Raw genomic sequence first — 461,373 nt, 5'->3', positions numbered from 1 at the left:
GGCCGATACAAACCGGCTTTGTGTCCCAACGCACCAAACGTTTTGGCAATTTATAGCGCAACCAGTTGCGGGTTGAGGCCAGGATACGCACATCCTTTTTGCTCAGCCCCACTTCTTCGAACAGCTCACGGTACATTGCCTGTTCTGCGGTTTCACCGGGGTTGATCCCCCCTTGGGGAAACTGCCAGGAGTGTTGACCGTAACGGCGAGCCCACAGGACTTGCCCCTGACGATTACAGATTACGATACCAACATTCGGGCGGTAGCCATCATCATCGATCACCGGACTACCTCGATAAGCTTAAATTCGCATAGATACCCTGATTGTTTCACACAAGCTACAGGCGGTAAACCACTGCTTTGCGGCGGTGCAGACCGGATAACATTGGGATAACTCACAGATAATGGCAAAGTTATAAACATGTGAAGCCGTTTACACGCGGTTTTATTCACTTTTTCTGTGGATAGGTGTGTGAAGAACTCAAGGGATAAGCCGGTAAAACTCTGGTGAACTCAAAATCACCATAAAAACAAAAACAAAATTACACCATTAAAAACATAAAGTTATTTATTTATCAACAACCCTATACAGAGTAAAAATGTGATCTATATCCGTTTAGGATCTTACCCTGGCGAAAGATCCACCAACGTCGTTTTTATCCACAGATTATCCGTATGAGTTACGCACAAAACGGACAATTTCGCAAAAAACCCCCTGAGTCAAGGCTGTAAATCGAACCAGTGATCGGTAAAAATTTGGGTTATCCCATAAATCTGTGGATAAATAGGTGTAAGATCCTGTTTATTGTCGGTGGCTTCAGGTGCACAAGCGTCGCCCTGAATTTTTCCCCCGTCATGTAGCGGGAAAAAAGTCATGGAAAATCATGCTACTATTATTCTTTTCCCCAGACCTTACCCACCAAGGTTCGCTGTGTACAAATACAGTACGTTTTTCAACCAAATCTAGCAGGTTCGCATTATGGCGTTTTTATCTCCTCTGCCCCCTCCTCCAGAAAATGAACAGCAACTGTTTGAACGGGCGCAGCAGCTTGCCGGCTGTCAGTTGGGAGAACTGGCGACACGTGCGCAGTTGCCTATTCCCAAAGACCTGAAGCGGGATAAAGGATGGGTTGGCATGCTGCTGGAGCAGTATCTTGGCGCCATGGCCGGCAGCAAGCCGGAACAGGATTTTCCCGAGTTGGGCATCGAGCTGAAAACCATCCCGATAGACGCCGCCGGCAAGCCGCTGGAAACCACTTTCGTCTGCGTAGCGCCCTTGACCGGCAACAGCGGCGTCACCTGGGCCAGCAGCCACGTACGGCATAAGCTGGCGCGGGTGCTGTGGATCCCGGTGGAAGGCGAGCGGCAGATTCCGCTGGCACAGCGGCGCATAGGTTCACCACTGTTGTGGAGCCCGAACGAAGAAGAAGAAGAGATGCTGCGCCGCGACTGGGAAGAACTGATGGATTTGATCGTGCTTGGCCACGTAGAACGGATCACCGCACGACACGGTGAAGTGCTGCAACTACGCCCCAAGGCGGCCAACAGTAAAGCCCTGACCGAAGCCATCGGCGAACAAGGTCAGCCGATCCTCACATTACCGCGCGGTTTCTATTTGAAAAAAAGTTTCACCGCCGCGCTGCTGGCAAGACATTTCTTAATCTGATCGCTTTTGTTTAGGCTGTGTTTAGCTAACAGTGTCGCCGTATCAATAAACGCGTATAATTCAGCCTTTGCTTTTTATTAAGGTGTGGCTAGGCAATGTTCGAATGGATTATGGATCCCAATGCCTGGTTAGCGTTAGGTACGCTGACCATTCTTGAGATCATTCTGGGTATTGATAACATTATTTTCCTTTCCCTGGTGGTGTCTAAACTGCCGAAAGCCCAGCAGAACAAGGCGCGTCGCATCGGGCTGGCCGGCGCAATGTTAATGCGTCTGGGGCTGTTGGCCTCTATCGCCTGGGTGATCCGTCTGACCCATCCGCTGTTTACCGTCATGGATCACAGCGTTTCAGCTCGCGATCTGATCCTGCTGCTGGGCGGGCTGTTCCTGATTTGGAAAGCCAGTAAAGAGATCCATGAAACCATCGAAGGGTCGGACGAAGAGCACCACACTAAAGTGCACGGCTTCTTCGGTGCCATCGTGCAGATCATGCTGCTGGATATCATTTTCAGCCTGGATTCAGTGATCACCGCGGTAGGCCTGTCCGATCATCTGTTTATCATGATGGCAGCAGTAGTGATTGCCGTGGGCGTTATGATGTTTGCCGCCCGGCCGATTGGCGAGTTCGTTAACCGCCACCCTTCGGTGAAAATGCTGGCGCTGGCATTCTTGATCCTGGTGGGCTTCACCCTGATGCTGGAAAGCTTCCAGGTGCATGTACCTAAAGGCTACATCTACTTTGCGATGTTCTTCTCGATGTCGGTAGAAGCACTCAACCTGATGCGCAGCAAGAAAAAACCCGCCTCTGAGTAATCCCCCAACGGGAGCGAGCGTAAGCCGCTCCCGTTAATATTTTTGTATCCCCCGCACAGTTTCAATGTCACTTTCTCTTACAGAGATAAGGACTTATCCGAAACACGATGCATCTATAGTTTGCTAATCTAGAAAGAAGCTTCTTTTTGCATACTTAACTGAGGATCCGCAGGATGAAAAAGTGGGTAATGGCAGTGTCTGCGTTGGTGATGGCCGCCGGGTTGGCGGGATGCTCCAGCGATTACGTGATGGCGACCAAAGACGGCAATATGATCCTGACTCAGGGCAAGCCAGAGATTGACCAAGATACCGGCCTGATCAGCTATAAAGACGAAAAAGGCAACCATCGCCAGATTAACGGCGATCAGGTTTCACAGGTCATCGAACGCTAGTTTCCCGATCGGCTATCGCCCCCGCATTGCGCGATAGCCCTCCCCGCACTGAATCCACTTCCCCCATCTTCTCGGCTTGGTTATAGTCGGCAAAGGCGATATCACCGCCTTGCAGATTGTTTGGCTCCTGTTTTATCGGGTGTATAGCCCGTAAGCGCTAACACGAAAGGAAGGCCGTTAATGCAATACCACCGTATTCCCCACAGTTCTTTAGAAGTGAGCGTACTGGGACTGGGCACCATGACCTTTGGCGAACAGAACAGTGAAGCCGATGCCCACGCGCAACTCGACTATGCATTAGCCGCTGGCATCAACCTGATCGATACCGCAGAGATGTACCCGGTACCGCCCCGCCCTGAAACCCAGGGGCTGACCGAACAGTACATCGGCAGTTGGATCAAGGCTCGCGGCAACCGTGAGAAACTGGTGCTGGCCAGCAAAATCGCCGGGCCGGTGCGCGGGACTGACAGCAGTATCCGCCCGCAGCAGGCGCTGGATCGCAAAAACATCCGTGCCGCGCTGGACGCCAGCCTGAAACGCCTCAACACCGATTATCTCGATCTCTACCAGTTGCATTGGCCGCAGCGTGCGACCAACTTCTTCGGTAAGCTCAACTATCAGTACACTGACGAAAAGGCTACCGTCACCCTGCTGGAAACGCTGGAAGCGCTGACCGAGCAGGTGCGCGCCGGTAAAATTCGTTATATCGGGGTGTCTAACGAAACGCCTTGGGGCGTGATGCGTTACCTGCAGTTGGCTGAAAAGCATGAGCTGCCGCGCATCGTCTCAATTCAGAACCCCTACAGCCTGTTGAACCGCAGTTTTGAGATTGCTCTGGCGGAGATCAGCCAGCACGAAGGCGTCGAACTGTTAGCCTATTCCAGCCTGGCGTTCGGCACCCTGAGCGGCAAGTATTTGAACGGCGCCAAACCGGCCGGTGCGCGAAATACGCTGTTTAGCCGCTTTAATCGTTATTCGGCCCCGCAAACGCAGTTGGCGATTGCCGAATACGTCGCATTAGCCAAAAAACACGGACTGGATCCTTCGCAGATGGCCCTGGCCTTTGTTCGCCAGCAACCCTTCGTTGCCAGTACCCTGCTGGGCGCCACCACGCTGGAACAGCTGAAAACCAACATCGACAGTTTCGACCTGGTGTTGAATGAAGACGTGCTTCAGGGGCTGGAGGAGATCCACACCCGCTTTACCATTCCTGCCCCCTAAATAATCAGGGGCGCCTAAACCGCGCCCCTTTGATTATTTTGCCCGTCGTTGCGACAACCACAGTGCGCCGATCGCCAGCGCGAAAACCACACCAAAACCGATCCCCACGCCGACCACCGGTACGCTGACTTTCACCGCCAGCGAATAGAGCCCGAGCATCAACAGCATGGCGGTGTTCTCGCCAAGGTTTTGCACCGCGATCGCGTTGCCTGCCCCCACCGATTTTTTGCCTCGCTCTTGCAACAACGCATTCAACGGCACCACAAAGAAGCCGCCCAAGACGCCGATAATCAGCAGTACCGCATAGGCGCTAAGCAGGGTAGTTTGCAGCGCAAATATCGCCACCGCTACACCAATCAAGATCCCGGCCGGCATACAGCGTTTCACGGTCTCAAGCGTAACGAAGCGAGCCGCGGCACCGGCGCCAACCACAATCCCCACCGCCACCATGGCATTCAACAACGTCGGCGTGGCGTTATCGGCGATACCCAGCGCCACCGGTACCCACAGCACCAACAGAAAGCGCAGCGTGACCCCTGCGCCCCAAAACAGGCTGGTACCAATCAATGAGAAACGGGTTTGCCCATCGTGCCACAGCACCACACAGGCGTTGAAGAAAGCGCGAGTCATGGCACGCGGCGTCCATGACGTCGCCGGATGTGCCGCAGGCAGGCGCGGAATATACAGGTTGGCGATCACCGCCGCTGCGTAAACCAGTGCACATACCGCCAGTGCGGCGACCACGTGCCAGTCTGCCAGGATGCCGCCGGCCACCGAGCCCAGCAGGATCGCCGCGATAGTGGAGGCCTCCATCAGGCCGTTGGCCTTGACCAGTTTCTCACCGCTGGTGATCTCACCCAAAATCCCATATTTGGCCGGTGAATAAGCTGCGGCACCCACGCCCACCAGGCTATAACCGAGGAACGGATCCAACCCGAAACAGATCACCAATGCGCCGGCCAGCTTCAGGCCGTTAGCCACCATCATCACCCGCCCTTTCGCAAAGCTGTCGGCAATCTGGCCGACAAAAGGCGCGAGAATGATATAGGTGGCGACAAACGCCATCTGCAGAATCGGCTGACTCCAGTCGGGATAAAGCTGTTGTTTGATCAGCGCCAGCGTGGCGAACAGCAACGCATTGTCACCGAACGCAGAGAGAAACTGTGCGCAAATGACGGCAATCATGCTGCGCGAAAGCAAGGGTGAATCAGTGTTCGACGACGGGTTCATCAGACAGTCTCCGGCTGTTCAGCCATTTTACGCAGGGTCACAAAATCCGGTTTGCCACTGCCCAGCACCGGCAGCGTTTTCAACAGACGAATATCACGCGGTACCGCCAGTTCAGGGCTGCCCAATTCACGCGCTGCCCGCAGCAAGGCTTCGCGGGTTACGCTTGCATCGGTAGTGAACAGCACCAGCGCCTCGCCCTTACTGCTGTCACTTTTCACCGTGGCGGCGTGCAGCCCTTCCGGCGATACGCGCTGTGCCAGCAGCTCCACGCTTTCCAGCGAGACCATTTCGCCCGCCAGTTTGGCAAAGCGCTTCACCCGACCGCGGATCACACAGTAGCCCTGTTCGTCCAGCGTGACGATATCGCCGGTATCGTACCAGCCCGGCTGCAGGTTGCCCTGTTCATCCTCTGCCGCTGGCGGCTCCAGCTCGCCCGGATGCTCCACCCGCAGATAGCCTTTCATGATATTCGGCCCACGCAGTTGCAGGCGTCCACCGTTCTCAATACCCGGCACCTTCATTAAACGCGCTTCCATATTCGGCATGATGCGCCCGACGGTACCCACCTTGGCCGCCAGCGGCACGTTGATTGACACCACCGGCGCACACTCGGTCACGCCATAGCCTTCCAGGATGCGAATACCGTATTTGTCCTGATAAATCTGTTTGGTGCTGTCCGCCAGCTTTTCCGCACCGGCTACCACATAGCGCAACCGGGCAAAGTCATACGGATGGGCAAAACGCGCATAGTTATTGAGGAAAGTGGCCGTGCCGAACAGTACGGTGCAGTTACGGTCATACACCAGCTCCGGCACCACGCGGTAATGCAGCGGACTGGGGTAGAGGAAGATGCGGCTGCCGGTCATCAACGGGGTCAGCAGCCCGACCGTCAAACCAAACGAGTGAAACAGCGGCAGCGACGACATAAAACGGTCGCGCGGAGTGAAGTCGGCAATGGTACGGATCTGCTCAACGTTGGCCAGCAGGCTGGCGTGGGAGTGCACCACGCCCTTCGGATTGCCCTCCGACCCCGAGGTGAACAAGATCAGTGCCGCATCGTCAGGCTGCTGCGGCAGCATGGCGCGCGCGGGTTGGAACAGATGACGCAGGATCCACAGCTTGTCCGCCAGGGTCACGGTATCTTTCAGATCCTCCAGATACACCCAGTTGGCCTCCGGCACCTGCTGCGGCAAATGTGTCAGCTTACCTTTTTCCAGGAACTGGCGCGAGGTGACGATGGTTTTAAGACTGGCGGCGAGCATGGCGCTTTTCAGGCCGTTGGAACCCGCGGTGTAGTTGAGCATCGCCGGGATACGGTTGCGCAGCGAGGCGCCAAAAATCGCCGCGGCGGTAATGGTGGCATTCGGCAATAGCATGCCGACATGTTCGCCCTCGGCGGTAAAGCGCTGCAGGATACGGCTGACGCCCAGCGCTTTTTTGATCAGTGTCTGGTAGCTGTCTTCCTTGAAGTTGATATCTTCAATGCACGGCTTGCTCCGACCATAGCGATGCTGCGCCGCCAGCAAAGCGCGGAACAGGGTCTGTGGCTCGCGCGTGTCCATACGCGCCTTCATCATGATCTGGTGCAAGCGATCGCCAGCCAGCATGCGACGTTCTCGGGCGCGTGGCGCGACCGGCATCGGCAATGACGTCGGCGGTAAAATACGGATGCTGATCTGCGGGAACCAACGGATCTTGAATACCCCGGCCATACGCCCAAAAGGGCTGAATTCGGCGCCATCAAGCCGTATCGGCACCACGGTCGCCCCCGATTTGGCGGCAATAAACGCGGCACCATCATAAATTTTCATCAGTGAGCCGGTCACGGTAATGCGCCCTTCGGGGAACACCACGATGGGCCGCCCTTGCTCGACCATGCGCACCAACTGTTTGATGGCCATCGGCTTGGTGGGATCGAGCGAAACGAAATCGATATAAGGCCGCAACCAGCGCATAAACCAGCGATCGCCAATGCTGGCGTAGACGGCAAACACCGGTTTGATCGGCAAAAACAGCGCCAACAGAATACCGTCGAGGAAGGAGATGTGATTGGGCGTAATCAGCAGCTTTTTCTGATCGAAATGTCGGGCGTCGCCCTCAACGCGTACCCGGTACAGCAGGCGGAACAGCACCCGCAGCATTGAAAAGATCATGCCCTTCTCCCTTTGCCCAAGATGAGCGTAAATGGTTGTAGGGAAAAGAATACTATATGGCAGGCAAAAAAAAACCTACGCATCCGCGTAGGTTGGTGCAATTGAAAATGGCTTCAACATACAGAGTATGCTGATTTCTCACCAATCAATACCTCTGGGATCACCTACTCTAGAGAGGTGGCGATTAAGAAACTACCGATCAATCGCAAGAGTTTTGCTCTAAATGCAACCAGCTGTAAATTTCCCGCGATGTACTGAAATAACTCAATGAAATGTAAATAGTCCTGCGGAATAAAAATACAAAATCAGATTTTACGCAGGCGGGACGGAGGGGGATCGGGCAAAAAAAAACCTACGCATCTGCGTAGGTTGGTGCAAATTAATATGGGCTCAACAAACAAGTTGCTGAAACTCACCAATCAATACCTCTGGGACGTTTAATTTACCCCGTTGAGCCGAAAACCAGCCAGCGGCCAATCGAAACATTAGGGCGCAAAGTGTAACCAGCGGTGTATCCCCACGGCCTTTCAAGCCACAGCGAGCTCGCCTTGCCGTGGGGCTGGATGTTTATCGTACGCTCACTTCTACCAGGCAGCTCATGGCGTTCGGCCCTTGAGTCAATGGCGAGGTACCGATATCCAGCGTTAACACGTTCGGGTTGCCGGACTGTTCCACCTGCAGGCGCTCGGCACCAAAACCTGGATCAAACCAGGCGCCGGTTGCCATCAGCACTACGCCCTGGGTGACGCCATCGGTGATCGCTACGCCTGCCAGGCAATTGCCACGCGCGTTGCTGACCTGTACCTCCGCCCCCTCGGCAATGCCGCGCCTGGCTGCATCTTCCGGGTGCATATACAGCGTTTCGCGCCCGGCCGTTTTATTGCCCTGCGCCAGCGGCGCCGGATCCATTTGGCTGTGCAGGCGATCGCTCGGTTGGATGGATATCAGGTGCAATGGCCACTTTTTGGCCTCCGGTGCCCCCAGCCACTCGACTGGCGGCTGCCACTGCGGATGCGGGGCAAAATCGGCATAGCGATAACCGGCGATTTTCTCGCTGAACAACTCAATCTTGCCGCTCGGCGTTTGCAGCGGATGGGCCTGCGGATCGGCACGAAAATCGTCGAAGAACACGAATTCTTTCGCCGGTGCCGGCAGCTCGACGTAGCCTTTGCGCCAAAAATCCTCAAACTCGGGCCATTCTACGCCGGTCCCCGCCTGCGCCTGGCCGCATTGTTGATAGATAGATTCGATCCAGGCCCGCTCGTCGCGGTTTTCGGTGAACTGCTCACGGTAACCGAGCCGCTCCGCCAGATCGGCAAAAATATCAAAGTCGTTACGTGCCTGATGCTGTGGCGCAATGGCCTGATGCATCGCCAATACGTAGCGATCGCGCGATGAACCGCCGATATCGTTACGTTCCAGCGAGGTGGTAACCGGCAACACGATGTCCGCCATCTTGGCCGCCGGCGTCCACCAGATATCCTGCACTATCACCGTATCCGGTTTTTGCCAGCCTTCCACCAGCCGGTTTAGCTGCTGGTGATGATGGAACGGGTTGCCGCCGGCCCAGTGCACCAAATGAATATCCGGATACTGGTGCATCTCGCCACGGAACTGATAGGAGCCGCCGGGTTGCAACAGCATGTCGCAGATACGCGCCACCGGGATGGCCAGCCCGCAAGGGTTGGCGCCGACCGGCATCATGGGTCCCGGCGTATCCACCCGCGGGTTGCCGACCCCGTTCATCGAGCCGTGACCAAAGGAGAAACCGCCCCCCGGCAGCCCCACCTGGCCGAGCATCGCCGACAAGGCAATCATCATCCAGTAGGGTTGTTCACCGCGATGGGCACGCTGAACCGAATAGGAACAGGTGATAAAACTGCGCACGCCGATCAGTTGCTGCGCCAGCAAACCGATACGCGCCGCCGGAATGCCGGTGATGACACTGGCCCATTCGGGCGTTTTTGCCACGCCGTCGTCGGTGCCGCGCAGATAATCCGCCAACTGGCTATAGCCGGTGCAGTGGCTATAGAGGAAAGCTTCATCCTGAGCGCCACGGCGCTGGATTTCATACGCCAGTGCCAGCATCAGCGCCACGTCGGTATTCGGGCGAATTGGGATCCATTCGGCATTAACAAATTCCGGGCAGTCATCACGCATCGGGCTGATGTTGATCACCGGAGTGCCTTTTTTCACCAGCTTTTGCAGCCAGGGTTTGAGCGAGTGCTCCGCCGCACCGCCGGAAGAGACCTGGGCATTTTTCAACGCCAGGCCACCGAAGGCCACAAACAGCTCGCAGTGCTCAACCACGCTGGGCCAGCTGGTGACACGGCCGGTCAATGGTGTGAAAGTGCCGATCACATACGGCAGGAAAAACTGGGCCGCTCCCCAGCTGTAGTTGCCCAACTGATCGACACCGCCGCCGCCAGCAAAATAAAAACGGCGCACCAGCGAACGAGCGTGGTGCAGGCGCCCGGCAGATGACCAGCCATAGGAACCGGTAAACAAGCCGGAGGGGCCGTAGCGATCGCGCACGCGCCGGTTTTCTTCCGCCACCAGGTCGAGCGCCAGCTCCCAATCCACTTCGACAAAATCCTCGCGGCCACGTAGCGTACGGTCGCTGCCTTCACGCTTTTGCAGCCAGGAACGGCGCACGGACGGCTTGCGGATGCGCTTGTCGGAATAGGCCATCGGCGCGATGGAGTCGAGCATTGGGGAAGGATCCGGATCGTCGGCAAACGGCTCACAACGGATAAGCCTGCCGTCTTCAACCACGGCGGTATAGGCGCCCCAGTGAGCGAGTTGCGGATAGCGTTTAATCGACATGGTGTTCTCAGCCAAGAATGGATGCCCAAAAATAGCATTAGCCGATGCGCAGCGCCAAAGCACAAATGGCTCTATCACTGAGCGGCACAGGTCTAAGCTCGGGGTAAATTGCCCATATCTGCAACAGCCGCCACAAGTTACGATCGCCAGCGCTTGCAGCCCCGGGCTTTTTCCGCAAGACTGAGGGATGTAAGCGATTACCCAGGATGTATGACAGATATGGCTACCATAAAGGATGTTGCCAGGCTGGCGGGTGTTTCCGTGGCCACGGTATCCCGCGTAATAAACAATTCTCCCAAGGCCAGCGAAGGCTCACGCACCGCCGTGCTGGCTGCGATGGAACAACTGCAGTATCACCCAAACGCCAATGCCCGCGCGCTGGCGCAGCAATCGACCGAAACTCTCGGGCTGATCGTTTCCGACGTCTCCGATCCTTTCTTTGGTGCCATGGTCAAGGCCGTGGAACAGGTGGCCTACGCCACCCACAATTTCCTGCTGATTGGCAACGGTTACCACGAGGCAGAAAAAGAGCGTCAGGCGATTGAACAGCTGGTACGCCACCGTTGTGCCGCGCTGGTGGTACATGCCAAAAAGCTGACCGACCGTGAGTTAAGCGGGTGGATGCAGCAGATCCCGGGCATGGTGCTGATTAACCGCACGCTGCCGGGGTTTGAATCGCGCTGCGTGGCGCTCGACGATCGCTACGGTGCCTGGCTGGCGACCCGCCACCTGATCCAACAGGGGCACCAGCGTATTGCCATCATCTGCTCCACCCACCAAATTTCCGACGCGGCGGACCGTCTGCAGGGCTATCTCGATGCATTGCAGGAGCACGGCATTGCGGTAGATGAAAAACTGATTGCCTACGGCGAGCCAGACGAGATTGGCGGCGAACAGGCGATGACCGAGCTGCTCGGGCGCGGTAAAAACTTCACCGCGGTCACCTGCTACAACGACTCAATGGCCGCCGGTGCCCTTTCGGTACTGAGCGACAACAGCGTGGATGTGCCGGGGCAGATGTCGCTGATTGGTTTCGATGACGTGCTGATTTCACGCTACCTGCGGCCGCGTCTGACCACTATTCGCTATCCGGTGGTGGCCATGGCGACCCAGGCGGCCGAACTGGCGCTGGCACTGGCCAACAATCAGCCGCTGCCGGAGATCACCAACATGTTCAGCCCGACGCTGGTGCGCCGCCATTCGGTGGCCAGCATCAATAACGTTTACGAGCAGAACTAGATCAACTCCCGGTGATACAGCCGCACCGGGCGATCGGGGTAATCCAGCGCATCGCCAATGTAGCGCCAACCATGGCGCTCATAATAGCCGCTAAAGTCACTGTAGAGATAAAGCTCACTGAAGCCGGTGCGTCGGGCGTAGTCTTGCACATGCTGCTGCAACCGCAGCCCCAGACCGCTGCCGCGCTGGCTTTCGTCGACATACAGCGCCGCCAGCCAGGGCGTCAGATCCTGCCGGCTGATCAAGTCGCAGCGCCATAAGCCGACGGTGCCAACCACTTTATCGTCCTGCAGGGCGATAAAAGTAATGGGCAAATCGGCTCCGCACAGCCCGCTGTCCACCACGCTGGCGAAAAATGCCCGGCTGCTTTCGCTGCCAAACGCCTGCCACAGCCAATCAATCACCTGACCGCGATGCTGTGGATAATCCGCCAGAAGCCTAATCTCAGTCATCTCTTCTCTCTTTTCCCATTGTCTGGCATCAGTCTACGGACGTTGCGCCACAACACAATCCCGGCGGAAAAATCCCACGCAGCCAAGGGGTAAGCCTATGCTAGACTGAGCGTTATTTGCCACTGCGGATGTTGAAAGGGGTAAGCCACTGATGATCACCATGTTGGATGTTTCCATTCGCGCGGGGGTATCCAAAGCCACGGTTTCACGCGTGTTAAATGGCACCGGCCAGGTGAAAAAGAGCACCCGCGATGCGGTGTTCAAGGCCATGGATGATTTGGGTTACCGCCCGAACTTCCTCGCCCAATCGCTGGCAAACAAAAGCTCCAACAGCATTGGCCTGGTAGTGTCCAATTTCGACGGCCCCTACTTCGGACGCCTGCTTCGTCGCGCAGCCAAGCTGATCGAGGCCAGCGGCAAACATCTGATTGTGACCGACGGCCACGACACGCCGGAAGATGAACTGCAGGCGGTACAGCTGCTGGCGGATCGCCGCTGTGATGCCATCATCCTGTATACCCGTTTCATGTCAGAAACTGCGCTGATGAAGCTGCTGGACAGCCTGCCGGTGCCGATTATGGTGATCAACCGGGATCTGCCACAGGCGCGCGCACGCTGCGTGTTCTTCGAACAGCAAAAGGCGGCCTTCCATGCGGTGGAGTATCTGATTCGGCAGGGGCATCGCGAGATCGCCTGCATTACCGGCCCCATCGCCACGCCAACAGCACAGGCGCGGCTGGCAGGTTATCAACAAGCGTTAGAGCAGCACCATATTGCCTTCAATGAAGCCCGCGTGGCCTACGGTGACAGCAGCGTGCAAAGCGGATATCAGGGCACCCGGCGTTTGCTGGCCGAGCATATCGATTTCAGCGCGCTGTTCGCCTGCAACGACGACATGGCGGTCGGCGCGATGAAGGCGCTGCACGATGCGGGTAAACGCCTGCCGCAGGATGTCTCACTGTTCGGCTTTGACGACGAGCCCAGCGCCGCCTATTTGCAACCTGCACTATCTACCGTGTATCTGCCGATCGACGTGATGATCGAAGCCGCCATCAGCCAGGCTTTTCGCCTGATCAATGGGGAAGACACACAGCCACTCACCCCGTTCACCGGCGAACTGCGGCTGCGTGAATCGGTGCTCCCCGGGCCTTACGCCGACTGATCCCTCCGGGCGCTGTCGCAGATTGCGTACAGCGCCGTATTTCTTCAACGCCAATTTCCCTTCCCTGCCACCAATCCGCATATTGTCAAGACAATAACCTTTACACTATATAGCTTAAAAGCTATATTCGGAGTTTGACATGTGGCAGATCGTGACCGTCGAACGATTCGACAACTGGTTTTTATCATTAAACAGCGATCAACAAAAAAGCGTGCTGGTAGGAATATTCAAACTGCAGGAATTCGGCCCCTTGTTGGCGCGTCCTCATGCCGACACGCTGAATCACAAAAACCAAATACAGCATCTGAAAGAGTTACGTATTCAGCATCGCGGTCGGCCGTTTCGGATTTTCTTCGCCTTCGATCCGCAACGACAAGCGGTCCTGCTTTGCGGTGGCGATAAAACCGGTAATAAACGCTTCTATCAACAAATGTTGCCGATCGCCATCAGAGAGTTTTCACATTACTTGGCAACCCAGAGGTAACGTAAATGGCCAAACCCTTATCAGATCTGATCGACAGACTCGATCCCACCGTAGTTGAAGCTGCGCAACAGAAAGCGGACAAAGAAATTTTTGAACTGCGGCTGGCAATGCTTCGGGAAGAACTGGCGGTGTCTCAGGTGGAACTGGCCAAGCGGCTTGGTATCAGCCAACCTTCGGTCGCCAACCTGGAAAAACGCGGCAGCGAAATTAAACTCTCTTCACTCAAACGCTATATCGAAGCCATGGGGGGAACGCTATCGCTGGAAGTTCAGCTCCCGAACGGCCAGCATCGACGGATGACGCTGTAAAATGGGCGCAGCAAACTGCGCCCAAAAGCATCAGATCATTTCCAGCGCAATCAGCTCTTCGATGGTCTGGCGACGACGGATCAGGCGCGGTTCACCGTTCTCAAACAGCACTTCCGGCAGCAGCGGGCGGCTATTGTAGTTTGAAGACATAGACGCGCCATAAGCACCGGTGTCATGGAACACCAGATAATCGCCAACCTGCACCGGCGGCAGCTTGCGGGTTTCAATACCGCCCCCGGCCTGCTGAGTAAAGACGTCTCCGGATTCACACAGCGGTCCGGCAATCACGGTTTCACGCAGTGGCTGGTGTGCGGTATCACGACCGTCGGCCGGCAGCAGGGATATGTGGTGATAGCTGCCGTACATTGCCGGACGCATCAAATCATTAAAACCGGCATCCACCAGCACAAAGTGCCGGCTGCCCATGTCTTTCACTGCGCGCACCTCGGCGACCAGCACACCGGCTTCCGCCATCAGGAAACGGCCCGGTTCGATCTCCAGCTTCACCGGATGACCCAAATGTGCGGCAATACGCTCGCGGGCGCTGTTCCACAAACCAAAATAGTGTTCGGTATCGATCGCCTCTTCGCCGTACTGATAGGGGATCGACAGCCCGCCTCCGGCAGAAATCGCACTGATGTCCTGGCCGAGGTCGATCACCTGTTGCACCATGGCGTCACACACGCGCTCCAGATGCTGGTAGTCCACCCCCGACCCTATATGCATATGCACGCCAATCAGCTTCAGACCGTATTGCTGAATTTTTTCCACCGCCTGCGGTAAGTCGGCATACCAAATACCGTGCTTGCTGTTCTCACCGCCGGTGTTGGTTTTCTGGCTATGGCCGTGACCGAAACCTGGATTGATGCGCAGCCACACCGGATGCCCGTCAGAGACCTGCCCCAGCTGTTCCAGCATGTCGATCGAACCGACGTTGACCGGGATTTTCAATTCGCTGACGCGCGCCAGAGTCGCGTGATCGAGCACATCGGCGGTAAACACGATTTCGCTTGGTTCGCCACCCGGCTGAAAACCGGCCTGCAATGCACGCTCAATCTCGCCTAACGACACCGAGTCCACCTTGACGCCCTGCTCACGCATCAGGCGCAAAATATGAATATTCGAGCAGGCCTTCTGGGCAAAACGGATCACGTCAAAATGCCGCAATTGGCTGATGCGCTCGCTGATAATCGCTGCGTCATAGGCCCACACAGGGCAACCAAAGCGCTGAGGCAGCGCCAATAGGTTAGCGGCGTTAAGAGCGGTAGAAGTGTCGTGCAAAGCGCGTGGCATAGTGATGTTCCCGGTTCGAAAATGGTATGCCCACAATATTGCCGCACTCTTTCTCGGGTGGAAAATATCTATTTAGCCAGAGTCTATTCATTTATGATATGGCTTTGCTCATGATGGAATCAGCCGATGCACGCGATAACCCTGCGCCAGATTGAAATCTTCTATGCGGTGATGACGACCGGCAATCTGACCGAAGCCGCCGCGCTGCTACAGACCTCGCAACCCACCGTCAGCCGCGAGCTGGCGCGCTTCGAGAAACTGATCCAACTGCAGTTGTTCGAACGGGTACGCGGGCGGTTATCCCCCACGGTACAGGGCCTGAGGTTGTTGGAAGAGGTTCAACGTTCCTATTACGGCCTTGATCGCATCGTCAATGCCGCCGCCGGTATCCGCCAGTTCCAGCAGGCGCAGCTTTCGATTGCCTGCCTGCCGGTATTTTCACAATCGCTGCTGCCGGCGGTGTGCAAACCCTTTATCGATCGCTATCCGGAGGTCAGCTTCAGCGTGATACCGCAGGAATCACCGTTGCTGGAAGAGTGGTTATCGGCGCAGCGCCACGATTTGGGCCTGACGGAAAATACCCTGACTCCGGCGGGCACCGAGCGAATGACCTTGATGACGCTGAACGAAGTGTGTGTCTTGCCGGCCGGGCATCCGCTGCTGGCGAAAAAGCGGCTGACGCCGCAGGATTTTGCCGGACAAAACTTTATCAGCCTGTCGAACACCGACAGCTATCGCCAACTGCTGGATTCGCTGTTCAGTGAGGAAGGGGTTAACCGCCGGCTGGTGATGGAAACCCACAGCGCAGCGTCGGTCTGCGCCATGGTCAAAGCTGGCGTGGGGGTATCGATAGTCAATCCGCTAACGGCGTTGGACTACGCCAACAACGGTGTGCATATACGGCCATTCAGCGTTGACGTGCCCTTTACCGTTAGCCTGATCCGGCCGCTGCATCGCCCGTCGTCGGCGCTGGTCACGGCCTTTACTCAACATTTACAGCAACAGGCACAAACGCTGCCCGCCCGTCTGGCCGCCGTGATTACGCGCTAGCCGGGCGCTTGGCGCGGCTGAACGTCACCAGACACAGTACCAGACCCAGCAACGCGATCCCCGCAGCGGCCAGCGGTACGCTGGTCAAGCCCAACCCCTGCGCTATCACGACACCGCCGACCCAGGCACCAATCGCATTACCGACGTTGAACGCGGCGATGTTCAGCGTGGACACCAGATTGGGAGCCTTTTTACCGTAGGTCACCACGTTGATTTGCAGCGCCGGTACGGCGGCGAACGCCGCAGCGGCCCACAGGAACAGGGTAATTTCAGCCGGTACCATCGAATGGCTGGTCCAACTGAACAATGCCGCAAAGCAGGCGATCACCAGGAACGTACAGGTCAGCGTCAACGGCAAGCGCCAGTCCGCCAAACGTCCACCCAGGATGTTGCCCAGCGTCAGACCAACCCCCATCAGCAACAGCGTCCAACTGACGCCATGGGAAGAAACACCCGTCACCTCGGTCAGTAACGGGGCAATATAAGTAAACAGCGCGAACATCGATGCGGCAAAGGCCACGGTCATCAGCAATGACAGCCAAATACCGCCGCCGCGCAACGCCGCCAGCTCTTTTTTCAGATCCGTCGGGGCCTCGTCCTTCACGCTGGGCAGCTTGCTGTACAGCGCCAACAGAGAGAGTACGCCAATGACCGCCACCGCCCAGAACGTCGAACGCCAACCCAGCGCCTGACCCAGTGCGGTACCCAGCGGCACGCCGAGCACGTTTGCCAGCGTCAGGCCGGTGAACATCAATGCCACGGCAGAAGCCCGGCGGTTTGGCGGCACCAGATTGGCCGCAACCACCGCGCCAATACCGAAGAAGGCACCGTGGCACAAAGCGGTGATAATGCGCGCCAGCATCAGGAAGTCATAGCTGTACCCCAGGGCGCACATAATATTGCCGAAGATGAAAATCACCATCAGCAGCAACAGCGTTTTTTTACGCGGCAGCTTCGCGGTCAGCAAGGCCATGATGGGTGCACCGATAGCCACGCCAAGGGCATAGCCGCTGATCAGCCAGCCAGCAGAAGGAATGGAGACCTGCAGATCTCCCGCCACTTCAGGCAGCAACCCCATGATCACAAACTCGGTGGTGCCGATAGCGAATGCACTTAATGCCAGTGCGAGCAGAGAAACAGGCATGCGGAAAGCTCCCAGTCAACAAAGCCCCGGTGTCAGGCACTCGGGGCCGGTAAAAACACATAAAATTGACGGGCAGCCCGGCAGGCTGCCCGCGAAAAAGGGTCAGAGAGGGTGTTCAAAGAGCGGGTTTAACTGCTTAACCCTATAATTATTAAGTCTTATTCACGCTTTTCACGTTACAGAAATAGCACGCAATCCCGCGTAAAAACCAGTGGCAAAACGGCCGCTGCGCACAAAAAGCCATGCCTGGCTCGCTAACTGGTTGAATGCGCTGATGATGAAAAATGTGTAAAAATGTTACCCGTGTATTAACGCTATCAGCGCAGCGTTGCCTGCCAATCCGGATCGTGGGCAAACCACTCCACCAAAAAGTCCAACATGGTGCGCAATGTCGCAGGCATCTGGCGGCGTGAGGTATAGATACCGTAAATCCCCATCGACTGGGGCCGATAATCCGGCATCAGCTCAATCAGTTCGCCACTGGCCAGTAAAGGGGCTGCAGAATAGTAAGGCTGCATGGAAATACCCGCGCCTTGTACCGTGCCTGCCATCAACACCACCGATTCGTTGGCGCTCAGGTTGCCGCTGACCGCGACCGCCGATTTCACACCCTGAAGGTCAAAATGCCACAGGCTCTTACCGAAGTAGGAATAAGTCAGGCAGTTATGCAGCGCCAAATCCTGCGGATGACGCGGCGTGCCGTGCGCCGCCAGATAGGCCGGGGAAGCGCAGACCACGGAAGCACAGGAGGATAATGGCCGGGCGATGAGATTGGGATCCAATTCGTTAGTGATGCGTAACGCCAGATCGATACGCTCCTCCACCAGATTCACCGTGCGATTGTTCATTTGCAGATCCACTGCAACCTGCGGATGGCGTTTCAGGTACTGCGCCACCGCGCCCACCAGCGCCGTCTGGCCCAACGATTGTGAACAGGTAATGCGTAACAGGCCACGCAGCTCGTCACTCTGCTCCCCTTCGACCAAATCGATTTCGCCCGCCAGCGCCAGCATCTGTCGACAGCGTTCCAGCGTGCGCTCACCGGCGTCAGTCAGACTAAGCTTACGAGTAGTGCGATGCAGTAAACGCGCGCCGGCCCATTGCTCCATTTGAGCCAGATAACGCGTCACCATCGCCCGCGACATTTCCAACGTTTCCGCGGCGGCAATCATGCTGCCACGGTCGACGATGGTGATAAAAACCTCAGCAGCGGTAATGCGATCCATGATTCGTCCGATTTACGCAATGAATAGTTGCTCATTATCCGGTTTTTCTATCGCTTTATGCAACCTAACATCTATACAACATTAATCGCATCCCAAGGACCTCTACCCATGTTTAAGAAATCATTGTTGACCCTGGCTTTTGCCGGCATCGCCACAGTAAGCACCTTCGCTACCGCCGCCAACACCCTGACGATGGAAGTGTATAACCCAGGTGAGAAAAGCGTGTTCCCGGTGTCTTCCGAAATCATCAGCGGCAAACACGAAGTCGCACTGATCGACGCCCAGTTCCAGCGTAACGACGCGGAAGCCCTGGTGAAAAAGATCAAGGCGACCGGCAAGAAGCTGACCACCGTATACATCAGCCATTCAGATCCGGATTTCTATTTTGGTCTGGACGTCATTAAAGCCGCGTTCCCTGAGGCTAAAATCATCGCGTCACCGGGTACCATCGAAGAAATCAATGCCACCAAAGACGGCAAAGTGGCGTACTGGGGCCCAATCTTGAAGGACAACGCGCCGAAAGCGGTGGTGGTGCCTCAGGCGTTGCAGGGTGACAGCTTCACCGTAGACGGCCAGAAAGTGGAAGTGAAAGGCCTGACCGGCCCGACGCCAGAACGCACCTACGTGTGGATCCCAGCGCTGAAAGCGGTAGTGGGCGGTGTGCCGGTAGCCGGCGACAATATCCATCCGTGGATTGCCGATAACCAAACCGTTGAATCCCGCGCGCACTGGCAGCAAACGCTGGAAGGCATCAAAGCGTTGAAACCGGAAGTCGTGGTCCCTGGCCATTTCCTGCCGGGGGCAGACCAGACGCTGAAGTCCGTCACCTTTACCCAGAACTACCTGACCACGCTGGAAGCTGAACTGCCAAAAGCCAAAGATTCTGCAGCACTGGTGGCGGCAATGAAAAAGCATTACCCGGATCTGAAAGACGAATCCAGCCTGGAACTGAGCGCCAAAGTGCTGAAAGGCGAAATGAAGTGGCCGCAATAAGCACGCCGAAACACCCAGGCCAAGGCGCTACTGCTACCCAGCCGCCGCAAAGGCGGCGGGTATAACGAGGAAAAGACATGACCGGTACGACTCTGCACTACATTTTCGATCCGCTGTGTGGCTGGTGCTATGGCGCAGCCCCGCTGGTGAAGGCGGCCAAAACCATTCCAGGGCTAACCATCGCCCTGCACGCCGGCGGTATGATGACCGGCAACAACCGCCGCCAAATCACGGATGAATGGCGCAATTATGTGATCCCGCATGACAAGCGCATTGCGGAGTTAACCGGCCAACCCTTTGGCGAAGCTTATTTCAATGGATTGTTGCGTGATACCACCGCGGTGATGGACTCGGAGCCGCCGATTACCGCCATACTGGCAGCGCAAGCGCTGGCGGGACGCGGGCTGGATATGCTGCACCGCATTCAGGAAGCGCATTACCAGGAAGGTCGACGTATCGCCGACACGCCGGTGCTGGAAGCGCTGGCAAAAGAGCTGGGCTTGCCCTCTGCTCCGTTTATCGCCGAAATGCGGTTTAACGCCGGTGCGCCAACCGCGCAGCACATCGCGCAAAGCCGGGCATTGCTTGCCAAGGTTCAGGGCCAGGGGTTCCCAACTTTCGCTCTGCAAGACAGCGAAGGCCAGCTGCGCCAGATCCCGGCGGGCAACTATCTGGGCAACGTTGAGGCCTGGAAAGAGTTATTGAGCGGCGCCGCTACCTGGGCCTAATACCTGTTACGGCTGCCGGGTGTTCAAAGTATTGGATGCCCGGAGCTGATTATTCAACCCGTACAAAGTGTCCTTCCGCACGCACGTTAAAACCGAAACCACAATCCCCCTCGGTGTGCATGTCCAGACCATCGCTACCGAACTGCATCGCCACATCGCACGCCATCACATCTTCCGGTTCCCGCTGACGGTATACTGCTTTGCCGTGCTCTATCGGCAACGTCTGAGTGAACTCCCCCATATTCGGCCCGTAATACAACCCCATCTGCGGCATGTAATAACCGGAATAACTGATCAGCCAGCGGCCATCTTGCGGCTTGATCTCAACCTCGCTCCAGACGCCACGCCCGGCATATTGCCAATACACTCCGCCCGGCCCGGTAAGTGGCGTTCGTTTCGCCAGCCGCTCCTGCAACAGCTTGAGATTATGTTGGGACTTGCTGTCTTGTGGTGCCAATTCTAAATAGGCACGCGCCTTAAGCAGCTCGCCCGCGTGTATCAGCGCCAGCGCTACGTTGTTATAAGCAGTGGCCGTTGCCTGGCTGTCCAAACCGCAGAACTCACTCCAGGCGGCCTGATCGCGGAAAATATCGGCAGCTCGCGGGTAATCGCCACGCTGATAGGCATTTTTGCCCAACTCGGCATAGCTTGCGACCTTGTGACAATCGGCATCAATATCCGGCTCGTCAATCTGCGCCATCGCCTGGTCGCAGGCAAGCGCACCATAGGCCAACAGCAGGGGAACCCACGTCTTCATCACTTATCCTTTCCGCAGTAAACGAGCCAAATTTCGGCGCCAGTATAACCGCCAACCGCCACCGCATCACCCCTGACGATTCAGCCGCGATATTTCAAACGGTTAGCGGCGTTAAAACTGCTTACAGTCAACGTTTGTTTGTTACCTGTCCCCGGCCCATGCTGAAAAAAAGATTAAACCTGCGAGGGTCCATGAACGCTATCCCCACCCCCAAAAACGCCGTCTGGCAACTGATTAAACCCTTCTGGGTCTCGGAGGAGAAACTGCGGGCCTGGGCGATGCTGATCGCCATCATCGCCTTGTCGCTGGGGTTGGTGTACATCAGCGTGCTGATCAACCAGTGGAACCAGGTGTTTTACGACGCGCTGCAAAATAAAAATTACCCGGTATTCAAGGCGCAGCTGTGGCGCTTTACCTATCTGGCGCTGATTTTCATCGTATTGGCGGTGTTTAAAATTTACCTGACACAGGGCCTGCAGATGCACTGGCGGCGCTGGATGACCGAAAAATTCATGGGTAAATGGCTGGCGCATCAGGCGTATTACCATACCGAACAGCAGCAAATCGTCGATAACCCGGACCAGCGTATCGCCGAGGATCTCAACGTGCTGACCCAATACACGCTGTCGCTTTCGTTGGGGTTACTGTCCAGCCTGGTGACGCTGTTTTCTTTTATCGCCATCCTGTGGCATGTCAGTGGCCCTATTACCTTTGTCATCAGCCAGCACGCTATTACCCTACCCGGCTATATGGTGTGGTTCGCTCTGCTGTACGCCGGACTGGGATCACTGCTGATTTGGTGGGTCGGCAAACCCTTGGTACAACTGGGTTTTAATCAGGAGCGCTATGAAGCGAACTTTCGTTTTGGGCTGATCCGCATCCGCGAAAATAATGATGCCATCGCGCTGTATCACGGCGAGCCGCATGAAGCACAGCAGTTGGGCGGGCGCTTTGAAGCCATCCGTGCCAACTGGTGGTCAATCATGCGCATCACCCGGCGGCTCAATATTGCCTCCAATTTCTACAGCCAATTCGCCATTGTCTTTCCGCTACTGGTGGCCGCCCCACGCTATTTTTCCGGCGCCATCCAAATGGGCGGAATGATGCAGATAGCCTCCGCTTTTGGGCAAGTACAGGGCGCTCTGTCCTGGTTTATCGATGCCTTTACCGATCTGGCCACCTGGAAAGCCTGCGTTAACCGTCTGGCCGGTTTTAACGCCGCCGTGGATCAGGTGCACCATCAACAGCGAGGCATTCAATTGCAGCCGGAGAATGAACAGCCGATGGTCCTTGACCGCCTCAGCCTGCAATTGCCGGATGGCCAACGCTTACTGGAGCCGACCTCAATGACGCTCAAACGTGGCGATCGGGTGCTGATCGTTGGCCCATCAGGCTGCGGTAAATCAACCCTGTTGCGCGCCATTGCCGGTATCTGGCCGTATGGTTCCGGTGCGATTGGGCTCGACGCCGCCAGCAGTACGTTATTCCTGCCGCAACGCAGTTATATTCCGATCGGTACGCTGCGAGAGGCGCTGAGCTATCCGCATCTTGCCGCCGAGTACAGCGATGAACAGCTGCTGAAAGCCCTGGATAACTGCCGCCTTAAACACCTTCAGCGCTGGCTGGATACCAGCGCCAACTGGAGCCAACGCCTGTCTCCAGGTGAACAGCAGAGATTAGCCTTCGCCCGTGCGATTCTGACCCGCCCGGACATTTTGTTCCTCGACGAAGCCACCAGCGCGCTGGACGACGAGACCGAGCAACTGATGTACTGCCTGTTGGTGGATGAATTGCCGGATGTGACGCTGGTTAGCGTGGCGCACCGCAACAGCGTGGCGAAGTATCATCAGAGCTGCTGGCGCTTTAGCCGCGCGGAAGAAAGCCAACCGGCACGCATGGCACTCAGCCCATTGCCGGTTGCCGGCTAAGTGCCCGGGCGCAGCCTGTACGGTTGCGCCCGGCTTTACTCAGATGCCATCGGCCTGAACGTCCTCGCATTTCACCCGACGCCTTTCGTGCCACAGGCTGGTCAGCCCACGTTTGCCGCACGCCAACGCCACTTCGCGAAACTCATCCAGGCTTAGCCCATCGCGTTCCAGCATCATTTCCGCTGCCAGCTGCATGTTTACCCCGGTCAGCACTTCGCAATCACCGCGCTCGTCCGCCAGTTCGCTGGCACAGCGGAACGGCGATCCGCCGAGCATATCGGTGAGAAACACCACGCCGTCCGCCTGCGCCACTTCGGTTAGCGCCGCATTAAGGGCGCCCCTTAACTGAGCGGTGCTCATCTGCTCCGGGAAATTGACCGCGACGCAATTTTGCTGCGGCCCCACAACCTGTTCTACCGCCTGCAGCAGGCCACTGGCAAAGCTGCCGTGGCCGGTAATCACAATGCCTGGCATCGCCCTTTCCTCACAATAAACCGATAAATTTGCCCACGACGCCAATCACCACCGTCACGCCAATCAGCTTCACTGGCGAGAACCCTCGCTTCATCAGGAAGAAAATCAGCAGCGTAAAGCACAGCGGCAACAGATTGGGCATCAGTTTGTCCAGCACGTCGGTCTGCAACGCCACACTGGCCTTGCCGGCATGCATCACCAACGGGGTGGAAAGATGGACATAGGAAGCCACCAGCGCGCCGATCACCGTCATGCCGACAATCGAGGCGGCGTGTGATATTCGTCGGGTATGGGTTTTCAGCAGCGCCAAGGCGCTGGTGCCGGCCTGATAGCCATAATGCGCCAGCCCGAACCGCAAGCCGAAGTGAAAAACGTTAAACAGCAGCAGGAAGACGATCGGCCCGAACAGGCTGCCTTCCAGCGCCAACGAGGCGCCGATCCCGGCGCAGATCGGCAGTAGCGTCAGCCAGAACAGCGCATCGCCAATGCCGCCCAGCGGCCCCATCAGCGCCACTTTTACCGCACGAATGGTAGAAATCTTCTCCTTGTTCTGTTCCATCGCCAGCACCAGCCCGGACAGGAAGGTGACGTCGAACGGGTGCACGTTGATAAACTCCATGTGCATCTTCATCGAATTGGCCAGATCCTGCGGATTGCGATGGATCTTGCGTAATCCTGGAATTAACTGATAAAGCCAGCCACCGGCCTGCATACGTTCGTAGTTGAACGACGCCTGCAGCAGTAAGGAACGCCATGCCATGCGGTTGATATCGCCACGGGTCAGCGCCTCTGCCGGCTCGCTGTCGACATAATCGTCCTGGTCTACCTGACTGGTCGCCAGGGCCTGCGCCATACGCTGTTCCGCTTTTTGCGCCAGCAGATCGTCGGAATCATTAAATGCCATCTTCAGCATCCTCCTGTTGTACGGACGGTTTGGGCGTGTCCGCCCCGGCTCGTTGGCTGTTAAAGAAATCGATCAGTGCGATCGCCAGTGCCCCCAGCGCCACCGCCAGGATCGGCAGTTTCAGGAAGGTGACGGAAATAAAGCCGAGGATAAAATAAGCCACGTAGGTTTTTTTCATCATCACTTTCATCAACAGCGAGAAACCGATCGCCGGCATCATGCCACCCGCCACCGCCAGGCCGTCCAGCAGCCAGGTCGGTGCTTTTTGCACCATGGCGCTGGCCGCATCGGCACCGAAATAAATCGGCAAAAAAGCCACGACAAAATAGAACGCGAACAGGATGCTTATGCCGAGATAATTCACCCGTTCGATACCGCGCCAGTTCAGCTCTTTCACCATCCGATCGCAGCGGTGCATCATCGGTGAAAACAGGGTAAACAGCAGCGTAATACAGCCCTGCACCGCGATAGAAAACGGCACGGCCACGCCGATCGCCACCTTGGGATCGGCCTTGGTCAGGATGGCAAACGCCGTGCCGATCACCCCACCAATCACCACGTTCGGCGGCTGGGCGCCCGCCAGCGGCACCATGCCCATCCATACCAATTCCAGCGTACCGCCCACCAGCAGACCTGTGTATACATCCCCCAAAATCAGGCCGACCAACGGCCCCAGCACCACCGGGCGATGAAAGTGGGTCAGTCCGTCAAACAGATCGACCCCCGCCAACCCGGCCAACAGTGCAATCAATAACGCATCAGTTAACATGATTTCCCCCGAACTCAGAACAGCAGCTTGCCGACCGCCTCACCCGCTTCATCCGGCACCCGGCGTACCTCGCATTCAACGCCAAGCGCCGCCAGTTCGCGAAAAGCGGCGACGTCGCTCTCATCCAGCGAGACCGTTTTATGCACCTGACGCTTCCCCTCGGCAAAATGCATGTTGCCGACGTTCACGAAGCGGATCGGCACCCCGCCCTGCACCAGCCGCAAAACATCCTGCGGCGTTTTGCATACCAAAAAGATCTTCTGGCGATCCGCCGCCTTGTGGATCACGTCGATGGTTTTCTGCAGCGTGAAGTAGCGCGTCTGCACCCCTTCCGCCACCACCATATCCATCAGGTTCTGCTGCACAGGATCGGCTGCCGCTTCATCGTTGGCCACCACCACCAGATTGGCGCCCAGAGTATTGGTCCAGGTGACGCCCACCTGGCCGTGCACCAGTCGGTTATCGATACGAGTCATCAAGATATTCGGCATTTCAACGCACCTCCGGATAACAGGCGGCATGGTAGTCGTCGAGCACCTGCGTCACCTTATGCATTACCCAATCCTGCGGGTCGTTGCTCAGTTCCCCGGCATTCAGCGCGCGGGCCTGGTCTGGCAGATACTGGCTCAACAGCGCTAACGGCACCGGATGGCGGCGCAAGTTGTCGATCAGGCTATCTACCGCCTGCTGCACCTGTGGTTGCGGCCAGTAATAACGTACCCGGTCACTCAGGCTGTAGTGGCGGTCGAGATACTGCTGATGAGGGTTGCCATGGTAGTAACGGCTCCACTGCTGTGGCTGTTCGCGCATGACCTGCTCCAGCGTGGCGCACAGCTGCGCCGACTGATGTTCACCAAGCCATTCACGTTCAATGTGATCCAGTGCGAACAGCGCTTCACGCAGTGCGAAAGTCAGTGCCGGGCCGACTTTCAGGATGGCAAAATGATCGCCCACCAGCTGTCGATAGGCCTGCGGCGGTTGGTAATCCGTCGAGTGCGCCTCGTACACCATGCCCGGCTGCCGTTCGATAAAGCGGCTCAGTTCATGGGCCCGTTGCGGTTGATAGTGCTCCACGCTGTGATGATCAAACTCAACGCCCGGCTGCACCACCAGCGCAATGGTTCGCGTCCAGGCATCGACCAGTTCGGCTTGCTGCCAGGCCAGGCGATGGATTTCAAGCGTTTGCTGCACCGCCCGTGGCGTGGTGACCTGCATACCTTCCAACGCCTCCTGTGCGCCGCCCGGCACCGGCACTTCGGTCCCGATCACATACACCGGCGGCTCACCGCCGCTATGCTGCCAGGCGCGTTCAGCAATGGCGCACAAACGTGCCGCACGGGCAGCGACGGTTTCATCATTTAGAGGGAAAGGATCGCTAGCGCAGGACATGGAACAATCGAGGTGGATTTTGCGAAAACCGGCGCGAACATAATCGTCGATCAGCGTTTCCGCCAACTGCATCGCTTCTTCTGCCGGCCGATCCTGCCAGGCGTTGGGACCGAGATGATCGCCTCCCAGCCACAAACGATCGCGTGCCAACCCTTCCTCGTCCGCCAATTGCCACAGGGCGTCGCGGAACTGTTCCGCCGTCTGGCCGGTGTAGCCGCCAAATTGATTGACCTGATTCGAGGTGGCCTCGACCAGTACCGGCGTGCCGCGCGTTTTGGCCTGCCGCAGGGCCGCTTTAAGCACCCAGGGGTGAGCGGAACAAACGGAAAAGATCCCGACCGGTTTACCGGCCTTGTGCTGCTCAACAAGCTGTAACAACTGCTGCATGAATCCCCCATGCAGGCGCCGTACTACCGATCGGCGATGACTACCTCCACGCCCAACTCGGTTAACGCCCGCTCGTAATCGTCCGGAAGAAGGCTGTCGGTAATCAGCCGATGAATTTGTCCGGCTTCGCGAATCATGCAAAAGCTCTTGCGACCAAACTTGCTGGCATCCGCCACGGCGATAATCTCGCGCGCCACCTCGCACATCACGCGGTTGAGGTGTGCCTCTCCAGGGTGAGGCGTGGTGATACCGGCAGCCAGATCGAAACCGTCGACGCCCAAAAACAGTTTGTCGAAACGGTACTGGCGCAATTGCTGCTCGGCAGCCGGACCGTAGAGCGAGTAAGAATTACGGCGCACGCTGCCGCCCAACACCATCACCTCCACCCCATCATTACCGGAAAGCTCATAGGCAATGTTCAGCGCATTGGTCATCACCACCAGATCGCGTCGTCCTTTCAGGAACGGCACTATCTGGGTGGTGGTGGAACCGGAATCGAGGATCAGCGCGTCGCCATCACGCACATAGCTTGCCGCTACGCTTGCGATCTGCGACTTCACATCGCGGTTCAACCGTCCTTTGTCATGCAGTGGACGATCGAAGGCAAATTGCTGATTGAGCATTGCGCCGCCATAGGCCCGTAGCGCACACCCTTTTCGTTCCAGAAAGCGCAGATCGTTGCGGATCGTCACCGTGGATACTGCAAACTGTTTGCTGAGCTGCTCCACACGAACGCTGCCGTGTTCGCATAACAGATCGATAATGTGTTCACGGCGCTTTGCGGTATTCACTGGCATGAGCTGCGGTCCTCAGGTTTCCGGCCAGGCCGGGGAGAAGATGGCTTTCGCTCTACTGCGCAGGCATTACAGCAAAGCGAAAGCAATGAAATTGTGATCGCGGTTACAGCGCTGTTTTAGCAGAAAAAGTGGCTAAAAACCTTTCGAATCGAAATGAAGTGAAAATTAATGGCCGCAGCGAAAGGCAAAATGAAATGTCAGGGCGAGCGCGGTAGCCGGGGTGAGAAGCCTGCCGCAATGCGCAGAACGAAAGCGTCCACGCAACGACCAGGTTGGCCGACTTTTAGTTCACCGGGTGATCGGGATCACATAATCGTAATTATGCGTATTCTGCGTGCCGCTTGCGGCAGGGGAAAGGCTTGCGCACTGCTGAATCGGCCCCTTGTCAGGCCAGGGGTTCTTCCCTACACTTGCGCGCAGATATCGGCCCCTGCCGGTACGTAAGCGTTAACGTCAATCAACGCATCATGCCGTGCAGAATTGATTGACTGCATGCCCTGGTGCGAGGAACTAATGCCCCAATCCGCTGTAACCCCAACGTCTGCCGCAACAAAGCGCAGCCGTTTACGTCACCCCTTGTTACTGGTTGCCGGCATTATGCTGGTCGCTGCCAACTTGCGTGCCGCGCTGACCAGCGTGGGGCCGCTGCTGGAACAGATCCAGCAGCAGTTGATGCTTTCCGCCACTTCGGCCGGCCTGCTTAATTCACTGCCGCTAATCCTGTTTGCCGTGCTGTCGCCGGTCACGCCCGGTCTGGCGAAGCGCATCGGCATTGAGCGTACGCTGGGTATGGCATTGCTGTTGCTGGTGATTGGTATTGTGCTGCGCTCGATGCCGCAAACCGGCATGTTGTGGTTGGGCAGTATTTTGATCGGTGCCGCCATCGCGTTTGCCAACGTGGTACTTCCCACGCTGGTGAAACGCGACTTCCCGAGCCGAGCAGCCGCCATGATTGCCGCCTATGCGGCAGTCATGTCACTGGTAGCAGCCACAGCCTCCGGCCTGGCGGTACCGCTGGCGACATTGCACGATCGAGGCTGGCGTTTTTCCCTGCTGTGCTGGAGCCTGCCGGCGCTGTTGGCGCTGATTGTCTGGCTGCCGCAACTGCGTCGCTCTTCGGCCCCGACGGCCGGTAACGCAACACCGGCTCAACCCGCCCTGTCACGTTCCCCCTGGGGCAGTGCTCTTGGTTGGCAGGTGGCGCTGTTTATGGGCCTGCAATCCATCACCTTCTACACCATTATTGGTTGGTTCAGCACCTTTGCTGCCAGCCACGGCACGTCGCCGCAACAGGCCGGTTTTGAGCTGTTTATCTATCAGGTGGTGGCGATCGTCGCCAACTTTGTCATGGTGTTTATTCTGCCGCGCGCCCGCGATCAGCGCGCCATCGCGCTATGCAGTTCTCTGCTGATTTTTATCGGCGTCGCCGGTCTGCTGCTGCTGCCGGGTTACTCTTTGGTGTGGTTGATTTTTGCCGGACTGGGGGCGGGGAGTTCTTTGGTGCTGGCGCTGTCCTTCTTTGGCCTGCGCAGCAGCCATCATCATCAGGCCACGCAGCTGTCGGGCATGGCGCAATCGGTCGGCTATCTGTTGGCGGCGCTGGGACCCACGCTGTTCGGTTTGTTACACGATCTGACTCAGGGTTGGCGATTGCCACTGATGGTTCTGCTGTGCCTGACACTGTTGCAAATGCTGTTTGGCATGTTGGCCGGGCGCAATCAGGTTATTCGTTAACCTCAGGGGGAATGGGGTGTTCCGGCCCGGATTCCCCGGCGTCGTCCTGCCAGAGGTCGTTGATAAAATCCCGTTGCTCGCTCGTCAACTGCCATGACGGGGGGATTTTGGCCGGACTTTCATCCCGGTCGCCCCCTGTGCGCTTTACGCGTTTTTTTTCCATCACCCTACTTCCTAAATAAACAGCCAATAAATCACGGCGGCGACGGCCAACCAAAACACCCCGCAGCCGATAAATACGCACAACCAAGTTTTACGTTTAATATCCGCGTCATCCTTGCCTATCACAGTCACTCCATCCAATAGATTAAACTAATCGATAATCGATTATTGATCTATTTAAACGATCAATAAAGTAGTTTGTTCCTATGGTAATTATAAAAATACATGCTACCCACTTAGAGGGATCCACGTAAATGAAGGGAGAACGCCCGAGGGGCGCGGTTCTCGGCACACAAGAATGAGTCCCGCACGGGACCTCTGGCCGTTTTTTATGATACTGATGACAAGGACAAAACAATGGGTAATACGAGCTTTATTGAAATAAAAAACTATTAAAAAACCAAATTAATCGCACGATCGACCAAGACCATGATTAACACAGGGTTAAATGGGTTATTGAAAGGGAGTTGAAGGGAAAGGATGGTCCGGGCAGCGACCGCCGCCCGAGTGATATCAATCAGTCAAGATGGGAAACCGAGTCTTTACTGGCAAGTTCACGATCGCTGCCGGTCAATTCGCTAAGGTGCCCATCGCGCATTTGCAACAGGCGGTCCGCATGCTCGAAATAGTGATCGTCATGGCTAATGGCAAACACCGTTTTACCCAGCGCGCGCAGCTGCGGCAGCAGCTCACGATAAAAGATGCGTCTGAATTGCGGATCCTGATCCGCCGCCCATTCGTCCAATAGCAGAATATCCCGCTCTTCGGCCACCGCCAGCAACAGCGCCAGACGCTTGCGTTGCCCCTGGGATAACTGAGGGTTGGTCACCCGAAGACCGTCAAACTCCAGCTTGTTTTTCATGTTCAGGCGATGAAGCCAGCTTTCCACCAGTTCAGCATCCGGCTGCCCGCCCTCAGGCCCCTGCAAAAGCTGGAACGGGTGAAAGTCGGTGAAAATGGCGGAAAACAACCGGCGATAGTCATGCATGTCCGCCGGATTCTGCGCAATGCCGTCCAGCAGTATCTGCCCGCTGACCGGCTGATACAGTCCGGTCAGCAGCATAGCCAGCGTCGATTTTCCGCTGCCATTGCCACCAATCAGGAACACCAATTCGCCGCGGCGTAGCGTCAAATTCAGCGGGCCCACGGCGAATCCGGCCTTTTCTTCCGTCGCGCCATAATGGAACATCACCTCACGCAGCTCCAATGTTTGCCAGGCCTTGGTCGTTCCCGCCGGAAATTCCTCTTGATAGTCGGCGAGCCGTAAGGATTTGACCTTGTTGAAAGCCACTTCTGCGCTAATCAGCGTAGGGAATGCCCCCACCGCCTGCAGCAACGGCGTGCGCAGGAACAGCAGCGTCAGTGAATAGGTCGCCGCCACGGCGGTATCGGCCCAGCCCAGGCTGTTGGCCATATAGAACACCAGGCCTATCGCGCCCAGCATCATGATATTCGACCAGTTCACCGCGCTGAGGTGGAAGGTATCGGCACGAATAATATGATAGCGATACTCTTCGGCATCCGGCTGGTAGGCCTGGCGGTAAAGCGCTTTGGCTCGATCGCGGTTCAACGCCAGCTCTTTGCGGCCGTCAATGGCTGACTGATAGTGCTGATAGAGTCGCTCTTCAGATTCACGCACGTTGGTCAGGTGACGATAAACCCGCGATACCAGACACCCGCTGCCAAACACCGTCACCGCGACCCAAATGGCCGTCACCGCCAGCATCTGCGGCGACAGCCAGCCCAAATAAGCTGCCGACCCCAACGTCAATATCACCCCCTGAACCAGTTCAGGCAAACGCACAAAAGCCAGGGTAATGTTGCGAATATCGCTGGCCAGGCTCGCCAGCAATGCCGCACTGCCAAGCTGCTCGATCCGCTCAATATGGGTATCCATGATCCGCTTCACCAGTTGACCGCGGAGCCGAAACACGAAGTGGTGGCCCAAGGCGGTCAGCGCCAACTGCGAACCCAGCGTCACAGCCATCAGCAATGCCAGTAACCCGAGAAACTCCGGCAATACCGCCAGCGGATCGCCCGCCGCCGTCATCAGCCGCAGGTTGATAAAGGCAATGATGCCGATACCCAATGCCGCGCTGGCCATGGTTAACGCCATTACCGCCACAAACGGCCAGCGATATTGGCGGTAAACCACCCGTAGCAACTCCATGAAAAACCCTTACCCTGAAATATTGAGATGGCAGGCATTGTAAGCGGCCAAAAAGTGATATCAATAACAATTCTCATATTGTCGTCGACGATTGATTCCTGCCCGAGAGGATTTACACTGGCTGGAGATCTGGGACAAGGAAAACCAAGACTGATGCTGCCTACACATGAATATGCCAACGATCTGATCCTGTTCGCCTTAATTGTTGATTGCGGTTCTTTCAGCAAAGCCGCAGAAACTGCCGGCATCACCAGCTCGGTGGTCAGCAAGCGTATCGGACGTCTGGAGAAATCCCTCGGCGCGCGCCTGCTTTACCGCACCACGCGCAGCCTGACGCTGACGGAAAATGGCCGCAGCCTGTATCGCCAGGCCAAAGAGATCAGCGCCAAAATTCAAGATGCTTTGAATATCGTCAGTGAAAACAGCGACGAGTTGACTGGCGTCATCCGCATGTCGGTACCGACGATTTCTGGCGAGCTGCTGCTCAGTGAGAGCGTGGCCGAATTTTGTGCGCGGCACCCGAACCTGAAGGTAGAGATGCGGCTGGAAAATCGCTTTGCCGATCTGGTCAACGAAGGGATAGATTTGGCGATCCGCACCGGCACCCTGCCGGACTCAAGCCTTATCGCACGCCACATTCTTGACTCCCGATGGGTAATAGTCTGCTCGCCCGGTTATCTGCAACAGCATGCCGAACCCCATTCGGCCGACGATCTGCTCAAGCATAATTGCCTGACCTACACCTATCAGGAAAGTGGTACCGACAACTGGCTGATGAAGCCACCGGGCGGCGGCGAAATTTATGAGCTACAGGTTAAAGGCAATTTGTCGGCCAATAACGCGCGGGCCATCCGCAAGGCGGCGATCGGCGGTTATGGCATTGCCATGGTGCCACGCTGCATGGTATTTGAGGATTTGCAGGCAGGAACACTGGTAGAAGTCTTGTCCGGGCACTGTGGCAAGATATTAGGCGTTTACGCGGTTTACCCGTATACCCGCAATTTACCCTTAAAGACCCGGTTGTTGATCGAACATATCATCGCGGGCTATCAAAATATCAGCCATTATTTTTGAGGTCGATCACAATATTATTCCCACCAGCAGTAAGATGCCGACGGGGGATTATGTCATTTTTGGGGATAATCTATGGTCAATTAACGCCTAATTAATGTGAACCAGCCCCACCCACATCTTAAGTGAAAATTCAACTCATTGATTTTTAGATAAATAAAACCTCACCTTTCATATACCAATAGTCTCATTTCGTAATCATCACGCCTAAGCACTTCGATGTTAAAAAATTGCCGTATAGCACCGCCTCCAATGTTGTGATTAGAATAAAAATGTTGCGGCAATTAACTATTTAGCTACATCTCCGTGAAAATAAAAATAATAACCGAAGAGGATCTTATGTCCCTTTTTTTCAGCGTTGCGCCCATCGTCCTGCTGATTTGGATGATGACCAAAAGGAATGGCGTTCCCTCTTACCTCGCTCTGCCGCTGACGGCTGCCGTCGTGTATACCGTGCAGCTACTGTGGTTCGACAGCGCCCCCCTGCTGTTGCATGCCAATATCGTCACTGCATTTGTGGCGGTTTTGACCCCTATCACCATCATCGCCGGTGCGATTTTGCTGAACAAATTGATGCAGATCAGCGGGGCGGAAAACGTGGTACGCCGCTGGTTGGAGAATATCAGCCCCAATCCCGTGGCCCAGTTGATGATCATCGGTTGGGCATTCGCGTTCATGATAGAAGGTGCCAGCGGCTTCGGCACGCCGGCGGCTATCGCGGCCCCGATTCTGGTGGGGTTGGGCTTTAACCCACTGCGGGTCGCCCTGCTGACGCTGGTGATGAACTCGGTGCCCGTTTCCTTCGGCGCCGTGGGCACCCCCACCTGGTTCGGCTTTGCCAATCTGGGCCTGTCGGACGCCAACCTGCTGGAGATTGGCAGCCAGACCGCGCTGATCCACTTTGTCGCCGGGTTTGCGATCCCGCTGCTGGCGTTGCGTTTTATCGTTTCCTGGCGGGATATTCGCCGCAATCTGCCTTTTATTTTGCTTAGCGTCCTAAGCTGTACCCTACCTTATCTGCTGTTGGCGCAGGTGAATTATGAGTTTCCGGCGCTGGTCGGCGGCGCCATTGGCCTGGCGGTGTCGGTGTTGCTGGCCCGCGCCGGCATCGGCCTGGTTCGGGTTGATAAAAACCAGGAACCCGGCCAGCCGGTGCCCTTTATCCAGGTGCTCAAAGCCATGACGCCGACCCTGCTGCTGATTGCTATCCTGATAGTGACCCGCATCCACCAATTGGGCATCAAAGCGCTGCTCAACAGTACGGCACCGCTGTGGCAAGGGAGCCTCGGCTGGTTGGGTGAGCTGCGCGTCAGCGACGCCCTGATTATCGAGCTGCAACAGGTGCTCGGCACGCAGGCCGCTGCCAACTACAAAACGCTGTACGTGCCCGCGCTGATCCCCTTTCTGCTGGTGGTAGTGCTGTGTATTCCGCTGTTTCGGCTGAACCGTCACCAGGTCAAACAGATGTTCAGCGAAACCGGTCAACGGATAGCCAAACCCTTTATCGCCCTGTTGGGGGCCCTGGTGATGGTCAACCTGATGATGCAGGGAGAAAACGACGCGCCGGTGATCCTCATTGGCAAAGCGCTTGCGGCACTGACGGGGGAAAGCTGGCTGCTGTTCTCTTCTTTCCTGGGTGCGCTGGGGTCGTTCTTCTCTGGCTCTAATACCGTTTCCAACCTGACGTTCGGCGGCATTCAACAGTCGATCGCCCTGAGCAGCGGACTCAACGTCAATCTGACGCTGGCGCTGCAATCCGTCGGGGGCGCCATGGGCAATATGGTGTGCCTGAACAATATTATCGCCGTCTGTTCGATCCTCGGGATCGGCAACGCCGAAGGAAAAATCATCAGAAAGACCGTGCTGCCGATGCTGGCGTACGGAGGGATCGCCGCCGTCATGGCCCTGATCCTGGCTCTCTGATCCAAAGTACGTTATCGAAAGAAGGTAAAAAACATGATCATCTCCGCCTCAACCGACTATCGGGCCGCCGCACAAGCCAAGCTTCCGCCCTTTCTGTTCCACTATATTGACGGCGGGGCCTACGCGGAGCATACGCTCAAGCGCAATACCGAAGATCTGGCCGATATCGCCCTACGCCAGCGCGTGCTGCGCAATATGTCGGACCTCAGTCTGGAAACCCACCTGTTCGGCGAAAAGCTGGCGATGCCGGTAATACTGGGCCCGGTCGGGTTAACCGGCATGTATGCCCGTCGTGGCGAGGTACAAGCGGCCCGGGCTGCTGCGCAGAAAGGCATTCCCTTTACGCTGTCTACGGTTTCGGTATGTCCGATAGAGGAAGTCGCGCCGGCCATCGATCGGCCCATGTGGTTCCAACTGTACGTGCTGAAAGACCGTGGCTTTATGCGCAATGCGCTCGAGCGTGCCAAAGCGGCCGGGGTGAAAACGCTGGTGTTCACCGTTGATATGCCGGTTCCCGGCGCGCGCTATCGCGACGCCCATTCCGGTATGAGCGGCCCTAACGCTTCCCTGCGCCGCGTGCTGCAGGCCGTTACTCACCCGCAGTGGGCCTGGGACGTTGGCCTGCTCGGCAAACCTCACGATCTGGGCAATGTGTCGGCCTATCGCGGTAAACCGACCAGTCTCGAAGACTATATCGGCTGGCTGGGGGCCAACTTCGATCCTTCCATCTCATGGAAAGATCTGGAGTGGATCCGTGAATTCTGGGAGGGGCCGATGATCATTAAAGGGATTCTGGATCCCGAAGACGCCAAAGATGCAGTGCGATTCGGCGCCGACGGCATCATCGTATCCAACCACGGCGGCCGTCAGTTGGACGGTGTACTCTCAACCGCACGCGCCATGCCGGCGATCGCCGATGCGGTAAAAGGCGACATTACGCTGCTGGCCGACTCCGGCATCCGCAGCGGGTTGGACGTGGTGCGAATGATCGCTCTGGGAGCCGACAGCGTACTGCTGGGGCGCGCCTTCGTTTACGCACTGGCCGCCGCCGGGCAGGCTGGTGTCGCTAACCTGCTGGAACTGTTGGATAAAGAGATGCGCGTCGCCATGACGCTCACCGGAGCAAAAACCATTGCTGAGATTGGCGCAGGCTCTCTGGTCCACGGACGCGGCTAGCACCTTCTCCTGGCGGCTCCTGAAGCCGCCAGGCACTCAGCGGATGAAAAACCCTTCGGCAAAGGCGTTGCGCAAATAACGGCTGAACTCCGTCACTGCTCGCGATACCTGCGGCGCATAGGGGCGCACTACATAAAGACTGTCGGCAAAAGCACCTATAGGGCGCCAGGCCGGCAGTACCTCGATCAACCGGCCGTCCGCCAATGCCTGCTGCGCACTGAAGTCCGGCAGCAAGGCAATACCCAGCCCTTCTGCCGCCGCATCACGTATCGATTCACTGTTGTTGGTGGCAAAAGGACCGCTGACCGGCACGCGGGTCTTTTCAGCTTGGCCCGGCAGCCCCTGTTTCGCGGCGAAGCTCCACTCCGGCGCTTCGGTACCGCGGGGATAGTAAAGGCACTGGTGCCGTTGCAGCTCCGTCGGTGACGTCGGCATACCGTGCCGTTTCAGGTAGTCCGCCGACGCCACGGCCACCGTTTCGGTTGAGCACAACCGCCAGGCGACGTGGGTGTCGGGCAAGCTGTCGCTGTGGCGGATCGCCAAATCAAAACCCTCGGTGGCCAACGACACCAGCCGATCCGAAACCTCAAGCTGCACCCGCACCTCAGGATTTTCGCGTAGAAAACCGGTAATACGCGGCACCAGTTGCTGGCGGGCAAACGCCACCGGCGCCGTGACCCGCACCGAACCGCGCAGCGGCCCGGCAGAATCGCAAATGCCGGAAAAGCTCTGTTTGATTTGTGCGAAAGGCTGGCGCAGTTCCTCGACCAGCCTCAGCCCGGCATCGGTCAGCCTGACGCTGCGAGTGGTGCGCTGCACCAACGGCACCCCTGCCAGCATTTCAATCTCTTTGATTTTTTGGCTCATGGCCGCTTTGCTGACGTCCAGCCGCTCTGCCGCACGGGTAAAACTCCCCTGCTCAGCCAATACGGTGAGCCAGTGTAAATGGGTCCACAGGGTTTCTATTTTTGGATTTTTCATCGTCGACTGTTCATTTATATAAACAATGAGTTCAAGTATAGCGCTTCTTCCCGCGCCAGCGTTTGGCTAAGATGGATCCTCAAAGGCGATGTCAAAACGCTGCCCTGCGCGCATCAATAACTATTAACCCACTGACAGGATTATTAAAATGCCATTACTCATCTTTGACGTCATCGAAGGTCGCAGCGACGCCCAACTGCAAACGCTGCTCGACGCCGCCCACCGAGCCGTCCTCAGCGCCTTTGAGGTTCCCGTGCAGGACCGCTACCAGATTGTTCATGAAAACAAGGCTAAGCATATGGTGATTGAAGATACCGGCCTTAACCTGACGCGCACCCGCAATCTGGTAGTGGTTCGAGTGATTACCAGCCCGCGCCCCGAAGAACAAAAACAGCAGTTTTATGCCGAGCTTAGCCGTGAGCTGAAAGAAAGTTGTGGGATTGAAGGCAGTGATTTGATGGTGTCCATCACCACCAACAGCAAGGGAGACTGGAGCTTCGGCAACGGCGTGGCACAATACCTGACCGGTGATCTTTAGCGCGCCGTCCCCCAGACTGAGCATCAACTGGGGGACGCACTTTCAGGGCTGCTGTTCTTCGCTATATTGGTTTTGCCACATTGCAGCATAGCGGCCGTTGGCAGCCAGCAAGGCGTCATGCCGCCCACGCTCAACAATCTCACCGGCCTCCAGCACGATGATTTCGTCGGCATCCACCACCGTCGACAGCCGGTGCGCAATCACCAACGTGGTATGGTCGCGGCTCACTTCACGCAGATGCGCCTGGATTTCGCGTTCGGTCTGGGTATCCAGCGCACTGGTCGCCTCGTCGAACACCAGAATCGCCGGATTTTTCAGGATGGTGCGCGCAATCGCCACCCGCTGCTTTTCCCCACCCGACAGCTTGAGCCCGCGTTCGCCCACCCGAGTTTCATACCCGTCAGGCAGGCTGACGATAAACTCGTGAATATGCGCCAACCTAGCCGCGCGCTCGATCTCTTCCTGACTCGAACCGGTTTTACCGTAACCAATGTTGTAGCCCAACGTATCGTTGAACAACACGGTGTCCTGCGGCACGATGCCGATTGCCGCACGCAGGCTAGCCTGCTTCAGGCTGCGGATATCCTGGCCGTCAATCGAGACAGCGCCGCCGCTGACGTCATAAAAACGAAACAACAATCGGGATAGCGTGGATTTGCCGGCCCCCGAAGCACCGACGATCGCCACCGTGTTGCCGGCCGGGATGGTGAAACTGACGTTTTTCAAGATCGGCCGACGCTCATCATAGCCAAAGCTGACCGAGTCAAAACGCACCTCCCCTGCACGCAATTGCAGCGCCGTCGCATCCGGCCTGTCGACAATTTCCTGCTCTTCCTGCAGCAGATCGAACATGTTCTCCATGTCGATCAGCGCCTGTCTGACTTCAGCATAAATGAACCCGAAGAAATTCAGCGGCTGATAGAGCTGCAGCAGATAGGCATTCACCAATACAAAGTCGCCGACCGTCATCCGCCCCTGCACAATGCCCTGCGCCGCCATCGCCATCATCACGATCAGTCCGATGGAAATAATGGCGGTTTGTCCGAGGTTGATGGCGGTAAAACTGAACTGGTTTTTGATGGCGGCGTATTCATACAGGCGACGTGACATGTTGAACCGATCGGCCTCAAAGTCCTCGTTACCGAAGTATTTAACCGTCTCGTAATTCAGCAGGCTGTCGAGTGATTTGCTGTTGGTATCAGCGTTGGCTCGGTTGAGCTCACGTCTGAAGCGAGTTCGCCAACTGACGGCCATCACGGTGAACAGAATATAGCAGCCAACCGTCACCACAATCGCCAGCGCAAACCAGCCGTTTAACAGATGCCACATGATCACCGAAACCAAGGTGATTTCGAACAGAATGGGGAAAATGGAGAACAGCAACCGCGAAAGCACCGTCGCCACCGCCTGAGTGCCGCGTTCGATAGACAGCGACAGCCCGCCGGTCTGCCGCTCCAGGTGAAAACGCAGGCTCAACGCGTGCAGTTGTCTGAAAACGCGTAGCCCCAGTAGCCGGGTCGCATTCTGGCTAACGTGCACGAACATCACGTTGCGTAATTCTTCAAATAACGCCCCCCCAACACGCGCCACGCCATAAGCCAGGATCAAACCGATGGGAATGGCCAGCATTTTGGCGGTTTCACCGCTCAAGGCATCGACCATGGCTTTATAAGCCAGCGGCACCAGCGTGATACTGACCTTGGAGACCACCATAAAAACAAAGGCAATCACCAGGTAACAACGCAGTCGGGGGTTCTCTTTGGGCCACAGGTAGGGCAGCAGAAACTTCAATAAGCGGGAACGGTCCATATCAGGTATCTATTGTCTCGGTCAGCAGTGCGGCATGGTTTTGTATATTCTGGCACGTATGCCACGAAAAACCTTCGGCAATTCTCCGATGCGGCTCTTTTGAACCCTGATCACCTGAATGGCACACCTCGGTGGTGAGGAATGACATGATGTTTACATCCCTGCTGCATACATGCGCGGGCCTAATACCCAGCCCGAAGTATCGACGCAATGGCCCCCATGGCATTAGGCTGACCATGGAGGCGCACAGCGGTTTATTTCTCCGAGTCTAAGGTTTCGTGATGCGTGATGACGTCTTGCGCCTTGTTATAGCTCTCGATAAGCAATTGATATGACGGGAAGATCAAGGTGTAGATCTCGGCCCACTGTGCCGCATCCTCACGATTCCAGGTTTGTTGAATCTCTGACGCCACAGCCCCGGTATCCATAGGGACAGCACCGGCCTGAACTACCCGCGCCAGGGTAATTTCCTGAGCCATTTTTGAGTAGGTACCGGACGCATCGACCACGACGAACACCTGATAACCGTCGGCAATTGCGCTAATAGCCGGGAAAGCCATACAGACGCTGGTAATGGTGCCAGCAATAATCAGCTGTTTTTTCCCGGTGGCCTTCACCGCCTGCACGAAGTCGGCATTATCCCAGGCATTAATCTGGCCGGTGCGTGCCACGTATTGCGCATGCGGTGCGTTCGCATGGATTTCCGGGATCAGTGGCCCATTTGGCCCCTGTGGCACCGAAGCCGTGGTAATCACCGGCATGTTGGCCAGCGTGGCAATTTTGGCCAGAGCGGTCGCATGGCGGCGCAGGTCGGGCATCGGCATATCGCCGATGGTTTGAAATAAGCCGCTTTGGTGGTCGATCAGCAGCATTACGGCATCGGCCGGGTTGATTACCGGGCGCTGGTTATTAAAGTTTGCTGGGGCACTCATAGATCCTCACTTGTTCATCCTGAAACGTTAGCGGTCAAAGAGCTGCTTTTCCTGAACTCAGCAGGCTAAAGCGAGTCATTAAATTTAGGCGACTGGAATATGACAGTTCCGATTGTCCAAGGCTTTTCATCGATATAGCATGCACTTATGAATGGAAGCCTCATATTTAACCTAGCAATGAATCAAATCGGCAAACAGGCCAATTATTGGAAATGAGTGTTTCATCAATGGGAAAATGGTCTTTATGATAGATTTCAATGAAATGTTTATGTTTGCCAAGGTTATTGAATGCGGAGGCTTTCTTGCTGCAAGTAAGAAATTTGGTATCCCCAAGTCCACACTGTCCAGAAAAATATCCGCACTTGAACAACGCCTTAATGTCAGACTGATACAACGCTCAACCCGAAATATAATGATCACGGAAATCGGTAAGGAATATTATCAATATTGCGTGCAAATGATCGCTGCGGCAGAAAAAGCGGAAAACCTGATCAATAACAAAAGTGACCAACCCACGGGTAAAATCAGGATTACCTGCCCCACGATTCTTATGGATCTCGGTCTGTCAAAAACCCTGGCGAAATTTATGCAGGCTTACCCTGAGGTGGTACTTCAGGTAAAAATATTCAATCGTGATGTGGATATTATTGCAGAGGGGTACGACATCTCATTTCAACTGATGGGCAAGGAATCCAAAAACAGCAATCTGATTATGCGGAAAATTGCCGACATTTCCTCTTCTTTTATGCTGAATCCTGCCGGCAGGATCCACCCCAACCAGGTGCAAGAACCGTCAGATCTGCATCAACTCCCTACCGTTGGCTGGCTATCTTCCCATTTTCAATCCGCATGGACGTTCAACAAAGAAGGCCGGGAAGTCAAGATAAGCAATGAGTCCTGCCTGGTGTGTGACGACATCAGATTACTCAAAGAGGCGATCCTTTGCGGCAGGGCTACGGGTTGTTTGCCGCTAAAGCTGGCACGTCAGGAAATTCACGATGGCACCCTGACAACCGTGCTGAATGACTGGCAGCTGGAGCCGCGCAAAATTGTCGCTATTTATCCTTCGCGCCAGGGCCTGCTGCCCGCCGTCAGGGCATTGATCGACTTCGTTGTCGAAGATTTCGCACAGGATGGCTGACTTATTCGATTGAAAACAACGATTACGCACAATTATCCTCCCGCACTTGACGACAGGTATTATAATTAAAAAGACAATACGAGATAGGATATCCAAACAGTTTAAGGAGATACGTCATGTTAAATATGGGTCCACGCCATTCGCTGATTATCGATGAACAAAGTTTAAAGAAACAACGTACCCCGCTGTTAATCATCTCTATATTGCTGCTGTTAGGCGGTATTTTTTGCCTGTTCAGCCCCTTCGCCTCCGGCGCAGCGCTGAGTATGGTCATGGGCATTTTCTTGCTGTTGAGCGGATTCGGTCTGATTTTCGGTATGATAGCTAACCGAGTACAAAATACCTGGCCGATGATCGGCGGTATTCTGCTAGGGGTCGCTTACCTTATTATCGGCTACGTGTTTATCACCACCCCGGCGGTAGGCATTTTCGCCATGGCGATCTATCTTGCCGTACTCTTCGCTCTGGGCGGCATCGTACGACTGATTGCTGGCTACAAATTACGTGATGTCAGCGGCAGTTGGCTGCAGTACGTGATTGGTATTTTGGATCTGATCATTGCCTGGATGCTGTTCAGCGCCGATCCTATGACTTCCGTCGTACTGGTCACCACCATTGTCGGCATCGAAATGCTGTTCAGCTCTTTTGGCCTGTTCCAGGTTGCTCGCCAACTGAAGCGCTCGTGATTTCAGGCGGGGCCACCCGGCTCCGCTTTTCTACTGCACAGCCGACAATTACCCCGATACATCGGCGGCCAAGTGCCCTAATATTAGTAAGGTTTCACGCAAAGCAGGTTCAACTACTCCCCCCTGACGAAAGATTGAAATGAGATGATAACGCTATGGAATTCAAGGACTATTATACCATTTTAGGGGTCAAACCATCAGATGACATCAAGGCGATAAAAACCGCCTATCGTCGGTTGGCGCGAAAGTATCATCCTGATGTCAGCACAGAAAAAAATGCCGAGGCACAGTTTAAAGAAGTGGCCGAAGCCTACGAGGTGCTGAAAGACGACGAGCGCCGTGCTGAATATGATCAACTGCGTCAACATCGTAATGACCCTAACTTCGGCCGCCAAACCCAGCATGCTCATGCGAATGCAAATAATGCCGAAGACTTTTCCGACATCTTTTCCTCCATGTTCGGCGAACATGCGCGCGGCCAGCGTCAGCGCCAAAGCCGAGCCATGCGCGGGCAAGATATTGAAATGGAAGTGGCCGTCTTCCTGGAAGAAACGCTGGCCGAGCAAGCCCGCACCATCCGCTATAGCCTGCCGGTCTATAACGCCTTTGGCATGGTGGAGCAGGAAATCCCCAAAACCCTTAATGTGAAGATCCCTGCCGGCGTAGGCGACGGCGAACGCATTCGCCTGAAGGGCCAGGGCGGCCCGGGGATAGACGGCGGTGCGAATGGCGATCTCTACCTTATCATCCGCATTGCGCCACACCCCATGTTCGACGTCGTAGGCCACGACCTGGAAATTGTGTTGCCGATTGCTCCTTGGGAAGCTGCGCTCGGTGCCAAGGTGCCAGTCCCTACCCTCAAAGACAGTATTTTGTTGACCATCCCTGCCGGTAGCCAAACCGGACAACGTCTGCGCGTTAAAGGGAAAGGCTTGGTCAGTAAAAAAGAAACCGGCGATTTGTATGCCGTGATCAAGGTTGTGATGCCGCCGAAGCCGGACGAAAAGAGTGCTGCACTGTGGCAACAGCTGGCGGAAACTCAGACGAGCTTTGATCCGCGCAAAGAGTGGAGTAAGCAAAATGGCTAACCTAAAAGTAACCTTCACCATTACCGAGTTTTGTCTGCATACCGGTGTGACAGAAGAAGAGCTAACGGAGATTGTCGGACTGGGCGTGATAGAGCCGCGGAACCCGGCAACGGAAGAGTGGATCTTTGACGATCGCGCCTTGATCACTTTCCATCGTGCTCAGCAATTGCACCATGAACTGGCGCTGGACTGGCCGGGTATTGCCGTCACCCTGACGTTGCTCGAAGAGATTGAGCAGTTACGTAAAGAGAACAGCCAGTTGCACCAACGGCTGGCGCGATTCGTTACCAGGCCCTGACAGGGCGAAAACAGCCCATTGCATCGCGCCCACCTTCGCTCAGAAAAACAATTTCGTTGCAATAAATCCACTGAGCGAATGGAGGGCGATAAAAATAGGCTTTAACTACTTAAAATAAGCGTTCATGTTTTTTAATAAGTACTGTTAATAAAGACATGTCATTAAAAACAGTATTGACACTCTTTTATAAATCCGTAGATTGGTAATCAACAGCAGCGTAATGATAGCAGCTGTTAATAGTAAAAGTGTTTAGTAAGTTGTTATTAAGTTATTTTGCGATAAAGGCCACGAAGTTTTTTAGTATGGGTCATCGATGCTGAGAAAAGTTACAGTCTTGCTCGATGAAGCTTTAAGGCCACGTTGTAAGTACCGACAATCGCAGGGTGTGTACCAAAACGCGATGATGTAAGGTCATGTTAGAACTGTTTTTTGTTTGCGATCAATGAGTAAGACAGTGAAAACAGATCGCAATAGAAGTGAGGCTATGCATCAAAGAATAGATATCGCGAGGGGAGATGTACGAGTTGAGATGCCATACCTTTGATTATTTTGGTAGGCGGTAATTGTTAACTGGTAAATATAGGGGAGGTTTGAGTTAACCCAATATTATCTGTGATTAACCTGTACATTTAGTGTAGAACTCTAGCAGTAAATAATAGTAAGTTCATTAATGTTAAATCAGAAGTCAATAGTACCTTAAAAGCCTTGGCTGCAACGGTCAGGGCTTTTATCATTTATGGCAACCCTGAGCGTATTAATCAGTAAATTCCTCATCGCAATACCCCTCAGAAAAACCGCAGCAACAATCTCATTTACCGCTCTGCGTAACGGTTCTTTTACGACTCCCCCCACACTTATCGTTAGGATTTTTACCTAAAAATACAATTTAAATTCAACGTCGTTAAGATTTATCTTAAAATTCAAGCCGGATATTTATGGATCTTGATGTTCAGGGAATGAAATGGGTGACAATCAGCGTAAGCAGGATTATCGGGTTGAGTATGGCGAAGAATGGAAGCCTGAAAAAACCTCTAAGTGGTTTTGGTTTGTGCTGTTCGCCATTCTGGGTGTTTTGATTGCCGTTTCCTAAAAGTAGCCAGCAAGAAGGTTTCCTGTATAAAGTCGGCGATATGTCTCAGCGGTCGAAACCGCTGAGCGAGTGAGAAAATATTCTATTTCATTATAGAGAAATGATTAACTTAACGGTGCTTCTCGACATTCAGCATATCCCCTAGCTTTTCTGATTTATATTGAGAATAGTTACGCTGAATTTCAGGATATTCCAGCTGGGACAGAATATCATTATAAGCCTGGTAGCAAAGTTGTTCACGGTTAGTGCTACTGCCATTGAGCAGTTCTTCCGGCATCGCCCCTTCCTTGACTATACGATTAAGGAACATTCGAATACCTTCAGAAACGGTCATGCCCATCTCTTTGAAGACCGCTTCTGCGCGTTGCTTTAAGTTGGTGTCAATTCGCGCCTGAACAATGCTATCGCGTGTCATAAAACCCTCCTGGTGACATTTTTCTCATCCTGTCAGGGCATTATTGCGCTGGAGATAGTGGATAAAAATGAGAATTCAGCTCGGCACCGTAACGCTATTGACGGTTATTGTGAGAGTAATGCCCGTAACTCTCGTAAGGTAAAGATGACATAACCGGGAGTGAGCATTTAAATGCTCTATTATTACCTCATCACCGTGCTTAAACTAGCGCAGATGGATTAAACAATCATTCAGAGAAAATATCATTAACTCTATTATTTTCAAACCACTATAGATTTTATCAGGGTGCATATCCTCCAACCGTCGATTCTCGAATGCCAGGCAGGCTGCTGCGATCTCTTTCGCACAAATGGTTTGCGCAGAGCCTTTTAATCGATGGACCGTTTTGGCAACCCCAACCCGATCACCCTGCTTTGCCAAGGTTTGGGCCAGGGAAATTTCCTTTATATTTTCTTCATTAGCTTTATAAAGTAACGTTTTAATAAAAGAAATGTCGTTGCCAGCAACCTGAAAAAGCCGGTTGATATCCACATGTGCAGATAACGACAACTTGTCATCATCCATTACACTTTCCCCCGCGTTGGCTTTGTGCATTTTTCGCTCAAATCATTAGTCCAAATTATTTTTTATGCAAAACTCATAAGTTTCCATCATACTATTTAGGTCCAGCTTGGCCATGACTCTTCTTTTATAGGTCCCTACCGTTTTATCACTTATGTTCATCTGCAAACCAATATCGACCAATCGCATGCCTTTTGCCAAATAACGTAATACCTGTAACTCCTTTGCCGAAAGCGAAGCAATTGCATTCTTTTGTTTATCTTCACCGGGCTGCAAAATTTGTTGCCTTGCTTGTTTTAAAGGGAAATAGCCATAGCCGGCGCTAATTGCCGCCACAGCACTATGCAGATCGCATAGGTTATTTGCCTTGCTGATAAAACCATCCGCCCCAGCGCCCACACAGTTTTTAATATAGTAAGGTTCGTCTTTCCCCGAAAGCACCAGAATAGCCCCACTGAACTGGCGTTTGCGCAAACGCTGAACCAGTTCAATGCCGCTGATAGAGTGAATGTCGATATCAACGATAACCAGATCCGGCTTGTGTTTTTCAATTAATGATAGCGCCTCAAAACCATCACCCGTTTCACTAATTACCCTGAGGCCTTCTTTTTCCAACAAAACTTTAATGGCAAAACGTGTGACAGGATGGTCGTCAACAACCAAAACACTCTTCATCGGTCACTACCTCATTATTTTCGTCAATTTACTGCTGCCCTGGAAAGCCCACTAAGATGACAGTGGACAATTGAAACCTGGCTCAACGATACGCGATTCAACATGGCATGAATGGCTAAGATTATTTTATATTAAGCCCCAAAAACCATTAGCAGTAACAATGAATCATACTATACCCTCTCGGTCACCACCATAGAGATAATTCACTTACCCTTTGTTTTTATTAATGTTATGCGGATGTTGCCTGCCAGCTCCGTTCATTATTTTGTTGTTTAACAGATCATATCATTATTGAGAATTTCGCGCCCAGACCGTTGGAGAAAACCTGGACTCCAGACACAAAGCTTGTGTAAGGGAAATATTACACAAAATAACGTCAATGATTACAAAAAAATCAGGATTACCTTACAAAAATTGAAAGTATGTTCCGATGGGTTAAAGGAAAGCTCCACTATAATCTATCTATATCCTATCTCAACGCCTTACACCCATAATGTCTACACCTCCATTTGACAATATCCCTATAGAAACTGCACTTTATTAAGGTTCAACGGCCTCTGCCGTTTAACTATTTCCAGACTTTATGATTATCAATTAGTGCTAATTTACACCTCGTTAGCCTGGAAATTAAAATCCATGCATTCTACATAAAGCCATTGATAATCAATGCGTCGTTTTAAAACAAGGTATAAGCCGATATGTTCTTTATAACGCTTAAAAATAATTTAGTCGGCCTTATATTCTGGTTCGCATTAACCCTGTTTACACTGATCATGCCGGCACTTCACGCCGCAGAATTGACTATGGAAGAAAAAGAGTGGATCAGGTCCCACCCGGAACTGAGGGTCGGCACCTATGAAGGCGGATTACCTCCACTGGAAGATAGGGTTAAAAACCAATTAACCGGTTTTGCCCCTGACGTACTCAACGAAGTCACCAGTCGATTGAAATTAACGCTAAAGGTTAAAGAGTATCAAAATCGTCTCGATATGATGCAGGCACTGAGGCACGGTGAAATCGATGTGGTGATGAACATGTCCCCTACGTTCTCAGGCGCCAAATATCTGCGCTATAGCCAGCCTTACGGCGAGAACGATCTGATTATTGTCAGCGCCCGCGACAATCGGCACATTCTGGATCATTCAGACCTCGCCAAGGCATCGGTCGCCGTAGTCACCGGCTCACCCGAAGCTGAGCTGATCCCGGACGTTTATCCTGCCATCAGGCTGCATGAATTCGCCAACCAGACCGCGGCTCTGCTCAGCGTCGAGCAGGGCGAAACCGATGCATTCATCGGCAATCGCTACACTATCCGCTACCATATTGCCCTTAACAAAAGCGAAGCTTTCAGAACCGTGGGCAATGCCTATTTACCGCTGCAAACGTTAAGATTCGCCTTTCCACGGGAAAACTCGCTACTGGCCAACGCATTCGATGTGGCCATTACCGATATTGGCTGGCGTGAACAACAGGCGTTATTTGAAAAATGGGTCGCTCCTTTCCCTGCCCGGTTGCCAAAAACTGTACGTATCAATCTTTCTCCCGACCAGATTACCTTGCTGAACCAACTGCCACATCTGCAAGTCAGCAACCTGGAATCCTATCCGCCGTTCTCTTTCCGCAATCAGCATGGCGAACCCAGCGGCCTGGTCGAGGACTATTTCGATCTGATACGCCGCCAGCTGCAGCTTAAATCTGAACGTGTCAGGGTTCGTTCGCTGAATGAATTGATGAAAATGATCAAAGAGGGTGAGATCGATCTGGTCCCCGGTTTGCCGCCAACCGCAGAGCGCATGCAGTTTTTAGCGTTCAGCCAACCTTACGCGCGCTTTCCACTGATGATCGCTACGCGTAAAGAAACCAGCAATATCGAAGGTATCGAGAGCCTTGGCAAGGCGCGGGTAGCAATATCCGAGGACGCAGAGCCCATCCCAACGCTACTGCGTAAAAACCCGGAGCTGACGCTGATTCATACCGATACAGCCGAACAAGGTTTGCAGCTGTTAGCCGACCGCCAGGTAGATGCTTACATCGGCAATTTGGTGGTCACCGATCGCATTATTACCGAGCAATATCCCAATATATTAAAGGTCGCGGCTCCGACCGGTTACTATGCCGAACTGGCAGTAGCGGTCACCAAAAAGTACGCTTATGTCATCCCGCTGATCAACCAGGCTCTGGCAAATATCAGCACCGATCGCAAAGAGCAGATCCGCAGCGCCTGGTTCCCGATCACCTTCCATGAAGACCTCGATCTTATGGTTATCATCAGGAAAATTCTGCCCGCCATATTGGCCGTCGGCTTCATCATGGCACTGCTTATCATCGCCTATTGGCGTTTGCGCAAGGAGACCAGCCGCAGGATCCGCGCCCAGATAACCTTAGCCGACCAGCTCAGTTTCCAGCATGCTCTGTTGGAAACCATCCCTTTCCCTGTATTGGGCAAGGACCACCGCGATCGTTATATCGCGGTCAACAGCGCCTTTGAGAAACTGACCGGTCATGCGTCCGCGCATATGTTGGGCAAAACGCCAGAAGAATGCGGCTACATCGATGCCATCGTATCGCTGGAGCGCGAACCGGAAAACCGCGCGGCTTTGTCAGCCGAGGAAGGCATCCACCGTCCACTGCGCTATGCCAATGCCAAAGGAGAAATGCGAGAGGGGTTGTTCTGGCTAAAACCCTTCTTCAGCGTTGACGGGGGGCCTGGCGGCAGCGTTACCGTTTTGGTCGACGTCACGGATATCCGCCGTTCTGAAGAACGAGCTTTGATATCCGAAGCCCTGCTGACCGACGTGACCGAATCGCTGCCGGTTACCGTGTTTCAAGTCTGCCTTTCGGTCAATGGCGATATACATTTTACCTACGTAGCGGGTGCTGCAGAGGCCACCTTTGGCTTATCTGCCGAAACCATGATGGCAGACCATGAAAGCTTCCAGCAGCGGGTAAATGCCGAAGATCGATCCATGCTGCAAGAGAATTTGGTTCGCATGCAAGGTACGCTCGCCCCCTTCCAGAACGAATTCCGCATGCAGGTCAAAAACAATCAATGCTGGATCCGTGTCAATTCAGGCAAGGGCAAACGTGAGAAAAACGGGGATGTGTTATGGGGCGGCTACTTTGAAGATATTACTCAATCCCGCCGCCAGGAACGCATGCTGCTCGAGGCAAAAACCAAGGCGGAGGCCGCTGCCCGAGCAAAAGCGACTTTCCTGGCGACCATGAGCCATGAGATACGCACCCCGGTACACGGCATTCTTGGCTGGCTGGAGCTACTGGAAAGAACCCGACTGGACGATGAACAAAACAGAATGCTGGTTACGGTACAAAGCTCTGCGCAGCATTTGACCCAGGTGATTGACGATATTCTTGATTTCTCTAAGCTGGAAGCGGGCCAGGTCTCGCTGGAAAACCTGGCGATGGATATCCGGGTATTCCTGTCAGAAATGATGCAAACCCTGAACCTGCAAGCGTTGAAAAAGAGTCTGTCACTGCATCTGTATCTGGATAGCAGGGTTGCCCAAAAACTGTTGTTCGACCCAGTCAGGCTACGCCAAATTTTAATGAATTTTCTCAGTAACTCACTGAAATTTACCCATGCGGGTGACATTACGCTGCGGTTGGTTCTGCTCGGCGAGCAGAAGGGTCGGCAGTTTTTGCGTTTCAGTGTTATTGATACCGGGATCGGTATCCCTGCGGATATGCAGCAACAACTGTTCCAGCCTTTTCAGCAGGCAGAGGCTTCCACCACCCGCCGTTTTGGCGGAACCGGCTTGGGGTTGGCTATCTCCAAAGGCCTGGCACAACAGATGAACGGGACGCTCACTATGCACAGTGAGCCGGGCGAAGGGAGCACCCTCAGTTTCGATGTTCATTTCGACGTCTATACACCGTCAGCGGCGCTGCCGGAACTGTCAGGTACCCGAGCGACCCTTTGGTGTGATGACGTCGTTATCAGCCAGAACCTGCGGGAAATGCTATTGGCATTAGGCGTTACCGTCACCTGCCTGTCAGGTCCACAGACGCCGTCGCTTATCATGACCGGCTGCGATTTACTGTTTATAGAGGAAACCACGCTGACAACGCTTGCGATGCCTTCCACCACCAGGGACAACATGATCGTTTTGACTGAAAAATCACAGCCGGACAATTCGATCGATCCGCATATCCTCGACGTCACGCCATTATCGTGGGAGAAGGTTAAAAAAATCTGCGCCACTCTGCTCGTCGAGCAAAAAAAACAGGCCGTCAACGCCAACAAGCCAACGGTAGAAAATGTGCCAGATATCATCCAGAACCGCGAACATGCCCTGGCGAACGGAAGCCTGATATTGGTCGCCGAAGACCACCCTATCAGCCGAGAACTGATCAAACACCAGTTGCAAATGCTGGGTTATTGCTTCGACCTCGTCGAGGATGGCCGACAGGCTTTGCAGGCGATAGAAACTAACCGTTATGGCCTGGCGATTGTCGACTGCCATATGCCCTATATAGACGGTCTGGAATTAAGCCGCTTGGTCCGCCAAAAAGAGGCGGCGACGAAGAGTGCAAGACTGAAAATTGTCGCACTTACGGCAGGCGTACTGGAAGAACAAGAAGATCAGTGCATTGCCGCCGGCATGGACGCTTACCTGACAAAACCCATTGATATTAAAGGACTGAAGGAAATTCTCACTCGATTTATCACGCCAATAATGGTGACCGCAACAGCCCTTGGCGCAACCAACCCAAATCATTTGTTTAATGTCGACATGGCCTCCTTGAATAAGCGTTATGGTTCAGAAGAAAAAGCCAAAGTGGTCATAAGTATGATGCTGGGCAATCTGGAACATGGGCTGCATCAGTTGGCCGCCAGCCGATCTTCCACGCAGCAAGCTCTGATCGTACGCCATTTGGCATTGGATCTGGGGGCGCTTAATTGCCATATCATGGCCACGCAGGCGACAAGATTGGAGACACGGTTAAATCAGGGAAAAATCAATCTCACCGGCGATCTGCAGGATTTTAAACAGGCTATTGCGCAGTTGATCCTGCAGTTGCACATGCTATAACTGCAAAAAATAGCTTGCCGATGCTATTTTGGGAGGAAGTCTCCATCAATACTTAATTGATTGATTGATTGATTGATTGATTGATTGATTGATTGATTGATTGAGATATTTAATTGACAGATATATTGATAACCAAGCAACAATGATAACACAATCATTTGCAGTGTAGATTAATTAATATTTAAAATAACACTAAACGTTATATTCCACCCAACCAATTATTAAATAACTCACTTATTAAAACACCTACCAGATCACTTCAGCAATCAACAAGATAAACTCAACCAGTTAAATAAAAAAACAAACAACAAGAATAACTTAAAAGCTCGACAATCTTGTTTAAGAAAATAATCATAGCACCAGTGATGCAACTGTGATAAATCAGATCATAGAAAATAAGCCAAAAAAACACAGTTACAAAGAAACCCAAAAATTAATTCAAAAAATCACCCTCATTAATTTTTATACAGGCCAGGTAAAATGGATAATAACCTACATCACTCAACTGTAAAGAAAATAAATTTAAGACTAATTCCATTCATCATGCTGCTGTATTTAATTGCATATATAGATCGTGCAAATATTTCCGTGGCCGCATTACAAATGAATGCCGACTTGGCATTAACTGCAGAAATGTATGGCATTGCGGCCGGCATATTCTTCGTCTCCTACATTCTCTTTGAAATTCCCAGCAATATTATTCTTACTCACGTAGGGGCGAAAATCTGGATCGCCCGCATAATGGTCACCTGGGGCATCATTGCCATGGGAATGAGCCTGGTGCAAACGCCTCTGCAACTCTACATTATGCGCTTTCTGCTTGGGGTGGCGGAGGCCGGTTTTACGCCCGGGATCATCTATTACCTTTCCTGCTGGTATCCTCGTAGCGATCGTGCCCGCGCCATGTCGATGTTTTATATCGGCGCAGCGCTGGCTTCGCTCATTGGTTTACCAATCTCCGGCGCTATTTTACAGATGAATGATGTGCTGAGTATCGCCGGTTGGCGCTGGTTATTCCTGCTGGAAGGTGCCCCGGCAGTGTTGTTGGGCATCGCGGTTTACTTCTACCTGGATAACAAACCGGAAGACGCCAAATGGCTGAAACCCCAGCAGCGCGCCTGGTTGACAGGCATACTCACGCAAGAAGCCAGGCAGACACCTACCCAGCAAGAGCACCATTGGCAGGCCGCGTTCAAAAACCGCAAAGTATGGCTGCTGAGTCTAATGTGGTTATTGCAAGCCTTCGGTACCATCGGCATTGGCCTGTTTCTGCCATTGATTATCAAAGGCGTGGTCAGCGAGCAAAGCAATTTCATCATTACCCTACTTTCCGCCGTCCCCTTTTTGTTCGCCTGCCTGTTTATGTATTTTAATGGTCACTATTCCGACACCCACCGCGCCCGCGCATTGCCCCTGGGGCTACCGCTAATCTTTTCCGGACTGCTGCTACTAATGGCCATATTCAGCACCAACCTGGCGTTAGCCTATGTTCTGCTGGTGTTCACCATTGCGCTGAACTGGGCGATCATCCCTATCTTCTGGGCAGTAACAACGGAAACGGTGTCCGGCGTAGCGGCAGCGGCCTCCATTGCGTTGATCAATGCCGTGGCCAATATCGTTGGGCTGGCGTTACCACCGGTTATTGGCCGAATTAAAGATATGACCAACAGCTATGATGCCGCCTTAATTATGGTAGCTATTGCGTTGGTATTAGGGGGAATTATCGGTTTGCAAGTTGGGCGCCGGAAGCACATCGCCAAACTGCCGGTACATCAGGACATGCCAGAACATTAAGGAGCAAGTATGACAAACGTTATTTTGCAGATGGCACCAGTGCCCATGCAATTGACTCAGCGCCTGCAACAGCATTTCACCTTAGTCAATTACGCCCAACTTACCCCGGAGCAACAGGTTGAACTGTTACCTCAGGTTCGCGTTTTATTAATCAACGGTGAAACATCTTTGAGCGACGCTGCCATGGCATGCTTTCCCAACCTGCAGCTGATTGCCGTTTTTGGCGTAGGGTATGAGCGAGTGGATGCCCACGCGGCCCACAAACGTAACATTCAGATCAGCAATACGCCGGGCGTGCTCACCGACGACGTTGCCGATTTGGCATTTGGGCTGATACTGGCCTGCGCCCGCCAGATTGTCGGCGCACAGCGCTTTATCGAACGCGGTGACTGGGCCGACCAGAGCTTCCGCTGGACACGCAAGGTCAGCGGCAGCCGGCTCGGCATTCTCGGTCTGGGTCGTATTGGCCGTGCTATAGCCCGGCGCGCTTCGGCGTTTAATATGTCAGTGTGTTATCACAGCCGTACTCGGCACGCGGGCTTTGAGGGTGAGTACTGTGCAACGCCGCAAGCACTGGCAGCGCACTGTGATTTCCTGGTGGTGTGCGCCCCTGGCGGAGAAAGCAGCCGCGCCCTGGTCAATGCCGAAGTATTACAGGCTCTGGGCCCCACAGGTATTTTAATCAATATCGCTCGAGGCTCGGTGGTGGATGAAGCGGCTTTGGTGCATGCCATTGAGCATAAGTTGATTGCCGGTGCGGGGCTGGACGTGTTTTGCGATGAGCCGCGAGTCCCAGGCGCGCTGTTGCAACGCGATAACGTGGTGATCACTCCCCATATGGGCAGCGCCACGCAGAGTACCCGCAAAGCAATGTCGGAACTGGTTTACGAAAATATTAGCGCCTACTTTTCCGGCAAGTCTTTGCTGACTCCAACAGATAAGCCTTAATTTCGACGGGAGGCAACACGGGTTCAATTCTAATATGCGAAAGGAATTGTTCCCTGGTCACTCAGCATTAAAACCCTTCCGGATTGTACAACCCGCACTCAATTCAGGTATGCCACTGATAGTACAAGGTTACATAGTTTTACTTAAAACACTTAAATATTACCATAACAAATAATAATTACCTGAGTTAGCACATACAAAATATAAAAAAACACACAACATTGTAATTTTCAATTAACACAATAAAAAACCATCCTTGTAATACAACAAGTTGATTTTCGAGCGCGATTACCAATAAACATGGCATATTAAGTCGAAAGCTCTGTTTTATTCCATTAACGCAAAACCATATCCATAATTATCATAATTAACGATATAATCATCCAACAAAAGCATGGATCAGGCTTATCACCCATATCCGCCTTCAATCGCCTTACGCGATTATAGTTCAACGTGAATATGGCGTCTAAATACGATTTAGAGGGAAGGAACCACTTATGCTCAAAGAATCAATAACCGTATTATTATCAGACAAAAATCGATTTTTTATAGATGGCCTCCAGCAAGCACTGGAGATCTACTTCCACTCAAAAAATGTGAATGTGCGATTTACCGAAAATACCTTCGAATACAGGACCGCCGACATCATCTTTCTGGCAGCGAATCCAAGCGAAAGCACCTTGCCTCATTATCTGTATTCGCAAGCGAAGGCTTGTTGTCCATTGGTTTTCTTGATTGAGGAGGAACGAGGTTCAACGCCGGTAGCCAACAGCGCCAGCCGGATGAAATTCACTTATATCTCGCGTAACAAAAGTGTAGAGGCTCTATTTGAAGCTATTGAACGTGTTATTTTCTCTAAAATAATTCAAAATAAAAGAAATCGCTGCAGTTTTAATAACGCCTCCAGACTCGCCAAGTTCTCTACCAGAGAGTACGAAGTCATTCATTATCTTTCCTTGGGCCTACCCAACATTTCGATTTCACGAAAATTGAATCTCAGTGAAAAGACCATCAGTCAACATAAACGTAACGCGATGCGAAAACTGAATTTCAAACGTAATGCTGAACTGCATTTTTGGTTGTTGTGTGGTGGTTTGAAGGACGTTGGGAAACATATTCTGATGTAACCTTCTCACAGAGAGATCCATCATTACTTTCAAGCATCTATTTCTCCAAAGGCAGGCTAAACATGGGGATAAATACATTTTCTCTATTCGATTTACAGCATGCCTTATCGGTGTTTTCGATTGTCCGGTCAACAATAAATTACGGGTAATCGACAACTCAGCGACTGCACAACGAAAGGAAACCGCAAAGTGATACTAAACCGTGCAACCCTGCTTGGTTTACTCAGCATGCTGCTATTGCTGCTGGCGCTACTGCCATCACTTTTGAGAATCATTAACGTTTCCAATATTCCTGCGATTTTGCACTCTACGCAAGATGATAACCTGTCGCCTAATAGCCATCAGATCGGGGATATAAATCAACCGGCCAGCGGAAAGCATCAAGGGCAGTTAACCGACAATTCAGCCCTGAGGCCGCAAGCCGAGGTCAAAATCAGCCGGGGGGATACCGGAGTCAGATCGGTGTCTAAGCTACGCATAAAATCACTTACGCAAGAGAGCAAAAACCCAAGGATGAATCTGGCAGATTTGCAAAAAAGTGATTCTGGCTTACCGGCCGAAAACACTTTGGCCAAATTCAATTTTCAAATCATCCAGCAGGAAGTGAAAAAATTTATCCGGAAAAGAATACTGTCACGCAAAAAACTAGCGGGTTCGAATTTGGAGTAAATGGAGATGTCTGCAGAAGTGTGCTTGGAGCGGGTGAAGGGAATCGAACCCTCGTATGCAGCTTGGGAAGCTGCCGTTCTACCATTGAACTACACCCGCGTCGGTGTGCGGCAGTCATTATAACCTGTTATCCCTGCCGGGCAAGCGGAGATAGCATGTAACTGCTGATGTTTTAAGCAGTTAGCAGCCATGGGCTTCTTATCCTACCCAACGGGCAAAAAAAACCGGCGCAGTTACCTGCACCGGTTGATATTTACTCTGTGAAACGTTATTTCTGCGGGCGCATGGCCGGGAACAGGATCACGTCACGGATGGTGTGGCTGTTGGTGAACAGCATTACCATACGGTCGATACCGATACCCAGGCCTGCAGTTGGCGGTAAACCGTGCTCCAGCGCAGTGACGTAGTCTTCGTCGTAGAACATGGCTTCATCATCGCCGGCGTCTTTCGCATTAGCCTGGTCAGCGAAGCGCTGCGCCTGGTCTTCTGCGTCATTCAGCTCGGAGAAGCCGTTACCGATTTCACGGCCGCCGATAAAGAACTCGAAGCGGTCGGTGATTTCCGGGTTGTTATCATTACGACGTGCCAGCGGGGACACTTCCGCCGGGTATTCAGTAATGAAGGTCGGTTGAATCAGATGGCTTTCCGCCACTTCTTCGAAGATCTCGGTCACTACGCGACCCAGGCCCCAGCTCTTCTCAACCTTGATGCCAATGGATTCGGCGATAGCCACCGCTTTGCCCATGTCAGCCAGATCGGCCAGATCGGTTTCCGGACGGTATTTTTTGATCGCTTCGGTCATGGTCAGCTTTTCAAACGGCTTACCGAAGTCGAACACTTCATCACCGTACTGTACCTGAGTGTTACCCAGCACTTTCTGGGTCAGGGTACGGAACAGGGATTCGGTCAGTTCGATCAGATCTTTGTAATCCGCGTAAGCCATGTAGAGTTCCATCATGGTGAACTCTGGGTTATGACGCGGAGAAACGCCTTCGTTACGGAAGTTACGGTTGATCTCGAACACACGCTCGAAACCGCCGACGACCAGACGCTTCAGGTACAGCTCTGGCGCGATACGCAGATACATATCGATGTCCAGCGCATTGTGGTGTGTCACAAACGGACGTGCGGAAGCACCGCCAGGGATCACCTGCATCATAGGGGTTTCGACTTCCATGAAGCCGCGTTCCACCATGAAGTTACGCATTGCCGCCATGATCTGAGAGCGCACCTGGAAGGTCTTGCGCGATTCGTCGTTGGCGATCAGATCCAGATAACGCTGACGGTAACGGGTTTCCTGATCCGCCAGACCATGGAACTTGTCCGGCAGCGGGCGCAGGGCCTTGGTCAGCAGACGCAGTTCGGTGCAGTGGATGGACAGCTCGCCGGTCTTGGTCTTGAACAGCTTGCCGCGTGCGCCAACGATATCGCCCAGGTCCCACTTCTTGAATTGTTCGTTGTAAACGCCTTCCGCCAGATCGTCGCGCGCAACGTACAGCTGGATACGACCGCCAACGTCCTGCAGCGTGACAAATGACGCTTTACCCATGATACGGCGTGTCATCATGCGGCCGGCTACTGTGACTTCTACGCCCAGCGCTTCCAGCTCTTCGTTGTCTTTTTCGCCGTACGCTGCATGCAGCTTGTCTGACGTGTTGTCACGACGAAAATCATTCGGGAACGCAATGCCGTTCTCGCGCAGCGCAGCCAGTTTCTCACGGCGTGACTGCAACTCGTTATTGAGATCCAACGCCTGATCGGCGCCTTGTGGTTGTTGCTCAGACATTTCTGTTCCTTATAACCCGGCTTTCAAACTTGCCTCAATGAATTTATCCAGGTCGCCATCTAATACGGCCTGCGTGTTGCGCGTTTCAACGTTAGTGCGCAAATCCTTGATGCGGGAATCATCCAGCACGTATGAACGGATTTGGCTGCCCCAACCGATATCCGACTTGTTGTCTTCCATCATCTGTTTATCAGCATTTTTCTTTTGCATCTCAAACTCATACAGCTTGGCACGCAGCTGTTTGAACGCTTGATCCTTGTTCTTATGCTGAGAACGGTCGTTCTGGCACTGCACTACGATGTTGGTCGGTAAGTGGGTAATACGCACCGCCGACTCAGTTTTGTTTACGTGCTGACCACCCGCACCGGAAGCGCGATATACGTCGATACGCAGATCCGCCGGATTGATTTCAATATCAATGTCGTCTTCCACTTCCGGGTAGATAAACACCGAACTGAAGGAGGTATGACGACGGCCACCGGAGTCGAACGGGCTCTTGCGCACCAGGCGATGTACGCCGGTTTCAGTACGCAACCAGCCAAACGCATAGTCGCCGATAATCTTGATGGTGGCAGATTTCAGCCCCGCGACGTCGCCGTCGGACTCTTCAATCACTTCCGTTTTAAAGCCTTTGGCTTCGGCCCAGCGCAGGTACATGCGCAGCAACATGCTGGCCCAGTCTTGCGCTTCGGTACCGCCGGAGCCTGCCTGGATGTCCAGGTAGCAATCAGCACTGTCGTATTCACCAGAGAACATACGACGAAATTCTAGTTGCTCCAGCTTGGCAGACAGTTGATCAAGCTCAATGACGGCTTCGTTAAAGGTTTCTTCATCGTCGGCTTCCACCGCTAATTCCAGCAGGCCGGTGACATCTTCGCCACCTTGCTCCAGTTGGTCGATGGTTTCAACGATGGCTTCGAGCGCCGCGCGCTCTTTACCCAGCGCCTGTGCGCGCTCGGGTTCGTTCCAGACGTCAGGCTGTTCCAGCTCCGCGTTGACTTCTTCTAGGCGTTCTTTCTTGGCATCATAGTCAAAGATACCCCCTAAGAACGGCAGTCCGCTCGGACAGGTCCTGAATACGGTTTTTTACCGGATTAATTTCAAACATGGTTTTTAGCGTTCTTTTTCGTTAGATGTCGTCGATGGCGAAATGCCATTAGAACCGGTAATTCTATCGGATCCAGGCGTCAGTTTATAGCGAGTTGCTCAGTTTTTGTGGGCAAGAAATGTGGCCGGGGCGAGGCAGGCTAACCCCGGCTAAAGGGAAGTGCGAATCAACGCGGCCAGAGATGCTGAATCAACAGCTGCACGTTGCGGTTGCCGCGAAACTCATTGACGTCGAGTTTGTAAGCCAGTTCGACCTCACGCACACTGCTGTCTGGCCACAGCGTGGTATCCACGTTGAAGGCGATACCGTCAAGCAGCGGTCCGCCACCGAGCGGCTCGACCATCAGCTTCAGGTGTTTTTCACCCACCAGCCGCTGTTGCAAAATGCGAAACTTGCCGTCAAAGGTCGGCTCGGGGAAAGCCTGCCCCCAGGGACCGCCCTCACGCAACAGCTCGGCGGTTTCCAGCGAAAGCTCTTGCAAAGCCAGCTCACCGTCAGACCAGATAACCCCTTCCAGCATCGCCGGATCGAGCCATTCTCCGACCAGATCGCCAAAGCGTTGGCGGAACTCGTCGAATTTGGCCTCTTCCAACGACAGTCCGGCCGCCATGGCGTGGCCACCGAACTTCATCATTAGCCCAGGATTGAGCGTATCCAGCCGTTCCAGCGCATCGCGCATGTGCAGACCGGCTATCGAACGGCCGGAGCCTTTCAAAATGCCCTCGCCCGCCGGCGCGAACGCGATCACCGGGCGATGGAAGCGTTCCTTGATGCGTGAAGCCAAAATCCCCACCACGCCCTGGTGCCATTCCGGATGGTACATCGCCAGCCCGTAGGGCAAGGTGGTGCTGCTGCGTTCCAGTTGGTCGCACAGCTGCAAGGCTTCAACCTGCATGCCTTGCTCAATCTCGCGCCGCGTCAGGTTGAGCGCATCCAGATCGTTAGCCAGCATACGTGCCTGCGCAATATCGTCGCTCAGCAGCAGCGCCACGCCAATCGACATATCGTCCAGCCGCCCGGCAGCATTGAGGCGTGGGCCCAATGCAAAACCAAGATCGTTGGCCGCCAGCTGACGCGCGTCGCGGTTAGCCACTTCCAGCAGCGCACGAATGCCCGGTCTGCACTTGCCGGCGCGAATACGGTTCAGGCCCTGATACACCAAAATGCGGTTGTTGGCGTCGAGCGGTACCACGTCGGCAACCGTACCTAGCGCCACCAGATCCAACAGTTCGGCAAGATTTGGCATCGCCAGCGCCCGTTGTTCAAACCAGCCGCTGTCCCGCAGCCGGGCACGCAGCGCCAGCATCAGGTAGAAAGCCACCCCGACGCCGGCCAGGGATTTGGACGGAAACTCGCAGCCGCGCAGGTTCGGGTTGACGATCGCCTCCGCTGCCGGCAGGGTTTCTCCCGGCAGGTGGTGGTCGGTCACCAGCACCTGTATGCCTTTAGCGTGCGCCACATCGACGCCCGCGTGAGAAGAGATGCCGTTATCCACGGTCAGGATCAGCTCGGCACCGCGCGTCGCCGCTTGCTCCACCACTTCGGGGCTCAGGCCGTAGCCGTCCTCAAAGCGATTGGGCACCAGATAGTCGACGGCACTGCCACCCATACTGCGCAGCGCCAGCACCGTCAGGGCGGTACTGGTGGCGCCATCGGCGTCGAAATCCCCCACCACCATGATGCGACGATGATCGGCCAATGCCTGTTGCAGGATCCCCACGGCGGTATCAATGCCGTCCAGCTGCTGCCAGGGCAGCATGCCTTTGACGCTGCGCTCCAGCTCCTGCTCCGCCTTCACACCGCGCAGCGCGTATAAACGGCGCAGCAGCGGATGCAGGCTGGCAGGCAAATGGCTGCCGTCCGCCGTTTCACGGCGGCGAAGTTGTGTTTTGATGCTCACCGGCGATTAACCACCGGTTTTAGTTGCGGTCTGATGTGCGTCCAGCATGGCGGCCATCTCTTTCGGTCCCTGATAACCCGGGATCATCATGCCGTTTTCCAAAATGATCGCCGGGGTACCCTGAATGCCGAACTGCACGCCGAGCGCGTAGTGTTTGCTGATGTCGGTTTTACAGGTTGCCGGGGACACTGCGTCGCCTTTCATTGCCTGGTCGAAAGCTTTGGCTTTATCAGCGGTACACCAGATGGACTGCATGTCTTTTTCGGCCTGGGAATTCAACCCCTGACGCGGGAACGCCAGATAGCGGACGGTAATGCCCAGATCGTTATACTCTTTCATCTGCTCGTGCAGCTTGTGGCAATAGCCGCAGGTGATATCGGTAAACACGGTGATCACGTGCTTTTGCTTCGGCGCTTTATAAACGATCATCTGATCTTTCAGCGCTTCCAATTTGCCGGTCAGCAGTTGATTGGTGACGTTGACCGGCTCTTTGCCACTGACGTCGTACAGCGGGCCTTGCAGAATGTGTTTGCCGTCTTCGCTCACGTACAGAACGCCGTTATCGGTCAGCACGGTTTTCAGGCCGTTCACCGGTGAAGGCTGCACATCCGCCTGCTGAATGCCCAGGCTGCCAAGCGCTTTTTGAATTGCCGCATCGTCGGCATGGGCCGCGCCGGTTACAGAAGCCACCAGCAGAGAGAGCAGCATTAAACCTTTCTTCATTCTTCCAATCCTTTTGAACCCGGCGTGTCAGGCACGCGGGTGGTGCTGTTGATGTAGCTGTTTAAGTCTTTCGGTCGCTACATGCGTATAAATTTGCGTGGTCGAGAGATCGCTATGTCCCAGCAACATCTGTACGACACGAAGATCCGCCCCATGGTTCAGCAAATGGGTGGCAAAAGCGTGGCGCAACACGTGCGGCGACAGCCTCTCGCTGTCTATACCCGCTAGGATCGCATAGTGTTTGATACGATGCCAGAACGTCTGTCGGGTCATTTGCTGGCAACGATTGCTGGGGAACAACACGTCCAGCGCCTGGCCGTTGACCATCCATGGGCGGCCGTGTTCCAGATAATTTTCGATCCAGTACACCGCCTCTTCACCCAGCGGCACCAGCCGTTCCTTGTTGCCTTTACCTATCACCCGCACCACGCCCTGGCGCAGACTGACGTCGCTGATGGTCAACCCGACCAATTCGGAGACCCGCAACCCGGTGGCGTACAACACTTCCAGCATCGCCTTATCACGCAGTTCCAGGGGCTGATCGACACAGGGAGCCTGCAGCAACGCATCGACCTGCGCTTCGCTGAGATCTTTCGGCAGCCGCTGCGGCAGCTTAGGAGAGGCAAGCAGCGCGGTGGGATCGTCGGTGCGCATATTTTCACGGTACAAATATTGGAACAGGCGGCGCATCGCGCTCAGCAAACGCGCGGAGCTGGTAGCTTTGTAGCCGCCCTCCACCCGTTCGGCGAGAAACGCCTGCAGATCCAGCGCCTGCGCCTTTACCAGCGAAATGTTTTGTTGGTTCAGCCAGGCGACCAGCGCCTGCAGATCCAGCCGGTAAGAGGCCAGCGTATTCTCTGCCAGATTGCGTTCGAGCCACAGCGCATCCAGGAATTGCTCAATCAACGCATGATCTTGCTGTTGCACGCGGTCCTCTCTTTGTTACGTTTATGCCACAGGCATTATGCCTTAAACCGGTACAAATCGGGTATACTCGACGCAATTCTACCTACGGCAATATAAACGGTTTACACATGAAGATTGGTCTGTTTTACGGCTCCAGCACCTGCTACACCGAGATGGCGGCAGAAAAAATCCGTGAGATTCTGGGTGAAGACCTGGTCGACCTGCACAACCTGAAAGACGTCTCTCCCAAGCTGATGGAAGAGTACTCCATCCTGATCCTCGGCATCCCCACCTGGGACTTCGGTGAACTGCAGGAAGACTGGGAAGCAATTTGGCCGCAGTTGACCACGCTGGATTTGAAAGGGAAAATCGTTGCCATGTATGGCATGGGCGATCAACTCGGTTATGGCGAATGGTTCCTCGATGCACTCGGCATGCTGCACGATCATATCGCCCCGCTCGGCGTGCAGTTTATCGGCTTCTGGCCCATCGACGGCTTCGAGTTCACCAGCCCTAAACCGCTGAGCGCCGACGGCAAACACTTTGTCGGCCTGGCGCTGGATGATGTGAACCAATACGACATGAGTGAAGACCGCATGCAGCAGTGGTGCGAACAGATCCTATTGGAAATGGAACCCCTGCTGTAATGCCTTTGGGCGCGGTTGCCGCGCCCAATTGCTTGCCTATTTCCACAACCGGAAGCGGTTTTCCTCTTCTCCTGCTGGCGTCTCGCCGCTCAAACGTGCCGGGTCGGCCACCTGATACCAGTCCAGCTTGCGCGTCAACAGCATAATCCCCGCCAAAATCGCAAACAGCAGCCCCGCGCCCAGCACCAATGCGTTATCTTCCGACTGCAGCAGCAGGTACAGCACGCCATACAGCATCAGCAGGCTGGCGGCGAACAGCGTACCGCGTAACCGGCCGCGCAGAACCGCACTGAGATAAAAGGCGATCAGTCCACTGCAGGCGAGACTGGCCAGCAGATAGGCAGTGGCGAAACCGAAATGCTCAGAGAACGCCAGCAGGATCAGGTAGAACAGCACCAGCGCCGCACCGACCAACAGATATTGAATCGGATGCACCCGCAGCCCGGTCAGGGTTTCGAACAGGAAGAACGCCATAAACGTCAGGCCGATAAACAGCACTGCGTATTTCACCGCGCGTTCGGTCAGTTGATAGTGATCTACCGGCTCGATCAGGCTGGTGCTAAAAGCCGGCAGTTTGTCTTCGTCGAGGATCCCGTCATCGTAGTGAAAAGCACTGTTGATATTGTTAGCGAACCAGGTGCTGCGCCAGCGGGCGCTAAATCCTTTCTCCGTTACTTTGCGCTCGTCCGGCAAGAAGTTGCCGAGGAAGTTCGGATGTGGCCAGTTGCTCTGCAGCGTCAATTCGCTGCTGCGCCCAAGCGGCACCAATGACAGGCTGCTGGTTCCCGCCAGCGTAAGGGTGAAATCGGCATCCAATCCGGATTTCTGCAGCGAAGCCAATGTTAGCGGAGCATGGATCCCCTGCGGCAACACGTTTACCTGAGTGCCCGGTTCGAAGGTCGTCTGCGACTGCGTGCTGATAAGCGGCGAGATGCTCTTGATACCACGTGAATCACTCAACGAGACCAACAGGAAAGGTTGGCCAATCACGACATTGCTGCGTTGCAGGTCACTCAAATCCGGCTGACCGAATTTCACCTGAAACTTCAGCGGCCCTTGGTACACCTGCGTTTGGTAAATCCCCAGCTTGCGCACTTCCACGTTCGGCTTGCCGTTCACCTGCAGGTTTTCCGGCAGCAGATAGCGATGATGTCTGACCATTTGCACCACTTTCTGCCCCTTATCGTCGGTCTTTTCTTCCCTTTCGGTGTAAGGAATGACAATCAACGGCCCCAAAATACGCTGTGCGCGGCTGGTGCTTTCACTTACCTGCCCCACCACGCTCTGGCGGTAGCCGCTGCGCTCTTCAATCACATTCATTAACTGCGTCACCGGGATAATCATCAAAATCATCAATCCCAGCAGGGTGGCTATTTTCCAAAACAGTACCGATTTCATCATCGCTGCGCGCTCCTTGTAGGTAATGGCGCCACGATAATGGCCTTCGGTGAAAGCAGGATGTGGTTATGTGAAGGGAAGGTGAAGTCAGAGAGATAAGGTGAAAATAGCCGCCACGCCGTGCGGTTGACGATTGTGCAACCGGATAGATCCCCGGTGCAAACGCGCCACTTCCTGTACAAAGCTCAGGCCCAGGCCGCTGCTTTTCGGCTTGTCGGCCCGTGCCAGCGAATAGAAACGCTCGAACACTTTGTCCAACGCGTAATCCGGGATACCGCTGCCGTCGTCGCTGACGGTGATCCGGTAATGGCCTTCATCGCGTTCGCCACGCACGCTGATCGTGCCGCCCGCGGGGGTAAAATCCAGCGCATTGTCGAGCAAATTGGTTAATGCCTGGCCGATCAGTAACCCATCGCCGGTCAGGGTGATCTCTTCTAGAGCGTCTACCTGCAATAAAATACCGCGCCGTACCGCCTGCGCTTCCTTGCCGGCTACCGCCTGACGCACCAACGCCGCCATCGCGATCGGCGCCGGTTCCAGCCCGGGGCGGCTTTCCAGCCGCGCCTGAACCAGCAGCTTGTCCACCAGTTGCTGGATGCGCGTACTCTGTTGTTCGATATTGGTCAGAAAGCGCTGAGCGGTAGCCGGGGGTGGGAACTCCTGCAACAGCTCCGCTGCGCCGCGGATCGCCGCCAAGGGGCTTTTTAACTCGTGGGTCAGAGTGTGCACATACTGTTCGATGTAGGCTTTGCCCTCCAGCTTCACCCGCATGCTTTCGAGCGCCTGCGCCAATTGCGTCAGCTCATGGCCGCCCATTTTTGGCAGCGGCACGCTTTCACCTTGCGCGACACCGTCGGCGTAACGCACCAATCGACCAATCGACCGGTTAATCCACCAGACAAAACCCAGACCAATCAGTAATGCAATGCCCAGCAGCAGCGCACCTGCCCACAGAATGCGGCGTTCGCTGCGTTTGATCACCGGCGCCATGGTGCTGTTGGGTTTTCCGACGCTAAGCACGCCGATTATCTTGCCTTGCTCCAGCACCGGCGCGGCGACATACATCACCGAGCTGTTTTCATCCTGTGGATCACTTCGCGTACTGCGGGCGCCATACTGGCCGCGCAGCGTCAGATACACGTCATTCCAGCGAGAATAATCCTGACCCAGTGCCCTGCCGCTAGAGTCAAAAATGACCTTACCCTGCCGATCGGTAAGATAGACATGATATTCACTGCGATCTTTGCGAATACCGGCAATATTGGCGCCAATGGGCCGTTGATTGAGTTGGGCGAAAGCCTGCGCCAACTGGCCGTGTGCGACGTCGGCACGCTGCATGTCCAGACGCGCGATTTGCGCCAGCAGGTTGGCGGTATCCACCAACGTGCCTTCGGTTGCGCGCCGCACGCCAGGCTTCACTTCCTGCACGAAAATGCTCAGCACGAAATAGCCCGCGACCGCCACAATCAGGAAATACCCCAGCAGCAGGCGCAGGCCTATTCTCATGGTTGGCGGCTCACGCTATAGCCCAGGCCACGATGCGTATGAATGGGCGGTTCGCCCGGATCGATCTGACGTAGCTTGGCGCGCAAGGTTTTGATATGGGTGTCGACAGTGCGGTCCAGGCTCTCTTCCGCATGGGCCCAAACGCTGTCCATCAGCTGTTGGCGGGAAAACACCCGGCCGGGCGTCAGCAGTAAGGTTTTTAACAGCAGGAATTCATAGCGGGTCAGCGGTAACGGCTGCTGATGGTAATAAATGGTCGCCGCCGGTTCATCCAGCCCAAAGGGGCCGAAGCTATACAGCGTGGGCTGCTGCAAGCGCTGTTGTTTTTGCAAACGACGTAAAATGGTACGAACGCGGGCGCTGACCTCTCGCGGGGAAAAAGGCTTGGCGACGTAGTCGTCGGCACCGATCTCCAGCCCGATCAGGCGATCGAGCTCGTCGCTGCGAGCCGTAAGAAAAAGAATGGGCAAATCCGCCGCCTGCGACAGCAGACGGCGACACAGTTCAAAACCGTTGATATCCGGCAAGCCGACATCGAGGATAGCCAACGCGGGCGCCCCTTGCGCCAATGCTTGCAAGGCCGGTTCGCCACGTTCGAACCAGCGCACCTGAAAGCCTTCGCTCTCGAGGGTATAAATCAGCGTATCGGCAATGCTGGGTTCATCCTCCACCAGCCACAGCGTCGGCTTCATCAGGGTTCCTCATCATCACTGGCCGGTGGATACAACAGCTGTTGGCGCAAATGTCGCCATTCGGCCTTGGCCATGCTGTCGGAGGCCAACCATAAGCGACGACGCTTTTTCCCCTGCATCGGTTGCAACGTCAGCAGAATACCGAAGCGCAGCATCCAGGGTTGCTTGGCCAACTGCCATTCCTGGCCTTGCCAGCCCACACGCTGGTTCTCCAGCAGGCGTAACTCCCCCTGACGCGACGCAATGCGTTTTTGGCTACGTATGCATTCAAACACCACCAGCGTCAGCAACACCAGCCAGATTGGCCCGTAGCCTTCCGGCCAGGGTGAAATCAGGATCAGCAGGATCAGAACGCCATGCGTCAACAGCGAAAGTAACTGGGTGCGCCAGGAAATACGAACATCACATCGCCACTGGGCCACGGTCTTTATTTCGCGTCTGGATCAGTGTCACCATTCTCTGCAGTTCACTGTCCTGCGGAGCGCCATGATTCATCAGCCAGTTGAACAAATCGGGATCGTCACTCTCAAGCAGGCGGATAAACAGCGCTTTGTCTGTGTCATTCAACCGATCGTACTCATATTCGAAGAACGGCATGATCGAGATGTCCAGCTCACGCATGCCACGGCGACAAGCCCAGTGAATACGTGCTTTGTTATTAATATCCATGTTGTTATGACTAACCTCTTTTCAGCGTGGCAACGCCATCGCAGGGTTCAACCGACACACTGTATGGCAACACCGGCGCGATATAATTCCATCAGCCAAAGATCTGTCTGCAAGGGTAACCTTTGGCCGCAAGCCTATAGAGTAACAATTTGACATACTCGCCGGGAAGGACGTTCTCTGCCTAAAACGTAATTAAGCGCTAAATGTCAAAAAAAGCGCTGCTGCAGCGACAAGCGTGAATAACAGTTTGCAAAGCCCGCCGCCTCTTTTACCATGGGGCCAACACACCTTCAGGTAAGCTAACGTTAAGCAGGATCTTACTATGGCGTATAAAATTCCATTTCCACCCCGTCAGCCTTCCGCCTCTTCCCATCTGCCCCTGACCTTAATCTCGCTGGAAGATTGGGCACTGGTGACGCTGAACGGGCCCGACACGGTAAAATACCTTCAGGGCCAGGTGACCGCTGACATCGAAGCGCTGGCGGCGGACCAGCACGTGCTGTGCGGCCACTGCGACGCCAAAGGCAAAATGTGGAGCAACCTGCGTCTGTTCCACCGTGGCGAAGGCTTTGCCTATCTGGAACGCCGCAGCGTGCTGGACAGCCAACTGGCTGAAATCAAAAAATATGCGGTGTTTTCCAAACTCACCATCGCCGCCGATAACGAAGCGGTGCTGCTGGGCGTAGCCGGTTTTCAGGCGCGTGCGGCGCTGACGGGCATTTTCAACAGCCTGCCGGACGCGGAACATCCGGTGGTGCAGGACGGTGAAACCACCCTGCTGCACTTCACTTTACCGGCGGAACGTTTTCTGTTGGTTACCACCGCAGCGATAGCCGAACAACTGGTCGCCAGGCTGCACGAACAGGCGGAACTCAACGACAGCCAACAGTGGCTGACGCTGGATATCGAAGCCGGTTATCCGGTCATTGACGCCGCCAATAGCGGGCAGTTGATCCCACAGGCCACCAATCTACAGGCACTGGAAGGCATCAGCTTTAGCAAAGGTTGCTACACCGGTCAGGAAATGGTGGCGCGCGCCAAATTCCGCGGCGCCAACAAGCGAGCGCTGTACTGGCTGGAAGGCAAAGCCGGACGGGTGCCGCAGCCGGCCGAGGATCTGGAACTGCAGTTGGGTGAAAACTGGCGCCGTACCGGCACGGTGTTGAGCGCCGCCAAACTTGCCGACGGCACGCTGTGGGTACAGGTGGTGTTGAATAACGATCTGGAAGCCGACAGTAAGCTGCGCGTGCGCGATGATGCCGCCAGCGAATTGGCGATCAGACCGCTGCCGTATTCACTGGAAGCCTAGAGTACCTCCCGGCTTTATCTGGGGGCGCAACCTGTTGCGCCCCTGCTGACATATCCGTTACTCGTCTAACTCCCCATCGCGTTGCACCAGGTAAATCAGCACCAGAATAATGGTGACAAAGAACCGAAAGGCGTCCGGCACTCCGTTCCATTGTTTCGACATCCACATGCCGAACCATTCGCCCCCCACCGACATAAACCCCACCTGCCAGGTCAGAAAACCGAGCGTCAGACCCACCACCGCCAGTTTTTTCTTTCTGTTGAACGCCACGGCGGGCAGTTTCAGACCACACAGCAGGCGCACACCGCCCACCCAGCAGAGCAGTGCCGTTAGGCTTTCCAAGAAAATAATGCCGATGTAACCGGCATGATGCAGCCAGGGAGACTGTATGGAACGGTAGGTGATGGTGGCATCTGGGAAAATGGTGTCCATCATAAAGACATGACGCACAAAGGCGAAGTTGGAACCGTAATCCGTAATATTGCCGAAAGCCACCAGGGTGGCAAATAGCGCAATCGCGCACACCAGCAGCGCTTTGGATAAGCGAATAATCATATTGATGAGTCCTGAAAGATTAACGTAAACACCGAAGGTGCAAAGTCGGGCTCAGGAATAAACAGAAAAATGGGCTTGCTGGATACCCGAAAGAAACAAGCGCCTCTTTTTTAACTTAAAAGAAACGCTTAATCAACATGATACTAACGCTGCAGGGGTGCACGTCAGACGTAAAGATAAATCGCCATAAAGTGGCACAGACTGCCGCCGAGCACGAAGCCATGCCAGATGGCGTGTCCAAAGCGGAATCGCTTCGAGGCGTAGAAAATCACCCCCAGGGTGTAAACCACGCCGCCGACCGCCAGCAGCGTCACGCCGCCTAAGGCCAGACGCGTCGCCAACTGATAGATCACGATCAGCGACAGCCAGCCCATGGTCAGATAGGTCACCAGCGACAGTGCTTCAAAACGGTGGGCGAACGCCAGTTTGAACAGCACACCCAGCAGCGCCAGGCCCCAGATAACCGCCATCAACCCTTTGGCCAAGGGTGAGTTCAACCCCACCAACAGAAACGGCGTGTAGGTACCGGCAATCAAAAGGTAAATGGCGCAGTGGTCAAACTTTTTCAGCCAATGCTTGGCCTTTTGATGGGGGATCGCATGGTACAGCGTGGAGGCCAGGAACAGCAGGATCATGCTGCCGCCATAAAGACTGTAGCTGGTAATGGCCGTGACATCGGCACCGCTGTCGACCGCCTGCACCAGTAGCAATACCAGGCCGACAATGCCAAAAACCAACCCGATACCGTGGCTGATGCTGTTGGCTATCTCCTCCGCCCACGGATAGGCCGCAGCGGCGATTTTTTCAGTCCCGGCTTTCACTACGCCCGTTTTTCCCATAAAGCACAACCCCTCAAAACGCTCAACATTGTTCGAAATTACCGCAAAGCAGCTTAACTGAGAATAATTTCAGTGTACACGTGTACGCTAAAATAAAACTGTGTACGCGTGTAACCATCGAAATCCCCCGCTCACTGGTCTACAATCGATCCGCTTCAACCCATCTACCTTGAGGTTTACACCATGTCATCCGCTGTACCCGCGTTAGATTTCGGCTCCATGACCCAGGTCATCCAGTTCCTGATGGAAATCGACAAGTTGAAAAGCGTGCAACGCCGCACCAAGGTGCTGGGCACCCAACGCCAGGAAAACTCAGCCGAACACAGTTGGCACTTTGCCGTAGGCGCCATGAGTCTGGCTCCTTACGCCGGTAAAGACGTAGATATTCAGCGGGTGATCCAAATGGCTCTGCTGCATGACATCGTTGAGATCGATGCCGGCGACGTGCTGGTATACGATCTGGCGGCACGTGCAGCGATCCACGATCAAGAGGTTGCCGCGGCACGGCGCCTGTTTGGTATGCTGCCGGACGCTCAACGCGAGTATTTCACCGCTTTATGGCAGGAATATGAAGATGGCGAGAGCGCTGACGCACGCTTTGCGCTGGTGCTGGACCGCACCATGCCGATGCTGATGAACCTGCATAATGAAGGCCAAAGCTGGGTCGAAAACGGCATCAGCCTGGAACAGGTGTTGTCACGCAATACGATGATTGAAGAAGTTTACCCTGAGCTGTGGAAACACCTGCTGCACCACCTGCAGGACGCCCAGCGCAAGGGCTGGTTGAAGTAACTCGATGCAGGCCGGGTGCATCCCTCACCCGGCCCCACCTTCACAGCGGCTTGTGCGCCGTTTCCTTTGCGGCAATCACCGCCCACAACGTGATCAGCAACGCCACCACCACGTAGGCCGAGATCGCCAGCGTGCTGTCGTAGGACTTGAACAGCGAAGCGATAATCAGCGGCGCAAACCCACCGCCGATAATACCCGCCAGCGTATAGGCCAACGACGATCCCGCATAGCGCACCCTTGTCGGAAACTGTTCGGTGATAAATGCCGCCTGCGGGCCGTACATCGCCGCATGGATCAACAAACCGACCACCACCGCCAGGCAGATCAGCACCGGCTGGCTGCTGTCGAGCAGCACGAAGAACACAAACGCCCATACCATCGCCGCCAGCGCTCCGCCGATATACACCGGCCTGCGGCCAAAACGATCCGACAGTGCACCAAACATGGGGACGGTAATCGCGTTGCCGATCGCCCCCAGCATGGTGGCAGTCAGCGCCAGCGGGCGCGGCAGGTTCAGCACCGTGGTGACGTAGGTCAGCGTGAAGACCACCACCAGCGCATAGAGCACGTCGGAGCCGATACGTGAACCGCCGGCAATCAACAGCGGACGCCGATGTTGGGTGAAAACCTCACGGATTGGCGCATGCGTAACGTCCTTCGAAGCTTCCAGTTTCAGAAACGCCGGCGTTTCCCCTACCCCACGGCGCAGCCACAGGCCAAACACCACCAGCACCAGGCTCAGCAGGAAGGGGATACGCCAGCCCCACTGTTGGAAATCTTCTGCCGACATCGCCACCGTCACCAGCGTGATCAGGCCGGTGCCAATCAGCGTGCCGCAGGAAGGACCGACCTGAGCAAAGGAGGCATTGCGCCCCCGCTGGTGCGGTTTGCCGTGCTCCATCGACAGCAGTACCGCACCGGCCCATTCGCCTCCCAATGCAATCCCCTGAATAAAGCGCAGCGTCACCAACAGCAGCGGGCTCCAGATGCCCCAACTGGCGTAACCGGGCAACAGCCCCATCAGCGCAGTAGTCACGCCCATGATCACCAGCGTCGTCACCAGCACAAAGCGCCGTCCCAGCACGTCGCCGAGATGACCGAACACGATGCCGCCAATCGGCCTTGAAACGTAACCGACCGCATAGGTGGAAAACGCCAGAATGGTACCCACCAGCGGGTCGAAAGACGGGAAAAATACGTGATTGAAAATCAGCGCCGCCATGATGTTGTAAACGGTGAAATCGTACCATTCCAACGCGGTGCCGATAGAGCTGGCGGCCGCCAGCCTGCCGGTTTTCGGTGGGTGAGCGGCAGAGTCGTCAGCGGACAGGTTCAAGGTCGGCGTTTCGGTGGTTGAAGTGCTCATGATGACAGCTCCTGAGTGGTCAGTTGCCAGCCAAGGGCATAATGCAGGGCTTCGGCAGCGGGGATTTTCAGTTGGCGGCAGGCCAGTTCGCTCAGCCGCTGGCCAGCCTCGGCGCTGCTGCTTTCGATCAGCAGCATCGGCAACAGATGGCGATTCTCACGCGACTCTTTCGGTAACGGCGAACTGAGCTCTGCGTCCGGCGACAGCAGGCTACTGCGCACAAAGCCTGGTTGCTCAGCCAGCAGAGCCCCCAAATGGCTGATGCTGGCTTTCAATACCTCCGGCTGCGCCGGTGCAAGGTTAACGATAGCCAGGTAACTGCCGCAGCCCTGACCGGTCACCGCCTCCACCGCACACACCCGGCGCATCGGGTCACGCATTTTATCGAGGCTCGCCACCGACCAGGGCGTTTGCTGGGTAAACGCAGCGCGGTAGGCCGCTGAGGTAAAACTGGCCAGTGATTCGGTTTTGTACAGGCCAAGATATTTACGCCCGCCGTGCAGCGCCTGATAACGGGTGCCCGACAAAAAACCAGGCACCCGTACTCGCTCTTCCACGTGCTCGCGGTCGTACCACTGATTGAAATCCGCCTCATCCTGCGTGGCGATATCTGTTGCGACAAACAGCATTCCGTTCGGGGAACCGGTCATGGGGACTCTCCTGTTAGCTCAAAGTAAAAATCACGCGCCGGCGAGGCAACGTTCGATTGCCAGCGCCCACCCCAGCAGCGCTTCGTCATGCAAAGGCAGTGCGGCCACCATCAGGCCAACCGGTGCCGCATCGGCCTGCTGGCACGGCAGTGACAATGCACAGCCGTCGAGGAAATTGATCACCGAAGGATTACGCAGCACGGCGCCATTGATACGGAAATAGGCTTCTTCATCTGCTTCCAACTCGGCAAGGGTCGGGGCAACGAAGGGCACCGTCGGCATCAGCAACGCATCGAATCCTTGCACTGCGGCACTCACCCGCCGCTGCCAATCGGCGCGCTGTGACCGTAATTGCTGCAGGTTGTTTTCATCCAGCGTTTGGCCGCGACGAATGCGTGACAGCACCCGGGGGTCATAAGCATCGGCATGTTCGGCAATCAACGCCCGGTGCCAGTGCCAGGACTCCAGCGCGCTAAAACCGCCGTCGGCATTGATCGCCGCCAGCTCGGCGAACTCCTGACAGGGAATAAATTCAATTTGCGCCCCAGCCTGCGTCAAACGTTGCAGGCTGAGATGAAACGCGGTGGTGACCTCCCGATCCAGGCCATCCAGCACCAGGGTTTGCGGGACGGCGAAGCATGCCTGACTCAAATTTTTCTGCTGCGGTTGCAGCGGCCGATCGGCGATTGCCGTATCCAGCGCCAGGCACCCGGCAACGTCATGAGCAATTACGCCTATCGAATCCAGTGAAGGGGAAAGTGGCAGCAGGCCGCCGCTGCTAATGCGGCTGGCGGTGGGCTTATAGCCGGTCAGGCCGCAGAAGGCCGCCGGGATCCGCACCGAACCGCCGGTGTCGCTGCCTATCGAGCCGAAGCACATGCCGTCGCTCACCGCCACCGCAGCCCCCGAGGACGAACCGCCGGGAATACGACGAGCGCTGCGATCCCAGGGATTAGCGGGCGTGCCGTAGTGGGGATTGATCCCCAGCCCGGAATAGGCAAATTCGGTCATGTTGGTTTTGCCCATCACCACCGCGCCCGCTTGCAACAAACGCGCCACCACGGCGGCATGGGCATTAGCCACTGGCGCACTGGCCAGTACGCGCGACCCGGCCGCGGTGGCTTCCCCTGCAACATCAAACAGGTCTTTGACCGACACCGGTACGCCGTCCAGCGCCGACAACGGGTTACCCGCGGCACGCCGCCGATCGGCCGCCAGGGCCTGCTCCTGAGCCCATTGAGCATACACATGAGTAAAGGTGCGCCGCCCCTCTCCCTGCTCGTCCGCAATTTGTGACAATGCGTCAGCGGTTAACCGCGCGGCGGTAAATTCGCCGTTGGACAGGCCTGAAGCGGCCTGGGATAACGTCAGCTTTTTCATCAGGCCACCACCGGCAGCTCAATGCTGCTGTAATGGTGGCTGATGGTCCGCCCCAGCACCTCATCTACCAGTTCCATACGGAATTCGGTCGCCGGCCGGATGCCGCCAATCGCCGCCACCGTACCGCAGGCCATCGCCAGACCGTCTTGCGGCTGCGGCACTGTCAGCCCACTTTCCGGTAACTGTTGGCCGCTCAGGTAGCGATCCAGCAGATCGCCCGGAGTACGCAGGCTGGCCAGACGGCCCTGCTGATAGAGCTGGAATTCGCCGTTTTCCTTGATCCACGAGCGCAGGATCAACGAGTCCCAGTGCGCGCTCACCTCACGCAACGGCCAGGCGGCACGAGCCACCGGCTTGACGCAGAGCTGTTTGGACAGGGCCACGCTGTGCGCCTCCAACTGACGATCGGTATGATCCGAGGCCAGCGAGACATACAATTCACCGCGATGTGTGAAGATCAGCGGTTCCGCTTCGCCGGAGCTGGCATTGCCGATAACTTCGATACGTTCGCTCTGGCTGAGCTGGTTAACCGCCACCCGGTAAAACAGAGGAATTGCACTGGGTTGGGGCACGCCGAGCTCGGCCAGCTCCCTGATATGGTGCAGGATCGCCTCGCGATCCCGGCCGGTCCAGCCGGCAATCACCAGGTGATCGATCTCGACATCCAACACCCCAGTGCCGCTGGATTCGGGTAAAGTAAAGGTCAGTCTCATGGCGTTTGTGCCTCTTTGGTTAAAATACTGTGAAATTTCACTATATCTTTAGTTACCAAATAAGCGATTTCCGTGCCATGTTTTTGTGTACTATGTCTAAAAACTTTCGTCTTGCAGGAGCAGAACGTGATGACCCTTGACGCAGAGAGCCCGGAACTCCCGACGGCAGAGGAAGCCGGGCTGTCACTGAATGAACTCGCCTACCGACGCTTTAAGCAGGCGCTGGTGACGTTAAGTTATAAACCTGGTGAATATCTCAATACCGCTCAGGTGATGAGCGAGCTGGACATGGGCAGAACGCCGATCAATCAGGCGATCCACCGGCTGGCCAATGAAGGATTGCTGCAGGTGATACCGCGTAAAGGGGTGATGGTTGCGCCGCTTTCGATGGATGATGCGCTGGAATTGATTGAAGTACGTTTGGCCAATGAAATGCTGTGTATGCGGTTGGCGAGCAAGAGAATTACGGCCCCCCAGATCGCCGAGCTGACGGATCTTAATCAACAAATCGAAGCCGCCAGTCAGCAACGCGATCGAGTAAAAATGATGACGTTGGATCATCAATTCCACCAGCAGTTGGCGCAAATCGCCGGTAATAATATGCTGGCGGACATTCTGAGCGTACTGCATGCCCGAGCACAGCGCTTTTGGGCCAGCACGCTATCACGCGAAGGCCACATGCGAGAGGTGATAGAGGAGCATCGGGCGATTATCGCCGCACTGGCCGCGCAGGACGATGATGCAGCCGCCAATGCGGCGCAGGCGCACATACTCTCATTCCGCAGTGCGCTACTGCACGAAGGATAAGCCACCGTTTCGACTACCTTGCATCCATGGCTGACGCGCAGAACGTTGTCATGCAAACATTTCGCCCTGTGAGCGTTTGCATGACATTTTATTAGGTATCTATATCACCTGTATTCATCCGAGAGTTACCGCCCGTTTTTATTAGCGGAGTAGCTGTTCTGGAAAGAATAAATACGAAATTATTAAATAGGAAATAATCACCAAAATTACAGGAAAATTCGAATTATTGTTGATTTATTCACATCATAAAATTAATAGGCCGCTACCTTGCTAATCTGCATTTTTGCACTTAAATGAAGGTGGGTTTCATTATTTTATCTGGGGATAATACACATGAATTTCATATCATTACAACGTGATGTCGCCGCACTTTATTTCGGTGTTTTAGGTAAGCATGCTGACAGGGCAACTCTCGAATACTTCGCAAAAAAACTGCATACCGGAGAGCTAACCGCCTCCAGCATGGCCAACGTTTTCATCAACGCTGACGACGGAAAAGCGCGGCTAGCCGCACTCGATGATGCTGAAAAAATTCAATATATTTATCATAATACCCATAGCGTCGCCGCCAATGAAGAACAACTTTCTGCGCTGCAGGCACAGCTTGATAGCGGTGTAACTTTAGGCCAACTTACCTCCAATATGGTGAACTCATTACGTGGCTATGAGGGTGATGACCCTGCTGTGTTATCCCAGCAAAAAACGCTGGAGACGACCATTGAGCAGACTTTATTCCCATCCTATACTGGAAATATTTCTGGTTATTCCGGTGCCGCAGATGTTCAGGCTATTTATTATGTATTGCATTCCGCCATGGTGGCTGACGGTATAAATTTCTGGGGTCATAAACTGGAAGAAAGGCCCGGCGACATAAATAAGATTGCTGATCTATTTGTTAATACTAGAGATTATTTAACATCATTAAACAACCACGACTTCATAAAAAGAATTTTTGAGGAAACGTTTAAGAAGACAGCAACGGAAAGTGATATAAACAAATACATTATAGGTTTGAATAATCATACATTAACCCGCGGCGACACTGTCGTCAACATGATAAATGATATTCGCAACGATACATCCAGTGAAAATTCCGCTGCAAAAAAACAATTCCTGTCAGCCACTCATGTATATCAACCAGGTGAATTACCTGAGAATAAATATTTAGAAACTGTAGCTGCACTTTATTATGGAATTACGGGGTATACGATGAATGCCGCTACGCTAGAATCATACAGTAAACAGCTGGCTGCCGGTTTAAGCACAGCAGATCTACTACGCGAACTAGCCAAAACCCCAGTATTTTCCGAGGCAGTATATTGGGAGCAAACCTATCACCAATTATTTAACACCACACTAAGCACCTTCGTTAAGGATCAAATCTGGGAAAAAAGCGGTAAGGATGCCTATGTAGCAAACAGCATCTTAATTGAAACCTTCTTGAATTTTGAAGCCGGCGAGTATAATCGAGGGTGGGTATACAACGCCAAGAGCTATGAAAAAATCGCCGATACATTAGGATACACAAAAAATGCTGTACTAACTATAGATAATAATGGAAAACTGGTCGGTGACATTAATCACCAAAGTCAACATACGCTCACAAATGTCGAGCTCTACGCATTAAGAAATGCTGAAATTAAAATAAATATTGAAACAGAAATTCCGATTTACTTTCTACCTAACATTGAATTACTCAGAGTCACCGGTGACAAAAAAGGCACTTTAGATTTCAGTAAAAATAAAACCCATGCCGATAACCCGATAAATATCATCATCGAGAACACGCATGTCTCATTTATTGGCTCCGATGGAGAAGATAGAATATTCATCGCACCCAACGCCGATATGCTCAACGCCAAGTCAGAAATTCAGATGGGCCAAGGCGTCGATTGGTTACTCTGGCAGGGTAACGCCACCGCAGGTGGCGCTAATACTGTCAGCAAGGACTTTAAAGCCAGTGGTTCTCTTCTCGAAGAGGATAACAATCATAACAATATGATTTCTGCTAATTTTCTGACCAAGGATATTTATCTGACAACGGCAGAGAACGGTAAAATAAATGGCACGATAGAAAGCAATATCAACAATTTTTCGTATTTCCAAGTGATAGACCTGGCCAACTACAAAGGAACCGGCTCCATTTATCTTGATGGTCATCTGGTGGCGACAGAAGGGAAAAACGTTTTTGACATCGGTGTCATACGCTCGCTTGCCAGTATCCATAATACCCAATACGCCAACGTTGACCACTTAACACAGGCTTCCCGCCCCCCCAGCAGCTTCTGGAAATATGCAACCGGTGATTCTGGTTTGGCTTTAACCGGCTTCGCGGACAATGTCACAGTGATAAATATGCCAGTAGACGAATGGGGGCTGACTTACAGTTTCCGAACGCTCAGCGTACTGGGCGACGCCACGGCTAATAGCAAGGTTCATTTTGATTATCTGTATGACGATCGTTATATGCGCACTACCCCAGTGATGACAATTAAATTCAATGGTGAACATATCGATAAGATTGATGCTGGAACTTTGAGTTTTTCTATAAAACAATATCAGAGCCCTGATCCTGCATACAGTATTTACGGATATATCAATATCGAGTCAAACGGTTCGGCTGAAAATACTCTGCGGTTAGCTGGCGATCAAAATTCGATTGGGGCTGTCAGCATTTCCGGAAACAAGCAACTTAACTTGATCATCAAAAACGATTTCAGCAACCATTTGACTCGCATCGATAATTCCGACACCCCAGTCAATCTTCTGGTTGAGAAAGGGGGCACAGGTGGCGGAGCGCTGTATGAGCTTTTGAAATCATCTTCTTTAAAATACGCAACGATAGTCAGTGAGCTTTCTGGATACCAGCTCAATGTGGTTGGTTCGACAGAACATGACACATTTAACATTCAGGGAAACACGACTATCACACGTGAGATAAACAATCAATCTGACAGCGACACTATTATTTTTAAAGAAAGTAACATTAATAACATGGTCACGATCAAAGCTAAAGAGTCAAGTGGTGATACCACCCCAACAATCCATAATGATGATAAATTTATTGTGGGTGATACCTCCAACCCATGGATATTTTCCACTCAGGGTGACTACGCTATGACCCGCTATGGCGAATATTCGTTACGAGAGGCGGCTGCACTGTTTAACTCACTGGATTTAAGCCCTACTGCCAATGCGTTTGACTTGTTCAGTAAAACACTGTCGGTGGCAACCCATGGCGCCAGTGAAACTTCACTAAGCCAAGTTGGCGTACTGAAACTCGACAATAACAGTTTTGTCATTATTGATAGCAATAATAACCATTCCTTCGATAGCAATGACATCGTCTTTTCACTGGGGAACATGACCGTCAGTGACACCCTAAAACTGGCACATTATACCCCGCCGAAAATTGAAGTCAGCGGAGTAGCTGAGATGCCCCAGGAATATATATTGATTGGCTAGCTTCCTAAAAACAGGGAAAGAATATTCCGACACGCTTTCCCTATTATTTCATCAGCGGCCGCCGGCGGCTTCAATAAAGCTGCCGGTGACGTAAGAAGCGGCATCGGACAGTAACCAGACGATGATTTCCGCCACCTCTTCCGGGGTGCCGCCACGCTGCATCGGCAGGCTGCTTTTTACCCGATCAACGCGCCCCGGCTCGCCGCCGCTGGCATGCATTTCGGTATAAATCAGCCCTGGCCGCACGGCATTTACGCGGATGCCCTGCGCAGCCACCTCCAGCGCCAGCCCGGTGGTAAGCGTGTCTACCGCCCCTTTGGAGGCGGCATAGTCGATGTATTCTCCCGGAGCGCCGAGGCGCGCGGCAGCGGAAGAGACATTGACGATCGCCCCGCCCTGGCCGCCATGACGCTGCGCCATGCGCTTCACCGTCTCACGGCAACAGAGAAAATAACCGGTAACGTTGGTACTCAATACCTTATTGATGCGCTCGGCGGTCAGTTGCTCAATCCCCGTCTGCTGACACAAGATACCGGCGTTGTTAACCAGCGCGCTGATCGGGCCAAGGCCGACATCCAGTGCATTGAACATCGCCACCACCTGATTTTCATCGGCGACATCCGCCCGTAGTGCCAGTGCACGACCGCCCATGGCTTCAATTTCCGCCACCACCTGCGCCGCCGCGGCCTCATCTTTCAGATAGTTAACGCCCACCGCATAACCCTGTCGGGCCAATAACAACGCCGTGGCGCGGCCAATGCCGCGGCTGGCGCCAGTAACCAATACAACTTTCGTCATGTCGTTCCTTTCTCTGGTTGGGAAGTCAGAAACTGTAGCTGGCGCTCAGGAAGGCGATGCCGGCCGTTTTTTTCTCGACGATCGGGCTTTTGGCCGCGTCGCCCAACAAAGTATAGAGACTCACACCGCCCTGAAAGGCAATTTCTGGCGTCAATTGGTAGTTCAGCACGCCGGTAAGCGTGGCTTGCTTAAAGCCGCTACCCGGTCGATACGCGGCGAATGACGTTTGCTTCGCCTGTTGCTGCGTCACGCCAAAATAACCACGCTGGTAACCCTTGTTGGCCCAGGTGGTGCTCAAATCGGTTGAAAACGTCAATGCCTCGCTCAGCGGATAAACTGCCGCGATACCCAGATCGACGTATGCAGTATGCCCCAGGTCCTCATCCCCATAACGCCGTGCTTTGGTGGCCTGCATTCCCTTAACGTAAGTGCGAAAAGGGTCAAATTTATAGCTCAGCTCAATACCGGCTTCAAAAGCGCCACCCAAATCGCCCATGCCTTTCAGCCGCTTGTTGTGACCCCGCAGCGTTTTCACCTCTTCATCACGTCCACCGTCATAACCCGCCAATAGGGCTATACCGAAGGGCCCGGATAACGGCAACTGCCAGCGAGCACCGTTTTGCAGCCCGAGGCTGAAGTCACCCCAGGCAGACTTCTCGTAACCGGCCTCAATATCGTACAGCGGCACCGCACTGTAGTCGGAAGCTCCCTGATAGTCCGGCGCCACGGCCATGCCGCCGCTGAATTTCAATGACGCCTCTGTGCCATTTTGCGTAAGCCCCTGCAAAGGGAATAACACCAATAACGTCGCCGCGGAATAACCCAGGGTATTTTTCACCGTATCTGCCTTATTATTTAATAAAGGGTTGTAGCGCCACCAGGCGCCGCAATTGTTTTTTAATGCGTGGTTTTAAGCTTTTATAAAAATCCGATGACTCCGTATGCTGAATAAGAGGCAGGGTGGGTAACAATGGGCCGCCATGATCCCCATCTTGCGCATCGACGTGGAAAGACAGCATGGTCAATACCAACAATAAACTTGCGCCTAAGCGGGCAGCCTTCATTGAAAGATTGTCGATACGCATTTTTTCCACCTGAATGATTTATTCAGAGTCGAGCGTACTTGAAAAAGGACGGGGCTCCCTTAACGTCAAATTAATCCCAGATTAAGGTTTGCTTAAGAAGGAGCGAACAAACGGGATGACGTCGTTGTCTTCCCTGTGCGGTTGTAGTTATATAGCCGCCAGCGCCGTGACATAAACCGGATATCAAGTGAACATATTGCTTGTGGAAGACGATCTGCAATTGGGCAAAGCCCTGTGCCGTGCTTTGGAGCTGGCCGGGTTTGATTTGTGCTGGGTGCGGCTAGTCCATGATGCACAACATAAATTGTCTGAGGGCAGCTTTGATTTAATGCTGCTGGATCTCACCCTGCCCGACGGCGATGGCTTGAAAAAACTGATCGAATGGCGCGCTGCCGGCCAAAATATTCCGATCATTATTCTCACCGCCCGTGACCGCATTGAAAGCCTGGTCAACAGCCTGGATTCCGGCGCAGATGATTTTCTGGCAAAGCCTTTTGCCCTGCCTGAGCTGATATCCCGCGTGAAGGCGGTAAACCGGCGCATGGCGGGGTTTGCCTCCCAAACCTGGAGCCTGGGCAACCTGTATCTGGACCCGATGAACCACCAGGTCACGCTGGACGACGAACTGCTGCTGCTGTCGAAAAAAGAGTACCGCCTGTTGCACGAACTGATGCGTTGCGCCGGTACCGTGGTGCGTAAGGCCGCCCTGGAACAGCGTCTGTTCGGCAATGGCGATAATGTAGAAAGTAATTCTCTTGAGGTGCACATGCATAATCTGCGACGAAAAATTGGCAAGGAGAGAATTATTACCGTACGCGGCATAGGGTATTTATTGAAAAAAGAGTCTCAGGGATGATTAGCTTCAAATCCTTTTTCATGCGAACCATTGTTTTCCAGGTAATGGCCATACTGGTGCTCTGGGGAATATTGCTTGGCTGGGTAAAATACCTTTATTATCCAGATGCTGAAAAGTACCTGGATAATCAGCAACGCATTGTCGCACAAGGCATCGCCAATATTCTCGATAAGACTGATATCACCGACAAAAATTACACCGATATCATTAAAGATATCGAAGTCATGTATATCGACTCGATTAAAAACGGTATGCAAGACGAGATAGATTATCGCCCGTTATTCGTTGTTTACGACAGCAGTAATCGGATGATCTACGCCTCGCCGCAACAGGACAAAGCATTATTCCTGCCCCCTTCAGTGCTGTCCGGCACCATCAGTTACGCCAACGTGAAGTGGCATATCGCCGGCAGTTGGAGCGATAAACAAAAATATCGGGTGATTGTCGGCGAATCCTTTGACAACCGGACCACCATTTTCGGCAATCCGGCGGAAAGCACCGCGATCCCTTTGCTGGTGATCCTGGCGGCGATCATTGTCACGCTGCTGATCACCGCCTACTTCAGCCTGCGGCCGCTGCGGCAAATTGCCCGTACCATCTCTGACCGTAAACCAGGCAATTTATCGCCGATCAATGTACGCGCGCAGTATCAGGAAATTCGGCCTGTGGTGCTGGAAATCAATAAGCTGATGACGCGTATCGATGCCGCCAACCAGCGGGAAAAACGCTTTATGGCGGATGCCGCCCACGAACTGCGCACCCCGATTGCCGCCGTGCTGGCACAGCTGCACCTGCTGACCCAGGTGGCGGATAAAACCGAACGGCAGGAAATTATCGGCGACATGCAACAGGGGCTGGATCGCGCCGCATCGCTGTCGCGCCAGCTGATTGATCTGGCCAAGCTGGAATCGGAAGACTTTCCGCTCAAGATTGAAGCAGTGGATATCTACGCAGAAATCAGCAAATGCATTGCTCAACACGTGCCCTACGCAATGGAGAAGAACGTTGAGCTTTCGCTCGAGGGCAGTGAAAACGTGGTGATCGATACCGATCGCCATTCGCTGATCACCATCTTTACCAACCTGCTGGAAAACGCCATCAAATACGCACCGCCCGGCGGCAGGATCGAAGCCAACATCCGTTCGTTGTCCCCCTTGGGCTGCTATATTACCCTGCGTGACAATGGCCCCGGCGTGAGCCGGGAATACCAAAAACGCCTGTTTGAGCGTTTTTATCGCGTGCCTGGCGTCCAGCAGACCGGTAGCGGCCTGGGGTTGGCCATTGCCAAAAACCTGGCCGATAAAATCGGGGCGCAGCTAAGGATCACCGAAGGGCTTGATGAACGCGGTATCGGGTTTGTCATCGACCTACCGGAAAGTTACCTGATACCGACGGAGAACTAATCCCCCATGACCGCTCCCATTTTACTGCAGCAGCACCAGCTTGATGCGCTGTGGCAGATCGACCGCAGTGAAATTATTGATACTCTTTATCGCCTGCAAGACGGGGAGTTACAGCCTTACAGCGACTATTACGATGTACGCGGCTGGGATCCACACGATCGGGAAACCTATACGCCGATCCATGAACAATGCTTTGCCCGCGGCGGGGCATTTTTCGCCCTGTTCGAAAAAGGTCAGATTGTCGCTGCTGCGGCGGTAGATACCTTGCCACGCGGCCCGCAACAGGACTTGCACCAACTGCTGTTTTTCTACGTCGGTGCCGCCCAACGCGGTAAAGGGCTGGGCAAAATCCTGTTCCGCCGTTGTCTGCAGCAGGCCAGAAAAGGCGGGGTTCAGGGGCTGTACGTCTCCTCAATCCCCAATAAAAACACCGTGGATTTCTACCTGTCGCAGGGCTGCCAGGTGATTGATCAGCCGGATGCAGAGCTGTTCGCCCGCGAACCGGAAGATATCCACCTGGTTTGCTATTGCCGCTAGCCGCCTATTGGGCAATACGGATCACCGAACGCACGTCGCTTTTCTTGTTCAGATCCCAGACTTCAGCGATCTCTGATAAGCCGTGCTCCTGGGTTTCGACCGAAATCTGCCCTGCCGCCGCCAATGCCAGGATTTCGCTGGCATATCTTTTCATTTCAGCCACCGGCGGGAAGTTGCCGGTGCCGCTGCCGATGATTTGTAGTTGATTACTGCGCAACACCGCCGCCGGCAGTCGGATATCCGGCCCGGCCATCGATCCGACGTTGACCAAACGTATGCCGCGTCCACCTGCGTAGGAAGACAAATCGTGGTTGTTAAGCGTCGCAAGCAAGGCTTCGGTCGCTGCCCCCCAGATATAATCGACAATCACCTGATAGCCATGCGGCCCCGCTGCGGCAGCGAAAGCCTGTGTCAGTGCAGCCCCTTCCAGTCCAAGATCGACCGTAGCATCAACGTCCAGCGCATCCAGCACGCTCTGACGGCGACCGGCTGCGACAATTCGTCCCGCCCCCGCCTGACGTGCAGCCGCCACTGCCAGCTTACCTGACGTCCCGGTCGCGCCAACAATCAGCACCGTTTCACCGGGCTGTAACTCGGCACGCCAGTGCAGTGGCAGCCAGGCAGCAAACGCCGGGTTAATCAACGCGGCGGCGGTAGCATCATCCACGCCTTTCGGCACCGGTACCGTCCAGGAGGCGAGGCTACGTTCTGCCAGCGCACCGTGCGGTTGGCGGAAGGAGGCAAAATAGACCCGTTGACCGTCCGGCGCGTAGCCAACGCCATCGGTGCCGGGTACGATCGGCAAGATCTTCGGGCTTGAGTAATGCGTTCCGGCCACTATGGCGCGATCCAGTTGTTTGATGCCGGCCACGCTCACCGCGATCACCGTTTCCCCTTCACGCGCTACCGGTTCGTCGATATTGCCAAACACCGGTGCCTGCCCTAATGCGTTTACGATTGCTGCTCTCATCATGGATCCTCACGCCGTTCAGATGGCCCTGCGGCGATAATTGAAAAGGGACACTGCATCATGCCGTGTCCCTTGATAATACATCTAGCCGAAAAGTGTTATTGAAATTCGCTCAGCGGCAAGCTGGTTTAAACATCAGAAGCGCCAGGTCACGGCAACGTTACCCTCTAATGAATGACTGCCCTGGCGTAACAGTTCGCTGGAAACGCCGGCGCCCAAAGAGACCGCCTGGTTGAGTTGATACTGCACACCGGCCTGTGCGGCCAACGTATCACGCCCGGCCAAGGTGCTTTCGCTATCAAAGGCAGAGGCGTTATACCCCACAAATTGAGCGCGCTGGGTCACCTTGTTGCTTAACAACTCATGCTGCCAACCCAGGCGCAAAGTGGCGGACAATGCCTGTGAGCCCTGCAACGGCTGCTGGTACAGTGCCTCCACGCCGAGCGTGCTTTGCAGCGAGTCGGCGTAACGCCCCTTAATCTGCAGCGGCGCGGTACCGAACCCGGACTCTTTAATTGTGCGATGAGTAGTCGCGGTATAGTCCAGCGCCGCGACCGGGCCGAGGCTGAAGGTATCGGTTAACGCAAAATGATAGCCGCCGCCCAAGGTCAATGACCCATTCCAGGCCGTCCAGTGACTTTTGCTGGTACCGCTGATGCCGGCAACATCAAACTGGCGCTTCATCTGATTATCCTCCGCCCCTATGCGGCCCAGACCGTAGGCGAAAGGCCCGGCCATCACGTCCTGCGCATAATTGAACTGCAAGCCAACATCAAATGAGGTGCTGTTCGTACGTGCCCGATCGGCGCTTTTGGCATTGACCGTTTGCCCGCCGACCGCCGCGTGGAACCCGGTGGTCAGGCCCGCTACCAGCCCGTTACGTTTCTCGGCACCGAACAGCACGCCATAACGCGATGCGTTGTAACCGGCGATATTGCCCGTATTATTTTGCCAATTGCCACCGCCGTAAGGCAGAGCAAAGCTGATCCAATCTGGCTCGTCGCCGGTGGGTGCCAACGTCAGATTGCGTTCCGGCGCAGTCAATGCCCGGGTTAACTGGCGTTCGCGGTCAAATGAGGTCTGAATCAGGCTGTTATAAGCCGACGGCTCCAGTTGAGCCAACGCGCTATTCACCTGCCGGCCTTCGGGGCTGGAGAAGTCCAGCGCGGTCAGTAACGGCCGCAGGTCATCCCCCGCCGTCGCCGCAGCATGGGCTAACGCCAGACCCACATTTCGTTCATTCGCAGTCTGCGCGTACTGGCTGTAGGCCGATGCGTCACGGGTTGCGCTGATTTGATATTGCCCGTCCTCCAGTGGTGCCACCCGGAAGCTCAGCGTCGGTGACTGTGCCTGAATGCTCAACTGCTCGAATTCACCGCTGACCTGGCCTAATTGCAGCAGGGAAGTACTGTTCATCTGCCAGTCCGAGGCATACCAACCTTTGACCGGCAGCAGCTCCAGAGCCCCGCCCAGACTGGATTTGCCGCTGATTTGTACTTGATCCCCCTGCCCCAGACTGTCAAATGTCAGTTGCAAGCGCCCCTGTGGTCCTTGAAGATAATTACCGTTGATTGACAGCTTGCCAAAAGAAGCCCCGGTAGTGAGTAAGCCATTGTTGGTAAACAACCCGGCATCCGACAGCCCATAGCGGCTGTTGCCCGCCAACTGGGCGCCCGGTTGGATATCCACGCTATAGACCTGATGGTCGCCGTTCAGCGTGGTTTTCCCGCCTTCGGCCACCAGCGCAAGGTTATCCTTGCCGCGGATATTGCCGTTATAGGTGAAATCAAAACTGTTATCCGCCAGCGCAGTGACCTGCCCCTGCGCATCTGGCTGCAGGCCGAATGTTAAGCGAGTGAGGCGAGCCTGGTTATTTTCGTCCCGTTGCGCATAATCGGAAATTATGTCGCCCTGAATATCGGCGCCGCGCATCACGTTAATCGCACCGGCCAATGCATTCACCGACTGGTAGATGGCCGCTTTGGCTCCTTTCAACGAGCCGGTGATATCGAAGTTAGACACCAACGGCGCAGCGCGGTATTGGGACAGGTCGACCCCAGCCCACTGCCAGATATACGAGCCACGGTATTCAGTTTCGTTGCCCAGCAGGTTGTTGCCGAAATCCAGCCTGGCGGCGATGCCTTCTTTACCGGTCGCTTCCAGGCTGCCGCGTTGAATAATGCTGTGGCTATCTCCGTAAGCCACCAATAAGCCGGTGCCGTAATCGCCGTTGGCCTGCACCCGCACGCCAGGTGCAATACTGAGCGTATTCCCTGCGCCATCAATTCTGATACCTGCAGCGGCAACACCATCCGCCAAAATATCGCCGCGCTGCTCGACCCGATTATTACTGCCATAAATGTGCAACCCGACACCCCGGGCTGCGGTATTGGCCTTGCCGTCGATATACCCAGTACCTGCGGCGTTGCGCGCAAAATATCCTTGTTGGTTAACCATATCCAGACCGCTGCCGTACACCGAGTGACCAAAGAAGTTACGGCGGTCGATGCCGTACCCCATGTCCTGCAGCAGCGCCAGCTCGGCTTCCATCATTATGGTGTAATTGCGGTAGTCTTGGTGGCTCATCAAGCTGCGATCCAGTTCAATGTGGGACATGTAATCATCATCCAGATCGCCCAGCACACCGAGAATACGCACCGGGACACCCGGCATTGCACCCGCCAGCACCTCCTTGACGTGGCTACCGGCGAAATAACCCCGATCTTTGCGTACGTCAAAGGCCGAAGGGTCCTCCGGCCCCTCACACTTAGTACACAAGATAGCCTGCCCCGGCTGTGCAGGGTTGCCATTGTCATCAAACAGGTGCGAACTCCAGCTGCCGAACGTCGGGCCAAATTGGGTCACACCATCAGCCACACCGGCATCAGCGCTGATGCCTAATGCATGAGCTATTTCATGAAAAATGATGACTTCCAGATCGGCACGGTGATCGGTGGGGATCAGTGCTGGCGAAGCCTGGCCAGGGGTAAAATCCATTTTCCCGATCTGGACGACGGCATGGGCACCGCTGTTCAATTCGCCGGCATCCTGGCCCTGCAACACTGCCTGAAGCTGGGTCAGGCTAAATGCGGCATCACTGACGTCTGGGCTCATCGCTCCCGCATTCTCGTCGTCAAAGGTGCCGACGTTGATTACGCCCGGCAATTTGCCTGGCAGGGGTTTGATAATATCGGCCCAGCGTTGCGCGGCGCTGATCACCTGAGATTTTTTAGCATTATCCAACACCCGGGTGGAGTGTTTTGGAACGCCATCATCATTTAAATAACTGCCATCGGTTGGACCGTAGAAATTCAGTTTAAACACCGTTTGGCCGCTGTTATTCCGAACGTCATAAGTCTCAATTGCCTGCGCGGAACACAAGGGTAAAGCCGCAACGATTGCGATAGCCAACTTTTTCATAGTGCACTCCCTGTCAGTAAATCTTCCCTGCAAAATAGTTTGCTGATGACAATTTAGCCGCAGGGGTTTAAACGGAAAGTAAACTGGAGAGAGTCTTAAACGATCGGGGTAACAAACTGAAGAAAAATAAAATAACCAGTAATTAATCAAATATATAAGCAAGAAAACCCTCAGGGTTTAGCCATAAAAAAAGCAGCGCATAATGCGCTGCTTCCTGATGGCAAACCTCGCCGAATAAGCTTATTCGTAGTCGCTCATCGGCACACAGGAACAGAACAGGTTACGATCGCCATAAACGTCATCCAGACGCTTCACGCTCGGCCAGTATTTGTTCTCACGTACTCCGGCGATAGGGAACACCGCCAGCTCACGGCTGTAGGCGTGCTGCCAATCGCTGACCAGCTCCGCCTGCACGTGTGGGGCGTTTACCAGCGGGTTATCTTCCAGCGGCCATTCACCTTTTGCTACCCGGTCAATTTCTCCGCGAATCGCCAACATCGCATCGATAAAGCGATCCAGTTCGACCTTGCTCTCCGACTCGGTTGGCTCAACCATCAGCGTGCCCGCCACCGGGAACGACATGGTCGGCGCATGGAAGCCGTAGTCGATCAGACGTTTGGCGATATCCATTTCGCTGATACCGGTTTCTTCCTTCAGCGGACGAATATCGAGAATACATTCATGCGCCACGCGATGATCGCGACCGGTATACAGCACTGGGTACGCGTCCTTCAAACGGGTCGCAATATAGTTGGCATTAAGGATTGCCACCTGGCTGGCCTGCTTCAACCCTTCCGCGCCCATCATGCGGATATACATCCAGCTGATTGGCAGGATAGAAGCACTGCCGAACGGCGCAGCGGAGACCGCGCCCTGCTGGGTGGTCACGCCGTCGATCTGCACCACACTGTGGCCTGGAACAAACGGGGCCAGGTGGGCTTTCACGCCGATAGGGCCCATGCCTGGGCCACCGCCGCCGTGCGGGATACAGAAGGTTTTATGCAGGTTAAGGTGCGAAACGTCCGCCCCGATGTAACCTGGGGTGGTGATGCCCACCTGCGCATTCATATTGGCGCCGTCGAGGTAGACCTGGCCGCCGAACTGGTGAACGATCTGGCACACTTCACGGATGGTTTCTTCGTACACGCCGTGGGTCGACGGGTAGGTCACCATGATGCAAGACAGTTCTTCGCCCGCCTGTTCTGCCTTGACGCGCAGGTCATGCAGATCGATGTTGCCGTTCTTGTCGCAGGCGACCACCACCACGCTCATGCCCGCCATTTGCGCGGAAGCGGGGTTGGTGCCGTGCGCAGAGCTTGGGATCAGGCAAATATGACGGCCTGCTTCATTGCGGCTTTCATGGTAACGACGGATCGCCAGCAAACCGGCGTATTCACCCTGTGCGCCGGAGTTCGGCTGCATGCAAACCGCGTCATAACCAGTCAGTTGCACCAGCCACTGCGACAGTTGGCCAATCATTTGTTGGTAACCTGCCGCCTGCTCCGGTGGACAGAACGGGTGCAGTTCGGAGAATTCAGGCCAGGTGATCGGGATCATTTCCGCCGCGGCATTGAGCTTCATGGTGCAGGAGCCCAGCGGGATCATCGCCTGATTGAGCGCCAGGTCCTTGCGTTCCAGACGGTGCATATAGCGCATCATCTCGGTTTCGCTGTGATAACGATTGAACACCGGGTGAGTCAGGATCGGATCCTGACGCAGCATGGCTGCCGGGATCGACTGACTGTTTTTACTCACCGCGGCGTCCAGCGCGTCGATGTCCAGGCCGTGATCGTCACCCGCCAGCAAGGCAAACAGCGTCTGCACGTCTTCTCGTGAGGTGGCTTCGTCCAGCGTAATGCCTACGGCACCGTGAATGTCGGTACGCAAGTTGATGCCGAAGCTCAATGCACGTTCCAGCACCGCGGCCTTGTCTTTCACTTCTACCGTCAGGGTGTCGAACCAGGTTTTATGGCGCAATGCCAGCCCGGCTTGTTGCAGCCCGGCGGCCAGAATGTCGGTCAGACGATGGATGCGCCCGGCGATGCGTTGCAGGCCCTGCGGGCCATGGTACACCGCATACAGGCTGGCTATGTTGGCCAGCAGCACCTGCGAGGTACAGATATTCGAGTTGGCTTTTTCGCGGCGGATATGTTGCTCACGGGTTTGCATCGCCATGCGCAGCGCGGTGTTGCCGGCGGCATCGCGGGAAACGCCAATGATACGACCCGGCATTGAGCGTTTGAATTCGTCGCGACAGGCAAAGAAGGCGGCATGTGGGCCGCCGTAGCCCATCGGCACGCCGAAACGCTGTGCAGAACCGAACACCACGTCGGCTCCCTGTTTGCCCGGTGCGGTCAGCAGCACCAACGCCATAATGTCGGCTGCCACGCTGGTGCCGATTTTACGGTTCTTCAGCTCGGCCAGCAGTGCGCTGTAGTCGTGCAGTTCACCGGTGGTGCCGACCTGTTGCAGCAGCACGCCGAACACGCCTTGCAGCTCCAGAACTTTCTCGGCTTTATCCACGATCACTTCGAAACCAAAGGTTTCGGCGCGGGTACGCACCACGTCCAGCGTCTGAGGATGTACGTCATCAGCCACGAAGAAACGGTTGGCGTCTTTCAGCTTGCTGGCGCGTTTGGCCAGCGCCATCGCTTCGGCAGCCGCGGTGGCTTCGTCCAACAGCGAGGCGGACGCCAGATCCAAACCGGTCAAATCCAGGGTCAGGGTTTGGAAGTTCAACAGCGCCTCAAGACGGCCCTGGGATACTTCTGGCTGATACGGGGTATAAGCGGTGTACCAACCTGGGTTTTCCAGCATGTTGCGCAGGATCACCGGCGGCGTCAGCACCGCGCTGTAGCCCATACCGATATAGGATTTGTAGCGCTGATTCTGCGAGGCAATCGCCTTCAGTTCGGCCAACGCCTGATGTTCAGTTGCCGCATCGCCCACCGGCGGCGGCGCAGGCAGTTGAATGTCTGCCGGCACAATCTGTTGGATCAGCGCGCTGAGCGAGCGTGCGCCCACCGCTTCCAGCAACTGCTGCTGTTGTTCTGCAGAAGAGCCGATATGACGTTCGATGAACGCTTCGCTGTGTTCAAGTTGGCTGAGTGTCTGAGTCATTGCTACAAATTCCTGAATTCTGGCGTGGTACGGGATATAGCCTGAACTAAAACGCCCCGGCAGAAAGACCTGGGGCGTTGCATGGATTACTCGTCGATAGAAGCCTGATAAGCACCGGCGTCCAGCAGGTTCGCCAGCTCGCTCTCGTCTGATGCTTTAATCTGGAACAGGAAACCTTCACCGTAAGGCTCGCTGTTCACCAGCTCCGGAGAACCTTCCAGTTCAGCGTTTACCGCTACGATTTCGCCGCTGATTGGCGCGTAAATGTCCGATGCCGCCTTAACGGATTCCGCCACGGCGCAATCTTCGCCTGCGGCAACGACACGGCCCACTTCTGGCAAATCAACAAACACCATATCGCCCAGCAGTTCCTGCGCGTGTTCGGTGATACCTACGGTGTAAACGCCGTTACCTTCTGAACGAACCCACTCGTGGGAGGATGCGTATTTCAATTCTGTTGGCACATTGCTCATCGCCAGCTACTCCTTCGAAGAAATAAAGAATCAATAAACAAAAATTAATTAATCAGTGACTTACCGGCTCGCACAAAGCCAGGTTTGGTGACCCTGACCGGCATTTCACGGTTACGAATCTGTACGATAGCCTGTTCGCCGATACCGGCAGGGACGCGGGCCAGGGCGATGCTGAAGCCCAGGGTCGGTGAAAATGAACCGCTGGTGATCACCCCTTCATGCGTCTGGCCTGCCGCATCGGTGAAACGCACCGGCAGCTCATTACGTAATACGCCTTTTTCCGTCATGATCAAGCCGACCAGTTGTTCGGTGCCCTGCTCACGCTGTTTTTCCAGCGCGTCACGACCGATGAACTGACGATCTTCCGGCTGCCAGGCGATGGTCCAGCCCATGTTGGCGGCCAACGGCGAAATACTTTCATCCATCTCCTGGCCATACAGGTTCATGCCAGCTTCCAGACGCAGCGTGTCACGCGCGCCCAGCCCGGCTGGCTTAACGCCCGCCGCCAGCAGTTGCTGCCAGAAATCCGCCGCCTGCTCTTTCGGCAGGGCGATTTCATAACCCGCTTCGCCGGTATAACCGGTGGTGGCGATAAACAGATCCCCTGCCTGCACGCCGAAGAAAGGCTTCATGCCTTCAACCGCGTTTTTTTGTTCCGGGGTGAATAAGGTAGCCGCGCGTTCTTTGGCCTGTGGGCCCTGTACTGCAATCAGCGCCAGATCGTCACGCACCGTCAGCGTTACGCCATACGGCGCTGCGTGTTCTTCGATCCAGGCCAGGTCTTTGTCGCGTGTGGCGGAGTTCACCACCAGGCGGAAATAGTCTTCAGTAAAGAAGTAAACGATCAGGTCGTCGATTACGCCGCCGGACGCGTTCAGCATGCCGGTGTACAGCGCTTTGCCAGGCTGGGTGAGCTTGGCGACATCGTTCGCCAGCAGGTAACGCAGGAATTCGCGGGTACGGGCACCGCGCAAATCAACAATGGTCATATGGGAGACGTCGAACATACCGGCATCCTGACGCACGGCGTGGTGCTCATCGATCTGGGAGCCATAATGCAGCGGCATCATCCAGCCATGAAAATCTACCATGCGCGCACCGCACGCCACGTGCTGGTCGTACAGTGGGGTTTGCTTTGCCATCTTTTCCCTCATTCCACTCAGAAGCTGAAGATAGGGTGCTGCTACGCAATACGTCAGATTATGGCTCGTGGCCGGATTGCGTGGCGCACTGACTGCCCAACAGAAACGCTGCGTCGAAATTGACAAAAACTGCGGCAAATCGCCGCGACGCAAACGATACCTTTGCCCTGACGTTATCACCGAACGACCACATTAACCATAAGTTAAAATAGGCTGGACGGCGTTCTGCGCCAGTAAAAAGCTGGGCTAGTGTGCAGAGTTTTAAACTGGAAAACTGCGCTTTAAGGCACAAAACCAACAATTAGAGCACCAAAAATCCGAAGTTATATAACAAACCCACGGCCAGAGACGGAATTTCGACTTTTGATAACCGGTTATGAAATTAGAAAAAGTAATGGTAAAAACAGCCTGAAATTAGATTATTTCAAATGAAGGGTTATATAAGGAAAAGCTATGGGCATAAGGCGCAGATCTGCGCCTTTGGAGAGCGATAACGCTACGGGGAAACAAGACAGAAAGACCGGCAAACCGGTCTCTCTCAGGCGGTGATCAGGCCAGCCAATCCGGCAGATCGTTCAGGCCCATAGCCTGGCGCACCAGCTTCGGCTTCACGCCCGGCAGGCTGTCAGCCAGCCGCAGCCCGACATCGCGCAGCAACTTCTTCGCCGGGTGATTGCCGTCAAACAGTTCGCGGAACCCTTGCATGCTGGCCAGCATGACCGCTGCACCGTGTTTGCGACGACGCTCATAGCGGCGCAGATACAGGTGTTGACCGATGTCCTTGCCCTGACGTTGCAGGCGGCGCAATTCGGCGATCAGCTCGGCGGCGTCCATAAAGCCCAGGTTGACCCCCTGGCCAGCCAACGGATGCACGGTATGGGCAGCATCGCCCACTAATGCCAGACGGTGTGCAGCAAAGCTGCGTGCATAGCGCCCGGTCAACGGGAAGGTCTGGCGTTCGCTTTCCAACTGGCAGGCGCCAAGGCGCAGATCGAAGGCCATCGCCAACTCACGGTTAAACTGCTCGGGCTCCAGTTGCCTGAGGCGTTCGGCCTCTTCAGGAGCAACCGACCAGACGATGGAGCTTAAATGCGGATCGCTGAACGGCAGAAATGCCAGAATGCCGTCGCCGTGGAATACCTGACGCGCCGTCGCCAAATGCGGCTCTTCGGTGCGAATGGTGGCCACCAACGCATGATGGCGGTAGTCCCAGAAGGTCAACGGGATATCGGCATGCTGACGCAGCCAGGAGTGAGCGCCGTCGGCGCCGATCACCAGCCGGGCAGTCAGCATGCGGCCGTCCTCGAGGGTGATAAACGCGTCGTTTTCGCCCCAGGCTACCTGTTTGAGCGCCGCCGGGGTAATCAGCGTGACATCGCTCAGGCTTGCCGCCCGTTTCCACAACGCCTGCTGGATCACCGAGTTTTCAATGATGTGGCCGAGGTGGCTGAAGCCGCATTCGTCACCGCGGAAGGCAATCTTGCCGAAGCTGTCGCGATCCCACACTTCCATCGCGTTATAGGCACTGGCGCGCAGGTTGAGGATCTCGTCCCAGACGCCAATATGCTGCAGCAGGCGCTCGCTGGCGGCGTTGATGGCGGATACGCGCAGTGCCGGCTGTGGCGACGGCGGTGTCATATCCGGTTGCTGATGCTCCAGCACCGCAACGCGCAGGCCGCTGCCCTGCAATCCGCAAGCCAGTGCCAGCCCCACCATACCGCCACCGGCGATAACCACGTCAAATGATTGCATGCTGCTTAATTTCCTTAAATGACGCGCTGCGCAGTGATTGCCCAGCGCTTTTGGGCGCAACACGCTGCGCCGCTACTGATTATTGCCTAGCGATCTACCCATCCCAAAGTCCGCTTGGCAAAGGCATCACGCACCGCCGGCAATTGGGCCATCGCCATCAGACCGAGATTACGTCCGACCACCAAAGGACCGTAACGGTTGGCGAACAGCCGGATCAAACCGTCGGTGACGCCAATCGTCGCTTGCTGATCCTGCTGGCGGCGTTGTTGATAACGACTCAACAACGCATAGCCACCGGGATCTTCCCCGTCCTGCTGTGCCTGGGCCAGCGTTTCCGCCAGCGACATCACGTCGCGCAGGCCAAGGTTGAACCCCTGACCGGCGATCGGATGCAACGTCTGGGCGGCATTGCCCACCAGAGCCAGCCGATGGCTGACGTGCTGATTAGCGGTCAATAGGCTGAGCGGATAGCTGTGGCGCTTACCGGCACGCAGGATCCGCCCCAATCGCCAGCCGAACGCCTGCTGCAATTCATTGATAAAGCGTGCATCGTCCCACGCATCAACCTGTTCACGATCTTCGCGTGCATGGCACCACACCAATGAGCTACGTCCCTGGGACATTGGCAACAGCGCCAAAGGCCCGTAGCGGGTGAAACGCTCAAAGGCACGCCCTTGCGGATGCACTGCCGTGGTTACGTTGGCGATGGTGGCAAACTGCGGATAGTCACTTTGCTGCCATTGCAGATTACAGGCCTGAGCCAGCGCCGAGCGCGAGCCGTCCGCTGCCACCAGCAATTTTCCACTGATACGCCGACCATTATCCAGCAATACCTCGGCCTGCTCCGCCGTGCGCACCACATCGACCACTCTGGCCGGACAATGCAGCGTGACGCCGGGTGCCTTGGCCAGCAACGCAAACAACCGTTGCCCGGCGTCGTGCAGTTCAATCACCTGCCCTAGCGCGTCAACCTGATAATCTTGCGCGTACAGATTAACGAACCCGGCGTGACCGCGATCGCTGACGTGTACCTCGGTGATGGCCGTCGCACAATCGCGCAATGCCGGCCAAACGCCGATACGCGTCAACTGTTGGCAGGTGCCCTGCGCCAAGGCAATGGCGCGGGCGTCAAACCCCGGATGGCTACGATCGTCCGGTCGGGTGGCTTCGACCAGATCAACCGCCATTCTTCCCTGAGTGAGCGATGAAATGGCCAGCGCCAAGGTCGCGCCCGCCATGCCGCCGCCAACAATAATTACGCTCATGCCGTTACCTTGCCGCCGCCATCAGTGCTTCGATGGCGTCAGCGTCTTTCACTACGCTGGCGGTCAGGTTTTCATTACCGTTGGCAGTGATCACAATGTCGTCTTCAATGCGAATGCCCATGCCGCGGTACTCTTCCGGCACGTCGGCATCCGGCGCGATGTACAGCCCTGGCTCGACGGTAAACACCATGCCCGGCTCCAGCGTGCGGTCACGGTTTGGCGTGCCGTAATGCCCAACGTCGTGCACATCCAGCCCCAGCCAGTGGCCAAGTCCATGCATGTAGAACTGACGATGGGCCTGTTCGGCAATCAACTGCTCCACTCCGCCCTTCAGGATCCCCAGTTCCACCAGCCCGGTGATCATGATGCGTACCACCTCATCATTGACCTCACGGATACTGGTACCCGGTTTGAACAGCTCCAGGGCACGCGTCAGCGATGCCAGCACGATGTCATACACCGCACGCTGCGGCCGGCTGAACTTGCCGTTGACCGGGAAGGTACGAGTGATGTCGCCCGCGTAGCCTTTATACTCACAGCCGGCGTCGACCAGCACCAGATCGCCATCGCGCAATTCACTTTCATTTTCTGTGTAGTGCAAAATGCAGGCGTTGTCACCGCCGCCGACAATGGTGTTGTAAGACGGATAACGAGCGCCAAAGCGGGTAAATTCGTGATGAATTTCCGCTTCAAGCTGGTATTCGAACATGCCGGGGCGGCATTTCTGCATCGCGCGGGTATGGGCCAGCGCGCTGATTTCACCGGCGCGGCGCATGATCGCCAGCTCTTCAGACGATTTGAACAGGCGCATTTCATGCACCCATGGACGCCAGTCGGTCACGGTCGCCGGTGCCTGAAGATTCTGGCGGAAACCCTTACGCAGCTTGTCCAGCGCGTCGAACAGGATTTTATCGGCGTAGTCGTATTGGCCCTGCCCGTGGTAAACCACGTCCAGGCCATTGAGCAACAGGGGTAATTGATCGTTGATTTCATCGAACGGCAGCGCGCGGTCCACGCCCAGTTTCGCCGGAGCCGCTTCTTGCCCCAGGCGACGGCCAAACCAGATTTCCGCCGTCAGGTCGCGCACCCGGTTGAACAGCACGCTGTGGTTGTGCGTCTCGTCGCTCTTGACCAGAATCAACACCGAACCCGGTTCGTTGAAGCCGGTCAGATACCAGAAATCGCTGTTCTGACGGTAGGGATATTCGGTATCTGCACTGCGCGTCACTTCCGGCGCAGAGAAAATAATTGCCGCGCTGGCCGGAGCCATTTTAGCCAACAGCGCCTGACGGCGGCCGTTGAATTCCTGCTGAGTCATCACCTTCTCCTGAAATCAATCTGCCTGTGCTCACGGCCGCTAAGGACGTGAAATCGGGTGTTTAGTGCAAGGTCGGTTTGGCATTTTCCGGCGCCGTCGGCTTATGGCGGGTAAATTCGGTGTGGCACAAAATGGCCGCCACACGCACGTACTCCACCACTTCCTCCAGAGAGTGCTCAAGCTCTTCCTGGTCTTCGTCTTCGTCATAACCGAGCTGAGCGATATTGCGCAGATCGTCGATCGCCTCGCCCACTTCGTCTTTCACCTGCGCCAGCTTCGGCTGCATCATGCCCAGCCCCAGCAGGAAATGATTCACCCAACCGGCCAGCGCATCGGCGCGGTCAAACACGCTGACGGTTTCGCCTTCCGGCATCATCAATTGGAACATGAAGTCGTCGTCTTCCAGCGTTTCACGCGTTATTTCATGAAGTTGCTGTAACGGCAGGCTCAGCGCCTGCGGGAAGGCCACGCCTTCATTGGTCAGATCGTAGACCAGCGATTGCCAGCCAGCGTCGCGGCTGCCACCGCACAGCAGGCCGCTGATCAGGCCGTGCATTTCTGCTGCGGTTAACGCCACCGCTTGCTGGTTGAGAGCAACGGTCAAAGATTGGTAACTTGGAAATGTATTCTGTATAGACATGCGCATTCGTCATCGTTGGCAGGATAAGTTCGTGTTATGCTACCACCAAGGTCCGTCGCTGTACCAGATAAGCGCGACACCTCAGTGGCTAGTTATAATCGTGATGTGTCAGAACTCACACGCTGCCGGCAGGGGACGAAATGACGCTAAATACGCATTTTGAAACCCTTTTTTGACTGGTAATGTCTGACGCAGTAGATTACAACCAGGTACTGAAAAAGGGGTTGTATCTTGGTACCGAGGTATATATAGTGGCGCCCGCTTTGGTAGGCCCGGTCAGGGCAAGCTGGGGCTGGCGCGAAATTTAGGCAGGAAGGTGGCATGTCTGCACAACCGGTAGATATTCAAATTTTTGGTCGCTCTTTAAGAGTCAATTGCCCGCCAGAACAACAAGATGCGTTGAACATGGCCGCGGTCGATCTTAACGAACGGTTGCAAGATCTTAAAGTTCGCACTAGAGTCACAAATACTGAGCAGCTCGTTTTCATCGCAGCATTGAACGTTTGTCATGAACTTGCTCAAGAACGGTTGAAAACCCGTGATTATGCGTCCAATATGGAACAACGCATTCGCATGCTGCAACAGACCATTGAACAGGCTTTGCTTGAACAGGGTCGCATCTCTGAACGTCAGGATGCACAATTCGAATAACTTAAGTTGCTGAAACCTCAGGTTTTGGCAATGAGTAAAAAATTTCTCTGAGATGTTCGCCAGCGGGCCAGTCCCCTGAGCCGATATTTAGTACCAACAGAATGTGATGATCCGCGATCGGTGTGCATGCTCGGCCCGCCGAGAAGCCTTAAGATTGCGACAGCACGTTCACCTTGAACCATGGGTTCAAGGGTTACAGCCTGCGACGGCATCTCGGAGATTCCCCCTTCCTCAGCGGTATGTGTGCTGACTATGTCTTTTCAAGCCCAGTATGCCCAGCAGCGGCAAAATATCCGAAATCAAATCCGTCAGCGTAGACGCGCTCTAACGCCTGAACAACAACAACAATCCTCCCTGCAGATAGCTGAACGCATCGCTGCACATCCACGCATCCTGGCAGCGCAGAATATCGCGGTATTTTTGTCGTTCGACGGTGAGCTAAATACCCGCCCGTTGATTGAACGGCTGTGGCAGTTGAGCAAGCAGGTTTATCTGCCCGTATTGCACCCGTTCAGCAAGGGTAATCTGTTATTCCTGCATTACACCCCTGAAACGCCGCTGGTGCACAACCGCTTCAACATTCTCGAGCCCGAGCTCGACGTGCGCCACGTGCTGCCATTGGGCTCGCTCGACGTGGTACTGACGCCGTTGGTGGCCTTTGACAGCGCGGGCCAGCGCCTGGGGATGGGGGGTGGCTTCTACGATCGCACGCTGCAAAACTGGCAACACCGTGGCCCTTATCCGATAGGCCTGGCCCATGATTGCCAGCAGGTCGAACAGGTGCCGGTGGAACACTGGGATATTCCGCTGCCGGAGATTGTTACCCCCGCGCAGAATTGGGTTTGGCAGATCGTTAAATAGCAAAAGGCCGGATAAATCCGGCCTTTATTAGTTACAGCACGTTCAATCAGAACAGCAAGCGAGCACGGATAGTGCCGTCAATCGCCTTCATACGTTGCAATGCCGCATCGGCACGCTCGGTTTCCGCTTCAATGTCGATAACCACATAGCCGATTTCCGCACCGGTTTGCAGGTACTGCGCGGCGATGTTCACCCCTTCTTCAGCGAAGATTTGGTTAATCTGCGTCAGTACACCCGGACGGTTTTCATGGATGTGCAGCAGGCGGCTGGCGTTAGGCCCATGCGCCGGCAGGGACACTTCCGGGAAGTTTACCGCCGACAGGGTTGAGCCGTTGTCGGAATATTTCGCCAGCTTGCCGGCCACTTCGTCACCGATATTCTCCTGCGCTTCCTGAGTGGAACCGCCAATGTGCGGGGTCAGGATCACGTTATCGAATTCGCAAAGCGGTGAGTTGAACGGCTCGCTGTTGGTCGCAGGCTCTTCCGGGAAGACGTCGATCGCCGCGCCGGCCAAGTGCTTGCTGGCCAATACCTTGCACAGTTCCGGAATATCCACCACGGTGCCGCGCGAAGCGTTGATCAGAATCGAGCCCGGCTTCATCAGTGCCAGCTCTTCTGCACCCATCATGTTTTTGGTTGAAGGGGTTTCCGGCACGTGCAGCGTCACCACATCGCTCATATTGAGCAAGTCTGACAGGTGGCGCACCTGCTGAGCATTGCCCAACGGCAGCTTGTTCTCGATATCGTAGAAGAACACTTTCATGCCCAGGCCTTCGGCCAGGATGCCCAGTTGGGTACCGATATGGCCGTAGCCGATAATCCCCAACTTCTTGCCGCGCGCTTCAAACGAGCCCACGGCCAATTTTTGCCATTCGCCGCGGTGCGCTTTGGCGTTGGCGGATGGAATGCCGCGCAGCATCAGCAGCAGTTCGCCCAGCACCATTTCGGCCACGGATCGGGTATTAGAGAAAGGTGCGTTAAACACCGGAACGCCGCGTTTGGTCGCCGCCTTCAGATCAACCTGGTTAGTGCCGATGCAGAAACACCCTACCGCCACCAGCTTTTCTGCAGCGGCGAAGACTTCTTCGGTCAGATGCGTACGCGATCGGATGCCGACGAAGTGAGCATCGCGGATGGATGCCTTAAGCGCTTCGGTGTCTAACGCACCTTTGTGATATTCAATGTTGGTATATCCGGCTGCCAGCAGATTATCTACCGTGCTCTGATGAACCCCTTCCACCAACAGGAATTTAATCCTGTCTTTCTCCAATGATACTTTTGCCATTTACCCGACCCTATGTTCAGACTTCAGAAGCGGCTGTTGTTAACAGCACGCATCCAACATAACAAAAATAACGCGGGCGGCAATACAAACGATTGCCCGCCCGTCAGTACAAGGCTCAGCGATGTTGGCGGTTTGTGGCAGAAAATGCCATAGGGAAAGAAATAGACAGAAGCTTTGTGGAGCTAACGCTGACAATGTGACATATGTCACCAAATTTGGCGCTTTAAAGAAAAGATATTTTAGCCAGTGAATTATGCGGTCCGCTGGGATCCAAGATAGTATTCCAGAGGGGCGCCATGGCGACGCCCCTGCTAACACATGCGGTTATTCGACGACTTTCACACCTTCAGGCGTGCCGACCAGCGCCACATCGGCGCCGCGGTTGGCGAACAAACCGACGGTCACCACGCCGGCGATACCGTTGATTTTGTTTTCCAGCGCGATGGCGTCGACGATGCTCAGGTTGTGCACATCGAGGATCACGTTGCCGTTATCGGTCAGCACATTCTGACGATATTCCGGCAAGCCACCCAGCTTCACCAGTTCACGCGCCACATAGGAACGCGCCATCGGGATCACTTCGACCGGCAGCGGGAACTTGCCCAGCACGTCGACCTGCTTGCTGGCATCGACGATGCAGATAAATTTGCGCGCGATGGCGGCAATGATTTTTTCGCGAGTCAGCGCGGCACCGCCGCCTTTGATCATCTGCATCTGGCGGTTGATTTCATCCGCACCATCAACGTAAATATCCAGAGAATCCACTTCGTTGCTGTCGAACACGTGGATGCCGAGGCTTTTCAGCTTGGCGGTGGAGGCGTCGGAGCTGGACACCGCCCCTTCGATTTGGTGCTTGATCGAGCCGAGCGCGTCAATAAAGTGGGCGGCGGTGGAGCCGGTACCTACCCCAACGATGGTGCCAGGGGTTACGTAATCCAGCGCGGCCCAGCCAACCGCTTTTTTCAGTTCATCCTGCGTCATAATATGTCCATTGCCTCTGTACGAAAACGTGTGCGTATTATAGGGTAAATCGCTATTTTTCACTCAGGCAGGATCACACTTCTTCACCCTAAGCCGCATTTTTAGGCGCGTCGCGGTAAAGTCGCGCGGTGATTTTCCACCTGTAAAACACCCCAGATGTGGCATAGTGCCTGTATCTATTACTGTAAGGGATATCTTTCCGATGAAACGCCCAGACTATCGAACGCTGCAAGCGCTGGACGCGGTGATCCGTGAGCGCGGCTTTGAGCGCGCCGCGCAAAAGCTTTGTATCACCCAATCGGCAGTATCCCAGCGCATTAAGCAGTTGGAAAACCTGTTCGGCCAACCGCTGCTGGTCCGCACCGTACCGCCGCGCCCGACCGAGCAGGGCCAAAAATTGCTGGCGCTGCTGCACCAGGTCGAGTTGCTGGAAGAAGAGTGGTTGGGCAACGACACCGGTATCGACACGCCGTTGCTGCTGTCGCTGGCGGTCAACGCCGACAGCCTGGCCACCTGGCTGCTGCCGGCGTTAAAACCGGTGCTGACGGACTCCCCTATCCGCCTGAACCTCCAGGTGGAAGACGAAACCCGTACTCAGGAACGTCTGCGGCGCGGTGAAGTGGTCGGCGCGGTGAGTATCCAACCGCAGCCGCTGCCGAGCTGCCTGGTAGACCGGTTGGGTGCGCTGGACTATCTGTTTGTCGCCTCGAAGGGTTTTGCCGAGCGCTACTTCCCGAACGGCGTCACGCGTTCTGCGCTGCTAAAAGCGCCGGCGGTGGCGTTCGACCATCTCGATGACATGCACCAGGCTTTCCTGCAGCAGAACTTTGATCTGTCGCCGGGCAGCGTTCCCTGTCATATCGTGAACTCATCGGAAGCCTTCGTGCAGTTGGCTCGGCAGGGCACCACCTGCTGTATGATCCCGCATCTGCAGATTGAGAAAGAGTTGGAGTCGGGCGAGCTTATCGACCTTACACCGGGCCTGTTCCAGCGCCGCATGCTGTTCTGGCACCGCTTCGCGCCGGAAAGCCGCATGATGCGTAAAGTGACCGATGCCCTGCTGGAGCACGGTCGTCAGGTTCTGCGTCAGGATTAAAAGGTAAAAAGGTTCGCCGCAGCGAACCTCAGATTACTAACAAAGTTGTTTTAAGTCCGAGATTCCCCGATCTCGCGTACCGAGAGGCTATTGTGGGATGCATCCCTGTATCCCCCTCCGGGCCGTTGACCACTTCAGCACGCTCTCGCTAATAACAGGTTTTATCAGCAGTTTGAAAAACCTGACTTATACCCTAGATAATTGGAGTTGCATCACAACAAAACCAAGGGTTTTGTTGTGATGCGCTTGCGCTGGCCCCAACGGGGCGAGGCTTTGCCGAGTAACGCGGCCAGGGCGGGAGTCCCCAGGAGCTTACTCAAGTAAGTGACTGGGGTGACTGCCTGCAGCCAACACAGATGCAGCTTCAAGTATGACGGGTATGTTACTGCGCCGTGTTGCGCTGCAGCTCGAAGACTACATCGACCTGATCGTCAAAGTGAATGCTCTGCTGCTCGTAGGTTTGCGCCACGTCGCTTTCCGCAGCGGCTCCCGCCGCTTTGTACATGCGCGCTACCGGCATCGGCTGGTAGTTGGCGACGTGATAACGAATGCTGTAAACCGGCCCCAGTTTCGCGTTGAAGCCTTTCGCCAGTGAAGCCGCCTGCTGCGTGGCGTTCTCGATGGCTTTCTGACGCGCCTGCTCGCGGTAAACATCCGGTTTGGCTACGCCCAACTCAACGGCGCGGATCTCGTTCAGGCCAGACTTCAACGCGCCGTCCAGCAGCTCGTTCAACTTATCCAACTGACGCAGAGTTACCTGCACCTGACGAACTGCACGGTAGCCTTTCAGCACCGACTCACCGGTTTTCAGGTAATCGTATTCCGGCTGGGTGCGCAGATTTGCGGCGCTGATGTCTTTCTTCTCGATATTGTTTTTCTGCAGGAAATCAAAATATTGCGCTACGCGCTCATCGACCTGCTTCTTCGCCTGTGCCGCGTCTTTAGAAGAAACGCTGACCTCGATCGCCAGGGTGGCGATATCTGGAGTGGCATCAACGCTTGAAGTGCCAGAGGTCACCACGTGCGGCCCTTCCGGCACTTCAGCCGCTTGCAACGCCAGCGGTAACGTCCCTAATCCAATCATTGCGGCCATAGCCAATGCTTTAAGCTTCACAGAGTCTCCTTGATGACAGGCTGTAACTGATTACCGGCCTTTCTCGACTGAAAACGGCCGGTTCCTTGGCATCAAACGTAGCATATCGCACGGGCTTTTGAATTCGGATTAGTGACAAATTCTTATAAACTTGCGCCCTGCCAGGCCAATTGCAATGCGATGCCCCACATCACCACGCCGACCAGCGTATTGATGACGCGCTGTGCCATTTGGGTCTTCAACCAGGGTGCCAGCCAGGAAGCCAACAGCGCCAGCGCGAAGAACCAAAGAATCGACGCGCTCACCGCCCCCAGCGCAAACCAGGAACGAACGTCCGGCGCCAACTGACCGCCCAGGCTGCCCAACACCACAAAAGTATCGAGATAAACGTGCGGATTAAGCCAGGTTACCGCCAGCATGGTCACCACCAGCCGCCAGCGACTCTGCTTCAGTTCCTCGGCCGTTGCCAGCGCCAATTGGCGGCTGAACGCGGTGCGAAACGCCCCCCAGCCGTACCACAACAGAAAGGCAACCCCGCCCCAGGTGACCAACGCCAGCAGCAACGGCGAACGACTCAACAACGCGCTCCCGCCGAAAATCCCCCCGCAAATCAACACAACATCGCTCAATGCGCACAGTGAGGCGACCATCAGATGATACTGACGGCGGATGCCCTGGTTCATGACAAAAACATTTTGCGGGCCCAGCGGCAGGATCATCGCGGCGCTCAGGGCAAAGCCCTGCAGAAAGACAGCTAGCATGGTATTCCTCACAGAAAGAGTGCGCCGGTCAGCGGCGCGTGTCGGTCAACACGCGCATCATAGGAGGAAAAAATTATTAGGTGAAATTGATATTTCTAATCAACTATCAGCAATGCTAATAATCAGGCGGGAATGACAAAACCCAGCTCCTGAGAAATGCGCTGTGCGGTTGCCAGCACTGGCTTAATCAGGGCTTTAACGCCGATTTGCTGCAGTTTGGCGGTCGGCAACGATACCGATACCGCGTAGGGCACCCGCTGTTGAATATCAAACACCGGCGCCGCTACGCAGGACACGCCCAGCTCATTTTCTTCGCGATCCATCGCCATGCCCTGTTTGCGAATGTCGGCCAATTCCTCATACATCTTCGGTAATTCGGTAATGGTATTGCGCGTCAGCGTCTGGATCTCATGCTGATGTGTCTGCCAGTAGTGTTCCGGATAATCACTGTTGCCGTAGGCCATAAATATCTTGCCCATCGCCGAGCAGTACAGCGGCATATGCTGACCGATATAGGCACGAGTGCGCATCATGCCGGTGGTGGGCTCCAGCTTGTAGATCAAAATAACGTGGTCGTCTTCACGGCTGGAGAAGTTTACCGTCTCCCCCACCTCAAGATTGAGCTGCTCCAGATGTGGTGCGGCAACGTGGATAATATTCAGCGAAGAAAGCGCTTTCTGGCCGACCGAAATGAACTTGGTGGTCAGGCGATAGCTGCCGGGCGACGGCGCCTGTGTCACATATCCGCTGGTATGCAACCCTTGCAGCAGGCGATGGACGGTGCTTTTGTTCATGCCGGCCAACTCAGACAGATGCGCCAGTGGGCAGCCGTTAGGGAAGTTGCTCAGGATCTCAATCAGTTGCAATCCGCGGAACAGGCTTTGACTGCCCAGGGGTTTGTCTTTCTTGTCATCTTTCTCTTCGACAGCTTTCAAGCTCATTGCGCAATTTCTCCAGTGTCGAACCGCCGGCCAACGCCACGGCGTGGCAAACGGCCCCTTTGCCGGGAATGTTACCCCAAGGCCCGCATCAGGTGAAGACGGAACGCCGTTTCATTGTCAGCAGCAGGTTAAAAATGCGCAACACTCTGCTAACCCCTGAAGTGAGTTGTACGTCACAATTCCGCAAAGACATAAATAACCAGTTGTTTTAAAACAAGAATTAAAACACCTCCGGCTTTGCTTTAGATTGGCGTTCGTCATATTATTTTTGAAATTGAATTTCGCATATTGAAATTTAACGGACATATAAACACCAGAAAGCATAAATCAGATTGCGTATTTCACTATCAGGGGCGCATCACATGACACCAGATAATGCGGAACAACCCATTCTAACCCTCAGCCATATCGTTAAGCGCTTTGGCGGCAACGTCGCGGTAAACGACGTCAGTCTGCAGGTGATGCCGGGCGAAGTCCTGGCCCTGCTGGGCGAAAATGGCGCCGGCAAATCGACGCTGATCAAAGTGCTGGCCGGGGTGTATCCACGCGACGGCGGCGACATTCAGTTCCAGGGCACCAGCATAGCCTCCGCCGCGGCGATAAAAAGTGACAGTCGCCAGCCTATTGCCTTTATTCATCAGGACCTCGGGCTGATCGAATGGATGACGGTAGCGGAGAACATGGCGCTGGTGATGGGATTCCCACGCCGCTTCGGCCTGATCGATTGGCGAGCCATTCGCCGCCGCGCCGCTCAGGCGCTGCAGGATGTCGGCATCGCGCTGGATCCCGACGCCAGGGTGTTCGAACTGTCGCGCACCGAGAAATCGCTGCTGGCGATCGCCCGGGCGGTGGCCGTTAACGCCGAACTGCTGGTGTTGGATGAGCCGACCGCCTCGCTGCCCGCCAACGATGTGCGTCATCTGTTTGCCGTCATTAACCGGCTGCGCGACAAAAAGGTCGGCATGATTTACGTCACCCATCGGCTGGACGAAGTGATCGAGATTGCCGACCGGGTATGCGTCATGCGCGACGGCCGCTATGTGGCGGGCGGCAATACCGCCGACTATTCGCTGCGGGATCTGGTGCAGATGATCGTCGGTGAGGCAATGGCAGAAGATCAGCGCGAGCCCCTGCCGGAAAATCAGCCGCCGGTGTTGCAGCTCAATCACGTGGTGGTGGGTGATATCGGCCCGGTCAGCTTTAACCTGCAGCCCGGTGAAATGCTGGCGCTGGCCGGCCTGCGCGGCGCAGGCCAAGAAGAGATTGGTCGCCTGCTGTTCGGCCTGCGTCATGCCGATGAAGGTGAAATCCGCTTTCGCGACCAACCCTATAGCGCCAGTAGCCCACAACAGGCCATGGCCTGCGGCGTTTCGCTGGTGGCGGGTGACCGTACCGGCGAAAGCCTGGTGATGTCGATGAGCGTGCGTGAAAACCTGTTTATCAACCCTTGTGCCAGTGGCCACAAGCTGCTTTCCCGCTACAGCCGCCGGGCCGAAATCGGCGCCAGTTGGTGGAAAGTACAGCTGTTCGACGTGCGGCCCAAGGACGTCAATATCGATATCAGCGCCCTGTCCGGCGGGAACCAGCAAAAAGTGGTGATGGCGCGCTGGATGCACCTCGGTGCCCCATTGCTGATCCTGGAAGATCCCACCGCCGGTGTAGACGTAGGGGCCCGGGCGGAAATCTATCATCTGTTAAATAAATCCCTGGCTGACGGCATCGCGGTGTTGGTGATCTCCAATGACTTTGAAGAGATCGCCCATATCTGCAACCGCGCACTGGTATTCAACCGGGGAAAAGTGGTCGGCGAGCTGAAAAATCAGCAGGTGTCATTCGCCAATTTATTGGAACTGGCCTCCGCCAGCTCCGGGGAACCCCTCGCGACAACGTTAGAATCTGAGGTAGGCCATGTCTAAAACATCTGTTAAATCAACGGCACTGGAGCAAAGAGTCAGCCTGTCGCAGGACGGTGCCGGCCCCTGGCTGATGCAGGTTCTCACCCGCTACGGCCTGCTGCTGCTGTGCGTTGCGCTAGTGGTGCTATTTTCGCTGATCGCACCGTCTTTCGCGTCCATGCTGACGCTGCAGGCAATCCTCTCCAGCAAAGCCAAGATTGCGCTGCTGGCACTGGCGGCGACCATCCCGATGATCGTCGGCAAAATTGACCTCAACGTCGGTTTCGGCATCGTGCTGTGGCATATCCTGGCCATCACCCTGCAGGTGGAATACGGCTTTTCGTGGCAGATGGCGGTACTGACGGTGCTGGCCCTTTCCGCTCTGTACGGCCTGCTGAACGGCATTCTGGTGGCACTGGCGGACATCGACAGCTTCGTCGCCACGCTCGGATCCGGCACCGTGCTGTATGCCATTGCGCTGTGGCACTCCGGCGGGCGACAGATCGTCGGCGATCTGCCGGATGCTTTCATCGCCCTGCACCATACCGAGATCGGCGGGATCCCGATCGTCGCATTCTACGTGCTGATCGTCGCCGTGGTGCTGTGGTTAATCACCGAACATACCCCGCTTGGCCGCTGCATGTACGCCGTGGGCGGCAATCCGGCGGCGGCACGGCTGAACGGCATCTCGGTCAATCGCTTCACCATTGGCGCCTTTATCGCCTCCAGCGTGCTGACCGGCTTCAGTGGCGTACTGATCGCCGCCGAACAGGGCGTTGGTCAGGCCAGCGTCGGCATGGACTACCTGCTGCCGGCGCTGGTCGGCGCCTTCCTCGGCAGCACCACCATTCGCCCGGGCCGGGTTAACGTCTGGGGCACCGTGGTTGGCATTGCCATTCTGGCTATCGGCATCGCCGGTATCCAACAGTTCGGCGGTGAATTCTGGGTCGAGCCACTGTTCAACGGTGCGACGCTGTTGCTGTCGATCACCCTGGCGGGCTATGCCCAACGCCGCCGGTTACTCAATCAAAAAGCGGTACAACGCAGCCCAGCCGCTACGGCTGATAAAAATAACCAAAAAGCGATCAATCCTTAACCAGGAGTGCACCGAATGAAACGTATTTGGATATTACCGACCACCCTGCTGCTGGCCAGCGCTGCTTCATCCGCCTGGGCCGACGCCTATCTGGATCAGGCCACCGCAGCGGTCGCCAAGGCGACTGCCAGCGTGACTCAGTGGGACGGCCCCACCAGCGGGCCACAGCTGCAAGCCAACAAGAAAATCATCTTTATCGCTTCGGACATGAAAAACGGCGGTGTGCAAGGGGTGCAGGAAGGGCTGAGCGAAGCGGCGAAAGCCGCGGGCTGGAAGCTGGAAACCCTCGACGGCGGTGGCTCGGTGAAAGATCAGCTGGCCTCGCTCAATCAGGCGATTGCCCAAAAACCGGACGGCATAGTGATCGGCGGCTGGAACCCTAACGTCGCCAAGATCCCGCTGAAAAAGGCCATTCAACAAGGCATAGTGCTGACGGCCTGGCACGCGGTGCCGGAGCCGGGGCCAATCGCCAAGTACAACGTGTTCTATAACGTCACCTCTGACTCTAACGAAGTGGCGCGCATTGCCGCCCAATATGCCGTGGTGCAGTCCGGCGGCAAAGCCAGCGTGCTGATCTTCACCGATTCGCTGTACCAAATCGCGCTGGACAAGGCCAACGTGATGAAAGAGGAGATCGGCAAATGCAGCGGCTGCAAGGTGGTTGAGTTTATCGATACCCCGCTGGCGGACACAGCCAACCGCATGCCCGCCATGACCTTCAGCCTGCTGCAGAAATACGGCGATCAATTCCAGTACGCACTGGCGATTAACGATTTGTATTTTGACTTTATGGCACCGGCACTGAAAACCGCCGGTAAGGGCGGTACCCATGCGCCATACAGCATTTCCGCCGGCGACGGCTCGATTTCGGCCTATCAGCGCATTCGTTCCGGCGGCAGCCAGTCAGCCACGGTACCTGAGCCGCTTAAACTGCACGGCTGGCAACTGCTGGATGAGTTCAACCGCGCCTTCGCCAAACAGCCACCTTCCGGCTACGTGACCCCGGCGCACCTGGTGACCCGCGACAACATCACCGCCGACGGCGGCGCCAGTAACCTGTATGACCCGCAAAATGATTATCAGGGCCATTACAAAGCCATTTGGGGCGTGAAGTAAGCGGAGGTCAGCATGAACGAACTGATGGCGGGCCCGCCGCTCGAACGCCTGTGCTCACCGGCCATTTGGGCCGAGGGGCCGGTGTGGCTGCCCGCGCAAAATGCGGTGGTGTTCAGCGATGTGAAAGGCAATCGCATGTTCCGCTGGTCGCGACAGGGGGAACTGAGCCTGTGGCGCTCCCCGTCGCATTATGCCAACGGCAACGCACGGGATGCCGAAGGCCGCGTGGTCAGCTGCGAGCACGGACGACGCGGCATCAGCCGAACCGAAAGCAACGGTGAGGTGCAAATGCTGGTCGATCGCGTTGACGGCAAGCGTTTCAACTCACCCAACGATCTGGCGGTGCGTTCCGACGGCACCCTTTGGTTTACCGATCCGCCCTACGGCATTATCGGTGACGAAGAAGGTTACAAGTCGGAAAGTCAGATCGTTGGCTGTTACCTTTACTGCTTCGATCCCCGCGACGGTTCGCTGAACATCGCGGCCAGCGATCTGCAGCGCCCTAACGGCCTGGCATTCTCGCCGGATGAATCTCTGCTGTACGTGGCGGATATGTCGATCGTCGATTTCCCAACCCTGGGCCGCAGAGAGCTGCGGGTGTATCAGGTTAACGGACGTGAACTTAACGCCGGACGCCGTTTCGCCACCGTGGCCCCCGGCTTCCCGGACGGCTTTTGTGTCGATGCGTTTGGAAACATTTTTTGCAGCTGTGCCGACGGCATACTGATCTTCGACAGTCAGGGAACACAGCTCGGTAAGATCGAAGTGCCAGAGCGGGTTTCCAACTGCACGTTTGGCGGACCAGACGGCAATGAGTTGTACATCACCGCCACCACTTCGCTGTACCGCAAAATACTGAATACGCGAGGGTAATTAGTCATAAAGGCCAAAGCAGAGCGGGCAGTTACCGCTCTGCTTTGCCACGCCTAAAACACCGCAACGGCCAAAAACGTGCCTGCGATCACAAAACCACCAAGTTAATTTAACCACTTGTTTTATATGAATAACTTTCTCTTCCCTCGCTTTGACTTCATCTGGCCGCAGGTATAGCATTTATTTGAAATGCAATTTCGCATATTGAAATTCAAAGAACATAAAACAAACAAAATGCCGTAGCGGAGAACCAGCATGAGAGTGAGTTACACCGATCTGAAACAGGAATTCAAACGCGTGCTGCTGTCGCGGGGCGTGGCGGAAGCCACCGCCGATGACTGTGCGGGCATGTTCGCCGACACCTCTGCCAACGGCGTTTACTCCCACGGCGTTAACCGTTTCCCACGCTTTATTCAGCAGTTGGACGCCGGCGATATCGTGCCGGACGCCGAGCCCAGCAAGCTGTTGTCGCTCGGAGCCATTGAACAATGGGACGCGCATCAGGGTATCGGCAATCTCACGGCGCGCCGGATGATGGATCGCGCCATGCAGTTGGCCGACAGCCACGGCATAGGTCTGGTGGCCCTGCGCAATGCCAACCACTGGATGCGCGGCGGTGGTTTCGGTTGGCAGGCGGCGGAGAAAGGTTATATCGGTATCTGCTGGACCAACTCAATTGCCGTTATGCCACCCTGGGGCGCCAAGGAGTGCCGCATCGGCACCAACCCGCTGATCGTCGCGGTGCCGGGCAACCCCATCACCATGGTGGATATGTCGATGTCGATGTTCTCCTATGGCGCACTGGAGCTAAATCGGCTGGCGGGCAAAACGCTGCCGGTGGACGGCGGTTTCGACAACGACGGACAATTGACGCGCGATCCTGCCACCATTGAAGAGAACCGCCGCATTTTGCCTATGGGCTACTGGAAAGGATCCGCGCTGTCGATCGTGCTCGATATGATTGCCACCCTGCTGTCTGGCGGATCCTCAGTGGCGGAAGTGACCGAAGACAACCGCGAAGAGTATGGCGTGTCGCAGGTCTTCATCGCCATTGAGATCGAACGCTTGATCGACGGCGCCACCCGCGATGCCAAACTGCAGCGCATCATGGACTACATCACCAGCGCAGAACGCGACAACCCGGAGATAGCCATTCGCCTGCCGGGCCATAAATTCCCACGTATTCACGCGGAAAACATGCGTGACGGCATTCCCGTGGATGAGCGCGTCTGGGCGCGTATTCAGGCGCTTTAACAGGAGAGTCACCATGATATTCGGCCATATTGTCCATACTTCGCCGGAGCAGTACCCGGCGCCGGTGGCCAAAGCCATCGCCTATCTGCAAAGCACCGATTTCAGCGCCCTGCCCGCCGGTCGGTATCAGGATCCTGCCACCGGCTACGTGGTACAGGTGCTGGATCTGCAGACCCACCAGCCGAGCGATCTGCGACCGGAGGTACACCGGGAAAACGTCGACGTGCAGTTTCTGGTCAGCGGCACCGAATTGATCGGTGTGGCGGCAGATCGCGGTAATAACCCGATCCACCAGGATTTGCTGGCGCAGCGCGACATTCTTTTTTATCAGGACGTCGCCGATGAATCCTGGTTAACCCTGCGGCCCGGAAATTTTGCGGTATTTTTCCCGCAGGATGTGCATCGCCCGGCCTGTATTAACCAACAGCCCGGCGATATTCGCAAAGTGGTGGTGAAAATACCGCTGGCATTATTTAGCGCTTAATTAGCAGCAAACGAAAACCTGCAAAAAACACCGGTCCTCAGGCCGGTGCGGGCGCCCTTGTGCCCAACGCAAACCAAAACAATAAAGCCCGACCCTACAAAATAGCGAAAGGTGTATAGATGAATACAGCCTCTGTTTCCGTTAGCCGCAGCCAGGTCATTCCCAAATTACGCTGGTTGAGAATAGTGCCGCCTATTCTTATTACCTGCATCATCTCCTACATGGACCGGGTGAATATTGCCTTCGCCATGCCCGGCGGCATGGACGATGAACTAGGCATCACCGCTTCCATGGCCGGCCTGGCCGGCGGCATCTTCTTTATCGGCTATCTGTTTTTGCAGGTGCCGGGTGGCAAGCTGGCGGTGTACGGCAACGGCAAGAAATTCATCGGCTGGTCACTGCTGGCCTGGGCGGTGATCTCGGTACTGACCGGGCTGGTCAGCAATCAATATCAGCTGTTATTCCTGCGTTTCGCGCTGGGCGTCTCCGAGGGCGGCATGCTGCCGGTGGTGCTGACCATGATCAGCAACTGGTTCCCGGACAAGGAGCGCGGGCGCGCCAACGCCATCGTAATTATGTTCGTGCCCATTGCCGGTATTCTCACCGCGCCGCTGTCCGGTTGGATCATCACCGCCTGGGACTGGCGCATGCTGTTCCTGGTGGAAGGCGCGCTGTCGCTGGTGGTGATGGTGCTGTGGTATTTCACCATCAGCAACCGCCCGCAGGAGGCCAAGTGGATTTCACAGGCTGAAAAAGACTACCTGATCAAAACGTTGCATGACGAACAGCTGCTGATCAAAGGCAAAACGGTGCGTAACGCCTCGCTGCGCCGGGTGCTGGGCGACAAGATCATGTGGCAGTTGATCATGGTGAACTTCTTCTATCAAACCGGGATCTACGGCTACACCCTGTGGCTGCCGACCATCCTCAAGGGGCTGACCAACGGCAACATGGAGCAGGTCGGCATGCTGGCCATCCTGCCCTATATCGGCGCCATCTTCGGCATGCTGATCATCTCCACCCTGTCCGATCGTACCGGCAAACGCAAAGTGTTCGTCGCATTGCCGCTGGCCTGCTTCGCCATCTGTATGGCGCTGTCAGTGCTGTTAAAAGATCACATCTGGTGGTCTTACGCGGCGCTGGTCGGCTGCGGCGTCTTTATCCAGGCCGCCGCCGGGGTGTTTTGGACCATTCCTCCCAAACTGTTTAACGCCGAAGTGGCCGGCGGGGCACGCGGCGTGATCAACGCACTTGGCAACCTGGGCGGCTTCTGCGGCCCGTACATGGTCGGCGTCTTGATCAGTCTGTTCAGCAAGGATGTCGGCGTTTATAGCCTGGCGGTATCGCTGACCATCGCGTCGGTTCTGGCACTGATGTTGCCGAATAAATGCGACCAGAAAGCGGGGGCCGAATAATGGAATATTGGTTGGGGTTGGACTGCGGCGGCACCTTTATCAAAGCCGGGCTCTATGACCGCCGAGGTAGCGAGCTGGATATTGCCCGCCGCAATCTTGAGATTATCGCGCCGCAGCCCGGCTGGGCGGAACGGGATATGCACGCGCTGTGGAGCACCGCCGCCGAGGTGATCCGGGAAGTCTTGGCCCGCAACGAGGTTGCCGCCGGTGATATTCAGGCAATCGGCATCTCGGCACAGGGCAAGGGCGCGTTTTTATTGGATAAACGCGGCCTGCCACTGGGCAACGCCATGCTGTCTTCCGATCAGCGCGCATTGACACTGGTGCAGGAGTGGCAAAAACAGGGCGTGCCGCAGGCACTCTACCCGCAGACCCGACAAACGCTGTGGACCGGCCATCCGGTGTCATTGCTGCGCTGGGTCAGGCAACACCAGCCGGAACGCTATCGCCAAATTGGCAGCGTTTTGATGGCGCACGATTATCTGCGCTACTGCCTGACCGGCGAGCTGGCCTGCGAAGAGACCAATATCTCCGAATCCAATCTTTATCAGATGGCCGACGGCCGCTATGACCCGGCGCTGGCGCAGTTGCTGGGGATTGGCGACATCATGCCCGCGCTGCCACCGATCGTCGGTTCCGCCGAAATCGCCGGGCGCGTCAACGCTACTGCTGCCGCCGCGACCGGGCTGCTGCCGGGAACGCCGGTGGTTGGCGGGCTGTTTGACGTGGTGTCTACCGCACTGTGCGCCGGGCTGCAGGACGAAACCCGACTCAATGCTGTGATGGGTACCTGGTCGGTCACCAGCGGCATCACCGACCGCATTACCGCAGGGTTCGATCATCCCTTTGTTTATGGCCGTCATGCCGAAGCCGGCAAATACATCGTGCATGAAGCCAGCCCCACCTCCGCCGCCAACCTGGAGTGGTTCTGCCGACAATGGGGCCTGCAAGACTACGCCCAACTCAATGACTGGGTAGCGGCGTTGCCCAAGGCCGACAGCAGCCTGCTGTTCGCACCCTTCCTGTATGGCTCCAACGCCGGGCTGGGCCTGAGCGCCAGCTTCCACGGCCTGCAGGCTTTCCACCAGCGCGAGCACCTGGTGCAGGCGATTTACGAGGGGGTGGTGTTCTGCCATATGACCCATCTCAACCGCATGCGGCAACGTTTCCCTGCGGCCACCGCGCTGCGCGTCACCGGTGGCCCAGCCAAGTCAGTGCCCTGGATGCAGATGTTTGCCGACGTCAGCGGCCTGCCGGTCGAACTGCCGCAGGTGGAAGAAACCGGCTGCCTGGGCGCCGCGATGGCGGCGATGGTCGGCAGCGACGCATTCAGCGACTTCACCGCTGCCCAACGCGAGCTGGCGCCACGTATTGAGCAGGTGTTGCCGGATACTTCAGCAAGTGCGGCCTACGGCAAAAAACACCAACGTTATCAGGCGCTGATTGCCGCGCTGCAAACGCTGCAATCCGCACAGTAAGGAGGCTTTATGAGCAATAAACCGCGCCTGCAGCTGGCGCTCGATCACACCCGGTTAGATACCGCTCTGCAGACGGCAGAACGCCTGCGGCCCCACGTCGACATCATCGAGGCCGGCACCATCTTATGCATCAGCGCCGGTATTCAGGCGGTGAGCGCACTGCGCGAGCGCTGCCCGCAACATACGCTGGTGGCCGACCTGAAAGTGGCCGATGCCGGTGGCACGTTGGCGCAACAGGCCTTCGGCCACGGTGCCAACTGGATGACCGTCATTTGCGCCGCCCCGTTGGCCACCATGGCCAGTGCGCTGGAAGTGGCGCAACGACACCAGGGCGAGATCCAGATTGAGCTGTTCGGCCGCTGGACGTTGGAGGATGCCCAACAGTGGCGCGATCTCGGTATCCGCCAGGCGATATACCACCGTGGCCGCGACGCGCAGGCCAGCGGGCAAACCTGGAGCCATCAAGATTTGGATCTGATGAAGGCCTTGTCTGATCTGGGCATTGAATTGTCGGTGACCGGCGGTATCACGCCGACCGATTTGCCGCTGTTTAAAGACATCGCCGTGACCGCTTTTATCGTCGGCAGAGCGCTGGCGGAGGCTGCCGATCCGCTGGCCGCTGCCGGTCAGTTCCGCTCGGCCATTGATGACATCTGGAGAAGTTGATATGCGTCAGCACCCCTTGGGAATTTATGAAAAAGCCTTGCCGAAGCACCTGACCTGGCCCGAGCGGCTGGCGCTGGCCAAGGCCTGCGGTTTTGATTTTGTTGAAATGTCGGTGGATGAAAGCGACGAGCGGCTGGCACGTCTGAGCTGGAGTAAGGAGCAGCGGTTGTCGTTGGTCAGCGCCATGCTGGAAACCGGCATCAGCATCCCGTCGATGTGCCTGTCCGGTCATCGCCGCTTTCCCTTCGGCAGCCATGACGATGCGCTGCGTCAGCGTGCCTTCGAGATGATGGAACAGGCGATTCAACTGGCGAAGGACGTCGGCATCCGCACCATTCAGCTCGCCGGCTATGACGTCTATTACGAGCCGCAGGACGAAAGCACCCTTGCCCGCTTCACCGAGGGTATGCAGTGGGCAGTCGAGCGCGCCGCCGCAGCGCAGGTGATGCTGGCGGTAGAGATCATGGACACCGCCTTTATGAACTCCATCAGCAAATGGAAGGCCTGGGACGCCTGCCTGGCCTCCCCCTGGTTCACGGTTTATCCGGACGTCGGCAATCTGAGCGCCTGGGGCAATGACGTGGCGCAGGAGTTGGCGCTGGGCATTGACCGCATCGCCGCCATCCATTTGAAGGACACTTACCCGGTTACCGATAGCTCGCCGGGACAGTTCCGCGACGTGCCGTTTGGCGAAGGCTGCGTCGATTTTGTCGCCGTATTCCGCACCCTGAAACAGCTTAACTACCGCGGTGCTTTCCTGATTGAAATGTGGACCGAAAAAGCCGAAGAGCCAGTGGCCGAGATTGTGCAGGCCCGCCGGTGGATCGAACAGAAAATGCAACAAGGGGGTATGACATGCTAACGCTGCCGCAGCTTAAACAACAGGTGCTGGAAGCCAACCTAGACCTGCCGCGCCATAACCTGGTGACCTTCACCTGGGGTAACGTCAGCGCCGTGGATCGCGAACGCGGGCTGGTGGTGATCAAACCTTCCGGCGTGGAGTATGAACACATGACTGCGGAGGACATGGTGGTGGTCGATCTCGCCAACGGGCACACCGTCGAGGGCACCAAAAAGCCCTCCTCTGACACCGCTACCCATCTGGCGCTGTACCGTGAATTCGCCGATATCGGCGGTATCGTTCATACCCATTCGCGCCACGCTACCATCTGGGCGCAGGCAGGATTGGATATCCCCGCCTGGGGCACCACCCACGCCGATTACTTCTACGGTGCGATTCCCTGTACCCGCCTGATGACCGAAGACGAAATTGAGCATGAATACGAGCTGGAAACCGGCAAGGTCATTATCGATACCTTCCGCCGTCGCGGCATCAACCCGAACGCCATTCCGGCAGTATTGGTCAATTCACACGGGCCGTTCGCCTGGGGCAAGGACGCGCACAGTGCGGTGCATAACGCGGTGGTGCTGGAAGAAATTGCCTACATGGGGATTTTTTCACGTCAGCTAACGCCGGGCATTCACAGCATGCAACCGGCACTGCTGGATAAACATTACCTGCGCAAACACGGCAAAAATGCCTACTACGGGCAATAAGCCGGCAACGCCTTTCAGTAACCCCTTTGGAAGCCAGACGCCGTTCGGCGTCTGGTGAAAGCCCCTCTGCCGGGTTAACCGTTCACCCTCCTTTGGCAAGGGGCCGGGCAGCGACAACTGACTGGCGGCCAAAAATTCGTTATTATCCGCTCCCACTTTCCCGTCGGGCAGCCTGATGTCTAAGATTATCGATACCTTTATTGCCCCGCCGTGCCATGACCAGATAGAAACGCTGTATCAGGACGAGAGTCTGGTGCTTATCAATAAACCCGCCGGGCTGCTAAGCCTCTCGGGGAAAAACCCGCAAAACCTCGATTCGGTGCATCATCGGCTGGTGCAGCTATTTCCTGGCTGTACGCTGGTCCACCGCCTTGATTTAGGCACTTCCGGGCTGATGGTGATAGCGCGTAATAAAGCGATCAATGCCGCCCTTTGCCAACAGTTCAGTCAGCGTACCGTCACCAAGGTGTACAGCGCATTGCTCTGCGGGCACCTGAACGACGACGAAGGGGTGATAGATGCGGCAATTGCCAAAGATCCGGCGCTGTTCCCGCTGATGTCGATTTGCTCACTCCACGGCAAGCCCGCTCGCTCACGCTATCGGGTCGTTGAACGCACTTATCGCGAGTTGACAGACGGGACGTTACTGCCGTTGACGCGGGTACAGTTAATCCCGGAGACCGGGCGCACCCATCAGCTGCGTATCCACTGCCAGCAGTTGGGCCATCCTATTTTGGGCTGTGACCTGTATGGCGGCCGTCTGCTGCCAGGCACCGAAGGGACGCCGCGATTGATGCTGCACGCCAGCGAACTGCATTTCGTTCATCCTGTCAGCGCAGAGAAGATCAAAGCCCACCATGCTTGCCCGTTCTGAGAACCGAGTATTTTGGCCGTTTTGTCTGAAACAGAACGGCTCATCTCAGCGCATCGCTGCAAGCCGCTGGCTCTGGTGTATACTCAGACTTTCTGCACCATGCCAGCCACAGCGGCTTTGGTTCAGGCCCGTTTCAGCAAGAGCCTGACGCCTGCACAGCCCTCCAGCCAGCTCCACACAAGCCTAATTAAAGTGGAACCCCCATGAGCCAAAATACCGCTCGTATCAGCGAGATCATCGACAACGCGAAAATCTCGCCCTATCAAATCCTGATCCTTACCCTGTGTTTCCTGATCGTCCTGCTGGACGGTTTTGACACTGCCATCATCGGCTATATCGCCCCGGCGTTACGCGAAGAGTGGCAACTGCTGCCTGCCCAGCTATCGCCGACGTTTGGCGCGGGATTGTTCGGCCTGCTGCTCGGCAGCCTGATCTTCGGCCCGGTTGCCGATGCCATAGGGCGCAAGCGCGTGCTGCTCGCCTCCATACTGATCTTTGGCGGAGGCACTCTGGCCTCGGCCTATACCAGCTCAATCGAGTCGTTGACCCTGCTGCGTTTAATCACCGGTATCGGTTTGGGTGGGGCGATGCCCACCTGCATCACCCTGAGCTCGGAATACTCGCCGGCACGTCGGCGGATGATCATGGTCACCCTCAGTTGGAGCGGTTTTACCGCCGGTCTGGCACTGGGCGGCATCCTTGCCGGGCAGGTTATTCCGGCCTTCGGCTGGCGTGGTTTGCTGATGCTCGGCGGCATCGCGCCATTGTTGCTGTTGCCGTTGCTGGCCTGGCAGATGCCCGAGTCAGCGCGCTTTATGAGTGCCAGCCCGAAACATGCCGATAGCCTGCGCCAGGTGGTCGAGCGTATCACCGGCAAAAGTTGGGCCGGCGTGACGATTATCGATGATGAACGCCCCGCGCTGGCCAGATCGCCAATCTCCCACCTGTTCATCGAAGGTCGCGCAGTGCGCACTTTGCTGCTGTGGGTGGCATTCTTCTGCTCGTTGTTTGTGTTTTATCTGCTCACCAGTTGGCTGCCGAGCATCCTCAAGGATACCGGGTACGATATCGTCCACGCTTCGCGCATCGGGGCGATGGTGCCGCTGGGCGGAACCCTCGGTGCCATCCTTATGGCGCTGCTGATGGACCGCGTCGGCCCCTACCGGGTATTGGCCCTGTCGTACCTGGGTGCCGCGCTGGTGATTGGCGCTACCGGTTATCTGATGGGGGACGCCTATACGCTGGCGGTCACCGTATTCCTCATCGGTTTCGGCGTGGCCGGTGCGCAGAACGGTCTGAATCTGGTCTCCGCTACCCTTTATCCTACCGCCGCTCGCGTCACCGGAGTCAGTTGGGCGATGGCGAGCGGTCGCTTCGGCTCGATCGTCGGTTCAATGCTTGGCGCCTGGATGATCGTCGCGGCAGGGACGTCGGAGATGTTCTTCATCTGGCTGGCGCTGCCGGTACTGGTGGGCTCTGCCGCTATTTTCCTGCTCTACCGGCTCAGCGTGAACCGCCGCGTCCCTGTGCCAGACTCCGCGTTATCAAACTGATAAAATGAAAAAGCCGAGGCGACATCCGCAGGATGCAGCCTCGGCCGGCAATAAAAAAAGGGGCCGTGGCCCCTTTTCTCTTGTTCTGCTTTATTCCGCTTTCGCGGTAGCCGCTTCTTCAGTGCGGTACAGATGAACATCCATCTGCGGGAACGGAATGCCGATATTGTTGGCATCCAGCGCGCGCTTGAAGTTCTCCATCAGATCGAAGTATACGTTCCAGTATTCCGCATTGGTGGTCCAGGAACGGGTGACAAAGTTCAGTGAAGATGGCGCCATCTCGTTCAAGCGTACGGTTACGCCTTTGGCGTGCATGATGCGCTTGTCGGCAGCGATCACATCACCCAACACTTTTTTCACCACGTCGATATCGGCGTTATAAGCCACGCCAACCACGATGTCTACGCGGCGGTTTGGCTCGCGGGAATAGTTGATGATGTTGCCGGCGATGATTTTGCCGTTCGGCACCACGATGGTTTTGTTGTCTGCGGTACGCAGCGTGGTGGAGAAAATCTGCACCTGGTCGACGGTACCGGCTACGCCGCCCAGATCGACATATTCACCGGCACGCAGTGGACGGAAGGCCACCAGCAGCACGCCTGCAGCGAAGTTGGACAGTGAGCCCTGCAGCGCCAGGCCGACGGCCAAACCTGCGGCACCCAACACGGCGATCACCGAGGTGGTCTGAACGCCAACGCGCCCCAGCACGGCGATAAAGGTGAAGGCCAGAATGCCGTAACGCGCCATGGCAGACAGGAAGTCGGCAACCGTGGCGTCAATACCGCGCAGCTTCATCACCCGGCTTAATGCATTGCTGACTACGCGTGCAATGATCGAACCGATGATGAAAATAACGATCGCCGCGACGATGTTCACCGCGTACTGAATCAATAAGTCCTGGTTCTGCACCAGCCAGTTACCGGCACCATTAATGCCATCTACTACATTCAGATCTTTCATTCGTGTCGTCCTAACTTGTCCCTAAGGGGATAAACTCGCAAAAAAACTGACATCAGCCGTCAGTCGGAAACCACCGCCTTAGGTTAACCAACATTTCCACCGCATGCCAACCGTAAGCGTCAAAAATAGCCGAAACAGCCGCCACGCTTCTTCTATGCTGAACACAGCGCTATCGCCTTTATAACGATAAGGAACTTCATCGGTTATGCACATTCCATCGTCAATCAAACACTACTGGCAGGTTCGGCCAAGGCTGCTGCTGTCCGTCGGTGCGGGCATTTTGTGCTACCTGCTGCTGCCCGCCACGCTTTCTGAGCTGCAGCGACTGATGCTCGGCTGGAACGTTTTGGCCTGGTGCTATCTGCTGTTTCTCTGGCGACTGATGCTGATCAGCACGCCAAAGCACATCCGCCAACTGGCACGGGCACAGGATGAGAGCGCCAGTATGGTGCTGGCACTGGTCAGCATCGGCTGTCTGGTGAGCATTTTATCCATTCTGTTTGAGCTGAGCACCGCCAAACAGGTCAGCGATTCGCTGAAGACGCTGCATCTGGCGCTGACCGGCGCGACGCTGGTGGTGTCCTGGTTACTGCTGCCCACGGCATTTACCATGCACTATGCCCACCAGTTTTATCGTCAGGGTGCACAGCAGGATCCGCTGCCGCTGTTGTTTCCCGGCGACCTTAAGGAGCCTACCTATTGGGACTTTGCCTATTTCTCGTTCACCATCGCGGTGGCTTCGCAAACTGCCGACGTGGCCGTCGGTGCGGCCGAGGTGCGCAAAGTCGCTCTACTGCAATCGGTGATTTCCTTTGTTTTCAATCTGGTGATCCTGGGGCTGTCGATTAACGTCGGCGCCAGTCTGTTGGGCTAGCAACAAAAAAGGCTCCCCGAAGGGAGCCTTTCAATATGGTTAACAGCTGACCGAGATTACAGAACGTCTACTGCGTTCAGATCTTTGAAAGCCTGTTCCAGACGAGTAATCATGGAAGTCTGGGCTGAACGCAGCCATACGCGTGGATCGTAGTATTTCTTGTTCGGCTGGTCGGCGCCTTTCGGGTTGCCCAACTGGCCCTGCAGGTAAGCTTCGTTCGCTTTGTAGTACTGCAGGATACCGTCCCAGGTTGCCCATTGGGTGTCGGTATCGATGTTCATTTTGATCACGCCGTAACCTACGGATTCTTTGATCTCTGCGTCGGTAGAACCGGAACCGCCGTGGAACACGAAGTTCAGGCTGTTGTGCGGCAGATTGAATTTCTTGGACACGTAGTCCTGAGAATCACGCAGGATGGTCGGAGTCAGTTTAACGTTGCCTGGCTTGTATACGCCGTGCACGTTACCGAAGGACGCTGCGATGGTGAAGCGTGGGCTGATGGCGTTCAGTTTTTCGTACGCGTAAGCCACGTCTTCCGGTTGGGTGTACAGAGCGGATGCGTCCATATGGCTGTTGTCCACGCCATCTTCTTCACCGCCGGTGCAGCCCAGTTCGATTTCCAGGGTCATACCGATCTTCGCCATGCGAGTCAGGTATTTGCTGCAAATTTCGATGTTTTCTTCCAGGGACTCTTCAGACAGGTCGATCATGTGAGAAGAGAACAGTGGCTTACCGGTAGCCGCGAAGTGTTTCTCGCCAGCGTCCAGCAGGCCGTCCAGCCATGGCAGCAGTTTCTTCGCACAGTGGTCGGTGTGCAGAATAACCGGCACGCCGTAATGCTCAGCCATCTGGTGAACATGATGTGCACCAGAGATAGCGCCCAGAATTGCTGCACCCTGAGGAACGTCAGTCTTCACGCCTTTACCGGCGATGAACGCGGCACCGCCGTTAGAGAACTGTACGATAACCGGAGCACGCACCTTCGCTGCTGTTTCCAGCACGGCGTTGATGGAGTCGGTACCTACGCAGTTCACTGCTGGCAGAGCAAAGTTGTTCTCTTTAGCTACTGCGAATACTTTCTGAACGTCATCACCAGTGATGACACCCGGTTTTACGAAATCAAAAATTTTAGACATGTTACTTTGTCCTGTTTCGTCGGCCGTAGATGGATGTAAATCGATTTTTCATGCCGCGCCGCATTATGCCGCGCGGTATAAAACAAACGGGCGGCTTTCGCCTCCCGTTGTCTGAATTACTGCTTAGCGCGCTCTTCCAGCATCACGACCGCCGGTAACGCTTTACCTTCCACGAATTCCAGGAAGGCGCCGCCGCCGGTTGAGATGTAGGAAATCTTGTCAGCAATGCCGAACAGGTCGATTGCTGCCAGGGTGTCGCCGCCGCCTGCGATAGAGAAGGCTTCGCTGTCTGCGATAGCGCGAGCGACAATTTCGGTGCCCTTACGGAAGTTAGGGAACTCGAATACGCCAACCGGGCCATTCCACAGAATGGTTTTGGCGTTCTTCAGGATAACGGCCAGACGCTCGGCTGAGACGTCGCCCATATCCAGAATTTGCTCGTTGTCCTGAATTTCGTTCGCCTGCTTCACGGTCGCAACCGCAGTTTCAGAAAACTCGGTCGCCACGCGCACGTCGGTCGGAACCGGAATGTCGCAGGTTTCCAGCAGTTTCTTGGCGTTGTCGATCAGATCAGGTTCGTACAGAGACTGGCCCACGTTGTTGCCCTGCGCCGCCACGAAGGTGTTGGCGATGCCGCCACCGACGATCAGCTGATCGGCGATTTTGGACAGGGAATCCAGTACGGTCAGTTTGGTGGAAACTTTAGAACCACCCACGATGGCAACCATCGGACGGGCTGGGTTGCCCAGCGCTTTACCCAGCGCTTCCAGCTCTGCAGACAGCAGCGGGCCGGCACAGGCAACAGGCGCGAACTTGCCCACGCCATGGGTGGAAGCCTGTGCACGGTGTGCGGTGCCGAAGGCGTCCATCACATACACGTCACACAGTGCCGCATATTTCTTGGACAGGGTTTCGTCGTCTTTTTTCTCGCCCTTGTTGAAACGGACGTTTTCCAGCACGACCAGCTCGCCTTCTGCAACATCAACGCCATCCAGGTAGTCTTTAGCCAGACGTACCGGGTTTTTCAGGTGTTCTTTCAGATAGTTGACAACAGGCAGCAGGGAGAATTCTTCGTTGTACTCGCCTTCGGTAGGACGACCCAGGTGGGAAGTTACCATCACGCGGGCGCCTTGTTTCAGCGCAGCTTCAATAGTCGGCAGGGAGGCACGGATACGTGCATCGGAAGTCACTTTACCGTCTTTCACTGGAACGTTCAGATCGGAGCGGATCAGAACGCGTTTACCTGCCAGATCCAGATCGGACATGTTAATTACAGACATGGTGAACCCTCTTGGTTGATTCTCTATAAAGTTGCCTGAGCGGCGCACCGGCCAGTGCCGATGCCGCCGTACTAGAAACCGCTTGCGGCCATTGCCCGTGTTGTATCCAACATCCGGTTGGCAAAGCCCCATTCATTATCACACCAGACCAAGGTCTTGATCAGGTGTTGTCCGCTGACCCGAGTCTGCGTACCGTCGACGATAGCGCTGTGCGGGTCATGGTTAAAATCGATCGAGACTAATGGTAGTTCCGTATAGTCAACTATACCACGAAAAGATCCCCGTGCGGCCATTTGCAACAGCTGGTTGACCTCTGCCACTTTCACCGCCGAACTGACGCTGACGCTGAGATCGATGGCCGTCACGTTGATGGTTGGTACACGTACAGAAATCGCTTCAAAACGATCGCAAAACTGCGGAAAAACGCGGGTAATACCGGCGGCCAGCTTGGTGTCGACCGGAATAATCGACTGGCTCGCCGCGCGGGTGCGCCGCAAATCCTGGTGATAGGCGTCTATCACTGGCTGATCGTTCATTGAGGAGTGAATGGTGGTCACCGTGCCCGACTCGATGCTGTAGGCATCGTCCAGCAGTTTGATCACCGGAATAATGCAGTTGGTGGTGCATGACGCATTGGACACGATGCGGTGTTCCGCCAGCAGCGTCTGATGGTTGACGCCAAACACGATGGTGGCGTCCAGATCGTTGCCGCCGGGGTGAGCGAACAACACTTTCTTCGCCCCCGCCGCCAGATGAGCCTCGCCATCCGCCCGACTGCCGTACACGCCGCTGCAGTCCAGCACCACGTCAACGCCCAGCTCGCCCCAGGGAAGCTGTTCCACCGCCGGCTGATGCAGCAAACGAATGGTATCGTCCCCGACGGTCAACATGTCGCATTCCTGGCGAACATCCCAGGCAAAACGGCCATGGCTGGAGTCGTATTTCAGCAGGTGGGCCATCCCCTCGGCGTTCGCCAATTCGTTGATCGCCACCACGGAAATTTCCGCTCTTCGTCCCGACTCATACAGTGCGCGTAAAACGCTGCGGCCTATGCGGCCAAAGCCGTTTATCGCTATGCGGATTGTCATGCTGCTCCTGAAAAAGGGCCTTCTCACACCGGGCATGCTCACCCTATCTGAGAGAGCGCTGATAGGTTATCAAGCTCACTCGCATAGAGTACTTTAGCGCACCGCCTGCTGTGAATCGCCACGTCGCATTATTCCTTCCATCAGCCGCGTGTTCATCACCTTCACTCCAGCGTTTCAGTTGAATTCCGATACAACTGAAACGCTTCAGCTGAGCATAAACCAAAGTTTTGCCAAAAGGAACAGATGCGACAGCTCGCCTGACAACTGATCGACACTTTGCGGGAATAAAATGATCTGGCGCACACTTTTGCCTCCTCCTTGCCCTAGCGACGCGCCAGGTATTCCGACAACAACGAGGCTTCGCCATAGTGTTGGCGGAAATAATCGCGCAAAAATTCGACGGTCACCCGCACCTTCGCCGAGGTCGCCAGGCGTGAAACGTACACCGCCCAAATATCTGCCGGCTGGTAGTAGTCCGGCAGGATATGCACCAGCCAGCCATTTTCAATACTCTCTCGTACGTCCCAGAAAGAGCGTAGCGCAACGCCCTGTCCGTCCAGGCACCATTGATGCACAATTTCACCGTTGTTGGATGACAGCCCGCCGGTCACCTTCACCGCCTCCTCCCCTTGCGGCCCCTGCAGTCGCCACAGCCCAAAAGGATGGTCACGCTCTTTAATTGCCAGACATGCGCGTCCGGAAAGCTCGCTCAAGGTTTTCGGTGTGCCGTAACGCTGCAGGTATTGCGGAGACGCGCACAAAATGCGTTGGTTCTGCGCCAGCTTGCGGGCAATCAGATTGGGGGCAATGTCATCACCGATGCGGATATCCAGGTCAAAACCTTCGCTGACCAAATCCACCAGCCGATCGGAAACGTCCAGCCGCAGTTCAAGCGCCGGGTATTCCAGCGCCAGCGCCGACAGTGCCGGGCCGACAAAACGCCGACCGAAGCCGAAACTGCTGACAATACGCAACGTACCTTGCGGTGCCTGACGGGCGTCGGAAAGCTCATCCATCATTTGATCGACGTCGTTCAGAATGCGTTGTGCCCACTCGTAAATGCGCTCGCCATCTTCGGTGATCGCCACCCGGCGCGTAGTGCGGTGCAGCAACGACACGTCCAGCGCCTTTTCCAACAGCGCAATACGTTTGCTGATGAATGCCGGTGAAACGCCCAGCTCGTCGGCGGCGGCGGCAAAACCGGCGCGTCGCGCCACCAACACAAACACCCGCAGGTCACTCAGGATAGGTAGATTATTCATGATTCGTGTTTTATGTTTCACCGTTTCCAGCATTGATTAACAGTTAGTCAATTATAGGATGGAAGGGATGTCAATCGCCCCTCTTCACAAGTGAGATCCTATGAGCAAAAGCTATAAAATCGCCGCCATACCGGGAGACGGTATTGGCCAGGAAGTGATGCCGGAAGGCATTCGGGTGTTGCAAGCTGCTGCCGCGCGTTGGGATTTGTCCCTGGAGTTTGAAACCTTCGAATGGGCCAGCTGCGATTATTACCTTCAGCACGGCCAGATGATGCCGGACGATTGGTTCGAGCAACTACAAGGCTTTGACGCCGTCTATTTTGGTGCCGTCGGCTGGCCGGACAAGGTGCCGGACCATATCTCGCTGTGGGGCTCATTGCTAAAATTCCGTCGCGATTTCGATCAGTACGTCAACCTGCGTCCGGTGCGCTTGTTCCCCGGCGTGCCCTGCCCGCTGGCAAATAAGAACCCGGGGGATATCGATTTTTACGTGGTGCGTGAAAATACCGAAGGGGAGTACTCGTCGCTCGGCGGCCGAATGTTTGAAGGCACAGAACGCGAAATGGTGATCCAGGAGTCGGTGTTCACCCGCCACGGCGTCGACCGCATTTTGAAATACGCCTTTGAGCTGGCGCAACAACGCCCGCGCAAGACGCTCACCGCCGCCACAAAATCCAACGGAATGGCGATCAGCATGCCGTATTGGGATGAACGTGTAGCCGCCATGGCGCAGCAGTATCCGGACATTCGCTGGGACAAACAGCATATCGATATTCTTTGCGCGCGCTTCGTGCTGCAACCCGAACGTTTCGACGTGGTGGTAGCCTCCAACCTGTTCGGCGACATCCTGTCCGATCTTGGCCCGGCCTGCGCCGGCACTATCGGTATCGCGCCTTCGGCCAACCTGAACCCCGAGCGCAATTTTCCGTCATTGTTCGAGCCGGTGCACGGTTCCGCACCGGATATTTTCGGCAAAAAAATCGCCAACCCTGTCGCCATGATCTGGGCCGGTGCCATGATGCTGGACTTCCTCGGTAAGGATGAACCACGCTATCGCCAGGCGCATGACGGTATTCTCGCCGCCATCGAACAGGTTATCGCCTGCGGGCCACGTACCCCGGACATGCACGGCGATGCCACCACCCAGCAGGTCGGTCAGGCGATCGCCGCCCTGCTTTAACCTCAGGCCTTGGGGAAAATCCACAGGTGCTCTGCCGGCAAGGACAGCCGGCAAAGCGTCTGTCCGCGCACTTCGGTGCCATAAGCCCGCACCACGAAATCTTCAGCAACGGTGCGGAACAGGTATTCCCAACGATCGCCCAGGTACATGCTGGTCAGCAGTGGCAACTCCAGTTGGTTGCCCTGGGGATCCTCACCCAGGCGCACGCGTTCTACCCGGATCACCGCCGTGGCTTCATCGCCAACCTTTACCCCTGCGCCTGCCATGCCCCACAGCGCCCAATCTTTCCCTTCGATGCGCGCCTTGCCCTCGCTCATCTCGGTGATTTTGCCGAACAGGCGGTTATTGCTGCCCATAAACTCGGCGGTAAACAGGGTCGAGGGGGAGCCGTACATTTCCTGTGGCGTGCCCTGCTGTTCGATCTTGCCGTTGTTGAGCAACAAAATGCGATCGGAAATGGCCATCGCCTCGTTCTGATCGTGGGTCACCATCAGCGCCGACAACCCCAGCTTGATAATCAGTTCACGCAGAAACACCCGCGCCTCTTCGCGCAGCTTGGCATCCAGGTTGGATAGCGGCTCATCCAGCAGGATCACCGGCGGGTTGTACACCAACGCCCGACCAATCGCCACGCGCTGCTGCTGGCCGCCGGACAGCTGATGCGGATGGCGTTTGCCCAGATGTCCCAGTCCCAGTTGATCCAGCACCCCTTGCACCCGCTGGGTAATTTCCGCCGTGGAAACTTTGCGTAATTTCAGCGGATAGGCGACGTTCTCAAACACGGTTTTATGCGGCCACAGGGCATAGGACTGGAATACCAGCCCGAGGTTGCGCTCCTCCGCCGGGATCTCGCTGCGCGCAGTGCCGTCATACACCTTATTGCTGCCAATGGTAATGCTGCCCTGCGTTGGCTTCTCCAGCCCGGCGACCGCCCGCAACAGCGTCGTTTTACCGCTGCCCGACGGCCCCAGCAGCGAAACCACCTCGCCGCGCTTGAGCTGCATCGAAACGCCTTTCAGCACCGGGTTGTCGCCGTAGGTCAAATGCAGGTTCTCTACCGAAAGTTCAATCATGTAATTTCACTCCAAAGCGCAAGGCGATCCCCAGCCCCAGCACCACCAGCAGGATGTTAATGAAGGAGAGCGCGGCCACGATATCAATGGCACCCGCCGCCCACAGCGAAACCAGCATCGAACCTATGGTTTCGGTGCCTGGAGACAACAGGTAAACCCCGGTGGAATACTCTCGTTCGAAAATCAGGAACATCAGCAACCACGAGCCGATCAGGCCGTAGCGCGACAGCGGAATAGTCACGTGACGAGTGATCTGCCCACGGGAGGCACCGGCACTGCGCGCAGCCTCTTCCAGTTCAGGGCCGACCTGCAACAGCGTCGAGGAGATCAACCTCAGGCCGTAGGCCATCCACACCACGGTATACGCCAGCCAAACGCTGAAGATGGTGCTGCGCAAAGAACGTAGCCAGACAATCAGGTTTTCCCGCAGCCATTCGGCGACCGGCAGGGCCGATAACCAGCCCTCTTTCAGCGACTTGTCCAGCCACATCGGCAGGAACAGGAACACCCACAGGAACGCCAGCCCCGCCAGCAAACCCGGCACCGCACGCGGTACCAGCACGCTGTAATCGAGAAAACGGGTAGCGCCGTCGGGTTTGCGGTGCATGGCAATGCCGATGAACAGATAACAGACTACCGCCAGAGCACCGCCGATCACCCCTATCGCCATCGAGTTGACGATGGCTCGCAACAGGTTGGGTTGCTGCCAGATGGTGCGGAAGGTATTGAGCGACAGCTCGTCCCAGATAGAAACACCCACGCCCCAGTTGGAAATAAAGGCACGCAGCACCACGCCCACCAGTGGCACACCTATGGTCACCGTCAGCCAAAACACCACCACCGCACCGGCGACCCAGCGCCATTTGCCCAGCGGCAGCGCCCGCGCCTGCGACGCCTTGCCCTTTACGGTGACGAAACGGTTGGCGGTACGCATCAGACGGCGCTGCAACATCACCAGCGGAATGGTGATGCAAATCAGCACCACCGCCACTGCCGCCATCAGGTGGTAAGACGGCGTGCCCAGCTTGTTGGTCAGTTGATACAGGTAGGTCGCCAGCACCAGGTTCCCTTCGGGATCGCCCAGCACCAGCATCAGGCCGAACACCTCCAGCCCGAGAAAGAACAGCAATACGCCAGCATACAGAATCGAAGGGCGCACCATCGGCAAACTGACGGCCGTCATGACCTGCAAGGGCGAAGCCCCTGCCGTACGAGCGGCCTCCTCCACGTCTGAGCCGACGCTGCGCAAGGCCGAGGAAATATAAAGATAAGCGTGCGGCACGTGGGTTAATCCGGCAATGACCACAATGCTGGCCATCGAGTAGATATTCCAGGGCACAAAGCCCAGCAGCGATTCCGCCCATAGCGAGAAGAAGCCGACCGGCCCGGCGGCCACCACGTAGCCAAAGCCCAGCACCATCGGTGAGACAAAGATCGGCACCAGGATCAGCGGTTCAATAAACCGACGACCGGGCAAATCGGTTCTGACCATCAAAAAGGCCAGAATACCTCCCAGCGGAATGGCGATCACCACTAAGCCAAAGGCCAGGATAAAGCCACTTTTCAGCGCCTTGTAAAAGTCGGGATCGGTAAAAATAAACTCGAACGCCTCAAGGCTAAAAACCTTGGAGGGCGAAAAAAAAGGTGCGGAGAGAAAACTTTGAATCACGATAAATGACAGCGGAACATAGATAACCAGCGCGGTTATCACCACCACCAAGCCACGCGGCAGGCTCTGCCACTTTCTGCGCCATGTATTCATAATCTATCCCAATGGTTGTAAACATCGACCACCAAAGGGCGCGCGCCTCCCTGGCAGACGCGCGTCCGGAGCCTGTCCTAATTTATTTTGCCGCGGCGGTACGCCATTGCTTGATGTAGTCCAGCCGTTTGGCCGGCTGCAGGTACTCCAACAGGCTTTCGTCCACCGGAATAGGCTTCAGCGCGTTGCCAAGCATTTTGGTCATGCCGTCGATGTCGTTTTTGCCTTCAATGTCATTACGGATAGAGGGAATATCGGCCTGGTTGGCGAGAATGCTCTGGCCCTTTTCCGACAATACGTAGTTAAGCCAAAGTTTTGCCGCGTTGCTGTTGGCAGCCTCTTTGCTGATAAAGGACACGCGCGACAGCACCAGGGTGTAATCTTTCGGGTAAGCGATGCCCAGAGAAGGGTCAGTTTTGGCGCGGGCTTCGGCGTAGGAACCCAGAATGTTGAAACCAATCAGGTTTTCACCGGACGATACCCTTTCCATCATGGTACCGGTGGACGACTGCACGGCCAGACCGCCTTTGGCAACGTCAGCCAGCGTAGCGAAATAGTTCGGATCGGCCTTGAAGTCCTGCACCGACAGCATGAAGCCCAACCCTGATTTTTCAATGTCATAGGTCGTGACTTTCTTTTTAAACTTGTCGGTTTGACTGGCGATCAGCTTTGCCAGCGCAGCGTGCGAGTCCGGCACATCCCCCTGCGGGATCAGCCGTTTGTTATAAATGAAGACCACCGGCTCATAGGTGGTGCCGTAGGCTCTCTCTTTCCAGACCGCCCACTTGGGCAGTTGGCCCTGTTCCGGCGAGGCGTATTCTTGCGCATAGTCGGTTGCCAGCTTCAGCGCGGTATCCATCGACGAACTCCACACCACGTCACCGCTGGTGCCACCCGCCGCCTGTTCGCTGATATAGCGGTTATACAGCTCGGTGCTGTTCATGTCGTTGTATTCGACCTTAACGCCCGGATACAGCGCTTCGAACCCCTGAATCAACGGTCCTGCGGCTTTGGTATCCGTGGTGGAATACACCACTACCTTGCCCTCTTTCTTCGCGCCATCCACAATTTTCTGATAGTCGGCTGGATAGCCTGCAGGGAACTCAGCGTAAGCAGGCACTGCACCCAGTACCGCCATCGCCACCACCGACGCGCCGATTCTTGTTAACATAATCAACTCCTGGTTACATTTAATAAACTAAAAATTAACATATAGTTAATAAGTGTTCTTAAGCAACGCCGTTGATTTTTTATCTTCGTATTTTGTGAGGTTGGGCGATTTTTGGGCAAGAAAAAGCCCGGCAAGATGCCCGGGCTCAGATTGATGACAAAGTCCTTTGCAGTTAAAAATTCCGATCTGGGGACGAATAAAAACAAAGGATTATGTCTTCAGATTTACCCCAAACAGCCGAAAACCACGTTTTTCGGCTGTTTGTCATTAGACTAAGCCCGGCAAGGTGTCGGGCCTGGGGTAATGCGACGCGAGATGCCTTATTTCAGCAGTGCCTGCGCCTTGGCCACCACGTTATCCACGGTGAAGCCGAACTCTTTGAACAGCTGCTCTGCCGGTGCCGACTCACCAAAGGTGGTCATGCCCACGATAGCGCCGTTCAGGCCCACGTACTTGTACCAGTAGTCCGCGATACCCGCTTCCACCGCCACGCGGGCAGTGACCGCCGCCGGCAGCACGGATTCACGGTAAGCCGCGTCCTGCTTGTCGAAGGCGTCGGTAGACGGCATCGAGACCACGCGCACCTTGGTGCCCGCCGCGCTCAGCTTGTCTGCCGCTTCCACGGTGATGCCCACTTCCGAACCGGTGGCAATCAGGATGACGTCCGGCGTACCGGCACAGTCCTTCAGCACGTAGCCGCCGCGGTAAACGTTGGCCAGCTGCTCCGCGGTACGCGGCTGCTGGGTCAGGTTCTGACGCGAGAAAATCAGCGTGGTCGGGCCGTCATTGCGCTCGATGCCGTACTGCCAGGCAATCGCCGATTCCACCTGGTCACACGGACGCCAGGTGCTCATGTTCGGGGTCACGCGCAGGCTGGCAATCTGCTCAACCGGCTGGTGCGTCGGGCCGTCTTCGCCCAGACCGATGGAGTCGTGGGTATAAACGAACACGTTGCGGATTTTCATCAGCGCCGCCATGCGCACCGCGTTACGGGCGTATTCCACGAACATCAGGAAGGTCGCGGAGTACGGCAGGAAGCCGCCGTGCAGCGCGATGCCGTTGGTGATGGCGGTCATGCCGAACTCGCGCACGCCGTAGTGGATGTAGTTACCCGCCGGGTCAACGTTCAGCGCTTTCGAGCCGGACCACATGGTCAGGTTGCTTGGCGCCAGGTCAGCGGAGCCGCCGAGGAACTCAGGCAGCACCTTGCCGAAGGCTTCCAGCGCGTTCTGCGAGGCCTTGCGGCTGGCGATGTTGGCCGGGTTGGCCTGCAGCTGCTCGACGAAGGCTTTGGCGTCGGCTTTCCAGTTGGCCGGCAGTTCGCCGTTCATGCGGCGTTTGAACTCGGCAGCCAGTTCCGGGAAGGCCTTGGCGTAGGCGGCGAACTTGTCGTTCCAGGCCGCTTCTTTCGCCTTGCCGGCTTCTTTGGCGTCCCACTGGGCATAGATGTCCTGCGGGATTTCGAAGGCGGCGTATTTCCAGCCCAGGGCTTCGCGGGTGGCGGCCACTTCGGCGGCGCCCAGTGCAGCACCGTGCACGTCGTGGGTACCGGCCTTGTTCGGGGAGCCGAAGCCAATCACGGTTTTGCACATCAGCAGGGACGGCTTGTCGGTGACCTTGCGGGCTTCTTCAATCGCGGCCTTGATGGCATCCGGGTTGTGGCCGTCCACGTGACGCACCACGTGCCAGCCGTAGGCTTCAAAGCGCTCGGCGGTGTTGTCGGTGAACCAGCCTTCCACGTGACCGTCGATGGAGATGCCGTTGTCATCGTAGAACGCAGTCAGTTTGCCGAGCTTGAGGGTACCGGCCAGGGAACAGACTTCGTGAGAGATGCCTTCCATCATGCAGCCGTCGCCCATAAAGGCGTAGGTGTGGTGGTCGACCACGTCATGGCCCGGGCGGTTGAACTGCGCAGCCAGGGTGCGTTCGGCAATGGCGAAGCCGACGGCGTTGGCGATGCCCTGGCCCAGTGGGCCGGTGGTGGTTTCCACGCCTGGGGTGTAGCCGTATTCCGGGTGACCCGGGGTTTTGGAGTGCAGCTGGCGGAAGTTTTCCAGCTCGCTCATCGGCAGGTCGTAGCCGGTGAGGTGCAGCAGGCTGTAAATCAGCATGGAGCCATGGCCGTTGGAGAGGACGAAGCGGTCACGGTCAGCCCAGTGCGGGTTGGTCGGGTTGTGGTTCAGGTAGTCACGCCACAGGACTTCGGCGATGTCCGCCATGCCCATAGGTGCACCCGGGTGGCCGGAATTTGCTTTTTGTACGGCGTCCATGCTGAGTGCGCGGATGGCGTTGGCAAGCTCTTTACGAGAGGACATGTTTTACTCCAGGTCGGATTAAAAAATCAGTCAAGTTTTCTATTTTCTCAGACTCCGCATTAAAACGGCAATCCCTAATACCAAATGAGAGCGAGTTCACAACTTATTAGCACAATTGGTCGGTTTTTCGGAATAACACTATTTTCCCGATTGTCGGCGTACACTAGTCTCAAGCGGCAAGATTTCCCTAAACTAAAATGACACGACCCCCTTGTTACTCTCACAGGAAAATGGCTTTATGAAGATCCGTACCTCTTTGATTGCATTAAGCATTGCCACTTTGGTAAGCGGCTGTCAAAACCTGAACACCGATACCCTGATGCAGTCTGGCGCGCAGGCGTTCCAGGCCGCAACGCTGAGCAATAACGACGTAAAAATCCTGAGTGATAAATCCTGCGCAGAGATGGACAGCAAGGCACAAATCGCGCCGGCCGACAGTACCTATGCCAAACGCCTGAACAAAATCGCGGCGGCGTTGGGAGATAATATCAACGGCACGCCGGCCAACTATAAGGTCTACGTCACAAAAGACGTGAATGCCTGGGCAATGGCCAACGGCTGTATCCGCGTTTACAGCGGGCTGATGGACATGATGACCGACAATGAAGTGGAAGGCGTGCTGGGCCACGAAATGGGCCACGTGGCGCTGGGCCATACCCGCAAAGCAATGCAGGTCGCTTACGGCACCGTGGCATTGCGTACCGCAGCGGCCTCGACCGGCGGCATCATAGGTTCGCTGTCGCAGTCACAGTTGGCGGATATGGGCGAGAAGCTGGTTAACGCTCAGTTCTCCCAAAAACAGGAAAGTGAAGCCGATGACTATTCGTTCGATCTGCTGAAACAACGCGGCATCGACCCGAACGGCCTGGTCACCAGCTTTGAAAAACTGGCTAAAATGGAGGCCGGCCGTCAGAGCAGCATGTTCGACGATCACCCCGCTTCCGAAGCGCGCGCACAGCATATTCGCGAGCGCATCGCAGCAGGCAAGTAAAACACAACGCCCGGCAGATGCCGGGCGTTTTTCATTTCATCAGTACAATGTCTTTTGCGGTGGCCCGGCGAAGGTTAGCGGCCCGATGCTGTTCATATCCACTTCCACCACCGACGGCCCCGGATAATTAATCGCTTCCGCCAGCACGCCGTTGAACTGCGCCGCGCTGTCCACTTTCCACGCCTTCAGCCCCATCGCCTCGGCAACCTGGGTAAATGCTGGAGTGTGCAGTTCGTTATAATACTGACGGCCGGCAAAATACTTGTCCTGAATGCCCCGCATCACGCCGTAACCGCCGTCGTTCATGATCAACAGGGTAATATTGGCCTGCTCCTGCGCCATGGTTGCCAGTTCGCCCAGGCCTAACGCCAGCCCCCCGTCCCCGACCAGCCCCACCACCTTGCGCTGCGGGTTGGCGATCGCCGTGCCAATCGCCATTGGCAGCCCCATGCCAATCGCCCCGGCCAGCGAGTGAATGTTGCAAAGCGGCGAAATGGCGCGGAACAAACGGCTGCCCCACACGCTGCCGGAAACGGTGATATCACGTACCAACAGACCGTCCTGCGGCAACGCAGCGGCGATGGCGTCGTTCAATTTGGCATACTCTCCCGACTGCTGGCGCAGCGCACTTTCCGCCTGCTGTATCGCCGTGGCTATCTCGGCATCCCACTCGGCATTCACTTTTTCACCCGGGCTCAAACGAGCAGCCAGCGCGTTAAGCAAGGCGCCGCAGTCACCGTTGATTTGCTCGTCGGCCAGATAGTTGCGGTTGGCCGCCGCCGGATCGATATCAATTTGAACCAGCGGACGCGGCAGCGGCAGCGTCCAGGTACGCGTCTCATTGCTGCGCAAGCGTGAACCGGCCACCAGCGTCAAATCGCACTGCGTCAGGATCGCCTCAATGCTCGGTGAGTTGTGGAACGCACGCAGGCTGCGCGGATGACAATCAGGCAGGATACCGCGCCCATGGGTGCTGGAGATCACCACCACGCCAGCATCTGCCAATTTGCGTACCGCATCGGCGCAGGCCAGCGCACCGCCACCCAACCACAGCAATGGGCGTTTGGCCTGTTTCATCCGCTGATACAGGCGCTCAACCGCCTCGTCACTGGCCGCCGGCAGCGGCGCAGGCGCCACGGGCTGGCTCAGCACCGAACTGGAAACCAGGCTACTTTGAATATCGATCGGGATCTCGACCGCCACCGGGCCACAAGGCACCGTCTGCGCATCGAGGATAGCCCGCTGGATCACGGCCACCGCCTGTTCCGCTGAGTTGACCCGATATGCGCGTTTGGAGCAGGCGCGCAGGAAACCCAACTGATCGCGGGTCTCATGAATGAACCCGGCGTCGGCATCCAGATAGGCCTTCTCCACCTGGCCGGTAATGTGCAGCAACGGCGTGTTGGCATTCAGCGCTTCGATCATGGCACCGACCGCATTGCCGGCCCCCGCGCCCGTGCTGGTCAAGGCTACGCCCAGACCGGAGAAACGGCCGTGGGCATCGGCCATGGTGACCGCGCCCGCTTCGCCACGCGCCGGTACGAAACGGATGTTGCCACGTTGCCCTACCGCATCGGCAATCGGCAGATTATGAATCGAAATGATGCCGTACATCGCCGACACCTCGTACTGTTCCAGAGTCCGGGCTATCGCCTCGCCAACCGTTATTTTATCGCTCATCATCTGCCTTCTTATTGTGTTCGTTGTAGGGGGTACGCACCGTCGAGCAAAGCTAATCGCTCCAGCGGTTCGCCTGATGGCTCAGCGCCAGGTAAAGGCTTTTCTGCTGCATATAGGCCTTGATGCCGTGCAGACCCTTTTCGCGGCCCAGACCGCTCTCTTTGAAACCGCCGAAAGGCGTAGAAATAGAGAATGTTTTGTAGGTGTTGATCCACACGGTGCCGGTTTCCAATTGTTCCGCCAGCGCCATCGCCCGCGGGAAATCCCGGCTCCAAATCCCGGCGGCCAACCCGTACACCGAATCGTTGGCTTGCTCGATCAACTGTTGTTCGTTATCGAACGGCAGTGCCACCAGTACCGGGCCAAAAATCTCTTCCTGGCAAGCGCGGGCACGGTTACTCAACCCTTCGATAATCGTTGGCAGGTAATAGCTGCCGCCGGCCAGCAGCGGATCGGCCGGCGCTTCGCCGCCTATCACTACCCGGCCGCCTTCTTGCTGCGCCAGCGCCACATAATCCGCCACGCTTTGGCGATGCTTGTCGTTAATCAGCGGGCCGAGGTGCACGCCCGGCGTCAGCGGATTGCCGACCCGCAGCCCGGCCGCCAGTTCACTCAGGCGCGCCAGCAGCGGCTGGTATAGCGAGCGGTGCACAAACAGCCGCGAGCCGGCAATGCAGGCCTGGCCGGCGGAGCTGAAAATGCCGTAGCAGATCCCGCGAGCCGCCTGTTCCAAATCGGCGTCCTCCAGCACGATGGTCGGCGACTTGCCGCCCAGTTCCAGCGAGGTAGGGATCAGCTTCTCGGCGGCGATATGCGCCAAATGGCGACCGGTATTGGTCCCCCCGGTAAAAGAAATCTTTTTCACTAACGGGTGACGCGCCAGCGCCTCGCCAATCACCGAGCCTTTGCCCGGCAGCACGCTAAGCAGTCCGGCGGGCAGGCCTGCCTGCTCAAACAGTTCCGCCAGTTTTAGCGCCATCAGCGGTGTCGCTTCGGCCGGTTTGAGGATCACCGCATTGCCCGCCGCCAGTGCGGGGGCCACTTTTTGCATCTCACTGGCGATCGGCGAGTTCCACGGCGTAATGGCCGCGATCACGCCCAGCGGCTGATACTGGCTCAACGTCATGATCTCCGCGCTGCGCTGGGTCGGCAGTTCGCCCTCCAGCACCTCGCAGGCAGCGGCAAAGTAGCGAGCCGTCGCCGCCGCGCTGGCCACCAGCCCACGGGTTTCCGCCAGGGGTTTGCCGTTGTCGCGGGTCTGCAGCTGCGCCAGCTCTTCCAGTTGCGCCATAATCAGGTTGCTGACGCGGTACAGAATGTTGGCTCGCTGATGCGGCACCAGCCCACGCCACTCGGGGGCCCGCCAGGCGCGTTCCGCCGCGGCTACCGCATCATTGACGTCTTCAATACTGGCGGCACGCAGCCGCGCATTCACACTGCCGTCGGCCGGGAACTGCGAGGCCATTTCATCGCCACGCCCTTCACACCAACGCCCAGCCACAAAAATCTTTAACCTTTCCATACTCGCTCCTGCCGTTCAGGCAATAAAACCACCGTCGATCAGACGGCGGCAGGCTTGTACCGCGCTCAGCGCCGCCAGGGTTGATGTCTTGGGATTGCTTGCCAGCGGGTTGCCGCTCAGCTCAATATGAAACTCACCGAAATTGCCGCACACCTGCAGCCGGTGGGTATTGCGTCGGGTCGCGGGATCGACCAGCAACCGCACCCGGGTGGCGTCCATTCCGAGGCCGTTGAGCGCAATGGTCGCCGCCACATTGGCGTTAGCCGGGAATAACCGCGCCGCCTCCCGCGCCGAGCCTTCGAAAAACACCTGCGCCTCGCTTACCGCATCGAGATCAATCAATTGCTCTGCCATACTGCCGCGCCAGCTGGCCGGACTTTTACACGCCTGATAAGTGACGCTGTCCAGACCGCCCTCACGTGCCGACGCCAAGCCGTCCATGCCCGCCACCGCACCGGACAGCACGATCACCTGGCCCCGATGCTGCCGACAGGCTTGCTGCAAACGCTGCTGCAACGCGGCATCCGCTAACGCGCCGGTAGAGATCACCGCTAAAGGCCAACCGCGCGTGACCACCGCCTCACCGAACTCCGCCACCGCCTGCTGGCTGGCGCACTCCAGCACCAGATCCGGTTTTTCAGCACAGTGGTCGGGGTGGGTCAACGCCTGCACCTGGCCACCAAAGGCGTTGGCAATCGCCGCATGATGAGCCGCACGCGCGACAATCCAGCCAACGCTCACCCCGTCCGGCAGGCGGGACAGCACCTCTGTGGCCATTGCGCCGTAACCAATCATCATGATCTTCTTCATCTTTTCAGCCTCTGCGGTTAAAGATGGCGGTTAAAGCCGCCAGAGACGTCCAGCGCGGCCCCGGTGGTAAAGGACGCCAGAGGCGAAGCCAGGAACAGCAGCGCCCGTGCCGGCTCCTGCGGTTTCCCCAGGCGTTTCATCGGGATGCCGCGTCGTTCGGCAATCGCCGCCGTCCACTGCTCCCAGCTTTGATCTTTATCGCTGCGCTCGTCGAAGCGGCGGCGCCACTGGCCGGACTCCACCATGCCCAACAGGATCGAGTTGACGCGAATGCCCTTGTCCACCAGCTCTTTCGACAGCGTCAGCGTCATGTTGAGCAGTGCCGCACGCGCCGCCGAGGTGGCGATCATGTGTTCTTCCGGCTGCAAGGCCAAAAGCGAATTCACACAGGTGATGGAAGCGATATCCGAACGCTCCAACGCCGGCAAAAATGCCTGCACCGGGTTAATCACGCCGAACAGCTTTAGCTCCGCCTCATGCAGCCAGGCGGTACGCGGCGTTTGATCAAAATGCGCAACAAACCCCTGGCCGGCGTTGTTGATCAACAAATCTACGCCGCCGAAACGTGCCGTTACCTGGGCGGCAAACTGCGTTACCTGCGACTCATCCAGCACGTCGCAGCACAGTGCCAGGATCTCCGCCTGCGGAAACTCATGGCGCAGGCTGGCTTCGGCACCGGCCAGTTTGTCCGGATTGCGGCCGCAAAATGCCACCTTCGCGCCTTCCGCCAGCAGCAGACGCAGGGTTTCGAAACCGATGCCCGACGAACCGCCGGTGACCACCGCGACCCGTTTCTCAAGCTGAAAATTCATGGTTGAATTGCTCCCGTAAAATCCTGCAGATAGCGGTTAAATTGCCCCGGCGCATCGAGATAGCTGGCATGCCCGGCCCCCTCAATCAGGCGCAGTGCCGCGTCCTGCTGTTGCGCCAGCACCGCCGCCGCTTCCGGTGGCGTGATCCGATCGCAGTCACCGCACCACACCTGCAACGGGCCGCGGTACTGCGCCAGATAGCGGCCGATATCGTCGTTGGCCAGCATCCAGGCGGCATTGAGAAACCCCTCGGGATCCAGCTGCTGCATGCCGTTGCGTACCCAGGCAATATCTTGAGGATCCGCACCTTCACGCAGTAACGCCGCCGCCCGCTGCTCGCCGTAGCCCTGCGGCCCAAGCTGCTCAATCATCTGTTTTCTCTGGCTATAAACCTGTTGGCGTTTCTCCAGCGGTGCGTTGGCGTAGCCCTGCGCCGGATCCGCCAGCACCAGCCCACATAATCCGTCGGGATAACCGGCAGCATAGGCGCTACCGATCAAGGCACCGAGCGAGTGGCCGACGATCAGCGGTTGCTCCAACTGCAAGTGCGCCACCAGCGCCGCCAGCGCGGCGGCGTAGGCGGCGGCATCCGGCTCGCTGATCGTCAGCGGCAGGCTGCCGCCGTAGCCTGGGGCGTCCCAGGCCAGCAAGCGATGACCGTCGGCCAGCCCCGAGTCATTGAACTGCTTGATCCACGAAGCCGAACCGGAACTGATGCCGTGCAGCAACACCACCGGGCGACCGTGACCCGCCTCGCGCCAGCTCAGGGTAAACTCCCCGCAGCGCGCCTGCTGACGTTGCGCCAGGCCGTTCATCAGTTGCGTTTCACTTTGGATAACGGGTGATCCGCCGGGTAGGTCGGGGTTTCCGGTTTGGCGGTACCGAGCATCACGCACATCAATGCCTCTTCTTCGCCGTGGTTGAACAACCCACGGTAGACTCCGGCCGGCACCGAGATCAGATCGCGCTCTTTCAGCTTGGTTTCGTAATATTCGCTACCGTCCTGGATCATCAGCGTGATGCTGCCCTTCAGCATAAAGAACACCTCTTCCACGTCATCGTGCAGGTGCAACGGGCCCTCGCACTTCGAAGGCAGCACCATGGTGGAGAAGGTGAAGTTGCCTGCCGGAATGGTATTGGTGTCGCTGGCTACCCCGGTGGCGCCGGTACCGATGTAGCGCATCTGCGCACGGCGGTATTTCGGGTCGTAATCGGCCTGGAACTTCAACGCGTTCCAGTCATATTTACGGCCTTCAAAGCGGGCGATACGCGATTCCACCCAATGCTCAATCGATTGATCCTGCGGCTTGACGCCGGCTTGCTTCTCAACCTGGGACATGTTGTAACTCCTCTGTTGAATCAAACGGTTAAATCAATACTTCTTCAGCAACGGCAGCAGAATGATGCAGCCGATCAGGGCCATCACCACCAGGAACAGCAAGCCGTTATCCATGTTGCCGGTGGCGGCGATCAGCGCCCCCATCAGCACCGGTGCCAGCGCACCGGCAAAATTGCCCAATCCGTTAAAAATACCGCCGGCGGTGGCGCTGACCTTGCTGCTGGTGGCTTTCGCCAGCAGGGCAAAGATGTTTGGCGCACCGGCCCCCCACATAAAGGTGCTGAAAGCCATGGCGGCGATCACGCTGTAGGTGCCCTGCAGCTGCAGCACCACGGCCAGCCCCAGCCCGGCGCCGCACAGCGAGACAAAACAGGCCAGCGCGCGACGATCCAGCTTGTCCGACAGCCAGGCGCCGACCACTTCGCCCAGCAGCATGGCGATAAACGGCAGCGATGACAGATAACCGGCGTGCTCCAGATGAATACCTTTGCCCTTGATCAGGTAGCTCGGCAGCCAGCCGTTCATGCCCCACAGGTAGGTCAGGAAGGCGATGTTAAACAGGCAGATCATCCAAAAATGCGGATTGCGCAGCAGCTCATGGCGATGTTGTTTACGTTCGGCAATAGCCGGTTTGGAAACGCTAGCCGCCGCGGGGCGTGACACGTTGAGATGACGCATTCCGAACAGCACCAGCAGCATCACCGGCAGCGTCAGGAACGCCATAAAGAAGAAGGTGGTCTGCCAGTCAAAGGTGTTAAGGATGTACAGCGTAACCGGGAAGCCGAGCGCGGCGCCCAATGGCGTACCCAGCAGCCACAACATGGTGGCGCGTGCCTGCAGGCGCTGCGGGAAGGCCTGGCGAATGATGGCGTAGGCCATTGGCAGCAGCGGACCTTCGGCAATGCCGAGCAAAATGCGCAGCGTCATCATGCTGTGATAAGAGCGTGTCATGCCCATCAGCACCATCAGTACGCCCCACACCACCATCATGCCAATCAGCACCTTGACCGGGTTCAAGCGGTCGCCAATTCCGCTCAGCAACATCGAAGAGATGCCGTAGGAGAACAAAAACGCGCTCATCAGCAACCCCAGCCGCGCCGGGTCAAAACTGATGCCCAGCGCCTGCTGGAATTCAGTATCGGAAAACAGTGCCGCGATGCTGATCTTGTCGAAAAACGCCAGCAGCACGCAGGCAAACAGCGCGATGGGCACCGACCAGCGCACTCGTTGCTGCGGATTTTCGGCAACAGCATCCCCCACCCGTTCAGCGCGGGCGTCAATCTCTTGCGTAGTCATGAAACGCTCCCGAGGTTACGGGCGTTATTTCAACGCCATCAAAGAAAACTCCGCATCCGCCAACTGCTGCGGTTCCAGCACGCGCCCACTGGCCAGCCAGCGTTTGCCCAGCTTGATGGTACGAGCGTCGTTAAACGCCACCATTTGCACCAACTGACGATCGGCATTTAACGTAAAGAACACCTGCGATTGCGGCGTGCGCCGCACCACATGGTGCACGCCACCGGTCGGCACGCCGAGGATCTGGATATTGGCATCGTATTGATCCGACCACAGCCAGGCCACGTCATCGTAAGGGGCGGCAAAGGCGTCCAGCATCGCGCAAGCGGTGCTGATCGCCTGATTCTGCGCATAGGCCCAGGACTGCAGGCACAGGCCCAGCGTCGGGTGACGCGCCACGTCGCCGGCGGCGAAGATCGCCGGGTGGCTGGTGCGCCCCTGGCCGTCAACCACGATCCCCACGTCAATCTTCAGCCCGGCACTGCGCGCCAGTTCCAGATTCAACTCGACGCCGATCCCCACCACCACCAGGTCAAACGGCTGAGGATCGCTGACGCCGCTGCCGATCCAGGCGCTACCGTCACGATCTTCCAGCTGAATGTCACCGCAGCCGCAGTGCAGGGTCACGCCTTGCTGTTGATGCAATTCCAGCAGCGCTTGGGAGACATCCGCGCCGACACTGCGCATGCACAGCGCCGGCTGGCGTTCAAAGACCGTCACGTCAGCACCGGGGCGCCGCGCCGAAGCGGCAATCTCCAGCCCAATCCAGCCACCACCGACGATCGCCAGTCGACGGCATCCTTGCAGCGCCTGACGCAGCTTCGCCGCATCATCCCAGGAACGCAGCGTCATCACCCGAGGGTGACTGGCCCAACGGGCGTCCGGCAGGCGCGGTCGGCCACCGGTGGCAATCAGCAGTTGATCAAACTGCAGCTGCCGACCGTCGCTGAGGCTGACGATTTGTTTTTTTGCATCAATGGATTCGGCACGTAACGGCCGGCACCAGTTGAGATTCAACCCGGCGACCACCTGTTCGCTGAACAATCGGCTGAGCGGCGCTTCGCCGTCCAGCAACGCCGCCTTGGAAAGCGGCGGGCGTTCATAAAAGTCATAGGGTTCGTCGCTGATCACCGTCAGCCGGCCCGCATAGCCACGATCGCGCAGCGTTTTCGCCGCCCAACCGCCAGCCTGGCCACCGCCGATAATGACGATCCCCGCCGCTTCTGGCTGGCTCATAGCGCCTCCGGTTTTTTCTGCTGGCGGCGCGTATCGTGGTCGATCCCCCCTTCCACCGCCCACTCGGTGAACGACACCAGCGAGTGTTCCAGCTCGCGCGGCTGCCAGTTTTCAGTCAGATAGTCATCGTTGGTGTAGTACTCAAACGCGCCGCCAGTCGGGCTGTTGACGTACCAGAAATAGGCTGAGGAAATCGGATGGCGACCGGGGCCGATAAAGGTGCTCCACTTCTCTTTGTTCATGGCGATACCGCCGCCGATCACCTCGTGGATGTCGCGCACGGTAAAAGCTACGTGATTCAGGCCACGTGGACGATTCGGCAATTTCAGCAGGAACAGGTTGTGATGCCCGCCGCGCGCCTGAGTGCGCAGGAACACTGCCCGATCGATATAGCGATCCGAGACCTGGAAGCCCAGTACCTCACGGTAGAAACGTTCGGTGGCGGCCAGATCTTCGACGAAGAACACCACGTGGCCAATATTGATCGGCTGTGCCTGCGCATATACCGGGCTGGGCTGATCGATGCGGCGCACATCACCCCATTGGTTGATTGGTGATACCGGTAAATCGACTTCGCGCTGTTGGCTGACGCTAAAGCGCAGCGTCATACCGTTCGGATCGATACACTCCAGCTCTTCCCCCACCTGACGGAAGCCCGGCATCTGCGCCAACAGCGGCTGCAAAGCGGCCAATTCCGCCGGGCTGCCCACGCCCCAGGTCATGCGGCGCAGAGTCGAACCGCCCTCAAACGCCGCCGGCAAGGTCTCGCTCTGCAACGGATGCAGCACCACGCGCGCCCCACTCAGGGTGGTGAATTCACGTTGACGTTCGCCCCAGTGCTGTTGTGCCGCCTGCAGGCCGAAGTCCTGCATGAATTTTTCGCAGGTTGGCAGATCTTCGACGCCAAATTCCAGTTTTTCGATTCCGATTACGCTCATTGTTGTGCCTCACGTTCTCGCTGAATGCGGTTTTCAGGCATGACAAACCCCGGCCCCTGTTTGCCATGAGCCTTATCCCTGCCTGATTCATTGGTAGGGGACGAATACAGTCGCCCCGATTAATGCGAACGCGGCTTGCAGCCCCCCGACGAAAACAAGGGGTTGTCAGTTAGCCGACGTTAGCCTGCGGCGGCGCGCCCAGAAAGCCGGAGATTTTCTCTGCGGCGTCACGCACTTCCATGCGCAGCCGTTCGCGATCTGCTTTAGGGATCTCATCGAACGGCACCATAATGCTGACCACGGCCTCGACCCGCTGCTCGCGGTTAAAGATTGGATAGACTATCGAAGAGATGCCATGGCGGAAAAACGACTCGCCAATCACATAACCGCGCGCCTTATCCTGCTGCACCATCTGCCACAGCGCTTCACGATCTGCCGGGGTCCCCGGACCGTTGCCCGGCAGTTGTTCCTGCGGATAGAGCTGGTCGAATTCGTCGCGGGTAGCGCTGGTCAGCAGCATGCGCCCCAGTGAGGTTTGGTGCACCGGCAGGCGGGTGCCAACGCTGACCTGATTGATTTGCGAACCGGCGGCGCTGACGCGGGCGATGTAGATCACGTCGCGCTCATCACGGATCGCCAGATGACTGCTGCACTGGCTGCGATCGCGCAGTTGCTCTATCACCGGCTGACCGGCCTGGGCAACGTCCAGAGAAGCGATATATTCAAAGCCGAGGCGCAGCACTTTGATACCCAGCGCAAAGGTGTTGGTCCGTGGGTTGCGCTCCAGAAAACCCAGATGCTCCAGAGTTTGCACCACGCGATAGGCGGTAGCCTTTGGCATGTCGACCAGGCGATGCAATTGGGCAAAAGTCATTTCCTTATGCTGCTCGCCAAACGCCAGCAACAGTTGTAACCCGCGATCCAGTCCTGGGATCAGATATTTACACGCTTGATCGTCCGCCATGTGCTGCTCCTGGCTAAAGGTTGATTAGTTAAAAACAAAGCCGCCGTTAACCGGCAACAGTTGGCCGGTCACGAAATTCGCCAACGGCGACAGCAGGTAGAGCACCGAGCCATTAACGTCGTCAGGGTGCTGTGCCCCGGCCAATGCACGCCCTTGTTCGTACAGTTGATGACGCTCGGCGGGCACGTATTCGGTGGCCTCTACCCGCGTCAGTCCCGGTGCGATTGCGTTCACGCAAATCCCCTGCGGACCCAGTTCACGCGCCATTGAGCGGGTCATGGAGATGATCGCTCCTTTGCTGGCCACGTAAGCCATCAGGCGCGGTGCGCCCCACAGTGCGGTATCCGAAGCCACGTTAACGATCTTGGCATGTGGGGTTTGCGCCAACAGGGGTACCGCTGCCTGACTCACCAGCCAGGTACCGCGTACGTTGACCTGCATCACCCGATCCCACAGATCGATATCGTATTCCATCATGGTTTTGCCACCGACGCCGGTAGCCAGCGCCGCGTTGTTCACCAACCCGTCGATCGCACCGCCTTCGGCAATGGCGGTGAATGCCGCGCTGATCGACGCCGGTTCGGCCAAATCGATCACCTGCGTTTCAACCTGTGCGCCCTGCTCGCGCAGGTTCGCGGCGCTGTCTGCCAGTTCATCCGCCAGAATATCGCACATCACCACTCTGGCACCGGCCTCGCTGATGGCTGCGGCGAAACTCCGCCCCAGCCCGCGTGCCGCGCCGGTCACCACAATGCGTTTTCCCGTCAGCAAGCCGTTCACTGCGCCGCCTCCAGCTCACTGAGCTTCGCCAGCTGCTTCTGCGCTTCTTTTTGCATCATGCGGCGCAAGCGAGACAGCCCCACATCATGCTGATACAGATACTCGCGGCCACGCGCGTTCGGGGCCATATTTTCCAGCACGATACGATCCTGCTCCAGTACGTCCCAGTGCAGCGACTCCAGGCGGTTGCGATACATAAAGCGCCACATGTCACGCTGCCAGTCTTTCACCTTACGGATACGCCAGAAGAACACCCGGCAGTGATCCTTATCTTCCGGCACCACCATGCCGATGATCCAGAAGTGACCGCCCGGCCCGAAGCGCTTTTTGTACGGGATCGACAAACGCATCCAGTAGGCGCCGCTGCTGCCAAACTCCACCCAGTCAAAGTTAACGCCGATCTGACCATTCTTCTTAAAGATGAAACCGTTGTCGGTCGGCTCCAGCGCCATGTCCGCCTTGCGATCCCCTTCCGCCATCGAGTGCGAGGACGAATGCAGGTAGGTGCCGTGCATCGGATCCATCACGTTTTCCAGCGCGTACTGGTAATTGCAGTCCCAACTGGCGGTGCACAGGAAGTTGCTGTAGGCCGCTTCGTCCGCCAGCTCCGGCGGGAAGGTCAATTCAGCCGGCTCTTCATCCGCCGTCACGCCGAAATAGAGGAACACCGCACCGTAGGCTTCTTTGGCTGGGTAAGAGCGCAGGCATTTCTGCCCCACCAGCGGACAACGATCGACCGCCGGCACGTCTTTTACCGTACCGTCGCCACCCACTTCCACGCCGTGATACCAGCAGGCGATGCGATCGCCCAGGTTCCAGCCCATGGAAAGGCGCGCACCGCGATGCGGGCAGCGATCTTCCAGCGCATGGATCGCGCCGTCGCCGTCGCGCCACACCACAATCTGTTGCTCCAGACGCGTAATGCCCACCGGGTTATTGCCGATTTCCCAACTGGCCAGCACCGGATACCACATGCCGCGCAGCCCCTGGTCGAGATAGTCCTGTAAGGTCTGTGCGGAGGATGTTGTGTTTGCTGTCATTGTCTTCTCCCGGATGCTGCTCAGAAACCGTTAACGTGAAGGAATTCGCGGAACGCCGTCTCATTCCACGGCTGGCCATTGCGATCGAACAGGCGACGCTGATTCAGGGCGCTGACGATCTGCTCCAGCTCTTCTGCACCCTGATCGAAGATCTCTTCCAGCGCCGTGACCAACGCGGTCTCGAAACCGTCGGGTACGCGAGCGCGGGTTTGCCAGATGACGTTCTGAAATTGGCCCGGCTGATGGATTTGGCCATTGCCGCCTTCGCGCGCCGGGATCACCTGTTGGGTGTCCGGCAGCCAGGGATTGAAATCGGTGATGTGCTGCATTATTACTCCTCCGCAATAAAGGTGATTTGGATTTGATTGTCGATCACCCGGGTGGCATAGGTTTGCAGATCGCGGCCGCCTGGCTCACGCAGGCATTGGCCGGTACGTACGTCGAACAATGCTTCGTGCAACGGGCATTCGACCTTGCCGTCATCAACAAACCCCTGGCTGAGCAAGGCATAGGCATGTGGGCAAACGTCTTCCAGCGCGTAATAGTTGCCGTCGATCAGATACACCCCGACCTCTTTCCCTTCCACGTTGGCGGAGAAAGGAAAATCTTCTTTCACCTGAGACACTTCACACACTTTCGTCCAGCTCATTGCTTTTGTCCTCTATCTGATTGTTTCATATATGAAACTCAGTTTCTTATTTAATACACTCACTATAAGTCTGGTGAAACTTTCGTCAAGAGAGCAAAGCGGCAATTGTTAATGGAAAGTTGTTTAAACATGACAAATGCGGGAAGGATCACGAAAAAATGCACCGATATGAAAAACTGATGAAATCTGTGCTTTCTATCACTAATTTATGGATAAAAAGACGTTGATCTGGCTGATGCAATGCGAGTAAAAGTGCTATCTCGCTGTCTGAAACACCCTTTTTGATAACAATAAATTTACATAAAAACGGCTCAAACCTGCTTTTCACCACTGTGAAATCAGCGGGTTAGTTTACTGCTGTCTAAATTCGTTATTCGCCCGCCAAAGGAGCGTACATGGAGCGCATTGTGCAACAACGTCAACGCTGGTTCGGGGTAGTGGCCCTGCTGTTTCTGATCGTCATCGCCTATGCCGATCGGGTCAATATTGCCGTGATGCTGGTCAACCCCGACTTCTTGCAACACTTTCAGCTCGACGGTAACCGTGCGCATCAGGGCATGCTGATGACGGTGTTTTTGCTCGGTTACGGGCTTTCCGCCATGCTGCTGACGCCCTTTCTGGAAACCCTGATGGGCTATCGCCGGGCGCTGACGCTCAGCATTGTGCTCTGGGCGCTACTGACTGCTGCCTCACCGCTGGCGGGGTCGTTATTGCTGCTGTTTGCGGTACGCGCACTGCTTGGCGTCAGCGAAGGGCCGCTGTTCTCATTGAAAACCATGTACATCGGCGATCACTTCGCCGCCGATGAGCGCGGTAAACCCAATGCCGTCAGCACATTGGGTGTTTCCCTGGGCCTGGTGATAGGCTTTCCGCTGGTCAGTTTCCTGATGGCGCACTTCGGCTGGGCGGTCTCTTTCTATCTGCTGGCGCTGATCAACCTGCTGCTGGGGCTAGCGCTGGTGCGTCTTTTTATCCATCCTCGCTCGTTACCGCTGAGCGCCGTCGATCCTCAGCCGGTTCTGAGCCGTGTCTGGCACACCTTCGCCCTGGCCTGGCATACCCCGATGCTGGGTTGGATCATGCTGATCGAGATCGCGACCCTGAGCTACCTGTGGGGCTCCAGCTCCTGGCTGCCGGCTTACCTGACCGACGAGAAAGGATTCTCCATCAAACAAATGGGCTGGATGGCTTCGCTGCCGTTTATCGTCAGCATCGCCTCCAAATATCTCGGCGGCGTGCTGCTTGACCGCATTCGCCCCTATCAGGCACCGTTGATTTTCGCCTTTGGCGGTGCGACAACTGCGTTGTGTATCTATGGCGTGATGCACAGTCATCAGTTCGGCTGGATTGCTTTCTTCCTGCTGGCGGCCAATGCCTGCTGGGGGGCTCAGGGGGCAGCGATCCCAACTCTGTTGCAACATTATGCGCAGCCGCAGGCGGTCGGCAGCGCCTACGGACTGATTAACGGCATCGGCAATATGTTTTCGGCGTTTGTGCCGATGATTATGGGCATGGTGATGGCTAGCCAGGGCAAGGTGTCTTCAGGATTTGCGGTGCTGATGGTGTCGCAGCTAGTAACGCTGTTGGCGGGCTGTATTCTGTTTGGCCGGATGCGGATGACGCGAGAAGCCAGGCGGGCGTAAAGCAGTCGGGGCGCACATGCGCCCCGATCCGTATTTATGTTACCGGGCCTCAGCGCCCTTTCTTTTTACGACCCGGCTGAGCAAAGCGCTTGCGCGCAGGCGCGCTGTTGCTGGGTTTGTCGGCGCTTTTCGCCCCGCCGCCGGCCGGTTTTTTCACTGCCGGTTTGGCTTTCTTCGCCGGTTTGGCCTCCGAAGTGGAACCCTCTATCGACTTAAACAGTTCGACCAGTTCGTCGTCGGTTAAATCACGCCATTCACCCGGTGGCAAACCTGCCATGCTCACATTCATGATGCGAGTGCGTTCCAGCTTGGTGACCTCATAGCCGAAATGCTCGCACATGCGGCGAATTTGACGGTTCAGCCCCTGTACCAGCACGATGCGAAACACAAAGGGCGCTTCTTTCTTCACTTTGCATTTTTTCGTCACCGTACCCAGCATTGGCACGCCGGCACCCAAACCACGGATAAAGTCGTCGGTGACCGGTTTGTTGACCGTCACCCGGTATTCTTTTTCATGGTCGTTGCCCGCACGCAGGATCTTGTTCACCAGATCGCCGTGATTGGTGAGGAAGATCAGCCCCTGCGAGTCTTTGTCCAAGCGTCCGATCGGGAAGATACGGGTGCTGTGGTTGACGAAATCGACGATATTGTCTTTCTCGCCCTCTTCGGTGGTACTGACGATCCCGACCGGTTTGTTCAGCGCGATAAAGATCAGGTTGTCTTCGTTACGAGGCTCAATCAGCTGACCGTTGACCTTGACGACGTCCCCTGGGAATACCTGATCGCCAAGAGTAACGCGCTTGCCATTGATAAAAACGTTGCCTTGTTCGATATAACGATCGGCGTCGCGGCGAGAGCAGATGCCGCTCTCGCTAATATATTTGTTAAGACGTGTGGAAGGCTTGGTCAGCATGTTTTCTCCATACCCGTCGTCTTTCAAGTCACAGCGTTGTTACCTGCACTCCCCCACCCCAGTCACTTACAAAAGTAAGCTCCTGGGGATGAGCGAGCTGGGTGCCTAGCTGCGACTTGAAATCCATAGGGTATATAGATACCGGTTGTGTGTATTTCTCTATGGTACCGTTACAAGCGACTCGGCTTACCGCCCATAACCGCCTGTTAATACTATTAGGAACTTATTTGGTTTTTTTAGCCGCTTGCAGATACAGCATCTCCAGACCCAGGGTCGCCGCAGCCAGCGCGGTAATTTCGGACTGGTCATACGCCGGGGCGACTTCTACCACGTCCATACCGACGATGTTCAGCGACTGCATGCCGCGCACCAGTTTCAGTGCACGATCGGACGTCAACCCGCCGATGACCGGCGTACCGGTACCCGGTGCGAATGCCGGATCCAGGCAGTCGATGTCGAAGGTCAGATAAACCGGCATATCACCGACGATCTGTTTGATCTGAGCCAGCAGATCGTCAACGCTACGATCGTTAACCTGTGCCGCGTCCAGTACGGTGAAGCCGTTGTCATGGTCGAACTCGGTACGGATGCCGATCTGCACCGAGCGAGTGGGATCGATCAGGCCTTCGTTCGGCGCATGGAAGAACATGGTGCCGTGATCGTATTGGCTGCCGTTGGCATAGGTGTCGGTATGGGCATCAAAGTGCACCAGTGCCAGTTTGCCGAAATGTTTGGCGTGTGCGCGCAACAACGGCAGAGTCACGAAGTGGTCGCCGCCGAAGGAGAGCATGCGCTTGCCGGCTTTCAGCAGTTTTTCCGCGTGCGCCTGCAGCTTGTCGCTCATGTCCTGAGCATCGCCGAAGTTGAACACCACGTCGCCGCAATCGACGACATTCAGACGATCGCGCAGGTCAAAGTTCCACGGCCAGCGGTTGCCTTCCCAGGCCAGGTTGGTGGAAACCTGACGGATTGCCGCCGGACCGTGACGGCCACCGGCGCGGCCGGAGGTTGCCATGTCAAATGGAATGCCGGTGATGACCCACTCTGCATCGCTGTCGTAAGGCATAAAGTTCAGCGGAAAGCGCAGGAAACCAAAGGCATTGGACACTAAGGAATTATCGGGCTGATGGCCTAAGGTACTCATAGTAAACCCTCATATTTCAACGTTTCGCCTGTTGAAAAATCACACAGACACTGGCAAAAAAAAATCCCTCCCGCGTCGTTAGCCCGACGAGAAAGGGATCCATTCGAAATCTGTTTCAGTACTGCCTATGCAGCAGATTATCGCCGCATTTCGCTCGCGCTTCAAGAGCGCGCATCATCATATCGGCTGCTCGTCGTTAGCCAGTATATACCCTGAATCCTACCGTCGTGTGACCATTGCCCTTACGGGTGCCTGACATTGTGATTTGGCATCAGGGTATAAAAAAGGCCGGACATCCGTTGGATGCCCGGCCTTTCAGAAGCGCTCTACTTATTCATCTTCTAAATAAGTATAACCGTACAAACCGGCTTCGAACTCTTCCAGGAACTGCGCCTGCAGTTCGCTGTCCAGATCGGTTTCTTTCACCTGATCGCGGAACTTGGCCAACAGTGCGGTAGGGTCAAGCTGCACGTATTCCAGCATATCGGCAACGGTATCGCCTTCATCGGACAACTCGGTTTCTACCGTACCGTCAGGGAACACGAACACGTCAACCGAGGCGGTGTCGCCGAACAGGTTGTGCATGTTGCCGAGGATCTCCTGATAGGCGCCAACCATAAAGAAGCCCAGCGCCGGCGGGTTTTCCGGATCGTACGGCGGCATTGGCATGGTGGTCGCCACGCCGTCACCGTCGATGTAGTGATCGATGGTGCCATCCGAGTCACAGGTGATGTCCAGCAGCACCGCGCGACCTTCCGGCGGCTTATCCAGGCCTTCCAGCGGCAGTACTGGGAACAGCTGATCGATACCCCAGGCGTCCGGCATCGACTGGAACAGCGAGAAGTTGACGTAGAACTTGTCCGCCATACGCTCTTGCAGTTCGTCGATGATTGGGCGGTGTGCACGGTTGCTCGGATCCAACTGCTGCTGGATCTTGTTGCAGATGTTCAGATACAGCTGCTCAGCCCAGGCACGCTTGGTCAGATCCAACATGCCGTGTGCATATTGAGTATGAACGTCGTGCAGATCCATTTGGCTGTCGTGCAGCCATTCACGCAGCGAGCGGCGATTTTCCGGCTCGTTCATTTCCTGCCAGGTTTCCCACATGCTTTCCAGCGCGCGTGGCGCGTCTTCAGCTGGCGGCAATGGATCGCTGAATTCGTTGCGTTCAACGCCGATCACGTTGGATACCAGCACCGTATGATGCGCGGTCACTGCACGACCGGATTCGGTGATCACCGTCGGGTGCGGCAAACCGTGTTCATTACAGGCGTCGCCGATGCCCCAGATCACGTTGTTGGCGTATTCGTTCAGGCCGTAGTTCACCGAACAGTCGGACTGCGAACGGGTACCTTCATAATCTACGCCCAGACCGCCGCCCACGTCGAAGCACTGGATGTTCACGCCCAGCTTATGCAGTTCGACGTAGAAGCGCGCCGACTCACGTACGCCGGTGGCGATATCGCGAATATTGGCCAGCTGCGAACCCAGGTGGAAGTGCAGCAGTTGCAGGCTGTCGAGACGGCCCGCTTCACGCAGGGTTTCCACCAGCTTCAGCACCTGAATGGCTGCCAGACCGAACTTGGACTTTTCGCCGCCGCTCGACTGCCATTTACCGGAGCCTTGCGACGCCAGACGCGCACGCACGCCCAGGCGCGGTACCACGTTCAGGCGCTCGGCCTCTTCCAGCACCATGTTGATCTCGGACATCTTCTCGATCACCAGGTACACCTTGTGCCCCAGCTTTTCGCCGATCAGCGCCAGACGGATATATTCACGGTCTTTATAGCCGTTACAGACGATCACCGAGCGGGTCATGCCAGCATGCGCCAGCACCGCCATCAGTTCGGCCTTGGAGCCGGCTTCCAGCCCCAGCGGTTCGCCGGAATTGACCAGAGATTCAATCACGCGGCGATGTTGGTTTACCTTGATCGGGTAAACCAGGAAATAGCCACCTTCATAGCCGAACGACTCACGCGCACGTTTGAACGCGGCATTGATCGAACGCAGACGGTGCTGCAGGATCTGCGGGAAGCAGAACAGTGCCGGTAGGCGTAAACCGTCGTTTTGACGCTGCTTCACCAGCTCGGCCAGATCGACACGTGCCTGCGGGACGTCCGGATCCGGGCACACGCTGATGTGGCCCAGTTCATTGACGTCATAATAATTGTTGCCCCAGTAGGCGACGTTATAAGTGCGCAGCATCTTGCTGGCATCACGATCATTCATGGCAACCTCCTGCATGGAGCGCAAAGATATAGATTCGCCCGTTGCTGACGGACGGTGAATCAAAAGATCATCAGACATTACTCGCCTCACATCGCGTACTGACGATACAGTCAGCCACTATCGCAGCTACAACCCGCGAGAACAACCCAACAAACCGCCCTTGCGGCAGCGAATAAAACTGCCGTTCGCGGTCAGCGATCGGTTTATTACTCATATAATTGTAAGACACCCTGTTCAAACCTCGTGAATCGGGTCAAGAAACATCCCACAGGAAGGCTGCAGGCTACCCTTGTTCAGTTCTTCAGACGACCGTTAACCGGCCCGAGAATCCTGAGTAGCGCCCAAGTGTTTATCACACCTGGAAGGTGGTGTAGAGACAAGACGGGAAATAGCAGAAGAATGTGCGCCAGAACGGCACTGCTGTTGAGAACCAACAACCGGTAGACAACGGATCATTAATCCAACCACCTCCACGCACGTCGCCCTCTATGAACGACTGAGCCTCTATTAATAGTGTAAGAACGTGACCGTTCTATGAAGCGGCGACGCCAAAGGTTGGCGTCTGCGGCTGACAATCAGACCACCCGTGGAGGCGTCACAGAAGTTTACAACTTCGTACCCCACACTGTGCACCAAATGAGCCGCGCGCGCAGTTTATACCGATAACACGGGGAAAATGCAAAATGAAAATTTGTCGGAAACTGTTTCAAGCGATGAAAATGGCGCCGGAAGCTTTGCGCAAAAGAGCGAAAGGGCAAAAAAATACTGGCAATCCGGCTAAGGCCTGACCTAAAATAGACGTCCAGATGTTAATCCATCTATACTGGTTAACTGATAAACTGCTTAACGGCTTTGCCTGAGGGGCGTTGCAGGAAGCATCTCGCGCCATCAGCGGAAGACCCTTCGCTTTGATGCCGGATCTCCAGCGCTGTGCAGTAATTTCTAACCCGTCTTATGCAAGGTAAAGAACACCATGGCTAAACACCTATTCACGTCCGAATCCGTCTCCGAAGGACATCCTGATAAAATCGCTGACCAGATCTCCGATGCCGTTCTCGACGCCATCCTGGAACAGGATCCTAAAGCACGCGTAGCCTGCGAAACCTACGTGAAAACCGGCATGGTTCTGGTTGGCGGCGAAATCACCACCAGCGCCTGGGTAGATATCGAAGAGATCACCCGTAAAACCGTGCGCGAAATCGGCTATGTTCATTCGGATATGGGCTTCGACGCCAACTCTTGTGCCGTACTGAGCGCCATCGGCAAGCAATCCCCGGATATCAATCAGGGTGTTGACCGTACCGATCCTCTGGAACAGGGTGCTGGCGACCAGGGCCTGATGTTTGGCTATGCTACCAACGAAACCGAAGTGCTGATGCCGGCACCGGTGACCTACGCGCACCGCCTGGTGCAGCGCCAGTCCGAAGTCCGTAAAAACGGCACTCTGCCGTGGCTGCGTCCGGATGCGAAAAGCCAGGTCACCTTCCAATATGACGACGGCAAAATCGTCGGTATCGATGCGGTGGTACTGTCCACCCAGCATTCCGAAGATATCTCTCTGAAAGATCTGCAAGAAGCGGTGATGGAAGAGATCATCAAGCCGGTTCTGCCTGCAGAATGGCTGAGCGCCAGCACCAAATACCACATCAACCCGACCGGCCGTTTCGTTATCGGTGGCCCAATGGGCGACTGCGGCCTGACCGGACGTAAAATCATCGTTGATACCTACGGCGGCATGGCTCGTCACGGTGGCGGTGCGTTCTCCGGTAAGGATCCGTCCAAGGTTGACCGTTCAGCGGCTTACGCAGCGCGCTACGTGGCGAAAAACATCGTTGCCGCCGGCCTGGCTGACCGCTGTGAGATCCAGGTTTCCTACGCTATCGGCGTGGCGGAGCCAACCTCCATCATGGTGGAAACCTTCGGTACCGAGAAAGTCCCTACCGAACAGCTGACCCTGCTGGTACGCGAGTTCTTCGATTTGCGTCCATACGGCCTGATCCAGATGATGGATCTGCTGCAGCCGATCTACCGCGAAACTGCAGCTTACGGTCACTTCGGCCGCGAGCACTTCCCTTGGGAAGCGACCGACAAAGCAGAATTGCTGCGCGATGCTGCCGGCCTGAAATAAGCCTGCGTATCGAATGTGAAAACGGCAAGCCTTGGCTTGCCGTTTTTGTTTTTAGCGGATGGGTGCTCGTGGATCCACGCTCAAACAACCAACAGGCGGGAGCAATACTCCCGCCGTTGGGTTGCCTTACCTTTTGGATTCGTAAGCCAGAATGGCCGCAACTTCCGTGTTGCCCGATCGGATCCGCAGCTCACAAAGTTTGCTGCGTGTTATCCATGCCAGTGATATTACAGTGGCACAAATAACGACCAGTTTTAGGACACTCCCTTTGTTCGGCATCATGCCTCCTTCTCCTTGCCTCTCGGCGGGTAAGAAGCTAACCTAACGTTGTCTGGCGTTAGAGTTGGCCTCGGGTTGATGTATATCGACACGGGGCTTTTCTCTTTCTATCCCTTACGAATGCTCGGGACGAAAGATCCAGAGCACCCACGCGCAGTATATGCACCGCCCCTCAGATCTCAGCCCCCTTTCCACACTGAATACCCGTACTGCGCAGCCGTACGCTAAACTTTGCAAATGTATGAAAATGCGAAAATAAAAAGCGCCAACAGTTGGCTGTTAGCGCTTAAGTGTACCCAGCAATTTTCTGGCTTTACTTGACTGTAATGATCTACTCATCCCAGACACTTTCATCGTGGATAAGAACACCGGAGATCGTCTAGTGTGAGGCAAGCTCACGGAAGAAAGCGGGGTTAGCCTGGATCGCCGCCAACACTTTTGCAGCCAGCCCGGTTGGGTTACGTCTTTTGGTTTCCCAGCTCTTAATGGTATCAACGCTGGTACCCAATACCTTTGCCATTTCGCTCTGAGAAACATTAAGCTGCGCCCTGATCGCCTTCACATCTGCGATATCATAACGCGTAACATTAGCAGGGGACTTAACCCCGTTCTTAATGGCGACAGCTTCTTCAAGAGACGTTTTCATATCGTCAAAAAAGCTCATGTCACACCTCATCTTTCAACAATTTCGTTAATTTCTTCAGCTCTGATTTTTCCATATCGGTCAGACTGTCTTTAATGCTTTTCGGATAGGCCATCACCAGATAGATCACCTCTTTGGTCGCCAGAAAGTAAATCACTCTGGCGCTTCCCCTTTTTCCCTGTGGGCCTGTTGCCATCCTGACTTTCCGCAACCCGCCGGTTTTCTGTATCAAATCGCCTTTACCCGGTGATTCGATGAGTTCTTTCTGGAGTTCTTTTAGCTCGTCGTCCGTGGCTATTAGCTTGATCTGCCGCGTAAACATCGGGGTCTCAATAAATACTAGCGCATGACTCACTGGCACCCTCTCCATTTAAGGTACAAAGTACACCACGAAATGTACTATGTACACCAAGTTAACGTGAGTATGGGCACTCGAGATAGGATCCTGAGCCCCGCACGCAGTATATGCATCGCCCCTCAGATCTCAGCCCCCTTTCCACACTGAATACCCGTACTGCGCAGCCGTACGCAAAGCTTTGCAATGGTATGAAAATACGAAAAAATAAAGGCCCAGCGATGCTGAGCCTTTGAGGATAGAAACGGCAGGAAGGACGTCGGTTACGAGGTTTGCTTACGCAGTAAATAAACGAAATACGGCGCCCCGATAAAGGTAGCTAGCAGCCCGGCAGGGATCTGGTACGGGAACATCACCATACGGCCACACCAGTCTGCAAACACCATCAGCAAGCCCCCCAACAGCGCGGCTATCACCATCTGCGGTAACGCACGGCGGAAGCCCAACATACGTGCCATATGCGGCGCCATCAGGCCGATAAAGCTCAACGGCCCCACGGTCAACGTCGCCATCGCCGTCAGCGTAGCAGCCAGCAGCAGAATGACCACTCGCACCGGCGTCAGCGCAATCCCCACCGAACGGGCCGTGGCACTGCCCAAAGGCAGAATACTGAGCCAGCGGCGACACAATGGCGCCAACGCGATCAGCAGCGCAGCAATGGCCGCCGTACGTACCGCCTGTTCCGGCGTCACCGAGTAGGTGGAACCTGAAATCCAGGTCAGCAACCCGCCCATACGCGGATCGCCGCTCGCCAGCAGCAGGAAAATAGTGGTGGTAAAGGCCGTGCTGAGCGCAATACCGGCCAGCAGCATGCGTTCGGTGGAAAAACCACCGCGCCCGGCTGTGATCATAATCACCAATAGCGTCGCCGCTGCCCCCAGGCTGCCGGCCGGCAGCAGCCAGACAAAGGCATCCCCCGGCACGATAAACAGCATGACCACCACGCCAAAGGCCGCGCCGGAGCTGATACCCAGCACTTCCGGGCTGGCCATCGGGTTGCCTGTCAGCTTTTGGATCAAGGTCCCCGCCACCGCCAGCATCATGCCCGCAGCCAGCGCTGACAGCACGCGTGGCCAGCGCCACGGCATCAATGACTCCAGCTCTGCGCCCTGGCTCCAGTGCCAGCCTGTGGCGTTCTGACCAAACATCAATGCCACGGCAATGCCGGCCAGCAACACCGTCGCTGCCAGTGCTGCCCACCCCCACAGATGACCGCGTTCGGCAGGTACCCTGTCACCCAGGTTCATTGGTGGCGGCGTAGCGGCACTGCGCAACCGCGGCAACAACCACAGCAACAGCGGAGCACCAAACAGCGCCGTTGCCGCCCCGGTCGGGATCTCACGCCAGACCTGCGTCAACCAGATCATCACCTGGTCGGTCAACCACAGCAGCAGCGCCCCCAGCAACGGCGCCAGCATCATGCGATGCGCCAGACGGCGCGCGCCCAGCATTTTTGCCATCAGCGGTGCAAACAGGCCAATAAAGCCAATGACGCCTACCGCATTCACCAACATCGCACTGAAAATTATCGCCACAGCCAGCGCGCAAAAACGCGCCATCGACAACCCTAAACCCAGATTGCGCGCAACACCATCGTCCAGCCCCAGCAAGGTCAGCGGGCGCAACAGCAGCACAGCCAACACCCCGGCAATCAGCAGGCGCGGCAGGATAAACTGCGCGGTGCTCCAGTCCTGCTGGTTTAACGCACCGGTGCTCCACAGGAACAGACCCTGCAGTTGATCGTAGTTGAACAGTGCCAGCAGACTGTTGACCGCCCCGCAATACAGCCCCAGCACCAGCCCGGCCAGGATCAGCGTCACCGGGGACATACGTTTGCCCCAGGCCACGCCGAACACCAGCCCGCCGACCAGGATGGCGCCAGCCATTGCCGCCAGTTGCCGGGTCATCTCACCGCCCGGCAACATCCACAAAGTGGCAATAGTCAGCCCAAGCTGCGCCCCAGCTGACACGCCGAGCGTCGCCGGTTCCGCCAGCGGATTGCGCAGCACCTGCTGGAACAGTACGCCAACCAGCCCCAAGCCGGCACCGGCCAACAGAGACACCGACAGCCGTGGCAACAGGCTGTAGTGGAACAGCATTTGGCGCACATCGTCGATGTTCGGCGCGCTCAGCGCCTGTCCCCACAGTGCCCAGGGCAGCTGTTGCAGCAGATTGTAGATCGTCAGGCCGCCCGCCGCCGCCAACAGTAACAGCAGCAATGTCAGCGGTAATGCGCGAATGCGTGCGCTCATGAATAACTCTCCTGCACCTGCTCCAGCAGATGGCAAAAACGCATCGCTGACAGCGTCGCGCCGTAAAACCACACAGCCGGCACCTGACGCAATTGGTTCTGCCTGACAAACGGCAATGCCTGCCACAGTGGGGTAGAACTGACTTTTTCCATCATGGCCTGATTGCCGTGATCGAGATAAATCGCGCGCGCATTTTTTACCGCCGTCAGGCGCTCAATGCCCACTACCGCCGTACCCCAGAAATTGGTTTCCCCCTCCCAGGCATTTTGGATCCCAAGCTGGTCCATCACCTCCTGGAACAGGCTTTTCTGTCCAATGACCAGCGCATGGCGCGTGTCCAGCAGGGAGAACAGCAGCAGCGGCTGTCGGCTGTAAGACTGCAGCCGCTGACGCGCATCCTGGATAAATCGGTCGAACTGGATCAGGTGCTGCTCTGCCCGTGCCTCAAGGCCCAGCCGCTGCGCCAGTTGCACTAACGACTTCCGGCCCACCGTCAGCGGTTTGCCGCTGCCGTCATTGAAGCCGAAGCTCATGGTCGGGCCGATAGGGGCCAGCTTTTGCGGCGTCGGCCCGTATCCCTGCGACAGCAGCAACAGCGAGGGCCGCAGCTGCTGCAGCAATTCCAGATTCGGCTCGGTGCGTTGACCGACGTCGATCACCGACGCCGGCATTTTCGGCTCTTCTACCCACAGGTTGTAGTTGTGGATATCCGCGACGGCCAGCGGCGTGATCCCCAGAGCCAGCAGCAGCTCGACAGGCAACCACTCCAGCGCCACAATGCGCGAAAGATCGGGTGGCGTTGCCGCCGCCTGGCTCGGCAAGGAAAACAGCAGGGGCGACAGCGCCATGGCCGTCAGCAGGCGACGGCGAACGGCATCATGATGAAAATCAGAAGAATCAGGCATCAGTAGACAAAACTCACCGGCGCGCCGCCGCTTGGATGCGGCAGCGTACCCATAGGAATACCGTAGATTTGCTCCAGCACGTCACCCTGCATCAACTCCAGCGGGGTGCCCTGGGCAATCATCTCGCCGCCGCGCAACGCCACCAGATGGTCGCAGTAGCGTGCGGCCATATTGATGTCATGCAGCACCGCAATCACCGTCAGGCCACGCTCATGGCTCAAACGTTGGATCAAAGCCAGTACCTCAACCTGATGGGCAATATCCAGCGCAGAGGTCGGCTCGTCCAGCAACAGGCAACGGCTGTCTTGCGCCACCATCATCGCCAGCCAGGCGCGTTGACGCTCGCCGCCGGACAGGCTGTCGACCAGGCGGTTGGCAAACGGCTTCAGCCCCACCAGCGCAATCGCCTCTTCCACCTGCTGGCGATCGTTAACACCAAAGCGGCCCAAGGCGCCGTGCCAGGGGTAGCGGCCAATCGCCACCAGTTCGCGCACCGTCATCCCTTCCGCGGCGGGCAATTGTTGAGGGAGATAAGCGACCTGACGTGCGAAGGCCTTGCTGTCCCATTGGCTCAGCAGCTGCTGGTTAAGCCGCGCCGTACCGGCGGTTGGATTTTGGTGGCGACCGAGAATTTTCAGCAAGGTCGATTTGCCGGAGCCGTTGTGGCCGATCAGCCCGCAGACTTTCCCCACGGGAAAGGTCAACGACAAGGGTTGTAGCAGCACGCGGCCGGGAACGGCAAAGCTGGCGCTGTCCAGGGTAAAGGTGGCGTCGTGATTGAGGTGTTTATCCTGCATAGGTCCTACTCTGTCCGGGGCGACATGGCGCCGCCCCGGTAATCCGATTAGAAGCGGAAGGTTGCGGTGGCGACCACCTGGCGTTCAGCGCCCCAGTAGCAGCCATAGGTGGCAAAGCAGCTGGAGACGTATTCTTTATCAAACAGGTTGTTCACGTTGATGCCAATCGAGGAACCTGGCAGATTGAAACGCGCCAAATCGTATTTTATCGCCGCATCTACAACCGTATAGTCCTTTACTTTAAAGGTGTTGGCTTCATCACCATAGCTGGAACCGACATAACGAACGCCGGAGCCCAGGGTCAACCCGCTGAGTGCGGTTTCATGGAAGGTGTAATCCGCCCACACTGAAGCCATATGTTTTGGAATCGCCGCCGGGGTATTGCCCTGTAGCGTGGTGTCCTTGGTGTACTCGGCATCCGTGTAGGTATAAGACCCCAGCAGGTTGACGTTGGCCGTCAGTGCGGCTTTGCCTTCCAGCTCTACCCCGCGGGAGCGGATCTCCCCTCCTAGCACGCTAGCAAACGAGTGTTCCGGATCGGGATCCGCCACCTTATTGTTGGTTTTGGTCAGCTGATAAATCGCAATGCTGGCAGTAATTGGGCGATCTTTAGGTGCAAACTTCACCCCGGCTTCATACTGCTTGCCTTTGGAAGCGGCGAAGGTATTGCCACTAAAGTCAGTCCCTGAAGTAGGTTCAAAGGATTCACTGTAGCTGACATAGGGCGCAATGCCGTTTTCAAATACATAGTTCAAACCCGCGCGGCCGGTGAACTCGTTGTCCTTCTGTTTTGATACCAAATTCTGTTTCAGGCGGTTGGTGCTGTTTGTGTCGCTCCAGTCATAACGCCCGCCCATGGTCAGTACCCAGTTGTTCCACTCGGCCTGATCCTGCACGTAAAGCCCGGTCTGCTCTTGGCGGTTAACCTGGCTGGCGCCGCCGGTAATGGTATAGCTTTGATTGCCGTACTGCGGCGCCACCACATTAAGGCTAGAAGCACTGCCATACTGATAAACGACGTCGTTACGCATACGCATGTAGTCCACACCCATCAGCAAGGTGTGATCAACCGCTGCCGTCGCAAACTTTGCCTGCGCCTGAGTGTCCACTGCAAAACTCGACAAATGCTCTTTCGAGTTCATCACCCCACGCGTCAACTCTGCAGGATTGGTCGCGCTGATGCCCTGGCCATAGATAGAACGGTAGTCCACGTCCATCTTGGAATAACGCAGGTTTTGACGCAGGGTCCACACATCATCAAAGCCATGCTCAAAGGCGTATCCCACCATCTGTTGCTTACGCGAGATGTTGTTATAACCCGGCTCACCGTCGTTGAAACTGGTTGGCAACTTGCCGTTAATCCCATTTTGTACCGTCCCCTCTTTCGGCAGCCAGCCATAGAAGCCCACGCTTGGGTCATCCTGGAAACTGCTGAGGAATGTCAGTGACGTACGATCATCCGGCCGCCAGCTGAAAGAAGGCGCAATCGCATAGCGTTTGCTCTTCTCACCGACCTGCTGCTGATCTTCATCTCGCGCCAGACCGGTCAAGCGATAGGAATAAATGCCGTCATCATCCAATGCCCCGCCAAAGTCGAAGCCGGTCTGGAACAGATTGTCGGTACCCATTTTAAACTGAACTTCACGCAGGGTTTCCGTGGTCGGCCGCTTACTGACCAAGGCGACAACCCCGCCCGGGTTGCTCTTGCCATAAAGCACCGACGAAGGACCGCGCAACACTTCCGCACGTTCCAGGAAGTAAGGGTCAATTTGGTAAATGGAATAGTTATCGTCCTGCAGCTTCAGCCCATCCAGGTACATGTTGGTACCTACCGAACTGAAACCACGAATATTTACGGCATCATAAGCGGTAGAGGCGCCGCGGTTGCCCACCATCACGCCCGGCGTATAAGCCAGTGCGCCTTTTACCGTATCCGGCTGGCGCATATCCATCTCTTCACGCGTCACGACGGAAACCGACTGCGGAGTCTTTTCAATCGGCGTGTCGGTCTTGGTACCGGTGGCACTGTGTTTGGCCGCGTAGGTCCCTACCGGCCCCCAGGCGTTTTCCTGCTGCGATTGGCTGCTGCCTACCACGGTAAGGGTCTCTTCCTTGGCGGCGGACTTGGTATCGGCGGAAAATGCCGGCATAGCCAGCGTGCCAAGGGCGGCAGCGATAGTCATCGCTAACCCACTGACGTGAGAACGGCTCTGCTTGGCCGCGGAAGGAAGACGCTTGGTCGACATAGGTGGTTTCTCTGATGAATTATTTGATAACGAATGTAAACGATAATAATTATTATAATCGCGGCATTTTATGCAGAAGCTAAATTAAACTGCAAGTCGAATTCGGCCGGTAAATTGGTGTGCGATTAACCGCTTAGCCACATCAAGCAGGTGGAAATAAACTGCGCAAAGAAATAAAAAAGCCCGCAACGGGAAGTTACGGGCTTAATAATAAAGAAAAACTTTTCACCTGAGCAGTGACAAGCAAGGTCGCTTACTTGCCGAACATGTCCTTGATCCAGCCGGCAACGCCGTCAGCATCTTTTTGTTCGCCCGCTGGCTGTTGCTGCTGCTCTTGTTGCTGCTGCTGAGCGGCCTGACTCGCCTGGCACAACCCCTGCGGATTATCGGTCCATACCGGAATGGTACGCCCACCGCCGCCACAGACGAAGTTACCGCTGCCGTCGATAGTCATCTGGTTGATACCTTCCGGCGGTTGCAGCATCAGCGGCAGCGGCGTCTGGTTTTCCAGATAGCGGCGATACAGCGTCAGCGCACCGTTGGCACCGGTCAGCTTGGCTGGGCCGTTGTTATCGCGCCCTACCCAGGCGATAGCCACTTCTTTACCGTCGATACCGGCAAACCAGCTGTCGCGCAGGTCGTTGGTGGTACCGGTTTTCGCCGCCAGATTGTAGTTGGGGAATTTCACCGACAATGAGCGGGAAGTCCCGCGCGCTACGCCCTGCTGCATCGCATACAGCGTCAGGTAAGCCGCCTGGGCCGGTACCACGCGTTCCGCCTGCGGGAAGCTCTGGTACAGCACTGAGCCGTCTTCAGCAATCACCGAACGCACCGCAGACAGCGGAGCACGGTTACCGCCACCGGCAATGGTCTGGTATTCCTGCGCCACTTCCATCGGCGTCAGGCCAATCGCGCCGAGCAGCATCGAAGGCACCGGATTGATTTCAGCTTTCGGAATGCCCAAACGCTGCAGCGTTGCGCTGACCTGATCCAGGCCAACCGACATACCCAGGTTTACCGTCGGTACGTTGAGTGAAAAGGCAAGGCCATCCACCAGCATCACCTGCCCGCGGAACTTGCGGTCATAGTTGTTTGGCTGCCAGACGGTGCCGTTCGACAATTTCAGCGTCAGCGGCTGATCCGCCAGCCAGGTGTTCAGACGATATTTGTCCGGCTCAGACAGCGCAGTCAGGTACGTCGGCGGCTTGGCCAGTGAACCGACCAGGCGACGCGCCTGCATGGCACGGTTAAACCCGGCAAACTGCGGGTTGGCACCGCCGACCATGGCGCGAACTTCGCCGCTGAAACGATCGACAATCACCATCGCCGCTTCCAGATCCTGAACATGACGAGCCGCCTTCAGGGCCGGCACGCCGTCTTCAACCGCTTTTTCCGCCGCATCTTGCGACACCGGATCCAGCGTGGTGAAGATTTTCACCCCGGACAAGTCGTTAACCTTGTCGCCCAGCTTGGCTTGCAGCTCCTGACGCACCATCTGCATAAACGCCGGCTGCGGTGTGATCACCCCACCTTTCGGCTGCACGCCCAGTGGACGAGCGCTGAGCATGTCGTACAGTTCAGCATCAATAACGCCCTGGTTCTGCAACAGTTTGAGCACCAGGTTACGACGTTCCAGCGCCAGCTTCGGGTTACGCCAAGGGTTATACAACGACGCGCCCTTGACCATGCCCACCAGCAGCGCCTGCTGATCCAGGCTCAGTTCGTCCACCGGACGGCCGAAGTAGTACAGGCTGGCCAACGGGAAACCACGAATTTGATCGTTGCCGCTCTGGCCGAGATAAACCTCGTTCAGATACAGCTCAAGGATGCGATCCTTGCTGTAACGGTAATCCACCAACAACGCCATGTAGGCTTCATTGGCCTTACGCCACAGCGAACGCTCGTTGGTCAGGAACAGGTTTTTTACCAACTGCTGCGTCAGGGTACTGCCGCCCTGCACCGCACGTCCGGCGGTCAGGTTAGCCAGCACCGCACGACCGATGGAGTAAGGACTGATACCGTCATGCTCATAGAAGTGACGGTCTTCGGTGGCAATCAGCGTATCCACCAGCAGGTCAGGGAAACCGGCGCGCGGCACGAACAGCCGCTGTTCGCCGTTCGGCGACTGCAACATGGTGATCAGACGCGGATCGAGACGGAAGAAGCCGAAGCTGCGCTGGTTTTCCATGTTCTCGATATTCGCGAGACGGTTGTTCTGGAAATTCAGACGCGCGTGGATCTGCCCTTCTTTGCCGTCCGGGAAATCAAACGGACGACGCAGCAACTCAATGCTGTTGGCCTGCACGGTAAACTCACCCGGGCGCGTCATGCGGCTTACCTGGCGGTATTGCATGCCCTCGAGTAAATTGACCATTTCCTTTTTGCTGTACGGCATGCCCGGTTCCAGGTTGACCATGCGGCCATAAACCGCCGCCGGCAACTGCCAGACCTTGCCGTCAATGCGGCTGCGGATCTGCGAATCCAGGTACACGCCATAGATCGCCAACAGCACGGCAACCACCAGAATCAGTTTGATCAGCAGGCCGAGCCAACGGCGTTTTTTACGCGGCGGAGTCGCTTTTACCTTACGCGGCATGCGTTCTTCCTCGTCTTCATAATCATCATCGTCATCCTGGTACTCATCTTCCTCGTAATCATCGTAATCGTCATCTCGACGACGGCGCGGCGGCTTGCGCGACGCGGTGCGTGTTGGTTGTTTCCCTTTGCGCCCGATGGGCTCGCGGTCATCCCCAGCCATTGCTGTTGTTCTCCAGACTTGGCGGCACTGCCGGCCATTATGAGTCGCTTAATCTGTCGCGGCGCCAGACCGCTGAACAGAAGAAACATCTGAATTCTTCTTCTAAATAATTGGCGTTGCATCACAACAAAACCAACGGTTTTGTTGAACAGCGCTTGCGCTGGCCCCAACGGGGCGAGGCTCTGCCGAGTAACGCGATGAGAGAGCTTATCCCGATGAGCTTACTCTAGTAAGTGATTCGGGTAAGTGAACACAGCCAACACAGATGCGGCGTCAAATATGACGAGGCTACTGATATTTTTTCGTGCGCCGCGTCGGGGCGGTATTCGCCGGATCGTCCGGCCACACGTGTTTCGGGTAGCGCCCTTTCATCTCTTTTTGCACTTCCCGGTAAGCCCCCTGCCAGAACGCCGCCAGATCGCCGGTAATTTGCAACGGCCGGTGCGCCGGTGAGAGTAACTCAAGCACCACCGGGATGCGACCTTCGGCCAACATCGGGCTGCGCTGTTCACCGAACACTTCCTGTAAACGCACCGCCAGCGCCGGAGGTTTTCCGGCATCATAACGGATGGGCAAGCGGCTGCCGGTCGGCACAGTGTAATGAGTGGGTAGCGCATTATCCAGCCGCTGTTTTTGCTGCCAGTTAAGCAACCGCGCCAAAGCCTCGGCGATATTCACCTGTTTTAATCCGCGCATGTCCCGCACGCCACCGAGCGACGGCAATAACCACTGCTCCAGCGAGGCCAACAGCGACTCATCGTCGACCGGCGGCCAGGCGGCCTCCGGCAACCAGTTTTGCGCACACTGCAAGCGCAGCCGCAGCTGTTCGGCGGCGGTATCCCAGTTGAGTACCGCTATGCCCTGAGCGCGAACCCAGTTAATCAATGCCTGCTGCAGCTCTTCGTCCGCCGGCTTGGCCAACGGTTGAGCACGCAGCGTCAGACGACCAATTTGCTGGCGTTTCCAGGCACGTAAAGTGCCCTTTTCTTCATCCCATTCCACCGCCGTTTGCTGGGAAACCATCGCCGGCAACTGCGCCGCCAGTGCATCAATTTCCACCGGCAACGCGAGCAGGATACGCGCATCGGGGCTGTTGTGCCCCTGTAGCAGGCTTGGCACGATAAGCCAGGGGGCACGTGACAATGCTTCATCCTGATTCATCGCCGCGCCCATGCCATCGGCCAGCAGATAGCGGCCATCCTGCCCCCGTCGTTGGGCAATGCGATCGGTAAACGCCAATGCCAGCAGCCGCGGTGCCAGTTCGACATCGATCCGCCCCGCTTTCACCTGCAGACGGCGAGCTAGCTGTGTGGCGCGGCGCTGCCAATTTGGCTGCGGACGACTCAGCCAGTAGCCGATATCCATTTGCCCACCGCGCGGGGGTTCCTCCAGCAACGCAGCCAAAGCAGCGGCCGTCGCCAACCCATCCGCCCCCAGTTCTGCGCCGTGGGTCAGCATCGCCGCCAAACGCGGCTCACAGCCCAGAACAGCCATTTGTCGGCCCCGCGCCGTGAGCTTATCGGCGTCATCGGTGGCGCCAAGCTGCTGCAATAGCCTTTTTGCGGCGGTCAGCGCCGTTTCCGGCGGACGGTCGAGCCAGGTCAGTTGCCCGACGTCATGGCAACCCCATTGCAGCAGTTCCAGCCAAAAACCGGCGAGATCGCTTTGCAGGATTTCCGGCTCGGCGTGCTCTGCCGCCCGTTCAGCCTGCTCTTTGGCAAACAGATGCCAGCAGATGCCCGGTTCCAGACGCCCGGCGCGGCCTGCGCGCTGGATCATCGACGCCTGGCTGATACGTTGAGTCACCAGCCGCGTCAGACCATTGCGCACGTCATAACGCGCAACGCGTTCCAAGCCACTGTCCACCACCAACCGAATACCTTCGATGGTCAGACTGGTTTCGGCAATATTGGTCGCCAGCACCACTTTACGGCGACCGGTCGGCGCCGGTTGAATCGCCTTCTGCTGCTGCGCCAGCGGTAAAGCGCCGTACAGTGGGCACAGCTCGGTATCGGCCGCCACTTCACCGTTCAACCGCTCCAGCACCCGGTTGATTTCTGCCACGCCGGGCAGGAACAGCAGCAGCGATCCCGTTTGCTCAGACAGCAGGCGCTTCACCGCCGCCGCCACGCCGTCCTCCAGCCGTTGGTGGCTGGCCAGGGGCTGATACTGGCGCTCTACCGGGAAGCTGCGCCCGGCAGATACCACCGCCGGTGCCTGTGGCAACAGCTGCGCCAAACGGGCATTATCCAGCGTCGCCGACATGATCAGCAGTTTCAGATCGTCGCGCAGCCCTTGTTGGACGTCCAGCAATAGCGCCAACGCCAAATCGGCCTGCAGGCTGCGCTCGTGGAATTCGTCGAGGATCACCAGTGAAACGCCCTGCAGCTCGGCATCCTGCTGCAGCATGCGGGTGAGAATGCCTTCGGTCACCACCAGCAGCTTGGTCTCCGGCCCGCTTTTGCTTTCGGCGCGCATGCGGTAGCCCGCGGTCTGACCGGGTTCTTCCCCTAACTGCTGCGCCAACCGGTACGCCACGTTCTTCGCCGCCAACCGCCGGGGTTCGAGCATGATAATGCGGCCAGGCAATCCGGCTTTAGCCAGGATCTGCAATGGCAGCCAGGTCGATTTACCGGCGCCGGTCGGCGCATGCAGCAGAACCTGCGGAGCGGATTGCAGCGCAGTAAGCAATTCATCAAGAACCGCGCTGACGGGCAGTGAAGACACAGAACTCTCCGTAGTGGTTAACATTAGACGGCGCACATTGTAGCATTAGACTCTGCGTTTCATTTACTTGCCGGGTATCTATGTCCAGTTCGCGCCGCCTGTTTTTCGCCCTGACCTTGCCTGATGCGCTGCAGCAGCAGGTGATCCGCTGGCGTGCCGATGCCTTTACGCCGGAAGCCGGTCGGCCGGTCGCGGCCGCCAATTTGCACCTGACGCTGGCCTTTCTCGGCGACGTCACGGCGCAGAAAGAAACGGCGTTGAAAAAACTGGCCGGTCGCATCAGTCAGCCCGGTTTCAGCATGGTGCTCGATGATCTCGGTCACTGGCAGCGTCCCGGCGTCGTTTGGCTTGGCACCCGGCGCGCACCACGTGGGCTGTTGCAACTGGCGGAATTGCTGCGCTCGCAGGCGGCGCGCAGCGGCTGCTACCAAAGCCCAATGCCGTTTCATCCGCATATCACCCTGCTGCGCTCCGCGACCCAGCCGGTCGCCATACCGCCCGCAACGCCGGGCTGGCACTTCAGCGCCAACGAATTCGCCTTATACCAGTCAGTTTTTGAAAACGGCCGCACGCGTTATCAGATGCTTGAACAATGGCCCTTAGCCCCTCAGGACACCCCATGATTTTTACGCCCCCCCTGCGCCATGCCACGCTGATTAAACGTTACAAACGCTTTCTGGCGGACGTCGTCACGCCAGAAGGGGAAACCTTCACGCTGCACTGCGCCAATACCGGGGCCATGACCGGCTGTGCGACTCCCGGCGACACCGTTTGGTACTCCACCTCGGATAATGCCAAACGCAAATACGCCCACAGCTGGGAACTGACGCATACCCAACAGGGGGATTGGATCTGCGTAAATACCCTGCGTGCCAATGGGCTGGTACGCGAGGCAATCGAACAGAATCTAATCAATGAATTATCCGGTTACAGTAAAATCAGCAGCGAAGTAAAATATGGCAGTGAAAATAGCCGTATCGATTTGTTATTACAGGCAGAAAATCGAGCCAACTGCTATATTGAAGTTAAGTCAGTCACATTACTGCAACAACAACGTGGTTACTTTCCTGATGCGGTAACGCTCAGAGGACAGAAACACTTGCGTGAGTTGCAAAGCGTGGTTGAAAACGGGCAACGGGCGGTATTGTTCTTTGCTGTGTTACATAGCGGTATTGAGCAGGTCGCACCGGCACATCATATAGATGAGCGTTATGCGGCACTGTTGGCACAGGTTCAGCAGTTGGGCGTAGAAGTGGTTTGTTATGGGGCTAAATTATCACCTGACGGTATATCTCTCTGCGATAAGTTACCGTTTTTTATCGATTAGCGCTGACCGGGTACAAATAATCCGACTACCGGTTATCGTATCGCCAAATACGCCTTCCTTCACACCATTGTCAAGCAGGCGACAGGAATAATTGCCAACCTACTCCCCATCTGGTATTTATAGCGGCCTGTTTTTCCCCCGCATTGGGGATTCGATAGTGCGTGTGTATGTAGGAGAAGCAACATGCAAGAAGGGCAAACCCGTAAAACCTCGTCCTTGAGCATTCTCGCCATCGCTGGGGTGGAGCCGTACCAAGAGAAGCCGGGCGAAGAGTACATGAACGACGCCCAGTTGTCGCATTTCAAGCGCATTCTTGAAGCATGGCGCAACCAGCTCAGGGATGAAGTGGACCGTACTGTATCGCATATGCAGGATGAGGCAGCAAACTTCCCTGACCCGGCCGACCGTGCCACTCAGGAAGAAGAATTCAGCCTTGAACTGCGTAACCGCGATCGCGAACGCAAACTGATCAAAAAGATCGAGAAAACGCTGCGAAAAGTAGAAGACGAAGATTTCGGCTACTGCGAATCCTGCGGCGTGGAGATTGGCATTCGTCGCCTCGAAGCGCGTCCGACTGCCGATTTGTGCATCGACTGCAAGACTCTGGCCGAAATCCGCGAAAAGCAGATGGCCGGCTAATACAGTTGTTATCGCTGCGGCGTGCGCGTCAGTGTGCGCCGCACAGAGAAAAGGGAAAGTTTCCCCTCTGATATGCAAGAAAGACATTATGTGGGGCGCTTTGCCCCATCGCCTTCCGGGGATCTGCATTTCGGTTCGCTGATTGCCGCTCTGGGAAGCTACCTCCAGGCTCGTGCCCAACACGGGCAATGGCTGGTTCGCATTGAAGATATCGATCCCCCGCGCGAAGTCGCCGGTGCGGCCGATCGTATCTTATCCGCTCTGGAACACTATGGTCTCCACTGGGACGGCCAGGTCATCTATCAATCCCAACGTCACGAAGCTTACCGCGCCACTCTGGAACACCTGCATCAGCAGGGACTGAGCTATTTCTGCAACTGCACCCGCAGTCGTATCCAGCAGATTGGCGGTCTTTATGATGGTCATTGCCGTGCTTTGAATCTCGGCCCGCAGGGCGCCGCCATCCGTTTGCGCCAATCCAGCCCGGTTTATGCCTTTCACGATCGCCTGCAGGGAGAGTTGCAGGCCGATCCGGCGTTGGCGCGGGAAGACTTTATTATCCGTCGACGCGATGGGCTGTTCGCTTATAACCTGGCGGTGGTGGTTGATGACCATTTTCAGGGCGTGACCGAAATCGTGCGCGGCGCCGATCTGATCGAACCTACCGTGCGTCAGATTGCGCTGTACCGTCAGTTACAGGCGCCGGTGCCCGCCTATGTTCATCTGCCATTGGCGCTGGGTGCCAACGGCATCAAATTGTCGAAGCAAAACCATGCGCCCGCGCTGCCCGCAGGCGATCCGCGCCCGGTGCTGGTTGCCGCACTGAAGTTTCTGCGCCAACCGCTGCCGGAAAGCTGGCAAGATCTTGACCTGCCGTTATTATTGAGCTGGGCGATCGCACACTGGAAGCTGGATGATGTGCCGCGTCAGGAGGCTATTCCCCTGGACGAAAACACATCAGCATTCTCAAAAGAGCCATGGTGAGCTATGATTAGCCGCTATTTTTTGTTAGCGCCATTTTTTTCAGACACTATCGAGGTGTACCATTTTTACCCGAGTAGCCAATTTCTGCCGTAAGGTGCTAACCCGCGATGACAAGCTGCCGCGTGACGATGCGCCGGTCAGCGATACAAACGTAGTCCGCGAAGAAAGCGCGGTGGCTGCGAAGCCGTCTGCGCCGCAGCAACGTTCCGCCGATCGCGGCAGAGATACTCCTGCCCGCCGGCAGGCACCGCGTAAACGCCCACCTTTTCCTGCCGCAGAGGGAACCGGCCCAATGACCGTTATCCCCCGCGATCAGCACTCCATCTCACGTAAAGACATCAGTGAGAACGCGCTGAAGGTGCTGTACCGCCTGAATAAATCCGGCTTCGAAGCTTATCTGGTCGGCGGCGGTGTACGTGACCTGCTGCTGGGCAAAAAACCGAAAGATTTCGACATCACCACCAACGCCACGCCGGAGCAAGTGCGCAAGCTGTTCCGCAACTGCCGCCTGGTGGGCCGCCGTTTCCGTTTGGCGCACGTGATGTTCGGGCCGGAAATCATCGAGGTTGCCACCTTCCGTGGCCACCACGAACAGCAAACGCCGGATTCTGACAAAAACTCTTCCCAGCAGGCCCAAAACGGCATGCTGCTGCGCGACAACATCTTCGGTTCGATCGAAGAAGATGCTCAGCGTCGCGACTTCACCATCAACAGCCTGTATTACGGCGTGGCGGACTTCACCCTGCGTGATTACGTCGACGGCCTGCGCGACCTGAAGCAGGGCGTGATTCGTCTGATCGGCGATCCGGAAACCCGCTACCGCGAAGACCCGGTACGCATGCTGCGTGCAGTGCGCTTTGCCGCCAAGCTGGACATGACCATCAGTGACGAAACCGCCGAGCCGATCCCGCGTCTGGCCTCGCTGCTGCATGAGATCCCACCGGCGCGCCTGTTTGAAGAGTCGCTGAAACTGCTGCAGGCAGGCTACGGTTACCCAACCTATCTGAAGCTGTGTGAATACCAGCTGTTCCAGCCGTTGTTCCCGCAGATCGCACGTCACTTCACCCCGACCCATGACACGCCAATGGAGCGTATTCTGGTTCAGGTGCTGAAGAACACCGACTACCGTCTGCAAAACGACATGCGCGTCAATCCGGCATTCCTGTTTGCTGCTATGCTTTGGTATCCGCTGCTGGAACATGCGCAGAAACTGGCGCAGGAAAGCGGTCTGGCGTACTACGACGCCTTCGCACTGGCCATGAATGACGTGCTGGACGAGCAATGCCGTTCATTGGCGATCCCGAAACGCATTACCACGCTGGTTCGCGATATCTGGCAGTTGCAGCTCCGTCTGTCTCGCCGCCAGGGCAAGCGCGCGCACAAGCTGATGGAACACCCGAAATTCCGCGCCGCTTACGATCTGCTGGCGCTGCGTGCCGAAGTGGAAGAAAACCAGGAGATGTTGCGTCTGACCGAATGGTGGGGCGAGTTCCAGGAAGCCACCCCGGCGCGCCAAAAGAACATGTTGAGTACCTTGGGTGACGATCCGGCGCCGCGCCGCACGCGTCAACGCCGCCCTCGCCGTCGGACGCCGCGTAAAGAAGGGGAATAATGATCCGCGTTTATATCGCGCTGGGCAGTAACCTGGCGCACCCGTTGCAACAGGTCAAGGCCGCACTGGAAGCGCTGGAGCATCTCCCGCGCACCCGGTTGATCCTTTGTTCTTCGTTTTATCGCACCAAGCCGCTGGGGCCGCAAAACCAGCCGGACTTTCTCAATGCGGTGGTGGCGCTGGATACCTTGCTGCCTGCGGAACAGCTGCTGGATCATACCCAGGCGATAGAACGCAATCAGGGCCGCGTGCGCAAAGATGAGCGCTGGGGCCCACGCTCCCTCGATTTAGACATCATGCTGTACGGCGATCAGGTTATTCATACCGATCGCCTGACGGTGCCGCATTACGGCCTGAAAGAACGCGAGTTCATGCTCTACCCGCTGGCGGAAATCGCCCCTGACCTGATTTTCCCGGACGGCGAGTCGCTGACCAGTTGCCTGAAGCGCGTGCCGGAAAACGGCATGGAACTGTGGCATAAACCCAAGTAAACGCCAGCGTCGTGCGCAGTTCATATACGGCGCCCTCACAGCACCACCTGCGCGACAAATCCCCCTTCCGGCCGATTGGCAAAGCTGACGCGCAGACCGTGCAAACTGGCGATACGCTGCACTATGGATAATCCCAGCCCGCTGCCGGTTTGTTCCTGTCCTGGTGGGCGATAAAAACGTTCCCCCAGCCTTGTCAGGTGTTCCTCCGTCACGCCCGGACCATCGTCTTCGACCCTCAGCATCCGCTCTGTAAGCTTCACCGTAACGGTGCCGCCTGCCGGTGTGTAACGCACTGCGTTATCCACCAGATTGCGCACCAGCAGCGACAGCAGCAGCGCTTGCCCCTGTAACGGCGGTGGTGTGCCCTGCTGTTCATAGCGCAGCGTGACACCTGCGGCATGGGCATGACGATCCTGTTCGGCCAGGGTCATCGGCACCAGTTGCCCCCAGTCGACCGCTTCCAGTTCGGCCAGATCAGACAGTGAATCCAGCCGCGAAAGCGTCAGCAGCTGATCCACCAGCCGGGTTGCGCGATCGATACTCACCGTCAGGTTTTCCAGCGCATGCTCGCGCATCTGTTCATCATCACCCGCCAGTTGCACCACTTCCGTCTGCACCCGCAGCGCCGCCAGCGGGCTGCGCAGCTCATGGGCCGCATCGGAGGTAAAGCGCCGCTCACGCACCAATAGCGCATTAATGCGGGCAAACAGCGCGTTAAGCGCATCCACCAGTGGGCGCACTTCGGTAGGTACCTGGCGCGCGTCCAGCGGTGTGGCGTCATCCGGAGCGCGCTTGCGCAGTCCAGCGGCGACCGTGCGCAATGGCTTCAGTTCTCGCCCGACCATCAAGGCAATCAGCAGCATCAGGATCGGCAGCGTCACCAGCCAGGGCACCAGTTGCCCAGTCACCATGCCCAACGCCATATCGCGTCGATAGTCCCACTCCTGCCCCACGACGATGCGATAACGCCCGTCCGGGCTGGTCAGCCACAGCAGGCGCCAACTGTCGTCATCACCTTTGCGTTCACCATCGGTAAAGCCTTCTCGCTCGCCATCAAACAGGAAATCCGCCCCGTTCTCGCCATCATTGAGCAACATCTTGCCGTTACGGTCGAAAATGGCGAACGCCAGCGCGTCGTCGTCCTGCTCGCCGCGTTTACCGTGATGCACCAGCTTCTTGGTTTTCGGCAGGCTGCGTGCATTTTCGTCGGCCAAAAGATCCCCCAGATTGGCGGTCGCCAGGCGTTTGGCGAACAACATCTGTTGGGTATCGAACACTTCGTTGATGTTGTTGCGCGTCATCATCCACGCCACCAAACTGGCGGAGCACCAGGTCAATAATGCCAACAGGCTGAAGATCAGGATCAGCCGCAACCGCAGACTAAGATGTTTCACGGCACATCCCCCAGGGTATAACCCACGCCGTGAATGGTGCGGATAAAACTATTGCCCAACTTGCGTCGCAGGTGGTGAATATGCACTTCTACCGCGTTGCTGCTGACCTCATCGTCCCAGTTGTACAATTTTTCCTGGATCAGCGGCCGCGCCAGCACCCGCCCCTTGTTGTGCAGAAACAGTTCCAGCACCGCCAGCTCGCGCGGTGTCAGCGTGACCGGTTCACCGTTACAGCTCACGCTGCGGGTGGCTGCGTCAAATACCACATTGCCATGCACCAGCTGCGGCATCAGTTGGCCGTGGCGACGACGGATCAACGCCTGCAGGCGAGCCGCAACTTCCGCCAGGGCAAAAGGCTTGCACAGGTAATCGTCAGCGCCGCTCTGCAGGCCGCTGACCCGCTGCTCCAACGCATCACGCGCGGTGAGGATCAGCACCGGCACGTCGTGGCCAGCCTGCCGCCACTGTCGCAGCAGATCCAAACCGTCGAGACCCGGCAGGCTGAGATCGAGAATAACCGCGTCGTAAGGCGCGCTTTCCAGCGCGTTTTTCCCCACCAGACCATCGGTAAACCAGTCCAGATTAAAGCCGAGTTTGGTCAAGCCAGCCTTGATGCCGTCGCCAATTAACTTGTCATCTTCTATCAGCAAAATTCGCATGTGCGTCCTTTTTTAGCCATTGCCGCCCATTACACCACAAGGTTCTTAAGAAGCTCTTAAGCATGATGATCTGCGCTACCCACCCCGTTAGGGTTACAGTAGAATGACAGCACTTTTTTGCAGCCAGGGCCCTGCGCATACCGCTCGGCCCTATTCAGGAGACGTAGTGATGAAACCCACCACCGTGACCCATTTGCGCCAGTGGAAGCAGGAACAACGCAAGTTTGCTTCCCTCACCGCCTACGATGCCAGCTTTGCCAAACTGTTTGAAGAGCAAGGCGTTAAAGTGTTGCTGGTAGGCGACTCGCTGGGGATGACGCTGCAGGGCCACGACTCCACGCTGCCGGTCACCGTCGCCGACGTTGCCTATCATACTCGCGCCGTCCGCCGCGGCGCGCCAGCCTGTCTGTTGCTGGCCGATATGCCTTTTATGAGTTACGCCACGCCGCAATCGGCCTGTGCCAATGCCGCCAAGCTGATGCAGGCCGGCGCTAACATGGTGAAGCTGGAAGGCGGCAGCTGGCTGTGCGAAACGGTGAAAATGCTGACCGAACGTGCGGTGCCGGTGTGCGGCCACCTTGGCCTGACACCGCAATCCGTTAACGTGTTTGGCGGCTACAAAGTGCAAGGCCGTGATGAGCTTGCCGCCAAGCAACTGCTGGAAGATGCCAAAAATCTGGAGCTGGCCGGCATGCAGCTACTGGTGCTGGAATGCGTGCCAACCGAATTGGCGCGTAAGATCACCGAAGAACTGACCATTCCGGTGATTGGCATCGGTGCCGGCAATGCCACCGATGGCCAAATCCTGGTGATGCACGACGCGTTCGGCATCACCGGCGGCCACACGCCTAAATTCGCTAAAAACTTCCTGGCGCAAAGCGGCGATATCCGCTCGGCGGTGCAACACTATATTCAGGACGTGGAGCAAGGAATTTACCCCGCTGAAGAGCACTCATTTAATTAACGGCATGGTTTAAATAGGCGTGATTGGCGCCGCCTGGTTGAGTGCGGCCAGCGCGCAGTTCCCGGAGCGTACACCTAGTACGTGAGGAGAACGAGCACTGCCCAATCGCAATCAGGCAAGCAAAATAGCCTATCAAGGAGTTATGGAATGGTAATTATCGAAACCCTGCCTCTGTTGCGTCAGCAGATCCGCCGCTGGCGTCAAGAGGGTAAACGCATCGCGCTGGTACCGACCATGGGCAACCTGCACGAAGGCCATATGACGCTGGTCGATGAAGCACGTGCACGTGCCGATGTCGTGGTGGTCAGTATTTTTGTCAACCCGATGCAGTTCGAACGCCCTGACGATTTGGCGCGCTACCCGCGCACCCTGCAAGAGGACAGCGAGAAGCTGACCCGTCGCGGCGTAGAGCTGGTGTTCGCACCCGCGCCGGCCGATATCTACCCTCAGGGGCTGGAGCAACAAACCTATGTCGACGTACCTGGCCTGTCCTCCATATTGGAAGGGGCCAGCCGTCCGGGCCACTTCCGCGGCGTCGCGACCATTGTCAGCAAGCTGTTCAACCTGGTGCAACCGGATCTGGCCTGTTTTGGCGAGAAGGATTATCAGCAACTGGCGTTGATCCGCAAAATGGTGGCGGACATGGGTTACGACATCGACATCGTCGGCGTGCCTACCGTACGCGCTAAGGATGGCCTGGCGCTCAGTTCACGCAACGGCTACCTGACCGCCGAAGAGCGTAAAATCGCCCCTCAACTCAGCAAGATCATGAATGCGCTGGCAGAACAGCTCAGCAACGGCGAACGCCATGTCGACGAGTTGCTGGAACACACCGCCGCTCAGTTGCGCAGCGCTGGTTTCACACCGGACGAACTGTTTATCCGTGACGCCGACAGCCTGCAACCGCTGGGCGTGGAAAGCCAACGGGCAGTGGTGCTGATGGCCGCCTGGCTCGGCAAGGCGCGCTTGATTGACAACCAGCAGGTTGATCTGACGCTGTAAGCTACTTTTTGTGCAGTCGTCACTGTTACAGCCCTTCTGAAAGTAGACATGGAGGGACTTATCGGTGACGATAAACGCCGGATGGATGTTCAACCTCAATCGCCTGTGAAGGCGGATACTCAGTTAGGTAAAGTTATGATACGTACTATGCTGCAAGGCAAGCTGCATCGGGTGAAAGTGACTCAGGCCGACTTGCACTACGAAGGTTCCTGCGCCATCGATCAGGACTTCCTGGAGGCCGCAGGCATTCTGGAATATGAAGCTATCGATATTTATAACGTTGATAACGGTCAGCGTTTCTCAACCTATGCCATCGCCGCCGAACGCGGCTCGCGCATTATTTCGGTCAACGGGGCGGCAGCGCGTTGCGCCTGCGTCGGCGACAAGCTGATCATCTGTTCTTACGTGCAGATGAGCGATGCCGATGCCCGTCAACACCATCCGAAAGTGGCCTACTTCGAAGGCGACAATAACCTGCAGCGCAAGGCGAAAGCCGTGCCGGTTCAGGTCGCCTAAAAGTCACAACGGGCGCCGTCGGTGCCCGTTTCTTCCTGATTACTGCACCACCAGCGTTCCCGGCTTGTTGGCGATTCTGTCCGCCATGGTCTGAATCGAGTCGGTACGCAGAATGTACAACCGCTTCAGCGTATAGGGGTTGTCCCCCGGCTTCACTTTGCCCTGCACCGTGGTCACCGCCATATGGAAACCGGCATCCTTCGCCGCCTGTATCGCCCGTTGGTTATAGCCGCCAAACGGGTATGACACATACAGCACATGCGGATTAAACTGCGACAGCGCGCGGCGCGAGTGCTCAAAATCGAATTCTATGTTGTGCAGCGAACGGCTCAGCAGGATCGGCTGACGATTACCGTCGGTGCGATGCAGGAAATGCGTATGCGACTGCACGTCGAACACGTCCTGGATCTGCTTCAGTTCGGAAATGCTCATAAACTGCAGCGAATCAGGATTCCACTTTTGCGGGTGGCGCTTGATGCGTGAGGAAATAATAAACGCCGTGGCGCGGAAGCCGTAATTCTTCAATACCGGGTAAGCGTAACGGTAGACCGATTTCAGCCCGTCATCAAACGTCAGCACCACGGCCTTGCCGGGCAGGTTGATCTGGTTGTTCAGATAGGCTTCCAACTGATACAGGGAAATCGTGTCGTAGCCCGCCTGCTTCAGGTAGGTCATCTGATTGCTGAACGCCACGTCGGAAGTGGTGGTCGAGGTATGGCGGAAACGCTTGTTCTCTTCGTTTTTCAGCAGGTGATGGTAGGTCAGCACCGGAATACCGGTGTCGATCTCGCAGTCCAGCTCACTGACATAACCCAGACGATCGCCAATGTTGATCTCATACCAGGTATTGTTGAGCCGATCCTTCAGCTTGCCGATAATCGGGTAGCGCAGATTCTCTTCCAGCACGCCAAACACATCACTGGTGTTATCCGCATCGGTATAGACGTTGATCGCCTTTTGAGTGATCAGGTTCTGGTTGGTCAGCGGCTTATTCAGTTCGCCAAGATCGTCCTTCACCTTGTGCGATTTTTTAAGATCGCGCACATCGTCTTTATCGATAAACCCGGTGCCGTGACCGAATTTGAACTCGTAATACTCCGCATCCGCCGGGAACACCTGAATCAGTTGCCCCTGCTTCACTTCGCCGACCGGAATAACGTGTTCGCCAATCAGCGAATAAACCTCGCTGTCGCGCTGCGCTTCCATATATTCGGATTTAACGGCGCTGTCTTCCGACAACAAACTTGCCAGGCCGGCCGGGGAAGCAAACGACAACAGGATGCCGAGTACTCCAGCCGCTATCTTGTGTGTAGACCGCATGGTTATATTCTACTTACGAGTACGTAATACCCGTCGTATTTCAGACTGCAGCGTTGTTACCTGCACTCGATCATCTCATGATTTACCTGAGGATGAGTGAGCTGGCCGCCTGGCTGCAACTTGAAATTCATAGGGTATATAACAAAATGGAGAAAATGTGGAGCGTCAGCATAGCACGATTTGAACAGCGGGGAGAAAGGGGTTATTCGAGCAATTTTATTGATTTACGGGATGCTTGCCGCAGATTGATAAACGCGTCCCCGTACGTCTGCCCGGGGACGCCATACTATCAGGTGCGCAAACCGCGGCCGCGCTCGATCAGGAACCAGACCAGCAGATAGAACACCGCGATAAACGCCACCAGCACCGCCATGGTGAACGCCAACGGTACATCGCTGATACCCAGGAAACCGTAGCGGAAACCGCTGATCATGTAGACGATCGGGTTCAGCTTGGACACCGCCTGCCAGAACGGCGGCAGCAGCGTCAGCGAGTAGAATACCCCGCCCAGGTAGGTCAACGGCGTCAGCACGAAGGTCGGGATCAGGCTGATATCGTCAAAGGTGGTGGCAAACACCGCGTTGATCAGGCCCGCCAACGAGAACAAGATCGCCGTCAGTAGCAGCGTGACCACAATCACCCACCAGGCATGCACCTGCAGCGGCACAAAGAACAGCGAGATCACGGTCACCAACACGCCGACGCAGATACCCCGCGCCACGCCGCCGCCGACGTAACCGGCAATCACCACGTGCGTCGGCACCGGAGCCACCAGCAGTTCTTCGATATTGCGCTGGAATTTGGCGCTGAAGAACGACGAGGCCACGTTGGCGTACGAGTTGGTGATCACCGCCATCATAATCAGGCCGGGAACGATAAACTGCATGTAATCGAAACCGTGCATTTCGCCGATACGTGAACCAATCAGGTTGCCGAAGATGATGAAATACAGCGTCATGGTGATCACCGGCGGCACCAGGGTCTGGATCCAGATACGGGCAAATCGGTTGATCTCTTTAGCCCAAATGCTCTGCAAAGCCACCCAATACAAACGCGTCATGCTTTTTCTCCATTACCGTTAACCAGGGTGACAAACAGCTCTTCCAGCCGGTTGGCCTTGTTACGCATGCTCAGGACCTGGACGCCCTGTGCGCTGAGCTGGGTAAACAGGCCGTTCAGGCCCTGCTCGCGCATCACTTCCACCTCCAGCGTCGAGGTGTCCGTCAGGCGATGACGGTAGCCATCCAGCTTCGGCAGCGGGCTTTTCGCCGCCAGATCGAGGATAAAGGTTTCGGACTTCAGCTTGGCCAGCAGGCCTTTCATCGAGGTGTTCTCTACCAGATCACCGTTCTGGATAATGCCGATATTGCGGCACAGCATTTCTGCTTCTTCCAGATAGTGAGTGGTGAGAATAATGGTGGTGCCCTGGGCGTTAAGCTCTTTCAGGAAGCCCCACATAGAGCGACGCAGCTCGATATCCACCCCGGCAGTCGGTTCATCGAGGATCAGCAGTTTTGGCTGATGCATCAAGGCCCGGGCGATCATCAAGCGGCGCTTCATGCCGCCGGACAACATGCGAGCGCGTTCTTCGCGCTTGCCCCACAAATCCAGCTGAGTCAGGTATTTTTCCGCACGAGCCAAGGCTTCGCGGCGGGTCACGCCATAGTAGCCCGCCTGATTGACCACAATCTGCATCACGGTTTCGAACGGGTTAAAGTTGAACTCCTGCGGTACCAGCCCGAGCTGACGCTTGGCGTTAACGATGTCTTTGTCGATGTCGTAGCCGAACACCCGTACGCTGCCGGAGGTTTTGTTAACCAACGAACTGATGATGCCGATGGTCGTGGATTTTCCGGCGCCGTTCGGCCCCAGCAGGGCATAGAAATCCCCCGCTTCGACATTGAGATCGATCCCGCGCAACGCCTTGACGCCACCGGCGTAAGTCTTGGTTAACTGCGCTAATTCCAGTGCATAATTCATAAGTTAAAAAGTACCTTGTGACGATGAGTATGCTGCTGCGTTTTTGTAATGAAGATGATCTTATCATCAGCAGCGTTTTCACTGAGGCAAATCCGTGCGGTATATTCAGGTTCCATCCCGCCATATTGAATAAAAAGTGGCCGAATATCGCCCGGCGCCACTGTTCCGATATCCAAATTGTGACGCTTGTCCTATATTACCCCAACGCAATCTGTTCGTTACAGGCCTATAACCGCCATGAAAGAGATCGAAAAGCTTATCGCCAATAACCACACCTGGTCAGCTAACATCAGCAAGGAAGACCCAAACTTTTTTGAACGCTTAGCACAGGCGCAAAAGCCCCGTTTTTTATGGATAGGTTGTTCTGATAGCCGCGTACCGGCGGAAAGACTGACCGGATTGGAGCCGGGTGAGCTGTTTGTTCACCGTAACGTGGCGAACCTGGTGATCCATACCGATTTAAACTGCCTGTCGGTGGTGCAATACGCCGTCGACGTGCTGGAAGTCGAGCATATTATTATCTGCGGTCACCTGGGCTGCGGCGGCGTGGAAGCGGCGGTCGAGAACCCGGAACTGGGGCTGATCAATAACTGGCTGCTGCACATTCGCGACCTGTGGTACAAACACAGCTCACTGCTGGGTGAACTGGAACCGGAACAACGTCTCGACGTGCTGTGTGAAATCAACGTTATTGAGCAGGTCTACAACCTGGGCCATTCCACCATCATGCAATCAGCATGGAAACGCGGCCAGAAAGTGATGATTCACGGTTGGGTGTACGGGATCCAGGACGGCCGCCTGCGCGATTTGGAAGTGGCTGCGACCAGCCGCGAAAGCCTGGAAATGGGCTATCGCAAAGCCATGGCCACGCTGCAACAGGATAAAGGCATCTAAAGCTCATAGGGCGCGGCATGCCGCGCCCACAGCAGTTTACTCGTCCAGCAGCACCACTTTGCCGACGTACGGCAAATGGCGGTAGCGCTGAGCGTAGTCAATGCCGTAACCCACCACGAATTCGTCCGGGATTGAGAAACCGACGTACTCAACCGGCACTTCCACTTCACGGCGTTCAGGCTTGTCCAACAGGGTGCAAATCGCCAGGGATTTCGGCCCACGCAGCGCCAGAATTTCACGCACTTTGTTCAGCGTATTGCCGGAGTCGATGATGTCTTCCACGATCAGCACGTCTTTGCCGCGGATATCTTCATCCAAATCCTTAAGGATTTTCACGTCGCGAGTCGTGGACATGCCGCTGCCGTAGCTGGAAGCGGTCATAAAGTCGACCTCATGCGGCACTTCGATGGTGCGACACAGGTCAGCCATGAACATGAAGGAGCCGCGCAGCAGCCCGACCAGCACCATATCACTGCCGCTGTCGCGGTAATGTTCGGTGATCTGGCGGCCAAGTTCGGCAATACGGGTCTTAACTTCCTGCTCGGAAATCATTACGTCTACAGTGTGTTTCATAGTTTTCAGGTCAGTTGCCGGAAGAAGGGCGCAGAGTTTAGCATAGCCTGAAGCCGGTGGCGACGCGAGTGCGCCGCCACTTGAAAGACAACGAGGAGATCAGTCAGCTACCGTAAAGCCCATCATCATGCCGGTATCTTCGTGTTCCAGCAGATGACAGTGAGCCATATAGGCGTGATCGCTATTGGCCAGGTGATCGAAGCGCACCAACACTTCACTGCGCCAACCCTCTACGCGCACCGTATCTTTCCAGCCGCTGCGATGGGCCGCCGGCGGTTTACCGTTTTCCGACAGGATGCGGAATTGAGTGCCGTGAATATGGAACGGGTGCAGCATCATGTCGCCTTCGCCGGAAAGGGTCCACTTTTCGTACTTGCCGCGTTTGGCTTCAAACATCGGCTTGGTCATGTCGAAGGCCTTGCCGTTGATCATATTGCCATGGCTGAAATCGAACGGCTTCGCGCCGTGATCCATGCCTTTCATATTGCCGTGGTCCATACCCTTCATGCTGCCGTGATCCATCCCTTGCATACCGGACATATCACCGCTGTCGCCTTTGCCCATGCCACCGTGATCCATACTCATGCCGGCCATGGCCTGATGGCCATAGCGATCCATCAGCGCCTGCATACCCAGCTTATCCAACTGCGGGTTCATCATCAGCTGCAGCCAACGCTCCTGAATGCCGGTCACCGCAGGCAGCGCTGGCAGTTTCACCAGGCTGTCCGGCATCGTCTTGATGCCCTGCGCCAGCGAAGGCTGGATATGCAATACCGGCAGCGGCTGGTCGAACGGTGCCAGCGTCATGCCCATCTGTTTGACCGGCAGCGTGACGATATCGAAAGCTTTGCCGTCAGAGGCATCCACCAGCACTTCGAAACGTTCGCCCATCAGCATCGGCAATTCGGTTAGTTTGACCGGCTCGGCCAGAAAACCGCCGTCGCTGGCAATCACATAGAGTGGACGGTTATCGCTGGCGGCCAGGTTTAGCGAGCGTGCATTACAGCCATTGAGGAAACGCAGACGCAGCCAGCCGCGAGGGGCCACGTGGCGCGGATACTGAGCGCCGTTGGTGAACATGCGGTCGCCAAACCAACCAACGGCAGCACTCATCACGTCCAGTTGGTATTCAATTTGCGCGTCCTTGCCCAGCCGCTTGTCCTGCAGGATCACCGGAATATCATCCTGTCCCCAGGTTTTCGGCAGCGGCAGCTTACTGCTTTCGTCATCTTCGAGCAGCACCAGCCCGGCCAAGCCCTTCATCACCTGCTGACCGGTCTTGCCGTGGGTGTGCGGATGGAACCAGCAGGTAGCTGCAGGCTGCTCGATAGTGAACTGCACCCTGCGCGTTGCGCCTGGCTGAATCAGCGCCTGCGGTCCACCGTCTACGTCACCGGGGATTTCCAGACCGTGCCAGTGAACGGTACTGGCTTCCGGCAACGCATTGCGGATATCCACCGTGACCGATTTGCCACGCTGTAGGCGCACCGCCGGCCCCAGCAACGCGCCATTAAAACCCCAGGTTTGGGTCGCCTTGCCCGGCAGCCAGTTCACCTCACCGGTTTGCAGCGCCAGAGCAACGTTCCCTTGTGCGTCCGGTATCAGCAGTGGCGGGATCGGTAACGCCGGCAATTCAGCCGCCCACGCGCCCCGGCTCCACAACGGTAAAGCGCTTGCCGCGCCCAGCGCAGCGGTCAGTTTGATAAAATCACGGCGTAACATCGCTGACTCCCTTTTCTCAGTGATCTAACTCATCTAAACGTCAGCCTAAACCCTCCCCTTAGCGGAAGGTCAAGCCTTTGCTGCCGGTTATGCTACCTGTGAGTAATAAAATTTGGTGCCTTTACAGGCAAGTGTGATAACGTCTGTAGACAACAAACAGGTCTATTTTCATGATGAAAAAAACAAGTTTACTGGTGCTGTTGCTCACCATGCTGGGGTTCTCCAACGCCAGTCTGGCGCTGAATGAGTCCGAAGCGGAAGATCTGGCCGATCTGACGGCGGTGTTTATTTATTTGAAAAACGATTGCGGCTACAACGACTTGCCCAATGCACAAATCAAACGCGCCATCGTTTATTTCGCGCAGCAAAACCGTTGGGATCTGACCAACTATAATAGTTTTAATATGAAGGCTCTGGGTGAAGACAGCTATCGCGATCTCAGTGGTATCGCCATTCCTACCCCGAACAAATGCAAATCTCTGGCACGCGACTCGCTAAGCCTGCTGGCCTACGCTAACTAATCCCCCGCCTTCCGCTATCTCTGTTTGAAATTCAGCCGTGCATCACCAGGCAGAGTTAGCTATGATGTTGCGCCAATTTTTCATGGCTGTTATTACGGAGTTCCCGCACATGACCCAGAAAGAAATTTGGTATGAAACACTGCATGCCAACTTCGGCCAGTACTTCTCGGTAGAGAACGTGCTGTATCGTGAGAAGACCGAGCATCAGGATTTGGTGATTTTTGAAAACCCGGTTCTGGGGCGCGTTATGGCGCTCGACGGCGTGGTGCAAACCACCGAGCGCGATGAGTTCATCTATCACGAGATGATGACCCACATACCGCTGCTGGCTCACGGCCAGGCGAAGAAAATCCTGATCATCGGCGGTGGTGACGGCGCTATGCTGCGCGAAGTCAGCCGCCATCAGGGCGTTGAACAAATCACCATGGTCGAGATCGACGCCGGCGTGGTGGAATTCTGCCGCCAATACCTGCCTAATCACAATGCCGGTGCTTACGACGATCCACGCTTTAAGCTGGTGATCGACGACGGCGTCAACTTTGTTAATCAGACCGATGAAAAATTCGATGTGATTATCTCTGACTGCACCGATCCTATCGGCCCCGGCGAAAGCCTGTTCACCTCGGCATTCTACGAAGGCTGCGCACGCTGCCTGAACGAGGGCGGCATTTTTGTTGCGCAGAACGGCGTGTGCTTCCTGCAGCAAGACGAAGCGGTCAATAGCCACACCAAGCTGAGCCAATACTTCAAGGACGTCAGTTTCTACCAGGCGGCGATCCCGACTTATTACGGCGGCATTATGACTTTCGCCTGGGCCAGCCAAAATCCGGCGCTGCGTCAGCTCGACTTGCCAACGCTGCAACATCGCTTTCATCAAAGCGGCTTAAACTGTCGTTATTATAACCCGGCAATTCACGCGGGCAGCTTTGCACTGCCGCAGTATTTGCTCGACGCACTGAACGTTTCACGTTAAGCGAGAAGATAAAGGAGGTGAACCAAATTGCATAAGCTAAAACTGCACGGCTTCAACAACCTGACCAAAAGCCTGAGTTTTTGTATTTACGATATTTGTTACGCCAAAACCGCGGACGACCGCGCTGGCTATATCGCCTACATTGACGAGCAATACAACGCCAACCGCCTGACCGAGATCCTCAGCGAGACCTGCTCGATCATTGGCGCCAATATTCTCAACATCGCACGTCAGGACTACGAGCCTCAGGGCGCCAGCGTCACCATTCTGGTCAGCGAAGAGCCGGTCGACCCGGACGATGTCGATACTTCAGAACACCCGGGCCCACTGTCAAAGACGGTAGTCGCACATCTGGACAAGAGCCACATCTGCGTTCATACCTATCCGGAGAGCCATCCGGAAGGCGGTCTTTGCACCTTCCGCGCCGATATCGAAGTGTCCACCTGCGGCGTGATTTCACCGCTTAAAGCGTTGAATTATCTGATCCACCAGTTGGAATCTGACATCGTCACCATGGATTACCGCGTGCGCGGTTTTACCCGCGACGTAAACGGCTTGAAGCATTACATCGATCATGAGATCAACTCGATCCAGAACTTTATGTCTGATGATATGAAGGCGCTGTACCACATGATGGACGTGAATGTTTATCAGGAAAACATCTTCCATACCAAGATGTTGCTGAAGGATTTCGATCTGAAGCACTACCTGTTTAATGCCAAACCGGACGCGCTGAGCGAAGCCGAGCGTAAAGAGATTACCGATCTGCTGTGGAAAGAGATGCAGGAAATCTATTACGGCCGCAATATTCCGCATCTGTAATCTGTATCGGGCGCGGCACGCCGCGCCCTTACGTTCAGTATTTCAGCATAAAAGAACGGTAGGCCTTCAATACCTGCAAAAAGTCTTCGACGCCGCAGAATGAGAGGCTTTCTTCGTCATAGTAATTCATCCCCTCCTCCATCTCGTCGCCCTCGAACTCCAGCAGGTTAGCGCGGATCATCACTTCTTCCCCGTCCATCAGCAACGTGTATTCATGGCCTTCCAGCTGCCATTGACGCTCGCTGCCCTTCACTTGCGCCGCCCCGGCTTCGATGCGATCGAGCAGGTTGAAGTCGCCTTTGAGTTCTTCGTTGATCCAGTGGCCAATCGCCTCATGCCCCATCGAAAATCTGACCACTACCTGACCGGTAACGTCACGCAGAAATTCGTAATCCATAGCACGCCCTCCTGAGCCCTTTCTCTTAGTGTAAACATTAATTCATGACTAACTCAGTGAGCGCTCGCAAAGTTGGCAACTGAGAAAAATAAAACGGGAGGCCAAGGCCTCCCGTTAAACAGTTGCGCAATATAGCGACTTAAACAGCGGTTTGGAAGATCACGCCGTCGGCTTTTTCCGTGTACTGACCCAGTTGGTCAAAGTTCAGATAACGGTAGGTATCCGCCGCTGACTTATCGACCTGTGCCATGTACGTCTGGTACTCGTCCGGCGTTGGCAGACGACCCAGCAGCGAAGCCACCGCCGCCAGTTCTGCAGAAGCCAGATACACGTTGGCACCGGTCCCCAGACGGTTCGGGAAGTTACGGGTCGAGGTGGAAACCACCGTCGCACCGTCGGCCACGCGCGCCTGGTTACCCATGCACAGTGAACAACCTGGGATCTCGATACGTGCACCGCTCTTGCCGAATACGCTGTAGTAGCCTTCTTCGGTCAACTGAGCCGCATCCATCTTGGTTGGCGGAGCCACCCACAGACGGGTCGGCAACTGGCCTTTGTGCTGATCCAGCAGCTTGCCGGCCGCGCGGAAGTGGCCGATGTTGGTCATGCAGGAACCGATAAACACTTCATCGATCTTGCTGTTGGCCACGTCGGACAGCAGACGCGCGTCATCCGGATCGTTTGGTGCACACAGGATTGGCTGAGTGATCTCTGCCAGATCGATGTCGATCACCGCAGCGTATTCTGCATCCGCATCGCCTTCCAGCAGTTGCGGATCCGCCAGCCATTTTTGCATGCCCTGAATACGACGCTCCAGGGTACGACGATCGCCGTAGCCTTCGGAGATCATCCACTTGAGCAGCACGATGTTAGAGTTCAGATACTCTTCAATCGGTGCCTTATCCAGCTTGATGGTACAGCCGGCAGCGGAACGTTCGGCCGAAGCGTCAGTCAGTTCGAATGCCTGCTCGACTTTCAGATCCGGCAAGCCTTCGATCTCCAGAATGCGGCCGGAGAAGATGTTCTTCTTGCCCTTCTTCTCTACGGTCAGCAGGCCCTGCTGGATGGCGTAGTAAGGGATTGCGTGTACCAGGTCACGCAGAGTAATGCCAGGCTGCATCTTGCCTTTGAAGCGCACCAGGACAGACTCTGGCATATCCAGCGGCATCACGCCGGTAGCGGCGGCAAAGGCAACCAGGCCGGAACCCGCCGGGAAGGAGATACCGATTGGGAAACGGGTGTGGGAGTCACCGCCGGTGCCTACGGTATCCGGCAGCAGCATACGGTTCAGCCAGGAGTGAATAACGCCATCACCCGGACGCAGCGACACGCCGCCACGGTTCATGATGAAGTCCGGCAGCGTGTGGTGGGTCGTCACGTCAACCGGTTTCGGGTACGCAGCGGTGTGACAGAACGACTGCATCACCAGATCGGCGGAGAAGCCCAAACAAGCCAGATCTTTCAGCTCGTCACGGGTCATCGGGCCGGTAGTGTCCTGTGAACCGACAGAGGTCATCTTGGGCTCGCAGTATTCGCCCGGGCGCACGCCGGCAACGCCACAGGCGCGGCCAACCATTTTCTGCGCCAGGGAGAAGCCTTTGCTGCTGACAGCCACTTCTTTGGCAATGCGGAACACGTCGCTGTGCGGCAGGCCCAGCGCTTCACGCGCTTTGGTAGTCAGGCCACGACCGATGATCAGCGGAATACGGCCACCGGCACGCACTTCGTCGAGCAGTACGTCGGTTTTCAGTTCGAAGTTGGCAATCAGCTCACCGGTTTCGTGGTTGCGCACTTCACCCTTGTACGGGTAAATGTCGATCACGTCGCCCATGTTCAGGTCATTGACGTCCACTTCAATCGGCAATGCACCGGCATCTTCCATGGTGTTGAAGAAGATAGGCGCGATTTTACCGCCCAGCACTACACCGCCACCGCGCTTGTTAGGCACGTAAGGGATATCGTCGCCCATAAACCACAGCACCGAGTTGGTGGCGGATTTACGAGAAGAACCGGTGCCGACAACGTCACCGACGTAAGCCAGCGGGAAACCTTTCTTGTTCAGCAGTTCGATTTGCTTGATAGGCCCAACGCTGCCCGGCTGATCCGGCACTATGCCTTCACGTTCGTTTTTCAGCATCGCCAGGGCGTGCAGTGGGATATCCGGGCGTGACCAGGCATCCGGTGCCGGCGACAGGTCATCGGTGTTGGTTTCACCGGTGACTTTGAATACGGTAACGGTGATTTTTTCCGCCAGTTGCGGACGAGACAGATACCACTCGGCATCGGCCCAGGACTGCATAATCTGCTTGGCGTGCGGGTTACCCGCTTTGGCTTTTTCTTCCACGTCGTAGAAGTTGTCGAACATCAGCAGCGTATGGGACAGCGCTTTGGCGGCAATCGCAGCCAATTTTTCGTTATCCAGCGCGTCGATCAGCGGATGAATGTTATAGCCACCTTGCATGGTGCCTAACAGCTCTACGGCTTTCTCGGGGGTAATCAGGGGGGAGGTCGCTTCGCCTTTGGCGATGGCTGCCAGGAAACCGGCTTTTACATAGGCGGCTTCGTCGACGCCCGGTGGCACACGGTTAATCAGCAGGTCTAACAGGAATTCTTCTTCGCCTTTTGGCGGATTCTTTAATGATTCAACCAGCGCTGCCATTTGGGTGGCGTCTAACGGCTTAGGGACGATGCCCTCTGCAGCACGCTCGGCTACGTGCTTACGGTATTCTTCTAGCACGACATTCTCCTCGCTCTCATTGTCATTTATTGTGCCTGGCGTTCTCTATTCAAACCGGGTTTAGCGCACGGTGTTGATGCCATTGATCCTGACGGGGCACTGCTGTCGATGTCCTGGACTGTAAGTACAGTGCCCGGTTCCGCTCAGCCAGCATATCAGGATTTGAATTGGTTGTTAATTCGTTCACATAAAAGCAACATTAAATCTTTGCTGAATCGTTGAGCGCAGTGTAATCGGCTGCGACACAGGCCCGACGGGGCTACAGAGAGGTTCCGTTCCCAACATACATCAGCCTGACGAGAACAACATAATACCCACTCACTTACAATGGCTACTGGTCGCGAATAGTAAAATTTGAGAGCGGAAGGCACAAAAAAACCGCCATTAAGGCGGTTCTGTTGTTCCGTTCAGTGTTAGCAGGCACCTCACGGATTTCTTACATCGTTAAGAACGATACAAGCGCCACAAAGCAGGGACATTGTGCGCAACGATGATTAAAAAATCAACAAAAAGAATGTTTGAAAATTCATTTCAACGTAATATTTAGCCGGGTCTGTTCTACCGGTTTAGCAGTCGGTCATCGGGCTTGAGAACAGTGCTGCAACAACTGCGATACAGGCGCCACAAAGCGCTTGTTCCGCCGGGATTTTTCCGGTGAAGTCGCGGTGGTCGTGGTTCCACAAGGATCGCGCAATGAAAGGGAGTTCCATGTTTATCCTGCTCATTGTACTGGGATCGGCGTTTGGCGTGAGCAAAGGCGGTTGGTCGGTTAACGGCAACAGCCTCACGTTCAACGTGATATTCCAGAACAAGTAAGCTACTGGCCGCTCATCGAGCGGCCTTTTACCTGGATGCCGCGCATAAAAAAACGGCCCCTTTTCAGGAGCCGCTTATTCACCTTTCAAACCAGCAGAATTACTTCTTCTTGGCTTTCGGGTTAGGCAGATCGGTGATGCTGCCTTCAAAGATCTCTGCCGCCAAGCCTACGGATTCGTGCAGGGTTGGGTGAGCATGGATAGTCAGCGCGATGTCTTCTGCGTCGCAACCCATCTCGATAGCCAGACCGATTTCACCCAGCAGCTCGCCACCGTTGGTGCCGACAATCGCGCCACCGATGATACGATGAGTTTCTTTGTCGAAAATCAGTTTGGTCATGCCGTCTGCGCAGTCGGAAGCGATAGCACGGCCAGAAGCTGCCCACGGGAAGGTGGAAGTTTCGTAGCTGATGCCTTTTTCTTTCGCTTCTTTCTCGGTCAGACCCACCCAGGCAACTTCCGGCTCGGTGTAAGCGATCGATGGGATCACTTTCGGGTCGAAGTAGTGCTTCATGCCGGCAATAACTTCAGCGGCAACGTGGCCTTCATGCACGCCTTTGTGCGCCAGCATCGGTTGACCGACGATGTCGCCGATAGCGAAGATGTGCGGCACGTTGGTACGCAGCTGTTTGTCGACGTTGATGAAGCCACGCTCGTCAACTTCCACACCGGCTTTACCCGCTTCCAGCAGCTTACCGTTCGGCACGCGGCCGATAGCCACCAGCACCGCGTCATAACGCTGTGGTTCTGCAGGCGCTTTTTTGCCTTCCATAGTGACATAGATGCCGTCTTCTTTGGCTTCTACCGCGGTCACTTTGGTTTCCAGCATCAGGTTGAACTGCTTGCTGATGCGCTTGGTGAAGACTTTCACCACGTCTTTGTCAGCCGCCGGGATCACCTGGTCAAACATTTCGACAACGTCGATCTGTGAACCCAGCGCATGGTATACGGTGCCCATTTCCAGGCCGATGATACCGCCGCCCATAACCAGCAGACGCTCTGGGACAGTTTTCAGCTCCAGTGCATCGGTAGAGTCCCACACGCGTGGATCTTCATGAGGAATGAATGGCAGTTGGATCGGACGAGAACCTGCAGCGATGATGGCATTGTCGAAGTTGATGGTGGTTGGACCATTTTCGCCTTCAACAACCAGGGTATTAGCGCCGGTGAACTTGCCCAGGCCGTTAACCACTTTCACTTTACGGCCTTTAGCCATGCCAGCCAGACCGCCGGTCAGCTGATTGATGACTTTTTCTTTCCAGACGCGCACTTTGTCGATGTCAGTTTTCGGCTCGCCGAAAACGATGCCGTGCTCGGCCAGCGCCTTGGCTTCTTCGATCACTTTGGCTACGTGCAGCAGTGCTTTGGAAGGGATACATCCCACGTTCAGGCAAACACCGCCCAGCGTGGAATAACGTTCAACCAGAACGGTTTCAAGACCTAAGTCAGCGCAACGAAAGGCAGCAGAGTAACCTGCCGGGCCCGCCCCAAGTACCACGACCTGAGTTTTAATTTCAGTACTCATCATGACCTCTTAATTGATTGTCCGGCGGGTCAGACGTCATTTTTATTGCTAATCGATCTCATAACGCCCTTCATCCACCGGGACGCTTACACCGCGAGCAGTTTACAGAATTGTTAATAATCTGCAAAGCGTGTTCGAGTGACCCGTGTCTCAACAATTTTGTCGAGTCGTGCAAAAACCGACAAAACTGCTACAGAAGCGATAAGGGCGCAGCATGCTGCGCCCTTTTTTCATTACATCACCATACGGCGGATATCAGCCAGCATGTTGTTGATGATGGTAATAAAGCGCGCACCATCTGCACCATCGATAACGCGGTGGTCGAAGGAGAGCGACATTGGCATCATCAGGCGCGGCACGAACTCTTTACCGTTCCAGACCGGCTCCATAGCAGACTTGGAGACACCCAGGATAGCCACTTCCGGCGCGTTCACAATCGGCGCGAAGTGAGTTGTCCCGATACCGCCCAGGCTGGAGATGGTGAAACAGCCACCCTGCATTTCGCCGGCGGTCAGTTTACCGTCACGCGCTTTTTTGGAGATAGCCATCAGCTCACGGGACAGTTCGGTGATGCTCTTCTTGTTCACATCTTTGAATACCGGAACCACCAGGCCGTTTGGCGTATCAACCGCAACACCGACGTTGATGTACTTTTTCAGCGTCAGCTTCTGACCATCTTCGGACAGAGAGCTGTTGAAACGCGGCATCTGCTCCAGAGCGGCAGCAACGGCTTTCATGATGAACACCACCGGGGTGAACTTCACATCCAGCTTACGCTTGGCCGCTTCTTCGTTCTGCTGCTTGCGGAAAGCTTCCAGATCGGTGATGTCGGTTTTGTCGAAGTGAGTCACGTGCGGGATCATCACCCAGTTACGGCTCAGGTTGGCACCCGAGATTTTCTGGATGCGGCCCAGTTCAACTTCTTCGATCTCACCGAACTTGCTGAAGTCCACTTTCGGCCATGGCAGCATGCCTGGCAGACCGCCACCGGCAGCAGCAGCTGGCGCCGCTTCTGCACGTTTGACCGCGTCTTTCACGTAAGTCTGAACGTCTTCGCGCAGGATGCGGCCTTTACGACCGGTGCCTTTCACTTTCGCCAGGTTTACACCGAACTCACGCGCCAGGCGGCGGATGACCGGAGTGGCATGCACATAAGCGTCGTTCTCGGCGAACTCACCTTTGGAAGCTGGAGCAGCCTGTTTGGCTGGTGCCGCGCTGGCAGCCGGTGCCGGCGCTGCTTCTGCTTTTTGAGCAGGAGCAGCCGCTGGTGCAGCGCCTTCAACTTCGAACACCATGATCAGGGAGCCGGTTTTCACTTTGTCGCCGGCGCTGATTTTGATTTCTTTCACGGTACCTGCGAACGGTGCCGGCACTTCCATAGAAGCCTTGTCACCTTCAACGGTGATCAGTGACTGCTCAGCGGCAACTTTGTCGCCCACTTTAACCATCACTTCGGTCACTTCTACTTCATCGCCACCGATATCCGGTACGGCAACGTCTTTGGCCGCAGAGGCAGCCGGTGCCGCTGGAGCAGCAGGCGTTTCTGCCGCAGCCGGAGCGGCAGCAGAAGCTGCGCCAGCCACTTCGAATACCATGATCAGAGAACCGGTGGTGACTTTGTCGCCAGTGCCGATTTTGATCTCTTTCACGGTGCCTGCGAACGGTGCAGGGACTTCCATGGAAGCCTTGTCGCCTTCAACTGTGATCAGGGACTGCTCGGCTTCCACCTTGTCGCCCACTTTCACCAGGATCTCGGTCACTTCTACTTCGTCGGCACCGATGTCCGGTACGGCAACGTCTTTGGCAGCCGCGGCAGCCGGAGCAGCAGGTGCCGCAGCCGGTTTTTCTTCAGCCTTGGCAGCAGGTGCGGCCTGAGCCGCCCCTTCCGCTTCAAAGATCATCAGCAGTTTGCCGGTTTCGGTTTTATCACCGACGGCAACTTTGATCTCTTTAACCACACCCGCCTGCGGGGAAGGGACTTCCATGGAAGCTTTGTCACCTTCAACGGTGATCAGCGATTGTTCAGCTTCAACTTTATCGCCCACTTTCACCAGAATCTCGGTGATTTCCACTTCGTCTGCACCGATGTCCGGTACTTTGATTTCGATAGACATTTCTTCTGTACCTCTTATGCCAGACGCGGGTTAACTTTTTCTGGGTTGATGTCGAATTTCTTAATCGCATCAGCTACCACAGAAGCTTCAATTTCACCGCGTTTAGCCAGTTCACCCAGTGCAGCAACCACAACGTAAGAAGCGTCAACTTCAAAGTGGTGGCGCAGGTTTTCGCGGCTGTCTGAACGACCGAAGCCGTCAGTACCCAGTACGCGATAGTCGCTGGCTGGAACGTAAGTACGAACCTGTTCTGCAAACAGCTTCATGTAGTCGGTAGACGCAACCGCCGGCGCATCGTTCATCACCTGAGCAATGTACGGTACACGTGGAGTTTCGGTTGGGTGCAGCATGTTCCAACGCTCGCAGTCCTGGCCATCACGCGCCAGTTCAGTGAAGGAAGTCACGCTGTAGATGTCAGAACCCACGCCGTAATCGTCTGCCAGGATCTTCGCCGCTTCACGTACGTGACGCAGGATAGAACCTGAACCCAGCAACTGAACCTTGCCTTTGCTGCCTGCCAGAGTGTCCAGCTTGTAGATACCTTTGCGGATACCTTCTTCTGCGCCCTGCGGCATGGCCGGCATGTGGTAGTTTTCGTTCAGCGTGGTGATGTAGTAGTAGACGTTTTCTTGCGCGTCGCCGTACATGCGGACCAGACCGTCGTGCATGATCACTGCCACTTCGTATGCATAAGCTGGATCGTAAGAGATGCAGTTAGGGATAGTCAGAGACTGAATGTGGCTGTGGCCGTCTTCGTGCTGCAGACCTTCACCGTTCAAGGTGGTACGGCCTGAAGTACCGCCGATCAGGAAGCCGCGCGCCTGTTGGTCGCCTGCTGCCCAGCACAGGTCACCGATACGCTGGAAACCGAACATCGAGTAGTAGATGTAGAACGGAATCATCGGCAGATCGTTGGTGCTGTAGGAAGTCGCTGCGGCCAGCCATGAAGATGCTGCGCCCAGTTCGTTGATGCCTTCCTGCAGGATCTGACCTTTTTCGTCTTCTTTGTAGTAAGCAACCTGCTCACGGTCTTGCGGGGTATATTGCTGACCGTTCGGGCTGTAGATACCGATCTGACGGAACAGACCTTCCATACCGAAGGTACGCGCTTCGTCAGCGATGATAGGAACCAGACGATCTTTGATCGACTTGTTCTTCAGCATCACGTTCAGGGCACGCACGAAGGCGATGGTGGTGGAGATTTCTTTGTTCTGCTCTTCCAGCAGTGAGCTGAAGTCTTCCAGAGCCGGCATTTCCAGCTTCTGGGTGAAGGCTGGCAGACGGGTCGGTACATAACCTTTCAGCGCCTGACGGCGTTCGTGCAGGTATTTGTACTCTTCAGAGTCTTTCTCGAAGGTGATGTACGGCAGTTTTTCGATGTCGGCATCGGCAACTGGCACATTGAAACGATCGCGGAAGTGGTGAACCCCTTCCATGTTCATTTTCTTCACCTGGTGAGCGATGTTTTTACCTTCCGCGGTTTCACCCATGCCGTAACCTTTAATGGTATGGGCCAGGATAACGGTTGGTTTGCCTTGGGTGTCCTGCGCTTTTTTCAGTGCAGCGAAGACTTTCTTCGGATCGTGACCACCGCGGTTCAGCGCCCAGATTTCGTCGTCGGTCATGTCTTTGACCAGGGCGGCGGTTTCCGGGAAGCGGCCGAAGAAGTGCTCACGTACGTAAGCGCCGTCTTTGGATTTGAAGGTCTGGTAGTCGCCGTCCAGGGTTTCGTTCATCAGCTGGATCAGCTTGCCGCTGGTGTCTTTACGCAGCAGTTCGTCCCAACGACCGCCCCAAATCACTTTCAGTACCTGCCAGCCTGCGCCGGAGAAGATACCTTCCAGTTCATTGATGATCTTGCCGTTACCGGTGACTGGGCCGTCCAGACGTTGCAGGTTACAGTTGATGACGAACACCAGGTTGTCCAGTTTCTCACGGGTGGCGATGGTGATCGCACCTTTGGATTCCGGCTCATCCATCTCACCGTCGCCCAGGAAGGCGTAAACGGTTTGAGCAGAGGTGTTCTTCAGGCCACGGTGTTCCAGATATTTCAGGAACTTCGCCTGGTAGATGGCGCTGATTGGGCCCAGGCCCATGGAAACGGTTGGGAACTGCCAGAATTCAGGCATCAGTTTAGGATGCGGGTAAGAAGACAGGCCTTTACCGTGAACTTCCTGACGGAAGTTGTTCATTTGGTCTTCGGTCAAGCGGCCTTCAAGGAAGGCACGTGCGTAAACGCCCGGAGAGATGTGGCCCTGGAAGTAAACCAGATCGCCGCCGTCTTGCTCGTTGCGTGCACGGAAGAAGTGGTTGAAGCAGACTTCATAGAAGGTCGCGGAAGATTGGAAGGAAGCCATGTGGCCGCCCAGGTCCAGATCTTTCTTGGAAGCGCGCAGCACGGTCATTACCGCGTTCCAGCGGATAGCGCTGCGGATACGACGCTCAAGATCCAGGTTACCAGGGTAAGCAGGTTCGTCTTCCACCGCGATGGTGTTGACGTAGTTGTGAGCCGCAGCACCGGCTGCAACGCTAACACCGCCTTTACGGGCTTCACCCAATACCTGATCAATCAGAAACTGAGCTCGCTCAACACCCTCTTCACGGATGACCGATTCGATCGCCTGCAGCCAGTCGCGGGTTTCGATCGGATCCACGTCATTGTTTAAACGTTCTGACATGGTGGTATTCCTTATCTGTCTAATGGTTTGTTTTGGAGCCTGTCTTCCTGTGTTCTGAGGCAAAACACACGAAGACAGGCCCATCAGTTTAGTTGCCGCTTAAATGCTTAACTAAGCACTTCGAACGAAAGCTCCGCAGGCTGGTGTGCCCTGAAGAGAACGCTCTTAATCCTTGCGTTGCTGGAGACGCCGTAGCGATCTCTCGCGCCGAGTATGCTCCCGGCTGAGATCCAGCAAGATTTCCTCGATAAACGCCAAATGGCGGTGCGAGGCTTCACGGGCCTTTTCCGGCTCGCGTGCCACAATCGCCTCAAAAATTCCGGCGCGGTGGCTGCTCACCTTTGCCAACATCTCACGGCGCGAGTAGAGCAATTCAAAGTTCTGACGTACGTTCTGTTCCAGCATCGGCCCCATGCAGCGTAGCAGGTGAAGTAACACAACGTTGTGGGCAGCTTCGGTCACGGCGATTTGGTATTGCATGACCGCGTCGGCTTCGGCGTCGAGATCGCCGCTTTCCTGGGCCTGCTGGATCACAATGTGGCAATCGCGGATGCGCGCCAGATCTTCGTCGGTGCCGCGCAACGCCGCGTAATAGGCAGCAATGCCTTCGAGGGCATGACGGGTTTCCAACAGATCGAATTGTGATTCAGGGTGGTCGGCCAACAGTTCAGCCAGAGGATCGCTGAAGCTCTGCCACAGATTAGTTTGCACAAAGGTACCACCGCCCTGACGGCGCAGGAGCAGCCCTTTGGCTTCCAGGCGCTGGATGGCCTCTCTCAGAGAAGGACGGGAAACATCAAATTGTTTCGCCAGCTCGCGCTCCGGTGGCAGTTTTTCGCCTGGACGCAGTGTTCCCTCGAGGATCAGGTGTTCGAGCTGCTGCTCGATAACATCTGACAACTTGGGTTGGCGGATTTTGCTGTAGGCCATGGGTGAATTCTTCTCTGCGAATGGCGCGGAGTCAATTGGTAATACCAATTTCAAAAACGTGACGGTAAAGTAACAAAGTATTCACCTCCTGTCCATATGGGCCTTGATCGAAATCAGGTTACCCGCACATTTTAACACCTCAATACCAGAGCTGCTGCAAACCGCTAACGCACGCTTGGTAATACCATTTACGAGGTAGGTTTTTGATTTAACTTTTGCGAAACCTGCCGTCAGGCAGACTGAAGCATCAAAGGCAGGATTTTATTGCATGTTTATTAAGCTTTAACGAATAGCTATTTGCAGCGCATAAGGTGCGCTCAACCGGTCAATATTTCGCCGAACCAAAGCGACCAGCGCTAAATTATTTTTGCGCATTATGTGATTTGCTGCTTATTTCATGCACTGAATCCCCCCTGCCGTCACACAACCCGCATTTTGTTTCCTAAACTGCTGAAATCTTAATCACTCACCCTATAAAGCAGGTGCAAACTGACGCGCATAACATTATTCTTTGCCAAACGGTAGCGGCTCCGTGGAATTAATAGATATAACGCCGTAAATAAAATAAAACACACATCGTAACCACTGCTTTACAGCATGTGAGTAATTCTGCAACGACAGAGGGTTTCATTGATGGATGGTCAACAGCATGGCGACCAGCTGAAGCGCGGCCTGAAAAACCGCCATATTCAGCTTATTGCTCTAGGGGGCGCTATTGGTACCGGGCTATTTCTCGGGATCGCGCAAACAATAAAAATGGCCGGTCCTTCGGTCATTCTCGGCTATGCCATTGGCGGCTTTATCGCATTTCTGATCATGCGCCAACTGGGTGAAATGGTAGTGGAAGAGCCGGTAGCCGGTTCCTTTAGCCACTTCGCCTATAAATACTGGGGCAATTTTGCCGGCTTTGCTTCCGGCTGGAACTACTGGGTGCTGTATGTATTGGTGGCGATGGCGGAACTGACCGCGGTCGGTATCTATGTGCAGTACTGGTGGCCGGAGATCCCAACCTGGGTATCGGCGGCGGTGTTCTTCCTGGCCATCAACGCCATCAACCTGGCGAATGTTAAGGTCTACGGCGAGATGGAATTCTGGTTTGCCATCATCAAAGTCGTGGCGATTATCGGCATGATCGTGTTCGGTGCCTACCTGCTGTTCAGCGGCCTGGGCGGCCCGGAAGCCACCGTAACCAACCTGTGGGCACAGGGCGGGTTCTTCCCGAACGGCATCATGGGGCTGGTAATGGCAATGGCGGTGATCATGTTCTCGTTTGGTGGGCTCGAGCTGGTGGGTATTACCGCCGCGGAGGCCGACAACCCGCAGAAAAGCATTCCCAAAGCCACCAACCAGGTGATCTACCGCATCCTGCTGTTCTATATCGGCTCACTGACCATTTTGCTGTCGCTGTACCCTTGGGGCAAAGTGGTGGAAGGCGGCAGCCCGTTCGTGCTGATCTTCCACGCGCTGAACAGCAACCTGGTAGCAACCGTGCTGAACATCGTGGTGTTGACCGCCGCCCTGTCGGTGTACAACAGCTGCGTTTACTGCAACAGCCGCATGCTGTACGGCCTGGCGAAGCAAGGCAACGGTCCGAAGAGCCTGCTGAAGGTGGACGGCCGCGGCGTACCGGTTATCGCTATCGCCGTCTCCGCCACGGCCACCGCGTTCTGCGTGCTGATTAACTACCTGATCCCCGGTCGCGCATTCGAATTGCTGATGGCGCTGGTGGTCTCGGCGCTGGTGATCAACTGGGCGATGATCAGCCTGGCGCACCTGAAGTTCCGCGCAGCCAAGAACCGCGAAGGCGTAGAGCCGAAGTTCAAGGCCTTCTGGTATCCGTTCAGCAACTACCTGTGCCTGGTGTTTATGGCCGGCATCCTGGTGATCATGTACCTGACGCCGGGCATTCAAATCTCGGTGTTGCTGATCCCGGTTTGGGTGGCAATTTTGGCCATTGGCTATATCGTCAAGCAACGTAGCCAGCGTGCAATGAGCGCAACCAGCCGCAGCTAGTTCACGCAAAAACAAAATGGCCTGCAGTTTTACACTGCGGGCCATTTTTTTAGCCTGACTTAGGCTACTTCTTGCGCAGGGCCTTCACCTGCTCGGCGGTGATATCCGCCGGCAAGCCCCCCCAGGTTACGCGCAGATAGTTCACCAGCTCCGCCACTTGCGCATCGTCCAGACGTTCGCCAAAGGCCGGCATGCTCTGCATACTTTCGCCGTTGGGGAATTGCTGCGCCGGTAAACCGTCCAGCACCGAGACAATCAGATTCTTGGCATCCGGTTGGCGCAGCGTGGCGTTATCGCGCATCGCCACCGCTACGTGCGGTTTGCCCTCACCTTCCCGTGCATGGCAGCCGGAGCACTGATCCAGATAGCTGATACGCCCGGCATCGCTGCCCTGGCCGATTTTAACCGGCACTGCGGCCGGCGGCTGTTCACCCATCAGATAGGTCGCCAGTGCTTGATGGTCTTCCGGCGTCAGATGACGGGTGCTGAGATCCACCACCATGTGCATCTCACTGAACGCAGATCCCTGAGGTGCCATCCCGGTTGCCAGGAAACGGTTGAGGTCATCCGGCGTCCAGCCGCGCTGGGCCAATCCGTGCGGCGTGATGTCCGGCGCCATAAAGCGCCCCAAATCGCCCCCCTGCATCGGCTTGCCAAGATTCATCTGCCCCAGCATGCCGCGTGGCGTATGGCATTCCCCGCAGTGACCCAGCGTATCCGCCAGGTAACGGCCGCGTTGCCACTGCGCCGAATTGCCTTGTGAACTGGCTGGCAACGGCGCCTGGCTGCGGAACAGCAGGTTCCAACCGATCAGCGCCATGCGTTGATTAAACGGGAACGGCATGTCGTTTTCAGGAATGGCGACGTCCACCGCCGGTCGGGTCATCAGATAGGCGTAGATGTCATCGGCATCCTGGCGTGAAATACCTTTATACGAAGTATAGGGCATCGCCGGGTACAGATGACGCCCGCCCGGTGCCACACCCTGAGTCAGCGCAAGGAAGAAATCGTCTTTGGTCCAGCGGCCAATGCCATGATCGGCCGAAGGCGTCAGGTTACTGCCATAGATAGTGCCGAACGGCGTCTCCAGCGGATAGCCCCCGGCCAAGGGCGCGCCGCCGCTGGCGGTATGGCAGGCGGCGCAGTCGGCGGCCTGCGCCAGATAGCGACCGCGGGCAACCTGTTCCGTGCTGGCGGTTACCTGCTGCACCGGGCCATCGTAACGGCGGTTTTCACGCCACCACAGCACGGCGATGACGATAATGACCACCAGCAGGATCAACAGTGCGAGACGTTTTTTCATTGCGCCGTCTCCTTCAGCAGGCCCGGGGTTTTGAGCACCACGTCGCGAACCGCTTCATAGTAACGAACATAGCCGGTACAGCGGCAGATATGGCTGTCCAGCGCCTGCTCAATGGCGCTTTCCAGTTGCTCACGGGCAATGGGTTCACGCTTGAGTTTTTCCACAAAAATGGTGGCGGCGTTGACAAAGCCCGGCGTGCAGTAGCCGCACTGGAAGCTGTAATGCTCCAGAAACGCCTGCTGGATAGGTGACAACTCCACCACTTCGCCCTGCGCATCCACCTTGGCATGCCCCTCTACGGTGCGGACTTTTTTGCCGCTGAAGAAGTGCGCGCCGGTGATACAGGTACGCACCTCTTCGCTGGTACCGCTTGGGTGATCGACAATTGCTACGCAGGCGTGGCAGATACCCTGCCCGCAGCCAAGACGCGAGCCGGTCAGATCGAGATACTCGTGCAGGAAATCGATCATCATCAGCCCTTCAGGTACGTCGATCGGGCCGTATTGCTTATCGTTGATGGTCAGGGAAATCGGCTGGGTTTTGATGCTCATTGTAATACCTCACGAATATTTTCTGCACGAACGGGCAAATCACGGAAACGGTGGCCAGTGGCGTCGGCGATGGCGTTGACCAAGGCCGCGACCACCGGGATCATCACCACTTCGGCCATGCCTTTGGGCGGATCGGTTTCCGACAACGCGGGCAGGATGTCATCGGTCTGTTTCCATACCGCCACATCGCTGGCGCGTGGCAGGTGGTAACGGTTAAAGTTCCAGGTACCGTTACCGGGCCCGTCTTCGTACAGCGGTAAATATTCGTGCAATGCATGACCAATTCCCATCGCCAACCCGCCCTGTAACTGGCCGGAAACCAGTTCCGGCACAATCAGGTTGCCGCACTCCATGATCGAATGGTGATTCAGCAGTTCTACCTGGCCGGTGGCGATATCCACCGCCACTTCCGCCAGGGTTCCGACGGCACTGTAATAGGTCACCGCCGCGTTATTGCGTTGAGTCGGGGGATAATAGACCTGATTGCGTGGCAGCGTTTTGAACTCGCCACCGGCGTTGCGCACAGCCAGGCCATCAATCGGCAGGCGTTCGCTATTGCCGCTCAGGGTAAAGTCCGCTTCCGCCCACTGCCAGCGGTTGAAAACGTGCACCGCTGCGCCTGCGATCCCGCCCATCTGGTAAAGTTGTTTTGCCAGCCGCTCCAGGCTCAACACCTCCATACCGGCAGCGGTCAATCCCCCCTCCACCCAACGCGCATCCTCTCGGCGCACCACTAAAGGTGCCGCCTGGCCGCCACCGGGGCCGGATTGCCAAATGGCCATCGCTGCCGGCCACAGGCCATGATCGAATATCAGCCGCGCCGCTTCGCGCGTACTGTGCGAGAAGTAATACGCCGAGTTGCTGGCGCTGGAAGGTGAGCAGTAGCTTGGCGTCCAGGCCGGATTGGTTTGCAACCGATCCTGATCGGCCTGCGACATAACGTAGGGATCGCCACTGGTAACCATCGGCAGCACTGACCAGTCGGTCACCGAGAAGTGAGCCTCGTCTGCCGGTTTGCCCAGCCACTGTGCGCACAACACCGATTGTGAGGTCGACATGCCGGTGCCCATCTCGGCACCGCTGTGATGCAGCATAATGCGCCCGTCTTCTCCCAGCTCGACGCGGGCGAATGAAGTTTCGGCACCGGTACCGAAGTCTTTTTGCACGCAGCCAAAGCCTACGCCATAGCGTTTGCCCGGATGCTGGCTTTCAAACTCCGCCTTGCGCTTGGCGCGTTGCAGCCACATCTCATGCTTCGCCGCCTTCTCCAGCACTTCATCGGCGCGAATAGCCCCGGCAGGAATGGCCCCCTGCGTATTTTTCATGCCGGATTTCAGTACGTTGCGCAAACGGAATTCAATCGGGTCAATCTTCAGTTCGGCAGCCAGCTCATCGACCATCATCTCGGTGGCGGCCATGCTTTGCAGCGTGCCGTAACCCCGTGCCGACCCTGCGTCGATAGCGCGCGAAGCCAGCCCCACCGCAGACAAATCGCTTTTCGGGAAGTAATAAATCGACTGCGCCGCGGTCGCCGCCACCATCACCACCGAAGGCGTAAAGTTGCTGCGGCCACCGCCGTCTGCCGTCATCTCACCATGGAATGACTGCAGCACGCCGGTTTGGCGGTTTACCGCAATGCGGTAATTCATGTCGAAGGCGTGGCGTTTCAGCGCAGTCTGGAACTGTTCGAAACGGTCGTTGGCCAGCCGAACCGGGTGCCCGTCGCCGTACATCGCCGCCACCGCGCCGTAATACGGGAAATTAAAGTGATCTTTTGAGCCGTAACCGACGGTGTAGCATGGGTGCAGAATCAGCTGTTTAACCGGCGGATTGCGTTTTGCCAGCATGCGCGGCATTTCATCTGCCACTTCCTGCGGCGATTGAGTCGGCACCACCAGATGCAGCGTTTGCGTCTCGGCGTCGAACCAGCCGTTGGCGTTGTCCGGCTCCAGCGCGGAGGTGTCGACGGACTGCGTGGTATAGCGGCGTGACATCACCAGCCACTCATCCGGCGGCGTTTTCAACTCATCAGCAATCATGCCGGCGTAATACATGCCTTCCTGATCCAGCTTGCCGCCTTCGCGTCCTTCCGGCCAGACCGGCAGGTGTTTCTTCATCGAAACCGGGAAAATCGGAGTATCCTTCAGGCTGGAAAAACGGTCGTCATCGAACGGCTTGTCTCCCCCCACCCGCACATAGCGGAAAGTGCCCCAAGGGTCGCGCTGCAGCGGACCGGTTTGCGCCCCGTATTTAATCGTGCCTTCGCGGAATTTCAGCTTGTCCTTGGCAAAGCGGAAACGGGCAAAATCGTGATAAATCAGGATTGCCACCGCCTGGCCCAGGTAAGCCGGGGTTTTGCCAATCGGCAGCAGCATGTCGTCGCCGTAAAATGCCGGGAAGGCCAAACCGTCGCGCGCCAAATCGTCGGCGGTTACCAGCCGATCGGGCTGCAGGTCGTCGCCCAGCAATGAGAGATCGATACCTTCGAACAGCTTGTCTGCTTGAGTGACACGCAAAATAAAGGCGTGCGCCTGATGCTGTGGCCAGTGCGGCATATCCACCGCGCGAATATCACGGGCAAAGACCTTCTGCCCCATGACCTTGGCACGGCCATCGATACGAAAGCGTATACGTTTCTCGTGGGCATCCCAGTTCGGGGACTGGAGGATCTTCTGCTCAAACAGCGCGGCATAGGCACGGCTGTACAGGGGCGCGAGGTACACGGAGACCCCCGCTATCACGGCGCTTTTGATAAAGCGACGCCGCGACGGGTTGAAATTGCTCATAAAAAGTCCTTTGCATCTTTATTGTAGTTTTGTGTTCAGCGGTGGTGTTGCGCAAACGCTGACGACCTTGCCGTAGACGTCATAAGCATATGCTTATAACCAAAATTATGTGATGATTAACATGCGATTTTCAATAAAAACACATCTCAACAACACATATTTTTAGTAAGGTAATTAGAAGTTGCGCAAATTCGGGCGGATAAGATGACAACAGGCATAGTGATCGCCGCTGCCGGACGTGGAGAACGCTTCTCTCAGGCCGGTGGCGCAGGCAATAAATTAAATGCCGAGTTTGCGGATGCCACAGGCCGCCAACGTTCGCTATTTGAACAGACGCTGCGTCAAGCGTTGGCTTCCGGCCTGCCCCTATGGGTGGTCACCCGGCCAGACAACCGCCAGGTTCAACAGATTTGCGCCGCCTATCAGGTTCCGGTCACGCTGCTGGCCAGCGTCGGCCTTGGCGATTCCATTGCCGCCGGCGTTAACGCCACGCCGCACTGGCAAGGCTGGTTGGTTCATTTGGCGGATATGCCGTTCGTTACCCCGGCGGTTTTCCAGCAGGTAGCCAGCGCGTTGCAGCACCACGCCATTGTCCGTCCCCGTTTTGAACAACAGCCGGGTCACCCGGTTGGGTTTTCCGCTCTATTGCGCAAACAACTGAGCCAATTACGTGGCGATAATGGTGCACGCGATCTGCTTAAAGAGCAGGCGGTACACTGGCTTAATCTTGATCAACCCACTGTCGTGCAGGATATAGATCTTCCGTCACAGCTACCGGTCAGCGAGTAACTCATCTATGCAACATCTCGATATCACCGTGGTCAGCCAGGCGATAAACTGGCTGAAACAACAACCGGTGTGGCTGTGCACCGTGCTGAGCACTTACGGCTCCTCACCGCGATCGCCGGGGGCGCTGTTGGCCGCCACGCAGGACGGACATTATTGCGGCTCGCTGTCCGGAGGATGCGTGGAAGAAGACTTTCTGCGGCGCCTGGCGGCCGGGGAGTATCAGGCTGCCAGCCAGGTCATTCGTTACGGTGAGGGCGGTCTGGAGCCCAACGTAGCGCTGCCCTGCGGCGGCGTGCTGGAGGTGCTGATTGAGTATTTACCGGCGGGCGACGAGAGCATCGATTATCTGACAACCCTCGCCGGCGCGTTAAACGGACACCATGCGCTGGTCAAACGCCTCACTCTGCCGGATGCCTGCGGCAGCCTGACGTTGACCGATTTCGCCAGTGCGACCCAGGTGGAACGCCGCGGCCCGCAAATTACCCTGCATATTGCCGCAGCCCCGCGTTTGCTGATCGCCGGTCTTTCCAGCGTGGCATTGTACTGCGCCGATTTCGCCAGTTCGCTGGGGTTTGAAGTGTTGGTGTGCGAGAACCGTCCGGAGGCGCTGGAAAATTTCGCCCCGCAGCTGAGATCCAACGTGACGCTACTGCGTCAGTTTCCGGCCAAGTTTATTGAAGACGGCGGCTGTCACGCCAATACCGCGATTGTCGCGCTGACACACGATCCCCGTATGGACGATCTGACGCTAATGGAGGCTATCCACACTCCGGCGTTTTATATCGGCGCCATGGGATCGTTGCGCAACAGCGCGCGTCGCCGCCAACGCCTGCAGCAGATTGCCGAATTCAGCCCACAAGAGCTGGAGCGAATTCATGCCCCGATTGGCTTACCGCTCGGCAGCAAGACCCCGGCTGAAATCGCGCTGGCGGTGATGGCAGATATCGTGCAGCAAAAGAACCGCTCTGCCACCCCGCTCAGTCAAGGGGAGTCACCGGCACCAGGTGTTGGAGCTCAAGATGCAGCTCCTCCCGCTCATTTAGCGAATAGTTGAACATCGTCAGGTCAGGCCCTTCCCGGCGAGCCAGGCCAAGTTGCGGCAAGACCTGAGTGTACATCTGCACAATATGATCGTTCAGGGCCACTGGCTTGCCGGCATAGCAAAAACGACAAAAATCACCGGAGATATCCGGCAGCGCTTCAAGCCCGGCACAGTCACTGACCGGGCAGTCTGCCGCAACGCCCAGGGTATAATCCACCCGCACTCGTTCCCCATCCGGCACAAACTGGGCCAGCGAATAGGTCAATGCAGGGCGCTCACCCAGCAGAGCATAGAACGTCTCTTTGATTTTGCTGCGGATGGGAAGGTGCGACTTATCCAGATCGGTAATGTCCAGATGGTAAGGGTAACTCTTCCCTCGGATAGCATACTGCCCCTTGGCGACCTTGATGCGATCGACCTTGATATCCCCCGGCTGATTCACCGACAGCGAGCGAACCAGATGGCTGAAGTCCTGTTTACGCGCATGGCGATAAACACTGGGAGATTCGGCAAAGTGCTTTTTGAAGCAGCGAGAAAAGGTTTGTTGGTTATCGAATTGATATTCAATAGAAATATCAAGAATGCTTTTTTGCGTATAACGCAAGGCGAAAGCGGCGAGGTACAAGCGGCGTGCGCGAATATAGGAAGCCAGCGACAAACTGGTCTGCTTTTTGAACATTCGCTGCAGATACCATTTCGAGTAGCCTGATTTGGCAGAAACGATATCCAATGACAAGGGATTGGTTAGGTTGTCTTCAATCCAGACCAGCAATTCCCTGATATGACTTTCCTGCGTTTCCATGAGTTTGCCGAACCTTCTGTTCCAAATATGCCTTTATGCGCGTATTAGTGCTTTGCGCGTAGGGTATACAGGTTAAAACATCGCGTCCAGCGGGCTACAGTAATTTACACAGGGGTTGATAAAACCTGAAATTTGCCGCCCCACTGCGGACGGCAAATCCTTTCGGCGGTTACTTCACGCAGCGAGAACACTGGCCAGACTGGATCTTCTGGAAGAAGTCATTGCCTTTATCATCCACCAGAATAAACGCCGGGAAATCTTCCACTTCGATTTTCCAGATCGCTTCCATACCCAGCTCCGGGTATTCGACGCAGGTCAGGCTCTTGATGCTCTGCTGCGCCAGTACCGCCGCCGGGCCACCGATGCTGCCGAGGTAGAAGCCGCCGTGCTTGTGGCAGGCGTCGGTCACCTGCTGGCTGCGGTTGCCTTTCGCCAGCATGATCATGCTACCGCCATGAGACTGCAGCAGGTCGACGTAAGAATCCATGCGCCCGGCAGTGGTTGGCCCCAGTGAACCAGAGGCGTAGCCGTCCGGCGTTTTGGCCGGGCCCGCGTAATAAATCGGATGATCCTTAACGTATTGCGGCAGACCTTCCCCTCTGTCCAGACGCTCTTTCAGCTTGGCATGCGCAATGTCGCGGCCCACGATGATGGTGCCGCTCAAGGACAGGCGGGTGGATACCGGGTATTGCGACAGCTGCTTGAGGATCTCGGCCATCGGGCGGTTAAGGTCAATCTTGATTGCCTCGCCCTCACCGGCCTGACGCAGCTCCTGCGGGATAAATTTGCCAGGATTATGCTCCAGCTTCTCCAGCCAGATGCCGTCACGGTTGATCTTGCCTTTAATGTTACGGTCAGCGGAGCAGGAAACCCCCATTCCGACCGGGCAGGATGCGCCATGGCGCGGCAGACGCACCACGCGAACGTCATGCGCAAAGTATTTACCGCCAAACTGCGCGCCCAATCCCAGGTTCTGCGCTTCTTTCAGCAACTCTTCTTCCAGCGCCACGTCGCGGAATGCCTGACCGTGCTCATTGCCTTCGGTCGGCAGACCGTCATAGTACTTGGTCGACGCCAGTTTTACGGTTTTCAGGGTTGCTTCCGCCGAGGTGCCGCCGATAACGAACGCCACGTGGTACGGCGGGCAAGCCGCGGTGCCCAGCGTACGCATTTTCTCGACCAGATAATCCTTCAGCTTGCCCGGAGACAGCAGCGCTTTGGTTTCCTGATAAAGGTAGGTTTTGTTGGCAGAACCGCCGCCTTTAGCAATACACAGGAATTTGTATTCTTCACCGTCGACGCTGTAGAGGTCGATCTGCGCCGGCAGGTTGCTGCCGGTGTTGACCTCTTTATACATATCCAGCGCGGCGTTTTGCGAATAGCGCAGGTTGTCTTCGATAAAGGTGTTGTACACCCCGCGTGACAACGCTTCTTCGTCGCCGCCACCGGTCCAGACGCGCTGGCCCTTTTTACCGACGATAATGGCGGTACCGGTGTCCTGACAGGTCGGCAAAATACCTTTGGCGGCGATTTCTGAGTTACGCAAAAATTGCAGCGCAACGTATTTGTCGTTTTCGCTGGCGTCCGGATCCTTGAGGATATCGGCAACCTGCTGCTGGTGCGCCGGGCGCAGCATAAATGAGGCGTCATGAAACGCGTGCTGGGCAAGGAGGGTTAACGCTTCAGGGGCTACTTTCAGAACTTCCTGGCCTTCAAATTCGCTCACGGAAACGTGATCGCGGCTTAACAGATAGTATTCGGTATCGTCTTTCTTCAGCGGGAACGGATCTTGATAATGGAACGGTTTATTCGACATTGATCTCTCACTTGCAACATCAGCTGCGTTAAATTCACACTTACTCAGCCAGCTCGGGGCAGGCCGCGTCAAAAAACTTCCCACACCTTACGTATTTTTAATCAGTCGGTTATTGCGCTAAATCGCATAATAACCCCTGCGTTAGAAAGGTATTTTCTCGGGATGCTTTCCAATCTTTTCTGTGAGCGCTGCGGGTACAGACTCAGCATGTACGGTTTATTATCCCGCAGTTAACACATTGATTACAATCCATCAGCGTCGATCGGGTTATCAATGCGATGAAAAACCGGCCCGGCAGGCGGGATGAGAATTAGTTTTTCGTCTTATTGCCAGCCGTCGCGCCATTGCTTAAGCTAGCCGCAATGAACAAAGTAAGAATCCCCATAGCGCTGCAACAGGCGGTGATGCGCTGCCTGCGTGAAAAACTGCTGCTGGCGCGTCAGCATTTTTCCGTCGAGTTTCCGGAACCCAAAGTCGTTTACCAGCAACGCGGAACCAGTGCGGGCACCGCCTGGCTGCAAGCCTGGGAAATTCGGCTGAATCCGGTTTTGCTGATGGAAAACCAACAGCCGTTTATCGACGAAGTGGTGCCGCACGAACTGGCGCACCTGTTAGTCTTCCGCCAGTTTGGCCGCGTGGCCCCACATGGACGCGAATGGCGCTGGATGATGGAAAGCGTGTTGCAGGTACCGGCCAGCCGCACCCACCAGTTTGAAATTGCCTCGGTGCAAAGCAAAACCTTCCCCTACCTCTGTCGTTGCCAACAACATCAGCTCACCGTACGTCGGCATAATCGGGTGCTTCGCGGAGAAAGCGAATACCGCTGCCGTCAGTGCGGCGAAAAATTGAAATTTATCGCCGGTGAGCCTGTTTAAGCGAAAAATCCAACCTCTGCTCCCTACGTCCCAAGTTACAGCCAGACTCCGGCGCTGGCTTGAAAAGTCACGGGGTTAACGCCCGTCGTTTGCCACTGCCGTTGACTTCCGCTACCCTGCCTGCCTTTCCAATTTTGAGCAGTTTTGGAATATGCTTCGCAAAATTTTGTTTACGGTTATTTTCACCACCGGCGCCGTACAGGCGCACGGCATCAATAATTTTTCTCAGGCCAAGGCGGCAGCGGCCAAAATCAACCAGGATGCGCCCGGTTCTTTCTACTGCGGCTGCCAGATCACCTGGCAGGGCAAGAAAGGCATCCCAGATTTAAACAGTTGTGGCTATCAACCACGCAAGAACGCCCAACGCGCACAGCGTATCGAATGGGAACATGTGGTACCGGCCTGGCAGTTCGGCCACCAATTGCAGTGCTGGCAACAAGGTGGCCGCAAAAACTGCAACAAAGACGCGAGCTACCGCCAAATCGAAACTGACCTGCACAACCTGCAGCCGGCGATTGGCGAAGTGAACGGCGATCGCAATAATTTCATGTACAGCCAATGGAAAGGCGGCGAAGGTCAGTATGGCCAGTGTCCAATGAAAGTGGACTTTAAAAATAAGCAGGCCGAACCGCCCGCACGCGCTCGCGGCGCGATCGCCCGCACCTATTTTTATATGCGCGATCGCTATCAATTACGGCTTTCCCGCCAACAGACCCAGCTTTTCGAGGTGTGGAACCGTCAGTATCCGGTCAGCCAATGGGAATGCCTGCGGGAGGCACGCATCGCTAAGGTACAGGGCAACCATAACCTCTATATTCAACAGGCTTGCCAGCAACGAAAGGGCTAAATCCCCTTCGTACTTAAAACTGCAGCGGTGTTGACTGCGTGAGCGCCCCCGAATCACTTACTTAAGTAAGCTCATCGGGATGCACTCACTTGCCGCCTTGCTGCAGCTTCAATTACTTTGGGTATATACTCTTTTTTTTCAAGCTGCAGCACTGATGACTGCATATTAGTCAGGATCGAATATTCAATGCGTATACCCCGTATTTATCACCCGCAGCCGTTAATCGACCATGCAGAAATCGCACTGAGCGAAGACGCCGCCAACCACATCGGGCGTGTACTGCGAATGGGCGCCGGCCAGGCACTGCAGCTCTTCGACGGCAGCAACCAGGTATTTGACGCCGAGATCACCCAGGTCGACAAAAAAAACGTGCTGGTGCGGCTAGCCGCCGGCCAACCGGAAGACCGTGAATCGCCACTCAAGCTGCATCTGGGCCAGGTGATTTCTCGCGGTGAGAAGATGGAATTCACCATTCAGAAATCCATCGAGCTCGGGGTCAATGTCATTACTCCGCTGTTTTCCGAGCGCTGCGGTGTGAAGTTGGACGGCGAGCGTCTGGCGAAAAAAATCCAGCAATGGCAGAAGATCGCCATCGCCGCCTGCGAACAATGTGGCCGCAACCGTATTCCGGAAATTCGCGAGGCGATGAAACTGGAAGACTGGTGCGCCGAGCAAGATGGCAGCCTGAAACTCAACCTGCACCCACGCGCCAACCACAGTATCAATACCCTGCCGCTGCCGGTGGAACATGTCCGCCTGCTGATTGGGCCGGAAGGCGGTTTATCCGCCGACGAAATTGCGATGACCACAGGCCACGGATTTACTGATATCCTGCTTGGGCCACGCGTTCTGCGTACAGAAACCACAGCGCTCACCGCAATTACCGCTTTGCAGGTACGTTTCGGCGATCTGGGTTAAAGGAGAAAAGATGATTAAGCTCGGCATCGTGATGGACCCTATCGCCTCCATCAACATCAAGAAAGACACCAGCTTCGCCATGCTGCTCGAAGCGCAGCGCCGTGGCTGGGAACTGCACTACATGGAGATGGACGATCTCTATCTGCACGCCGGTGACGGCCGCGCCCGCACTCGCCTGCTGAGCGTGAAGGAAGATAAAGAGAGCTGGTTCAGCTTTGGCAGCGAGCAGGATCTGGCGCTGCATGATCTGGACGTGATCCTGATGCGTAAAGACCCCCCTTTCGATACCGAATACATCTACGCGACCTATATTCTGGAACGCGCAGAGGTCAAAGGCACGCTGGTAGTTAACAAGCCGCAGAGCCTGCGTGACTGCAACGAAAAGCTGTTCACCGCCTGGTTCCCGGAACTGACGCCGGACACCCTGGTCAGCCGCAGCGCGGCGCACATCCGCAAATTCCACCAGCAGCACGGCGACATTATTCTCAAACCGCTGGACGGCATGGGCGGCGCGTCTATCTTCCGCGTGAAGCAGGACGACCCTAACCTGTCGGTGATTATCGAAACCCTGACCGAGCACGGTAGCCGTTTCTGCATGGCGCAGAACTTCTTGCCGGCAATCAAAGAGGGCGATAAGCGCATTCTGGTGGTTGACGGTGAGCCAGTACCTTACTGCCTGGCGCGCATCCCGGCGCAGGGCGAGACCCGTGGCAACCTGGCGGCCGGCGGCCGTGGTGAAGCGCGTCCACTGAGCGAAAGCGACTGGAAAATTGCGCGTGCGGTAGCCCCGACGCTGAAAGAAAAAGGGCTGATCTTTGTGGGCCTGGACGTGATTGGCGATCGCCTGACTGAAATCAACGTCACCAGCCCAACCTGTGCGCGTGAAATAGAAGCGGCCTTCCCGGTTTCCATCACCGGTATGCTGATGGATGCAATCGAGAAGCGTCTGGCAGCGAAGTAATCGAAATGCGGGTGACTTGCGTCGCCCGCCTTCCCTGAATGACGCTGTCAGCCCGCGTCAACCGAGTCGTGGCTTGAAAGGCGATGGGGATAGCCGCATACTGGCGGCTGTTTAACTTCTCACCAATCAAATACCTTAAATAACACCATGAATTTACAACACCATTTTCTTATCGCTATGCCATCACTTCAGGATCCTCGCTTCAAACGCTCGGTGATTTATGTCTGCGAGCACAATGAAGACGGCGCCATGGGCCTGGTGATCAATAAACCGGTGGAACAGTTCACGGTGGAAACAGTGCTGAGCAAACTGAAGATCATGCCACAGGCACGCGATCCGGCCATCAGTCTGGATAAACCGGTGTTTGCCGGCGGCCCGCTGGCTGACGATCGCGGTTTTATCCTGCATACGCCGTGCAAAGGCTTCGGCTCCAGTATCCAGATCTCGCCGGATACCATGATCACCACCTCGAAAGACGTACTGGAAACCTTGGGCACGCCGGAACAGCCGGAGGACGTACTGGTCGCGCTCGGCTATGCCGGCTGGGAAAAAGGCCAGTTGGAACAGGAAGTGCTGGAAAACGCCTGGCTGACTATCGAAGCCGACACCGACATTTTGTTCCATACGCCGATCGCCAGCCGCTGGCGCGAGGCCGCCAATCGCCTTGGCATTGATATCCGCAGCATTGCCAACCACGCAGGACACGCCTGATGACCAACCGCACCATTATCGCCTTCGACTTCGGCACCAAAAGCATCGGCGCGGCCATTGGCCAGGAGCTAACCGGCAGCGCCCGTGCGCTGGCGGCTTTCAAAGCGCAGGACGGCTCGCCGGACTGGCAGAAGATCGAGAAGTTGCTGAAAGAGTGGCAACCGGATCTGGTGGTAGTCGGTTTGCCGCTGAACATGGACGGCACCGAACAGCCGGTCACCGAGCAAGCGCGCAAGTTCGCCAACCGCCTGCACGGCCGCTTTGGCGTGCAGATCGCGCTGCATGATGAGCGTCTCAGTACCGTCGAAGCCCGCGCCAACCTGTTTGATCGCGGCGGCTTCCGCGCGCTGGACAAGGGCAGCGTGGATTCCGCCTCGGCGGTGGTAATCCTGGAAAGCTGGTTCGAACGGCAATTGGGTTAATCCCTTGGCAAAGTCCCCTCCGCGCCGCCCAGTAATCCCGCACAGATCCGCTGTTGCAGACCTTGCTCAAAGGTCTGCATGCCGGACTGCCCACCGGTTTGCAGCACGCTGGCAAGCTGATGGGTTTTGCCCTCGCGGATCATGCTGCTGACCGCCGCCGTCGCCGTCAGCACCTCAAAAATCGCCACCCTGCCGCCCCCGGGCCGACTCAACAGCTTCTGTGCAATCACCGCCTGCAGGCTACCGGCCAACTGTGCACGCACGTAGGGCTTTTCTTCCGCCGGGAAAACATCCACCAGCCGATCGACCGCCTGCGTCGCGCTACGGGTATGCAGCGTCGCCAGTACCAGATGGCCGGTTTCCGCAGCGGTAAGCGCCAGCCTGATGGTTGTGGTGTCACGCAGCTCCCCCAGCAAGATGACGTCTGGATCTTCACGCAGGGCAGCACGTAATGCGTCGTCAAAACTGTGGCTGTCGCGGCCCAATTCGCGCTGCTGAATTAAAGAGTGTCGACTGCGGTGAATAAATTCGATCGGATCCTCCAGCGTAAGGATATGCCGCCGCTGGTGCTGATTGATGTCGTCAATCATTGCCGCCAGGGTGGTGGATTTACCGCTGCCGGTCGCGCCGGTCACCAAAATCAGGCCATCTTCCCTGCGCACCAGGGCCGGAATGATGTCTGGTGCTGCCAACGCCGCCAGCGTCGGGCACTCGCCGGCAATCAGCCTCAAGGCAAGCGAAACCCCGAGGCTTTGCAGAAAGAAATTGGCGCGCAGCCGAATATCGCCCGCAAGCGTCAGCGCCAGATCAAGCTGCCCCTGCTGTTGCAATTGCTGCCGCTGCTGGGGTTGCAGCAGCGCATTGCACAAGCGATGCATCTTGGTCTCGGTCAGTTTTTCCGTACCTGCCAGCGCCTGTAATTCACCATCGATGCGCAACATCGGCTGATGCCCCGTACAAAGGTGCAGATCGGAAGCATTATGCTTTACACTAAGGGCCACGAATTCACCGATATCCATATCAATCTCCTGGGTCAATGATGAGCACTATCCAACAGAATCTGCAGGATGTCAGAAACCGCATTGCCGCGGCCGCTCAAGGCTGCGCTCGCGCTCCAGAAGAAGTGACGCTGCTTGCAGTGAGTAAAACCAAACCTGTGGCGGCGATCGCAGAAGCTATCGCGGCAGGCCAGCGAACCTTCGGGGAAAACTATGTACAGGAAGGCGTGGATAAGGTTCAGCATTTTGCCGCGCTGCCGGAAGGAGCAACGCTGGATTGGCACTTTATCGGCCCTTTGCAATCCAATAAGAGCCGGCTGGTGGCAGAGCACTTTGCCTGGTGCCATACCGTCGATCGTCTGCGTATCGCCCAGCGGTTAAGCGACCAGCGCCCGGCAGACATGCCGCCGCTTAACGTTCTGATCCAAATAAATATCAGCGATGAACAGAGTAAATCTGGCATTGTACTGGCTGAACTGCCGGCGCTGGCAGAAGCGGTTGTCGCCTTGCCGAACGTTCGTTTACGCGGGCTGATGGCGATTCCGGCTCCGCAAGAAGACTACCAGAGCCAATTAGCGGTATTCCGCCAGATGCACGACGCCTTCCTGGCGCTGCAACAGCATTATCCACAGGTAGACACGCTGTCGATGGGCATGACCGATGACATGACGGCGGCCATTGCCGCAGGCAGCACTCTGGTTCGTATCGGTACCGCCATTTTTGGCGCGCGAGATTATTCGCAGTCCTGACACACTGACGAGGAATTTTAATGCAACACCGTAAGATTACCTTCATTGGCGCCGGCAACATGGCCCGCGCAATCATCGCCGGCCTGGTGGCGGGCGGTTACCCGGCCAAATCCATCAGCGTCTGCGCGCCTTCGGCTAAAAACCGCGATGCGCTGGCTGCCGACTACGGCATCGTTAGCAGCGGTGATAACCTTGCCTGCGCACGCGAGGCAGACGTCATCGTACTGGCGGTGAAGCCACAGATGATGGCAGATGTCTGCCAGCCGTTGCGCGATCAGATCGATTTCAGCGGCAAACTGGTGCTGTCGATCGCCGCAGGCATTCAGGTCAGCCGTTTTTACCAGCTGCTGGCCGACAATCTGAATATTGTACGCATCATGCCAAACACGCCATCGCTGGTGGGTAAAGGCATGAGTGGCCTGTATGCGCCGCAGCAGGTCAGCCAACAGGATCGTGACTACACCAGTGATTTGATGGCGTCAGTTGGCAAGGTATGTTGGGTGGATGACGAAAACGGCATCAACAGCGTGATCGCCGCTGCGGGCAGTGCCCCGGCCTATTTCTTCCTGTTTATGGAAGCCATGCAGCAGGAAGCCGAACGTATGGGCTTCGACAGCCAGACGGCCCGTGCGCTGGTGCAACAAGCGGCATCCGGCGCCGCTGCGCTGGTGGAAGCCAACCCGGAGACGCCGTTGTCGACCTTGCGTGAGCAGGTAACGTCCAAAGGCGGCACCACCGCCGAGGCGCTGCGGGTATTCAACGAGCAACAACTGCCGGCAACCGTGGCCAAAGCCATGCAGGCGGCAGTTTCCCGTGCGCAGGAAATGGAAAAATCATTTTAAATAATCGAGAGTTAAGGAGAAGGACGACTTCATGCTAACGCTGACTTTTTTGGTCAAAACCGTTATTGATCTTTACGTCATGGTACTGCTGCTGCGCATCTGGATGCAGTGGACACGCGCTGACTTTTACAACCCATTCGCGCAGTTTATCGTGAAGATCACCCAGCCGGTGATTGGCCCGCTGCGCCGTATTATCCCGTCAATGGGACCAATTGACAGCGCATCACTGCTGTTGGCTTTCCTGCTGATGACCATCAAGTATCCGCTGTTGCTGCTGATTCAGGGCGGCGCGATGTCACTCAGCCCGTATAACCTGCTGTTTGGCTTGATCTCTCTGGTAAAGTCGGCCGGTTATCTGATCTTCTGGGTGATGATTATCCGCGCGCTGATGAGCTGGATAAGTCAGGGCCGCAGCCCGATTGATCAGTTGATGTATCAACTGACCGAACCGTTGATGGCGCCAATCCGCCGTATTCTTCCGGCAATGGGCGGCATTGATTTTTCAGCGATGGTAGTGATCCTGATCCTGTATCTGATCAACTACCTGGGTATGGATCTGTTCGGTGAGATCTGGTTCCTGCTGTGAGTGCAGTCACCCCCGTGCTGGACGGGCTGGCAATCAGGCTATATATTCAGCCGAAAGCCAGCCGCGACCAGATTGTCGGTTTGCATGGCGACGAACTTAAAGTCGCCATTACCGCCCCGCCGGTAGACGGCCAGGCCAACGCTCATCTGATCAAGTTTCTCGCCAAGCAGTTCAAAGTGGCGAAAAGCAACGTCACCATAGAGAAAGGCGAGCTGGGGCGGCATAAACAGTTACGCATCGTTAATCCGCAACAGATCCCCGCCGTGGTCGCGGCGCTAATCGAATAAATTTCAAGGTAGTCATCATGCAAAAAGTCGTTCTTGCCACCGGTAACCCGGGTAAAGTGCGCGAACTCGCCGACCTGTTGGCCGATTTCGGCCTGAACGTGGTCGCACAAACCGAATTGGGCGTGGAGTCCGCCGAGGAAACCGGCCTGACGTTTATCGAAAATGCCATTCTGAAAGCCCGCCATGCGGCGCAAATCACCGGTCTGCCGGCGATCGCCGACGACTCGGGTCTGGCGGTTGATGCACTGGGCGGCGCGCCAGGCATCTATTCTGCACGTTACGCGGGTGTAGACGCCTCTGACCAGCAAAACCTCGACAAGCTGCTGGTTGCGCTGAAAGACGTGCCCAAGGGCAGCCGTGGCGCACAGTTCCACTGCGTGCTGGTGTATATGCGCCACGCGGAAGATCCGACACCGCTGGTGTTCCACGGCAGCTGGGCCGGTGAAATCACCGATGCCGCCGCCGGTGAAGGCGGTTTTGGCTATGATCCTATCTTCTACGTTCCGGAGCTGGGCCGCACCGCTGCCGAGCTGAGCCGTGACGAAAAGCGCGCCGTATCACACCGTGGTAAAGCCCTGAAGCTGATGCTGGAAGCGATGCGCAATGCTTAAGTTGCCCCCGCTGAGTTTGTACATTCATATTCCGTGGTGCGTGCAGAAATGCCCGTACTGCGACTTCAACTCGCATGCGTTGAAGGGCGAAGTGCCGCATCAGGAATACGTCGATCACCTGCTGGCGGATCTGGATGCCGATCTGCCGCTGGTCAGTGGTCGCGAAATCAGCACCATTTTTATCGGCGGCGGCACCCCCAGCCTGTTGAGTGCCGAAGCGATGCAATCGCTGCTGGACGGCGTGCGGGCACGCATTCCGGTGATTGACGGCGCCGAGATCACCATGGAGGCCAACCCGGGTACCGTGGAGGCCGATCGCTTCAGCGGCTATCAGCGCGCCGGTGTGAACCGCATTTCTATCGGCGTGCAGAGCTTCAGCGCCGAGAAATTGACTCGCCTGGGTCGCATTCACGGCCCGGAAGAGGCCAAACGCGCAGCTCACCTGGCTACCGGCCTGGGTTTGCGCAGTTTTAACCTGGATCTGATGCACGGCCTGCCGGACCAGTCGCTGGAAGAGGCGCTGGACGATCTGCGCCAGGCCATTGCCCTCAATCCACCGCATCTGTCGTGGTATCAACTGACTATCGAGCCCAATACGCTTTTCAGTTCACGCCCGCCGGTGCTACCGGACGACGACGCGCTGTGGGACATTTTCGAGCGGGGCCATGAATTGCTGAGCGCCGCCGGCTATCAGCAGTATGAAACTTCGGCCTACGCCAAACCGGGCTATCAGTGCCAACATAACCTCAACTACTGGCGCTTTGGCGACTATCTGGGGATTGGCTGCGGCGCGCACGGCAAGTTAACCTTCAGCGACGGCCGCATTCTGCGCACCGCGAAAACCAAGCATCCGCGTGGTTTTATGCAGGGCAAGTATATGGACAAGCAGCATGAGGTGACGGCGGCGGACCGGCCGTTCGAATTCTTTATGAACCGCTTCCGCCTGCTGGAAGCCGCACCGCGTGCTGAATTCGTCAACTACACCGGGCTGGATGAAAGCGCGATCCGTGCTGCGCTGGACGAAGCGCTGGCGAAAGGTTATCTGGTAGAAACGCCGGAGTATTGGCAGATCACCGAGAAAGGCAAACTGTTCCTTAATTCGCTACTGGAGTTGTTCCTGGCGGATGAATGAAAAAAAGCGCTGAGTTTTCAGCGCTTTTTTATTTGAATCAATCTGGGTAAAAATCTTGAGCAAGGACTTGCTGAATGTCCCAAATACCGTTTTCCGGATAAACATCCAATCCGGTCTCCGTGGTGGCAAAGGCGACTGCTTTTGACCATACCACATCCAGCCAGTCTGCATCGCCGAGTTTGCTTTTTAAGCTGGGCGACTCTTTCAAGCTATAAAGCACCTCTTTACGCTGTGCCTTAATCGTTCTTTCCCAACTGGTTCCGCGCCGAGCCGGCTGGTATTTCCATTTCAGCAAGTGTGCTATCAGCACCGTCATTCGGCTCGCAAGTTCCCTTTGCTCGCTCTTTCCCACGTCCTCAATCTCCTCGGCGATCTTTTCAACATCGATCTCAGACAATTTTCCGGAGCGCAAAAGAGCTGCCTGTTCATTTGCCCAGGCGACAACATCAGTTTCGTAGCGAGTATGGCTCATAGCGTTCTCCGTAAACACCCATGAATCTGTACGTAGTTTAACCAGTCTGTCAGATAACCGTCAGGAGGTCAAAAAACACGCTATCCGCTGTGATTTCATGTTACTTCAATGCATTAAGCAAATCTTTGCGCTGGGTTTCCAGGCCGGTAACGCGGTTGCACACGTCGTGGCCGAAGTTCTGGAAATCCTGCTCCTGGTTATTCCATTCGTTCTGAATCGCCTTCTGCAGGCCGCCCAGATTGCCCATGATCGCCTGCAACGGGTTGCCGCCGCTATTGGCTGCCTGCTTGACGCCCATCTCATTCAGGCTGTCCTGCAATACGCCGCCCATGCTCTGCTGGACGATATTGCGGCCATCCTGCTCAACCTGATCAATCGCCTTGTGATGGAAGGTCAGGCCGTCGCTGCGGTGCTCAATGATACGGTTCATCTGTTGCTTAAGCTGACCGTTCAACGTGGTCAGACGGTTACGCACGTTGCTGTCGCTGCCCAACTCTTTGACGATCACCTTGTCCAACGCCACCCGCGCTTTTTCCAGATGTTGCTGAGCGCCGTTGTCGATCCACGGCAACTCTTTGCGCAATGCGCTCTGGTAACTGAAGGCCTTCTGTCGCTGGCTGTCTGTCAGGCTCAACGCCTGGCCATTGCGGGTTACATCGCCATCCGGTGAAATCTGCAGATTGCCGCTGGCCCCGGTCACCTGTACGTTCTGCGGGCTGATAATCACGTCGTCCTGGGGTTTAACGCTGCACTGATACTCGGCATGGGCCTGTGAAGCAGTCAACAGCAGTAAGGCTAACCCGGTTTTCTTTAACATATATTCTCCTGACGCCCTTCCGTGGTGGGGCTAAAAAATCGAACGGCTAATCCGTTGAGACAACAGTTCCAGCGCCGCAGTTCCCGCCAATGAGTTACCGGAAGCATCCAGTTCCGGCGACCAGACGGCGATCGACAGCTCGTCGGGGACGATAGCGACAATACCGCCACCCACGCCGGACTTGCCCGGCATGCCCACGCGATAGGCAAATTCCCCCGCGCCGTCGTACATGCCGCTGGTCATCATCAGCGCATTAATCTGGCGCGCCTGCAGGGGGCTTATCACCTCGCGTCCGCTAAGATCACGACCGTGATTGGCCAGATAAACAAAGCTGCGAGCCAGCTCCTCACAGCTCATTCGCAGCGCGCAGTAGTGGAAATAGGTTTGCAGCACGGTAAGCACGTCGTTTTCGAAATTGCCGAACGACTTCATCAGGTAGGCTATCGCCGCATTGCGATCGGAGTGTTCGAACTCGGAACGGGCCACCCGCGAATCATAGGCCAGGTCATCTTCACCGGCCAGTTGACGCACCACTTCCAGCATTCGCTGCTTGGGCGCGCTGAGCCGGGTTTGCAGCATGTCGCACACCACCAGCGCACCGGGGTTGATAAACGGATTGCGCGGTTTGCCCTGCTCCATCTCCAGCTGCAGCAGCGAGTTGAACGGCAGACCGGAAGGCTCCTTGCCAACCCGACGCCAGATCTCCGCCTCCTGGTAGCGCGTCAGCGCCAGCGTCAGGCTCAACACCTTGGAGATCGACTGAATAGAGAAACGCTCGTCGGCGTTACCGGCCTGGAACATTTCGCCGTCGACGGTGCAAACGGCGATCGCCAGACGATCGGCCGCCACTTCCGCCAGCGCCGGTATATAGTCCGCCACCTTGCCCTGCCCAATCAGCGGGCGCACCTGTTGCAGGATCTCATCCAGCAACGCGTTATCCAATGTTGTTACCACCGCGGTCACACTCCGGACAAAATAAAGGTGCCGTAAAGGCACCTTAAATCAATAGATTCAGCGCGACGCCAGGCCGCGCTTATCAGGCAGGAAAATCAGTCCCACCAGATATCGAACAGATCGCTGACCTTAACGTCGGTCAGTTTACGCGCTTCCAGCCATTTTTTGACCAGTTCGCGTTGCTCGTCAGTGCAGTGACCGATGGTCTGCAGACAGATCAAGCCTTCCCACTGCAGGTAGCCGCTACCGTCAAAGGCCATGCCGTTCGGCTCAATCACTTCGTCGATAAAAGCGTCCAGCGTGCTGTCGATATCTTCAACCGCGGTGCCTTCGGCAAAGCGCCATGCAACGGAGAAGCCCAGCTCCTGAAACTCTTCAATGTGTAACTTTTTACGTAAACGACGACTGCGGTTCTTAGCCATTATTCTTTCCTCTCAAACATCAAGTCCCAAACGCCATGTCCCAGACGCTGGCCGCGTAATTCAAATTTTGTCAGTGGGCGTGAATCCGGACGCGGCACATAATCATTATCGCTGGAAAGATTGCGATAGCCTGAGATCCCGTTCATAACCTCTAACATATGTTCTGCATAAGGTTGCCAGTCGGTGGCCATGTGGAAGACGCCGCCGACTTTCAGTTTGCGACGCACCAGTTCAACAAACGGCGTCTGTACGATGCGGCGTTTGTTGTGGCGCGCTTTGTGCCACGGATCGGGGAAAAACAGCTGAACCATGTCCAGCGAGCCGTCCGGGATCATATTCTCCAGCACCTCAACCGCGTCGTGACACATTACGCGCAGGTTGCTCAGTTCCGCTTCGGTAGCGTCGGCCAGGCAGGCACCCACGCCCGGCGAATGGACTTCTATCCCCAAGAAATTCTGCTGCGGGTTATTGCCCGCCATGGTCACCAGCGAGGCGCCCATACCAAAACCGATCTCCAGCACGGTCGGCGCGTCGCGCCCGAACAGTGCGGCGATATCGACAGGTTCAGCCTGATACTCCACGCCCATCACCGGCCAATAGTTGTCCAACGCGTGCTGTTGGCCTTTGGTCAACCGCCCCTGGCGGCGGACAAAACTGCGGATACGGCGCATCGCGCGGCCGTTCTCATCAAATTCCGGGGAGATGACGTCATTAATCATAGTGCTTTCTGTCTGTTTGGCTGCCAATTAGGGAAACGCGCATTATGCAAAGATACATTGGTTTAGCAAGTGTTCATCTAATGTACCTGCCGTGCGACGTCGGAAAGTTCCGGTTTACAGCATCATGACTCTATGCTGCAATCGCGCTTCATTTTCTGCCGGATATCGAATCAGCTTATGATGCAAGCACAGCAGTTCGCACAGGTGGTGCTTGACTGGTACCAGCGTTACGGCCGTAAGACCCTGCCGTGGCAGCTTGATAAGACCGCCTATCAAGTATGGCTCTCTGAGGTCATGTTGCAACAAACTCAGGTTGCCACCGTGATCCCTTACTTCCAGCGCTTTATGGCACGTTTTCCCAACGTGCGTGCGCTGGCTGAAGCGCCGCTGGACGAAGTGCTGCACCTGTGGACCGGCCTGGGCTACTACGCCCGTGCGCGCAATCTGCATAAGGCGGCGCAGGCTATTGTCGCACAGCACGGCGGTGAGTTCCCGACAACCTTTGAAGAAATCCACGCCCTGCCCGGTATTGGCCGTTCAACGGCAGGCGCAGTGCTGTCGCTGGCGCTCGGCCAACACTACCCAATCCTCGACGGCAACGTAAAACGCGTCCTGGCCCGCTGCTATGCCGTCGAAGGCTGGCCGGGCAAGAAAGAGGTAGAAAACCGACTGTGGGAAATCAGCGAAAACGTTACACCGGCCAAGGGCGTTGGCCAGTTCAATCAGGCGATGATGGATCTGGGGGCGATGGTCTGCACCCGCTCCAAGCCGAAATGCGAACTGTGCCCACTCAGCCTCGGCTGCATTGCCTATGCCCACCACAGTTGGGCAAAATATCCGGGTAAAAAGCCCAAGCAGACCCTGCCGGAAAAAACCGCCTACTTTTTATTGCTGCAGCACGGCGAACGCGCCTGGCTGGAGCAGCGCCCCGCCGTCGGTCTGTGGGGTGGTCTGTTCTGCTTCCCGCAGTTCAGCGAACGTGAAGAGATGGAACTCTGGCTGCAACAGCGCGGTCTGAAAAACAATCGCCGGGAGCAACTGACCGCATTTCGTCATACTTTCAGTCATTTCCATCTTGATATCGTGCCAATATGGCTGGAAATGGACGCCGCAGGCAGCAGCATGGATGAGGGCGCCGGTCTCTGGTATAACTTAGCGCAGCCGCCATCGGTCGGGCTGGCCGCACCGGTTGACCGCCTGTTGCAACAGTTGGCAAAACAGTCCCCGCGCCAACAGGGTTTATAGCCTAAATAATTCGAGTTGCAGGAAGGCGGCAACTGAGCGAGTCCCGATGAGCTTACTGAGGTAAGTGATTCGGGTGAGAAAAGGCAGCCAACACACCTGCAGCTCAAAGTATGACGGGTTTATTGGCAATAGCGCCATTGATGAGGAATTAGCATGAGCAGAACCATTTTTTGTACCTTCCTGCAGCGTGACGCCGAAGGGCAGGACTTCCAGCTTTATCCAGGGGAAGTCGGCAAACGCATCTATAACGAGATCTCGAAAGAAGCCTGGGCAGAATGGATGAAAAAACAAACCATGCTGATCAACGAGAAAAAACTGAACATGATGAACGTTGACGACCGCAAATTGCTGGAAGCGGAAATGATCAAATTCTTGTTCGAAGGGCATGACGTCCATATCGAAGGCTATACGCCACCAAGCGAATAATGCTGTTGGGGCCAGGCGCTGGCCCTTCCAATACTTCTCGTATACGGCTTTAAGATGAAGAAAATTTTAGCTTTGCTAGTGATAGCGCCCCTGCTGATATCCTGTTCCGGCAAAAAAAGCACTGAAGTCAACGAAGCCTGGGTCAAAGACACCAACGGCTTCGAAATCCTGATGGGTCAGTTCGCCCACAACATCGAGAATATCTGGGGTCTGAACGAAGTTCTGATCGCCGGGCCGAAAGATTACGTTAAATACACCGACCAGTATCAAACCCGTAGCCACATCAACTTTGATTCTGGTGCCATCACTATTGAAACCATCGCCACCACCGATCCTGCCGCTCACCTGCGTCAGGCGATTATCAGCACCTTGCTGATGGGGGACGACCCGGGTTCTATCGATCTCTATTCCGACGTCAACGATATCCAGATCAGTAAAGAGCCGTTCCTGTACGGCCAGGTACTGGATAACAAAGGTGCGCCGATCCGTTGGGAATGGCGTGCGGCGCACTTCGCCGACTATCTGTTGCAGACCAAGCTGCAAAAACGCACCTCCGGCCTGCACGTAATTTACTCGGTCACTATTCAGCTGGTGCCAAACCACCTGGACAAACGTGCCCACAAATACCTGCCGATGGTTCGCAAGGCGTCGGAGAAATACGGCGTGGAAGAGTCGCTGATCCTGGCGATCATGCAGACCGAATCGAGCTTTAACCCGTATGCGGTGAGCGGTTCAGATGCGTTGGGCCTGATGCAGGTGGTGCAGCACACTGCCGGTAAGGATGTGTTCCAGATGCGTGGGAAATGGGGCAAACCAAGCCGCAGTTACCTGTTCGACCCGGAAAACAACATCGATACCGGTACGGCTTATCTGGCCATTTTGCAGAATAACTATTTGGGAGGGATTCAAAACCCGACCTCACGCCGCTACGCGGTTATCACTGCCTATAACGGCGGCGCCGGCAGCGTGCTGCGTGTGTTCTCTAGCGACAGGACCCGTGCGGTGAGCATCATCAACGGCATGCAGCCGGGCGACGTCTATCAGACGCTGACCACCAAGCATCCGGCCGGCGAATCTCGCCGTTACCTGGTGAAGGTGAACAACGCCCAGAAGAGTTACCGCAGAAGATAATTTGCGGTGGCGTTATCAATGAAAAGGGCCGGTGCAAACCGGCCCTTATTTTCTATTGCTTGATCATATAGCCGAAAATGCGTTTCCAGCCGTGATCCTTTTTCTCGATATAAACGCCCTGCAACTCCGGGGAGAAGCCCGGCAGCCGGTTGATGCCCTCTTCCAGCGCCATGAAATAACGCTGTACCGCCCCGCCCCAGACTTCGCCCGGCACTACGCATAGCACGCCCGGTGGGTAAGGCAACGCGCCCTCTGCCGCAATGCGCCCTTCGGCCTGCCCGATCGGCACCAGTTCAACGTTGTCACGGATAAACTCCACGTTGGCGTCCTGTGGGTTCATCATCACCTGCGGGAAATGACGCTGACGGAACATCTCTTTTTGCAGCTGCTTAACGTCGAAGCTGACGTATAAATCGTGCATCTCCTGGCACAGCTGGCGAAGGGTATAGCCACGATAACGCTGCTCGTTCTTGCGATATACCGTTGGCAGCACCTGGCTCAGCGGCGCGTCCTCTTCCACGTAACGTTCGAACTGCACCAGCATATCCACCAGTTGTTGCATCTTGGCCGGGTTTTCCGCCGGCGTCAGCAGGAACAGGATCGAGTTAAGATCGCACTTCTCCGGCACGATACCGTTCTCGCGCAGGAAATTGGCCAGAATGGTGGCCGGCACGCCAAACTCGGTGTATTGGCCGGTGGCGGCATCAATACCCGGCGTGGTCAGCAGCAGTTTGCACGGATCGACCAAATACTGGTCCTGCGCGTAACCTTCAAAACCGTGCCATTTCTCATCCGGCACAAAATTGAAGAAACGGGCGTCGTTGGCGATCAAATCGGTGTCGTAATCCTGCCAGTTCTTGCCCGCGATCTGCAGGGGGACAAACGGCCTGAGCTGCGAACAGCGTTCCAGCAGTTGCTTGCGCGTCTCGATGCCAAGCTTCACGCAGTCCATCCACATACGGCGACCGGCGGCCCCGGCATGCATCTTGGCGTTGACGTCCAGCGCCGCAAACAGCGGATAGAACGGGCTGGTAGAGGCGTGCAGCATGAAAGCGTTGTTCAGGTGCTTGTGGTTGCAGTGACGCTTCTGGCCCTTGATATGGTCATCTTTCTTGTGGATCTGCGAGGTTTGCGAGAAGCCGGCCTGCTGCTTGTGTACCGACTGGGTAACAAAGATGCCCGGGTCAAGCTCGTCCAGCTCCAACAGCAGCGGTGAACACTCTTTCAGCATCGGGATAAACCCTTCGTAACCCACCCAGGCCGAATCAAACAGGATGTAGTCGCACAGGTGACCAATGGTGTCGATCACCTGACGCGCATTATAAATAGTGCCGTCGTAGGTGCCGAGCTGAATGATTGCCAGGCGGAAAGGACGCGCTGCCTCGGCTTTCTCCGGCGCTACCTGACGAATTTGTTCGCGCAGATAACGCTCGTCAAAGCAGCGGGAATCGATACCGCCGATAAAACCAAACGGGTTGCGCGCGGTTTCCAGATACACCGGTGTCGCACCGGCCTGGATCAACGCACCATGGTGGTTGGACTTATGGTTGTTACGGTCGAACAGCACCAGATCGCCACGGGTCAGCAGCGCGTTGGTTACCACCTTGTTGGCGGCCGAGGTGCCGTTGAGCACAAAATAAGTTTTATCGGCGTTGAACACCCGTGCCGCATGCTTTTGGGCGTCCTTGGCCGAGCCTTCGTGGATCAGCAAATCGCCCAATTTAACGTCGGCGTTGCACATGTCGGAACGAAAAAGCGTTTCACCGTAAAACTCGAAAAACTTGCGGCCCGCCGGATGCTTGCGGAAAAACTCCCCGCCCTGATGCCCCGGACAGGCAAAGGTCGAGTTCTCCATTTCCACATAGGTTTTCAAGGTTTTGAAAAACGGCGGCAGCAGCGCCTGCTCGTAAGCATCCGCCGCGGCTTCCAACTGCGCCATATAAAACGCCTTGCTGGCACCGTCCAGCGCGAAAACACCGCTGATAAACGGCAGGTAGTCCGGCGAGAGATGCTCATCTCCGGCCACCGCCACAAAGGTGGGGATCTCGAACCCGGTGGCTTTAAGCTGTGCCAGGATGCCGGCGTTGACGTCATCAACCGACACGACCAATGCCGCAACGTCGGTATAATCCGTCTGCTCGACGCGGACAATCTGGCGCAGCGTTTCAATGGCGGCGACCAGGCTGGCGCTGGTGGCTATCTTCAATTCTTTCATAGTGCTAACTCTCAAACGGTTAAGGATGAGGCTGTGCCACAAGGCACGGTGATGAGATAACAAAGGTTATCCCGGCAACTTGATGTCCGGGGTGGCAGCATAGAGCGCATGCGTGACCGGCTGACTCTCTTAAGATTATCAGGCCACTATCGGGAACTGGTATCGGCAGCGTCCGATAGACATCAGTAAAATCAGAGCCACAGCTCTATTTTTAATAATGCCTAACAGCGAGCATGAAGTTGCCTTACCGCATGTTGGGCTGGGCGTTTATGGAGGACGACGTTCGGGAAAGATCGCGGCGGAGTAGCGGCATCATCAGATGTCTGGTGCGCAGTAGCGCTTGAGTAGCCATACCAGTCATGCCTGCAACCCTCTGACTTAAATGAGCGGAAACGCCGTTAGGGGACGTAGAGTGCTAAAATTTGCGCAATGATTGCATGTTTTTTTATGAGGTTCAAGTAACTATTATGTCGATTAATTACATAATAATTTAAGCATAACCAATTGTTATAAAACACATAATAATAACCAACAGAAAAACCAAAACGGTATAAATACACGGATTCTTTGCATATTTATCACTTCCCCCCCTCCTCCATGCCCCACGAACCTTACCCGCCACTGCATGAAAATAGAGCAACCGATCGGCTTTGTGATAGAAACCGATTGACGATATCCGGCCAATAGGGTTAAATGCGCCCCGTTGCCCGGATAGCTCAGTCGGTAGAGCAGGGGATTGAAAATCCCCGTGTCCTTGGTTCGATTCCGAGTCCGGGCACCATATTTAGAAGAACCCGCCTATGGCGGGTTTTTTGCTTTCTGGGGTAGGACTCTTCATCGAACACGTTCGATTATTCGGCCAGAGGCCTCACCCTGCGGGCCAACGCTAAAGCGTTGTTCAATCCGGTGCAAGCACCGGTTGTCCGAGTCCGGGCACCATCTTTAGAAGAACCCGCCTATGGCGGGTTTTTTGCTTTCTGAGACAGGACTCCTCATCGAACACGTTCGATTATTCGGCCAAAGGCCTCACCCTACGGGCCAACGCTAAAGCGTTGTTCAATCCGGTGCAAGCACCGGTTGTCCGAGTCCGGGCACCACTATTTAGAAAAACCCGCCTATGGCGGGTTTTTTGCTTTCTGGGGTAGGACTCTTCATCGAACACGTTCGATTATTCGGCCAAAGGCCTCACCCTGCGGGCCAACGCTATTCCCCCACAGGAAGGAACAATCACCATTCTTAAATAGCTTATTTAAATGATTACATTACCTCTCATATATCACGCGCTATAAAATTATAATTACAGTAGTAAACATTCATATTATTTATTTAAAGCATGATATAAGTAATTCTACTTTCTTATAAATCAATTAATTATTAATTCAATCAAAATTATACCAGAATATTTTAGTTTTCAACGTTAAGCCCCCGGTAACCCAGGCTCTCATAAACCCAAAACAAAAACCACAACCCTTTGACTTTAAATAAAAATACATAGAAAATAAAAAAACATAAGCAGTAAGTACATTACATATTAATTCATAACAAAAACAAATAACATCAAATAGTCTAACCCACTTTCAATAATCAATAAAAATCAGAACTGAAAGCTTTACCCCAGTTTCAAGCTGAGCTATTTTAGCCATGTTAGATACTGAGAGAGATAACAATCAGCCTCAAAAAACAAATGCATTACCACCCTATTCTTCGGCCAACTCTCCCTCAATCAAATAAAATATCAATCATATATATGTTAACATAAGGGACGTTAATACCATGTTAAGTTTTAAAGTTAAAAGAATATCTTACGCCATTAATGGCGCATTAATACTAGGCACTTCGTGTTTTTTACCTGGCCTGCCGAATGCTTTGGCAGAAATGCTTATTGTCAATAATGGTAAGCAAATCGATGTAGAGAACAAAACATTCGATATCATTATTTCCTCTGGAAAGGATAGTTCTATCACAGGGAAAAATATAACTGTACTTACCGCTAATTCAGATTATAAAACTGGGGTGATTGCCCTTGACCAGTCGCATATATCACTGACGGATGGAAGTATTACCACCCTTGGAAATATGGGGTCTGGGCTTATGGCGTCTGGTAACGGTTCGACTATCAACACCACGGGCACCACGCTGGATATCAGAGGAAATGGCACAAAAGGGGCTATGGCTCAGGATGCTGCGACAGTAGCCCTGAGCGGCGGCAGTATAAAAACTGCGGGTGAGATGAGCGATGGGCTCCAGGCAGTTGGCGTCGACAGTTCCGTTAAGGCATCTGATGTCGCCGTAGAAACAAGTGGTAAAGAAGCCTATGGTGCGGCAGCTTACCAGGGCGGGAAAACCATCGTCAGCGCCGGGAGTATAAAAACCACAGGAGACAAAAGTTATGGGGTCTATGTCAAAGATGCTGATTCATCCATTGAAATCTCCGATGCCAGTATAGAAACAACAGGTAAGGATTCTTATGGTGTAGCCGCATATCAAAGCGGAAAGCTCATCATCAACGGCAGTACGATAAAAACCACAGATATAAACAGCCACGGTATTGCCGTTACTGATACGGGATCATCCGCTGAGGTTGCTAAATTAGCCATCGAAATCACCGGGGACAACTCTGTAGGGGCAGTGGCTCTGAATAATGCCAAAGTCACTGTTCGTGATAGCAGCATAAAAACCGCCGGTGAAGAAAGCGTGGGGATCCTGGCCAAGGATAATAGTGCTGCTATTGAGACGTTTAACGTAAACACCGAAACAACCGGAAATGCCTCATATGGCGCGGTGGCCTATAAAAGCGGCAAAGTCGCCATCAACGGCGGTACGATAAAAACTTTCGGTGACAAAAGCCTCGGGATAGGAGCTGCAGATGAAGGCTCATCTGCATCTGCAATTAATGTGGCCATAGAAACACAGGGGCTCAATTCTGTAGGTGCCGGTGCCGGCAACAAAGGAGAAATAACTCTGGTTGGCGGAAGTATAACAACAACCGGTGAACTCGCTCACGGCCTGATCATATATAACGGCGGCCGGATGACCACCACTAATACTCAAATCCAGACAGAAGGGAAAAATGCCGCTGTTATTTTTGCCAATAGAGACACACTATCCAAAGATAATGATGTCAGTACTGTCAGCATAACTGACAGCACGCTGAAGTCTTCCCTGGGGAGTATTCTGATTTCCTACGGAGCCGCGTTGGATGTGACGTTTAAAAATGTCATTGCCCCACGCTCCGGCAGCGGCCTGCTGATTACCTCCTTTGACGCAGATCCCGGTGAACATGGCGTTGTCAATCTCACTGCACAAAAATCCAGCCTCTATGGTGATATCATGGCCGCCCCAGAAAACGTGGTATCGGTCAGGCTGGAAGATGCCACGCTTACCGGGGCAGCCAAAAATGCCACTAATATGACCCTCGACCAAGGCGGCGTATGGACGGTAACCGGTAATTCAACCGTATCACAATCTGTCAGCAACGCCGGCACCCTTGCCTTCTCACCCCCGACCGGCGGGCAGTTTAAAACACTCACCACCCAAAACTACACCGGTAACAATGGCACTCTGATCTTCAATACCCTGCTGGGTGACGATAAGTCGCAAACGGACCGGCTGGTGATCACCGGTGACTCGGCGGGTAATTCAAACGTTCAGGTAAATAAGGCCGGCGGCGGCGGCGCACAAACTGTCGAAGGCATTGAGCTGATTTCCGTCGGCGGAAAGTCTGAAGGCGTTTTCACCAAAACAGGACGTATTGCTGCCGGTGCCTATGATTACGAGTTGGTGAAGAAAAACAAAAACTGGTATCTGTCCAGCACGCAGACAAACCCTGTCTCCCCCGGCATATCGGAAGAAAAACCTGTTATCCCCCCTGTAGACCCTGGGACGCAGGAAAAACCTGTAACGCCAGCAGAGCCTGTAATACCGGGGGACCCCGCAAAACCGATTTCGCCGGTATACCCTCTGGAACCAGAACGTCCCACTGAGCATATCTTCCGCCCAGAAGCAGGCAGCTATGCCACGAATATGCTGGCCGCCAATACGCTATTTACTCTCTCGCTGCACGACCGTTTGGGTGAAACTCAGTACACCGACGTGCTTACCGGTGAGAAAAAAGTGACCAGCATGTGGTTGCGTAATCAGGGTGGGCATCAACGCAGCCAGATGGCTGATGGTCAGAACAAGACTCAGGCCAACCGTTATGTGGTGCAGTTGGGTGCCGATCTCGCTCAGTGGAGCACTGATGGACTTAACCGTTACCACCTCGGTGTAATGTCAGGCTATGCCAACCAGAAAAGCCATACACACTCATCAGTTACCGGCTACGGCTCACGTGGGAACATTGATGGCTACTCCACCGGCATTTACAGCACCTGGTATGCGAATGCGGCAAATAAGTCTGGTCTTTACATGGATGGCTGGCTGCAATACCAATGGTTTAACAACGAAGTGAATGGCGATAACCTCAACGCCGAGAAATATAAATCCCGTGGATTTACCGCATCATTAGCCAGCGGTTACAGCTTCCTTCTCGGTGAAAGCAAGAGCCGCCAGGGCATGATCAGAACCTTCTGGTTACAACCTCAGGCTCAGGTTACCTGGATGGGCGTGAAAGCGAAGGAACATACCGAATCCAATGGCACTCGCGTGCAGGGCGACGGGCAAAACAACATCCGTACCCGTCTTGGCGTCAAGGCGTACCTTAAAGGGCACAGCGCTATCGACGAAGGTAAAGATCGGATGTTCCAACCCTTTGTCGAAGCCAACTGGCTCCATAACAGTAAAAACTTCGGCGTAACCCTGGATGACACCAGGGTCTCTATGGCCGGCACTCGCCACATCGGCGAAATAAAAACAGGTGTGGAAGGGCAACTCGGTAACAATCTGAATCTGTGGGCAAACATTGGGCAACAAATGGGGGATACAGGCTACAGCGACACCCAGGCTGCGCTTGGCGTGAAATATCTTTTCTAAAATGCACTTCTGACTGATGTCAGAGTTGGCCGGGGTTTAGCTCCTTAAAGGAATTTCCTCCCCGGCCAACACCTCTTTTACAGGATGATGGTACAACCACCGCTAACGCCGGCCGTCCAAGGTCGGCTTCCTATGCAAAGATAGGGTCGAAAGACAGGTTTTTTGCTTCCCAACATAAATGCTAATATCCCCTTTTCCTGATAAACAGAATCCAGCATGCCATCGTCTTATCGTCGCTGTCTCACCCTCGTTATCGCGCTGATTATCGGCGTTGGCTCCCCCATGCTGGCGCAGGCCAGGCCCGATCTGGAACGTAAAATCGGCACAACCCTGGTCGATTCAAAATTGCCTGATTATCAATTCAGCGATCTGCGCTTCACTTCGGCGGACGGTCAGCGCCGTTATCGTGTCCGCATAATAAAACCGCGCATTGCTCCGCCCTTGGGCGGCTATCCGGTTATCTACTTCCTGGACGGCAACGCAGTATTGATGGAGTTGAACGCCCAGTTGCTGGCTCAGCTTGCCGTACAAAAACAGCCGCCGGTTCTGGTGCTACTCAGCTATGACAACGATCTGCGTATCGACTCCAGAGGCCGCAGTTACGACTACACACCGGCTTCGCAACAAGGTTCAGGAAAGCAGCCCCATGGCGGTGCAGACGCTTTCCTTAAACTGATCGAAACCCAGATTAAGCCTGCCGTTGCCGCTCAGGTCACCGTTAACCCGCAGCAGCAAACGCTGTGGGGGCACTCTTATGGTGGCCTTTTCGTTCTGCATACTCTGTTAACCCAACCTGCTACTTTCCAGAATTACATCGCGGTGGAACCTTCGCTGTGGTGGGGGAAAGGCTTTATCCTGCAAGAAGCGCAACGTGTTATGGATAGGCATCCGTCTTTGTCCGCCCATTTGCAGTTGTGGATCGGCGGTGCGGAGAAAATGCGTGAAGCCCCGCCGATTATCAGGCAGAGTCAGTTACCCGCAGATGCGGCTCATGGCCTGGCCACACGGCTGGCGACACTTGACGGACTTAAGGTTGACTATCGGGAATGGCCCGGTTTAGACCATGGGGCAATGTTCGGTGCGGCCATACCGCCGGCTTTGGAAGGCATAGCCAAAGGCGAAGCGGCGGGTAAATAAGGGTTTAAAAGCGGGTTCTGGGAAAAGGCTGTACGCGGCGGCTCCCCTTTGGCAAGTTAACTTGCTCTACCGGTGGAGCCTGAATAGCTAATGTATTTCCTGGATGGGGCCCTGGTGAGGCACAATAGGAATAGATAGACTGAGCAGGACCAAAGGCTATTTATTACCGCGTATTACGTTATTTTCTGGCCCTGTCGCAGCTAATATAGCCCCTTGGGTACGTGACGGGAACGGGTGAAAACCACCCTTGTAATACATTATGAAAAGTGATAGTTAAACCGGTTGGAGAAACCTCCGTTTGATTGCACCGCCTAATAATTATCACAGGGAATTATATTATAACGATGAATATCAATATTACCGACCAACCGAACCCGAAAGACGAAGAATTTGTGATTGACAGTCTTTGGGCCCACAACGCCAAAATTGAACCCGTCGATATCCACCCCTTATTCCTGACCGTCACCGATGACGAGGGTAAAATCGTTGCCGGACTGGTTGCCAGAACCTGGTGGGGCGGGCTTGAAGTGCAGTATCTTTGGGTCAGCGACCAATACCGTAAAAGCGGTTATGGCCGTCAACTGATGGTACAGGCCGAAGAAGAGGCCAAGAAACGCGGTTGCCACATGGCCTATGTCGATACTTTCGATTTTCAGGCCCGCGGCTTTTATGAAAAATTGGGCTATCAGGTTTACGGCAACTTAGGCGACTATGCCAAACAGCATACGCGTCACTACCTGGCGAAAAAGATTTAACCCAATTCCAGTCGGTGAGGTCAGAATGGATTCGCCCGATAAAAGTAATGAATTCTATTTGAAAGGCCTGATTGCCATGATGGAGCACTTAAGTGAGCCATGGGGCATCAAGGACCTGGCATCCCGTCATCTTTACATGAACCGGGCCGCCTACCTCTATACCAATACGCCATTAAATTTTGATATAGCCGGTAAACGAGACGACGAGTTCCCCGCCGACTGGGCCGAATCTGCAGCCGATTTTGTTGAACATGACAAAATGACCGAGATCTCGCGGGATCGGGTTGCCGTGATAGAAACACATTATTGGTACGGGAAAGACAGCCTGACACCGTTTATCAGCGAAAAACTGCCTATCTACAACGACAAGAAAGAAGTCTTCGGGGTAATGTGGAACGCCAAACCGCTTAACACCTTATCCCCGCTTAACTATATCAACCATCAAAAACCCAGCGTACTGACCACTGAAACCAACAGCACCATTTTTACCCGGGCTGAGCTGGACGTTATATTTTTAATGCTGCAACGGCTATCGGTGAAAGAAATCGCCAAAATATATAACATCAGCAATAAGACCATAGAAAATAGAATATATAACATTTATCAAAAATCTGATGTCCACACACAGCAGCAGTTTGAGGAATTTTGCAAATATGCTCAGCTGGACAGCTACATTCCCGATCGCCTGATAGCTAAAGGCATCCAGTTTATTTAAATAGCAAGGAATACCTCACCGTGATCAAAATCGAAGACTATCCGTTAACCCGGGTACCTCAGGATAAAAGAGTCTCGTTTTTAAGCGTAGCCATAGTGCATATGGGCATGCTGACCGCGCTCGATCAGTTTATGCTCGGTGCCGTACTCGGCCACTCCATGACGCTGCTCGATGCATTTACCGCCATTTTCATCGGCAGCCTGATCTTTGGCGTGGTGACCTATGGCCTGGGCCTGGCGGGCATGCGCGAAGGGATCTCCGGCAGCCTGTTGGCCCGTTGGTGCGGCTTTGGGCGACTCGGATCGGTGTTGATCGGGGTGGTAGTGGCCGTCAGCCTGCTGGGCTGGTTTGGCATTCAAAACGCCATCTTCGCCAAGTCGCTGGATTTCGCGTTGGGGAACAAGCTGGGCTTTGGCCTGGCGGCCGGTCTGTCCGGCACCCTGCTGACCATTCTGGTGGCGTTCGGCTTTAAAGCCTTGCGTATCGCCGCCAGGATTGCGGTACCGATGTTTATTATGCTGGTGGCCTATATCTCCATCATCACCCTCACCGGCCACAATCTGCCTGAAATTATTCAACTGGTACCACCAGGCGAACCGCTGTCGATCAGCGCCGGTATCACTATCGTGGTCGGCGGTGCGATTGTCGCCAGCCTGATGACGCCGGATCTGACGCGCTACTCCAGGAACGGCAAGCATGTCTTTGGCGTCACCATTTTCACCATCATTGCCGGGGAATTCGTGGTTAACGGGCTGGCGATACTGATCGCCAAAACGCTGGGCACGGCGGATGTGGTCACCATCATGTCACAGGTCGCCGGTGGTGCAGGCCTGCTGGTCGTGGTGTTTTCTACCCTCAGGGTTAACGACCTCAACCTGTATTCCTCTTCGCTAGGCATCGTTAACGCCGTCGAAGGCATGACGGGCAAAAGACTGAAGTACACCGCCACCACCCTGGTGATCGGCGTGCTGGGCACCACATTGTCAGTACTGGGGATCCTCGACCGCTTCGTCGACTTCCTGACGGTGCTTGGCGTGGTGTTCCCGCCGATTATCGGCGTCATGCTGGTGGATTATTATCTGCTGCGTACTCACCGTAAAATTCTCGACGAGAGCCGTCGCGAAGGGAAATTGCCGGACCAGACGCCGACTATCGGCTGGGCGGCGATCATCGCCAGCATCGTCGGCAGCATTGTCGGCTTGGTGACTGAGTGGGGCGTGCCGACCATCAACTCTCTGCTGGCTGCCAGCCTGATCTATTGGGTATTTAAGTTGGCCATGAGCCGTTCTCAGAAACCTGCGCCTGCGCAAAGCTGATTGATATCCCTACTCTCCCGCGCTGGGGAGTGGGGATAATCGGAACAGAAAGGGTGTTTGATTAAGTTGTCGCCACCTTTTTTAGGCGCAACAAATTGATATCGGTCGGCTAAAAAGCCGACTGGCATCAATATGAAAGCGGGTTTTTTACTGCGAAGGTAAAACAGAAGACGTAGTGGGGATCCCTGGTGTCGGTAGCTAAAACATCCTTTAATACCCAGAGAATGGAAACGCCTCCCTCCCCGAGCTTTTTATTATAGAAGTTGTCAGACAATCGTTTATTAACCGTTTTGACCGTCAAGAAACACTTCAGTGTGGATGAACAGTAGCTCACGGAAACCACCGTGGTCAACACAAAAGTAGACACAAAACCCACTTTTGTGTCCACTTTCTCCAGTCTTAAACCTAACCAATTGATTTATATTTAATTACCTTTGTTTTACATTTTACTCATCATGATAAAAGCATCAGTTGGCATGATACGTGAGAGATCAAAGCCCATTTCCAATGATTAATCAGCCGGTTACCACCCCAGCCTCAGCGTCAGTTCTGGACAATGTCGGCGCGTGCGATATAGTAATGCCGGCCAGAATATTGTAAGGAATGCTTATGAAGACCACTAACGCGCAGCGCAAAATCAACATCATTAAGAATATTGAATATCTGATGCGCACCCGGGGCGAAACTAAAGCATCCTTCTCTAACCGCACTGGCCTGACGCGTACCACCATCTATAAAATTCTCGACGGCCGGGTTAACAACGTGCAGCAGGCCACCATCAATCGGATTTCAGATTTCTTTGGCGTTTCCTGTGAAGAGATCGAAGATTATGATCTGGCCAAGCTGGAACTGCTCAATGAAACGCTCTCTACCGAAGGCAATAAAAACCCGTCCGCCGTGCCCGTTATTCCTCAGTCGCGTTTTTTAGCAGTTGCCGGTTGGAAAGTCGGTCAGTTGGTAACGGAGTTCCCTTTGACTTATTTCTTCGGCGATGAGTCAAATATGGTAGCAATGAAAATAGAGACCGAAATAAAAGGTTCATTTATTCCAGGCGAGGTGATTATTATAAAACGCCCGCCGGTGCTGGTTTGCGATTCGCCTTTATTGTATCACTCGGGAAAAAATGGCTTCTTTGTGGTTAACGACAAAGAAGATTACTGCATGGAAAAAAATCATCAGGATACCGTGCAATTCCTGGGTTATATCTTTGGAGAACGGCTATAAATGGAACCGAATCAAAAGTTCAAGCTATTGGGCTTTACCCGGCATGGCACCCTCGCCGCCAATGTCATGATATTGGCCACCGGCAAAACCATCACCATGGGGCTCAATGAGCTGGCCGACAGCGAAATATCGGAAGATCTGAGCCGGCATGAGCTGCAGGCGCTGTACCGCAAAATCTACGGTAACAATCAGCAGCAAACCGCCTATGAGCTCAGCGATCGCCATGAACGATCGTGGTACGCCTATCTGATCATTACCGTCGCACTCAGCGTGATTTATATCTTCTCAACCCTGTGTGGCGTCAAACCGATTCAAATTCCCGCATTGAACCTCATCACTCCCCCGGCGATTTTTATTTACCCCCTCACCTTTATCCTGGTGGATATTCTGAACGAGTTTTACGGGCTGCGACTGGCCAGGCGCACCATCATCATCTCGTTTATGGCAAACCTGATTTTCGTGCTGGGCGTCTGGGTCACCACCTTGGTACCCAGTATTCCGCAGTGGGAGTTCAGCAAGACCTATGACGGCATCGTCCACAGCATCATGGCGGTCCTGGTGGCGTCATCTGCGGCCTATTTAATCTCCGAGAACGTCAACTCTTACCTGCTGTGCAAAATCAAAGAGCTGACCAACTCCCGCTACCTGTTTGTGCGCGTGATCACCAGCACCGTGGTCGCCTCGGCCATCGACAGCGTGGTGTTTTGCACGCTGGCGTTCTACAACGTTCTGAGCTGGGATATCATCAAGACCATGATCCTGTCACAATTCTTGATCAAGGTGGTCTACGCCCTGGTGGGTGTCGGGCCGATTTACGCCGCTCGCAGCCTGTTTAACCGCTATATCAATACCGATCATGCAAGGAGCAATGAATATGCATATCAAAAAACAAGATAAAATCACCCATCTTGGCGCAAACTCCGATTATCCGGACCAGTACGCTCCCGAATTGCTCGAGGCCCTGCCACGCTCACGCGGTCGGGATCTGATCGGTGTAGATGAACAAAACCTGCCGTTCAGCGGCTTTGATCTGTGGACCGCCTTCGAGCTTTCCTGGCTCAACGCCAAAGGCAAGCCGGTGGTGGGCATTGGTGAATTCACCCTGCCCCATTCTTCCACCAACCTGATCGAGTCCAAATCATTCAAACTTTATCTCAACAGCTTTAACCAGACGCGCTTCGACAGCGTGGAACAGGTGAGTGCCGCGATGCAAAAAGACCTGTCGCAAGCGGCAAACGGCCAGGTTGGGGTTAAGCTCTATCCGGGTCTGGACGGATATTCGCCGCAGATCGATAGCCTGCCGGGCATCAATATCGACGATCTGGATATTGCCGTCGATGATTTCGACTTTAAGCCGGAATATCTGCACGGTGCAGCAGACCAACATGGGGACATCGTGACCGAAACCCTGTCGTCCAACCTGCTGAAATCCAACTGTCTGGTCACCAACCAGCCGGACTGGGGCAGCGTGGTGATCCACTATCAGGGCCGGAAAATCGATCGCGAGCGCCTGCTGCGCTACCTGATCTCCTTCCGCCAGCATAACGAGTTCCACGAGCAGTGCGTTGAGCGCATTTTCAACGACATCAAGCAAAGCTGCCAACCGGAAAAGCTCAGCGTTTTTGCCCGCTATACCCGCCGCGGCGGCCTGGACATCAACCCGTTCCGCAGCGACTTCGAAACGGCGCCAACCCTCGGTCGTCTGATCCGACAATAAGCTTCCCCATCAATGCCCCCATGCGGGGCATTATTTTTCCCCTGTTCATCTCCTTGTTATTTTTCGCTATTACCGTCGTTAGCAACTATCTTCAAAGCAAACCTCAGGGAGTTTAACGACGCATGCCTGACTTTTCGCGCAGAGAAATACTGCGGGCTGCCGCCATCGGATCGGCTTTTTCACTGTTACCCGCGTCGATCCGCAAAGCCTTGGCGATCCCAGCCAATAACCGCACCGGCACCATCAACGATGTCGAACACGTGGTGATCCTGATGCAGGAAAACCGTTCCTTCGACCATTACTTCGGCACGCTGCCCGGCGTACGCGGCTTTAGCGATCGCATAACCATTCCTTTGCCCGACAACCGTCACGTCTGGCAACAGCAAGGGGAAGATCGACTGGTGCTGCCTTACCATCTGGACAGCAAACGTGGCAATGCCCAGCGGGTGAGCGGCACGCCGCACTCGTGGGTGGATGAGCAAGCTGCCTGGGACAGCGGCCGCATGAGTGCGTGGCCAACCTACAAAACGCCGACCTCGATGGGTTATTACCGTCGGCATGAGCTGCCCTTCCAGTTTGCCCTGGCCGAAACCTTCACCCTGTGCGACGCCTATCATTGCTCGATCCACGCCGGCACTAACACCAATCGCTTGTTCCACTGGACCGGCACTAACGGCCCGACGGCAGCCGAGGTCGCCGTAGTGGTCAACGAATGGGACAGCCCAGGCCCACCCAGCGTAGGCTACCAATGGCAAACCTATCCCGAACGGCTGGAAGCCAGCGGCGTCAGTTGGAAGGTCTACCAGTTTTTACCGGATAACTTCACCGACAACCCTTTGGCGGGGTTCCGTCAGTACCGTGCGGCCAGCGTGAAAGTGGGCAATCCGGCGCAGCCGCCGAAGGACTTTACTGCCTTTGTCCCCTACCGCGACGAGCTGAACGCCGAAGCGCCGTTATACAAAGGCAATGGCAATACGCTGCCGGCGGCGGACGGCAACGATTTAGAGGCCATGTTGGCCGGTTTCCGCGCCGACGTGCAGCAAGGCAAATTGCCGCAGGTAAGCTGGATCATCGCTCCGGCGGCCTACTCGGAACACCCCGGGCCTTCCAGCCCGGTGCAGGGTGGGTGGTTTACCCAGGAGATCCTCAATGCGCTGACGGAGAATCCCGAGGTGTGGAGTAAAACCGTGCTGCTGGTCAATTACGACGAGAACGACGGCTTCTTCGATCATATGCCGTCGCCCTCCGCACCGTCACTACGTGAAGATGGCACCTTCGCCGGTAAATCGACGGTGCCGTTCGACAGTGAAATCTTTCAGCATGTCGCCCCGCCAGGTTCACAGGAACAACCGCCGCCGGACGGCCGCATCTATGGCCCCGGCCCGCGTGTGCCCATGCTGGTGCTGTCGCCCTGGAGCCGCGGTGGCTGGGTTAATTCACAGGTGTTCGACCACACTTCAGTGCTGCAATTTCTCGAGAAGCGCTTCCAGGTACACGAACCCAATATCAGCGCCTGGCGACGCGCGGTATGTGGCGATCTCACTTCGGCCTTCAACTTTGTCGATCCCAACGGGGAAACCTTGCCCAACCTGCCCGCCACCAGCCGCCATTCCGCCGATAGCCTGCGCCAGCGGCAGGAGCAATTGCCGCAGGTGCCTCTGCCAGCAGCAGACAAGCAACAGTTGCCGCATCAGGCACGGCTGGCACGCCCTTCACGCGCCCTGCCTTACCAATTGCATGTTGAAGAAACTCTCTCCCCCGGCCAGCAATTACTGACGCTCAACCTGTACAACACCGGGGCACAGGGAGTGGTATTTCACGTTTACAACCGGTTGGATTTGAACCAGATCCCACGGCGCTATACCGTCGAGGCCAGCAAAGCTATCAGCGATAACTGGCCCGTGGTGAACCAGTATCACCTGTGGCTGCTGGGCCCGAACGGCTTTCATCGTGAACTGCGCGGCGCCACTGGGCAACCGCAGCCGCAAGTCCGCCTGACGCCGCAAGGCGACCACTTGTCATTAACCCTCACTAACCCCACCCGCCAGGCTATAACCGTGACTATCGCCCGCTGCCCTTATACGCAAAACGGCCCCTGGTCGATTGAGCTGCCGGCAGGAGAGCGCCACCAGCAGGCCTTTGACGCCAGGGCCAGCGGAGGTTGGTACGATATTTCACTGCAGGCTTCTGACGGTTGGCAACGCCGCTTGGCCGGGCGGCTGGAGAACGGCGAGCACAGCGTCAGCGATCCGCTAATGGGCAAAGCCTAAGATATCCGCACGGGGGTGTTCAAAAAGCGAAAGGATATGGATTATCATTAGCCTCTTTATTCAACACCCCATGCCCAAGGATCTCCATGCCTGCCGTTCTTATTGCCAAAGCCAGCCGTTGGCTGGCCGTCTGCGCCCTGCTGATGGTCAGCGCCGTACAGGCCGCACCGATCGTCGTCACCGATGTCGCGGGTCGAGAAGTCACCCTGCAGCAGCCCGCCCAACGGGTGATCCTGGCCGATGCCCGCGCGCTGCTGGCACTGAATATCCTGCATCCGCAGGAGCCGTTGAAAAATATCATCGCCTGGGATAACTCGCTGAAGGTGAAGGCACCGGATCTGGTGGAGGCCTACGCGAAAAAATTCCCGCAGGTGATGCAGATCCCCACCTTCGATAACCCTTACGTCAGCGATTTCAGCGTAGAAAGCGCCGTTGTCCGTAAGCCGGATCTGATCATTTTCGACATCGGCCTGCTGAGCAAGCTGAAGGACAGCGGCGTGCTGGCCCAGTTGGAAAAAATCGGCATCCCGGTACTGATTATCGACTTCCGTCAGCAGCCGCTGACCAACACCGTCGCCAGCATGCAACTGTTGGGCAAGGTGTTTGACGAGCAGCAAAATGCCGACGCCTTTATCCAGCTCTACCAGCAACGTCTGGATCTGGTACGCCAGCGGGTGGCTACGCTGAAGCCGGAACAGCGCCCCAGCGTGTTTATCGAACGCAGCGCCGGCATGAAAGGCGAGCAGTGCTGCAACACCTTCGGCAAGGGCAGCTTTGGCCAGTTTATCGATACCGCCGGCGGCAACAACATCGGCAGCAAACTGTTCCCGGAAATGGGCGGTGAGGTGAACGTGGAACAGATGATCGCCAGCAACCCGGATTTCTATCTGATGACCGGCGCCGACTGGAGCCGCGGTCATAAAGGTACATTGGCGGTTCCCTTGGGCTATGCCACCGATACGGCCACCACAGAGAAAAAGCTGGCGGTACTGATGAACCGCACCGGCCTGAACGTGCTGAAGGCGGTAAAGGAAAAACGCGTGATGGCGATTTACCACCAGTTCTATGACACGCCGCTGAATTTTATTGCGGTCGAGGCCATCGCCAAATTCCTGCATCCGGACTTATTTAAAGATATTGATCCGCAAGCGGATATTGAAATGGTGCACCATAAATTCACCGCGCTGGATTACAGCGGCGTGTTTTGGGTCACCGCAAAATAACCCCCGCTCGGGGCCCGCCGGCCGGGCTCCGACACCTTTCCCCGCCACTTGCTTACCGGTTGAATTATTCCGCAACAAAGCTATTTACTTGCCAATAATTATCATTAAGATTGTCATTTCTAAAAAAACACATCCGGGTTCGAAACTTTTAAGGCATTATTATGTCAATTCTTTTTCGTCTTTCGCTGTTGGCGGCTTCCGTTGCCATGGCAATGCCAGTCCTTGCTGCTGATAATAAATCTCAAAATGATGCGCCAGCCGACACTATTACCGTCGTCGGCAACTGGCTGGATAACCCGGATACCAGTTCGGTGTTGCTCAACCACCCCGGCGCACGTTCCATCGTGACCGAACAACAAATGCATGAACAAGGCGATCAGACCATTGCCGATACCCTGCGCGGCGTGCCTGGCGTGCAGGTGCGCGACAGCAACGGTACCGGCGGCAGCGATATTTCGCTCAACGTCGGCGTACGTGGCCTGACTTCGCGCCTTTCACCTCGCTCCACCATTTTGATGGACGGCGTCCCCTTGGCGGTCGCGCCTTACGGTCAGCCACAGCTGTCGATGGCACCGCTGTCGATTGGCAGCCTGCAATCGGTTGACGTGGTGCGCGGCGGTGGGGCGGTGCGTTACGGGCCGCAAAACGTCGGCGGCGTGATTAACTTCGTCACCAAGGACATCCCGAAAACCTTCGGTGGCGCGGCCAGCGTCCAGACCCAGGGGGCCAGCCACGGCGGCCTGAAAACCCTGACCAGCACCTCGCTCGGCGGCACCGCCGACAACGGTTTCGGTGCAGAGCTGCTGTATTCCGGCCTGCACGGCCAGGGCTATCGCGACAACAACGACAATACCGACATCGACGATTTCATGCTGAAAACGCGCTATGCGTTTACCGATCGTGATGAGTTACTGGCCAATTTCCACTATTACGATGCAAAATCCGGTATGCCGGGCGGGCTGAGCAGCGCGCAGTATGCGCAAAATCCGTTCCAGTCGACCCGTCCGTGGGACCAGTTCGAAGGCCGCCGCAAGGACATGTCGTTCAAATATAAGCACCAGGAAGACGACAAGCAGTTCGAAGTGCTGACGTATTTCACCGACAGCTATCGTGGCAGCAGCATCGAATCGGAAGGCACCGGTAAAAACGCCGGGATGAAACGTATGGTGTCTTACCCACGCCACTACTCCACCTGGGCGATCGAACCCAGCTACTCGCAGGTCTTCCGTTTCTGGGACATGGCGCACGAGATCACCCTCGGCTACCGCTACCTGAACGAAACCATGGATGAAAAAGCGTCCCGTTCTGCCTGGTACAACCCGGCAGATATCGGTTCTACGCCGGAAACGCCGGATTACTATCAGCACACCTCCGGCGGCACCGCAGCCCACGCACTGTACATTGACGACACCATTAACGTCGGCAACTGGACGGTTACGCCGGGCCTGCGCTATGAAAGCATCCGCACCCATGTGGACGATTCGTTCAACAACATCAGCCGCGAGAAGAGCTACAGCGAACCGCTGCCGTCACTGAACGTCATGTACCACATGTCAGACGCCTGGAAGCTGTTCGCCAACGCCAACACCTCGTTCGGCAGCATGCAGTACTTCCAGCTGACCAAGGGCGGCAACGGCAACCAACCCGCGCCGGGCCTGACGGCGGAAAAAGCCCATACCTATGAATTCGGTACCCGTTATGACGACACCATCGTCAAAGCCGAAGCCACGCTGTTCTATATCGATTTCGATAACCAGCTGCAGTACATCAGCAACGATGTCGGCTGGACCAACATGGGCGCCACCAAGCACAAGGGTATCGAGCTGGCGCTCAGCTACGATCTCAGCGAACTGAACCGCGCGCTGGATGGCGTAAGCGTCTACACCAGCTACACCTATACCAAAGCCAGCACCGACAAGGGCGACTTCGCCGGTAAGGATTTGCCGTTCTATTCGCGCCAGGTGTATACCGTCGGCACCCGCTACGCCACCGGCAGTTGGGTGTGGAATCTGGACAGCTATGCCCAGTCCAAGCAGCACTCGCCGGGTACCGGGCCGGATTACGTCACGCAGGAAAGCGCCGACGGCCAGTTTGGCAACATCGCCGGGTATATGGTGTGGAATATGCGTGGGGAGTATAACTTCGGGCCGCAGCTGTCGAACCTGACGCTGGGTGCCGGGGTGAAAAACCTGTTTGATCAGCGCTACTTCACCCGCTCCAACGACAACAACTTCGGCAAATACGTCGGTGAACCACGCACCTTCTTCGTGCAGGGTTCCGTGGCATTCTAAGCGTTTAAAGCCCCCCGGCTCGCCAGAACCGGGGGGTTAATCTTGCGAACGACGCGTAACCTCAGAGTCGTAAGCACGACAAGCCAGAGCACGGGAATAAAAGCCCCTGCTGAGCTTTTTGTTCAAAGCCACGCTGGATATTACTGTTGCTGATACCAAGGCTCATCAGAAAAGCGTCGATCGGCGGGGAATAGCATGGCGGCCTCCAGACGGTAGCGTTCAGCCAACACCATTCGCCTCTGGTGGCGTAAGATAGTTATCAGGCTGGCGTAGACATTGACATCAATGCGCCGTAACAAATAGGCCCGTGCCCAAGTGACATGTTCCACCAGCAGTAACTCGTCATTCGTCTGGTTATAGCTCATCAAAGCGTTAATCTGCAGGTCAAACTCTCTGCGCTCATCATGCACCCACGCAGACAATGGTGACATCTGTTTCAGTGGTTCGATATCGCGCATACCATTGCGTTCAACCGCCGTTAGCTCTATCCCGCCCCGAAAGGCAGCGATCATCACACTGATGATCATCACAGCCATAACCAGCATTCCCCCTTTTACCAGTATTCCGCTGCCCACCCGACGACAAGCTATACGCTTTTTCGTTAAGCCATCTAATGTGGCTAACAGCAGTAAAAACAGTACCCAATGCGCGGCAGAAATATGAAATGGATATTCAAGTTGGCTATGAATCAGGATAGGAACCAGTACCCAACAGAGCGCGGTTGCTTCTCCAGCTCCACTTCGCCCAGCCCTCCATGCCTGCCGGTCATTATACATTGCTCGTATCAGCAATAGTCCTCCCGCCACAGCGATCATCGCCATGCCCACTAAAGCAAGTAATCCTCCCTCAACCCACCACAACAAAATTTCGTTATGAGGATGCCGAGCGATTTCCAACACTGCAGTTGGAGGGCTCTGATTAATACGAAAGTGCTGGAAACTGAATTCGAAACCACCGTATCCCCAACCGCTCAAAGGTTGCCGGATTATCATTGCCAATGTGTCCATCAGCATCGACAATCGCGCGTGGTTAGATGACTCATGGCTGATATAGCGTAGCATTTCACTATGCTGCCACTGCATCACGATAATCCCCAACAACAACCCCACAGACATTAACCCAACCGCCTTCGCACAAAACAATGGCTGATGCCGCCAGAAACTCAAACAGAAACCCAACGCCATCAATCCTGAGCCTAACCAAGCGGCCCTCGACTGTATCCAAATCAGTAATGCCGGGAGTAAAACTAACAGCAAAGCGAGCGCCAAACGGTGATAACGTCCATAACCCGAAACCGCCAGCATTTTCCTTGGTAGCAGATAGAGCATCAATGTTAGCCCCAGCCCGGTGGCGATAAAACTGCCCAGCACGTTAGGTTGCTGGAAAACACCAGATACCCGGCGTCCTCCCGGCGGCATACCACTCCATTCAGGGGCAAACAGCTGCAATAACGCCATACCCGCCTGTTGCACAACGAGCAGTAACAACAGTACGTATAAAGTACGCCGATAGTGACGGTTCAAGGGGAGTTGCAGCCAAGAGAAATAGAGCACCAAGCCAGCAAAAAACGCCGCCATTCGCCAAGCTGCAGCTGGCAACCATTCTGGGCGCGTAAACAATAGCGGAATACTCAACATAATCCCGCCAAGGAAAAAATAGCGGAACGTCGAAGTGATGGTTATGGACCGCCTTCTTACCATCCGCAGCCATATGAGCAATATCAAGCTTGCGCTGGCAGCATAGACCAATGTATTCACCGGCAGATTTAATCCCACCCCTCCCATATTTGGGAAGTAGCGAAAAACAAAAAATAAAACAACAAGAAAAAGTAGAAACAAATAATTATCACAATACTTTATTTTATATAATACACGCATATCTTTCCCAACCTATACATATCCCCGTTCATTGTAATGAGGGAAAGCGTTAATAACCCAAGGAGTATTAATTCGCGGTTCTATCTGTGCTAATCAATAGTCATTAAAACGATCAATGCTTTCGAATAAGTGCCTGGTGTGACCGTCGTTCCAGTTTTTTCTAATATCGAATAGACAACCACCGTGGCTGCCTGCCAACTCGGTACCGAGACATTTAAATCGCTGTCTGCCGGTGCGCCGTTGAGAGTTAAGTGTGATATTAACGACCGGTCGTCAGTCAACGCCAGACCACTGGAGTGGCTATAGCCATTAATCCTGAGTCGCACTCCGGCTGCTTTATTGCAAGAAATCGTCAGGTTGCCTGTCGCGATATTGCCCTGCAAGTCAGCGACACTCAACGTCTTATGATCAAGCGTCGTACTTGACGCTAAACAACTGGTGGGCGGCTCAACGGGTGTAATCGGGATACCTTCAACACCACCGCCTCCTCCTCCACGTTGTTTGGGAAGATAGTTGTTAGAGCTCCCGGAGGTGCCGCTCACTGACAATATAAAAATCATGCTCCCCTGCTGGGCAGACCCGACATACGCCATCTTACCCGTGGCAGACAACAGATTTCTCAATTGGGCCACTGACAACGCATTAATATTAGTGGATTCAAACAACGTTGAATATTCACATCTGGCTCCGCACAATTCTCGTTCAACGCGGCAAGAAACAAACCGGCCAATACCAGTAACGAGATTAAAAGCACTTAGACAAGGATTGGTCACTGTATTTACACGCAGCGACAAGTCGGCCTTATCGACAACAGCATACCCATCCAGATCAATATGCCATTCATAATTATTGAAAGATGACACATTAAAATAGCCACTACCATAGTCAGAGGGCATTCCATAAGAAATGGATGTATAAAAACAAAATAAAAGACACCCAATACGTAATGAAATTTTTCTTATTTCCATAATTATTCTCGTAGAAAACACCAGTCAGAAATATAGAATATGGTTGAAAACCTATATCGGGGAGATGTTGTCCACCTTATTCATACGTCAACCGAAAAGTGGACACCGCGGTAAAGGCTCCCAGCACAACTGACCTGTTAGCCAATGCCAGTGGTTCCACCTGCACATAAGCTTTGAGATGTATCACGTTGCTGCCTTGCGTCAGCGGGTAAAGTTCACTCGCTTTATCAAGCTTAATGGTTTGCCCTGATGCTGTTTCCAGCCCTATAGCAATTCCCCTCGCGTTACCAACGGGAACCAACAACCCTGGCAGCTCACGGCTCTCTTCCGATGTCGTAAACGTTACCGAGATGGATTTGGCTAAACTCAGGTCGCACTGTGCCAGACGCAGCTCGAAGGGCATTCCAACCGTTCGGACATTCTGGTAAAGGTATTTATCGACGATTACGCCAAACGCCAACTGAACCTCTTCGTCCCCCGGTGCGATAACGCAAGGTTCTGCCACCAACGCACCACGAAAACGAAGGTTGTCTTTTTCGGCAAGAGCACTCGTTGTACTTAGTACCGTCAACATCCCCAGAACACACACCAAAGGATGGTGTTTCATTTTTATGGTTATCATGCATTTCTCTGCTACTGATAATTAACCTGCAGGGTCGCAGTGGCCTCAAACTGGCCTTCGCTCAACACCGCACCGGGACGCTGTACTGGCACCGCCTCCAGTTGCGGCGGGCTAGAGGGATTAATGGCAATCTTGCTACCCGGCGCCATCGGTTGATCATTCTGATAAATGCGGATGCCCAGATCACTCATGCTAGTTTGCAGTGCTGCCTTATCGAAAGTGCTGACAGCGCCACTAAAGATAAGTGTCATGCCGTCCATGCCGGTACTCCCCTCACAGCTAATTCGGTAATTCACGGCTTGTCGGTAGTTCACGCCATCAACCTTGTTCACACCCAACCGATCGCCAAAGTTCACATCCACAATCCCGCCATCATTAATCGAGCAAACTGGCGGCTCTATCAGTTTGCCCCGAAATTGCATCTCGGTTGCCTGCCCCACCCCAGCCTTCCCCAAAGCCAACAGCAATAGAGCGTGAATATGCCAATATCGGCGCATATTTATAGATTGCATGAGACTCATCCCGCATTTGTCATTGGTAATCCACCGCCAAGGTTGCACCAGCGCTAAATTCCCCCCCGGTTAACGTTACACCAGCGGCTTTAACCGGAACCGACGCCAATACCGGTGAGTTTGGGTAAGTAAAGTTGACCCAACGATTAAGAGGTAGCCGGATATCGTTATGTAATAAAGCGATACCTAACCCCGTCTTATTGGTCAGCAGCACTTCGTGATCAAACAATGCGCCACTGCCTTTAATTTGTAATTTCATAGCGTTGGATACTGCGCCACTACATGCGAGGCTATAACTGATCGTTTGACGATAGTTGCTGCCGTCAACCTTCATCGTACTGACTTCGCCAAAATTCACTTCTATTGGTTGATTTTGATTAACGACGCAGGGAGGGGGTTGAACAACAACCACTTTTACCGTTACCGTGGCGGCCTGTATCACCCAAGGCGCAGACAACGCCAATAAGCTCAACAGACTTGCTGCCATGCACAGGTTTTTCCCCGCCATCTTAGTCACCTCATTCATAAAACAGCCGGAAGTGGATCACCGCACTATATGCGCCAGCTTGCAACGCAGCGGGTGTACGCACGGGTGTCACCCGATAAACCAACGCATTATTACCAGGGGAGAGCATCAGTGGCGTACCAGGAAGATCAAGACTCACGGGTTTTCCCTGACGGTCAGACAACAATAGCGCAATACCCGATGCCCCCTGCACTTCAACTAATCCCGTCGTATCTGCATCTTGTAGGGCACTGAAACTCACCGTGCCCGTGGGATATTCGATTCCCCAGGCTCTTTTTCCCACGAGCTCATCCCGCTGGCCGGTCTGAATACGTAAACAATCTTTCAGCCGCAACTCGAGCAATACTGAGGCACCGCGATCACCAGGTTGCTGTAACTGTGCCGTTCCTAAACTCCCCAGACTCACAACCTGATCAGCACTCGCCATATCCAGTCGACAGGCACTTTCCGTCAGTGAACCCGTGATCAGTAGCACACCATTGGCACCATCAACCTCACCACCATCGGCTTGGGCTTGTTGTATCAATAGCATCATCATGACCAATGTCAGCAACACCATCAGCAGCGCCGCAATAATCAACCCTATCCAGCGATGTAGGTAGCGACTATAGCCGTCGTCCCCCCCACAATGCTTAGCTCCCTGCATTGCCATTTCCTCTCCAAATACCTTTAGGGTTTATCCATGACTACATGGCATTCACTACCGCTGCAGGTAAAGGTGAGCTGCGGACGCCCACCGTAATCATTCACATAGGTCAACACAGGGGTTTGCCCCAGAGCCGCTGAAGATACGTTCAGCATGCCGTTGCCTTTAGGTGGCAACATCAACGGTTCAAAACCCGTAATGCCCGGGCTCCCTTTTTTGACGCCGCCATCGACAATCGTTACGTAGTACGGTGTCGGGTTATTGACGCGGTAGGTATTCCCTATCTTGGTCAGCGTCAGTTTTTCCTGCCAAGGCGCGGCGTTTTGCTGAGGCGCTATGGCCGCCGGGCGATAGAACAGTTTGATCCGCGTCTGCAGCGCAATCTGCAGCGTGTTCGGCTTACTACTTTTTGGTGGGATCTCACGGAGGTTGAAGTAATACAACGTCTCTCGATCCTGTGGTAGCTGTGCGATCTTCGACAACGCCAACAACTTCACCTGACTCGCTTTCCCCGGCTCAATACGCTGAACCGGCGGCAGCACTGTCAGTGGGCTTAGGATTTTATTCCCCCGTTCGTCTTCCAGCCACCCCTGAGCTAAATATGGCAACTGTTTGTTTTGGTTGCTAATATTAAGACTTACGGATTTCAAGTCACCGTCAAAAATCACTCTAGTGCGATCCAGAGCAATAGCGCCCTGCACCTGCCAAGCCGTCATAAAACCTAGCAAAACAGCGATAACCGCACTCAATTTGGATATGCCACGGCGTTTTACATAAGTCATGATCATCAATACCTACATCCTGATTGTTATTACATTATTCTTTGTGCTGAGGAGAGAGCCTCCCCCTACACACTGTTCATGGCAGCATCATCGCCCGCACACTTTGCTGGCTTAAATCGCTCCCCCTACCTACCGGTTCACACGGCAATAGCAGGTTATTCATCAGCAAATCCGCTGGCAGCGACGCCGGCATTTTCACCTCGCATTGCACATGGCCCGCCCAGCTCACCTTCATGGTCTCACCTGCATTGATACCACTCAGGTAAACACTGCCACCGTCGTTAACAATGCCAGTTTCCTGATTGCGCACGTTCAACACCGTCGCACCAAAAGGCGGCTCACTGCCATCGGCGAGTCTGATCATCGCCATAGCCTTTTCACCGGCTATCACGTCAAATCGTCGAGAACCAATCGCGCCTTCGGTGAGCGTTGCCTGCACCACCGAAGTTATCGCCTCCGCGCTATCACTTAGCTGGTTCAAATCGATGCTCACCTTATTGCGGTAATAGCTGTTTACTTCTGCGACAACCGCTTTGCCAAAGCGGTTGCTTCTGGAGGTACTGCCATATCCACGCACCGGCACACCACTGACCCCATTGGTGTCAATCAACAAACGTGTGCCTCCCATCATGTTGCTGCGGTGTAATGCCCCACCTTCGGACGTTAACGTCATACCCCCCTGCGCATAGGCACCCAATGCGCTATAGCTGCCTTGCTGATAGCTGGCATTGGCACTGACCCTGGCAATATCCCCTTCATAATCGTAATAACCACTCAGGTTGCCACCACGGCGCGATGTGCCAGCGGACAACTGGTAGCTGCTATGCTCGTCAATCCGATCGTAATAGCCAGCACGGTGCACTGTGTCCTTATGATCAAGCATTAGGCTGTAATTAAGTGATGCTCTATTTCCCCATGGCATCGACACGGACAACGTCATTCCATCCTCATTGCGACCGTTAAAACGGTTGCGGTAAGCCCCTATCGACAAGCTGAGATTTTTGATATTGCCGAAATCAAAGTAGCGCGACAGCGTCAGGTTATAGCGATCATTGGTTGGTCGATTCCAATAGGTCTGGTGGTTGTAGTTGAGATAAGTGCTTAATCCCCAGTCCCGAAAGTTCTTGTTCAGGGTGACGGTGTACATTTCCCTGCTGCTACCGCTTCTGTGGCCGGTATAGCGCGCATCAAGATATTCGCTCATTGTCATAAAGTCCTGCGCCGAGAAACGGTAACCAGCAAAGGTCACTTGACTGTCCAATTCGTCAAAGGTCTTCGAATAACTGAGGCGATACGAGCTGCCGCTAAAGGCTCTCTCTTGTCGCAGCTGTGTCCGTGACTGGGTCGCATCAAATGACAGCGCACCCAGTGCCATTAGATCGCGCCCAATCCCCAATGACAGCGCGTTATAATCGCCACCGCCTAATCCACCACCGTACAGCGACCAACCGTTGGTCACTCCCCAAGAAAACTCCCCGGCAGTAAACAACGGGCCTCGCAGCTGATGCCCCCATTCCGCTGGCCGTCCTGCCGCCAGTTTGAAGCGCACCAAACCTGGGCGCGTTAAGTATGGAATGCTGGCCGTGTTGACCGTAAACGTTTGCACCACACCTCCGTCCTGCTCCTCCACCCGCACATCAAGCTGCCCTGATACAGCGTCACTAAGCCCCTGAATACGAAATGGTCCAGCAGCAACCTGTGTCTCATACAACACCCGCCCCTGTTGGCTGATGATGACCTTGGCATTCGACTTGGCTATCCCCGTTACTTCTGGCGCATAACCTCGCAGATTCGGAGGTAACATGTTGTCATCGGACCGTAAACTGAGCCCGGTAAATCTGAAACTGTCAAAAAGGCTGGACTCCAAATACTCCTCACCCAGCGTCAATTTTGCACGCCATGCCGGAATAGCCCGGTAGATGTAGTAGCGGCTCCACTCCAGCGAACGCTGCATCCGTTGTTTCGAACCGGATTGGCTGGCCAGTCGCCCTTGCCAGTCAGCGCGCAACCGCCAAGCACCTGCGTTCCCTCCCAAAGTCCCATTGCCGCTGATGTCATACCCATTGCCAGCTTGCCGCTGATTCCACTGCGTTTGAGCATTGACGCTATAGTCCAGCAGGATCCCTGGAATCCCCTCATCCCAGCGCGACGGTGGATCCCAATAATCGGAAGTAAACTCCAAATAGGCTTGAGGAACGCTCAGATACAACGCCGATGATGCCAAATCACCACGTGCTTCCATCCCTTCCAGACTGTGCAAGTTAAGGCAACGTCCATCGCGTGACCAAGAAAGCTGAGGCAGAATGCTCTCCTTTAACCCCAGTTGCTGAACCAGCATAGGCGACAAGCAGGCCTTGCTGTCTTTGGGATCATTTTCCGGCGCGATAAACAACACAGATTGCTCAGCAAGTTCGTTCTTGTTCACATGCACCGTCATGGCATAGGTGCCTGGCATAATATAACCGCTACGAGAGAACTGACTTAAGTCGATATTTTCTCTATCGTTTAAATCCAGTACATCCGTATTAAACTGGATCTCTTCTACGGCATAAACCACCCCATTCGGCTGCCAGAAATATAAAAAAAAACACAACCTGGGCATGTAAAAATTCAATAACGTCCTTGTAGGCTTTCGCATAATTAAAAACCTTATCTATTACTTAACTTTCAGACGCGTTCTAAGATTCGTCATAAATAATCTAATCTGAACCGAATGGTGAAAAAATACCCACCCACCTTGAGCGGATGATGAACCGCAACAAGTGTCATAAAGTAATTGAGCATTTTATTTCCTGGAGCAAGAGTTTCCAGCGGCATCGCAACACCGGGGATAGCGACATTTCCATTATGATCCGTAATTCTTATCGCTACCCCCTTCCCTCTGCCTTCCCCCTGAAAGAGTCCGTTATCGTTATTACCATCAAACGTAAGTTGCACGTATTTCCTGGCGGAATCATGCGCACTCTGTGTTTCCAGAGTGCAATTAATTAACTCAATAGAAAAGGCTTTGGCATTCCCCTGCCCACGCCGATAAATATCTGAGACAGAGATATTTCCCATATCAATGGTTTGCTCGCGGCTTTTGGTAGAAATGGCGCATGCCGTTGCTACAATCTCACCTTTTATATTGACCTGCCCTCGTCCTTGCGATGATAGGGCCTCTGCATTTGCAGAAACAATCAATGCAAACACAAAAATTAAAGGGGTTATTATCTTTACTCTCCCCTTAGATAACATGGCCTTACCCTCATTGAGCGCTAAATCAGGCATGCGGTTTCCGCATGCCTATCTAGCACCAGCTACTTAATAATGTTTACTGGTAAGCCAAGGTAAAGTCAGTCACGGCGCTGAAATCACCAGGTGTAGCTGAAGAAGCACCATCGCCTTGTAAATAGGCGGAGAAACTCAAAGTATTTTTCCCCGATTGCAAGGTCTGAGCATTCGTTGCAGTTCCCAGTTTAATGACTTCACCAGTCCCATCAGTAATAGCAATACTTGCCCCCTTAGCCGTACCGGTAATGCTCAGACGACCATCCTGGTCTTTACCGCTTGCCCCTGTGAAAGTCAGGTTCACTGCGTTATTCTTCCCTGGACCAGAAGTGGTTAACTCGCAGTTCTCTAGGTTAATATAAAAAGGTTTCACCGTAGATTTACCACCATCCTTCAGCGAAACCTGAGAAACCTGCCCCAATTCAATGGTCTGGTCTGCTGAATCAGCAGCAATAGAGCATGGCGCATCAATAATAGATCCGGTGAAAGTAACCTTACCGGAACCCTGGTTCACAACGGCGGCATTAGCGATAAAAGAAGCACCCATAGCACCCATGATCATCGCCATCTTAAGCTTATTAATATTCATTATTTAATCTTCCATCACAATAAATTATCTCTTACCTTGAGAGGAAACATCCCTATATAGAAGCATCCCTCTTCCCAAGACGAAAATTAATCAAAACCTTCGACGAGATAAAATATAACACCGTCAAAACATCACTACTCAATGAATAAACCTAAAGTTAATGAAATTAAAACAAATCCATTAAAAACAATGAGATAAACTTAACAATTAAAGTTGGCAGATAATTTAAGATGTCTTAAACAAGCTAAACAAGATGAAACAGAGCATTCTAATCATTTTTACATTAATAAATAATGTAACAATCACGAATTACATCCGTTTTTTATTTGCCCCCCCACAGATAAAAGATGTCAACTCCAGATTATTTTTTAACTTTAGCTTTTTCATCGCAGAGTACTTCTGCGTATAGACTGTTTTAGCATTTCTACTCAAGATATAAGCTATGCTATTAAATGAGAACCCAGCAGAAAGAAGCTCGATAACATCAATCTCGCACTGAGTCAAAAGCTGCTTACCACAGGATTGACAAGTTGATGACAACGCATTGCTGTAGCCGCCCTCTTTATTCATTGACAGCTGGCTGAAGTATTTTTTTATTTTACCTACAGTTTCTGATGTAGAGTCCCGCTTTGAGAATTTCAATCCAGAATTGAAAACAGAACATGTTAACGACCCACGACCTCTCTTGACGTCTCTTACATCTCTAAATACCGGAAAAACCACACCACAGAATCCCTTACTGATTAATGGCAATGACATGGCACAGTCGCCATCCCCCTCCACTTCCTTAAACACAACATCAGCATAGTTCAGTTTACTCTTATCAAAACTCACATTTCCAATGAATCCGCCCTCAATAAATATTTTATCAATTAACAACTTTAACCCCTGTGCATAATACTTATCACTGCCAACAATAATAACATTGTAACTAAGCATATATTCCCTTATCAATCTAACAACTATAGATTAATCACACTACAGATTGATGATTAAGATAAATAATTAACTTAGCTAAAAAAAACTTATAAAAAAACCTGACATTAACGTCAGGTTTTTTTAGATTTTATACAATTGTAGCATCTACTTGGAGCTCAGCGTTCCTTACAAACAAAGTGAGGAATTGAGTTAGTGTAAAAAGTATATTTATTATGGTAATCCTTGACCACTCTAAAGCTAACCCAACCGTCAACCCTATCGAGGTAATCATAAAAATATTTTTTCGACAGCACATCAGGCACATTATCCGAAACATCGGGATGCACGGCTTTAGTTTTTATAAAATAAGAGGTGCCATCATGCACAACATACTCTACTTCAGCATAGCGCTTAACGTTATAATTAACACCTGCGGAATTAATCTTACCGCTGTATGAAATAATCCCAACATTTTTATCCAAAAGAAATAACATGCCAAGCTCCAGGCGGTCACTCCCACTTGATGATGGATAAATAAAGCTCGCATGCGCATAGCAACCCAAGCCATTCTCACGCTTAGTCAGTTTTTTATAAAAAAAACATCCAGCAAGAGAACCAAGCAGCAATAAAAATATCACAGCTAAAAAAAACCTATTTTTCATAACGATGCCCCCCTTCACGATAAATATAGTAGGAAGAGCAATCCGTGTTTTCGCTCAAAATATCACCATTACAGCTAATCAGGGAAACTCTCGGCAACGTATTGAAATAACTGATGTATACCCTTTCACTCTGTGAACAGGTTTTACCTGCTTCGGCTAATGCGTCTGAAATCTTATCTCTCGACCACGCAATCTCTTTTTTATAGAGATAAATATCGCAGCCGTTAACTTTCATGGCGTGATGATAATCGTGGAACCGGCCGTTTTTGGTCGAGAAAAAATACGCCATTAAAACCGTTGCGATCAGCGCCACACTCAATGTCAGCAGTGCAATGAGCAACCAATTGATAATGCTGGGCCCTCTGGCATCTGCCGGAGCTTTTTCTGGATATTGCTGATTATCAACTTCAGCCGCTGGCTGTAAAATTATATCAGGCGCTTTTTCGATTACCCTACCAGGCTGGCCTAACCTTTCAATACAGGGAACCTGTTTACCTCCCGCTAATGCTGCAACATGCAGCCCCGCCGCCAAGCACATGCCACGACGAGGGATCGTCACTATCACGTCATCGTTCATACCAAGCTGTCTGAATGCACGGCGAATCATAGAAATATGCTGATACAGCGTATTCACATTAACCGGGATCCCATGCTGCTCCCATACTTGCTCAAACAACACTTGTTGAGATGTTGTATTAGGAGAGTTTAATGTAATGATAGCCAAGCAATCACGTGAAGGCGTAGTTAATGAAACTCGGTTACCTTCATTATTAGCCTCATACAAACAACAGGCGTTAAAGTCAAAAACGACTTTATTATTAAATATCTTGTTTTCTTCCATAAAACGCCTTTAAATACAGTAAAATCAAGAAAAAAGTATGTCAAATTAACCATTTTGGTCAAGCAATACATAGGAAAAATCCCAATGAATAATTCAACTCATTGATTTTGAAATATAAATTTAAACATTAAACATTCTTATGGTTTTGTTTTTGCCGTTTTTTTACCCAACTAAATTGCATTAAAAATAATGCTATAACTACAAAGGTGAGAAATGGAATTAAAATACCCCCATTAAGATAAAGATATTTTTATAAATTAATGACAGAGAGATTTTCAGCTGTTTTTTTATAAGTGTACAATACGTAAATTACGCAAAAATAGAACATCGTAGATATCTACTGATTGGCTAATTAAGTGGTTTGCACATTTCGCTCAACACTGCCGGTTTTTGGTTAACACCTCAGCGACAGTGCAGACGAAACAGGCGCGCCAGGTGTGCGCCCATCGGCGTAAGCGTGGTGTCCTTACGCTGAATCAGATAAAACGTCGCCTTTGGTAAGCTTTCTTCCAGCGCCAGCGGCACCAGATGCTTACCCAGTATTGGGTCAGAGATCACATCTACCGATAAAATACTGACGAAATCACTTTGCGCCACCAGGCTGGTGCAGGCCATAAATGTCTCACAGGTCACGCTGATTGACGGCGCCATTCCCAAATCCCCGAACAGATCGTGCAGCAGGCGATAGTAGCTGCCTTTGGGCGTCGGCATGGTCCAGTCGCAGTGCTGCAGCTGTTTCAGGGACGTCGCTCCTTCCATCGGATGCCCCTTGCGCACCACCACCTTGTACTCTTTTTCCATCAGCCGTTCGTACTGTAATTCATTGTCCAGGCTGCTGGGGTAATAAGTATTGACGGTAAAATCCAGCTCGCCCTGGCGAAGCTCCGGGATCATCGATACCAGCTGTCCTTCGACAATCCGTACTTTGACCTTCGGGTATTCACGATGAAACTGGGTGATAACCTGCGGCATGACGGTGCGCGCAATGCTGCCGCCTACGCCGATATTCACCGAACCACCCGCCAGCCCCAGCCGTTGCTGAATATCCTCCTGCGCCACCCGCAGCTCTTCGAGGATCAGGCTGGCATGCTGGAAAAAGTTATCGCCGCAGTCGGTCAGCACCACGCCCTGGCTGCGGCGAATAAACAGCTTGGCCCCCAGCACCTGCTCCAGCTCCTGAATCGACTTGGTTAACGCAGGCTGGGAAAGGCGTGAAGTGCGGCTGGCGGCGCGGATGCTGCCCTGGCGACTGACTTCTACAAACGCACGTAATTGGTGCAATTTTATTGAGGCTGGCATAGGCAAATGGCGATAACCGTTGTTTATCAATAGCAAGATATTGGCATCTTATTTAGCCTGATTCCATTGTGTACATTCGAAAAAAACAGAATATATAACCAAATTCTTATTTCGCTTAATTAAGCGCATTTTCTGCGCCGATAAGCGCTATTCACGGCAGTTAGTCACTAAATACGTCTTTTTTTTCATTAAATAGCTTCACCGTCTGATTTGGTTCAGCGCACCACTGCTGCCCGGCATTTACCTGGGCGCGATAACTTATGAGATATCAAAATGAATAATCCGCTTTCGATGTTGGTGACCGATCTGTACCCGCAGCTGCAGGCCTGGCGGCGTGACTTTCACCGCTACGCCGAGTCCGGCTGGTTTGAGTTCCGCACCGCTACCCTGGTGGCGGAAGAGCTGGATCGACTGGGCTACCGCCTGCAACTGGGTCGTGAAGTGATTAACGCCGACGCCCGCATGGGGTTACCGTCGGCCGAGGCTCTGCAGGCTCAGGAGCAGCGCGCCCGCGAACAGGGTGCGCTGGAAAAATGGCTGCCACATTTTTCCGGCGGCTTCGCCGGTATTGTCGCCACGCTGGATACCGGCCGCCCCGGGCCGGTGATCGCCTATCGCGTTGACATGGACGCGCTCGATCTCAACGAAAAGCTGCAGCCGGATCACCTGCCGTTTCGCGAAGGTTTTGCCTCCTGCAACAGCGGCATGATGCATGCATGCGGTCACGATGGCCACACCACCATCGGCCTGGGACTGGCACACGTTTTCAAAAGCCTGGAGCCTCAGCTCAACGGCACCATCAAACTGATTTTCCAACCGGCGGAGGAAGGCACCCGCGGCGCAAAATCCATGGTGGAAGCCGGCGTAGTGGACGACGTTGATTTCTTCACTGCGGTGCATATCGGCACCGGCGTGCCGGCCGGCGAACTGGTGTGCGGCAGCGACAGCTTTATGGCGACCAGCAAACTCGACGTCACCTACCGTGGCGTGGCCGCCCATGCGGGGGCCAAACCGGAAGATGGCCGCAATGCGCTGCTGGCGGCGGCACAGGCCACGCTGGGGCTGTACGCCATTCCACGCCACAGCGAAGGCAGCTCGCGCATCAACGTCGGTGTGCTGCAGGCAGGGACCGGTCGGAATGTGATCGCCGACCACGCATTCATGAAAGTAGAAACCCGCGGCGCCACCAATGCCATCAACGAATTTGTCTACCAGCAGGCGCTGAACGTGATTGAAGGCGCGGCAAAAATGCACGGCGTTGAGTGCGATATCGCGCTGATGGGCGCGGCACAGAGCAGCAAACCGACCCAGCCGTGGGTGGACTACATTCACCGACAGGCGCAGGGCATTGCCGAACTGAGTTCGGTGGTCGACCGCCGCGAGCAGGCCGCCGGTTCAGAAGACGCAACCTACATGATGGAACGGGTGAAATCGCACGGCGGGCAGGCCTCGTACGTGATCTTCGGCACCGAGCTGAGCGCCGGGCACCACAATGAGAAGTTTGATTTTAATGAACAGGTCATGGCGGTGGCAGTGAAAACGCTGGCGTCGCTGGCGCTTAACCTGCCTACTTTTGGGAGCCAAGCATGAGCCATCCACAGCTGCTGAAGTTTATCCATCACTACATTGACCAACACCAGCCGCGTTTTAGCGCACTGAGCGACAGTATCTGGGATCACCCGGAAACACGCTTTACCGAAACCTATTCTGCCAATTTGCTGGCCGATGCGCTGGAGCAAGAAGGTTTTACGCTTGAACGCGGCGTCGGCGGCATTGAAACCGCATTTATCGCCAGCTATGGCAGCGGCCACCCGGTGATCGCCCTGCTGGGCGAGTACGACGCCCTTGCCGGATTAAGCCAACGGTCAGGCTGCGCCACGCCGCAACCGCTGGTCGAAAACGGGAACGGTCACGGCTGTGGTCACAACCTGTTGGGCACCGCCGCATTGGCGGGAGCCTTCGCGGTCAAAGCCTGGATGCAGCAACAGCACCTGACCGGCACCGTGCGTTTCTACGGCTGCCCTGGCGAAGAGGGCGGTTCCGGCAAAACCTTTATGGTACGCGAAGGGCTGTTCGATGACGTCGACGCCGCACTCACCTGGCACCCCGAAGGCTTCAGCGGCATGTTCAATACCAGCACCCTGGCCAATATTCAGGCGGCGTTTCAGTTCAAGGGGGTCGCCGCGCACGCCGCCAACTCACCCCACCTTGGCCGCAGCGCGCTGGATGCCGTGACACTGATGAACACCGGTGCCAACTTCCTGCGTGAGCACATCGTGCAGGAAGCGCGATTGCACTATGCGGTTACCAATACCGGCGGCAGCTCGCCCAATGTGGTGCAAGCCGACGCCGAAGTGCTGTATCTGATCCGCGCGCCGCAGCTCGATCAAGCGCAGGATATTTACCAGCGAGTGATCAACATTGCCAAGGGTGCGGCGCTAATGACCGATACCCAAATGACGGTACGTTTCGACAAGGCCTGTTCCAACTACGTGCCAAACCGCAGCATGGAGCAGGTGATGTATCGCCACGTCTGTGGCTTCGGTCTGCCGGAGTACAGCGAGGAGGAGCGCAGCTTCGCCACCGAGATCCGCCAAACGCTGAACAAGGACGACCTGCGTAATGCCAAGCTGAATATCGCCCGGACTGGCGGGGCGGCCGGGCGTGAATGGGTGCAAAACCTGGGCGACAAGGTGCTGATGGATGAAGTCGCGCCTTATGTGGCCTCGGAAGATCTGCTGTACGGTTCCACCGACGTCGGCGACGTCAGTTGGGTGACGCCGACCGCTCAGTGCTTCAGCCCGTGCTTTGCGCTCGGCACCCCGCTGCACACCTGGCAACTGGTGGCACAGGGCCGCACCTCTATTGCGCACAAGGGCATGTGCCTGGCGGGCAAGGTGATGGCGGCCACCGCCATCGATCTGTTGAGCGACAGCGCTCTGCTGGCGGAGTGCCGCCGCGAGTTCGAACGCCAACGAACAGAACAGCCGTACAGTTGCCCAATCCCGTCGGGGGTTAAACCTTCGCCGTTAAAATAAAGACAGAACGACACAGGCCCACCCACGGGCCTGTGAAAATAATTATAAATAAATCAAATAATAAAAAATAAACACAACAGGACAAACACAGAGGGTAAGCCAATGAGTGAGGCCACAACGTCAGTCAATAAAAGCCCCGGTCGCATTTTTTACTGGGTAGAACGCATCGGGAATAAAATTCCCAATCCTTTTTTACTGTTCGTCTATTTAATCGTTGTTTTAATGCTGTCCACGGCGCTGTTCTCCTGGCTGGACCTAGCGGTGAAGAACCCGGCCACCGGCGAGCTGATCAAGGTGAATAACCTGATGAGCGTAGCGGGCATGCAGTGGATTTTCCCGAACATCATTCATAACTTCAGCAGCTTTGCGCCGCTGGGAGCCATTCTGGCACTGGTCATCGGCGCTGGGCTGGCAGAGAAAGTCGGGCTGTTGCAGGCGCTGATGTATAAAATGGCCTCACGCGTTAGCGCACGCTATGCCAGTTACATGGTGCTGTTTATCGCCTTCTTCAGCCACATTTCATCGGACGCCGCGCTGGTGGTGATGCCGCCGCTCGGCGCACTGATGTTCCTTGCCGTGGGCCGCCATCCCATTGCCGGGCTATTGGCCGCTATCGCCGGGGTCGCTTCCGGCTTTACCGCCAACCTGCTGATCGTCACCACCGACGTGCTGCTGTCCGGTATCAGTACCGAGGCCACCAAAGCGGTAGACGCCGCCGTTCACGTCAGCGTGATCGACAACTGGTACTTTATGGCCACCTCGGTGATCGTGCTGACCATCGCCGGCGCACTGCTGACCGATAAGTTTATTGAACCCAGGTTGCCGGAATGGCGCGGCAGCGCGGAAGATAAAATTGAAGCGCTAACCCCGTTGCAAAACCATGGGCTGATGATGAGCGGCATCGCCGCACTGGTGTTTATCGCGATTATCGCCGCGCTGGTGGTACCGGAAGCCGCCCCGCTGCGCGATCCCAAAACCGGTTCGGTGATCCCCTCGCCGTTCATCAAAGGCATTGTACCGATCATTATCCTGTTCTTTTTCACCGTCGGCATTACCTATGGCGTGGTGACCAAACAGATCCGACGCCCAGACGATATTCCCCACCACCTGATAGAGCCGATGAAGAGCATGGCCGGCTTTATCGTGATGGTGTTTCCGCTGTCGCAGTTCGTGGCGTTCTTTAACTGGAGCAACATGGGCAAGTTTATGGCCATCGGCCTGACCGACATGCTGGAAGCCGCCGGCATGAGCGGCGCACCGGCGTTCCTCGGCCTGATGTTCCTCTCTGCCTTCCTGTGCATGTTTATCGCCAGCGGTTCGGCCATCTGGTCGATTCTGGCACCGATTTTTGTGCCGATGTTTATGCTGCTCGGCTTCCACCCGGCGTTCGCGCAGATGATCTTCCGCATTGCCGACTCCTCGGTGCTGCCGCTGGCACCAATGTCGCCGTTCCTTCCGCTGTTCCTCGGTTTCCTGCAGCGTTACCGCAAAGACGCCCAGCTCGGCACCTATTACGTGCTGATCCTGCCGTATCCGCTGGTGTTCTTTGCCGTGTGGATTTTACTGTTGCTGACGTGGTACGCACTCGGCCTGCCGATCGGGCCGGGGGTCTATCCGAAGATGGGGTAAAGATTACCGGCCTCTTGATATCGGGAGGCCGGAAGCATGCAACTATCAGAAACGATAGCCAATGCCGATATTGAAACCGTTGATAGAGCGATTTTTACCACCGGCATCCAGTTTGGAGCCTTCATAACCGATATCTACCGCCAAATTTTCCATTGGGTTAACCTGGAAACCAACGCCGTACATAAAGGAGGTTTTCTTCTGGTTACCGCTCTCTTCACCCATATATTCGTAAGTGTTGTATGCGTAATTGCTCCAGGATGACTTGTAATCCACCTTGTTATAATTCAAACCCAGCAGCCCGTAAACGCTGACAAATTGATTAAAACGGTATGCCGGACCAACGGACAGTGAGTAATATTTAACTTCGGCATGATTATTAACTTTGTCGCGATAGACATTGTAAGACTCGTCCTTGTCACCGCTCATATAGGTAAATGAGCTGATAACGCTGATTGGCGAATCCCACTCGTAACGGTACTTAACGTTCACGCCATTGATATTCTTGAAGTCCTGTACCTTGCTCTGCGCATAACCGGCAGTGATGGTACTTTGCCCAGCATGGGCAGCCATGCCGAAGCCCAGAGTGGAAAGAACCAAAGTGGAGATGATTAACTTTTTCATGCAATCTTCCTTAATCGTAAGTGGAACAACATTGGTAAAAAAATAACTATCCATGTCGTATTGGCGGCATAAATCATTAATTTTTCATTATCAACAAAAATTGGTTGATAAAATTAGATTATAGCAAACCCTTTTTATTATTAATTAGTTGAACGTGCAATTTGCTAACCGCCTTTTAGAAAGAACAATCACGCTGTCTTTAGTCGCTGGGAACTGTCTATTCGCTTTCAAACTATTCCCTACTCTACTTTATGGCAATAAAGGGGGGATTCACCCGGAGCCCTGACCACATAAGACGGAAAATCGGTGATTTCTGTCGTCTGATAGGGCTGGACTTCTTGCGTTGCTGGAAGCCGATCCCGAAATCCTTTGGCTACAATCACCTCACTCGAAGGGCTGACCGGCATTGAGACTTTCAGGCTTTTCGGATCGATATAAACCCGCTGACCATTCTCTTCCATAATCACTTTCTGCCGATAGCTCAGAGTAATTGTTGCCGTTGATGAGCCATGAGGAATGAACATCACGCGGACATCGGCGTGGCTTAGATTTTCCGCTCTACTTATGATATGCCCACGAATTTTTGTGGTCATAGGCAATAGATTTTTACCATTCCCGGCAAGTTCGGCCTCGCAGTTAACAATACTGCCAGGCGGATAGGCGGCATCGAGTGTCCGCATTTCTTCGCGTGTGACAGCACTAGAGTCCAAGGAGCCAAGCAATATAAAACCGCCAATCACCAATGGTAGGGCTGTCTTGTAAAATCTTTTCATAGCCTCTCCTCCTGACATCCGGCAATATATTTATCCAAAAAACGCTCCATAATAACTCTATGGAATTACCCTCTACTATATTAAGTTAAAATGAAGCATAAAACTCAACTTAAAAAATGAAAGATAATACCAACAACATATATTACCCTAATGCTCCACAAGGCCAAACCCCGTAAGCCAGCTCTTTTGGCAAAAAAAATCTCACTAAAGATTGCTGAGCTCTTTATTCTTCCCGGCTTAATCTCACCCTTGTAATAATAGCAATACATGAGAAAAGCCCATGCCCCAGCTATCAGAATAAATTGATATGTGTGTCTCGCCTCTATATCAAAACGCAGTAAAAAAGATGCAGGAATGACCAATAGAAGAACAATCCTCGCAGTCATAGCTGTAAAGTTTTCTTTACCAACAAAGAAAATGCCATCAAAGAACACTGACATTGATGAAGGAGCCCAATAAGAGAGCCCCGTTTTTTTACAAAAAACAATAAAAGAGACAAAAAAAATGGCAATAATTAATATTTGAAAGTAAATTAACATCATTATCTATCTCACTTTTTTTCAAAATCATAGTGATAGAACTCAGTCCCGGAGGAACCATTTATATCAACATTACCAACTCCAGTTTCTTTTGATATTCCGGTCCAGCCGATAGCTGGTCCTACACCCAAGCTTAACCCTACACCATCTTTGCCATACGAAATCCCCACACCGGCAATCCCAAAACCAAAGTCTAATGAGTTATTTCTTTCCATATCAAGCGTATTAGCAAAGTATGGCCCCAGCTGTATACCTATTTGGCCAGCTACTCGCCCGCCCAGAGCAAGTGTCTCCCCCTGATTAAGCGATATTTGCGTTGTGTCGACTGTCCCGTCTACATAAAGGCCATAGCCGGCACCAACCGCAGCCTCAACTTTACCGTAAGGTTTAACTTTATATGTAACACCAACTGAAGGACCAAGATGTGAGTCTTTGACTGCCTGATCAATAGCCTCTGGTCCGGCCCCTTGCTGTGCCATCCAAAATGCCAGCGATGCATCCTGCTGGACGGCTGGTGGTATAGGGAAGTTAAACTGGTCATTATTCTCAGAAGTATTCTTACCCGATTGTCCACCAACGACCGCACCCGCCGTATCGCCACTTGCCAAGCCGCCGGCCAAACCACCTGCGAGCGTAGCCAACGCGGAAACAGTCTGGCGCTGTTCTTCGCTCATTTTGCTGAAGTCACTGGTGCCGAACATCGCCTCGGCAATCGCTTTAGTGCCTAATGCAGCTGTCGCAGCGCCCGCAGCTCCCGCCGCGGCCGATTGGCCTTGCAGTTCAGCCAGTGCGCCAGCCACCACGGCATGTGCGATAATTCGGCTTTCCTCATTCGGTGCCAGGCGATGTATCTGTTCCGCCAGATACGGCGCAGCCCCACCGGCAATCGCGGCTTTTAGATCGCCACCGGCCAACCCTTGCACTGCGGCAACCGCCGCCTGCATACCCTGTTGAACCTTACCGCCCGTACCATAGCCCGACTCGCTGAACGCCTGGTTATACGCCGTCTGGTAAATCTGCGCGTTGATATCCTTATCGGTGATGACCTTGCCCGGTTTCTCTTTCGCCAGCTTATCCGCTGCTGCCTGGCGATCGGCATCGGTAACGTTATTCATTTTCTCGTTGGCGGCTTTGGTTGCGGCGATCGCCCCCTCGGTCCGCGCAATATCCATCGCCTGATTGCCGATCTCGCCGATCAGCTGCGCCTGCTGTAGCCGTTTTTGCTCTTTCTCTTTGTCGAAGATCGGGCTCAACGTCTGGTTGGCGTGCTCCACGTCGCGGCTCAGGTCGTTGACGTCCTGCGTTTGTTTGTCCTGATCGCGGATGATGATGGTGCCGTCGCTCACCGCAGCAAAGGTGGTTGAGCTGTCGTGTCCGCTGTTGTTGGCCCCCACCAGCAGGCCGTTGGCCATGTTACCGGCGAACTGGCTGCCAATGCTGCCGCCGGAGCTGATGCCTACGCTCTGGTGCTCCACGTCGAAATCGGCCTGATTGTGAATGTCCTTAAAGCCCAGCGTGCCGGTATCGAGCGTGTTTTTGTCGGCAGTGGCGGTGCTGCCGATCACCGCGCCGTTAAGCTGGGTATGTTCGCCCACCGTCAGGTCAAATCCGCCCTTGCCGGCGAAAATGCCCGTCTGCTCCTGCACGCTGTCGTAATTGCTGTGCATCTTGTCTTTGCTCAGGCTGATGCTGCCCGAACCGGTCATCGAACCGAAGGTGAAGCTGCCGCCAGCGCTGGCATTCTGCTGTTTGGAATCGTAACGATCGCTGTCCTGCTGGCTTTCCAGCAGCAGATTGCGACCCACGTCGGCCTTGACCGATTCGCCGGTGACCTGTGCGCCGATCAGGTTGGTATCGCGCCCGCTGGTAATGTTGACCTGATTACCGGCGTTAACCGTGGTTTCGGTGTGGCTGGTGCCGTTGCCCTTCTCGTTACCCTTGCCCTTGTTGACGCTGGCGGAAACGCTCAGCCCAATACCGCCGGAGCCAACACCGATACCCACGCCCAGCGTGCCGCCCTGGCTCTCGTTTTTACCGTCCAGATACTGGGTGTTTTTGGCGGAAAGCAGGTTCACGTCGCGGTTGGCATTCAGGGTGACGTCCTTGCCCGCCTGCAACTGGCTGCCCTGCACCAGGATGTCGCCGTCCTGGCCCTTCACGCCGTTGCCGCTGGCGGTAATGCTCAGGTTATTGCCCGCCGTCAGGCTGCTGCCCTGCGCGGTGCTCTGCCCGCTGTTTTGAGTAGAGGTGGAAGACTGGGTACCGTAGGAAATGCTGATCCCCACCATGTTGTTATTGGCCGGATCGGCGCCCTGCGCCTGCGCCAAACGCGCCGCCTGCACCGCCTGTACGCCGCTCAGCGCCGCCTTGGTACCCTGCAATGCCGCCAGGCGACTGTCGTCGGTGGATTTCGCCTGCTGCGAGGTTTCTACCGCAGTGTTCAGCGCACTGCCGACCGTGCCGGACAGTGCCAGTGTCAGACCGGATTTCTTCTGTTCAACCTTGTGAGTCTGGCTGTTCTGATCCTGCGCCTGCGTCACCGACACATTCTTGCCGCTCAGCGCCATGTCCTTGCCGGCCACCAGTTCGGACCCGGTCACCGCCAGGTTATTACCGGCCCCCAGAGTGACGTTGCCGTTTACGCTGCCGACGGTGCTGCCCTGATTGGTCAGCCCCTGCGCGGTATCCGTGGTTTTCAGGCTTTCGGTGCCGTAGCTGATGCCGATACCCCCGCTGCTCATCAGGCCGGATTTTTTCTCCTGCTTGAGGTGCAGTTCGCTGTTGCTTTCGGTCGCGCCGGTGATGCTAAGATCGTTCCCTGCCAGCAGTTTCACGTCCTGAGTCCCGGCCACGCTGCTGCCCTGAACGCGTAAATCATTGCCCGCCAACACATTAATGCTGTCGCCGCTCAGGGTAGTGCCCTGTACGGTCTGGCGATCCAGAGTGTCGCGGGTGGTGGTCGTGGTTTTCGACATCAGGCCGTTACCGCCGGTCACCTTGTGTCGCTCGTCCAGATCGAGAGTGTTCTCGCCGCTGAGAATATTGATGTCATGGCCGGCATTGAGGTTCAGCGCATCGCCGGCCGAAACCGTTGCCGCATGGGCAGTAATATCGTTCCCGGCATTGAGGGTCACGGCCCCTTTGCCCACCACTTCGCTGCCGACCTGCTGGCTGTTGCCCTGTTTCAGGCTGTTGTCGCCATTCCAGATCAGGTTGTCGCGGCTGGCCGTAGTCACCGTATTCAGGGTGAGATCGCGCCCGGCACTCAGCAGGGTTTGGCCATTCTCACCGCTGTTAACCACCTGCGCCGCATCCAACTTGATGTCGCGACCGGCCTGCAGCATCAGCTTGCCGTCGGCTCCCTGCACGTACATGCCTGCCACGCTGTCGATGTTGGTGCGTTCGAAGCTGTTGGCGCCGTTAACGCTCTGCGCCGTACGGGTAGTGCTGATGGCGTTGATATCACGCCCGGCGCTGGCCAGCAGCGAGTTGTTGCCCTGGATCACCCCGCCGATATTGTTAATGTCGGTACGGGCAGTCAGGCCAACGTCGGCCCCCTGAATCTGGCCCGCCACGTTGGTGATGTTGGCGGCGCTCAGTTTCACCATTTCACGCCCGGCGATATGGCCGCTGTTGAACAGGCCTTCGCCCAGATTGAGATTGACGTTACGCCCGGCAATCAGCGCACCGGAGCCGTCCAGATCGCCCGGTTGCATGCGGGCATACACTTGCGGTACCAGGACGTTTTGCTGGCTGCCGTCCGGCAAGGTGACTTTGGCGTTCACCAGCCAAACGATATCTTGGGTCAACAACCCCATCTGCTCAGCCGTCAGCGCCACGCCCACCTTCAGGTTATATTGCTGGCTGAAGGCCAGCCCCTGATCCATCAGCGCCTTAAACTGCTCTTCGTCGTTGTTGAAACCGTCCAGATAGCGCTGGCCGGTCAGGTTGATCACCTGTTCGCGGATCAGCCGCTGCTCGTAGTAACCGTCACCCAGGCGCTTCAACACGTTATCCGGATTATTGGTCACTTTACCCATCATGTAATCCGAGCCCAACCAGGATTTCTGGTTGGTGAAGCGCGGATCGGTCTCCACCAGATACTGGCCGCCCGGCGCCGGATTGGTCTTGAACAGGCTGTTGTCCGGTAAACGGGTGTCTGGCCCGACAATGCGCACCACGCTGTCCGCCGCGTCGCCCTGCTGGTTATTGACCTTGTTGGCGACTTCGAACTGCTGGCCCGGCTGCAACGCTACGGCCTGGATCACCGGCAGAGCGCCACTGCCAATAGTCTGCAGGCCGGCGGAAATATCACTGCCGCTGACCACCGCATTGACCCCACCGGCAGCGCCGATAGTGGTATTGGTGCCCTGCTGCGTCAGCGGGGCAATGGCGATTGGGTTACCTGCCACCTGCCCGTGGTCAATCAGCTGGCTCGGCTTCAGCGAAATGGTCTGAATGGTGGTCGGTGGCGTATAGGCCGTGGCATTGTGCCCCTGCTTATCTTTACCCTTCTTCTTGATGCGGTAGTAACTGGTCACTTCGCCGACGTCGGTGGTCAGGCGCTGGCCCGGCACCGCCACGTTATCCACGCTGCCGGCATTAATCGCCAGCGTGCCGCCCGCGATCACCTGGCTCTTGTCGTTCAGCAGATGCCCGGCGTTGATCGCCATATCGCCACCCGCGATGATTTTGGCCGGATCGCTTTCCTTGACCTGGGTTTCCTGCACCGTGCGGTTGTAGTCGTATTGCGTAAATCTGTCGTTGTTATGCCCAGTTTTCCCTGGGGTATTCAGGTTCAACAGCGAGTCTGATGAATTGCGGTCAACGAAAACGCCCGGTTCTCCGGCCATCCAGCGTACTGGGTCACCCGATTGCTGATACTCGGTAATTTTTCCGTTGGAAACGGTGACCAGTTCGGTAGTAAAGCGGTCGTTGACGTTGTTGATCTGTCCGGCCGAAATAGCCATGTTGCCCGCAGATTCAAGGGTCGAACTGTGATTATTGAGGGTGCCGGCCTGGCCAGTGGCCAGGTGGTTGGCGTCAAGCTGGCCGCCAATCGCCATGTCCCCGCCGCTGTAGATCAACCCATGATCGTAGTTATTCAGCGTTTGGGTGCCGATATCCACCCGTTCGCGCCCGGCCAGCGTGGCAGCGGTGCCGTTTTCCGCCAGGTTGTTAAAGGTGACGGTTTGCACGCCAATAGCATCGCCATAAATACGGCCGGTGCCAATGTTGGTCAGCGTATTGGCCTGGATCAACGTATGTTTGCCGTCAATCAGACCATAGTTGTTCAAGGTACCGTTGACCGTCAGCCAGTCCTGCCCGGCGTTTATCTCGCCGCTGGCGGCATTGAACAGATTATTGGCGCGCAGATCGAGCTTGGCACCCGCCAGCAGTTTGCCGCTGTTGGTCACATCGCCCGGCGTGGTGAAATTGAAATTGCCGTTGGCAATCATCTCACCGCTGTTATTGATGCCCTGTGCGCTGACCAGGTTCATATCGCCCAGCGACAGCAATTGCCCGTCGCCGCCGACCGCTGCTGCGTTGATGTCCAGCAGCTTGCCCGCTTTAACGATACCGCCGGTGTTCAGCAGGTTAAGCGCCGCGCCCTGCAACTGCAGGTTTTCGCTGGCGGCCAGTTGGCCTGCGCTGTTATCCAACTGACCGCCGTTGGTGATAGTCAGCTGTTGGTTAGCCAGAATGCTGCCGCCACGGTTGCTCAACGAGCCGGTGTTCAACGCCACGGCTTGGCCTTCCAGCCCTTTATTTTCCGCCTTGGTGTCGTCGTTGATGAACTGCAGGGCATTGAGCGTCACGGTGGCGCCGCTGCGGATCAGCCCCAGGGCGTTGTCGATAACCCCCTGAGCGCTGTCCAGCAACAGGTTGCCGACCGCCTGAATTTGTCCGTTGCGGTTATCCAGACCGGCGCTGGCGAGTTGAACCGCCTGTTCGCCAACAATCCGCCCGCCGTTACTGTTGTCCAATTTCAGCGCCGCCAGGGCAAAGTCACCTTTGGCCCCCAGCGTTCCGCCCTGATTATTGACGTCGCCACTGCTGAGCTGCAGTTTACCCAGGCTGTGCAGGGTACCGTTCTGGTTATCCAGCAACTGGCCGTGGGTATCGACATGCATATCCGCACCCGATTGCACCAATCCACCCTGGTTATTCAAGCCGCCTGCACCGGTGGTATTCAGCACCAATGCCTGCTGTGCCACCAGTTTGCCGCCACCGTTCAGCAGCGCTTCGGCATCGAGCTGCAAGCCCTTGCCGGCAATCACCACGCCCTGGCCGTTATCAAATACGCCGGTAGTGAGGTTCATCGCCCCCTGGCTGGTGATGCCGCCCTTGTCGCCGCTGTTGGCGTTGGTCAGCCGCTCAACGGTCAGATCTAACCCCTCACCACTCTGGATCAGGCCACCGTCGTTGTTATTGAGGCTATTGCCGTGCAGCTCCAGCGCCGTCTGTGCCGCCAACTGGCCGCCCTGATTCTCCAGCAGGCCGAAGTTAATCTTCGCCACATCGGCGCTGACCAGCGTTCCCTGATTGTTCACCAAATGCGCGCTGTCCAGCTGCAGTTTTTTGCCTGCGCCAATCACCCCAAGATTGCTGTTATCCAGCAATTCTTTGGCATCCAGCGTCATATCCTGACCGGACTTGATCGCCCCGCCCTGGTTATTGATCACCCTGGCGGTGGCCGACAGCTGCTTCTCTGAAGCCAGCGTGCCGCGGCGATTATCCAGTTGCTCGCCATGCAGCTGCAGGTCACCCGCACTGGCGATAAAACCGGCCTGGTTATCCACGGCACCGCTGGCGATCGTCAGTTTGCCCAGGCTGCTGATACCGCCATTCTTGCCGCTGTCGCGATTGCTCAACGCCTGACCGTGGGTATCGATGCGCGCATCGCCGCCCGCCTGCAACAGTCCACCGTCGTTGGTCAGTGCCAGGCTGTCGATATTCAGCTTCTGCTTGCCGACCAGAGTGCCCTGGCTGTTATCAAGCTGGGCGGTGAACAGATCGGTCGTCCCGGCACCCACCAGCATCCCTTGGCTGTTGTCCAGCGCGCCGCTGTGGATCGTCAACGTCCCCTGGCTGAGGATGCCGCCGGTTTCACCGCTCAGGCGGTTGCTCAACGCCGCGCCCTGGGTGTCGATATTCATATTGCCGGCGGATTGCAGCAGGCCAGCGTCATTGTTCAACACACCGCTGCTCAGGCCCAGATCTCCGCTGGCGGCGATAACGCCCTGTTGGTTGTTCAGCGCCCCTTTGCCCAGCGCCAGCGAAAGCGCGCCGCCCACGACCTGCCCGGCCTGATTCTCCAGCCCGGTACCGGTCAGTTGCAGAGCCTGTTTGGCCTCAATACGGCCGCCGCGGTTATCCAGCGCCTGTCGCGCCGTAACCTCAGCATTGCCCGTCGCGGCGGAAACCAGCCCCTTGCGGTTATCCAGCTTGTCCGCCCGCAGCTGAGTATGGCCGCTGGCCGCCAGTTGTCCCTGTCGGTTATCGATAGCGCCGCTGACCTGTGCCTTCAGGCTGCCGTCCTGCGCAGCAATCACTTTGCCGCTCTGGTTGTTCAACCGCGCGGCGTTAAGTGCGACGTTGCCGTTAGCCGCCAGTTGGCCGCCCTGGTTATCAATCCCCTCGCGGGCATTAAGGCGCATCTCACCCTTGCCGCTCTGCACCAGTTGGCCGTTGCGGTTAGACAGACTGCCGGCATCCAACGCGATCTGCTGTGCCGAAGTCGTGCCGCCGTCCAATACGTAGTCGCCGCCCTGCATGCTGAGCTGGCCGTTGGACAGCAGCTTGCCACCATCGCCCTGCAAGCGACCGGTATTCACCGCCAGCGCACCTTTACCGGCATGGACGATTTGCCCGCCCTGGTTGTCGATCAGACCCGCTTCCAACGTCAAGTCATTGCCGTTGCTGGCAATACGGCCACCGGCGTTATCCAGTTTGCCCTGTGGGTTCAACCGGAGGTTGTCTTCGCCAAGCTGGGTGATCTCCCCCTTGCGGTTGGATAAGTCATGCGCATTAAGCGCCAGTTTATTCGCCGCCAGCTTGCCACCGTCATTATTGAACCGCTTGCCGCTGCTGGCTGTGAGCTGTTGCGCGGCTTCAACCTGCGCATTGGCCGTGGACAAATCGCCGGCCCCGGCTTCCAATGTGACCTGGGTAGCCGCGGTACGGCTGCCGCTGATGTCCACGCCCTGCCCATTGGCACGCAGGTTGCCTGCCGCCAGATTTTGGCCCTGCGCAGTCAGTTTTCCGCTGGTGGTTAGCGCCAGTTCGCCGCTGCCGCCAAGCCGACCATCCTGTTGCACACCGGCCGCCAGCGTACTGCCTTTGCCACTGTTCAGGCTGGCTGCCTGGATACGCACATTATTGCGGGCCGCAATAGAACCGCTGTTTTGTACCTCACCGTCGCTGCTGACATCGGCATGGCCCGCCGCGAACAGCGAACCGCTGTTGCTGACGCCGCCCTTCGAGGCCAGTTGCGTATCAGCGCCGCTGCTAATTTTACCGCTGTTTTCAATACGGCCATCGGCAGTGACTATCACGCTGCCGGCCTGCGCACCGATGTTACCGGCGTTACGTACTCCAACGCCGGTTTCGGTGCCGATCATGCGGATCTTACCGGCGTACATACCGCCCAGCTTAGCCACGTCCACCGCAAGTTGTGGACGGGTGGCCGGCTCGTCGCTTTGTTTGTCGATCTGTTGATGCGCAGCATCCACCTTGTTGCGACCGGTGGTGACTTTGAGATCGTTCGCCCACAGTCCGGCATTGATCTTCGTCGAACGTGCAATGATCTCGGTGTAATCCTGGCGCGAACTGTCCATACCGGCGCCTTCAACCACCACTTCACCGCGTTCGACGTTAAAGCCGGTCAGGTTACCGTTGTTCATCTGCGCCTGCCCGGTGGTCAGGGTGGCGCGGTTGGCGTTGATAAAACCGCAACCGTTACAGGTAATGCCTGACGGGTTGGCGATCACCACCTGAGCACGCTGCCCGGCAACCTCGATATAACCGTTCAAACGGCTGGGATCGCGGGAGTTGACCTCGTTGAGGATCACCTTGGCTTCGCCTTTCGCCAGCCACGGGTTACCGTCGACCCAGCCGCCCTGCTGGGTTTGAGTCATTTTGTGGGAGTTGTTGAGGATCGCACCCTGTTTGTCGACGTCAAACTGGCTATAGGTATTGCGAGAAACCCCACCGGCGCTTGGCGTCTGGATATTGACCTGTGGCGTACCGTTAGCGCTGTTGACGATGGTCGGCTGCTGGCCGCCCGGCGCATTGCCGTCAGCAATAATCGCCGCCTGCACCGGTTGGATAGCCCCCAGCGCCATCAGCAGGCTAAAGCTGACGGCGTTCATCTTGCCTATGCACTGGCTCAGGGTATGCCCCAAACCAGACGAACGGGCTGACCCGGCACGGCCGGAGCGGGCGATATCCGCCACCACCATCAGCATGCCACGCGCTTTGTTGAAAACGATACGATACAGGTTCTTGTTCATGGCAATGTCCTTATTGGATTTCTGACGGCTCGACGGCTAACGGGTGGCTCGCCCACCATTGCTGCGCCTGTTGATGGCTAACCTGCGCGCCTTTAAAGTTCACCACGCGCTTTCCGCGCTGCTCTCCGCGGTGATACAGCGCCCGCATGCACAGGTGCGGGAAGATTTCCCGAGCGATCAGATTGCGCATTTCTCGCGTGTGCCCAAAGGGCGCTATCCAGTCGCAGAACCACAGACGATCGCCACTGTTCCAGTCACTTTCCAGCATATTCACCGCAGGCTGCGTCAAATACCGCGCCTCGGCCTCTTGATTCATCCAGGCCCAACTGAGGAAAAACACCGGCTGATTCTGGTGCGACGCCAGCACATATTGCTGTCGCTTGATGATCGGCAGCAGCAGGGTTGGCAGGGTGTGCAGCGGGGCGTCGCGGTGCATCGGTGAATGCATCCACAGCCATACCGCCGCGCCAAAGGCTTCTGCCTCACTGTCTTCGCCGCCGAGGATCAACGGCGCCCTGATATCGTATTCGCCTATGCGCATGGTCGTGCCCTCAGTAGTTCCAGCTCAGGTTAAAGCCCAGGGTGACCGGGCTGGTGCTGAACCCCTCGGGTTTGGAGAACGGCACGCCGGCGAACAGATCGTAACCGACCTTGAAGGCGTAGCCGCGCAGCCCCACCACGCCACCGGCCAGGTGCTGCCCAACCAGATAGTCGGAACCGTAACCGCCCACTTCGCCGTAGTCGGCGCCGAGGTACAACTCTTGCCCCTGCAACGGTGTGCGCCAGGCCAGATCGTTACGGACGAACCAGCCGTGATTGGCGTTCAGGGTGCGTTCGCCATCAAAGCCGCGAACCGTCCAACGGTTGCCGATAGCGAACTGATCCTGCGGCGTCAGCGGCGTATCGCTGATCTGACGCTGGTATTGCACGTTGTAGCGGAAATTCTGGCTGAACAGGCTGAATGGCACGTCGAGCTGGGCGTTAAGCTGCACAATTTTGCTGAGCGCCGTGGCCTCGCCAAAGGTCTCTTCCGGCGCAGGCAATGCGCCGAACCAACGGGTACCGCGCTGATAGCTGACACCCGCGTCCAGCGTAGCTTGTTGAATGTAGTGGCGGTGCTGCAGCCCCAGGCGCCAGCCCGAGGTGCGTCGGCGCTGCACTTCCACTTCGGTATCGTTGATGTAGTTACTGGACTCGCGCGCCAGCACGTCATAGGTCAGCGTAGTTTTCTGGCTGCCGTTGCGGTGCAGCACCCGGCTGAGTTGGAAATCCAGATTCTTGCTTTTGCCGCTGTAGCGGTAATCCTGATTCTGACCGGCAATGGTCTGGTGGTAGTCATAGCTGTTGGCGGTAACCCCGGCCATCCAGTAACCGAACGGTACCGAATAGTGCCCGGTGATGTTCTTCGATCCCTTGCCGCCCTGGTTTTGCAGATCGGTAGAGCCGGAGATATAGAACAGATCGCTGAGCGAAAACGGGTTATCCAGCGACAGCGTTAAACCACCCTGATAGCGCCCGGTACTCTTGGTGCCGGAATCATCCAGCGAGGCGCCAATACGCCACATGCGTTCCTGCTTCCAGCTCAGGGCGATGTCACTTTCGCCGGGCTGTTCGCCGGGGATGATTTCCATATTGGCCTGCACCGTCGGCAGGCGCTGCAGGTTCTCCAGCCCCTGTTCGATATCGCGCAGGTCCAGCAGGTTGCCCGCATGGGCCGGGAAGCTGCTGTAAGGCTGAATGTAATGGCCGCTGTCAGGCGTCAGTTTCACCTGCCGCACGTAACCCGGCACCACCACCAGCCGCAGCTTGCCGCTTTTCAGATCCTGCGTCGGCGCCAGCACGCGCGTAGTGATGTAGCCGTGATCCACCAGCCGGTTTTGCAGGGTACTCATCAACAGGTTAATGCCCTGCCCGCCCAGGCAGCGCCCCTGCGCCTGATTAGCGATGCGCTGTAACGGCAGCCAATGAGGGAGTTTGTCCTGGCCACTCAATTCGACCTGATCGATTGGGAAGCAGGGTTTTTCCTGCGGGAAAGCAATACGTCCAAAACTGGATGAAGGTGGCGACAAGCGCACATCCGGCGTCGGAGGGGTCAGCTGTTGCTCCAGCGCCTTTTGCCGCTGCTGCTGTATGATCAGCTGTTCGCTGTTTGATGTTGCCGCCAGCAACGGTTGGCTGAATATAAATAGCGGCAAGACAACGGAGCCAAATGGAATACAGCCCTTGCGCACAGCAAGGCCGAGCGAAGAGTAAGCGGAGTGGCGCATTACTTTTTCCCTGTCGAAAGACAAATAAAAGATAAGAATTGTAAATAAACGCAAACATTATGCGCACGAATAGCTCACGATCAACTTAATTTTGCTCGGTAATGGGCGCTGGGTAACAAAATGCTTAATAAGAAGGATCTGCAATGCTCATGCCGGTGCTGTTAAGCCAAGCCAAAAATAACAACTAACAAATTGTTTTTAATCACTATATTTATAGATCAATTTTAATCGACATTCATATTCATGAATAATTGCATCTAAACAATGCAATTATTCATCACCGAGTCATTAACGCTAAACAGGTTACAACCTTTAAGAAATTTCCTATTTAAAATACGATTAACCACTTTATTAGCTCCCACCAGAAATCAAATTCGCGATTAATTGCCATGCTATTTTTTAATTATATTTGTCAATGCGTTACTTATTCACAATCGATATAACTTATTCCGCCATCAAGTCATAGCCACCTCGCAGTCTGCTGCCTTTCGCCTGGTGCGACAGATTCTTTCGTTGCAATGCTAAACCGGTTCTTCTATTTTAGCTCGCCATCTGACACGGGTGAAAACAGAGGTTGAACATGGTTAATCGCGTATGGGTTCTGGGTGATGCAGTCGTCGACCTGGTGCCTGAAAACTCAAACAGTTACCTTAAGTGTCCCGGTGGTGCGCCTGCCAATGTGGCGGTTGGCATTGCCCGCCTGGGCGGCGACAGCGCCTTTATCGGCCGGGTTGGCCAAGACAGTTTCGGCACCTTCATGCAACAGGTACTGAGCGAAGAACAGGTGGATATTGGCCATATGTTCCAGGACCCCGGTCACCACACCTCCACCGTGGTGGTGGACCTTGATTTGTCGGGCGAGCGCTCCTTCACTTTCATGGTCAATCCCAGTGCCGACCTGTTCCTGCAGCCTGAAGATCTGCCTGAATTCAACGCCGATGAATGGCTGCACGTCTGCTCTATTGCCTTGTCGCAGGAGCCCAGCCGCAGCACCACGTTTGCCGCCATGGAGAACATCAAGGCGGCCGGCGGCTGGGTCAGCTTTGACCCGAACATTCGTGAAGAGGTCTGGCGTCAACCGGATGCGCTGCGCACCTGTTTGCAAAAGGCCCTGCTGCTGGCAGACGTGGTGAAAATCTCGCTGGAAGAGCTGAGTTTTATCAGCAATATCGGTGAGTTGGAGAGTGCCATTGACTGGATGATGCAACGCTACCCGCTGCGTTTATTGCTGGTGACGCTGGGCGGCAACGGCGTATGCGTACACGACGGCAAGCAGATCCGGCATTTCCGTGCCCCCACAATCACCCCTGTCGATACTACCGGTGCAGGCGACGCTTTTGTTGCCGGCCTGCTGGCGGCGCTGGCGCAGATCGGCGCTTTGCCGCAGGAGGAACAATGGCCGGCGGTGATCGCTCAGGCTCAGGCCTGCGGCGCATTGGCGACTACCGCCAAAGGTGCGATGACCGCGCTGCCGCATGCCGACGAGCTCCGGGCCTTCCTTCGCCGCTGAGCCGCCCACAGTAAAACCGGCCCCGACAAGACCCGAGATTAAGCAAACAATATCGGGGCCACATTCGCCCTTGCCAGTTCAGGCACAATTTGCGGAGTCGATCACAATAGCTGAATCGGGTTAGCAAACTTGATTGCCAGCCGCACAGCAACTCACTATCTTTCATCCTGAAAAACCGGTTTAGCAATTTAGCAAAAAATAATAACAACCTTCCCGGATGATAGAAAATCATGAAAAAACTTAGCTATCTGGCCATCACTACAGGGCTTCTCATCTCTACCTCTGCCGCAGCGGCAGGCGCCAACGACAGCATCGAAGCGCGCCTCAATGCGTTGGAACAGCGGCTGCAGCAGGCCGAACAACGGGCGAGCCAGGCAGAAACGCGCGCCACGGCGGCGGAGCGCAAGGCTCAGCAGTTGGAGCAGCGTACCGCCAACACCGAGCGGCAAACCGTACAAGTGGCGCAGCGTACCGCGACGCTGGAAACCCACGCCGCACCGGCCAGCAACCTGAAGCTCACCGGCTTAACCGATCTCAAGCTGTACGGCGACGTCGAATTCAACCTTGACGGCGCCAGCCGCAGCGGCCAGTTGACGTCGTTGAAAGGCAGCGACAACAAGGACTGGAAGCCCGGTAACAAAGAAAAGTGGGATATCAACGGTCGCATACTGGTCGGCGTGGACGGTTATCGCCGCAACCCGGATGGCAACTTTTCTGGTTTCAGCGTGCAACCGCTGGCAGACATGACCGGCAAAATGAACCTCGACGATGCCGCCTTCTTCTTCGGTAACGAAAAGAACTGGCAAACCAAGATTGGTCGCTTTGAAGCCTACGACATGTTCCCGCTCAATCAGGACACCTTCATCCAGTATTCCGGCAATACCGCCAACGATTTGTATGCTGATGGCTTCGGTTATATCTACATGATGAAAGAAGGCCGCGGTCGTAGCAGCAGCGGCGGTAACCTGATGCTGAGCAAGTACGCCGGCGACTTCTACTTCGAGCTGAATACGCTGGTCGAAGACGGTACCTCGCTGTTTCAGGACGACGCCTATCACGGCAACAGCCTGGATAACAAAAAGAATGTCGCCTACCTGCGGCCGGTGATCGCGTGGAAAAAAGATCGGCTCAGCGCGGCGGTGGCGATGGAAAGCAACGTGGTCAACAACGCCTATGGCTACCATGACAGTCAGGGACAATTCGTCGACCAATCCAAGCGCAACGGCTATGGCATGACCCTCAGTTGGAACAACACTGCCACTCATCCGGACAACGGCGTGGTCGCCAACCTGAGCACTGCCTATCTTGACGCCTCCGGCGAACAGGACTTTACCGCCGGGGTCAACGTGCTGTGGCGCCGCTTTGAAGTGGGTTATATCTATGCTCACAACAATATCAAAGAGTTCAACACTGCCGGAATGACGGCCGATATCAGCAACCCGCTCAGCGAGCCGGGCAAGTATGACATCCACACAATCCATACTTCGTATCAGATACCTAACATCATGAATATGAAGAATTTCAATTTGTACCTCGGCGCCTACGTTTCGATGCTGGAGGCCAATGCCGAGAACAAGATAGCCAACGCCAATAACGATCAGCGCTATGGCGTACGTGCCAGATTCAAGTACTTCTTCTGACGCGGATGAACTGATTTCCGCCGCGAAAAATCGCGGCGGCATTTTTATTTATGAAGGGAGTGAACATGGACATAACCGCAACCGCCAACGCGCTATTGCCGCTGCTCGGCGGTAAAGAAAATATCGCCAGTGCCGCCCACTGCGCCACGCGCCTGCGTCTGGTGCTGGTGGATGACAGCAAGGTAGACAAAGTGGCGATCGGCAAGCTGGACGGGGTGAAAGGCTGCTTTAGCAACGCCGGGCAGATCCAGGTGATTTTCGGTACCGGGCTGGTCAACAAGGTGCACGCGGAATTTATCAAAGCGGCCGGCGTCAGCGAATCCAGTAAATCGGAAGCCGCCGACATAGCCGCTAAAAAACTTAATCCGCTGCAACGCATCGCCCGCCTGCTGTCGAATATCTTCGTGCCGATCATTCCGGCCATCGTCGCCTCCGGCCTGCTGATGGGCCTGCTCGGCATGGTGAAAACCTACGGCTGGGCCGATGCCAACAGCGCCCTGTTCGTGATGCTGGACATGTTCAGTTCGGCGGCGTTCATCATTTTACCGATCCTGATCGGTTTCACCGCGGCGCGCGAGTTCGGCGGTAACCCCTATCTGGGTGCCACGCTCGGCGGCATTCTGACGCATCCGGCGCTGACCAACGCCTGGGGCGTGGCCGGTGGTTTCCATACCATGGATTTCTTCGGGCTGGAGATCGCCATGATCGGCTATCAGGGCACGGTATTCCCGGTGCTGCTGACGGTGTGGTTTATGAGCGTACTGGAAAAACAGCTGCGTAAGGTGATCCCCAACGCGCTGGATTTGATCCTGACGCCGTTCCTGACGGTGGTGATCTCCGGCTTCGTCGCCATGCTGTTTATCGGCCCCGCCGGGCGCGCACTGGGTGACGGCATCTCCTTTGTCCTCAGCACGTTGATTACCCACGCCGGTTGGTTTGCCGGCTTGCTGTTCGGCGGCCTCTATTCCGCTATCGTGATCACCGGCATTCACCACAGCTTCCACGCCGTCGAAGCCGGACTGCTCGGTAACCCGAATATCGGCGTTAACTTCCTGCTGCCGATCTGGTCAATGGCCAACATCGCCCAGGGTGGCGCCTGTCTGGCGGTGTATTTCAAAACCCGTGACGCAAAAATCAAAGCCATTGCGGTACCTTCGGCCTTTTCCGCCATGCTTGGCATTACCGAAGCGGCGCTTTTCGGCATCAACCTGCGCTTTGTGAAACCGTTTTTGGCGGCTCTGGCGGGTGGTGCGCTCGGTGGAGCCTGGGTGGTGGCCAATCATGTCGGCATGAACGCCGTCGGGCTCACGGCCATTCCGGGAATGGCAATCGTGCAGGCCAGTTCGCTGGTGAGTTATATCATTGGTCTGGTGATCGCCTTTGGCAGCGCCTTTACCCTCTCGTTGTTGCTGAAATACAAAACGGACAGTGAATGATGGAAGAACTAAACCTGATGAAACAGGCCGTTCAGGCGATGATGAGCGGCATGCCCAAGGCGCTGCGCGATCCGCACCGACCGGCGTGGCACCTGGCCCCCAGCGTCGGGCTGCTCAACGATCCCAACGGCTTTATTCAGCATAACGGGGTTTACCACCTGTTCTATCAGTGGAACCCGCTGGGCTGCGATCACCGCAACAAATGCTGGGGTCACTGGCAGTCGACGGATCTGGTCCACTGGCAGCACCAGCCGGTGGCGCTGGTGCCGGGAGCCTGCTACGACAGCCATGGCTGTTATTCCGGCTCGGCGGTAGTGGCAGACGGCAAAATCATGCTGGCCTACACCGGCAACGTAAAATATCCCGACGGCTCGCGCACCGCCTATCAATGCCTGGCGCAGGAAAATGCTCACGGCGGTTATGACAAGCTCGGGCCTGTATTGCCGCTGCCGCCGGGTTATAGCGGCCACGTGCGCGATCCGAAGGTCTGGCGCCATAAGGACAACTGGTACATGGTGCTCGGCGCCCGTGACCTGCAGGATCGCGGTAAGGTTTTACTGCTGCGTTCCGCCGAGCTGCGCAACTGGCAGTTGCTGGGTGAAATCGCCGGCTCACAGCTGAACGGCATCGGTGACTTCGGCTATATGTGGGAATGCCCGGATCTGTTTACGCTGGACGGTGCCGAGGTGCTTATCTGCTGTCCGCAAGGCCTGGCGGCGGAGGCCGAACGCTATCTCAATGTTTACCAGGCGGGGTATTTCACCGGCAGGCTGGACTATCGACAGGCCACTTTCGACCATCAGGATTTCCACGAACTGGATGCCGGGTTTGAATTCTACGCGCCGCAGACCACCCTGACCGAAGACGGTCGCCGGCTACTGGTTGGCTGGATGGGCGTGCCGGAGCAAGACGAGGATTGCCACCCGACCTTGCCGTATGGCTGGATCCATATTCTGACCTGCCCACGGGAGCTGTCGTTGCATAACGGCAGACTCTGCCAACGTCCGGCACGTGAACTGCAACAGCTGAGGGGCGAAAACCGCCAATGGCAGGGCACCGCCGACGACGCGCCCTGCTGGCCTGTCGACAGCGCGGAACTGCTGCTGGCGCCAAACGGCGCGTTCAACGCCGACTTTGGCGGGGCGATGGCCCTGAATTGGGATGGCACCGTGCTGCGGCTGACGCGCAACAACCTGCGCAGCGGGCAGCCGGAACACCGTTACTGGCGCGGTGAGCTGACTCAGCTGCAGATACTGTTCGACCGTTCGAGCGTGGAGATTTTTATCAATCACGGCGAAGCGACCATGAGTTCGCGCTACTTCCCCGGCCCACAACCCTTACTGCACCTGAGCGGTAAAGCGCAGCTGGCGCTCGAGCACTGGTCGCTGACGCCATGCATGCTAGAATGACGCATCCTTCGATGAATTCAGATGCCGTCAGTGAAAAAAAATAAACGCATAACCATCAGTGATATTGCCGCACTGGCCGGCGTGTCGAAATCGACCGCCAGCCTGGTGCTTAATGGCCGCAGCAAGGAGTATCGGGTGTCCGACGATACCCGCGATCGCATCCTGGCGCTGGCCGGCGAGCACCATTACCAGCCCAGCTTCCATGCACGCTCGCTGCGTTCCTCCCGCAGCCATACTCTGGGGCTGGTGGTGCCGGAAATGACCAACTACGGTTTTGCGGTGATTTCACGCGAGCTGGAAACCCTGTGCCGCGAGGCCGGTTTGCAGTTGCTGATCGCCTGTACCGACGAAAACCCGGCGCAGGAAATGATGGCGGTGAACAGTCTGGTGCAGCGTCAGGTCGACGGCCTGATTGTCGCCTCCAGCCAGCTCAACGATGCGGAATACCAAAAGATTAACGCCAGCCTGCCGGTAGTGCAGATGGATCGCTTGATTACCGGCTCCGAACTGCCGCTGGTGATCACCGACTCGCTGAACTCGACCGCTACGCTGGTGGAAAACGTCGCGCGCCAGCATCCTGACGAGTTCTATTTCCTTGGCGGGCAACCGCGCATCTCGCCAACCCGCGATCGATTGGCCGGTTTTCAGCTCGGCCTTGAGCGCGCCGGCGTGGCGTGTAAACCGGAATGGATCATCAACGGCAATTATCACCCCAGCTCCGGCTACGAGATGTTCGCCCAGTTGTGCGCACAGTTGGGCCGTCCGCCAAAAGCGTTATTTACCGCCGCCTGTGGTCTGCTGGAAGGGGTGTTGCGCTACCTGAATCAGCACCAGTTGATGGAGAGCGACCTGCATTTGTGCAGTTTCGACGATCACTACCTGTTCGATGGCCTGACGCTGAAAATCGACACCGTGGCCCAAGACTGTCGTGCCCTGGCGCAACACAGCTTCGACATGGTCAGCGCGCTGATTGACGAGCGGCCCCTGGAACAGAACGCGCTTTACCTGCCGGGCAATATCCACTGGCGCCACGCCGGTTCGAAGGCGCTGCTCGGCCAGCCCTGACTTGAGGTTTTTCTTTTTCCGCTTAAGGAGCTCAGCATGAGCCGTGAGATTAACAAAGATACCCAGCTGTGCATGTCGCTGGCCGGTCGCCCAGGCAACTTCGGTACTCGCTTTCATAACTATCTGTATCAGGAACTGGATCTGAACTTTATCTACAAGGCGTTCACTACCCAGGATATCCAGGCGGCAGTGGGCGGCGTACGGGCTTTGGGCATCCGTGGTTGCGCGGTTTCCATGCCGTTCAAAGAGAGCTGCATCCCCTTCCTCGATGAGCTGGACGCTTCCGCAACGGCGATTGAATCGGTCAATACCATCGTCAATGACGCCGGTTTTTTGCGGGCCTATAACACGGATTATATCGCCATCGCCAAATTGCTGGCCCAGTACCAAATCCCGACAGAAACCGCCTTTGCCCTGCGCGGCAGCGGCGGTATGGCAAAAGCGGTGACCGCGGCACTGCGTGACGCCGGTTTTAAAAATGGCTATATCATCGCCCGTAACCCGCAGGCCGGACAGGCTCTGGCCAGTGCATACGGCTATCAGTGGCAGGCACAAGTCGATGAGCTAAAAGTGGATATGGTGATCAACGTAACGCCAATCGGCATGGCCGGCGGTGCAGAAGCGGAGCAATTGGCTTTCGCGCCCGCGACTGTCGATGCGGCGAAAATCGTCTTCGACGTGGTGGCGCTGCCTGCGGAAACCCCGCTGGTCCGTTACGGACGTGAGCACGGCAAACAGGTGATTACCGGGGCAGAAGTGATTGCACTGCAGGCGCTGGAACAGTTTGTCCTCTACACCGGCGTACGTCCTACCGATGAGCAAATCGCCCGTGCTGCAGCGCACGCTCGCGGCTGAATATTTTCGAACTCTGGACGTAAAAAAGGGCGCCTGAGCGCCCTTTCAAACTGCTGACAAACCTGTGAAAGGCTAAACCGGTAGGGGTCGAACATGTTCGACCCGATTTAACCCATTGATTATGCTATTGGGCGCAGCATGCAGCGCCCCTACCATTAAACAACAGAGCACTTTGTCAACGGCCTCAAAGGGCGCCTGAGCGCCCTTCTAATCCTGGGTGATGCCAGCCCGCTACTTGGCGGTGCCTTCCATCCCCACCAGCCCCACTTTCAGGTAGCCGGCTTTACGCAGCGTATCCATTACGCTCATCAGCGTTTCGTAGTCCACGCTCTTATCCGCCTGGAAGAAGATGGTGGTCTCTTTATTCGCCTGCGTCCGTTGATCCAGCACCGACGTCAGTTGATCTGCACTGACCGCCTGCTCACCAACGTAGAGCTGTTTGTCCGCTTTCACCGACAGGAACACCGGTTTTTCAGGACGCGGCTGAGGTTTGGCGGAGGACGCCGGGAGATCGACACGGATATCTACCGTTGCCAGCGGCGCGGCCACCATAAAGATGATCAACAGCACCAGCATGACGTCGATAAACGGCGTCACGTTGATTTCATGCAGTTCGCCGCTGTCGTCCAGATCTTCATTTAAGCGCATCGCCATAACTCACCCCACCCGCAGTTGGTGTGAATGCTGTGAACGTTTGGCTTCCGCCGTGGCGGCCAGATCCAAATCACGGCCCAGCAGCAGCAGAACCTGCGCCGCTACGTCGCCAACCTGAGCGCGGTGACCACTGATCACACGCGCAAAGATGTTATAAATCACCACCGCAGGAATAGCGGCGACCAGGCCCAGCGCGGTAGCCAGCAGCGCTTCTGCGATGCCGGGCGCAACCACGGCCAGGTTGGTGGTTTGTGAGTGGGCGATGCCGATAAAGCTGTTCATGATGCCCCAAACGGTACCGAACAGACCGACAAACGGCGAAATGGCACCGATGGTCGCCAGGAAGCCATTACCGCGTCCCATGTTACGGCTGTAGCCCGCAACGCGACGCTCCAGACGGAAACCGGTACGTTCCTTGATGCCGTTGTTGTCGTTGGACGCCGCCGACAGCTCCAGTTCGTTTTGCGCATCGTTCAGCAACACGGAGCTGATGCTTTCTTCCGAGAAGCTCTGTGCCAGTTCGGACGCTTCGTCCAGCGAGCGTACGTTGGCCAACGCCAGCTGTTCGCGGCGCAGACGGCGCTTGGCGCGGAACAGTTCGCTGCCCTTGGAGAACAGGATGGTCCAGGTGACGATAGACGCCAGCACCAGGCCGATCATCACGATTTTCACCACGATGTCCGCATGCTGGTACATACCCCAGACGGACAGGTCCATACCGCGGGTTTCCGGCGGCTGGATGGTCGGTTGCGGGTTGACCGGAGTGAGGGTTTCAGGCGCTGCCGCGGCAGGCGCGCTGGCAGCCGGAGCCACGCTTTCGGTAACGGCCGGATTAGTCGCCGGTGCCGCATGAGCACTGCCGGCCAGACCTGCCACCAATACCATTGAAGCTAACAGACCACGGCCGAACGCCTGGCCCCATTGCGCCCGGCCCTGACCGAACGATCCTTGATTTAAATTCTTGCCAGCCGTTTTCACGCTGTGCCTCCACCCGTTACCGATCAAAATTGAGGAATAATTCAGCGTGCGATCATATCAAACCAATCAGGGATTGATAGTGGTTCTCATTATTATTTACCAAATAATCGGGAAAATTACTCCTGCGGCGCACTTATGGCTCCCTGGCGAACCCATTCGCCGCCTGTTCGAACCTATATGTACCCTTTATAGGGCTATTTCGTCACTTTTACCGCACAGGGCTGCAACAAAGACAGGGGATTTGTCGCATTTTACTGTTACATCCCGGTCTCACCGATAAACTCGCTTGGTTATCGCCGTCAGGCAGAAGGATGGCATGCGAGAGCACGATTGAGCAGAAGATTATAGCCGTTTCTACATTTGGATGTTAAAACGTCTGGATGGCTATAAAGCGTCATGCTAACGTAAGGGCTATTGCAAATGGCCCGTGAAGATCAAGCAAAGGTGAGCCCGCTCCTATGACGTCTAAAAACATCGAAACTACCCTGATTGGCGCCGGGCGCAGCAAGCGCTATACCCAGGGCTCCGTCAACCCCGTCACCCAACGCGCTTCTTCATTGGTATTTGACTCCGTGGCGGCCAAAAAAGAGGCCACCGCCAAACGTGCTCATGGCGAGCTGTTTTACGGCCGACGCGGCACCCTGACCCACTTCGCGTTGCAGGATGCGATGGTCGAGCTGGAGGGCGGCGCAGGCTGCGTGCTCTATCCTTGCGGCGCGGCGGCGGTCTCCAACGCCATTCTGTCCTTTGTCGGCGCAGGCGACCATCTGCTGATGACCGGCTCCGTCTATGAGCCGACGCAGGACTTTTGTACCCATATTCTGAGCCGCATGAATGTGGAAACCACCTATTTCGACCCGCTGATCGGCGCCGATATCGCCGGACTGATTCAACCCAATACCCGTGTGGTGTTCCTTGAATCACCCGGCTCGATCACTATGGAGATCCAGGATATCCCGGCGATGGTGCAGGCGATTCGCGCCGTGGCACCTGAAGTGGTGATCATGATCGATAACACCTGGGCGGCCGGCATCTTGTTCAAGGCGCTGGATTTTGATATCGACATTTCGATTCAGGCTGGCACCAAATATATTATCGGCCATTCCGATTACATGCTCGGCACCGCCGTGGCTAACGAGCGCTGTTGGGACCAACTGCGTGAATACTCTTATTTGATGGGCCAGATGGTAGACGCCGATACCGCTTATATGGCCAGCCGCGGTTTGCGCACCCTGGGCGTACGCCTGAAGCAGCACCAGCAGAGCAGCATCGAAGTCGCCCATTGGCTGGCCCAGAGACCAGAGGTGGCAGTGGTCAATCACCCGGCGCTGCCCGGTTGCAAGGGCCACGAGTTTTACCTGCGCGATTTCAACGGTTGCAACGGCCTGTTTTCTTTCGTGCTGAAACAGCGCCTGAGCGACGTGCAGTTAGCCGAGTTTCTGGATAACTTCAGCCACTTCAGCATGGCCTATTCCTGGGGCGGCTTTGAATCCTTGATCCTGGCTAACCAACCGGAAGAACTGGAAGCCATTCGCCCAGCGGGTGGCATAGACTTCTCCGGTACTCTGGTACGCCTGCATATCGGCCTGGAAAATGTGCAGGATCTGATCGCCGATCTCGCCGCCGGGTTCGACCGAATTGCCAATACGCGCTAACAGAACGCCTGCTTGCATCGGCAACTTTATTCGCCTTGTTTAATGTGTGCTTAAGCTATTAGCGTTACACTAGGCGGGTAACTGTCAGATACGGCCAACACTGTGCCCTGGATACCCTGAAGCCAGGCGCAACCGGTATGCAACAGGATAAATAATGGATGTATTACGAGAGATTGTTCATGCGCTTTGGCAGCAGGACTTCATTGCCCTTGCCGATCCCAGCGTAATTTGGGTGGTTTATGCGGTGCTTTTCACCACTCTATTTTTAGAAAACGGACTACTGCCAGCTTCCTTCTTACCCGGCGACAGCCTGCTGCTGTTATCCGGCGCGCTGATCGCCAAAGGCGTGATGGCCTTTGTGCCGACGCTGATCATTTTGACCGTCGCCGCCAGCCTGGGCTGCTGGCTGAGCTACCTGCAGGGCCGTTGGTTGGGCCATACCAATCTGGTCAAAGGCTGGTTGCTGCAACTGCCCGCTCAGTATCACCAACGTGCACACAACCTGTTTAACCGCCATGGCCTGACGGCGCTGGTCATCGGCCGTTTTCTGGGTTTTGTTCGCACCCTGCTGCCCACCATGGCCGGGATTTCTGGCCTGAACAGCACCCGTTTTCAGTTCTTTAACTGGCTAAGCGCGGTGATTTGGGTAGGTGCAGTGGTCGGCCTCGGCTACGCTTTCAGCCAGATCCCTTTGGTTAAACGCTATGAGAGCCAGGTGATGACCGGGCTGATGATCCTGCCGTTGGTGCTGCTGCTGGTTGGCCTGGTGGGCGGCATGCTGGTTATCTGGCGTAAAAAACGCGCCGCCTCTTCCTGATACCCGGACGGGCGGCCATCGTCGCCCTTAAAGCGCTTTTTCAACCAACGCCAGACTGGGAGGCAGCTTGCTCACCAGCGTATCCACCGCCAATCGAACCTTCAAAGGCAAATGTGGCGTTTGCGGCCAAACCGCGTGAACGTCGAATGACATGCCGGGCCGATTGCGCATCAGCCTGACCAATTCCCCTTTCAACAACGCTTCGCGCACCAGCCAGCAAGGTAACCAGGCTATGCCAAACCCCGCTACCGTGGCATCCGCAATCGCCTGCAGGTCATCCATCTGTAACCCTTTCTTCGGTATCACCTCCTGCTCTTTTCCGCAGGCATCCAGAAGCGTCCAGTTAAGAACCACGCCGGCGCGCATGTAGGTCACCGCATCATGTTGTGCCAACTGTTCGAGGGTTTTGGGTTCGCCGCTGCGCAACAGATATTCCGGAGCCGCGCACAATGTCATACGGTGGTCGCCAACGCGCCGTGCCACCAACCCACTGCTACTGACCAGCGTACCGTTGCGGATCGCCAGGTCAAAACCGTCCTCAATCAAATCCACCACGCGGTCGTTGAATGACAGCTCCAGCTCCAGCCCAGGATGCTCACGCGCCATACTGGTCAACAGCGGCGCAATGCACATGCGGCCAAACAGCACCGGCATCGACACCCTCAGCCTGCCGTTAACCTGCTGCTTCCCCGACTCCAGCAGCATTTCTGCGGTACGTATCTCTTCCAGTGCCCGCAGACAACGTTCGTAAAACAGCGCACCGTCGTCGGTCAGGCTCAGGCTGCGGGTCGTGCGATGAAACAAGCGAACGGCCAACCGTTGCTCCAGGCGGGCGATGGTTTTCCCCACCGCCGAACGCGAAAGGTGTAGCCGGCTGGCCGCCAGCGCAAAACTGCCTGCCTCCACCGCGGTGACAAATACCGAAATGCCGTTCAATCGATCGCTCATGATTTGTAGCCCTGAAAGAAACAATCAAAGGAAATCTTATCGCCACTGGCGAACTTCTATCAACGATATTATCAGCAGGTCTATTTATCGCTGACTTTGGAGTCAATCATGGCCGAAACAATGCAACGCTGGACAATGGACGCCCTGGGGCGCCAACACCTGCAACTGAACGAAAGCGTCATACCGCAACCGGGACCGCACCAGATCAGAGTGAAAGTGAATGCGGTATCGCTCAATTACCGCGACAAACTGGTCATTGAAACCGGCATGGGGCTAGAACTGCCGCAGCCCTTCACGCCAGCCTCCGACATGGCCGGTGAAGTCGACGCCATTGGGCCCGACGTCACCCGTTTTCAGCCCGGTGAACGGGTGATTTCCACCTTTAGCCCCGGCTGGCTCGATGGCCGGCAAAAACCCTATGGTAATGCGCGCATCCCACCCTACCGCACTCTGGGCGGCTTTTATCAGGGCATGCTGGCGGAATACGTGGTGCTGCACGAAGACTGGTTGGCGGCTGCGCCCACCTCGCTGGACGATGCGCAGGCCAGTACCCTGCCCTGTGCCGGACTGACCGCCTGGTTCGCGCTGGTGGAACAGGGCCAGCTGCACGCCGGAGAATCGGTGCTGGTACAGGGCACTGGTGGCGTGGCGCTGTTCGGACTGCAAATCGCCAAAATGCTGGGTGCCGAGGTCTATGTAACCTCCGGCAGCGACGAAAAACTGGCGCGAGCCAAAGCCTTGGGTGCCGATCATGGCATTAACCGTCTGACTGCGGACTGGGTAGAAAAGGTGTACCAGTTGACCCAGGATCGCGGCATCGACCACGTGATTGACACCGTGGGTGGCCCTAATCTCGGTAATTCGGTACGCGCCGTTGCGGTGCACGGGCGTATCTCGGTGATCGGGGCGCTGGAAGGCTTTGAAGTTTCGGCTCCCGCAGGGCCGCTGCTGATGAAATCGCCGGTCATTCAGGGTATTGGTGTCGGCCACCGCCGCGCACTGGAAGATCTGGTGCGTGCGGTGGACGTTAATGCCCTACAGCCGGTGATCGACCAGCGCTACCGCTTTGATCAATTGCCGCAGGCGCTCGATCACCTCGATCGCGGAGCATTCGGTAAAATTGTGCTGACGCGCTGAATCACTGCCCGGCGGCGAGATTAACCTTCCATCATTAAAGGAGGGTTTTCGCGCAGTCGAGCAACTTCGTCACTCGGCGTCACGCCAAAGAAACGTTTGAACTCGCGGCTGAACTGCGAAGCGCTTTCGTAGCCGACACGGATCGCCGCGGTACTGGCTTTCAAACCGTCGTGTACCATCAGCAAACGCGCCTTGTGCAAGCGATAGGATTTCACATATTGCAGCGGCGAGGTGTTGGTCACCGCCTTGAAGTTATGGTGAAACGCCGAGATGCTCATATTCACCTCCCCCGCCAACTGCTCAACGTTGAGGTTGTCCGCATATTGGTTCTCAATACGCCGCAGCGCCTTGGCGATTTGGCTGAAGTGGGTATGGCGGTTAACCAATTCCTGCAATGAGGCGCCACAGGCTCCGCGCAGTACGTGGTAGAGAATTTCACGTACAATCTGCGGCCCCAGTACGCGTGCATCCAGCGGTTTGGCCATCACATCCAGCAGGCGTTCGGTGGCGCACAACAGTTCTTCCGACAGCTCGGCCAGGTTCACCCCGCTGCTTTCTCTGCGCGGCTTCACCAGGTAGTCGTCATCGCCGATGTCGATCAACAGGTCCTGCAGCATTTGGCTGTCGATATTCACCGACAGCCCCACCAGCGGCAATTCCGGGCTGGCGAAGGTTTCGCACTCAAACGGCAGTGGCACCGTCATCAACAGATAATTGCGCGGGTCATACTGGAAAACCCGATTACCGCAGTAGCCGACCTTGTGCCCCTGAAAAATGATCACCACACCCGGCTCATACATCACCGGCTGGCGCGGGCAATGACGATCGACATAAAGAATTTTCACCAGCGGCACCGGCGAGGGCGTGTAACCGTTGCTCTCGGCAAAGCAGGCCGCCTGGCGCGCCATGCGGCCGCGCAGTTCATCGATTTCGCTCACGGAAACACCCTCTTACATTAAGAATAATTCGGCATAAATAATAGTTTAAAACTCTATTTTTCTACAACGCTTTGTAGGAATAGGCAAGACTCGGGCAGGAATGTGCATTGTGCTGCTGAGCCAAGTTACTGACAATACACCTCAGATATTTTGCGCCAGCGGCGCTTGCCACATGCAGAAGAGAAATTACCCATGCAAAACTTTATTCTTCATACCCCAACCAAAATCCTGTTCGGCCAAGACCAAATCGCCGGCCTGGCACAGCAGATCCCTGCCGACGCACGCATTCTGATCACCTACGGTGGCGGCAGCGTGAAGAAAAATGGCGTGCTGGATCAGGTTTATGCCGCACTGGCGGGCCGCAACGTGCAGGAGTTTTCCGGCATTGAGCCTAACCCAACCTACGAAACGCTGATGAAAGCGGTCGAAGTGGTGCGCGCAGAGAATATCGATTTCCTGCTGGCGGTCGGCGGCGGCTCCGTGGTTGATGGCACCAAGTTTATTGCCGCAGCGGCCCACTATCAGGCGGATGCCGATCCATGGCACATCCTGAAAACCGTGGGCAGTGAAATCAAAGGCGCGGTGCCAATGGGCTGCGTACTGACACTGCCGGCCACCGGCTCTGAGTCCAACAGCGGCGCAGTGATCACCCGCAAAAGCAGCGGCGACAAACAGCATTTCTTCTCGCCACACGTGCAACCGCTGTTCGCGGTGCTGGATCCGGTAGTAACCTACTCTCTGCCGCCGCGCCAAATCGCCAATGGCGTAGTCGATGCCTTTGTCCACACCATTGAGCAGTATTTGACCTATCCGGTCGACGCCAAGGTGCAAGATCGCTTTGCCGAAGGCCTGCTGCTGACGCTGCTGGAAGATGGCCCGCGCGCGCTGTCCGAGCCGGAAAACTATGCGGTGCGCGCCAACGTGATGTGGAGCGCAACCATGGCCTTGAACGGTCTGATCGGCGCCGGTGTGCCGCAGGATTGGGCAACCCATATGCTGGGCCACGAATTGACCGCCATGCACGGTTTGGATCATGCCCAGACGCTGGCGATTGTTCTGCCTGCGCTGCTGATCGAGAAAAAAGCGCAGAAACGCGAAAAACTGCTGCAGTACGCCGACCGCGTTTGGGGCCTGCGCGATGGCAGTGAAGACAGCCGTATCGACGGTGCCATCGCCGCCACTCGTGCCTTCTTCGAACAAATGGGCGTACCAACCCGCATGGCGGATTACCAGCTCGACGGCAGCTCTATCCCGGCGTTGCTTGATAAACTGCATCAGCACGGCATGACAGCACTTGGCGAGCATCAAGACATCACCCTCGAAGTCAGCCAACGCATTTATAACGCGGCGCGTTAATCGCAAACCGCCTATTTCCTGCTAGGCTTTAGTTTCAACTTCTCTCCTGCGCCCGACTCTTCATCGGGCGCAGTTCAATGCGCTATTCGCGCTGCCGATCTTCATCTGATTAACCCATGGGAGAAAACATGACCTGTAGCCGCCCTATCCCGACAGCGCTGGAATTTGGTTAGCAAACTCAGCACTCCCCCAATTTGCCAACTAGAATTTATTAATAGCCGTTTCCGGTGCATGCAGCACTGGGCAATCCGTTGACAAGGAGATACGCATGACAACGCAACAACCCATCATCAAACTCCACGATGGTAATCTGATGCCGCAGTTGGGTCTCGGCGTTTGGCAGGCGAGTATTTCAGAAACCACCCAGGCGGTGCTTAAAGCACTGGAGGTGGGCTATCGCTCGATCGATACCGCTGCAATCTACAAGAATGAGGAAGGGGTTGGCGCAGCACTGCAATCCACCTCAATACCACGCGATGAGCTGTTTATCACCACCAAACTGTGGAACGACGATCAGGGCGACCCGCAAGGCGCGCTGGAAACCAGCCTGGAAAAACTCAAGTTGGATTACGTCGATCTGTATCTGATCCACTGGCCAAGGCCGCAGCAGGACCAATATGTCGACGCCTGGCGAGGGCTGATCAAACTGCGCGAGCAGGGGTTGGTCAAAAGCATCGGGGTATGCAATTTCCACACCCCGCACCTGCAGCGCCTGCTGGACGAAACCAATGTCGCACCGGTGATTAACCAAATCGAGCTGCACCCGTTGCTGCAACAGCGTCAGCTACGCGCCTGGAACGCAACCCACCATATTGCGACCGAATCCTGGAGCCCACTGGCACAGGGTGGCGAAGGGGTATTCGACCAACCGGTGATCAAAAACCTGGCGGAAAAATACGAGAAAACCCCGGCGCAAATCGTGGTGCGCTGGCACCTGGACAGCGGGCTGATCGTGATCCCGAAATCGGTCACGCCAGCGCGCATTCGTGAAAACTTCGAAGTCTTCGACTTCAAACTGGATAAAGACGAACTGGGCGAAATTGCCAAACTGGATATCGGCAACCGCCTGGGGCCGGATCCGGACTCACTGTAATCTCCCTGCGCCCGGCTTCGGTCGGGCGCAGCATCATCCAAAATACGCTTATCGGCGATAGGCCTCCGCCAGATTTACCGACGCTCTCCGCTCCGCCTCCCTAAGCCAGGCAACCGCTTCTGCTCCGGTGATCTCTGCGCGCCCGAGCGCCGCCTGCTGAATACGCGCCAGCGTCTGAGCGGCACGTTGCCGGATGGCGGCCATATCCTGTCCCACCAGTTCGCCATGCCGCTTGCGGGTCTGGCCGTTGATGATCACCGTATCTACATCGGCGGCATGGGACTGCAACACGCTGCTCGCCCTTGGGAAAGAAGAAGGCACCATCGCCCGCTGATGTTTAAGCATAATCACATCGGCCTGTTTTCCCGGCGTCAGCGAACCAATACTTGTCTCCATTCCCAGCGCAGCCGCGCTGCCGTGGGTCGCCCAACGCAACGCATCCCCCACCGAGAGAGAAAGTTCAGAAACCACTTCCCCACGGATATGGTGCTGATGGTTATCCAGGCAGCGCTGGGTTTGCAGCCCCAGCCGCATCTGCGAAAACAGATCCCCAGACCCCACGCAGACAATGTCAGTGCTGATCGCCGGGGCTATCCCGTGATCCAGACAGGCTCTGATGGGAGGAAAGCCCATGCCCATTTGCATTTCAGTTTCGGGGGCGATGCTGACTTTAGCGCCGGTTTTAGCCAACAGCCGCCATTCGGGATCGGTCAGACCGGAACAGTGAATATGCAGGTGACCGGGCTGCAGCAATTGATGATCGTCAAGCTCCTGTAACCCTTTCAATAACCGGCTATTCGGTAGTGCGCCGGTATGAGAAGCAATCAGGATATCCTGCTGCTGCGCCATGCGGATCTCCGCCGCAGTCTGCGTAAAGGGCACGGTGCCGAAATCGCTGAGCAAGGTCCCCATACGCAACAAACCCTGATCGTCGCTAAAATAACGCTCGCGCAATTCAGCGGCAAAATTGACGCGTTCTTGATGGCTGGAAAAACCGGCGGGCTGAAAATCATAAACCTGAAATCCATAGGAATACACGCCACGGATACCGGATTGTTGCAGTGATTCGATCGCTGCGACGGCATGATCCGGGCTATTCACACAGTCACAGCAGTCGAGGATGGTTGTGACCCCGCTGTCTATGGCCTCGAGCGCCCCCACCAGGGTGGCAGTGGACAAATCCTCGGCGGTCACCAAGGCCCCCAGCCCATAAAACGTATTCGCCAGAAATTCCGGCAACGACATATCGCCGGAGATCCCCCGAAACAACGACATCCAGGTGTGGCGATGACTGTCGATCATACCCGGCAACACGATCGCACCACGCGCATCGATCACTTCGGCATCCAGATGACTAAACGCCTTTGCGTTTTCCGCCAGCGCTGCGATCCGGCCATTTTCAATCAGCAGCGCCCCCTGGGGCAGTTCCCCATACTCTGCATCCATGGTGATAATATGACCGCCAGTGATGACCTTACGATCGGCCTGCATGCTCATGTTTTACCTCCTGATTACCCACTGGAAAACAGGCGTGCACAATGTCGGTGGTTTAATCACGGCAGACAGGCCGAACGACATAAATACGGCTACGCACATTCTTATGAATCTGCTCATCATTAGGAGCGCTGTTGCTACGGCGGGATGTTGCCTAGCCAATAAATGACCGGATTTCCATCACCACTTTGTCCGGCGATTCCAGGGTGGGGAAATGACTCGCCCCCGCAATTTTTACCGGATTGAACCCGCGGTGGCGTTGAGCGAATTCGCGCTGCAACTGGTCATACTCTGCGCTATGCGGTTGTGAATAGAGGTGCATTACCGGACGCTCAGGGGTGAGCTGTTCCAGGCGTTGCAGGGGAGAGCCCAATTGCCCATAGGCCAACTCGATTTCCCGACAAGAACGGATCCACATCTCCTGATCGAATCCGGCCATTTCCTGTTGGACATGGTTGATCACATCCTGGTTATCCGTATGGGCTACCCATTCCGCAAACAGGGCATCTCGCGCCTGTTGCCAGCTTTCCGGCCGCTGGCTCTGCTGTAAATTCTGCAGCAGATCGGTAAAAGCTCCGGTCATCAACCAGTCCACCACGATGGTTTTCGGTACCCGCAACGGGCCCAGTTGCTGGCTTAAAGCGATGTTGGCCCAGCCGCCATGGGATGTAGAGAGCGGAATCAAGCGCTCAACATCCAGCCGGTCAAGAAACAGAACCAGATCGGCCGTGAGATCATCCATACCAAAATCGCCGTCATAACTGCGTGCGGCATTGTGCCCGCGCCAATCAATATTAAGTACGCGATAGTGTTGCGCCAGCAGCGGTATTAGGTGTTTAAAAAGCCGGTGATCCTGGCACCAACCGGAAAGCAACAGCAGGGTGGTGTCCCCGCTGCCGCTGTCCTGGTAGTCGAATGAATTGCTGCCCAGCGTTATCGTTTTCATGCTCATGCTTGTTCCCTCATCATGCAGAAAGTGGGATGCAGGGGTGAATGGCGATACGGCCAGATTTGGCCGTTTCCCACAAGAACTGTAGTAGATGCTTATGCTCTGCCAGCCGGCGAGGAAAATTGTGTGGCGGTTCAAGCGGGAAATCGCTCATCTCCCTCCTCCTGTTTGTGATGGTACGGTAAGGCAATAATTTGACTATATGGTGTTTTTATAGGCGGTGAGTAATGAATAGTCACAACACGGGTATGCCGAAATGGAATAGCAAGAGGGGATTTTGAGAAGGGAATAATTGACAGACAGATCAGAAAAAGAGGGTAAGTACCCGCCCAGGCTAAAGTGTTGCCTATCAGCCTGGGACATACTGAGACTTACCCCTTTAGCGAGCTACAACCGTTCGCCGTTGGTGGCGATCACCCGCTGGTACCAGCCAAAGCTCTGCTTCTTCTTACGTGCCAGATTGTTGTCGTGATCGACATACACAAAGCCGTACTGTTTCTGATAGCCGTTGAGCCAGGAGAGCAGATCGATAAATGACCACGGGTAATAACCACGAACATCCGCGCCCTGCTCGATCGCCGCGCCAATCGCCTGGATATGATCGCGTAAATAATCAATACGTGGTTGATCGCGCACCTCACCTTCGACGATCGGATCCTTGGCTCCCAGCCCGTTCTCGGTAATGTAGATTGGGATATTGCCGTAGCGTTTGACGATACGACCAATGGCATCGGTCAACCCCTGCGGATAGACCTCCCAATCCCAATCAGTGTAGACGCCGTTCGGATTGCGAACCTGTTTAAACAACCCCTTGAAGCCCAGCTCGCGCCCGCTGCCCTTCTGCCCGCTGGTGTTGATGGTATAACCGTCCACGTCATCGTTGTGCGCGACCATTTCACGCTTGTAGTAATTCAGACCGATAAAATCGACGATATTCTCTTTCAGCAATGCCTCATCGCCCGGCGCGAAATGCGGCACGCCAAAGGCCTGCTGCGCCATCGCCAGCAGCTCTGACGGGTATTCGCCTTTCAGCACCGGATCGTACAGCCAGTGGGTGAAGATCCCTTCGGCTATTTCGCAGGCGCGGCGATCCTGCGGTGAATCGCTGATCGGATCGTTCGGTTGCAGCACGTTGACGAAGCCGATCTGGCCGTTGATCTTCATTTCACGGAAGCTTTTTACCGCACGGGCGTTGGCCAGGAACACATGGTGACACGCCTGAATGCCCTTTTTCGGATCGGTCAGTTTGGGTGGGTGCGCCCCGGTGAAATAGCCCATGCCGATAAACACAATGGTTTCATTGAACGTGGACCAGAGTTCGACCCGGTCGCCAAACCGCGAGTAACACAGACGCGCATATTCATCAAAAGCATCGACGATCTCTCGTGATTCCCAACCACCAAATGCGTCCTGCAACGCCTGCGGCAGATCCCAGTGGTACAGGGTGATCATCGGTTTGATATTGTGCTTGAGCAGTTCGTCGATCAGATCGCTGTAGAATTGGATCCCGGCCTCGTTCACTTCTCCCCGGCCTTGTGGCAGCAGCCGTGGCCAGGAAATCGAGAATCGGTAGGTCTGCATACCCAGCTCGGCCATCAGCGCCACATCTTCACGGAAGCGATGATAGTGATCGACCGCCACGTCGCCGTTAGTCCCCTGATAGGTGGTGCCTGGCAGGTGAGAGAACAGGTCCCAGTTGGACAGGCCTTTGCCGTCGGCATCATAGCCGCCCTCGACCTGATAAGACGCGGTCGCGGCTCCCCAGAGAAAGTCTTTCGGAAATACGCTCATTGGTTTTTCACCCCGTTTTGCTCCAGTAATCGGTAAATTCTCACCAGTTCTTCCACCAGATCGCGCGCCAGCATGGCATTCATGATGTGGTCCTGCGCGTGCACCATAATCAGGTTGACCGGCAGCTTGCCCTCCCCTTCGTCAAAACCGATCAGCTCGGTTTGGGTGGCGTGGGCACGCTTCGCCGCCAGTTGCGATTCCGCCAGCAGAATATCCACCTGGTCCCACTGGTACTTACGCGCCGCATACAGCGCCTGCATGGCACAGCTGCGCGCCTCTCCGGCGTTGATGATCAGCTCCATTACTGCCGTTTCCATGTCCATCATTCGGTGACTCCTTGTGTCTGTTCAATCTGCTCCGCTTCGCTCACTTCCTGATCCAGCAGCTGTTGCTCATAGACTTTGAAGAATGGGTAGTAGATCAACGCCGAAACCGCCGCCAGCAGCAGCACCAACAGCGCGGCGCGGAAATCCCAACCGGTAGCCCAGGCGGCACCAATCGGCGCCGGAGCGGTCCAGGGCACCACCGAGATCACCCGCCCGATCAGATCCAGCTTCACCGCCGCGTAGGCGATGATCGAATTGACGATCGGCGCGGTAATAAACGGAATAAAGAAGGTAGGGTTCATCACGATCGGCGTGCCGAAGATCACCGGTTCGTTGATGTTGAAACAACTCGGCACCAGGCTCAGCTTGCCGATCGAACGCAGGTGCGCCGAACGGCTGCGCAGATAAAGCAGCACCAGCCCAAAGGTGGCGCCGGATCCGCCGATGACGATAAAGAAGGTCCAGAAGGCCTCCATAAAGATGTGCGGCATCGGTTGGTTGGCGGCCAGCGCGTCTTGGTTAATCCCCAGGTTGGTGAGCCAGAAGGCCTGCAGCATGCCGGAAACGATCACCGCGCCGTGGATACCCGCAAACCACAGCAGATGACCGATCAGCACCGCCAGCAAGATCGCCGGCAGCGAATCCGCAGCAGAGATCAAGGGTTGGAACAGCGCCATGATCGCCTGCGGCAACAGCAGGTTGAACTGGTGCTGCACCAGCAGGCTCAGCGGATACAGGGTGATCACCACCGCCAGGATCGGGATCAGCAGATCGAACGACTGCTTGATCTTGGCCGGCACCTGCTCCGGTAATGAGATGCCGATATTGTGCGCCTTGAGGAAGCGGATCAGTTCGGTGGTATATATCGCCACCAAAATGGCGGTGAAGATCCCCACACCGCCCAGTGCGGCGGTCGGCAGCATTTTTTCGCTTTGCGGCGCGGCCACCAGCAAGAAAGACATCAATGCCAGCATCGCCGCCATAAAGGGATCGAGCTTATAACTCTGCGCCAGGTTGTAGGCAATGGCGGCGGTGATATAGATGGACATAATGCCCATCGTCATATTAAACGGGGTGAGAATAGCGACCTGATGTTTTTCCGCCGCCCCCAGCCACCATTGGGCTATGCCCCAACTGCTGTCGGCGGAAAAGGGCGGATAGGCAAACACCAGCAAGAATGAGCCGACGATCATAAAGGGCATCGCGGAAATAAAACCGTCGCGGATCGCCATAATATGTCGCTGAGTCGATAATCTCCCGGCAATCGGGCTGATGCGGTTTTCGATAAAATTGAATGCGGCCTGGCTGATACTCATGGTCCAACCCTCGGGAGGTGCTGAGTCAATGGTCACAGGATGGGAAAACCGGCGGAAACGGCCTGATGCCGGCGGCCCGGTGGGATCAGTGTTGTGCGATCATCTGTAAGGCTTCGGCGAGAATTTTATCGCCGCGCATCATGCCGTAATCCATGCTGTTTATTACCGCTATCGGCTTATTTTCCCTGTCGGCAATCTTTTTAAAATCGGCGAACTTATATTTCACCTGCGGCCCAAGCAGGCAACATTGGTAATTCGCCAACGTGGATTCAAATTCCTCCAGGCCGACGGCGATAATATCAACCTCAATCCCCTGCTGTTCGGCAGACTTTTTCATTTTATTCACCACCATGCTGGTCGACATTCCTGCGGCGCAGCATAAGAATATTTTTTTCATCCGTTCTCCTGGAGGCATAGGTACAAATGATTCAGTTGAAGAATGAGTATGGTTTCAAAAACGAGAAAACCGCAACCGGTTTCAGTAACCGGTTGCAGAGTTTGAATGGGTTCTGTGAAGGAGATCCGAATTTTAATTTTCGGGCTTAAAACGCGGAATAACTGAGCAACATCGTCTGGCTAAACCGTTGCCCTTTAGCCAGGCGGCGCAGCCCGCCCAGGTCAGCCATGTTATGCCCGTTGGCCGCGTGGGACATGGGTTCCAGACAGAAAAAGTCGAATTGATAACCCGGATCGAACGCCGGATCCGAGACGAACAGGAAATAAACCGGACAGGCCGGCTGAGTGTTCATTCGTAACCGAGCTCCCTGCTCCGGCCACTGGATCTCCGCCTCGCCGTTCCAGCCGCTAAAGCCGTTGTTCACCCAATGACGCGGCAATGGCCCCGGCTGGTTGAAATCCATTTCTTCGCTCAGCGCTGCCTGCTCGCCCGCCAGCCAGTCTTCGGCTTCCCGCCAATAGGCCGCGGCGGATGCCTGTACCCGGGTATCCGCGGTTAACGGAAAGTACGGATGCCAACCCAGCCCATAGGGCATCGGCTTTTCACCGGTGTGCTCTACCGCCAGTTCGATGCTGAGTTGGTGCTGATGCAGGGTAAAGTATTGTTCTACCTGATAACGATAAGGGCCATTCTCATGCTGATAGCGCAAGTGAAGGACTTCGTCGCCTTGCTCAACACATTGCCATTCCTGCAGCCAGCCGTCACCATGCAGATAATGCCGATCCCAGTCGGTATTGGCGCTGAGCCGGTAGTCTTGCTGCTCGAAGCTGAAGCGGTTTTGATTGACCCGATTGCCGAAGGGGACCAGAGGAAAACATCCCGATTGCAGCGCCGGCGTAGCGTCACTCACTACCGCAGGCCGCAGCAGAGGGAGCTCTCCCTCCGGTGTGTAAGCGGTAAATTTCAGCACGCTGCCGCCCAACGAGGAAACCACCAGCGAGACGCAGCCGTTATCCAAACTAAACAGTGCCATAGTGCCCCCTGGCGTTAATCGGCGAAGTTAATCACCACCTTGCCACACTGCCCGGAAGCCATCAGCGCATAAGCATCGGCAGCCTGTTCAAGGGCAAAGCGGTGGGTAATCGCGTGATGCGGATGCATTTTCCAGTCGTGCAGGTCGGTACAACATTTTTCCATATGGTGCAGGCTGGTGACCCAGGAGCCGATAATTCGTCGTTGGTGATGCATCAGGTCTGCACTGACCTCAAATTCCACCTTGCCGGTTTCACCGATGTAGACAACCCTTCCCCAGTCCGAGGAGGCCTGCAGCGCCAGCAGCCGTCCTTTAGCGTTACCGGAACAGTCGAGGGTGACGTTGGCGCCGCCCGCGGTCAATTCGCGAATGCGCTCTGTCACCCCCTCACCGGTCAGAAAACCGTGATCCATCAGCCCCAACCGCTTCGCAGTCGCCAGACGTTCCGGTATGACATCTACGCCAATCACCGTTTTCGCCCCCCGCCCCTTCGCCAGCATCATCGCCATCATGCCAACCGGGCCCAACCCTACGACCAGCACGTGATCGCTGCCGGACACCTCGCCGCGCACAATGCCTTCATAGGCCGTGCCGACGCCGCAGGAAATAAAAGCGCCGTCTTCGTAGCTGAGCGAATCCGGCAGATGGATCAGATCCTTTTCCTCCGCCAACAGATAGTCGGCGTGGCCGCCATCCCGTTGCCAGCCATAGGCTGCCTTGCCAACGCCGGTACAGGAAATCGAATAGCCCCGGCGACAGTTGCTGCAAAAGCCGCAGCCGGAAATGTGGTACACCAGCACGCGGTCACTCTCGCGAAAGTGCCGGCAACCGGCCCCCAACGCGACAATCTGCCCACAAGGTTCGTGACCGTTAATAAATCCCCGGTACAAGGGCTGATCCGGTGCGGCAGCCGTGCCACGGTGCTGATGATAAATATAATGAATATCGCTGCCGCAAATACCGGACGACTTCATTTTAATTAATACCTGGCCAATACCCGGTTGCGGAATATCCACCTCGCGCAGCTCTGCCGTGGAATTTCCGGGTAAATAAGCCGCCAACATTTTTCCCATAATATTTTCCTTCCAGATTTAATGCGTTATTTTTAGTGGTATACGAGGCTATTGCTTATTGTTCTTCTGCATCACGATAATATTGGCCAGCACCGCCAGTACGATAATCACCCCTCTGACCACCTGTTGGAAAAAGGAGTTAATTCCCAGCAAGACCAGGCCGTTGCCAATCAGGGTGATCACCAGCACGCCGAGCAGAGTGCCGAGCATCGAACCGCGCCCGCCGGACAAGGCTGTCCCCCCGACCACCACGGCGGCAATCACGTCAAACTCCAGGCCACTGGCCGCACCGGCATTACCGGAGCCCAGGCGCGCCGCCAGCAGAATACCGGTGACGGCCGCCAACAGGCCGGCCAGGGTAAACAGCAGGACACGAATGCGTTTGACGTTAATGCCGCACAGCTGGGCGGCGCTGGCGTTGCCGCCAATGGCGTACACCGAGCGGCCAAAGGCGGTTTTCTTGCTGATAAACTGAAAAACCACGAACAGGATCAGCATAATCACCGCCGAAACCGGCAGCCCCAGTACCTGCCCACCCAGCCAGTCCAGCACGTCATTTTCGTCGATCGGCACCGGCAAGGCGTTGGTCATAAACAATCCCATCCCGCGCAGGGCGCTCCAAAGCCCCAATGTGGCGACAAAGCTGGGCACGTTAAACCAGCCTCGCAACACCCCAGCGACCGAGCCCAACGCCGCCCCCAGGCACAAGGCCAGGATCAGCGCGAACGGCAACGGGATCGCGTACTGCATCAAATAAGCCAGGATCACCGAGATAAACGCCACCATCGGGCCTACGCTAACGTCGATTTCCCCGGAAATAATAATCAGCGTCATGGCCCAGGCGGCAATGCCGATGGTGGCGGCATCGCGTAAAATATTCATTTGGTTATTCAGCGAAATAAACCCGGTGGCATAAATAGAAAATACCAGGTAAAGCACGACAATAATTGCCAGCAGGCCCAGTTCATTGGCGTGCTTCGATAATTTTCGGGTTCGGGTTATTTTTACTTCCGGTACCAATGTGGACATTGTATTACCTCCGGTGCCTTCGAATGTGGGCAGAATTATTGGATCATCAGCACTTCAGACATCAGCTGTTCAACATCCACGGGCGAGATAAACTCCTTCACTATCGTGCCTTGCTGCAACAACAAGATCCGGTCGCAGACCTGGGGTAATTCCTCCACTTCGCTCGATACGAAAATGATACTTTTCCCCTCTGCCGCCAGCTCACGCGCAATACGGTAAATTTGATTTTTCGCTTCGACATCCACGCCGCGCGTCGGCTCATCCAGCAACAGGATCCGGCTTCTGGCGTAAACCCAACGGCCGATCACCACCTTCTGCTGGTTACCGCCGGAAAGCGTCATGATCGGCGTGCCGGTTTCTGCGGTTTTCACCCGCATCCGGCTGACGATCGCCGAGGTTGCCTGTTTGATCTTCGGCCAATTCAGCACGCCAAAGCGGCTGACGGAGCGGCTGTCTGTCATCACGGTATTTTCATCCACGCCCAGCAACGGCATGATGCCCTCCGCCTTTCGGTTTTCCGGCGTGTAGGCCATACCGCGCTGGAGCATCTGGGCGTAATTCGGGCAGTTCAGCGCTTCACCGTCGAGGATCAGCTCGCCTTCGACGAACGGCGTCAGGCCAACGATGGCCTTGAGCAATTCACTGCGGCCTGCGCCCAACAACCCGGCAATGCCCAGTACTTCGCCCCGCCGCAGCTCGAAACTCACCTGATGCAATTTGGGCGGCAGCGATAATTGTTTAACTTCAAAAACCTTGTCCCCGCCCTTCGGGGCCGTGACGGTTTGCGTATGGTGGTCCTGATGGCCCAGCATCAGGTCGACAATTTGCTGAGTTGAGGTGTTGTCCAGCGCCACGTCACCCGCCACACGGCCGTCGCGCATAATGGTGCAGGACGACGCCAGTCGGCGGATCTCATTCATTCGGTGGCTGACATACACCACTGCAATCCCGGCGGCGGAAAGGCGCATCACTGCCGCCGCGACCAGATCGGCCTCGGCGTTGGCCAACGAACTGGTTGGCTCGTCGAGGATCACCACTTTGGGATCCCCCTGACAGGCCCGGGCGATCTCCACCAGCTGCTGCTGCGCCGGGCTGAGATCGCGAACCCATTGTTGAGGATCGATGTCCACCCCGAGCAGCGCCAACGCGTGCCGGGCCTGCGCCAGCATGCCTGGTGCGTCAATCACGCCGGCGCGCTGCGGCCAGGCCCCCAAACACAGGTTTTCCGCCACGCTCATGTCCTGTACCAGGCTTAGCTCCTGATAGACGGCCCGCACGCCAAGCTCACCGGCCCGGCGCGTCAACAACGCATCTGGCCCCTCCAACAGTCGATCGCCGATAAACACTTGCCCGGCGTCCGGCCGCTCACTGCCGGTCAACATGCGGATCAAGGTGGACTTGCCCGCGCCGTTTTTCCCCAGCAGAGCGCGCACCTCGCCACGCCGCAGCGTGAAATTCACATCTTGCAGCGCCACCACCCCCGGGTAACGCTTATGCCCCGATTGAATGCGGGCCACGACCGGTTGCTGCGCCAATTCGTTTAAGGCTCTGTCACTCATGCAAGCCACCGACATTAAGAGCCTATCCCAGTAGGCGTCATTGTTGCAGGCAGTTTGGACAAGGACAGCGCGGAAGAACCGGAGCGTACACAGAGTACGTGAGGATTCTGAGCACTGCCCAGGGCCAAACGGACAAATAAAATAGCCTAATGGAATAGGCTCTAAGGTAAGCCGTCTTTGTGAGTCGTCAGCCAATCAGTAGCGCTCTGCGACGAGGCGTAGAGATCGATCGGCACCTGCACCACCTTTTGGCCGACCGGCCGCTGGTTGATGGCGTTCATCGCCTGCGTAAAGACCAACGCCCCCATTTTCTTGCCCGAGATATCCACCACCGCCTGCAGTACCTGACGGTTCACCAGTTCCTGTGCGATTTCGGTGGTCATGTCCGAGCCGAATACCACCGTTTGGCCGACCTTGTTCTGGTTGCGCACGGCTTTAACCGCCCCGAGCGTAGCGCCGCCGGATTCGCCGAAAATGGCATCGACTTTCCCGGAGGAAATCAGCAGTTTCTCGCCGACCGATATCGCCTTGTCCAGCACGGTGCCTTCCTGATTAGCGACGATTTTCATGCCCGGTACTTTCGCTTTTAACGCCTCTTCAAATCCTTTACGCCGTTGCACGCAAACTTCGAAGGCTTCGCAATTAATAACGGCGATCGCAGGCTCGGTTATTTTCTTTTCAATGAAGTAGTCGGCGGCGGTATTACCCAGTTTTTTGCCAAACTCGTAGGGATCGCCGACCAAATAGGCATAAACATATTTATCTACGCCTTTCTCATTAATGCAGGTGTTGTAACAAATCACCGGAATGCTGGCTTCGTTGGCACGCTTGATGGCCCGCACGCTGCCATTCACCGAAACGGCGGAAAGCACGATGGCATTCACGTCGCGCGCAATCATGGTATCGATAAACGAACTTTCTTTAGAAACATCCCCCTGCGCATTGGTTTCTATGATTTCAATTTTCCCTTTGTCCTTGGCGGCGCCGTCTTGCACGCCCCAGCGGACCCCGGCGTAATACCCCTGGGTATCGAGATAAATAGCGCCGATGGCGGTTTTGTCGTTTTTAGCCTGTGCGCCTGCACTGAAAATAATCAGGCCCCCGGTAATGGCTAACAGCACGTGTTTTATTTTTTTTAGCAACATCGTTATTCTCCAGTTAATGTTCATTAACCTCTTGCTGCCTATTCTTATTATCCCGCCTGAAGGCTTTACCGCTGTTCGCCCTCAGGCGGAGCACAGACTCATTACACTAAATGATCAAACTGATTACTTACCGCCACAGGATCACGCATTAAACTAAACAGGGTTAAGTAAACTTTTTCTCCCTGGCGCGATCCGTACCTGCTGCACTGAGCTGTTCTTCCAGTGCTTCCAGAGTAATGCCTTTGGTTTCCGGCACTCTGGCGTAAATGAACCCCGCACCGGCCAGGCAAATGACGCCATACAACAGGAAACTGCCCGCTGCGCCCAATGCGGCATTCAGCAACGGGAAGCTATAGGTCAGGACAAAACAGGCCACCCACAGCGCAAAGGTGCCGGCGGCCATGGCTGCTCCGCGAATGCGATTGGGGAAGATTTCAGACAGCAGTACCCAGGTAACGGGGGCAAGCGTGACGGCATAGATAGCGATGGCCACCAACACCAGTAACAACACCGGCAGCCCCAGCAAACCATAGGCGTAAGCCGCCGCCATCAGCAGGTAGATCACCGTTAATCCACAGGCACCTATCAGCATCAGCCGGCGTCGGCCAATGCGATCCACCAGCGGTAAAGCCAGCAAGGTGAAGATCAGGTTGATCAACCCGGTGGCGACGATCGACTTCAACGTATCGTTAATATCGAACCCTGCCGACGCGAAGATCTCCTGCGCATAGTTAAAGATCACGTTGATACCGCACCACTGCTGAAATATCGCCAGCACAATGCCTATCACCAACACCGGCCGTACATCGCTGCGCAGCAGCGCACTGAGCGGCACCTTGCCGCTGTCCTTGTCCAGCGTTTGACGGATCTCCTTTAGCGTTTGCTGCGCATAGCTTTCATTGCCGATGCGTCGCAAGACCTTCTGCGCCTGCTCGTGGCGGCCGACCTTCGCCAGCCAGCGCGGCGACTCCGGCACTGCCAGCATCAGCAGCAGGAAGGCCAGCGCCGGTACCAGTTCGGCGCCAAACATATAACGCCAGCCAACCTGTCCGTTCCAGCTAGCCAACAACTCCGCCTGACCGGCATTGGCCGCCACCGGATCGGCGATCAGCAGGTTGATCAACTGCGCTGCCAATACCCCGATCACAATGGTCAATTGGTTCACCGCAACGAAGCGCCCCCGCTGTGCCGCCGGGCTGATTTCGGCGATATACACCGGCGACAGCGCCGAAGCCAGGCCAATGCCGACCCCGCCGACAATGCGGTAAATGATAAAGGCGTCAAAACTGGTGGCCACGGCGGTGCCCCAGGCCGAGATCACGAAGGTCAAGGCGGCAATCGCCAACGGCAGCTTGCGGCCAAAACGATCCGACAGCAGGCCCGAGATCACCGCGCCGAAAATACAGCCCACCAGCGCCGAACTCATCGCCCAGCCTGACTGGGCGGGATCGGTGATGCCAAAATAGGCCTCGTAGAAAGGCTTGGCCCCGCCTATGACCACCCAGTCGTAGCCGAATAACAGACCACCGCAAGCGGCGACCAGGCAGATAGTCCAGACATAGGGCATGTTCAGTTTATTCGTCACATTGGTCCCCTTTTGGGCATCAGTTGGCTAAAGTCTCGGCCAGCACGGTGAATAAACGCGCTTTGTCATGCGCAGGATTTATCGCCAGCAGCTCGCTTAACGTTTGCTGCGCTGCGGCTAACTGCCCTAACCCCAGCTGCGCCAAAGCCGTCACCAGCAGGCAGTGCTGTTGATGCGCCTGTTGCAGGTCATTGTCCAACGCCATCAAATCCGGCAGCGAAACGGCAAAGAAATCGGCGCCAGGCGACACTGCAGACTGCTGGCTTGCCCATTGCTGCATTTGGGTGAACTGCTGTTCGGCCTGTGTCGACTGCCCCAGTTGCTTGAGCGCCATGCCGCGATAGAACAAATAATCCACCGGTTGGTCGTTGTAGTAGCGGCTTTCAGCCAGTTCGCCGTGCCCCGCGCAGGCCTGTTGCCAGCAGGTGGCCGCTGCCTCGAGCTGGCCTTGTCGAGCAGCACAAATACCCAGCCAATAGTAGATATCGTTGTCGCTTTGCCCGGCCAGACGCCCTTCCCCCAGATTTTGCGGATAGTGCAACGCCGACTGCAGCAAATGCTGCGCCTGCTGCGGCGCTCCCTGTTGCAGCGCCTGGAATGCCAACCGTTGCAGATTGATCAGATACTGGCCGGTGACTTTGCCTTCACCACCTTCCCACGGGTGAAACTCACGCTGCTGCAGGATCCGTTGCGCGTCACTCAACCGATCGCACTGGTTGTAAAGGCTCAGCAATTCGGCGGTAAGGTCGTCACGCCGGGCCACTACCGGTAAATGTTGCTCCAACATCGCCAGCCGCTGAGCAGGTGCAGTACCGAGGCGTTTGTTCAGTTGATCCAGTTCAAACAGCAGCCGAGCGTCATCAGGTTGCAGAGCAAAGGCCTGCTGCAGATGCGCCAGCGCCACGTCATGCTGCTGGAGTTTATTGAAGGCGTAGATCCCCAGATTGCGCCAGGCGTCGGCAAACGTCGGCTCCCGCTCCACGCATTGCTGCCACAGCGCTACCGCCTGCGGGTAGTTGCGCTTGCTGTAATGGAAACAAGCCAACAGATACTGTGCAAAAACGCACTCCTGCAGTTGGCTTAGCATCTGCACTTCATTCAGGGTATTGGGGAAGCGCACCTGGTGGCCGAAGCCGTCGCGCGCCTGCGCCAACAGTTGCCGATATTCCCGGTCACTTACCGCGCCTTTGCGCAGGCTGGCCAACATATAGCGCGGCAAGGTTTCCTGGCTGTCCAACAGCGTCAGTAACTCAATCGCCTGCTCTTTGGCTCCCCATTCACAGAGTTGACCGGCAATGTTTAGCGCATTGATCCCACGGCAACCGGTCACCGACCGCAGCCGTTGTAAATCGGCCTCGGCGTGAGTTTGCGCATAGCGCAGGTAATACAGGCTGTAATGCAGCGGACGGGCGACAAGCTGGTCATCGATATAGTCCAGGCTCTGTGCCCCTTTCCCCAGGCGTTGCAACAGCAGCGCTTTCAGGGCGATCAGCGGATAATGGCTGGCGTTAACACTCAGGCTGCTTTCACAAAACGCCAGCGCCTGCTGATACTCCCCGCGCCGCGCCGCGACCCGTGCCAGACCATAGAAACCGCCCGGTTTACCGTTACCACTCCAGATGGCGCGGTAGAAATCCTCGTAGGCCGCGTCGTCGTTACCCAATTGTTCCTGTGCGCAGGCACGAATCAGGCTGGCTAACCCGCACTGTGGGTTGCGGTTAAGGTTATGGGCTCGTGTCAGCGCGTCATCCGCGTAGGCAATCGCGCGTTGGAAATTGGCGCGGTTATATTCCAGCGTGGCCAGAGCCAAATTGCAGCGGTAATCAAGAGGATCCAGCGTCAGACCCCGCTGGTAGTAATCGAACGCCGAACGGCTGGCATGGTGGTACTGCTCCAGATGCTGGCCGATAAACCAGGCTTCATCGGCGCTGACGATCTGTTCTGCCGCCAGTGGCGCTTTGGCGGGCTGCGGTAATTCGGTGCTTTCGCTCGCCTGATGCTGGCGATAGCTGAGTACGCTGCGGCCCTGGGCGTCCTGCAATTCAATCGTCAGGCGACCGGAGAAATCGCCGGTCATGGTCTCCAGCAGCGCCGCACCGGGGGTGAGATCAACGCGGAGGTCGAGCAGCAGCTGCTGATCGCTATCGCTGCGGATCACCAACCGGTGCTGCGCCAGCGGCGCGACCGCATACAACCCCCACACCAGTTGTCGCCCGTCGCTTTCCAGTTTTAGTGCGGCACGGGTGTTGGCGTTCTGCACCATGCCCAGGGTGTTGTAGGGCAGGAAATTCTGCACAAAGCATTTTTCTTCGTAGGCGTCGAGCCAGGTGAAATCCGGTTGGTTATCGGTGTAAACCCCGGTCATCAGCTCAATGTAAGGGCCGTTATTGTCGGTCAGATTGCGATCCCAGGCCTGGCCAAATTCGCCGTGGCCCCAGCTCCACTGTTTCTTGCCGGGCGACACATGGCGATCGGCGATGTGCAACAATCCGCCCTGCTCATCGTGGCTGTAAGCGCCTACAAAGTCATAGTCCGACTTATGCGCCATGTAAGACGTCGGTACCGGGATATTCTTGTAGCGCGAAATATCCACACCGGCCGAATAATCCACCTTGTAGTAGGTGCCGGTGGCAATAGGGAACGAAGAGACATCGCGCTTGCCATGGTCAAAAACGGCGGTCACATCCGGCGGGAATACGCTCTGGTGATCGTCTCCACCTTTCACCGCCGGGTTGGCCCACCACAGGAAATGGCGCGGCGTCGGGTTAGGGTTAAAAATCTTGGCGCTGATTTCAATCAGCGCGCGGTCAGGATACAGCGTGAAACCGGCCATCACCTGCAGCCCGCGCATCGGCTCCACCTCCCCCAGCCAGACGGTCTGCGCCCCGTTATCGTGCTGCTGGATCTGGCAGTCCACCGGCATATAGGTGGTCGGACGGTGGTGTTGCGGCCAGTTGAACTCGATCCCCCCTGAGATCCACGGCCCCAATAACCCCACCAGCGCCGGTTTCACTACCTCGTTGTGATAGACAAAATCGCGCTGCTGCACTTTGTCGTAAGCCCGATGAATACGCCCGCCCAGTTCCGGCAACAGCATCACGCGCAGGTAGTCGTTTTCCAGATATACCGCCTGATAGCAACGCAGAGATTTTTCACCACTCAGGGTGTCAATAACGCCATAGGGATAAACCGCACCGGACGATCCCTGATAGACGCGGTTTTCCAGGAACATCGGGTGCGAATCCTGCTCGCCCGTGCCGTAAGTGGGTAATTCAACCTGCTCTTGCCAAACCTTGACTGTCCCGTGCATGTTTTCCTCACTAAAAATACTGAAGGTTGCTTTTCAGGCAGTCTAAATGACAGAATCGGCTACTTTACGCGCTACCATCACGCAATACAGTAAACGGGGTTTAATGAATGGCATTGCAAGGGTTGAATAACCAACGGGTGCGCAATTTTAATAAACGGGTGCTGTGCGCGTTGCTGTATCGGGAAAAGGTGGCCAGTAAATCGACGCTGGCGCGGCTTTCACAGCTGTCTATTCCTGCCGTCGGCAAAATTCTCGATGAGCTGCAGGAAGAACGCCGGGTTGAACACGACCAGCAGAATTTGCACCGCCGCGGTTTGGGCGGCGGCAGTTACCGCATCGCTGCCTCTGAGCAACGGATCCTGTGCCTGAACGTGTCGCCCTATCTGATTGAAAGCATCGTGGTGGATGGCCTGATCACGCCGTGCAGCGTCTTCACGCCGCAACCAATCGTTGCCACCACGCCACAGGCGATGCTGCAGGAAATGGTGCAGATCTATCATCTGCACAGCCGACAACAGGGGATGCCGCTGAAAATAGCACTGTCGATCCACGGCCAGGTAAACCCGCTCACCGGGGTGTCGCAGCGCATGCCACAGGCCCCCTGGGAAGGCCCGGTGGAGATAAAATACCTGCTGGAAGAGCGCCTGAAGACCGAGGTCCTGCTGGATAACGACTGCGTGATGCTGGGGCTGGCAGAAAAGTGGCAAAATAACGCTAACGCGCAGGACTTCTGCGTGATTAACGTCGATTACGGCATCGGCTCGTCGTTCGTGATCAACCAGCAGATTTACCGGGGCAGCCTGTTCGGCAGCGGCCAGATTGGCCACACCATCGTCGATCCCGATGGTGGCCTGTGCTCCTGCGGCCGTTACGGCTGTCTGGAAACCATCGCATCACTGTCGGCACTGAAGAAAAAAGCGCGCATTCAGCTAAAAGTCACCCCCAGAGCGCAACACGAAGGCGAAAGGCTTAAAACCCCCACCACCGCCGAGCTGATCGCCCGTTATCATCAAGGGGACCCCGCGTTGCAAGTGTTGGTGCAACGCGCCGCCCAAGCGATTGGCCTTAGCCTGTATAACTTCCTTAACATCTTAAATATTAACCGTATTTATCTTTATGGCCGCAGCTGTGGCTTCGGTCAGGCCTGGCTGGAGACCATCATCAGCCAGACCGGGTTCAACCCCTTCGATCGTCACGATCAGATCCAGACTCAGGCCACGCATATCGGCTTTGGCCAACTCACGCGCGCGCAGCAGGTGATGGGTATTGGCTATCTGTATGTCGAACAGGCACTGACGGAGATGCTATGATGCCGACTTTTATCCCAGCAAAAACAATACGGAGCACCATGAAACCCACCCTACGACACTGGTCGCGCGCAGGCGTGATATGCCTGATGCTGATCCTGGCCGGTTGTTCCAGCAAAAAACCGCGTACCAGTTATGATGCTCATGCCTTTGACGACGCGATTGAGGATGCTGCGGATAAATACGATGTCGATCAAAAACTGATCGCTGCGATGATCAAGGTCGAGTCCGGTTTTAACCCGGCGGCAATCAGCCGCTCCAATGCTATCGGGTTGATGCAGTTGAAAGCCGACACCGCCGGCTGTGACGCCTATCGCTACAAAGGGAAACGTGGCTGTCCGGACGACGACGATCTGCTGGATCCGGATACCAATATCGACCTCGGCGCAGCCTATCTGGCCGTGTTGCAAAAACAGCAGCTTAAAGGCATCGACGATCCTGTCACGCTGCGTTATGCCACCATCATCGCCTACGTCAACGGCACCGGTGCGCTGCTGCGGACCTTCTCCAGCAACCGCCAGCAAGCCATTTCGATGATTAACAATCTGTCACCGGAAGCCTTTAACTGGCACGTGCGCAAGTATCATCCCGCCCCGCAGGCGCCGCGCCACTTGATGAAGGTAGAAGCGGCCTACGAGCAGCTCTGATTTTCAAAAGCAAAAAAGGAGAACCCGAGGGTTCTCCTTTTCATTTAAGCCAGTGCCGAGCCGTTATGGCTTGCCGTTACGAATCGGCTTGCGCGGCGGCTTGTTGGACGGCGTACGCTGACGGGTGATGTCGGTGTGCTTGGTCAGCGCCGGGCGGGTATGACGCTGCAAGCGCTTGGCTTCGCGCTGTTCGTCAATGCTCGGTGCCGGCACCAGACACTCGCGACGGCTGCCGATCAGGTGCTTCATGCCCATTTCTTCCAGGGCGGTGCGGATCATCGCCCAGTTGGCCGGGTCGTGGTAACGCAACAGCGCCTTGTGCAGGCGACGCTGACGATCGCCTTTCGGTATCACCACATCTTCACTCTTATAACCCACTCTGCTCAACGGGTTCTTGCCGCTGTAATACATGGTGGTGGAGTTTGCCATCGGTGACGGATAGAAGTTCTGTACCTGATCGAGACGGAAACGGTTTTTCTTCAGCCACAGCGCCAGATTCACCATATCCTCATCGCGGGTGCCCGGATGCGAGGAGATGAAATACGGGATCAGATACTGTTCTTTACCCGCCAGCTTGGAGTAATGGTCAAACAGCTGTTTAAACCGGTCGTAGCTGCCCATGCCCGGCTTCATCATTTTCGACAGCGGGCCTTCTTCGGTGTGTTCCGGCGCAATCTTCAGGTAGCCGCCAACGTGGTGGGTAGCCAGCTCTTTGATATAGCGCGGATCTTCCACCGCCAGATCGTAACGCACGCCAGAGGCGATCAGGATCTTCTTGATGCCTTCCAGCGAGCGCGCACGGCGATACAGCTTGATGGTCGGTTCGTGGTTGGTGTCCATGTAGGTGCAGATTTCCGGGTACACGCACGAGGCGCGGCGGCAGGTCTGCTCAGCGCGCGGGTTGGTACAGCGCAGCATGTACATGTTGGCGGTCGGGCCGCCCAAATCGGAGATCACACCGGTAAAGCCCGGTACTTTGTCACGAATTTCTTCGATCTCGCGAATAATGGAGTCTTCCGAACGGCTCTGGATGATGCGCCCTTCGTGCTCGGTGATCGAACAGAATGAACAGCCGCCATAGCAACCGCGCATGATGTTGACCGAGAAGCGGATCATGTCATAGGCAGGAATGGTTTCCTTACCGTAGGAAGGGTGCGGAATACGCTGGTACGGCAGGGCAAACACGCTGTCCATTTCCGGCGTGGTCAGCGGGATCGCCGGTGGGTTGATCCACACGTAACGGTCGCCGTGCGACTGCATCAGCGCACGGGCACAGCCAGGGTTGGTTTCATGGTGCAGAATGCGCGAAGTGTGCGCATACAGGACCTTGTCGGCCTTCACCTTTTCAAATGACGGCAGCAACACGTAGGTTTTTTCCCACGGCTTGGGCTTGGCGGCGCGCACGGTGACCGGTTTGGCCTCCGGCTCCGGTTTACCGCCGTCAGCACACGGCAGATCGTCGCCGTAAGGGTTCGGGATAGGCTCAATGCGGCCCGGCTTGTCCAGACGGGTAGAATCCACCCCGGTCCAGCCCGGCAACGCACCCTTGCGCATCACCGCGGTGTTGCGGATGTCGTGGATCTCGCTGATTTTCTCGCCCGCAGCCAGGCGGTGCGCCACTTCCACCAGCGGACGCTCGCCGTTGCCGTAAATCAGCATGTCAGCTTTGGAGTCCACCAACACCGAACGGCGTACGGTATCAGACCAGTAATCGTAGTGAGCGATACGACGCAGGCTGGCTTCGATGCCGCCCAGCACGATCGGCACGTCTTTATAGGCTTCTTTGCAGCGTTGACTGTAAACCAGCGTCGCGCGATCCGGACGTTTGCCGCCCACGTTGCCGGCGGTGTAGGCATCATCGTGACGCAGTTTGCGATCGGCGGTATAACGGTTGATCATCGAGTCCATGTTGCCGGCGGTGATGCCGAAGAACAGGTTCGGTTTGCCCAACCGCATGAAATCTTCTTTATTGCTCCAGTCCGGCTGCGCAATGATGCCGACGCGGAAGCCCTGCGCTTCCAACATGCGGCCGATGATCGCCATACCAAAACTCGGGTGGTCGACATAGGCGTCACCACTGATAATGATCACATCGCAGCTATCCCAGCCCAGTTGATCCATCTCTTCGCGCGACATCGGTAAAAATGGCGCGGTGCCATAACATTCGGCCCAATAAGGCTTATAGGAAAACAATTCACGATCGGGTTGGATCAGGCTGGTAGTGCTCATTCTGGTGCTCTTTCACAGGTTAATTAATCGCCGGGCGGCGATTATACGCACTAGTGACAAAAAGAGCATGGTTATTTCACGCCTTCACCACAGCATCTCGGGCTTCCCTCTCGACTCCACGCGCCTGCGCGGTCATCATAGCGCATTCTGTTCGGCCCACCGGCCGACAGCGGAGGAGATCAATGAGTGAGTTTTTAGCAGTAAAACCGATTCTGGCCCTGGGCAGCGCGATCGTTGAGGTGACGCTGACGCAGGAGCAAAAAATAGGTGGCTGCGCGTTTAATGTTGCGCGGGCGCTCAAGCGCCTGCAGGTCCCGGTGCTCAACGGTATGCCGGTCGGCAATGGAATATGGGGCGCGGCGATTGAAGCCGAGATGGAAAGTTTAGGCCTGCAGGTGCTGCTGCGCCATGGCCAGATGGACAACGGCCGCCGTCTGACACAGATGCAACCCAGCGGCGAGTCGCTGTCGGTGATCGAGCCCGGCTGCGAAACCCAGTGGAATAAAGCCCAGTTGGGCACGCTGCCCCTGAGCGAAGACACGCTGATTTACATCAGCGGCGAGCAGTTGGCCGGAGAAAGCGGCGAGGCGGTACGTGAATGGTTAACACGCTTGCCGTTTGACCAGTGGCGGCTGATTGATCCCGGTCCGGGCATCGCTCAATTGGATGAAGATTTCTTTGCCATGCTCAGCGACAGCCACACCCTGCTGACGCTGAACCGAAATGAAGTGGGCACGCTCTGCGGCGCAGGCGATGCGCTCACTCTGGCCCAGCAGTTTGCTGCCGCGCACAATATCACGCTGATCTGTCGGTTGGATTGCGATGGCGTCTGGATTTGCCGTGGCGACACCCCGCCGCTCCAGATAGCGGCCTATCCGGTGAACGTCGTCGACACTCTGGGTGCGGGCGACGCCCACTGCGCCGGCCTGCTGGCCGGGCTCTCCGCCGGTTGGCCATTGCCGCAAGCGGTCGATCTGGCTAACCGCGTGGCCGCCTGCGTGGTAACAACCCAAGGTGCAAGCGACGGGCCAGACTGGCAACAGCTGCAACAGCGTTTCCCCGACGTTTGACGCCTAATGGGCGCGGTTTGCGCGCCCCTCTTCTTTTTCTAATGCGCTCGCTCTACCGGCCCGACATATTCTTCCGGCCGGTGCTGATAGTTGAAGGTCAGCGCAAAAATGATCCCCAGCACCAACGTATACAGCGCGAAGATTAACCAGATGCTCTGCCAATCTTTGACGCCGTCGTGGGTGAAGAAATCCACCACTTCGCCGCTGGCTATCGCCCCCAGATACGCGCCGATACCGTTGACCATGGTCATGAATAGCCCCTGCGCACTGGCGCGGATGCGGCTATCGGCCTCTTTCTCAACGAAGATGGCCCCGGAGATATTAAAGAAATCAAAGGCACAGCCGTAAACGATCATCGACAGCAGCAACAGCACAAAGCCGAAACCAACCGGGGTGCCATAGGCCAGGAACAGGAAGCGCAGCGTCCAGGCCGCCATGCTGATCAGCATCACCTGTTTGATACCGTATCGACGCAGGAAGAACGGAATGGTGAGGATAAAGAACACCTCGGATATTTGTGACAACGACAACAGCACCGCCGGGTATCGGACGCTTATGCTGTCCTGATACAGCGGGTTGCTCGCGAAATCATGCAGGAAGGGATTGCCGAAGGTGTTGGTGATCTGCAGTGCCGCGCCCAACAGCATGGCAAACAGGAAAAACAGCGCCATACGCCGCTGGCGAAACAGCACCAACGCGTCCAGCCCCAGCACGCTGAACCAGCTTTTCGATTTTTCGACTTTGCTGGTCGGGCAATTCGGCAGCGTCAGAGAATAGCAGGCCAGCAACAGTGACATGGCAGAAGCCAGATACAGCTGCATATTGCTCAGCTCAATTCTGCTAAAGCCGATTAGCCACATCGCCACAATAAAGCCCAGGGTGCCGTACACCCGCACCGGGGGGAAATCTTTCACCGTGTCGTAACCGTGCTTTTCCAGGCAGAAATAGGCAATGGCGTTGGAAAGCGAAATGGTCGGCATATACACCATGGCGTTGAACAACATGACCCAGAACATTACCATCGGCTGCTCAACCTGGGCGGCGCAATACAGCGCAAGCGCACCGAACAGATGACAGAGCGCGTACAGGTAATTGGCCCTGATCCAGCGGTCGGCAAGAATGCCCGCCAGCCCCGGCATAATCAGCGCCGCGACGCCTTTGGCGCTGTACACCATGCCCACCTGCAATCCGCTGAAATGCAGGGTATTAATCATGTAAGATCCCAGCGTAACCAGCCAGGCACCCCAAATAAAAAACTGCAGAAAAACCATTACCTTCAGTCGCGTTTTTATTGCCATCACCATCACCTTATTATTTTGATTAAAACGATGATTCACGCGGCCAGGCCCCTGCACCTCGCCGCGGGGGAATTTGCAGCGTTACCGAGTTTTGAAGAACTCACGGATCAGGCGCATAAAGTCTTCTGCCGCCAGGGCCGCGCAGCTCAGCGTTTGCTCGTGGGACAGTGGCGTATCGGACAGCCCTTCGGCGTAGTTGGTCATCGCCGAAACCACCAGTACTTTCAGCCCGCAATGGCGCGCCGAGAGCACTTCCGGCACGATGGACATACCGACCACGTCGCACCCCAGCGTTTGCATCATGCGAATTTCAGCCGGGGTTTCGAAATTGGGCCCGGTGTAAGCGGCAAACACCCCTTCCGCCAGCGGAATACCCACGCGCTGGGCCACCTGCGTCAGTTGAGCACGCAAATCGCGATCGTAGGCATTGGCCAGGCTGAAAAAGCGCGGACCGAAACGCTCGTCGTTATCGCCAACCAACGGCGACTCGGGCATAAAGTTGATGTGATCGGTGAGGGCCACCAGGCTGCCCGGCGACACCGACTGGCGCAACGAACCGGCGGCGTTGGTCGCCAGCAGGAATTCGCAGCCCAACAGTTTGAAGGTGCGCACGGCAGTGGTCATCACCTGCATACCGCGCCCTTCGTAGTAATGACCGCGTCCTTTCATGCACACGACAGGAACACCTTCCAGCCAGCCGGCAACCAACTGGCCGGCATGCCCCACCACGCTGCTGACCGGGAAACCCGGCAGTTCGGCGTAGTCGATGGTCAGGGTGTCGGTCATCACCTCCGCCAACGCCCCCAAGCCGGAGCCCAGAATCAAAGCCGCTCGCGGTTGGAAGCCCGGCAGGCGGGCGCGGATAGTTTCAGCACAGGAAAAAGCATCTTCTTGATTAAACATAGTATTCTCATCTGTGGAAGGGTGAAATAATCCCCATAGTAGAGAGCGATGCGCACCGGCGACCAATACATTATTGGCGGCTGATTTATTCCATTCACCTATAAATTGCTCGCATCAGGAGGCCATCATCAACCTAAAGCAGCCACAGCAACTGCCGGATCCCAGCCGGATTAACTTCCGCCTGCTGCACTATTTTCGCGTGGTGGCGGAAGAGATGAACTTCACCCAGGCCGCACTGCGGCTGAACATCTCCCAACCCCCGCTCAGCAAACACATCAAAGAGCTGGAGAGCCAACTGGGCGTAGAGCTGTTCAAACGCACCACCCGCTCGATGGCGCTGACGCTGGCGGGCCGAACCTTGTTTCACAACGTCGAGATGCTATTGGATCAGGCGGGTAATGCACTCAATCAGGTGCAGCAATTGGGGCGTGGCGAAGCGGGCCATATGGTGATTGGCATGGTCGGCACATCGGTGTGGGGTGGGCTGATACCGGCGCTGAAGCGCTTTACCGAACAAACGGCCAACGTCACCTGGGCGTTGAACGAACTGACACCCGGCCAGCAAATAACGGCGCTGCAAAAACGTCATATTGATATCGGCGTGTGGCGAGAAGCCAAGGAACAGATATTACCGGGGCTGGCATGCCAACTGCTGGCACGGGAGAACATTGCGCTGGTGCTACCGCTCGATCACCCGCTGGCACAGGCGGAAAGCCTGCCGCTGGCGGCACTGCGGCATGAAAAATTCATCGTGCTGCCGCCTCATGAGGCCAGTCTGGGGCTATATCTGCACAACCTGTGTTTGCAGCAGGGGTTCAAACCGGATATCGCCTATCAGGTCAACGAACCGCAAACCCTGATGGCGCTGGTGGCCGAAGGCTATGGCATCACGCTGTTGCCGGACAGCTACGGCCGCATTCCGTGGCCCGGCGTGCGTTTTTGCCCGCTGCAGCAGGCACCGTCAGCGGATTTGTACGCCATTTACCATGCCGACAGCGCGACGCCGGTGGTGCAGGCCTTTCTGGCGATGTTGGGTACGGCAGCTTAGCGCCGTACCCAGCGGGTTTAGAGTGCAGGCTGCACCATAAACTGGCCTGCGCTGCCGCGATCTGCCATTTCCAGCGTCTGGCTGTAGTAGAGGAACGGGAAATGTTCTGAGGTGGACTGATTGAAGTAAACCAACAGCTCAACGTCTCCGTCGATCCACACCGTGTCTTTCCAACCGCGATCTTCCGCCATTGGCTGCGCACCGTTAACGCGCTTGACCAGGAACTGTACGCCCTGAATGTGGAACGCCTGCGGGGTATCCGCATGGATATTCCAGCGCTCCCAACTCCCCTGCTGAGTTTGCACATCGATGCGGTTCATGTCCCAGATCGCCCCGTTGATCCCGGCCTGGCTGTCGCCCAAACGGAACTCGCGGGTGCGGCTGACGCTGCCGTCCAACAGTTGATCGGCCAACAAGCGCATCGGCAGGTTATCGGTCACCAACGGCAACAGCCCGGTCGGTTTCAGCGTCAGCACCTGGGTAGAGACCAGGATGCTCGAAGGTTCAAACAAGCCGCGCAGGCGATCCATAATGCCTGCCGCTTCGCCGGCGGTGATCGTCACCTCATCGCCTTTTGACATGTCGATCAACACTTCACGACGTTCGCCCGGTGCCAGCGAAAGCTGCTGTACCGCGACCGGCGCAGGCAAGAAGCCCTGATCGCTGGCGATCACGTTGAGCGGTCGGCCGTCACTCAGTTGCAGCATGTAGCGACGCGAGTTGGAAGCATTAAGCAGGCGCAGGCGCACCCAACCGCGGGAGACTTCGATATAAGGATTTTGTACGCCGTTAACCAACAGCGTATCGCCGACAAAGCCCCCCTGCGACGGCGGGTCATATTCCGGCGTGCCGAAGTTATCGAGGCGCTTGTCCTGAATGATTAGCGGGAAGTCATCTACGCCATAGTGATTCGGCAAAGGCAGCGATTTGCTGACCTCGTCTTCGACCAGCCACAGCCCGGTCAAGCCATTGTAAACATGCGGCGCCATGCGGTTCGGGGTGCTGGCGTGATACCAGCAGGTGGCCGCATTCTGGCGGATCGGCAGCACCGGCGACCAGTCAACGTTGGGAGACATCATGCGCGGCGCGCCCCCCATCAACGTACCCGGCACTTGCAGGCCGCTGATGGTCATCGCCACCGGCTCCGGCAGGCGGTTGCTGTAAATCAGCTTTACGTCATCACCGTTGTAAACCCGCACCGTCGGCCCAAGGTACATGCCGTTGATGCCCCACACCGACGCCTTGCGGTTATCCATAAATGCCCAGTGGGCACGCTGTAAGGTTAAAAACAGCGGTTGCCCACGGCGGGATTCCAGCAACGGGGGGACAGGTAACGGGGTCTGCGTTCCGCTCGCCTCAGCCCTCAGCGGCACGGCTCCCGCGCACAGCGCCAAGCCCGATGCCTGAATAAACTGACGTCGACTGAGTGACATATTTTCTCCATGAAAAGCAATGACTAAACCGTGTGCAAAGACCGGGCCCCTGTTAATCAGATTAGCAGGAGCCCCGGCGTTAACGGCATTTGGCGCCGTTTAAAAGTTCATTCTTTGAAGCCGGTAGGAATATTATTTTCCGGCGGCATTGCGCTGGGCGACTTCCGCATCCAGCTCGGCGATTTTCGCCAGCATCAGCTCATGGCAATGGGCCGCCAGCTCACGCACATTTTCTCTACCGTAGCCGCTGATATCGACCGGCTCCAACATTTCGACAATCGCATGACCATTATTCCAACGGTTAAGATTAATTTTACCGCTGGTGGTGGAAACGCAGATGGGCACAATCGGCACCCCGGCGGCGATTGCCGCATGGAATGCGCCGGTTTTAAACGGCATCAGCCCGCGCCCGCGGCTGCGGGTGCCTTCAGGAAACATCCAGATCGAAATGTCGCGTTTTTTAAACTGTTCGGCGACCTGTGCAATGGTGCCGTGCGCTTTGGCGCGGTTATCACGGTCAATCAGCAGGTTACCGGTCAGCCAATACAGTGGACCAAAGAACGGCACCCACAGCAGGCTCTTTTTACCCACGGTCACGGTACGCGGCTGCACCGCTTTGGCGGCGGTCACCATATCGTAGTTATTCTGGTGGTTGGCGATATAAATGCAGTTGCCATTTTTGGCCGCATCGGCCGGTACGCGGACTTCCACCTTCAAACCGAATAACCCGGAAAGGCGGCCAAACAGATGACCGAAGGTCGCCACATGGCGAGGATCGCGCGGGCTGAACAAACAGTAAATAGAACCGAAGATGCACACCAAAATACAATACAGAGTGGCAAGAATGGCACGCAAAATTAATAACATAACAACCTCATTAGCACACTGCCGACACAGCCTGAAACGCTGCGCAGGTCCCTTTTTCACTTCATACTTGAAGCTGCATCGGTGTTGGCTGCGTCCGCGCACCCCAGTCACTTAGTTTACTAAGCTCCCAGGGATTTACGGCCTTGCCGCCTTGATGCAACTCCAATTATTTTGGGTAAACTCATTCTTTGATTGCAGGGGCTGAAAACCTGCCCTGCATTTTTTTGCTATTTTCCCGCCAGCCGGCGATACGCACAATAATTTTATGCAGAGAAATGTTAACTATTTGAAAATAATTGCCGGTTGCGTGAAAAAAAGCGGGCGCAATATGCTGCGCCCGCTTGTTATTCCCTCAGGGTTACTCTTCGCTGTCGCCCGTCGGCGCTCGTGCAGGGGCGTCGATCTCTACGCGATCGATACGCTGCAGGCCACGTGGCAGTGAGGTGCCTTTACGGCCCCGCTCCGCACGGAACTTCTGCAAATCTTCCGGACGCAGCGTCAGCTTGCGTTTACCCACATGCAGCGTCACAGAGGTCTGCGGCGGCAACACGAACAGCCATGTCAGCTTGTCTTCACCGGAGGCGGCCTGCGCCGACGGGATAGAGACGATCTTGTTACCTTTGCCCTTCGACAGCTGAGGCAGATCGGCAACCGGGAACAGCAGCATGCGACCGGCTGCGGTGATCGACAGCAGCATATCGTCGTCACCGTGGATCTCCATCGGCGCCAGCGCTTTGGCGTTGTCCGGCAGAGTAATCATCGCCTTGCCGGCACGGTTGCGTGCCACCAAATCGTTGAAGGTACAAACGAAGCCGTAGCCGGCGTCGGAAGCCATCAGCAGTTTTTGGTCGTCCGCCGCCATCAGCACCTGCTCAATGGTGGCGCCAGGCGGTGGCGTCAGCTTACCGGTCAGCGGCTCGCCCTGCCCGCGTGCCGAAGGCAGCGTCAGCGGATCAAGCGCGTAGCTGCGTCCGGTGGAGTCGATAAACACCACCGGCTGGTTGGTTTTGCCGCGCGCCGCGCTGCGGAAGCTGTCGCCCGCCTTGTAGCTCAGGCCGCTTGGGTCGATATCGTGGCCCTTGGCGCTGCGCACCCAGCCCATTTCAGACAGCACAATGGTCACCGGCTCTGAAGGTACGAAGTCGTGCTCACTCATCGCCTTGGCTTCCGAACGCTCGGTAATCGGCGAGCGGCGATCGTCGCCGTAGGCCAATGCATCGGCCTGGATCTCTTTCTTGATCAGAGTGTTCAGCTTGCGCTCGGAGGCCAGCAGCGCCTGCAGTTGATCGCGCTCTTTGGCCAGTTCGTCCTGCTCACCGCGGATCTTGAACTCTTCCAGCTTCGCCAAATGGCGAAGTTTCAGTTCGAGGATGGCTTCGGCCTGAGTGTCTGAAATACCAAAACGCGCCATCAGCACCGGCTTGGGTTCGTCCTCAGTACGGATGATGTTGATCACTTCATCGATATTGAGGAACGCCACCAGCAAACCTTCGAGGATGTGCAGGCGTTTCAGCACTTTTTCCAGGCGGTAATTCAGGCGACGGCGTACCGTATCGCGACGGAACGCCAGCCACTCGGTCAGGATTTCTACCAACCCCTTGACCTGCGGGCGGTTGTCCAGACCGATCATGTTCATGTTGATGCGGTAGCTGCGTTCCAGATCGGTGGTCGCAAACAGGTGGTTCATCACCTGTTCCAAATCGATACGGTTGGAACGTGGCACGATCACCAGCCGCGTTGGGTTCTCGTGATCGGATTCATCACGCAGATCTTCAACCATCGGCAGCTTTTTGGCGCGCATCTGGCTTGCAATCTGCTCCAGCACCTTGGCGCCGGAAACCTGGTGCGGCAAGGCGGTAATCACCGCGCTGCCGTCTTCTTTCTTCCAAACGGCGCGCATACGCACTGAACCGCGGCCATTTTGATAGATTTTGCGAATTTCGTCGCGCGGCGTGATGATCTCGGCTTCAGTCGGGAAGTCCGGCCCCTGCACGAACTCGAGCAGGTCTTCAAGCGAAGCGCCCGGCCGCTCGAGCAGCTCCACCGCAGCGGCAGCCACTTCACGCACGTTGTGCGGAGGGATATCGGTCGCCATGCCCACGGCAATGCCGGTGGTGCCGTTCAGCAGAATGTTGGGCAGACGTGCCGGCAACATCTTCGGTTCTTGCATAGTGCCGTCAAAGTTCGGCACCCAGTCAACGGTGCCCTGACCCAGCTCGGCCAACAACACTTCCGCATATTTGGACAGGCGCGATTCGGTATAACGCATCGCGGCGAAGGATTTCGGATCGTCCGGCGCACCCCAGTTCCCCTGGCCGTCTACCAGCGGATAGCGATAAGAGAATGGCTGCGCCATCAATACCATAGCTTCATAACAGGCGCTGTCGCCGTGCGGATGGTATTTACCCAGCACATCACCGACGGTACGGGCGGATTTTTTGAATTTGGCGCTGTTGCTCAGCCCCAGTTCCGACATGGCGTAGATGATGCGGCGTTGTACCGGCTTCAAACCGTCACCGATGTACGGCAACGCCCGATCCATGATGACGTACATGGAATAGTTCAGATAGGCGTTTTCAGTGAATGTGTGCAGCGGTAAACGCTCTACACCGTCATGAGTCAGATCACTCATTACTCAATTATCCTCAGACCGTGGCTTGGCAATCCCTGGACGACAAAGGGTTGATTCTGCCTGCGATAGTAACCCATCAGCAGGGTAGCTGTCACAGATGGCGCAGCAATCATCCGGCGAAGCCGGTGTATCAGGCAGTTTTGTGCAAAATAGCGCTACGCAGTGGCGCATTTATTGACTCACAGTCAACACTGTTGTGCGCTGGATCGCATTTTTACTTGTATTGCTAACGATTACACTGCTTCTCAGCGAAATGTTTCCCGCCCCCGGCGCGGAGAACATCACACATTCTAATTCTGACAGGAGCCGTGAATAATGAGCAATATCCTGATTATCAATGCTAAAAAGCAGTTTGGCCATTCCAACGGCGAACTCAATCAAACCCTGAGCGACGTGGCGGAAAGTTTCCTGCGCGATGTACCGCACCAGGTGCAGGTCACCGTCGTCAACGACGGTTACGACATCGAAGCCGAGGTGCAAAAATACCTGTGGGCCGACGTGGTGATTTATCAAATGCCGGGCTGGTGGATGGGCGAGCCGTGGATCCTGAAAAAATACATCGATGAAGTGTTCACCGCCGGGCACGGCAGCCTGTACGCCAGTGACGGTCGTACCCGCTCAGACGCCGGCAAGAAGTACGGCTCCGGCGGCCTGATCCAGGGCAAGAAATACATGCTGAGCCTGACCTGGAACGCCCCACTGGAAGCCTTTACCGACCCGGACCAGTTCTTCCATGGCGTCGGCGTCGACGGCGTGTATCTGCATTTCCATAAGGCCAATCAGTTCCTGGGAATGGAAGCGCTGCCGACCTTTATCTGTAATGATGTGATTAAACAACCGGATATCGACAGCGACATCGCACGTTATCGCGCGCATCTGACCGAAATTTTTGCTTAACTGATAGGCTATTCCCGAGATAATTCAAGTTGCATCAAGGCGGCAACCAAACGCATCCGCGGGAGCGTACAAGCGGTACGTGACCGGGGTAAATACGGACAGCCAACAAAGAGGCGGCTTGAAGTATGATGGGAATACACGTCAACCAATGAGGTAATGATGATCACCGTAATTGCAGAAATCAAAACCAAGCCGGGCCACCGTGAAACGGTTCTGAAGGCGATTGAGAAACTGGTCCCGCTGGTACTGGCAGAAGATGGCTGTAGCGAATACACGCCGATGATCGACAGCCACACCCAGGCGCCATGGCAGAAGCTGTCGCCGGACTCGGTGTTTATGCTGGAGAAATGGGCCAGTCAGGCGCATCTGGAAAAGCATCTGGATATCGCTCACATGCACCGTCATCGTGACACCATCAAAGACAGCGTGCTGGGCGTGACCATTCACGTGCTGGGCAACGCCCTGTAAGACCGGTTGGGAACAGCCAGTCGTTTTCTACAGCGTCTGCGCATCAATATGCGCACTGACGTAGTCCAGAAAACAGGTAATACGCGCCGCCAACTGGGTATTGCGGTAATACACCGCATTAATCGGTTGGCGCACATCCAGCGTTTCCTGTTCCAGCAAGGGTATCAGTCGCCCCGCACGCTGATCGTCTCGCGTCATAAAATCCGCCAATTGCACTATCCCTTCCCCCCGTAACGCCAACTGACGCAGGGTTTCACCGCTGGAAGCCGAGATTGTCGGGGTAATGGCAAAATGCTGCGCCTGCTGATAGCGCAACGGCCACAGGTTGAGCGACTCCGGCTGGGTGAACCCGAGCAGGCAGTGCTCGCGCAGCGCTTCCACGCTGCCCGGCGTACCATAACGCGAGAGGTATTCCGGGCTGGCGAGAATACGCAAGCGGCTGGAGCCCAACAGACGTGCATGAATGGTCGAGTCCCGCAGCGCGCCAATGCGAATGGCAATGTCGGTGCGCTTTTCCAGCAGATCGATGATCAGGTTATCGGTATTCAGTTCCAGCTCAATCTGCGGATAGCTTTGCCGGAAGCCGGCCACCAGCGGCACGATCACGTGTTCCATAAACGGAGCGGCAGCGTTGACCCGCAGTTTCCCGGCAGGGATCAACCTGCGCAACGCCATTTGCTCTTCGGCGTTTTCCACCGAGTGGATAATCTCACGCGCGTGGCTGAGAAAATTCTGGCCTTCTTCGGTCAGCTCCAGTCGACGCGTGGTGCGGCGCATCAGGGTCGTATCGAGTTTTTTTTCCAACCGGCTGAGTGCGCGGCTGATGCCGGAGGTGGTCTGGCCGAGCTGTTCGGCTGCGGCAGTGATGGAGCCACTGTCAACGACGGTGGTAAAGGCCAGTAACTCTTCGAGGGTGATTTTCATGCATGCCGCCCAGAGTGGTCGGGTGCCGCACGCAGCGCCCCTGCGGAAAGAAGGCCCGGCGGGGAAGCCGGGCCTGACAGTCAGACAGAAAGCTCGGCCATATCGCCTTTGTCCTGCAGCCAGTTACGGCGGTCTTCTGAACGCTTTTTGGCCAGCAGCATGTCCATCATCGCCAGCGTCTGATCCACATCGTCGTCACTCACCGTCAATTGCACCAGACGGCGGGTATTCGGATCGAGCGTGGTTTCACGCAGCTGCAATGGGTTCATCTCGCCCAGCCCTTTAAAGCGCTGAACGTTAGGCTTGCCTTTTTTGCGCTTCAACTGCTCCAGCACGCCGGCTTTCTCTTCTTCGTCCAGCGCGTAGTACACCTCTTTGCCCAGATCGATACGGTACAGAGGTGGCATCGCCACATACACGTGACCGCCCTTCACCAGCGAACGGAAGTGACGCACGAACAGCGCGCACAGCAGCGTGGCGATGTGCAAACCGTCTGAGTCCGCATCCGCCAGGATACAGATTTTACCGTAACGCAGTTGGCTAAGATCTTCGCTGTCCGGGTCAATGCCGATCGCCACGGAAATGTCGTGCACTTCCTGCGAGGCCAGCACTTCGTCCGAAGACACTTCCCAGGTGTTGAGGATTTTGCCTTTCAGCGGCATGATCGCCTGATATTCGCGATCGCGCGCCTGCTTGGCTGAACCGCCCGCCGAGTCCCCTTCTACCAGGAACAGTTCGGTCATGTTCAGATCCTGCGACGTACAGTCGGCCAGTTTGCCCGGCAATGCCGGCCCGCTGGTCAGCTTCTTGCGCACCACTTTTTTGGCGGCACGCAAACGCCGCTGGGCGCTGGAAATCGCCAACTCGGCCAATTGTTCCGCCGCCTGAACGTTCTGGTTCAGCCACAGGCTGAAGGCGTCTTTCACCACGCCGGAAACGAAGGCCGCGCACTGGCGCGAAGACAAACGTTCTTTGGTCTGGCCGGCGAACTGCGGATCCTGCATCTTGACCGACAACACATAGGCGCAGCGGTCCCAGATATCTTCGGCGGACAGCTTAACGCCGCGCGGCAGAATATTGCGGAATTCGCAGAACTCACGCATCGCGTCCAGCAGGCCCTGACGCAGGCCGTTGACGTGGGTACCGCCCTGCATGGTCGGGATCAGGTTGACGTAGCTTTCGGTCAGTAGTTCACCGCCTTCCGGCAGCCACAGCAAGGCCCAGTCCACCGCTTCGGTATCACCGGAGAAGTTACCGACAAAGGCCGCTTCCGGCAGGGTGATCAAGCCGTTGACCGCTTCCATCAGGTAATCGGTCAGGCCGTCCTGATAGCACCAACGTTGCTCGGTATTGTTCAGCTTGTCGATGAAGTAAATTTCAACGCCGGGGCACAGCACCGCTTTGGCCTTCAGCAGGTGGCTGAGGCGCGATACCGAGAAACGCGGGCTGTCGAAGAACTGCTCGTCAGGCCAGAAGTGGATGCTGGTGCCGGTATTGCGCTTGCCGCAGCTGCCGGTCACCGCCAATTCCTGCACCTTGTCGCCGTTTTCGAAGGCAATGCTGTAGACGTTACCGTCACGCTTGACGTTGACTTCCACCCGTTTCGACAGGGCGTTAACCACCGAGATCCCCACGCCGTGCAGACCGCCGGAGAACTGGTAGTTTTTATTGGAGAATTTACCGCCGGCGTGCAGACGACACATGATCAACTCAACCGCAGGTACGCCTTCTTCAGGGTGGATATCCACCGGCATGCCGCGGCCGTCGTCGATCACTTCCAGTGACTGATCGGCGTGCAAAATCACGTCGATGCGCTTGGCGTGACCGGCCAAAGCTTCATCGACACTGTTATCTATCACCTCTTGGCCGAGGTGATTGGGGCGCGTCGTGTCGGTATACATGCCGGGACGACGGCGCACTGGTTCTAGACCGCTGAGTACTTCAATGGCATCAGCGTTATAGCTGGATTGAGTCATCGTTGATTATTTTTTCGTGGTTAAAGGAAGGTGCCGGAACCGTCTGCTCAGACAGCGTTGAGCCCTAAAAAATCCACAATCTGGGGGAAGTAGTGCTCGAAACCGACGAAAGCGTGGTTTCCACCCGATTCCACCGTCTGACGGCACGCAGTGTAATAGGCCACCGCTTGCCCATAATCGAGAATTTCATCGCCCGTTTGTTGCAGCAACCAGATTAAATCCGGTGACTCCAAGGGATCGATCTGCATCGTTTTCAGATCGTAAACGTGTCGTGACTCTAACACATATTGCTGGCCGGTGTAGGGGTTCTCGTTTTCGCCAAGGTAGTCAATCAGCAGCTCAAACGGCTTCACGGCAGGGTTAACCACTACCGCTGGCAGTGAAAAACACTGCGAAAGCCAGGTCGCGTAGTAGCCACCCAGCGAGGAACCAACCAGGCCCATCGTCTGCCCGGCACGCTCCATCACCAGATTCTCGATCATTTCGGCGGCTTCAGCCGGAAAGACTGGCAGCTGAGGGACCAACATTTCGATATGCGGATGATGCTCGGCCAGCCACGCCTTGAAGGACGTCGCTTTGGCCGAGTACGGCGAACTGTTAAAACCGTGCAGATAGAGCAGCGTAGAAGGCATCAGTACCCATCCGAATCCATGTCGGGGCGGAAGTCGTCGTTTTCCAATCGGAAAACCTGCGTCTCGATACGGCCGTCCGGCAGCAAGTCAAGATAGCGCCAGCCGGGCGAAACATCGTCGATGGTAAAATTGGTGCAGTGCGGTTTGAACTGCACGCAGGTAGAGGGCGACGCCAGCAGACGACGCCCCTGCCACTCCAGATCCAGCTCCTGGTGAATATGCCCGCACAGCAGCGTGTTCACTTTCGGGTAGCGCAGCAGCACCGCACCCAGCATGTGTGGGTTGCGCAGGCTGTGCTGATCGAGCCAGGTGCAGCCGGAAGGCAACGGATGATGGTGCAGCAGCATCAGGGTATAGCGCTCGGGATAGGCCTGCAGGCAGCGCTCCATCCACTCAAGCTGGTACTCGCTCAGTTCGCCGTGCGGCACGCCGAAAACCTGACTGTCCAGCAGCAACACCTGCCAGTGGTCGCCCACCAGCACCTGCTTTGACGGGGCGATACCGGCGGCGGCCAATGCGTCGACCATCGCCGGCTGAAAGTCATGGTTACCCGGCAACCAGACGCAAGGCGCCGGCAGACGGGCAATACCTTCGGCAAAATGCCGGTAGGCAGCCAATGAATGATCCTGGGCCAAATCACCGGTGGCGACGACCAAATCAAAATCACGCTGCTGCGCCAAAATGGCGTCCAACACCGCGTGATAGCTGCGATAGGTATTGATGCCGAGCAAAGTCTCATTTTCGCCGGCAAAAAGGTGGGTATCTGTTATTTGCAGAATCCTGACCCTGGCCCCACTTGCCACGGTCGGTTTAAACAGGCTTTCCAAATGGTGTCCTTTGTTATCTCAGTCTGTCTAACAAACCGGAACCGCCATCGCTCCATGCGCCAAACAGTAGCGCAACCAATCAGCAAGAAACTGGTTAATTTGATGCTTTTCGTCGCGTTGATGCAACTTTTTGTTGGGATAATCATAACGCGCTTTAAAGCGATAGATCTGCTGACTTGAACACACTTCCGCAACCATCGCGTCATGATACAGGCGCACCGTCATGGCAGGCAGGCTCCAGTAGCTGACCGCCGGGACAGTCTGCTCAATCTGCACCAGCGAGGTATAGCGTGTGGATTCAACAATAGTCAGACGATAACTGGCGCCACTCACCTGATAAGTCACCGTTTCGCCCACTTCATCGTTGCGCGGCAACAAGCGGCGCAATTGCGCGAAGTTGGTTTCGCACAATCTCATCATTTCGGGGAAATCAGGGGTATAGCGCTGTTTCATTAGTTGGCCCACTCTTTTCTCAACGATTCATGGTGCAACGCCAGCCACTGCAATGCAATCACTGATGCCGCGTTATCAATCGCGCCCTCTTCAACCCAGCGGTAAGCCTGTTCGCGGCTGACCACATGGACACGGATATCTTCATGCTCTTCTTCCAGTCCATGGATACCTTCCGCCGTGGTGGCGTCCACCTCGCCGACCATGATCGACAAGCGCTCGCTGGTGCCGCCTGGGCTCGCCAGATAACTCAGCACCGGCTTGCAGCGCCCGACCGTCACGCCGGCTTCTTCCTGCGCTTCGCGGCGGCACACGTCTTCAACGCTTTCGCCGGTTTCGATCATACCCGCCACCATTTCCAGTAGCCAGGGCGAGCTACTGGTATCGACCGCAGCGATGCGCAGTTGTTCAATCAGCACCACTTCGTCACGCACCGGGTCATAAGGCAGCAGCACCGCCGCGTGCCCACGCTCGAAAATTTCGCGCTTAATCTCCGGGCTCATATCGCCGTTGAATAAACGGTGACGAAAGCGATATAAATTGAGTGAAAAAAAACCACGGTAAAGTGTCTCACGTGCAATAATTTCTACATCATTTTTATCGAGAGTAACGGGCGATGGCTGCGAGTGGCTCATAAGCGAATTCTCCTGCGTGAGTATGCCGATAAAATAAACAGTTTTGATGACAGAAACGGCGGGATAATCTTCCGCGGCTTTATGATAGATTGTGAGCCATGATATCAGGTGTGACGTACGCAGCCAGTTGAACTAAGGTAAACAGGCGGCCTGAAAGGTAAAAGTTACGCAAGATGGCACATTCCGCCACCTTATGCGTACAACAGACTCTGTTAGAATCGGCAACTATTTCGTCTATCGTCAGCGCTAACTACATAGCAATATTGCTGCACAACAAGGAATGCAAATGAAGAAACTGCTCCCCCTTCTTATCGGACTGAGCCTGGGCGGCTTCAGTGCAATGAGCCAGGCAGAGAACCTGCTGCAGGTCTACAAACAGGCCAGGGAAAGTAACCCGGATCTGCGCAAAACCGCCGCTGACCGTGACGCCGCATTCGAAAAAATCAACGAAGCGCGCAGCCCCTTACTGCCACAGCTGGGGTTAACCGCAGGTTACGATTACACCAACGGTTATCGTGACAGCAATGGCGTAAACAGTAACGTCACCAGCGGCTCATTGGCGTTGACCCAGACCATCTTCGACATGTCGAAATGGCGCGCGCTGACGCTGCAGGAAAAAACCGCCGGCATCTCCGACGTGACGTTCCAGACTTCGTCGCAACAGCTGATCCTCGATACCGCCACCGCCTATTTCAACGTGCTGAGCGCCATCGATTCACTGTCCTATACCCAAGCGCAGAAACAGGCGGTATATCGCACCCTGGATCAAACCACTCAGCGCTTTAACGTTGGTCTGGTAGCAATCACCGACGTGCAGAACGCCCGTTCCAACTACGATACGGTGCTGGCGGCGGAAGTCACTGCCCGTAACACGCTGGATAACGCGTTGGAAAAACTGCGCCAGGTCACCGGCACCTTCTACCCGGAACTGGCTTCGCTGAATACCGACCGCTTCAGCACCCAGCGCCCGGAAGCAGTGAATAATCTGCTGAAAGAGGCCGAAAGCCGCAACCTGAGCCTGTTATCCGCTCGCCTGAGCCAGGATCTGGCCCGCGAGCAGATCCGCTCCGCACAAACCGGCTATATGCCAACAATAGACGTCAGCGCATCTACCGGTATCAGCAATACCAAATATAACGGTTCCGCTACTAGTAATTCATCACGTTACAGCGATTCCGATGACGGTCAGAATAAAGTTGGCATCAGCTTTAACTTGCCTCTGTACAGCGGTGGCCAGACCAACTCGCAGGTGCAACAAGCACAGTACAACTTCGTGGGCGCCAGTGAGCAACTGGAAAGTGCACACCGTAATGTGGTGCAGACTGTTCGTTCCTCATTCAATAACGTGAACGCCTCGATCAGTAGCATCAACGCTTACAAACAGGCAGTGGTGTCGGCTCAGAGTTCACTGGATGCAATGGAAGCAGGTTATCAGGTCGGTACCCGCACCATCGTCGACGTGCTGGATGCCACCACCACGCTGTATAACGCCAAGCAACAGCTCTCCAGCGCGCGTTATACCTATCTGATCAACCAGTTGAACATCAAGTTCGCACTCGGTACCTTGAACGAGAACGACCTGATGCTGTTGAACGGTGCATTGGGCAAACCAATCTCTACCTCGCAAGACGTGGTAGCGCCACCGACCACGGCGCAAGACGCTTATGCCGACGGTTATCAGGATAATGCGCCTGCACAGCAAAGCGCAGCGCCGGCACCGGTTGCCGCTACCCGGACCTCTGCGCCGGTGAGCACAACCACTCCGCCTGTACGCAACAGCGGTAATCCATTCCGCAACTGATTCGCGCACAGCATTGAAAACGGGGTATGGCATCTGCCAGCCCCGTTTTTTTGTCTCGGCTTATAGATTTGGATCCTCAGCCCCAATAGCAGGAATTCACTTCTGGGCGTTTGGGCAGAAGAACTGGCTGAAAATCGAGAAAAAGCTCAAATAACCTGCATAAGTGCTTTCATGTATCCCATCGCATAGGCCATACCCGAGTGCCATGGCGCCTCACAGCTCATCTGCGGCGAATGATCGGGGATCAATACACCGTTAAATTTGCACTCTTTTAGCACTCGCAACACCTTCGGCATGTCTATGTCACCTTCATCGATAAAGGTTTCATGGTAGTACGGCACTTTGCCTTTCACATTGCGAAAGTGGATATAGGCAATGGCATCCTGCTGTGCGTACTGCTCCACCGCCTGGTAAACATCCCCCTCTGACATTTCGGCGATAGTGCCAAGGCAGAATTCCAGCGCATTCGCGTGGCTGGGTTGCAAATTCAGCAATTTTTGATACAAATGCGGTTGATTGACCAACCGCGGCTGACCGCGTACAAACTCGAGCGGTGGATCATCCGGATGCGCTGCCAGCCTGACGCCAGCCTCTTCCGCCACCGGGACAATCTGCGCCAGGAACCACTCAAGACGCTGCCAAAGCTGCTCTTTCGTCGTCACCTCTCTCAACCCTGTAGCGTTTTCATCCACCACCATATTCCACGCCATGCTGGCCGGTAGCGGGCTTTCTGTTTGCTCATTGGCTCCGTTTAGCCCAACGGTTTTTGCTCCGCCACGCGCTTTATTTTCCTCTATTCGACCGGCGACCCCGGCCAGGCTGAAGTTATAGCCAAAAACGGGAATACCGGCGGCACCCACATTGCGAATAATTTGTTTAACCGTTTCTATCTGCTGATTTTTTTGGGGCCATCAAACAGAATGTCGTCCCAATGACAGGGATCGAAGTTTTCGATGGCAAAAAATGTCAGGCCGAATTTCTCCATCCGGGCACGAATATCGAGCAGATCTTCCGTGCTCCAGATCTCCGCCTGTGCCGTTCCCCACCCTTGAGTATCGCCCACGGGCTGATTCGAACGAGAAAAACGATCGTTTCGATGAAAGTAATCCACCATGTGCACCACGACATGCGTCGCACCACACTGGCGAGCAAAGGCAAAGTGCTCATCATCCAGCATATGCTTGTACAGACCGAAACCCAGTTTCATCACCTTATCTCCTGAAGAAAAAAAATTTTATTTATCACCGATTACGGATTCGTACCCTGCCCCTCAGGCAGAAGCTATCAACCTGTATGACAGGTTATGAGAAATAAAAATAACAGAAAAGCGGCAAATCACTGCGATGTGATCTTCATCGTCAATATGGCAACGGCAAACCGTCGAAAAGAAGAGGGGGTGATATCATCACGGCTATCGCTTTATCTCGTTTGGATGGGATCCGATGGAGAACACTTCACGCTGGCAACGCCTGATCGAAGGCGAACTGCCGCCGGCCCAGCGCCCTGCTCCGGCAATTTATGCTTCCTGGCTACGTTGTCGCAGCCTGATGCAGCCTGCGGTGTGGAAAGCCCCCCACTGCGCGCTGGGCGCGACTTTTGCGTCAATCTGCCAGCGTAAGAACGATCTGCTGACGCTCGGCCAGGCAGCGTTGGAGGACGCCTGCGAATACATGGAACAGCGCCGCTGCCTGTTGGCTATCCTCGACGAAAGCGGCTGCATGCTGTGGCTGTGCGGCGATGTCCTGACTCGCGAACGTCTGCAGCTGTTGGGGTTTACCCCCGGCGCCTACTGGGCGGAAGGTGATATCGGCACCAATGCACCGTCGCTGGCGGCGTCGGAGGGGCATCCGATACAGGTACGCGGCAGCGAGCACGTGCGTCAGGCGCTGCACGACTGGTCATTCTGCGCCACCCCGGTCTATGACAACAGCGGCCGTCAACGCGGGTCAATTGCGCTGGGCTGTCTGCTGGCCGACTGCGCCGCCGGCGATCTGTCCCTGACGCTGGCACTGGCACGCGAAATCGGCAATTCGCTGAATGCCGACGGCCTCCTCGCCGAGTCCAACCGCCACCTGAACCAGCTTTACGGCCTGCTCGACGGCGTGGATGACGGCGTTATGGCCTGGGACCACCGCGGCTACCTGCAGTACATCAACCAGCGTGCCGCCACCCTGTTGAAACTGGATGAGCAGCAAAGCCAGGGCAAACCGCTGACACAGCTGCTGACGCTGCCCGCGTTGCTCAACCGAGCTATCGCCCAGCGTCAGGCGCTGCAGCACGTTGAAGTCACCTTTGAGAGCCAGCGGCAGTTTATCGCAACGCTATTGACCCTGAAGCCGATCTTCGACGGCGAACGCTGCAGCTTTATCGCCCTGCTGCACCCGCTGGAAAGGCTGCGCCAGTATGTCAGCAGCCAATTGGGGCGCGTCAGCCACAGCTTTGAACAGATGCCGTCCGCCTCGCTGGAGATGCGTCGCTTGATCCGCTATGGCCAACAGGCGGCGAAGGGGCAGCATCCCATTTTGCTGTGTGGCGAAGAAGGCGTCGGCAAGGAACAGCTCAGTCAGGCGATCCACAATGCCAGCGATCGCGCCGCCGGGCCCTATATCGCCCTCAACTGTCAGCTATTGCCGGAGGCCCAGGGGCTGCGCGAGCTGCTGGGCAGCGACGCCAACGAAGAGGAAGCGGGCCAGCTCAGCAAGTTTGAACTGGCCAACGGCGGGACGCTGTACCTGGAGCAGATTGAGTATTTGCCGATGGAAATGCAGTCGGCACTGTTACAGGTGCTGAAAACCGGCGTGGTAATGCGGCTCAACTCTAACCGAGTGATCCCCGTCGACGTGCGGGTGATCGCCAGCAGCGCCGCCGATCTGCCATTGCTGGTGCAGCAAAATCGCTTTCGCCGTCAGCTTTTTTACAGCCTGCAGGCGTTCGAGATCCAGATCCCGGCGTTACGCCAGCGCCTGAGCGATATTCCACTGTTGGTGAAGCATCATCTGCGTACGCTGGAACAGCATTTCCAGTGCCGCTTCCGGGTAGACGACGAGGTGATGACCCAACTTGGGCTCTATCTGTGGCCCGGCAACGATCTGGAGCTGAAAGGCGTGGTGGAACGCACGGCGATGATGTGCCACGGCCACCACCTGCAACTGGCCGATCTGCCCGAGCACTTGCTCGGTCAACAGCCCTTACTGGAAAGCGATCCGCAGCCGGGTATGCCGCTGTTAACATTGGCGGAAATGGAGCGCCAGGCGATCATTCGCGCGGCCAACGTCAGCCGCGGGCAGTTGAATGAAATGGCGCAGCTGCTGGGGATTGGCCGCACTACGCTGTGGCGGAAAATCAAACAGTATCAGATTGATATCCGCCAGTTTAAGCTGCGCGCCTGAGGCGGCCGTCAGTGGCTGAGCTGCAATACCCCGCGTGCCGCATCCAGCATCGCTTTTTGGCCGTTGCGGGTTTTGCTCATGCAGTCGTGCATGCCAATCACCATCGGGATCCCCATCGCCTTAGCGAGGATCGCGCTGTGCGACAGCGCATTGCCACCGCTCAGGCAGATGCCCAGCACCAGCCGGCGATCTAACATCACCACGTCAGACGGCATCAGTTCGTCCATCACCAGAATCGACGGTGTGGTCAGCGTGATTAACGACAACGGCTGCTGCTGCAGATGGCTCAAGGTGCGGCGCAGCATGTCGCGCACATCCAGCTCACGCGCCCGCATATATTCGTCGTCCAGCGCGCGATACTCCTCGGCTATCGCTTCCATCTCCTGCTGCCAGGCCTGCTCGGCGCTGCATTGCTGACGGGCAATGCGAGTATAGGCCGCCTGTTGCAGGTCCGGATCGTCCAGCAACATGCTGTGCGCGCCGAAAATCGCCGCCTGCGGCTTGCCAATCAACGAGCCGGTGCGCTCCGCCAGGCGGTTCAAATCGCTTAGCGTATGTTGCAGCGCTTCACGCAGCCGCTGCTGTTCGTTGAGTACGTCATCGGCGCCAATCTGGCGTTCGGTGATCGCCGGGCAGAAGCTGTACGCCTGCCAAACCGGGCCGCTGGTGACGCTTTCCGCCACCGGGATACCGTGCAGCGAAGGTAAACTTTGCTCAGAGACCGTTTCACCAAAGTGCTGCTCCGCCAATGCGCTAAAGGCCGCCAGCGCCTGGTCGGCCTGCGCACCGTCGGCAATCAGCCGGATGGTGTCGCCATGACGCACCTGCAACAATGCCAGCTGGTTAAGGCTGCGAGGATTGGCACACTGCCCCTGCTTTTCCAGCACCAGTTCGGCATCGAACGGCGCCAGCGCTTCCGCCAGCCGGGCCGCCGGGCGGGCGTGCAGCCCATGTGGGTTCTGCACCGTCCAACTGACGCTTTTCCCCTGCGTCAGCGGTAATTCAACCTTTTTGACCACGGGCGCAGTACCCTCGCCCAGTTGCGCCTGCTTGGCCTGCAGCGCGCCCTGCGCCTCGGCCAGCACCTGCTCCAGCCCCGCGCCGGCATTTGCGGCAACCACGGCGGCCAGCGTCCCTTCAACCAACGGCGCCGAACACAGCCTGACTTTGGCGGCCAGCGCAGGATCCAGCAGATCGATGGCGGTTTCGGCGCTCAACAGCGCGCTGCCCAGGTCCATCAGCACCACAATGCCCGCGCCCTCAGCCACCGACTCTATCGCCTCCATCACCTTGATCGCATCGGTGCCTATCGGATGCTCCGCATCATCGACACCCGCTGCCAGCGCCAGCTTGCAGCCGTCGCCACGCATCATCTGCAATGCCAGTTCCTCAACGCCGCGAGCCAACTGCGCACTGTGTGAAACAACAACGATATTGATCATCTCGCCTCCTGCTATTGGCCGGCGACCTCTGCCAGCGTTTTCATCATCAGCATCACCGAAGTCGCGCCCGGGTCCTGATGACCGATGCTGCGCTCACCCAGATAGCTGGCTCGCCCTTTGCGCGCCTGCATGGTGATGGTGCTTTCGACCGCCTGTTCTGCCCGCTCACTGGCGCGCTGCAGGGCTTCCGCGACGCCAAGCTGCTGCTCAACCGACTGACCAAGGCTGTCCACCACCGCCCACCAGGCATCGCACATGGTTTTATCACCCGGTTCCGCCTTGCCGCGCATCACTACGCCGTCAACGCCTTCCTGCATCAGTTGATGCAGCTCTGCCAGATCCAGACTCTGTTTGGCATTCGCCGCCTGCGCCGCACGGATGAAGAAGGTGCCAAACAGCGGACCGCTGGCGCCGCCCACGCTGGACAGCAGCGTCATGCCGGTGTTTTTCAGGATAAAACCAATGTCTTTGTCCGCCACCGAAGGCAGTTTCTCCACCACCTTGTTGAAGCCGCGGTTCATATTAAGCCCGTGGTCGGCGTCGCCGATCTCGGTATCCAGCCGGGTCAAGAAATCGCGCTGCTGAGTAAACACTTCGCCGCAACGCATCAGCCAATCGACCACTTGTTGTTTGGTTAACGCCATAATTCCTCCTCAGCAACCCCAACGCAGCGCAGGCGTTTTCACCGGCGCATCCCACAGCGACAACAACTCGTCATCCACCTTCAGCAGCGTGATTGAAACCCCTTGCATGTCCAGCGACGTGCAGTAAGAACCGATCAGGCTGCGTTCGACGATCAAGCCTGCTTCTGCGCAACGTTCCGCCAGACGGTGATAGACGCCATACAGCTCGGACAGAGGCGTCGCACCCAGGTTATTCACCAATGCAATCACGCGATCGCCGCGCGTCAGCGGCTGCTTGGTTTGCGCTTCATCACGCCATTCCCCCTGCTGACGATCCCAAACGCGGAGGGTGCGCTGGTAATGGCCATGGTCTATCAGGGTATGGAACATGTCGTCCACCGCCGCATTGAGGGTGGTAAACGGACGCCGTGCAATGCCCGGCTCGCCGTGAATGCCGACGCCAAACTCCATCTCGTTTTCCGCCAGCACGAACGAGGGCTTGCCGGCGGCCGGTACGGTACAGGCTCCCAATGCGATGCCGATCGAATGCCCGTGATTGTTGATGCTGTGGCCCAGCGTCACCAGGCTATCCAGATCGTCGCCGCGCGCCGCTGCCGCACCGAGCAATTTTTCCATCAGCACGGTATTGGCCACCCCGCGACGTCCGGCGGTGAACAGGCTGTCTTTGACCGCCACGTCATCGTCCACCAGCACCGTCGCCACCTGGACGCCGCTGTCATGCAGCAGCTCGGTGGCGGTTTCAAAGTTCAGCACGTCGCCGGTATAGTTTTTTATTAGCAACAACACCCCGGCACCACCGTCGATCGCCTGGCCGCACTCGTACATTTTGTCCGGCGTTGGCGAGGTGAAAATTTCGCCCGGGCAGGCACCGTCGAGCATGCCTTCGCCGACAAAGCCGCAGTGCATCGGCTCATGGCCGCTGCCGCCGCCGGACAGGATCGCCACTTTGCCCGCGACCGGCGCGTCGGCGCGAGTGACGAACACCGGCTCCTGATGCACCAACAGCTCCGGGTGCGCCTCTGCCAGCCCCAGCAGTTGCTCTTCCAGTACCGATTCCACCTTATTAATCAGTTTCTTCACGGTTATTTCCTCGTTTGGCCCACGGGACGCAGCCTGCTGCGCCCCTGCGGCATCAGCTTGAGTGTCGTTGCAGCCAGGCATTGCCCAGCCGATCTGCCGTCAGAATGGCCGCCTGAACGCTGGCCGGCGTGACCTTGAACGGCATGTTGTGGATAGTTTCGCCGGCAACGCAGCTGGCTTCGGCAACCGCCATGATTTTCTCTGCCGCATCGCCGCTAACCCCCATTTGCGCCAGCGTGATCGGCAAACCGAGCTGCTGACAGAAATCCAGCACCGTTTCGATCTGCTCCATGCTGCTGTTTTGCAGCACCAGCTGCGACAGCGTGCCAAAAGCCACTTTCTCGCCGTGGTACAGATGATGGCACTCTTCAAGCACGGTAAAGCCGTTGTGGATGGCATGCGCTCCCGCCAATCCGCTGCTTTCAAAGCCGATGCCGCTCAGGTAGGTATTGGCCTCGATAATGCGTTCGACCGCCTCCGTCACCACTCCGGCCTCGACCGCCAGCTTGGCTTTGACGCCCTCCGCCAACAGCGTCTCATAACACAAGCGCGCCAGACTGAGGGCTGCCAGCGTCGATTTGCCGCCCGCCATACTGGTGGCTTGCGCATCGAAACACGCCTGCGCCTCAAAATAAGTCGACAGCGCATCGCCCATGCCTGCCACCAGCAGCCGCACCGGGGCCTTGGCGATAATTGCACTGTCCATCACCACCATGTCGGGATTGCGTGGGTAAATCAGGTATTCGGCAAATTCGCCCTGTTCGGTATAAATCACTGATAACGCGCTGGTCGGCGCATCGGTAGAGGCGATGGTCGGGATCAGCACCACCGGCAGATGCTGGTAATACGCAATCGCTTTGGCGGTATCCAGCGTTTTGCCACCGCCGATGCCAATCACTCCGCGACAACCGTGAGCCTTGAGCTCCCGGCCGAGCCGGTCGATTTCCTTATGGCAGCATTCGCCGTTGAACACGCAGGCATGGTGCTTCACCCCGTGCTGCTGCAGGCTGCCCATCAGGGTATCGCCCGCCAGCTTCATCACGAAGTCGTCGGCAATCACGAAATAATGGTCAGCAAGGTTTTTGGCGTATTCGCCCACGGCGGCCAATGCGTTGACGCCCTGAATGTACTTGCCTGGAGACTGGATGATTCTCAACATAACCGGATCCTTGTAGGGAAATTGGCGATGGTAACGTTCAGATATCAGGTGATGCTGCGTCGGTCTTGTGCCGCCGCGTTGTTATGGACTGACTATAGGGCTTGCCGCTTGCTTTGCGATCTCGGGATTTTTTGTTTCATTATGGAACATTACTTTTCCCTGTACGTTCCATAATGAAACCCTGACGCCGCTTTTTTAGTCAGTAAAGCGAGCTGGCGCACAGCCCAACGTATAACTGCGTAAAGAGTGGATTCTGTGGGCGTTTCAGCTTTAATTTTGACCATCTTTCCCCTATTCTTACGGCCACTACTGGGAAAGGGCGAAAACAGCCCGACTGATGGGATTACTAACGATGAAACGGACAAAAAACATCAACCAAGAGACGTTCCGCAAATCCTGGCGCAACTACCGTGTTGCCCCCGTGGCTTTGGCGATCAGCGCAGTCTTTATGCTGGCCGGCTGCGAGAAGAGCGATGAAACTGTCTCCATGTATCAGAATGCCGACGACTGTTCGCGCAACAACCCTTCCATGAGCGAGCAGTGCACCACCGCCTATAACAACGCCCTGAAAGAAGCCGAGAAAACGGCGCCGAAATACGCAACGCGCGAAGACTGCGTCGCCGAGTTCGGCGAAGCTCAGTGTACTCAGGCACCTGCTCCGGCCCAGGCCGGCATGGCCGCAGAGTCACAGAGCAGCGGCAGCTTCTGGATGCCGCTGATGGCCGGTTACATGATGGGCCGCATGATGGGCGGCTCCGGTTTTGCTCAGCAACCGCTGTTCACCTCCAAAAATGCAGCCAGCCCGGCAAACGGCAAGTTTGTTGACGCCAGTGGCAAGAGCTACGGCCCAGCCACAGCCGGCGGCCGCACCATGACGGTGCCGAAAACCGCGATGGCGCCAAAACCGGCAGTGACCAATACCGTCACCCGCGGTGGCTTCGGCGAATCCGTGGCCAAGCAAACCAGCATGCAGCGCAGCAGCGCAACGTCCAATTCCGGCTCACGCAGCATGGGCGGTTAATGCATGAAACGCGTTGCGATTACCGAGCGTCCGGACTGGCGCGAAAAAGCCACCGAATTTGGCTTCCGCTTCCACACCATGTACGGCGAACCCTACTGGTGTGAGGATGCCTATTACCAATTCACGCTGGCGCAGATTGAAGAAATTGAAAACGCCACCGCTGAATTGCACCAGATGTGCCTGCAGGTGGTAGAGAAAGTGGTCAGCAGCGATGCGCTGATGACCAAGTTCCGCATCCCGAAACACACCTGGGAATTCGTGCGCAGCTCATGGCGCACCAACCAGCCTTCGCTGTATTCGCGTCTCGATCTGGCCTACGACGGCGTTAACCCGCCGAAGCTGCTGGAGAACAACGCCGATACGCCAACTTCGCTGTATGAAGCAGCCTTTTTCCAATGGCTGTGGCTGGAAGATCAGATCAATGCAGGCAACCTTAGCCCGGAATCCGATCAGTACAACAGCCTGCAGGAAAAGCTGATCGAGCGCTTCGCCGATCTGAAAGCGCACCACGGTTTTGGCCTGCTGCATATGGCCTGTTGCCAGGACAGCGAAGAAGATCGCGGGACAGTGCAGTATCTGCAAGATTGCGCGCTGGAAGCCGGCGTGCCGACCGAATTCCTGTTTATGGAAGAGATTGGCCTGGGTGAAAAAGGCCAGTTTACCGACCTGCAGAACCAGGTCATCGGTAACCTGTTCAAGCTTTATCCGTGGGAGTTCATGCTGCGCGAGATGTTTTCCACCAAGCTGGAAGACGCCGGCGTACGCTGGCTGGAGCCGGCATGGAAAAGCATCATTTCCAACAAGGCACTGCTGCCGATGCTGTGGGAAATGTTCCCGGATCATCCAAATCTGTTGGCGGCCTACTTTGCAGAAGACGAGCACCCGCAGCTTGACCACTACGTCACCAAGCCGCTGTTCTCACGCGAAGGCGCCAATATCCAGATCGTGCAGAACGGCCAGCAAGTCGCGAGCGTCGATGGCCCTTACGGCGAAGAAGGCATGATCGTGCAGCAGTTCCACCCGCTGCCCCAGTTCGAAGGCAGCTATACGCTGATCGGCAGTTGGCTGGTGGACGATCAACCCTGCGGGATCGGCCTGCGCGAAGATCGTGAACTGATCACCCAGGATCTGTCGCGTTTCTATCCGCATATCATTCTCGGCTAACGGCTCAGTTCTTGGGTAAAAAGCGCGATCTTATCGCGCTTTTTTTATGCATTTCGCCTGGTGATTAATCGATTAACCTTCTATACTCGAAGCGTCTGTTCTCCTCGGGCGGAGCAACCAGATATGAAACTGACGTCCATGATCCCACCGCAGGTCAACCTGGCGGACGGATGCTTTACCGCACCTGATGTTCAACGCAAATCCACGACGCTGGGCAGCCTGGCGGGGATCTTTGCCGATGCCGTGGCCTGGCAAAGCTTATCGGCGGAGCTTGCCGTCTATCAGGTTGAAATGCTGCCTTCCGTGCAGCAGGAAGGCGAGCTGTTTGTCGGCACCACTCATCTGCAACCTGGCCGCGTGGGCGACGAATTCTTTATGACCCGTGGGCATTTTCACCAGCGGCCAGAACAGGCCGAGTTCTATTTTGGCCTACGGGGCCAAGGTTTGCTGTTGCTGCAACACCAGGACGGCGCTTGTACGCTGGAACAGGTTTCCCCCGGTAGCGTTCATCATATCCCCTCCTTTACTGCCCACCGTTTGATCAATACCGGCAATGACGTGCTCTCTGCGCTGGCGGTGTGGCCAACGGTCGCCGGCCACAACTACGATGCGTTGCAGCCTCAGGGTTTCAAGCTGCGGGTCTTTGCCGATGGCGATGGCTGGAAGGCGGAGGCGCAATATGAGTGACTCAATGCTGCGATTTGGGCTTGATGTCCGTATTAGCGACAGCCCGATGGGATTTGGCTATGGCAATGACGTGATTGGCCCCTTGCCGGAGATACGCACGCTGGAGCAAATCCGCCGTTCCCTGCGCGACCCTGACTGCCAGGGACCAGAGCAGGTTTATGCCATCGCGATGGACGTCGCGAAACAGCAACATTTGGCCGAATTGAAGAAACGCATGCTGTTGTTCGGTATTGTCACCTATGCCCAAGGGCAATTGGGCCAAGAGCCGATACGCAGCCAGGGACACGTACACCGTATCAGCGCGCACAGCGGTTGGTCACCACCGGAGCTGTATGAAATCTGGCAGGGAAAAGCGATCATTTACATGCAGGAACGGGTGGAATATGAACCGGGCCGCTGCTTCGCCGTCCACGCCGGACCCGGCGAGAAGGTGCTGGTGCCGCCGGGCTGGGCCCACGCCACGATTTCTGCCGATCCTCACCAGCCGCTGACCTTCGCGGCCTGGTGCGATCGTGAATATGGCTTCGAATACGATGCCGTGCGTGAATACAAAGGACTGGCGTGGTACCCGCTATTGCAGGGCGACAATATAATCTGGCAACAGAACCCGCGTTATCAATCCGGCCGGCTGCACGCCATCGGCCCACGCCAATACCATGAATTCGGTCTGAGTGATGCCCCGCTCTACTCGCAGTTTGAAACCGATCCGGCGCGCTTCCAGTTCATTTCCAAACCGGGCAGCGTAGCGGAAAAATGGCAACGGTTTGAGCCCTAAAGACTACTGTCTAATTCAATAATAGGAAATTTCTACCCTATGAGTTTCAAGCTGCAGCCTAGGCGCCTGGCTGCAGCTTGAAAGGCGACGGGTATCAGGAGAACAAGCCGCAGGCCACCCCCGCCGCTGCCAGGGCCAACAGCCCCAACATCGCTTTCACCGGTGACAATCCCCGCTTGGCCATCAGATACCAGGTCATCAGCACCACGATCAGCGGCATCAGGTTAGGGAAAATGCCGTCCAGCATTTGCTGCAGGTGAATATTCACCCCGTCTTTGGTGATGAACTCCAGACCGGTGCCCAGTTTGACGTAGCTCGCGGCTACGCCGCCCATAACGAACACTCCCAGCAGGGAAAGCGCTTCTCGCAGGCGTGAGGACTTGCTGCTGACCAGCATTTCCACCGAGCCGGAGCCCATATGGTAGCCCTTCATAAACAGCCAGTAAGACCCGGGAATGACGATCAGGCTGAACGCCATAATGTAGAATAACGGGCCAATCACGCTGCCGCCGGCAGCCAGCGCCATACCGATGCTCAACAAAATGGGCAGCAACATGCCCGGCACCATGGAGTCGCCGATACCGGCCACCGGCCCCATCAGGCCGACCTTGAGCGTATTGATGGTTTCACCGTCGATCGGCTCACCGTTGGCACGTTTTTCCTCCAGCCCTATCACCATGCCGTTAACAATCGCGCCCAACTGCGGCTCGGTGTTATAGAACGAAGTATGGCGGCGAATGGCCTCAATGCGCTGTTGTTTTTCCGGATACAGTTTTTTCAGCGCCGGCATCATGCTCAGGCAGAAACCGTAAGATTCCAGACGTTCAAAGCTCATCGACGACAGGTTGTACATCATCCAACTGCGCCAGCAACGACGCAGGTCCTGCTTATTCAATTTTGGTGTTGGCGTATCCATCAGAATTCATCCTCATCGTCAGCCTGAGGCGCGGCCTGTGCGGCAGCCGCCTGCGGCTCTGGCTTATAGTTGTAGTGAATCAATGCCAGCAGCGCGCCGACAATCACCAGCGCCACCATATTCAGCTTGAGGAAAACAATGCAGATGAACCCCACCAGGAAGTAAATCAGCATGCTGTAGCTTTTAATAATCTGCTTAAGAAGAATGGCGATACCGACCGCAGGCAGAATGCCGCCGACCACGTTCATGGTAGTCAGCACCAGCGTCGGCAAGCTGTCCATAAAGGCGTTGATATAGCGCGCCCCGAAAAAGACGGCGATAAACGTCGGTACAAAGCGCAGCAGGAAGTTGGTGACCTGCGGCCAGATGGCGCTGTTAAGGTAAATGCCCTGTTCGTCCCCGCGCTCCACCGCCAGATCCGCGCGGTGGTTCCAGTAGGAATTGAGTACCATCATGGCATTGAACAGCACGGTGCCCATGATGCCGATAGTCGCTGCCAGGGCGACGGCCACCTCGGGCCCCTTACCGGAAAGAATGCCCAGCGCAATCGCCGGGAATGCTACAAAATTGAGGTCGGCCGGCATCGATCCGCCCGGTGTAACCATGGCGATATAAACCGCCTGTACCGCCACACCAATGATGATGCCGGTCTGTACATCGCCGAGGATAGCCCCCACCAGCATGCCGGAGACCAGCGGACGGCTGAGAATATACCAGCCTCCGGTCAGTCCCAGCAGCCAGGGGCTGCTCAGCGCGCCGAGATAGCAAAGTATCCCGATAAGCGTCGCTTCAAACCACATAGTTCACTCCCGCTGTTCAGGCTTATTTGAGTTTCTTTTTTGCATCCAGCCAGCTGAAATGGCTGGCATCCGGGACTAAACGGAATTCGATGGCGTGGCCGTGTTCGGTCAGGAAATCAAAGGCTTCCGATTCTGGTACCGTCACGGATTGATTCGGGCCGATAGTCACCGTGTCTTTGCGGGCAGACATCGGGCCGACGTTGATTTTCTTGTTGCGATTGCTGAGGTCGATTCCTGCTTCCATCAGCCGTCGCAGCGTGACCGGCGATTTGCCAATCACGAAGTACTGCTTGTCGCTGGCAATCACCTTCGGCAATTTTTCTATCGCCTGCTGTACGGTGAACAGCCATACCTTGGTATCCTGCACTGCCCCTTTCATCACCGATGACAACAGCGGATCTGCCGCGACCTCATCATCAATCGCCACGATGCCGTCGCAGGGCAGCTCTTTCGCCCAGCGGGTCACCAGTTGACCGTGAATGACCCGGTCGTCGATACGTACGAATGAAATAGCCATACTCTCTCCTCAGAAATCGTCCATTTGCGCCGTCACCGCAGGACGGGCAAGCGCAATCGCCTCACCGCCCTGCGCCACCAGCTCCTGTGCCGCCAGTTGAACATCCTTTCCTTCCAGCAATTCGGCACTCATCAGCAACATCGGGAAATTCACGCCGGTCACCACCGCCATCGGCACTGGCGCATTGGGATCAAAGGCGTGACGACAAGCCACGTTGTACGGCGTACCGCACAGCATGTCGCACAGTATCAACACACCGTCAGCCCCTGCGCTCACCCGACGCAGTTCGTCGGCAAACTCCCGCTTAAAAGCCTCGATGCCGGCGCCTTCACTCAGACCGACATGGCTGGTCCCCGGCAACTCGCCGTAAACCATGCGCGCACTGCTCAGTAACGCCTCGGCCAGCGGCCCATGAGAAGTCACAATCACTCTCAACATAATGTTTATCCCCTTACCCAGGCTTTAATGGTGCCCAGGGTTTTACCCAGGCTGCGGCCATGTGGGCTGATGCGATACGCCCCGACCGCAGCCGGGACGATGAAGGTTTCCGCGTAATGCACCACAAAGGGAGCAAAATGGCCCTCAGGGCTTTCAATCACTGCCTCTTCCCCTTCCACCAGATTCAGCACGTTCACTCGCCCTTCGGTATGGTGTAACACCGGTTCACTGAACCAGTGACGGCGGGTTTCGATAAATTCGCGCTCGTGCAGGCCGGTTCGCTCTTCCTGCCAGCCTTGCCCTTCAGCAACCGGTTCAACGCGGTTGACCAGGTGCTCCGTTGCCCAGTCGGTGTCGCATTGCCAGTTGATCACCTGCTCACCGTGCTGCAAATGCACCGGACGCGGCAGGCCATCTAATCCCACACGGCCCCAGTCCCACAGTTTGAAGGTGAAAATGTACGGCGTAGCGCTGATCTCCAGCACCATGGTACCCGCACCTGAGCAGTGCACCGTCCCAGCTGGGATCAGGAAGTGATCGTGTTTACGCGCCGGGAAGCGGTTCACAAAACGGCGATCGTCGAACGCCTTTTCGCCCCTTTGGGAGGCCGCCAGATCGGCCATCATCGCCTGCGGATCGGTACCGTTTTTCATCCCCAGATACACTTCGGCGCCTTGCTCTGCCGCCAGAATGTAATAGCTTTCATCCTGGGTGTAATGCATGCCGAAATGCTGTTGGATGTATTCCGTCAGCGGGTGCACCTGGAAGCTGAGGTTTTGCCCGCCGACGGTATCCAGCAGGTCAAAACGGATCGGGAATTCGGCGCCGAAACGGGCGTGTACGCGCTCGCCCAGCAGGGGCCTCGGGTATAACAGCACCAAATCCTGTGAGGGGATCTCGACCCGAACGTCACCAAAACGCATTAGCAGGCTGTTTTCCTCGGGCACGCAGTCAAAACACCACGCGTAGTTGGCTGCCGTCGGGTCGAGATCGAACTGTTGCTTCATCCATTGACCGCCCCAAATACCGGGGTCAAAAAAGGGCACGACGCGGAATGGACGTTGGGTGACCTGCTGCAATCCAGCGTGGAATGCCTCGCCACTCACGGCCTTGGGCTTACCTGCCTGGTTGGTGTCCAACACCAGGTCAGCACGCTGCAACAACGGGGTTTTATGGCGATCGAACACCCGCCATTCCACAAAAAAGGCCCGCTTGTAACGGCGCAACACGTCTTCGTCCACATTGGTGACGCCCCAGTTGCCCAGTTCACCACGGCGAAAACGCTGCTGGATTTCCCAGCGAGCCATGTCGGCATACACCAGCACATCGCCCTCGGCGATCAACGCCGCGCCCGGTCCATAAATCACTACCAGGCCACTGTCGACGCTCGCAATTTGATCGCGTAGCTGCTGCACGCGCTCATCATCAAAAAATTCAGGCAGTTGATGGCATGACAGCACGCCAAAAACGCGGTCATCGGTTAAGTTGCGTTCAATCATCGCGTGAATATGCGATTCATCATATTTGGCCAATTCGGCGTTGATACTGCTGGCGGGCTTCAGCGGATGGATAAGATTCTCGCTCAGTTCTGCCAAATTCACCCCAGGGTAGCAATCCACCACCAACAGGGTTTTGCGTAACCCGAGGGCGGCAACCTTGCGGCTGACTGCCTCGACCACCGCCGGCCAACCTTGCCAGGCGGCATGATCAAAGCCCTGAACCGCCACTTCCGGGTGTTTGTCATAGCTTGTTGCGTTGCGCTGTTGCTCTGTCATATCCTTCTGCCTATGCACTGAATAGATAGAAAAAGATTAATCGATTAACCCCATAACAAACAGGCTGATTAACGAGATTAACCTCATATAACGGATAATAACCTGCTAAAAAGCTTATAAATCGCGATCGTCGTCACACTCTATTTAACGAAATCACACAGAAAAAGGTTAATCGATATACCTTGATGTAAAAGCCAGTATCGACAGGAGATGAAATGAGCACCATAACCTTGGCGGATGTCGCCGCATACGCAAAAGTCTCCACCGCTACGGTTTCGATGGTATTGCGCAACCGTGGCCGCATATCGGATGAAACACGCAAGCGTGTGCTGAGCGCCATCGATCATCTGGGCTACGTTTACAATCAGACCGCGGCAAACCTGCGCAATCGCAGCAGCAATCAGGTCGGCCTGCTGCTACATGACATCACCAACCCTTTTTACGCCGAGATGACCGCCGGGTTGAGTCAGGAAATGGAACGCCATCAACTGATGCTGTTTCTGGCCAACAGCGAAGAATCGGCCGACAGGCAACAAAAATTTGTCGACTCGCTGCTGCAAAACAGCGCCAGCGGTATGGTGCTGTGTGCCGCCCGACAAACGCCGAGCCTGTTTTTTGAAACGCTGAAACGCCGCAAGATCCCGGCCATCATGGTGGTCAGGCCGGTGGCTGATGCGCACTTTGACTTTGTCGGCACAGATAACTTCCTTGGCACACAGTTGGCAACCCAGCATCTGTTGGATCTTGGCCATCGCAATATTGCTTTCATCGGAGGATCCATCAACTCCACCACCCGCGCGCAGCGGTTGGGGGGTTACACCAGCAAGCTGCTGGAACGGGGGATTGTGGTCAAGGGCGAATGGATCGTCGACAGCGAGGCCAGCCAAAGCTCCGGCGCCAAGGCTGCAGAGCAGTTGCTGATGGCCCATCCGGAAATCACGGCGGCGTTATGCTATCAGGACATTGTCGCGTTGGGTGTGATGCAGACATTACGCAAACTCGAGCGCCAGATTGGCCGTGATTTCGCGCTGATAGGGTTTGATGATATTACCGAAGCGTCGCTGGTGCAGCCGGGTTTGACCACCGTATCGGTGGCCTCCCGCGAGATCGGCCGCAAGGCGGGGGAACTGCTGTATAGCCGCATTCAAGGCAATGATGAACCGCCAAAACGCATCATCCTGCCGCCTTCGCTGGTGATCCGCCAATCCTGCGGCTTTGCCGATCAATCTACGCCAGCCTGAGGCCGGCGTAGAGCCTTTAGCCAACCTGCACCGACAGCATACTCAGTGCGCTCATCTCGATGCCCTCCACCGGAAGGGTTATCGCCTCTTTGCCGTCCCAACTGCCCAGTACGTATAACAGCGGCAGGTAGTGTTCCGGCGTCGGGTTAGACAGCGCTGCGCCTTCGTGCTGCATAAAATTGACCAGCGGGTGGTTATCTCCCTGATAATTCAGGTTATCACGCACAAACCGGTCAAACGAAGTGGCCCACGGATAAGGGGTGGCGTCCCCCTGCCATTTTACCATCCGCAGGTTATGCACCACGTTGCCGCTGGCGACGATCATCACCCCCTGGTCACGCAACACCGCCAGTTTACGGCCCAGTTCATAATGGTATTCCGCCGGTTTGGTGCCGTCGATGCTGAGCTGCACGATCGGAATATCCGCCTCGGGATACATTTTGATCAACACGCCCCAGGTGCCGTGGTCCAGGCCCCATTCGCTGTCGTCTGCCGTGACAGTAATCGGCGCCAACACTTGCTGGATCTGCGCCGCCAGCTCAGGGGATCCTGGCGCCGGATACCGGGTATCGAACAGCGCCTGCGGGAAACCGCCAAAGTCATGGATGGTTCTTGGTTTTTCCATCGCGGTCACCGCGGTGCCACGGGTGTACCAGTGAGCAGAAACGGCAATGATGGCCTTCGGGCGCGGCAGCGTTTCACCCAGATGACGCCAGGCCTGGGTATAGCGGTTTTCTTCCAGCGCGTTCATCGGGCTACCGTGGCCGAGAAAAAGTGCAGGCATACGAGAGCTGTTCATACAAGATCCTTGGTCAGTCGCAAACATGATGGGGACTAGACTACGCCGTTTGCCACGGCGACACAGCCGGATAACCGTGATGATGATCTTCAATAAATTTGAACGGTTAAAACGATAGAAACAATCAGCCAAATCCACTCGATTTATGCCTTTACTCTGTTAGTATCAGAAAATAAACGATAATTTCAGCATAAAAGGAGACAACCATGTCCGTACCGCTGCTCCTGACCTTGCTGGCCGGCGGCGCCACCTTTGTCGGCGCCCTGTTCGGCATTATTGGCCAGAAGCCTTCCAACCGAATGCTGGCTTTTGCTCTTGGATTTGCCGCTGGGATTATGCTGCTGATATCGCTGATGGAAATGCTGCCCGCGGCGCTGCACACCGTCGGCATGTCGCCGATGATGGGTTACGGCATGTTCATGCTTGGGCTGCTGGGGTATTTCGCGCTGGACCGCATGCTGCCGCACCAGCACCCGCAGGATCTGATGCAGCAACCGCTGAAACCGCACAACCTGAAGCGCACCGCGGTGCTGTTGACGCTGGGCATCAGCCTGCACAACTTCCCGGAAGGCATCGCTACCTTCGTCACCGCCAGCGCCGACCTGGAACTGGGCATGGGCATTGCGTTGGCCGTGGCTATCCACAATATTCCTGAAGGTCTGGCGGTGGCTGGCCCGGTGTATGCCGCAACCGGCTCCAAGACCAAAGCCCTGCTGTGGTCCGGTATTTCCGGCATGGCGGAGATTCTCGGCGGCGTATTGGCGTTCCTGCTGCTTGGCCCGATGATTTCGCCGGTGGTAATGGCGTCGATTATGGCGGCGGTTGCCGGCATCATGGTGGCGCTGTCGGTTGATGAACTGATGCCGTTGGCGAAAGAAATCGATCCGCACAATAACCCGAGCTACGGCGTGCTGTGTGGGATGGCGGTGATGGGATTCAGCCTGACGCTGTTGCAAAGCGGCGGCATAGGTTAACGGTTTTCAGCCACAAAAAAAGCCGCATTACGCGGCTTTTTTCATCGTCAGAAAGTCAGTTCGTTATCAGCTGGCTTTCTTTTCGTGAGCCTGGCGGTAAGCCACCAGATCTTCGATGGTCAATACGGTCATATCATGCTGTTTGGCAAACACGATCACTTCCGGCGCATGCGCCATGCTGCCATCGTCGTTAGTCAGTTCACACAGCACACCGGCAGGTTTGAAACCGGCCATAGAGACCAGATCGATAGTCGCTTCAGTGTGACCACGACGGCTCAGCACGCCACCTGGCTGCGCGCGCAGCGGGAAAACGTGCCCAGGACGATTCAGATCGCTTGGCTTGGCGTTATCGGCCACGGCCGCACGGATAGTGGTCAGGCGATCGGAAGCGGACACGCCGGTGGTCACGCCCTGCGCCGCTTCGATAGTCACGGTGAAGGCCGTCTGGAACTGGCTGGAGTTGTTGGTCACCATCATCGGCAGTTCGAGCTGCTGACGACGTTCTTCGGTGAGACACAGACACACAATACCGCTGCCGTGGCGAATGGTCAGTGCCATCTGCTCAACGGTCATGGTTTCTGCGGCGAAGATCATATCACCTTCGTTTTCACGATTTTCATCATCGAGCACCATTACACCGCGGCCATTGCGCAATGCTTCAATAGCTCGCTCTACGCGTTCTACCGGCGTGCCGAAATCTGAAAGTAGGGTCTGATTCATGGTAAAAAACCTCATTAAAAAATTATGGATTACCAGAACCAGGGCGATCTTGAGGAGTAGCTAGCAATAGCTAAAAAAATAACGCAAGCGGGCGCAAACCCGGCAGATACCGTTACTCTCTCCCATCCGGACTATAACCGTCGGCCCCGGAATTACACCGGATCTGCTGACCTCTAACCAAGCTGCAAGAGACTGGCTGAGCGCTCGCGGGCTTTCACCGTAGAAGGTGATTTACCGCCGGTGGGGACTTGCACCCCGCCCTGAGAATAAGCTTCTCGACTATAACGCTAATGATTAATCAGGGCAATTGGCAAAAGCACAATTCGGCCAATCACAGGGAATGCGGTTATTAGTTTATCCGGCGGGCAACTCGCATTACACTAGACGACAGCTATTAAACTCTGAAAGGGATACGCCATGATTGACCCGAAAAAAATTGAACAGATCGCACGCCAGGTGCATGAATCCATGCCTAAAGGCGTACGTGAATTCGGGGAAGACGTTGAGAAAAAAATCCGTCAGGTGCTGCAGTCGCAGCTTACCCGTCTGGATTTGGTCAACCGCGAAGAGTTCGACGTTCAGACACAGGTGCTGCTGCGCACCCGTGAAAAGCTGGCGTTGCTGGAACAACGCATGAACGAGTTGGAAAGCAAGCTGAACGCAGCACCAGCCGCACAACAGCCAGACGCAGAATAGTTACCGCTAAGGGCGCGGCATCGCGCCCTTACTGCCGTTTTAACGCCGCCTTCGGCCTGCGCGGCAACACCAGCCAAATCAACGCGAACATCCCCAGCGCATACAGGCTTTTCCAGCCGATAATGACCATCAGCAGCAAACACAGCCCCAGCCCTACCGCCGCCATTAACCGCGAACGTCCGTGCAAAATTCGACAGCCCGCCAGCATACACAGCAGGTAGATCAGCACAAAGATGCCATTGGCATACACCAACAGCATATCCAACGGCAGTTTCAGCGTATAAATCAGCAGGGTAAACAGCAGGCAACAGCCCACCACCGCGCTTAATGCATTGACCGGTGCCTGTCCGGCGGACAGTTTAGCCAACGCGCTGGCTGGCCGATCCTGCGCCTGCGACCACACCAGCCGGGCGAAGCTTTGGGTATAGATATTCACGCTGGCAAAGCAAGCCAGATAACCTATGACGCAGGCTACCCACAACGCATGTTGCCCAAACAGTTGCACCACGATACCCGGCAACGACGCGGCCGCCGCCTGATGTTCACCGTACGCGTGAAAGTGCAACACCGCCACGGTACAACCCCAGTACACCGCCCCGGCGACCAGCAGGCCAAACAGCAGGGCACGCGGGAAATCGCGCTCAGGGTTGCGGAACTCGGTTGCCAGATGCGCAAAGGCTTCCAAACCGACAAAGCACCAGAACATCACCGCCAACGCGTGGAACAAATTAGGGGGAGATATTTCGTCGAGTGCTGGCCAGGGGATTTGAGCAGGAGAGATGCCGCCACGCCACCAAATTGCGGCGACCAGCGCCACCACCAGCATGGCGATCAGCGTTTGAATATTGGCGCTGGAACCGGCGCTGCGCGTACCCAGCAGCCAAATCACCATCAGAGTGGCTATTTGCACCAGCAGCAGGCCATTGGCGCTCCAGCCGAACGCGGCCTGCCAAAAACCGGCGGCTATCTGTAACGCCGCGGGCAAGCCCACCGGGATCACCGACAAAAACAGCCAGCCGGTCACTTTCGCCATACGCGGGCCAAAAGCCAGCCCGACAAAATGCGCGGCACCACCGGCGCTGGGGAAATGCCGGCCCAGAGCAGCAAAAGCGATGGCAATCGGGAACACCAGCGCAATCAATACCGGCCAGGCCCAAAGGCTATCGCCCTGCGCCACCTGGGCCGCCAGCGCAGGAACGGCGAACACCCCCGTTCCCAGCAATGAAGTGGACAATAGCCCAACGCCCTGCGCCAAACTCAATTCCTGCTTCAGTCCACTCACTGCCACCGCCGTTTTATCCGCCATACTTCAAGTTGCATCCGCGTCGGCTGCTTTTACTCACCCGATTACCGCCTTGATACCACTCGAATTATTTAGGCTAAAAAGAGTCTGTTAGCCACGCCCGTCTTTGATTGCCTTGATAATATTGGTGGTCGACAGGCCGTCTTCAAAGTTCAGTACCTTGACGTCGCCGCCGTTGGCCCAAACCTCGGCGCTGCCGGCAATATCTTCAGGTTTGTAGTCGCCGCCTTTCACCAGCAGATCCGGCAGGATATCGGCGATCAGGCGTTGCGGCGTGTCTTCTTCGAATGCCACAACCCAGTCCACCGCTTCCAACGCACCCAATACGATCATGCGGTTTTCCAGCGCGTTGACCGGACGGGTCTCGCCTTTCAGGCGCTTGGTGGAAGCGTCGCTGTTGACCGCCACAATCAGGCGGTCGCCCAGTTTGCGGGCATTCGCCAGATAGGAAACGTGACCGGCATGCAGAATGTCGAAGATACCGTTGGTCATCACCACTTTTTCACCGCGCTGACGTGCTTGCGCCACGGCGGTTTTCAACTGGGCTTCGGTCATGACGCCAAAGCCGGTTTCGGCACGGCCACGCACCGCATTTTCCAGCTCGATCGGGGAAACGGTAGAGGTCCCCAGTTTGCCCACCACCACGCCGGCAGCGGCATTGGCCAGGAAACAGGACTCTTCCAAGGTGTTACCGGCAGCCAACGCGGCGGCCAGCACGCCAATCACGGTATCGCCGGCGCCGGTAACGTCAAACACTTCCTGCGCCTGGGTTGGCAGGTGCAGTGGCGGAACGCCCAATTGCAGCAACGTCATGCCGTGTTCGGAACGGGTGACCAGCAGCGCGGAGAGCTCAAAGTCCGCCACCAGCTTCATGCCGCGTTCGACCAGCTCGGCTTCGTCTTTGCAGTGCCCTACGACCGCTTCGAACTCAGACAGGTTTGGCGTCAGCAGCGTCGCGCCGCGATAGCGCTCAAAATCGGAACCCTTTGGATCGATCAGCACCGGCACCTTGGCGGCCCGCGCCAGTTGGATCATGCTCTGTACCTGGCTCAGCGCACCTTTGGCGTAGTCAGACAGCACCAGCGCACCAATTTGCGGCAGCGCCTGCTGGATACGTTCCAGCATGGGTTGCGAATCGACGTTGGAGAACCCTTCTTCGAAGTCGAGACGGATCAGTTGCTGGTTGCGTGACAGCACGCGCAGCTTGGTGATGGTCGGATGCGTCGGTACCGAAACGAAATCACAGCGCACGTTCACTTCGTTCAGCTTGGCGCTCAGTGCACGCGCCGCGTCATCAATACCGGTCAAGCCCACCAGGCGTGAGTTGGCACCCAGCGAAGCGATATTCATCGCCACGTTTGCTGCACCGCCGGGACGCTCTTCAATGGTTTCAACCTTGACCACCGGCACCGGCGCTTCCGGTGAAATACGGCTGGTCGGCCCATACCAATAGCGATCCAACATGACGTCACCCACCACCAATACCCCGGCGCGGCGAAAATCAGGCAGTGTAACTTTCATCCGATAACTCCAAAAAAGTACAAAATTTTAGTGGCGCAGATATTACCACAGACGTCTGTAATAGCTGCAAAACGTATTGCGCAACCGGCCTGCCTAACCCAGCCACTTCGCCCAACTGGTGCGAACCTGTTCACGCTCGGCGGCAAATTGCCCCTTGGCGACCTTGCCGGAATGCTCCTGCAACGCCAGGTGGTGAATTTCATCGCGCATGGTGACGTAGGCCTGAGTGAGCGCCTGCGCCTCTTCTTCCGGCATGATGCCGTAATTTGCCATCAACTCGAAAATGCGTACGTTATCAGACCAACGCGTCAGACGGGGCTCGGTGCTTGCATAGCCTAAGACCAGATACTGGGCAATAAATTCGATATCGGTGATACCGCCCTCGTCGGCTTTGATATCAAAGAGTTCACGCTGCTTGTTGCCGAGGTGATTACGCATTTTCTCGCGCATCTCGCGTACCTCCAGCCGCAGCGTTTCGCCGTCGCGTGGTTTGCACAAGATCTCACGGCGAATCGCGTCAAACTGCTGATGCAGCGCCGGATCGCCATGGACGATACGCGCCCGCACCAGTGCCTGGTGCTCCCAGGTCCAGGCCTCGTTCTGCTGATAATCGGCAAAGGCTTCGACCGTGCTGACCAACATGCCTGCTGCGCCCGAAGGCCGCAGGCGAGCGTCCACCTCGTACAAAATGCCGGAGGAGGTGCGGGTACTGAACAGGTGCATGACGCGCTGCGCCAAACGCAGATAAAACTGACGGCCGTCGATGCAGCGATCGCCGTCGGTCATCACGTCCGGTGGACAATCCAGAATAAACACCAGATCAAGATCGGAACTGTAGCCTAGCTCCCAACCGCCCAGTTTTCCGTAGCCAATCACGGCAAAACCGCGCCCTTCCCGCTCCTGCAAATGGGTCGGTTGACCATAGCGAGCCACCATGTCGTTCCATGCTTGCTGCACCACCGTATCGATAATGGCCTCGGCCAGGTAGGTGAGGTGATCGCTCACTTTCATCACCGGCAGCGCCCCAGAGATATCCCCGGCGGCGATGCGTAATTGCTGCGCCTGTTTGAATTGACGCAATGCCTCAAGTTTCTGCTCTTCGTCATCTTCCGGTACCCGCAACAGGTACTGGCGCAGTTCGCTGCGGTAAGCGTCCGGGGCTACCGGCTGATACAACGTCGCCGGATCCAGCAGTTCGTCCAGCAACAGCGGATAGCGCGACAGTTGGTTGGCGACCATCGGCGAAGCGGCGCACAGGCGAATCAGATGGCTGAGCGCCGCGTGGTATTCCACCAACAGCTCAAGGTAGGTGGTGCGCGTTACGATGCTCAACAGCAGCTGGGTCAACCGCAGCAGCGCCGTCGGCGCATCCTGACGCGGACACACTTCCGCCAGCAAACGCGGCATCAATTGATCAAGTACATCGCGACCGCGCGGGCCGATAGTACGTTTGTCGACGTCGTGACGAAACTCGGCGATGGTACGCAACATCTGCCTGCGCGCTTCTTCATCCAGATGTGGCGTCAACGGCGCCAGTTCGTGTTCTTCCAGTGCATCCTGCCACAGGCTGTGGTAGTGCTGATAATCGGGATCTTCGCCCACATCGGGACTATCGTCGCCAATCAGGTCGTTAAATACCGCTCTGACCGCCTGCATATGCTCGTCCAGCGCCGCGAGCAGCGTCGACCAGTCGTCGAACCCCATGCCCCAGGCCAAACGGGCCTGATCGAGCTCATCTTGTGGCAGCGTCTGCGTTTGTTGGTCGGCAATGGCCTGCAGCAGGTTTTCCAGCCGGCGCAGGAACAAGTAGCTGGCGCTCATCGCCTGTACCTGTTGCGGCTCCAGCAACCCCAGTTCCCCCACCGCCTGCAGCGTGGGCAGCAGCGATCGCCCCTGCAGTGCCGGCTCTCGCCCGCCGCGGATCAATTGGAATACCTGAGTGATAAATTCAATTTCGCGGATGCCGCCGGCACCCAGCTTGATGTTGTCTTTCAGCCCACGCCGCCGCACTTCGCGGGCGATCATGCCTTTCATATTGCGCAGCGACTGGATCACGCTGAAATCGATATAGCGACGAAAAACGAACGGCCGCAGGGTTTTGCGCAACTCTTCACTGTAGGCGTCTTCCGAACCGCCCATCAGCCGCGCTTTCACCATCGCGTAACGTTCCCAGTCGCGCCCCTGCTCCTGGTAATAGTCCTCCAGGGCGGCGAAGCTCATGACCAGCGGACCACTGTCGCCGAAGGGCCGCAGCCGCATATCCACACGATAAACAAAGCCGTCGATGGTTTGCTGATCCAGCGCCTTGATCAGCCGCTGCCCCAGACGGGTAAAGAACTGCGCGTTATCCAACTCGCGCCGTCCTCCCTGGGTCTGACCGTTTTCCGGGTAGGCAAAAATCAGGTCTATATCGGACGAGAAGTTCAGCTCGCCGCCGCCCAGCTTCCCCATGCCGAGGATCAGCAACGGCTGGGGTACGCCCTGGGCGTTGCACGGGGTGCCCCACTCACGGCAGCAGGTTTGATACAGCCAGTCGCGAGCGCTGACGATCAGCGTTTCCGCCAGCCCGCTCAGCTGCAACAGCGTCTCTTGCGTGCTGCACAGATTCTGCGCCTGCGCCCAGGCGATCCTCACCAGCGTCTCGCGGCGGAACAGACGTAACGCGCGCATCAGTTGCGCTTCGTCGCGCACATCTTCCAGCGTGTCTTGCAACCAGGCGGCGTAATGTTGCCACTCGTCCGCGACCGGTGGCTGTTTGCGCAACGTCTCCAGCCATTGCGGCTGACTGAGCAACATGTCGCAGACAAAATCGCTCGACGCCAAAACCCGCTGTTCCTGGCTGCTGAGCACGCAGTCCGCGCCCTGAGTTTCCTGAAAACGCTGCACGATGCTCTGTGCCTGAACCTGTAACCTGCTCGAGAGTGGCAACATAGTGAAGGATCCGTTCTGCGGCCTGCGCCTCGCAGGCCAGCTTTATTAGCGGAGCGCGCCGTTTAACCAGAATGGCGCATGCGATAAGGCCTGTTTGCGGCTGGATTCGTACCAGCCTTGACGACGTTCGGCCAGCGCCTGCTGCAGTTCGCGCCAGCTTTCGATATAAGGACCGGTTTCGTCATCGGGATAAGCACCGGACAGCAGGATAAATGCCGACACCTGACGGGTCAGGCGCGGCAACTGTTCCTCGTATTCATCCTCGTTCAACGTGCGCGTGAAGGCCTCTTTCAACTCGGCCGCGCTGCGTCCCAGCATAATGTCGCTGAAACGTTTGAATGAACCGTCGAGCTTGGTTTGCGCCTTGGCGTCGATAAAGGGTTTCCAGGCGCCGGTCACCAACCATGATGTGAGCGCTAACTTACACTGCAGGTATTCTGCGCTGTAACACAACACCTGCGGCTGAGTGCTCTTATCAATCAACAGCGGCTCCAGTGCGGTCAGGCGGGCGCGCAGATCGGCGCTGGCTTTGCGTGGTACCAGACCACCGAAGATCACCAGTGCCTGACGGATCAGCGCAATCGCCTCCATAACGGAGCGACGGGCCTGGGTATCACCGCGCAGCCACAGCTCTTCGTGATACTGCCAGTGGCTCAGGCCCAGTTCGAAACTGGCAACCATACCCTGTTCTACGCTGGATTTGGCCGCAGGCTTCAATACCGCCAGCGGGCGGCGCTCACGCGGAGCATTGCCCTGCGCCAGATGATAGCCGCGCGCCGCTTTGCTCAGGTTGCCCTGACGCAGGCCGCCGTGCATCGCCAATTCGTTGGCCAGCGCCAGCAGATCGTCGGTATTACCCGTTTTAAGCTCCAGCTCAATCTCGCACAGCGCTTCACTCAGCTCACCGGCGCTGACCTCGCCCTGGTCAAGCCCAACCTCAATCTCGCTCTTACCGTAAGTGACCACCCACTTCTCACGCACGAAGTCGGTGCGGAACAGGGGCTGCAACGCCTGCTGCAGCGCGTCGACATCACAGCCTTGCGGCCAGATATCCGCCGGGAACCGTTCCAACGCCAGCTCCGGCGTGGTGATAGCCACATTATATTCCGGGCGCTGATGCAAACCCGCCACCACCTTACCGGCGGTTTTGATGGTCATTTCATAACTGTCGTCGAAGCCGCGGATACGCAGCCCCATATCCTGACTGCGCAGGAAATTATCGGCGGTTTCGAAGTAGATATTGGTCAGTTTTTGCGGCGCGGAATGCTGATGAGGCCAGGCAGCCAACTGCTGCGGCAAAGCGGCAACCGCATCCGGGGTAGCAATAAATTTCAGTTCTATTTCAACGGTCATAAGTCTTTTACACCAATAAGTTACGCATTCGCGTCAGCCTTCACGGCGGCGGGCCTCGCCTGCCGCGCTCTGCCCGATGACGCACAGTTGCCGTTATCTTACCGCGATTCCCTGCACCTTAACCCTGCTAACTGCAGAAAAAACCTGTTACGTTATAAAACACTGCGCAACTCACAGAATCTGCCACAGTAAGATAGTTCTCATTCCGGTTTTTGCGTTGCGTCGTCAGACTGAACGCTCTACTATCGTTCCCATAAATTCACACAGAAACGATGAACTAATGCAGAAATTACGCCTAATTTGCCTTGCCGTGCTGAGCTTCAGCATCACTTGGGGCGCCCATGCCGAAGATAAACGCTATATCTCCGATGAATTGAATACTTACGTCCATAGCGGCCCGGGTAATCAGTACCGTATCGTCGGTACCCTGAACGCCGGTGAAGAAGTCACCCTGTTGAGCGTAAATGACAGCACCAACTATGGCCAGATCCGCGATGCGAAAGGCCGCACGACCTGGATCCCGCTCAATCAGCTGAGCCAGACGCCAAGCCTGCGCACCCAAGTGCCGGCGCTGGAGCAACAGGTAAAAACCCTGACCGACAAGCTGGCCAACATCGACAACAGCTGGAACCAGCGCACGGCAGAAATGCAGCAGAAAGTGGCCGGCAGCGACAGCACCATCAGCGGTCTGCAGCAGGAAAACCAGGATCTGAAAAATCAGCTGGTGGTCGCACAGAAAAAGGTTAACGCGGTTAATCTGCAGCTCGACGACAAACAGCGCACCATTATCCTGCAGTGGTTCATGTACGGCGGTGGCGTAGCCGGCGTAGGCCTGCTGCTTGGCTTGTTGTTGCCACACCTGATCCCGCGGCGCAAAAGCAATAACCGCTGGATGAACTGATTTCAGTCTCCTTCTGTTTGAGATCGGGCGCCTGCGGGGCGCCCTTTTTATTGGCTGCGGCACCGCCCGGCTAATTGAGGTAATCTGGTCAGCAGAGCCTTAAGATAAATTCAGGAGTTAACAGTGAAGACTTACCTGGTCGGCGGCGCCGTCCGCGACAGCCTGCTTGAGATACCGGTATTCGACCGCGACTGGGTGGTGGTGGGCGCCGCGCCGTCAGAGCTGATCGCGCTGGGATATCAACAGGTCGGTAAAGACTTCCCGGTGTTTCTTAATCCCAAGACCCATGAAGAATATGCGCTGGCGCGCACCGAGCGGAAATCCGGCCAGGGCTATACCGGTTTTACCTGTTACGCCGCGCCGGACGTGACGTTGGAACAGGATCTGCAGCGTCGGGATCTGACCATCAACGCCATCGCCCGCAGCGCCGACGGGGAGTTAATCGATCCTTTCAACGGCGTGGCCGACCTGCAAGCGCGGGTGTTACGCCATGTATCTGAAGCTTTTGGTGAAGATCCGTTGCGCGTGCTGCGCGTGGCGCGCTTTGCCGCCCGCTTCGCTCATCTGGGTTTTACCGTAGCCCCGGAAACCGCGGAGTTGATGCGTCAGATGGCGAACAGCGGCGAACTGGCGGCGCTGACCCCGGAACGGGTCTGGAAAGAAACCGAGAAGGCGCTGCAGAGCCAAAGCCCGCAGGTCTATTTCCAGGTGCTGCGCGACTGCGAGGCGCTCAGCGTACTGTTCCCGGAGATCGATGCTTTATTCGGCGTACCGGCCCCCGCCAAATGGCACCCGGAGATCGATACCGGCATTCACACGCTGATGACGCTGGCTATCGCCGCCCAACTCAGCCCCGAGGTCGACGTGCGCTTTTCGGCGCTGTGCCATGATTTGGGTAAAGGGCAGACACCAAAAGAGCTGTGGCCGCACCACCACGGCCATGGGCCTGCCGGTGTTGTGCTGGTAGAGGCCTTATGTCAGCGGTTGCGCGTGCCCAACCCGGTACGCGACCTGGCCAAACTGGTGGCCGAGTATCACGACCTGATCCACACCGTTAACAAACTGCGCCCGGAGACCCTGTTGAAACTGTTTGATGCGGTCGATGTCTGGCGCAAGCCTCAGCGGCTGGAGCAGATGATCCTCACCAGCGAAGCCGATGCTCGCGGCCGTACCGGATTTGAAAACAATCCCTACCCGCAGGGTGACTATCTGCGCCAGGCGTTTCAGGTGGCGAATGCCGTCTCGGTAAAAGAAGTGGTGGCCAGCGGCCTGCAAGGGCTGGCGATCCGCGATGAGCTCAAACGCCGTCGTCAACAGGCGTTGGCCGACTGGAAACAAACCCAGGATATTCTGAAAGACCAGGCATAAAAAAACCCCGCAGCGCGGGGTTTTTAATTGGCATGCCGCTTACATGAAGACCATGTAAACCACGGCGGCAACGATAAAACGATAGATGGCGAACGGCACAAACGAAATGCGTTTGATCAGCGACAGGAAGGTTTTTATCGCGATCAGCGCTACGACGAAAGCGGTAGCAAAACCGACGGCGAACATCGGTAAATCGCCCATCGTCAGGAAGTGCAGGCTCTTGTACAAGTCCAGCCCGCTGGCACCGATCATCATCGGCACCGCCAGAATGAAGGAGAACTCGGAGGCCGCATAACGGTTCACGCCCACCAGCATACCGCCGGCAATGGTCGAACCTGAACGGGAAAAGCCCGGCCACAGCGCCAGACACTGGAAGCAACCAATCATAAACGCTTGGCGGTAGGTGATGTCATCCAGCCCTTCAGCGCTCGGTTTTTTCGGCTTCAGCCATTCCGCCGCCAGCAACAGGAAACCACCGACCACCAACGCATACATCACGTTTTTCGGTGCGAACAGCGATTTGATGAAATCATGGAGCAACAGTCCCAGCACTACTGCGGGGATCATCGCCAGCAGGATATGGCCCAGTTTCAACCGGCCCGCCGTTTTGCCTTCGTGCTCAACCGGCTTACCGCCGAAATGAATGCCGATCAGCCCGAACAGACGGCGCCAGAACATCACCACCACCGCAAGAATCGACCCCAACTGAATGATCACTTCAAAGGTTTTGGCCTTATCGCCGGTAAAACCCAGCCACTCGCCAACGATGATCATGTGCCCGGTAGAAGATACCGGCAAAAATTCAGTTAACCCTTCAACCACCCCAAGAACAAACGCAATAAACAGTGAATGCATGTCCGCCATGTGCTTCGATCACCCCATAAATTTACGGCTATAAACATAAAAAAGCGGCAGTGCTCAATACATTGCCGCTAAAACAATTCTCAGGTTCAGACCAGGTTAACGGCCTTTAGTTGCACCTGTATGACAGAACATCACACCGGACGGGTACCACGCTCAATAATCACCCCAACCCGGCTGGCATGTGCAACAGCGCCCGGTTTGCTGACCTTAATACGGACCCAGGGGGAATTGAAGCGCTGGAGCAATATTTCAGATATTTCCTCTGCCACCCGCTCCACCAACGCAAAGCGATTTGGCTCCACGTGCTGGATGATGGCTTCACTGATATCGGCATAGCTCAGACAGTCGTTCACGTCGTCGCTGGCAGCTGCCTGGCGGTTGTCCCAGCCCATTTCGATATCGAACACCAGCTTCTGGCGAATGTTTTGTTCCCAGTCATAAACGCCAATGGTGGTGATTACGGTAAGTTCTTCTATAAATACGATATCCATCACGTCATTCTCTGTTTTTGGCCTTGCCGGATACCACTTCCAGCGGAATATGCGTATTATCCCTTTATGTTGCGAGTAAAACGACCCTTATTAAACGGAACCGCGTTATGAGTGCTACCGCGCTTGGCATGATTATCTTCGCGTATCTGTGTGGCTCAATTTCCAGTGCGATCCTGGTTTGTCGGATCGCCAGGCTGCCCGATCCGCGTGAACATGGCTCAGGGAATCCAGGGGCTACCAACGTCCTGCGCATCGGCGGTCGCCTGGCGGCGGCGGCGGTGCTGGTTTTCGATATTCTCAAAGGAATGCTGCCGGTCTGGCTGGCATACAAGCTTAATGTCCCGCCGCTGTACCTGGGGCTGACGGCAATTGCCGCCTGCGTTGGGCACATCTATCCGGTGTTCTTCCATTTCCGTGGCGGCAAGGGCGTGGCAACGGCATTTGGTGCCATAGCACCGATAGGCTGGGATCTGACCGGTCTGATGACCGGTACCTGGTTGCTGACCGTGTTGCTCAGCGGTTACTCTTCGCTGGGCGCGATTGTCAGCGCGCTGATTGCCCCCTTCTACGTTTGGTGGTTCAAACCGCAGTTCACCTTCCCGGTAGCCATGCTGTCATGCCTGATCCTGATGCGGCACCACGACAACATTCAGCGCCTTTGGCGTGGGCAGGAAGGAAAAATTTGGGGCAAATTCCGCAAGAAAAAGCCTGAAGCGGTTGAGCAGGAAACCAAAAAAGAAGAGTAATTCATAACGCCAGGGGCAGGTCAGCCTGCCCCGAATTAGCCCGGGTTCTGTTCCCCTCGTTGCCCGTTTTTTTGAGTTATCACTCTATCGTCGTGAATATATTGCGTTTTCCCGCCAGGGTAACGCCTCTGCTGTAATAATATCCCTCTTTCAAAATCGCATGAATTGCCAAATGGCCCCATCGCTAATGATTATCATTAGCGACAATTAAATATTGTCATTCCCTAAAGATGGATCATCAATAAAATGCCTATGAAGACTATTCGGCGCCTGATAATAAAACAGCCTAACCTTTTTATGCTGCTGGCAGGAATATGTACCAGTTCATTGGCTTATGCCGCAGGGGAAAACGAAAGTGTCATTACCGTTTACGGCGAGGGAAATACGGCAGAAGAAGCCATAGGATCCAATGGAACCTATGCCGCCAAACAAAGCGTTACGGCAACAAAAACCAGCACCCCATTAATCAAAACTCCTCAGTCTATTTCCGTTATTACGCAAGAAGAATTACAAACCAAACGCCCAGCCACCATTAAAAATGCGCTCAACTATACGCCGGGTGTAATGACAGGCAACAGCGGCAGTTCGAGCATATTTGATAGCGTCATGATCCGGGGATTCAATAACGTCAGCCAGAATATCTATTTGGACGGTTTGAAATTACAAGGGGATATGTATGCCGACAGCAAAGTGGATCCGTATTTTTTACAGCGGGTAGAAGTTTTGCGTGGCCCGGCCTCGGTGCTGTATGGCAAAAGTAACCCCGGCGGCGTTATTTCCAGCGTCAGCAAGCGTCCACAAAAGCAGCCATTGCATGAATTACAACTGCAGGCCGGCAACCATCACGAATGGAAAACCCAATTCGATTTCAGCGACGCTCTTGATGATGAAGAAGCATTGGCTTACCGCTTAACCGGTAATTATTACGAAGCGCACAGCCAGCAAAAGGGCGAGCGCGAAAAACGCTATGCCATTGCGCCTTCTTTGCTTTGGCAGCCGTCGGATAAAACCTCGCTGTTGTTTCAGCTGTCTTTGCAAAACGAACCACGCACCGGTTATTACGGCTGGCTGCCGAGCGAAGGAACTTTGACTTCCGGCGAATTCGGCAAATTGTCTCCTTCGTTTAACGAGGGCGAGCCCAGCTATAACCGTTTCGAACGCCAGCAGCGCACGGTGGGCTATCAGCTTGATCATGCCTTCAACGATACCTGGTCCTTCCATCAGGCCGTCCGCTATCAGCATACCAAGGTCAACTGGCGCAGCATCTATGGCAACGGCCTGTGCAACCCAATGACCTGCATGGGAGTGGCACCCCAGCAATACGGCACCACCTTGTCCCGCGCAACCATGGTCAGCGACGAGAGATTGAATGGGTTAACCACGGATACTCGGCTGGAAGGGAAATTGAACGCCGGCAGTTGGCGCCACACCCTGTTGATGGGGATCGACTATTCGCAGCTGCGCAACGATCTGCAAAACAAGATGGGCTCTGCCGCGCCGCTAAATCTGGTGAACCCGCAGTATGGCAACCATGATGTGCTTTATTTTGGCGACACCCATACGATTAACAAAAACCACCAGTTAGGCACTTATCTGCAGGATCAGGCCGAATGGCAGAACTGGGTATTCACGCTGGGCGGCCGCTTTGACCACAGCGTCGTAAAAACCCATGAAAGCAGTAATATGACGGGCGCGGAATCCTCATCCAGCATCACGGATAATGAATTCACCTGGCGTGGCGGCGTTAACTATGTCTTCAATAACGGCATCGCACCTTACGTGAGCTATAGCGAGTCATTTGAACCCAATAGCGGCAACAGTTTATCAGGCCAGGCTTTCAAACCTTCCCGAGGGAAGCAATATGAAGCAGGGATTAAATTCATCCCTGATAACGCACCGGTTTCTGCCTCTATCGCCGCATTCCAACTGACCAAAGACAATAATTTACGCCGTGATGCCCTTAACCCTTATTACAATGTGCAGGAAGGCAAAATCCGCTCTCGCGGGATTGAAATTGAAGGTAAGGCCGCACTCACCTATAACCTTAATTTAATCGCAAGCTATACCTATACCCATGCTGAGTTCCGCGATAACTCCGGTAATAATGGCCATACTCCAGCCATGGTGCCTAAACATATGGCTAATTTGTGGACCGATTACACCTTTAATCAAGGCTGGCTAAATGGGCTGAGCCTCGGCGGTGGCGCACGTTATGTGTCAAGCACCCCGGGTGACGATGGGAATAATTTCAAAGTCCCGAGCTATACGGTTTTTGACACCGCCATAAAATATCAACTGGATGATATCCCCGGACTGGAAAACGCAGAAATTGCTTTAAACGTAAATAATCTTTTTGATAAGCACTATGTTTCCTCTTGCTTTACCAACAATACCTGTTCATGGGGTGCGGAACGGCAAATCCTCACCACATTAACATTGCATTGGTAATAACAAATATTACAGTCCTATTCTTCCGAAATTATATTGAGCTACATGTCGTGCTTTAATTATGGCGTTTAATTTTCGCCACTCTATTTCTTGGCCAATCTTGGCCAAGAATCCTTATTTATATTCCTCAGGGGAGTTATTATGAGTAGTCATCAAACGGGGGCCGGTAAGCCTGGTCCTATCGGGCGACTGCTGCGGCCTATACGTGGGAGCCTTATTGTCGCCGGGGTACTGGCAGCTATCGGCACAATATTCACGCTGGTGCCGTTGGCGGGCATTGCCCATATTGCCGTCATTGTTTTGGGTCATCAGGAACAAACAGGAGCCGCTACTCCGTTGCTGGCGGCGGGTGGGATTGGCGACAGCGTCGTCGTCTGCCTGGTCAGCCTGTTTGTCGGCTTAATCATTGTCACCCTGGCCGAAGTGCTCGCACACCTGGCCGATAACCGCATTACCCATGGCCTGCGCATTACGGCGGCCCGGCGTCTGGCACAGGTGCCCTTGGGGTGGTTTAGCGACCGTGCCTCAGGCGAAGTGAAACAGGCGATGCAGGACGATATTGGCACCCTGCACGATCTCACCGCCCACTTTTTCACCACGCTGGGACGCACAATCGGCGCGATGCTGATCTCGGTTATCTACATGTTCGTCATGGACTGGCGGATGGCGATCGTCTCGATCATTCCTTTCTTCCTGTTCTTCTTCATTTTCGGCAGGGCTCAGAAAGCCGGAGCGCCCCATATGGGCGAGTTTGTTAAGGGATTAGGCCGTATCAATAATGCCGTAGCCGAATTCGTTAACGGCATCCCGGTGATCAAAACCTTCAGCGGCGGCGGCAAAGCGCACAGCAGCTACCGTAAAGCGATCGCCTCCTTTACCCAGATATTCACCCGTACCATGAGCCCGGTGATCAAGACCATCGCGCTGGCGAATGCCATCGTTGCTCCGGTGACTGTATTGGGGGTGGTGTTGGTTTTCGGTACCTTGTTTGTGGCAGTGGGCTGGCTTGAACCGCTTAACGTCTTGCCGTTCGCCCTGGTCGCACCGGGTATTTCCGCCCCGCTGCTGTTAATGGGCTTTATTACCCACGGCCTGCGTAATGCCACAGGGGCAGCGGAACGCATACAATCGCTGCTGGACACGCCGATCCTCACGCAGCCGGAAGTGCAGCCAATGCTGAAAGACGCGGAGATCCGTTTCGAACAAACCGGTTATTCCTACAATAGTGACAGTCACGTGCTGGCAGACATCAACCTCAGCCTGAAACCCGGCAGCGTAACCGCCATCGTCGGCCCATCCGGTGCGGGCAAATCCACTCTGGCACGCTTGCTGTTGCGCTTCTTCGATCCGACGCAGGGGCGCATCACGCTTGGCGGCGTCGATCTGCGTGAAATGAGCTCGACCCAGCTTTATCAACACATTGGTTTCGTGTTGCAGGAAGTGAAGCTGATCCACGCCAGCCTGCGAGAAAATATTGCGTTGGGTCGCCCCAATGCCAGCATGCAAGAAATCGAAGCCGCCGCCAGGGCTGCCAATATTCACGATCATATCCTGAGCTTGCCACGGGGCTACGACTCGGTGGTCGGGGAGGATGCAAAACTCTCCGGGGGTGAACAGCAGCGCGTAAGCATTGCGCGCGCCGTACTGTTGAACCCACCGATTTTGGTACTGGATGAAGCCACCGCCGCCGCTGATGCGGAGAACGAATACCTGATTCAGGAAGCCCTTTCCAACTTTGCCAAAAATCGTACGTTACTGGTGATTGCCCATCGGTTAGATACCATCATGCACGCCGATCATATCGTTGTGCTTGAGGACGGCACGATCCGCGAACAAGGCAACCATGCCGAGTTGTTGGCCGGCCAAGGCCGCTATGCTCGCCTCTGGGCTGCGGGGGGTTACGAAAACATGACGAAACAGGCGGATCAACCATGTTAAAAACATTTATGCAGTTGCTCGGCAACGATGCTCCCATATTCCGTCGTTATATCGGCATGGCCGCGCTTTACGGTGTGTGTTGCGGCCTGACGGTCACCACCTTGGTGCCTATTGTCGGCTATCTGCTGCAAGGTGAAGTCTACACGGCTGCCGGTTGGCTGATAGCGCTTTTCGCCGGCGTACTTTTGAGCTGGCTGTTGCGCAGGCGCGTCGATTTCGCCGGCATGAACGTAGGTTCATCGCTGTTACTGACCGCCCGTCAACGCATTGGCGACCATGTGGCTACCTTGCCTATCGGCTGGTTCACTCCTGATAATACGGCGCGACTCAGTCATGTGGTTTCTCAGGGGATGATGGATGTGGCGCAACTCCCGGCGCACCTTTTTACACCGATCGTCAGCGGTGTCGTCACGCCGCTGGTGCTGGTGATAGCGCTCTGCACCCTGCAGTGGCAAATGGGGCTACTGGCGCTGGCGGCCCTCCCCCTGATTGCCGGTATTTTCCTGCTCTCAGCGCGGCTCGGTACCCAGGCTGACGAAGCCTTCCATCAGGCATCCGCCCACACCAGCCAACGTATGGTGGAGTTTGCTCAGGCACAGTCCGTACTGCGTGCCTTCAATGGCGAAGGCGGCGGGACCCGTTTCCTCGAACAGGCCATCGATCGGCAGTATCAGTCAGGCAAGCGGCTTATTTATATCTCCACGGCCTCTGTGGTGCTCAACTCCTGGGTAGTGCAACTGGTGTTTGCCACCCTCTTGGTCACCGGAGCCACGCTGCTGAGCCATTCTCAGGGGAACCTGCCGGCTATCGGTAGCGCCGTGGGGACGGTGATCGCCCTGATGCTGGTTAGCCGCTTTATCGATCCTTTGCTGGACGTTGCCAGTTATGGCGAAGCCCTGCGAAACGCCCGCGGCCAGTTAAATGCCGTCAGCGAAATTTTAGCCATTACCCCCTTGCCCGAACCTCAACAGGCGCAACGGCCACATGACGGCTCGCTGGAGCTGCGCGATGTTTCGTTCAGCTATTCGCCAGAACAGGCTGCCGTACTGCGCGGGGTCAGCTTTAAGGTTGAACCCGGCACCATGACCGCACTGGTTGGCGCATCCGGCTCGGGTAAAACCAGCCTGGTTCGTTTGATTGCGCGTTTCTTTGACGTCACCGGCGGGGCAGTGATGATTGGCGGAGCCGACGTACGCCAGATCCCTAACGAACAATTGACGGATCAGATCAGCCAGATTTTCCAAAATACCTACCTGTTCCAAGGCAGCATTGGCGAAAACATCCGTCTGGGTAAGCCGACGGCCAGCGATGAGGAAGTATTGATGGCCATCGAACAGGCCGGGGCGGCAGAAATCATCGAACGGCTGCCCCAGGGGCTGGATACCCCGGTAGGGGAAGGCGGCGCACGGCTTTCCGGCGGCGAGCGCCAGCGTATTTCTATCGCCCGCGCGCTGATTAAAGACGCCCCTGTTCTGCTGGTTGATGAAGCGACTGCGGCACTGGATCCCGAGAATCAAGCGATCATCGCCGACACCCTGGCACGGCTGCGCGGCAAGAAGACGTTGATTGTCATTGCGCACCAGCTGTCGACGGTAGCGATGGCCGATCAAATTCTGGTACTGCAAGACGGAGAAATTGCTGAACGCGGCACCCATGCCCAGCTTGAAGCCCTGGGGGGACGCTACGCGCATTTCCTGACTCAGCGGCACAGAACCAAAGGTTGGCGTATTGCCTGACTGAAAACTGAAAAGGCTCCCACTGGGAGCCTTTTGTTTGGCTACGGCAAGAGCCGACCTAATCAGACGGCAGGCAGCTCAGCCAATGGCCAGCGCGGCCGTACCGAAACGCTCAGCTCCGGATTAGCGCCGCTTTTCAGCCGCACCATGCCTGCGTAAGCGATCATCGCACCGTTATCGGTGCAAAACTCCGGTCGGGCGTAAAACACTTCACCGCCGCGCTTATGCATCATTTCTGCCAGCTTGGTTCGCAGCGTACGGTTGGCGCTGACGCCACCGGCCATCACCAGGCGCTTAAAGCCGGTTTGTTCCAGCGCGCGCTTGCATTTGATCGCCAGCGTATCCACCACCGCATCTTCAAACGCCCGGGCTATGTCAGCACGCGTCTGATCGTCATTGCCGTTGGAGCGAATGGTATTGGCGGCAAAGGTCTTCAGCCCGGAGAAGCTGAAATCCAGCCCTGGCCTGTCGGTCATCGGGCGTGGGAAGGTGAAACGCCCCGCCGTGCCCTGTTGCGCCATCTTCGACAGCATCGGCCCGCCAGGGTAGTCCAGCCCAAGCAGCTTGGCGGTTTTGTCGAAAGCTTCACCGGCCGCATCGTCGACCGATTCGCCCAGCAGTTCATATTCGCCGATACCGGTCACGCTGATCAGCTGCGTATGCCCGCCAGACACCAGCAGCGCGACAAACGGAAACGCCGGCGGGTTATCTTCCAGCATCGGCGCCAGCAGGTGGCCTTCCATATGATGCACCGGCACCGCCGGCACATTCCAGGCAAACGCCAGTGCGCGGCCAATGGTGGCTCCGACCAGCAGCGCCCCCACCAGGCCCGGCCCGGCGGTGTAGGCAACGCCGTCGATATCCGCCGCGGTCAGGTTCGCTTCCTTCAATGCCGCCTGAATCAACGGCACGGTTTTGCGCACGTGATCGCGGGAGGCCAGCTCCGGCACCACGCCGCCGTAGTCGGCATGCAGTTTCACCTGGCTGTACAATTGGTTGGCTAATAAACCGGCCTGATCGTCATACACTGCAATTCCGGTTTCATCGCAGGAGGTTTCTATGCCCAGTACTCGCATTACATTTCCCATCATTCACGTGCGGCCGCCAGTTTAGCACAATCGGGCCTGTTTACCGCCAGCGTGGCGCACGCTTGTCACCATTATTGGGCTATGTTGATGATTACAGCTACAAATGCCGATTTGATTAAAAACGAGCATTTTTTTCTGATTAGTCTATAATCAGCGCCCGATGCAAAATTGCGCATGTTTTACCAGGGTGGCCGCAGGTTTCAATTTGCTGTGGTGCTTTACAAAGCAGCATCCGTTGAAGTAAAATTCCGCACCATTTTGAAATTGCTGGCGCTTGGCCAGCAGCAAACCGAATTTTATTGAGGTGAGAGGCACATGCCTGTAATTAAAGTACGTGAAAACGAGCCATTTGACGTTGCTCTGCGTCGTTTCAAACGCTCTTGCGAAAAAGCGGGCGTTCTGGCTGAAGTTCGTCGTCGTGAGTTCTATGAAAAACCGACTACCGAACGTAAGCGCGCTAAAGCTTCTGCTGTGAAACGTCACGCGAAGAAACTGGCTCGCGAAAACGCACGCCGCACTCGTCTGTATTAATTCTTCGGGGGCAACCCCGCCGCGTGAATTTCTGATTTTAAAAATCGCGCAGACCGAGTAGTTGCATACGAAGGCCGTGCTTTCCGAAAGGAATGCGCGGCTTGTTCTCGTTTATAGGCTAGTAAAGTAAGGGCTTATGGCTGGACGAATTCCGCGCGTATTTATCAATGACTTGCTGGCTCGCACCGACATCGTCGATCTGATCGATGCCCGGGTAAAGCTCAAGAAGCAGGGCAAGAACTATCACGCGTGCTGTCCGTTCCACCACGAAAAAACGCCTTCATTTACGGTTAATGGCGAAAAGCAGTTTTACCACTGCTTTGGTTGTGGTGCGCACGGTAACGCCGTCGACTTTCTGATGAATTACGACAGGCTCGAGTTTGTCGAAACCATCGAAGAGCTGGCCACCATGCACGGACTGGAAGTGCCTTACGAGGCGGGTTCCGGACCGACGCAAATCGAACGCCATCAGCGTCAAAGCCTGTATCAACTGATGGAACAGCTCAGCGCGTTCTATCAACAGTCACTGCATCAGTCCTCCGGCACGCCGGCGCGCAATTATCTTCAACAGCGCGGACTGAGTGACGACGTTATCCGTCATTTCGCCATCGGTTTTGCACCTGCCGGTTGGGATAACGCATTAAAGCGTTTTGGTCGTGACGCCGAGTCACGCCTGGCATTGAACGATGCAGGCATGCTGGTGACTAACGATCAAGGACGCTCGTACGATCGTTTCCGTGAGCGCGTAATGTTCCCTATCCGCGACAAACGCGGGCGAGTGATCGCCTTTGGCGGACGCGTATTGGGTGACGGCATGCCGAAATACCTGAACTCACCGGAAACCGAAGTTTTCCACAAAGGTCGTCAGCTGTACGGCCTGTATGAAGCGCAACAGAGCCACCCTACCCCGCAGCGATTGCTGGTAGTGGAAGGCTATATGGACGTGGTGGCGCTGGCGCAATACGGCATCGATTATGCCGTCGCCTCGCTTGGCACCTCGACAACGGCCGAACATATTCAGCTGCTGTTCCGCGCCACCGACAACGTTGTCTGTTGCTATGACGGTGACAGAGCCGGTCGCGAAGCGGCATGGCGTGCACTGGAAACCGCGTTGCCCTATCTCAATGACGGGCGTCAACTGCGGTTTATGTTTTTGCCCGACGGCGAAGACCCGGACACATTGGTACGCAAAGAAGGCAAAGAGGCCTTCGAACAGCGAATGGAGCAGGCGCAGCCGCTTTCCACTTTCCTGTTCGAAACCCTGATGCCGCAGGTAGACCTGAGCAGCCCGGACGGCCGCGCCAAGCTGAGCACGCTGGCACTGCCGCTGATTACTCAGGTGCCGGGCGAAACGTTGCGCTTGTACCTGCGCCAACAGCTCGGCAGCAAGCTGGGTTTGCTGGACGACAGCCAGTTGGACAAGCTGATGCCCAAGCAAGCCGAAAATGCGAATACTTATCAGGCGCCCCAGCTAAAACGCACAACCATGCGTATACTGATAGGGTTACTGGTACAAAATCCGCAACTGGCTACACTTATCCCTTCGCTTGAGGGATTGGAGCAGACCAAACAGGCGGGTTTGCCGCTGTTTGTCGAGCTGGTGCAGACCTGTCTGGCTCAGCCAGGGCTGACAACCGGCCAGCTGTTGGAGCAGTATCGCGACAACAAATTGAGCCAACAGCTTGAAACCTTGGCAACATGGAACCATATGATCGTTGAGGATATGGTTGAACAGACTTTTTTGGATACTTTAGCCAGCCTGTACGACTCGGTACTGGAACAGCGGCTGGAGACATTGATCGCACAGGCCAGAACCCATGGCCTCAGCCCGGAAGAACGTGAAGAAGTCCGTTCTTTGAATCAGGTGCTGGCGAAGAAAAACTGAATACCAAACGGCTTAAGTGCCGATAAATGCGAGGGCAGAGCCCTGCAATATGCCGCCACAGTGGGCCGCGGCAACAACAAAAACGCCCCAAATGCTATTGTTGGCGGTTTCGCCGACCGACACCAACCCAAATACTCTGAAGTGTGGATACCGTCTTATGGAGCAAAACCCGCAGTCACAGCTAAAGCTACTTGTCACCCGTGGTAAGGAGCAAGGCTATCTGACCTATGCTGAGGTCAATGACCATCTGCCGGAAGATATCGTCGACTCCGACCAGATCGAAGACATCATCCAGATGATTAACGACATGGGCATCCAGGTTCTGGAAGAAGCACCGGACGCCGACGACCTATTGCTTGCTGAAAACTCAAACAGCACGGACGAAGATGCGGAAGAAGCTGCCGCTCAGGTGTTGTCCAGCGTTGAGTCTGAAATCGGCCGTACCACCGACCCGGTGCGCATGTACATGCGCGAAATGGGGACCGTTGAACTGCTGACGCGCGAAGGCGAAATCGACATCGCCAAGCGCATTGAAGACGGCATCAACCAGGTGCAGTGCTCGGTTGCCGAGTACCCGGAAGCCATTACCTATTTGCTGGAACAATACGATCGCGTCGAAGCGGGCGAAGCTCGCCTGTCCGATCTGATCACCGGCTTCGTCGATCCTAATGCGGAAGAGGACATCGCCCCTACCGCTACCCACGTGGGTTCTGAGCTGTCTACCGAAGAGCAGAACGACGACGACGAAGAAGAAGATGAAGACGAAGAAGAAGACGACAACAGCATCGATCCTGAGCTGGCCCGTCAGAAATTCGCCGACCTGCGCGATCAGTACGAAGCGACTCGTGTCGTCATCAAAAAGAACGGCCGCAGCCACGCCAGCGCAGCAGAAGAAATTCTGAAGCTGTCTGAAGTGTTCAAGCAGTTCCGCCTGGTGCCAAAACAGTTCGACTTCCTGGTCAACAGCATGCGTACCATGATGGACCGCGTTCGTACTCAAGAACGTATCATCATGAAGCTGTGCGTTGAACAGTGCAAAATGCCGAAGAAAAACTTCGTCACTCTGTTCGCCGGCAACGAAACCAGCACCACCTGGTTCGAAGCGGCGCTGGCAATGGCCAAGCCATGGTCAGAGAAGCTGAAAGACGTCGCCGAAGACGTGCAGCGCAGCCTGCAGAAACTGCGTCAGATCGAAGAAGAGACCGGCTTGACCATCGAGCAGGTGAAGGACATCAACCGCCGCATGTCTATCGGTGAAGCGAAAGCCCGCCGTGCGAAGAAAGAGATGGTTGAAGCGAACTTGCGTCTGGTTATTTCTATCGCCAAGAAATACACCAACCGCGGCCTGCAGTTCCTGGATCTGATCCAGGAAGGCAACATCGGTCTGATGAAAGCGGTAGACAAGTTTGAATACCGTCGTGGTTATAAGTTCTCGACTTACGCCACCTGGTGGATCCGTCAGGCTATCACCCGTTCTATCGCCGACCAGGCGCGTACCATCCGTATTCCGGTGCATATGATTGAGACCATCAACAAGCTCAACCGTATTTCGCGCCAGATGCTGCAAGAGATGGGCCGCGAACCGACGCCGGAAGAGCTGGCTGAACGCATGCTGATGCCGGAAGACAAAATCCGCAAAGTGCTGAAGATCGCCAAAGAGCCGATCTCCATGGAAACGCCGATCGGTGATGATGAAGATTCACATCTGGGCGATTTCATCGAGGATACCACTCTCGAGCTGCCGCTGGATTCTGCCACCTCGGAAAGCCTGCGCTCCGCAACGCACGACGTATTGGCCGGCCTGACTGCCCGTGAAGCGAAAGTGCTGCGTATGCGTTTCGGCATCGATATGAACACTGACCATACGCTGGAAGAAGTGGGCAAACAGTTCGACGTTACCCGTGAGCGTATCCGTCAGATCGAAGCCAAAGCACTGCGTAAACTGCGCCACCCAAGCCGTTCCGAAGTGCTGCGCAGCTTCCTGGACGACTAAGGTTCAGCTGTTGACAAAAAACCCCGGCTCGCCGGGGTTTTTTATTGCCTAAAACATGCTGTTGCCGCTGGCGGTTTTCTCCGGCACCGATTGGGTCACGTCCCAGTGCTCCACGATTTTGCCTGCGTCATCAAGCCGGAAAATATCGATAATCGCGGCCGTCTTGCCCTTTTCTCGTCCGCTGGTCTCTACGTGCAAAATCACATAGTTGCCGTCGACAAATGCCTGTTTGATTTCGCTGTGAGAATCGGGGTAACGCGCTTTGAGCAGCTCGACAAACTTGCGGAACCCTTCCACCCCATCCTGCGCATTGGGATTGTGCTGTTTGTACTCGTCACCCAGAAAGGGCCGTGCCGCGGCAAAATCCTTGTTATTTAGCCCCTGCTGATAAAACTCCAGCACGTTATTTTTGTTCTTCAGTTCCTGCGCGCTGCTGCCCGCATGGGCAACGCCGCTCGCCAACAGCAGAGCGACCAATCCGGCTTTAATCATCGCTTTCATCCTGCAACTCCCTCTCAGATTATTTCAATGCCAGAAACAGCTCGCGATAACTCTCTGTAAGCTGCTCCAGCGTGGCACGATTCAATCCGCTGGGGTTCGGCAATACCCAAACCTCAGTTTTGCCGATCGTCATCTCCTGACGGCCCCAAGCCGCATTTTTCACCCCAAAGGCGCTGCTGAACGCCTGCTTGCCCAAAACAGCCAATGCGCGTGGCTGGTAGCGCAAGATTTTTTCTTTTAACGCCTCGCCGCCGCTGAGCAATTCGTCACGCGTCACTTCGCTGGCCGCGACCGTTGGCCGTGCCACCAGCGCGGTGATGCCGCAGCCGGTATCCTGCAGCTGTTGCCACTGTTCGGGCGCCAGTTGACGTTCGGTAAAGCCGGCCTGATGCACCACCTTCCAGAAGCGGTTGCTGCCGTTGGCAAAAGGGTAGCCTTGGTGGGCGGAGGAGAGGCCGGGGTTGATGCCGCAAAACACCACCCGCAGGTTTGGCGCCAGGAGTTCCATAGGGTTCGGGAGTCCATTAAAGGGGATTTACAGCGGTTATCGCAAAATCCGCCAGTAATTACAACAGGCTAGAACTGCGCATAAAAGCAACATACGGATGGTTAACTGTAGACCTGCGTCGAAGGATTGCCGTATAATCTCGCCGCTTGGCCCCTTAGCTCAGTTGGTTAGAGCACGCGACTCATAATCGCTTGGTCACTGGTTCAAGTCCAGTAGGGGCCACCAAATCTCGCTGTTTTCACAGCCAAAAAAGCCACCTTCCTAAAGGTGGCTTTTTTATTTCCATCCGCCCGCGTGATCAGCTTCCACCGCTCTGCCGTTGATGCGCTAGCTGTTCGGCACGTAGCAGGATTTCCTGCAAATCGTCCTCGTCGATATCAAACAGCTCGCCCTGCATCAGCGCCTCGTGCAGATCGGCGCGGGTGATAGACACCGCATCAATCGGCAGATTAGCCGTCTTCGCCTCGGTCGGCGCCAAAGGGTGCGGGTAGCGTCGCCCGGCCAGGTTATTGAAGACGATCGCCAGCAGCGCCAATAGCACCGAGTTCAGTAGCACCGGGTACAGCACAAAGCTATAGCCCAGTTGATGAATACCCGGGCCACCGAGAATGGCGGTCAGCGCCACCGCGCCACCGGGCGGGTGCAGGCAGCGCAGCTTAAACATCAAGCCAATCGCCAGTGCTGCCGCCACCCCGCAAGCCAGCCCCGGGTCGGCAATCAGCAAACTGGTGCTGACCCCCACTGCCGCCGCCGACATATTGCCGCCCACGATCGACCAGGGCTGCGCCAACGGGCTATTTGGCACGCCAAACAGCAATACGGCCGATGCGCCCATCGGGGCGATAAACCACAGGTTCACCTCGCCCAGAACAAAATGGCTGATCCAGCCGGCAATCATCAGCCCCAGCCCGGCACCGACGCTGGAAAGCAAAATCTCTTTTTTGCCCACCGCCAATGGGTGCGGCCACAAACGTGCGCACCCTACTTTCACTCTTTCCAACAACGGCATTTTCATGTTACTTCGTGCTGCCAAATTCAACTTAATGGCAACAAATATATCACAACGCCAGGCGTCGCCGCTCGCCGCGCTTTTCACTACGAAAATAACTTTCGGCTAACAGATTGATCTTTAGCCACTCCTCGTCAATTATCAAAGTTCGCCTCCCTTTGCCTTGAGGAAAACCCAATGTCTCAGCCGATTGCCGAACTCTATACCGACGCCGAATTTTTCAGCCCTTATGCCATGTCGGCGTTTATCACCCTGACGGAAAAAGGTATTCCCTTCACCGTGAAGCCGGTCGATTTGTCGCAGGGGAAAAACCATGAGCCGGCCTACGCGGCCCTGTCATTGACACGCCGGGTGCCAACGCTGGTGGTCGGTGAATTTCAGCTTTCGGAGTCCTCGGCGATTGATGAGTACCTGGATGAGATCCATCCTGCCCATCCGGTGTACCCACGCGATGTAAAACACCGTGCCAAAGCCCGCGAAGTTCAGGCATGGCTGCGCAGCGATCTGCTACAGCTACGCGCCGAGCGGCCGACCGAGGCAGTGTTCATTAACGGCAAGTTTCCTCCACTGTCCAACGCCGCGCAGGGTGCCGCCAACAAGTTGATTGCCGCCGTCGAAAAGCTGCTGAGTCACGGCCAGGATAATCTGTTCAGGGAATGGTGCATTGCCGACACCGATTTGGCTTTGATGCTGAATCGGCTGGTGATACATGGCGATCCGGTACCGGAAAATATTCGCCACTACGCTCACAAACAGTGGCAACGTCCTTCCGTGCAGGCCTGGTTGGCGCTGCCAGAGAAAATGCGCGGGTGATAAAAAATCGGCGGCCACGACGCCGCCGTTCTCAACTGAGAAATAACATCACTTCTTGAGGGAAGGCAAATCACCATCCCGCGGGCAGATAGCCTAACAGCGACGCGATGGCATACACCGCACTGGCCAGATACAGCAACACGATGCTGATCTGCAACAGCGGGTGGGTGATCCAGTTACACTGCCAACGCGGTGTCTGGTCGCCATGCTTGCGCGCCCCACGCAGGATCAGCATTGGCATAATCGACAAAATCACTCCGCTGAAAACCCCGGCGAAATAGAGCGCGTTAACGAATGACACCAACCCGCTGTAGGCCAGCGCGAACGGCGGCAGCACCACCAGCATCAGCACGCCGAAACGGCGCAGTGGCTGTTCATCGTTGCCCAGCCTGAACTGGTCGAAAATATTGGTCAGGAAGCTGCCGCCAAGGCCCCAGTAAGAGGTCAGCATCGCGCACAGGGCAAAAATATTGGCGGAGAAGAAGGCCCACTGCCCTAACGCCTGGCCCCATGAAATGGTCGCCACGTCAGAAATGTTATTCAGCCCGCTGAGCGCAATCACCGACATCGGCACCGCCGCCAGCAGCACAAAGGTCACGGCCATTCCGACCATAATCGCCTTGGGCAGTTGTTCCGGCTTGTCCGAAAAGCCGCGCGCCATTTCCGGCACGATATACTGCGCAGAGAAACAGAACACCACCACGTTGAATACCGGCACCATAAAGCGCCAGTCACCGTCCAGCAGGTTGCGCATCTGGGTGGTGTCTTTGAGCAGCGTGGCCGCCACCAGCGCACTCAGCATGACCACCATGCCGATGCTGATAAACTTCTCTCCGCGGCCAATCGCCTTTAATCCCAGGTACAAGACCCCCGCAGCGGGTACGAAAAACAGCAGGCTGCCTATTGCCGGGGAAATGCCAAACAGGGACTGCAACAGTTTGCCGCTGCCGCTCATGTAGGCGGTCAACGCCCCAATGCTGTTAACGCAAACCGAAGCAAACATCAGCCAGGCACCGATACCGCCGACATAACGTTTCGCCAGTCCGCTCAATTGCAGATGGGCACGGGTACGCAGGGTAGATTCAGCAACGTACAGCATGGTGATAGTGGTCAGACTGCCCACCAGCACCAGCCAGAACAACAGCGGCAGAAAACCGGCCTTGCTGGAGGCGTAGGCGATGGACAGCACGCCGGCGCCAATGTTGGTGCCGACAATCATCGCCACCCCTTCAAGGAAACTCAGTGATTTGGCGGGTGCAGGCGTTCGCACCCCGGCGGCAAGCGCCGGAGAAATAGAGATGTTTTCAGAAGACATGCAGCATCCTTTGGCTCCCGGCGGCGCTGGCCACCGGGGTTGGTTAATTTCCCAGGGGTTAACAGCTCACATCGATACACAGGTATTTCAGCTCCAGATATTCTTCAATCCCGTAACGCGATCCTTCACGTCCGAGCCCTGACTGCTTCACGCCGCCAAAAGGTGCCACTTCATTGGAAATCAGACCGGTATTGATGCCGACCATGCCGTATTCCAACGCCTCCGGCACTCGCCATTGACGCGAGGCGTTCTGCGTGAACAGATAGGCGGCCAAACCGAACTCGGTATCGTTGGCCATGGCAATAGCTTCCGCCTCGTCATGGAAACGGAACAGCGGCGCCACCGGGCCAAAGGTTTCCTCTTTGGCGAAGCGCATTTTCTGCGTCACGCCGGTCACTACCGTAGGCTGGAAGAAGGTACGACCCAGCTCGTGCGGCTGGCCGCCGATAGCGATTTGCGCGCCCTTGATCAATGCATCGTCGATATGGCTCTGCACTTTTTCCACCGCATCCTGGTCAATCAACGGGCCCTGAGTGGTGCCCGCCTGACTGCCGTCACCGACCTTCAGTTGCTCAACCGCCGCCACCAGCTTATCCACCAGCCGGTCATAGATGCCGTCCTGCACGTAGATACGGTTGGCGCAGACGCAGGTCTGGCCGCTATTGCGGAATTTGGAGGCCATAATACCCGCCACGGCCGCGTCCAGATTGGCGTCGTCGAAAACGATCACCGGCGCATTGCCACCCAGCTCCAGCGACAGCTTTTTGATGGTTGGCGCGCACTGCGCCATCAGAATGCGGCCGACCTCGGTCGAACCGGTAAAGCTCAACTTGCGTACCACCGGGCTGTCACACAATACTTTGCCCACCTGAGCGGCATCGCCGGTCACGATCTGCAGCACCCCCGCCGGAATGCCGGCGTCCTGCGCCAGCTTGCCCAACGCCAGCGCGGTCAGCGGCGTTTGTTCGGCCGGTTTAACGATGATTGCGCAACCTGCTGCCAGCGCCGGCGCCACCTTGCGGGTGATCATCGCCGCCGGGAAGTTCCACGGAGTGATCGCCGCACAAACGCCAATGGGCTGTTTTACCACCACCAGACGTTGTGAAGCCTGCGGCGCTTGCAGTACCGCGCCGTCCACTCGCTTGGCTTCTTCAGCAAACCAGGTGATAAACGAGGCGGCATAAGCCACTTCACCGCGCGCTTCCGCCAGCGATTTGCCCTGCTCCGCGGTCATCAACTGGGCCAGATCTTCCTGCGCCGCCAGCACCTTGTCGGCCCAGGTCAGCATCAGAGCGGAACGCTGTTTGGCGGTCAGTTGTTTCCAACCTTGCTGCGCAACCTGCGCAGCGTTAATCGCCTGTTGAGTTTCTTCGCCGCTGACTAACGGAATACTGGCCAGCTCAACGCCGGTCGCCGGATTGATGACCGCTTCACGTTTACCGCTCAGCGCATCGCACCACTCACCGTTAATCAGGCACTGGCTGCGCAGCAGCTCGGGGTTATTCAATTTCATACCGGTCACTCCTTTTGAGCCAGCGCGCGGGAAAGAATGCCCAGCGCCTTGGTGAACTGGTCTTCAGGAATGGTCAGTGGATACAGGAAGCGGATCACGTTGCCGTTAACACCGCAGCTCAGCAGCAGCAGGCCTTCTTCCAGCGCTTTCTGCTGCACCTGGCGGGTGATCTCGGCCGAGGGTTTGCCGGTCTTGGGATCGTTGAACTCCACCGCCACCATCGAACCCTGCGCACGAATATCCGCAATCGCCGGGCTGGTCTGGCGGGCCTGCTGCAGCACCTCCACCAGATGCTGGCCCAGGCGTTGAGAACGTTGGCATAGCTGCTCTTCTTCAATCACATCCAGCACCGCCAGCGCTGCCGCCACCGCCAGCGGGTTACCGGCATAGGTGCCACCCAGCCCGCCCGGTGCCGGGGCATCCATCACCTCTGCACGACCGGCTACGGCCGACAACGGCATGCCGCCCGCCAGGCTTTTCGCCATGGTGATCAGATCGGGTTTGACGTTGTAATGATCCATGGCAAACAGCTTGCCGGTACGGGCAAAACCGGTTTGCACTTCGTCGGCAATCAGCAAAATGCCGTGTTCGTCGCACAAGGTGCGCAACGCCTGCATAAACTCGGCCGGTGCGACGTTGAAACCACCTTCACCTTGCACCGGCTCCAGCACGATGGCCGCAACCTGCTTGGGATCGATATCCGCTTTAAAGATACGCTCCAGGCTGTTCATCGCATCTTCGGTGGTCACGCCATACAGCGCATTCGGATACTGGCCGTGGAACACCGATCCCGGGAATGGCCCGAAGCCCAGTTTATAAGGCGCCACTTTGCCGGTCAGCGCCATGGTCATGTAGGTGCGGCCGTGGAAGCCGCCGCCGAAGGTGATCAGACCCGGACGGCCAGTGTGGGCGCGGGCAATTTTGACGGCGTTCTCTACCGCTTCCGCCCCCGTGGTGAAGAACGCGGTTTTACATGGTCCTTCGATCGGCGCACACTGGTTGATGCGTTCGGCCAGCGAAACGTAGCTTTCGTAAGGGACAATCTGGTAAGCGGTATGGGTGAAGGCCTTCAGCTGCTTCTCAATGGCAGCGATCACCTTCGGGTGACGGTGTCCGGTATTCAACACGGCGATACCGGAGGCAAAATCGATAACTTCATTCCCTTCGACATCCCACAGCGTGGCGTTCTCGGCGCGTTCGGCGTAAAAGCCGCACATCACGCCGACCCCACGTGGGGTGGCATCCTGACGACGTTGATTCAATTCTGCGTTTTTCATGTTGTTCTCTCCAGTCGGTAGTCGGTGCCAGCTAAACGGTTTGTTCACATTCGTGAAACAATGACGTTTATTTACACAGGATGTGGCCCTATAATCGAGAGCCAGTTACGATTAATTGAGGGATCCAATTGCGCTCACTGAGTGGTGACCTGCTGTTGCAACGTCTTGGCGAACAGCCGGATGATAAGCTGCATAAGCGGCTTTATAATGCGATCCGCACCAGCATTTTGGACGGTAGCCTGCCGCCCTCCAGCCGCCTGCCCGCCTCACGGGATTTAGCCCAGGAGCTCAGCCTTTCTCGTAACACTGTATTAACCGTTTATGAACAACTCTTGGCGGAAGGATATGTCTTGGCGCGCGCCGGAAGCGGTACATTCGTCGCCGAAACCGTCCCGGACAGCTGTTTATCCACCGTCAGCACGCCAGCAGGCAGTGACGGGGAACAGCGACGGATTGAACTGTCAGCGCGCGGTGCCACTCTGCTGCACCACGCCAGCGCCAGCCCCAAACAGTGGGGCGCCTTTATCCCCGGCGTGCCTGACGTCAATGCTTTCCCACACCAGTTATTCAGCAAGATCCAGGCGCGTATCAGCCGTCGTCCGGCCCCGCAGAAGTTGACCTACAGCAACCAGGGCGGCAGTCCGGAGCTACAGCATGCGCTGGTGGACTATCTGCGCGTAGCGCGCTCGGTACGCTGTTCGCCAGAGCAAATTCTGATTACCGAAGGCATCCATCAGGCGATAGATCTGGTGACGCGCCTGCTGTGTAATCCGGGCGATGACGCATGGATTGAAGAACCGGGCTATTGGGGGATCCGCAATATCCTGCGGATGAACGACGTGAATATCTGCCCGTTGGCGGTGGATGAAGCCGGTATGGTGCCACCGGAACAGCCTACCGAGGCGCCGCGGCTGATTTTCGTCACGCCGTCGCACCAGTACCCACTGGGATCGGTGATGAGCCTGGCGCGTCGGCAACGGTTATTGGCCTTGGCGCGCAACGCCGGCAGCTGGATTGTTGAAGATGACTACGACAGCGAGTTTCGCTTTTCCGGTCAGCCGATCCCGGCGTTGCAGGGATTGGAAGCCGACGCGCCGGTGATCTATATCGGCACCTTCAGCAAAACGCTGTATCCGGCGCTGCGACTGGGTTATGTGGTGTTGCCGAAACCGCTGATGGCGGCGCTGAAAACTGCCCACGCGGAACTGTATCGAGGCGGCCATTTGCTGATCCAGACCGCGCTGGCGCAGTTTATTCAGGAAGGCCACTACAGCGCACATATCCGCCGCATGCGCCTGCTGTATGCCCGGCGGCGCGCCTTCCTAACCGGTCTTATCGAGCAGCATCTGGGTAAGCAGGCCCTGAGTGAATTCAATAACAATGCCGGGCTGCACCTGATCCTCAACCTGCCGGACCAGGCGGACGATGTGGCGATTGCCGCCGCAGCCAATACGCGTGGCGTACTGGTACGGCCGCTGTCGCGTTACTACATGTTGCCCAACCATCGCCGCGGCCTGCTGATGGGCTTTGCCTGCGTACCGGAAGAGCAGATGGCCGCCGCTTTTACCCTGCTGTTGGAGTGCATCCCCCCTGAAAACAGAAGGCAGCCCTAAGGCACGAATGAGCTTCATAAGCTCTGAAGGTGCCATTCCCCCACCTGCCACTGCAAACGATGGGTCAATTTCAGCGCCTGCAGGAAGTTTTCATCATGAGAAACCACCAGCATCGCGCCGGGGAAGCTGGCCAGCGAAGCCTCGATTGCCAGTGACGACGCCAGATCCAAATGGTTAGTCGGCTCATCCAGCAACAACAACTGCGCCGGCTCTCGACGCCACAGCATGCAGGCCAGCGCCGCCTTCAGTCGTTCGCCGCCGCTCAGCACCGCCATCGGCAACAGCACGCGTTCGGCGTTTAGCTGCAACTGCGCCAATTGACTGCGTACCGTACCCTCATTGAGCGGTGAATCCTGCAGCCCCAGATGCTCAACCACAGACAGCGAAAGATCGAGCTGTGAAAGGGTTTGATCGAGGTAAGCCGTCGACAGTGGGCAGTGACAACTCCCCGCTTTGGCCGCCAACTGCCCCAGGATCACCTTCAGCAACGTGGATTTTCCGCAGCCGTTCGGGCCGGTCAGCGCCACGCGCATCGGGCCATCAATGCGAAAATTCAGCGGCGGCATGGTGATAAAAGGCAGTTCCAACTGTTCGAGTACCAACACCTGCTTGCCCGCTACCACGGCGCTGCCCGGCAGGGTGAGCATCACCGGGCAGTCGTCTTCCACCCGCTGATAGGCATCGCGCACGGCGGCATCGAGGGCATCCTTCTGGTCCTGATGCTGCTTGCGCAGCGTGCCGAGGCTTTCTTTGGCCGCCGCTTTGTAGGCCACACGCTCAAAAGACGCGATATTGAGCGTATCGACGGTTTTCAGCGTTTGCGCAGAGCGCCGTTGGCTGATGTCGTGTTCTTTCTGCTGCCGGGCCCGGGTGCGCCGCCGTTCCTGGCGCGCGTGTTCCAGCCCGGCCCGTGCGGCCTGCTGCTCCAAATCACGCTGGCGGCGATAGTCGCCGTAGTTGCCGCCGTAGCTGTGCAGTGCGCCCGGCGTCAGTTCGACAATGCGCTGCATACGCGCCAACAGCTGCCGATCGTGGCTGGCCACCAGTAAGCCCCCACGCCACTGTTCCACCTGTTGATACAGCCAGTCGCGGCCCCGGCCGTCGAGGTGGTTGGTCGGTTCGTCGAGCAACAAAAAATCCGCGTTGCTCAGTATCGCCCCACACAGCGCGGCACGCATTCGTTCACCGCCGCTCAAATCGCTCACGGGGCGTTGCGCATCGAACGCCGGTAACCCGGCGGCGACAAAGGCAGCCTGCAGACGATCGCGCAGATCCCACTGACCTTCCAAAAGATCGAGATCGTTCGCCATCGGTTGCCCCTGCTCAAGGCGGGCCAATGCGGCAAATATCTCACCGTAGCCCAGCAGTTGGGCCAGCGTAGTCTGTGGGGAGAGCTCCGGCTGTTGCGCGACGTAAGCCAGCGATGCATGGGATTCAACATGCCCGCCACCGGGATGATCCAGTCCGGCGATCAAACGCAGCAAGCGCGTTTTGCCGACGCCATTGCGCCCAACCAGGCCACAGCGTTGCTGATCGAAAGTCAAATCCAAGGGACCGAACAGCGTTTCGCCGTCAGCGAACTGGCAGATCAGGTGATGTAAAACAAAATGAGGGGATTGCGCAAAATGAGCCATAAGCACTCCTGAATGAAATCAAAACATCCCCACAAGGCACCGGTGTGCGCAACGTGGGACAAGATATCAGCAGGCGTGTGTGTTCATTTTCGGTGATGGCTCCGTAGAGAGAGGAAATTTATGACGAACGAATGCTAACCCATTTGTTGTTCACCATGCAAACAGAGGCACAGATTCATGACATCTATCACATTCAGCGCAACGCAGATTCCCAACGACAGAGACAACGGCTAGATTTATCTCATCCGACCACTTGAGGTCGCACATAATAATAACTACAGATCATACCCAATAGCTTTCACGCGGCAGCGAGGCAGCAAGTTCGCGAGTCCCCAGGAGCTTACTCAGGTAAGTGACTGGGGTGAGCGAATGCAGCCAACAACGCTGCAGCTTGAAAGATGAAGGGGATGAATGATGGAGACTGCAATGAGCAATTACCCACACCTGCTGGCGCCGCTGGATCTCGGCTTCACCACCCTGAAAAATCGGGTGCTGATGGGATCGATGCACACCGGCCTGGAAGAACTGCCGAATGGCCCCGAGCGCATGGCCGCTTTCTATGCCGAGCGCGCCGCAGCCGGCGTGGCGTTGATCGTCACCGGCGGCATCGCCCCCAATGAAAAAGGTGTGGTCTATCGCGGCGGCTCAACCCTGAGCCACCCGGAGCAGGTCGACCATCACCGCATCGTCACCGACGCCGTCCACAAGGCCGGCGGTAAAATTGCGCTGCAGATCCTGCATGCCGGTCGCTACAGCTACCAGCCGCAGCCGGTAGCCCCCTCCGCGCTACAGGCGCCGATCAATCCCTTTACCCCTACCGCACTGAGCGAAGCGGACATTCTGCAAACTATCGCAGACTTCGCGCAGTGCGCGGCTTTAGCTCAACAGGCAGGTTATGACGGCGTCGAAGTGATGGGTTCCGAAGGCTATCTGATCAACCAGTTCCTGGTCGCACGCACCAACCAGCGTGATGATCAATGGGGCGGCAGCTTCAGCAACCGCATGCGTTTTGCCGTGGAGATCGTCCGGGCGGTACGCCAGGCGGTCGGCCACGAATTTATCCTGATTTATCGCCTTTCGATGCTCGATCTGGTTGAGGATGGCTCCAGTTGGCAGGAAATCGAACAGTTGGCGCTGGCCGTTGAGCAGGCCGGGGCCACTATTATCAACACCGGCATTGGCTGGCATGAGGCGCGTATCCCCACCATCGCCACCATGGTGCCGCGAGCAGGATTCAGTTGGGTGACCCGCAAGCTAATGGGTAAGGTACGCATTCCGCTGATCACCACCAACCGCATCAACGACCCGGCGGTAGCCGAGCAGGTCTTGGCCGACGGCTGCGCCGACATGGTATCAATGGCGCGCCCGTTCCTGGCCGACGCCGCTTTTGTGCAGAAAGCCGCCGAAGGGCGTGCCGATGAAATCAATACCTGCATTGGTTGTAACCAGGCCTGCCTCGACCAAATTTTTGAAGGCAAACTCACCTCCTGCCTGGTGAACCCTCGTGCCTGCCGCGAGACCGAGATGCCGCTGGTAGCAACGGAGAAGCCGAAAAAGCTGGCGGTGATCGGAGCCGGGCCGGCCGGATTGGCCTTTGCCACTACCGCAGCCAGCCGCGGCCACCGGGTGACGCTGTTCGATGCCGCCGATCAGATTGGCGGCCAGTTCAATATCGCCAAGCAGATCCCCGGTAAAGAGGAGTTTCATGAAACGCTGCGTTATTTCCGTCGCCAATTGACGCTGCAAGAGGTCGATGTGAAGCTCGGCACCTGGGTGACGGCGGCCGATCTGGCGGAGTTCGACGAAGTGATCCTTGCCTGCGGTATTGTGCCGCGTACCCCGGCGATCCCCGGTATCGACAACGCCAAAGTGTTGACCTATCTGGATGTGCTACGCGATAAAAAGCCGGTCGGCCAGCGCGTGGCGATTATCGGTGCCGGCGGCATCGGCTTCGATACCGCCGAATACCTCAGCCAACACGGGGTGTCGAGCAGTCTGGATCCGGCGGAATTTAACCGTGAATGGGGTATCGATGACCAGCTTAGCCAACGCGGCGGGCTGGCGGTGCAGGGGCCAGTGGTTGCCCGCCCTGCTCGGCAGATCTACCTGCTGCAACGCAAAACCAGCAAAGTGGGCGAAGGCCTGGGGAAAACCACCGGTTGGATCCACCGCACCAGCCTGGCGATGCGCGGTGTAAAAATGCTCAACAGCGTGAACTACCAACGCATTGATGATGAAGGCCTGCATATTTCACGCGCCGAACAGGAAAGCTGCCTACCGGTGGATACGGTGATTATCTGCGCCGGACAAGAACCCAGACGCGAACTGCAGCAACCGCTGCTGGAGATGGGAAAAACCGTGCATTTGATTGGGGGTGCGGACGTCGCCGCCGAGCTGGATGCCCGCCGCGCTATCGATCAGGGTACGCGGCTGGCAATGGCACTTTAATTCGCTAATCATGGAGGGGCGCATTCACCGCGCCCCTCGGTCAATCAGTAACGTGCGCCGGATTTCACCGCTCTGAGGATCACAAATTTCTTGTTGGATGCCACAACGGTGCAGTTGCCAAACAGGCGCTTCAGCTTATGGTGATAATCCAGATGACGGTTGCCGACGATGCGCAACTCGCCACCGACCTGCAGGCAACGCTTGGCGTCGCAGAACATCTGCCAAGCGGTGTGATCGGTGATCGCATGCTGTTGGTGGAACGGTGGATTGCACAGTACCGCCTGCACGCTTTCACGCTCAATCCCCGCCAGTGAGTTGTTCACCTCAAACTGACAACGATCCAGATCCTGCGGCAGGTTGTGCTCTACGTTCAACTCGCTGGAGGCCACCGCCATATAAGACTCATCGACAAACGTCACCTGAGCCTGCGGATTCTGCGCCAGTGCCGTCAGGCCAATCACGCCATTACCGCAGCCGAGATCGACAATATGCCCTTCCAGATCCTTCGGCAGATGCTCCAGGAACAGGCGCGCGCCGATGTCCAGATTGCTGCGCGAGAACACGTTGGCATGGTTGTGGATAAGCCAATCCGTGCCGTCCAGCGTCCAGTTGGTGGTTTCCGGGGCCACCGGCGGCACAATATCCGTCACTTCGCAGTGGATCAGACGCGCTTTCTTCCATGCCAGGCTGGTGCGCGTTGGGCCAAGCACCTTTTCAAACAGCTGCATGGTCGAGGTGTGAACGTCACGCGCCTTGGCTCCGGCGATAATGACCGTATCCGGTGCCACCACGTTGCGCAACGAGCGCAGTTGCTGTTCCAGCAGTGCCAGCGCTTTAGGAATGCGGATCAGCACCACTGCCGGTGAAGCAGGCAGTTCGGCCAGGCTGTCCAGCAGCGTCACCTGCTCCGGATCCAGTTCATTGAGCTTCAGGTTATGGCGCGTTGCCAACTGACTCATGTAGGAATCGCTGATGCTGTAAGGCTGATGAGCGTGCAGTGCGCAGGCCAGCGTGCCGAAGTTGTCGTTGAAAATCAGCACCGGGCGATCGCCAATGTTTATATTTTCAAGCTGTTGCAGCAGATATTCGTCCGCCGCTTCCCACGCCTGCAATTGGGTGGATTCTTCCTGTTGGGGATAACGTTCCAGCTCAAGTTGCTGTGTTCCCAGATCGAGTTGGCTCATTGCCCCTCCTGACTGATAAAATTTGGGCTGTTTATCCCCTAAAAACGCCCGGCAGTAAAATGTTTTTTCGGATAAATTGCCCTTTGCGGGCTTTGCACGAAAAAACATCATACAATGACCCGCTCAATTGAGGCCAAAACGGGAAGATGATGTCCGAACTGACCTACCTGCAGGGCTACCCTGAACATCTGCAAAGCCAGGTGCAGCAGTTGATCGACCAACGACGCCTGGGGGATGTGCTGTTGCAGCGCTATCCGCAAGTGCATGACTGCACTACCGACAAGTCGCTTTATCAGTTTACCGTCGATCTGAAAAACCAGTATTTGCGCAACGCTCAACCGCTGAGCAAGGTGGCTTACGACGGTAAAATTCAGGTGATGAAACACGCGCTGGGCATGCACACCGCCATTTCCCGCGTGCAGGGTGGCAAACTGAAGGCCAAGGCGGAAATCCGCGTGGCGACGGTCTTCAAGCTGGCGCCTGAGCCGTTTTTGCGCATGATCGTGGTACATGAGTTGGCGCATCTGAAAGAGAAAGACCACAACAAGGCCTTCTACAGCCTGTGCTGCCATATGGAACCCAATTACCATCAGTTGGAGTTCGACACCCGGCTGTATCTGACCCACCTCTCCGTGTTTGGCGATCTGTATGCATAGCGAGATTCGCCTTCTGTAAATGCCGTGATAATCTGATTCTTTCTACCCTGTGCGACGTGTGAAGCGCATAGGGTACAGCGCCTGGGAACCGGAGATATCTATGATTCGCTTTGCCGTTGTGGGCACCAACTGGATTACGGAACGCTTTATCGACGCCGCGCACGAAAGCGGCAAGCTGAAATTGACCGCCGTCTATTCGCGCAGGCTGGAAAAAGCGCAGGAATTTGGCGCCAACTACCACGTCAGCCTGTTTTTCGATTCCCTTGAAGCATTGGCCCAATCTGATGCCATCGATGCGGTTTACATCGCCAGCCCCAACGCCCTTCACTGCCAACAATCGCTGCTGTTCCTCAGCCATAAAAAGCATGTGATTTGCGAAAAGCCGCTGGTGTCCAACCTGCGTGAAGCCGAAAAGCTGGTGGCCTGCGCGCGTGAAAATCAGGTGGTGCTGTTCGAAGCTTTCAAAAGCGCTCATCTGCCGAATTTCCTGGCCCTGCAACAGGCGTTGCCGCAAATCGGCAGGTTGCGCAAAGCCTTCCTCAACTACTGCCAATACTCGTCACGCTACCCGCGCTATCTGGCCGGCGAGAATCCGAACACCTTCAATCCGCAGTTTTCCAACGGCTCAATCATGGACATTGGCTATTACTGCCTGGCCAGCGCCGTAGCCCTGTTCGGCGAACCGAAATCGGTGATTGCCAGCGCGGCGCTGCTGGATACCGGTGTGGATGCCCACGGTACCGCTTGCCTCAACTACGGCGATTTCGACGTCACCCTCTCCCACTCCAAAGTCAGCAACTCGGACATTCCCAGTGAGATACAGGGCGAAGAAGGAACGCTGGTGATTGAGAAAATTTCTGAGTGTCAGGGCGTGGTGCTGACCCCACGCGGCGGCCATCGTCAGGATCTGACCCGTCCTCAGCACATCAATACCATGCTGTATGAGGCACAGGTGTTCGCCGATCTGGTGGAAAAACGACAGGTGGAACACCCGGGGCTGGAGAATTCACTGATTATCGCCCGCCTGCTGACCGAAATTCGCCGCCAGACCGGCGTGGTCTTCCCTGCCGACGGAGAGTGACATGAAACCCTTATTACTGATGCAAACCGGCGATGCCCCAGAGGTTATCCGCCGGGAAAAGGCCAACTTCGACGGCATGTTCTTGCAACAGGGGAACATTGATGCCGATCGCGTGCAGATCGTGCACCTTCCCGCAGGCGAGCAGCCGCTGCCGCCGCAAAATTATGCCGGCGTGGTGATCACCGGTTCACCGGCGATGGTGACCGAACGGCTGCCGTGGAGCGAGCAAGCCGCCGAGTGGCTGCGCCAGGCGATGCAGATCCAGCTGCCGATCTTCGGTGCCTGCTACGGGCACCAGCTGTTGGCCTATGCGCTTGGCGGTGAAGTCGGTTATCACCCGCAGGGTATGGAAGTCGGCACATTGGACGTCGAATTGCTGCCCGCCGCCGCCAACGACCGGCGAATGGCGATGTTACCGCCGCGCTTCAAGGCCAATCTGATCCACTCGCAGAGCGTGTTGACGCCCCCCGCCGGCGCAGTGCCGCTGGCCCGGTCGCAACAGGATGCCTATCAGATCCTCAGTTATGGCGATCGTGTGCTGACGACCCAGTTCCATCCGGAATTTAACGGCGCGGTGATGCATCAGTATCTGAGCTGGCTCGGTGAACTGTATCCTGAGCAGCAGGCAGCGTATCAGCTTAAGCAACAGCAGGTTAGCGATACGCCGTTCAGTCGGCTGCTGCTGCAGGGATTTGTCGTCAGCCTCGGCGCGCAAAAAGCCCTGGCCGGGTAACTTAATAAACGTTGACCGCTGACATATTTTGCATTACTTTCTGCCGTGCAAAGGGGAGTAACTTCATTGCCGGTCAATCGTCATTACGATGCGCAAGCATCCGGTTACCGGGCAACATGATGTAACGGGCACGATCAGCGCACCTTCATCAACGTTGTAAGTGAGACCTTGCCGGAAGGCGAGGTTTGCTTGCAGCGTTCATAAGAGCGGCTAGCGTCTTCCGACGTTGGCCGTTTTTGTTTTTGAAGGATACCTCTGATGATGAATACCGTTGGCACACCTTGGTTATGGGGCAGCTTTGCCGCCATCATAGTTGTGATGCTCGCAATCGACTTACTGCTGCAAGGCCGCAAAGGCGCACACACCATGACGCTCAAGCAGGCCGCCAGTTGGTCGCTGGTGTGGATCAGCCTCTCTTTGCTGTTCAACCTGGGCTTCTGGTACTACCTGAACCAAACCGCCGGGCGCGCCGTCGCCGACACCCAGGCGTTGGCCTTCCTCACCGGTTATCTGATCGAAAAAGCGCTGGCGGTCGATAACGTCTTCGTCTGGCTGATGCTGTTCAGCTACTTTGCCGTTCCGGCCAACCTGCAGCGTCGGGTGCTAATCTTTGGCGTACTGGGCGCGATCGTGCTGCGTACTATCATGATCTTCGCCGGCAGCTGGCTGGTGACCCAGTTCCAGTGGTTGCTGTACCTGTTCGGTGCGTTTCTGCTGTTTACCGGTATCAAGATGGCGCTGGCAAAAGAAGATGACTCGGCGATTGGTGACAAGCCGCTGGTGAAATGGCTGCGCAGCCACCTGCGTATGACCGACAACCTGGAAGGTGAACGTTTCTTCGTGCGCCGCAACGGCCTGCTGTTCGCTACGCCGCTGGTGCTGGTGCTGATCCTGGTGGAACTGAGTGACGTGATCTTTGCGGTCGATAGCATCCCGGCAATTTTCGCCGTGACCACGGATCCGTTTATCGTTCTGACCTCTAACCTGTTCGCCATCATGGGCCTGCGCGCCATGTACTTCTTGCTGGCTAACGTGGCAGAGCGCTTCTCGATGCTGAAATACGGCCTGTCGATTATCCTGATGTTTATCGGCGTCAAGATGTTGATTATCGACTTCTTCCATATCCCGATCGGCGTTTCGCTCGGCGTGGTGGCCGGTATCCTGACGTTAACGTTGGTGATCAACGCCTGGGTTAACCGTCGTAACGACCGTCTGGCCAATCATAAAGCACCATAATCTGTTAGTCGGGGCGGCTTGCCGCCCCGCGATTGTTTGGCAATTCCCCCCAAACGCCAAATGTTATTGCGATCACACAAATGTAATCAGTATGTTATAAAGAGTTGATCCGCGCTCAGAATTTCACCCTCTCCCCTTTCCAATACCCAGGCTTTACTGAATACTGATTCGGCAAACACACTTGGTTACAGATCCCTATAAAGTTGTCCGGTGGCGTTCCCACCGAGGTGACAAAGTCTGTACGCAACATCATCGGGAAAAAGCATTATGCAAAACTTACTACACAGGATCGTACAGGGCAGCCTGGTTAAACAAATCATGATCGGCCTGGTGGCCGGGATTATCGTGGCGTTAATCTCACCGGCAGCAGCTTCTGCTGTGGGCCTGCTTGGCGCCCTGTTCGTCGGGGCACTAAAAGCGGTAGCGCCGGTATTGGTGCTGGTGTTGGTCATGGCCTCAATCGCCAACCACAAGCACGGGCAAAAAACCAATATCCGCCCGATCCTGTTCCTCTACCTGCTGGGGACCTTCGCCGCGGCGCTGGTGGCGGTAGTGGTCAGCTTTATGTTCCCGTCCAACCTGGCGCTGGTGACCGGCAATGCGGATATCAACCCGCCGGGCGGCATTATTGAAGTGCTGAAAGGCCTGCTGATGAGCGTGGTCGCCAACCCGTTCCATGCGCTGATTAACGCCAACTATATCGGCATTCTGGCCTGGGCCGTGGGTTTGGGGCTGGCGCTGCGCCACGCCTCTGAAACCACCAAATCGCTGATTAACGATATGTCGCATGCGGTCACCCTGGTGGTACGCGCGGTGATCCGCTGCGCTCCACTCGGTATTTTCGGTCTGGTGGCCTCGACGCTGGCGGATACCGGTTTCGGTGCGCTTTGGGGCTATGCGCAACTGCTGGTGGTGCTGATCGGCTGTATGCTGTTGGTGGCGCTGGTGCTGAACCCGCTGATCGTTTACTGGAAAATCCGTCGCAACCCTTACCCGCTGGTGTTTGCCTGCCTGCGCGAAAGCGGCGTGACCGCCTTCTTCACCCGCAGCTCAGCCGCCAACATCCCGGTGAATATGGAGCTGTGCAAAAAGCTGAATCTGAACGAAGACACCTATTCGGTTTCCATCCCGCTGGGTGCCACCATCAACATGGCTGGCGCCGCCATCACCATTACCGTGCTGACGCTGGCGGCGGTGCATACTCTGGGGATCCCGGTTGATGTGCCCACGGCGTTGCTGCTCAGCGTCGTCGCGGCTATCTGTGCCTGCGGCGCTTCCGGCGTGGCAGGCGGTTCACTGCTGCTGATCCCATTAGCCTGCAACATGTTCGGCATTCCGAACGACGTGGCAATGCAGGTGGTGGCAGTCGGCTTTATCATCGGCGTACTGCAAGACTCCGCCGAAACCGCGCTGAACTCCTCGACCGACGTGCTGTTCACCGCAGCTGCCTGTCAGGCGGAAGATCAGCGTTTAGCGGATGAAGACCCGCTGAAAGTGCGTTAATCCCCAAAATGTTCCAGAAGGCGCTCGTGATCGGGCGCCTTTTTTACGACTGTCGCCTTACAATGTCACTCCGCTCTTAAAAATCGCCAACTCACGGAAATCATTGGTTTCGTTGCGTGCTGGCTGACCATTGGCAATCGCCACGATCAGATCGACAAACTGCTCCAGCAGACTTTCCATCGGGGTGCCGTGGATCAGCCGGCCGGCATCGAAGTCGATCCAGTGCGGCTTCTTCGCCGCCAGTTCGCTGTTGGTCGCCAGCTTCACCGTCGGTACGAAACCGCCATAGGGCGTACCGCGCCCGGTGCTGAACAACACCATATGGCAACCGGCACCGGCCAGCGCGCTGGTCGCTACCGCGTCATTGCCTGGCGCACTCAGCAGGTTTAAACCGGGTTGCCGCAGCCGTTCGCCATATTTGAGCACGTCCACCACCTGGCTGTGCCCGGCTTTCTGCGTGCAGCCGAGCGATTTCTCCTCCAGCGTGGTGATCCCACCGGCTTTGTTGCCCGGCGAAGGGTTTTCATAAATCGGCTGGTTATGGGCAATAAAATACTGTTTGAAATCGTTGACCATGCTGACGGTCTTATCGAACGTCGCACGATCGCGGCAGCGGCTCATCAGGATCCGTTCGGCGCCAAACATCTCCGGCACTTCAGTCAGTACCGTCGTGCCGCCGTTGGCAATCAGATAGTCGGAAAAACGCCCCAACAGCGGATTGGCGGTGATGCCGGACAGCCCGTCAGACCCGCCGCACTCCAGCCCGAATTTCAATTCACTCAGCTTGCCAGGTTGACGGCGATCATCGCGCATCACCTGGTACAGCGCATGTAGCTGTTCCAACCCAGCCTCTACCTCATCGTCCTGTTGCTGACAGACCATAAAGCGCACCCGCTGATCATCAACCGCACCCAGGGTACTGCGGAAAACATCCACCTGATTATTCTCGCACCCCAGGCCAATCACCAACACCGCGCCGGCATTGGGATGGCGCACCATGTTTTGCAGCATGGTGCGGGTGTTCTCATGATCTTGCCCCAGTTGGGAGCAGCCAAACGGATGACTGAACAGGTGCACGCCGTCGATCCCCTGCGCATCCTGGGTTTCCTTGAGGAAACGCTGCTGGATCTGTCGGGCAATGCCGTTGACACAGCCAACGGTCGGTATGATCCACAGCTCGTTGCGGATCCCTACTTCCCCACTGCTACGGCGATAAAGCTGCACTTCCCGATCCGCAGCCTGCGGCGGTAATACGGGAAATTGCGGCTGGTACTGATAGCTGTCCAGGTCACTCAGGTTAGTTTTGGCATTTTGCGAGTGAATATGTACACCGGAAGCAATCGTCTCCAGTGCATGACCGATCGGCAAGCCATATTTGATGATTGCCTCACCGGCGGTAATCGGCCGTAGCGCAAACTTATGCCCGCGCGCTACCGGCTGCGCAAGCCGAATTGCCGTGCCGTCCAGCATCAACGTTTCATCGGCCGCCAGATCGCGCAGTGCCACCGCGACATTATCCAGCGAATGAATTTTTACCATGCTTTGCATAAACCCACCTCGGGCAGCGGCTACGCCAGTTCAATGGCGAAATAGTTCTTGGCATTGTCGAAGCAGATGTTTTTCACCATCTCGCCCAGCAGCGCGATATCTGCCGGTACCTCGCCGTCTGCCACCCAACGCCCCATCATCTGGCAAAGGATGCGGCGGAAATATTCATGGCGGGTATAAGACAGGAAGCTACGACTGTCAGTCAGCATACCGACAAAGCGGCTCAACAAGCCGAGCTGCGCCAATTGCGTCATCTGACGTTGCATACCGTCTTTCTGATCGTTGAACCACCAGCCGGAACCGAACTGCATCTTGCCCGGCATACCCTCTCCCTGGAAGTTACCGACCATGGTGGCGATCACTTCATTGTCACGCGGGTTGAGGCAGTACAGGATGGTCTTCGGCAGGCCCCCCTGACGCGCCTGGGCATCCAGCAGGCGTGAAAGTGGCTCCGCCAGCGGTCGGTCATTTATCGAATCAAAGCCGATATCAGGGCCGACGCTGGCCAGCATGCGGCTGTTATTATTGCGCAGCGCGCCGATGTGATATTGCTGTACCCATTCACGGCGTTGATATTCTGCCGCCAGGAACAGCAGCACCGCACTTTTGAATTGGGCACTCTGCTCTGGCGCAGGTAGCTTGCCGCTCAGGCGCGCCGTTAAAATCGCATCCAGTGCAGCTTCATCCGCCTCTCCATAAACCACCACGTCCAACGCATGGTCAGCCACCTTGCAGCCATGGGCGGCAAAATGATCCATGCGCTTTTTCAACGCGTCACACAGCGCGCTGAATCGACCGATATGAATATCGGCTGCCGCTTCCAGCTTTTGCAGATAGTCATTGAAGCCCGGCGCATCGATATTAAACGCCTTGTCCGGTCGCCAACTTGGCAACACCTTGATATCGAAACTGCTGTCGGCGGCAATGGCTTTATGGTGGCGCAGATCGTCGACAGGATCGTCAGTGGTGCCGACCATCTTCACATTCATCTGCTGCATGATGCCGCGTGCCCTGAAATCGTCCTGCGCCAACAGGGCATTGCCGCGCTGCCAGATATCGTCCGCCGTCATCGGGGAAAGCAGCGTGTCGGTGATACCGAACGGACGACGCAGCTCCAGGTGGGTCCAGTGATAAAGTGGGTTACCCAGGGTATGCGGTACGGTGGCAGCCCAGGCATCGAATTTTTCACGATCGCCGGCATCGCCGGTACACAGCCGTTCTGCCACCCCGTTGGTGCGCATCGCCCGCCATTTGTAGTGGTCACCCTTAAGCCAGATTTCGTATAAATTTTTAAAACGGGTGTTCTCGGCGATCTGTTCCGGCGGCAGATGACAGTGATAGTCAAAGATCGGTTGCTCCGCCGCATAGTCATGATACAAACGCCGGGCGAATTCGCTGCCCAGCAAGAAATCTTCGTTTAAAAACGTCGCCATAGCTGGCTCCTCACCTTGCTTGCCGTTCGACACAGTGTTCAATGCGACAAAGTTATCACACCAATTTTATTGGGCGTCCAGCAAAATATCGCCTTCAGCCAGGCTGCCATGACCCAGAAAAGGCCGTTTACCGGCATTTTTACGGCCAGATAGCGCCTAAACAGCCCAATCATGCGGCAAACAGTATTGCCGAATTGAAAAATGGCTTTTGTGATATCACTCAACTTTTAAATCTGTATGACAAGTTATTGTCTCGCCACCCAGTCGTGCTTGCGGCGGGAATACGCCGGTGATGAACAGGCCGGTGCAAATCAACGATAAAGGGATAACCCCTTAAAACGCTGACGCCGACAGGGCGCCGCCAATTCAAGACTGGGAGATATTTCGGATGCGTAAAATTAAAGGGTTACGCTGGTACATGATCGGACTGGTGACGATCGGCACCGTGCTGGGTTACCTGACGCGTAACGCCATCGCCGTCGCGGCGCCCACGCTGGAAGACACCTTACACATCACCACGCAGCAGTATTCTTACATCGTCGCGGCCTATTCTGCCTGCTACACCCTGATGCAACCAGTGGCGGGATATGTGCTGGACGTCTTGGGTACCAAGGTCGGATACGCCATGTTCGCCATCCTGTGGGCGCTGTTTTGCATGGGCACGGCTCTGGCCAACAGTTGGGGCGGGCTGGCATTGGCGCGCGGGGCCGTGGGCATGGCGGAGGCGGCAATGATCCCCGCCGGGCTGAAGGCCAGCAGTGAGTGGTTCCCGGCCAAAGAACGTTCCATCGCCGTGGGTTACTTCAACGTCGGCTCGTCGATAGGCGGCATGCTGGCGCCGCCGCTGGTGGTCTGGGCAATCGTCGCGCACAGTTGGGAAATGGCGTTCATCATCACCGGCGTGCTGAGCCTGATCTGGGCTGTCTGCTGGCTGATTTTCTATAAGCACCCGAAAGACCAGAAGAAGCTCAGCGACGAAGAGCGCGAGTACATTCTGGGTGGGCAGGAAGCACAGCACCAAACCGGCAACGCCAAGAAAATGTCCGCCTGGCAGATTGTTCGCAACCGCCAGTTCTGGGGCATCGCGCTGCCGCGCTTTCTGGCAGAGCCGGCATGGGGCACCTTCAATGCCTGGATCCCGTTATTCATGTTCAAAGCCTACGGCTTCAACCTGAAAGAGATCGCCATGTTCGCCTGGATGCCGATGCTGTTCGCCGATCTGGGCTGTATCGTCGGCGGTTACCTGCCACCGTTTTTCCAGAAACACTTTAAAGTGAACCTGATTGTTTCACGTAAGCTGGTGGTTACCCTGGGTGCCGTGCTGATGATTGGCCCTGGCATGATAGGCCTGTTTACCAGCCCCTATGCGGCTATCGCACTGCTGTGCGTCGGTGGCTTTGCCCATCAGGCGCTGTCTGGTGCACTGATTACCCTGTCTTCTGACGTCTTCGGTCGCAACGAGGTGGCCACCGCCAACGGCCTGACCGGCATGGCGGCCTGGACCGCCAGCACCCTGTTTGCCCTGGTGGTCGGCGCCCTGGCGGACACACTGGGCTTCAGCCCACTGTTTGCCGCACTGTCGGTATTCGATATTCTCGGCGCCATCGTTATCTGGACCGTCCTGCAAAATCGCCCCGCTACGCAATCCGAAGAGGCTGTATTGGACCCCTCCCCCGCGCGCCATTAACCCCGCAGCCCGGCCATCGCGCCGGGCGCTCCCCGGAGCCTACTGGCAGCTCTGCCGGATAAGTGGTATAACAAATCCATGGCCATGCGCCCCTCCCTATCCAAAGAGCATTCACTATGGAATTCACTGAAACCAGACGCCTGTATCAGCAACTGGCCGCCGAGCTTAAACAGCGTATCGAAAGCGGCCGATACCCGGTGGGCGATAAGCTGCCGGCCGAGCGCTACATTGCCGAAGAGATGAACGTCAGCCGTACCGTGGTGCGCGAAGCGATCATCATGCTGGAAGTGGAAGGCTACGTCGACGTACGCAAAGGCTCCGGGATCCACGTGATGTCCAACCAGCAAAAGCATCTGGTGGTGCCGGGCGACAGCATTGAATTTGCCACCGCCGGGCCGTTCGAGCTGCTGCAGGCACGCCAACTGATTGAGAGCAACATCGCCGAATTCGCCGCGACCCAGGTTACCAAGCAGGACATCGTCCAACTGATGGAGATCCAGGAACAGGCGCGCAAGGAAGATCGCTTCCGCGACTCGCAGTGGGATCTGAAATTCCACGTGCAGGTGGCGCTGGCCACTCAGAACACCGCCATGGCCACCATCGTGGAAAAAATGTGGGTTCAGCGGGTGAATAACCCTTATTGGATCAAGCTGCATGAGCATATCGACGATCGCTCCATCGCCAGCTGGTGCGACGACCACGATCAGATCCTCAAGGCATTGATACGTAAAGATCCTAACGCCGCCAAGCTAGCCATGTGGCAACACCTGGAAAACACCAAGCAGATGCTGTTCAACGCCACCAGCGACGATTTTGAATATAATGCCGACCGCTACCTGTTCGCCGATAACCCGGTGGTGCATCTGGATGGCGTAGCCGCCGAAAATAAATAGCCCAGGCGGTCAAAAATCGTCGGGTTATGTCAGGTATTGTAAAATCCGCTGAATCGATGCCTGAACGGCGATTTGCCGTGTAGTATTTCACCGCTGGCAACGTAGATTTCCCTGTTGCCAATCGTGCTATTTTGGTAAAGTTGAGCCACTTTTTTACCCTCTGCTACGGGGCGGGACGCGAATACATGCGCTGGTTGTTTGCCATGCTTATTGCTCTTTTTTGCTGGACCGGTTCGGTCTCCGGCCAAAAGCTATGCGCGGCACCTTCCAAAGCAACCCCTACATCGCTGAGCAGTTTACCCTCGCTCTCCGATCCGCTGCTTTCCCCTTACGACCAGGTTTATCGGTCACCGGCAGAGCTGCAGCGAAAAAAGCCGGGTAAATTGCCGTTGTTATTGCCGCGGTTGCATTCCTTCTCCGGCTCGCTGTCGACCTGCGCCCAATTACCGCCGGTCTATACCCTGGCCGCAGAGCTGGGCCACCGCACCAAACTCCCGCGCCAGAACTCACCTGCGCTCAACCGGCTTGCCCAGATCAACTGGACGCTGCACACCCCGCAGCAGCAAAACAGGCTAGGCGGCTGGAAAGAAAGTAATATGCTTTACCGTGGCACGCTGACTTACCACTCATGACCGGTGTCGCACCGACTAGAATCTACTAAAAAGCAACGCCGTTTCATCATTATCAGCAGCCAGCATCGCCCGCGCGCTTTCGGCCCACACTCGATCAGCCGCTGAAATAAAATAAACAATGACGTTTTAGGAACACCGGATGGACATCATTAAAGAACTGTTACATGCCTTATGGCAGCAGGATTTTGAGACGCTGGCGAACCCTTCGCTGGTCTGGACCCTCTACGTGCTGCTGTTTATGATCCTGTTTTTGGAAAACGGTCTGCTGCCGGCAGCCTTTCTGCCAGGGGACAGCCTGTTGATCCTGGTCGGCGTCCTGATCGCCAAAGGCACCATGAATTTCCCGCTCACCATCCTGATCCTGACCGTCGCCGCCAGCTTGGGGTGCTGGGTCAGCTACATACAGGGCAAGTGGCTCGGCAATACCCGAACGGTACAGGGCTGGCTGTCGCATCTGCCGGCTCACTATCATCAACGGGCACACCAGCTGTTCCACCGCCACGGGCTTTCCGCCCTGCTGGTCGGTCGTTTCCTGGCGTTTGTCCGCACCCTGCTGCCGACCATTGCCGGCCTGTCTGGCCTGAGCAATGCCCGCTTCCAGTTCTTTAACTGGATGAGCGGCCTGCTGTGGGTCGTGATCCTCACCTCGCTGGGCTTTGCGCTGGGCAAAACCCCGGTCTTCCGTAAGTATGAAGACCAGCTGATGTTCTGCCTGATGCTGTTGCCGTTGGTGCTGCTGGTCGTCGGGCTGGTCGGCTCGCTGATCGTCTTGTGGCGCAAGAAACGCGCCGATAGCCAGGACCAGGGGAAAGGGGCGTGATGATCAAGCGCCCGCGCTGGCAGTACGTGTTGCTGATTGCGCTCGCCTTGCTGGCGCTTGCCACGCTGTTGGTGCCCTGCATGGTGCGCACCGAGAGCGAGCTACGCATTCGCGCAGGGCAGCAAGGCCTTTCGCTGCCTGACGGTTTTTATGTCTATCAGCGGCTGGATCAACGCGGTATTCGCATCAAAAGCATTACTCCGGAAGGCGACGGCCTGGTGATCCGCCTGGACTCGCCGGAACAGCAGTTGCTGGCGCGCGAGGCCTTGCAAACCATTCTGCCGCCGGGGTACATCATTGCCCTGAGCGAATCCCCAGTGCCCACTCACTGGGTGCGCGAATTTGCGCGCTCCCCCCTTAATCTGGGATAATACCCTTTCAAATGAAGGGGTTTCCTTTCATATCACCGCCCTGTTCAATTAATCATCACTCAACACTGAACCGTGGCGGATTCTTTGGGGTCTTCACGATTTATGGCTATGCTCAAGGTTAGCGTCAGTCAGCTACGTAAGACTCCTGTCGCACTGCCTCTGTCGGCAGTCAGGAAAGCGGATACGTGACAACGCATCCCAATAACAAGGAATTGATAGCATGAAATTACGCCAATCTATGTTACTGGCTCTCCCATTCTTCGTCTTCCCGGCCCTGTCATTTGCGGCTGAGGGCGGCTGTGCCGCCAAAGCACAAGAGATTCAAAAACAGATCGATTACGCCACACAGCACGGCAATACTCACCGCGTCGCCGGGTTGAAAAAGGCGCTGAGCGAAGTGCAGACAAATTGCACCGAAGCTGGCCTGCAGGCCGATCGCCAGAAAAAAATCGATGAGAAACAAAGCAAGGTAGCCGAACGTCAGCAGGAGCTGAAAGAAGCCCAGCAGACCGGCAATCTGGACAAAGTGGCCAAGAAACAGAAAAAGCTGGCTGAAGCTCAAGCCGAGCTTAAGCAAGCCCAAGCGGAATAATTTTTTTACACTAGCGGATTTATCGCTGAGAGCCGCACCAAGCGGGATTTTTACCGTATTTGAAATGGATGCTTAGTGATATCAACTACTCATCCCCCCTTTGCTCCGGCGAAAAAATCCGCTATGTTAAAAGTCTGTCTCAGTTAACGTTAAGGAATTATCACATGGCACATGATTCAAATGCAGAAAACTTACGCGCTGAACTTAAATCCTTAGCCGATACGCTGGAAGAAGTGTTGAACTCTTCCACCGATAAGCCAAAAGCCGAACTGGAAAAGCTGCGCTCCAAAGCTGAAGGCGCGCTGAAGGATACCCGTGCTCGCCTGAGCGATGCCGGGGACAAACTGGCTTCTCAAACCAAACAGATCGCCGGCCAGGCGGACGAATATGTTCGTGATAATCCGTGGACCGGTATCGGTATCGGCGCCGCTGTCGGTGTGGTACTGGGCGTTCTGTTAGCGCGCCGCTAATTATGGCTGAACAACAACCGCAAGTTCGTGCACAGGGCCCCGCCAAGGGGGTCCTGGACGTCGGCCAGCGCATCATCACTATTTTGGTCGGTATGGTGGAAACCCGTGTCCGTCTGGCAGTGGTCGAGTTGGAAGAGGAGAAAGCCAACCTCATTCAGTTGCTGATCATGGCCGGCATGACGCTGTTGTTCACCGCATTTGGCCTGATGAGCCTGTTAATCCTGATTTTCTGGGCCATCGATCCTATCTACCGCCTGATGGCGTTAGGGGCCACTACCGGGTTGCTGCTGTTCCTGGCCGTGTTCGGTGCCATTTGGACACTGGTCAAGGCTCGACGCTCCACGTTGTTGGGCGCCACGCGCAAACAGTTGGAGATCGACCGTTCCGAGCTGGAGGACGAAAAATGAATCGTCGCCGCTATCTGGAATGGAGAAAAGAGAAGCTCATCCGCAAGATCCAGCAGCAAAGGCTGGATCTTGCGGAAAACAAAACCCTGTGGTTGGAAAAGACCGAGCGTATCGATCGCGGCTGGCAAACGGTTTTCGGCTTGCGTAAATACCTGGTGGTCGGCTCCAGCGTGATGGCCATCTACGGTATACGCCATCCAAGCAAGCTGATTCGCTGGTCTCGTCGTGCTTTTGGTGTCTTTGGCACTATCCGTTTGATCCAGAAAACCTTTTCCAACAAATAACCTTTCGCAGTTCCTTCAATTCTTCCGTTGTTAAGCCCGCCTTTTCGCAGAAAATTCCCGTTTCTGTCGGTGAAGGCTGGGCAACATTCTGATTCCCCTCTCTTTGTTAGCAGGCTAAAGATTCAGTTTTTTTGAAAAAATACGACAGTTTTACTTGCTAACAAAGCGTAGGCTTCCCGATTAACATTCACTCCATCGACACGAGACGGGCCGCACGGGGCTAAATACCCGGCATACCGCCCACCGACATGAAAACGCCAAGACTGGCAAACAAAAATCACTTTGGAGTAAATGATGAAAAAATTAGAAGATACAGGTTTGCTGGTTGCGCGTATTTTGATGACAATCCTGTTTATCGTGGCTGGCTACGGCAAAATGGGCGATGCCTATGCCGGAACCCAACAGTACATGCAATCGATGGGCGTGCCTGGCTTCTTGCTGCCTCTGACCATCCTGCTGGAATTTGGCGGCGGTCTGGCGATCATGTTCGGTTTCCTGACTCGTACCGTAGCGCTGTTCACCGCCGGTTTTACTGTGCTGACCGCGTTATTGTTCCATACTAATTTTGCGGAAGGCGTAAACCAGCTGATGTTCATGAAGAACCTGGCCATCGCCGGCGGCTTCCTGGTACTGGCTGTTGCCGGCCCGGGCGGTTTCAGTATCGACCGCTTGCTGAACAAGAAGTGGTAAGTTTTTAATAGTGACACGGGGCCCGGTAAGCGGGCCCTTCTGCTTTTTCACTCGGACACGAAGGAGATTCCCATGGGACAACTCGTCGATGGCGTTTGGCAAGACATCTGGTATGACACCTCATCTACCGGAGGCCGTTTCAAACGCTCAACCTCTCAGTTCCGCAACTGGGTGACCGCCGACGGCCAGCCGGGCGAACACGGCGTCGCAGGTTTTAAAGCGGAGAAAGATCGTTATCACCTGTACGTTTCTCTTGCCTGCCCTTGGGCGCACCGCACTCTGCTGATGCGTAAATTGAAAGGGCTGGAGCAGATCATTCCTGTTTCGGTGGTACATCCGCTGATGCTGGAAAACGGCTGGACCTTCGGCACCGATTTCCCTGAAGCGACCGGCGATGATCTCTATCACTCAGATTTCCTCTACCAGCTTTACCTGCGCGCCGACCCGCACTACACCGGTCGTGTGACTGTTCCGGTGCTGTGGGACAAGCAGCAGCAAACCATCGTCAGCAATGAATCTGCCGATATCATTCGCATGTTCAACAGCGCGTTCGATGGCGTTGGCGCACGCGCTGGCGATTATTATCCTGCAGAGCTACGCGGGGAAATTGATGAGCTGAACGGCTGGATTTACGACCTGGTGAACAACGGGGTGTATAAGGCCGGCTTTGCCACCAGCCAGGAGGCCTATGACGAAGCAGTACACGGGGTATTCGACGCCCTGGCACGGCTGGAGCAAATTCTGGGACAACAGCGTTATCTGACGGGCGATCGCCTGACTGAGGCTGACCTGCGCCTGTGGACCACGTTGATACGCTTCGATCCGGTGTATGTTACCCACTTTAAGTGCGACAAACACCGCATCAGCGATTACCTCAACCTGTACGGCTTCCTGCGTGATATCTACCAGATGCCAGGCATTGCCGAAACGGTCAGTTTGCCGCACATCCGCAATCACTATTATCGCAGCCACGCCACCATCAATCCGCACGGCATCATTTCGATTGGGCTGGCGCAGGATCTCGACGAACCACACGGTCGCGACACGCGTTTCGGTTAACGGCAAGCTCCCCTTTGCCTGCGGCAAGGGGGAGCGCTTACTGACGCTCCAACTGGGTGAACAGCCTTGGGATCTCGCGCAGGAACCAGGCTTTCGCCTCGCCCATGCTGTCGCGCCGCCAGGCCATGATAATGTCAACTTCACGGCTGTATTCCGGCCCCACCACCCGCAAGCGCCCTTCTTCGATATCTTTCTCGACCATCGGGTAAGGCATGGTCGCCACGCCCAGACCGGCCAACAGAGCCAGACGTTTATCTTCAATGGTGCTCACCGTCAGGCGCTGCTGCTTATCCAGCAATTGTACGGTCAATACCGGACGCTCCCTGGCGGTATCCGCTACCGCAATACCACGGTATTTCACCCGCGTGGCCTCAGCCAGCGGCTCTGGCTCCAGATGGATCGGATGGTCCGGCGCGGCCACATACATGCTCGTCACTTTGTACAGTTTGCGCGTGTTGATTTCAGACGAGGCGCGAAAATGCATGTCCGGGGCGATAACGATATCGGCGCGCCCCTGCTCCAGCCGCTCCCAGGCTCCGGCCAGCACCTCAGTGAAGATAGACACCTGGGTATTGGCTTTCAGCGCCAGCTTATCAACCAGCGGAAACAGCTTGCTTGGCGGCGACAACGCCTCGCTGACGATAGTCAGATGGGTTTCCCAGCCGCGCGCCAGTGCCTCGGCGTCGGTGGTCAACTTATCCGCCGCCTCCAGCAGCACCCGTCCACGATCCAGCAGCATGCGGCCGACGTTGGTGAATTTGGTGCGGTGGCCGGAGCGGTCGAACAGCACCACGTCCAATTCTTCTTCCAATTTTTGCATGGTGTAGCTGAGCGCCGAAGGCACGCGCCCCAGCTCATCGGCTGCCGCAGCAAAGCTGCCACGTCGGTCGATCGCATCCATAACCCTTAACGCTTCAAGCGTTAACGCCCGATCTCTGGCCATCGAATCTCTCTGTCAGGAAATTTGAATATGCCGACCAGATTAACTGGCTAACAATCCGGCGTCCAGATGCTTACCATCTAGATAATGAATTTAGAGAGCCAATTGCCATGATTACATGCAGAACAGCAAAACAATGCGGGCAAGCTGACTTTGGTTGGCTGCAGGCTCGCTACACCTTTTCTTTTGGACATTACTTCGATCCCAAGCTGATGGGTTACGCCTCGCTGCGGGTGCTCAATCAGGAAGTCCTGGCGCCGGGCGCAGCCTTGCAGCCGCGTACTTATCCGAGCGTGGACATTCTGAATTTGATCCTGCAAGGCCAGGCCGAATACCGCGACAGCGACGGTAACACGATGAGCGCCAAGGCCGGTGAGGCTTTGCTGCTGGCCACCCAGCCAGGGATGAGTTACAGCGAACAAAACGCCAGCAGCGATACGCCGCTAACCCGTCTGCAGCTGTGGTTGGATGCCTGTCCAGACACCAATAACGAACGTGTGCAGCGCCTGACGCTGCCAGCGAAGGGTGTGACGCTACTGGCATCGCCGGACGGCGCTCAGGGTAGCCTGCAACTGCGACAACAGGTGTGGATCCATCACCTGGATTTACAGGAAGGTGAGCAGCAGACGCTGGCATTGAATGGGCCCCGTGCTTACTTGCAGTCGATCCACGGTACCATTGAAGCCCAGGGCAACCATCAGGACAGCCAGAACCTGACGTGCGGTGACGGCGCATTTATCCATGATGAAAACCGCCTGACGATACGCGCCGCCACGCCGCTGCGTGCGCTGCTGATCGACTTGCCGGTGTGAGTCACATCCTGAAAGGAAAAAACCCCGCGTAACTTGCGTCACGCGGGGTTTTCTTTATAGAGGGAGCTGACCGGTAAGCCGGGTTCTGTCGTGGACAGTCATTCCTCTAGGCCAGCAATCGCTCACTGGCTCAAGCAGCCTACCCGGGTTCAGTACGGGCCGTACCATGTGAACCCCTATTTGGCCTTGCTCCGGGTGGAGTTTACCGTGCCACGAACTGTTGCCAGTCGCGCGGTGCGCTCTTACCGCACCCTTTCACCCTTACCTGATCCCGCTTGCGCGGGCCATCGGCGGTTTGCTCTCTGTTGCACTAGTCGTAGGCTTGCGCCTCCCAGGCGTTACCTGGCACCCTGCCCTATGGAGCCCGGACTTTCCTCCCCTCCACCTGTCTCCCCCGAAAGGGACGGCAGTGAAGCGGCGACTGTCTGGTCAACTCCGGCGCGGATAGTAGCGTTGCGCTCACGGCAGGTCAACCGCTTTACTGTTCTTGTTGCTCCAATGCGTGTTTATACAACGCATTTTTCTTCACGCCGTGGATCTCCGCCGCCAGCGCCGCCGCCTTTTTCAACGGCAATTCTTTTTGCAACAGCGCCAGCGTCCGCAACGCCTCCAGCGGCAGTGCATCTTCCTGTACTTTGTGGCCTTCAACGATCAGCACCATCTCACCGCGACGACGCACTTCATCCTCCTGCACCCAGGCCAGCAATTCGCCGACCGGCGCACCGGTAATGGATTCCCAGGTCTTGGTCAGTTCGCGCGCCAGCACCACGTAACGGTGCGGCCCCCACACGGTCACCATGTCCTGCAAACTTTCCAGCAGACGGTGGGTTGATTCATAGAAAATCAGCGTGCGCGGTTCCTCTGCCAGCGCCATCAGCGTATCCTTACGCCCCTTGGTTTTCGCCGGCAGGAACCCTTCGTAACAGAAGCGGTCTGAAGCCAGACCGGCAGCACACAGCGCGGTGGTTGCCGCACAGGCGCCGGGTAAGGGTACGACGCGGATACCGGCTTCACGGCAGCGGCGTACCAGGTGATAGCCAGGATCGTTAATCAAAGGCGTACCTGCGTCGGAAACCAGCGCAATGCTCTGGCCTTCCTGCAATTTCGCCAGCAGTTGATCGGCCTTTTGCTGTTCGTTATGGTCGTGCAGCGCAAACAACCGCGCGCTAATCGCAAAGTGTTGCAACAGCAACCCGGTGTGGCGCGTGTCCTCCGCCGCAATCAGATCAACGCTTTTCAGTACCTCTAACGCACGGTGGGTAATGTCCCCTAAATTGCCGATTGGGGTGGGCACCACATACAGCGTTGATGCAGAAATGACTGATTGTTGGTGTTGATTCATTGTTTCATCCGGATTGCCGATTTAATATTAAGCATCTTGAAAAAAACATCACTGGATACAGTATGCTTTCCTCAACATTCGTTCGTACCAAAGCAGGGCGTTCAAAGCCTGTCCGACTTACCGCAGTTATCGCGGCAGCCCTTTTCCTTGCAGGTTGCCCGAGTCAGGCCCCGCAGACGCCGCCCGCTAATATACAGGACGAAGCGAGCGCCAGTTCCGATTACTATCTGCAGCAGCTACAGCAAAGCAGCAATGATAACAAGGCTGACTGGCAATTACTTGCTATTCGCGCGTTACTGCGCGAAGGGAAACTGCCGCAGGCCAGTGAACAACTGAACCAACTGCCGAAAAACCTCAGCAGCGTTCAACTGGTGGAGCGCCAGTTACTGAGCGCCGAGCTGCAGGTGGCGAACAAAAGCTATGTCGCTGCCCGCACCACCCTGAGCCATCTGGATACCGGCTCGTTGTCGGCCAACCAGCTGGTGCGCTTCTACCAGGCGCAGATCGCTGCCAATCAGGGTAAACCTTCCCTGCCGCTGATCCGCGCTTACATCGCACAAGAACCGCTGGTGACCGGCAAAGCGCACCAAACCAATCTGGACCAGACCTGGCTAGCCCTGCTGCAGCTGACACCGCAGGACATGAACAGTCTGGTGATCAACGCCAATGAGAATGTACTGCAGGGCTGGTTGGATCTGCTGCGCGTTTATCAGGACAACAAACAGGATCCCGATCTGCTGAAGGCCGGTATTAAAGATTGGCAGAATCGCTACCCGCAGAATCCGGCGGCGAAAACACTGCCCACTCAGTTAAACCAGGTACTGAACTTTACCCAGGCTTCCACTTCAAAAATAGCACTGCTGCTGCCGTTGAACGGCCAGGCAAAAGTGTTCGCCGACGCGATCCAAAAAGGGTTTGAAGCGGCGAAAAACGGCGTGACGCCTTCCGCTCCGGTACAACAACAGCAGCAACAGCCTACCAGCGAACCGGTACAGGCTCCTGCTTCAACGGATCCCAATGCCAACGGCGCAGTAAGCACCTCGGCGCCGTCAGCAGATGCTGCCCCGGTTACTGCCGCTCAGCCTTCTGCTCCGTCTACCGCGCCAATTACGCCGCCGCAGGCCGCTAACGCGCAAATTAAGGTGTATGATACCTCCAGTCAGCCACTGGCCGCGCTGCTGACGCAGGCCCAGCAGGATGGTGCCACCCTGGTGGTCGGCCCGCTGCTGAAAGAAAACGTCGATCAACTGGCCGGCAGCACCACCACCCTGAACGTCTTGGCGCTCAACCAGCCGGAAACGCCGAAGGACAATCCGAACATTTGTTACTTCGCGCTTTCACCGGAAGATGAAGCCCGCGATGCTGCCCGCCACATTTGGGAACAGCAGAAACGGCAACCGCTGTTGCTGATCCCGCGCGGTGCTTTCGGCGATCGCGTTGCCAAAGCCTTTAATCAGGAGTGGCAAAAACTGGGCGGCCAAACGGTGCTGCAGCAAAATATCGGCTCCGCCGGTGAACTGCGCCAAATGGTGAACAGCGGCGGCATTCGCATGTCGGGTACGCCAATCTCCACCGCGCCGGTACCGCAGGCCGTTACCATTGCCGGGCTGACCATCCCTGCGCCACCGAGCGATACGCCAGCAGCCAGCGGCGGCAGCGTAGATTCGGTCTATATCGTCGCGACCCAGTCCCAACTGACGTTGATCAAACCGATGATCGACATGGCCACCAACTCGCGCAGCAAGCCGGCGATGTACGCCAGTTCACGCAGCTACCAGGCCGGTGCCGGTCCGGACTTCCGTCTGGAAATGGAAGGCCTGCAGTTCAGCGATATCCCGTTGCTGGCCGGTGCCAACCCGCAGCTATTGCAGCAGGCAAGCAGCCAGTTCCGCAACGACTACTCGCTGGTGCGTCTGTACGCCATGGGGATGGATGCCTGGACATTGTCCAACCACTTTGCTGAAATGCGCCAGTTGCCCGGCTTCCAGGTCTCAGGCACCACTGGCATGCTGACCGCCTCACCGGGTTGCGTCATCAACAGAAAACTGCCTTGGCTGCAATACCGCCAGGGCATGGTCGTTCCGGTCTCTTGAGTCAACGCGCCACAGGGGCGGGCTATGAATTACAGGCCCGCCACTATCTGGAACGCGCCGGGCTCACTTTCTTCGCCGCCAATGTTACGCTGCGCGGCGGTGAGCTCGACCTGATCATGCGCGATGGCCAAACCTGGGTGTTCGTTGAAGTACGCTACCGACGCAGCGATGCGTTTGGCGGTGCAGCCGCCAGCGTTACCTATCGCAAGCAACAGCGGTTGCTGCATGCCGCCGCCGTTTGGCTGGCGGGGCGCGGAGCCAGTTTTGACACATCGTCTTGCCGTTTTGATGTTTTGGCCATTACCGGTAGCCAGTTAGAATGGATACCCAATGCCTTCAATGCGGATTAAACGCGGTTTACCGGTGCAGACCGGCCCTTTGACTTAGTGGATTAATACAACGTGCTGGATAGAATTAAAGCCTGTTTTACCGAAAGCATCCAAACCCAGATTGCGGCGGCGGAAGCTTTGCCCGACGCCATCTCGCGTGCAGCAATGACGCTGGTTCAATCCTTACTTAACGGTAATAAAATTCTGTGCTGCGGTAACGGCACCTCGGCAGCCAATGCGCAGCATTTCGCCGCCAGCATGATCAACCGCTTTGAAACCGAGCGCCCAAGCCTGCCGGCCATTGCCCTGAATGCCGATAACGTGGTGCTGACCGCGATCACCAACGATCGCCTGCACGATGAAGTCTATGCCAAACAGGTTCGTGCGCTCGGACACGCCGGCGACGTACTGCTGGCAATTTCCACCCGCGGCAATAGCCGTGATATTGTGAAAGCGGTCGAAGCCGCCGTGACGCGTGACATGACGATTGTCGCACTTACCGGTTACGACGGTGGGGAACTGGCCGGCTTGCTCGGTCAGCAGGATGTCGAGATCCGCATCCCTTCCCACCGCAGTGCACGCATTCAGGAAATGCATATGCTGACTGTAAATTGCCTATGCGACCTGATAGACAATACGTTGTTTCCCCACCAGGACGATTAAGGAACTGAGATGAAGCTAAAAGCCACATTTGCAGTGCTGTCCAGCGCCCTGCTGTTACAAGGTTGTATTGCAGGCGTTGTCGTTGGCAGCGCCGCCGTCGCCACTAAAACGGCCACCGACCCACGCAGCGTGGGGACTCAGGTAGACGATGGGACGCTGGAAGCCCGGGTTGAAAATGCCCTGAGCAAAGATCAGCAGCTGAAAAAAGAGGCCCGGGTGGTCGCAACGGCCTACCAGGGTAAAGTCCTGCTGACTGGCCAATCGCCAAGCACCGATCTGGCGGCTCGCGCCAAGCAAATCGCCATGGGCGTTGAAGGCACCACCGAAGTGTATAACGAGATCCGTCAGGGAACGCCGGTTAGCCTGAGCACCGCCTCCTCCGATACCTGGATCACCACCAAGGTCCGTTCACAGTTACTCACCAGCGATACGGTGAAGTCATCCAACGTGAAAGTAACCACTGAAAATGGCGAAGTGTTCTTGCTGGGCCTGGTCACCCAACAGGAAGGCCAGTCTGCGGCGCAGATCGCCAGCCAGGTGAGCGGCGTGAAACACGTCACCACCGCCTTCACCTTCGTTAAATGATCCTTCAGGCAAGGGGCCTTCCCCTTGCCGCTTTTCTGCACGCTCCCCGCTGTTGTACCCTGGTTTAATGAGTCGCGTTTAAAGTCATCTCTCACTTCATTACGGATAAAATTCAAATGGACAGAATTTTAATCGGTTTTCTCACTGCCGTTTCTTTATTCACCGCCGGAGTTTCCGCCGCCAATCCGCCACAGGAAGCACCCCGCGCCGAGCACGCCCTAGCCCCGATGGCCGATCAAACCGTTGCTACCGAAGGCGCGATCACGGTCAACCAGGTAAAAATCAATTATCAGGCGCAAACCGGGGTGCTGGAATTGAGTAAAGACGACCCGGAAGATCCCGTGACCGGCATGTTCTATGTCGCGTATTTCAAAAAGAATGAGAATAAGAACGAGAACAGGCCGATTACCTTTATCTACAACGGCGGGCCGGGCTCCGCCTCGCTTTGGCTGCATATGGGGGCACTCGGGCCTAAACGGGTTATCGCTACTCAGCCAGAGAAAACACAGCTGGCGCCTTACCAACTAACCGATAACCAATACAGCCTGCTCAACGTCAGCGATCTGGTATTTATCGATGCCCCCGGAACGGGTTACAGCCGCTTTTCCAGCAGTGCCGCCAGCCAACCGGAGAGAGCGCAGCAAAAATCACAGAGTGCCAGCAACGTTTATGGCGTCAACGGCGATGCTCAGGCTTTTTCTCAGTTTATCGTTCAGTTTCTAACGCATTACCAACGCTGGAACTCACCTAAATATTTATTGGGTGAAAGCTACGGCACTACCCGCTCGGTGGTATTGGCCGAGACGCTAAAAAATCAGAATATCGATCTTAACGGCATTATTCTGATGTCGCAGTTTCTAAACTATGACAACAATGTCGACGATCCCAATCAAAACCCCGGCGTCGATCAGCCTTACTACCTGGCACTCCCCACCTACGCGGCCAGCGCGTGGTATCACCAGCGGCTGCCGGACAAACACCAGAGCCTGCAAACCTTGTTAGACCAGGCCGAGAAGTTTGCACTGGGGACTTATGCCCAGGCATTGCTGCAAGGTGCCAATCTGCCTGAAAAAGATCGTCAAACGCTCGCCGAGCAACTTTACCAATTTACCGGCATTTCGGCCGATTATTGGCTCAAGGCCAATCTGCGCCTGAGTGGGCCGGTTTTCGCCAAACAACTGTTGAGCGGCCAGGACGAGACCATTGGCAGAATCGATACCCGCTATCGTGGGCCGTCGCTGGATAATATCGCCGAAACGTCCAATTACGATCCCAACATCAGTGCAATTACCTCCGCCTACGTCGCGCAATTCCACGATTATCTTGGCAAGACGCTGCATTTTAGCGCCGACCAAAACTATCGCGCATTTTCCGATGAGGTCTATGACTGGAACATGTCCAGCAACAGCCGCGACAGATCGTTTAACGTGTTGCCGAGCCTGTCGCGGGTGATGAAAATGAATCCGGCAATGAGAGTGATGGTGATAGGCGGGGTTTACGATCTGGCAACGCCTTATTTCGTCGCCAAATATGAGATGAGCCATCTGCCCGTGTCGCCCAAACTACGCGACAATATCCGTTTCTATTGGTATGACACCGGGCATATGCCGTACGTGGATGAACCATCGCTCAAAAAGATGCATGCAGATTTAAGTGCATTCATCAGCAATAAGTCCTGATGTGGTATTAGTCGCCGAAGAGAGATACCTTGCCCGAAAGCAGGGTATCTCTTGGTTAATCGAGCTTATTCTCTTTCAGGAAACCTTCCCCACCCAACTGGCGCATCTGGCGCATGATCCACTGCTGTCGCTGTATGACATAGCCGGAAGGCGCATTGGCCTTGAAGCGATGTGGATTGGGCAACACCGCCGCCAGCAGTGCGGCCTCCGATGCAGTCAGACGCTTGGCCGGTTTATTGAAGTAGCGCCGTGACGCTTCCTCTACGCCGAACACGCCGTCACCGAACTCCACGATATTCAGGTATACCGTCAGGATCCGACGCTTGGTCCACACCAGTTCGATGCCGGAGGTCAAACCGGCCTCTAACCCTTTGCGCAACCAACTGCGGCCGTCCCACAGGAACAGGTTCTTCGCGGTTTGCTGCGACAGCGTAGAAGCGCCACGAATGCGCGTGGGCCGACGTTCATTGTGGCTGAACGCCTTTTCTATCGCCGCCACGTCAAAACCCCAGTGATCCGGGAACTTCTGATCCTCCGCCGCCATCACCGCCAATGCCATCTGCGGGGAAATCTCGTCCATCGACACCCAGTCGGAGTGCGCCACATAGCCAAAATCGCCCCTCAGCCAGGCACCGATCTGCCGCTCGACCATCACCGCAGAAAAAGGCACCGGTAAAAAAGCAAATACCAGGATACCCAGCAGCCAGGCACCAACCACTGCGATCAATCCGCGTTTCAGCCAAAACCATGGCCGGGATAGCATCGATTTGCCCACAGATTTTCTCATTCAGCCAAATCCAGCACCCGTGAAACCAGCTTATCAATCCCGCGGGCGGCCTCACCGATCGATTTCGCCAACATATAGGCTGGCGTGGTCACCACTTTGTTATCAATATCCACCACGATATCGTCAACCGGGCAAATGACCGGCTCACCGCCCATGGCATCAATCACTTCACCGAGGTCAGGATCGTTGCCAATGGTCAGCCGCACTTGTTGATCCAGCAACTTTGGCAGCAGCGCCGGCGCGATGCACATAAAACCAATTGGTTTATTTGCCTTATGCATTTGTTGCGTTAGCTTCGCTAAATCTTTATCAATCCAGCATTCCGCCCCTTCGCTGGCAAAACTGCTGAGGTTCTTCGCAGCGCCAAACCCACCGGGAACAATCAGGGCGTCCAGTTGGTCGGCATCGGCCTGTGAAAGCGGCTGGATCTTGCCTCTGGCAATGCGTGCAGACTCCAGCAAAACATTGCGCGCCTCTGGCATTTCATCACCAGATAAGTGATTAATAACATGAAGTTGAGGTTTGTCAGGCGCAAAGCACACCGCCTGTGCGCCTGCCCGGTCCAACGCCAGCAGCGTCAGGACGGCCTCATGGATCTCCGTACCGTCATAAACCCCGCAGCCACTCAGCACTACACCCACGTTTTTCATCACCCTTCCTCCTGTTGATACTGTCAACTGGTTAGTGCTCGGAGTAGTCAAACACTAATCTACATCACACATTTTAATGAATCTTCTAACAAGAGCGCTTACATTTGCTATGTTGTTGGCTGTATGATGTTTAGGAATTCTCTGCAACCTGCTCGACCAGAACACTAAATCCAATACGCAGGTTCACAATTTCCCTGGTGTTGGCGCAATATTCGCGCACCCCGGCCTAGGTCGGGGTCATTTTTTTTCAGCTTCCGCTACCCACGCCCGCAGTACCTGCACGTCGTTACGCCATTCCTGCTTCAGCTCATCCACCCAGTCCTGCACGTTATCCCACCACGCCGGCAACGTCGGGGTTTGAATTTGCTGTGCCAGTTGTTGCAGATGGCGCAGACCCACCGAACCCGCTGCACCTTTAATTTTGTGCCCTTCTTCCGTGATGCCTTTCTGATCACGCGCGGTCATATTGGAATCCAACACCGCCAGATAGCCCGGCATCATTTGCTCAAACATCTCCAGGCTCTGATGGATCAACTGCGGCCCCACCAGGTCCATGTACTGTTCCAGCATGGTGGTATCCAGTAAAGACTCATTAATCTGCATCGTCTTTTGCTCCATTTTCTTTGTGGTGTGAGAGGGTTGATGATCCCAGTAATGTTTAATCACCTTGGTCAGCGCCGGCACCGACAGCGGCTTGCTCAGCACGTCGTCCATCCCCGCGTCGAGATACTCTTTTTTGTCTTTCAGCACGTTGGCAGTCAATGCAACCAGCGGCGGCAGCGCCTGCCCGGCATAGCGCTCTCGCAGCACCCGGGCGATATCCAGCCCGGTCATGTCCGGCAACTGGATATCCAGCAACACCAAATCGAACTCGTCCGGATCAAACATCGCCAGCGCATCCTTGCCGTTCATCGCCACTTCGACGCTGTTGCCCAACTTCTCCAGCACCGAACGCGCCACAATCACGTTCAGCTCGATATCTTCGACCAGCAGGATATGCAGCGCCGGTAATGGCAAGGCCTCTTCCGCCTGCGTTTCACTTTCCGCTTCCTTCACCGCCGGCGCCTGGATGGTCAAAGTGAAGCAAGAACCGTGCCCTTGCACGCTGTTGACAGTGATATCGCCGCCCATGCTCTGCGCCAGGCGCTTGGAAACCGCCAGCCCAATGCCGGTGCCGGTCGCCGGACGGCCGCCGTGCTGGTCCTTGACCTGATAATACATGGCGAAGATTTTGTCCTGCTCATCCTTCGGAATCCCCATGCCGGAGTCTTCCACCTCAAACACCAACCGATCCTGCTCTTCGCGGCGTACGCGGACCACGATTTGCCCCTGCGGCGTGAACTTCACCGCATTGCCGATCAGGTTCCATAGGATCTGACGCAGGCGGGTACCGTCGGTGATGATTTGCTGCGGCAGCGGTTGCTGCGGCTCCATCACAAACTGCAGGCCTTTCGGCTGAGCCAACAGGCCGGAGAGGTTTTCCAGGTCCGCCAGGAAGCCGGTGAAATCTACCGGTTGATTGTCGAGCTGCACTTTGCGCCGCTCAAGCTTGTCCATCTCGATAATGTCGTTGAAGATATTGCCCAGGGTAATGGCGCTGACATGGATGGTTTTGAGGTATTTCAACTGTTCGTCGTTTAACTCGGTATCGAGCAGAATGCGGCTCAGCCCGACAATGCCGTTAAGCGGCGTACGAAGCTCGTGGCTGATCGTGGAGATGAAGGTGGTCTTGTCCCTGCTGGCATTCTCCAGCGCGTCCTGATAGCGCTTACGCTCGGTTATATCGCGGCCGAAGCCCATCAGCCCATGCCGTTTGCCAACGCGATCGTAAAACGGCACTTTGCGCAGCTCAAAACAGGCCTTGCGCCCGTCCGGATAGACCAGCCACTGTTCGTAGGTCAGCGAAACGTTGTGGCGGAACACTTTCTCATCGGTTTCTATCACCTTTTCGGCGATTTCCTGGCCGTAAACGTCATACGGCGTCAGGCCAATCAGCTGTTTTTCACTTTTGCCGGTCAGCAGCTCCATCGCCCGGTTACAGCCGGAGAATTCTTTGTCTTCGTTACGGTAATACACCAGATCCGGTGAAGCATCGAGGAAAGAACGCAACAGCGCCGACTGCTGGCCCAGTTCGATTTGCGCCAGTTCGCGCTGTTCCATCTCTTCCGTCAGCTTGTCCATCACCTGCTGGCGCTCTTCTTCCGCCTTGATACGATCGGCAATTTCCTGATTCAGCTGGCTGATGTTGTCCTTAAGCTGCTGGTTCAGCTCCAGATCGCGGTGGCGCATCTCTTCCAGCTTATCTACCAGCCGCGCCAGGCGCTGGCGTGATTCTTCAAGCTGTTCGACCACCACCGACAGAAAGTAGACTGCCCAGGGCGTAATCAACAGGCCGAAGAAGATTGAGCGCACCACGTCGATGCTTTCCACTTCGCCGCGCAGCAGCATGGTCACCGCCATCTGCACCACCATCGCCAGCACCACCAGCGCCGACGCCAGCAGCAGTGAAAAGCGTACCAGCCCCAGTTTTACCATTAAATCAACGTAGTACTGGGCTAACACCCGGATTTGCTTCATAGCCGCTCCCATCAGACAGAATCGTCTAAATCATACCGTAAAACACCGAGGAGATAAGGAAGCAAACGTCGAAGTGTGGGAAAGATTGCAAATCAAAACAGCGATCAAGGGCGATATTGCTGCTTTTCATCCAATCGGCTGCCCTGCCCCCCATGGCGTTGCAAATAGCCGCCGACCGCCTGCATGCCGTTCCAGCGGTTTTCGCACCATAACGGTGCCAACAGCGTCGGCCGACGCGCGCTGGCGGAAATACGGTGATATACCACCTCCTTCGGCGTGTGGCGGATCATCTCTCCGGCGCTGGCGGCGTATGCCTCAAGCGACAGTTCAGGCAACCGACCCGCCTGCCAGGCCCGCGCCAGCGTGCTGCCGGTCACGATGTGCAGCGGATGCAGCTTGATGCCATCCACGCCGCTGTCCACCACCCGTTGTAACGTGGTCAGATGTTCGGCGGCGCTTTCCCCCGGCAGCCCAACAATCAGATGGCTACACACCTTCAGCCCGCGTTCGCGCGCCAGCCGGGCGGTGTGCTGATAACAGGAGAAATTGTGGCCGCGGTTAATGCGCTTTAGCGTTTTATCGTGCGCCGTCTGCAGCCCGAGTTCCAGCCACACTTCGTAGCCTTTTTCGCGGTAACTCGCCAGCAGATCCAGGGCGGCAGGTGGCACGCAGTCCGGCCGGGTTCCAACACAAATGCCGACCATATCCGCCTGTCCCAGCGCCTGGCGGTACATCTCCGCCAGCAGATTCACTTCTGCATAAGTACTGGTATAGGCCTGGAAATAGGCCAGGTAGCGTTTTGCGCGATTCACCCTGTCGGCCTGCAGTGCCAACTGTTCGGCGATGCTTTGATGCTGCATCTGTTCATCGGCAAAAGAAGCGACATTACAGAATGTACAGCCACCACGCCCCAACGTGCCGTCGCGATTCGGGCAACTGAACCCGCCGTGCAGGGTGAGTTTATGGATCTTTTCGCCGTATCGCCGCTGAAGGTCGGCACCAAACATATTGACTAATTGCGGCAACTGCATAATCTTGGGGGTCTCTGTGCTCAAAGCCCGTGATGCTAATAAAAAACGGCTTTTCCCGCGATGACAGAGATCAACGCTTTCTCCGCAAGGCTTCACCAAGCATAACTATTCATTATAAATGCAAATAAAATCATCTTGGCCGAGATGAATTTTTCTTATTTCCACGCAACCGTTAACGCCAGTATGACAAAGCGATGAAAAATAGTTGTAAAAAACAAAAAAGAATAAGTTATTAGAATAAAACTCTGACATTCCCACCCGCACTAGCATGGTGCAGAGATTCAGGCGTTGCACTATAGTGAGACAGCTCACATTTCTTCGGGGGACGACACTCCTCCATGCAAGCTTAAAAAACGCCAAAAAACAATTAATATCAAATAATTAAATACAGTTATTTCATTAAAAAACCCCCTTAGGCCTATATTTGACCTGCGTATTCTTTCTCGCTAAGTTGGAAGTCCGCTGGAAGCTTTCTGGACGGGCAAACGTCTCGTCATATTTATGCAGTAATTTAAGACTCCCTCTTAAAACAAGTCATTTACCACTTGTGAGCACCATCACGAGAGGCCATTGACGGAGGGCGGAAAAGCAGATCGGCGATATTCAGCTTGCTGATTGGACTTCTGCCTGACGTTGAGAAGCCCGCTCGTGAGTCGGTTGTGAGAGTCACGCAGAGCCTGGGGAGGTTCACTGATATGTTGTACGATAAATCCCAAGAGCGGGACAACTGTGGTTTCGGCCTGATCGCCCACATAGAAGGCGAACCTAGCCATAAGGTCGTGCGTACCGCGATTCACGCACTGGCCCGCATGCAGCACCGTGGCGCAATCCTTGCTGACGGCAAGACTGGCGACGGTTGCGGCCTGTTATTACAAAAGCCCGACCGCTTTTTCCGCATGGTGGCGGAAGAGCGCAGCTGGCGCTTAGCCAAGAACTACGCCGTTGGCATGATGTTCCTCAGCCAGAACGAAGAGGAAGCCCGTGCCAGCCGCCGCATTGTAGAAGAAGAGCTGCAGAACGAAACGCTGTCGGTTGTTGGCTGGCGTGAAGTGCCGACCAACCCGGACGTTTTGGGTGAAATTGCCCTCTCCTCCCTGCCGCGTATTGAACAGATTTTCGTTAACGCCCCGGCCGGTTGGCGCCCACGCGATATGGAACGTCGCCTGTTTATCGCGCGCCGCCGTATCGAGAAGCGCGTCCAGGACGACAGCTTCTATGTATGCAGCTTCTCGAATCTGGTGACGATCTATAAAGGCCTGTGCATGCCTGCGGATCTGCCCCGTTTCTATCTTGATTTGGCGGACCTGCGTCTGGAATCGGCCATCTGCCTGTTCCATCAGCGTTTTTCCACCAACACCGTGCCACGCTGGCCGCTGGCGCAGCCGTTCCGCTACCTGGCGCACAACGGCGAAATCAACACCATCACCGGCAACCGCCAATGGGCGCGCGCCCGTACTTATAAATTCCAGACGCCGCTGATCCCGGATCTGCAAACGGCAGCGCCTTTCGTTAACGAAACCGGTTCCGACTCCAGCTCGCTGGATAACATGCTGGAGCTGTTGCTGGCAGGCGGTATGGACCTGATCCGCGCCATGCGCCTGCTGGTTCCGCCAGCCTGGCAGAACAACCCGGATATGGACACCGATCTGCGTGCCTTCTTCGACTTCAACTCGATGCACATGGAGCCGTGGGACGGCCCTGCCGGTATCGTGATGTCCGACGGCCGCTACGCCGCCTGTAACCTGGACCGTAACGGTCTGCGTCCGGCACGCTACGTCATCACCAAAGACAAGCTGATTACCTGTGCCTCTGAAGTCGGCATCTGGGATTACCAGCCGGATGAAGTGGTCGAGAAAGGCCGCGTGGGCCCTGGCGAGCTGATGGTGATCGATACCCGTAGCGGCAAGATCCTGCACTCTGCCGAAACCGACGACGATCTGAAAAGCCGCCACCCGTATAAAGAGTGGATGGAAAAGAACGTCAAGCGGCTGGTGCCGTTCGAAGACCTGCCGGCCGATCAGGTCGGCAGTCGTGAGCTTGACGATTCGCAGCTCGAGACTTATCAGAAACAGTTCGGCTACAGCAGCGAAGAACTGGATCAGGTGATCCGCGTACTGGGCGAGATTGGCCAGGAAGCTACCGGCTCAATGGGTGACGATACCCCGTTTGCCGTGCTGTCCAGCCGCCCACGCATCATCTATGACTATTTCCGTCAGCAGTTCGCGCAGGTGACCAACCCGCCTATCGACCCGCTGCGCGAAGCGCACGTCATGTCGCTGGCCACCAGCATCGGCCGCGAAATGAACGTGTTTTGCGAGGCCGAAGGCCAGGCGCACCGTTTAAGCTTCAAATCGCCGATCCTGCTGTACTCCGATTTCAAACAGCTCACTACGCTGGAAGGCGAATACTATCGGGCCGACACGCTCGATCTGACCTTTGATCCGGCGGAGCAGGATCTGGAGCAGACCATCCGTTCGCTGTGCGACGAAGCGGAACGTAAAGTCCGCGACGGCGCCGTGCTGCTGGTGCTGTCAGACCGCGCCATCACCCCCCAACGCCTGCCGGTGCCTGCACCAATGGCCGTTGGTGCGATCCAGACCCGTCTGGTCGAGAAAAGCCTGCGCTGCGACGCCAACATCATTGTTGAAACCGCCAGCGCTCGCGATCCGCACCATTTCGCCGTGCTGTTAGGCTTTGGCGCGACGGCGGTCTACCCCTACCTGGCTTACGAAACGCTGGCCAAATTGGTAGATACCCAGGCAATCGACAAGAAATACCGTGAAGTGATGCTGAACTACCGTAACGGCATCAATAAAGGCTTATACAAGATCATGTCCAAAATGGGCATCTCTACTATCGCCTCTTACCGCTGCGCCAAGCTGTTCGAAGCCGTCGGCCTGCACCGCGATCTGTCCGATTTGTGTTTCCAGGGCGTGGTCAGCCGCATCGGCGGCGCCAGCTTCAGCGACATCCAACAGGATCTGCAGAACCTGTCCAAGCGTGCGTGGTTGAAACGTAAACCGCTGGAACAGGGCGGCCTGCTGAAGTTCGTCCACGACGGCGAGTACCATGCGTACAACCCTGACGTGGTGAGCACGTTGCAAACGGCAGTGCACAGCGGCAAATACAGCGACTATCAGGCTTACGCCAAGCTGGTGAACGAGCGCCCGGTGGCCATGCTGCGCGACCTGTTGGCCATCACGCCGAAGGGCACGCCAATTCCGGTTGATCAGGTTGAACCTGCTGAATCGCTGTTCAAACGTTTCGATACCGCAGCAATGTCCATCGGTGCCCTGAGCCCGGAAGCGCACGAGTCGTTGGCGATCGCCATGAACAGCCTCGGCGGTTTCTCCAACTCCGGCGAAGGCGGTGAAGATCCGGCCCGTTACGGCACCAACAAAGTGTCGCGCATCAAGCAGGTGGCATCCGGCCGTTTCGGCGTGACGCCGGCTTACCTGGTGAATGCCGATGTGATCCAAATTAAAGTGGCGCAAGGAGCCAAGCCGGGTGAAGGCGGCCAGTTGCCGGGGGATAAGGTTACCCCTTATATCGCCAAGCTGCGTTATTCGGTACCGGGCGTGACGCTGATTTCGCCGCCACCGCACCACGACATCTACTCGATTGAAGATCTGGCACAGCTGATTTTCGACCTGAAACAGGTCAACCCGAAGGCCATGATCTCGGTGAAGCTGGTTTCCGAACCGGGCGTGGGCACCATCGCCACCGGCGTGGCGAAAGCCTATGCCGATCTGATCACCATCGCCGGCTACGACGGCGGCACCGGCGCCAGCCCGCTGTCTTCAGTGAAATACGCCGGCTGTCCGTGGGAATTGGGCCTGGTGGAAACCCAGCAAGCGTTGGTGGCCAACGGCCTGCGCCATAAAATTCGCCTGCAGGTGGATGGTGGCCTGAAAACCGGTGTGGATATCGTGAAAGCGGCAATTCTGGGTGCGGAAAGCTTCGGCTTCGGCACCGGTCCAATGGTGGCGCTGGGTTGTAAGTACTTGCGTATCTGTCACCTGAACAACTGCGCTACCGGCGTGGCAACTCAGGATGAAAAACTGCGCCGCGATCATTACCACGGCCTGCCGGAACGCGTGACCAACTACTTCCAGTTTATCGCGCGCGAAACCCGCGAGATCATGGCGCAATTAGGGGTTAGCCAACTGGTGGATCTGATTGGTCGTACCGATTTCCTGACCGAACTGGACGGTATCTCCGCCAAGCAGAACAAGCTGGATCTGTCGCCGTTGCTGAAAACCGCCACGCCGCATCCGGGCAAGGCGCTGTATTGCACCGAAAGCAGCAACCCGCCGTTCGACCAAGGGTTGATGAACAAGGATCTGCTGGCGCAGGCGGAACCGCATATTGAAGCGAAAAGCAGCAAAGCCTTCTACTTCGATATCCGCAACACCGACCGTTCAGTGGGCGCTACCCTGTCCGGAGCCATCGCTACCGTGCACGGTGACCAGGGCATGGCGGCCGATCCGATCAAGGCCTACTTCTCCGGTACCGCCGGCCAGAGCTTCGGCGTATGGAATGCGGGCGGCGTAGAACTAACCCTGACCGGCGACGCCAACGACTACGTTGGCAAAGGCATGGCAGGCGGCCGTATCGCCGTGCGTCCACCTATTGGCTCCGCGTTCCGCAGTCATGAAGCCAGCATTATCGGCAACACCTGCCTGTACGGCGCTACCGGCGGCAAGCTGTTCGCTGCGGGCCGTGCGGGGGAACGCTTCGCCGTACGTAACTCCGGTGCCATCACCGTGGTAGAAGGCATCGGCGACAACGGTTGTGAATACATGACCGGCGGCATCGTCTGCGTGCTGGGCAAAACCGGCATCAACTTTGGTGCGGGCATGACCGGCGGCTTCGCCTACGTGCTGGATGAAGACGGCGAGTTCCGTAAACGTGTGAACCCAGAACTGGTGGAAGTGTTGGATGTCGACCAACTGGCAATTCATGAAGAGCACCTGCGCGGATTGATTACCGAGCACGTGCAGGCGACCGGTTCTTCGCGTGCGGAAGAGATCCTGGCCAACTGGCCGGAATGGGCACCGAAGTTTGCTCTGGTCAAGCCGAAGTCCAGTGATGTCAAAGCATTGTTGGGTCACCGTAGTCGTTCCGCAGCCGAGCTGCGGGTTCAGGCGCAGTAAGAGGTCATTAAATGAGTCAGAATGTTTATCAATTTATCGACCTGCAGCGCGTTGATCCGCCAAAGAAACCGCTGAAGATCCGTAAAATTGAGTTTGTAGAGATTTACGAGCCGTTTTCGGAAACTCAGGCGAAAGCGCAGGCGGACCGCTGCCTGTCTTGCGGTAACCCTTATTGCGAATGGAAATGCCCGGTTCACAACTACATCCCGAACTGGCTGAAGCTGGCGAATGAAGGTCGCATCATGGAGGCGGCGGATCTGGCGCACCAGACCAACAGCCTGCCGGAAGTCTGCGGCCGCGTTTGCCCACAGGATCGCCTGTGTGAAGGCTCTTGTACTCTCAACGATGAGTTCGGTGCGGTGACCATCGGTAACATCGAGCGCTATATCAGCGACAAAGCGATCGAAATGGGCTGGAAGCCGGACATGTCCCATGTACTGCCTACCGGCAAACGGGTGGCGGTGATCGGTGCCGGTCCTGCCGGTCTGGCCTGTGCCGATGTGCTGACCCGCAACGGCGTGAAAGCGGTGGTTTACGATCGTCATCCCGAGATCGGTGGCCTGCTGACCTTCGGTATTCCGGCCTTCAAGCTGGAAAAAGAAGTGATGGTGAAGCGCCGTGGCATCTTCAGCGAGATGGGCATTGAATTCCAACTCAACACTGAAGTGGGCAAAGACATCGCCATGGAAACGCTGCTGAGTGAGTTTGACGCGGTGTTCCTCGGCGTCGGTACTTATCAGTCGATGCGTGGTGGTCTGGAGAATGAAGACGCGCCGGGAGTCTATGACGCATTGCCGTTCCTGATCGCCAACACCAAACAGCTGATGGGTTATCAAGCCGAGCAGCATGAACCGTATGTCAGCATGGAAGGCAAGCGCGTGGTGGTACTGGGCGGCGGTGATACCGCGATGGACTGCGTACGCACCTCTATCCGTCAGGGCGCCACCGAGGTTATCTGCGCCTACCGTCGTGATGAAGCCAACATGCCAGGCTCCAAGCGTGAAGTGAAAAACGCGCGTGAGGAAGGGGTTGATTTCAAATTCAACCTGCAGCCGCTGAGCATCGAACTGAACAGCGCCGGCCGCGTCGCCGGTGTGAAAATGGTTCGTACCCAGCTGGGCGCGCCAGATGCCAATGGTCGTCAGGTTGCAGAACAGGTGCCAGGCTCCGAGCACGTTATCGATGCCGATGCCGTGGTCATGGCGTTTGGTTTCCGTCCGCACCAGATGGACTGGCTGGCTGCCCACGACGTCGAGCTCGACAAGCAAGGTCGTATCGTAGCACCGGAAAGCACCGATAACGCCTTCCAGACCAGCAACCCGAAAATCTTCGCCGGTGGCGATGCGGTACGCGGTTCTGACCTGGTGGTGACGGCGATTGCCGAAGGACGTAAAGCCGCCGATGGCATCATGAGCTATCTGGAAGTGTAATTTTTCGCTGACTTCCCCCCAAGGGCCCGCAGCCAAAACTGCCGGGCCTTTGTTTTTTCACCGCAGCCCACACGCTTTGTAACACCCCCTTTTGCCCAACGCGCTATAGTATTGAGTTAGCATCACTCAGGGGCGCTGCTGCGTCTGATATCTTGATAAGGATAGCTAACCATGAAATTCTCCTTTGCCTTACTGACTGGCGCACTGCTGGTTGTCAGCTTCAATTCACTGGCCATGTCGCTCGACTCTCAGGAAGTGGGTTATAACATTGAGGCACGCGGTGCGGCGTCGGTGGTCGCACAACTGGCTAAAGCAGGCCAGCTTGCCGCGGTAGAAAAAAACATCAAACTGGGCGACGATAACTGGATCGCGCTGGCCCCTAAACTGGCCAATGGCGGTAACGCCTCATTTACTGCCGGCGTGAAGTCAGCCCTGTCTTCCGCGTTGGTCTATAACCCCGCGGCGGTGCTGCATGCCCTCGACAAAGGCAATAACTTACCGATCAACGATATCTGTACCGCGCCGCCGGAAGTGCAAGGTGATACCGCTATCACCACGTTCAAGCAGCGCGCCACCCATGCACTCACCACCGTCCGTATCGGCGATCTCAGTGCACCGCGTGACGCCTGTATCGCCTCATTGAAAAGCTAAGCCAAGCTGGATCGCAGGCAATAAAAAAGGTCGCCGAAGCGACCTTTGGTGTTCACTACCGCGAGGTTATTTCACCACGCGCAGTGCCGGGCGGCCACCACGTGGCGGCGGAGGCGGTTCATCGTCCGAATCGTTATCTTCACTCAGATCCGGCCGATCGCCATCAATCACCGACATCAGGCTTTCCGATGGGATCGTCTCATTGTCCAGGCCTTCAAACGCGCCTTCCGCTTCATAAGCGGCTTCCGGTTCGAACATGGTGCCTGCACCGTTCTCACGCGCATAGATCGCCAGCACGGCTGCCATTGGCACAGAAACCTGACGCGGCACACCGCCGAAACGTGCGTTGAAATGCACTTCGTCGTTGCCCAGTTCCAGATTGCCCACCGCACGCGGCGCAATGTTCAGAACAATCTGTCCATCGCGGGCGAATTCCATCGGCACTTGCACATCAGGACGCGTCACATCTACCACCAGATGCGGTGTTAGCTGATTGTCCAGCAACCAGTCATAGAACGCCCGCAGCAAGTACGGACGGCGTGGTGTCATCTGAGACATATCCATGACGCTTAGCCCCGAGTCTGCAGGCGCATTTCGCGCTCGGCTTCGGTCAGGGAGGCCAGGAAGGCATCGCGTTCGAACACGCGGGTCATGTAGCCTTTCAGCTCTTTGGAGCCAGCACCGCTCAGCTCAATGCCTAACTGCGGCAAACGCCACAGCAGCGGCGCCAGGTAGCAATCCACCAGGCTGAACTCTTCGCTCATGAAATACGGCGTCTGACCAAAGATAGGGGCAATCGCCAGCAGCTCTTCGCGCAGTTGACGGCGAGCTGATTCAGCTTCCTGGCCGTTGCTCTGCTCGATTTTGTACATCAGCGAATACCAGTTTTTCTCGATACGCAGCATCATCAGGCGGCTCTCGCCGCGCGCGACCGGATAAACCGGCATCAACGGCGGGTGCGGGAAGCGCTCATCAAGGTATTCCATGATGATACGGGATTCATACAGGGTCAGTTCGCGATCGACCAGCGTAGGCACCGTCTGGTACGGGTTGAGGTCAATCAGATCCTGCGGCAGGTTATCCAACTCAACCTGCTCAATCTCGACGCTGACACCTTTCTCCGCCAGTACGATACGTACTTGATGGCTAAAAATGTCGGTCGGGCCAGAGAACAGCGTCATTACCGAACGTTTGTTGGCAGCGACAGCCATGAAAACCTCCAAGTTATCTAGAAAATACTGCGAATAGCCCACTGACAGGCTGCTATCCTGAATGATCTTGACCGCAGGCCAGCAACTCGCAGCTAAACCTTAGGTCATAAAAACCGGCCTCGGAGGTAAACTGATAACTGCTGCATGGCGAACAGGCGCAAAAGTGGATGATAGTTTACCAGATTTTGCTTGTTTTGTGGGGGCTGTGCGGCGAATTCGTATTGAATTGTCTGATATACCAAAGATTTTAGTAGCAGCAACGTGATTTTCAGGCATAAAAAAACCCGGTGAAGCACCGGGTTTTTTGCGTAAATTCCACTGCCGAAGCAGTAAAAAATTAACGCTTGGAGAACTGCGGACGGCGACGTGCTTTACGCAGACCGACTTTCTTACGTTCAACCTGACGGGCGTCACGAGTGACGAAGCCAGCTTTACGCAATTCTGCACGCAGAGTCTCGTCGTACTCCATCAGTGCACGGGTGATACCGTGACGGATAGCACCAGCTTGACCAGAGATACCACCACCTTTAACGGTGATGTACAGGTCAAATTTACCAACCATGTCAGTCAGTTCCAGCGGTTGACGAACTACCATGCGGGCAGTTTCGCGACCGAAGTACTGTTCCAGGCTGCGCTGGTTAATTACGATGTTACCACTGCCCGGCTTGATGAAAACGCGAGCGGCGGAGCTTTTGCGGCGACCAGTGCCGTAGTATTGATTTTCAGCCATTGCCTATAATCCCGATTAGATGTCAAGAACTTGCGGTTGCTGTGCCGCATGAGTGTGCTCGTTGCCCGCGTAAACTTTCAGTTTACGGAACATTGCACGACCCAACGGACCCTTTGGCAGCATGCCTTTAACCGCGATTTCAATCACGCGCTCAGGACGGCGGGCAATCATCTCTTCAAAGGTCGCTTGCTTGATACCACCGATGTGGCCGGTGTGGTGGTAATACACCTTGTCTGTACGCTTGTTGCCGGTTACAGCAACTTTTTCTGCGTTCAGAACGATGATGTAGTCACCGGTATCAACGTGCGGGGTGTATTCCGCTTTATGCTTGCCGCGCAGACGACGAGCCAGTTCAGTAGCGAGACGGCCTAAAGTTTTACCATCTGCATCAACAACGTACCAGTCGCGTTGAACGCTCTCTGGTTTAGCTGTAAAAGTTTTCATTAGAAAGCTTACCCAATAATTAGTTACACGTTGGTGAACACCCAAACGCTCGAAAACAGTTGAGGCTCACACGACCATACAAGTCCAGCAAACCTACCCCTTCGAATAGCCATTGCCGGCACTATAAAGTTTTTGGGAAAAAAAACTTTGTTGTAACGTGGGGTCGCAAGATTATAGAGAAGTCGCTCACAAAGATCGAACGCTTTTTGAATGGAAACGCAATTAATCGCCAGCAGCGGAAAATCGGGGACACCGGCGGTGGCGCCCCCGGGCAATCAAGGCAGATGCGGCAACTTGAGATACTCCTCGCTTTGCATCTCCTGCAGCCGCGACAGGCAGCGCTGGTACTCAAACTTCAGCCGCTCGCCCTGGTAAATCTCGAACATCGAGGCTTCGGCAGCGATCACCAACTTGACGTGGCGCTCGTAAAATTCATCCACCAACGCCAGGAAGCGGCGTGCGGTATTTTCCTTCAACGGCCCCATCACGCGCACATTATACAGGATAACGCTGTGGTAGAGGCGCGATAAGGCGATGTAATCGAGCTGGCTGCGTGCTTCCTCGCACAAGGTATGAAAATCAACGGCCAGCACGCCGTCTACCGCGTGGATAACCTGCAGCGGCCGGTGATTGATCTGCAATACCGGTGCCGCCTCGCCTTTCTTGCCGGCCAGTTTCACGAACATCTGATCCATGGTCTGCCGGGTTTGTTCATCCAGCGGCGTCAGATACAGGTGCGCCTGAGTCAGGGTGCGCAGACGATAATCAATGCCGGCGTCAACGTTCATCACATCGCAATACTCGTTAATCAGGTCGATCGCCGGCAGGAAGCGCGCGCGCTGCAGACCGTTGCGATACAGATCGTCCGGCGGAATATTGGAGGTGGCGACCAGCGTGATGCCACGGGCAAACAGCGCCTGCAACAGCGTCGCCAGCAGCATGGCGTCGGTGATATCGGAAACAAAGAACTCGTCGAAACACAGCACGTCGGTTTGCGCCTTGAAACCATCAGCGATGATTTCCAGCGGATTTTCCTGCCCCTGCAATTCGGTCAGCTCTTCATGCACCCGCAGCATGAAGCGGTGGAAATGCAGCCGTAGCTTGCGGTCACCCGGTAGGCTGTGGAAAAACATATCCATCAGCCAGGTTTTGCCACGCCCGACCCCGCCCCACATATATAAGCCCTGCACCGGCCGCTGTTTTACCGTTTCGCTGCTTTTGCCCAGCAAACGGCTCAGCTTGCCGCGCAGACCGCCGGCAGGTGCACTGACGGCCGGTATTTGCTGCAAGGCCTGATAGATATGATCCAGTTGAGTGACGGCCTGGCGTTGAACCTCATCGGCCTGGTATTCCCCCGCAGCAAGCAGCCGCTGGTAGCGTGATAACGGTGATTGTGCCTGCATCTGTTCGATGTTCCCTAAGAACGCTTAGAAATTATTTAGCCCATTTTCGCGACATATTACGGCTGGTTAGCCCTCATATCGCCACAAATGCCCACTCTGAGCGGCGCTGAAAACCCTGTAAAAATCAGGTCAAAGCTCATCAGGATTCCACTCGGACAAGGTTAACGGTTATAGTGGATATTATTAAGTGAAAAATCCCTGCGGAACAACGAAGTCAAAATAGGAGTCATCATGACCTGGGAGTATGCGCTGATTGGTTTGGTGGTCGGTATCGTCATTGGTGCGGTAGCGATGCGTTTTGGTAACCGTAAATTACGTCAACAACAAGTTTTGCAGAACGAGTTGGATAAGAGCAAAACCGAGCTGGAAGAGTATCGTCAGGAGTTGGTCGGTCATTTTGCCCGCAGCGCCGAGCTGCTGGACAACATGGCACGCGATTATCGCCAGCTGTATCAGCATATGGCGAAAAGCTCAAACAACCTGCTGCCGGATCTGCCGATGCAGGAAAATCCGTTCCGCTATCGCCTGACCGAAGCCGAAGCGGATAACGATCAGGCGCCGGTAGAAATGCCGCGCGACTACTCCGAAGGCGCATCAGGCCTGCTACGTGGCGAACGTCCACGTCGCGACTAAACGCCGTTCTTCGCCCGTGGGCCAGTCCCACGGGTTTTTGATCCTCCTCATACTTCTTCCCCCACGCTGAGCTATCCTTAACGCAGACGTTTGAGTGAACTTTTCACGCAAATTCACGGTCTTACCCTTCACTATGGTATTGCTGCTGCTTTATCATCACTATTCCACCGGCAGGTATTGAGAGAGCTATTATCAATGAAGAAAAAGTCGTTAATTCTTAGTGCATTGGCAATGAGTATTGGCCTCACACTGACCTCCGTACCGGCTGCCACCGCCGCGATGCCCGTCGCCGTTCAAGGGCAACCGCTGCCAAGCCTGGCGCCGATGCTGGAGAAGGTCTTGCCCGCAGTGGTCAGCGTGCATGTTGAAGGAACCCAGGTACAACGCCAGCAAGTTCCGGAGGAGTTCAGACGCTTCTTTGGCCCTGGTGGCCCTGGGCAACAGCAAAGCTCACGCCCGTTTGAAGGCTTGGGTTCCGGCGTCATCATCGACGCCGCCAAGGGCTATGTGCTGACCAACAACCACGTGATCAACAACGCCGATAAAATCAGCGTACAGTTGAACGATGGCCGTGAAGTGGACGCCAAGCTGGTAGGCCGTGACGAACAGTCCGATATCGCCCTGCTTCAGCTCAACGACGTGAAAAACCTGACCGCTATAAAAATGGCGGACTCCGATAAACTGCGGGTCGGTGATTTCGCCGTGGCCGTCGGCAACCCGTTTGGCCTGGGCCAAACCGCCACTTCTGGCATTATTTCCGCGTTGGGCCGCAGTGGCCTGAACCTGGAAGGGTTGGAAAACTTTATTCAGACCGATGCGTCCATCAACCGCGGCAACTCCGGTGGCGCGCTGGTTAACCTTAACGGTGAGCTGATCGGTATCAACACCGCCATTTTGGCGCCAAGCGGCGGCAACGTCGGTATCGGTTTTGCCATTCCGAGCAACATGGCGCAGAACCTCAGCCAGCAGTTGATCGAGTTTGGCGAAGTGAAACGCGGGCTACTGGGCATTAAAGGCAGTGAAATGACCGCCGATATGGCCAAGGCCTTTAATACCGACGCGCAACGCGGGGCGTTCGTCAGCGAAGTGCTGCCGAAATCCGCCGCTGCCAAGGCGGGCATCAAGGCCGGCGATATCCTGGTTTCGGTGGACGGCAAGCCTGTCAGCAGTTTCGCCGAGCTGCGCGCCAAGGTCGGTACGACCGCACCGGGCAAAACCATCAAGGTTGGCCTGCTGCGCGACGGCAAACCGCAGGAAGTTTCCGTTACGCTGGATAACAGCGAAAGCGCCTCAACCAATGCCGAAACGCTTTCCCCAGCTCTGCAGGGGGTTTCACTCAGCAACGGGGCAATCCCAAGCGGTGAAAAAGGCGTGAAGATCGATAAAGTGGACAAAGGCTCTGCGGCGGCACAAATCGGGCTGCAGAAAGACGATGTGATCATCGGCGTCAACCGCCAGCGTATTGAGAACATCACTGCACTGCGCAAAGTGCTGGAAGCCAAACCACCGGTCATGGCGCTGAATATCGTGCGCGGCGGCGAAACCATTTATCTGCTGTTGCGCTGATCGTATATTTGTTTAAAAACCGGGCGCGGTGACATACTGCGCTCGGTATTCTCATGTTATCCTCCCGGTATCTTTCATCTTACGTACTAAAACTCCATGTTTGCTAAGCTCTTGCGTTCCGTCGTTATTGGTCTAATCGTTGCCGGCCTGCTGCTGGTTGCTTTACCCGTGCTACGTTCTTCCAATGCCTTGTTCGCAGAAAAACATGATAGTACCCTTGATGAAACACCCGTCAGTTACAATAAGGCGGTACGACGTGCCGCGCCTGCCGTAGTCAATATCTACAACCGCAATATGAACGGCACCGCCAACGTGCTGTTGCTGGGGTCAGGCGTGATCATGAATGAACGTGGCTATATCCTGACCAATCGACACGTGATCAAGGATGCGCAACAAATTACCGTGGTCGTCCAGGACGGCCGCCGCTATGAGGCGCTGCTGGTCGGCTCTGACAGCCTGACCGATCTGGCAGTGCTGAAAATAGATCAGGGCAACCTGCCGGTGATCCCAATTAATACCGCACGCACCGCGCACGTCGGTGACGTCGTGCTGGCGATTGGCAACCCTTACAACCTAGGCCAGACCGTGACTCAGGGGATCCTCAGCGCCACCGGCCGTATCAGTATGAGCACCACCGGACGTCAGACCTTCCTGCAGACCGATGCCTCGATTAACCGCGGCAACTCCGGCGGTGCTTTGGTCAACTCCCTCGGCGAATTAATCGGTATCAATACCCTGACCTACGACAAAATCACCGACGGTGAAACGCCGGAAGGCCTGGGTTTCGCCATTCCTATCGAGCTGGCCACCAAGATTATGGACAAACTGATCCGCGACGGCCGCGTCATTCGGGGTTATTTCGGCATTCAGGGCAAAGAGATTATTCCGTTGCGCTCGTCCAATTCCGGCATCGATCGCCTGCAGGGCATTATCGTGACTGAAATTACTCAGGGCGGGCCGGCAGGCAACGCCGGTTTCCATATCAACGACGTGATCATCAACGTGGACAACAAGCCTGCGGTATCGGTGCTGGAAACCATGGACCAGGTAGCAGAAATCCGACCGGGTACAGAAATCCCGGTGGTGGTCCTGCGCGAAGGCAAACGCATCACGCTGAAGATGACGGTGGGCGAATTCCCGGAAGATAACAATTAAAAAGGCCCGGCAATGCCGAGCCCTCAATACTGCATTGACTACGCCGGCGCCAGGCCCCGGCGTCAGACAAATTACTCGCCTTTCACACGCTCGATGTTAGCACCCAGCGCGCGCAGCTTGTCTTCGATACGCTCATAACCACGGTCGATGTGATAGATACGATCGACGACGGTCACGCCATCGGCGATGCAACCGGCCAATACCAGGCTGGCAGAAGCACGCAGATCGGTCGCCATCACCTGAGCCCCTGACAGTTGCTCAACGCCGTGGCAAATCACGGTGTTGCTCTCGATCTCAGCGTGTGCACCCATGCGGATCAGCTCAGGCACATGCATGAAGCGGTTTTCAAAGATGGTTTCGGTGATCACACCGGTGCCTTCCGCAACCAGGTTCAGCAGGCTGAACTGAGCCTGCATATCGGTAGGGAACCCCGGGTGTGGCGCAGTACGCACGGTCACCGCTTTAGGGCGTTTGCCATGCATATCCAGACTGATCCAGTCTTCACCCACTTCGATATCCGCACCGGCTTCGCGCAGCTTGGCCAACACGGCATCCAGCGTATCAGGACGGGTATCACGGCACATCACCTTGCCACCGGAAACGGCTGCAGCGATCAGGAAGGTACCGGTCTCGATGCGATCCGGCAGAACGCGATAAACACCGCCGCCCAGACGCTCAACCCCTTCGATAGTAATGCGGTCACTGCCGGCACCGGTGATTTTTGCGCCGAGCGTGTTGAGGAAGTTGGCCGTATCGACAATTTCCGGTTCGCGGGCCGCATTCTCAATCACGGTGGTACCGGTTGCCAGGGTGGCAGCACTCATGATGGTCACGGTAGCGCCAACGCTGACCTTGTCCATAACGATGTGTGCGCCCTTCAGGCGGCCATCGACGGAAGCTTTAACATAGCCTTCTTCCAGTTTGATCTCTGCACCGAGCTGTTCCAGACCGGTAATATGCAGATCGACCGGACGCGCACCGATGGCGCAGCCGCCCGGCAGAGAAACCTGACCACGGCCGAAACGGGCAACCAACGGCCCCAACGCCCAGATAGAAGCGCGCATGGTTTTCACCAGATCGTAGGGTGCACAGAATTCGTTCACGCCGCTGGCGTCAACGAATACGGAACCGTTGCGTTCAATCTTGGTGCCTAATTGGCTGAGTAGCTTAATGGTGGTGTCGATGTCCTTCAGCTTCGGGACATTCTGCAACTCGACCGGCTCTTCCGCTAACAATGCGGCGAACAGGATCGGCAGGGCGGCGTTTTTAGCCCCGGAAATAGCCACTTCACCGCTGAGGCGGGTCCGGCCCTGCACACGAAATTTATCCATTTGACTACTCTCTGTTATCTAAACTGACGCTGCCCGCCCCGCTGGGCAAACAGCCTTAAAATCCGTTGAGTTTGCGATCTCGCTGCCACTCTTCAGGGGTGTACGCCTTAATCGACAAGGCGTGAATACGGTTGTCCGCAATGTATTCCATCAACGGCGCATAGACCGCCTGTTGTTTCTTGACGCGGCTCATGGCGGCAAACAGCTCACCGACCACGATCACCTGAAAATGGCTGCCGTCGCCGGTAACATGTGCTTCTTCCAGTGCCAATGCGCGCATCAGCACATCTTTAATCTCGCTATTTTCCATAGTATCCAGTTCTGTATCAAAAGGATCATAATCAGCCTGATATCTTAGTGGAATACGACGTTTTCTTAAACTAAAGAAAAAGCCCCTGTACAACAGGGGCTTTCTGGGGAGAAAACGTCTTCATCCAGTCGAAAATCGGGCTAACCAGCGGTATCGACAGGCATTATTGCTTGCAGATTGTACAGTGCGATCAGCGTTTTCAAGCGATCGCCGGCGCCAGAAATTTTTAATTCAACGCCATGCTGGCGTTGCTGTTCGCGCAGATGCACCAGCAGTGCCAACCCGGACGAGTCCACCCGCTGCAGTTGCGTAACGTCGATAGCGGTTTTATCCGCCAGCAACGTTTCCCGCTGTTCCCACAGCGGCAACAGGGTTTCCCGATCCAACGCACCGCGCAGGATCAGGGTCTGTTGCTGCGATTCAAAGCTGAGTGCAGCTGACATCAGTTTTTCTGATCCAGAGTAATCGGCTGAGCCGCCGCCGCCTGCAGCTGCTTGGTCAGGCCGTCGATCCCCTGGGTACGCAGCGTAGAAGCCCACTCGTTCTGCTTGGTGGTGATCATGCTGACGCCTTCGGCGATCATGTCATAAGCCTGCCAGTGACCGGTTTTGGTGTTTTTGCGCCACTGGAAGTCCAGACGCACCGGCGGACGACCGCCGTTGTCGATGATGGTCACGCGGATCGCCACAATGCTGGCGTCGCCCAGCGGCTTCTCTGGCTCAATCTGATAAGTCTGGCCGTGGTACATCGCCAGCGCCTGGCCGTAAGCCTGTTCCAGATAGGCCTGGAATGCGGTGAAGTAGGCTTCACGCTGCGCCGGCGTCGCTTCTTTGTAAAAACGGCCCAGCACCAGCGCACCGGCGTATTTGACCTGCACAAACGGCATCAGCTCCTGATGCACCACGGAACGCAGGTAGTTAGGGTCCTGCTTGATCTTCGGCTGTTCGGTTTTCAGACGGGTGAAGGTCTTCTCAGCCGCGTCTTGCATCAGGCTGTAAGGATTGGTCTGATCGACCGCATTCGCCAGCGGTGCGACCACCAGCAGGGCAACCATAAGTAAACGTTTAAACATGCAGGTTTCCTCTCTTAATGAATAGGGGCAGCGGCTTGTGGAGCTGCACCGGCAGCCGGCTGAGCAGCCGCGTCTCCCGTTTTGGCAGCATCATCCTGACCGCCGCTCTTATACAGGAACTGGCCGATCAGATCTTCCAGAACCATGGCTGATTTGGTGTCCTGAATCGTGCCGCCATCTTTCAAGATGGCCGTGCCCATATCCGGATCTTCAAAACCGACGTTCAGCGCCAGATATTGCTCCCCCAACAGGCCGGAGGTACGGATCGCCAGTGAGCTGGTGTCCGGGATCTGGTCGTATTTTTCCTGGATATCCAGGGCTACGCGCGGCGTATAGGTTTTAGGATCGAGCGTAATATCAGCCACTCGGCCAATCATCACACCGCCGATTTTCACCGGAGAACGCGCTTTCAAACCACCGATGTTATCGAAGGTCGCGTAGATGCGGTATGTTGGCTCGTTACCGATCGACTTAATGTTCGCCACTTGCAGGCACAAAAACACGATGGCGCACAGCGCAATCAGCATAAATGCCCCAACCCAGATTTCACTCTTCTTCGTTTGCATCGAATCAATTCCCAAACATCAGTGCTGTCAGCACGAAATCCAATCCCAACACCGCCAGTGACGAATGTACCACGGTACGGGTCGTTGCCCGGCTTATCCCTTCAGAGGTGGGTACGGCATCATACCCGTTGAAGATGGCAATCCAGGTCACGGTGATGGCAAATACCACGCTCTTGATCAGGCAGTTGAGCAAGTCTTTTTTCCACTCAACGGCGCCCTGCATGGCCGACCAGAAGAAGCCACTGTCAATGCCCTTCCAGTCTACGCCCACCACCGAGCCGCCCCAGATACCGATAGCGACAAAAATCATCGTCAGCAAGGGCATGCTGATCAAACCGGCCCAGAAGCGCGGCGCAACGATACGCCGCAGCGGATCGACGGCCATCATTTCCAGGCTGGAAATTTGTTCCGTTGCCTTCATCAGGCCAATTTCGGCCGTCAATGCAGAGCCGGCACGCCCGGCAAACAGCAACGCGGTGACCACCGGGCCCAGTTCACGCAGCAGCGATAACGCCACCATCATGCCCAGGCTGGCTTCTGCGCTGTAAGTGGTCAGTACCAGATAACCCTGCAACCCCAGCACCATACCGATAAACAACCCGGAAACCACGATGATCAGCAGCGACTGCACACCCACGCTGTGCAACTGCTTGAGCAACAGTGGCCACTGCCTGCGCGGCTCAGGCCGCCCGACCAGCGCGTTGAACAGCATCAACCCAGCACGCCCAAAGCTGGCGCTGGTGTTGATGCCACGGCGTCCTAACGACGCTAACGCCTGAAATAACATCAGCTTATTTACTCCCTAAACCTAACAGCTCGGCCTGATAATCACCGGCCGGATAACGGAAGGGTACCGGCCCATCGGCAATACCATCCAGGAACTGGCGCACGCGTGCATCAGGATTGTTCTGTAATTGCTGCGCCGTGCCTTCGGCTATCACCCGATGATCGGCCACAATGTAAGCGTAGTCGGCGATGCTCAGCACTTCCGGCACGTCGTGCGAAACCACGATGCAGGTAATGCCCAGTGCATGATTCAGCTCATCGATCAGCTTCACCAGCACGCCCATGGTGATGGGATCCTGGCCGACGAAAGGTTCGTCGAACATGATCATCTCCGGATCGAGCGCAATCGCTCGCGCCAGTGCGGCACGGCGCGCCATACCGCCGGACAATTCATTGGGCATCAGATCGGCTGCGCCACGCAGTCCAACCGCTTCCAGCTTCATCATCACCGTGCTGCGCAGAATGGGCTCCGGCAAACGGCTATGTTCGCGCAGCGGGTACGCCACGTTTTCGAACACCGTCAGATCGGTGAACAGCGCACCAGACTGAAACAGCATGCTCATTTTCTTGCGCGCTTCATACAGTTGATGGCGAGACAACGCGGGAATGTTATCGCCATCAAACCAGATTTCACCGCTGTCCGGTGCCAGTTGACCGCCAATCAAACGCAGCAGCGTCGTTTTGCCAATGCCGGACGGCCCCATGATCGCCGTGACCTTGCCACGGGGAACCGTCAGGTTGATATCTTCGAATATCAGTCGATCGCCGCGCGTGAACGTCATGTCGCGAACTTCGACCAGATTCTCTGCCTTCTGGTGCATGTTAATTGATCCTTCACGGGTCATTTTTGCCAAATCTACCCACGATGTTAAAGCAACGGGCGCAATGCGTCTCATCTTTACAAAAACTTACCGCCATTTCGCTACCAATGGTGCCATAGGTTTTACTTTTACGCGCCACCCGGTCAAAATTGGCGCCATAACGAAAAAAAACGAAAGTGTTCATATATTAGCCGGGAAAACCCGTTGCTGCGGCTTTAACCTGCGCAACGGAGGGCAAAGCAAGATAGCCGAATTACGGCTTTTAACCAACGAACCGGGATGATACCCAACAAAGGACCCTGCATGTTTCTCGCGATAGCTTTATTAATCGTTGGTTTATTTTTACTGGTATATGGTGCAGACCGCTTAGTTTACGGTGCTGCGGTAATTTCCCGTTCACTCGGCGTGCCACCGCTGATTATCGGTATGACCATCGTCGGCATAGGCACTTCACTGCCGGAGCTGTTCGTGTCGACCACTGCGGCACTGAACGGGCAAATAGATATGGCCGTGGGGAACGTACTAGGTTCCAACATCACGAATATTTTACTGATCCTCGGCGTTGCCGCGCTGATACACCCGCTGGCGGCGCGATCCGAAGTGTTGCGGCGCGAACTGCCGCTGATGTTGGCGGTCACAGTATTGTGCGGTTTCGTGCTGATGGACGGCACGCTGAGCCGGCTGGATGGCGTGCTGCTGTTGGCCGCCGCCGCGGTATTTATTCTGTTGATGTTGAAAATTGCCCGGTTGGCGCAGCGCGAAGGCAGCGACAGCCTGACCGTGGAGCAAATCGCCGAATTGCCGCAGGACAGCAGCAACACCGTCGCGATACTGTGGCTGGTGCTGGCATTTATCATTCTGCCGCTGTCTTCCAAAATGGTGGTCGATAACGCCACGGTCATCGCGCACTATTTCGGTATGAGTGAGTTGGTGGTCGGCCTGACCGTCATCGCCATCGGCACCAGCCTGCCGGAGTTGGCGACGTCCATCGCCGGGGCACTCAAGGGCGAAGATGATATGGCAATTGGCAATATCATCGGCTCCAACATTTTCAACACGGTGATCGTGCTGGGCGTGCCCGCCCTGCTGTCTCCGGGGACCGTCGATGGCGCCGCCTTCCATCGCGATTACTGGGTCATGCTGGCGGTCAGCATTGTGCTCAGCGCCCTGTGCATCGGGCGCAAACATCGCATCGGCCATCTGGCCGGCGCTCTGTTATTATGTGGTTTTATTGCGTACCTTGCGGTGCTGTTTTTTAACCCTTTCAATTCATTTAGCTATAGCCTCTAGCTTTCAAGTTGCAGCCAGACGGCAAACTCACTCATCCCCAGGTGCTTACTCAGGTAAGTCACCGGGATGAGTGGTAACGGCGCTGTAACTTGAGAGATGACGGGTATGACCGATGGGAATGAGCATGTCGAACATTCAGTTGCAACCGGGCTTTGATTTTCAGCAGGCAGGCAAAGAAGTGCTGCAGATTGAGCGTGACGGGCTGGCCCAGCTCGATCAATACATCAATGCAGACTTTACCCGCGCCTGCGAGTTGATCGCCGAATGCAGCGGCAAAGTGGTGGTGATGGGCATGGGTAAATCCGGGCACATCGGCTGCAAGATTGCCGCCACCTTCGCCAGCACCGGAACGCCGTCGTTCTTTGTTCACCCGGCCGAGGCCAGCCATGGCGATCTCGGCATGGTCACCGCACAGGATATTGTGCTCGCCATTTCCAATTCGGGTGAGTCCAACGAAATACAGGCGCTGATCCCGGTCTTGAAGCGTCAACGCATCCCGCTGATCTGCATGACCAACAACCCGGAAAGTTCGATGGGCAAAGCGGCGGATATTCACCTGTGCATCAAGGTGCCACAGGAAGCTTGCCCACTCGGCCTGGCGCCGACCACCAGCACCACCGCTACGCTGGTGATGGGGGATGCGTTGGCCGTCGCACTGTTAAAAGCTCGCGGTTTCACGCCGGAAGATTTTGCGTTATCGCACCCCGGGGGCGCACTGGGTCGCCGCCTGTTGCTGCGCGTCTGCGACATCATGCACAGCGGCGATGAAATTCCTCACGTCAGCGCCGATGCATCGCTGCGCGACGCGCTACTGGAAATTACCCGCAAAAATCTGGGCATGACGGTTATCTGCGATGATTTGATGAAAATCGCCGGTATCTTCACCGACGGTGACCTGCGCCGGATTTTCGATATGGGCATCAATCTCAACGAAGCGCGGATCGTCGATGTCATGACGCTCGGCGGCGTGCGGGTACGCCCGAACCTGCTGGCGGTCGACGCGCTGAACCTTATGCAGCAGCGCCATATCACCGCGTTGCTGGTTGCCGATGGCGACCAATTGCTGGGTGTGGTACATATGCATGACATGCTGCGCGCCGGCGTCGTTTAACTATGGAAGAGAACTCAATGAGTCTGGTTGAAACCTGCTACGGGCCTGTAGAGCAAGATGTCATGGCGCGTGCCGGCAAAATCCGCCTGCTGATTTGTGATGTCGATGGCGTGCTGTCAGACGGCCTGATTTTCATGGGCAACAATGGCGAAGAATTAAAAGCGTTCAACGTACGCGACGGTTACGGCATCCGCTGCCTGAAAACCTCGGATATCGAAGTGGCGATCATTACCGGTCGCTCCGCCAAGCTATTGGAAGACCGGGCTAAAACGCTCGGCATCACGCACCTTTATCAGGGGCAATCCGATAAGCTTTTGGCCTTCCGCGAACTGTTGGATACACTGTCGCTGACGGCGGATCAGGTCGCCTATATCGGCGATGACCTGATCGACTGGCCGGTGATGGCGCAGGTTGGCCTGGCGGTCGCGGTGGCAGATGCGCACCCGCTGCTGACGCCACGGGCCCATTATGTTACCCGCATTGCCGGCGGCCGCGGTGCGGTACGTGAGCTGTGCGACATTATTCTTTTGGCTCAAAACAAGCTGGAAGACGCCAAAGGGCTATCGATATGAGTAAAACCAAACTTTGGATCACCGTGCTGCTGGCGGTGATCGCACTGGCGCTGATTGGCTGGAACATGACGGATTTCAGTGATGATACTGCTCCGGGACCGGTGAACAGCCAGGACCCGACTTATCAGAGCCAGCATACGGTCACCATAGTGTACAATCCGACCGGCAAGCTGAGTTACAAGCTGGTGGCGGAAGACGTGAAGTACTATACCGCCGATGAATTAAGCTGGTTCACCCAGCCGGTGATGACGCTGTTTGATGAAAACGCGGTGGCCACCTGGTCAGTTCGCGCCGACCGCGCCAAACTGACTAAAGACCGGATGCTGTATCTTTACGGCCACGTCGAGGTGAACAGCCTGACCACCACGTCGCAGCTGGAAAAAATTAAAACAGACAATGCTCAGGTGAACCTGGTGACCCAGGATGTGTCTTCGGATGACGAAGTGACGCTCTACGGGACGAACTTCACCTCTAACGGCATGAAAATGCGTGGGAACCTGCGGGCCAAGACCGCTGAGCTGATTGATAAGGTTAAGACCAACTATGAAATTCAAAACCAACAAACCAAGCCGTAATCTGTTAATCGGCAGCTTGATTTTGGCCGCCAGCGCCCCCGCATGGGCGCTGAAGTCCGACTCCAATCAGCCGGTGAGCATCGACTCGCTGAAACAGTCTCTGGACATGCAGAGCAACGTCAGCACCTTTACTGATAACGTGGTGATCAAGCAAGGCACCATCGATATCAAAGCGGACAAAGTCGTGGTCACCCGCCCAGGCGGCGATCAGAACAAAACCTATATTGAAGCTTTCGGCAACCCGGTAACCTTCTATCAGATGCAAGACAGCGGCAAGCCGGTGAAAGGCCACGCTCAGAAGGTACGTTACGATGTGGCGTCTCAGTTGGTGACCCTGACCGGGAACGCCTACCTGGAACAGCTCGATAGCAACGTCAAGGGCGATCGCATCACCTACCTGGTGCAACAGCAGCAAATGCAGGCGTTTAGCGATAAAGGCAAGCGCGTGACTACGGTTCTGGTACCGTCGCAGTTGCAAGACAAAAACGGGCAAAACAAGAGTAACTAATCACTTATGGCTACACTCATCGCAGAAAACCTGGCGAAAGCCTACAAGGGCCGCAAAGTCGTTGAAGACGTCAGCCTGAAAGTGAAATCCGGCGAGATCGTCGGCCTGCTGGGGCCAAACGGCGCCGGCAAGACCACCACGTTCTACATGGTGGTCGGTATCGTTCAGCGTGACGCCGGACGTATCGTGATTGACGAAGAAGACATCAGCCTGCTGCCGCTGCACGCCCGTGCGCGTCGTGGCATCGGCTATCTGCCGCAGGAAGCCTCGATCTTCCGCCGCCTGAGCGTTTACGACAACCTGATGGCGGTGCTGGAGATCCGTGACGATCTCAGCAGCGAACAGCGGGCGGACCGTGCGGTGGAGCTGATGGAAGAGTTCCATATCTCCCATCTGCGCGACAACCTGGGCCAGGCGCTGTCCGGTGGCGAACGTCGCCGCGTGGAGATCGCCCGTGCGCTGGCGGCTAACCCGAAATTCATCCTGCTGGATGAACCCTTCGCCGGGGTTGACCCGATTTCCGTTATCGACATTAAAAAAATTATCGAGCACTTGCGTGACAGCGGTCTGGGCGTGCTGATCACCGACCATAACGTGCGCGAAACGCTGGACGTGTGTGAACGCGCCTATATCGTCAGCCAGGGCAAACTGATTGCTCACGGCACGCCGGATGCTATTCTGGCCGATGAGCAGGTAAAACGCGTTTATCTGGGCGAAGAATTCCGCCTCTGAGTACCGGCGCGTCCTGATGGGCGACTGTTAACGGAAGTAGACTGAAGAATATGAAGCAAGGTTTGCAACTCAGGTTTAGCCAACAACTGGCCATGACCCCCCAGCTCCAGCAGGCCATACGCCTGCTGCAGTTGTCCACGCTTGAGCTCCAGCAGGAGATACAGCTGGCGTTAGAGAGCAATCCACTGCTTGAACAGACCGATCTGCACGAAGAAATCGACGCGAAAGAGACGACCGAAACCGAAGGTTTGGATACCCGGGAGGCGCTGGAACAAAAGGACATGCCCGAAGAGCTGCCGCTGGACGCCACCTGGGACGAGATCTATACCGCCGGCACTCCGTCAGGAACTCGCACCGATTACAGTGACGACGAACTGCCGGTGTATCAGGGGGAAACCACCCAAACCCTGCAGGATTACCTGATGTGGCAGGTGGATCTGACGCCGTTTTCCGATACCGATGCTGCCATTGCCACCTCGATCGTCGACGCCGTCGATGATACCGGCTATCTCACCGTGCCGCTGGAAGACATTCTGGAGAGCATGGGTGACGAGAATGTGACAATGGACGAAGTCGAGGCGGTATTGAAACGCGTACAGCGGTTTGATCCGGTTGGCGTAGCGGCGCGCGACCTGCGCGATTGCCTGCTGGTTCAGCTATCCCAATACGCCCCAGACACGCCTTACCTGGCGGAAGCGCGCCTGATCATCAGCGAACATCTGGACTTGCTGGCTAACCACGACTTTCGCAGCCTGATGCGAACAACGCGCTCAAAAGAAGATACACTGAAAGAAGCGATGTTGCTGATCCAGTCACTCGATCCGCGTCCAGGCCAGTCGATCAACACCGGCGAATCTGAGTACGTGATCCCGGACGTGCTGGTACGCAAAGTGCAGGATGTGTGGACGGTCGAGCTCAACAGCGACAGCATCCCAAGGCTGAAGATCAATCAGCAGTATGCTGCGCTGGGCAATAGCGCGCGTAACGACAGCGACGGTCAGTACATCCGCAGCAATTTGCAGGAAGCGAAATGGCTGATCAAGAGCCTGGAAAGCCGCAACGACACCCTGCTGAAAGTTTCGCGCTGCATCGTCGAGCAGCAGCAGGCGTTCTTTGAGCAAGGCGCGGAATTTATGAAGCCCATGGTGCTGGCGGATATCGCTCAGGCCGTGGAGATGCATGAATCGACAATCTCACGCGTGACCACGCAGAAGTTTTTGCACAGTCCGCGCGGCATTTTCGAATTGAAATATTTCTTCTCAAGCCACGTGAATACCGACAGCGGGGGCGAAGCTTCCTCTACGGCGATCCGGGCGGTGGTGAAGAAATTGATTGCGGCGGAAAACCCCGCCAAACCGCTCAGCGACAGCAAGCTGGCTACCCTGCTCTCCGATCAGGGGATCATCGTGGCGCGGCGTACCGTCGCCAAGTACCGAGAGTCTTTGTCCATCCCGCCGTCCAACCAGCGTAAACAGTTGGTTTGACCTCTATTGAGAAGGAAGACACTATGCAGCTCAACATTACCGGACACCACATCGAAATCACCGAACCCTTGCGTGAGTTCGTGAACACCAAGTTCGCCAAACTCGAACAGTATTTTGACCGCATAAATCAGGTGTATGTCGTGCTTAGTGTGGAAAAAGTGCAGCAGATTGCGGAAGCGACGGTGCACGTGAATGGAGGCGAGTTGCACGCCACCTCGGAAGACGAGAACATGTATGCGGCAATTGATACCCTGATCGACAAACTGGCGCGTCAATTGAACAAACATAAAGACAAACTGAAACAACACTGACATTCTGGGCCGTTTCCGTCAGCGGGTACGGCTCAAACGTAGCCTCGGCCATCGGCGCGTTACCTGTTTGGGTACGCGCCGATAAGCCATCAGGGTTAAACAAGGCGAAAAATCACCTCACAAGCCTGCTTGCTGGTGTGGTTTTAAGTGAAGATGAGATGAACAACGAAACAATGCAGTTAAGCTCGGTATTAAATATCGAGTGCACCAGAAGCTCCGTACATTGCACCAGCAAGAAACGGGCTTTGGAAATTATCAGCGAACTGGCCGCCAAACAGCTCAATCTGCCACCCCAGGTGGTATTTGACGCGGTTCTCACCCGCGAGCGCATGGGCAGCACCGGTATCGGCAACGGTATCGCCATCCCCCATGGCAAACTGGAAGAGGACACACTGCGGGCCGTTGGCGTGTTTATTCGTCTCGACCAACCTATCGCCTTCGACGCCATTGATAACCAGCCGGTCGATCTGCTGTTCGCCCTGCTGGTGCCGGCCGACCAATGTAAAACCCATCTGCATACCCTGTCTCTGGTCGCCAAGCGTCTGGCCGACAAAACAGTATGCCGCCGCCTGCGCGCGGCGCAAAGTGACGAAGAGCTTTACCAAATCATCACCGAGTAACGCCCGGCTGGCGTGACTTCCAGCCCGGATAACGATACTGTTTAGCCATGATGGATTCCGGTTCAGATCGGAATAATAAAGTTTCTAACGGTGGCGATAAACGCCACTGAGATGCCAGGGGGAGTTGCCACATGGTGCTGATGATTGTCAGCGGCCGTTCCGGTTCAGGGAAATCCGTCGCCTTGCGGGCGCTGGAAGACATGGGTTTTTACTGCGTTGATAACCTGCCCGTGGTACTGCTGCCGCAGCTTGCCAATACGCTGGCGGAACGCAACAGCTCCGCGGCGGTAAGCATCGACGTGCGTAACATGCCGGAATCGCCGGAAGTGTTTGAATATGCGATGACCCAACTGCCGGACAGCTTTTCGCCGCAGTTGCTGTTCCTCGACGCCGATCGCAACACGCTGATTCGTCGTTACAGTGATACTCGCCGTTTGCACCCGCTGTCCAGCAAGAACCTGTCGCTGGAAAGCGCTATCGATGAAGAAAGCGATCTGCTGGAACCACTGCGTTCACGAGCCGATCTGATCATCGACACCTCGGAAATGTCGGTGCATGAACTGGCCGAAATGCTGCGTACCCGTTTACTGGGCAAACGCGAGCGCGAGCTGACCATGGTGTTTGAATCCTTCGGCTTTAAGCACGGTATCCCGATCGACGCCGATTACGTGTTCGACGTACGTTTCCTGCCGAACCCACACTGGGATCCTAAACTTCGCCCGATGACCGGCCTGGATAAACCCGTCGCCTCATTCCTCGATCGTCACACTGAGGTGCACAACTTTATCTACCAGACCCGCAGCTATCTGGAACAGTGGTTGCCAATGCTGGAAACCAACAACCGCAGCTATCTGACGGTGGCCATTGGCTGTACCGGCGGTAAACACCGTTCAGTCTACGTAGCGGAACAGTTGGCCGATTACTTCCGCTCACGCGGCAAGAACGTACAGTCACGCCACCGCACGCTGGAAAAACGCAAACAATGACGGTCAAGCAAACGGTTGAAATCAAAAACAAACTGGGCATGCACGCCCGCCCGGCGATGAAGCTGTTCGAGTTGGTGCAGAGTTTTGATGCCGAAGTGATGCTGCGTAACGACAGCGGCACCGAGGCCGAGGCCAGCAGCGTGATTGCGCTGCTGATGCTGGACTCCGCGCAAGGGCGCCATATCGAGGTGGAAGCCACCGGGCCGGATGAGGTTAAAGCGCTGGCCGCGGTGATTGAACTGATTAATTCCGGTTTTGACGAAGACTAGCTTCCCCGCAGCGAAGAAGCCAATATCAAGAACGCGCCCATCAAGGCGCGTTCAGCATTTGTGAGACATCCCCAATTCCCGATGCATGCTAAATAGAAACACCTTGCCTCTCTGCAAACCCGATCCCAACGATTGTAATAAGCATAATCACATGATTTTATTATTTAATAATAAATCTATAGTGGTTTCTCAACAGCAAAATACTAAACCCTACCGACAAGTTACGCCGCCGCTCGCCGCAGAGACAAAAAGGAAGTTTACAATTTGTGAACTAGCGATTCAGCCGCTACAATGATGACAGGGCATGGATGAGGGAGAGATGCATATAATTTCAAGGGAACCGTTCAACGAGGCCGCAATCCGCTACCCCAACGAAGCAGCCTCTCTCAACACAATCTACAAAACGCTGCGCCGGGGGACATTTCATACGCCGGAAGATTTAAAATCCCTTTTCCCCAGCCTGGACAGAATGAAGTACAAAGCAAAATGGTGGGTCATTGATGTCGGAGGAAATCATCTCAGGATCTTATTCTTTGCCAGTTTTGATACCCAGAAAATATTTGTTAAACAGATAGTGACTCATGCAGAGTACGACAGATTACTGCAGCAGTACCGGAGGAACCCAAAATGATCGCCGATGCGCTTAAGGCCACCCATGAGCTGTTACGCGCCATACCCTTGTTAGGTGGCAGCACCTCGCCACAGGATTACCGTGATGCTCTGGCGTTAGTGGAACACCTGCTTGAAACCGACGAGCGCCACCCGCTGATTGACGTTCTGGCAGCCAAGATCGTCGAGTATGAAGATAACAGCCCTGATTTTGCAGAGTTCAATCAGCGTATCGCACAGCTACCACAAGGTGTAGCCGCGCTGAGCGTGCTGATGGAGCAATATGGCCTCAGTCAAAGCGACTTCGAAAACGAGATCGGCAAAAAGTCACTGGTGAGCCAAATTCTAAGCGGAAAGCGATCGCTGACCATCCCCCATATCATGGCGCTGGCAAAACGTTTCAACCTGCCGCCGGCCTTGTTCTTGCCTGAAGCCCGTTAGAGAGGGCCCTCCAGTCCTAGATCCGGCTCAAACAGTCCAGCGCCACCGCCTTGAAGCTATCGAAGTTGTTGCTGCCCAACAGGCGGCTCATTGACCGCTCGCGTACAAAGGTGACAAACAGCTCATAAATAGCCATCGCTTCTTCGTAATCGCTTTTGCTGATCGCCAACAGGAAGATCACGTGGGCGATTTCGCCCTCTCCCCAGACCACGCCCTGCGGCGCCAGCAACGTCACCACCACGGTTTTTTTCGCCAACAGGCCCAGCGAGTGCGGCAGTGCGATCCCCTCGCCCAGCAGCGTGGAAACAATCGCCTCGCGCTCTACGACCGACGGATAAAAGTCATCACCCACGTAGCCTTCGCGCTCAAGTTGGCTGCACACTTTCTGGAACAATTGCGCCTGAGTCAGCGGCTCGTTCACCACCATAAAATGGTCGGCGTCGAAAAACTTCTCCAGCATATAGGGCTTGGTGCGATCCACCAGCACCAGCTTACCCAACTGTTCTAGCTGGTATTCGGTCGGGAACGGTGACATCACCACCACCGGTTTGTTCTTTTCACTGACCCGCGCGTTGGAAATGACAAAGTCTTCGTCGATATGATTGAGCACCTCGTAATCGCGTAGCGAAACGATGCGCGTCATCACCAACTGCGGGTATTTGCGTGCGATTTGCGCCTGGATCATCCGGACCGTCGAGTTGCCGGTATCGCAGACCAACATCACCTGCGGATGGCGCTCATAACCAATGTTGTAATGCCGCTCCAGGCCAACGCCAATGTGCAGCACCAAATAGCCGATCTCGTTTTCACTCAGGGTGTAAGGCGTGTATTTTCCCCAGCTCGATACGGCCGCCAGCGTCACGTCGTAGGCCATCGGGTAGTGCTGCTTGATGTTCGCCAACAGCGGGTTGGGGATATTAATCTGGTATTTCACCCGGGTGATCATGGTTTTGATGTGGGTGAGCAGATCGGCCCGCAGCTGCTTATCCCCCTGCAGGTTGTAGTTATAGTGCGAATTGATATACGACAGGATGTAATCCACCAGCGCTTCTTCATCGTCGGCGTTGATCTCGGTCGGCTGCACCTCCTGCACACGACGCGCGGCGATGTTGACCCGTAGATAAGCCTCCTCCGCCATCGAGACCTCTTTGCCGCTGGCTTTGCGTAACTCCCCGGCTAGCCAGGTAGAAGCCTTACGCACCGCGTCATCACCGTCCTCAACGTCAAAATCCGGCAACGGATAGCCGTCGGTAATGCGCCGCAATGCCACCGCACAGTAGAAAATCAGGTACTGTTCACCTTCGTCGGTCAGACGAATAGCATATTGAGACAACAGCGGATGCAGCAGCCCGGCAAAGGTCGCCACCTGCGGTTGCTGCAGGATCTCATTGTTAAGCAATGGGTTTTCGGCGTCGGCCAAATGCAGTTGGAATAACAAGTCGGTCAGGCAAGCACGGATCGCCATCTCCGAGCCGAACAGCTTCATGCCGTAGCGCGGCTTGGTCTCGATGGTCAACTGATAGTGCGCCAGGCGCTCCCTCACCTCAGCCATGTCGTTTTGCAGCGTGCCGCGGCTGACAAACCATTCGTCGGCTAAATCTTCCAGCTTCAGAGAAAAGGCTGAGGTCAAAAAACGAACCAGCAGATAGTGTACCCGCTCCTGTGCGCTGCGTGGCGTGGCGTGTTTTTTACGCTCCTGATGCTGCAGGGCGCTGAACAACCTGGCGTCATCCACCTGCAGGCGATAGCCCGCACCGCGGCTATGCACAAAGTGCGCACCATATTTTTCCAAAATATCGTTCAGCGCGGTGATATCAGCCCGCACGGTTCGGGTGGACACGGCAAAACGCTTCGCCAACTCGTCCTGCGGCAAGGTTTCAGACTGCAAAGCATCGAACAGATAGGCCAAACGCGGGTAGGGAAATCGCACCATTCTCTTTCCGTCTATTAGAGTGCCCGCCAGGTGGATCCGGCGGGCAACAAGTTATTTGGCTAGCGGCAAGAACACCATTTGCGAGGGACTACCGACCGGCATATAGCCTTCAACAAAGCTGAGTTTGCCACTGGCCTTATCCACGCTGAAACGGGTGACGTTATCGCTGCGTTGATTCATCGCATACAGATAGCGCCCGTCCGGACTCAGCGTTAACGAGCGCGGATAATCCCCGCGCGTCCAAGTTTCCGCCACCGAATGCAGCTCGCCGCCACTGCCAACGCTGAACTGCGCGATGCTGTTATGCAGCCGATTGGCCACGTACAGATTTTTGCCATCCTCGCTCAGCACCAGGCCGGCGGCGAAGTTGGTGCCCTTATAATCGGCTGGCAGCGAAGAGACCACGTGCAACTGTTTCAGAGTACCTTTTTGGTTATCAAAACGGTAGCTGGTCAGCGTGGAAGCCTCTTCGTTCACCAGCAGCAAGGTTTTCCCGTCCGGATGGAACACGAAATGACGCGGCCCGGCGCCGGCGGAAGATGCCGCGATCCACGGCGGATCGTTCGGCGTTAACTGGCCGCTGGCATCGTCAAAGCGCCATTGATAAATACGATCCAGCCCCAGATCGGTGGAGAACACAAACTTGCCGCTCGGATCGCTGGCGATCATATGCGCATGCGGGCCGTTGTGATCGCTGATGGCAAAGCTGCCCTCCACCGCCGCCTCAGGCTTGCCGGCCCCTGCCGGTCCTTGCTGTTGCTGCACCGAACTGGCCGTGCCCAGCTTGCCGTCGCTTTCAACTGGGAAAGCCGCTACGGTGCCGCTGACGTAGTTTGCCACCAACAGATGACGACCGTTTGGCGTCAGGAAGAGATAAACCGGCCCCGCCCCCTGCGCATCAACCTGATTGAGCTGGGTCAGGCTGCCGTCCGTCGGATTGATACGGTAAGCAATAATGCCGCCATGTTGAGTCCCGTTAAAGTCCGCCACTTCGCTGGCGACATACAGCGTCTGGCCTTTGGCATCCACGGTAAGCTGTGCTGGGTTCGGCTGGCTGCTGGCCAGGGTTCTGGCGCTCAGTGCGCCGCTGACCGGATCGACCTGCACCCGGTAAACGCCTTCGCCGTTAGGGTTGTAAGTACCGATATAAGCAAAATGAGATGACGTAGATTTCATTGCATCCTCAGCATGAAGCGCCGGGCTAGCCATCGCCAGCAGCGCCAGAGTGACTGCAGTTCGCAGGGTGGAAGATGTTTGCCAGTTTCGCATAGTTATCCTGATGGTATACCCGTCATCTTTCAAGCCACCGCGTTGTTAGTTGCAACTTGAAAGCCAGAGGGGAAAGATAGCGGCGCGGTGTGCCCGCGCCTGGGGATACAGAGCCTGCGCCTCCCTGCCTTACGTCATCCGATAATGCGCTTTAACCCACCAGCTTTTTGGCGGTCGCCAGCAGGGCTTTCACGTCCTGTGGGCGGGTGTTACCGGTGCTGGAGTCGATGATTGAGCTATAGATGTGCGGGATCACACGCTTCACGCCGGCAGCCAATGCAATCTCAACGATCGGCTCGAAGTTTTCCAGATCGATACCGCCGGTCGGTTCCAGCATAAAGTCATGCTCGGCACAGGCTTTGGCGACATACTCGTACTCCTCTCTGCATGCCAGTCCGCCCATCGGGAAATATTTGATTGAGCTACCGCCCATGTCTTTCAACAAGGCGATGGCGGTTTCCACCGGCACAATGCCGTCCGGCGCGGCAGCGCTCAGCGGCCCCGTCGAAATTTTTACCCAGCCAACGCGGCCGGTTGGCGACACCAGACCGTTCACCACGCTGTCATTCTGCCCCAGCAGCGCACGGCTCGCGCCCACGCCGGTAAACACCTGATTGACGTGCTGCGGCTGTACCCGCTGGGAAATCAGGCTGACCATCGCCGATTGTTTAGGATCGCCTGCGCCCAAGCCTACCGACAGCGCATTTTCTATCAGACGCGCATAACGCTGCATGTCCGCAACTGCACTGTCGACGTCCGGGTAGTTCTTGGAAAGCACCCCTACCAGCACATGCCCTTCTGCCGCCGCATAAATCTCCTGCGCGTTGTCTTTCGAACCGGCCAACACGTTGAGGCACACGCGATCGCGATAGTAGTTAGGTTGCAGCTTCATGCTTGTTTCTCCGTGAACAGATTTTTAATACAGGTGAAAACGGTCATCAGCTGTTGCTGATCAACGCTGCGCACGTCCACTTCAATCTTGCCTTCGTTAGCTTTATAGCCACGGAAGTAGATAGCGATCTCGCCGGTTTTCAACGCCTGCACAATGTCGTAGGTCGACCATCCCAGCACCGCTTCGTCGAACGTGATTTCTGCCCGTGCGATATCACGCCCGGCGCTGTCCCAAACGGTTTTGGCACTGATACCGGTCAGGGTATTCAGACTGTCGATAAACGGCGTCATTCTTTCCACCATCTGCTGCCCGGTGGTTTTCTCCAGCCGCAGGTAGCTTTCTATCGCCTGCGTCAGGCCGAGGATGCCCTCTTTGCCGACCTTCATCGCCCGGCCGATACCGCCGGTTTGCAGCTTCACCCATTCGACGTACTGTTTCTTGCCAATCACCAGACCGCTGGTCGGGCCTTCGATGGCCTTGGCGCCGCTGTAAACCACCAGGTCGGCTCCCATCTGGTAGTAGCACAGCAGATCTTCTTCCGCCGCGGCATCGACGATCAGCGGCAGGTTATGTTTGCGCGCCACCACCACCGCCTGCTCAACGGAAAGAATGCTTTTCTGCACGCAGTGGTGTGACTTGATATAGAGGATCGCCGCCGTTTGCGGCGTAATGCAGGCCTCGAGCTGCTCGGCGGAACACTCGTTGGCGTAACCGGCTTCAACCACCTTACCGCCACCCAGCGCCACCATGGTATCGACCGGCGCACCAAAGTTGACGTTATGACCGCGCGGCAACACGATTTCGCGCGGAACGGTAATAGGTGCGGAGTGCAGGTTCACCAACAGGTTGGCGTTGTCTTTGACGATCAGCGCCGCCACTGACTGGGCAATGCCCGCCGAGGCGCAGGAAACCACCACCGCGCTTTCGACATTCAGCAAATTGGCGATGTAAGCGCCGGTTTTGTCGACCAGATCCTTGATTTCGAAGTAGTGGTTCATGCCGTAATCCACGGCATCAATGACGTCCTGGCGCGGCGTAGACACGCCGAGTGCAGTCATGCGACCTGAAGTGTTGATGACCTGTTTTAAATTATATTTTTCATAAATCGAAGACATGAGCGGCTTTCCCTTCATCGGTTAATAGGATTTCCCCGGCCACCACGGCGGCCAGCGGAACCAGCAATTGTTGGCCCTCGGCCGACTGCCCTTCTGAATCGGCGAACACCTGTGGCCCCTGACGGAGCTCGAACAGCGTGAAATCGGCATCGCAGCCCGGTTCTAGTCGCCCCTTATGGGACAGGTGCAGCGCCGAGGCGGCATTTTCCGTAACGCAGGCAATCACCTGCGGCAGCGATAACCCAACGCTGAAGAATTTGGACATCACCGTCGCCAGGCTGTGTACCGGCCCGGCCATCCGGTTGCGGCAGTAGATATCGGAGCTGATGGTATGCGGCAAAATGCCGAGCGCTATCGCCTGGCGCGCCACCTCGAAGCTGAAGCTGGCGGTGCCGTGGCCAACATCCAGCAGGACGCCGCGCTTTAGCGCGCGCTGGATAGACTCACGCAGCGTGCCCGCCGGCGTCAGAATGCGATTCGGTTTGCCGTTGTAGCAGTGAGTGATAATGTCGCCACGGGTTAGCAGATCGGCTATTTCATCCAGATCCGGCGGGTTATTGCCGATATGAACCATCAACGGCAACAGGTTATTTTCTTGCTGGATCTCTTTGGCCAGCACCAGCGGCCGGATGCCGTTCTGGCCAACGACGCTGCTGCTCATGCGCGCCTTGATGCCGATGACAAAACCGGCATGTTTGTCGATCGCCCGGCTGACTTTCTGTTTGTCGATGTCTGCCAAATCAGCCAGTTCGTTCTGACGCAGCAGGCCGATGCGCGAAATGTTCAGGAAGGCGAAAACGTTGGTTTTGCTGCTGCGCGTCAGCGTATAAAACGCATCCACGTCGTCGGTGCCGGTGCTGCCGGCATCCACCACCGTGGTGACGCCACAGGCCGTCCCGACCAAGTCCGGTTGGTCATGGTAAATCGGCGAAGAGGGGTAGCAGTGCACGTGGGAGTCGATCCAGCCGGCGCTCAGGCGGCAGTTACCCGCCAGATCCAGTCTTCGATGGGCGTGGACGTCGTCGGCCAATTGACCCACTTCGGCAATCTTGCCGTCTTTGACCGCCAGATCCACCAGCCGATCATCCGCCAGTCTGGCGCCTGTGATTACTAAGTCATACATACCGCATTACTCCTTTTACAGCCTGGGGACGGCACCCGGTACCGCCCCCAGCAATCACATTCGTGATTAGGCGATAGCTACCGGGAAAATGGCCCCTAACAGCATTGCACCGAGGATCGCCCCACCGGTGATCGGCTTATTCCAGATATAGAACAGCAAGGCGCCAAGCAGCGAGCCGATACCGATCGGAATGGAAGCGGTCATCGCCGACAAGATGATCAACGGCCCCAGGAAACGCCCTGAGGAGTTACCGGCGCCCATCATCACGTCCGCCCCGTAGGTGGAGTTGCTCTGATTGATGGTAAATTTACGCGCCAAAATGATCAGGTAGCCAATCGCCAGGCCAATCACCAGGCCGGTCACCAGCGAGGCGGCAAAGTTAGCGACCGGGAAAATGATCCCCGCCCCCAGCAGCAGCGCCGGAACCCCCAGCCCCACGCCGGTCTGGATCGCACCGCCGATGTCCAGGATCCCCACCAGCGAACCTTCAATGATGCGCGCAAACAGGAAGCTGGCCCCGAAGGCCGCCACGGCACCGTAAACGCCAGTGTCCATTCCCGCACGCAGCATGGAAACAAAGGCCACTTCGTTAAACGCGCCGATGCCGTACAGGTAGTACATATGCGTTCCGGCGAACACGCCGGAGGAAAGCAGACCGACAAAAATCGGGAATGACCAGTCGGCATACCAGAAGCCTTTTTGGGTTTGTTCTTCCATTATCCAGCTCCTTATTTACCGCTCAGGGTGTTGTGAATGGCGTCCAACCAACCCGGCACGCCAAGGCTGAAGGACTCGAGGACTTTCATGTCGAAGCCGCGGAAGAACCCGCTCAGCACGAACAGCAGCACGATCACCGCCATCATGATCTTGGTGATTTTGTTCCAGCCGCTCTCTTCCACGCCTTTACCGATCAGGATGCCCAGCACCAGCCCCGGTACGGCGTTGCCCATAATCAGCTGCGCCAGGCCGCCGAAGATGGTGCCCCAGAAGCCGGAACGGCGTCCGGCGTCGATCGCCGCCAGCCAGAAGATCACCGGCATCACGGTATTCACCAGCAGGTTTGCTGCCGGCACCAGCACCTTGATCGCCGTCACCTGCAATGCGGCAGGCACGGCGGAAGCGGTGGTATTCAGGAATGCCACAACCAGCATGCCGATGATGCCGCAGGCGATAGCCATTTTTTTCGGATCGTGCAGCGTTTGCGCCAGGTTGCGGTTTTTGACCATCAACGCAGCCGCGCCCCAGTGTGGAATAATGCGGTGGTCAACGTCCTGCGTGAAGGCCCCTGCTGCCACGGAAGACGCCCAGGCGTTGAAGAAGAAGCCCAGACCGAATGAGAAGTGGGAAGCCGGGTCACCCTCGCAGGAGTTCAACTCGCCCAAGGTGCGGAAAGCTCCCATGCCCTGTGTCGTCGGAGCATGGAACATACGTGCGGCGCCGGCCCCTACGCCAACCCCCACCAGTCCGCCGATAATAAGCGACTTAAATAAGATGATTAAAAACATCAGTATACCCTTTGATTTATGCTAACGTTTTTATTTCGCGACGAAGACAACTTTTTCTGTATTGATCATTGTCACGTTCACGGTTATTTCCAGAGCCACGAAGTAGCTTTTTCTTTCGCGCGGCAGAAAGAAAAACAGAAACTTTTCTTTTGTTATTTTCTCTTCTGCTTTTAATACGCTGACATCCTGCGGTTCAATACGCAGCAGAATATTACCGGTGGATTTTAATACCGCGCCCTGCACATTGGCCAAGGCGGAAGCAAAAGCTTTCGCTTTGCTATCGCCCTTACCCTCCACCTTTACCGACGTTGTATATTGTTCTTTCATTACGGGTTGCCGTGTTTTTTGACGTAGGCTTCAACCAGTCTTTGACCCAGCTCTTCTTTATCCATAAAACCAAAACCCAATACGGTGCAGCCTTCGTTTATTGCCGTCACGCCCTCATCAATGGAACGCATGCCGTATTTGGCTTTGTAGCCATATTTAGTCTGGGCGGTAATGGCCCCGGCACCGCCGCTGCCGCAGAAAGAAATCCCCAGTTGCGCGCCTTCCGCTTTCATCACGTCACCCAGCTTCATGTCGGCCGCCACACCGGGGATCACGATGGCTTTTCCGCCTGCGTTTTCAATACCCTGACCCACTTTCTGACCTTTACCCAAACGATCGCCAATCACTACGGTAATCTGACCCATGGTATTTTCTCCTGATTAATTTAATTCGGTAAAAGCTATTGGTTATTATCTTTTGCCACTTCAAAATGGACGGAAAGCAAATAAGCCTCTTCAATCGGCAGAGTGGTAAATTGGTCGACTACCCGCTCCGCCATTTGCATGGATTCCGCCGAGATCTCGTCAAACAGTGATTTATCGACTTCCGGTAATGGCTCGCCGGTTATTGAGCGCAACACCATGGCGCGAATATGCGACTCCAGCATCTGTTGCTGCACCGCATTGGTATAAATATCTTCGGCGTTTAGCATGGTGGTAATATCAGCCAGCACCCGTTCGGTTATCGCCCCGGCAGTGCTGACGTCAGGTTGTTCACTATTTTCTCTCGCAGCAGATCCATCATTCACTTTTCAGTACCCCTAGATCCAAACATGATTCAGTAAGTCGCACAGCACATCACCTGAATAAGCCGCCTTCTCTGATGCCTTTACCCTAACCCCGGAGCGATATTCTGTGTACTCTGTTTTTTTCCAGTTGAAAGTGGAAATTCAATGACCGTCAGGGATCCATTTCGCAAAATAAGCATCTGCCAGATAATTTAATTAGATTACAAAAAGATATCGCCACAAAAGGTTTCCAGTTGAGCCAAGGGAGGTGAAAAGCTTCGTGATCGGGATCTCTTTCTTTTCCCGGCTTAACCGCCTACTATCGGTAAGACAATTCGACATCAACAACACCCCCGTACCTCTGGCGCGGGGGTTTTGCTTTTGTGCTGTTTTTCCGAATTTATGGGCGCGTTACCCGACGCCTTTTGATTTGACTGGAGAGTGGAATGACCAAGCCAACCATTACTATTAATGAGCTGGATGCGGAACGCCTGGATGCGCTATTGGAACAACCGGCCTTTGCCAACACCGATGTCGCGGCTGCGCTGAACATCGAGCTGGATCGCGCCGAAATTCTGCCGCCGTCCCAGATCCCGGCCAACGTAGTGACCATGAACAGCCGCGTACGTTTCCGCGATCTGCACACGGCAGAAGAACACGTGCGTACGCTGGTTTACCCGGCTTCGCTGAAGGATAGCCACGAACAGCTGTCGGTGATGGCGCCGCTGGGCGCAGCGCTGCTGGGCATGCACATCGGCAACCAGATTACCTGGCAGTTGCCGAACGGTGAAGAAGCGCGTATCGAAGTGCTGGAACTGTTGTACCAGCCGGAAGCGGCGGGTGAATACCACCGCTAAGCGGTTTTCAGGGCGGTGACCAGCCGCCCTTTCTGTCTCTTACACACCGATGGCGATCAAAACCAGGATCAGCAACAGCACGTAAATTCTGGCATGCAGCCGATCATTGACCTTCGGCAGCCACTTCCTGGCAACCACCGTCCCCACGACACCGCTCGTCACCAACTGCCCGAGCAGGGCCAGATTGACGTAACCCAGATAGTGCGGCCCTGTCATTTCCCTCCATCCCAAACCGACGTACATCAATGCCCCCACGACGGCGACAGGGATCGACAACGCATTGGCCGAACTGACGCAATGCCGCATCTCGAACCCATGGCGACGCAACAGAGGCACCGTCATCACGCTCCCCCCTACGCCGAGCAGGGTCGCGATGACACCAATCAGCGGGCCGCCGATCAACAGAGTCGATGGTGAAAGTGCAGCGCGTACCGGCTTAACCAAAAACCCCGGCCTGAACAGACAATCCGCAATCGTCACCAGGATGTAAATCACAAACAACAAGCGCACCGTGCCGTCCGCCAACAGGCTGGATGCAAAAGCCCCCAGCACCGCCCCCATCCCGATATAAAAAATGAGCGGAACCAGAGTTTCACGCAGCAGGTTGCCACTGCGCCACTGGGCAAAAGTGGCGTAACCTGCCGTGAAAATCATCACCGCCGTCGAGGTGGCCACTGCGATATGCATCGCCTGACCGGGCTGTTCCCCCGAGGCGATCACCAGATGGTAAACCAGTGGCACCACCACAAAACCACCGCCAAAACCGAACACGATGGTCGTCATACCGGTAACAACGCCGGTCAACAGCACGAAAATAATATCCACCATAGCCGCAGGCGCTCCTGAGTAAAGATGTCGAGCGGCAGCATAAAACACCGGCTTTTGGCTTGCTTCATATCAAAGGCCAACTATCATTGCGTTTCGGCCAACTGTTCAGCGAAAGGCTTTATGCGCAATCGACATATTGACGATCTCGACTCGGTGCAAAGGCCCGTGATTGCTATTGGCACCGACTACCCAAGGGGTTACCTGCTGCCTATTCACCAACATCGGCGCGCTCAATTGCTTTACGGCGCCACCGGGGTAATGCACGTGTTCACCCGTCAGGGGAACTGGATTGTGCCGCCTCAGCATGCGGTGTGGCTGCCCCCACAGATGGCGCATGAAGTAAGAATGGTCGGCGTCACGACCCGCAGCCTGTACATTGAACCGGCCGCGTTGTTGGTTGACCCACCACAGGATTGCCAGGTGGTCAGCGTAACGCCGCTGATGCGCCAACTGTTGATGGCCGCCGTCGATATGCCACTGGATTACAATGAGCAAGGCCGGGATGGCGCGCTGGTTAGCCTGCTGCTGCATGAGCTGGCCAATCTACCGCCTCTGCCACTGCATATCCCCCTGCCGGCGGACCGGCGGCTGAGTGAACTCTGCCAGCAATTCCTGCAACACCCTGACGCGCACGATTCACCTCAGGCATGGGCTTCGCGGCTGTATATGAGCATCCGCAGTTTCAGCCGCCTGTTTCGCGCTCAGACAGGAATGTCCTTCTCACAATGGCGTCAGCGTGCCTGCGTGGTGTTGGCGCTGGCCCAATTGGCCGAAGGCAGCAGCGTGACGCAGGTGGCTCTGGAATTGGGGTATGAAAGCAGCGCGGCGTTTGCCACCATGTTTCGCCGCGTGCTGGGGCAGGCGCCGTCCTGCTATCTGGCTTCAGAACGGCGCGAAAGGGGTTAGCGGAACTTCTTGTGGTTAGCGTCGCGGGTTTGTTTGAAGCCCTGCGCGACCTGCTTGGCTTCGGCCAGCTTGCCCTGGTTGGCCAGCGCCAGCGATTGGTCGATCTGACCGATCAGCGTGTCCAGCCCGTGGTGGAAATCTTTTATCTCCGGGCTATCGGGCGCTTTGTCCTCCAGCTTGGGCGGCGTGCTTTGCTTTGCATCCACTGCGGCGGCGCGCATGTTCTGCAAACTTTGCTTCAAGGTATCCGTGGAGTCAGTGCTCAGCACCGTTTTGTAATTGCCTGCGATGGTATCCATATCGTCGGCCAGATCGGCCGCGACCGCCAGTGAACTGGCGCCCAGCAGCGCCAGCGCCATCAGCGCTTTCAGTTTGTTCGA

The 461,373-nt window shown here is 56.0% G+C and carries 411 protein-coding genes, 3 tRNA genes, 2 other RNA genes and 1 riboswitch (2 of these 417 running past the window's edge); of the genes, 186 read left to right on the top strand and 230 right to left on the bottom strand.

The window, feature by feature from the left end:
* Positions 1–283 carry the 5' portion of an RNA pyrophosphohydrolase gene (gene rppH, locus ACMGG1_RS03885; RefSeq protein WP_012146527.1) on the bottom strand. The gene continues 245 nt to the left of window position 1, outside the view, so 283 of the gene's 528 nt are visible here — the first part of the coding sequence; the start codon lies at positions 281–283; its stop codon lies off the left edge, out of view.
* 696 nt (positions 284–979) lie between these two features.
* On the opposite strand from rppH, the gene mutH reads away from it, so the two are divergent.
* The 4 genes from mutH to ACMGG1_RS03865 all read left to right on the top strand — a co-directional run bounded on the left by mutH (position 980) and on the right by ACMGG1_RS03865 (position 4,091).
* Positions 980–1,666: a DNA mismatch repair endonuclease MutH gene (mutH, locus tag ACMGG1_RS03880; RefSeq protein WP_046372754.1), complete on the top strand. Its 687-nt coding sequence runs from the start codon at positions 980–982 to the stop codon at positions 1,664–1,666.
* Between the two features lie 95 nt (positions 1,667–1,761).
* Entirely contained in the window at positions 1,762–2,478 is a 717-nt protein-coding gene (locus ACMGG1_RS03875; protein ID WP_048760797.1) for a TerC family protein, read from the top strand.
* 173 nt (positions 2,479–2,651) lie between these two features.
* The gene (locus ACMGG1_RS03870; protein WP_020828402.1) at positions 2,652–2,870 is read left to right on the top strand and encodes a YgdI/YgdR family lipoprotein; all 219 of its coding nucleotides are present in this window, start codon (positions 2,652–2,654) and stop codon (positions 2,868–2,870) included.
* Between the two features lie 180 nt (positions 2,871–3,050).
* Entirely contained in the window at positions 3,051–4,091 is a 1,041-nt protein-coding gene (locus ACMGG1_RS03865; RefSeq protein ID WP_020828403.1) for an NADP(H)-dependent aldo-keto reductase, read from the top strand.
* A gap of 33 nt (positions 4,092–4,124) precedes the next feature.
* Here the strand turns inward: ACMGG1_RS03865 and lplT are convergent, their stop codons facing one another.
* From lplT to ACMGG1_RS03850, 3 genes are all read right to left on the bottom strand, one after another.
* Entirely contained in the window at positions 4,125–5,321 is a 1,197-nt protein-coding gene (lplT, locus tag ACMGG1_RS03860; RefSeq protein ID WP_176984346.1) for a lysophospholipid transporter LplT, read from the bottom strand.
* Positions 5,321–7,474 carry a bifunctional acyl-ACP--phospholipid O-acyltransferase/long-chain-fatty-acid--ACP ligase gene (aas, locus tag ACMGG1_RS03855; RefSeq protein WP_046372752.1) on the bottom strand — a complete coding sequence of 718 codons (2,154 nt, stop codon included), beginning with the start codon at positions 7,472–7,474 and terminating at the stop codon, positions 5,321–5,323. The genes lplT and aas overlap by 1 nt, the downstream gene beginning before the upstream one ends.
* A 567-nt stretch (positions 7,475–8,041) precedes the next feature.
* A complete protein-coding gene (locus tag ACMGG1_RS03850) occupies positions 8,042–10,300 on the bottom strand; it encodes a molybdopterin guanine dinucleotide-containing S/N-oxide reductase (RefSeq protein WP_414161162.1) in 2,259 nt (752 codons plus the stop codon).
* 219 nt (positions 10,301–10,519) lie between these two features.
* On the opposite strand from ACMGG1_RS03850, the gene galR reads away from it, so the two are divergent.
* Positions 10,520–11,539: an HTH-type transcriptional regulator GalR gene (galR, locus tag ACMGG1_RS03845; protein WP_020828407.1), complete on the top strand. Its 1,020-nt coding sequence runs from the start codon at positions 10,520–10,522 to the stop codon at positions 11,537–11,539.
* On the opposite strand, the gene ACMGG1_RS03840 is transcribed toward galR, so the two are convergent.
* A complete protein-coding gene (locus ACMGG1_RS03840) occupies positions 11,536–11,991 on the bottom strand; it encodes a GNAT family N-acetyltransferase (RefSeq protein WP_046372750.1) in 456 nt (151 codons plus the stop codon). The genes galR and ACMGG1_RS03840 overlap by 4 nt on opposite strands.
* 151 nt (positions 11,992–12,142) lie before the next feature.
* On the opposite strand from ACMGG1_RS03840, the gene ACMGG1_RS03835 reads away from it, so the two are divergent.
* The 3 genes from ACMGG1_RS03835 to ACMGG1_RS03825 all read left to right on the top strand — a co-directional run bounded on the left by ACMGG1_RS03835 (position 12,143) and on the right by ACMGG1_RS03825 (position 13,945).
* On the top strand, positions 12,143–13,153 hold the full coding sequence (locus ACMGG1_RS03835; RefSeq protein WP_414161161.1) for a LacI family DNA-binding transcriptional regulator: 1,011 nt from the start codon (positions 12,143–12,145) through the stop codon (positions 13,151–13,153).
* Positions 13,154–13,292: 139 nt separating this feature from the next.
* Entirely contained in the window at positions 13,293–13,637 is a 345-nt protein-coding gene (locus ACMGG1_RS03830) for a type II toxin-antitoxin system RelE/ParE family toxin (protein WP_174574707.1), read from the top strand.
* Between the two features lie 5 nt (positions 13,638–13,642).
* The gene (locus tag ACMGG1_RS03825) at positions 13,643–13,945 is read left to right on the top strand and encodes a helix-turn-helix domain-containing protein (RefSeq protein WP_020828411.1); all 303 of its coding nucleotides are present in this window, start codon (positions 13,643–13,645) and stop codon (positions 13,943–13,945) included.
* Between the two features lie 30 nt (positions 13,946–13,975).
* Here the strand turns inward: ACMGG1_RS03825 and lysA are convergent, their stop codons facing one another.
* Positions 13,976–15,238 (bottom strand): diaminopimelate decarboxylase, encoded by a 1,263-nt coding sequence (gene lysA, locus ACMGG1_RS03820; protein ID WP_414161160.1) that lies wholly within the window; start codon positions 15,236–15,238, stop codon positions 13,976–13,978.
* Positions 15,239–15,364: 126 nt separating this feature from the next.
* On the opposite strand from lysA, the gene ACMGG1_RS03815 reads away from it, so the two are divergent.
* Complete coding sequence (locus tag ACMGG1_RS03815; RefSeq protein ID WP_046372747.1) at positions 15,365–16,288, top strand: LysR family transcriptional regulator; 924 nt, start codon at positions 15,365–15,367, stop codon at positions 16,286–16,288.
* On the opposite strand, the gene ACMGG1_RS03810 is transcribed toward ACMGG1_RS03815, so the two are convergent.
* Positions 16,278–17,432 carry an MFS transporter gene (locus tag ACMGG1_RS03810; RefSeq protein WP_046372746.1) on the bottom strand — a complete coding sequence of 385 codons (1,155 nt, stop codon included), beginning with the start codon at positions 17,430–17,432 and terminating at the stop codon, positions 16,278–16,280. The genes ACMGG1_RS03815 and ACMGG1_RS03810 overlap by 11 nt on opposite strands.
* Before the next feature lie 317 nt (positions 17,433–17,749).
* On the bottom strand, positions 17,750–18,658 hold the full coding sequence (locus tag ACMGG1_RS03805) for a LysR family transcriptional regulator (protein WP_020828415.1): 909 nt from the start codon (positions 18,656–18,658) through the stop codon (positions 17,750–17,752).
* 108 nt (positions 18,659–18,766) lie between these two features.
* Between ACMGG1_RS03805 and ACMGG1_RS03800 the strand changes: the two genes are divergently transcribed.
* The gene (locus ACMGG1_RS03800; RefSeq protein WP_020828416.1) at positions 18,767–19,651 is read left to right on the top strand and encodes an MBL fold metallo-hydrolase; all 885 of its coding nucleotides are present in this window, start codon (positions 18,767–18,769) and stop codon (positions 19,649–19,651) included.
* Between the two features lie 77 nt (positions 19,652–19,728).
* On the top strand, positions 19,729–20,379 hold the full coding sequence (locus ACMGG1_RS03795) for a DsbA family protein (RefSeq protein ID WP_116691837.1): 651 nt from the start codon (positions 19,729–19,731) through the stop codon (positions 20,377–20,379).
* Positions 20,380–20,428: 49 nt separating this feature from the next.
* Here the strand turns inward: ACMGG1_RS03795 and ACMGG1_RS03790 are convergent, their stop codons facing one another.
* Positions 20,429–21,136, bottom strand: coding sequence for a tetratricopeptide repeat protein (locus ACMGG1_RS03790; protein WP_414161159.1), 708 nt, complete (start codon positions 21,134–21,136; stop codon positions 20,429–20,431).
* Positions 21,137–21,327: 191 nt separating this feature from the next.
* On the opposite strand from ACMGG1_RS03790, the gene ACMGG1_RS03785 reads away from it, so the two are divergent.
* Entirely contained in the window at positions 21,328–23,064 is a 1,737-nt protein-coding gene (locus tag ACMGG1_RS03785; protein WP_046372744.1) for an ABC transporter ATP-binding protein/permease, read from the top strand.
* Between the two features lie 39 nt (positions 23,065–23,103).
* Here ACMGG1_RS03785 and agaF read toward each other — a convergent pair whose 3' ends face one another.
* From agaF to agaR, 6 genes are read right to left on the bottom strand one after another with little or no spacing between them, the layout of a single operon-like run.
* Entirely contained in the window at positions 23,104–23,538 is a 435-nt protein-coding gene (gene agaF / locus ACMGG1_RS03780; RefSeq protein WP_020828420.1) for a PTS galactosamine/N-acetylgalactosamine transporter subunit IIA, read from the bottom strand.
* A gap of 10 nt (positions 23,539–23,548) precedes the next feature.
* Positions 23,549–24,442, bottom strand: coding sequence for a PTS system mannose/fructose/sorbose family transporter subunit IID (locus ACMGG1_RS03775; RefSeq protein ID WP_046372743.1), 894 nt, complete (start codon positions 24,440–24,442; stop codon positions 23,549–23,551).
* The gene (gene agaW, locus ACMGG1_RS03770; protein ID WP_142814503.1) at positions 24,432–25,211 is read right to left on the bottom strand and encodes a PTS N-acetylgalactosamine transporter subunit IIC; all 780 of its coding nucleotides are present in this window, start codon (positions 25,209–25,211) and stop codon (positions 24,432–24,434) included. The genes ACMGG1_RS03775 and agaW overlap by 11 nt, the downstream gene beginning before the upstream one ends.
* A gap of 14 nt (positions 25,212–25,225) precedes the next feature.
* Positions 25,226–25,702, bottom strand: a complete 477-nt coding sequence (agaV, locus tag ACMGG1_RS03765; RefSeq protein ID WP_044553202.1) for a PTS N-acetylgalactosamine transporter subunit IIB — start codon at positions 25,700–25,702, stop codon at positions 25,226–25,228.
* A gap of 1 nt (position 25,703) precedes the next feature.
* Positions 25,704–26,987, bottom strand: coding sequence for a D-tagatose-bisphosphate aldolase, class II, non-catalytic subunit (locus ACMGG1_RS03760; RefSeq protein ID WP_414161158.1), 1,284 nt, complete (start codon positions 26,985–26,987; stop codon positions 25,704–25,706).
* Between the two features lie 23 nt (positions 26,988–27,010).
* Positions 27,011–27,784 carry a transcriptional repressor AgaR gene (agaR, locus tag ACMGG1_RS03755; RefSeq protein ID WP_037418365.1) on the bottom strand — a complete coding sequence of 258 codons (774 nt, stop codon included), beginning with the start codon at positions 27,782–27,784 and terminating at the stop codon, positions 27,011–27,013.
* 513 nt (positions 27,785–28,297) lie between these two features.
* Between agaR and ACMGG1_RS03750 the strand changes: the two genes are divergently transcribed.
* Positions 28,298–29,518, top strand: a complete 1,221-nt coding sequence (locus tag ACMGG1_RS03750) for a CynX/NimT family MFS transporter (RefSeq protein WP_414161157.1) — start codon at positions 28,298–28,300, stop codon at positions 29,516–29,518.
* On the opposite strand, the gene ACMGG1_RS03745 is transcribed toward ACMGG1_RS03750, so the two are convergent.
* From ACMGG1_RS03745 to ACMGG1_RS03735, 3 genes are all read right to left on the bottom strand, one after another.
* Positions 29,508–29,681, bottom strand: coding sequence for a hypothetical protein (locus ACMGG1_RS03745; protein ID WP_165366299.1), 174 nt, complete (start codon positions 29,679–29,681; stop codon positions 29,508–29,510). The two genes, ACMGG1_RS03750 and ACMGG1_RS03745, sit on opposite strands and share 11 nt — an antisense overlap.
* 11 nt (positions 29,682–29,692) lie before the next feature.
* Positions 29,693–29,806 carry a YmiA family putative membrane protein gene (locus ACMGG1_RS03740; RefSeq protein WP_122080111.1) on the bottom strand — a complete coding sequence of 38 codons (114 nt, stop codon included), beginning with the start codon at positions 29,804–29,806 and terminating at the stop codon, positions 29,693–29,695.
* A gap of 391 nt (positions 29,807–30,197) precedes the next feature.
* Positions 30,198–31,850 (bottom strand): multidrug ABC transporter permease/ATP-binding protein, encoded by a 1,653-nt coding sequence (locus tag ACMGG1_RS03735; protein ID WP_262256132.1) that lies wholly within the window; start codon positions 31,848–31,850, stop codon positions 30,198–30,200.
* Positions 31,851–32,003: 153 nt separating this feature from the next.
* Here ACMGG1_RS03735 and ACMGG1_RS03730 point away from each other — a divergent pair, with 153 nt between their 5' ends.
* The 3 genes from ACMGG1_RS03730 to lldD all read left to right on the top strand — a co-directional run bounded on the left by ACMGG1_RS03730 (position 32,004) and on the right by lldD (position 36,020).
* Positions 32,004–32,924, top strand: coding sequence for a LysR family transcriptional regulator (locus ACMGG1_RS03730; protein WP_149574002.1), 921 nt, complete (start codon positions 32,004–32,006; stop codon positions 32,922–32,924).
* Between the two features lie 336 nt (positions 32,925–33,260).
* The gene (locus ACMGG1_RS03725) at positions 33,261–34,844 is read left to right on the top strand and encodes an L-lactate permease (protein ID WP_262256133.1); all 1,584 of its coding nucleotides are present in this window, start codon (positions 33,261–33,263) and stop codon (positions 34,842–34,844) included.
* Positions 34,845–34,877: 33 nt separating this feature from the next.
* Complete coding sequence (lldD, locus tag ACMGG1_RS03720; protein ID WP_020828431.1) at positions 34,878–36,020, top strand: FMN-dependent L-lactate dehydrogenase LldD; 1,143 nt, start codon at positions 34,878–34,880, stop codon at positions 36,018–36,020.
* Positions 36,021–36,056: 36 nt separating this feature from the next.
* Here lldD and ACMGG1_RS03715 read toward each other — a convergent pair whose 3' ends face one another.
* Positions 36,057–37,001: a LysR family transcriptional regulator gene (locus ACMGG1_RS03715; RefSeq protein ID WP_142814497.1), complete on the bottom strand. Its 945-nt coding sequence runs from the start codon at positions 36,999–37,001 to the stop codon at positions 36,057–36,059.
* Between the two features lie 148 nt (positions 37,002–37,149).
* Between ACMGG1_RS03715 and ACMGG1_RS03710 the strand changes: the two genes are divergently transcribed.
* A complete protein-coding gene (locus ACMGG1_RS03710) occupies positions 37,150–37,539 on the top strand; it encodes a tautomerase family protein (protein WP_142814496.1) in 390 nt (129 codons plus the stop codon).
* Positions 37,540–37,581: 42 nt separating this feature from the next.
* Here the strand turns inward: ACMGG1_RS03710 and ACMGG1_RS03705 are convergent, their stop codons facing one another.
* Both ACMGG1_RS03705 and ACMGG1_RS03700 read right to left on the bottom strand, forming a co-directional pair.
* A complete protein-coding gene (locus ACMGG1_RS03705) occupies positions 37,582–39,348 on the bottom strand; it encodes an ABCB family ABC transporter ATP-binding protein/permease (RefSeq protein WP_130016948.1) in 1,767 nt (588 codons plus the stop codon).
* A 254-nt stretch (positions 39,349–39,602) separates the two neighbouring features.
* Positions 39,603–40,280 carry a hydrolase gene (locus tag ACMGG1_RS03700; protein ID WP_020828435.1) on the bottom strand — a complete coding sequence of 226 codons (678 nt, stop codon included), beginning with the start codon at positions 40,278–40,280 and terminating at the stop codon, positions 39,603–39,605.
* Positions 40,281–40,524: 244 nt separating this feature from the next.
* On the opposite strand from ACMGG1_RS03700, the gene ACMGG1_RS03695 reads away from it, so the two are divergent.
* The 5 genes from ACMGG1_RS03695 (at position 40,525) to ACMGG1_RS03675 (ending at position 44,583) form a co-directional block, all read left to right on the top strand.
* Positions 40,525–41,421 (top strand): LysR substrate-binding domain-containing protein, encoded by an 897-nt coding sequence (locus tag ACMGG1_RS03695; protein WP_414161156.1) that lies wholly within the window; start codon positions 40,525–40,527, stop codon positions 41,419–41,421.
* 116 nt (positions 41,422–41,537) lie between these two features.
* Positions 41,538–42,107 carry an HdeD family acid-resistance protein gene (locus ACMGG1_RS03690; protein ID WP_128865153.1) on the top strand — a complete coding sequence of 190 codons (570 nt, stop codon included), beginning with the start codon at positions 41,538–41,540 and terminating at the stop codon, positions 42,105–42,107.
* Between the two features lie 155 nt (positions 42,108–42,262).
* Entirely contained in the window at positions 42,263–43,195 is a 933-nt protein-coding gene (gene cbpA / locus ACMGG1_RS03685) for a curved DNA-binding protein (RefSeq protein ID WP_020828438.1), read from the top strand.
* A complete protein-coding gene (cbpM, locus tag ACMGG1_RS03680) occupies positions 43,188–43,493 on the top strand; it encodes a chaperone modulator CbpM (RefSeq protein WP_020828439.1) in 306 nt (101 codons plus the stop codon). Before cbpA ends, cbpM begins: the two co-directional genes overlap by 8 nt.
* A 961-nt stretch (positions 43,494–44,454) precedes the next feature.
* Positions 44,455–44,583 carry a hypothetical protein gene (locus ACMGG1_RS03675; RefSeq protein WP_260679805.1) on the top strand — a complete coding sequence of 43 codons (129 nt, stop codon included), beginning with the start codon at positions 44,455–44,457 and terminating at the stop codon, positions 44,581–44,583.
* Between the two features lie 109 nt (positions 44,584–44,692).
* Here ACMGG1_RS03675 and ACMGG1_RS03670 read toward each other — a convergent pair whose 3' ends face one another.
* The 3 genes from ACMGG1_RS03670 to ACMGG1_RS03660 all read right to left on the bottom strand — a co-directional run bounded on the left by ACMGG1_RS03670 (position 44,693) and on the right by ACMGG1_RS03660 (position 46,234).
* On the bottom strand, positions 44,693–44,998 hold the full coding sequence (locus ACMGG1_RS03670; protein ID WP_122080120.1) for a type II toxin-antitoxin system RelB/DinJ family antitoxin: 306 nt from the start codon (positions 44,996–44,998) through the stop codon (positions 44,693–44,695).
* Positions 44,999–45,202: 204 nt separating this feature from the next.
* The gene (locus tag ACMGG1_RS03665; RefSeq protein WP_162302911.1) at positions 45,203–45,562 is read right to left on the bottom strand and encodes an Hpt domain-containing protein; all 360 of its coding nucleotides are present in this window, start codon (positions 45,560–45,562) and stop codon (positions 45,203–45,205) included.
* Positions 45,563–45,607: 45 nt separating this feature from the next.
* The gene (locus ACMGG1_RS03660; protein WP_128865154.1) at positions 45,608–46,234 is read right to left on the bottom strand and encodes a response regulator; all 627 of its coding nucleotides are present in this window, start codon (positions 46,232–46,234) and stop codon (positions 45,608–45,610) included.
* An 803-nt stretch (positions 46,235–47,037) separates the two neighbouring features.
* Between ACMGG1_RS03660 and ACMGG1_RS03655 the strand changes: the two genes are divergently transcribed.
* From ACMGG1_RS03655 to ACMGG1_RS03635, 5 genes are all read left to right on the top strand, one after another.
* Entirely contained in the window at positions 47,038–51,285 is a 4,248-nt protein-coding gene (locus tag ACMGG1_RS03655; protein WP_259218559.1) for a transporter substrate-binding domain-containing protein, read from the top strand.
* A gap of 480 nt (positions 51,286–51,765) precedes the next feature.
* On the top strand, positions 51,766–53,079 hold the full coding sequence (locus ACMGG1_RS03650; protein ID WP_130016945.1) for an MFS transporter: 1,314 nt from the start codon (positions 51,766–51,768) through the stop codon (positions 53,077–53,079).
* A 9-nt stretch (positions 53,080–53,088) separates the two neighbouring features.
* Complete coding sequence (locus tag ACMGG1_RS03645) at positions 53,089–54,027, top strand: 2-hydroxyacid dehydrogenase (RefSeq protein WP_142814491.1); 939 nt, start codon at positions 53,089–53,091, stop codon at positions 54,025–54,027.
* Positions 54,028–54,524: 497 nt separating this feature from the next.
* Positions 54,525–55,154 (top strand): LuxR family transcriptional regulator, encoded by a 630-nt coding sequence (locus ACMGG1_RS03640; protein WP_122080126.1) that lies wholly within the window; start codon positions 54,525–54,527, stop codon positions 55,152–55,154.
* A gap of 189 nt (positions 55,155–55,343) precedes the next feature.
* Positions 55,344–55,823: a hypothetical protein gene (locus tag ACMGG1_RS03635; RefSeq protein WP_414161155.1), complete on the top strand. Its 480-nt coding sequence runs from the start codon at positions 55,344–55,346 to the stop codon at positions 55,821–55,823.
* A 25-nt stretch (positions 55,824–55,848) separates the two neighbouring features.
* Here the strand turns inward: ACMGG1_RS03635 and ACMGG1_RS03630 are convergent.
* The 6 genes from ACMGG1_RS03630 to xerD form a co-directional block, all read right to left on the bottom strand.
* Positions 55,849–55,922 (bottom strand) — tRNA-Gly (locus tag ACMGG1_RS03630).
* A 169-nt stretch (positions 55,923–56,091) separates the two neighbouring features.
* A complete protein-coding gene (gene lysS, locus ACMGG1_RS03625) occupies positions 56,092–57,609 on the bottom strand; it encodes a lysine--tRNA ligase (RefSeq protein WP_020828465.1) in 1,518 nt (505 codons plus the stop codon).
* A 9-nt stretch (positions 57,610–57,618) separates the two neighbouring features.
* Positions 57,619–58,717 (bottom strand): peptide chain release factor 2 gene (gene prfB, locus ACMGG1_RS03620; RefSeq protein WP_104410945.1). Its coding sequence is split into 2 segments (ribosomal slippage): positions 57,619–58,641 and positions 58,643–58,717, totalling 1,098 coding nucleotides; the frame shifts between segments, so codons are not numbered across the junction.
* Between the two features lie 166 nt (positions 58,718–58,883).
* A complete protein-coding gene (recJ, locus tag ACMGG1_RS03615) occupies positions 58,884–60,617 on the bottom strand; it encodes a single-stranded-DNA-specific exonuclease RecJ (RefSeq protein ID WP_259218555.1) in 1,734 nt (577 codons plus the stop codon).
* A 6-nt stretch (positions 60,618–60,623) separates the two neighbouring features.
* A complete protein-coding gene (gene dsbC / locus ACMGG1_RS03610) occupies positions 60,624–61,340 on the bottom strand; it encodes a bifunctional protein-disulfide isomerase/oxidoreductase DsbC (protein ID WP_020828469.1) in 717 nt (238 codons plus the stop codon).
* Between the two features lie 27 nt (positions 61,341–61,367).
* A complete protein-coding gene (gene xerD, locus ACMGG1_RS03605) occupies positions 61,368–62,267 on the bottom strand; it encodes a site-specific tyrosine recombinase XerD (RefSeq protein ID WP_020828470.1) in 900 nt (299 codons plus the stop codon).
* Between the two features lie 107 nt (positions 62,268–62,374).
* On the opposite strand from xerD, the gene fldB reads away from it, so the two are divergent.
* A complete protein-coding gene (gene fldB / locus ACMGG1_RS03600) occupies positions 62,375–62,893 on the top strand; it encodes a flavodoxin FldB (RefSeq protein WP_020828471.1) in 519 nt (172 codons plus the stop codon).
* A gap of 36 nt (positions 62,894–62,929) precedes the next feature.
* Here the strand turns inward: fldB and creD are convergent, their stop codons facing one another.
* From creD to sdhE, 5 genes are all read right to left on the bottom strand, one after another.
* Positions 62,930–64,294, bottom strand: coding sequence for a cell envelope integrity protein CreD (creD, locus tag ACMGG1_RS03595; protein ID WP_187961868.1), 1,365 nt, complete (start codon positions 64,292–64,294; stop codon positions 62,930–62,932).
* A gap of 84 nt (positions 64,295–64,378) precedes the next feature.
* Positions 64,379–65,797 carry a two-component system sensor histidine kinase CreC gene (gene creC / locus ACMGG1_RS03590; protein WP_130015851.1) on the bottom strand — a complete coding sequence of 473 codons (1,419 nt, stop codon included), beginning with the start codon at positions 65,795–65,797 and terminating at the stop codon, positions 64,379–64,381.
* Positions 65,794–66,489, bottom strand: a complete 696-nt coding sequence (gene creB / locus ACMGG1_RS03585) for a two-component system response regulator CreB (protein WP_217331831.1) — start codon at positions 66,487–66,489, stop codon at positions 65,794–65,796. The genes creC and creB overlap by 4 nt, the downstream gene beginning before the upstream one ends.
* A complete protein-coding gene (locus ACMGG1_RS03580; RefSeq protein WP_128865160.1) occupies positions 66,489–66,911 on the bottom strand; it encodes a protein YgfX in 423 nt (140 codons plus the stop codon). The genes creB and ACMGG1_RS03580 overlap by 1 nt, the downstream gene beginning before the upstream one ends.
* On the bottom strand, positions 66,892–67,158 hold the full coding sequence (sdhE, locus tag ACMGG1_RS03575) for an FAD assembly factor SdhE (RefSeq protein WP_020828476.1): 267 nt from the start codon (positions 67,156–67,158) through the stop codon (positions 66,892–66,894). Before sdhE ends, ACMGG1_RS03580 begins: the two co-directional genes overlap by 20 nt.
* Before the next feature lie 322 nt (positions 67,159–67,480).
* On the opposite strand from sdhE, the gene ygfZ reads away from it, so the two are divergent.
* Complete coding sequence (ygfZ, locus tag ACMGG1_RS03570; RefSeq protein ID WP_414161154.1) at positions 67,481–68,467, top strand: tRNA-modifying protein YgfZ; 987 nt, start codon at positions 67,481–67,483, stop codon at positions 68,465–68,467.
* A 57-nt stretch (positions 68,468–68,524) separates the two neighbouring features.
* Here the strand turns inward: ygfZ and ACMGG1_RS03565 are convergent, their stop codons facing one another.
* Positions 68,525–69,022, bottom strand: a complete 498-nt coding sequence (locus tag ACMGG1_RS03565) for a DUF2165 family protein (protein WP_020828478.1) — start codon at positions 69,020–69,022, stop codon at positions 68,525–68,527.
* Between the two features lie 164 nt (positions 69,023–69,186).
* Positions 69,187–69,861 carry a PAQR family membrane homeostasis protein TrhA gene (gene trhA / locus ACMGG1_RS03560; RefSeq protein WP_020828479.1) on the bottom strand — a complete coding sequence of 225 codons (675 nt, stop codon included), beginning with the start codon at positions 69,859–69,861 and terminating at the stop codon, positions 69,187–69,189.
* A 183-nt stretch (positions 69,862–70,044) separates the two neighbouring features.
* Here trhA and ACMGG1_RS03555 point away from each other — a divergent pair, with 183 nt between their 5' ends.
* A complete protein-coding gene (locus tag ACMGG1_RS03555) occupies positions 70,045–70,653 on the top strand; it encodes an HD domain-containing protein (protein WP_048760837.1) in 609 nt (202 codons plus the stop codon).
* A 40-nt stretch (positions 70,654–70,693) separates the two neighbouring features.
* Here the strand turns inward: ACMGG1_RS03555 and ACMGG1_RS03550 are convergent, their stop codons facing one another.
* From ACMGG1_RS03550 to ACMGG1_RS03535, 4 genes are read right to left on the bottom strand one after another with little or no spacing between them, the layout of a single operon-like run.
* Positions 70,694–72,019 (bottom strand): MFS transporter, encoded by a 1,326-nt coding sequence (locus tag ACMGG1_RS03550; RefSeq protein WP_046372712.1) that lies wholly within the window; start codon positions 72,017–72,019, stop codon positions 70,694–70,696.
* Positions 72,016–72,669 (bottom strand): DUF4286 family protein, encoded by a 654-nt coding sequence (locus tag ACMGG1_RS03545; protein ID WP_122080134.1) that lies wholly within the window; start codon positions 72,667–72,669, stop codon positions 72,016–72,018. Before ACMGG1_RS03545 ends, ACMGG1_RS03550 begins: the two co-directional genes overlap by 4 nt.
* Before the next feature lie 30 nt (positions 72,670–72,699).
* A complete protein-coding gene (locus ACMGG1_RS03540) occupies positions 72,700–74,049 on the bottom strand; it encodes an amidase (protein ID WP_414161153.1) in 1,350 nt (449 codons plus the stop codon).
* Entirely contained in the window at positions 74,049–74,762 is a 714-nt protein-coding gene (locus tag ACMGG1_RS03535) for a DUF2848 domain-containing protein (RefSeq protein WP_116691808.1), read from the bottom strand. Before ACMGG1_RS03535 ends, ACMGG1_RS03540 begins: the two co-directional genes overlap by 1 nt.
* Before the next feature lie 129 nt (positions 74,763–74,891).
* Here ACMGG1_RS03535 and ACMGG1_RS03530 point away from each other — a divergent pair, with 129 nt between their 5' ends.
* Complete coding sequence (locus ACMGG1_RS03530) at positions 74,892–75,569, top strand: GntR family transcriptional regulator (RefSeq protein ID WP_046372709.1); 678 nt, start codon at positions 74,892–74,894, stop codon at positions 75,567–75,569.
* Between the two features lie 333 nt (positions 75,570–75,902).
* A complete protein-coding gene (locus tag ACMGG1_RS03525) occupies positions 75,903–79,034 on the top strand; it encodes a hypothetical protein (RefSeq protein ID WP_400827519.1) in 3,132 nt (1,043 codons plus the stop codon).
* 51 nt (positions 79,035–79,085) lie between these two features.
* Here ACMGG1_RS03525 and ACMGG1_RS03520 read toward each other — a convergent pair whose 3' ends face one another.
* From ACMGG1_RS03520 to ACMGG1_RS03510, 3 genes are read right to left on the bottom strand one after another with little or no spacing between them, the layout of a single operon-like run.
* Positions 79,086–79,832 carry an SDR family oxidoreductase gene (locus ACMGG1_RS03520; RefSeq protein ID WP_142814472.1) on the bottom strand — a complete coding sequence of 249 codons (747 nt, stop codon included), beginning with the start codon at positions 79,830–79,832 and terminating at the stop codon, positions 79,086–79,088.
* Positions 79,833–79,857: 25 nt separating this feature from the next.
* On the bottom strand, positions 79,858–80,670 hold the full coding sequence (locus ACMGG1_RS03515) for a MipA/OmpV family protein (RefSeq protein ID WP_262256146.1): 813 nt from the start codon (positions 80,668–80,670) through the stop codon (positions 79,858–79,860).
* Between the two features lie 13 nt (positions 80,671–80,683).
* On the bottom strand, positions 80,684–80,917 hold the full coding sequence (locus ACMGG1_RS03510) for a hypothetical protein (RefSeq protein ID WP_262256149.1): 234 nt from the start codon (positions 80,915–80,917) through the stop codon (positions 80,684–80,686).
* A gap of 187 nt (positions 80,918–81,104) precedes the next feature.
* Between ACMGG1_RS03510 and ACMGG1_RS03505 the strand changes: the two genes are divergently transcribed.
* Genes ACMGG1_RS03505 through ACMGG1_RS03495 form a run of 3 tightly spaced genes read left to right on the top strand, consistent with a single transcriptional unit; the run spans position 81,105 to position 83,713 of the window.
* Positions 81,105–81,773 (top strand): response regulator, encoded by a 669-nt coding sequence (locus tag ACMGG1_RS03505; RefSeq protein ID WP_048760848.1) that lies wholly within the window; start codon positions 81,105–81,107, stop codon positions 81,771–81,773.
* A complete protein-coding gene (locus ACMGG1_RS03500; protein ID WP_048760850.1) occupies positions 81,770–83,176 on the top strand; it encodes an ATP-binding protein in 1,407 nt (468 codons plus the stop codon). Before ACMGG1_RS03505 ends, ACMGG1_RS03500 begins: the two co-directional genes overlap by 4 nt.
* 6 nt (positions 83,177–83,182) lie before the next feature.
* Entirely contained in the window at positions 83,183–83,713 is a 531-nt protein-coding gene (locus ACMGG1_RS03495; protein WP_414161152.1) for a GNAT family N-acetyltransferase, read from the top strand.
* 4 nt (positions 83,714–83,717) lie between these two features.
* Here the strand turns inward: ACMGG1_RS03495 and ACMGG1_RS03490 are convergent, their stop codons facing one another.
* The 9 genes from ACMGG1_RS03490 to ACMGG1_RS03450 form a co-directional block, all read right to left on the bottom strand.
* Positions 83,718–84,683 carry a quinone oxidoreductase family protein gene (locus ACMGG1_RS03490; protein ID WP_187963010.1) on the bottom strand — a complete coding sequence of 322 codons (966 nt, stop codon included), beginning with the start codon at positions 84,681–84,683 and terminating at the stop codon, positions 83,718–83,720.
* Positions 84,684–84,818: 135 nt separating this feature from the next.
* The gene (locus tag ACMGG1_RS03485; protein ID WP_414161151.1) at positions 84,819–88,103 is read right to left on the bottom strand and encodes an autotransporter domain-containing protein; all 3,285 of its coding nucleotides are present in this window, start codon (positions 88,101–88,103) and stop codon (positions 84,819–84,821) included.
* Between the two features lie 240 nt (positions 88,104–88,343).
* Complete coding sequence (gcvP, locus tag ACMGG1_RS03480) at positions 88,344–91,223, bottom strand: aminomethyl-transferring glycine dehydrogenase (protein WP_262256160.1); 2,880 nt, start codon at positions 91,221–91,223, stop codon at positions 88,344–88,346.
* Between the two features lie 86 nt (positions 91,224–91,309).
* Complete coding sequence (gcvH, locus tag ACMGG1_RS03475) at positions 91,310–91,696, bottom strand: glycine cleavage system protein GcvH (RefSeq protein ID WP_020828494.1); 387 nt, start codon at positions 91,694–91,696, stop codon at positions 91,310–91,312.
* Positions 91,697–91,740: 44 nt separating this feature from the next.
* Positions 91,741–92,838: a glycine cleavage system aminomethyltransferase GcvT gene (gene gcvT, locus ACMGG1_RS03470; protein WP_048760857.1), complete on the bottom strand. Its 1,098-nt coding sequence runs from the start codon at positions 92,836–92,838 to the stop codon at positions 91,741–91,743.
* A gap of 549 nt (positions 92,839–93,387) precedes the next feature.
* A complete protein-coding gene (gene ubiI / locus ACMGG1_RS03465; protein ID WP_262256162.1) occupies positions 93,388–94,590 on the bottom strand; it encodes an FAD-dependent 2-octaprenylphenol hydroxylase in 1,203 nt (400 codons plus the stop codon).
* Between the two features lie 86 nt (positions 94,591–94,676).
* A complete protein-coding gene (gene ubiH, locus ACMGG1_RS03460) occupies positions 94,677–95,855 on the bottom strand; it encodes a 2-octaprenyl-6-methoxyphenyl hydroxylase (RefSeq protein ID WP_130015843.1) in 1,179 nt (392 codons plus the stop codon).
* A 4-nt stretch (positions 95,856–95,859) separates the two neighbouring features.
* Positions 95,860–97,173 (bottom strand): Xaa-Pro aminopeptidase, encoded by a 1,314-nt coding sequence (pepP, locus tag ACMGG1_RS03455; protein ID WP_262256163.1) that lies wholly within the window; start codon positions 97,171–97,173, stop codon positions 95,860–95,862.
* A 61-nt stretch (positions 97,174–97,234) separates the two neighbouring features.
* On the bottom strand, positions 97,235–97,813 hold the full coding sequence (locus tag ACMGG1_RS03450) for a YecA family protein (protein WP_041414927.1): 579 nt from the start codon (positions 97,811–97,813) through the stop codon (positions 97,235–97,237).
* A gap of 321 nt (positions 97,814–98,134) precedes the next feature.
* Here ACMGG1_RS03450 and zapA point away from each other — a divergent pair, with 321 nt between their 5' ends.
* The 3 genes from zapA (at position 98,135) to ACMGG1_RS03435 (ending at position 99,325) form a co-directional block, all read left to right on the top strand.
* Entirely contained in the window at positions 98,135–98,464 is a 330-nt protein-coding gene (gene zapA, locus ACMGG1_RS03445) for a cell division protein ZapA (protein WP_012146623.1), read from the top strand.
* A gap of 41 nt (positions 98,465–98,505) precedes the next feature.
* A non-coding RNA gene (ssrS, locus tag ACMGG1_RS03440) (6S RNA) lies at positions 98,506–98,688 on the top strand.
* Between the two features lie 28 nt (positions 98,689–98,716).
* The gene (locus ACMGG1_RS03435) at positions 98,717–99,325 is read left to right on the top strand and encodes a 5-formyltetrahydrofolate cyclo-ligase (RefSeq protein ID WP_020828500.1); all 609 of its coding nucleotides are present in this window, start codon (positions 98,717–98,719) and stop codon (positions 99,323–99,325) included.
* 46 nt (positions 99,326–99,371) lie between these two features.
* Here the strand turns inward: ACMGG1_RS03435 and serA are convergent, their stop codons facing one another.
* Positions 99,372–100,610, bottom strand: a complete 1,239-nt coding sequence (gene serA, locus ACMGG1_RS03430) for a phosphoglycerate dehydrogenase (RefSeq protein WP_020828501.1) — start codon at positions 100,608–100,610, stop codon at positions 99,372–99,374.
* A gap of 324 nt (positions 100,611–100,934) precedes the next feature.
* Positions 100,935–101,591, bottom strand: a complete 657-nt coding sequence (gene rpiA, locus ACMGG1_RS03425; RefSeq protein WP_020828502.1) for a ribose-5-phosphate isomerase RpiA — start codon at positions 101,589–101,591, stop codon at positions 100,935–100,937.
* Positions 101,592–101,793: 202 nt separating this feature from the next.
* Between rpiA and ACMGG1_RS03420 the strand changes: the two genes are divergently transcribed.
* Entirely contained in the window at positions 101,794–102,687 is an 894-nt protein-coding gene (locus tag ACMGG1_RS03420) for a LysR family transcriptional regulator ArgP (RefSeq protein ID WP_020828503.1), read from the top strand.
* A gap of 382 nt (positions 102,688–103,069) precedes the next feature.
* Here the strand turns inward: ACMGG1_RS03420 and ACMGG1_RS03415 are convergent, their stop codons facing one another.
* The 3 genes from ACMGG1_RS03415 to ACMGG1_RS03405 all read right to left on the bottom strand — a co-directional run bounded on the left by ACMGG1_RS03415 (position 103,070) and on the right by ACMGG1_RS03405 (position 105,482).
* Positions 103,070–103,801, bottom strand: a complete 732-nt coding sequence (locus ACMGG1_RS03415; RefSeq protein ID WP_071888896.1) for an oxidative stress defense protein — start codon at positions 103,799–103,801, stop codon at positions 103,070–103,072.
* 122 nt (positions 103,802–103,923) lie between these two features.
* Positions 103,924–104,541, bottom strand: a complete 618-nt coding sequence (gene argO / locus ACMGG1_RS03410) for an arginine exporter ArgO (RefSeq protein WP_020828505.1) — start codon at positions 104,539–104,541, stop codon at positions 103,924–103,926.
* 122 nt (positions 104,542–104,663) lie between these two features.
* Positions 104,664–105,482 carry an IclR family transcriptional regulator gene (locus ACMGG1_RS03405; RefSeq protein WP_020828506.1) on the bottom strand — a complete coding sequence of 273 codons (819 nt, stop codon included), beginning with the start codon at positions 105,480–105,482 and terminating at the stop codon, positions 104,664–104,666.
* A gap of 362 nt (positions 105,483–105,844) precedes the next feature.
* Between ACMGG1_RS03405 and ACMGG1_RS03400 the strand changes: the two genes are divergently transcribed.
* The 13 genes from ACMGG1_RS03400 to ACMGG1_RS03340 all read left to right on the top strand — a co-directional run bounded on the left by ACMGG1_RS03400 (position 105,845) and on the right by ACMGG1_RS03340 (position 119,743).
* Entirely contained in the window at positions 105,845–107,398 is a 1,554-nt protein-coding gene (locus tag ACMGG1_RS03400; protein WP_115058081.1) for a sugar ABC transporter ATP-binding protein, read from the top strand.
* The gene (locus ACMGG1_RS03395) at positions 107,391–108,473 is read left to right on the top strand and encodes an ABC transporter permease (RefSeq protein ID WP_046372694.1); all 1,083 of its coding nucleotides are present in this window, start codon (positions 107,391–107,393) and stop codon (positions 108,471–108,473) included. The genes ACMGG1_RS03400 and ACMGG1_RS03395 overlap by 8 nt, the downstream gene beginning before the upstream one ends.
* Positions 108,474–108,488: 15 nt before the next feature.
* On the top strand, positions 108,489–109,589 hold the full coding sequence (locus ACMGG1_RS03390) for a substrate-binding domain-containing protein (protein WP_142814467.1): 1,101 nt from the start codon (positions 108,489–108,491) through the stop codon (positions 109,587–109,589).
* Positions 109,590–109,601: 12 nt separating this feature from the next.
* Complete coding sequence (locus ACMGG1_RS03385; protein WP_262256167.1) at positions 109,602–110,462, top strand: SMP-30/gluconolactonase/LRE family protein; 861 nt, start codon at positions 109,602–109,604, stop codon at positions 110,460–110,462.
* A gap of 255 nt (positions 110,463–110,717) precedes the next feature.
* Entirely contained in the window at positions 110,718–111,716 is a 999-nt protein-coding gene (gene yiaK / locus ACMGG1_RS03380) for a 3-dehydro-L-gulonate 2-dehydrogenase (RefSeq protein WP_046372691.1), read from the top strand.
* Between the two features lie 13 nt (positions 111,717–111,729).
* Positions 111,730–112,200 (top strand): YhcH/YjgK/YiaL family protein, encoded by a 471-nt coding sequence (locus tag ACMGG1_RS03375; RefSeq protein ID WP_262256170.1) that lies wholly within the window; start codon positions 111,730–111,732, stop codon positions 112,198–112,200.
* A gap of 119 nt (positions 112,201–112,319) precedes the next feature.
* Entirely contained in the window at positions 112,320–113,615 is a 1,296-nt protein-coding gene (locus ACMGG1_RS03370; protein ID WP_262256172.1) for an MFS transporter, read from the top strand.
* Positions 113,615–115,093 (top strand): FGGY-family carbohydrate kinase, encoded by a 1,479-nt coding sequence (locus ACMGG1_RS03365; protein WP_316044211.1) that lies wholly within the window; start codon positions 113,615–113,617, stop codon positions 115,091–115,093. The genes ACMGG1_RS03370 and ACMGG1_RS03365 overlap by 1 nt, the downstream gene beginning before the upstream one ends.
* Positions 115,094–115,102: 9 nt before the next feature.
* Positions 115,103–115,759, top strand: a complete 657-nt coding sequence (gene ulaD, locus ACMGG1_RS03360) for a 3-keto-L-gulonate-6-phosphate decarboxylase UlaD (RefSeq protein ID WP_046372688.1) — start codon at positions 115,103–115,105, stop codon at positions 115,757–115,759.
* A 1-nt stretch (position 115,760) separates the two neighbouring features.
* Entirely contained in the window at positions 115,761–116,621 is an 861-nt protein-coding gene (locus tag ACMGG1_RS03355; protein WP_044553295.1) for an L-ribulose-5-phosphate 3-epimerase, read from the top strand.
* Complete coding sequence (gene araD, locus ACMGG1_RS03350; RefSeq protein ID WP_020828517.1) at positions 116,615–117,316, top strand: L-ribulose-5-phosphate 4-epimerase; 702 nt, start codon at positions 116,615–116,617, stop codon at positions 117,314–117,316. The genes ACMGG1_RS03355 and araD overlap by 7 nt, the downstream gene beginning before the upstream one ends.
* 175 nt (positions 117,317–117,491) lie before the next feature.
* The gene (locus ACMGG1_RS03345; RefSeq protein ID WP_262256174.1) at positions 117,492–118,190 is read left to right on the top strand and encodes an RluA family pseudouridine synthase; all 699 of its coding nucleotides are present in this window, start codon (positions 117,492–117,494) and stop codon (positions 118,188–118,190) included.
* Between the two features lie 203 nt (positions 118,191–118,393).
* Positions 118,394–119,743, top strand: a complete 1,350-nt coding sequence (locus tag ACMGG1_RS03340) for an MFS transporter (RefSeq protein ID WP_187961888.1) — start codon at positions 118,394–118,396, stop codon at positions 119,741–119,743.
* 90 nt (positions 119,744–119,833) lie between these two features.
* On the opposite strand, the gene mscS is transcribed toward ACMGG1_RS03340, so the two are convergent.
* Complete coding sequence (gene mscS / locus ACMGG1_RS03335) at positions 119,834–120,703, bottom strand: small-conductance mechanosensitive channel MscS (protein WP_020828520.1); 870 nt, start codon at positions 120,701–120,703, stop codon at positions 119,834–119,836.
* A 205-nt stretch (positions 120,704–120,908) separates the two neighbouring features.
* On the opposite strand from mscS, the gene ACMGG1_RS03330 reads away from it, so the two are divergent.
* On the top strand, positions 120,909–121,577 hold the full coding sequence (locus ACMGG1_RS03330; RefSeq protein WP_020828521.1) for a DUF1345 domain-containing protein: 669 nt from the start codon (positions 120,909–120,911) through the stop codon (positions 121,575–121,577).
* Positions 121,578–121,633: 56 nt separating this feature from the next.
* On the opposite strand, the gene fbaA is transcribed toward ACMGG1_RS03330, so the two are convergent.
* From fbaA to ACMGG1_RS03310, 4 genes are all read right to left on the bottom strand, one after another.
* Positions 121,634–122,713 carry a class II fructose-bisphosphate aldolase gene (gene fbaA, locus ACMGG1_RS03325; RefSeq protein WP_020828522.1) on the bottom strand — a complete coding sequence of 360 codons (1,080 nt, stop codon included), beginning with the start codon at positions 122,711–122,713 and terminating at the stop codon, positions 121,634–121,636.
* A 116-nt stretch (positions 122,714–122,829) separates the two neighbouring features.
* Complete coding sequence (gene pgk / locus ACMGG1_RS03320; protein WP_020828523.1) at positions 122,830–123,993, bottom strand: phosphoglycerate kinase; 1,164 nt, start codon at positions 123,991–123,993, stop codon at positions 122,830–122,832.
* 71 nt (positions 123,994–124,064) lie between these two features.
* Positions 124,065–125,081 carry an erythrose-4-phosphate dehydrogenase gene (gene epd, locus ACMGG1_RS03315; RefSeq protein ID WP_020828524.1) on the bottom strand — a complete coding sequence of 339 codons (1,017 nt, stop codon included), beginning with the start codon at positions 125,079–125,081 and terminating at the stop codon, positions 124,065–124,067.
* Positions 125,082–125,404: 323 nt separating this feature from the next.
* Entirely contained in the window at positions 125,405–126,364 is a 960-nt protein-coding gene (locus ACMGG1_RS03310) for a LysR substrate-binding domain-containing protein (RefSeq protein WP_185959367.1), read from the bottom strand.
* A gap of 79 nt (positions 126,365–126,443) precedes the next feature.
* Here ACMGG1_RS03310 and ACMGG1_RS03305 point away from each other — a divergent pair, with 79 nt between their 5' ends.
* On the top strand, positions 126,444–127,523 hold the full coding sequence (locus tag ACMGG1_RS03305) for a tartrate dehydrogenase (RefSeq protein WP_142814460.1): 1,080 nt from the start codon (positions 126,444–126,446) through the stop codon (positions 127,521–127,523).
* Positions 127,524–127,525: 2 nt separating this feature from the next.
* On the opposite strand, the gene ACMGG1_RS03300 is transcribed toward ACMGG1_RS03305, so the two are convergent.
* The 4 genes from ACMGG1_RS03300 to tkt all read right to left on the bottom strand — a co-directional run bounded on the left by ACMGG1_RS03300 (position 127,526) and on the right by tkt (position 133,844).
* Entirely contained in the window at positions 127,526–128,596 is a 1,071-nt protein-coding gene (locus ACMGG1_RS03300; protein ID WP_142814459.1) for an ABC transporter ATP-binding protein, read from the bottom strand.
* On the bottom strand, positions 128,589–130,358 hold the full coding sequence (locus tag ACMGG1_RS03295) for an ABC transporter permease (RefSeq protein ID WP_020828532.1): 1,770 nt from the start codon (positions 130,356–130,358) through the stop codon (positions 128,589–128,591). Before ACMGG1_RS03295 ends, ACMGG1_RS03300 begins: the two co-directional genes overlap by 8 nt.
* Positions 130,359–130,440: 82 nt before the next feature.
* Positions 130,441–131,496 (bottom strand): ABC transporter substrate-binding protein, encoded by a 1,056-nt coding sequence (locus tag ACMGG1_RS03290; RefSeq protein ID WP_369982361.1) that lies wholly within the window; start codon positions 131,494–131,496, stop codon positions 130,441–130,443.
* Between the two features lie 353 nt (positions 131,497–131,849).
* Positions 131,850–133,844, bottom strand: coding sequence for a transketolase (tkt, locus tag ACMGG1_RS03285; protein WP_020828025.1), 1,995 nt, complete (start codon positions 133,842–133,844; stop codon positions 131,850–131,852).
* 238 nt (positions 133,845–134,082) lie between these two features.
* On the opposite strand from tkt, the gene ACMGG1_RS03280 reads away from it, so the two are divergent.
* On the top strand, positions 134,083–134,835 hold the full coding sequence (locus ACMGG1_RS03280) for a M48 family metallopeptidase (protein ID WP_020828534.1): 753 nt from the start codon (positions 134,083–134,085) through the stop codon (positions 134,833–134,835).
* Positions 134,836–134,874: 39 nt separating this feature from the next.
* Here the strand turns inward: ACMGG1_RS03280 and ACMGG1_RS03275 are convergent, their stop codons facing one another.
* The 14 genes from ACMGG1_RS03275 to ACMGG1_RS03210 all read right to left on the bottom strand — a co-directional run bounded on the left by ACMGG1_RS03275 (position 134,875) and on the right by ACMGG1_RS03210 (position 147,901).
* Positions 134,875–136,515, bottom strand: a complete 1,641-nt coding sequence (locus tag ACMGG1_RS03275) for a thiamine pyrophosphate-binding protein (RefSeq protein ID WP_414161443.1) — start codon at positions 136,513–136,515, stop codon at positions 134,875–134,877.
* 52 nt (positions 136,516–136,567) lie between these two features.
* Entirely contained in the window at positions 136,568–138,037 is a 1,470-nt protein-coding gene (locus ACMGG1_RS03270) for an aldehyde dehydrogenase (protein WP_020828536.1), read from the bottom strand.
* A 15-nt stretch (positions 138,038–138,052) separates the two neighbouring features.
* Positions 138,053–138,847, bottom strand: a complete 795-nt coding sequence (locus tag ACMGG1_RS03265; RefSeq protein ID WP_115058061.1) for an aspartate dehydrogenase — start codon at positions 138,845–138,847, stop codon at positions 138,053–138,055.
* Between the two features lie 17 nt (positions 138,848–138,864).
* Positions 138,865–139,659 (bottom strand): SDR family oxidoreductase, encoded by a 795-nt coding sequence (locus ACMGG1_RS03260; protein WP_020828538.1) that lies wholly within the window; start codon positions 139,657–139,659, stop codon positions 138,865–138,867.
* Entirely contained in the window at positions 139,656–140,474 is an 819-nt protein-coding gene (locus ACMGG1_RS03255) for an alpha/beta fold hydrolase (protein ID WP_414161150.1), read from the bottom strand. Before ACMGG1_RS03255 ends, ACMGG1_RS03260 begins: the two co-directional genes overlap by 4 nt.
* A complete protein-coding gene (locus tag ACMGG1_RS03250) occupies positions 140,474–140,998 on the bottom strand; it encodes a cupin domain-containing protein (RefSeq protein ID WP_020828540.1) in 525 nt (174 codons plus the stop codon). Before ACMGG1_RS03250 ends, ACMGG1_RS03255 begins: the two co-directional genes overlap by 1 nt.
* A 33-nt stretch (positions 140,999–141,031) precedes the next feature.
* Positions 141,032–142,294, bottom strand: coding sequence for an MFS transporter (locus ACMGG1_RS03245; protein ID WP_046372673.1), 1,263 nt, complete (start codon positions 142,292–142,294; stop codon positions 141,032–141,034).
* A 24-nt stretch (positions 142,295–142,318) separates the two neighbouring features.
* Complete coding sequence (locus tag ACMGG1_RS03240; protein ID WP_414161149.1) at positions 142,319–143,530, bottom strand: NAD(P)/FAD-dependent oxidoreductase; 1,212 nt, start codon at positions 143,528–143,530, stop codon at positions 142,319–142,321.
* Entirely contained in the window at positions 143,527–144,468 is a 942-nt protein-coding gene (locus ACMGG1_RS03235) for a VOC family protein (protein WP_115058058.1), read from the bottom strand. The genes ACMGG1_RS03240 and ACMGG1_RS03235 overlap by 4 nt, the downstream gene beginning before the upstream one ends.
* 169 nt (positions 144,469–144,637) lie before the next feature.
* Complete coding sequence (locus ACMGG1_RS03230; RefSeq protein WP_128865416.1) at positions 144,638–145,432, bottom strand: IclR family transcriptional regulator; 795 nt, start codon at positions 145,430–145,432, stop codon at positions 144,638–144,640.
* Between the two features lie 24 nt (positions 145,433–145,456).
* A complete protein-coding gene (locus ACMGG1_RS03225; protein ID WP_217331559.1) occupies positions 145,457–146,212 on the bottom strand; it encodes an SDR family oxidoreductase in 756 nt (251 codons plus the stop codon).
* Complete coding sequence (locus ACMGG1_RS03220; protein WP_041414935.1) at positions 146,209–147,252, bottom strand: aromatic ring-hydroxylating oxygenase subunit alpha; 1,044 nt, start codon at positions 147,250–147,252, stop codon at positions 146,209–146,211. Before ACMGG1_RS03220 ends, ACMGG1_RS03225 begins: the two co-directional genes overlap by 4 nt.
* A gap of 20 nt (positions 147,253–147,272) precedes the next feature.
* Positions 147,273–147,581, bottom strand: a complete 309-nt coding sequence (locus ACMGG1_RS03215) for a recombinase-like helix-turn-helix domain-containing protein (protein WP_044553351.1) — start codon at positions 147,579–147,581, stop codon at positions 147,273–147,275.
* 2 nt (positions 147,582–147,583) lie between these two features.
* Positions 147,584–147,901, bottom strand: a complete 318-nt coding sequence (locus ACMGG1_RS03210) for a non-heme iron oxygenase ferredoxin subunit (RefSeq protein WP_020828548.1) — start codon at positions 147,899–147,901, stop codon at positions 147,584–147,586.
* A 395-nt stretch (positions 147,902–148,296) separates the two neighbouring features.
* Between ACMGG1_RS03210 and ACMGG1_RS03205 the strand changes: the two genes are divergently transcribed.
* The gene (locus ACMGG1_RS03205; protein WP_414161148.1) at positions 148,297–149,544 is read left to right on the top strand and encodes an MFS transporter; all 1,248 of its coding nucleotides are present in this window, start codon (positions 148,297–148,299) and stop codon (positions 149,542–149,544) included.
* Between the two features lie 49 nt (positions 149,545–149,593).
* On the opposite strand, the gene rluF is transcribed toward ACMGG1_RS03205, so the two are convergent.
* The 4 genes from rluF to ACMGG1_RS03185 form a co-directional block, all read right to left on the bottom strand.
* Positions 149,594–150,457, bottom strand: coding sequence for a 23S rRNA pseudouridine(2604) synthase RluF (rluF, locus tag ACMGG1_RS03200; protein ID WP_020828550.1), 864 nt, complete (start codon positions 150,455–150,457; stop codon positions 149,594–149,596).
* Between the two features lie 223 nt (positions 150,458–150,680).
* Positions 150,681–151,601, bottom strand: a complete 921-nt coding sequence (gene speB, locus ACMGG1_RS03195) for an agmatinase (protein ID WP_044553357.1) — start codon at positions 151,599–151,601, stop codon at positions 150,681–150,683.
* Between the two features lie 330 nt (positions 151,602–151,931).
* Complete coding sequence (gene speA / locus ACMGG1_RS03190) at positions 151,932–153,908, bottom strand: biosynthetic arginine decarboxylase (RefSeq protein ID WP_044553360.1); 1,977 nt, start codon at positions 153,906–153,908, stop codon at positions 151,932–151,934.
* Positions 153,901–154,044, bottom strand: coding sequence for a virulence promoting factor (locus ACMGG1_RS03185; protein WP_115058053.1), 144 nt, complete (start codon positions 154,042–154,044; stop codon positions 153,901–153,903). The genes speA and ACMGG1_RS03185 overlap by 8 nt, the downstream gene beginning before the upstream one ends.
* A 759-nt stretch (positions 154,045–154,803) precedes the next feature.
* On the opposite strand from ACMGG1_RS03185, the gene metK reads away from it, so the two are divergent.
* Positions 154,804–155,958 (top strand): methionine adenosyltransferase, encoded by a 1,155-nt coding sequence (gene metK / locus ACMGG1_RS03180; protein ID WP_020828554.1) that lies wholly within the window; start codon positions 154,804–154,806, stop codon positions 155,956–155,958.
* A 126-nt stretch (positions 155,959–156,084) separates the two neighbouring features.
* Here metK and ACMGG1_RS03175 read toward each other — a convergent pair whose 3' ends face one another.
* From ACMGG1_RS03175 to hrpB, 9 genes are all read right to left on the bottom strand, one after another.
* On the bottom strand, positions 156,085–156,237 hold the full coding sequence (locus tag ACMGG1_RS03175; protein WP_041415673.1) for a Hok/Gef family protein: 153 nt from the start codon (positions 156,235–156,237) through the stop codon (positions 156,085–156,087).
* Positions 156,238–156,616: 379 nt separating this feature from the next.
* Positions 156,617–156,901 carry a NadS family protein gene (nadS, locus tag ACMGG1_RS03170; RefSeq protein WP_046372668.1) on the bottom strand — a complete coding sequence of 95 codons (285 nt, stop codon included), beginning with the start codon at positions 156,899–156,901 and terminating at the stop codon, positions 156,617–156,619.
* Position 156,902: 1 nt separating this feature from the next.
* Positions 156,903–157,235 carry a type II toxin-antitoxin system RelE/ParE family toxin gene (locus ACMGG1_RS03165; protein WP_046372667.1) on the bottom strand — a complete coding sequence of 111 codons (333 nt, stop codon included), beginning with the start codon at positions 157,233–157,235 and terminating at the stop codon, positions 156,903–156,905.
* Positions 157,236–157,498: 263 nt separating this feature from the next.
* Positions 157,499–159,487, bottom strand: a complete 1,989-nt coding sequence (gene fhuB / locus ACMGG1_RS03160) for a Fe(3+)-hydroxamate ABC transporter permease FhuB (protein ID WP_414161147.1) — start codon at positions 159,485–159,487, stop codon at positions 157,499–157,501.
* Positions 159,484–160,392 (bottom strand): Fe(3+)-hydroxamate ABC transporter substrate-binding protein FhuD, encoded by a 909-nt coding sequence (gene fhuD, locus ACMGG1_RS03155; RefSeq protein ID WP_414161146.1) that lies wholly within the window; start codon positions 160,390–160,392, stop codon positions 159,484–159,486. The genes fhuB and fhuD overlap by 4 nt, the downstream gene beginning before the upstream one ends.
* Positions 160,392–161,189: a Fe3+-hydroxamate ABC transporter ATP-binding protein FhuC gene (gene fhuC / locus ACMGG1_RS03150; RefSeq protein ID WP_046372664.1), complete on the bottom strand. Its 798-nt coding sequence runs from the start codon at positions 161,187–161,189 to the stop codon at positions 160,392–160,394. The genes fhuD and fhuC overlap by 1 nt, the downstream gene beginning before the upstream one ends.
* 47 nt (positions 161,190–161,236) lie before the next feature.
* Positions 161,237–163,435, bottom strand: coding sequence for a ferrichrome porin FhuA (gene fhuA, locus ACMGG1_RS03145; protein ID WP_414161145.1), 2,199 nt, complete (start codon positions 163,433–163,435; stop codon positions 161,237–161,239).
* 253 nt (positions 163,436–163,688) lie between these two features.
* Positions 163,689–166,193: a bifunctional glycosyl transferase/transpeptidase gene (gene mrcB / locus ACMGG1_RS03140; protein ID WP_046372662.1), complete on the bottom strand. Its 2,505-nt coding sequence runs from the start codon at positions 166,191–166,193 to the stop codon at positions 163,689–163,691.
* A 288-nt stretch (positions 166,194–166,481) separates the two neighbouring features.
* Complete coding sequence (hrpB, locus tag ACMGG1_RS03135) at positions 166,482–168,944, bottom strand: ATP-dependent helicase HrpB (RefSeq protein WP_414161144.1); 2,463 nt, start codon at positions 168,942–168,944, stop codon at positions 166,482–166,484.
* 56 nt (positions 168,945–169,000) lie between these two features.
* On the opposite strand from hrpB, the gene thpR reads away from it, so the two are divergent.
* The 6 genes from thpR to folK all read left to right on the top strand — a co-directional run bounded on the left by thpR (position 169,001) and on the right by folK (position 173,973).
* Entirely contained in the window at positions 169,001–169,543 is a 543-nt protein-coding gene (thpR, locus tag ACMGG1_RS03130; RefSeq protein ID WP_142814452.1) for an RNA 2',3'-cyclic phosphodiesterase, read from the top strand.
* A complete protein-coding gene (sfsA, locus tag ACMGG1_RS03125; RefSeq protein WP_115058047.1) occupies positions 169,540–170,247 on the top strand; it encodes a DNA/RNA nuclease SfsA in 708 nt (235 codons plus the stop codon). Before thpR ends, sfsA begins: the two co-directional genes overlap by 4 nt.
* Positions 170,248–170,430: 183 nt before the next feature.
* Positions 170,431–170,886, top strand: coding sequence for an RNA polymerase-binding protein DksA (dksA, locus tag ACMGG1_RS03120; RefSeq protein WP_020828563.1), 456 nt, complete (start codon positions 170,431–170,433; stop codon positions 170,884–170,886).
* Positions 170,887–170,958: 72 nt separating this feature from the next.
* A complete protein-coding gene (gluQRS, locus tag ACMGG1_RS03115) occupies positions 170,959–171,870 on the top strand; it encodes a tRNA glutamyl-Q(34) synthetase GluQRS (RefSeq protein ID WP_020828564.1) in 912 nt (303 codons plus the stop codon).
* A 61-nt stretch (positions 171,871–171,931) separates the two neighbouring features.
* Positions 171,932–173,482, top strand: a complete 1,551-nt coding sequence (gene pcnB, locus ACMGG1_RS03110; protein WP_071844533.1) for a polynucleotide adenylyltransferase PcnB — start codon at positions 171,932–171,934, stop codon at positions 173,480–173,482.
* Positions 173,482–173,973: a 2-amino-4-hydroxy-6-hydroxymethyldihydropteridine diphosphokinase gene (folK, locus tag ACMGG1_RS03105; RefSeq protein ID WP_020828566.1), complete on the top strand. Its 492-nt coding sequence runs from the start codon at positions 173,482–173,484 to the stop codon at positions 173,971–173,973. The genes pcnB and folK overlap by 1 nt, the downstream gene beginning before the upstream one ends.
* A 35-nt stretch (positions 173,974–174,008) precedes the next feature.
* Here folK and qseC read toward each other — a convergent pair whose 3' ends face one another.
* Positions 174,009–175,367: a quorum sensing histidine kinase QseC gene (qseC, locus tag ACMGG1_RS03100; RefSeq protein WP_128865423.1), complete on the bottom strand. Its 1,359-nt coding sequence runs from the start codon at positions 175,365–175,367 to the stop codon at positions 174,009–174,011.
* The gene (gene qseB / locus ACMGG1_RS03095; protein ID WP_020828567.1) at positions 175,364–176,026 is read right to left on the bottom strand and encodes a quorum sensing response regulator transcription factor QseB; all 663 of its coding nucleotides are present in this window, start codon (positions 176,024–176,026) and stop codon (positions 175,364–175,366) included. The genes qseC and qseB overlap by 4 nt, the downstream gene beginning before the upstream one ends.
* 169 nt (positions 176,027–176,195) lie before the next feature.
* Between qseB and panB the strand changes: the two genes are divergently transcribed.
* The 3 genes from panB (at position 176,196) to panD (ending at position 178,508) form a co-directional block, all read left to right on the top strand.
* The gene (gene panB, locus ACMGG1_RS03090) at positions 176,196–176,990 is read left to right on the top strand and encodes a 3-methyl-2-oxobutanoate hydroxymethyltransferase (protein ID WP_401661459.1); all 795 of its coding nucleotides are present in this window, start codon (positions 176,196–176,198) and stop codon (positions 176,988–176,990) included.
* A 147-nt stretch (positions 176,991–177,137) separates the two neighbouring features.
* Positions 177,138–177,992: a pantoate--beta-alanine ligase gene (panC, locus tag ACMGG1_RS03085; RefSeq protein ID WP_048760036.1), complete on the top strand. Its 855-nt coding sequence runs from the start codon at positions 177,138–177,140 to the stop codon at positions 177,990–177,992.
* Between the two features lie 135 nt (positions 177,993–178,127).
* Positions 178,128–178,508 (top strand): aspartate 1-decarboxylase, encoded by a 381-nt coding sequence (gene panD / locus ACMGG1_RS03080; protein ID WP_037416822.1) that lies wholly within the window; start codon positions 178,128–178,130, stop codon positions 178,506–178,508.
* A gap of 39 nt (positions 178,509–178,547) precedes the next feature.
* Here panD and ACMGG1_RS03075 read toward each other — a convergent pair whose 3' ends face one another.
* The 3 genes from ACMGG1_RS03075 to ACMGG1_RS03065 form a co-directional block, all read right to left on the bottom strand.
* Positions 178,548–179,828, bottom strand: a complete 1,281-nt coding sequence (locus ACMGG1_RS03075) for a polysaccharide deacetylase family protein (protein WP_414161143.1) — start codon at positions 179,826–179,828, stop codon at positions 178,548–178,550.
* A gap of 289 nt (positions 179,829–180,117) precedes the next feature.
* Positions 180,118–180,888: an ABC transporter permease gene (locus ACMGG1_RS03070; RefSeq protein WP_020828572.1), complete on the bottom strand. Its 771-nt coding sequence runs from the start codon at positions 180,886–180,888 to the stop codon at positions 180,118–180,120.
* Positions 180,885–181,808 carry an ABC transporter ATP-binding protein gene (locus ACMGG1_RS03065; protein ID WP_020828573.1) on the bottom strand — a complete coding sequence of 308 codons (924 nt, stop codon included), beginning with the start codon at positions 181,806–181,808 and terminating at the stop codon, positions 180,885–180,887. Before ACMGG1_RS03065 ends, ACMGG1_RS03070 begins: the two co-directional genes overlap by 4 nt.
* A gap of 237 nt (positions 181,809–182,045) precedes the next feature.
* On the opposite strand from ACMGG1_RS03065, the gene can reads away from it, so the two are divergent.
* Positions 182,046–182,702, top strand: a complete 657-nt coding sequence (gene can, locus ACMGG1_RS03060; protein WP_012146699.1) for a carbonate dehydratase — start codon at positions 182,046–182,048, stop codon at positions 182,700–182,702.
* Between the two features lie 36 nt (positions 182,703–182,738).
* On the opposite strand, the gene hpt is transcribed toward can, so the two are convergent.
* Together hpt and cueO are read right to left on the bottom strand one after the other, a co-directional pair.
* The gene (gene hpt, locus ACMGG1_RS03055) at positions 182,739–183,275 is read right to left on the bottom strand and encodes a hypoxanthine phosphoribosyltransferase (RefSeq protein ID WP_071827054.1); all 537 of its coding nucleotides are present in this window, start codon (positions 183,273–183,275) and stop codon (positions 182,739–182,741) included.
* Between the two features lie 99 nt (positions 183,276–183,374).
* Positions 183,375–184,997, bottom strand: a complete 1,623-nt coding sequence (gene cueO, locus ACMGG1_RS03050; protein ID WP_414161142.1) for a multicopper oxidase CueO — start codon at positions 184,995–184,997, stop codon at positions 183,375–183,377.
* Between the two features lie 173 nt (positions 184,998–185,170).
* Between cueO and ACMGG1_RS03045 the strand changes: the two genes are divergently transcribed.
* The 3 genes from ACMGG1_RS03045 (at position 185,171) to speD (ending at position 187,313) form a co-directional block, all read left to right on the top strand.
* A complete protein-coding gene (locus ACMGG1_RS03045) occupies positions 185,171–185,518 on the top strand; it encodes a YacC family pilotin-like protein (protein WP_041415681.1) in 348 nt (115 codons plus the stop codon).
* 109 nt (positions 185,519–185,627) lie between these two features.
* Entirely contained in the window at positions 185,628–186,491 is an 864-nt protein-coding gene (gene speE, locus ACMGG1_RS03040; protein WP_041415683.1) for a polyamine aminopropyltransferase, read from the top strand.
* Between the two features lie 27 nt (positions 186,492–186,518).
* Positions 186,519–187,313, top strand: coding sequence for an adenosylmethionine decarboxylase (gene speD / locus ACMGG1_RS03035; RefSeq protein ID WP_020828578.1), 795 nt, complete (start codon positions 186,519–186,521; stop codon positions 187,311–187,313).
* 34 nt (positions 187,314–187,347) lie between these two features.
* Here speD and yacL read toward each other — a convergent pair whose 3' ends face one another.
* The 7 genes from yacL to pdhR form a co-directional block, all read right to left on the bottom strand.
* Positions 187,348–187,710, bottom strand: a complete 363-nt coding sequence (gene yacL / locus ACMGG1_RS03030; protein ID WP_020828579.1) for a protein YacL — start codon at positions 187,708–187,710, stop codon at positions 187,348–187,350.
* A 139-nt stretch (positions 187,711–187,849) separates the two neighbouring features.
* Positions 187,850–190,447, bottom strand: a complete 2,598-nt coding sequence (gene acnB, locus ACMGG1_RS03025; RefSeq protein WP_046372654.1) for a bifunctional aconitate hydratase 2/2-methylisocitrate dehydratase — start codon at positions 190,445–190,447, stop codon at positions 187,850–187,852.
* Between the two features lie 566 nt (positions 190,448–191,013).
* Entirely contained in the window at positions 191,014–191,157 is a 144-nt protein-coding gene (locus ACMGG1_RS03020; RefSeq protein WP_153263149.1) for a hypothetical protein, read from the bottom strand.
* Positions 191,158–191,362: 205 nt separating this feature from the next.
* On the bottom strand, positions 191,363–192,787 hold the full coding sequence (gene lpdA, locus ACMGG1_RS03015; RefSeq protein WP_020828582.1) for a dihydrolipoyl dehydrogenase: 1,425 nt from the start codon (positions 192,785–192,787) through the stop codon (positions 191,363–191,365).
* Positions 192,788–193,020: 233 nt separating this feature from the next.
* Positions 193,021–194,901 carry a pyruvate dehydrogenase complex dihydrolipoyllysine-residue acetyltransferase gene (gene aceF / locus ACMGG1_RS03010; protein ID WP_414161141.1) on the bottom strand — a complete coding sequence of 627 codons (1,881 nt, stop codon included), beginning with the start codon at positions 194,899–194,901 and terminating at the stop codon, positions 193,021–193,023.
* 14 nt (positions 194,902–194,915) lie between these two features.
* Positions 194,916–197,579, bottom strand: a complete 2,664-nt coding sequence (gene aceE / locus ACMGG1_RS03005; RefSeq protein ID WP_020828584.1) for a pyruvate dehydrogenase (acetyl-transferring), homodimeric type — start codon at positions 197,577–197,579, stop codon at positions 194,916–194,918.
* Positions 197,580–197,744: 165 nt separating this feature from the next.
* Entirely contained in the window at positions 197,745–198,509 is a 765-nt protein-coding gene (pdhR, locus tag ACMGG1_RS03000) for a pyruvate dehydrogenase complex transcriptional repressor PdhR (protein WP_020828585.1), read from the bottom strand.
* A gap of 633 nt (positions 198,510–199,142) precedes the next feature.
* Between pdhR and ACMGG1_RS02995 the strand changes: the two genes are divergently transcribed.
* Complete coding sequence (locus ACMGG1_RS02995; protein ID WP_046372651.1) at positions 199,143–200,522, top strand: amino acid permease; 1,380 nt, start codon at positions 199,143–199,145, stop codon at positions 200,520–200,522.
* Positions 200,523–200,586: 64 nt separating this feature from the next.
* Here the strand turns inward: ACMGG1_RS02995 and ACMGG1_RS02990 are convergent, their stop codons facing one another.
* Genes ACMGG1_RS02990 through ACMGG1_RS02980 form a run of 3 tightly spaced genes read right to left on the bottom strand, consistent with a single transcriptional unit; the run spans position 200,587 to position 205,162 of the window.
* Positions 200,587–201,825 (bottom strand): cytochrome c, encoded by a 1,239-nt coding sequence (locus ACMGG1_RS02990; protein WP_020828587.1) that lies wholly within the window; start codon positions 201,823–201,825, stop codon positions 200,587–200,589.
* On the bottom strand, positions 201,822–202,376 hold the full coding sequence (locus tag ACMGG1_RS02985) for a (2Fe-2S)-binding protein (RefSeq protein WP_116691759.1): 555 nt from the start codon (positions 202,374–202,376) through the stop codon (positions 201,822–201,824). Before ACMGG1_RS02985 ends, ACMGG1_RS02990 begins: the two co-directional genes overlap by 4 nt.
* Positions 202,373–205,162: a xanthine dehydrogenase family protein molybdopterin-binding subunit gene (locus ACMGG1_RS02980; protein ID WP_217331567.1), complete on the bottom strand. Its 2,790-nt coding sequence runs from the start codon at positions 205,160–205,162 to the stop codon at positions 202,373–202,375. Before ACMGG1_RS02980 ends, ACMGG1_RS02985 begins: the two co-directional genes overlap by 4 nt.
* A 204-nt stretch (positions 205,163–205,366) precedes the next feature.
* On the opposite strand from ACMGG1_RS02980, the gene ACMGG1_RS02975 reads away from it, so the two are divergent.
* Positions 205,367–205,951 (top strand): NTP transferase domain-containing protein, encoded by a 585-nt coding sequence (locus ACMGG1_RS02975; RefSeq protein WP_128865427.1) that lies wholly within the window; start codon positions 205,367–205,369, stop codon positions 205,949–205,951.
* Positions 205,952–205,958: 7 nt separating this feature from the next.
* Complete coding sequence (locus ACMGG1_RS02970; protein ID WP_020828591.1) at positions 205,959–207,005, top strand: XdhC family protein; 1,047 nt, start codon at positions 205,959–205,961, stop codon at positions 207,003–207,005.
* Here the strand turns inward: ACMGG1_RS02970 and ACMGG1_RS02965 are convergent.
* Both ACMGG1_RS02965 and fumA read right to left on the bottom strand, forming a co-directional pair.
* Positions 206,929–207,795: a helix-turn-helix domain-containing protein gene (locus ACMGG1_RS02965; RefSeq protein WP_400826906.1), complete on the bottom strand. Its 867-nt coding sequence runs from the start codon at positions 207,793–207,795 to the stop codon at positions 206,929–206,931. The two genes, ACMGG1_RS02970 and ACMGG1_RS02965, sit on opposite strands and share 77 nt — an antisense overlap.
* A gap of 169 nt (positions 207,796–207,964) precedes the next feature.
* Positions 207,965–209,611 (bottom strand): class I fumarate hydratase FumA, encoded by a 1,647-nt coding sequence (gene fumA / locus ACMGG1_RS02960; protein WP_020828593.1) that lies wholly within the window; start codon positions 209,609–209,611, stop codon positions 207,965–207,967.
* A 362-nt stretch (positions 209,612–209,973) separates the two neighbouring features.
* Between fumA and ACMGG1_RS02955 the strand changes: the two genes are divergently transcribed.
* The 6 genes from ACMGG1_RS02955 to ruvX all read left to right on the top strand — a co-directional run bounded on the left by ACMGG1_RS02955 (position 209,974) and on the right by ruvX (position 214,345).
* Positions 209,974–210,486, top strand: coding sequence for a SprT family zinc-dependent metalloprotease (locus tag ACMGG1_RS02955; RefSeq protein WP_041414952.1), 513 nt, complete (start codon positions 209,974–209,976; stop codon positions 210,484–210,486).
* A 151-nt stretch (positions 210,487–210,637) separates the two neighbouring features.
* A complete protein-coding gene (endA, locus tag ACMGG1_RS02950; RefSeq protein ID WP_122080177.1) occupies positions 210,638–211,333 on the top strand; it encodes a deoxyribonuclease I in 696 nt (231 codons plus the stop codon).
* Between the two features lie 186 nt (positions 211,334–211,519).
* Complete coding sequence (gene rsmE, locus ACMGG1_RS02945) at positions 211,520–212,251, top strand: 16S rRNA (uracil(1498)-N(3))-methyltransferase (protein WP_400826903.1); 732 nt, start codon at positions 211,520–211,522, stop codon at positions 212,249–212,251.
* 10 nt (positions 212,252–212,261) lie between these two features.
* The gene (gene gshB / locus ACMGG1_RS02940; RefSeq protein WP_020828597.1) at positions 212,262–213,212 is read left to right on the top strand and encodes a glutathione synthase; all 951 of its coding nucleotides are present in this window, start codon (positions 212,262–212,264) and stop codon (positions 213,210–213,212) included.
* A 147-nt stretch (positions 213,213–213,359) separates the two neighbouring features.
* Positions 213,360–213,923, top strand: coding sequence for a YqgE/AlgH family protein (locus ACMGG1_RS02935; RefSeq protein ID WP_041414955.1), 564 nt, complete (start codon positions 213,360–213,362; stop codon positions 213,921–213,923).
* Positions 213,923–214,345 carry a Holliday junction resolvase RuvX gene (gene ruvX / locus ACMGG1_RS02930; RefSeq protein WP_020828599.1) on the top strand — a complete coding sequence of 141 codons (423 nt, stop codon included), beginning with the start codon at positions 213,923–213,925 and terminating at the stop codon, positions 214,343–214,345. The genes ACMGG1_RS02935 and ruvX overlap by 1 nt, the downstream gene beginning before the upstream one ends.
* Here the strand turns inward: ruvX and ACMGG1_RS02925 are convergent.
* Entirely contained in the window at positions 214,342–215,364 is a 1,023-nt protein-coding gene (locus tag ACMGG1_RS02925) for a type IV pilus twitching motility protein PilT (protein ID WP_128865428.1), read from the bottom strand. The two genes, ruvX and ACMGG1_RS02925, sit on opposite strands and share 4 nt — an antisense overlap.
* A gap of 20 nt (positions 215,365–215,384) precedes the next feature.
* Between ACMGG1_RS02925 and ACMGG1_RS02920 the strand changes: the two genes are divergently transcribed.
* From ACMGG1_RS02920 to hemW, 6 genes are read left to right on the top strand one after another with little or no spacing between them, the layout of a single operon-like run.
* On the top strand, positions 215,385–216,092 hold the full coding sequence (locus ACMGG1_RS02920; protein ID WP_020828601.1) for a YggS family pyridoxal phosphate-dependent enzyme: 708 nt from the start codon (positions 215,385–215,387) through the stop codon (positions 216,090–216,092).
* 20 nt (positions 216,093–216,112) lie between these two features.
* The gene (gene proC / locus ACMGG1_RS02915) at positions 216,113–216,934 is read left to right on the top strand and encodes a pyrroline-5-carboxylate reductase (RefSeq protein ID WP_020828602.1); all 822 of its coding nucleotides are present in this window, start codon (positions 216,113–216,115) and stop codon (positions 216,932–216,934) included.
* Between the two features lie 31 nt (positions 216,935–216,965).
* The gene (locus tag ACMGG1_RS02910; RefSeq protein WP_044553435.1) at positions 216,966–217,520 is read left to right on the top strand and encodes a YggT family protein; all 555 of its coding nucleotides are present in this window, start codon (positions 216,966–216,968) and stop codon (positions 217,518–217,520) included.
* The gene (gene yggU, locus ACMGG1_RS02905) at positions 217,517–217,807 is read left to right on the top strand and encodes a DUF167 family protein YggU (RefSeq protein ID WP_020828604.1); all 291 of its coding nucleotides are present in this window, start codon (positions 217,517–217,519) and stop codon (positions 217,805–217,807) included. The genes ACMGG1_RS02910 and yggU overlap by 4 nt, the downstream gene beginning before the upstream one ends.
* A gap of 17 nt (positions 217,808–217,824) precedes the next feature.
* Positions 217,825–218,418, top strand: coding sequence for an XTP/dITP diphosphatase (locus ACMGG1_RS02900; protein WP_046372640.1), 594 nt, complete (start codon positions 217,825–217,827; stop codon positions 218,416–218,418).
* Positions 218,411–219,550 carry a radical SAM family heme chaperone HemW gene (gene hemW, locus ACMGG1_RS02895; RefSeq protein ID WP_046372639.1) on the top strand — a complete coding sequence of 380 codons (1,140 nt, stop codon included), beginning with the start codon at positions 218,411–218,413 and terminating at the stop codon, positions 219,548–219,550. Before ACMGG1_RS02900 ends, hemW begins: the two co-directional genes overlap by 8 nt.
* Positions 219,551–219,587: 37 nt before the next feature.
* Here the strand turns inward: hemW and ACMGG1_RS02890 are convergent, their stop codons facing one another.
* From ACMGG1_RS02890 to trmB, 5 genes are all read right to left on the bottom strand, one after another.
* Complete coding sequence (locus ACMGG1_RS02890; RefSeq protein ID WP_122080179.1) at positions 219,588–220,022, bottom strand: DUF29 domain-containing protein; 435 nt, start codon at positions 220,020–220,022, stop codon at positions 219,588–219,590.
* A 100-nt stretch (positions 220,023–220,122) separates the two neighbouring features.
* The gene (locus ACMGG1_RS02885; protein WP_020828609.1) at positions 220,123–220,839 is read right to left on the bottom strand and encodes a DUF2884 domain-containing protein; all 717 of its coding nucleotides are present in this window, start codon (positions 220,837–220,839) and stop codon (positions 220,123–220,125) included.
* A gap of 30 nt (positions 220,840–220,869) precedes the next feature.
* Positions 220,870–221,793, bottom strand: coding sequence for a glutaminase B (glsB, locus tag ACMGG1_RS02880; RefSeq protein ID WP_130016774.1), 924 nt, complete (start codon positions 221,791–221,793; stop codon positions 220,870–220,872).
* A gap of 95 nt (positions 221,794–221,888) precedes the next feature.
* Positions 221,889–222,215, bottom strand: a complete 327-nt coding sequence (locus tag ACMGG1_RS02875) for a YggL family protein (RefSeq protein WP_020828611.1) — start codon at positions 222,213–222,215, stop codon at positions 221,889–221,891.
* On the bottom strand, positions 222,215–222,934 hold the full coding sequence (gene trmB / locus ACMGG1_RS02870) for a tRNA (guanosine(46)-N7)-methyltransferase TrmB (RefSeq protein ID WP_020828612.1): 720 nt from the start codon (positions 222,932–222,934) through the stop codon (positions 222,215–222,217). The genes ACMGG1_RS02875 and trmB overlap by 1 nt, the downstream gene beginning before the upstream one ends.
* A 177-nt stretch (positions 222,935–223,111) precedes the next feature.
* Between trmB and mutY the strand changes: the two genes are divergently transcribed.
* The 3 genes from mutY (at position 223,112) to mltC (ending at position 225,736) form a co-directional block, all read left to right on the top strand.
* The gene (gene mutY, locus ACMGG1_RS02865) at positions 223,112–224,179 is read left to right on the top strand and encodes an A/G-specific adenine glycosylase (RefSeq protein ID WP_242507331.1); all 1,068 of its coding nucleotides are present in this window, start codon (positions 223,112–223,114) and stop codon (positions 224,177–224,179) included.
* 153 nt (positions 224,180–224,332) lie between these two features.
* Positions 224,333–224,605, top strand: coding sequence for an oxidative damage protection protein (locus ACMGG1_RS02860; protein ID WP_020828614.1), 273 nt, complete (start codon positions 224,333–224,335; stop codon positions 224,603–224,605).
* A 54-nt stretch (positions 224,606–224,659) separates the two neighbouring features.
* Positions 224,660–225,736, top strand: a complete 1,077-nt coding sequence (gene mltC / locus ACMGG1_RS02855; RefSeq protein WP_020828615.1) for a membrane-bound lytic murein transglycosylase MltC — start codon at positions 224,660–224,662, stop codon at positions 225,734–225,736.
* Positions 225,737–225,788: 52 nt separating this feature from the next.
* Here the strand turns inward: mltC and speF are convergent, their stop codons facing one another.
* Positions 225,789–227,951 carry an ornithine decarboxylase SpeF gene (speF, locus tag ACMGG1_RS02850; protein WP_020828616.1) on the bottom strand — a complete coding sequence of 721 codons (2,163 nt, stop codon included), beginning with the start codon at positions 227,949–227,951 and terminating at the stop codon, positions 225,789–225,791.
* Between the two features lie 705 nt (positions 227,952–228,656).
* Here speF and ACMGG1_RS02845 point away from each other — a divergent pair.
* The 12 genes from ACMGG1_RS02845 (at position 228,657) to ACMGG1_RS02790 (ending at position 245,570) form a co-directional block, all read left to right on the top strand.
* A tRNA-Phe gene (locus tag ACMGG1_RS02845) sits at positions 228,657–228,732 on the top strand.
* A 992-nt stretch (positions 228,733–229,724) separates the two neighbouring features.
* Positions 229,725–232,922 (top strand): autotransporter outer membrane beta-barrel domain-containing protein, encoded by a 3,198-nt coding sequence (locus ACMGG1_RS02840; RefSeq protein WP_198640093.1) that lies wholly within the window; start codon positions 229,725–229,727, stop codon positions 232,920–232,922.
* A 216-nt stretch (positions 232,923–233,138) separates the two neighbouring features.
* Positions 233,139–234,059, top strand: coding sequence for an alpha/beta hydrolase (locus ACMGG1_RS02835; protein ID WP_198640094.1), 921 nt, complete (start codon positions 233,139–233,141; stop codon positions 234,057–234,059).
* Positions 234,060–234,403: 344 nt separating this feature from the next.
* The gene (locus ACMGG1_RS02830) at positions 234,404–234,814 is read left to right on the top strand and encodes a GNAT family N-acetyltransferase (protein ID WP_020828618.1); all 411 of its coding nucleotides are present in this window, start codon (positions 234,404–234,406) and stop codon (positions 234,812–234,814) included.
* A 25-nt stretch (positions 234,815–234,839) separates the two neighbouring features.
* On the top strand, positions 234,840–235,529 hold the full coding sequence (locus ACMGG1_RS02825; protein ID WP_020828619.1) for a helix-turn-helix transcriptional regulator: 690 nt from the start codon (positions 234,840–234,842) through the stop codon (positions 235,527–235,529).
* Positions 235,530–235,549: 20 nt separating this feature from the next.
* The gene (locus ACMGG1_RS02820; RefSeq protein ID WP_046372634.1) at positions 235,550–236,845 is read left to right on the top strand and encodes a cytosine permease; all 1,296 of its coding nucleotides are present in this window, start codon (positions 235,550–235,552) and stop codon (positions 236,843–236,845) included.
* 609 nt (positions 236,846–237,454) lie between these two features.
* Positions 237,455–238,069 carry a helix-turn-helix domain-containing protein gene (locus ACMGG1_RS02815; RefSeq protein ID WP_048759767.1) on the top strand — a complete coding sequence of 205 codons (615 nt, stop codon included), beginning with the start codon at positions 237,455–237,457 and terminating at the stop codon, positions 238,067–238,069.
* Positions 238,070–238,966, top strand: coding sequence for a queuosine precursor transporter (locus tag ACMGG1_RS02810; protein ID WP_020828622.1), 897 nt, complete (start codon positions 238,070–238,072; stop codon positions 238,964–238,966).
* On the top strand, positions 238,944–239,786 hold the full coding sequence (gene queF / locus ACMGG1_RS02805) for an NADPH-dependent 7-cyano-7-deazaguanine reductase QueF (protein WP_020828623.1): 843 nt from the start codon (positions 238,944–238,946) through the stop codon (positions 239,784–239,786). Before ACMGG1_RS02810 ends, queF begins: the two co-directional genes overlap by 23 nt.
* Positions 239,787–239,908: 122 nt before the next feature.
* Positions 239,909–242,056 carry a phosphocholine-specific phospholipase C gene (locus ACMGG1_RS02800; protein ID WP_414161140.1) on the top strand — a complete coding sequence of 716 codons (2,148 nt, stop codon included), beginning with the start codon at positions 239,909–239,911 and terminating at the stop codon, positions 242,054–242,056.
* 143 nt (positions 242,057–242,199) lie between these two features.
* Entirely contained in the window at positions 242,200–243,279 is a 1,080-nt protein-coding gene (locus ACMGG1_RS02795; protein WP_369982364.1) for an ABC transporter substrate-binding protein, read from the top strand.
* A 161-nt stretch (positions 243,280–243,440) separates the two neighbouring features.
* Entirely contained in the window at positions 243,441–245,570 is a 2,130-nt protein-coding gene (locus ACMGG1_RS02790; RefSeq protein ID WP_128865436.1) for a TonB-dependent receptor family protein, read from the top strand.
* A gap of 140 nt (positions 245,571–245,710) precedes the next feature.
* Here the strand turns inward: ACMGG1_RS02790 and ACMGG1_RS02785 are convergent, their stop codons facing one another.
* From ACMGG1_RS02785 to ACMGG1_RS02720, 14 genes are all read right to left on the bottom strand, one after another.
* Positions 245,711–247,447: a PglL family O-oligosaccharyltransferase gene (locus ACMGG1_RS02785; protein WP_240504967.1), complete on the bottom strand. Its 1,737-nt coding sequence runs from the start codon at positions 247,445–247,447 to the stop codon at positions 245,711–245,713.
* Between the two features lie 89 nt (positions 247,448–247,536).
* Positions 247,537–248,415: a hypothetical protein gene (locus ACMGG1_RS02780; protein ID WP_128865437.1), complete on the bottom strand. Its 879-nt coding sequence runs from the start codon at positions 248,413–248,415 to the stop codon at positions 247,537–247,539.
* Positions 248,416–248,491: 76 nt separating this feature from the next.
* Positions 248,492–249,037, bottom strand: coding sequence for a fimbrial protein (locus ACMGG1_RS02775; RefSeq protein ID WP_232807857.1), 546 nt, complete (start codon positions 249,035–249,037; stop codon positions 248,492–248,494).
* A gap of 11 nt (positions 249,038–249,048) precedes the next feature.
* Positions 249,049–249,549 carry a fimbrial protein gene (locus ACMGG1_RS02770; protein WP_232807858.1) on the bottom strand — a complete coding sequence of 167 codons (501 nt, stop codon included), beginning with the start codon at positions 249,547–249,549 and terminating at the stop codon, positions 249,049–249,051.
* Positions 249,550–249,568: 19 nt separating this feature from the next.
* A complete protein-coding gene (locus ACMGG1_RS02765; protein ID WP_128865438.1) occupies positions 249,569–250,057 on the bottom strand; it encodes a fimbrial protein in 489 nt (162 codons plus the stop codon).
* 10 nt (positions 250,058–250,067) lie between these two features.
* The gene (locus ACMGG1_RS02760; RefSeq protein WP_232807859.1) at positions 250,068–250,727 is read right to left on the bottom strand and encodes a fimbrial protein; all 660 of its coding nucleotides are present in this window, start codon (positions 250,725–250,727) and stop codon (positions 250,068–250,070) included.
* 17 nt (positions 250,728–250,744) lie between these two features.
* Complete coding sequence (locus ACMGG1_RS02755) at positions 250,745–251,437, bottom strand: fimbria/pilus periplasmic chaperone (RefSeq protein WP_269813943.1); 693 nt, start codon at positions 251,435–251,437, stop codon at positions 250,745–250,747.
* Positions 251,438–251,579: 142 nt separating this feature from the next.
* Entirely contained in the window at positions 251,580–254,141 is a 2,562-nt protein-coding gene (locus tag ACMGG1_RS02750; protein ID WP_165366280.1) for an outer membrane usher protein, read from the bottom strand.
* 50 nt (positions 254,142–254,191) lie between these two features.
* A complete protein-coding gene (locus ACMGG1_RS02745; protein WP_128865441.1) occupies positions 254,192–254,773 on the bottom strand; it encodes a fimbrial protein in 582 nt (193 codons plus the stop codon).
* Between the two features lie 43 nt (positions 254,774–254,816).
* Entirely contained in the window at positions 254,817–255,362 is a 546-nt protein-coding gene (locus tag ACMGG1_RS02740; protein ID WP_130016522.1) for a fimbrial protein, read from the bottom strand.
* A 309-nt stretch (positions 255,363–255,671) separates the two neighbouring features.
* A complete protein-coding gene (locus ACMGG1_RS02735) occupies positions 255,672–256,301 on the bottom strand; it encodes a helix-turn-helix domain-containing protein (RefSeq protein WP_128865443.1) in 630 nt (209 codons plus the stop codon).
* Between the two features lie 155 nt (positions 256,302–256,456).
* The gene (locus ACMGG1_RS02730; protein WP_130016523.1) at positions 256,457–256,942 is read right to left on the bottom strand and encodes a hypothetical protein; all 486 of its coding nucleotides are present in this window, start codon (positions 256,940–256,942) and stop codon (positions 256,457–256,459) included.
* Complete coding sequence (locus tag ACMGG1_RS02725) at positions 256,932–257,783, bottom strand: winged helix-turn-helix domain-containing protein (protein ID WP_130016524.1); 852 nt, start codon at positions 257,781–257,783, stop codon at positions 256,932–256,934. The genes ACMGG1_RS02730 and ACMGG1_RS02725 overlap by 11 nt, the downstream gene beginning before the upstream one ends.
* 402 nt (positions 257,784–258,185) lie before the next feature.
* Positions 258,186–259,082, bottom strand: coding sequence for a LysR family transcriptional regulator (locus ACMGG1_RS02720; protein ID WP_041414962.1), 897 nt, complete (start codon positions 259,080–259,082; stop codon positions 258,186–258,188).
* A gap of 273 nt (positions 259,083–259,355) precedes the next feature.
* Here ACMGG1_RS02720 and ACMGG1_RS02715 point away from each other — a divergent pair, with 273 nt between their 5' ends.
* The 3 genes from ACMGG1_RS02715 (at position 259,356) to abgT (ending at position 263,749) form a co-directional block, all read left to right on the top strand.
* Positions 259,356–260,672: a M20 family metallo-hydrolase gene (locus ACMGG1_RS02715; protein ID WP_020828628.1), complete on the top strand. Its 1,317-nt coding sequence runs from the start codon at positions 259,356–259,358 to the stop codon at positions 260,670–260,672.
* Positions 260,669–262,120, top strand: coding sequence for a M20 family metallopeptidase (locus tag ACMGG1_RS02710; RefSeq protein WP_130016525.1), 1,452 nt, complete (start codon positions 260,669–260,671; stop codon positions 262,118–262,120). Before ACMGG1_RS02715 ends, ACMGG1_RS02710 begins: the two co-directional genes overlap by 4 nt.
* A gap of 102 nt (positions 262,121–262,222) precedes the next feature.
* Entirely contained in the window at positions 262,223–263,749 is a 1,527-nt protein-coding gene (abgT, locus tag ACMGG1_RS02705; RefSeq protein WP_371078541.1) for a p-aminobenzoyl-glutamate transporter, read from the top strand.
* Positions 263,750–263,794: 45 nt separating this feature from the next.
* On the opposite strand, the gene ACMGG1_RS02700 is transcribed toward abgT, so the two are convergent.
* From ACMGG1_RS02700 to ACMGG1_RS02675, 6 genes are all read right to left on the bottom strand, one after another.
* Positions 263,795–264,370, bottom strand: a complete 576-nt coding sequence (locus ACMGG1_RS02700; RefSeq protein WP_020828635.1) for an Ail/Lom family outer membrane beta-barrel protein — start codon at positions 264,368–264,370, stop codon at positions 263,795–263,797.
* A gap of 239 nt (positions 264,371–264,609) precedes the next feature.
* The gene (locus ACMGG1_RS02695; protein WP_020828636.1) at positions 264,610–265,143 is read right to left on the bottom strand and encodes a hypothetical protein; all 534 of its coding nucleotides are present in this window, start codon (positions 265,141–265,143) and stop codon (positions 264,610–264,612) included.
* A gap of 104 nt (positions 265,144–265,247) precedes the next feature.
* Positions 265,248–265,685 (bottom strand): hypothetical protein, encoded by a 438-nt coding sequence (locus ACMGG1_RS02690; protein WP_020828637.1) that lies wholly within the window; start codon positions 265,683–265,685, stop codon positions 265,248–265,250.
* 8 nt (positions 265,686–265,693) lie between these two features.
* The gene (locus ACMGG1_RS02685; protein ID WP_414161139.1) at positions 265,694–275,197 is read right to left on the bottom strand and encodes a hemagglutinin repeat-containing protein; all 9,504 of its coding nucleotides are present in this window, start codon (positions 275,195–275,197) and stop codon (positions 265,694–265,696) included.
* Positions 275,198–275,207: 10 nt separating this feature from the next.
* Positions 275,208–275,738 (bottom strand): toxin-activating lysine-acyltransferase, encoded by a 531-nt coding sequence (locus tag ACMGG1_RS02680; protein WP_020828639.1) that lies wholly within the window; start codon positions 275,736–275,738, stop codon positions 275,208–275,210.
* Between the two features lie 10 nt (positions 275,739–275,748).
* Positions 275,749–277,464, bottom strand: coding sequence for a ShlB/FhaC/HecB family hemolysin secretion/activation protein (locus ACMGG1_RS02675; protein ID WP_046372625.1), 1,716 nt, complete (start codon positions 277,462–277,464; stop codon positions 275,749–275,751).
* Between the two features lie 580 nt (positions 277,465–278,044).
* On the opposite strand from ACMGG1_RS02675, the gene ACMGG1_RS02670 reads away from it, so the two are divergent.
* From ACMGG1_RS02670 to ACMGG1_RS02645, 6 genes are all read left to right on the top strand, one after another.
* The gene (locus ACMGG1_RS02670; RefSeq protein ID WP_400826880.1) at positions 278,045–278,974 is read left to right on the top strand and encodes an aminoimidazole riboside kinase; all 930 of its coding nucleotides are present in this window, start codon (positions 278,045–278,047) and stop codon (positions 278,972–278,974) included.
* Between the two features lie 230 nt (positions 278,975–279,204).
* Complete coding sequence (locus tag ACMGG1_RS02665) at positions 279,205–280,614, top strand: carbohydrate porin (RefSeq protein ID WP_020828642.1); 1,410 nt, start codon at positions 279,205–279,207, stop codon at positions 280,612–280,614.
* Positions 280,615–280,679: 65 nt separating this feature from the next.
* Positions 280,680–282,050, top strand: coding sequence for a sucrose-specific PTS transporter subunit IIBC (locus ACMGG1_RS02660; protein ID WP_020828643.1), 1,371 nt, complete (start codon positions 280,680–280,682; stop codon positions 282,048–282,050).
* Entirely contained in the window at positions 282,050–283,459 is a 1,410-nt protein-coding gene (locus ACMGG1_RS02655; RefSeq protein WP_142816478.1) for a sucrose-6-phosphate hydrolase, read from the top strand. The genes ACMGG1_RS02660 and ACMGG1_RS02655 overlap by 1 nt, the downstream gene beginning before the upstream one ends.
* 21 nt (positions 283,460–283,480) lie before the next feature.
* Positions 283,481–284,524, top strand: a complete 1,044-nt coding sequence (locus tag ACMGG1_RS02650; protein WP_142816350.1) for a substrate-binding domain-containing protein — start codon at positions 283,481–283,483, stop codon at positions 284,522–284,524.
* A gap of 36 nt (positions 284,525–284,560) precedes the next feature.
* Positions 284,561–285,379, top strand: a complete 819-nt coding sequence (locus tag ACMGG1_RS02645) for a shikimate 5-dehydrogenase (protein ID WP_122080238.1) — start codon at positions 284,561–284,563, stop codon at positions 285,377–285,379.
* A 231-nt stretch (positions 285,380–285,610) separates the two neighbouring features.
* Here ACMGG1_RS02645 and exbD read toward each other — a convergent pair whose 3' ends face one another.
* Entirely contained in the window at positions 285,611–286,033 is a 423-nt protein-coding gene (gene exbD, locus ACMGG1_RS02640) for a TonB system transport protein ExbD (RefSeq protein ID WP_020828649.1), read from the bottom strand.
* A gap of 3 nt (positions 286,034–286,036) precedes the next feature.
* Positions 286,037–287,011, bottom strand: coding sequence for a tol-pal system-associated acyl-CoA thioesterase (exbB, locus tag ACMGG1_RS02635; protein ID WP_122080240.1), 975 nt, complete (start codon positions 287,009–287,011; stop codon positions 286,037–286,039).
* A 458-nt stretch (positions 287,012–287,469) separates the two neighbouring features.
* Here exbB and metC point away from each other — a divergent pair, with 458 nt between their 5' ends.
* Positions 287,470–288,666, top strand: coding sequence for a cystathionine beta-lyase (metC, locus tag ACMGG1_RS02630; protein WP_046372620.1), 1,197 nt, complete (start codon positions 287,470–287,472; stop codon positions 288,664–288,666).
* 154 nt (positions 288,667–288,820) lie between these two features.
* Positions 288,821–289,483, top strand: a complete 663-nt coding sequence (locus ACMGG1_RS02625) for a DedA family protein (RefSeq protein WP_046372619.1) — start codon at positions 288,821–288,823, stop codon at positions 289,481–289,483.
* A gap of 27 nt (positions 289,484–289,510) precedes the next feature.
* Here the strand turns inward: ACMGG1_RS02625 and ACMGG1_RS02620 are convergent, their stop codons facing one another.
* Entirely contained in the window at positions 289,511–290,431 is a 921-nt protein-coding gene (locus ACMGG1_RS02620) for a LysR family transcriptional regulator (RefSeq protein ID WP_122080242.1), read from the bottom strand.
* A gap of 108 nt (positions 290,432–290,539) precedes the next feature.
* On the opposite strand from ACMGG1_RS02620, the gene ACMGG1_RS02615 reads away from it, so the two are divergent.
* Complete coding sequence (locus ACMGG1_RS02615) at positions 290,540–291,568, top strand: zinc-dependent alcohol dehydrogenase family protein (RefSeq protein WP_128864566.1); 1,029 nt, start codon at positions 290,540–290,542, stop codon at positions 291,566–291,568.
* A gap of 20 nt (positions 291,569–291,588) precedes the next feature.
* On the opposite strand, the gene ACMGG1_RS02610 is transcribed toward ACMGG1_RS02615, so the two are convergent.
* Positions 291,589–292,476, bottom strand: a complete 888-nt coding sequence (locus tag ACMGG1_RS02610; RefSeq protein WP_218167687.1) for an AraC family transcriptional regulator — start codon at positions 292,474–292,476, stop codon at positions 291,589–291,591.
* A 222-nt stretch (positions 292,477–292,698) separates the two neighbouring features.
* On the opposite strand from ACMGG1_RS02610, the gene yqhD reads away from it, so the two are divergent.
* Both yqhD and dkgA read left to right on the top strand, forming a co-directional pair.
* Positions 292,699–293,862, top strand: a complete 1,164-nt coding sequence (yqhD, locus tag ACMGG1_RS02605; protein ID WP_020828656.1) for an alcohol dehydrogenase — start codon at positions 292,699–292,701, stop codon at positions 293,860–293,862.
* Between the two features lie 268 nt (positions 293,863–294,130).
* Entirely contained in the window at positions 294,131–294,955 is an 825-nt protein-coding gene (dkgA, locus tag ACMGG1_RS02600; protein WP_020828657.1) for a 2,5-didehydrogluconate reductase DkgA, read from the top strand.
* A 48-nt stretch (positions 294,956–295,003) separates the two neighbouring features.
* Here the strand turns inward: dkgA and ACMGG1_RS02595 are convergent, their stop codons facing one another.
* The 13 genes from ACMGG1_RS02595 to ACMGG1_RS02535 form a co-directional block, all read right to left on the bottom strand.
* Positions 295,004–296,452, bottom strand: coding sequence for an amidohydrolase family protein (locus ACMGG1_RS02595; protein ID WP_259218489.1), 1,449 nt, complete (start codon positions 296,450–296,452; stop codon positions 295,004–295,006).
* Between the two features lie 151 nt (positions 296,453–296,603).
* Entirely contained in the window at positions 296,604–297,401 is a 798-nt protein-coding gene (locus tag ACMGG1_RS02590; protein WP_400826874.1) for an alpha/beta fold hydrolase, read from the bottom strand.
* Positions 297,402–297,785: 384 nt separating this feature from the next.
* Positions 297,786–299,189 (bottom strand): GH1 family beta-glucosidase, encoded by a 1,404-nt coding sequence (locus ACMGG1_RS02585; protein ID WP_048759797.1) that lies wholly within the window; start codon positions 299,187–299,189, stop codon positions 297,786–297,788.
* The gene (locus ACMGG1_RS02580; protein ID WP_020828661.1) at positions 299,186–299,515 is read right to left on the bottom strand and encodes a PTS lactose/cellobiose transporter subunit IIA; all 330 of its coding nucleotides are present in this window, start codon (positions 299,513–299,515) and stop codon (positions 299,186–299,188) included. The genes ACMGG1_RS02585 and ACMGG1_RS02580 overlap by 4 nt, the downstream gene beginning before the upstream one ends.
* Positions 299,512–300,831 carry a PTS sugar transporter subunit IIC gene (locus ACMGG1_RS02575; protein ID WP_020828662.1) on the bottom strand — a complete coding sequence of 440 codons (1,320 nt, stop codon included), beginning with the start codon at positions 300,829–300,831 and terminating at the stop codon, positions 299,512–299,514. The genes ACMGG1_RS02580 and ACMGG1_RS02575 overlap by 4 nt, the downstream gene beginning before the upstream one ends.
* Positions 300,832–300,916: 85 nt before the next feature.
* Positions 300,917–301,228, bottom strand: coding sequence for a PTS sugar transporter subunit IIB (locus ACMGG1_RS02570; RefSeq protein ID WP_020828663.1), 312 nt, complete (start codon positions 301,226–301,228; stop codon positions 300,917–300,919).
* Positions 301,229–301,373: 145 nt separating this feature from the next.
* Positions 301,374–302,261 carry an aldose 1-epimerase gene (locus ACMGG1_RS02565; RefSeq protein WP_130016534.1) on the bottom strand — a complete coding sequence of 296 codons (888 nt, stop codon included), beginning with the start codon at positions 302,259–302,261 and terminating at the stop codon, positions 301,374–301,376.
* 14 nt (positions 302,262–302,275) lie between these two features.
* On the bottom strand, positions 302,276–303,334 hold the full coding sequence (locus ACMGG1_RS02560; protein WP_400826869.1) for a zinc-binding dehydrogenase: 1,059 nt from the start codon (positions 303,332–303,334) through the stop codon (positions 302,276–302,278).
* Positions 303,335–303,382: 48 nt separating this feature from the next.
* Entirely contained in the window at positions 303,383–304,363 is a 981-nt protein-coding gene (locus ACMGG1_RS02555) for an ABC transporter permease (RefSeq protein WP_020828667.1), read from the bottom strand.
* 35 nt (positions 304,364–304,398) lie between these two features.
* Entirely contained in the window at positions 304,399–305,922 is a 1,524-nt protein-coding gene (locus ACMGG1_RS02550; RefSeq protein WP_262255755.1) for a sugar ABC transporter ATP-binding protein, read from the bottom strand.
* A gap of 161 nt (positions 305,923–306,083) precedes the next feature.
* A complete protein-coding gene (locus ACMGG1_RS02545; protein ID WP_115060513.1) occupies positions 306,084–307,067 on the bottom strand; it encodes a substrate-binding domain-containing protein in 984 nt (327 codons plus the stop codon).
* Positions 307,068–307,230: 163 nt separating this feature from the next.
* The gene (locus ACMGG1_RS02540; RefSeq protein ID WP_020828670.1) at positions 307,231–308,652 is read right to left on the bottom strand and encodes a sugar porter family MFS transporter; all 1,422 of its coding nucleotides are present in this window, start codon (positions 308,650–308,652) and stop codon (positions 307,231–307,233) included.
* A gap of 19 nt (positions 308,653–308,671) precedes the next feature.
* Complete coding sequence (locus ACMGG1_RS02535; RefSeq protein WP_400826865.1) at positions 308,672–311,962, bottom strand: DUF5107 domain-containing protein; 3,291 nt, start codon at positions 311,960–311,962, stop codon at positions 308,672–308,674.
* Positions 311,963–312,069: 107 nt separating this feature from the next.
* Between ACMGG1_RS02535 and ACMGG1_RS02530 the strand changes: the two genes are divergently transcribed.
* Both ACMGG1_RS02530 and ACMGG1_RS02525 read left to right on the top strand, forming a co-directional pair.
* A complete protein-coding gene (locus tag ACMGG1_RS02530; RefSeq protein ID WP_259218482.1) occupies positions 312,070–313,272 on the top strand; it encodes an ROK family protein in 1,203 nt (400 codons plus the stop codon).
* A 38-nt stretch (positions 313,273–313,310) separates the two neighbouring features.
* The gene (locus ACMGG1_RS02525; protein WP_041414972.1) at positions 313,311–313,916 is read left to right on the top strand and encodes a transglycosylase SLT domain-containing protein; all 606 of its coding nucleotides are present in this window, start codon (positions 313,311–313,313) and stop codon (positions 313,914–313,916) included.
* 63 nt (positions 313,917–313,979) lie between these two features.
* On the opposite strand, the gene ACMGG1_RS02520 is transcribed toward ACMGG1_RS02525, so the two are convergent.
* On the bottom strand, positions 313,980–316,145 hold the full coding sequence (locus ACMGG1_RS02520) for a YgiQ family radical SAM protein (RefSeq protein ID WP_020828674.1): 2,166 nt from the start codon (positions 316,143–316,145) through the stop codon (positions 313,980–313,982).
* Positions 316,146–316,327: 182 nt separating this feature from the next.
* Between ACMGG1_RS02520 and ACMGG1_RS02515 the strand changes: the two genes are divergently transcribed.
* On the top strand, positions 316,328–317,215 hold the full coding sequence (locus ACMGG1_RS02515) for a PfkB family carbohydrate kinase (RefSeq protein WP_400826862.1): 888 nt from the start codon (positions 316,328–316,330) through the stop codon (positions 317,213–317,215).
* 38 nt (positions 317,216–317,253) lie between these two features.
* On the opposite strand, the gene ACMGG1_RS02510 is transcribed toward ACMGG1_RS02515, so the two are convergent.
* Positions 317,254–318,513, bottom strand: coding sequence for a nucleoside permease (locus ACMGG1_RS02510; RefSeq protein ID WP_262244685.1), 1,260 nt, complete (start codon positions 318,511–318,513; stop codon positions 317,254–317,256).
* Between the two features lie 81 nt (positions 318,514–318,594).
* A complete protein-coding gene (xapA, locus tag ACMGG1_RS02505; protein WP_262244684.1) occupies positions 318,595–319,416 on the bottom strand; it encodes a xanthosine phosphorylase in 822 nt (273 codons plus the stop codon).
* A 151-nt stretch (positions 319,417–319,567) separates the two neighbouring features.
* On the opposite strand from xapA, the gene ACMGG1_RS02500 reads away from it, so the two are divergent.
* Positions 319,568–320,464 (top strand): LysR family transcriptional regulator, encoded by an 897-nt coding sequence (locus tag ACMGG1_RS02500; RefSeq protein WP_400826939.1) that lies wholly within the window; start codon positions 319,568–319,570, stop codon positions 320,462–320,464.
* A 17-nt stretch (positions 320,465–320,481) separates the two neighbouring features.
* On the opposite strand, the gene ftsP is transcribed toward ACMGG1_RS02500, so the two are convergent.
* The 3 genes from ftsP to parC form a co-directional block, all read right to left on the bottom strand.
* Entirely contained in the window at positions 320,482–321,897 is a 1,416-nt protein-coding gene (gene ftsP, locus ACMGG1_RS02495) for a cell division protein FtsP (RefSeq protein ID WP_020828679.1), read from the bottom strand.
* Between the two features lie 132 nt (positions 321,898–322,029).
* Positions 322,030–322,764, bottom strand: a complete 735-nt coding sequence (locus ACMGG1_RS02490; protein WP_020828680.1) for a 1-acylglycerol-3-phosphate O-acyltransferase — start codon at positions 322,762–322,764, stop codon at positions 322,030–322,032.
* Between the two features lie 358 nt (positions 322,765–323,122).
* Entirely contained in the window at positions 323,123–325,396 is a 2,274-nt protein-coding gene (gene parC, locus ACMGG1_RS02485; RefSeq protein WP_020828681.1) for a DNA topoisomerase IV subunit A, read from the bottom strand.
* 315 nt (positions 325,397–325,711) lie between these two features.
* On the opposite strand from parC, the gene ACMGG1_RS02480 reads away from it, so the two are divergent.
* Together ACMGG1_RS02480 and ACMGG1_RS02475 are read left to right on the top strand one after the other, a co-directional pair.
* A complete protein-coding gene (locus ACMGG1_RS02480) occupies positions 325,712–326,293 on the top strand; it encodes an NAD(P)H-dependent oxidoreductase (RefSeq protein ID WP_414161138.1) in 582 nt (193 codons plus the stop codon).
* Positions 326,294–326,452: 159 nt separating this feature from the next.
* A complete protein-coding gene (locus ACMGG1_RS02475) occupies positions 326,453–326,761 on the top strand; it encodes a putative quinol monooxygenase (RefSeq protein ID WP_020828683.1) in 309 nt (102 codons plus the stop codon).
* A 27-nt stretch (positions 326,762–326,788) separates the two neighbouring features.
* Here the strand turns inward: ACMGG1_RS02475 and ACMGG1_RS02470 are convergent, their stop codons facing one another.
* The 6 genes from ACMGG1_RS02470 to nudF all read right to left on the bottom strand — a co-directional run bounded on the left by ACMGG1_RS02470 (position 326,789) and on the right by nudF (position 332,205).
* Complete coding sequence (locus ACMGG1_RS02470; protein ID WP_115060520.1) at positions 326,789–327,685, bottom strand: LysR substrate-binding domain-containing protein; 897 nt, start codon at positions 327,683–327,685, stop codon at positions 326,789–326,791.
* A gap of 80 nt (positions 327,686–327,765) precedes the next feature.
* Positions 327,766–329,661, bottom strand: a complete 1,896-nt coding sequence (gene parE / locus ACMGG1_RS02465; RefSeq protein ID WP_020828685.1) for a DNA topoisomerase IV subunit B — start codon at positions 329,659–329,661, stop codon at positions 327,766–327,768.
* A gap of 47 nt (positions 329,662–329,708) precedes the next feature.
* Positions 329,709–330,293 carry an esterase YqiA gene (yqiA, locus tag ACMGG1_RS02460; RefSeq protein ID WP_020828686.1) on the bottom strand — a complete coding sequence of 195 codons (585 nt, stop codon included), beginning with the start codon at positions 330,291–330,293 and terminating at the stop codon, positions 329,709–329,711.
* Positions 330,293–331,120 carry a 3',5'-cyclic-AMP phosphodiesterase gene (cpdA, locus tag ACMGG1_RS02455; protein WP_020828687.1) on the bottom strand — a complete coding sequence of 276 codons (828 nt, stop codon included), beginning with the start codon at positions 331,118–331,120 and terminating at the stop codon, positions 330,293–330,295. Before cpdA ends, yqiA begins: the two co-directional genes overlap by 1 nt.
* A 27-nt stretch (positions 331,121–331,147) precedes the next feature.
* Entirely contained in the window at positions 331,148–331,573 is a 426-nt protein-coding gene (locus ACMGG1_RS02450) for a DUF1249 family protein (RefSeq protein ID WP_020828688.1), read from the bottom strand.
* The gene (nudF, locus tag ACMGG1_RS02445) at positions 331,573–332,205 is read right to left on the bottom strand and encodes an ADP-ribose diphosphatase (RefSeq protein WP_020828689.1); all 633 of its coding nucleotides are present in this window, start codon (positions 332,203–332,205) and stop codon (positions 331,573–331,575) included. The genes ACMGG1_RS02450 and nudF overlap by 1 nt, the downstream gene beginning before the upstream one ends.
* Positions 332,206–332,491: 286 nt before the next feature.
* Between nudF and tolC the strand changes: the two genes are divergently transcribed.
* Positions 332,492–334,006, top strand: a complete 1,515-nt coding sequence (gene tolC, locus ACMGG1_RS02440; RefSeq protein WP_128864548.1) for an outer membrane channel protein TolC — start codon at positions 332,492–332,494, stop codon at positions 334,004–334,006.
* A 146-nt stretch (positions 334,007–334,152) separates the two neighbouring features.
* Here tolC and ACMGG1_RS02435 read toward each other — a convergent pair whose 3' ends face one another.
* On the bottom strand, positions 334,153–334,866 hold the full coding sequence (locus ACMGG1_RS02435; protein ID WP_414161137.1) for a mannonate dehydratase: 714 nt from the start codon (positions 334,864–334,866) through the stop codon (positions 334,153–334,155).
* Between the two features lie 26 nt (positions 334,867–334,892).
* Positions 334,893–335,216 (bottom strand): hypothetical protein, encoded by a 324-nt coding sequence (locus tag ACMGG1_RS02430; protein ID WP_414161136.1) that lies wholly within the window; start codon positions 335,214–335,216, stop codon positions 334,893–334,895.
* Between the two features lie 232 nt (positions 335,217–335,448).
* On the opposite strand from ACMGG1_RS02430, the gene dhaR reads away from it, so the two are divergent.
* Positions 335,449–337,395: a dihydroxyacetone kinase operon transcriptional regulator DhaR gene (gene dhaR / locus ACMGG1_RS02425; protein ID WP_046372601.1), complete on the top strand. Its 1,947-nt coding sequence runs from the start codon at positions 335,449–335,451 to the stop codon at positions 337,393–337,395.
* Between the two features lie 8 nt (positions 337,396–337,403).
* Here dhaR and dhaM read toward each other — a convergent pair whose 3' ends face one another.
* From dhaM to ACMGG1_RS02405, 4 genes are read right to left on the bottom strand one after another with little or no spacing between them, the layout of a single operon-like run.
* A complete protein-coding gene (gene dhaM / locus ACMGG1_RS02420) occupies positions 337,404–338,837 on the bottom strand; it encodes a dihydroxyacetone kinase phosphoryl donor subunit DhaM (RefSeq protein WP_128864547.1) in 1,434 nt (477 codons plus the stop codon).
* 11 nt (positions 338,838–338,848) lie between these two features.
* A complete protein-coding gene (dhaL, locus tag ACMGG1_RS02415; RefSeq protein ID WP_020828694.1) occupies positions 338,849–339,481 on the bottom strand; it encodes a dihydroxyacetone kinase subunit DhaL in 633 nt (210 codons plus the stop codon).
* A gap of 9 nt (positions 339,482–339,490) precedes the next feature.
* A complete protein-coding gene (gene dhaK / locus ACMGG1_RS02410; RefSeq protein WP_041415710.1) occupies positions 339,491–340,561 on the bottom strand; it encodes a dihydroxyacetone kinase subunit DhaK in 1,071 nt (356 codons plus the stop codon).
* Between the two features lie 52 nt (positions 340,562–340,613).
* Positions 340,614–341,720, bottom strand: coding sequence for a glycerol dehydrogenase (locus tag ACMGG1_RS02405; RefSeq protein WP_414161135.1), 1,107 nt, complete (start codon positions 341,718–341,720; stop codon positions 340,614–340,616).
* Between the two features lie 352 nt (positions 341,721–342,072).
* On the opposite strand from ACMGG1_RS02405, the gene ACMGG1_RS02400 reads away from it, so the two are divergent.
* The 4 genes from ACMGG1_RS02400 (at position 342,073) to ACMGG1_RS02385 (ending at position 345,367) form a co-directional block, all read left to right on the top strand.
* The gene (locus tag ACMGG1_RS02400; protein ID WP_020828697.1) at positions 342,073–342,741 is read left to right on the top strand and encodes a DUF1190 family protein; all 669 of its coding nucleotides are present in this window, start codon (positions 342,073–342,075) and stop codon (positions 342,739–342,741) included.
* Between the two features lie 3 nt (positions 342,742–342,744).
* Entirely contained in the window at positions 342,745–343,905 is a 1,161-nt protein-coding gene (locus tag ACMGG1_RS02395) for a glutathionylspermidine synthase family protein (protein WP_020828698.1), read from the top strand.
* A 123-nt stretch (positions 343,906–344,028) separates the two neighbouring features.
* On the top strand, positions 344,029–344,592 hold the full coding sequence (locus ACMGG1_RS02390; RefSeq protein WP_130016542.1) for a glucose-6-phosphate isomerase family protein: 564 nt from the start codon (positions 344,029–344,031) through the stop codon (positions 344,590–344,592).
* Positions 344,585–345,367 carry a glucose-6-phosphate isomerase family protein gene (locus ACMGG1_RS02385; RefSeq protein WP_046372596.1) on the top strand — a complete coding sequence of 261 codons (783 nt, stop codon included), beginning with the start codon at positions 344,585–344,587 and terminating at the stop codon, positions 345,365–345,367. Before ACMGG1_RS02390 ends, ACMGG1_RS02385 begins: the two co-directional genes overlap by 8 nt.
* Before the next feature lie 94 nt (positions 345,368–345,461).
* On the opposite strand, the gene ACMGG1_RS02380 is transcribed toward ACMGG1_RS02385, so the two are convergent.
* Genes ACMGG1_RS02380 through ACMGG1_RS02360 form a run of 5 tightly spaced genes read right to left on the bottom strand, consistent with a single transcriptional unit; the run spans position 345,462 to position 349,813 of the window.
* Positions 345,462–346,283 carry a PTS system mannose/fructose/sorbose family transporter subunit IID gene (locus ACMGG1_RS02380; RefSeq protein ID WP_020828701.1) on the bottom strand — a complete coding sequence of 274 codons (822 nt, stop codon included), beginning with the start codon at positions 346,281–346,283 and terminating at the stop codon, positions 345,462–345,464.
* A complete protein-coding gene (locus ACMGG1_RS02375) occupies positions 346,283–347,083 on the bottom strand; it encodes a PTS mannose/fructose/sorbose/N-acetylgalactosamine transporter subunit IIC (RefSeq protein ID WP_020828702.1) in 801 nt (266 codons plus the stop codon). The genes ACMGG1_RS02380 and ACMGG1_RS02375 overlap by 1 nt, the downstream gene beginning before the upstream one ends.
* 22 nt (positions 347,084–347,105) lie before the next feature.
* Positions 347,106–347,600 carry a PTS system mannose/fructose/N-acetylgalactosamine-transporter subunit IIB gene (locus ACMGG1_RS02370; RefSeq protein ID WP_128864544.1) on the bottom strand — a complete coding sequence of 165 codons (495 nt, stop codon included), beginning with the start codon at positions 347,598–347,600 and terminating at the stop codon, positions 347,106–347,108.
* Positions 347,601–347,609: 9 nt separating this feature from the next.
* Positions 347,610–348,038, bottom strand: coding sequence for a PTS sugar transporter subunit IIA (locus ACMGG1_RS02365; RefSeq protein WP_201895991.1), 429 nt, complete (start codon positions 348,036–348,038; stop codon positions 347,610–347,612).
* 5 nt (positions 348,039–348,043) lie between these two features.
* On the bottom strand, positions 348,044–349,813 hold the full coding sequence (locus ACMGG1_RS02360; protein ID WP_414161134.1) for a class I mannose-6-phosphate isomerase: 1,770 nt from the start codon (positions 349,811–349,813) through the stop codon (positions 348,044–348,046).
* A 215-nt stretch (positions 349,814–350,028) separates the two neighbouring features.
* On the opposite strand from ACMGG1_RS02360, the gene ACMGG1_RS02355 reads away from it, so the two are divergent.
* On the top strand, positions 350,029–351,054 hold the full coding sequence (locus tag ACMGG1_RS02355) for a LacI family DNA-binding transcriptional regulator (RefSeq protein ID WP_044553550.1): 1,026 nt from the start codon (positions 350,029–350,031) through the stop codon (positions 351,052–351,054).
* 16 nt (positions 351,055–351,070) lie between these two features.
* Here the strand turns inward: ACMGG1_RS02355 and ygiD are convergent, their stop codons facing one another.
* Positions 351,071–351,853, bottom strand: a complete 783-nt coding sequence (gene ygiD / locus ACMGG1_RS02350; RefSeq protein ID WP_020828707.1) for a 4,5-DOPA dioxygenase extradiol — start codon at positions 351,851–351,853, stop codon at positions 351,071–351,073.
* A gap of 206 nt (positions 351,854–352,059) precedes the next feature.
* Here ygiD and zupT point away from each other — a divergent pair, with 206 nt between their 5' ends.
* Positions 352,060–352,827, top strand: coding sequence for a zinc transporter ZupT (zupT, locus tag ACMGG1_RS02345; RefSeq protein ID WP_020828708.1), 768 nt, complete (start codon positions 352,060–352,062; stop codon positions 352,825–352,827).
* A gap of 66 nt (positions 352,828–352,893) precedes the next feature.
* Here the strand turns inward: zupT and ribB are convergent, their stop codons facing one another.
* Entirely contained in the window at positions 352,894–353,547 is a 654-nt protein-coding gene (ribB, locus tag ACMGG1_RS02340) for a 3,4-dihydroxy-2-butanone-4-phosphate synthase (RefSeq protein ID WP_020828709.1), read from the bottom strand.
* A gap of 110 nt (positions 353,548–353,657) precedes the next feature.
* Positions 353,658–353,819: riboswitch (FMN riboswitch) on the bottom strand.
* Positions 353,820–353,964: 145 nt separating this feature from the next.
* On the opposite strand from ribB, the gene ubiK reads away from it, so the two are divergent.
* On the top strand, positions 353,965–354,243 hold the full coding sequence (gene ubiK / locus ACMGG1_RS02335; protein WP_006328184.1) for a ubiquinone biosynthesis accessory factor UbiK: 279 nt from the start codon (positions 353,965–353,967) through the stop codon (positions 354,241–354,243).
* A 28-nt stretch (positions 354,244–354,271) separates the two neighbouring features.
* On the opposite strand, the gene yjeH is transcribed toward ubiK, so the two are convergent.
* The 4 genes from yjeH to ACMGG1_RS02315 all read right to left on the bottom strand — a co-directional run bounded on the left by yjeH (position 354,272) and on the right by ACMGG1_RS02315 (position 361,351).
* The gene (gene yjeH / locus ACMGG1_RS02330) at positions 354,272–355,525 is read right to left on the bottom strand and encodes an L-methionine/branched-chain amino acid transporter (protein WP_414161442.1); all 1,254 of its coding nucleotides are present in this window, start codon (positions 355,523–355,525) and stop codon (positions 354,272–354,274) included.
* Positions 355,526–355,636: 111 nt separating this feature from the next.
* Positions 355,637–357,067, bottom strand: a complete 1,431-nt coding sequence (hldE, locus tag ACMGG1_RS02325) for a bifunctional D-glycero-beta-D-manno-heptose-7-phosphate kinase/D-glycero-beta-D-manno-heptose 1-phosphate adenylyltransferase HldE (protein ID WP_020828712.1) — start codon at positions 357,065–357,067, stop codon at positions 355,637–355,639.
* Between the two features lie 93 nt (positions 357,068–357,160).
* Positions 357,161–359,998, bottom strand: coding sequence for a bifunctional [glutamate--ammonia ligase]-adenylyl-L-tyrosine phosphorylase/[glutamate--ammonia-ligase] adenylyltransferase (gene glnE, locus ACMGG1_RS02320; RefSeq protein WP_129941649.1), 2,838 nt, complete (start codon positions 359,996–359,998; stop codon positions 357,161–357,163).
* A gap of 45 nt (positions 359,999–360,043) precedes the next feature.
* Positions 360,044–361,351: an inorganic triphosphatase gene (locus ACMGG1_RS02315; protein ID WP_048759828.1), complete on the bottom strand. Its 1,308-nt coding sequence runs from the start codon at positions 361,349–361,351 to the stop codon at positions 360,044–360,046.
* A gap of 280 nt (positions 361,352–361,631) precedes the next feature.
* On the opposite strand from ACMGG1_RS02315, the gene ACMGG1_RS02310 reads away from it, so the two are divergent.
* Together ACMGG1_RS02310 and ACMGG1_RS02305 are read left to right on the top strand one after the other, a co-directional pair.
* A complete protein-coding gene (locus tag ACMGG1_RS02310) occupies positions 361,632–362,252 on the top strand; it encodes a TIGR04211 family SH3 domain-containing protein (protein WP_020828715.1) in 621 nt (206 codons plus the stop codon).
* Positions 362,253–362,375: 123 nt separating this feature from the next.
* Positions 362,376–363,620: a multifunctional CCA addition/repair protein gene (locus ACMGG1_RS02305; protein ID WP_130016999.1), complete on the top strand. Its 1,245-nt coding sequence runs from the start codon at positions 362,376–362,378 to the stop codon at positions 363,618–363,620.
* A gap of 39 nt (positions 363,621–363,659) precedes the next feature.
* Here ACMGG1_RS02305 and bacA read toward each other — a convergent pair whose 3' ends face one another.
* On the bottom strand, positions 363,660–364,484 hold the full coding sequence (bacA, locus tag ACMGG1_RS02300) for an undecaprenyl-diphosphate phosphatase (protein ID WP_004948342.1): 825 nt from the start codon (positions 364,482–364,484) through the stop codon (positions 363,660–363,662).
* Positions 364,485–364,615: 131 nt separating this feature from the next.
* Positions 364,616–364,975, bottom strand: coding sequence for a bifunctional dihydroneopterin aldolase/7,8-dihydroneopterin epimerase (gene folB, locus ACMGG1_RS02295; protein WP_006320572.1), 360 nt, complete (start codon positions 364,973–364,975; stop codon positions 364,616–364,618).
* Between the two features lie 107 nt (positions 364,976–365,082).
* Between folB and plsY the strand changes: the two genes are divergently transcribed.
* The 4 genes from plsY to ACMGG1_RS02275 all read left to right on the top strand — a co-directional run bounded on the left by plsY (position 365,083) and on the right by ACMGG1_RS02275 (position 371,843).
* Positions 365,083–365,721: a glycerol-3-phosphate 1-O-acyltransferase PlsY gene (gene plsY, locus ACMGG1_RS02290; RefSeq protein ID WP_046372586.1), complete on the top strand. Its 639-nt coding sequence runs from the start codon at positions 365,083–365,085 to the stop codon at positions 365,719–365,721.
* A 252-nt stretch (positions 365,722–365,973) separates the two neighbouring features.
* Positions 365,974–368,169: a ferrichrome porin FhuA gene (gene fhuA / locus ACMGG1_RS02285; protein ID WP_116691780.1), complete on the top strand. Its 2,196-nt coding sequence runs from the start codon at positions 365,974–365,976 to the stop codon at positions 368,167–368,169.
* A 141-nt stretch (positions 368,170–368,310) separates the two neighbouring features.
* Positions 368,311–370,107 carry an ABC transporter ATP-binding protein gene (locus ACMGG1_RS02280; RefSeq protein ID WP_122080269.1) on the top strand — a complete coding sequence of 599 codons (1,797 nt, stop codon included), beginning with the start codon at positions 368,311–368,313 and terminating at the stop codon, positions 370,105–370,107.
* Positions 370,101–371,843 carry an ABC transporter ATP-binding protein gene (locus ACMGG1_RS02275; protein ID WP_116691710.1) on the top strand — a complete coding sequence of 581 codons (1,743 nt, stop codon included), beginning with the start codon at positions 370,101–370,103 and terminating at the stop codon, positions 371,841–371,843. The genes ACMGG1_RS02280 and ACMGG1_RS02275 overlap by 7 nt, the downstream gene beginning before the upstream one ends.
* A 62-nt stretch (positions 371,844–371,905) precedes the next feature.
* Here ACMGG1_RS02275 and tsaD read toward each other — a convergent pair whose 3' ends face one another.
* A complete protein-coding gene (gene tsaD / locus ACMGG1_RS02270) occupies positions 371,906–372,919 on the bottom strand; it encodes a tRNA (adenosine(37)-N6)-threonylcarbamoyltransferase complex transferase subunit TsaD (RefSeq protein WP_020828723.1) in 1,014 nt (337 codons plus the stop codon).
* Between the two features lie 327 nt (positions 372,920–373,246).
* Here tsaD and rpsU point away from each other — a divergent pair, with 327 nt between their 5' ends.
* The 3 genes from rpsU to rpoD all read left to right on the top strand — a co-directional run bounded on the left by rpsU (position 373,247) and on the right by rpoD (position 377,340).
* On the top strand, positions 373,247–373,462 hold the full coding sequence (gene rpsU / locus ACMGG1_RS02265) for a 30S ribosomal protein S21 (RefSeq protein WP_001144069.1): 216 nt from the start codon (positions 373,247–373,249) through the stop codon (positions 373,460–373,462).
* A gap of 136 nt (positions 373,463–373,598) precedes the next feature.
* Complete coding sequence (gene dnaG, locus ACMGG1_RS02260; RefSeq protein ID WP_046372583.1) at positions 373,599–375,347, top strand: DNA primase; 1,749 nt, start codon at positions 373,599–373,601, stop codon at positions 375,345–375,347.
* Positions 375,348–375,504: 157 nt separating this feature from the next.
* Positions 375,505–377,340, top strand: coding sequence for an RNA polymerase sigma factor RpoD (gene rpoD / locus ACMGG1_RS02255; RefSeq protein ID WP_020831770.1), 1,836 nt, complete (start codon positions 375,505–375,507; stop codon positions 377,338–377,340).
* Between the two features lie 48 nt (positions 377,341–377,388).
* Here rpoD and ACMGG1_RS02250 read toward each other — a convergent pair whose 3' ends face one another.
* The gene (locus tag ACMGG1_RS02250; RefSeq protein WP_414161441.1) at positions 377,389–377,832 is read right to left on the bottom strand and encodes an ester cyclase; all 444 of its coding nucleotides are present in this window, start codon (positions 377,830–377,832) and stop codon (positions 377,389–377,391) included.
* Between the two features lie 28 nt (positions 377,833–377,860).
* Positions 377,861–378,349, bottom strand: a complete 489-nt coding sequence (mug, locus tag ACMGG1_RS02245) for a G/U mismatch-specific DNA glycosylase (RefSeq protein ID WP_115060541.1) — start codon at positions 378,347–378,349, stop codon at positions 377,861–377,863.
* Positions 378,350–378,497: 148 nt separating this feature from the next.
* Between mug and ACMGG1_RS02240 the strand changes: the two genes are divergently transcribed.
* Positions 378,498–378,574: transfer RNA gene (locus ACMGG1_RS02240), tRNA-Ile, on the top strand.
* Between the two features lie 73 nt (positions 378,575–378,647).
* On the opposite strand, the gene ACMGG1_RS02235 is transcribed toward ACMGG1_RS02240, so the two are convergent.
* Positions 378,648–379,364: an HPP family protein gene (locus ACMGG1_RS02235; RefSeq protein ID WP_115061139.1), complete on the bottom strand. Its 717-nt coding sequence runs from the start codon at positions 379,362–379,364 to the stop codon at positions 378,648–378,650.
* 171 nt (positions 379,365–379,535) lie between these two features.
* On the opposite strand from ACMGG1_RS02235, the gene yfcF reads away from it, so the two are divergent.
* Complete coding sequence (yfcF, locus tag ACMGG1_RS02230) at positions 379,536–380,171, top strand: glutathione transferase (protein ID WP_020831776.1); 636 nt, start codon at positions 379,536–379,538, stop codon at positions 380,169–380,171.
* Positions 380,172–380,241: 70 nt separating this feature from the next.
* Here the strand turns inward: yfcF and ACMGG1_RS02225 are convergent, their stop codons facing one another.
* The 3 genes from ACMGG1_RS02225 to ACMGG1_RS02215 are packed head-to-tail and all read right to left on the bottom strand — an operon-like array spanning position 380,242 to position 384,276.
* Complete coding sequence (locus ACMGG1_RS02225; RefSeq protein WP_046372578.1) at positions 380,242–381,486, bottom strand: amino acid permease; 1,245 nt, start codon at positions 381,484–381,486, stop codon at positions 380,242–380,244.
* A gap of 58 nt (positions 381,487–381,544) precedes the next feature.
* Positions 381,545–382,999, bottom strand: a complete 1,455-nt coding sequence (locus tag ACMGG1_RS02220; RefSeq protein WP_046372577.1) for an NAD-dependent succinate-semialdehyde dehydrogenase — start codon at positions 382,997–382,999, stop codon at positions 381,545–381,547.
* 5 nt (positions 383,000–383,004) lie between these two features.
* Complete coding sequence (locus tag ACMGG1_RS02215; RefSeq protein ID WP_414161133.1) at positions 383,005–384,276, bottom strand: 4-aminobutyrate--2-oxoglutarate transaminase; 1,272 nt, start codon at positions 384,274–384,276, stop codon at positions 383,005–383,007.
* A 128-nt stretch (positions 384,277–384,404) separates the two neighbouring features.
* Between ACMGG1_RS02215 and ACMGG1_RS02210 the strand changes: the two genes are divergently transcribed.
* Positions 384,405–385,889 carry a PLP-dependent aminotransferase family protein gene (locus ACMGG1_RS02210; protein WP_261110089.1) on the top strand — a complete coding sequence of 495 codons (1,485 nt, stop codon included), beginning with the start codon at positions 384,405–384,407 and terminating at the stop codon, positions 385,887–385,889.
* 14 nt (positions 385,890–385,903) lie between these two features.
* Here ACMGG1_RS02210 and ACMGG1_RS02205 read toward each other — a convergent pair whose 3' ends face one another.
* The gene (locus ACMGG1_RS02205; protein ID WP_414161132.1) at positions 385,904–387,523 is read right to left on the bottom strand and encodes an ABC-F family ATP-binding cassette domain-containing protein; all 1,620 of its coding nucleotides are present in this window, start codon (positions 387,521–387,523) and stop codon (positions 385,904–385,906) included.
* 426 nt (positions 387,524–387,949) lie between these two features.
* Here ACMGG1_RS02205 and ACMGG1_RS02200 point away from each other — a divergent pair, with 426 nt between their 5' ends.
* Positions 387,950–389,971 carry an FAD-dependent oxidoreductase gene (locus tag ACMGG1_RS02200; RefSeq protein WP_122080275.1) on the top strand — a complete coding sequence of 674 codons (2,022 nt, stop codon included), beginning with the start codon at positions 387,950–387,952 and terminating at the stop codon, positions 389,969–389,971.
* A 44-nt stretch (positions 389,972–390,015) separates the two neighbouring features.
* Here the strand turns inward: ACMGG1_RS02200 and rlmG are convergent, their stop codons facing one another.
* A complete protein-coding gene (gene rlmG / locus ACMGG1_RS02195; RefSeq protein WP_130017007.1) occupies positions 390,016–391,155 on the bottom strand; it encodes a 23S rRNA (guanine(1835)-N(2))-methyltransferase RlmG in 1,140 nt (379 codons plus the stop codon).
* A 149-nt stretch (positions 391,156–391,304) separates the two neighbouring features.
* Here rlmG and ACMGG1_RS02190 point away from each other — a divergent pair, with 149 nt between their 5' ends.
* The 5 genes from ACMGG1_RS02190 (at position 391,305) to sstT (ending at position 396,364) form a co-directional block, all read left to right on the top strand.
* Positions 391,305–391,811: a M48 family metallopeptidase gene (locus ACMGG1_RS02190; protein WP_122080277.1), complete on the top strand. Its 507-nt coding sequence runs from the start codon at positions 391,305–391,307 to the stop codon at positions 391,809–391,811.
* A 100-nt stretch (positions 391,812–391,911) separates the two neighbouring features.
* Positions 391,912–392,892, top strand: coding sequence for a Gfo/Idh/MocA family protein (locus tag ACMGG1_RS02185; RefSeq protein WP_128864533.1), 981 nt, complete (start codon positions 391,912–391,914; stop codon positions 392,890–392,892).
* A 1-nt stretch (position 392,893) separates the two neighbouring features.
* The gene (locus ACMGG1_RS02180) at positions 392,894–393,625 is read left to right on the top strand and encodes a glutamine amidotransferase (RefSeq protein WP_020831790.1); all 732 of its coding nucleotides are present in this window, start codon (positions 392,894–392,896) and stop codon (positions 393,623–393,625) included.
* A 258-nt stretch (positions 393,626–393,883) separates the two neighbouring features.
* Positions 393,884–394,861 carry a TerC family protein gene (locus tag ACMGG1_RS02175; RefSeq protein WP_414161131.1) on the top strand — a complete coding sequence of 326 codons (978 nt, stop codon included), beginning with the start codon at positions 393,884–393,886 and terminating at the stop codon, positions 394,859–394,861.
* Between the two features lie 267 nt (positions 394,862–395,128).
* Positions 395,129–396,364 carry a serine/threonine transporter SstT gene (gene sstT / locus ACMGG1_RS02170; protein ID WP_020831792.1) on the top strand — a complete coding sequence of 412 codons (1,236 nt, stop codon included), beginning with the start codon at positions 395,129–395,131 and terminating at the stop codon, positions 396,362–396,364.
* A 57-nt stretch (positions 396,365–396,421) separates the two neighbouring features.
* Here sstT and ACMGG1_RS02165 read toward each other — a convergent pair whose 3' ends face one another.
* Positions 396,422–397,912, bottom strand: coding sequence for a UxaA family hydrolase (locus ACMGG1_RS02165; protein WP_414161130.1), 1,491 nt, complete (start codon positions 397,910–397,912; stop codon positions 396,422–396,424).
* Between the two features lie 20 nt (positions 397,913–397,932).
* On the bottom strand, positions 397,933–399,345 hold the full coding sequence (gene uxaC / locus ACMGG1_RS02160) for a glucuronate isomerase (RefSeq protein ID WP_414161129.1): 1,413 nt from the start codon (positions 399,343–399,345) through the stop codon (positions 397,933–397,935).
* 388 nt (positions 399,346–399,733) lie between these two features.
* Here uxaC and ACMGG1_RS02155 point away from each other — a divergent pair, with 388 nt between their 5' ends.
* The 11 genes from ACMGG1_RS02155 to ACMGG1_RS02105 all read left to right on the top strand — a co-directional run bounded on the left by ACMGG1_RS02155 (position 399,734) and on the right by ACMGG1_RS02105 (position 407,250).
* A complete protein-coding gene (locus tag ACMGG1_RS02155; RefSeq protein WP_020831796.1) occupies positions 399,734–401,032 on the top strand; it encodes an MFS transporter in 1,299 nt (432 codons plus the stop codon).
* Positions 401,033–401,148: 116 nt separating this feature from the next.
* Positions 401,149–401,925 carry a transcriptional regulator ExuR gene (gene exuR / locus ACMGG1_RS02150; RefSeq protein ID WP_414161128.1) on the top strand — a complete coding sequence of 259 codons (777 nt, stop codon included), beginning with the start codon at positions 401,149–401,151 and terminating at the stop codon, positions 401,923–401,925.
* Positions 401,926–402,110: 185 nt separating this feature from the next.
* Entirely contained in the window at positions 402,111–402,557 is a 447-nt protein-coding gene (locus tag ACMGG1_RS02145) for a hypothetical protein (RefSeq protein ID WP_262259217.1), read from the top strand.
* Between the two features lie 139 nt (positions 402,558–402,696).
* Positions 402,697–403,377, top strand: a complete 681-nt coding sequence (locus ACMGG1_RS02140; protein WP_020831800.1) for a DedA family protein — start codon at positions 402,697–402,699, stop codon at positions 403,375–403,377.
* Entirely contained in the window at positions 403,377–403,748 is a 372-nt protein-coding gene (mzrA, locus tag ACMGG1_RS02135) for an EnvZ/OmpR regulon moderator MzrA (protein WP_020831802.1), read from the top strand. Before ACMGG1_RS02140 ends, mzrA begins: the two co-directional genes overlap by 1 nt.
* Positions 403,749–403,968: 220 nt before the next feature.
* Entirely contained in the window at positions 403,969–404,340 is a 372-nt protein-coding gene (locus tag ACMGG1_RS02130) for a DUF1090 domain-containing protein (protein ID WP_142816311.1), read from the top strand.
* Between the two features lie 164 nt (positions 404,341–404,504).
* Positions 404,505–404,810 carry a DUF883 family protein gene (locus tag ACMGG1_RS02125; RefSeq protein ID WP_020831805.1) on the top strand — a complete coding sequence of 102 codons (306 nt, stop codon included), beginning with the start codon at positions 404,505–404,507 and terminating at the stop codon, positions 404,808–404,810.
* Positions 404,811–404,812: 2 nt separating this feature from the next.
* Positions 404,813–405,217, top strand: coding sequence for a phage holin family protein (locus ACMGG1_RS02120; RefSeq protein WP_198640234.1), 405 nt, complete (start codon positions 404,813–404,815; stop codon positions 405,215–405,217).
* Positions 405,214–405,501, top strand: a complete 288-nt coding sequence (locus tag ACMGG1_RS02115; protein WP_020831807.1) for a YqjK-like family protein — start codon at positions 405,214–405,216, stop codon at positions 405,499–405,501. Before ACMGG1_RS02120 ends, ACMGG1_RS02115 begins: the two co-directional genes overlap by 4 nt.
* A 294-nt stretch (positions 405,502–405,795) precedes the next feature.
* The gene (locus ACMGG1_RS02110) at positions 405,796–406,191 is read left to right on the top strand and encodes a DoxX family protein (protein ID WP_020831809.1); all 396 of its coding nucleotides are present in this window, start codon (positions 405,796–405,798) and stop codon (positions 406,189–406,191) included.
* 72 nt (positions 406,192–406,263) lie between these two features.
* Positions 406,264–407,250 (top strand): glutathione S-transferase family protein, encoded by a 987-nt coding sequence (locus tag ACMGG1_RS02105; protein ID WP_414161127.1) that lies wholly within the window; start codon positions 406,264–406,266, stop codon positions 407,248–407,250.
* Positions 407,251–407,287: 37 nt separating this feature from the next.
* Here ACMGG1_RS02105 and ACMGG1_RS02100 read toward each other — a convergent pair whose 3' ends face one another.
* On the bottom strand, positions 407,288–408,193 hold the full coding sequence (locus ACMGG1_RS02100; RefSeq protein WP_041414994.1) for a LysR family transcriptional regulator: 906 nt from the start codon (positions 408,191–408,193) through the stop codon (positions 407,288–407,290).
* Between the two features lie 107 nt (positions 408,194–408,300).
* Between ACMGG1_RS02100 and ACMGG1_RS02095 the strand changes: the two genes are divergently transcribed.
* Positions 408,301–409,002: a pirin family protein gene (locus tag ACMGG1_RS02095; protein WP_046372563.1), complete on the top strand. Its 702-nt coding sequence runs from the start codon at positions 408,301–408,303 to the stop codon at positions 409,000–409,002.
* Between the two features lie 58 nt (positions 409,003–409,060).
* Here the strand turns inward: ACMGG1_RS02095 and rnpB are convergent.
* Positions 409,061–409,439, bottom strand: an RNA gene (rnpB, locus tag ACMGG1_RS02090) — RNase P RNA component class A.
* A gap of 41 nt (positions 409,440–409,480) precedes the next feature.
* Positions 409,481–410,344 carry a 16S rRNA (cytidine(1402)-2'-O)-methyltransferase gene (gene rsmI / locus ACMGG1_RS02085; RefSeq protein ID WP_020831815.1) on the bottom strand — a complete coding sequence of 288 codons (864 nt, stop codon included), beginning with the start codon at positions 410,342–410,344 and terminating at the stop codon, positions 409,481–409,483.
* Positions 410,345–410,406: 62 nt separating this feature from the next.
* Here rsmI and ACMGG1_RS02080 point away from each other — a divergent pair, with 62 nt between their 5' ends.
* The 5 genes from ACMGG1_RS02080 (at position 410,407) to ACMGG1_RS02060 (ending at position 415,693) form a co-directional block, all read left to right on the top strand.
* Positions 410,407–412,437, top strand: a complete 2,031-nt coding sequence (locus ACMGG1_RS02080) for a penicillin-binding protein activator (protein ID WP_414161126.1) — start codon at positions 410,407–410,409, stop codon at positions 412,435–412,437.
* Positions 412,434–412,787, top strand: coding sequence for a YraN family protein (locus ACMGG1_RS02075; RefSeq protein WP_020831818.1), 354 nt, complete (start codon positions 412,434–412,436; stop codon positions 412,785–412,787). The genes ACMGG1_RS02080 and ACMGG1_RS02075 overlap by 4 nt, the downstream gene beginning before the upstream one ends.
* Before the next feature lie 51 nt (positions 412,788–412,838).
* Positions 412,839–413,429, top strand: coding sequence for a DnaA initiator-associating protein DiaA (gene diaA / locus ACMGG1_RS02070; RefSeq protein ID WP_020831820.1), 591 nt, complete (start codon positions 412,839–412,841; stop codon positions 413,427–413,429).
* Between the two features lie 9 nt (positions 413,430–413,438).
* The gene (dolP, locus tag ACMGG1_RS02065; protein WP_020831822.1) at positions 413,439–414,014 is read left to right on the top strand and encodes a division/outer membrane stress-associated lipid-binding lipoprotein; all 576 of its coding nucleotides are present in this window, start codon (positions 413,439–413,441) and stop codon (positions 414,012–414,014) included.
* Positions 414,015–414,130: 116 nt separating this feature from the next.
* Positions 414,131–415,693, top strand: coding sequence for a S10 family peptidase (locus ACMGG1_RS02060; protein ID WP_414161125.1), 1,563 nt, complete (start codon positions 414,131–414,133; stop codon positions 415,691–415,693).
* Between the two features lie 55 nt (positions 415,694–415,748).
* On the opposite strand, the gene mtgA is transcribed toward ACMGG1_RS02060, so the two are convergent.
* The 4 genes from mtgA to ACMGG1_RS02040 all read right to left on the bottom strand — a co-directional run bounded on the left by mtgA (position 415,749) and on the right by ACMGG1_RS02040 (position 420,738).
* On the bottom strand, positions 415,749–416,480 hold the full coding sequence (gene mtgA, locus ACMGG1_RS02055) for a monofunctional biosynthetic peptidoglycan transglycosylase (RefSeq protein ID WP_020831828.1): 732 nt from the start codon (positions 416,478–416,480) through the stop codon (positions 415,749–415,751).
* Positions 416,477–417,130 (bottom strand): isoprenoid biosynthesis glyoxalase ElbB, encoded by a 654-nt coding sequence (gene elbB / locus ACMGG1_RS02050; RefSeq protein WP_400826820.1) that lies wholly within the window; start codon positions 417,128–417,130, stop codon positions 416,477–416,479. Before elbB ends, mtgA begins: the two co-directional genes overlap by 4 nt.
* A gap of 237 nt (positions 417,131–417,367) precedes the next feature.
* Positions 417,368–419,707 (bottom strand): aerobic respiration two-component sensor histidine kinase ArcB, encoded by a 2,340-nt coding sequence (arcB, locus tag ACMGG1_RS02045; protein ID WP_046372558.1) that lies wholly within the window; start codon positions 419,705–419,707, stop codon positions 417,368–417,370.
* Positions 419,708–419,811: 104 nt separating this feature from the next.
* Positions 419,812–420,738, bottom strand: a complete 927-nt coding sequence (locus ACMGG1_RS02040) for a TIGR01212 family radical SAM protein (RefSeq protein ID WP_392457915.1) — start codon at positions 420,736–420,738, stop codon at positions 419,812–419,814.
* Between the two features lie 695 nt (positions 420,739–421,433).
* Here ACMGG1_RS02040 and gltB point away from each other — a divergent pair.
* From gltB to ACMGG1_RS02025, 3 genes are all read left to right on the top strand, one after another.
* Positions 421,434–425,894 carry a glutamate synthase large subunit gene (gene gltB, locus ACMGG1_RS02035; RefSeq protein WP_116691670.1) on the top strand — a complete coding sequence of 1,487 codons (4,461 nt, stop codon included), beginning with the start codon at positions 421,434–421,436 and terminating at the stop codon, positions 425,892–425,894.
* 11 nt (positions 425,895–425,905) lie between these two features.
* Positions 425,906–427,324, top strand: coding sequence for a glutamate synthase small subunit (locus ACMGG1_RS02030; protein ID WP_044553650.1), 1,419 nt, complete (start codon positions 425,906–425,908; stop codon positions 427,322–427,324).
* A gap of 171 nt (positions 427,325–427,495) precedes the next feature.
* Positions 427,496–427,975: a hypothetical protein gene (locus ACMGG1_RS02025; protein WP_020831834.1), complete on the top strand. Its 480-nt coding sequence runs from the start codon at positions 427,496–427,498 to the stop codon at positions 427,973–427,975.
* A 66-nt stretch (positions 427,976–428,041) separates the two neighbouring features.
* On the opposite strand, the gene sspB is transcribed toward ACMGG1_RS02025, so the two are convergent.
* The 5 genes from sspB to zapE form a co-directional block, all read right to left on the bottom strand.
* Positions 428,042–428,539 carry a ClpXP protease specificity-enhancing factor gene (sspB, locus tag ACMGG1_RS02020; RefSeq protein WP_046372555.1) on the bottom strand — a complete coding sequence of 166 codons (498 nt, stop codon included), beginning with the start codon at positions 428,537–428,539 and terminating at the stop codon, positions 428,042–428,044.
* A 5-nt stretch (positions 428,540–428,544) separates the two neighbouring features.
* On the bottom strand, positions 428,545–429,186 hold the full coding sequence (sspA, locus tag ACMGG1_RS02015) for a stringent starvation protein SspA (RefSeq protein WP_012147043.1): 642 nt from the start codon (positions 429,184–429,186) through the stop codon (positions 428,545–428,547).
* 337 nt (positions 429,187–429,523) lie between these two features.
* A complete protein-coding gene (gene rpsI, locus ACMGG1_RS02010; RefSeq protein ID WP_020831838.1) occupies positions 429,524–429,916 on the bottom strand; it encodes a 30S ribosomal protein S9 in 393 nt (130 codons plus the stop codon).
* Between the two features lie 15 nt (positions 429,917–429,931).
* Positions 429,932–430,360: a 50S ribosomal protein L13 gene (gene rplM, locus ACMGG1_RS02005; protein WP_020831840.1), complete on the bottom strand. Its 429-nt coding sequence runs from the start codon at positions 430,358–430,360 to the stop codon at positions 429,932–429,934.
* 275 nt (positions 430,361–430,635) lie between these two features.
* Positions 430,636–431,763 carry a cell division protein ZapE gene (gene zapE, locus ACMGG1_RS02000; protein WP_174574816.1) on the bottom strand — a complete coding sequence of 376 codons (1,128 nt, stop codon included), beginning with the start codon at positions 431,761–431,763 and terminating at the stop codon, positions 430,636–430,638.
* 231 nt (positions 431,764–431,994) lie between these two features.
* Here zapE and zapG point away from each other — a divergent pair, with 231 nt between their 5' ends.
* From zapG to degS, 3 genes are all read left to right on the top strand, one after another.
* Entirely contained in the window at positions 431,995–432,396 is a 402-nt protein-coding gene (zapG, locus tag ACMGG1_RS01995; protein WP_020831844.1) for a Z-ring associated protein ZapG, read from the top strand.
* Positions 432,397–432,591: 195 nt separating this feature from the next.
* A complete protein-coding gene (degQ, locus tag ACMGG1_RS01990; protein WP_041415005.1) occupies positions 432,592–433,962 on the top strand; it encodes a serine endoprotease DegQ in 1,371 nt (456 codons plus the stop codon).
* A gap of 96 nt (positions 433,963–434,058) precedes the next feature.
* Positions 434,059–435,117 (top strand): outer membrane-stress sensor serine endopeptidase DegS, encoded by a 1,059-nt coding sequence (gene degS, locus ACMGG1_RS01985; protein WP_122080296.1) that lies wholly within the window; start codon positions 434,059–434,061, stop codon positions 435,115–435,117.
* A gap of 71 nt (positions 435,118–435,188) precedes the next feature.
* Here degS and murA read toward each other — a convergent pair whose 3' ends face one another.
* The 7 genes from murA to mlaF all read right to left on the bottom strand — a co-directional run bounded on the left by murA (position 435,189) and on the right by mlaF (position 440,003).
* Positions 435,189–436,448 (bottom strand): UDP-N-acetylglucosamine 1-carboxyvinyltransferase, encoded by a 1,260-nt coding sequence (gene murA / locus ACMGG1_RS01980; RefSeq protein WP_020831849.1) that lies wholly within the window; start codon positions 436,446–436,448, stop codon positions 435,189–435,191.
* 55 nt (positions 436,449–436,503) lie between these two features.
* A complete protein-coding gene (gene ibaG, locus ACMGG1_RS01975) occupies positions 436,504–436,758 on the bottom strand; it encodes a BolA family iron metabolism protein IbaG (protein ID WP_020831850.1) in 255 nt (84 codons plus the stop codon).
* A 140-nt stretch (positions 436,759–436,898) separates the two neighbouring features.
* Entirely contained in the window at positions 436,899–437,201 is a 303-nt protein-coding gene (gene mlaB, locus ACMGG1_RS01970; RefSeq protein WP_044553664.1) for a lipid asymmetry maintenance protein MlaB, read from the bottom strand.
* The gene (gene mlaC, locus ACMGG1_RS01965; RefSeq protein WP_044553666.1) at positions 437,201–437,830 is read right to left on the bottom strand and encodes a phospholipid-binding protein MlaC; all 630 of its coding nucleotides are present in this window, start codon (positions 437,828–437,830) and stop codon (positions 437,201–437,203) included. Before mlaC ends, mlaB begins: the two co-directional genes overlap by 1 nt.
* 14 nt (positions 437,831–437,844) lie before the next feature.
* Positions 437,845–438,396 (bottom strand): outer membrane lipid asymmetry maintenance protein MlaD, encoded by a 552-nt coding sequence (gene mlaD, locus ACMGG1_RS01960; protein WP_130017014.1) that lies wholly within the window; start codon positions 438,394–438,396, stop codon positions 437,845–437,847.
* Positions 438,397–438,400: 4 nt separating this feature from the next.
* Positions 438,401–439,183, bottom strand: coding sequence for a lipid asymmetry maintenance ABC transporter permease subunit MlaE (gene mlaE, locus ACMGG1_RS01955; protein WP_046372552.1), 783 nt, complete (start codon positions 439,181–439,183; stop codon positions 438,401–438,403).
* Positions 439,184–439,187: 4 nt separating this feature from the next.
* A complete protein-coding gene (mlaF, locus tag ACMGG1_RS01950) occupies positions 439,188–440,003 on the bottom strand; it encodes a phospholipid ABC transporter ATP-binding protein MlaF (RefSeq protein WP_020831858.1) in 816 nt (271 codons plus the stop codon).
* On the opposite strand from mlaF, the gene ACMGG1_RS01945 reads away from it, so the two are divergent.
* From ACMGG1_RS01945 to ACMGG1_RS01880, 14 genes are all read left to right on the top strand, one after another.
* Positions 440,002–440,286, top strand: a complete 285-nt coding sequence (locus ACMGG1_RS01945) for a hypothetical protein (protein WP_153263146.1) — start codon at positions 440,002–440,004, stop codon at positions 440,284–440,286. The genes mlaF and ACMGG1_RS01945 overlap by 2 nt on opposite strands.
* Positions 440,287–440,306: 20 nt before the next feature.
* Positions 440,307–441,293: a calcium/sodium antiporter gene (locus ACMGG1_RS01940; protein ID WP_122080297.1), complete on the top strand. Its 987-nt coding sequence runs from the start codon at positions 440,307–440,309 to the stop codon at positions 441,291–441,293.
* Positions 441,294–441,417: 124 nt separating this feature from the next.
* Positions 441,418–442,404, top strand: coding sequence for an arabinose-5-phosphate isomerase KdsD (gene kdsD / locus ACMGG1_RS01935; protein ID WP_044553673.1), 987 nt, complete (start codon positions 441,418–441,420; stop codon positions 442,402–442,404).
* A gap of 17 nt (positions 442,405–442,421) precedes the next feature.
* Positions 442,422–442,976 carry a 3-deoxy-manno-octulosonate-8-phosphatase KdsC gene (gene kdsC / locus ACMGG1_RS01930; RefSeq protein WP_122080298.1) on the top strand — a complete coding sequence of 185 codons (555 nt, stop codon included), beginning with the start codon at positions 442,422–442,424 and terminating at the stop codon, positions 442,974–442,976.
* Complete coding sequence (gene lptC / locus ACMGG1_RS01925; RefSeq protein WP_115060611.1) at positions 442,973–443,551, top strand: LPS export ABC transporter periplasmic protein LptC; 579 nt, start codon at positions 442,973–442,975, stop codon at positions 443,549–443,551. Before kdsC ends, lptC begins: the two co-directional genes overlap by 4 nt.
* Positions 443,520–444,059: a lipopolysaccharide ABC transporter substrate-binding protein LptA gene (gene lptA / locus ACMGG1_RS01920; protein WP_020831865.1), complete on the top strand. Its 540-nt coding sequence runs from the start codon at positions 443,520–443,522 to the stop codon at positions 444,057–444,059. The genes lptC and lptA overlap by 32 nt, the downstream gene beginning before the upstream one ends.
* 6 nt (positions 444,060–444,065) lie before the next feature.
* Positions 444,066–444,791, top strand: coding sequence for an LPS export ABC transporter ATP-binding protein (gene lptB, locus ACMGG1_RS01915; protein ID WP_020831867.1), 726 nt, complete (start codon positions 444,066–444,068; stop codon positions 444,789–444,791).
* A gap of 50 nt (positions 444,792–444,841) precedes the next feature.
* A complete protein-coding gene (gene rpoN, locus ACMGG1_RS01910; protein ID WP_414161124.1) occupies positions 444,842–446,275 on the top strand; it encodes an RNA polymerase factor sigma-54 in 1,434 nt (477 codons plus the stop codon).
* A gap of 23 nt (positions 446,276–446,298) precedes the next feature.
* The gene (gene hpf / locus ACMGG1_RS01905; protein WP_004948547.1) at positions 446,299–446,586 is read left to right on the top strand and encodes a ribosome hibernation promoting factor; all 288 of its coding nucleotides are present in this window, start codon (positions 446,299–446,301) and stop codon (positions 446,584–446,586) included.
* A 158-nt stretch (positions 446,587–446,744) separates the two neighbouring features.
* Positions 446,745–447,206 carry a PTS IIA-like nitrogen regulatory protein PtsN gene (gene ptsN / locus ACMGG1_RS01900; RefSeq protein ID WP_115060613.1) on the top strand — a complete coding sequence of 154 codons (462 nt, stop codon included), beginning with the start codon at positions 446,745–446,747 and terminating at the stop codon, positions 447,204–447,206.
* 131 nt (positions 447,207–447,337) lie between these two features.
* The gene (gene rapZ, locus ACMGG1_RS01895) at positions 447,338–448,192 is read left to right on the top strand and encodes an RNase adapter RapZ (RefSeq protein ID WP_012147065.1); all 855 of its coding nucleotides are present in this window, start codon (positions 447,338–447,340) and stop codon (positions 448,190–448,192) included.
* Positions 448,189–448,461, top strand: coding sequence for a PTS phosphocarrier protein NPr (npr, locus tag ACMGG1_RS01890; protein WP_020831874.1), 273 nt, complete (start codon positions 448,189–448,191; stop codon positions 448,459–448,461). Before rapZ ends, npr begins: the two co-directional genes overlap by 4 nt.
* A gap of 319 nt (positions 448,462–448,780) precedes the next feature.
* A complete protein-coding gene (locus tag ACMGG1_RS01885) occupies positions 448,781–449,092 on the top strand; it encodes a type II toxin-antitoxin system HigB family toxin (RefSeq protein WP_041415720.1) in 312 nt (103 codons plus the stop codon).
* The gene (locus ACMGG1_RS01880) at positions 449,089–449,511 is read left to right on the top strand and encodes a helix-turn-helix domain-containing protein (protein ID WP_142816308.1); all 423 of its coding nucleotides are present in this window, start codon (positions 449,089–449,091) and stop codon (positions 449,509–449,511) included. Before ACMGG1_RS01885 ends, ACMGG1_RS01880 begins: the two co-directional genes overlap by 4 nt.
* A 16-nt stretch (positions 449,512–449,527) precedes the next feature.
* Here the strand turns inward: ACMGG1_RS01880 and ACMGG1_RS01875 are convergent, their stop codons facing one another.
* The 10 genes from ACMGG1_RS01875 to ACMGG1_RS01830 form a co-directional block, all read right to left on the bottom strand.
* A complete protein-coding gene (locus tag ACMGG1_RS01875; protein WP_020831882.1) occupies positions 449,528–451,444 on the bottom strand; it encodes a BglG family transcription antiterminator in 1,917 nt (638 codons plus the stop codon).
* A gap of 51 nt (positions 451,445–451,495) precedes the next feature.
* Positions 451,496–452,713 (bottom strand): lactonase family protein, encoded by a 1,218-nt coding sequence (locus ACMGG1_RS01870; RefSeq protein ID WP_414161123.1) that lies wholly within the window; start codon positions 452,711–452,713, stop codon positions 451,496–451,498.
* A gap of 151 nt (positions 452,714–452,864) precedes the next feature.
* A complete protein-coding gene (dagF, locus tag ACMGG1_RS01865; protein WP_414161122.1) occupies positions 452,865–453,605 on the bottom strand; it encodes a 2-dehydro-3-deoxy-phosphogluconate aldolase in 741 nt (246 codons plus the stop codon).
* Positions 453,602–454,720 (bottom strand): DgaE family pyridoxal phosphate-dependent ammonia lyase, encoded by a 1,119-nt coding sequence (locus tag ACMGG1_RS01860; protein ID WP_020831886.1) that lies wholly within the window; start codon positions 454,718–454,720, stop codon positions 453,602–453,604. Before ACMGG1_RS01860 ends, dagF begins: the two co-directional genes overlap by 4 nt.
* Positions 454,704–455,843 (bottom strand): amidohydrolase/deacetylase family metallohydrolase, encoded by a 1,140-nt coding sequence (locus ACMGG1_RS01855; RefSeq protein ID WP_020831888.1) that lies wholly within the window; start codon positions 455,841–455,843, stop codon positions 454,704–454,706. The genes ACMGG1_RS01860 and ACMGG1_RS01855 overlap by 17 nt, the downstream gene beginning before the upstream one ends.
* A gap of 66 nt (positions 455,844–455,909) precedes the next feature.
* Complete coding sequence (locus ACMGG1_RS01850; RefSeq protein WP_017894152.1) at positions 455,910–456,560, bottom strand: DUF4310 family protein; 651 nt, start codon at positions 456,558–456,560, stop codon at positions 455,910–455,912.
* 11 nt (positions 456,561–456,571) lie between these two features.
* Complete coding sequence (locus tag ACMGG1_RS01845; RefSeq protein WP_012147073.1) at positions 456,572–457,348, bottom strand: DUF4311 domain-containing protein; 777 nt, start codon at positions 457,346–457,348, stop codon at positions 456,572–456,574.
* 30 nt (positions 457,349–457,378) lie between these two features.
* Positions 457,379–457,675 carry a DUF4312 family protein gene (locus ACMGG1_RS01840; protein WP_020831890.1) on the bottom strand — a complete coding sequence of 99 codons (297 nt, stop codon included), beginning with the start codon at positions 457,673–457,675 and terminating at the stop codon, positions 457,379–457,381.
* Entirely contained in the window at positions 457,675–458,040 is a 366-nt protein-coding gene (locus ACMGG1_RS01835) for a glycine-rich SFCGS family protein (protein ID WP_012147075.1), read from the bottom strand. The genes ACMGG1_RS01840 and ACMGG1_RS01835 overlap by 1 nt, the downstream gene beginning before the upstream one ends.
* A gap of 35 nt (positions 458,041–458,075) precedes the next feature.
* Positions 458,076–458,423 carry a glycine dehydrogenase gene (locus ACMGG1_RS01830; RefSeq protein ID WP_414161121.1) on the bottom strand — a complete coding sequence of 116 codons (348 nt, stop codon included), beginning with the start codon at positions 458,421–458,423 and terminating at the stop codon, positions 458,076–458,078.
* 425 nt (positions 458,424–458,848) lie between these two features.
* Between ACMGG1_RS01830 and rnk the strand changes: the two genes are divergently transcribed.
* Complete coding sequence (rnk, locus tag ACMGG1_RS01825; RefSeq protein ID WP_020831894.1) at positions 458,849–459,259, top strand: nucleoside diphosphate kinase regulator; 411 nt, start codon at positions 458,849–458,851, stop codon at positions 459,257–459,259.
* Between the two features lie 39 nt (positions 459,260–459,298).
* Here rnk and ACMGG1_RS01820 read toward each other — a convergent pair whose 3' ends face one another.
* Positions 459,299–460,087: a sulfite exporter TauE/SafE family protein gene (locus ACMGG1_RS01820; protein WP_046372548.1), complete on the bottom strand. Its 789-nt coding sequence runs from the start codon at positions 460,085–460,087 to the stop codon at positions 459,299–459,301.
* A gap of 120 nt (positions 460,088–460,207) precedes the next feature.
* Here ACMGG1_RS01820 and ACMGG1_RS01815 point away from each other — a divergent pair, with 120 nt between their 5' ends.
* Positions 460,208–460,993, top strand: coding sequence for an AraC family transcriptional regulator (locus ACMGG1_RS01815; protein ID WP_414161120.1), 786 nt, complete (start codon positions 460,208–460,210; stop codon positions 460,991–460,993).
* On the opposite strand, the gene cybC is transcribed toward ACMGG1_RS01815, so the two are convergent.
* A protein-coding gene (gene cybC, locus ACMGG1_RS01810) for a cytochrome b562 (protein ID WP_020831899.1) crosses the window boundary here: on the bottom strand, positions 460,990–461,373 show its 3' portion. 3 nt of this gene lie beyond the right edge of the window; 384 of the gene's 387 nt are visible here — the last part of the coding sequence; its start codon lies off the right edge, out of view; the stop codon is at positions 460,990–460,992. The genes ACMGG1_RS01815 and cybC overlap by 4 nt on opposite strands.

The organism is Serratia sp. BNK-12 (assembly GCF_047456085.1).
Lineage (GTDB): Bacteria > Pseudomonadota > Gammaproteobacteria > Enterobacterales > Enterobacteriaceae > Serratia > Serratia liquefaciens.
The sequence above is the reverse complement of the archived record's forward strand: the minus strand, read 5'-3'. Positions and strand labels throughout refer to the sequence as shown.

Bases quoted from the DNA above. Each gene is read 5' to 3' on its own strand.
- ACMGG1_RS02145 (WP_262259217.1), top strand. From the start codon at position 402,111: ATGCGCTGGTTGTTTGCCATGCTTATTGCTCTTTTTTGCTGGACCGGT.
- ACMGG1_RS03525 (WP_400827519.1), top strand. From the start codon at position 75,903: ATGAATTTCATATCATTACAACGTGATGTCGCCGCACTTTATTTCGGT.
- ACMGG1_RS02610 (WP_218167687.1), bottom strand. From the start codon at position 292,476: ATGGCGCGCCAGGCGGCCTGCTTTGCCGAGAGCAACGGTTACACGCCC.
- ubiI (WP_262256162.1), bottom strand. From the start codon at position 94,590: ATGCAATCATTTGACGTGGTTATCGCCGGTGGCGGTATGGTGGGGCTG.
- ACMGG1_RS02405 (WP_414161135.1), bottom strand. From the start codon at position 341,720: ATGTTGAGAATCATCCAGTCTCCAGGCAAGTACATTCAGGGCGTCAAC.
- panC (WP_048760036.1), top strand. From the start codon at position 177,138: ATGGTAATTATCGAAACCCTGCCTCTGTTGCGTCAGCAGATCCGCCGC.
- lptA (WP_020831865.1), top strand. From the start codon at position 443,520: ATGAAATTCAAAACCAACAAACCAAGCCGTAATCTGTTAATCGGCAGC.
- ACMGG1_RS01815 (WP_414161120.1), top strand. From the start codon at position 460,208: ATGCGCAATCGACATATTGACGATCTCGACTCGGTGCAAAGGCCCGTG.
- ACMGG1_RS02735 (WP_128865443.1), bottom strand. From the start codon at position 256,301: ATGCTTAGTTACAATGTTATTATTGTTGGCAGTGATAAGTATTATGCA.
- ACMGG1_RS02575 (WP_020828662.1), bottom strand. From the start codon at position 300,831: ATGAGTATCAGCCAGGCCGCATTCAATTTTATCGAAAACCGCATCAGC.
- ACMGG1_RS02910 (WP_044553435.1), top strand. From the start codon at position 216,966: ATGCTAACGCTGACTTTTTTGGTCAAAACCGTTATTGATCTTTACGTC.
- ACMGG1_RS03240 (WP_414161149.1), bottom strand. From the start codon at position 143,530: ATGAGCCAGCCAGAAGCGGCGGGGATCGTCATTATCGGCGGTGGCCAG.
- hemW (WP_046372639.1), top strand. From the start codon at position 218,411: ATGCTTAAGTTGCCCCCGCTGAGTTTGTACATTCATATTCCGTGGTGC.
- mlaF (WP_020831858.1), bottom strand. From the start codon at position 440,003: ATGCACCAGAAGGCAGAGAATCTGGTCGAAGTTCGCGACATGACGTTC.
- abgT (WP_371078541.1), top strand. From the start codon at position 262,223: ATGAGTGAGGCCACAACGTCAGTCAATAAAAGCCCCGGTCGCATTTTT.
- aceF (WP_414161141.1), bottom strand. From the start codon at position 194,901: ATGTCTATCGAAATCAAAGTACCGGACATCGGTGCAGACGAAGTGGAA.
- ACMGG1_RS03265 (WP_115058061.1), bottom strand. From the start codon at position 138,847: ATGAAGAAGATCATGATGATTGGTTACGGCGCAATGGCCACAGAGGTG.
- hrpB (WP_414161144.1), bottom strand. From the start codon at position 168,944: ATGTTAACCACTACGGAGAGTTCTGTGTCTTCACTGCCCGTCAGCGCG.
- ACMGG1_RS03670 (WP_122080120.1), bottom strand. From the start codon at position 44,998: ATGACACGCGATAGCATTGTTCAGGCGCGAATTGACACCAACTTAAAG.
- ACMGG1_RS02100 (WP_041414994.1), bottom strand. From the start codon at position 408,193: ATGGCCAGAGATCGGGCGTTAACGCTTGAAGCGTTAAGGGTTATGGAT.
- ACMGG1_RS02215 (WP_414161133.1), bottom strand. From the start codon at position 384,276: ATGAAAAACGCAGAATTGAATCAACGTCGTCAGGATGCCACCCCACGT.
- folB (WP_006320572.1), bottom strand. From the start codon at position 364,975: ATGGATATCGTATTTATAGAAGAACTTACCGTAATCACCACCATTGGC.
- ACMGG1_RS01870 (WP_414161123.1), bottom strand. From the start codon at position 452,713: ATGCGAAACTGGCAAACATCTTCCACCCTGCGAACTGCAGTCACTCTG.
- yfcF (WP_020831776.1), top strand. From the start codon at position 379,536: ATGTCTCAGCCGATTGCCGAACTCTATACCGACGCCGAATTTTTCAGC.
- pepP (WP_262256163.1), bottom strand. From the start codon at position 97,173: ATGACTCAGCAGGAATTCAACGGCCGCCGTCAGGCGCTGTTGGCTAAA.
- ACMGG1_RS03375 (WP_262256170.1), top strand. From the start codon at position 111,730: ATGATATTCGGCCATATTGTCCATACTTCGCCGGAGCAGTACCCGGCG.
- kdsD (WP_044553673.1), top strand. From the start codon at position 441,418: ATGTCGAACATTCAGTTGCAACCGGGCTTTGATTTTCAGCAGGCAGGC.
- ACMGG1_RS02785 (WP_240504967.1), bottom strand. From the start codon at position 247,447: ATGCGTGTATTATATAAAATAAAGTATTGTGATAATTATTTGTTTCTA.
- rpsU (WP_001144069.1), top strand. From the start codon at position 373,247: ATGCCTGTAATTAAAGTACGTGAAAACGAGCCATTTGACGTTGCTCTG.
- ACMGG1_RS02385 (WP_046372596.1), top strand. From the start codon at position 344,585: ATGAGTGACTCAATGCTGCGATTTGGGCTTGATGTCCGTATTAGCGAC.
- xapA (WP_262244684.1), bottom strand. From the start codon at position 319,416: ATGTTTAATCAAGAAGATGCTTTTTCCTGTGCTGAAACTATCCGCGCC.
- ACMGG1_RS02815 (WP_048759767.1), top strand. From the start codon at position 237,455: ATGAAGACCACTAACGCGCAGCGCAAAATCAACATCATTAAGAATATT.
- mltC (WP_020828615.1), top strand. From the start codon at position 224,660: ATGAAGAAAATTTTAGCTTTGCTAGTGATAGCGCCCCTGCTGATATCC.
- dnaG (WP_046372583.1), top strand. From the start codon at position 373,599: ATGGCTGGACGAATTCCGCGCGTATTTATCAATGACTTGCTGGCTCGC.
- elbB (WP_400826820.1), bottom strand. From the start codon at position 417,130: ATGAAAAACGTGGGTGTAGTGCTGAGTGGCTGCGGGGTTTATGACGGT.
- ACMGG1_RS03675 (WP_260679805.1), top strand. From the start codon at position 44,455: ATGGGTGACAATCAGCGTAAGCAGGATTATCGGGTTGAGTATGGCGAA.
- trmB (WP_020828612.1), bottom strand. From the start codon at position 222,934: ATGATTAATGACGTCATCTCCCCGGAATTTGATGAGAACGGCCGCGCG.
- ACMGG1_RS02080 (WP_414161126.1), top strand. From the start codon at position 410,407: ATGCTTTCCTCAACATTCGTTCGTACCAAAGCAGGGCGTTCAAAGCCT.
- ACMGG1_RS02205 (WP_414161132.1), bottom strand. From the start codon at position 387,523: ATGGCTCATTTTGCGCAATCCCCTCATTTTGTTTTACATCACCTGATC.
- rplM (WP_020831840.1), bottom strand. From the start codon at position 430,360: ATGAAAACTTTTACAGCTAAACCAGAGAGCGTTCAACGCGACTGGTAC.
- fhuA (WP_116691780.1), top strand. From the start codon at position 365,974: ATGAAGACTATTCGGCGCCTGATAATAAAACAGCCTAACCTTTTTATG.
- nadS (WP_046372668.1), bottom strand. From the start codon at position 156,901: ATGAGCTTTTTTGACGATATGAAAACGTCTCTTGAAGAAGCTGTCGCC.
- ACMGG1_RS02190 (WP_122080277.1), top strand. From the start codon at position 391,305: ATGTCCGAACTGACCTACCTGCAGGGCTACCCTGAACATCTGCAAAGC.
- rpoN (WP_414161124.1), top strand. From the start codon at position 444,842: ATGAAGCAAGGTTTGCAACTCAGGTTTAGCCAACAACTGGCCATGACC.
- yiaK (WP_046372691.1), top strand. From the start codon at position 110,718: ATGAGAGTGAGTTACACCGATCTGAAACAGGAATTCAAACGCGTGCTG.
- ACMGG1_RS02550 (WP_262255755.1), bottom strand. From the start codon at position 305,922: ATGAGTGACAGAGCCTTAAACGAATTGGCGCAGCAACCGGTCGTGGCC.
- hldE (WP_020828712.1), bottom strand. From the start codon at position 357,067: ATGAAAGTTACACTGCCTGATTTTCGCCGCGCCGGGGTATTGGTGGTG.
- ACMGG1_RS03405 (WP_020828506.1), bottom strand. From the start codon at position 105,482: ATGAGCTTGAAAGCTGTCGAAGAGAAAGATGACAAGAAAGACAAACCC.
- ACMGG1_RS02790 (WP_128865436.1), top strand. From the start codon at position 243,441: ATGTCAATTCTTTTTCGTCTTTCGCTGTTGGCGGCTTCCGTTGCCATG.
- ACMGG1_RS02180 (WP_020831790.1), top strand. From the start codon at position 392,894: ATGAAACCCTTATTACTGATGCAAACCGGCGATGCCCCAGAGGTTATC.
- ACMGG1_RS02660 (WP_020828643.1), top strand. From the start codon at position 280,680: ATGGACATAACCGCAACCGCCAACGCGCTATTGCCGCTGCTCGGCGGT.
- ACMGG1_RS03495 (WP_414161152.1), top strand. From the start codon at position 83,183: ATGACCGCTCCCATTTTACTGCAGCAGCACCAGCTTGATGCGCTGTGG.
- mzrA (WP_020831802.1), top strand. From the start codon at position 403,377: ATGATCAAGCGCCCGCGCTGGCAGTACGTGTTGCTGATTGCGCTCGCC.
- yacL (WP_020828579.1), bottom strand. From the start codon at position 187,710: ATGGATTACGAATTTCTGCGTGACGTTACCGGTCAGGTAGTGGTCAGA.
- ACMGG1_RS02185 (WP_128864533.1), top strand. From the start codon at position 391,912: ATGATTCGCTTTGCCGTTGTGGGCACCAACTGGATTACGGAACGCTTT.
- ACMGG1_RS02175 (WP_414161131.1), top strand. From the start codon at position 393,884: ATGATGAATACCGTTGGCACACCTTGGTTATGGGGCAGCTTTGCCGCC.
- ACMGG1_RS02125 (WP_020831805.1), top strand. From the start codon at position 404,505: ATGGCACATGATTCAAATGCAGAAAACTTACGCGCTGAACTTAAATCC.
- ACMGG1_RS02750 (WP_165366280.1), bottom strand. From the start codon at position 254,141: ATGCGAAAGCCTACAAGGACGTTATTGAATTTTTACATGCCCAGGTTG.
- ACMGG1_RS02355 (WP_044553550.1), top strand. From the start codon at position 350,029: ATGAGCACCATAACCTTGGCGGATGTCGCCGCATACGCAAAAGTCTCC.
- creB (WP_217331831.1), bottom strand. From the start codon at position 66,489: ATGAAGCCGACGCTGTGGCTGGTGGAGGATGAACCCAGCATTGCCGAT.
- ACMGG1_RS01850 (WP_017894152.1), bottom strand. From the start codon at position 456,560: ATGGAAGAACAAACCCAAAAAGGCTTCTGGTATGCCGACTGGTCATTC.
- cbpA (WP_020828438.1), top strand. From the start codon at position 42,263: ATGGAATTCAAGGACTATTATACCATTTTAGGGGTCAAACCATCAGAT.
- ACMGG1_RS02130 (WP_142816311.1), top strand. From the start codon at position 403,969: ATGAAATTACGCCAATCTATGTTACTGGCTCTCCCATTCTTCGTCTTC.
- speB (WP_044553357.1), bottom strand. From the start codon at position 151,601: ATGAGTACCTTAGGCCATCAGCCCGATAATTCCTTAGTGTCCAATGCC.
- ACMGG1_RS03045 (WP_041415681.1), top strand. From the start codon at position 185,171: ATGAAAAAAACAAGTTTACTGGTGCTGTTGCTCACCATGCTGGGGTTC.
- bacA (WP_004948342.1), bottom strand. From the start codon at position 364,484: ATGGCGGACATGCATTCACTGTTTATTGCGTTTGTTCTTGGGGTGGTT.
- folK (WP_020828566.1), top strand. From the start codon at position 173,482: ATGATCCGCGTTTATATCGCGCTGGGCAGTAACCTGGCGCACCCGTTG.
- ACMGG1_RS02760 (WP_232807859.1), bottom strand. From the start codon at position 250,727: ATGGCAATGCAGGGAGCTAAGCATTGTGGGGGGGACGACGGCTATAGT.
- ACMGG1_RS02860 (WP_020828614.1), top strand. From the start codon at position 224,333: ATGAGCAGAACCATTTTTTGTACCTTCCTGCAGCGTGACGCCGAAGGG.
- ACMGG1_RS01820 (WP_046372548.1), bottom strand. From the start codon at position 460,087: ATGGTGGATATTATTTTCGTGCTGTTGACCGGCGTTGTTACCGGTATG.
- ACMGG1_RS02315 (WP_048759828.1), bottom strand. From the start codon at position 361,351: ATGACCGTTGAAATAGAACTGAAATTTATTGCTACCCCGGATGCGGTT.
- ACMGG1_RS03390 (WP_142814467.1), top strand. From the start codon at position 108,489: ATGAAACGTATTTGGATATTACCGACCACCCTGCTGCTGGCCAGCGCT.
- mlaE (WP_046372552.1), bottom strand. From the start codon at position 439,183: ATGTTATTTCAGGCGTTAGCGTCGTTAGGACGCCGTGGCATCAACACC.
- ACMGG1_RS03815 (WP_046372747.1), top strand. From the start codon at position 15,365: ATGCACGCGATAACCCTGCGCCAGATTGAAATCTTCTATGCGGTGATG.
- metK (WP_020828554.1), top strand. From the start codon at position 154,804: ATGGCTAAACACCTATTCACGTCCGAATCCGTCTCCGAAGGACATCCT.
- aas (WP_046372752.1), bottom strand. From the start codon at position 7,474: ATGATCTTTTCAATGCTGCGGGTGCTGTTCCGCCTGCTGTACCGGGTA.
- zapG (WP_020831844.1), top strand. From the start codon at position 431,995: ATGACCTGGGAGTATGCGCTGATTGGTTTGGTGGTCGGTATCGTCATT.
- ACMGG1_RS03710 (WP_142814496.1), top strand. From the start codon at position 37,150: ATGCCATTACTCATCTTTGACGTCATCGAAGGTCGCAGCGACGCCCAA.
- ACMGG1_RS03655 (WP_259218559.1), top strand. From the start codon at position 47,038: ATGGAAGAAAAAGAGTGGATCAGGTCCCACCCGGAACTGAGGGTCGGC.
- gcvH (WP_020828494.1), bottom strand. From the start codon at position 91,696: ATGAGCAATGTGCCAACAGAATTGAAATACGCATCCTCCCACGAGTGG.
- ACMGG1_RS02690 (WP_020828637.1), bottom strand. From the start codon at position 265,685: ATGATGTTAATTTACTTTCAAATATTAATTATTGCCATTTTTTTTGTC.
- agaW (WP_142814503.1), bottom strand. From the start codon at position 25,211: ATGTTAACTGATGCGTTATTGATTGCACTGTTGGCCGGGTTGGCGGGG.
- ACMGG1_RS02920 (WP_020828601.1), top strand. From the start codon at position 215,385: ATGAGCACTATCCAACAGAATCTGCAGGATGTCAGAAACCGCATTGCC.
- ACMGG1_RS03735 (WP_262256132.1), bottom strand. From the start codon at position 31,850: ATGGAGTTGCTACGGGTGGTTTACCGCCAATATCGCTGGCCGTTTGTG.
- ACMGG1_RS02955 (WP_041414952.1), top strand. From the start codon at position 209,974: ATGAACAAAGTAAGAATCCCCATAGCGCTGCAACAGGCGGTGATGCGC.
- ACMGG1_RS02025 (WP_020831834.1), top strand. From the start codon at position 427,496: ATGAAATTCTCCTTTGCCTTACTGACTGGCGCACTGCTGGTTGTCAGC.
- ACMGG1_RS03865 (WP_020828403.1), top strand. From the start codon at position 3,051: ATGCAATACCACCGTATTCCCCACAGTTCTTTAGAAGTGAGCGTACTG.
- ACMGG1_RS03700 (WP_020828435.1), bottom strand. From the start codon at position 40,280: ATGAGTGCCCCAGCAAACTTTAATAACCAGCGCCCGGTAATCAACCCG.
- ACMGG1_RS03420 (WP_020828503.1), top strand. From the start codon at position 101,794: ATGAAACGCCCAGACTATCGAACGCTGCAAGCGCTGGACGCGGTGATC.
- araD (WP_020828517.1), top strand. From the start codon at position 116,615: ATGCTAACGCTGCCGCAGCTTAAACAACAGGTGCTGGAAGCCAACCTA.
- sstT (WP_020831792.1), top strand. From the start codon at position 395,129: ATGCAAAACTTACTACACAGGATCGTACAGGGCAGCCTGGTTAAACAA.
- rpsI (WP_020831838.1), bottom strand. From the start codon at position 429,916: ATGGCTGAAAATCAATACTACGGCACTGGTCGCCGCAAAAGCTCCGCC.
- rpiA (WP_020828502.1), bottom strand. From the start codon at position 101,591: ATGACGCAGGATGAACTGAAAAAAGCGGTTGGCTGGGCCGCGCTGGAT.
- rnk (WP_020831894.1), top strand. From the start codon at position 458,849: ATGACCAAGCCAACCATTACTATTAATGAGCTGGATGCGGAACGCCTG.
- ACMGG1_RS02475 (WP_020828683.1), top strand. From the start codon at position 326,453: ATGATCACCGTAATTGCAGAAATCAAAACCAAGCCGGGCCACCGTGAA.
- speA (WP_044553360.1), bottom strand. From the start codon at position 153,908: ATGTCTGATGATCTTTTGATTCACCGTCCGTCAGCAACGGGCGAATCT.
- ACMGG1_RS01860 (WP_020831886.1), bottom strand. From the start codon at position 454,720: ATGTCTTCGATTTATGAAAAATATAATTTAAAACAGGTCATCAACACT.
- mlaB (WP_044553664.1), bottom strand. From the start codon at position 437,201: ATGTCAGCTGCACTCAGCTTTGAATCGCAGCAACAGACCCTGATCCTG.
- ACMGG1_RS02835 (WP_198640094.1), top strand. From the start codon at position 233,139: ATGCCATCGTCTTATCGTCGCTGTCTCACCCTCGTTATCGCGCTGATT.
- ACMGG1_RS02675 (WP_046372625.1), bottom strand. From the start codon at position 277,464: ATGCGCCACTCCGCTTACTCTTCGCTCGGCCTTGCTGTGCGCAAGGGC.
- ACMGG1_RS02200 (WP_122080275.1), top strand. From the start codon at position 387,950: ATGAGCAATTACCCACACCTGCTGGCGCCGCTGGATCTCGGCTTCACC.
- nudF (WP_020828689.1), bottom strand. From the start codon at position 332,205: ATGAGCCACTCGCAGCCATCGCCCGTTACTCTCGATAAAAATGATGTA.
- ACMGG1_RS02225 (WP_046372578.1), bottom strand. From the start codon at position 381,486: ATGTCTTCTGAAAACATCTCTATTTCTCCGGCGCTTGCCGCCGGGGTG.
- ACMGG1_RS03065 (WP_020828573.1), bottom strand. From the start codon at position 181,808: ATGAATTATGCACTGGAATTAGCGCAGTTAACCAAGACTTACGCCGGT.
- ACMGG1_RS03450 (WP_041414927.1), bottom strand. From the start codon at position 97,813: ATGTCTATACAGAATACATTTCCAAGTTACCAATCTTTGACCGTTGCT.
- ACMGG1_RS02765 (WP_128865438.1), bottom strand. From the start codon at position 250,057: ATGGCGGGGAAAAACCTGTGCATGGCAGCAAGTCTGTTGAGCTTATTG.
- ygiD (WP_020828707.1), bottom strand. From the start codon at position 351,853: ATGAACAGCTCTCGTATGCCTGCACTTTTTCTCGGCCACGGTAGCCCG.
- arcB (WP_046372558.1), bottom strand. From the start codon at position 419,707: ATGAAGCAAATCCGGGTGTTAGCCCAGTACTACGTTGATTTAATGGTA.
- ribB (WP_020828709.1), bottom strand. From the start codon at position 353,547: ATGAATCAGACCCTACTTTCAGATTTCGGCACGCCGGTAGAACGCGTA.
- ACMGG1_RS03745 (WP_165366299.1), bottom strand. From the start codon at position 29,681: ATGGAAAAAAAACGCGTAAAGCGCACAGGGGGCGACCGGGATGAAAGT.
- fldB (WP_020828471.1), top strand. From the start codon at position 62,375: ATGAAGATTGGTCTGTTTTACGGCTCCAGCACCTGCTACACCGAGATG.
- ACMGG1_RS02840 (WP_198640093.1), top strand. From the start codon at position 229,725: ATGTTAAGTTTTAAAGTTAAAAGAATATCTTACGCCATTAATGGCGCA.
- mlaD (WP_130017014.1), bottom strand. From the start codon at position 438,396: ATGCAAACGAAGAAGAGTGAAATCTGGGTTGGGGCATTTATGCTGATT.
- ACMGG1_RS02365 (WP_201895991.1), bottom strand. From the start codon at position 348,038: ATGTTGAGAGTGATTGTGACTTCTCATGGGCCGCTGGCCGAGGCGTTA.
- pgk (WP_020828523.1), bottom strand. From the start codon at position 123,993: ATGTCTGTAATTAACATGTCCGATCTGGATCTGGCAGGTAAACGCGTT.
- ACMGG1_RS03280 (WP_020828534.1), top strand. From the start codon at position 134,083: ATGAAGATCCGTACCTCTTTGATTGCATTAAGCATTGCCACTTTGGTA.
- ACMGG1_RS02280 (WP_122080269.1), top strand. From the start codon at position 368,311: ATGAGTAGTCATCAAACGGGGGCCGGTAAGCCTGGTCCTATCGGGCGA.
- serA (WP_020828501.1), bottom strand. From the start codon at position 100,610: ATGGCAAAAGTATCATTGGAGAAAGACAGGATTAAATTCCTGTTGGTG.
- ACMGG1_RS03830 (WP_174574707.1), top strand. From the start codon at position 13,293: ATGTGGCAGATCGTGACCGTCGAACGATTCGACAACTGGTTTTTATCA.
- ACMGG1_RS03645 (WP_142814491.1), top strand. From the start codon at position 53,089: ATGACAAACGTTATTTTGCAGATGGCACCAGTGCCCATGCAATTGACT.
- tkt (WP_020828025.1), bottom strand. From the start codon at position 133,844: ATGTCCTCTCGTAAAGAGCTTGCCAACGCCATCCGCGCACTCAGCATG.
- ACMGG1_RS03555 (WP_048760837.1), top strand. From the start codon at position 70,045: ATGTCATCCGCTGTACCCGCGTTAGATTTCGGCTCCATGACCCAGGTC.
- ACMGG1_RS02390 (WP_130016542.1), top strand. From the start codon at position 344,029: ATGAAACTGACGTCCATGATCCCACCGCAGGTCAACCTGGCGGACGGA.
- ACMGG1_RS03695 (WP_414161156.1), top strand. From the start codon at position 40,525: ATGATAGATTTCAATGAAATGTTTATGTTTGCCAAGGTTATTGAATGC.
- ACMGG1_RS03435 (WP_020828500.1), top strand. From the start codon at position 98,717: ATGTCTTTTCAAGCCCAGTATGCCCAGCAGCGGCAAAATATCCGAAAT.
- sfsA (WP_115058047.1), top strand. From the start codon at position 169,540: ATGATTTTTACGCCCCCCCTGCGCCATGCCACGCTGATTAAACGTTAC.
- ACMGG1_RS03565 (WP_020828478.1), bottom strand. From the start codon at position 69,022: ATGATTATTCGCTTATCCAAAGCGCTGCTGGTGTGCGCGATTGCGCTA.
- fhuA (WP_414161145.1), bottom strand. From the start codon at position 163,435: ATGTCGACCAAGCGTCTTCCTTCCGCGGCCAAGCAGAGCCGTTCTCAC.
- ACMGG1_RS02030 (WP_044553650.1), top strand. From the start codon at position 425,906: ATGAGTCAGAATGTTTATCAATTTATCGACCTGCAGCGCGTTGATCCG.
- ACMGG1_RS02395 (WP_020828698.1), top strand. From the start codon at position 342,745: ATGAAACGCGTTGCGATTACCGAGCGTCCGGACTGGCGCGAAAAAGCC.
- ACMGG1_RS02120 (WP_198640234.1), top strand. From the start codon at position 404,813: ATGGCTGAACAACAACCGCAAGTTCGTGCACAGGGCCCCGCCAAGGGG.
- ACMGG1_RS03235 (WP_115058058.1), bottom strand. From the start codon at position 144,468: ATGAGCGTAATCGGAATCGAAAAACTGGAATTTGGCGTCGAAGATCTG.
- lptC (WP_115060611.1), top strand. From the start codon at position 442,973: ATGAGTAAAACCAAACTTTGGATCACCGTGCTGCTGGCGGTGATCGCA.
- ACMGG1_RS02525 (WP_041414972.1), top strand. From the start codon at position 313,311: ATGAAACCCACCCTACGACACTGGTCGCGCGCAGGCGTGATATGCCTG.
- parC (WP_020828681.1), bottom strand. From the start codon at position 325,396: ATGAGTGATCTGACTCATGACGGTGTAGAGCGTTTACCGCTGCACACA.
- ubiK (WP_006328184.1), top strand. From the start codon at position 353,965: ATGATTGACCCGAAAAAAATTGAACAGATCGCACGCCAGGTGCATGAA.
- uxaC (WP_414161129.1), bottom strand. From the start codon at position 399,345: ATGGCGACGTTTTTAAACGAAGATTTCTTGCTGGGCAGCGAATTCGCC.
- fumA (WP_020828593.1), bottom strand. From the start codon at position 209,611: ATGTCGAATAAACCGTTCCATTATCAAGATCCGTTCCCGCTGAAGAAA.
- speF (WP_020828616.1), bottom strand. From the start codon at position 227,951: ATGAAAGAATTGAAGATAGCCACCAGCGCCAGCCTGGTCGCCGCCATT.
- ACMGG1_RS02655 (WP_142816478.1), top strand. From the start codon at position 282,050: ATGGAAGAACTAAACCTGATGAAACAGGCCGTTCAGGCGATGATGAGC.
- metC (WP_046372620.1), top strand. From the start codon at position 287,470: ATGACGTCTAAAAACATCGAAACTACCCTGATTGGCGCCGGGCGCAGC.
- argO (WP_020828505.1), bottom strand. From the start codon at position 104,541: ATGCTAGCTGTCTTTCTGCAGGGCTTTGCCCTGAGCGCCGCGATGATC.
- ACMGG1_RS02810 (WP_020828622.1), top strand. From the start codon at position 238,070: ATGGAACCGAATCAAAAGTTCAAGCTATTGGGCTTTACCCGGCATGGC.
- ACMGG1_RS02670 (WP_400826880.1), top strand. From the start codon at position 278,045: ATGGTTAATCGCGTATGGGTTCTGGGTGATGCAGTCGTCGACCTGGTG.
- ACMGG1_RS03255 (WP_414161150.1), bottom strand. From the start codon at position 140,474: ATGAACGGCCTGGCGCAACGTCAGCAGGCGCGCTGCGGGGAGTTTACC.
- ACMGG1_RS03835 (WP_414161161.1), top strand. From the start codon at position 12,143: ATGATCACCATGTTGGATGTTTCCATTCGCGCGGGGGTATCCAAAGCC.
- ACMGG1_RS02925 (WP_128865428.1), bottom strand. From the start codon at position 215,364: ATGGATATCGGTGAATTCGTGGCCCTTAGTGTAAAGCATAATGCTTCC.
- rpoD (WP_020831770.1), top strand. From the start codon at position 375,505: ATGGAGCAAAACCCGCAGTCACAGCTAAAGCTACTTGTCACCCGTGGT.
- ACMGG1_RS02755 (WP_269813943.1), bottom strand. From the start codon at position 251,437: ATGACGGCTTGGCAGGTGCAGGGCGCTATTGCTCTGGATCGCACTAGA.
- ACMGG1_RS02595 (WP_259218489.1), bottom strand. From the start codon at position 296,452: ATGAGCATGCAGGCCGATCGTAAGGTCATCACTGGCGGTCATATTATC.
- ACMGG1_RS03705 (WP_130016948.1), bottom strand. From the start codon at position 39,348: ATGGACCGTTCCCGCTTATTGAAGTTTCTGCTGCCCTACCTGTGGCCC.
- ACMGG1_RS03385 (WP_262256167.1), top strand. From the start codon at position 109,602: ATGAACGAACTGATGGCGGGCCCGCCGCTCGAACGCCTGTGCTCACCG.
- ACMGG1_RS01855 (WP_020831888.1), bottom strand. From the start codon at position 455,843: ATGTATGACTTAGTAATCACAGGCGCCAGACTGGCGGATGATCGGCTG.
- ptsN (WP_115060613.1), top strand. From the start codon at position 446,745: ATGAACAACGAAACAATGCAGTTAAGCTCGGTATTAAATATCGAGTGC.
- ACMGG1_RS03370 (WP_262256172.1), top strand. From the start codon at position 112,320: ATGAATACAGCCTCTGTTTCCGTTAGCCGCAGCCAGGTCATTCCCAAA.
- ACMGG1_RS02115 (WP_020831807.1), top strand. From the start codon at position 405,214: ATGAATCGTCGCCGCTATCTGGAATGGAGAAAAGAGAAGCTCATCCGC.
- ACMGG1_RS02560 (WP_400826869.1), bottom strand. From the start codon at position 303,334: ATGGGAAAAATGTTGGCGGCTTATTTACCCGGAAATTCCACGGCAGAG.
- tsaD (WP_020828723.1), bottom strand. From the start codon at position 372,919: ATGCGAGTACTGGGCATAGAAACCTCCTGCGATGAAACCGGAATTGCA.
- ACMGG1_RS02590 (WP_400826874.1), bottom strand. From the start codon at position 297,401: ATGAGCATGAAAACGATAACGCTGGGCAGCAATTCATTCGACTACCAG.
- ACMGG1_RS03205 (WP_414161148.1), top strand. From the start codon at position 148,297: ATGGAGCGCATTGTGCAACAACGTCAACGCTGGTTCGGGGTAGTGGCC.
- ACMGG1_RS02990 (WP_020828587.1), bottom strand. From the start codon at position 201,825: ATGAAAAAACGTCTCGCACTGTTGATCCTGCTGGTGGTCATTATCGTC.
- agaV (WP_044553202.1), bottom strand. From the start codon at position 25,702: ATGCCGAATATCTTGATGACTCGTATCGATAACCGACTGGTGCACGGC.
- ACMGG1_RS02890 (WP_122080179.1), bottom strand. From the start codon at position 220,022: ATGAGCCATACTCGCTACGAAACTGATGTTGTCGCCTGGGCAAATGAA.
- dkgA (WP_020828657.1), top strand. From the start codon at position 294,131: ATGACAACGCAACAACCCATCATCAAACTCCACGATGGTAATCTGATG.
- panB (WP_401661459.1), top strand. From the start codon at position 176,196: ATGAAACCCACCACCGTGACCCATTTGCGCCAGTGGAAGCAGGAACAA.
- ulaD (WP_046372688.1), top strand. From the start codon at position 115,103: ATGAGCAATAAACCGCGCCTGCAGCTGGCGCTCGATCACACCCGGTTA.
- kdsC (WP_122080298.1), top strand. From the start codon at position 442,422: ATGAGTCTGGTTGAAACCTGCTACGGGCCTGTAGAGCAAGATGTCATG.
- mlaC (WP_044553666.1), bottom strand. From the start codon at position 437,830: ATGTTTAAACGTTTACTTATGGTTGCCCTGCTGGTGGTCGCACCGCTG.
- ACMGG1_RS02985 (WP_116691759.1), bottom strand. From the start codon at position 202,376: ATGAGCATCAAAACCCAGCCGATTTCCCTGACCATCAACGATAAGCAA.
- gcvP (WP_262256160.1), bottom strand. From the start codon at position 91,223: ATGACTCAGACACTCAGCCAACTTGAACACAGCGAAGCGTTCATCGAA.
- ACMGG1_RS03300 (WP_142814459.1), bottom strand. From the start codon at position 128,596: ATGATTGAACTTTCGGTAGAGAACCTGCATTTGACCTACGGCGACAAC.
- ACMGG1_RS02970 (WP_020828591.1), top strand. From the start codon at position 205,959: ATGCAACATCTCGATATCACCGTGGTCAGCCAGGCGATAAACTGGCTG.
- ACMGG1_RS03230 (WP_128865416.1), bottom strand. From the start codon at position 145,432: ATGGCGGACGATCAAGCGTGTAAATATCTGATCCCAGGACTGGATCGC.
- dksA (WP_020828563.1), top strand. From the start codon at position 170,431: ATGCAAGAAGGGCAAACCCGTAAAACCTCGTCCTTGAGCATTCTCGCC.
- ACMGG1_RS02800 (WP_414161140.1), top strand. From the start codon at position 239,909: ATGCCTGACTTTTCGCGCAGAGAAATACTGCGGGCTGCCGCCATCGGA.
- ACMGG1_RS02875 (WP_020828611.1), bottom strand. From the start codon at position 222,215: ATGGCTAAGAACCGCAGTCGTCGTTTACGTAAAAAGTTACACATTGAA.
- mutH (WP_046372754.1), top strand. From the start codon at position 980: ATGGCGTTTTTATCTCCTCTGCCCCCTCCTCCAGAAAATGAACAGCAA.
- ACMGG1_RS03070 (WP_020828572.1), bottom strand. From the start codon at position 180,888: ATGACGCGTTTGTATTGGGTGGCTTTGCAGAGCATTTGGGCTAAAGAG.
- ACMGG1_RS02380 (WP_020828701.1), bottom strand. From the start codon at position 346,283: ATGGATACGCCAACACCAAAATTGAATAAGCAGGACCTGCGTCGTTGC.
- ACMGG1_RS02450 (WP_020828688.1), bottom strand. From the start codon at position 331,573: ATGAAACAGCGCTATACCCCTGATTTCCCCGAAATGATGAGATTGTGC.
- dsbC (WP_020828469.1), bottom strand. From the start codon at position 61,340: ATGAAGAAAGGTTTAATGCTGCTCTCTCTGCTGGTGGCTTCTGTAACC.
- ACMGG1_RS02745 (WP_128865441.1), bottom strand. From the start codon at position 254,773: ATGCCTGATTTAGCGCTCAATGAGGGTAAGGCCATGTTATCTAAGGGG.
- exuR (WP_414161128.1), top strand. From the start codon at position 401,149: ATGGAATTCACTGAAACCAGACGCCTGTATCAGCAACTGGCCGCCGAG.
- pdhR (WP_020828585.1), bottom strand. From the start codon at position 198,509: ATGGCCTACAGCAAAATCCGCCAACCCAAGTTGTCAGATGTTATCGAG.
- trhA (WP_020828479.1), bottom strand. From the start codon at position 69,861: ATGGGAAAAACGGGCGTAGTGAAAGCCGGGACTGAAAAAATCGCCGCT.
- ACMGG1_RS03245 (WP_046372673.1), bottom strand. From the start codon at position 142,294: ATGACTACGCAAGAGATTGACGCCCGCGCTGAACGGGTGGGGGATGCT.
- ACMGG1_RS03340 (WP_187961888.1), top strand. From the start codon at position 118,394: ATGAGCCAAAATACCGCTCGTATCAGCGAGATCATCGACAACGCGAAA.
- ACMGG1_RS03535 (WP_116691808.1), bottom strand. From the start codon at position 74,762: ATGAGACTGACCTTTACTTTACCCGAATCCAGCGGCACTGGGGTGTTG.
- ACMGG1_RS03075 (WP_414161143.1), bottom strand. From the start codon at position 179,828: ATGCGGTCTACACACAAGATAGCGGCTGGAGTACTCGGCATCCTGTTG.
- ACMGG1_RS02580 (WP_020828661.1), bottom strand. From the start codon at position 299,515: ATGATGGACATGGAAACGGCAGTAATGGAGCTGATCATCAACGCCGGA.
- ACMGG1_RS02310 (WP_020828715.1), top strand. From the start codon at position 361,632: ATGCAGAAATTACGCCTAATTTGCCTTGCCGTGCTGAGCTTCAGCATC.
- ACMGG1_RS03330 (WP_020828521.1), top strand. From the start codon at position 120,909: ATGCACATTCCATCGTCAATCAAACACTACTGGCAGGTTCGGCCAAGG.
- ACMGG1_RS03790 (WP_414161159.1), bottom strand. From the start codon at position 21,136: ATGAAGACGTGGGTTCCCCTGCTGTTGGCCTATGGTGCGCTTGCCTGC.
- ACMGG1_RS03365 (WP_316044211.1), top strand. From the start codon at position 113,615: ATGGAATATTGGTTGGGGTTGGACTGCGGCGGCACCTTTATCAAAGCC.
- ACMGG1_RS03355 (WP_044553295.1), top strand. From the start codon at position 115,761: ATGCGTCAGCACCCCTTGGGAATTTATGAAAAAGCCTTGCCGAAGCAC.
- ACMGG1_RS02980 (WP_217331567.1), bottom strand. From the start codon at position 205,162: ATGAGCAATTTCAACCCGTCGCGGCGTCGCTTTATCAAAAGCGCCGTG.
- ACMGG1_RS03185 (WP_115058053.1), bottom strand. From the start codon at position 154,044: ATGAGTAATAAACCGATCGCTGACCGCGAACGGCAGTTTTATTCGCTG.
- hpt (WP_071827054.1), bottom strand. From the start codon at position 183,275: ATGAAACACACTGTAGACGTAATGATTTCCGAGCAGGAAGTTAAGACC.
- dhaL (WP_020828694.1), bottom strand. From the start codon at position 339,481: ATGGCGTTAACCAAACAACAAGTGGTCGATTGGCTGATGCGTTGCGGC.
- ACMGG1_RS02795 (WP_369982364.1), top strand. From the start codon at position 242,200: ATGGTCAGCGCCGTACAGGCCGCACCGATCGTCGTCACCGATGTCGCG.
- ACMGG1_RS02830 (WP_020828618.1), top strand. From the start codon at position 234,404: ATGAATATCAATATTACCGACCAACCGAACCCGAAAGACGAAGAATTT.
- ACMGG1_RS02695 (WP_020828636.1), bottom strand. From the start codon at position 265,143: ATGAAAAGATTTTACAAGACAGCCCTACCATTGGTGATTGGCGGTTTT.
- ACMGG1_RS03810 (WP_046372746.1), bottom strand. From the start codon at position 17,432: ATGCCTGTTTCTCTGCTCGCACTGGCATTAAGTGCATTCGCTATCGGC.
- ygfZ (WP_414161154.1), top strand. From the start codon at position 67,481: ATGGCGTATAAAATTCCATTTCCACCCCGTCAGCCTTCCGCCTCTTCC.
- ACMGG1_RS02585 (WP_048759797.1), bottom strand. From the start codon at position 299,189: ATGAGCGTATTTCCGAAAGACTTTCTCTGGGGAGCCGCGACCGCGTCT.
- mutY (WP_242507331.1), top strand. From the start codon at position 223,112: ATGATGCAAGCACAGCAGTTCGCACAGGTGGTGCTTGACTGGTACCAG.
- zupT (WP_020828708.1), top strand. From the start codon at position 352,060: ATGTCCGTACCGCTGCTCCTGACCTTGCTGGCCGGCGGCGCCACCTTT.
- ACMGG1_RS02250 (WP_414161441.1), bottom strand. From the start codon at position 377,832: ATGATTAAAGCCGGATTGGTCGCTCTGCTGTTGGCGAGCGGCGTTGCC.
- ACMGG1_RS02235 (WP_115061139.1), bottom strand. From the start codon at position 379,364: ATGAAAATGCCGTTGTTGGAAAGAGTGAAAGTAGGGTGCGCACGTTTG.
- ACMGG1_RS02165 (WP_414161130.1), bottom strand. From the start codon at position 397,912: ATGCAAAGCATGGTAAAAATTCATTCGCTGGATAATGTCGCGGTGGCA.
- ACMGG1_RS02370 (WP_128864544.1), bottom strand. From the start codon at position 347,600: ATGGCTATTTCATTCGTACGTATCGACGACCGGGTCATTCACGGTCAA.
- mscS (WP_020828520.1), bottom strand. From the start codon at position 120,703: ATGAAAGATCTGAATGTAGTAGATGGCATTAATGGTGCCGGTAACTGG.
- fbaA (WP_020828522.1), bottom strand. From the start codon at position 122,713: ATGTCTAAAATTTTTGATTTCGTAAAACCGGGTGTCATCACTGGTGAT.
- ACMGG1_RS02680 (WP_020828639.1), bottom strand. From the start codon at position 275,738: ATGCGCATAGGCGAATACGATATCAGGGCGCCGTTGATCCTCGGCGGC.
- fhuC (WP_046372664.1), bottom strand. From the start codon at position 161,189: ATGCAGGATAAACACCTCAATCACGACGCCACCTTTACCCTGGACAGC.
- ruvX (WP_020828599.1), top strand. From the start codon at position 213,923: ATGACCAACCGCACCATTATCGCCTTCGACTTCGGCACCAAAAGCATC.
- degQ (WP_041415005.1), top strand. From the start codon at position 432,592: ATGAAGAAAAAGTCGTTAATTCTTAGTGCATTGGCAATGAGTATTGGC.
- ACMGG1_RS02685 (WP_414161139.1), bottom strand. From the start codon at position 275,197: ATGAACAAGAACCTGTATCGTATCGTTTTCAACAAAGCGCGTGGCATG.
- ACMGG1_RS02900 (WP_046372640.1), top strand. From the start codon at position 217,825: ATGCAAAAAGTCGTTCTTGCCACCGGTAACCCGGGTAAAGTGCGCGAA.
- ACMGG1_RS02715 (WP_020828628.1), top strand. From the start codon at position 259,356: ATGAATAATCCGCTTTCGATGTTGGTGACCGATCTGTACCCGCAGCTG.
- glnE (WP_129941649.1), bottom strand. From the start codon at position 359,998: ATGTTGCCACTCTCGAGCAGGTTACAGGTTCAGGCACAGAGCATCGTG.
- ACMGG1_RS03840 (WP_046372750.1), bottom strand. From the start codon at position 11,991: ATGACTGAGATTAGGCTTCTGGCGGATTATCCACAGCATCGCGGTCAG.
- ACMGG1_RS03730 (WP_149574002.1), top strand. From the start codon at position 32,004: ATGCTGCCTACACATGAATATGCCAACGATCTGATCCTGTTCGCCTTA.
- ACMGG1_RS01945 (WP_153263146.1), top strand. From the start codon at position 440,002: ATGTTAATTGATCCTTCACGGGTCATTTTTGCCAAATCTACCCACGAT.
- proC (WP_020828602.1), top strand. From the start codon at position 216,113: ATGCAACACCGTAAGATTACCTTCATTGGCGCCGGCAACATGGCCCGC.
- ACMGG1_RS02545 (WP_115060513.1), bottom strand. From the start codon at position 307,067: ATGTTGCTAAAAAAAATAAAACACGTGCTGTTAGCCATTACCGGGGGC.
- ACMGG1_RS03725 (WP_262256133.1), top strand. From the start codon at position 33,261: ATGTCCCTTTTTTTCAGCGTTGCGCCCATCGTCCTGCTGATTTGGATG.
- ACMGG1_RS03850 (WP_414161162.1), bottom strand. From the start codon at position 10,300: ATGTCGATTAAACGCTATCCGCAACTCGCTCACTGGGGCGCCTATACC.
- ACMGG1_RS02565 (WP_130016534.1), bottom strand. From the start codon at position 302,261: ATGGCACTGTTTAGTTTGGATAACGGCTGCGTCTCGCTGGTGGTTTCC.
- dolP (WP_020831822.1), top strand. From the start codon at position 413,439: ATGAAGCTAAAAGCCACATTTGCAGTGCTGTCCAGCGCCCTGCTGTTA.
- ACMGG1_RS03715 (WP_142814497.1), bottom strand. From the start codon at position 37,001: ATGAAAAATCCAAAAATAGAAACCCTGTGGACCCATTTACACTGGCTC.
- ibaG (WP_020831850.1), bottom strand. From the start codon at position 436,758: ATGGAAAATAGCGAGATTAAAGATGTGCTGATGCGCGCATTGGCACTG.
- ACMGG1_RS03175 (WP_041415673.1), bottom strand. From the start codon at position 156,237: ATGCCGAACAAAGGGAGTGTCCTAAAACTGGTCGTTATTTGTGCCACT.
- aceE (WP_020828584.1), bottom strand. From the start codon at position 197,579: ATGTCAGAACGTTTAAACAATGACGTGGATCCGATCGAAACCCGCGAC.
- tolC (WP_128864548.1), top strand. From the start codon at position 332,492: ATGAAGAAACTGCTCCCCCTTCTTATCGGACTGAGCCTGGGCGGCTTC.
- ubiH (WP_130015843.1), bottom strand. From the start codon at position 95,855: ATGAGCGTAATTATTGTTGGCGGCGGCATGGCGGGCGCGACCTTGGCG.
- ACMGG1_RS02510 (WP_262244685.1), bottom strand. From the start codon at position 318,513: ATGGCAATAAAAACGCGACTGAAGGTAATGGTTTTTCTGCAGTTTTTT.
- ACMGG1_RS03275 (WP_414161443.1), bottom strand. From the start codon at position 136,515: ATGAGCGATAAAATAACGGTTGGCGAGGCGATAGCCCGGACTCTGGAA.
- ACMGG1_RS02530 (WP_259218482.1), top strand. From the start codon at position 312,070: ATGGCATTGCAAGGGTTGAATAACCAACGGGTGCGCAATTTTAATAAA.
- ACMGG1_RS03870 (WP_020828402.1), top strand. From the start codon at position 2,652: ATGAAAAAGTGGGTAATGGCAGTGTCTGCGTTGGTGATGGCCGCCGGG.
- ACMGG1_RS03210 (WP_020828548.1), bottom strand. From the start codon at position 147,901: ATGAGCTGGACGAAAGTGTGTGAAGTGTCTCAGGTGAAAGAAGATTTT.
- ACMGG1_RS03750 (WP_414161157.1), top strand. From the start codon at position 28,298: ATGCCCCAATCCGCTGTAACCCCAACGTCTGCCGCAACAAAGCGCAGC.
- rlmG (WP_130017007.1), bottom strand. From the start codon at position 391,155: ATGAGCCAACTCGATCTGGGAACACAGCAACTTGAGCTGGAACGTTAT.
- parE (WP_020828685.1), bottom strand. From the start codon at position 329,661: ATGACTCAATCCAGCTATAACGCTGATGCCATTGAAGTACTCAGCGGT.
- ACMGG1_RS03215 (WP_044553351.1), bottom strand. From the start codon at position 147,581: ATGCAGCACATCACCGATTTCAATCCCTGGCTGCCGGACACCCAACAG.
- ACMGG1_RS02775 (WP_232807857.1), bottom strand. From the start codon at position 249,037: ATGATAACCATAAAAATGAAACACCATCCTTTGGTGTGTGTTCTGGGG.
- rapZ (WP_012147065.1), top strand. From the start codon at position 447,338: ATGGTGCTGATGATTGTCAGCGGCCGTTCCGGTTCAGGGAAATCCGTC.
- ACMGG1_RS03805 (WP_020828415.1), bottom strand. From the start codon at position 18,658: ATGGATCGCATTACCGCTGCTGAGGTTTTTATCACCATCGTCGACCGT.
- gcvT (WP_048760857.1), bottom strand. From the start codon at position 92,838: ATGGCAAAGCAAACCCCACTGTACGACCAGCACGTGGCGTGCGGTGCG.
- sspA (WP_012147043.1), bottom strand. From the start codon at position 429,186: ATGGCTGTCGCTGCCAACAAACGTTCGGTAATGACGCTGTTCTCTGGC.
- ACMGG1_RS02620 (WP_122080242.1), bottom strand. From the start codon at position 290,431: ATGAGCGATCGATTGAACGGCATTTCGGTATTTGTCACCGCGGTGGAG.
- lysS (WP_020828465.1), bottom strand. From the start codon at position 57,609: ATGTCTGAGCAACAACCACAAGGCGCCGATCAGGCGTTGGATCTCAAT.
- ACMGG1_RS02480 (WP_414161138.1), top strand. From the start codon at position 325,712: ATGAGCAATATCCTGATTATCAATGCTAAAAAGCAGTTTGGCCATTCC.
- plsY (WP_046372586.1), top strand. From the start codon at position 365,083: ATGAGTGCTACCGCGCTTGGCATGATTATCTTCGCGTATCTGTGTGGC.
- ACMGG1_RS03665 (WP_162302911.1), bottom strand. From the start codon at position 45,562: ATGGATGATGACAAGTTGTCGTTATCTGCACATGTGGATATCAACCGG.
- ACMGG1_RS02725 (WP_130016524.1), bottom strand. From the start codon at position 257,783: ATGGAAGAAAACAAGATATTTAATAATAAAGTCGTTTTTGACTTTAAC.
- ACMGG1_RS03785 (WP_046372744.1), top strand. From the start codon at position 21,328: ATGAACGCTATCCCCACCCCCAAAAACGCCGTCTGGCAACTGATTAAA.
- ACMGG1_RS02535 (WP_400826865.1), bottom strand. From the start codon at position 311,962: ATGCACGGGACAGTCAAGGTTTGGCAAGAGCAGGTTGAATTACCCACT.
- ACMGG1_RS03395 (WP_046372694.1), top strand. From the start codon at position 107,391: ATGTCTAAAACATCTGTTAAATCAACGGCACTGGAGCAAAGAGTCAGC.
- ACMGG1_RS02770 (WP_232807858.1), bottom strand. From the start codon at position 249,549: ATGCAATCTATAAATATGCGCCGATATTGGCATATTCACGCTCTATTG.
- ACMGG1_RS02490 (WP_020828680.1), bottom strand. From the start codon at position 322,764: ATGTTATTAATTTTGCGTGCCATTCTTGCCACTCTGTATTGTATTTTG.
- ACMGG1_RS03795 (WP_116691837.1), top strand. From the start codon at position 19,729: ATGACCGGTACGACTCTGCACTACATTTTCGATCCGCTGTGTGGCTGG.
- ACMGG1_RS03800 (WP_020828416.1), top strand. From the start codon at position 18,767: ATGTTTAAGAAATCATTGTTGACCCTGGCTTTTGCCGGCATCGCCACA.
- ACMGG1_RS02740 (WP_130016522.1), bottom strand. From the start codon at position 255,362: ATGAATATTAATAAGCTTAAGATGGCGATGATCATGGGTGCTATGGGT.
- ACMGG1_RS02095 (WP_046372563.1), top strand. From the start codon at position 408,301: ATGATTACATGCAGAACAGCAAAACAATGCGGGCAAGCTGACTTTGGT.
- ACMGG1_RS02515 (WP_400826862.1), top strand. From the start codon at position 316,328: ATGAGTGAGTTTTTAGCAGTAAAACCGATTCTGGCCCTGGGCAGCGCG.
- lplT (WP_176984346.1), bottom strand. From the start codon at position 5,321: ATGAACCCGTCGTCGAACACTGATTCACCCTTGCTTTCGCGCAGCATG.
- endA (WP_122080177.1), top strand. From the start codon at position 210,638: ATGCTTCGCAAAATTTTGTTTACGGTTATTTTCACCACCGGCGCCGTA.
- ACMGG1_RS02110 (WP_020831809.1), top strand. From the start codon at position 405,796: ATGAAAAAATTAGAAGATACAGGTTTGCTGGTTGCGCGTATTTTGATG.
- ACMGG1_RS03250 (WP_020828540.1), bottom strand. From the start codon at position 140,998: ATGTCCCAGGTTGAGAAGCAAGCCGGCGTCAAGCCGCAGGATCAATCG.
- cueO (WP_414161142.1), bottom strand. From the start codon at position 184,997: ATGTTACGCCGTGATTTTATCAAACTGACCGCTGCGCTGGGCGCGGCA.
- sspB (WP_046372555.1), bottom strand. From the start codon at position 428,539: ATGGATATGTCTCAGATGACACCACGCCGTCCGTACTTGCTGCGGGCG.
- ACMGG1_RS02155 (WP_020831796.1), top strand. From the start codon at position 399,734: ATGCGTAAAATTAAAGGGTTACGCTGGTACATGATCGGACTGGTGACG.
- ACMGG1_RS03510 (WP_262256149.1), bottom strand. From the start codon at position 80,917: ATGCGTATCGACAATCTTTCAATGAAGGCTGCCCGCTTAGGCGCAAGT.
- ACMGG1_RS02220 (WP_046372577.1), bottom strand. From the start codon at position 382,999: ATGAAATTGAATAACCCCGAGCTGCTGCGCAGCCAGTGCCTGATTAAC.
- galR (WP_020828407.1), top strand. From the start codon at position 10,520: ATGGCTACCATAAAGGATGTTGCCAGGCTGGCGGGTGTTTCCGTGGCC.
- ACMGG1_RS02710 (WP_130016525.1), top strand. From the start codon at position 260,669: ATGAGCCATCCACAGCTGCTGAAGTTTATCCATCACTACATTGACCAA.
- ACMGG1_RS03295 (WP_020828532.1), bottom strand. From the start codon at position 130,358: ATGAATACATGGCGCAGAAAGTGGCAGAGCCTGCCGCGTGGCTTGGTG.
- ACMGG1_RS02040 (WP_392457915.1), bottom strand. From the start codon at position 420,738: ATGCAGTTGCCGCAATTAGTCAATATGTTTGGTGCCGACCTTCAGCGG.
- ACMGG1_RS02645 (WP_122080238.1), top strand. From the start codon at position 284,561: ATGAGCCGTGAGATTAACAAAGATACCCAGCTGTGCATGTCGCTGGCC.
- mtgA (WP_020831828.1), bottom strand. From the start codon at position 416,480: ATGAGAAAATCTGTGGGCAAATCGATGCTATCCCGGCCATGGTTTTGG.
- ACMGG1_RS03540 (WP_414161153.1), bottom strand. From the start codon at position 74,049: ATGAAAAAGCTGACGTTATCCCAGGCCGCTTCAGGCCTGTCCAACGGC.
- yqiA (WP_020828686.1), bottom strand. From the start codon at position 330,293: ATGCCTTCTACGCTGCTCTATCTGCACGGTTTTAACAGTTCGCCGTAC.
- ACMGG1_RS02625 (WP_046372619.1), top strand. From the start codon at position 288,821: ATGGATGTATTACGAGAGATTGTTCATGCGCTTTGGCAGCAGGACTTC.
- ACMGG1_RS02885 (WP_020828609.1), bottom strand. From the start codon at position 220,839: ATGTTAAAGAAAACCGGGTTAGCCTTACTGCTGTTGACTGCTTCACAG.
- exbD (WP_020828649.1), bottom strand. From the start codon at position 286,033: ATGGCGATGCGCTTAAATGAAGATCTGGACGACAGCGGCGAACTGCAT.
- yqhD (WP_020828656.1), top strand. From the start codon at position 292,699: ATGCAAAACTTTATTCTTCATACCCCAACCAAAATCCTGTTCGGCCAA.
- agaF (WP_020828420.1), bottom strand. From the start codon at position 23,538: ATGCCAGGCATTGTGATTACCGGCCACGGCAGCTTTGCCAGTGGCCTG.
- degS (WP_122080296.1), top strand. From the start codon at position 434,059: ATGTTTGCTAAGCTCTTGCGTTCCGTCGTTATTGGTCTAATCGTTGCC.
- can (WP_012146699.1), top strand. From the start codon at position 182,046: ATGAAAGAGATCGAAAAGCTTATCGCCAATAACCACACCTGGTCAGCT.
- mrcB (WP_046372662.1), bottom strand. From the start codon at position 166,193: ATGGCTGGGGATGACCGCGAGCCCATCGGGCGCAAAGGGAAACAACCA.
- creD (WP_187961868.1), bottom strand. From the start codon at position 64,294: ATGATGAAATCGGTACTGTTTTGGAAAATAGCCACCCTGCTGGGATTG.
- ACMGG1_RS02360 (WP_414161134.1), bottom strand. From the start codon at position 349,813: ATGACAGAGCAACAGCGCAACGCAACAAGCTATGACAAACACCCGGAA.
- fhuD (WP_414161146.1), bottom strand. From the start codon at position 160,392: ATGCCTGATTCTTCTGATTTTCATCATGATGCCGTTCGCCGTCGCCTG.
- lysA (WP_414161160.1), bottom strand. From the start codon at position 15,238: ATGCCACGCGCTTTGCACGACACTTCTACCGCTCTTAACGCCGCTAAC.
- rsmE (WP_400826903.1), top strand. From the start codon at position 211,520: ATGCGTATACCCCGTATTTATCACCCGCAGCCGTTAATCGACCATGCA.
- ACMGG1_RS03270 (WP_020828536.1), bottom strand. From the start codon at position 138,037: ATGGAAAGGTTAAAGATTTTTGTGGCTGGGCGTTGGTGTGAAGGGCGT.
- ACMGG1_RS03760 (WP_414161158.1), bottom strand. From the start codon at position 26,987: ATGCAGCAGTTGTTACAGCTTGTTGAGCAGCACAAGGCCGGTAAACCG.
- ACMGG1_RS02825 (WP_020828619.1), top strand. From the start codon at position 234,840: ATGGATTCGCCCGATAAAAGTAATGAATTCTATTTGAAAGGCCTGATT.
- npr (WP_020831874.1), top strand. From the start codon at position 448,189: ATGACGGTCAAGCAAACGGTTGAAATCAAAAACAAACTGGGCATGCAC.
- ACMGG1_RS02275 (WP_116691710.1), top strand. From the start codon at position 370,101: ATGTTAAAAACATTTATGCAGTTGCTCGGCAACGATGCTCCCATATTC.
- mug (WP_115060541.1), bottom strand. From the start codon at position 378,349: ATGGAACTCCTGGCGCCAAACCTGCGGGTGGTGTTTTGCGGCATCAAC.
- ACMGG1_RS02730 (WP_130016523.1), bottom strand. From the start codon at position 256,942: ATGAAAAATAGGTTTTTTTTAGCTGTGATATTTTTATTGCTGCTTGGT.
- gshB (WP_020828597.1), top strand. From the start codon at position 212,262: ATGATTAAGCTCGGCATCGTGATGGACCCTATCGCCTCCATCAACATC.
- rluF (WP_020828550.1), bottom strand. From the start codon at position 150,457: ATGCTGACCAAGCCTTCCACACGTCTTAACAAATATATTAGCGAGAGC.
- ACMGG1_RS02995 (WP_046372651.1), top strand. From the start codon at position 199,143: ATGGATGGTCAACAGCATGGCGACCAGCTGAAGCGCGGCCTGAAAAAC.
- ACMGG1_RS01940 (WP_122080297.1), top strand. From the start codon at position 440,307: ATGTTTCTCGCGATAGCTTTATTAATCGTTGGTTTATTTTTACTGGTA.
- dhaM (WP_128864547.1), bottom strand. From the start codon at position 338,837: ATGATCAATATCGTTGTTGTTTCACACAGTGCGCAGTTGGCTCGCGGC.
- gluQRS (WP_020828564.1), top strand. From the start codon at position 170,959: ATGCAAGAAAGACATTATGTGGGGCGCTTTGCCCCATCGCCTTCCGGG.
- zapA (WP_012146623.1), top strand. From the start codon at position 98,135: ATGTCTGCACAACCGGTAGATATTCAAATTTTTGGTCGCTCTTTAAGA.
- ACMGG1_RS02555 (WP_020828667.1), bottom strand. From the start codon at position 304,363: ATGTCCACATTGGTACCGGAAGTAAAAATAACCCGAACCCGAAAATTA.
- ACMGG1_RS03485 (WP_414161151.1), bottom strand. From the start codon at position 88,103: ATGAAAAAGTTGGCTATCGCAATCGTTGCGGCTTTACCCTTGTGTTCC.
- agaR (WP_037418365.1), bottom strand. From the start codon at position 27,784: ATGCCAGTGAATACCGCAAAGCGCCGTGAACACATTATCGATCTGTTA.
- ACMGG1_RS03775 (WP_046372743.1), bottom strand. From the start codon at position 24,442: ATGGCATTTAATGATTCCGACGATCTGCTGGCGCAAAAAGCGGAACAG.
- panD (WP_037416822.1), top strand. From the start codon at position 178,128: ATGATACGTACTATGCTGCAAGGCAAGCTGCATCGGGTGAAAGTGACT.
- fhuB (WP_414161147.1), bottom strand. From the start codon at position 159,487: ATGAGCGCACGCATTCGCGCATTACCGCTGACATTGCTGCTGTTACTG.
- ACMGG1_RS01835 (WP_012147075.1), bottom strand. From the start codon at position 458,040: ATGGGTCAGATTACCGTAGTGATTGGCGATCGTTTGGGTAAAGGTCAG.
- gltB (WP_116691670.1), top strand. From the start codon at position 421,434: ATGTTGTACGATAAATCCCAAGAGCGGGACAACTGTGGTTTCGGCCTG.
- ACMGG1_RS02965 (WP_400826906.1), bottom strand. From the start codon at position 207,795: ATGGAAACGCAGGAAAGTCATATCAGGGAATTGCTGGTCTGGATTGAA.
- epd (WP_020828524.1), bottom strand. From the start codon at position 125,081: ATGACAATCCGCATAGCGATAAACGGCTTTGGCCGCATAGGCCGCAGC.
- speE (WP_041415683.1), top strand. From the start codon at position 185,628: ATGACCCAGAAAGAAATTTGGTATGAAACACTGCATGCCAACTTCGGC.
- zapE (WP_174574816.1), bottom strand. From the start codon at position 431,763: ATGCAGGCACAATCACCGTTATCACGCTACCAGCGGCTGCTTGCTGCG.
- ACMGG1_RS02615 (WP_128864566.1), top strand. From the start codon at position 290,540: ATGGCCGAAACAATGCAACGCTGGACAATGGACGCCCTGGGGCGCCAA.
- ACMGG1_RS03520 (WP_142814472.1), bottom strand. From the start codon at position 79,832: ATGACGAAAGTTGTATTGGTTACTGGCGCCAGCCGCGGCATTGGCCGC.
- ACMGG1_RS01885 (WP_041415720.1), top strand. From the start codon at position 448,781: ATGCATATAATTTCAAGGGAACCGTTCAACGAGGCCGCAATCCGCTAC.
- lptB (WP_020831867.1), top strand. From the start codon at position 444,066: ATGGCTACACTCATCGCAGAAAACCTGGCGAAAGCCTACAAGGGCCGC.
- creC (WP_130015851.1), bottom strand. From the start codon at position 65,797: ATGAGAATAGGCCTGCGCCTGCTGCTGGGGTATTTCCTGATTGTGGCG.
- queF (WP_020828623.1), top strand. From the start codon at position 238,944: ATGCATATCAAAAAACAAGATAAAATCACCCATCTTGGCGCAAACTCC.
- ACMGG1_RS02400 (WP_020828697.1), top strand. From the start codon at position 342,073: ATGAAACGGACAAAAAACATCAACCAAGAGACGTTCCGCAAATCCTGG.
- ACMGG1_RS02935 (WP_041414955.1), top strand. From the start codon at position 213,360: ATGAATTTACAACACCATTTTCTTATCGCTATGCCATCACTTCAGGAT.
- ACMGG1_RS03305 (WP_142814460.1), top strand. From the start codon at position 126,444: ATGAGCAAAAGCTATAAAATCGCCGCCATACCGGGAGACGGTATTGGC.
- ACMGG1_RS02140 (WP_020831800.1), top strand. From the start codon at position 402,697: ATGGACATCATTAAAGAACTGTTACATGCCTTATGGCAGCAGGATTTT.
- ACMGG1_RS03640 (WP_122080126.1), top strand. From the start codon at position 54,525: ATGCTCAAAGAATCAATAACCGTATTATTATCAGACAAAAATCGATTT.
- ACMGG1_RS03650 (WP_130016945.1), top strand. From the start codon at position 51,766: ATGGATAATAACCTACATCACTCAACTGTAAAGAAAATAAATTTAAGA.
- ACMGG1_RS03400 (WP_115058081.1), top strand. From the start codon at position 105,845: ATGACACCAGATAATGCGGAACAACCCATTCTAACCCTCAGCCATATC.
- dagF (WP_414161122.1), bottom strand. From the start codon at position 453,605: ATGAAGCTGCAACCTAACTACTATCGCGATCGCGTGTGCCTCAACGTG.
- ACMGG1_RS03260 (WP_020828538.1), bottom strand. From the start codon at position 139,659: ATGAATTTTCAGCTTGAGAAACGGGTCGCGGTGGTCACCGGCGGTTCG.
- ACMGG1_RS02665 (WP_020828642.1), top strand. From the start codon at position 279,205: ATGAAAAAACTTAGCTATCTGGCCATCACTACAGGGCTTCTCATCTCT.
- ACMGG1_RS01880 (WP_142816308.1), top strand. From the start codon at position 449,089: ATGATCGCCGATGCGCTTAAGGCCACCCATGAGCTGTTACGCGCCATA.
- lldD (WP_020828431.1), top strand. From the start codon at position 34,878: ATGATCATCTCCGCCTCAACCGACTATCGGGCCGCCGCACAAGCCAAG.
- ACMGG1_RS02060 (WP_414161125.1), top strand. From the start codon at position 414,131: ATGGACAGAATTTTAATCGGTTTTCTCACTGCCGTTTCTTTATTCACC.
- sdhE (WP_020828476.1), bottom strand. From the start codon at position 67,158: ATGGATATTAATAACAAAGCACGTATTCACTGGGCTTGTCGCCGTGGC.
- ACMGG1_RS02570 (WP_020828663.1), bottom strand. From the start codon at position 301,228: ATGAAAAAAATATTCTTATGCTGCGCCGCAGGAATGTCGACCAGCATG.
- ACMGG1_RS01875 (WP_020831882.1), bottom strand. From the start codon at position 451,444: ATGGTGCGATTTCCCTACCCGCGTTTGGCCTATCTGTTCGATGCTTTG.
- ftsP (WP_020828679.1), bottom strand. From the start codon at position 321,897: ATGTCACTCAGTCGACGTCAGTTTATTCAGGCATCGGGCTTGGCGCTG.
- ACMGG1_RS03490 (WP_187963010.1), bottom strand. From the start codon at position 84,683: ATGAGAGCAGCAATCGTAAACGCATTAGGGCAGGCACCGGTGTTTGGC.
- hpf (WP_004948547.1), top strand. From the start codon at position 446,299: ATGCAGCTCAACATTACCGGACACCACATCGAAATCACCGAACCCTTG.
- ACMGG1_RS03500 (WP_048760850.1), top strand. From the start codon at position 81,770: ATGATTAGCTTCAAATCCTTTTTCATGCGAACCATTGTTTTCCAGGTA.
- ACMGG1_RS03690 (WP_128865153.1), top strand. From the start codon at position 41,538: ATGTTAAATATGGGTCCACGCCATTCGCTGATTATCGATGAACAAAGT.
- ACMGG1_RS02780 (WP_128865437.1), bottom strand. From the start codon at position 248,415: ATGGAAATAAGAAAAATTTCATTACGTATTGGGTGTCTTTTATTTTGT.
- ACMGG1_RS03550 (WP_046372712.1), bottom strand. From the start codon at position 72,019: ATGAGCACTTCAACCACCGAAACGCCGACCTTGAACCTGTCCGCTGAC.
- rsmI (WP_020831815.1), bottom strand. From the start codon at position 410,344: ATGAATCAACACCAACAATCAGTCATTTCTGCATCAACGCTGTATGTG.
- ACMGG1_RS03530 (WP_046372709.1), top strand. From the start codon at position 74,892: ATGACCCTTGACGCAGAGAGCCCGGAACTCCCGACGGCAGAGGAAGCC.
- ACMGG1_RS02700 (WP_020828635.1), bottom strand. From the start codon at position 264,370: ATGAAAAAGTTAATCATCTCCACTTTGGTTCTTTCCACTCTGGGCTTC.
- ACMGG1_RS02650 (WP_142816350.1), top strand. From the start codon at position 283,481: ATGCCGTCAGTGAAAAAAAATAAACGCATAACCATCAGTGATATTGCC.
- ACMGG1_RS03220 (WP_041414935.1), bottom strand. From the start codon at position 147,252: ATGACAGCAAACACAACATCCTCCGCACAGACCTTACAGGACTATCTC.
- lpdA (WP_020828582.1), bottom strand. From the start codon at position 192,787: ATGAGTACTGAAATTAAAACTCAGGTCGTGGTACTTGGGGCGGGCCCG.
- ACMGG1_RS01845 (WP_012147073.1), bottom strand. From the start codon at position 457,348: ATGTTTTTAATCATCTTATTTAAGTCGCTTATTATCGGCGGACTGGTG.
- ACMGG1_RS03825 (WP_020828411.1), top strand. From the start codon at position 13,643: ATGGCCAAACCCTTATCAGATCTGATCGACAGACTCGATCCCACCGTA.
- ACMGG1_RS02375 (WP_020828702.1), bottom strand. From the start codon at position 347,083: ATGTGGTTTGAAGCGACGCTTATCGGGATACTTTGCTATCTCGGCGCG.
- ACMGG1_RS02520 (WP_020828674.1), bottom strand. From the start codon at position 316,145: ATGAGCACTACCAGCCTGATCCAACCCGATCGTGAATTGTTTTCCTAT.
- ACMGG1_RS03345 (WP_262256174.1), top strand. From the start codon at position 117,492: ATGTCTAAGATTATCGATACCTTTATTGCCCCGCCGTGCCATGACCAG.
- thpR (WP_142814452.1), top strand. From the start codon at position 169,001: ATGTCCAGTTCGCGCCGCCTGTTTTTCGCCCTGACCTTGCCTGATGCG.
- ACMGG1_RS02975 (WP_128865427.1), top strand. From the start codon at position 205,367: ATGACAACAGGCATAGTGATCGCCGCTGCCGGACGTGGAGAACGCTTC.
- ACMGG1_RS02720 (WP_041414962.1), bottom strand. From the start codon at position 259,082: ATGCCAGCCTCAATAAAATTGCACCAATTACGTGCGTTTGTAGAAGTC.
- ACMGG1_RS03660 (WP_128865154.1), bottom strand. From the start codon at position 46,234: ATGAAGAGTGTTTTGGTTGTTGACGACCATCCTGTCACACGTTTTGCC.
- ACMGG1_RS02105 (WP_414161127.1), top strand. From the start codon at position 406,264: ATGGGACAACTCGTCGATGGCGTTTGGCAAGACATCTGGTATGACACC.
- dhaR (WP_046372601.1), top strand. From the start codon at position 335,449: ATGGAGAACACTTCACGCTGGCAACGCCTGATCGAAGGCGAACTGCCG.
- ACMGG1_RS01840 (WP_020831890.1), bottom strand. From the start codon at position 457,675: ATGAAAGAACAATATACAACGTCGGTAAAGGTGGAGGGTAAGGGCGAT.
- ACMGG1_RS03290 (WP_369982361.1), bottom strand. From the start codon at position 131,496: ATGGCGGTACTGGGTGCAGTGCCTGCTTACGCTGAGTTCCCTGCAGGC.
- qseB (WP_020828567.1), bottom strand. From the start codon at position 176,026: ATGCGAATTTTGCTGATAGAAGATGACAAGTTAATTGGCGACGGCATC.
- ACMGG1_RS03020 (WP_153263149.1), bottom strand. From the start codon at position 191,157: ATGGAACTCCCTTTCATTGCGCGATCCTTGTGGAACCACGACCACCGC.
- ACMGG1_RS03875 (WP_048760797.1), top strand. From the start codon at position 1,762: ATGTTCGAATGGATTATGGATCCCAATGCCTGGTTAGCGTTAGGTACG.
- cbpM (WP_020828439.1), top strand. From the start codon at position 43,188: ATGGCTAACCTAAAAGTAACCTTCACCATTACCGAGTTTTGTCTGCAT.
- murA (WP_020831849.1), bottom strand. From the start codon at position 436,448: ATGGATAAATTTCGTGTGCAGGGCCGGACCCGCCTCAGCGGTGAAGTG.
- ACMGG1_RS03545 (WP_122080134.1), bottom strand. From the start codon at position 72,669: ATGACCGGTTCCCCGAACGGAATGCTGTTTGTCGCAACAGATATCGCC.
- ACMGG1_RS02470 (WP_115060520.1), bottom strand. From the start codon at position 327,685: ATGAAAATCACCCTCGAAGAGTTACTGGCCTTTACCACCGTCGTTGAC.